The sequence below is a fragment of the Ekhidna sp. genome (assembly GCF_965221965.1).
In the GTDB taxonomy this organism is placed as follows: Bacteria; Bacteroidota; Bacteroidia; order Cytophagales; family Cyclobacteriaceae; genus Ekhidna.
This window is the reverse complement of the sequence record NZ_OZ244926.1, coordinates 403,545-864,917: the sequence shown is the minus strand read 5'-3', so window position 1 is coordinate 864,917 and position 461,373 is coordinate 403,545. Positions and strand designations below refer to the sequence as shown.

General features: G+C 41.5%; 458 protein-coding genes, 4 tRNA genes, 1 other RNA gene and 1 pseudogene (1 of these 464 cut by a window edge). 219 read left to right on the top strand and 245 right to left on the bottom strand.

All coding sequences use genetic code 11. From position 1 onward, the window contains the following. Positions 1 to 22 precede the first annotated feature (22 nt). The 4 genes from ACOQON_RS04300 to fdhD are packed head-to-tail and all read right to left on the bottom strand — an operon-like array spanning position 23 to position 5,910. Complete coding sequence (locus ACOQON_RS04300; protein WP_420577694.1) at positions 23 to 619, bottom strand: NTP transferase domain-containing protein; 597 nt, start codon at positions 617 to 619, stop codon at positions 23 to 25. Between the two features lie 34 nt (positions 620 to 653). After that, the gene (gene fdhF / locus ACOQON_RS04295) at positions 654 to 3,383 is read right to left on the bottom strand and encodes a formate dehydrogenase subunit alpha (protein WP_420577693.1); all 2,730 of its coding nucleotides are present in this window, start codon (positions 3,381 to 3,383) and stop codon (positions 654 to 656) included. A gap of 1 nt (position 3,384) precedes the next feature. Next, positions 3,385 to 5,037: an NADH-ubiquinone oxidoreductase-F iron-sulfur binding region domain-containing protein gene (locus ACOQON_RS04290; RefSeq protein WP_420577692.1), complete on the bottom strand. Its 1,653-nt coding sequence runs from the start codon at positions 5,035 to 5,037 to the stop codon at positions 3,385 to 3,387. Positions 5,038 to 5,073: 36 nt separating this feature from the next. Then, on the bottom strand, positions 5,074 to 5,910 hold the full coding sequence (gene fdhD, locus ACOQON_RS04285; protein ID WP_420577691.1) for a formate dehydrogenase accessory sulfurtransferase FdhD: 837 nt from the start codon (positions 5,908 to 5,910) through the stop codon (positions 5,074 to 5,076). Between the two features lie 18 nt (positions 5,911 to 5,928). Here fdhD and ACOQON_RS04280 point away from each other — a divergent pair, with 18 nt between their 5' ends. Together ACOQON_RS04280 and ACOQON_RS04275 are read left to right on the top strand one after the other, a co-directional pair. After that, complete coding sequence (locus ACOQON_RS04280) at positions 5,929 to 6,075, top strand: hypothetical protein (RefSeq protein WP_420577690.1); 147 nt, start codon at positions 5,929 to 5,931, stop codon at positions 6,073 to 6,075. Between the two features lie 39 nt (positions 6,076 to 6,114). Further along, entirely contained in the window at positions 6,115 to 6,747 is a 633-nt protein-coding gene (locus ACOQON_RS04275; RefSeq protein ID WP_420577689.1) for a cation transporter, read from the top strand. A gap of 8 nt (positions 6,748 to 6,755) precedes the next feature. Here the strand turns inward: ACOQON_RS04275 and ACOQON_RS04270 are convergent, their stop codons facing one another. Continuing rightward, positions 6,756 to 7,730 carry a calcium/sodium antiporter gene (locus ACOQON_RS04270; RefSeq protein ID WP_420577688.1) on the bottom strand — a complete coding sequence of 325 codons (975 nt, stop codon included), beginning with the start codon at positions 7,728 to 7,730 and terminating at the stop codon, positions 6,756 to 6,758. 130 nt (positions 7,731 to 7,860) lie between these two features. After that, positions 7,861 to 8,121 (bottom strand): hypothetical protein, encoded by a 261-nt coding sequence (locus tag ACOQON_RS04265; RefSeq protein ID WP_420577687.1) that lies wholly within the window; start codon positions 8,119 to 8,121, stop codon positions 7,861 to 7,863. A 272-nt stretch (positions 8,122 to 8,393) separates the two neighbouring features. Here ACOQON_RS04265 and ACOQON_RS04260 point away from each other — a divergent pair, with 272 nt between their 5' ends. The 8 genes from ACOQON_RS04260 (at position 8,394) to ACOQON_RS04225 (ending at position 15,979) form a co-directional block, all read left to right on the top strand. After that, the gene (locus ACOQON_RS04260) at positions 8,394 to 8,585 is read left to right on the top strand and encodes a hypothetical protein (protein WP_420577686.1); all 192 of its coding nucleotides are present in this window, start codon (positions 8,394 to 8,396) and stop codon (positions 8,583 to 8,585) included. A gap of 393 nt (positions 8,586 to 8,978) precedes the next feature. Continuing rightward, positions 8,979 to 9,635: an intradiol ring-cleavage dioxygenase gene (locus ACOQON_RS04255; protein WP_420577685.1), complete on the top strand. Its 657-nt coding sequence runs from the start codon at positions 8,979 to 8,981 to the stop codon at positions 9,633 to 9,635. Positions 9,636 to 9,831: 196 nt separating this feature from the next. Further along, positions 9,832 to 11,766 carry a YfiR/HmsC family protein gene (locus ACOQON_RS04250; RefSeq protein ID WP_420577684.1) on the top strand — a complete coding sequence of 645 codons (1,935 nt, stop codon included), beginning with the start codon at positions 9,832 to 9,834 and terminating at the stop codon, positions 11,764 to 11,766. After that, the gene (locus ACOQON_RS04245; protein ID WP_420577683.1) at positions 11,756 to 12,130 is read left to right on the top strand and encodes a response regulator; all 375 of its coding nucleotides are present in this window, start codon (positions 11,756 to 11,758) and stop codon (positions 12,128 to 12,130) included. The genes ACOQON_RS04250 and ACOQON_RS04245 overlap by 11 nt, the downstream gene beginning before the upstream one ends. A gap of 94 nt (positions 12,131 to 12,224) precedes the next feature. Beyond that, complete coding sequence (locus ACOQON_RS04240) at positions 12,225 to 12,581, top strand: response regulator (protein ID WP_420577682.1); 357 nt, start codon at positions 12,225 to 12,227, stop codon at positions 12,579 to 12,581. 78 nt (positions 12,582 to 12,659) lie between these two features. Continuing rightward, positions 12,660 to 13,952, top strand: a complete 1,293-nt coding sequence (locus tag ACOQON_RS04235) for an oxygenase MpaB family protein (protein ID WP_420577681.1) — start codon at positions 12,660 to 12,662, stop codon at positions 13,950 to 13,952. Further along, the gene (locus ACOQON_RS04230; RefSeq protein WP_420577680.1) at positions 13,949 to 14,623 is read left to right on the top strand and encodes a DUF6989 domain-containing protein; all 675 of its coding nucleotides are present in this window, start codon (positions 13,949 to 13,951) and stop codon (positions 14,621 to 14,623) included. The genes ACOQON_RS04235 and ACOQON_RS04230 overlap by 4 nt, the downstream gene beginning before the upstream one ends. A gap of 27 nt (positions 14,624 to 14,650) precedes the next feature. After that, positions 14,651 to 15,979: a sensor histidine kinase gene (locus ACOQON_RS04225; protein ID WP_420577679.1), complete on the top strand. Its 1,329-nt coding sequence runs from the start codon at positions 14,651 to 14,653 to the stop codon at positions 15,977 to 15,979. Here ACOQON_RS04225 and ACOQON_RS04220 read toward each other — a convergent pair whose 3' ends face one another. Then, a complete protein-coding gene (locus ACOQON_RS04220) occupies positions 15,980 to 16,591 on the bottom strand; it encodes a hypothetical protein (RefSeq protein ID WP_420577678.1) in 612 nt (203 codons plus the stop codon). 146 nt (positions 16,592 to 16,737) lie between these two features. Here ACOQON_RS04220 and ACOQON_RS04215 point away from each other — a divergent pair, with 146 nt between their 5' ends. Further along, positions 16,738 to 17,259: a hypothetical protein gene (locus ACOQON_RS04215; RefSeq protein ID WP_420577677.1), complete on the top strand. Its 522-nt coding sequence runs from the start codon at positions 16,738 to 16,740 to the stop codon at positions 17,257 to 17,259. A 2-nt stretch (positions 17,260 to 17,261) separates the two neighbouring features. Here ACOQON_RS04215 and ACOQON_RS04210 read toward each other — a convergent pair whose 3' ends face one another. Next, positions 17,262 to 17,927, bottom strand: coding sequence for an FAD-binding oxidoreductase (locus ACOQON_RS04210; RefSeq protein WP_420577676.1), 666 nt, complete (start codon positions 17,925 to 17,927; stop codon positions 17,262 to 17,264). Positions 17,928 to 18,008: 81 nt separating this feature from the next. On the opposite strand from ACOQON_RS04210, the gene ACOQON_RS04205 reads away from it, so the two are divergent. Together ACOQON_RS04205 and ACOQON_RS04200 are read left to right on the top strand one after the other, a co-directional pair. After that, complete coding sequence (locus ACOQON_RS04205; RefSeq protein WP_420577675.1) at positions 18,009 to 18,704, top strand: metallophosphoesterase; 696 nt, start codon at positions 18,009 to 18,011, stop codon at positions 18,702 to 18,704. Positions 18,705 to 18,741: 37 nt separating this feature from the next. Then, on the top strand, positions 18,742 to 19,110 hold the full coding sequence (locus ACOQON_RS04200; RefSeq protein WP_420577674.1) for a nuclear transport factor 2 family protein: 369 nt from the start codon (positions 18,742 to 18,744) through the stop codon (positions 19,108 to 19,110). Here ACOQON_RS04200 and ACOQON_RS04195 read toward each other — a convergent pair whose 3' ends face one another. Continuing rightward, entirely contained in the window at positions 19,111 to 19,662 is a 552-nt protein-coding gene (locus ACOQON_RS04195; protein WP_420577673.1) for a hypothetical protein, read from the bottom strand. It lies immediately after the preceding gene. Between the two features lie 354 nt (positions 19,663 to 20,016). Between ACOQON_RS04195 and ACOQON_RS04190 the strand changes: the two genes are divergently transcribed. Genes ACOQON_RS04190 through ACOQON_RS04180 form a run of 3 tightly spaced genes read left to right on the top strand, consistent with a single transcriptional unit; the run spans position 20,017 to position 27,458 of the window. Then, on the top strand, positions 20,017 to 24,375 hold the full coding sequence (locus tag ACOQON_RS04190) for a tandem-95 repeat protein (RefSeq protein ID WP_420577672.1): 4,359 nt from the start codon (positions 20,017 to 20,019) through the stop codon (positions 24,373 to 24,375). Next, positions 24,375 to 25,289 (top strand): type IX secretion system membrane protein PorP/SprF, encoded by a 915-nt coding sequence (locus ACOQON_RS04185; protein ID WP_420577671.1) that lies wholly within the window; start codon positions 24,375 to 24,377, stop codon positions 25,287 to 25,289. The genes ACOQON_RS04190 and ACOQON_RS04185 overlap by 1 nt, the downstream gene beginning before the upstream one ends. A 3-nt stretch (positions 25,290 to 25,292) precedes the next feature. Then, positions 25,293 to 27,458 (top strand): carboxypeptidase regulatory-like domain-containing protein, encoded by a 2,166-nt coding sequence (locus ACOQON_RS04180; protein ID WP_420577670.1) that lies wholly within the window; start codon positions 25,293 to 25,295, stop codon positions 27,456 to 27,458. 22 nt (positions 27,459 to 27,480) lie between these two features. Here ACOQON_RS04180 and ACOQON_RS04175 read toward each other — a convergent pair whose 3' ends face one another. Beyond that, positions 27,481 to 28,452 (bottom strand): GlxA family transcriptional regulator, encoded by a 972-nt coding sequence (locus ACOQON_RS04175; RefSeq protein WP_420577669.1) that lies wholly within the window; start codon positions 28,450 to 28,452, stop codon positions 27,481 to 27,483. Between the two features lie 362 nt (positions 28,453 to 28,814). Between ACOQON_RS04175 and ACOQON_RS04170 the strand changes: the two genes are divergently transcribed. The 5 genes from ACOQON_RS04170 to ACOQON_RS04150 are packed head-to-tail and all read left to right on the top strand — an operon-like array spanning position 28,815 to position 30,858. Next, positions 28,815 to 29,213 carry a VOC family protein gene (locus ACOQON_RS04170; protein WP_420577668.1) on the top strand — a complete coding sequence of 133 codons (399 nt, stop codon included), beginning with the start codon at positions 28,815 to 28,817 and terminating at the stop codon, positions 29,211 to 29,213. Positions 29,214 to 29,261: 48 nt separating this feature from the next. Continuing rightward, positions 29,262 to 29,636 (top strand): VOC family protein, encoded by a 375-nt coding sequence (locus ACOQON_RS04165; RefSeq protein WP_420577667.1) that lies wholly within the window; start codon positions 29,262 to 29,264, stop codon positions 29,634 to 29,636. 26 nt (positions 29,637 to 29,662) lie between these two features. After that, on the top strand, positions 29,663 to 30,070 hold the full coding sequence (locus ACOQON_RS04160; RefSeq protein ID WP_420577666.1) for a VOC family protein: 408 nt from the start codon (positions 29,663 to 29,665) through the stop codon (positions 30,068 to 30,070). Positions 30,071 to 30,101: 31 nt separating this feature from the next. Continuing rightward, complete coding sequence (locus ACOQON_RS04155) at positions 30,102 to 30,476, top strand: DoxX family membrane protein (protein WP_420577665.1); 375 nt, start codon at positions 30,102 to 30,104, stop codon at positions 30,474 to 30,476. 4 nt (positions 30,477 to 30,480) lie between these two features. After that, positions 30,481 to 30,858, top strand: a complete 378-nt coding sequence (locus ACOQON_RS04150; RefSeq protein WP_420577664.1) for a nuclear transport factor 2 family protein — start codon at positions 30,481 to 30,483, stop codon at positions 30,856 to 30,858. Between the two features lie 346 nt (positions 30,859 to 31,204). On the opposite strand, the gene ACOQON_RS04145 is transcribed toward ACOQON_RS04150, so the two are convergent. From ACOQON_RS04145 to ACOQON_RS04070, 16 genes are all read right to left on the bottom strand, one after another. Then, positions 31,205 to 31,585 (bottom strand): LytR/AlgR family response regulator transcription factor, encoded by a 381-nt coding sequence (locus ACOQON_RS04145; RefSeq protein WP_420577663.1) that lies wholly within the window; start codon positions 31,583 to 31,585, stop codon positions 31,205 to 31,207. Between the two features lie 21 nt (positions 31,586 to 31,606). Beyond that, positions 31,607 to 32,185 (bottom strand): hypothetical protein, encoded by a 579-nt coding sequence (locus ACOQON_RS04140; RefSeq protein ID WP_420577662.1) that lies wholly within the window; start codon positions 32,183 to 32,185, stop codon positions 31,607 to 31,609. Positions 32,186 to 32,194: 9 nt separating this feature from the next. Then, positions 32,195 to 32,626, bottom strand: coding sequence for a hypothetical protein (locus ACOQON_RS04135; RefSeq protein WP_420577661.1), 432 nt, complete (start codon positions 32,624 to 32,626; stop codon positions 32,195 to 32,197). A gap of 26 nt (positions 32,627 to 32,652) precedes the next feature. Then, on the bottom strand, positions 32,653 to 33,060 hold the full coding sequence (locus ACOQON_RS04130) for a SiaC family regulatory phosphoprotein (RefSeq protein WP_420577660.1): 408 nt from the start codon (positions 33,058 to 33,060) through the stop codon (positions 32,653 to 32,655). Positions 33,061 to 33,106: 46 nt separating this feature from the next. After that, positions 33,107 to 33,568 carry a hypothetical protein gene (locus ACOQON_RS04125; protein ID WP_420577659.1) on the bottom strand — a complete coding sequence of 154 codons (462 nt, stop codon included), beginning with the start codon at positions 33,566 to 33,568 and terminating at the stop codon, positions 33,107 to 33,109. Positions 33,569 to 34,156: 588 nt separating this feature from the next. Continuing rightward, the gene (locus ACOQON_RS04120; RefSeq protein WP_420577658.1) at positions 34,157 to 34,483 is read right to left on the bottom strand and encodes a GIY-YIG nuclease family protein; all 327 of its coding nucleotides are present in this window, start codon (positions 34,481 to 34,483) and stop codon (positions 34,157 to 34,159) included. Between the two features lie 518 nt (positions 34,484 to 35,001). Beyond that, entirely contained in the window at positions 35,002 to 35,763 is a 762-nt protein-coding gene (locus tag ACOQON_RS04115; protein WP_420577657.1) for a sterol desaturase family protein, read from the bottom strand. 306 nt (positions 35,764 to 36,069) lie between these two features. Then, positions 36,070 to 37,827, bottom strand: coding sequence for a PAS domain S-box protein (locus tag ACOQON_RS04110; RefSeq protein ID WP_420577656.1), 1,758 nt, complete (start codon positions 37,825 to 37,827; stop codon positions 36,070 to 36,072). Positions 37,828 to 37,865: 38 nt separating this feature from the next. Continuing rightward, positions 37,866 to 38,291, bottom strand: coding sequence for a hypothetical protein (locus ACOQON_RS04105; RefSeq protein ID WP_420577655.1), 426 nt, complete (start codon positions 38,289 to 38,291; stop codon positions 37,866 to 37,868). Positions 38,292 to 38,467: 176 nt separating this feature from the next. After that, entirely contained in the window at positions 38,468 to 41,425 is a 2,958-nt protein-coding gene (locus ACOQON_RS04100) for a sigma 54-interacting transcriptional regulator (protein WP_420577654.1), read from the bottom strand. 73 nt (positions 41,426 to 41,498) lie between these two features. Next, entirely contained in the window at positions 41,499 to 42,137 is a 639-nt protein-coding gene (locus ACOQON_RS04095; protein ID WP_420577653.1) for a response regulator transcription factor, read from the bottom strand. A gap of 12 nt (positions 42,138 to 42,149) precedes the next feature. Beyond that, positions 42,150 to 43,919 (bottom strand): response regulator, encoded by a 1,770-nt coding sequence (locus ACOQON_RS04090; protein WP_420577652.1) that lies wholly within the window; start codon positions 43,917 to 43,919, stop codon positions 42,150 to 42,152. Positions 43,920 to 43,943: 24 nt separating this feature from the next. Next, the gene (locus ACOQON_RS04085; RefSeq protein ID WP_420577651.1) at positions 43,944 to 44,387 is read right to left on the bottom strand and encodes a response regulator; all 444 of its coding nucleotides are present in this window, start codon (positions 44,385 to 44,387) and stop codon (positions 43,944 to 43,946) included. Then, the gene (locus ACOQON_RS04080; RefSeq protein ID WP_420577650.1) at positions 44,380 to 46,032 is read right to left on the bottom strand and encodes a sensor histidine kinase; all 1,653 of its coding nucleotides are present in this window, start codon (positions 46,030 to 46,032) and stop codon (positions 44,380 to 44,382) included. Before ACOQON_RS04080 ends, ACOQON_RS04085 begins: the two co-directional genes overlap by 8 nt. A gap of 223 nt (positions 46,033 to 46,255) precedes the next feature. Beyond that, positions 46,256 to 48,070, bottom strand: coding sequence for a mechanosensitive ion channel domain-containing protein (locus ACOQON_RS04075; protein ID WP_420577649.1), 1,815 nt, complete (start codon positions 48,068 to 48,070; stop codon positions 46,256 to 46,258). 99 nt (positions 48,071 to 48,169) lie between these two features. Continuing rightward, the gene (locus tag ACOQON_RS04070; protein WP_420577648.1) at positions 48,170 to 48,595 is read right to left on the bottom strand and encodes an FKBP-type peptidyl-prolyl cis-trans isomerase; all 426 of its coding nucleotides are present in this window, start codon (positions 48,593 to 48,595) and stop codon (positions 48,170 to 48,172) included. Positions 48,596 to 48,725: 130 nt separating this feature from the next. On the opposite strand from ACOQON_RS04070, the gene ACOQON_RS04065 reads away from it, so the two are divergent. Together ACOQON_RS04065 and ACOQON_RS04060 are read left to right on the top strand one after the other, a co-directional pair. Further along, positions 48,726 to 49,433: a pirin family protein gene (locus tag ACOQON_RS04065; protein WP_420577647.1), complete on the top strand. Its 708-nt coding sequence runs from the start codon at positions 48,726 to 48,728 to the stop codon at positions 49,431 to 49,433. Position 49,434: 1 nt separating this feature from the next. Beyond that, positions 49,435 to 49,923, top strand: a complete 489-nt coding sequence (locus ACOQON_RS04060) for a VOC family protein (protein ID WP_420577646.1) — start codon at positions 49,435 to 49,437, stop codon at positions 49,921 to 49,923. Between the two features lie 45 nt (positions 49,924 to 49,968). On the opposite strand, the gene ACOQON_RS04055 is transcribed toward ACOQON_RS04060, so the two are convergent. The 5 genes from ACOQON_RS04055 to ACOQON_RS04035 all read right to left on the bottom strand — a co-directional run bounded on the left by ACOQON_RS04055 (position 49,969) and on the right by ACOQON_RS04035 (position 56,662). Then, entirely contained in the window at positions 49,969 to 51,297 is a 1,329-nt protein-coding gene (locus tag ACOQON_RS04055; protein ID WP_420577645.1) for a RagB/SusD family nutrient uptake outer membrane protein, read from the bottom strand. An 11-nt stretch (positions 51,298 to 51,308) separates the two neighbouring features. After that, on the bottom strand, positions 51,309 to 54,194 hold the full coding sequence (locus ACOQON_RS04050) for a SusC/RagA family TonB-linked outer membrane protein (protein ID WP_420577644.1): 2,886 nt from the start codon (positions 54,192 to 54,194) through the stop codon (positions 51,309 to 51,311). A gap of 157 nt (positions 54,195 to 54,351) precedes the next feature. Continuing rightward, on the bottom strand, positions 54,352 to 55,329 hold the full coding sequence (locus ACOQON_RS04045) for an NADPH:quinone oxidoreductase family protein (RefSeq protein WP_420577643.1): 978 nt from the start codon (positions 55,327 to 55,329) through the stop codon (positions 54,352 to 54,354). Next, entirely contained in the window at positions 55,326 to 55,637 is a 312-nt protein-coding gene (arsC, locus tag ACOQON_RS04040) for an arsenate reductase (glutaredoxin) (RefSeq protein WP_420577642.1), read from the bottom strand. The genes ACOQON_RS04045 and arsC overlap by 4 nt, the downstream gene beginning before the upstream one ends. A gap of 26 nt (positions 55,638 to 55,663) precedes the next feature. After that, positions 55,664 to 56,662, bottom strand: a complete 999-nt coding sequence (locus tag ACOQON_RS04035) for an acetamidase/formamidase family protein (RefSeq protein ID WP_420577641.1) — start codon at positions 56,660 to 56,662, stop codon at positions 55,664 to 55,666. A gap of 67 nt (positions 56,663 to 56,729) precedes the next feature. Between ACOQON_RS04035 and ACOQON_RS04030 the strand changes: the two genes are divergently transcribed. Together ACOQON_RS04030 and aac(6') are read left to right on the top strand one after the other, a co-directional pair. After that, positions 56,730 to 59,624, top strand: a complete 2,895-nt coding sequence (locus ACOQON_RS04030) for a VPS10 domain-containing protein (RefSeq protein ID WP_420577640.1) — start codon at positions 56,730 to 56,732, stop codon at positions 59,622 to 59,624. A gap of 109 nt (positions 59,625 to 59,733) precedes the next feature. Continuing rightward, complete coding sequence (gene aac(6') / locus ACOQON_RS04025; protein ID WP_420577639.1) at positions 59,734 to 60,171, top strand: aminoglycoside 6'-N-acetyltransferase; 438 nt, start codon at positions 59,734 to 59,736, stop codon at positions 60,169 to 60,171. Between the two features lies 1 nt (position 60,172). Here aac(6') and ACOQON_RS04020 read toward each other — a convergent pair whose 3' ends face one another. Both ACOQON_RS04020 and aroQ read right to left on the bottom strand, forming a co-directional pair. Continuing rightward, complete coding sequence (locus tag ACOQON_RS04020; RefSeq protein ID WP_420577638.1) at positions 60,173 to 60,715, bottom strand: EF-hand domain-containing protein; 543 nt, start codon at positions 60,713 to 60,715, stop codon at positions 60,173 to 60,175. Positions 60,716 to 60,780: 65 nt separating this feature from the next. Then, positions 60,781 to 61,209 carry a type II 3-dehydroquinate dehydratase gene (aroQ, locus tag ACOQON_RS04015; RefSeq protein WP_420577637.1) on the bottom strand — a complete coding sequence of 143 codons (429 nt, stop codon included), beginning with the start codon at positions 61,207 to 61,209 and terminating at the stop codon, positions 60,781 to 60,783. Positions 61,210 to 61,337: 128 nt separating this feature from the next. On the opposite strand from aroQ, the gene xerD reads away from it, so the two are divergent. The 15 genes from xerD (at position 61,338) to ACOQON_RS03940 (ending at position 74,090) form a co-directional block, all read left to right on the top strand. Beyond that, positions 61,338 to 62,237, top strand: coding sequence for a site-specific tyrosine recombinase XerD (gene xerD / locus ACOQON_RS04010; RefSeq protein ID WP_420577636.1), 900 nt, complete (start codon positions 61,338 to 61,340; stop codon positions 62,235 to 62,237). Further along, on the top strand, positions 62,237 to 63,265 hold the full coding sequence (locus ACOQON_RS04005) for a quinone-dependent dihydroorotate dehydrogenase (protein ID WP_420577635.1): 1,029 nt from the start codon (positions 62,237 to 62,239) through the stop codon (positions 63,263 to 63,265). Before xerD ends, ACOQON_RS04005 begins: the two co-directional genes overlap by 1 nt. 9 nt (positions 63,266 to 63,274) lie before the next feature. Further along, a complete protein-coding gene (locus ACOQON_RS04000) occupies positions 63,275 to 63,514 on the top strand; it encodes a hypothetical protein (RefSeq protein ID WP_420577634.1) in 240 nt (79 codons plus the stop codon). A gap of 3 nt (positions 63,515 to 63,517) precedes the next feature. Next, entirely contained in the window at positions 63,518 to 63,808 is a 291-nt protein-coding gene (locus tag ACOQON_RS03995) for a type II toxin-antitoxin system RelE/ParE family toxin (RefSeq protein ID WP_420577633.1), read from the top strand. A 54-nt stretch (positions 63,809 to 63,862) separates the two neighbouring features. Beyond that, on the top strand, positions 63,863 to 66,388 hold the full coding sequence (locus tag ACOQON_RS03990) for a DNA translocase FtsK 4TM domain-containing protein (RefSeq protein ID WP_420577632.1): 2,526 nt from the start codon (positions 63,863 to 63,865) through the stop codon (positions 66,386 to 66,388). A 19-nt stretch (positions 66,389 to 66,407) separates the two neighbouring features. Next, positions 66,408 to 67,034, top strand: coding sequence for a LolA family protein (locus ACOQON_RS03985; RefSeq protein WP_420577631.1), 627 nt, complete (start codon positions 66,408 to 66,410; stop codon positions 67,032 to 67,034). 79 nt (positions 67,035 to 67,113) lie between these two features. Beyond that, positions 67,114 to 67,359, top strand: coding sequence for an RNA recognition motif domain-containing protein (locus ACOQON_RS03980; RefSeq protein ID WP_420577630.1), 246 nt, complete (start codon positions 67,114 to 67,116; stop codon positions 67,357 to 67,359). A 113-nt stretch (positions 67,360 to 67,472) separates the two neighbouring features. Beyond that, the gene (locus tag ACOQON_RS03975; protein WP_349564246.1) at positions 67,473 to 67,688 is read left to right on the top strand and encodes a hypothetical protein; all 216 of its coding nucleotides are present in this window, start codon (positions 67,473 to 67,475) and stop codon (positions 67,686 to 67,688) included. A gap of 101 nt (positions 67,689 to 67,789) precedes the next feature. Continuing rightward, positions 67,790 to 68,605 (top strand): orotidine-5'-phosphate decarboxylase, encoded by an 816-nt coding sequence (pyrF, locus tag ACOQON_RS03970; RefSeq protein ID WP_420577629.1) that lies wholly within the window; start codon positions 67,790 to 67,792, stop codon positions 68,603 to 68,605. A gap of 29 nt (positions 68,606 to 68,634) precedes the next feature. Next, positions 68,635 to 69,903, top strand: coding sequence for a DUF2851 family protein (locus ACOQON_RS03965; RefSeq protein WP_420577628.1), 1,269 nt, complete (start codon positions 68,635 to 68,637; stop codon positions 69,901 to 69,903). Next, on the top strand, positions 69,900 to 71,072 hold the full coding sequence (locus ACOQON_RS03960; RefSeq protein WP_420577627.1) for a hypothetical protein: 1,173 nt from the start codon (positions 69,900 to 69,902) through the stop codon (positions 71,070 to 71,072). Before ACOQON_RS03965 ends, ACOQON_RS03960 begins: the two co-directional genes overlap by 4 nt. Positions 71,073 to 71,104: 32 nt before the next feature. Further along, positions 71,105 to 71,743, top strand: a complete 639-nt coding sequence (locus ACOQON_RS03955; RefSeq protein WP_420577626.1) for an acetyltransferase — start codon at positions 71,105 to 71,107, stop codon at positions 71,741 to 71,743. Positions 71,744 to 71,762: 19 nt separating this feature from the next. Next, on the top strand, positions 71,763 to 72,110 hold the full coding sequence (locus tag ACOQON_RS03950) for a four helix bundle protein (RefSeq protein ID WP_420577625.1): 348 nt from the start codon (positions 71,763 to 71,765) through the stop codon (positions 72,108 to 72,110). 72 nt (positions 72,111 to 72,182) lie between these two features. Then, the gene (locus ACOQON_RS03945) at positions 72,183 to 73,151 is read left to right on the top strand and encodes a rhodanese-related sulfurtransferase (RefSeq protein WP_420577624.1); all 969 of its coding nucleotides are present in this window, start codon (positions 72,183 to 72,185) and stop codon (positions 73,149 to 73,151) included. A gap of 78 nt (positions 73,152 to 73,229) precedes the next feature. Continuing rightward, entirely contained in the window at positions 73,230 to 74,090 is an 861-nt protein-coding gene (locus ACOQON_RS03940; RefSeq protein WP_420577623.1) for a nucleoside phosphorylase, read from the top strand. Here the strand turns inward: ACOQON_RS03940 and ACOQON_RS03935 are convergent, their stop codons facing one another. Both ACOQON_RS03935 and ACOQON_RS03930 read right to left on the bottom strand, forming a co-directional pair. Further along, positions 74,091 to 74,357, bottom strand: coding sequence for a hypothetical protein (locus tag ACOQON_RS03935; protein WP_420577622.1), 267 nt, complete (start codon positions 74,355 to 74,357; stop codon positions 74,091 to 74,093). It abuts the gene before it with no gap. A gap of 106 nt (positions 74,358 to 74,463) precedes the next feature. After that, positions 74,464 to 75,471 (bottom strand): glycoside hydrolase family 113, encoded by a 1,008-nt coding sequence (locus tag ACOQON_RS03930; protein WP_420577621.1) that lies wholly within the window; start codon positions 75,469 to 75,471, stop codon positions 74,464 to 74,466. Between the two features lie 331 nt (positions 75,472 to 75,802). On the opposite strand from ACOQON_RS03930, the gene ACOQON_RS03925 reads away from it, so the two are divergent. After that, positions 75,803 to 77,014 carry an ankyrin repeat domain-containing protein gene (locus ACOQON_RS03925; protein ID WP_420577620.1) on the top strand — a complete coding sequence of 404 codons (1,212 nt, stop codon included), beginning with the start codon at positions 75,803 to 75,805 and terminating at the stop codon, positions 77,012 to 77,014. A gap of 231 nt (positions 77,015 to 77,245) precedes the next feature. On the opposite strand, the gene ACOQON_RS03920 is transcribed toward ACOQON_RS03925, so the two are convergent. From ACOQON_RS03920 to ACOQON_RS03905, 4 genes are read right to left on the bottom strand one after another with little or no spacing between them, the layout of a single operon-like run. Beyond that, a complete protein-coding gene (locus ACOQON_RS03920; RefSeq protein ID WP_420577619.1) occupies positions 77,246 to 78,028 on the bottom strand; it encodes a queuosine precursor transporter in 783 nt (260 codons plus the stop codon). Continuing rightward, the gene (locus ACOQON_RS03915) at positions 78,018 to 78,941 is read right to left on the bottom strand and encodes a ribonuclease Z (RefSeq protein WP_420577618.1); all 924 of its coding nucleotides are present in this window, start codon (positions 78,939 to 78,941) and stop codon (positions 78,018 to 78,020) included. The genes ACOQON_RS03920 and ACOQON_RS03915 overlap by 11 nt, the downstream gene beginning before the upstream one ends. Positions 78,942 to 78,943: 2 nt before the next feature. Then, entirely contained in the window at positions 78,944 to 79,315 is a 372-nt protein-coding gene (locus ACOQON_RS03910; protein WP_420577617.1) for an STAS domain-containing protein, read from the bottom strand. Between the two features lie 6 nt (positions 79,316 to 79,321). Next, positions 79,322 to 80,260 (bottom strand): phosphoribosylaminoimidazolesuccinocarboxamide synthase, encoded by a 939-nt coding sequence (locus tag ACOQON_RS03905; RefSeq protein WP_420577616.1) that lies wholly within the window; start codon positions 80,258 to 80,260, stop codon positions 79,322 to 79,324. Between the two features lie 48 nt (positions 80,261 to 80,308). On the opposite strand from ACOQON_RS03905, the gene ACOQON_RS03900 reads away from it, so the two are divergent. Continuing rightward, on the top strand, positions 80,309 to 81,127 hold the full coding sequence (locus tag ACOQON_RS03900; RefSeq protein WP_420577615.1) for an alpha/beta fold hydrolase: 819 nt from the start codon (positions 80,309 to 80,311) through the stop codon (positions 81,125 to 81,127). Between the two features lie 693 nt (positions 81,128 to 81,820). Here the strand turns inward: ACOQON_RS03900 and ACOQON_RS03895 are convergent. Beyond that, complete coding sequence (locus tag ACOQON_RS03895; RefSeq protein WP_420577614.1) at positions 81,821 to 82,828, bottom strand: 3-oxoacyl-ACP synthase III family protein; 1,008 nt, start codon at positions 82,826 to 82,828, stop codon at positions 81,821 to 81,823. A 90-nt stretch (positions 82,829 to 82,918) separates the two neighbouring features. Next, positions 82,919 to 84,469, bottom strand: a complete 1,551-nt coding sequence (locus tag ACOQON_RS03890) for a hypothetical protein (RefSeq protein WP_420577613.1) — start codon at positions 84,467 to 84,469, stop codon at positions 82,919 to 82,921. Between the two features lie 356 nt (positions 84,470 to 84,825). Here ACOQON_RS03890 and ACOQON_RS03885 point away from each other — a divergent pair, with 356 nt between their 5' ends. The 5 genes from ACOQON_RS03885 (at position 84,826) to ACOQON_RS03865 (ending at position 89,735) form a co-directional block, all read left to right on the top strand. Beyond that, positions 84,826 to 85,380, top strand: coding sequence for an RNA polymerase sigma factor (locus ACOQON_RS03885; RefSeq protein ID WP_420577612.1), 555 nt, complete (start codon positions 84,826 to 84,828; stop codon positions 85,378 to 85,380). Continuing rightward, on the top strand, positions 85,373 to 85,888 hold the full coding sequence (locus ACOQON_RS03880) for a hypothetical protein (protein ID WP_420577611.1): 516 nt from the start codon (positions 85,373 to 85,375) through the stop codon (positions 85,886 to 85,888). The genes ACOQON_RS03885 and ACOQON_RS03880 overlap by 8 nt, the downstream gene beginning before the upstream one ends. Continuing rightward, a complete protein-coding gene (locus tag ACOQON_RS03875; RefSeq protein WP_420577610.1) occupies positions 85,860 to 86,927 on the top strand; it encodes a hypothetical protein in 1,068 nt (355 codons plus the stop codon). The genes ACOQON_RS03880 and ACOQON_RS03875 overlap by 29 nt, the downstream gene beginning before the upstream one ends. Before the next feature lie 113 nt (positions 86,928 to 87,040). Then, positions 87,041 to 88,528, top strand: a complete 1,488-nt coding sequence (locus ACOQON_RS03870) for a S10 family peptidase (RefSeq protein WP_420577609.1) — start codon at positions 87,041 to 87,043, stop codon at positions 88,526 to 88,528. 124 nt (positions 88,529 to 88,652) lie between these two features. Beyond that, positions 88,653 to 89,735 carry a hypothetical protein gene (locus ACOQON_RS03865; protein WP_420577608.1) on the top strand — a complete coding sequence of 361 codons (1,083 nt, stop codon included), beginning with the start codon at positions 88,653 to 88,655 and terminating at the stop codon, positions 89,733 to 89,735. On the opposite strand, the gene ACOQON_RS03860 is transcribed toward ACOQON_RS03865, so the two are convergent. Beyond that, the gene (locus ACOQON_RS03860) at positions 89,736 to 90,686 is read right to left on the bottom strand and encodes an L-threonylcarbamoyladenylate synthase (protein ID WP_420577607.1); all 951 of its coding nucleotides are present in this window, start codon (positions 90,684 to 90,686) and stop codon (positions 89,736 to 89,738) included. A gap of 88 nt (positions 90,687 to 90,774) precedes the next feature. Between ACOQON_RS03860 and ACOQON_RS03855 the strand changes: the two genes are divergently transcribed. After that, positions 90,775 to 90,930, top strand: a complete 156-nt coding sequence (locus tag ACOQON_RS03855; protein ID WP_349564294.1) for a hypothetical protein — start codon at positions 90,775 to 90,777, stop codon at positions 90,928 to 90,930. Here ACOQON_RS03855 and ACOQON_RS03850 read toward each other — a convergent pair. The 4 genes from ACOQON_RS03850 to ACOQON_RS03835 are packed head-to-tail and all read right to left on the bottom strand — an operon-like array spanning position 90,927 to position 99,820. Beyond that, complete coding sequence (locus ACOQON_RS03850; RefSeq protein ID WP_420577606.1) at positions 90,927 to 93,695, bottom strand: FlgD immunoglobulin-like domain containing protein; 2,769 nt, start codon at positions 93,693 to 93,695, stop codon at positions 90,927 to 90,929. The genes ACOQON_RS03855 and ACOQON_RS03850 overlap by 4 nt on opposite strands. 1 nt (position 93,696) lies before the next feature. Continuing rightward, positions 93,697 to 94,050, bottom strand: a complete 354-nt coding sequence (locus ACOQON_RS03845) for a carboxypeptidase regulatory-like domain-containing protein (protein WP_420577605.1) — start codon at positions 94,048 to 94,050, stop codon at positions 93,697 to 93,699. Between the two features lie 16 nt (positions 94,051 to 94,066). Then, positions 94,067 to 94,657: a hypothetical protein gene (locus tag ACOQON_RS03840; protein ID WP_420577604.1), complete on the bottom strand. Its 591-nt coding sequence runs from the start codon at positions 94,655 to 94,657 to the stop codon at positions 94,067 to 94,069. After that, complete coding sequence (locus ACOQON_RS03835; RefSeq protein WP_420577603.1) at positions 94,658 to 99,820, bottom strand: PKD domain-containing protein; 5,163 nt, start codon at positions 99,818 to 99,820, stop codon at positions 94,658 to 94,660. A gap of 226 nt (positions 99,821 to 100,046) precedes the next feature. Between ACOQON_RS03835 and ACOQON_RS03830 the strand changes: the two genes are divergently transcribed. Continuing rightward, positions 100,047 to 101,075 carry a type IX secretion system membrane protein PorP/SprF gene (locus ACOQON_RS03830; RefSeq protein WP_420577602.1) on the top strand — a complete coding sequence of 343 codons (1,029 nt, stop codon included), beginning with the start codon at positions 100,047 to 100,049 and terminating at the stop codon, positions 101,073 to 101,075. Positions 101,076 to 101,101: 26 nt separating this feature from the next. Further along, complete coding sequence (locus tag ACOQON_RS03825; RefSeq protein ID WP_420577601.1) at positions 101,102 to 102,334, top strand: M48 family metallopeptidase; 1,233 nt, start codon at positions 101,102 to 101,104, stop codon at positions 102,332 to 102,334. A 2-nt stretch (positions 102,335 to 102,336) separates the two neighbouring features. Here the strand turns inward: ACOQON_RS03825 and ACOQON_RS03820 are convergent, their stop codons facing one another. Beyond that, positions 102,337 to 103,404 (bottom strand): NAD(P)H-dependent glycerol-3-phosphate dehydrogenase, encoded by a 1,068-nt coding sequence (locus tag ACOQON_RS03820; RefSeq protein WP_420577600.1) that lies wholly within the window; start codon positions 103,402 to 103,404, stop codon positions 102,337 to 102,339. Further along, entirely contained in the window at positions 103,382 to 105,055 is a 1,674-nt protein-coding gene (locus tag ACOQON_RS03815) for a 1-acyl-sn-glycerol-3-phosphate acyltransferase (RefSeq protein ID WP_420577599.1), read from the bottom strand. The genes ACOQON_RS03820 and ACOQON_RS03815 overlap by 23 nt, the downstream gene beginning before the upstream one ends. Before the next feature lie 164 nt (positions 105,056 to 105,219). Between ACOQON_RS03815 and ACOQON_RS03810 the strand changes: the two genes are divergently transcribed. Beyond that, a complete protein-coding gene (locus ACOQON_RS03810; RefSeq protein ID WP_420577598.1) occupies positions 105,220 to 106,194 on the top strand; it encodes a polyprenyl synthetase family protein in 975 nt (324 codons plus the stop codon). Here ACOQON_RS03810 and ACOQON_RS03805 read toward each other — a convergent pair whose 3' ends face one another. Then, a complete protein-coding gene (locus tag ACOQON_RS03805; RefSeq protein WP_420577597.1) occupies positions 106,195 to 106,935 on the bottom strand; it encodes a tryptophan-rich sensory protein in 741 nt (246 codons plus the stop codon). 77 nt (positions 106,936 to 107,012) lie between these two features. Here ACOQON_RS03805 and ACOQON_RS03800 point away from each other — a divergent pair, with 77 nt between their 5' ends. Further along, the gene (locus ACOQON_RS03800; RefSeq protein WP_420577596.1) at positions 107,013 to 107,747 is read left to right on the top strand and encodes a sulfite exporter TauE/SafE family protein; all 735 of its coding nucleotides are present in this window, start codon (positions 107,013 to 107,015) and stop codon (positions 107,745 to 107,747) included. Positions 107,748 to 107,782: 35 nt separating this feature from the next. Continuing rightward, positions 107,783 to 108,970, top strand: coding sequence for a phosphoglycerate kinase (locus tag ACOQON_RS03795; RefSeq protein ID WP_420577595.1), 1,188 nt, complete (start codon positions 107,783 to 107,785; stop codon positions 108,968 to 108,970). 97 nt (positions 108,971 to 109,067) lie between these two features. Here the strand turns inward: ACOQON_RS03795 and ACOQON_RS03790 are convergent, their stop codons facing one another. After that, a complete protein-coding gene (locus tag ACOQON_RS03790) occupies positions 109,068 to 110,954 on the bottom strand; it encodes a RecQ family ATP-dependent DNA helicase (protein WP_420577594.1) in 1,887 nt (628 codons plus the stop codon). Positions 110,955 to 111,119: 165 nt separating this feature from the next. Here ACOQON_RS03790 and ACOQON_RS03785 point away from each other — a divergent pair, with 165 nt between their 5' ends. Next, positions 111,120 to 111,650, top strand: coding sequence for a hypothetical protein (locus ACOQON_RS03785; RefSeq protein ID WP_420577593.1), 531 nt, complete (start codon positions 111,120 to 111,122; stop codon positions 111,648 to 111,650). Positions 111,651 to 111,653: 3 nt separating this feature from the next. Then, positions 111,654 to 111,857, top strand: coding sequence for a helix-turn-helix domain-containing protein (locus ACOQON_RS03780; RefSeq protein WP_420577592.1), 204 nt, complete (start codon positions 111,654 to 111,656; stop codon positions 111,855 to 111,857). 1 nt (position 111,858) lies between these two features. Here the strand turns inward: ACOQON_RS03780 and ACOQON_RS03775 are convergent, their stop codons facing one another. Then, complete coding sequence (locus tag ACOQON_RS03775) at positions 111,859 to 115,302, bottom strand: pyruvate carboxylase (protein WP_420577591.1); 3,444 nt, start codon at positions 115,300 to 115,302, stop codon at positions 111,859 to 111,861. A 93-nt stretch (positions 115,303 to 115,395) separates the two neighbouring features. Here ACOQON_RS03775 and ACOQON_RS03770 point away from each other — a divergent pair, with 93 nt between their 5' ends. Continuing rightward, positions 115,396 to 115,881 (top strand): MarR family winged helix-turn-helix transcriptional regulator, encoded by a 486-nt coding sequence (locus ACOQON_RS03770; RefSeq protein ID WP_420577590.1) that lies wholly within the window; start codon positions 115,396 to 115,398, stop codon positions 115,879 to 115,881. Further along, complete coding sequence (locus ACOQON_RS03765; RefSeq protein ID WP_420577589.1) at positions 115,874 to 117,322, top strand: pyridoxal phosphate-dependent decarboxylase family protein; 1,449 nt, start codon at positions 115,874 to 115,876, stop codon at positions 117,320 to 117,322. The genes ACOQON_RS03770 and ACOQON_RS03765 overlap by 8 nt, the downstream gene beginning before the upstream one ends. A gap of 58 nt (positions 117,323 to 117,380) precedes the next feature. Here ACOQON_RS03765 and ACOQON_RS03760 read toward each other — a convergent pair whose 3' ends face one another. The 4 genes from ACOQON_RS03760 to ACOQON_RS03745 form a co-directional block, all read right to left on the bottom strand. Further along, positions 117,381 to 118,496: an MBL fold metallo-hydrolase gene (locus ACOQON_RS03760; RefSeq protein WP_420577588.1), complete on the bottom strand. Its 1,116-nt coding sequence runs from the start codon at positions 118,494 to 118,496 to the stop codon at positions 117,381 to 117,383. Continuing rightward, positions 118,453 to 119,055 (bottom strand): hypothetical protein, encoded by a 603-nt coding sequence (locus ACOQON_RS03755; protein ID WP_420577587.1) that lies wholly within the window; start codon positions 119,053 to 119,055, stop codon positions 118,453 to 118,455. The genes ACOQON_RS03760 and ACOQON_RS03755 overlap by 44 nt, the downstream gene beginning before the upstream one ends. Continuing rightward, on the bottom strand, positions 119,037 to 119,684 hold the full coding sequence (locus ACOQON_RS03750; protein WP_420577586.1) for a hypothetical protein: 648 nt from the start codon (positions 119,682 to 119,684) through the stop codon (positions 119,037 to 119,039). Before ACOQON_RS03750 ends, ACOQON_RS03755 begins: the two co-directional genes overlap by 19 nt. 305 nt (positions 119,685 to 119,989) lie before the next feature. Further along, on the bottom strand, positions 119,990 to 120,394 hold the full coding sequence (locus ACOQON_RS03745; protein ID WP_420577585.1) for a DUF2784 domain-containing protein: 405 nt from the start codon (positions 120,392 to 120,394) through the stop codon (positions 119,990 to 119,992). A gap of 278 nt (positions 120,395 to 120,672) precedes the next feature. Between ACOQON_RS03745 and ACOQON_RS03740 the strand changes: the two genes are divergently transcribed. Next, complete coding sequence (locus ACOQON_RS03740) at positions 120,673 to 121,074, top strand: DUF6326 family protein (RefSeq protein ID WP_420577584.1); 402 nt, start codon at positions 120,673 to 120,675, stop codon at positions 121,072 to 121,074. A 185-nt stretch (positions 121,075 to 121,259) separates the two neighbouring features. Here ACOQON_RS03740 and ACOQON_RS03735 read toward each other — a convergent pair whose 3' ends face one another. Continuing rightward, complete coding sequence (locus ACOQON_RS03735) at positions 121,260 to 121,835, bottom strand: hypothetical protein (RefSeq protein ID WP_420577583.1); 576 nt, start codon at positions 121,833 to 121,835, stop codon at positions 121,260 to 121,262. A 233-nt stretch (positions 121,836 to 122,068) separates the two neighbouring features. Here ACOQON_RS03735 and ACOQON_RS03730 point away from each other — a divergent pair, with 233 nt between their 5' ends. The 3 genes from ACOQON_RS03730 (at position 122,069) to ACOQON_RS03720 (ending at position 125,010) form a co-directional block, all read left to right on the top strand. Continuing rightward, positions 122,069 to 122,938: a TolB family protein gene (locus ACOQON_RS03730; protein WP_420577582.1), complete on the top strand. Its 870-nt coding sequence runs from the start codon at positions 122,069 to 122,071 to the stop codon at positions 122,936 to 122,938. 7 nt (positions 122,939 to 122,945) lie between these two features. Further along, positions 122,946 to 123,689 carry a hypothetical protein gene (locus tag ACOQON_RS03725; RefSeq protein WP_420577581.1) on the top strand — a complete coding sequence of 248 codons (744 nt, stop codon included), beginning with the start codon at positions 122,946 to 122,948 and terminating at the stop codon, positions 123,687 to 123,689. Positions 123,690 to 123,840: 151 nt separating this feature from the next. After that, positions 123,841 to 125,010 (top strand): S41 family peptidase, encoded by a 1,170-nt coding sequence (locus ACOQON_RS03720; protein WP_420577580.1) that lies wholly within the window; start codon positions 123,841 to 123,843, stop codon positions 125,008 to 125,010. A 2-nt stretch (positions 125,011 to 125,012) separates the two neighbouring features. On the opposite strand, the gene ACOQON_RS03715 is transcribed toward ACOQON_RS03720, so the two are convergent. Next, the gene (locus ACOQON_RS03715) at positions 125,013 to 125,510 is read right to left on the bottom strand and encodes a hypothetical protein (RefSeq protein ID WP_420577579.1); all 498 of its coding nucleotides are present in this window, start codon (positions 125,508 to 125,510) and stop codon (positions 125,013 to 125,015) included. Positions 125,511 to 125,700: 190 nt separating this feature from the next. On the opposite strand from ACOQON_RS03715, the gene ACOQON_RS03710 reads away from it, so the two are divergent. The 7 genes from ACOQON_RS03710 (at position 125,701) to ACOQON_RS03680 (ending at position 131,843) form a co-directional block, all read left to right on the top strand. Continuing rightward, a complete protein-coding gene (locus ACOQON_RS03710) occupies positions 125,701 to 126,753 on the top strand; it encodes a sensor histidine kinase (RefSeq protein WP_420577578.1) in 1,053 nt (350 codons plus the stop codon). Next, entirely contained in the window at positions 126,750 to 127,508 is a 759-nt protein-coding gene (locus ACOQON_RS03705) for a LytR/AlgR family response regulator transcription factor (RefSeq protein ID WP_420577577.1), read from the top strand. Before ACOQON_RS03710 ends, ACOQON_RS03705 begins: the two co-directional genes overlap by 4 nt. Before the next feature lie 90 nt (positions 127,509 to 127,598). After that, a complete protein-coding gene (locus ACOQON_RS03700) occupies positions 127,599 to 128,645 on the top strand; it encodes a DUF2911 domain-containing protein (RefSeq protein WP_420577576.1) in 1,047 nt (348 codons plus the stop codon). A gap of 80 nt (positions 128,646 to 128,725) precedes the next feature. After that, complete coding sequence (locus ACOQON_RS03695) at positions 128,726 to 129,385, top strand: hypothetical protein (RefSeq protein ID WP_420577575.1); 660 nt, start codon at positions 128,726 to 128,728, stop codon at positions 129,383 to 129,385. Further along, a complete protein-coding gene (locus ACOQON_RS03690) occupies positions 129,382 to 130,128 on the top strand; it encodes a formylglycine-generating enzyme family protein (RefSeq protein WP_420577574.1) in 747 nt (248 codons plus the stop codon). Before ACOQON_RS03695 ends, ACOQON_RS03690 begins: the two co-directional genes overlap by 4 nt. Before the next feature lie 10 nt (positions 130,129 to 130,138). Further along, positions 130,139 to 130,981, top strand: coding sequence for a TolB family protein (locus ACOQON_RS03685; protein WP_420577573.1), 843 nt, complete (start codon positions 130,139 to 130,141; stop codon positions 130,979 to 130,981). 4 nt (positions 130,982 to 130,985) lie between these two features. Next, on the top strand, positions 130,986 to 131,843 hold the full coding sequence (locus ACOQON_RS03680; protein ID WP_420577572.1) for a hypothetical protein: 858 nt from the start codon (positions 130,986 to 130,988) through the stop codon (positions 131,841 to 131,843). 35 nt (positions 131,844 to 131,878) lie between these two features. On the opposite strand, the gene ACOQON_RS03675 is transcribed toward ACOQON_RS03680, so the two are convergent. From ACOQON_RS03675 to ACOQON_RS03655, 5 genes are all read right to left on the bottom strand, one after another. Then, positions 131,879 to 132,868, bottom strand: a complete 990-nt coding sequence (locus ACOQON_RS03675) for a hypothetical protein (RefSeq protein WP_420577571.1) — start codon at positions 132,866 to 132,868, stop codon at positions 131,879 to 131,881. Continuing rightward, a complete protein-coding gene (locus tag ACOQON_RS03670) occupies positions 132,865 to 133,347 on the bottom strand; it encodes a hypothetical protein (RefSeq protein ID WP_420577570.1) in 483 nt (160 codons plus the stop codon). The genes ACOQON_RS03675 and ACOQON_RS03670 overlap by 4 nt, the downstream gene beginning before the upstream one ends. Before the next feature lie 145 nt (positions 133,348 to 133,492). Continuing rightward, complete coding sequence (locus ACOQON_RS03665; protein ID WP_420577569.1) at positions 133,493 to 134,590, bottom strand: helix-turn-helix domain-containing protein; 1,098 nt, start codon at positions 134,588 to 134,590, stop codon at positions 133,493 to 133,495. A gap of 111 nt (positions 134,591 to 134,701) precedes the next feature. Continuing rightward, entirely contained in the window at positions 134,702 to 135,241 is a 540-nt protein-coding gene (hslV, locus tag ACOQON_RS03660; RefSeq protein ID WP_420577568.1) for an ATP-dependent protease subunit HslV, read from the bottom strand. Between the two features lie 108 nt (positions 135,242 to 135,349). Then, complete coding sequence (locus ACOQON_RS03655) at positions 135,350 to 136,990, bottom strand: pyruvate dehydrogenase complex dihydrolipoamide acetyltransferase (protein WP_420577567.1); 1,641 nt, start codon at positions 136,988 to 136,990, stop codon at positions 135,350 to 135,352. A 113-nt stretch (positions 136,991 to 137,103) separates the two neighbouring features. On the opposite strand from ACOQON_RS03655, the gene ACOQON_RS03650 reads away from it, so the two are divergent. From ACOQON_RS03650 to ACOQON_RS03630, 5 genes are all read left to right on the top strand, one after another. Further along, positions 137,104 to 137,787, top strand: coding sequence for an SOS response-associated peptidase (locus ACOQON_RS03650; protein ID WP_420577566.1), 684 nt, complete (start codon positions 137,104 to 137,106; stop codon positions 137,785 to 137,787). A gap of 121 nt (positions 137,788 to 137,908) precedes the next feature. Then, a complete protein-coding gene (locus ACOQON_RS03645; protein WP_420577565.1) occupies positions 137,909 to 138,478 on the top strand; it encodes an RNA polymerase sigma-70 factor in 570 nt (189 codons plus the stop codon). 55 nt (positions 138,479 to 138,533) lie between these two features. Further along, positions 138,534 to 139,418 carry a FecR family protein gene (locus ACOQON_RS03640; protein WP_420577564.1) on the top strand — a complete coding sequence of 295 codons (885 nt, stop codon included), beginning with the start codon at positions 138,534 to 138,536 and terminating at the stop codon, positions 139,416 to 139,418. Between the two features lie 137 nt (positions 139,419 to 139,555). Beyond that, on the top strand, positions 139,556 to 142,066 hold the full coding sequence (locus tag ACOQON_RS03635; RefSeq protein ID WP_420577563.1) for a TonB-dependent receptor: 2,511 nt from the start codon (positions 139,556 to 139,558) through the stop codon (positions 142,064 to 142,066). Next, positions 142,066 to 142,896, top strand: coding sequence for a DUF4249 domain-containing protein (locus ACOQON_RS03630; protein WP_420577562.1), 831 nt, complete (start codon positions 142,066 to 142,068; stop codon positions 142,894 to 142,896). The genes ACOQON_RS03635 and ACOQON_RS03630 overlap by 1 nt, the downstream gene beginning before the upstream one ends. 449 nt (positions 142,897 to 143,345) lie before the next feature. Here the strand turns inward: ACOQON_RS03630 and ACOQON_RS03625 are convergent, their stop codons facing one another. The 3 genes from ACOQON_RS03625 to ACOQON_RS03615 are packed head-to-tail and all read right to left on the bottom strand — an operon-like array spanning position 143,346 to position 145,493. Then, the gene (locus ACOQON_RS03625) at positions 143,346 to 143,786 is read right to left on the bottom strand and encodes a DinB family protein (RefSeq protein ID WP_420577561.1); all 441 of its coding nucleotides are present in this window, start codon (positions 143,784 to 143,786) and stop codon (positions 143,346 to 143,348) included. Continuing rightward, positions 143,776 to 144,384, bottom strand: a complete 609-nt coding sequence (locus tag ACOQON_RS03620) for an IMPACT family protein (RefSeq protein WP_420577560.1) — start codon at positions 144,382 to 144,384, stop codon at positions 143,776 to 143,778. The genes ACOQON_RS03625 and ACOQON_RS03620 overlap by 11 nt, the downstream gene beginning before the upstream one ends. Further along, a complete protein-coding gene (locus ACOQON_RS03615) occupies positions 144,381 to 145,493 on the bottom strand; it encodes a hypothetical protein (RefSeq protein WP_420577559.1) in 1,113 nt (370 codons plus the stop codon). Before ACOQON_RS03615 ends, ACOQON_RS03620 begins: the two co-directional genes overlap by 4 nt. Before the next feature lie 98 nt (positions 145,494 to 145,591). Here ACOQON_RS03615 and ACOQON_RS03610 point away from each other — a divergent pair, with 98 nt between their 5' ends. Further along, entirely contained in the window at positions 145,592 to 146,479 is an 888-nt protein-coding gene (locus tag ACOQON_RS03610; protein ID WP_420577558.1) for a GNAT family N-acetyltransferase, read from the top strand. Here the strand turns inward: ACOQON_RS03610 and ACOQON_RS03605 are convergent. Further along, entirely contained in the window at positions 146,463 to 147,629 is a 1,167-nt protein-coding gene (locus tag ACOQON_RS03605) for a glycosyltransferase (RefSeq protein WP_420577557.1), read from the bottom strand. The genes ACOQON_RS03610 and ACOQON_RS03605 overlap by 17 nt on opposite strands. 49 nt (positions 147,630 to 147,678) lie before the next feature. Between ACOQON_RS03605 and ACOQON_RS03600 the strand changes: the two genes are divergently transcribed. Further along, a complete protein-coding gene (locus tag ACOQON_RS03600; RefSeq protein ID WP_420577556.1) occupies positions 147,679 to 148,521 on the top strand; it encodes a glycosyltransferase in 843 nt (280 codons plus the stop codon). 1 nt (position 148,522) lies between these two features. On the opposite strand, the gene ACOQON_RS03595 is transcribed toward ACOQON_RS03600, so the two are convergent. From ACOQON_RS03595 to ACOQON_RS03575, 5 genes are all read right to left on the bottom strand, one after another. Then, on the bottom strand, positions 148,523 to 151,150 hold the full coding sequence (locus ACOQON_RS03595) for an ABC transporter permease (RefSeq protein ID WP_420577555.1): 2,628 nt from the start codon (positions 151,148 to 151,150) through the stop codon (positions 148,523 to 148,525). After that, complete coding sequence (locus ACOQON_RS03590; RefSeq protein WP_420577554.1) at positions 151,147 to 151,485, bottom strand: PadR family transcriptional regulator; 339 nt, start codon at positions 151,483 to 151,485, stop codon at positions 151,147 to 151,149. The genes ACOQON_RS03595 and ACOQON_RS03590 overlap by 4 nt, the downstream gene beginning before the upstream one ends. A 207-nt stretch (positions 151,486 to 151,692) precedes the next feature. After that, on the bottom strand, positions 151,693 to 152,607 hold the full coding sequence (gene rsgA, locus ACOQON_RS03585; RefSeq protein WP_420577553.1) for a ribosome small subunit-dependent GTPase A: 915 nt from the start codon (positions 152,605 to 152,607) through the stop codon (positions 151,693 to 151,695). 134 nt (positions 152,608 to 152,741) lie between these two features. Beyond that, positions 152,742 to 153,371 carry a peroxiredoxin gene (locus tag ACOQON_RS03580; protein WP_420577552.1) on the bottom strand — a complete coding sequence of 210 codons (630 nt, stop codon included), beginning with the start codon at positions 153,369 to 153,371 and terminating at the stop codon, positions 152,742 to 152,744. Positions 153,372 to 153,405: 34 nt separating this feature from the next. Continuing rightward, the gene (locus ACOQON_RS03575) at positions 153,406 to 153,849 is read right to left on the bottom strand and encodes a Fur family transcriptional regulator (protein ID WP_420577551.1); all 444 of its coding nucleotides are present in this window, start codon (positions 153,847 to 153,849) and stop codon (positions 153,406 to 153,408) included. Between the two features lie 172 nt (positions 153,850 to 154,021). Between ACOQON_RS03575 and ACOQON_RS03570 the strand changes: the two genes are divergently transcribed. From ACOQON_RS03570 to ACOQON_RS03560, 3 genes are all read left to right on the top strand, one after another. Then, complete coding sequence (locus tag ACOQON_RS03570; protein ID WP_420577550.1) at positions 154,022 to 155,080, top strand: DUF6588 family protein; 1,059 nt, start codon at positions 154,022 to 154,024, stop codon at positions 155,078 to 155,080. Positions 155,081 to 155,217: 137 nt separating this feature from the next. Beyond that, on the top strand, positions 155,218 to 155,688 hold the full coding sequence (locus ACOQON_RS03565; protein WP_420577549.1) for a low molecular weight protein-tyrosine-phosphatase: 471 nt from the start codon (positions 155,218 to 155,220) through the stop codon (positions 155,686 to 155,688). Next, positions 155,685 to 156,542: a fructosamine kinase family protein gene (locus ACOQON_RS03560; protein WP_420577548.1), complete on the top strand. Its 858-nt coding sequence runs from the start codon at positions 155,685 to 155,687 to the stop codon at positions 156,540 to 156,542. Before ACOQON_RS03565 ends, ACOQON_RS03560 begins: the two co-directional genes overlap by 4 nt. 111 nt (positions 156,543 to 156,653) lie before the next feature. Here the strand turns inward: ACOQON_RS03560 and ACOQON_RS03555 are convergent, their stop codons facing one another. Continuing rightward, on the bottom strand, positions 156,654 to 157,892 hold the full coding sequence (locus ACOQON_RS03555; protein ID WP_420577547.1) for an aspartate kinase: 1,239 nt from the start codon (positions 157,890 to 157,892) through the stop codon (positions 156,654 to 156,656). Between the two features lie 78 nt (positions 157,893 to 157,970). Here ACOQON_RS03555 and fbp point away from each other — a divergent pair, with 78 nt between their 5' ends. Beyond that, positions 157,971 to 158,978: a class 1 fructose-bisphosphatase gene (gene fbp / locus ACOQON_RS03550; protein ID WP_420577546.1), complete on the top strand. Its 1,008-nt coding sequence runs from the start codon at positions 157,971 to 157,973 to the stop codon at positions 158,976 to 158,978. Here the strand turns inward: fbp and ACOQON_RS03545 are convergent. After that, on the bottom strand, positions 158,953 to 159,270 hold the full coding sequence (locus tag ACOQON_RS03545) for a hypothetical protein (RefSeq protein ID WP_420577545.1): 318 nt from the start codon (positions 159,268 to 159,270) through the stop codon (positions 158,953 to 158,955). The two genes, fbp and ACOQON_RS03545, sit on opposite strands and share 26 nt — an antisense overlap. 58 nt (positions 159,271 to 159,328) lie before the next feature. Between ACOQON_RS03545 and ACOQON_RS03540 the strand changes: the two genes are divergently transcribed. Beyond that, complete coding sequence (locus tag ACOQON_RS03540; protein WP_420577544.1) at positions 159,329 to 159,802, top strand: nuclear transport factor 2 family protein; 474 nt, start codon at positions 159,329 to 159,331, stop codon at positions 159,800 to 159,802. Here the strand turns inward: ACOQON_RS03540 and ACOQON_RS03535 are convergent. From ACOQON_RS03535 to yihA, 3 genes are read right to left on the bottom strand one after another with little or no spacing between them, the layout of a single operon-like run. After that, positions 159,792 to 160,244, bottom strand: coding sequence for an acyl-CoA thioesterase (locus tag ACOQON_RS03535; RefSeq protein WP_420577543.1), 453 nt, complete (start codon positions 160,242 to 160,244; stop codon positions 159,792 to 159,794). The two genes, ACOQON_RS03540 and ACOQON_RS03535, sit on opposite strands and share 11 nt — an antisense overlap. Beyond that, on the bottom strand, positions 160,237 to 160,695 hold the full coding sequence (locus ACOQON_RS03530; protein ID WP_420577542.1) for a DUF5606 domain-containing protein: 459 nt from the start codon (positions 160,693 to 160,695) through the stop codon (positions 160,237 to 160,239). Before ACOQON_RS03530 ends, ACOQON_RS03535 begins: the two co-directional genes overlap by 8 nt. Positions 160,696 to 160,724: 29 nt before the next feature. Further along, positions 160,725 to 161,327, bottom strand: a complete 603-nt coding sequence (gene yihA, locus ACOQON_RS03525; protein WP_420577541.1) for a ribosome biogenesis GTP-binding protein YihA/YsxC — start codon at positions 161,325 to 161,327, stop codon at positions 160,725 to 160,727. A 62-nt stretch (positions 161,328 to 161,389) separates the two neighbouring features. Between yihA and ubiE the strand changes: the two genes are divergently transcribed. From ubiE to ACOQON_RS03505, 4 genes are read left to right on the top strand one after another with little or no spacing between them, the layout of a single operon-like run. After that, on the top strand, positions 161,390 to 162,112 hold the full coding sequence (gene ubiE, locus ACOQON_RS03520; RefSeq protein WP_420577540.1) for a bifunctional demethylmenaquinone methyltransferase/2-methoxy-6-polyprenyl-1,4-benzoquinol methylase UbiE: 723 nt from the start codon (positions 161,390 to 161,392) through the stop codon (positions 162,110 to 162,112). After that, complete coding sequence (locus ACOQON_RS03515) at positions 162,061 to 162,882, top strand: porin family protein (protein ID WP_420577539.1); 822 nt, start codon at positions 162,061 to 162,063, stop codon at positions 162,880 to 162,882. Before ubiE ends, ACOQON_RS03515 begins: the two co-directional genes overlap by 52 nt. Further along, the gene (locus tag ACOQON_RS03510; RefSeq protein ID WP_420577538.1) at positions 162,879 to 163,631 is read left to right on the top strand and encodes an SDR family NAD(P)-dependent oxidoreductase; all 753 of its coding nucleotides are present in this window, start codon (positions 162,879 to 162,881) and stop codon (positions 163,629 to 163,631) included. Before ACOQON_RS03515 ends, ACOQON_RS03510 begins: the two co-directional genes overlap by 4 nt. A 38-nt stretch (positions 163,632 to 163,669) precedes the next feature. Continuing rightward, positions 163,670 to 165,016: a saccharopine dehydrogenase C-terminal domain-containing protein gene (locus ACOQON_RS03505; RefSeq protein ID WP_420577537.1), complete on the top strand. Its 1,347-nt coding sequence runs from the start codon at positions 163,670 to 163,672 to the stop codon at positions 165,014 to 165,016. A 2-nt stretch (positions 165,017 to 165,018) separates the two neighbouring features. On the opposite strand, the gene ACOQON_RS03500 is transcribed toward ACOQON_RS03505, so the two are convergent. From ACOQON_RS03500 to ACOQON_RS03490, 3 genes are read right to left on the bottom strand one after another with little or no spacing between them, the layout of a single operon-like run. Beyond that, positions 165,019 to 165,648: a hypothetical protein gene (locus tag ACOQON_RS03500; RefSeq protein ID WP_420577536.1), complete on the bottom strand. Its 630-nt coding sequence runs from the start codon at positions 165,646 to 165,648 to the stop codon at positions 165,019 to 165,021. A gap of 37 nt (positions 165,649 to 165,685) precedes the next feature. After that, positions 165,686 to 166,141: a ribonuclease HI gene (gene rnhA / locus ACOQON_RS03495; protein WP_420577535.1), complete on the bottom strand. Its 456-nt coding sequence runs from the start codon at positions 166,139 to 166,141 to the stop codon at positions 165,686 to 165,688. Continuing rightward, entirely contained in the window at positions 166,138 to 166,707 is a 570-nt protein-coding gene (locus ACOQON_RS03490; protein ID WP_420577534.1) for a MarC family protein, read from the bottom strand. Before ACOQON_RS03490 ends, rnhA begins: the two co-directional genes overlap by 4 nt. Before the next feature lie 178 nt (positions 166,708 to 166,885). Here ACOQON_RS03490 and ACOQON_RS03485 point away from each other — a divergent pair, with 178 nt between their 5' ends. From ACOQON_RS03485 to ACOQON_RS03475, 3 genes are all read left to right on the top strand, one after another. After that, positions 166,886 to 168,196: a hypothetical protein gene (locus ACOQON_RS03485; protein ID WP_420577533.1), complete on the top strand. Its 1,311-nt coding sequence runs from the start codon at positions 166,886 to 166,888 to the stop codon at positions 168,194 to 168,196. 69 nt (positions 168,197 to 168,265) lie between these two features. Next, a complete protein-coding gene (locus ACOQON_RS03480) occupies positions 168,266 to 169,174 on the top strand; it encodes an MBL fold metallo-hydrolase (RefSeq protein WP_420577532.1) in 909 nt (302 codons plus the stop codon). A 126-nt stretch (positions 169,175 to 169,300) separates the two neighbouring features. Beyond that, positions 169,301 to 169,909 (top strand): hypothetical protein, encoded by a 609-nt coding sequence (locus tag ACOQON_RS03475; protein ID WP_420577531.1) that lies wholly within the window; start codon positions 169,301 to 169,303, stop codon positions 169,907 to 169,909. Here ACOQON_RS03475 and murA read toward each other — a convergent pair. The 6 genes from murA to ACOQON_RS03445 all read right to left on the bottom strand — a co-directional run bounded on the left by murA (position 169,906) and on the right by ACOQON_RS03445 (position 174,650). Further along, entirely contained in the window at positions 169,906 to 171,213 is a 1,308-nt protein-coding gene (gene murA, locus ACOQON_RS03470) for a UDP-N-acetylglucosamine 1-carboxyvinyltransferase (protein WP_420577530.1), read from the bottom strand. The genes ACOQON_RS03475 and murA overlap by 4 nt on opposite strands. A 100-nt stretch (positions 171,214 to 171,313) precedes the next feature. Further along, positions 171,314 to 171,997 (bottom strand): DUF4290 domain-containing protein, encoded by a 684-nt coding sequence (locus ACOQON_RS03465; protein WP_420577529.1) that lies wholly within the window; start codon positions 171,995 to 171,997, stop codon positions 171,314 to 171,316. A gap of 40 nt (positions 171,998 to 172,037) precedes the next feature. After that, on the bottom strand, positions 172,038 to 172,466 hold the full coding sequence (locus ACOQON_RS03460) for a DUF5362 family protein (RefSeq protein ID WP_420577528.1): 429 nt from the start codon (positions 172,464 to 172,466) through the stop codon (positions 172,038 to 172,040). A gap of 5 nt (positions 172,467 to 172,471) precedes the next feature. Next, positions 172,472 to 172,891 carry a RidA family protein gene (locus ACOQON_RS03455; protein ID WP_420577527.1) on the bottom strand — a complete coding sequence of 140 codons (420 nt, stop codon included), beginning with the start codon at positions 172,889 to 172,891 and terminating at the stop codon, positions 172,472 to 172,474. Between the two features lie 47 nt (positions 172,892 to 172,938). Next, positions 172,939 to 173,271 (bottom strand): endonuclease domain-containing protein, encoded by a 333-nt coding sequence (locus ACOQON_RS03450; RefSeq protein ID WP_420577526.1) that lies wholly within the window; start codon positions 173,269 to 173,271, stop codon positions 172,939 to 172,941. A gap of 89 nt (positions 173,272 to 173,360) precedes the next feature. Continuing rightward, positions 173,361 to 174,650, bottom strand: coding sequence for an aminopeptidase P family protein (locus ACOQON_RS03445; RefSeq protein ID WP_420577525.1), 1,290 nt, complete (start codon positions 174,648 to 174,650; stop codon positions 173,361 to 173,363). A 38-nt stretch (positions 174,651 to 174,688) separates the two neighbouring features. Between ACOQON_RS03445 and ACOQON_RS03440 the strand changes: the two genes are divergently transcribed. Then, a complete protein-coding gene (locus ACOQON_RS03440) occupies positions 174,689 to 175,870 on the top strand; it encodes a S8 family serine peptidase (protein ID WP_420577524.1) in 1,182 nt (393 codons plus the stop codon). A gap of 27 nt (positions 175,871 to 175,897) precedes the next feature. Here ACOQON_RS03440 and ACOQON_RS03435 read toward each other — a convergent pair whose 3' ends face one another. Further along, complete coding sequence (locus ACOQON_RS03435; protein ID WP_420577523.1) at positions 175,898 to 176,491, bottom strand: DUF2179 domain-containing protein; 594 nt, start codon at positions 176,489 to 176,491, stop codon at positions 175,898 to 175,900. Positions 176,492 to 176,622: 131 nt separating this feature from the next. On the opposite strand from ACOQON_RS03435, the gene ACOQON_RS03430 reads away from it, so the two are divergent. The 7 genes from ACOQON_RS03430 (at position 176,623) to ACOQON_RS03400 (ending at position 183,416) form a co-directional block, all read left to right on the top strand. Then, a complete protein-coding gene (locus ACOQON_RS03430; protein WP_420577522.1) occupies positions 176,623 to 176,952 on the top strand; it encodes a YciI family protein in 330 nt (109 codons plus the stop codon). A gap of 82 nt (positions 176,953 to 177,034) precedes the next feature. Continuing rightward, positions 177,035 to 178,264 carry an RNA polymerase sigma factor gene (locus tag ACOQON_RS03425; protein ID WP_420577521.1) on the top strand — a complete coding sequence of 410 codons (1,230 nt, stop codon included), beginning with the start codon at positions 177,035 to 177,037 and terminating at the stop codon, positions 178,262 to 178,264. A gap of 77 nt (positions 178,265 to 178,341) precedes the next feature. Continuing rightward, positions 178,342 to 178,881: a DUF4136 domain-containing protein gene (locus ACOQON_RS03420; protein WP_420577520.1), complete on the top strand. Its 540-nt coding sequence runs from the start codon at positions 178,342 to 178,344 to the stop codon at positions 178,879 to 178,881. Positions 178,882 to 179,026: 145 nt separating this feature from the next. Then, the gene (locus ACOQON_RS03415) at positions 179,027 to 180,265 is read left to right on the top strand and encodes a M16 family metallopeptidase (protein ID WP_420577519.1); all 1,239 of its coding nucleotides are present in this window, start codon (positions 179,027 to 179,029) and stop codon (positions 180,263 to 180,265) included. Positions 180,266 to 180,471: 206 nt separating this feature from the next. Beyond that, positions 180,472 to 180,960: a nucleotidyltransferase gene (locus ACOQON_RS03410; protein ID WP_420577518.1), complete on the top strand. Its 489-nt coding sequence runs from the start codon at positions 180,472 to 180,474 to the stop codon at positions 180,958 to 180,960. Between the two features lie 18 nt (positions 180,961 to 180,978). Then, positions 180,979 to 181,617, top strand: coding sequence for an O-methyltransferase (locus ACOQON_RS03405; protein ID WP_420577517.1), 639 nt, complete (start codon positions 180,979 to 180,981; stop codon positions 181,615 to 181,617). After that, positions 181,614 to 183,416: a LysM peptidoglycan-binding domain-containing protein gene (locus ACOQON_RS03400; protein WP_420577516.1), complete on the top strand. Its 1,803-nt coding sequence runs from the start codon at positions 181,614 to 181,616 to the stop codon at positions 183,414 to 183,416. The genes ACOQON_RS03405 and ACOQON_RS03400 overlap by 4 nt, the downstream gene beginning before the upstream one ends. A 50-nt stretch (positions 183,417 to 183,466) precedes the next feature. Here the strand turns inward: ACOQON_RS03400 and ACOQON_RS03395 are convergent, their stop codons facing one another. From ACOQON_RS03395 to dnaX, 3 genes are all read right to left on the bottom strand, one after another. Then, positions 183,467 to 184,669: a hypothetical protein gene (locus ACOQON_RS03395; protein ID WP_420577515.1), complete on the bottom strand. Its 1,203-nt coding sequence runs from the start codon at positions 184,667 to 184,669 to the stop codon at positions 183,467 to 183,469. Between the two features lie 127 nt (positions 184,670 to 184,796). Then, positions 184,797 to 185,060 (bottom strand): hypothetical protein, encoded by a 264-nt coding sequence (locus ACOQON_RS03390; protein ID WP_420577514.1) that lies wholly within the window; start codon positions 185,058 to 185,060, stop codon positions 184,797 to 184,799. 377 nt (positions 185,061 to 185,437) lie between these two features. Next, on the bottom strand, positions 185,438 to 186,553 hold the full coding sequence (dnaX, locus tag ACOQON_RS03385; RefSeq protein WP_420577513.1) for a DNA polymerase III subunit gamma/tau: 1,116 nt from the start codon (positions 186,551 to 186,553) through the stop codon (positions 185,438 to 185,440). 87 nt (positions 186,554 to 186,640) lie between these two features. Between dnaX and ACOQON_RS03380 the strand changes: the two genes are divergently transcribed. The 4 genes from ACOQON_RS03380 (at position 186,641) to ACOQON_RS03365 (ending at position 190,233) form a co-directional block, all read left to right on the top strand. Then, complete coding sequence (locus ACOQON_RS03380) at positions 186,641 to 187,147, top strand: hypothetical protein (RefSeq protein WP_420577512.1); 507 nt, start codon at positions 186,641 to 186,643, stop codon at positions 187,145 to 187,147. Positions 187,148 to 187,269: 122 nt separating this feature from the next. Further along, positions 187,270 to 188,223, top strand: a complete 954-nt coding sequence (locus tag ACOQON_RS03375) for a potassium channel family protein (protein WP_420577511.1) — start codon at positions 187,270 to 187,272, stop codon at positions 188,221 to 188,223. A 114-nt stretch (positions 188,224 to 188,337) separates the two neighbouring features. Continuing rightward, positions 188,338 to 188,738: a transfer-messenger RNA gene (ssrA, locus tag ACOQON_RS03370) on the top strand. 256 nt (positions 188,739 to 188,994) lie between these two features. Beyond that, positions 188,995 to 190,233 carry a site-specific integrase gene (locus ACOQON_RS03365; protein WP_420577510.1) on the top strand — a complete coding sequence of 413 codons (1,239 nt, stop codon included), beginning with the start codon at positions 188,995 to 188,997 and terminating at the stop codon, positions 190,231 to 190,233. On the opposite strand, the gene ACOQON_RS03360 is transcribed toward ACOQON_RS03365, so the two are convergent. Next, positions 190,223 to 190,438 (bottom strand): hypothetical protein, encoded by a 216-nt coding sequence (locus tag ACOQON_RS03360; RefSeq protein WP_420577509.1) that lies wholly within the window; start codon positions 190,436 to 190,438, stop codon positions 190,223 to 190,225. The two genes, ACOQON_RS03365 and ACOQON_RS03360, sit on opposite strands and share 11 nt — an antisense overlap. Before the next feature lie 124 nt (positions 190,439 to 190,562). Here ACOQON_RS03360 and ACOQON_RS03355 point away from each other — a divergent pair, with 124 nt between their 5' ends. From ACOQON_RS03355 to ACOQON_RS03340, 4 genes are all read left to right on the top strand, one after another. After that, positions 190,563 to 191,318, top strand: coding sequence for a hypothetical protein (locus ACOQON_RS03355; RefSeq protein ID WP_420577508.1), 756 nt, complete (start codon positions 190,563 to 190,565; stop codon positions 191,316 to 191,318). Beyond that, on the top strand, positions 191,308 to 191,931 hold the full coding sequence (locus ACOQON_RS03350; RefSeq protein WP_420577507.1) for a DUF5675 family protein: 624 nt from the start codon (positions 191,308 to 191,310) through the stop codon (positions 191,929 to 191,931). The genes ACOQON_RS03355 and ACOQON_RS03350 overlap by 11 nt, the downstream gene beginning before the upstream one ends. Next, on the top strand, positions 191,924 to 192,124 hold the full coding sequence (locus ACOQON_RS03345; RefSeq protein WP_420577506.1) for a hypothetical protein: 201 nt from the start codon (positions 191,924 to 191,926) through the stop codon (positions 192,122 to 192,124). The genes ACOQON_RS03350 and ACOQON_RS03345 overlap by 8 nt, the downstream gene beginning before the upstream one ends. Before the next feature lie 193 nt (positions 192,125 to 192,317). Beyond that, entirely contained in the window at positions 192,318 to 192,746 is a 429-nt protein-coding gene (locus ACOQON_RS03340) for a hypothetical protein (protein WP_420577505.1), read from the top strand. Between the two features lie 534 nt (positions 192,747 to 193,280). Here the strand turns inward: ACOQON_RS03340 and ACOQON_RS03335 are convergent. From ACOQON_RS03335 to ACOQON_RS03315, 5 genes are read right to left on the bottom strand one after another with little or no spacing between them, the layout of a single operon-like run. After that, positions 193,281 to 194,417 (bottom strand): Wadjet anti-phage system protein JetD domain-containing protein, encoded by a 1,137-nt coding sequence (locus tag ACOQON_RS03335; protein WP_420577504.1) that lies wholly within the window; start codon positions 194,415 to 194,417, stop codon positions 193,281 to 193,283. Between the two features lie 2 nt (positions 194,418 to 194,419). Further along, positions 194,420 to 197,830, bottom strand: coding sequence for an ATP-binding protein (locus ACOQON_RS03330; protein WP_420577503.1), 3,411 nt, complete (start codon positions 197,828 to 197,830; stop codon positions 194,420 to 194,422). Further along, on the bottom strand, positions 197,811 to 198,401 hold the full coding sequence (locus ACOQON_RS03325) for a DUF4194 domain-containing protein (protein ID WP_420577502.1): 591 nt from the start codon (positions 198,399 to 198,401) through the stop codon (positions 197,811 to 197,813). Before ACOQON_RS03325 ends, ACOQON_RS03330 begins: the two co-directional genes overlap by 20 nt. A 2-nt stretch (positions 198,402 to 198,403) precedes the next feature. After that, the gene (locus tag ACOQON_RS03320) at positions 198,404 to 199,885 is read right to left on the bottom strand and encodes a DUF3375 domain-containing protein (protein ID WP_420577501.1); all 1,482 of its coding nucleotides are present in this window, start codon (positions 199,883 to 199,885) and stop codon (positions 198,404 to 198,406) included. 54 nt (positions 199,886 to 199,939) lie between these two features. Next, entirely contained in the window at positions 199,940 to 200,944 is a 1,005-nt protein-coding gene (locus ACOQON_RS03315; protein WP_420577500.1) for a helix-turn-helix transcriptional regulator, read from the bottom strand. A gap of 258 nt (positions 200,945 to 201,202) precedes the next feature. On the opposite strand from ACOQON_RS03315, the gene rmuC reads away from it, so the two are divergent. Together rmuC and ACOQON_RS03305 are read left to right on the top strand one after the other, a co-directional pair. Next, entirely contained in the window at positions 201,203 to 202,483 is a 1,281-nt protein-coding gene (gene rmuC, locus ACOQON_RS03310) for a DNA recombination protein RmuC (protein ID WP_420577499.1), read from the top strand. A gap of 32 nt (positions 202,484 to 202,515) precedes the next feature. After that, positions 202,516 to 204,462, top strand: coding sequence for a DUF2779 domain-containing protein (locus tag ACOQON_RS03305; RefSeq protein ID WP_420577498.1), 1,947 nt, complete (start codon positions 202,516 to 202,518; stop codon positions 204,460 to 204,462). A 76-nt stretch (positions 204,463 to 204,538) separates the two neighbouring features. On the opposite strand, the gene ACOQON_RS03300 is transcribed toward ACOQON_RS03305, so the two are convergent. The 14 genes from ACOQON_RS03300 to ACOQON_RS03235 form a co-directional block, all read right to left on the bottom strand. Then, the gene (locus ACOQON_RS03300) at positions 204,539 to 207,409 is read right to left on the bottom strand and encodes a type III restriction-modification system endonuclease (protein WP_420577497.1); all 2,871 of its coding nucleotides are present in this window, start codon (positions 207,407 to 207,409) and stop codon (positions 204,539 to 204,541) included. Positions 207,410 to 207,411: 2 nt separating this feature from the next. Further along, a complete protein-coding gene (locus ACOQON_RS03295) occupies positions 207,412 to 209,433 on the bottom strand; it encodes a site-specific DNA-methyltransferase (RefSeq protein ID WP_420577496.1) in 2,022 nt (673 codons plus the stop codon). A 123-nt stretch (positions 209,434 to 209,556) separates the two neighbouring features. Continuing rightward, on the bottom strand, positions 209,557 to 211,392 hold the full coding sequence (locus ACOQON_RS03290; RefSeq protein WP_420577495.1) for a hypothetical protein: 1,836 nt from the start codon (positions 211,390 to 211,392) through the stop codon (positions 209,557 to 209,559). A gap of 107 nt (positions 211,393 to 211,499) precedes the next feature. Further along, positions 211,500 to 212,141, bottom strand: a complete 642-nt coding sequence (locus ACOQON_RS03285) for an ATPase (RefSeq protein ID WP_420577494.1) — start codon at positions 212,139 to 212,141, stop codon at positions 211,500 to 211,502. After that, positions 212,138 to 212,536, bottom strand: a complete 399-nt coding sequence (locus ACOQON_RS03280; protein ID WP_420577493.1) for a hypothetical protein — start codon at positions 212,534 to 212,536, stop codon at positions 212,138 to 212,140. Before ACOQON_RS03280 ends, ACOQON_RS03285 begins: the two co-directional genes overlap by 4 nt. A gap of 39 nt (positions 212,537 to 212,575) precedes the next feature. After that, the gene (locus ACOQON_RS03275; protein WP_370089402.1) at positions 212,576 to 212,848 is read right to left on the bottom strand and encodes a helix-turn-helix domain-containing protein; all 273 of its coding nucleotides are present in this window, start codon (positions 212,846 to 212,848) and stop codon (positions 212,576 to 212,578) included. 88 nt (positions 212,849 to 212,936) lie between these two features. Continuing rightward, complete coding sequence (locus ACOQON_RS03270) at positions 212,937 to 213,758, bottom strand: RteC domain-containing protein (protein ID WP_420577492.1); 822 nt, start codon at positions 213,756 to 213,758, stop codon at positions 212,937 to 212,939. A 150-nt stretch (positions 213,759 to 213,908) separates the two neighbouring features. Further along, positions 213,909 to 214,505 carry a mobile mystery protein B gene (locus tag ACOQON_RS03265; RefSeq protein WP_420577491.1) on the bottom strand — a complete coding sequence of 199 codons (597 nt, stop codon included), beginning with the start codon at positions 214,503 to 214,505 and terminating at the stop codon, positions 213,909 to 213,911. Next, positions 214,496 to 214,912, bottom strand: coding sequence for a mobile mystery protein A (locus ACOQON_RS03260; RefSeq protein WP_420577490.1), 417 nt, complete (start codon positions 214,910 to 214,912; stop codon positions 214,496 to 214,498). Before ACOQON_RS03260 ends, ACOQON_RS03265 begins: the two co-directional genes overlap by 10 nt. Positions 214,913 to 215,396: 484 nt before the next feature. Further along, complete coding sequence (locus ACOQON_RS03255) at positions 215,397 to 217,631, bottom strand: glycosyl hydrolase 2 galactose-binding domain-containing protein (protein ID WP_420577489.1); 2,235 nt, start codon at positions 217,629 to 217,631, stop codon at positions 215,397 to 215,399. Then, complete coding sequence (locus tag ACOQON_RS03250) at positions 217,618 to 218,361, bottom strand: copper homeostasis protein CutC (protein ID WP_420577488.1); 744 nt, start codon at positions 218,359 to 218,361, stop codon at positions 217,618 to 217,620. Before ACOQON_RS03250 ends, ACOQON_RS03255 begins: the two co-directional genes overlap by 14 nt. Next, complete coding sequence (locus ACOQON_RS03245) at positions 218,358 to 220,541, bottom strand: family 20 glycosylhydrolase (RefSeq protein WP_420577487.1); 2,184 nt, start codon at positions 220,539 to 220,541, stop codon at positions 218,358 to 218,360. The genes ACOQON_RS03250 and ACOQON_RS03245 overlap by 4 nt, the downstream gene beginning before the upstream one ends. Positions 220,542 to 220,583: 42 nt before the next feature. Then, positions 220,584 to 221,348 (bottom strand): SDR family NAD(P)-dependent oxidoreductase, encoded by a 765-nt coding sequence (locus ACOQON_RS03240; protein WP_420577486.1) that lies wholly within the window; start codon positions 221,346 to 221,348, stop codon positions 220,584 to 220,586. A 200-nt stretch (positions 221,349 to 221,548) separates the two neighbouring features. After that, a complete protein-coding gene (locus tag ACOQON_RS03235; protein ID WP_420577485.1) occupies positions 221,549 to 223,744 on the bottom strand; it encodes a choice-of-anchor D domain-containing protein in 2,196 nt (731 codons plus the stop codon). 149 nt (positions 223,745 to 223,893) lie between these two features. On the opposite strand from ACOQON_RS03235, the gene ACOQON_RS03230 reads away from it, so the two are divergent. After that, on the top strand, positions 223,894 to 224,667 hold the full coding sequence (locus ACOQON_RS03230) for an AMP nucleosidase (RefSeq protein ID WP_420577484.1): 774 nt from the start codon (positions 223,894 to 223,896) through the stop codon (positions 224,665 to 224,667). Between the two features lie 62 nt (positions 224,668 to 224,729). Continuing rightward, positions 224,730 to 225,122 carry a hypothetical protein gene (locus tag ACOQON_RS03225; RefSeq protein ID WP_420577483.1) on the top strand — a complete coding sequence of 131 codons (393 nt, stop codon included), beginning with the start codon at positions 224,730 to 224,732 and terminating at the stop codon, positions 225,120 to 225,122. A 53-nt stretch (positions 225,123 to 225,175) separates the two neighbouring features. Here the strand turns inward: ACOQON_RS03225 and ACOQON_RS03220 are convergent, their stop codons facing one another. Together ACOQON_RS03220 and ACOQON_RS03215 are read right to left on the bottom strand one after the other, a co-directional pair. Then, positions 225,176 to 226,060, bottom strand: a complete 885-nt coding sequence (locus tag ACOQON_RS03220) for a DUF72 domain-containing protein (protein WP_420577482.1) — start codon at positions 226,058 to 226,060, stop codon at positions 225,176 to 225,178. A 30-nt stretch (positions 226,061 to 226,090) separates the two neighbouring features. Continuing rightward, positions 226,091 to 226,954, bottom strand: coding sequence for an SDR family oxidoreductase (locus ACOQON_RS03215; protein ID WP_420577481.1), 864 nt, complete (start codon positions 226,952 to 226,954; stop codon positions 226,091 to 226,093). Positions 226,955 to 226,970: 16 nt separating this feature from the next. Between ACOQON_RS03215 and ACOQON_RS03210 the strand changes: the two genes are divergently transcribed. The 10 genes from ACOQON_RS03210 (at position 226,971) to ACOQON_RS03165 (ending at position 238,185) form a co-directional block, all read left to right on the top strand. Further along, positions 226,971 to 227,534 (top strand): nitroreductase family protein, encoded by a 564-nt coding sequence (locus tag ACOQON_RS03210; protein WP_420577480.1) that lies wholly within the window; start codon positions 226,971 to 226,973, stop codon positions 227,532 to 227,534. Further along, positions 227,531 to 228,865 (top strand): pyridoxal phosphate-dependent decarboxylase family protein, encoded by a 1,335-nt coding sequence (locus ACOQON_RS03205; protein ID WP_420577479.1) that lies wholly within the window; start codon positions 227,531 to 227,533, stop codon positions 228,863 to 228,865. The genes ACOQON_RS03210 and ACOQON_RS03205 overlap by 4 nt, the downstream gene beginning before the upstream one ends. Before the next feature lie 68 nt (positions 228,866 to 228,933). After that, positions 228,934 to 229,284, top strand: a complete 351-nt coding sequence (locus tag ACOQON_RS03200; RefSeq protein WP_420577478.1) for a hypothetical protein — start codon at positions 228,934 to 228,936, stop codon at positions 229,282 to 229,284. Between the two features lie 108 nt (positions 229,285 to 229,392). After that, positions 229,393 to 230,478: an efflux RND transporter periplasmic adaptor subunit gene (locus tag ACOQON_RS03195; protein ID WP_420577477.1), complete on the top strand. Its 1,086-nt coding sequence runs from the start codon at positions 229,393 to 229,395 to the stop codon at positions 230,476 to 230,478. A 23-nt stretch (positions 230,479 to 230,501) separates the two neighbouring features. Further along, positions 230,502 to 233,729 carry an efflux RND transporter permease subunit gene (locus ACOQON_RS03190; protein WP_420577476.1) on the top strand — a complete coding sequence of 1,076 codons (3,228 nt, stop codon included), beginning with the start codon at positions 230,502 to 230,504 and terminating at the stop codon, positions 233,727 to 233,729. Positions 233,730 to 233,739: 10 nt separating this feature from the next. After that, positions 233,740 to 235,170: a TolC family protein gene (locus ACOQON_RS03185; protein ID WP_420577475.1), complete on the top strand. Its 1,431-nt coding sequence runs from the start codon at positions 233,740 to 233,742 to the stop codon at positions 235,168 to 235,170. A gap of 15 nt (positions 235,171 to 235,185) precedes the next feature. After that, a complete protein-coding gene (locus tag ACOQON_RS03180; protein WP_420577474.1) occupies positions 235,186 to 235,860 on the top strand; it encodes a heavy metal transporter in 675 nt (224 codons plus the stop codon). Positions 235,861 to 235,917: 57 nt separating this feature from the next. Further along, complete coding sequence (locus ACOQON_RS03175; RefSeq protein ID WP_420577473.1) at positions 235,918 to 236,682, top strand: hypothetical protein; 765 nt, start codon at positions 235,918 to 235,920, stop codon at positions 236,680 to 236,682. Positions 236,683 to 236,769: 87 nt separating this feature from the next. Continuing rightward, positions 236,770 to 237,411: a hypothetical protein gene (locus tag ACOQON_RS03170; protein ID WP_420577472.1), complete on the top strand. Its 642-nt coding sequence runs from the start codon at positions 236,770 to 236,772 to the stop codon at positions 237,409 to 237,411. Positions 237,412 to 237,474: 63 nt separating this feature from the next. Then, on the top strand, positions 237,475 to 238,185 hold the full coding sequence (locus ACOQON_RS03165; RefSeq protein ID WP_420577471.1) for a DUF2490 domain-containing protein: 711 nt from the start codon (positions 237,475 to 237,477) through the stop codon (positions 238,183 to 238,185). A 43-nt stretch (positions 238,186 to 238,228) separates the two neighbouring features. Here ACOQON_RS03165 and ACOQON_RS03160 read toward each other — a convergent pair whose 3' ends face one another. The 4 genes from ACOQON_RS03160 to ACOQON_RS03145 are packed head-to-tail and all read right to left on the bottom strand — an operon-like array spanning position 238,229 to position 242,327. Next, positions 238,229 to 238,774, bottom strand: a complete 546-nt coding sequence (locus tag ACOQON_RS03160) for a DUF2911 domain-containing protein (protein WP_420577470.1) — start codon at positions 238,772 to 238,774, stop codon at positions 238,229 to 238,231. A gap of 10 nt (positions 238,775 to 238,784) precedes the next feature. Next, positions 238,785 to 239,324 (bottom strand): HD domain-containing protein, encoded by a 540-nt coding sequence (locus tag ACOQON_RS03155; protein WP_420577469.1) that lies wholly within the window; start codon positions 239,322 to 239,324, stop codon positions 238,785 to 238,787. Positions 239,325 to 239,352: 28 nt separating this feature from the next. Then, positions 239,353 to 241,962, bottom strand: coding sequence for an ABC transporter permease (locus ACOQON_RS03150; protein WP_420577468.1), 2,610 nt, complete (start codon positions 241,960 to 241,962; stop codon positions 239,353 to 239,355). Positions 241,963 to 241,991: 29 nt separating this feature from the next. Next, a complete protein-coding gene (locus tag ACOQON_RS03145; protein WP_420577467.1) occupies positions 241,992 to 242,327 on the bottom strand; it encodes a PadR family transcriptional regulator in 336 nt (111 codons plus the stop codon). A 220-nt stretch (positions 242,328 to 242,547) separates the two neighbouring features. Here ACOQON_RS03145 and ACOQON_RS03140 point away from each other — a divergent pair, with 220 nt between their 5' ends. The 7 genes from ACOQON_RS03140 (at position 242,548) to ACOQON_RS03110 (ending at position 248,535) form a co-directional block, all read left to right on the top strand. After that, complete coding sequence (locus ACOQON_RS03140) at positions 242,548 to 242,961, top strand: hypothetical protein (protein WP_420577466.1); 414 nt, start codon at positions 242,548 to 242,550, stop codon at positions 242,959 to 242,961. A 9-nt stretch (positions 242,962 to 242,970) separates the two neighbouring features. Beyond that, positions 242,971 to 243,990 carry a sensor histidine kinase gene (locus ACOQON_RS03135; RefSeq protein ID WP_420577465.1) on the top strand — a complete coding sequence of 340 codons (1,020 nt, stop codon included), beginning with the start codon at positions 242,971 to 242,973 and terminating at the stop codon, positions 243,988 to 243,990. After that, a complete protein-coding gene (locus tag ACOQON_RS03130; RefSeq protein ID WP_420577464.1) occupies positions 243,987 to 244,733 on the top strand; it encodes a LytR/AlgR family response regulator transcription factor in 747 nt (248 codons plus the stop codon). Before ACOQON_RS03135 ends, ACOQON_RS03130 begins: the two co-directional genes overlap by 4 nt. A gap of 162 nt (positions 244,734 to 244,895) precedes the next feature. Further along, complete coding sequence (locus ACOQON_RS03125; protein WP_420577463.1) at positions 244,896 to 246,371, top strand: fasciclin domain-containing protein; 1,476 nt, start codon at positions 244,896 to 244,898, stop codon at positions 246,369 to 246,371. Between the two features lie 67 nt (positions 246,372 to 246,438). Beyond that, complete coding sequence (locus tag ACOQON_RS03120) at positions 246,439 to 247,467, top strand: sensor histidine kinase (protein ID WP_420577462.1); 1,029 nt, start codon at positions 246,439 to 246,441, stop codon at positions 247,465 to 247,467. Further along, positions 247,442 to 248,188 carry a LytR/AlgR family response regulator transcription factor gene (locus ACOQON_RS03115; protein WP_420577461.1) on the top strand — a complete coding sequence of 249 codons (747 nt, stop codon included), beginning with the start codon at positions 247,442 to 247,444 and terminating at the stop codon, positions 248,186 to 248,188. The genes ACOQON_RS03120 and ACOQON_RS03115 overlap by 26 nt, the downstream gene beginning before the upstream one ends. Continuing rightward, positions 248,173 to 248,535: a hypothetical protein gene (locus tag ACOQON_RS03110; protein ID WP_420577460.1), complete on the top strand. Its 363-nt coding sequence runs from the start codon at positions 248,173 to 248,175 to the stop codon at positions 248,533 to 248,535. The genes ACOQON_RS03115 and ACOQON_RS03110 overlap by 16 nt, the downstream gene beginning before the upstream one ends. Here the strand turns inward: ACOQON_RS03110 and ACOQON_RS03105 are convergent. Further along, entirely contained in the window at positions 248,529 to 249,290 is a 762-nt protein-coding gene (locus ACOQON_RS03105; RefSeq protein ID WP_420577459.1) for a LytR/AlgR family response regulator transcription factor, read from the bottom strand. The two genes, ACOQON_RS03110 and ACOQON_RS03105, sit on opposite strands and share 7 nt — an antisense overlap. Further along, positions 249,287 to 250,327, bottom strand: a complete 1,041-nt coding sequence (locus ACOQON_RS03100; protein ID WP_420577458.1) for a sensor histidine kinase — start codon at positions 250,325 to 250,327, stop codon at positions 249,287 to 249,289. Before ACOQON_RS03100 ends, ACOQON_RS03105 begins: the two co-directional genes overlap by 4 nt. 243 nt (positions 250,328 to 250,570) lie before the next feature. Here ACOQON_RS03100 and ACOQON_RS03095 point away from each other — a divergent pair, with 243 nt between their 5' ends. The 3 genes from ACOQON_RS03095 (at position 250,571) to ACOQON_RS03085 (ending at position 254,462) form a co-directional block, all read left to right on the top strand. Next, positions 250,571 to 252,973 (top strand): TonB-dependent receptor, encoded by a 2,403-nt coding sequence (locus tag ACOQON_RS03095; protein ID WP_420577457.1) that lies wholly within the window; start codon positions 250,571 to 250,573, stop codon positions 252,971 to 252,973. Between the two features lie 5 nt (positions 252,974 to 252,978). Further along, a complete protein-coding gene (locus ACOQON_RS03090; RefSeq protein ID WP_420577456.1) occupies positions 252,979 to 253,224 on the top strand; it encodes a hypothetical protein in 246 nt (81 codons plus the stop codon). A 98-nt stretch (positions 253,225 to 253,322) separates the two neighbouring features. Next, a complete protein-coding gene (locus tag ACOQON_RS03085; RefSeq protein WP_420577455.1) occupies positions 253,323 to 254,462 on the top strand; it encodes a lycopene cyclase family protein in 1,140 nt (379 codons plus the stop codon). Between the two features lie 35 nt (positions 254,463 to 254,497). Here the strand turns inward: ACOQON_RS03085 and ACOQON_RS03080 are convergent, their stop codons facing one another. Then, the gene (locus ACOQON_RS03080) at positions 254,498 to 255,370 is read right to left on the bottom strand and encodes a DUF6268 family outer membrane beta-barrel protein (RefSeq protein WP_420577454.1); all 873 of its coding nucleotides are present in this window, start codon (positions 255,368 to 255,370) and stop codon (positions 254,498 to 254,500) included. Positions 255,371 to 255,503: 133 nt separating this feature from the next. Between ACOQON_RS03080 and ACOQON_RS03075 the strand changes: the two genes are divergently transcribed. Further along, the gene (locus ACOQON_RS03075) at positions 255,504 to 255,881 is read left to right on the top strand and encodes a SnoaL-like domain-containing protein (RefSeq protein WP_420577453.1); all 378 of its coding nucleotides are present in this window, start codon (positions 255,504 to 255,506) and stop codon (positions 255,879 to 255,881) included. Positions 255,882 to 255,920: 39 nt separating this feature from the next. Next, positions 255,921 to 256,370 carry a DUF1801 domain-containing protein gene (locus tag ACOQON_RS03070; protein WP_420577452.1) on the top strand — a complete coding sequence of 150 codons (450 nt, stop codon included), beginning with the start codon at positions 255,921 to 255,923 and terminating at the stop codon, positions 256,368 to 256,370. An 85-nt stretch (positions 256,371 to 256,455) separates the two neighbouring features. Here ACOQON_RS03070 and lysS read toward each other — a convergent pair whose 3' ends face one another. Then, positions 256,456 to 258,174: a lysine--tRNA ligase gene (gene lysS / locus ACOQON_RS03065; RefSeq protein WP_420577451.1), complete on the bottom strand. Its 1,719-nt coding sequence runs from the start codon at positions 258,172 to 258,174 to the stop codon at positions 256,456 to 256,458. 37 nt (positions 258,175 to 258,211) lie between these two features. Continuing rightward, complete coding sequence (locus ACOQON_RS03060) at positions 258,212 to 259,393, bottom strand: proline dehydrogenase family protein (RefSeq protein ID WP_420577450.1); 1,182 nt, start codon at positions 259,391 to 259,393, stop codon at positions 258,212 to 258,214. A gap of 58 nt (positions 259,394 to 259,451) precedes the next feature. Between ACOQON_RS03060 and aroB the strand changes: the two genes are divergently transcribed. Beyond that, positions 259,452 to 260,474 (top strand): 3-dehydroquinate synthase, encoded by a 1,023-nt coding sequence (gene aroB / locus ACOQON_RS03055; protein WP_420577449.1) that lies wholly within the window; start codon positions 259,452 to 259,454, stop codon positions 260,472 to 260,474. Here the strand turns inward: aroB and ACOQON_RS03050 are convergent. Further along, positions 260,467 to 260,622: a hypothetical protein gene (locus ACOQON_RS03050; protein ID WP_420577448.1), complete on the bottom strand. Its 156-nt coding sequence runs from the start codon at positions 260,620 to 260,622 to the stop codon at positions 260,467 to 260,469. The genes aroB and ACOQON_RS03050 overlap by 8 nt on opposite strands. A gap of 68 nt (positions 260,623 to 260,690) precedes the next feature. Here ACOQON_RS03050 and aroA point away from each other — a divergent pair, with 68 nt between their 5' ends. Both aroA and ACOQON_RS03040 read left to right on the top strand, forming a co-directional pair. After that, the gene (gene aroA / locus ACOQON_RS03045; protein WP_420577447.1) at positions 260,691 to 261,917 is read left to right on the top strand and encodes a 3-phosphoshikimate 1-carboxyvinyltransferase; all 1,227 of its coding nucleotides are present in this window, start codon (positions 260,691 to 260,693) and stop codon (positions 261,915 to 261,917) included. Continuing rightward, a complete protein-coding gene (locus ACOQON_RS03040) occupies positions 261,914 to 262,555 on the top strand; it encodes a hypothetical protein (RefSeq protein ID WP_420577446.1) in 642 nt (213 codons plus the stop codon). Before aroA ends, ACOQON_RS03040 begins: the two co-directional genes overlap by 4 nt. Here ACOQON_RS03040 and ACOQON_RS03035 read toward each other — a convergent pair. Both ACOQON_RS03035 and ACOQON_RS03030 read right to left on the bottom strand, forming a co-directional pair. Then, positions 262,552 to 263,208 (bottom strand): hypothetical protein, encoded by a 657-nt coding sequence (locus ACOQON_RS03035; protein ID WP_420577445.1) that lies wholly within the window; start codon positions 263,206 to 263,208, stop codon positions 262,552 to 262,554. The two genes, ACOQON_RS03040 and ACOQON_RS03035, sit on opposite strands and share 4 nt — an antisense overlap. Then, positions 263,205 to 264,827: an amidase gene (locus tag ACOQON_RS03030; RefSeq protein WP_420577444.1), complete on the bottom strand. Its 1,623-nt coding sequence runs from the start codon at positions 264,825 to 264,827 to the stop codon at positions 263,205 to 263,207. The genes ACOQON_RS03035 and ACOQON_RS03030 overlap by 4 nt, the downstream gene beginning before the upstream one ends. 90 nt (positions 264,828 to 264,917) lie before the next feature. On the opposite strand from ACOQON_RS03030, the gene ACOQON_RS03025 reads away from it, so the two are divergent. The 6 genes from ACOQON_RS03025 (at position 264,918) to ACOQON_RS03000 (ending at position 271,984) form a co-directional block, all read left to right on the top strand. Then, complete coding sequence (locus tag ACOQON_RS03025; protein WP_420577443.1) at positions 264,918 to 265,766, top strand: TolB family protein; 849 nt, start codon at positions 264,918 to 264,920, stop codon at positions 265,764 to 265,766. A gap of 107 nt (positions 265,767 to 265,873) precedes the next feature. Next, on the top strand, positions 265,874 to 268,285 hold the full coding sequence (locus tag ACOQON_RS03020) for a kelch repeat-containing protein (RefSeq protein WP_420577442.1): 2,412 nt from the start codon (positions 265,874 to 265,876) through the stop codon (positions 268,283 to 268,285). Between the two features lie 5 nt (positions 268,286 to 268,290). Beyond that, on the top strand, positions 268,291 to 269,193 hold the full coding sequence (locus ACOQON_RS03015; RefSeq protein WP_420577441.1) for a hypothetical protein: 903 nt from the start codon (positions 268,291 to 268,293) through the stop codon (positions 269,191 to 269,193). 12 nt (positions 269,194 to 269,205) lie between these two features. Continuing rightward, complete coding sequence (locus ACOQON_RS03010; protein WP_420577440.1) at positions 269,206 to 270,900, top strand: hypothetical protein; 1,695 nt, start codon at positions 269,206 to 269,208, stop codon at positions 270,898 to 270,900. 2 nt (positions 270,901 to 270,902) lie between these two features. Next, positions 270,903 to 271,355, top strand: coding sequence for a DoxX family protein (locus tag ACOQON_RS03005; RefSeq protein WP_420577439.1), 453 nt, complete (start codon positions 270,903 to 270,905; stop codon positions 271,353 to 271,355). Beyond that, on the top strand, positions 271,352 to 271,984 hold the full coding sequence (locus ACOQON_RS03000; protein WP_420577438.1) for a hypothetical protein: 633 nt from the start codon (positions 271,352 to 271,354) through the stop codon (positions 271,982 to 271,984). The genes ACOQON_RS03005 and ACOQON_RS03000 overlap by 4 nt, the downstream gene beginning before the upstream one ends. Positions 271,985 to 272,062: 78 nt before the next feature. On the opposite strand, the gene ACOQON_RS02995 is transcribed toward ACOQON_RS03000, so the two are convergent. The 3 genes from ACOQON_RS02995 to ACOQON_RS02985 all read right to left on the bottom strand — a co-directional run bounded on the left by ACOQON_RS02995 (position 272,063) and on the right by ACOQON_RS02985 (position 274,856). Further along, entirely contained in the window at positions 272,063 to 273,223 is a 1,161-nt protein-coding gene (locus ACOQON_RS02995; protein WP_420577437.1) for a hypothetical protein, read from the bottom strand. Positions 273,224 to 273,312: 89 nt separating this feature from the next. Next, positions 273,313 to 274,266 (bottom strand): hypothetical protein, encoded by a 954-nt coding sequence (locus tag ACOQON_RS02990; RefSeq protein ID WP_420577436.1) that lies wholly within the window; start codon positions 274,264 to 274,266, stop codon positions 273,313 to 273,315. An 80-nt stretch (positions 274,267 to 274,346) separates the two neighbouring features. Beyond that, positions 274,347 to 274,856, bottom strand: coding sequence for a hypothetical protein (locus ACOQON_RS02985; protein WP_420577435.1), 510 nt, complete (start codon positions 274,854 to 274,856; stop codon positions 274,347 to 274,349). 175 nt (positions 274,857 to 275,031) lie between these two features. Here ACOQON_RS02985 and ACOQON_RS02980 point away from each other — a divergent pair, with 175 nt between their 5' ends. From ACOQON_RS02980 to ACOQON_RS02945, 8 genes are all read left to right on the top strand, one after another. Then, entirely contained in the window at positions 275,032 to 276,042 is a 1,011-nt protein-coding gene (locus tag ACOQON_RS02980) for a helix-turn-helix domain-containing protein (RefSeq protein WP_420577434.1), read from the top strand. A 36-nt stretch (positions 276,043 to 276,078) separates the two neighbouring features. Beyond that, entirely contained in the window at positions 276,079 to 276,237 is a 159-nt protein-coding gene (locus tag ACOQON_RS02975) for a Lacal_2735 family protein (protein ID WP_420577433.1), read from the top strand. A gap of 127 nt (positions 276,238 to 276,364) precedes the next feature. Next, on the top strand, positions 276,365 to 276,718 hold the full coding sequence (locus tag ACOQON_RS02970; RefSeq protein ID WP_420577432.1) for a flavin reductase: 354 nt from the start codon (positions 276,365 to 276,367) through the stop codon (positions 276,716 to 276,718). A 90-nt stretch (positions 276,719 to 276,808) separates the two neighbouring features. Then, positions 276,809 to 277,084, top strand: a complete 276-nt coding sequence (locus ACOQON_RS02965; RefSeq protein WP_420577431.1) for a TIGR03643 family protein — start codon at positions 276,809 to 276,811, stop codon at positions 277,082 to 277,084. Further along, positions 277,084 to 278,193: an FAD-binding domain-containing protein gene (locus ACOQON_RS02960; RefSeq protein ID WP_420577430.1), complete on the top strand. Its 1,110-nt coding sequence runs from the start codon at positions 277,084 to 277,086 to the stop codon at positions 278,191 to 278,193. Before ACOQON_RS02965 ends, ACOQON_RS02960 begins: the two co-directional genes overlap by 1 nt. Next, positions 278,166 to 278,348 carry a DUF2256 domain-containing protein gene (locus tag ACOQON_RS02955; protein WP_420577429.1) on the top strand — a complete coding sequence of 61 codons (183 nt, stop codon included), beginning with the start codon at positions 278,166 to 278,168 and terminating at the stop codon, positions 278,346 to 278,348. Before ACOQON_RS02960 ends, ACOQON_RS02955 begins: the two co-directional genes overlap by 28 nt. 55 nt (positions 278,349 to 278,403) lie before the next feature. After that, positions 278,404 to 278,550, top strand: a complete 147-nt coding sequence (locus ACOQON_RS02950; protein ID WP_420577428.1) for a hypothetical protein — start codon at positions 278,404 to 278,406, stop codon at positions 278,548 to 278,550. Positions 278,551 to 278,602: 52 nt separating this feature from the next. Beyond that, on the top strand, positions 278,603 to 279,691 hold the full coding sequence (locus ACOQON_RS02945; RefSeq protein ID WP_420577427.1) for an adenylate/guanylate cyclase domain-containing protein: 1,089 nt from the start codon (positions 278,603 to 278,605) through the stop codon (positions 279,689 to 279,691). Here ACOQON_RS02945 and ACOQON_RS02940 read toward each other — a convergent pair. From ACOQON_RS02940 to ACOQON_RS02925, 4 genes are all read right to left on the bottom strand, one after another. Further along, a complete protein-coding gene (locus ACOQON_RS02940) occupies positions 279,688 to 280,101 on the bottom strand; it encodes a CBS domain-containing protein (RefSeq protein ID WP_420577426.1) in 414 nt (137 codons plus the stop codon). The genes ACOQON_RS02945 and ACOQON_RS02940 overlap by 4 nt on opposite strands. A gap of 102 nt (positions 280,102 to 280,203) precedes the next feature. Further along, positions 280,204 to 280,617, bottom strand: coding sequence for a secondary thiamine-phosphate synthase enzyme YjbQ (locus tag ACOQON_RS02935; protein ID WP_420577425.1), 414 nt, complete (start codon positions 280,615 to 280,617; stop codon positions 280,204 to 280,206). A gap of 68 nt (positions 280,618 to 280,685) precedes the next feature. After that, complete coding sequence (locus ACOQON_RS02930; protein WP_420577424.1) at positions 280,686 to 281,297, bottom strand: hypothetical protein; 612 nt, start codon at positions 281,295 to 281,297, stop codon at positions 280,686 to 280,688. Beyond that, complete coding sequence (locus tag ACOQON_RS02925) at positions 281,291 to 281,641, bottom strand: PadR family transcriptional regulator (protein ID WP_420577423.1); 351 nt, start codon at positions 281,639 to 281,641, stop codon at positions 281,291 to 281,293. The genes ACOQON_RS02930 and ACOQON_RS02925 overlap by 7 nt, the downstream gene beginning before the upstream one ends. Positions 281,642 to 281,797: 156 nt before the next feature. Here ACOQON_RS02925 and ACOQON_RS02920 point away from each other — a divergent pair, with 156 nt between their 5' ends. Both ACOQON_RS02920 and ACOQON_RS02915 read left to right on the top strand, forming a co-directional pair. Continuing rightward, entirely contained in the window at positions 281,798 to 282,217 is a 420-nt protein-coding gene (locus ACOQON_RS02920) for a hypothetical protein (RefSeq protein ID WP_420577422.1), read from the top strand. Then, complete coding sequence (locus tag ACOQON_RS02915) at positions 282,214 to 282,789, top strand: YdeI/OmpD-associated family protein (protein ID WP_420577421.1); 576 nt, start codon at positions 282,214 to 282,216, stop codon at positions 282,787 to 282,789. The genes ACOQON_RS02920 and ACOQON_RS02915 overlap by 4 nt, the downstream gene beginning before the upstream one ends. Before the next feature lies 1 nt (position 282,790). On the opposite strand, the gene ACOQON_RS02910 is transcribed toward ACOQON_RS02915, so the two are convergent. The 4 genes from ACOQON_RS02910 to ACOQON_RS02895 form a co-directional block, all read right to left on the bottom strand. Beyond that, on the bottom strand, positions 282,791 to 284,308 hold the full coding sequence (locus tag ACOQON_RS02910) for a serine hydrolase (RefSeq protein ID WP_420577420.1): 1,518 nt from the start codon (positions 284,306 to 284,308) through the stop codon (positions 282,791 to 282,793). Between the two features lie 54 nt (positions 284,309 to 284,362). Beyond that, positions 284,363 to 284,818 carry a CBS domain-containing protein gene (locus tag ACOQON_RS02905; protein WP_420577419.1) on the bottom strand — a complete coding sequence of 152 codons (456 nt, stop codon included), beginning with the start codon at positions 284,816 to 284,818 and terminating at the stop codon, positions 284,363 to 284,365. Between the two features lie 80 nt (positions 284,819 to 284,898). Beyond that, the gene (locus ACOQON_RS02900) at positions 284,899 to 285,321 is read right to left on the bottom strand and encodes a YybH family protein (RefSeq protein WP_420577418.1); all 423 of its coding nucleotides are present in this window, start codon (positions 285,319 to 285,321) and stop codon (positions 284,899 to 284,901) included. After that, positions 285,318 to 285,692, bottom strand: a complete 375-nt coding sequence (locus ACOQON_RS02895) for a TerB family tellurite resistance protein (RefSeq protein WP_420577417.1) — start codon at positions 285,690 to 285,692, stop codon at positions 285,318 to 285,320. The genes ACOQON_RS02900 and ACOQON_RS02895 overlap by 4 nt, the downstream gene beginning before the upstream one ends. 149 nt (positions 285,693 to 285,841) lie before the next feature. Here ACOQON_RS02895 and ACOQON_RS02890 point away from each other — a divergent pair, with 149 nt between their 5' ends. Genes ACOQON_RS02890 through ACOQON_RS02875 form a run of 4 tightly spaced genes read left to right on the top strand, consistent with a single transcriptional unit; the run spans position 285,842 to position 288,421 of the window. After that, on the top strand, positions 285,842 to 286,420 hold the full coding sequence (locus ACOQON_RS02890; RefSeq protein ID WP_420577416.1) for an ACP phosphodiesterase: 579 nt from the start codon (positions 285,842 to 285,844) through the stop codon (positions 286,418 to 286,420). Beyond that, entirely contained in the window at positions 286,417 to 286,782 is a 366-nt protein-coding gene (locus ACOQON_RS02885) for a fluoride efflux transporter FluC (RefSeq protein ID WP_420577415.1), read from the top strand. Before ACOQON_RS02890 ends, ACOQON_RS02885 begins: the two co-directional genes overlap by 4 nt. Positions 286,783 to 286,828: 46 nt before the next feature. Further along, a complete protein-coding gene (locus tag ACOQON_RS02880; RefSeq protein ID WP_420577414.1) occupies positions 286,829 to 288,013 on the top strand; it encodes a J domain-containing protein in 1,185 nt (394 codons plus the stop codon). Further along, complete coding sequence (locus ACOQON_RS02875) at positions 288,014 to 288,421, top strand: DUF3052 domain-containing protein (protein ID WP_420577413.1); 408 nt, start codon at positions 288,014 to 288,016, stop codon at positions 288,419 to 288,421. Here the strand turns inward: ACOQON_RS02875 and ACOQON_RS02870 are convergent. The 3 genes from ACOQON_RS02870 to ACOQON_RS02860 are packed head-to-tail and all read right to left on the bottom strand — an operon-like array spanning position 288,396 to position 290,173. Further along, positions 288,396 to 288,980: an acyl-CoA thioesterase gene (locus ACOQON_RS02870; protein WP_420577412.1), complete on the bottom strand. Its 585-nt coding sequence runs from the start codon at positions 288,978 to 288,980 to the stop codon at positions 288,396 to 288,398. The two genes, ACOQON_RS02875 and ACOQON_RS02870, sit on opposite strands and share 26 nt — an antisense overlap. A gap of 3 nt (positions 288,981 to 288,983) precedes the next feature. Beyond that, positions 288,984 to 289,742, bottom strand: a complete 759-nt coding sequence (locus ACOQON_RS02865; protein WP_420577411.1) for a hypothetical protein — start codon at positions 289,740 to 289,742, stop codon at positions 288,984 to 288,986. Positions 289,743 to 289,762: 20 nt separating this feature from the next. Then, positions 289,763 to 290,173 (bottom strand): hypothetical protein, encoded by a 411-nt coding sequence (locus ACOQON_RS02860; protein WP_420577410.1) that lies wholly within the window; start codon positions 290,171 to 290,173, stop codon positions 289,763 to 289,765. A gap of 82 nt (positions 290,174 to 290,255) precedes the next feature. Between ACOQON_RS02860 and ACOQON_RS02855 the strand changes: the two genes are divergently transcribed. Beyond that, positions 290,256 to 291,020 (top strand): class I SAM-dependent methyltransferase, encoded by a 765-nt coding sequence (locus tag ACOQON_RS02855; protein ID WP_420577409.1) that lies wholly within the window; start codon positions 290,256 to 290,258, stop codon positions 291,018 to 291,020. Here the strand turns inward: ACOQON_RS02855 and ACOQON_RS02850 are convergent, their stop codons facing one another. From ACOQON_RS02850 to ACOQON_RS02835, 4 genes are all read right to left on the bottom strand, one after another. Continuing rightward, on the bottom strand, positions 291,021 to 291,812 hold the full coding sequence (locus ACOQON_RS02850; RefSeq protein WP_420577408.1) for a hypothetical protein: 792 nt from the start codon (positions 291,810 to 291,812) through the stop codon (positions 291,021 to 291,023). A 67-nt stretch (positions 291,813 to 291,879) separates the two neighbouring features. Continuing rightward, positions 291,880 to 295,557, bottom strand: coding sequence for a M1 family aminopeptidase (locus ACOQON_RS02845; protein ID WP_420577407.1), 3,678 nt, complete (start codon positions 295,555 to 295,557; stop codon positions 291,880 to 291,882). 12 nt (positions 295,558 to 295,569) lie between these two features. Further along, positions 295,570 to 296,460, bottom strand: a complete 891-nt coding sequence (locus ACOQON_RS02840; protein ID WP_420577406.1) for an ABC transporter ATP-binding protein — start codon at positions 296,458 to 296,460, stop codon at positions 295,570 to 295,572. Positions 296,461 to 296,597: 137 nt separating this feature from the next. Further along, positions 296,598 to 299,957: a methylmalonyl-CoA mutase family protein gene (locus tag ACOQON_RS02835; protein ID WP_420577405.1), complete on the bottom strand. Its 3,360-nt coding sequence runs from the start codon at positions 299,955 to 299,957 to the stop codon at positions 296,598 to 296,600. A gap of 313 nt (positions 299,958 to 300,270) precedes the next feature. On the opposite strand from ACOQON_RS02835, the gene ACOQON_RS02830 reads away from it, so the two are divergent. The 8 genes from ACOQON_RS02830 to ACOQON_RS02795 all read left to right on the top strand — a co-directional run bounded on the left by ACOQON_RS02830 (position 300,271) and on the right by ACOQON_RS02795 (position 307,163). Then, positions 300,271 to 302,094, top strand: a complete 1,824-nt coding sequence (locus ACOQON_RS02830) for an ATP-dependent nuclease (RefSeq protein ID WP_420577404.1) — start codon at positions 300,271 to 300,273, stop codon at positions 302,092 to 302,094. A 240-nt stretch (positions 302,095 to 302,334) separates the two neighbouring features. After that, positions 302,335 to 302,715 (top strand): endonuclease domain-containing protein, encoded by a 381-nt coding sequence (locus ACOQON_RS02825; protein WP_420577403.1) that lies wholly within the window; start codon positions 302,335 to 302,337, stop codon positions 302,713 to 302,715. A gap of 137 nt (positions 302,716 to 302,852) precedes the next feature. Beyond that, a complete protein-coding gene (locus ACOQON_RS02820) occupies positions 302,853 to 303,524 on the top strand; it encodes a DUF2461 domain-containing protein (protein ID WP_420577402.1) in 672 nt (223 codons plus the stop codon). A 74-nt stretch (positions 303,525 to 303,598) separates the two neighbouring features. Then, positions 303,599 to 304,429, top strand: a complete 831-nt coding sequence (locus ACOQON_RS02815; RefSeq protein WP_420577401.1) for a helix-turn-helix domain-containing protein — start codon at positions 303,599 to 303,601, stop codon at positions 304,427 to 304,429. Between the two features lie 53 nt (positions 304,430 to 304,482). Then, complete coding sequence (locus ACOQON_RS02810; protein WP_420577400.1) at positions 304,483 to 304,893, top strand: DUF1761 domain-containing protein; 411 nt, start codon at positions 304,483 to 304,485, stop codon at positions 304,891 to 304,893. Between the two features lie 20 nt (positions 304,894 to 304,913). Further along, positions 304,914 to 305,444, top strand: a complete 531-nt coding sequence (locus ACOQON_RS02805; protein WP_420577399.1) for a DUF5655 domain-containing protein — start codon at positions 304,914 to 304,916, stop codon at positions 305,442 to 305,444. 146 nt (positions 305,445 to 305,590) lie between these two features. Further along, positions 305,591 to 306,106, top strand: coding sequence for a uridine kinase family protein (locus tag ACOQON_RS02800; protein ID WP_420577398.1), 516 nt, complete (start codon positions 305,591 to 305,593; stop codon positions 306,104 to 306,106). 34 nt (positions 306,107 to 306,140) lie between these two features. Then, positions 306,141 to 307,163: a nucleoid-associated protein gene (locus ACOQON_RS02795; protein WP_420577397.1), complete on the top strand. Its 1,023-nt coding sequence runs from the start codon at positions 306,141 to 306,143 to the stop codon at positions 307,161 to 307,163. Between the two features lie 3 nt (positions 307,164 to 307,166). On the opposite strand, the gene ACOQON_RS02790 is transcribed toward ACOQON_RS02795, so the two are convergent. Beyond that, on the bottom strand, positions 307,167 to 307,712 hold the full coding sequence (locus tag ACOQON_RS02790) for a BLUF domain-containing protein (protein ID WP_420577396.1): 546 nt from the start codon (positions 307,710 to 307,712) through the stop codon (positions 307,167 to 307,169). Positions 307,713 to 307,824: 112 nt separating this feature from the next. Here ACOQON_RS02790 and ACOQON_RS02785 point away from each other — a divergent pair, with 112 nt between their 5' ends. The 3 genes from ACOQON_RS02785 to ACOQON_RS02775 all read left to right on the top strand — a co-directional run bounded on the left by ACOQON_RS02785 (position 307,825) and on the right by ACOQON_RS02775 (position 310,909). Then, the gene (locus ACOQON_RS02785; protein ID WP_420577395.1) at positions 307,825 to 308,001 is read left to right on the top strand and encodes a hypothetical protein; all 177 of its coding nucleotides are present in this window, start codon (positions 307,825 to 307,827) and stop codon (positions 307,999 to 308,001) included. 146 nt (positions 308,002 to 308,147) lie between these two features. After that, on the top strand, positions 308,148 to 308,504 hold the full coding sequence (locus ACOQON_RS02780) for an STAS/SEC14 domain-containing protein (protein WP_420577394.1): 357 nt from the start codon (positions 308,148 to 308,150) through the stop codon (positions 308,502 to 308,504). Positions 308,505 to 308,614: 110 nt separating this feature from the next. Next, positions 308,615 to 310,909, top strand: a complete 2,295-nt coding sequence (locus ACOQON_RS02775) for a T9SS type A sorting domain-containing protein (RefSeq protein ID WP_420577393.1) — start codon at positions 308,615 to 308,617, stop codon at positions 310,907 to 310,909. A 28-nt stretch (positions 310,910 to 310,937) separates the two neighbouring features. Here ACOQON_RS02775 and ACOQON_RS02770 read toward each other — a convergent pair whose 3' ends face one another. From ACOQON_RS02770 to ACOQON_RS02760, 3 genes are all read right to left on the bottom strand, one after another. Then, positions 310,938 to 311,336: a hypothetical protein gene (locus ACOQON_RS02770; RefSeq protein WP_420577392.1), complete on the bottom strand. Its 399-nt coding sequence runs from the start codon at positions 311,334 to 311,336 to the stop codon at positions 310,938 to 310,940. Between the two features lie 44 nt (positions 311,337 to 311,380). Beyond that, positions 311,381 to 312,145: a TerC family protein gene (locus ACOQON_RS02765; protein ID WP_420577391.1), complete on the bottom strand. Its 765-nt coding sequence runs from the start codon at positions 312,143 to 312,145 to the stop codon at positions 311,381 to 311,383. Positions 312,146 to 312,219: 74 nt separating this feature from the next. Beyond that, entirely contained in the window at positions 312,220 to 312,810 is a 591-nt protein-coding gene (locus ACOQON_RS02760) for a hypothetical protein (RefSeq protein ID WP_420577390.1), read from the bottom strand. Positions 312,811 to 312,978: 168 nt separating this feature from the next. Here ACOQON_RS02760 and ACOQON_RS02755 point away from each other — a divergent pair, with 168 nt between their 5' ends. Next, a complete protein-coding gene (locus tag ACOQON_RS02755) occupies positions 312,979 to 314,718 on the top strand; it encodes an ATP-binding protein (RefSeq protein WP_420577389.1) in 1,740 nt (579 codons plus the stop codon). 11 nt (positions 314,719 to 314,729) lie between these two features. Here the strand turns inward: ACOQON_RS02755 and ACOQON_RS02750 are convergent, their stop codons facing one another. Then, entirely contained in the window at positions 314,730 to 316,004 is a 1,275-nt protein-coding gene (locus tag ACOQON_RS02750; protein ID WP_420577388.1) for an acetyl-CoA hydrolase/transferase family protein, read from the bottom strand. A gap of 14 nt (positions 316,005 to 316,018) precedes the next feature. On the opposite strand from ACOQON_RS02750, the gene ACOQON_RS02745 reads away from it, so the two are divergent. From ACOQON_RS02745 to ACOQON_RS02725, 5 genes are all read left to right on the top strand, one after another. After that, the gene (locus ACOQON_RS02745; RefSeq protein ID WP_420577387.1) at positions 316,019 to 316,561 is read left to right on the top strand and encodes a DUF3995 domain-containing protein; all 543 of its coding nucleotides are present in this window, start codon (positions 316,019 to 316,021) and stop codon (positions 316,559 to 316,561) included. An 85-nt stretch (positions 316,562 to 316,646) separates the two neighbouring features. Then, on the top strand, positions 316,647 to 317,747 hold the full coding sequence (locus ACOQON_RS02740) for an MFS transporter (RefSeq protein ID WP_420577386.1): 1,101 nt from the start codon (positions 316,647 to 316,649) through the stop codon (positions 317,745 to 317,747). Positions 317,748 to 317,896: 149 nt separating this feature from the next. Further along, positions 317,897 to 318,745: a hypothetical protein gene (locus ACOQON_RS02735; protein ID WP_420577385.1), complete on the top strand. Its 849-nt coding sequence runs from the start codon at positions 317,897 to 317,899 to the stop codon at positions 318,743 to 318,745. Beyond that, complete coding sequence (locus ACOQON_RS02730) at positions 318,742 to 319,761, top strand: sensor histidine kinase (RefSeq protein ID WP_420577384.1); 1,020 nt, start codon at positions 318,742 to 318,744, stop codon at positions 319,759 to 319,761. The genes ACOQON_RS02735 and ACOQON_RS02730 overlap by 4 nt, the downstream gene beginning before the upstream one ends. Beyond that, a complete protein-coding gene (locus ACOQON_RS02725) occupies positions 319,754 to 320,428 on the top strand; it encodes a LytR/AlgR family response regulator transcription factor (RefSeq protein WP_420577383.1) in 675 nt (224 codons plus the stop codon). The genes ACOQON_RS02730 and ACOQON_RS02725 overlap by 8 nt, the downstream gene beginning before the upstream one ends. Here ACOQON_RS02725 and ACOQON_RS02720 read toward each other — a convergent pair whose 3' ends face one another. Next, the gene (locus ACOQON_RS02720) at positions 320,429 to 322,894 is read right to left on the bottom strand and encodes a peptidoglycan DD-metalloendopeptidase family protein (RefSeq protein WP_420577382.1); all 2,466 of its coding nucleotides are present in this window, start codon (positions 322,892 to 322,894) and stop codon (positions 320,429 to 320,431) included. It lies immediately after the preceding gene. Next, complete coding sequence (locus ACOQON_RS02715; protein ID WP_420577381.1) at positions 322,891 to 323,265, bottom strand: BlaI/MecI/CopY family transcriptional regulator; 375 nt, start codon at positions 323,263 to 323,265, stop codon at positions 322,891 to 322,893. Before ACOQON_RS02715 ends, ACOQON_RS02720 begins: the two co-directional genes overlap by 4 nt. A gap of 149 nt (positions 323,266 to 323,414) precedes the next feature. Between ACOQON_RS02715 and ACOQON_RS02710 the strand changes: the two genes are divergently transcribed. Next, the gene (locus ACOQON_RS02710; RefSeq protein ID WP_420577380.1) at positions 323,415 to 324,320 is read left to right on the top strand and encodes a DUF6263 family protein; all 906 of its coding nucleotides are present in this window, start codon (positions 323,415 to 323,417) and stop codon (positions 324,318 to 324,320) included. A gap of 144 nt (positions 324,321 to 324,464) precedes the next feature. On the opposite strand, the gene ACOQON_RS02705 is transcribed toward ACOQON_RS02710, so the two are convergent. The 52 genes from ACOQON_RS02705 to ACOQON_RS02450 all read right to left on the bottom strand — a co-directional run bounded on the left by ACOQON_RS02705 (position 324,465) and on the right by ACOQON_RS02450 (position 364,554). Next, the gene (locus tag ACOQON_RS02705; protein ID WP_420577379.1) at positions 324,465 to 325,376 is read right to left on the bottom strand and encodes a DUF4249 family protein; all 912 of its coding nucleotides are present in this window, start codon (positions 325,374 to 325,376) and stop codon (positions 324,465 to 324,467) included. Next, positions 325,373 to 327,673 carry a TonB-dependent receptor gene (locus tag ACOQON_RS02700; protein ID WP_420577378.1) on the bottom strand — a complete coding sequence of 767 codons (2,301 nt, stop codon included), beginning with the start codon at positions 327,671 to 327,673 and terminating at the stop codon, positions 325,373 to 325,375. Before ACOQON_RS02700 ends, ACOQON_RS02705 begins: the two co-directional genes overlap by 4 nt. A 107-nt stretch (positions 327,674 to 327,780) precedes the next feature. Then, on the bottom strand, positions 327,781 to 329,058 hold the full coding sequence (gene eno / locus ACOQON_RS02695) for a phosphopyruvate hydratase (RefSeq protein WP_420577377.1): 1,278 nt from the start codon (positions 329,056 to 329,058) through the stop codon (positions 327,781 to 327,783). Beyond that, entirely contained in the window at positions 329,055 to 330,161 is a 1,107-nt protein-coding gene (gene carA / locus ACOQON_RS02690; RefSeq protein ID WP_420577376.1) for a glutamine-hydrolyzing carbamoyl-phosphate synthase small subunit, read from the bottom strand. The genes eno and carA overlap by 4 nt, the downstream gene beginning before the upstream one ends. 85 nt (positions 330,162 to 330,246) lie before the next feature. After that, positions 330,247 to 333,483, bottom strand: a complete 3,237-nt coding sequence (locus ACOQON_RS02685; protein ID WP_420577375.1) for a T9SS type A sorting domain-containing protein — start codon at positions 333,481 to 333,483, stop codon at positions 330,247 to 330,249. Between the two features lie 4 nt (positions 333,484 to 333,487). Continuing rightward, positions 333,488 to 333,850 carry a hypothetical protein gene (locus ACOQON_RS02680; RefSeq protein WP_420577374.1) on the bottom strand — a complete coding sequence of 121 codons (363 nt, stop codon included), beginning with the start codon at positions 333,848 to 333,850 and terminating at the stop codon, positions 333,488 to 333,490. Between the two features lie 77 nt (positions 333,851 to 333,927). After that, positions 333,928 to 334,524: a 50S ribosomal protein L17 gene (gene rplQ / locus ACOQON_RS02675; RefSeq protein ID WP_420577373.1), complete on the bottom strand. Its 597-nt coding sequence runs from the start codon at positions 334,522 to 334,524 to the stop codon at positions 333,928 to 333,930. Then, positions 334,524 to 335,513 (bottom strand): DNA-directed RNA polymerase subunit alpha, encoded by a 990-nt coding sequence (locus ACOQON_RS02670; protein ID WP_420577372.1) that lies wholly within the window; start codon positions 335,511 to 335,513, stop codon positions 334,524 to 334,526. The genes rplQ and ACOQON_RS02670 overlap by 1 nt, the downstream gene beginning before the upstream one ends. A 20-nt stretch (positions 335,514 to 335,533) precedes the next feature. Next, the gene (gene rpsD, locus ACOQON_RS02665) at positions 335,534 to 336,136 is read right to left on the bottom strand and encodes a 30S ribosomal protein S4 (protein ID WP_420577371.1); all 603 of its coding nucleotides are present in this window, start codon (positions 336,134 to 336,136) and stop codon (positions 335,534 to 335,536) included. Positions 336,137 to 336,157: 21 nt separating this feature from the next. Beyond that, complete coding sequence (gene rpsK, locus ACOQON_RS02660; protein ID WP_420577370.1) at positions 336,158 to 336,550, bottom strand: 30S ribosomal protein S11; 393 nt, start codon at positions 336,548 to 336,550, stop codon at positions 336,158 to 336,160. A gap of 7 nt (positions 336,551 to 336,557) precedes the next feature. Beyond that, entirely contained in the window at positions 336,558 to 336,935 is a 378-nt protein-coding gene (rpsM, locus tag ACOQON_RS02655) for a 30S ribosomal protein S13 (RefSeq protein ID WP_420577369.1), read from the bottom strand. 2 nt (positions 336,936 to 336,937) lie between these two features. After that, positions 336,938 to 337,054, bottom strand: coding sequence for a 50S ribosomal protein L36 (gene rpmJ, locus ACOQON_RS02650; RefSeq protein ID WP_089356819.1), 117 nt, complete (start codon positions 337,052 to 337,054; stop codon positions 336,938 to 336,940). Between the two features lie 27 nt (positions 337,055 to 337,081). Next, the gene (infA, locus tag ACOQON_RS02645; protein ID WP_089356818.1) at positions 337,082 to 337,300 is read right to left on the bottom strand and encodes a translation initiation factor IF-1; all 219 of its coding nucleotides are present in this window, start codon (positions 337,298 to 337,300) and stop codon (positions 337,082 to 337,084) included. Further along, entirely contained in the window at positions 337,300 to 338,607 is a 1,308-nt protein-coding gene (gene secY, locus ACOQON_RS02640; protein ID WP_420577368.1) for a preprotein translocase subunit SecY, read from the bottom strand. The genes infA and secY overlap by 1 nt, the downstream gene beginning before the upstream one ends. Next, on the bottom strand, positions 338,607 to 339,056 hold the full coding sequence (gene rplO / locus ACOQON_RS02635; RefSeq protein ID WP_420577367.1) for a 50S ribosomal protein L15: 450 nt from the start codon (positions 339,054 to 339,056) through the stop codon (positions 338,607 to 338,609). The genes secY and rplO overlap by 1 nt, the downstream gene beginning before the upstream one ends. A 2-nt stretch (positions 339,057 to 339,058) precedes the next feature. Beyond that, the gene (gene rpmD / locus ACOQON_RS02630) at positions 339,059 to 339,238 is read right to left on the bottom strand and encodes a 50S ribosomal protein L30 (RefSeq protein WP_420577366.1); all 180 of its coding nucleotides are present in this window, start codon (positions 339,236 to 339,238) and stop codon (positions 339,059 to 339,061) included. Between the two features lie 4 nt (positions 339,239 to 339,242). Continuing rightward, positions 339,243 to 339,761, bottom strand: a complete 519-nt coding sequence (gene rpsE / locus ACOQON_RS02625; RefSeq protein ID WP_420577365.1) for a 30S ribosomal protein S5 — start codon at positions 339,759 to 339,761, stop codon at positions 339,243 to 339,245. A gap of 12 nt (positions 339,762 to 339,773) precedes the next feature. Continuing rightward, complete coding sequence (rplR, locus tag ACOQON_RS02620; RefSeq protein ID WP_420577364.1) at positions 339,774 to 340,121, bottom strand: 50S ribosomal protein L18; 348 nt, start codon at positions 340,119 to 340,121, stop codon at positions 339,774 to 339,776. A 6-nt stretch (positions 340,122 to 340,127) separates the two neighbouring features. Continuing rightward, positions 340,128 to 340,679 carry a 50S ribosomal protein L6 gene (gene rplF, locus ACOQON_RS02615; protein WP_420577363.1) on the bottom strand — a complete coding sequence of 184 codons (552 nt, stop codon included), beginning with the start codon at positions 340,677 to 340,679 and terminating at the stop codon, positions 340,128 to 340,130. 10 nt (positions 340,680 to 340,689) lie between these two features. Continuing rightward, complete coding sequence (rpsH, locus tag ACOQON_RS02610; RefSeq protein WP_420577362.1) at positions 340,690 to 341,088, bottom strand: 30S ribosomal protein S8; 399 nt, start codon at positions 341,086 to 341,088, stop codon at positions 340,690 to 340,692. 81 nt (positions 341,089 to 341,169) lie between these two features. Continuing rightward, the gene (gene rpsN / locus ACOQON_RS02605; protein WP_420577361.1) at positions 341,170 to 341,439 is read right to left on the bottom strand and encodes a 30S ribosomal protein S14; all 270 of its coding nucleotides are present in this window, start codon (positions 341,437 to 341,439) and stop codon (positions 341,170 to 341,172) included. A 6-nt stretch (positions 341,440 to 341,445) separates the two neighbouring features. Next, a complete protein-coding gene (gene rplE / locus ACOQON_RS02600) occupies positions 341,446 to 342,000 on the bottom strand; it encodes a 50S ribosomal protein L5 (protein WP_420577360.1) in 555 nt (184 codons plus the stop codon). After that, the gene (gene rplX / locus ACOQON_RS02595) at positions 341,993 to 342,325 is read right to left on the bottom strand and encodes a 50S ribosomal protein L24 (RefSeq protein ID WP_420577359.1); all 333 of its coding nucleotides are present in this window, start codon (positions 342,323 to 342,325) and stop codon (positions 341,993 to 341,995) included. The genes rplE and rplX overlap by 8 nt, the downstream gene beginning before the upstream one ends. Before the next feature lie 2 nt (positions 342,326 to 342,327). Next, positions 342,328 to 342,696 (bottom strand): 50S ribosomal protein L14, encoded by a 369-nt coding sequence (rplN, locus tag ACOQON_RS02590; protein WP_349564672.1) that lies wholly within the window; start codon positions 342,694 to 342,696, stop codon positions 342,328 to 342,330. Next, on the bottom strand, positions 342,696 to 342,950 hold the full coding sequence (gene rpsQ, locus ACOQON_RS02585) for a 30S ribosomal protein S17 (RefSeq protein WP_350221215.1): 255 nt from the start codon (positions 342,948 to 342,950) through the stop codon (positions 342,696 to 342,698). The genes rplN and rpsQ overlap by 1 nt, the downstream gene beginning before the upstream one ends. 9 nt (positions 342,951 to 342,959) lie before the next feature. Then, positions 342,960 to 343,172: a 50S ribosomal protein L29 gene (gene rpmC / locus ACOQON_RS02580; RefSeq protein WP_420577358.1), complete on the bottom strand. Its 213-nt coding sequence runs from the start codon at positions 343,170 to 343,172 to the stop codon at positions 342,960 to 342,962. Further along, a complete protein-coding gene (rplP, locus tag ACOQON_RS02575) occupies positions 343,172 to 343,594 on the bottom strand; it encodes a 50S ribosomal protein L16 (RefSeq protein ID WP_420577357.1) in 423 nt (140 codons plus the stop codon). The genes rpmC and rplP overlap by 1 nt, the downstream gene beginning before the upstream one ends. A gap of 13 nt (positions 343,595 to 343,607) precedes the next feature. Continuing rightward, positions 343,608 to 344,336, bottom strand: coding sequence for a 30S ribosomal protein S3 (rpsC, locus tag ACOQON_RS02570; RefSeq protein WP_420577356.1), 729 nt, complete (start codon positions 344,334 to 344,336; stop codon positions 343,608 to 343,610). Next, positions 344,336 to 344,665, bottom strand: coding sequence for a 50S ribosomal protein L22 (gene rplV, locus ACOQON_RS02565; RefSeq protein ID WP_420578674.1), 330 nt, complete (start codon positions 344,663 to 344,665; stop codon positions 344,336 to 344,338). The genes rpsC and rplV overlap by 1 nt, the downstream gene beginning before the upstream one ends. Positions 344,666 to 344,814: 149 nt before the next feature. Continuing rightward, positions 344,815 to 345,093, bottom strand: a complete 279-nt coding sequence (gene rpsS, locus ACOQON_RS02560) for a 30S ribosomal protein S19 (protein ID WP_349564682.1) — start codon at positions 345,091 to 345,093, stop codon at positions 344,815 to 344,817. Beyond that, the gene (gene rplB, locus ACOQON_RS02555; protein ID WP_420577355.1) at positions 345,093 to 345,914 is read right to left on the bottom strand and encodes a 50S ribosomal protein L2; all 822 of its coding nucleotides are present in this window, start codon (positions 345,912 to 345,914) and stop codon (positions 345,093 to 345,095) included. The genes rpsS and rplB overlap by 1 nt, the downstream gene beginning before the upstream one ends. Positions 345,915 to 345,923: 9 nt before the next feature. Next, positions 345,924 to 346,211, bottom strand: a complete 288-nt coding sequence (gene rplW / locus ACOQON_RS02550) for a 50S ribosomal protein L23 (RefSeq protein WP_349564686.1) — start codon at positions 346,209 to 346,211, stop codon at positions 345,924 to 345,926. Position 346,212: 1 nt separating this feature from the next. After that, complete coding sequence (gene rplD, locus ACOQON_RS02545) at positions 346,213 to 346,839, bottom strand: 50S ribosomal protein L4 (protein ID WP_420577354.1); 627 nt, start codon at positions 346,837 to 346,839, stop codon at positions 346,213 to 346,215. Between the two features lie 2 nt (positions 346,840 to 346,841). After that, positions 346,842 to 347,474, bottom strand: coding sequence for a 50S ribosomal protein L3 (rplC, locus tag ACOQON_RS02540; RefSeq protein ID WP_420577353.1), 633 nt, complete (start codon positions 347,472 to 347,474; stop codon positions 346,842 to 346,844). Between the two features lie 172 nt (positions 347,475 to 347,646). Beyond that, the gene (gene rpsJ / locus ACOQON_RS02535) at positions 347,647 to 347,952 is read right to left on the bottom strand and encodes a 30S ribosomal protein S10 (RefSeq protein WP_349564692.1); all 306 of its coding nucleotides are present in this window, start codon (positions 347,950 to 347,952) and stop codon (positions 347,647 to 347,649) included. Positions 347,953 to 347,971: 19 nt separating this feature from the next. Next, a complete protein-coding gene (gene fusA, locus ACOQON_RS02530) occupies positions 347,972 to 350,080 on the bottom strand; it encodes an elongation factor G (protein ID WP_420577352.1) in 2,109 nt (702 codons plus the stop codon). An 8-nt stretch (positions 350,081 to 350,088) separates the two neighbouring features. Then, positions 350,089 to 350,556, bottom strand: coding sequence for a 30S ribosomal protein S7 (gene rpsG / locus ACOQON_RS02525; RefSeq protein WP_420577351.1), 468 nt, complete (start codon positions 350,554 to 350,556; stop codon positions 350,089 to 350,091). Between the two features lie 12 nt (positions 350,557 to 350,568). Then, complete coding sequence (gene rpsL, locus ACOQON_RS02520; protein WP_089356794.1) at positions 350,569 to 350,943, bottom strand: 30S ribosomal protein S12; 375 nt, start codon at positions 350,941 to 350,943, stop codon at positions 350,569 to 350,571. A 130-nt stretch (positions 350,944 to 351,073) separates the two neighbouring features. Beyond that, positions 351,074 to 351,409 carry a DUF3467 domain-containing protein gene (locus tag ACOQON_RS02515; protein WP_420577350.1) on the bottom strand — a complete coding sequence of 112 codons (336 nt, stop codon included), beginning with the start codon at positions 351,407 to 351,409 and terminating at the stop codon, positions 351,074 to 351,076. Between the two features lie 4 nt (positions 351,410 to 351,413). Beyond that, positions 351,414 to 355,724 carry a DNA-directed RNA polymerase subunit beta' gene (rpoC, locus tag ACOQON_RS02510; RefSeq protein ID WP_420577349.1) on the bottom strand — a complete coding sequence of 1,437 codons (4,311 nt, stop codon included), beginning with the start codon at positions 355,722 to 355,724 and terminating at the stop codon, positions 351,414 to 351,416. Positions 355,725 to 355,779: 55 nt separating this feature from the next. Further along, positions 355,780 to 359,649 (bottom strand): DNA-directed RNA polymerase subunit beta, encoded by a 3,870-nt coding sequence (gene rpoB, locus ACOQON_RS02505; RefSeq protein ID WP_420577348.1) that lies wholly within the window; start codon positions 359,647 to 359,649, stop codon positions 355,780 to 355,782. A gap of 132 nt (positions 359,650 to 359,781) precedes the next feature. Beyond that, the gene (rplL, locus tag ACOQON_RS02500) at positions 359,782 to 360,165 is read right to left on the bottom strand and encodes a 50S ribosomal protein L7/L12 (RefSeq protein ID WP_420577347.1); all 384 of its coding nucleotides are present in this window, start codon (positions 360,163 to 360,165) and stop codon (positions 359,782 to 359,784) included. 31 nt (positions 360,166 to 360,196) lie between these two features. Further along, on the bottom strand, positions 360,197 to 360,727 hold the full coding sequence (gene rplJ, locus ACOQON_RS02495; protein ID WP_420577346.1) for a 50S ribosomal protein L10: 531 nt from the start codon (positions 360,725 to 360,727) through the stop codon (positions 360,197 to 360,199). Positions 360,728 to 360,729: 2 nt separating this feature from the next. Further along, positions 360,730 to 361,431: a 50S ribosomal protein L1 gene (rplA, locus tag ACOQON_RS02490; protein ID WP_420577345.1), complete on the bottom strand. Its 702-nt coding sequence runs from the start codon at positions 361,429 to 361,431 to the stop codon at positions 360,730 to 360,732. Between the two features lie 9 nt (positions 361,432 to 361,440). Next, on the bottom strand, positions 361,441 to 361,884 hold the full coding sequence (gene rplK / locus ACOQON_RS02485; protein ID WP_370089283.1) for a 50S ribosomal protein L11: 444 nt from the start codon (positions 361,882 to 361,884) through the stop codon (positions 361,441 to 361,443). Between the two features lie 9 nt (positions 361,885 to 361,893). Beyond that, entirely contained in the window at positions 361,894 to 362,457 is a 564-nt protein-coding gene (gene nusG / locus ACOQON_RS02480) for a transcription termination/antitermination protein NusG (protein WP_420577344.1), read from the bottom strand. Positions 362,458 to 362,474: 17 nt separating this feature from the next. Further along, on the bottom strand, positions 362,475 to 362,666 hold the full coding sequence (secE, locus tag ACOQON_RS02475; RefSeq protein WP_349564714.1) for a preprotein translocase subunit SecE: 192 nt from the start codon (positions 362,664 to 362,666) through the stop codon (positions 362,475 to 362,477). A gap of 20 nt (positions 362,667 to 362,686) precedes the next feature. Then, a tRNA-Trp gene (locus ACOQON_RS02470) sits at positions 362,687 to 362,759 on the bottom strand. A 95-nt stretch (positions 362,760 to 362,854) separates the two neighbouring features. After that, entirely contained in the window at positions 362,855 to 364,042 is a 1,188-nt protein-coding gene (tuf, locus tag ACOQON_RS02465; protein ID WP_420577343.1) for an elongation factor Tu, read from the bottom strand. Positions 364,043 to 364,114: 72 nt separating this feature from the next. Continuing rightward, positions 364,115 to 364,186, bottom strand: a tRNA-Thr gene (locus ACOQON_RS02460). Positions 364,187 to 364,258: 72 nt separating this feature from the next. Continuing rightward, positions 364,259 to 364,331, bottom strand: a tRNA-Gly gene (locus tag ACOQON_RS02455). Between the two features lie 140 nt (positions 364,332 to 364,471). Further along, positions 364,472 to 364,554, bottom strand: a tRNA-Tyr gene (locus tag ACOQON_RS02450). Between the two features lie 157 nt (positions 364,555 to 364,711). Between ACOQON_RS02450 and ACOQON_RS02445 the strand changes: the two genes are divergently transcribed. The 3 genes from ACOQON_RS02445 to frr are packed head-to-tail and all read left to right on the top strand — an operon-like array spanning position 364,712 to position 366,542. Next, the gene (locus ACOQON_RS02445) at positions 364,712 to 365,206 is read left to right on the top strand and encodes an acetyl-CoA carboxylase biotin carboxyl carrier protein subunit (RefSeq protein WP_420577342.1); all 495 of its coding nucleotides are present in this window, start codon (positions 364,712 to 364,714) and stop codon (positions 365,204 to 365,206) included. Positions 365,207 to 365,262: 56 nt separating this feature from the next. After that, positions 365,263 to 365,967 (top strand): UMP kinase, encoded by a 705-nt coding sequence (pyrH, locus tag ACOQON_RS02440; protein ID WP_420577341.1) that lies wholly within the window; start codon positions 365,263 to 365,265, stop codon positions 365,965 to 365,967. Positions 365,968 to 365,987: 20 nt separating this feature from the next. Beyond that, positions 365,988 to 366,542 (top strand): ribosome recycling factor, encoded by a 555-nt coding sequence (gene frr, locus ACOQON_RS02435; RefSeq protein WP_420577340.1) that lies wholly within the window; start codon positions 365,988 to 365,990, stop codon positions 366,540 to 366,542. On the opposite strand, the gene nadD is transcribed toward frr, so the two are convergent. The 7 genes from nadD to ACOQON_RS02400 all read right to left on the bottom strand — a co-directional run bounded on the left by nadD (position 366,543) and on the right by ACOQON_RS02400 (position 372,066). Then, positions 366,543 to 367,115 (bottom strand): nicotinate (nicotinamide) nucleotide adenylyltransferase, encoded by a 573-nt coding sequence (gene nadD / locus ACOQON_RS02430; protein WP_420577339.1) that lies wholly within the window; start codon positions 367,113 to 367,115, stop codon positions 366,543 to 366,545. Further along, positions 367,115 to 367,684 carry a guanylate kinase gene (gene gmk, locus ACOQON_RS02425; RefSeq protein ID WP_420577338.1) on the bottom strand — a complete coding sequence of 190 codons (570 nt, stop codon included), beginning with the start codon at positions 367,682 to 367,684 and terminating at the stop codon, positions 367,115 to 367,117. Before gmk ends, nadD begins: the two co-directional genes overlap by 1 nt. A gap of 24 nt (positions 367,685 to 367,708) precedes the next feature. After that, the gene (locus ACOQON_RS02420) at positions 367,709 to 367,894 is read right to left on the bottom strand and encodes a hypothetical protein (RefSeq protein ID WP_420577337.1); all 186 of its coding nucleotides are present in this window, start codon (positions 367,892 to 367,894) and stop codon (positions 367,709 to 367,711) included. A gap of 123 nt (positions 367,895 to 368,017) precedes the next feature. Next, positions 368,018 to 368,608, bottom strand: coding sequence for a sigma-70 family RNA polymerase sigma factor (locus tag ACOQON_RS02415; RefSeq protein ID WP_420577336.1), 591 nt, complete (start codon positions 368,606 to 368,608; stop codon positions 368,018 to 368,020). Positions 368,609 to 368,873: 265 nt separating this feature from the next. Next, positions 368,874 to 370,181 carry an adenosylhomocysteinase gene (gene ahcY, locus ACOQON_RS02410; RefSeq protein WP_420577335.1) on the bottom strand — a complete coding sequence of 436 codons (1,308 nt, stop codon included), beginning with the start codon at positions 370,179 to 370,181 and terminating at the stop codon, positions 368,874 to 368,876. Between the two features lie 122 nt (positions 370,182 to 370,303). Next, positions 370,304 to 371,224 (bottom strand): hypothetical protein, encoded by a 921-nt coding sequence (locus tag ACOQON_RS02405; protein ID WP_420577334.1) that lies wholly within the window; start codon positions 371,222 to 371,224, stop codon positions 370,304 to 370,306. Positions 371,225 to 371,307: 83 nt separating this feature from the next. Further along, positions 371,308 to 372,066, bottom strand: coding sequence for a biotin--[acetyl-CoA-carboxylase] ligase (locus ACOQON_RS02400; RefSeq protein ID WP_420577333.1), 759 nt, complete (start codon positions 372,064 to 372,066; stop codon positions 371,308 to 371,310). 44 nt (positions 372,067 to 372,110) lie between these two features. On the opposite strand from ACOQON_RS02400, the gene rsfS reads away from it, so the two are divergent. The 4 genes from rsfS to ACOQON_RS02380 are packed head-to-tail and all read left to right on the top strand — an operon-like array spanning position 372,111 to position 376,158. Then, positions 372,111 to 372,488: a ribosome silencing factor gene (gene rsfS / locus ACOQON_RS02395; protein WP_420577332.1), complete on the top strand. Its 378-nt coding sequence runs from the start codon at positions 372,111 to 372,113 to the stop codon at positions 372,486 to 372,488. A gap of 51 nt (positions 372,489 to 372,539) precedes the next feature. After that, positions 372,540 to 374,609, top strand: coding sequence for an ATP-dependent zinc metalloprotease FtsH (gene ftsH / locus ACOQON_RS02390; RefSeq protein ID WP_420577331.1), 2,070 nt, complete (start codon positions 372,540 to 372,542; stop codon positions 374,607 to 374,609). A gap of 3 nt (positions 374,610 to 374,612) precedes the next feature. Continuing rightward, positions 374,613 to 375,398 carry a UDP-2,3-diacylglucosamine diphosphatase gene (locus ACOQON_RS02385; RefSeq protein WP_420577330.1) on the top strand — a complete coding sequence of 262 codons (786 nt, stop codon included), beginning with the start codon at positions 374,613 to 374,615 and terminating at the stop codon, positions 375,396 to 375,398. Continuing rightward, complete coding sequence (locus tag ACOQON_RS02380; RefSeq protein WP_420577329.1) at positions 375,361 to 376,158, top strand: hypothetical protein; 798 nt, start codon at positions 375,361 to 375,363, stop codon at positions 376,156 to 376,158. Before ACOQON_RS02385 ends, ACOQON_RS02380 begins: the two co-directional genes overlap by 38 nt. Here the strand turns inward: ACOQON_RS02380 and ACOQON_RS02375 are convergent. The 3 genes from ACOQON_RS02375 to ACOQON_RS02365 form a co-directional block, all read right to left on the bottom strand. Further along, complete coding sequence (locus ACOQON_RS02375) at positions 376,155 to 377,462, bottom strand: TolC family protein (protein ID WP_420577328.1); 1,308 nt, start codon at positions 377,460 to 377,462, stop codon at positions 376,155 to 376,157. The genes ACOQON_RS02380 and ACOQON_RS02375 overlap by 4 nt on opposite strands. A gap of 96 nt (positions 377,463 to 377,558) precedes the next feature. Beyond that, positions 377,559 to 378,269, bottom strand: a complete 711-nt coding sequence (locus tag ACOQON_RS02370; RefSeq protein ID WP_420577327.1) for an ABC transporter ATP-binding protein — start codon at positions 378,267 to 378,269, stop codon at positions 377,559 to 377,561. Between the two features lie 56 nt (positions 378,270 to 378,325). Beyond that, complete coding sequence (locus ACOQON_RS02365; RefSeq protein ID WP_420577326.1) at positions 378,326 to 379,573, bottom strand: efflux RND transporter periplasmic adaptor subunit; 1,248 nt, start codon at positions 379,571 to 379,573, stop codon at positions 378,326 to 378,328. Between the two features lie 408 nt (positions 379,574 to 379,981). On the opposite strand from ACOQON_RS02365, the gene ACOQON_RS02360 reads away from it, so the two are divergent. From ACOQON_RS02360 to ACOQON_RS02315, 10 genes are all read left to right on the top strand, one after another. Beyond that, positions 379,982 to 380,659: a TetR/AcrR family transcriptional regulator gene (locus tag ACOQON_RS02360; protein WP_420577325.1), complete on the top strand. Its 678-nt coding sequence runs from the start codon at positions 379,982 to 379,984 to the stop codon at positions 380,657 to 380,659. Continuing rightward, complete coding sequence (locus ACOQON_RS02355; RefSeq protein ID WP_420577324.1) at positions 380,656 to 382,818, top strand: peptidase domain-containing ABC transporter; 2,163 nt, start codon at positions 380,656 to 380,658, stop codon at positions 382,816 to 382,818. Before ACOQON_RS02360 ends, ACOQON_RS02355 begins: the two co-directional genes overlap by 4 nt. After that, positions 382,818 to 384,152, top strand: a complete 1,335-nt coding sequence (locus ACOQON_RS02350) for an HlyD family secretion protein (RefSeq protein WP_420577323.1) — start codon at positions 382,818 to 382,820, stop codon at positions 384,150 to 384,152. The genes ACOQON_RS02355 and ACOQON_RS02350 overlap by 1 nt, the downstream gene beginning before the upstream one ends. Continuing rightward, positions 384,149 to 385,609 carry a TolC family protein gene (locus tag ACOQON_RS02345; protein ID WP_420577322.1) on the top strand — a complete coding sequence of 487 codons (1,461 nt, stop codon included), beginning with the start codon at positions 384,149 to 384,151 and terminating at the stop codon, positions 385,607 to 385,609. The genes ACOQON_RS02350 and ACOQON_RS02345 overlap by 4 nt, the downstream gene beginning before the upstream one ends. Positions 385,610 to 385,787: 178 nt before the next feature. Next, positions 385,788 to 387,101: a sigma-54-dependent transcriptional regulator gene (locus ACOQON_RS02340; RefSeq protein WP_420578673.1), complete on the top strand. Its 1,314-nt coding sequence runs from the start codon at positions 385,788 to 385,790 to the stop codon at positions 387,099 to 387,101. Continuing rightward, positions 387,091 to 388,455 carry a sensor histidine kinase gene (locus tag ACOQON_RS02335; RefSeq protein ID WP_420577321.1) on the top strand — a complete coding sequence of 455 codons (1,365 nt, stop codon included), beginning with the start codon at positions 387,091 to 387,093 and terminating at the stop codon, positions 388,453 to 388,455. The genes ACOQON_RS02340 and ACOQON_RS02335 overlap by 11 nt, the downstream gene beginning before the upstream one ends. A gap of 31 nt (positions 388,456 to 388,486) precedes the next feature. Continuing rightward, positions 388,487 to 388,837, top strand: coding sequence for a four helix bundle protein (locus ACOQON_RS02330; RefSeq protein ID WP_420577320.1), 351 nt, complete (start codon positions 388,487 to 388,489; stop codon positions 388,835 to 388,837). A gap of 21 nt (positions 388,838 to 388,858) precedes the next feature. Then, positions 388,859 to 389,932 (top strand): glycosyltransferase family protein, encoded by a 1,074-nt coding sequence (locus tag ACOQON_RS02325; protein ID WP_420577319.1) that lies wholly within the window; start codon positions 388,859 to 388,861, stop codon positions 389,930 to 389,932. Further along, positions 389,932 to 390,891, top strand: a complete 960-nt coding sequence (locus ACOQON_RS02320; protein WP_420577318.1) for a bestrophin family protein — start codon at positions 389,932 to 389,934, stop codon at positions 390,889 to 390,891. The genes ACOQON_RS02325 and ACOQON_RS02320 overlap by 1 nt, the downstream gene beginning before the upstream one ends. An 8-nt stretch (positions 390,892 to 390,899) precedes the next feature. Beyond that, positions 390,900 to 391,943 (top strand): hypothetical protein, encoded by a 1,044-nt coding sequence (locus ACOQON_RS02315; RefSeq protein ID WP_420577317.1) that lies wholly within the window; start codon positions 390,900 to 390,902, stop codon positions 391,941 to 391,943. An 85-nt stretch (positions 391,944 to 392,028) separates the two neighbouring features. Here ACOQON_RS02315 and ACOQON_RS02310 read toward each other — a convergent pair whose 3' ends face one another. The 11 genes from ACOQON_RS02310 to ACOQON_RS02260 form a co-directional block, all read right to left on the bottom strand. After that, the gene (locus tag ACOQON_RS02310) at positions 392,029 to 392,517 is read right to left on the bottom strand and encodes a phosphoribosyltransferase family protein (protein WP_420577316.1); all 489 of its coding nucleotides are present in this window, start codon (positions 392,515 to 392,517) and stop codon (positions 392,029 to 392,031) included. Further along, positions 392,510 to 393,001: an Lrp/AsnC family transcriptional regulator gene (locus tag ACOQON_RS02305; RefSeq protein WP_420577315.1), complete on the bottom strand. Its 492-nt coding sequence runs from the start codon at positions 392,999 to 393,001 to the stop codon at positions 392,510 to 392,512. The genes ACOQON_RS02310 and ACOQON_RS02305 overlap by 8 nt, the downstream gene beginning before the upstream one ends. A 116-nt stretch (positions 393,002 to 393,117) precedes the next feature. After that, positions 393,118 to 396,636 carry a PKD domain-containing protein gene (locus ACOQON_RS02300; RefSeq protein ID WP_420577314.1) on the bottom strand — a complete coding sequence of 1,173 codons (3,519 nt, stop codon included), beginning with the start codon at positions 396,634 to 396,636 and terminating at the stop codon, positions 393,118 to 393,120. 56 nt (positions 396,637 to 396,692) lie between these two features. Next, positions 396,693 to 397,658: a polysaccharide deacetylase family protein gene (locus ACOQON_RS02295; RefSeq protein ID WP_420577313.1), complete on the bottom strand. Its 966-nt coding sequence runs from the start codon at positions 397,656 to 397,658 to the stop codon at positions 396,693 to 396,695. Then, a complete protein-coding gene (locus ACOQON_RS02290) occupies positions 397,655 to 398,473 on the bottom strand; it encodes a glycosyltransferase family A protein (RefSeq protein WP_420577312.1) in 819 nt (272 codons plus the stop codon). The genes ACOQON_RS02295 and ACOQON_RS02290 overlap by 4 nt, the downstream gene beginning before the upstream one ends. 6 nt (positions 398,474 to 398,479) lie before the next feature. After that, on the bottom strand, positions 398,480 to 399,106 hold the full coding sequence (locus ACOQON_RS02285) for a sulfotransferase family 2 domain-containing protein (protein WP_420577311.1): 627 nt from the start codon (positions 399,104 to 399,106) through the stop codon (positions 398,480 to 398,482). Then, positions 399,103 to 400,086 carry a polysaccharide biosynthesis protein gene (locus ACOQON_RS02280; RefSeq protein ID WP_420577310.1) on the bottom strand — a complete coding sequence of 328 codons (984 nt, stop codon included), beginning with the start codon at positions 400,084 to 400,086 and terminating at the stop codon, positions 399,103 to 399,105. The genes ACOQON_RS02285 and ACOQON_RS02280 overlap by 4 nt, the downstream gene beginning before the upstream one ends. Beyond that, entirely contained in the window at positions 400,083 to 401,309 is a 1,227-nt protein-coding gene (locus ACOQON_RS02275; RefSeq protein WP_420577309.1) for a hypothetical protein, read from the bottom strand. Before ACOQON_RS02275 ends, ACOQON_RS02280 begins: the two co-directional genes overlap by 4 nt. 15 nt (positions 401,310 to 401,324) lie before the next feature. Further along, a complete protein-coding gene (locus tag ACOQON_RS02270; RefSeq protein ID WP_420577308.1) occupies positions 401,325 to 402,401 on the bottom strand; it encodes a glycosyltransferase in 1,077 nt (358 codons plus the stop codon). 1 nt (position 402,402) lies between these two features. Further along, complete coding sequence (locus ACOQON_RS02265; RefSeq protein ID WP_420577307.1) at positions 402,403 to 403,479, bottom strand: glycosyltransferase; 1,077 nt, start codon at positions 403,477 to 403,479, stop codon at positions 402,403 to 402,405. Beyond that, entirely contained in the window at positions 403,476 to 403,994 is a 519-nt protein-coding gene (locus tag ACOQON_RS02260; RefSeq protein ID WP_420577306.1) for an acyltransferase, read from the bottom strand. The genes ACOQON_RS02265 and ACOQON_RS02260 overlap by 4 nt, the downstream gene beginning before the upstream one ends. Before the next feature lie 31 nt (positions 403,995 to 404,025). On the opposite strand from ACOQON_RS02260, the gene ACOQON_RS02255 reads away from it, so the two are divergent. Next, positions 404,026 to 404,826 (top strand): FkbM family methyltransferase, encoded by an 801-nt coding sequence (locus ACOQON_RS02255; RefSeq protein ID WP_420577305.1) that lies wholly within the window; start codon positions 404,026 to 404,028, stop codon positions 404,824 to 404,826. On the opposite strand, the gene ACOQON_RS02250 is transcribed toward ACOQON_RS02255, so the two are convergent. Together ACOQON_RS02250 and ACOQON_RS02245 are read right to left on the bottom strand one after the other, a co-directional pair. Next, positions 404,809 to 406,188 carry a lipopolysaccharide biosynthesis protein gene (locus tag ACOQON_RS02250; protein WP_420577304.1) on the bottom strand — a complete coding sequence of 460 codons (1,380 nt, stop codon included), beginning with the start codon at positions 406,186 to 406,188 and terminating at the stop codon, positions 404,809 to 404,811. The two genes, ACOQON_RS02255 and ACOQON_RS02250, sit on opposite strands and share 18 nt — an antisense overlap. Further along, positions 406,169 to 407,479, bottom strand: coding sequence for a hypothetical protein (locus ACOQON_RS02245; protein ID WP_420577303.1), 1,311 nt, complete (start codon positions 407,477 to 407,479; stop codon positions 406,169 to 406,171). The genes ACOQON_RS02250 and ACOQON_RS02245 overlap by 20 nt, the downstream gene beginning before the upstream one ends. Positions 407,480 to 407,515: 36 nt before the next feature. On the opposite strand from ACOQON_RS02245, the gene asnB reads away from it, so the two are divergent. The 3 genes from asnB (at position 407,516) to ACOQON_RS02230 (ending at position 411,537) form a co-directional block, all read left to right on the top strand. After that, positions 407,516 to 409,381: an asparagine synthase (glutamine-hydrolyzing) gene (gene asnB / locus ACOQON_RS02240; protein WP_420577302.1), complete on the top strand. Its 1,866-nt coding sequence runs from the start codon at positions 407,516 to 407,518 to the stop codon at positions 409,379 to 409,381. Positions 409,382 to 409,471: 90 nt separating this feature from the next. Further along, positions 409,472 to 410,467: an NAD-dependent epimerase/dehydratase family protein gene (locus tag ACOQON_RS02235; protein ID WP_420577301.1), complete on the top strand. Its 996-nt coding sequence runs from the start codon at positions 409,472 to 409,474 to the stop codon at positions 410,465 to 410,467. Continuing rightward, the gene (locus ACOQON_RS02230; protein WP_420577300.1) at positions 410,467 to 411,537 is read left to right on the top strand and encodes a glycosyltransferase family 4 protein; all 1,071 of its coding nucleotides are present in this window, start codon (positions 410,467 to 410,469) and stop codon (positions 411,535 to 411,537) included. Before ACOQON_RS02235 ends, ACOQON_RS02230 begins: the two co-directional genes overlap by 1 nt. A 162-nt stretch (positions 411,538 to 411,699) precedes the next feature. Here the strand turns inward: ACOQON_RS02230 and ACOQON_RS02225 are convergent, their stop codons facing one another. Then, a complete protein-coding gene (locus tag ACOQON_RS02225) occupies positions 411,700 to 412,887 on the bottom strand; it encodes a tetratricopeptide repeat protein (protein ID WP_420577299.1) in 1,188 nt (395 codons plus the stop codon). Between the two features lie 16 nt (positions 412,888 to 412,903). Between ACOQON_RS02225 and ACOQON_RS02220 the strand changes: the two genes are divergently transcribed. Together ACOQON_RS02220 and ACOQON_RS02215 are read left to right on the top strand one after the other, a co-directional pair. Next, positions 412,904 to 413,551, top strand: a complete 648-nt coding sequence (locus tag ACOQON_RS02220; RefSeq protein WP_420577298.1) for a hypothetical protein — start codon at positions 412,904 to 412,906, stop codon at positions 413,549 to 413,551. Positions 413,552 to 413,995: 444 nt separating this feature from the next. Next, positions 413,996 to 417,127 carry a protein O-mannosyl-transferase family gene (locus ACOQON_RS02215; RefSeq protein WP_420577297.1) on the top strand — a complete coding sequence of 1,044 codons (3,132 nt, stop codon included), beginning with the start codon at positions 413,996 to 413,998 and terminating at the stop codon, positions 417,125 to 417,127. Positions 417,128 to 417,192: 65 nt separating this feature from the next. Here ACOQON_RS02215 and ACOQON_RS02210 read toward each other — a convergent pair whose 3' ends face one another. The 8 genes from ACOQON_RS02210 to ACOQON_RS02175 form a co-directional block, all read right to left on the bottom strand. Beyond that, positions 417,193 to 417,525: a T9SS type A sorting domain-containing protein gene (locus tag ACOQON_RS02210; protein WP_420577296.1), complete on the bottom strand. Its 333-nt coding sequence runs from the start codon at positions 417,523 to 417,525 to the stop codon at positions 417,193 to 417,195. A 173-nt stretch (positions 417,526 to 417,698) separates the two neighbouring features. Then, positions 417,699 to 419,198, bottom strand: coding sequence for an NAD(P)H-hydrate dehydratase (locus ACOQON_RS02205; RefSeq protein ID WP_420577295.1), 1,500 nt, complete (start codon positions 419,196 to 419,198; stop codon positions 417,699 to 417,701). A 2-nt stretch (positions 419,199 to 419,200) separates the two neighbouring features. Further along, on the bottom strand, positions 419,201 to 420,412 hold the full coding sequence (locus tag ACOQON_RS02200; RefSeq protein ID WP_420577294.1) for an NADH-quinone oxidoreductase subunit D: 1,212 nt from the start codon (positions 420,410 to 420,412) through the stop codon (positions 419,201 to 419,203). 42 nt (positions 420,413 to 420,454) lie between these two features. Then, positions 420,455 to 420,817 (bottom strand): four helix bundle protein, encoded by a 363-nt coding sequence (locus tag ACOQON_RS02195; RefSeq protein ID WP_420577293.1) that lies wholly within the window; start codon positions 420,815 to 420,817, stop codon positions 420,455 to 420,457. Positions 420,818 to 420,842: 25 nt separating this feature from the next. Continuing rightward, positions 420,843 to 421,325, bottom strand: coding sequence for an NADH-quinone oxidoreductase subunit C (locus ACOQON_RS02190; RefSeq protein ID WP_420577292.1), 483 nt, complete (start codon positions 421,323 to 421,325; stop codon positions 420,843 to 420,845). After that, complete coding sequence (locus ACOQON_RS02185; RefSeq protein ID WP_420577291.1) at positions 421,315 to 421,851, bottom strand: NADH-quinone oxidoreductase subunit B; 537 nt, start codon at positions 421,849 to 421,851, stop codon at positions 421,315 to 421,317. Before ACOQON_RS02185 ends, ACOQON_RS02190 begins: the two co-directional genes overlap by 11 nt. Further along, positions 421,848 to 422,306, bottom strand: coding sequence for an NADH-quinone oxidoreductase subunit A (locus ACOQON_RS02180; protein WP_420577290.1), 459 nt, complete (start codon positions 422,304 to 422,306; stop codon positions 421,848 to 421,850). The genes ACOQON_RS02185 and ACOQON_RS02180 overlap by 4 nt, the downstream gene beginning before the upstream one ends. Positions 422,307 to 422,368: 62 nt before the next feature. Then, positions 422,369 to 422,998: an LON peptidase substrate-binding domain-containing protein gene (locus ACOQON_RS02175; RefSeq protein ID WP_420577289.1), complete on the bottom strand. Its 630-nt coding sequence runs from the start codon at positions 422,996 to 422,998 to the stop codon at positions 422,369 to 422,371. 50 nt (positions 422,999 to 423,048) lie between these two features. Here ACOQON_RS02175 and ACOQON_RS02170 point away from each other — a divergent pair, with 50 nt between their 5' ends. Together ACOQON_RS02170 and paaE are read left to right on the top strand one after the other, a co-directional pair. Next, entirely contained in the window at positions 423,049 to 423,525 is a 477-nt protein-coding gene (locus ACOQON_RS02170; RefSeq protein WP_420577288.1) for a hypothetical protein, read from the top strand. A 42-nt stretch (positions 423,526 to 423,567) separates the two neighbouring features. Next, positions 423,568 to 424,632: a 1,2-phenylacetyl-CoA epoxidase subunit PaaE gene (gene paaE / locus ACOQON_RS02165; protein ID WP_420577287.1), complete on the top strand. Its 1,065-nt coding sequence runs from the start codon at positions 423,568 to 423,570 to the stop codon at positions 424,630 to 424,632. Here paaE and ACOQON_RS02160 read toward each other — a convergent pair whose 3' ends face one another. Next, entirely contained in the window at positions 424,633 to 426,387 is a 1,755-nt protein-coding gene (locus ACOQON_RS02160; RefSeq protein WP_420577286.1) for a peroxiredoxin family protein, read from the bottom strand. 168 nt (positions 426,388 to 426,555) lie between these two features. Here ACOQON_RS02160 and paaA point away from each other — a divergent pair, with 168 nt between their 5' ends. From paaA to paaD, 6 genes are all read left to right on the top strand, one after another. Next, on the top strand, positions 426,556 to 427,500 hold the full coding sequence (gene paaA, locus ACOQON_RS02155; protein WP_420577285.1) for a 1,2-phenylacetyl-CoA epoxidase subunit PaaA: 945 nt from the start codon (positions 426,556 to 426,558) through the stop codon (positions 427,498 to 427,500). Between the two features lie 88 nt (positions 427,501 to 427,588). Next, complete coding sequence (paaB, locus tag ACOQON_RS02150) at positions 427,589 to 427,870, top strand: 1,2-phenylacetyl-CoA epoxidase subunit PaaB (protein WP_420577284.1); 282 nt, start codon at positions 427,589 to 427,591, stop codon at positions 427,868 to 427,870. A 93-nt stretch (positions 427,871 to 427,963) separates the two neighbouring features. Next, positions 427,964 to 428,719 carry a 1,2-phenylacetyl-CoA epoxidase subunit PaaC gene (paaC, locus tag ACOQON_RS02145; RefSeq protein WP_420577283.1) on the top strand — a complete coding sequence of 252 codons (756 nt, stop codon included), beginning with the start codon at positions 427,964 to 427,966 and terminating at the stop codon, positions 428,717 to 428,719. Position 428,720: 1 nt separating this feature from the next. Continuing rightward, entirely contained in the window at positions 428,721 to 429,101 is a 381-nt protein-coding gene (locus ACOQON_RS02140) for a VOC family protein (RefSeq protein ID WP_420577282.1), read from the top strand. Beyond that, positions 429,083 to 429,865, top strand: a complete 783-nt coding sequence (locus ACOQON_RS02135) for a GNAT family N-acetyltransferase (protein ID WP_420577281.1) — start codon at positions 429,083 to 429,085, stop codon at positions 429,863 to 429,865. The genes ACOQON_RS02140 and ACOQON_RS02135 overlap by 19 nt, the downstream gene beginning before the upstream one ends. Then, a complete protein-coding gene (gene paaD, locus ACOQON_RS02130; protein WP_420577280.1) occupies positions 429,865 to 430,326 on the top strand; it encodes a 1,2-phenylacetyl-CoA epoxidase subunit PaaD in 462 nt (153 codons plus the stop codon). Before ACOQON_RS02135 ends, paaD begins: the two co-directional genes overlap by 1 nt. 55 nt (positions 430,327 to 430,381) lie before the next feature. Here paaD and ACOQON_RS02125 read toward each other — a convergent pair whose 3' ends face one another. Further along, positions 430,382 to 430,720 (bottom strand): hypothetical protein, encoded by a 339-nt coding sequence (locus ACOQON_RS02125; protein WP_420577279.1) that lies wholly within the window; start codon positions 430,718 to 430,720, stop codon positions 430,382 to 430,384. A gap of 324 nt (positions 430,721 to 431,044) precedes the next feature. On the opposite strand from ACOQON_RS02125, the gene ACOQON_RS02120 reads away from it, so the two are divergent. From ACOQON_RS02120 to hisC, 4 genes are all read left to right on the top strand, one after another. Then, on the top strand, positions 431,045 to 431,824 hold the full coding sequence (locus tag ACOQON_RS02120) for an enoyl-CoA hydratase-related protein (RefSeq protein ID WP_420577278.1): 780 nt from the start codon (positions 431,045 to 431,047) through the stop codon (positions 431,822 to 431,824). Continuing rightward, positions 431,824 to 432,981 (top strand): 3-hydroxyacyl-CoA dehydrogenase NAD-binding domain-containing protein, encoded by a 1,158-nt coding sequence (locus tag ACOQON_RS02115; RefSeq protein ID WP_420577277.1) that lies wholly within the window; start codon positions 431,824 to 431,826, stop codon positions 432,979 to 432,981. Before ACOQON_RS02120 ends, ACOQON_RS02115 begins: the two co-directional genes overlap by 1 nt. Positions 432,982 to 433,158: 177 nt before the next feature. Continuing rightward, positions 433,159 to 433,575 (top strand): hydroxyphenylacetyl-CoA thioesterase PaaI, encoded by a 417-nt coding sequence (paaI, locus tag ACOQON_RS02110; RefSeq protein ID WP_420577276.1) that lies wholly within the window; start codon positions 433,159 to 433,161, stop codon positions 433,573 to 433,575. A gap of 43 nt (positions 433,576 to 433,618) precedes the next feature. Beyond that, positions 433,619 to 434,710: a histidinol-phosphate transaminase gene (gene hisC / locus ACOQON_RS02105; RefSeq protein ID WP_420577275.1), complete on the top strand. Its 1,092-nt coding sequence runs from the start codon at positions 433,619 to 433,621 to the stop codon at positions 434,708 to 434,710. A gap of 800 nt (positions 434,711 to 435,510) precedes the next feature. On the opposite strand, the gene ACOQON_RS02100 is transcribed toward hisC, so the two are convergent. Next, positions 435,511 to 435,927 carry a hypothetical protein gene (locus ACOQON_RS02100; protein WP_420577274.1) on the bottom strand — a complete coding sequence of 139 codons (417 nt, stop codon included), beginning with the start codon at positions 435,925 to 435,927 and terminating at the stop codon, positions 435,511 to 435,513. Between the two features lie 647 nt (positions 435,928 to 436,574). Here ACOQON_RS02100 and ACOQON_RS02095 point away from each other — a divergent pair. From ACOQON_RS02095 to ACOQON_RS02070, 6 genes are all read left to right on the top strand, one after another. Further along, a complete protein-coding gene (locus ACOQON_RS02095; protein WP_420577273.1) occupies positions 436,575 to 438,689 on the top strand; it encodes a hypothetical protein in 2,115 nt (704 codons plus the stop codon). After that, positions 438,689 to 439,570 (top strand): hypothetical protein, encoded by an 882-nt coding sequence (locus ACOQON_RS02090; protein ID WP_420577272.1) that lies wholly within the window; start codon positions 438,689 to 438,691, stop codon positions 439,568 to 439,570. The genes ACOQON_RS02095 and ACOQON_RS02090 overlap by 1 nt, the downstream gene beginning before the upstream one ends. Positions 439,571 to 440,120: 550 nt before the next feature. Beyond that, positions 440,121 to 440,507, top strand: coding sequence for a hypothetical protein (locus tag ACOQON_RS02085; protein ID WP_420575371.1), 387 nt, complete (start codon positions 440,121 to 440,123; stop codon positions 440,505 to 440,507). Positions 440,508 to 440,533: 26 nt separating this feature from the next. Beyond that, positions 440,534 to 441,436 (top strand): IS3 family transposase, encoded by a 903-nt coding sequence (locus ACOQON_RS02080; RefSeq protein WP_420575372.1) that lies wholly within the window; start codon positions 440,534 to 440,536, stop codon positions 441,434 to 441,436. A 289-nt stretch (positions 441,437 to 441,725) separates the two neighbouring features. After that, the gene (locus ACOQON_RS02075) at positions 441,726 to 441,905 is read left to right on the top strand and encodes a hypothetical protein (protein WP_420577271.1); all 180 of its coding nucleotides are present in this window, start codon (positions 441,726 to 441,728) and stop codon (positions 441,903 to 441,905) included. A gap of 377 nt (positions 441,906 to 442,282) precedes the next feature. Beyond that, entirely contained in the window at positions 442,283 to 442,699 is a 417-nt protein-coding gene (locus ACOQON_RS02070) for a DUF1761 domain-containing protein (RefSeq protein ID WP_420577270.1), read from the top strand. Between the two features lie 384 nt (positions 442,700 to 443,083). On the opposite strand, the pseudogene ACOQON_RS02065 reads toward ACOQON_RS02070, so the two are convergent. From ACOQON_RS02065 to ACOQON_RS02055, 3 genes and pseudogenes are all read right to left on the bottom strand, one after another. Next, positions 443,084 to 443,182: pseudogene (locus ACOQON_RS02065) on the bottom strand (ATP-dependent helicase C-terminal domain-containing protein); the annotation flags it as partial. Positions 443,183 to 443,351: 169 nt separating this feature from the next. After that, on the bottom strand, positions 443,352 to 445,832 hold the full coding sequence (gene hrpB, locus ACOQON_RS02060; RefSeq protein ID WP_420577269.1) for an ATP-dependent helicase HrpB: 2,481 nt from the start codon (positions 445,830 to 445,832) through the stop codon (positions 443,352 to 443,354). A gap of 152 nt (positions 445,833 to 445,984) precedes the next feature. Beyond that, positions 445,985 to 446,314, bottom strand: a complete 330-nt coding sequence (locus ACOQON_RS02055) for a GIY-YIG nuclease family protein (RefSeq protein WP_420577268.1) — start codon at positions 446,312 to 446,314, stop codon at positions 445,985 to 445,987. 246 nt (positions 446,315 to 446,560) lie between these two features. On the opposite strand from ACOQON_RS02055, the gene ACOQON_RS02050 reads away from it, so the two are divergent. Then, positions 446,561 to 447,208 carry an SET domain-containing protein gene (locus ACOQON_RS02050; RefSeq protein ID WP_420577267.1) on the top strand — a complete coding sequence of 216 codons (648 nt, stop codon included), beginning with the start codon at positions 446,561 to 446,563 and terminating at the stop codon, positions 447,206 to 447,208. On the opposite strand, the gene ACOQON_RS02045 is transcribed toward ACOQON_RS02050, so the two are convergent. After that, a complete protein-coding gene (locus ACOQON_RS02045; protein WP_420577266.1) occupies positions 447,205 to 447,954 on the bottom strand; it encodes a glucose 1-dehydrogenase in 750 nt (249 codons plus the stop codon). The two genes, ACOQON_RS02050 and ACOQON_RS02045, sit on opposite strands and share 4 nt — an antisense overlap. A gap of 87 nt (positions 447,955 to 448,041) precedes the next feature. Then, on the bottom strand, positions 448,042 to 448,605 hold the full coding sequence (locus ACOQON_RS02040; protein ID WP_420577265.1) for a TetR/AcrR family transcriptional regulator: 564 nt from the start codon (positions 448,603 to 448,605) through the stop codon (positions 448,042 to 448,044). 148 nt (positions 448,606 to 448,753) lie between these two features. Here ACOQON_RS02040 and ACOQON_RS02035 point away from each other — a divergent pair, with 148 nt between their 5' ends. Next, the gene (locus ACOQON_RS02035; protein WP_420577264.1) at positions 448,754 to 449,605 is read left to right on the top strand and encodes a hypothetical protein; all 852 of its coding nucleotides are present in this window, start codon (positions 448,754 to 448,756) and stop codon (positions 449,603 to 449,605) included. A gap of 12 nt (positions 449,606 to 449,617) precedes the next feature. Here the strand turns inward: ACOQON_RS02035 and ACOQON_RS02030 are convergent, their stop codons facing one another. Next, the gene (locus ACOQON_RS02030) at positions 449,618 to 452,251 is read right to left on the bottom strand and encodes an ABC transporter permease (RefSeq protein WP_420577263.1); all 2,634 of its coding nucleotides are present in this window, start codon (positions 452,249 to 452,251) and stop codon (positions 449,618 to 449,620) included. A 1-nt stretch (position 452,252) separates the two neighbouring features. Further along, a complete protein-coding gene (locus ACOQON_RS02025; protein WP_420577262.1) occupies positions 452,253 to 452,570 on the bottom strand; it encodes a PadR family transcriptional regulator in 318 nt (105 codons plus the stop codon). A gap of 118 nt (positions 452,571 to 452,688) precedes the next feature. Between ACOQON_RS02025 and ACOQON_RS02020 the strand changes: the two genes are divergently transcribed. Further along, on the top strand, positions 452,689 to 454,953 hold the full coding sequence (locus ACOQON_RS02020; RefSeq protein ID WP_420577261.1) for a Tex family protein: 2,265 nt from the start codon (positions 452,689 to 452,691) through the stop codon (positions 454,951 to 454,953). On the opposite strand, the gene ACOQON_RS02015 is transcribed toward ACOQON_RS02020, so the two are convergent. Genes ACOQON_RS02015 through ACOQON_RS02005 form a run of 3 tightly spaced genes read right to left on the bottom strand, consistent with a single transcriptional unit; the run spans position 454,950 to position 459,051 of the window. Continuing rightward, positions 454,950 to 456,596, bottom strand: coding sequence for a hypothetical protein (locus ACOQON_RS02015; RefSeq protein WP_420577260.1), 1,647 nt, complete (start codon positions 456,594 to 456,596; stop codon positions 454,950 to 454,952). The genes ACOQON_RS02020 and ACOQON_RS02015 overlap by 4 nt on opposite strands. Position 456,597: 1 nt before the next feature. Beyond that, positions 456,598 to 457,872, bottom strand: coding sequence for an aminotransferase class V-fold PLP-dependent enzyme (locus ACOQON_RS02010; RefSeq protein WP_420577259.1), 1,275 nt, complete (start codon positions 457,870 to 457,872; stop codon positions 456,598 to 456,600). Positions 457,873 to 457,917: 45 nt separating this feature from the next. After that, positions 457,918 to 459,051 (bottom strand): MBL fold metallo-hydrolase, encoded by a 1,134-nt coding sequence (locus ACOQON_RS02005; protein ID WP_420577258.1) that lies wholly within the window; start codon positions 459,049 to 459,051, stop codon positions 457,918 to 457,920. A gap of 55 nt (positions 459,052 to 459,106) precedes the next feature. Between ACOQON_RS02005 and ACOQON_RS02000 the strand changes: the two genes are divergently transcribed. The 4 genes in view from ACOQON_RS02000 to ACOQON_RS01985 are tightly spaced (at most 48 nt apart) and all read left to right on the top strand, a layout consistent with a single transcriptional unit that may run on beyond the window. After that, the gene (locus tag ACOQON_RS02000) at positions 459,107 to 459,634 is read left to right on the top strand and encodes a TetR/AcrR family transcriptional regulator (RefSeq protein WP_420577257.1); all 528 of its coding nucleotides are present in this window, start codon (positions 459,107 to 459,109) and stop codon (positions 459,632 to 459,634) included. A 48-nt stretch (positions 459,635 to 459,682) separates the two neighbouring features. Continuing rightward, positions 459,683 to 460,468: an SDR family NAD(P)-dependent oxidoreductase gene (locus tag ACOQON_RS01995; RefSeq protein ID WP_420577256.1), complete on the top strand. Its 786-nt coding sequence runs from the start codon at positions 459,683 to 459,685 to the stop codon at positions 460,466 to 460,468. Beyond that, positions 460,465 to 461,130 (top strand): NAD-dependent epimerase/dehydratase family protein, encoded by a 666-nt coding sequence (locus ACOQON_RS01990; RefSeq protein ID WP_420577255.1) that lies wholly within the window; start codon positions 460,465 to 460,467, stop codon positions 461,128 to 461,130. The genes ACOQON_RS01995 and ACOQON_RS01990 overlap by 4 nt, the downstream gene beginning before the upstream one ends. 14 nt (positions 461,131 to 461,144) lie before the next feature. Then, positions 461,145 to 461,373, top strand: the 5' portion of a protein-coding gene (locus tag ACOQON_RS01985; RefSeq protein WP_420577254.1) for a Crp/Fnr family transcriptional regulator. It continues 356 nt past the right edge of the window; only the first 229 of its 585 coding nucleotides appear in the window; it begins with the start codon at positions 461,145 to 461,147; its stop codon lies beyond the right edge, outside the window.

Here is a 461,373-nt window from a genome sequence, read left to right as displayed (position 1 = left end):
ACGGATGCCTTTTTTAAATTGATTAGCTTAATTGATTGATTACCCTTTTAGCTCGCTCAAAATCCGAAGGTGTATTCACATTAAAAAGTATGGCATCTTCTCTCGGTTCTAAGGTACGTATATCGTTTCGCTGTAAGAATTCGGAAGGGTAAACATCTCTTCCTTTTTTATGGTGGTCCATAAGAATCTCAAGCGCATGCGGCTCCCATATAGCCATAAGAGGTTCCGGGTGACCGTTTTCTGAATTAACATAAGCAGTCGCCATCTCTTTACCCCGATGTTCGATCAGCTTTGAGATCGTTCTGGGACGAATGAATGGCATATCTACTGCAAGTACGAGCCATGCAATATCCGGGAATGCTTTATGTGCACTCAGCAATCCATTTAATGGTCCCTTTGCATCAAAAGCATCAATGATGACTTTATCAGTAAAAACCATCTCCTGATCCCTACGAACAGATAAATAGGTTTCTTCCAGCATTTCGGTGAGCAACTCAAACAAATGTTGACTCTGGGGCTTTCCGTGATAGGGAATCATCGACTTATCAAAACCCATTCTGGTACTCTTCCCACCCATTAAGACTAAACCGTATAAACCACTTGCGATTTGCTGACTCATCAGGATTCAGAAAATAAATTGAGTTTCTTCAACCTCATTTTGCATAAGCACCCTTAGACTTTCGAATCTTAACAGCTACTACTTTATACTCCGGACATTTAGCTTCTGAATCATGAATGTCGCTGGTGATTAGATTGACCATAATTTCTGGAAAGTGGAAAGTGGTACTCATCACACCGGGACGCACCTCATCAGTTATTTTCGCTTTGATGTCCACTTTGCCTCTGGCCGAGGTAACACACACCATATCGCCATCCTCAATCTGATTGTCCGCAGCATCCTTTGGATTGATCAATAGCACATCCTCGGACAGGATATCGACATTGTTGGTTCTGCGAGTCATCGCACCACAGTTGTAGTGTTCCAGCTCTCTATTGGTCGTGATGATGAACGGAAACTCCTTGCCATAATCTTCGATCTCTTTGGACTCCTTCCAGTCAAAGTAGCTCAGCTGACCTTTGCCTCGTTTGAATTCATTCACGTGAATGATCTCTGTACTCGAACCATCTGCAGGTACCGGCCACTGTTTTCCATTATCCCCAAGCTCATCCCATTTGACACCCTTGAAAAAGGGAACAATCTGCGAAATCTCTTCCAACATGGTTTTTGGGTGATATTCCGGTTGCGGGTACCCCATTCGGTTCATTACGTCCACGATGATCTGACCATCGGCTTTTGATCCTTCCAGGGATTCTACCACCTGATTAACTCGTTGTATACGGCGCTCCCCATTGGTGAAAGTCCCCGACTTTTCGAGAAACGAAGCACCCGGAAGCACCACGTCCGCCAGCTTAGCCGTTTCGGTCATAAATAGCTCCTGCACCACCAGCATATCCAGGCTGGTTAATGCGCGTTTCACTTTATCTGTATTGGGATCCGTTTGCACAACATCCTCTCCAATGATCCATAGCGCCTTAAGCTGCCCATCGATAGCCGCATCAAACATTTCCGGAATTTTAAACCCGATATGGGTAGGCACTTTCGCATTATAAAATGCTTCATACTTCTTGTGAATATCCGGGTTGGTTACATCCAGATATCCTGCCCCCTGATGAGGCTGAGCACCCATATCGGCTGCACCTTGAACGTTGTTCTGTCCCCTCAAAGGATTAACGCCTACACCGGGACGACCAATATTACCGGTCAGCATGGCCAGATCAGCAATTTGCTGAACAGTGAAGGTACCCTGAGAATGTTCGGTCACACCCAACCCGTGGAATGACATGGCGTTAGGCACCTGAGCGTAGCACATGGCTGCTTCTTTCACCAATGCACGATCCACTCCGGTCACCTGTTCCATTTTGTCAATATCCAGTGCCAGAATCTGCTTTTTAAAGTCTTCAAATCCCTCGGTTCGTGTTTCCACAAATTGGCTATCTACCAACCCTTCCTGCACGATATAGTACATCATCATATTGAGCAACGCCACATTGGTACCTGGCCTAAGTTGTAAATGGTAATCAGCATATTTGGCTAATGAGATTTCCCGTGGATCAATTACAATAAGTTTAGTGCCTTTCATAGCCGCCTGTTTAATCCGTGCTCCCGTTACCGGATGAGCATCCGTCGGATTAGCGCCGATAATCATGATACAATCAGTATCCTTGATGTCTTTGACTGAGTTGGTTGCTGCACCTGTACCAAAAGCACGCTGCATACCCAGTGCCGTGGGCGAATGACACACCCGTGCACAGCAGTCAATATTATTGGTACCCACCACTGCGCGAATGAATTTCTGCATTAAGTAATTTTCCTCGTTGGTACACCGCGCAGAAGAAATGCCTGCTATCGAGTCAGCACCGTACTCATCTCTCAAGGAGTTGAACCGATCCACCATGTAGTCATACGCCTCATCCCAACCTACAGACACGAGCTCACCGTCTTTACGCACCATTGGACTTCTCAGGCGCTCCGGATGATTATAAAACTGGAATGCGTATCGACCTTTCAGGCATGTGTGCCCTTCATTAACCTCTGCATCATATGGAGCGGTGATGCTTGTAATCTCTCCATCCCGAACGGCGACATCCAGATTGCAACCCACCCCACAATACGTACAAATAGTGCGTGTTTTTGTATCTGCATCATTGAATTTTGACTCGAAAATATCTGTAATGGCACCTGTAGGACACGCCTGACTACATGCACCGCAAGAAACACAATCAGATTCTTTGAACCCTTCATTCATGCCCATCACCACTTCATTATCAAATCCTCTCCCCTGCATCGTTAGCACCATCTCTCCCTGTACCTCGTCACACGCACGCACACATCGATAGCAATTGATACATGATGTCATATCCGCACGCATGTAAGCGTGGCTTTCATCAGAGGTTCGATTCAGATGATTATGACCCGGAGCATATCGGACTTGCTCCATGTTTATTCCGCACTGATTTGCTACTTTTTTCAGCTCGTTTTGGGCTGGATTTGCATGATCAAAATGCTCCTTTGGATAATCCGTGAGCACCAGCTCCACGATATTTTTTCTTAAACGCTGAATTCTATCCGAATGGGGATAGATATATGCGCCTGCCATGACCGGAGTATGACATGAGGCCTGAGCTTTGGCTGCTCCACCCTGAGACAAAGCCACATCTACAGAACACACACGACAAGAACCAAACGGTTTCAGATTAGGTGCATCGCACAACGTCGGCACCTCCTCCACTCCATCGATTCTTCGAAGCAACTGAAGAATGGTCTCCCCAGGCTCAAAAGCGTATTCTTTATCATCGACAAAAACCGTATTTGATTTGTCCATATCAGTTAAAATAAGCGTTCAACTCGTCTTCAAAATATTCCAATGCATTTTTTACTCCTAAGGGCAAACCTCCTCCCAAAGCGCAAAGCGAACCAACTTCCAATGTTTCCAGTAAATCGTCCATGAGCCCTCGATCCATTTTGGACTTACCTGTCCTTGCATTATCCAGCATTTCTTTACCCCTTACAGATCCTATGCTGCACGGAAAGCATTTTCCACATGACTCGTCTGCAGTAAACTCAAATAAGTGATGGAGATAGTCTACAATGGGAAAATCTTCAGGGATGGAAACCACGCTTGCATGTCCCAGAAGAAACCCTTCATTGGCAAAACTTTCAAAGTCCAGTGTGAGGTCGTTAATCTTGTGCAGGGGCACAATACCACCGAGAGGTCCTCCCACATGAACCGCTTTCACCGGAGATTTAAAGCCCCCTCCAAGTTCATGAATCACCTCTTGAAAAGGTGTTCCCATTTTCACTTCATACATCCCTGGATTCTTAAAAAAAGAATCAAGGCATACCAGCTTCGTTCCTGTGGACTTACTGGTTCCTAACTGGGTATAGGCCTGACCACCATTATTCAAAATCCAATAAACAGCAGCCTGCGTTTCTACATTGTTGACGATCGTCGGTTTATTGAATAGTCCTTGCTGTGTAGGATAAGGTGGTCTTACCCGCACTTCCGGTCGCTGACCTTCCAAAGAGGAAAGCAAAGCAGTTTCTTCTCCACAGATGTAGGCTCCTGCCCCCTCCACCACTTTAAAATCAAAACGAAAGCCTGAATCACCTATCTCTTTTCCTACGATACCAATTGATATCAAATCCTCCACGGCTCGCTGCATAATCCGAACGGCTTCAGGATATTCGCCCCTGATGTAGAGGGCTCCTCGGCTGGCTCCAACAATATAGCCGGATACCATCATACCAAACAATACCAGCATAGGTTGTTCTTCAAGCAGATATCGATCTGAATAGGCACCCGGATCACCTTCGTCTGCATTGCAAACAATATATTTTTCATCGCCCGGCGTGTCTTTGCACGATTCCAATTTCATTCCCATTGGGAATCCTGCTCCTCCTCTGCCCCGGATTCCGGATTCTTTAATCTCATTCAGTGTCCATCCTTTTCCTTTTTGAAGAATTTCCTGAAAAGCTTTGGCGAAACCGGCGGCATCCAGTGGCTCACCCGTCAGCACTTTTTGATCCGTATTTCCTCCTACATGATAGTGTTCTTTGCCATCGGTTTCCCTATCCAATAAGGCTTCTATGTCATCTATTGCTTTACCTGAGTAATTGTGTCCATTGTAGTTAAAAGCGCTGTTCTCATGGCACCTGCCCAGGCAACACATGTGACCGATTTCTTTTGCATCGAAGTGCTTTGACAGTTTTTCTTTCAACTTGCTCTGCGTTCCGGCAACCAGACATGCACTCCCATTGCAGACGTGTACTTTTACTCCTTCATGCTCCTTTTTTAGAAAATCATAAAAAGATGCTGTACCATAGGTGATGGCATCTCCTATCAGGTATTGATGAGCCAATTCACGCAAACGATCATCAGGTACGGTACCGGTTACTTTTGATTCCTGAACCAGCTGCTCAAAAAGGTTTTTCTCCAATCCCTTGCGACCAGAAAGTGCACTTAAATTATCAGACATGAGATGCGTATTAGTACTATCCTAAGATAGTGAATTTTAGGCATCTAACCGTTTAGAATGGGTATAGATATTGAATTTATCCTCCTTAAGAAACCCAACCAGCGTAATCCCTAACTCCTCAGCCAGATCAACTGCCAGACTGGAAGGCGCACCAATTGCTGCTATGATTGGAATGTTTGCTCTTGATGCTTTTTGCACCAGCTCAAAGCTGATTCTTCCACTAAGCAATAGTATGTGTTCAGTAGCATTTCCATCTTGGGTTAAAACAAGGTGGCCTAACAATTTGTCCAGAGCATTGTGTCTCCCGACATCTTCACGGTAAAACAGTAGATTTCCTGAAAGATCAAAAAGGGCAGACGCATGTAGCCCCCCGGTATGCTTAAATACCACCTGAGCCTCTCGCAGTTTACGCGGAAGCTGATTCAATATGGTTCCCTTAATGCGTAGCTGATCTGAAATAGACTGGCATTGAAAGCGTACCTGCTCGATAGATGCCTTTCCGCACACCCCACAGCTTGAAGTGGTATAGAAATTTCGCTTGAATAAGGCTGGATCCAACTTTACATCAGGGGCTAGTTCAACACGCATCACATTCTCCTTCTGTTCCTGTTTGCCTACATCATCACAATACTTGACACTTAGAAAATTAGAAGCAGACGAAATGATTTGTTCTGAATATAGAAATCCTATGGCCAACTCTTCGTCATTACCAGGTGTTCGCATGGTCACAGACAAAGACAGTTGATTTCGATCTCCCTCCGCCCCATATCCCAGCCTTATCTCCAAAGGTTCCTCCACCACAATCAGATCATCTCTGGTTTCAGAATGAGCGGATGTGCGCCTTTCTATTTTGTGTGGAACTACACTGGACATCAGATAAATTTACCCTTTTTGAGCGACTTCATAGGAACGTTAACCAACCCGGTACTACTGTCTATATTCTATTTGTTGTTTTTGATTTTTGCCCTTGCTACTTCCGGATACATTTCATCAAAAACCGCTCGAACCAACCCGGCAACCATACTAAAGGATGAGTAGTACTTTTGAATGATTTCAATTTGCTATTGTTTTTCCAATATGAATACAAAACTCCTGAAGTGGGCATTTATCCTTAGCTTAATCACGATTATCTACAACCTAATTGAGGGGATGGTTTCTACCTTATTTGGTGCCAGTGATGAAACCCTTGCGTTATTCGGATTTGGAGTGGACAGTTTTGCTGAAGTACTGTCCGGGGTGGGTATTGCTCACATGATCATTCGAATGAAAAAGGGGAAAGTGGAAAAACATGATTCTTTTGAGGTCACTGCCCTGCGCATCACCGGCATAGCACTGTATCTGCTTGCGGCGGGGTTAGTGGTTGGGGCAGTACTTTCCTTTAGTTATCAGACAGAGCCAGTCACCACAACAGCAGGCATCATCATCGCTTCCCTTTCCATTTTAACCATGTATTTCCTCTATACCGAAAAATTGAAAGTGGGCAGAAAGCTGAAAAGTGAACCCATCATCTCAGATGCCAAATGTACCAAAACCTGCTTTTACCTTTCCTTTATTTTGCTTGGTTCAAGCCTCCTGTATGAGTTTTTTCATGTCCCATACATTGATGGAATTGGTGGGTTAGGCATAGCATGGTATGCCTGGAAAGAAGGAAAAGAATCCATGGAAAAGGCGAACACCAAAAAACTAAGTTGTGGTGACGATTGCTGCTAAACTTCTTGCTATCCTCTCAGCACCAAATAAGTCAGATAAGCAAAATACATAACTACAAATACCAGCCCCTCAAAACGACTAATAGCCGGTCGTTTGCCATTAATTACGGCGAAAATCAATACAGTGTTGGAAAAAATGAGCATCAGAATGTCATCATTATTCAACTCATTAAACGGTAGAGCTTTGATGCTGGCACTCAACCCAAGAATCCAGAAGATATTAAAGATGTTAGAGCCAATCACGTTTCCAATTGCCATATCGGCTCTTCCTTTTTTTGAAGCCATCACACTTGTAACCAGTTCAGGTAGAGAAGTCCCAACTGCTATAATGGTTAACCCAATAAATGATTCACTCAAACCAAAAGACTGGGCAATAACCACAGCACCATCTACGATCCACTTACCACCTATAAAAAGCCCAAAAAGCCCAATTGCAATGAGTGTAAGAGACTTAACCATAGGCATCATCTCCATCTCCGATTCTTCATCCGGCTTATACAGGTCATCCCTTTTATCTTTACTAACGACGTAGATATACGTCATAAACAACCCGAAGAAAAGCAATAATAATAAGCCATCTAACCGGCTAATGGCTAACCCGGCACTTTTCCCAAATAGGTTTGCGTTCGCCAGGAAGCCAACCATAAACGTAGCAAGTAAAGAAATTGGAATTTCTGTATAATAAATGCTTTTCTGAATTGGTAAGGGCCTGATAAGTGCTGATGCTCCTAAAATAAGGAGTATGTTGGCAATGTTGCTACCAAATATGTTTCCTATCGCCAGTTCTGAATTGCCATTAAGGCTTGCTAGCACGTTCACAATCAGTTCAGGCATGCTCGTACCAAAGGATACAATGGTTAATCCAATTACCAGTTCTGGAATTGCATATCTTTTTGCGATAGAGGCTGCTCCGTCTACGAGCCAATCAGCTGACTTTATCAGGATGACAAAGCCAACGATGAATAATGTGTATGTAAGAATCATTTATAAAGTGGTGTTTCCACCATATCCAAAAGAGAAATAAAAATCGGGCAAAAGTAATTGAAGAAGTTAATTGATTAGAGAAATTGATAGAAAATATCAAAGGAAAAATATTACGATTTTAAGTCGTGATTTAGGCAGGATTGCCATACCCAATCTGATCCCCATCATTATCATAGAGATTATATGCGGGTCCATCCTTTCGGATTCCGTGAGAAGTCAGATTTCCATCCAGATCATAAATGTTGAATCGATGATCATCTAGTACTTTCCCGTAGGCTTTTTTGTCGCCATCCTTATTGTATACATGGAGATTTTTATCGTCTACCATCCGAAGATAGGAAATGAAATTACCCTTCAAATCATAATTGTTGTATCGTTCCCCGGATTTCATATAATAATATTAATACAAAAAAATGAAGGCAGGATATGACCTGCCTTCAGGGTTGGTAATCGTCTAAGTGTGGTTAGCCTAAACGGATTATTCCAACAACGCTTCTTTTTTGTCTCGCTTTATAGAATACAGTAAAAGTCAGGTTAAAAACCGATATAAATAATGAGCTATATCAGGTTCAAAGCTTAATTATCTCATTTTTCCTTTGCTCCAAAATCAAAAGAAATCATTGAAGGTATTCCCAAACAGCTGACTTAATAAATATAAATATTATGAATTTATTAAGTCAGCTATTTGGAAAAAAGAAGTCTGGTTCAAATTTGAATCTGGAAAAGACAGATGATGGTCGCTGGATGGTGACCAGAAAGTTTAGAATTCTCTACATGGGTACCAAGGAGAAATGCCAGTTATTCATGGAGAATCAAATGAAGAAAAGGGACGGATTAAATACATCTGCATCCTAATCATTTAGAACAAAAAAACTATCACCATGATTCTTGTCGTATTGACCTTCTATTTGATGATGGCTCTCTTTACAGTTTTATTCTATTATGCCGAGAAGAAGTATAGTAGCCAAAGCTGAGTTATAGTAATAGAAACCAGGGTTCTTGACCTGCTGGAATTTTCGCATGCCTTTTAAAAGCATCCCCGCTTAAATTCCAACAAAACTATTTTAGCCAATGATAATGGTGATCGCCAGTATTGCCAGATACACGATCAATAAGATTTGTTTCGCCTTCATGAGTTTTCGTTTATAATCCTGTGTGTTTGAAATACGAAAACCACCAAAAGAGTTTCAGATTTTTTTTATTGAAATAATCAAGGATGAAAGTTGGACCATTCGCAAACTTTAAACCATGAATACGTTAATGCATCCAAGACAACTATTACATATCATGAAAAACCTGGTTATTCTTTTTTTCATTATCGGTATTCAGGCATGTGGCCAAACGCAAAATAATTATAAACTAGTGGGAAACGCCTGCGAAGGATGTGAAGCTGTTATGGAATTTGGTGAAAGAAAACTAAATGCAGTAGATACGCTTCCACTCTTCGAGCAGACCAACCCCAAAATAAAGGTCAGCGGCACTGTGTATAAGCCGGATGGTATTACTCCTGCTGAAGGTGTGATCCTCTATTTATATCATACCAATAGAGATGGGGTTTACCCCACGCAGGGTAATGAAAAAGGGTGGGCCAGCAAACACGGATATATACGAGGATGGGTAAAAACAGATCAGAATGGGCAATATACCTTTTATACTTTCAGACCTGCATCATACCCCAATGGCTCAGAGGCTGCCCATATTCATATTACATTGCTGGAACCGGATGGTAAATATTATTGGCTCGAGAGCTATCTATTCCATGACGATCCATTACGTAAGGATCGGCATATAAGCAAAACACCACGCGGTGGATCTAACGGCATTTTAAAACTGAAAAAAGATGGGAACCTGCTGGTAGGATCTCGGGACATCATTTTAGGCAAGAATATTCCAAATTATTATTAAATATTAAACACTTGCTTGTTTTGAAATAAACCGTCGATCAAATATCTAAACTGATATTGTACCTATTGACTAATATTTGCGCTTGAATCTATCTATTCTAAAAAACCATGTTCATCTAATTAAGTAAATGACTTATCTAATTGGTTGTACGAACCGGGTTAAAATAGCTATATTTCATGCTACCACCAGTCTTAAAATGAATAGTCAGAAGGGAATAATATTTTTACTTATAACGCTATCTATAAGCCATTTCTCCATTGGTCAGACCGATCGTCAAAAGGAGATGGTTGCTTCTACTTACTCTATTATTAAAAATATAGAGTGGCCTAAGAAAGATACCCCTTTCAAAATTCACATCATCACCACAGATGATGACCTTAAAACGGAATTCAGGACAACCAGTGCTTCCCAAAAACTTGCAGGCAGATCTACTGAAGTCAGCTTTACAAGCTATGTGATCGTTCCCCAGGATGCAGATGTGATTTTTGTATCGAACAGATATAATGCAACCATACCTACGCTCCTGGATAGAATCGGTGGAACTTCTTTGCTTTTAATAACAGATCGCTATGAAGAGCAACGTGACATCATGATTAATTTTTTGGGAGATACATCACAAGCATTAACCTTCGAAATAAATCGGGCAAATATTACAAATCAGAAATTGAAGGTTAAGCCCGGTATGGATGAACTTGGTGGCTCAGAAGTTGATTTAGCTAAAATTTTCAAACAGGTGCGAGACTCTGTTCGGGCAATGGAGCTGAGATCAGAAGCTCTAAAAAAACAATTTGATTCTCTGAACCTCAACATGGCTGCTGCACGAGGCATTTATGTAAGACAAACAGCTGAAATAAATGATAAAAACAGAGAGATTCAACAAAAGGAACTACAAATAATCCTTCAGACTCAGGCACTAGATAGCTTGAGAAAAGAATTTGCTGAATCGGAAAAGAGGTTGATCGAATTGACTACTACACTGAATGAGCGGGAGCAAGATCTTGCAGTTCTGAGTGAGGAGATAGATCTCCAAAGAGAAAAAGTAGAAGATGGAAATAAAACACTAAAGGAACAACAGGAACGAATCGCCGCACAAAATGATGAGATTGATCAGCGTGAAAAGAAACTTGGTGAGATGACTACAATTGTTAGCTCTCAACAAAGTGCGCTGGTTTTCTTAGTGCTTTTTTTAGTTGTGCTTGTTGTACTTTCCTTTCTAATCTTCACAGCTTACCGTGCAAGAAAGCGTGCTGCTAAAAAGCTTGCTGAACAAAAAGAAGATCTGGCCAGGTTACTAAATGAACTTCAGAGCACACAATCACAGCTCGTTCAATCTGAAAAAATGGCTTCATTGGGTGTACTTACAGCGGGGATCGCACATGAAATAAATAACGCTATCAACTTCGTTTATTCAGGCATCCACGTGTTGAGCGATAAATTCTCTGAGATAAGACCTGTAATATCTCGTGTTACTGAACTAAATGAAAATGAAAAAGACTTCAAAACATCCTTACAGAAGCTTGTACAAGAGCGTGAAAAAGCAGGCTATGATGAAGCCCAGGGAGTAATTGATCAAATGATCCACAGTATAAAAGTGGGTGCAGAGCGAACCACAGAAATCGTCAAGGGATTACGTATCTTTTCAAGATCTGAAACAGAGAAAAAGACAAAGATTGATATCAATGATGATTTGGACGTGGCATTACTTCTCCTGAACAGTAGACACAAAGATTCTGTTAAGATCAACAAAAGCCTTGGTGAAAATATCCCTGAAATTGACGGTTACAAAGGACAATTAAGTCAGGCATTTCTAAATATCGTCAACAATGCCATTGATGCGGTGAGTGAAAAGGGTAAAGAAGGGATAATTGATATTTCCTCTTCTCTGAATGGAAGATTAGTGGAGGTTGTTGTAAAAGATAATGGAAAGGGTATGACTGAAGAGGATAAGCAGAAAATATTCGACCCTTTTTTCACAACGAAGAAAGTCGGAGCAGGAACAGGCCTTGGATTGGCCATCACTTATGGAATAGTGGAGAGACATGGAGGGACAATCGCCGTAAATACTCACCTTGGTGAGGGGACAGAATTTATTATTAAACTACCGCTAGCAAAAAAAGTCAATGAACGATAACAAACCATCATTGATATATCTGGATGATGAAGAAATAAATCTGATTCTTTTTAGAGAAATGTTTAAAAAGGATTTTGATATTTTCACTACTACCAATCCGGATAAGGCCATTGAGCATGTGAAGAAGAATCAGCTTGATTATGTTCTTACAGATCAACTAATGCCTGTAATGACGGGTGTGGAATTTTTGAAAGAATTAAGGAGTCAGGAGATCTCATCTGGTTCCATGAAAGTTATAATCTCCGGTTTTACCCAAGAGGGAGAGGTCGATGAAGCGCTTGAAACGAGACTGATAGACCATTTTGTGAGTAAACCATGGTCATATCAAAACCTAAAAGAGCTTTTGCTCAGCAAACAATCGTAATTCATCGAAAAGGGAAATGATTGTTTATCAAACTACACCATTATTCCGTTAGATTTGTCACAGTCAACCAGAGTGTAAATTAATGAGTGAAAGCATGCCTAGAGTAGTATATCTAGATGATGAGGAAATCAATCTCCTCCTTTTCAAGGAAATGTTCAAAAAGGATTTTGAGGTATTTACAACAACTTTTCCTGAAGAGGCCCTTGAGTATGTGAAAAACAATCACGTTGAGTTTGTTTTCACAGATCAGCGAATGCCACTTATGACAGGGGTTGAATTTCTAAAAGAAATGGAAGAAATGGGGATCCCTGCCAGACCTAAGAAAGTAATGATCTCAGGTTATGCCGCAGAGGGTGAAGTGAGTGAGGCTATACAACAAAACCTGATCGAATGCTTCATAGATAAGCCATGGACTTATGATGGCTTGAAGACCGCAATAAGCACGATCTAAATCAGCTTTTTCCTTTTTCCAATCCTTTGTTGGTGCTAGATTACATGACAATCTAACTAACCAACCTTATTCTATTAAATGAGCCGTTTTGAAATTTCAGCAATCAACCATGATATGCTGGAAAGTTTTCGGAAAATCACAGATCCGATTGCGGACAATACTGTTTCCAAAATCATCGAATCTGGTGATGACCAGAAAGTGAATGAAGTGATGATGATGCTCTTTAGGAATCAAAGTTTCCATAAAGGCATGTTTGATCATTTGGGTTCAGAGCTCTCTCTTATCCTGGATGAATATATTGAAACCACAGGTAAACTGCCTGAGTGGTCCAACCTCACTAAAATAAGAAACGGAGAAAAGCTATTTGCTCTTTATGGCCCGGAGGTATTTATGCTTCTGAATGTTAGCTCCCTACCTATGTGCTACACATGCGCCAAAGGGGCACAAGTACTCTATGAGACGGGAAGGCTATTATCACACAATGGAAACATTGACCCGCTTGCACGGAGATTAATGGAAACCGCTCAAATGGTTGTGAATGTGCTTTCTGAAGGAGGATTATCACATGGAGGCAATGGAGTCGTCACTCTCCAGAAAGTCCGACTGATACATGCTTCTATCAGACATTACCTGAAATCAGGTCAATACAATAATACTAATTGGGAGGTGTCACACTTCGGAGAACCCATCAACCAGGAAGACCTGGCCGGCACATTGATGTCCTTTGGACCGGTAATCATCACAGGATTAAAGCGGCTAAACATTAAGCTTTCTGTTTCCCAAATCGATGACTATATGCATTGCTGGAAAGTGGTAGGTCACCTGATGGGTATTGATGAACGATTGCTACCCGACAGCTATGGTGATGGATTTGAGCTGGCAACAAAAATTTTAACCCATCAGGCAGAGGCCTCTGAGGCAGGCAAAGCACTCACTCAGTCATGTGTTGAGTTTATGAATGCACTTATCCCGGGAAATTCATTCGATGAGGTACCTGAATATTTTATTTCCTATTTTCTCGAGGACTTTAGCCAATCAACCAGAAAAAATCTTGCTAAATGCATTGGTGTTTCCGGCCTGTCAGATAAAAAAGATCGAATAATTCTAACCCTTTCACGCTTTCTCTCCGGGGAGTTGAGCCATCTTGAGAAGCATAAGCTTGTACAAAAAATATCGAGTCATTTCAATAAAAAGCTTCTTGAGGGCATCATACATCATTTTAATGGTGGAAAGAGTGTTCAGTTTTTTATTCCGCCATCTCTTCAAGCTGATTGGGGTCTGCTTGATAGTTGGAAAGACAAGGTTTCCACCCCATCAATTTTAGGCAACCGGCTATCGTGGCAACAACGAACTAAACCTAACTTATCATGAACACAGAAATTCCCGGATTAGATAAACGAACCACCTATGTGATTTTAGCATCATCGGGCTTACTGATTTTATGGTCTCTGGGCTCCTCGCTATTGAACTCCGGTCCTATCTCGGCCAGTATCATTACTTATTTCTTATACCTCTTTTATTGGTTCTATGGATTTAAATTCAAAAACCCGCTGGTTATACGATTAATGGTGTTCGGTTCGATTGCAGGAATTTTAGAATTGTTTACCGATCACTATTTGGTGAGCACCATTGATAGTCTGGTATATCCCGGAGACGAACCTATGGTGTGGAGTAGTCCCATGTACATGCCTTTTGCCTGGTCTAATGTATTGGTCCAATTAAGTTTTGTCGGTGTTTTGTTAACTCAGAAGAAAGGCCTGCTAACAGCCTCCATCATTCTTTGCATTGCAGGTGGAATGTATATCCCACTCTATGAACATTTGGCGAAAGATGCAGGCTGGTGGTGGTACCATCAAAACGTAACTATGATTTTCAATGCCCCTGTTTATGTCATTGTTTGTGAAGGACTAATTTCCTTATCGCTTCCTTTATTGATTTATTATTCGGAGCATAACAAGCTCCAACGTACTGTATACTTGGGTATTGTAGGAGGTATTTGGATTCTGGCAAGTGCATATATTGCTTATACGATTGCACAATAAAAGCCGCCATTTAACTATTTTTCAATCATGAATTTCTCAAAGCTGGTCGACTTTTTCATTCACCCTCAGTACTTTGAGGATTCACTTGCTTTAAGAAAAGCCAGACTTTTTGTTCGGGCAGCCTTACTCACCAGTCTTTTTTCAAATTCATACATCTGGTTTAGTCTATTGTTTGGCTATCAGCTGGGCATATACCTGATGATCTTTAATGTAGTGGGTTTTGTCGTGTTAGCGCTCCTTGTAAAAACCCGTACTCCTCTCCTATTGATCACCAACTTGTATGTCTTTGTGGGGGCAAGTGCAGTGATTATCCTTACCTATTTTTCAGGTGGAATATGGTCCGCAGTATATCCATGGATTATATCTATTCCTGTACTGGCGCTTCTGGTTGTTAATAGAGGCTATGGTATCGCCTGGGGTATTTTGGCCTTTTTTGTTATGGTTTGGTTTGGCTGGAAAGAGTTGGAAGGGGTTGCGTTTCCTGTTCAGTATAATACCGATTTGAAGGCTGAGTGGTTTGTATCGGTTCTCCCAGGCCTGCTTCTTATCATTTTGGTTATATCGGCCGTTTTTGAGTCTACACAGACCAAGGCACTGCACAACCTTCAAATGCAAAACGAGCAACTTGAAAAGCAAAAGGAAACAATAGCCAAACAATCAGAAGAACTGGAAAAATTAATTGACGATAAAGACCATATCATACGAATTTTAGCTCACGACCTAAAAAATCCTTTGGCTAACATTACCACTATTTCTAATATCCTTAAAGAAGAGCGGGAAGTTGACCAGCAGAAGAAGTTTATCGCCATGATTGAAAAGGTATCCAATCAGGCCCAGGGATTAGTAAATAAGGTGTTAGACATGGCTGTTTTAGAACAGGGAGGCATCAAACTAAAGATGGAGAACCTTGATGCTATTGAAATAACGAAAGAGGCAGTAGAGTCAATGGACGAGATGGCCAGGAGAAAAGATATTGACCTCAATCTGAAATCTAAGGAACAAAAGCTGATGGTGAGTGCAGACAAAACCTACCTGATTTTGATTTTTGAAAACCTGATTTCCAATGCAATCAAATTTTCTCAAAGAGGTCAGAAAGTCACCATAGAAATAGTTAAAGACGCATCGAATGTTCAAGTCAAAATCATGGATGAAGGCCCGGGTATCCGGCCGGAAGAAGAAGACCAGCTTTTTGAAAAATTTTCTAAGCTTAGCGCTCGTCCCACTGAGGACGAAAGCTCATCGGGCCTGGGGCTCTCTCTTGTAAAGAAATATGCCGACCAAATGGGTGCTAAAGTGTGGTACGAGAGTACTGCATCAAAAGGAGCTACGTTTGTGGTTGAGATTTCTTTGGTCTAGCTACTCAATGAAATGCTGTTCGGTGATGTGCTTAACCGCATTGTCTATAAACTCCTTTTTAAACTTAATATTTTTAGCAGGATTTAAAATGGAGCTGGAAGCTCTCCAGATCACCGTTTCTTCGTTTTCTTCATGCTTTTCTTTCTGATTATACAAAGTTGCAATCATGAAGTATCTATCGGGTCGCTCGTAATAATTTGCATTGTAAGTGTGAAAAGACCTTCTCCTGAAATACAATTTTTTGAATTTACTGTAGTCCTCAGGCATCATGTATTCATCATCATTCTCATGAAGAATCTTAATCACCAAAACTGCATCCACATCATTCTCAACAATTAGTGTCGAAATACTGTCTTGATTGTGATCGAGCTCCGTCACTTTCTGTGGAAAAATATTCAGGCCTTTTACTGCATGAAAGCCTGATTCTTCAAGTTCTGCAACAGCTTCTTCTTCATAGAATTTTCGTGTTTCCAGATCATGCGAAAGTCCTACCACTACAAGTTTATTGAAGTGGACACTTTCATAGGGAATTCGTTTCCACTCATCATCAAAGTCTGAAGAACATGAAAGTAAAACGCATATGAGCACGAGCGGTGACAGGCGATAAATCATATGACAATAATATGAAATTATTAATATTTAATTGAATTATTAATAGATAAATTACTCCAGGAAGAACATCCACCATGTAAATTCATGCCCTCTATATCCTTTTCTGGTGAGGCTGGTTTTAGTATCTTAGGCTAAATAATGCCGCCATGAAATACTTTTTACTTACGCTTTCCCTTCTCCTCTGTGTAACTGTCTTCTCACAGAAAAAATCTGAAGTGGATATTGTTTCAATCATTGATGATCTAACTGTGCGCTGGGATGAGACGGCTATCAAAATGAAGAACTATCAGGGAATTCAGGAATTCTGTCTCACAGATGAATACCGAAAAGCAACCATCAACTTATTAGACAACATTCATCACTGGGATACTTCTCTTTACTTTATTGTCAAAGAAAAATTTGATGTAAACAAGGATAAGGAGGCCGAAGCTACTCTGAGAGACATAGAAAAACTTGAAACCGAATACTCCACTGCCAATTTCAAAAAGTTCATAACCGATGAGTGTGACATGCTCAAGATTATTCATGAAAGCTTTGATCAAGAGACGGTGAAACAATATGAAAAGGATATTCGGAAATTTGAAAAGGAGCTAGTCAAATACCTCAACAGCATCACCTATCGAATAGACATCATCGATGAACACATTCACCATTTGAATTTTGAGTAACCCTACTTTTCAAACACCAGGGCATCTGCACTGGCCCCTAGTTTCTCCAGAAATTCATTGATACTTTTTACCATCTTATCAGGCCCGCAGACATAAAAGTGCTGTGAAAAATCCGTGACATGCTTTTTTAAGAACTCCATGTCAATTCTGCCATGCTCATGACCTTCCAGTTCTTCCCTGGTCAAGACAGACATAAAATCATCTTTTAGAAGGTTTTGCAAGTCGGCTTCCAATATCACATCTTTCCCTGTTTTGTTAGAAAAAATCAACCGATTCCCAACTAATTCATTTTTCCTATCAAGATCTCTAAGAATAGAAATAAAAGGAGTTATCCCGGCTCCTCCCGCAAGGAAAGTCCCTTTGCCCCTATATTCTATGGCTCCCCATGCATCATCGATGATGAGGGAATTTCCAATCATCAACGAATCAATCTCATTGGTCACTCCATCATGATCCCGATAAGATTTGATAACGAATTCCAGATGATCATCATCCGGTAATGAAGTAAATGTAAAGGGCCGCTTTTCATCCTTCCATTCAGGCTTATTTATGGCTACTTCAGTTGCCTGTCCGGGTTTAAATTGGTAACCCTCAGGCTTTTTTGTTGTTATTCGTTTTACATCGTGAGTTAAAGAAAGAATGTCCGTTATTTCTACTGTATATGGCATCTAAATCTATTTTGTTATGTTAATAGATAAGGCAATGAGGTACCAAATTGTTTCATTTGCCGGCCTGAAATATAGATTACTATGAGTGAGAGAATCCTGGTAATGGGAGATATACATGGCAACTCAAAAGCCATGGAACAATGCCTGGATCGGTGTGAATTTGATTCTGGAAACGATACACTAATCCAGTTGGGTGATGTGTGCGACAGACATCCGGATTCTGTTCAGGTGATTGAAAAACTGCTACGAATACCTAAACTGATTGTCATACGTGGAAACCATGACCCCTGGCTGCAGTCATGGTTAAGTTCCGGAGAAACTGATCCGGTATGGTCAAGCAACGGAGGCATTGCAACGATAGAATCGTACCTCAAAATCAATGATAAGATTGATCGGTCTAGACACATAACCTTCCTTGAAAACCAAAAGAATTATTATATCGATAAAGAAAACAGACTCTTTATCCATGCAGGGTTTACCCATCCAAAAGGACCTCAACATGAAACACCCATATCAAATTGCTATTGGGATCGTCGATTTTGGAATGAAACAATGCAGGCAAGAGTAGAAGGACCAAAACCTGATCGCCTGGATTTATTCCGTGAAATATTTATCGGCCACACCCCTACGCTCAATTGGCAACAAGACACACCTATACAGGCATTTAATGTTTGGAATCTGGATACAGGTGCTGGCTGGAACGGTAAGCTCACTGTCATGGACGTTGAAACCAAAGAGTACTGGCAGTCAGACTTTGCTGGTGAACTTTATATTTAAACTCTATTTTTGGTAAGGAAAGTCAATTAATTATTCAATGTCACCGAAAGAAGTAGTCACCGAATGGGTGAAAAGATTTAATAGTGCAGATGTGGATGGAATCTCTGCTCTTTATGCCGAAGATGCAACAAATCATCAGGTAGTCATGGATCCTTTGGAGGGAAAAAAAGCCATTCGAAAAATGTTTGAAGTAGAGTTTGGTAGAGCAAACATGGTTTGCCAGATAGAGAACATTTTTGAAGATGGTGATTGGGCTATTTTGGAGTGGAGTGATCCCCTGGGATTACGTGGCTGTGGCTTCTTTCAAGTCAAAAATGATCAGATTCATTTTCAGAGGGGCTATTTTGATCAACTTTCATTTTTTAAGATTCAGGGACTTCCAATCCCTGAATCTTACCTTGGTTGATTATTTCGGCCTTTTCGAATATCCGGGTTTGGCTAATTTGGAATCCGATAGATCAAAATACGCTTTCACCTCATTATAGTCTGAGTAATCCACTCCTCCTCTGCCTCCGTACTGAGCAGGCACCACAACTACTCGTGCGATCCAATTATCCGTATATATAGCTCCTAAATCATCAAAATTTACGTTTCCATTCAGAAATACACTAGCATCATACTTAGTGAAATCATAGTTGTATTCAAGCACTCCATCGCTGAAGTACATGGTTTGTGGGAGTGATCTCCAGATTTCCATTCCATCTTCAGTCACCTCCCAAAGAAAATAAACCAACATTACGTCTGAGTCCAGCATGACAAAGTCATCCGGAAGCAATAAAAGCTGACTGTAATCTGGTGCGGTGAAACTAAATTCATATTCGAAAACATAGCTTTCTTCTCCATCCACCCCATCAATTCCATCTCTACCATCATAGCCTCTTGGCCCTCTTGGTCCTTCATCAAAATAACATCCTGATAAACCTGTTAAAAGGAGTATTAATATGTATAGCTTTTTCATAACGATTCATTTTAAGTGAAACATTTGACCCTTTGAATGGAATAAAAGGAAAAATGATGCCAGAAATATTTTCTGAAGAGACAATGAAGATAAATGCAAGTAAAATGCGGCCCAGATCACTTAAAAAGCAAATAATCTATTGAACTGCCCTTAATGAGTACGTCATTAACGAATTATTAGTAGCTGCTTCCGATCGATTATTGGAAATGTGGTTAAATAATGCGATTTTTAAGGTTGGTAATAGGCCAAACGGATATTAAAAAATTTGTCGAGAACAATTCTCTTTTTGGTCGTTATCAGCCACCCACCGTCAGTCACCACACTATTGTTTACAAAAACAATACTACTACTGCTATGTCTACACTCCGCCAATTATTTGTTTTAGGCTTCATACTAATAGTTGGATCCGCCACCGCACAGCGTGGACTTATCGTGGATCCTGCCAATAATAGCTCTGTATTAGATCCAAATGGAGATAATTATGTTTCATTGGATAACTCCGGTTTTTCCAATGATGGCTGGTACGTGGATGAATTCGAAATTCCCATGTTTCCGATCCCCGTTTTTGGAAATGGAGATACATCGAACGACACACAAGCCGGTCCGAATTGTGGCACAACTGACCTGACCGTGGACTCAACCGGTGTGTCAGCTTACGCTGCATTAGATGCAAATAATAATCTAATCATTCGAATGCGACTTGCCGATGAGCACCCAAGCGTAGAAGCTTACACTGTACTTATTGATACTGACGGGGAGATAGGAACTGGAGACCCCAACTATAATGACACGAATGCGGGGTTCGAAATTGACATCACACTCATCAAAGGCAATTCAAAGGGTATCTATGTGTATGATATTGACGGGCAAGACAGCTGTCCCAACCCGTTATTAGAATATGCCATAGCGGATAATTTTCAAGTTTCCATAGCGGATGAAGTGAGTTGTGGAGATGAAGATTATTTCTATGATTTCTATGTCCCGTTCGGTGATTTAACAACAGAATTTGGGATTACGGTAGATAGTGAGCTTCAATTCGTAGTGGTAACTAATATTTCAGGAACCTGCGCTATGGCAGGTAAGATTTCTGACATTGGCGGAGTGGACGATACGCAATATGATGGCTGTTTATCATGTGCTTTTGAAGATCTGGCCTCTAATCAATGCCCGGTTCCCTTCAGCAGCTTGACAGCAGGAGGAACTGGTTTTGCATCAGGATCAACGCCCGAACCAGAGCTTGATATTCCACTTAAGCAGGGGGATGATATTATCAATGGGTTGGCTGATCCCGCTTCTGATATTTACATAGATGTATTCACCTCTTCCTCCGTTCTTATCGAGGCATTAAGTACGTCCGTTAATACTGATAGCTCATGGAGTTTAAATCTATCCGCTCCATTGAATCAGGGAGATTCCGTTGTGGCTGTTGCTATAATACCCGGCAATTGTGACTCTCAGGCCTCCGGATCTCAAGTGAGCTTTGCGGTGGTTGTATTAAATACCATTCCTTTCATTAATGGCACAGGCGCGGACTTGAGCTATAGCGAAAACGATGGCCAAGTACCTGTCGACCCTGCTGTTACTGCCGGAGATGATGAAGATTTGGATTTTGAGGGAGCAACAATCTCAATAAGTTCCGGTTTCGAATCCGGAGAAGATGCATTGACCTTTACCGATCAACTGGGCATTACAGGAGGCTATAATTCCGGAACAGGTGTTTTAACACTATCGGGTGAAGCATCAATAAATGATTACAATACTGCTTTACAAAGCATTTCATATATAAATAACAGTGAAGACCCCATTGAATCTGCTCGCACAGTCGAGTTCATAATCAACGATGGTTCGGAAGATAGTGCTCCTTTTACTCGTGATATAATTGTTTCAAAAGTAAATGACCCTCCTGTTTTGAGTGGAACTCCCGGATCTACAGAATACACAACTGAAACTCCTGCTTTTGTCGTTAATTCAACCTTTTCTATTGCTGATGTTGACAATACCCAGATTCCTTCTGCCACTGTTCTCATCGTGCAATCAAGCTCAAATACATTCGTTGATGGTGATGAATTAACATTTTCTGCACCCGCTGGCATTGCTGGCTCATATAATAGCTCAACCGGTGTATTAAGTTTTACCGGCTCAGCTTCTCTCGCAGATTATGCTGCTGCTATCAATAGTGTCTCATATGAATATAATCCTCCGGGTGCCGCAAATGAAAGTACCAGAAGGATCACTTTTAATGTATCAGATGGTACTGCTAACAGTAACTTCATTAATCATTTTATCACTTTTAATCCAACCACAAATTTTCCTCCGGAAGTCATCGAAGTAAATGGAGAGCCTGTTGTAGGAGCAGTTGACGTAACCACCAATGAAGACTCCTCAGTAGAAGTTTGCTTAACGGTAAATGACCCTGACGGGGACTTGATAACCGTAAACATCACAACACCGCCCATTAATGGAACAACGGGAGCTATCGTTGAGTCAGATGGTACATTTTGCTTTGATTACACGCCGGATGCTGACTTTGATGGAACAGAAACCATCACACTAGAAGCCTGTGATGCACTCGGTGAGTGTAGCACCACAGATGTAACCATTAATATTGATGTCTTGCCGATCAATGACCCTCCTATCATAGCCCCATCTGCAGAAACTGTTAATGAAAAAACAACGACACAACTTTGCATTGATCCGGGAAATATTACGGATATAGAGGGGGATTCTCACGTATTTTCTTCAGGGACCTCTGCTAATGGTGGAACAGTGGCTGATGGTACAGCCAATGACTTATGCTTTAATTATACTCCACCAACCGGTTTTATTGGATCAGATGAGGTTGAGGTAACCATCTGTGATAGTGGTGATCCTTCGGTCTGCTCCACAACAACGATAGATGTTGATGTTTTAAGCGTTAATGACAGTCCGGTAATATTGGTGAACAGCGTTAGCTCCGAAACCATGACAGTTCAATCATTTGAAGATTCTGTTAAAGTTTTCTGCTTTGCGGTTATCGATGTGGATGGAGATAATGTCAATACGCTTTCTATCAATAAAATTTCAGGAAATGGAACGCTGATTGCTGATGCTACAGAGTTTTGTTATGAATACACTCCTGTTCCTGACGAAAACGGAATCCCTTCCGTGTGGGAAATAACGATTGAAGATGATGGTACTGGAAACTTAACCGATGTGGTGACAGTAACTATAAACCTGGCTGCTGTCAATGATTTCCCAACATTAGATGCTATTCCTGATCCGGCATCCATCGATGAGGATGCCTCTGAACAATCGGTAAATCTGGCCGGGATAACCGCTGGTGGTGGTGAGTCACAAACACTTGCAATATCAGCAACCTCCAGTAACACCTCATTGATCCCTGATCCAACGGTCACATATACCAGTGCTAACACATCGGGATCGCTAGCCTATACACCTGTGGCTGATCAATATGGTACCGCAACCATTACTGTAACTGCTGATGATGGACAGACAGATAATAACACAATTACACAAACATTTACAGTAGAAGTTTCGCCTGTGAATGACCCTCCGGTTATTGATGATGTAGTTTATGAGGTTGATGAGGAAGTCTCTACACAGGTGTGTGTATCAGTCTCAGATATTGAAAACGATCCTCACATGCTCAGTTCAGCGGTTATAACTTCAGATAACGCCACAATTACAGACGCTACAGCGGGCGATTTGTGTTTTGTCTATACTGGCAATGTTGATTTCGTTGGACAAGATGTGGTAGAAATAACCGTTTGCGATTCCAATGATGGATCTGTTTGCACCACCTCTACAATAACCATTGATGTTATAGATGTTAATGAACCTCCGGAAATTATCATCAACACCTTGCCTACATCCAGCTACTCAATAAATGGATCAGAGGATGTTCCGATTGAATTTAGCTTTGAAGTAACAGATCCAGAAGGTGACATAGTATCAACAACAGGCTTGAATAGCATCAGTGGAAATGGCACTCTGACTGAAATTGGAACCTTTACTTATGAGTTCACTCCTGATGAAAATTATTTCGGAAATTCCTTATGGGAAATAGAAATTTGCGATGACGGTAATCCTCAATTATGTGGTAAACTTCAGTTAACAATCATCATTGACCCGGTTAACGATGCTCCTGTTGCTACCACTGATACGCTATATGTGATACGCAAAGAGCGAGGCACTATCAATGTACTGGATAATGATATCGACATTGAAAATGACCCGTTATCACTGGAGCTGGTTCTTCAGGAAAATCCAACCGGAGGCACTGTCGATATTTCAGCAAGTGGAGAAATAACCTATACTTCTGATGTGACATTCCGTGGTGAAGATAAGCTAGTGTACACCATTACTGATGGCGGTTCACCGCCAGAATCAACTACAGGAACATTGATCATCATGGTAGACGACAACCCATTTACAGTCTATCAAACCATCTCACCCAATGGAGACGGCATGAATGACTACTGGCATATAGAGGGAATTGATTATTATCCAAATAATTCCGTTCGGATTTATGATAGGTACAATAACCTTGTCTTTGAAATGGATGGGTATAATAATTCAGACCGAGCCTGGATTGGACGTTCAAATCGGAATGGAACAAAACTACTACCGGAAGGCACCTACTTTTATCGCATCACCGCTGGCGAAAAAGGTGCTTTTGGTGGGTTTGTCGTACTTAGAGGCACAGGTAACTAATGAGAAAAACACTACTCGCCTTCGCTTTTCTTGCGTGTGGATACATAGCTGTTGCTCAACAGACAGCCAGTTTTGCACAATACATGTTCAATCCTCTTGCAATCAATCCTGCATATGCAGGTTCGCACAATCTCATTAGTGCGTCATTTATTACACGGTTTCAAAACATTGGGTTAGAAGGTGCTCCAAGCACGCAAACCTTCTCCATCCATTCGCCTTTATGGCAAAAGAATATCGCAGCAGGCGCACTTTTTATCCGGGATAAAATCGGTGTGATTAACAACACCGGTGCGCATTTTGCCGGAACATACCGTATTTTCTTCGACGAAGAGGGAGAGCATTCAATCGCGTTTGGAATGCAATTCGGGATGATCAATTACCGGGCTGATTACACTAGTCTGACAAGTCTTTCACCCGATGACCCGTACTTCAATACCAATGTTCAGCAATCCAGACCAAATATCGGATCTGGTTTTTTCTACAGAAATAAGAATTATTTCGCCGGCATTTCCATGCCGCACATGATGAATAATGTATTTGACAGAGGAGATAATTTTAGCACTGTTTTTCAGTCCATACCATTTCTAGTGCACGGGGGATATGTCTACACGATCAACCCTGTACTAAGAATCAAGCCCAATTTTCTTTTTAAAGTAACCGACGGATCCATTTCTGATATTGATCTGAACTGCAGTGTCCAGTTTGACGACTTACTCTGGGTTGGAGCATCTTATCGATTTCCAGGGGTTAACCTGCTCACTGAAATACGTCTGACTGATCAACTGCTCTTAGGATATGCATATGCCCTCGAAAAGGGCGAGTTGAGAGAGGTGGGAATCGGAACCCATGAAATACTACTCAACTTTAGATTTAAGTTCACTAAATACCGTCTGGTAAGTCCAAGATATTTCTAAAAAATGAAGAGATACGCTATTCATACCATCCTTCTTTTCAGCTTTCTGAGTGCATTTAGTCAAAGCAAAAGTGTGCTGGACCTCTTCCGGGGAGACCGGCTGGTGGCAAATCAATATTATGATCAAATGGATTATAGAAATGCCATTCATTTCTATGAAAAAGTGTTGGATAAGCAACCCGATGATGTCGAGTCTGAATATAAAATTGCAAAAAGCTACCTATACCTGAATGAACCTAATAACTCGGAAGTATGGCTGAGATCATTAATGAATGATACTGAGGCTACCCTTGAAATGAAAATCTTCTATGCAGAGGTCTTGCGCAGAAATGGAAAAATAGAACAGGCAAAAGAATGGTATGGAAAGATTCTGAATGAAGAAAATAATCCTGAAATTGAGTCAAAGCTCAATTTCCTAAACAACATCGACTTCTACCGTCGTGACTCAGCATATACCATACAGAACCTTGCTATAAACTCTGATCAGTCGGATTTTGCCTATCAGCCTTATAGGAATAGAATGATATTTCTCTCGGCAAGGCAAACAGAAAGATATGTAAAACATCAACCTGCCAATGCTATCAATGAAGATGAAGGTATGCTGAGATACTTCATTTATGATAGCAGTCAAACGTATCACCTAGTATATGACGAAGAAGTAAAGCCCTATTATCATGATGGGCCACTTTCCTTTTACGATGAAAATAATCGTGTTGCTTTTACTAGAAACAACCTGAAAGATGCATCGAATACTAACAAGGGAGTGAGTAAAGTAAACCTGAAAATATTTTTTGCTGATTGTCCTTCTGATCAATGGGGAAACATTGAAGCATTTGAACATAATAGCAATAACTACTCAGTAGGTCACCCAACCCTGTCGTCCGATGGGTCTATTATGTTTTTCTCCTCAAATATGCCCGGTGGATTTGGTGGTCCTGATTTGTACGCCACCTTTAGGGATGGAAACAAATGGTCTGCGCCTGTAAACCTGGGGCCACAGATAAATACTTCAGGCGAAGAATTATTCCCAGTTCTTTATAATGATACGACCCTTTATTACTCCTCCTCGGGATTAGGTGGTTTTGGTGGACTGGATATTTTCGAAGCAAGCTTTAGAGAAAACCGTGTGTATAACCCACGGAATATGGGTACCCCAATCAACTCGATTGCGGATGATTTTTCTATATACATGGATCCCTCTGGAAGGAAGGGATACTTCTCCTCCAACCGGGAGGGGGGTAAAGGACTTGATGACATTTACCAATTTTCTACCGTTATGTATACCGGGGTAGTGCAGGTTGTTACCAAACAAAATGGCAATCCGATCTCCGGGGCTTTTGTGAAAGTTGAATCTGCATCTGATGATGATTCCTGGTCTTCCCTGACCAATGAGGGAGGCGGTTTTCAGATCAATGTACCATATGATCAGGATTATTATGTGACCGTGAGCAAAGAAGGTCATTCCGATCTGTATAAAGAGCCATTTTCCACCAAAGGCTCTCGGATCAACTATGATACACTCGTACTCAGCCTTTGGGAGCATGATCTTTATGCCAAAGGGAAGTTGTATAGCAATGAAACCCAACAGCTTATTCAGGATGTGACAGTGGTGTTAGAAAATCTTGACAATGGAATTAAAGATTCAGTTGTGACCGCTGATGACGGAACGTACTCGTTTGTTTTGGTACCGGACAATAGATATAAAATTACAGCAAGACATGAAGGCTTTTTACCTGATGGCTTCTCTATCAATACCACAGATATTTATGATGGTGACCTGCTAAATGATATCGTTCTTGAAGAGGTTTATGTGGACAAAGTGGTCACCTACTTTGGATTCAACGAAACACAGATAGCTGATTCTGCATATACTCACCTCAATGAGATCGTTAGCACTCTAAAACGATTTCCAAAATCCATTCTAAACATTGCAGCCCATGCTGATTCCAGAGGCTCGGAAACGTACAATAAACGATTATCTGAAGGCAGGCTCAAGGAATTGGTTCAATATTTTAATCGTAAGGGGATTGCGAAGAAACGCATTCAGGGAATCGCTTTTGGTGAAGAACTGCCTCTAAATAAGTGTAGTAGTGGTGTAGAATGTGAAGAGGAAGACTATGCCAAAAACAGACGTGCCGAGCTAAAAGTACAAATGCATGCCTATCATTGATTGGTCATGTTTGCATGACCTACTATGCAACCATTTCCATGCGCGTATACTTCTCCTTATAAGCCACGGGTGTCATGCCGGTAATTCGTTTAAAGATTTCACGAAAAGCCTTTGTGTCACTGTAGCCCACTCCGAACATAACTTGTGATACGGTTTTCACCCCTTTCTCAAGCTCTGTTTTTGCAGCTTCGATTCTTACACGCTGGATATATTCAAAGATCGTATTCGTAGTAGAACTTTTGAACCTTCGCTCAAATGTACGCCTTCCCACTCCTATCTCTTCACATAGACTATTTACAGATATCTTATCCTTGAAATGGGTTTCGATATATTCCTGTGCTTTCAATACCTCATCATCCTCATGCGACTTCTGACCGGAAAACATGGCGAACGGTGATTGACTGGTTCTGTCCACGTCAATCATATATGCTTTAGCTGCTGCAATGGCTATTCCACGTCCTGCATATCTTTCAATTAGATAAATAAGCAAATTGGTAAACGCCAAAGCGCCTCCACTGGTAAATATCCGGTGTGACTCTGAAACGATTCGCTCATCCTCCAGAATTACATCCGGAAACATCTTTCGAAAATCTTCAGCTGATCCCCAGTGAGTTGAACACTTCTTACCGTTGAGAATGCCCATTGCTCCAAGAAAGAAAGATCCCACACACATGCTTACCAGATCTGCCCCACTCAGGTATTGCTTTTCCACCCATGGGACCAGCGCCGTATTTTGTTTTATAAGTTCCCTTGGTTCGCCAAACATGGCGGGAATAATCACAACATCCGTTCGATCAATATCATTAATATGGCAGTCCGTTTTGATCGTATATAAGCCTCCAACCACATGAGCTTCTTTCGATAATCCTACGATCTTAACATCAAATAAAGGAGAAGGTGAATTGTCATTTACCCATTCAAACAACTGTCTTGTGAGGTCCAGATTTGTTACGCTAAATTCTCCGTTTGGAACAACAAGTGATATATGTTTCATCTCTTATTTAATTAAAATCTTCTCTTTTTCCATTAATAATAACCCACCTCTAAATCTCCGAAACGTCGGACCGCTCCAAAGAGGAGACTTCAGCACTAGCACCTTTCTTGAGCAAATTGAGATTGGGTACGTTACAAAAAAACATTTCGATCTCCACCTCCTTAAATGCACCTAATCTCCTTAGAAAGGATACTTTCCACAGCACTAACTCCCCTCCTCGGAGGGGTCAGGGGTGGGTTCATTTCAAAAACTAAATTAGCTAAATGTCATGTCGGGATCAACCCCTCAGTTTGCCGTAATTACACTTCAAGAAAGGCGATTTGCGTATCTAGCTTTGAAGAAAGAAAATAAAAACTATCACTATGGAACAAGAACTATGGATAAACCTACCGGTAAAAGATTTAGAGAAAAGCCGTGCTTTTTTCACGTCACTGGGTTTTGAGTCTACGAGAGACTCACCCGGGATGATTGGCTATGTCATTGGAAAGGTACCAGTAATGATGGTAGAAGAAGCTCAATTGCAGCAGTACACCCAACACAAAATATCAGATACCTCCAAGGGAAGTGAATTTCTGATCTCGGTGAGTGCACCTAATCGCAGCTATGTAGATGAGATCACTGAGAAAATCAAAAATGCGGGAGGAAATGTTTATTCAGAGCCACAGGAAATACAAGGCTGGATGTACGGTATGGCCATGGTAGATCCGGACGGTCATCGGTGGAATATCATCTATATGGACTGGGAAAACATGCCAAAATAAAGCACCTTAATTGACCGTGCGCATTAGAATCAATATTAACTAGAAGTCATGCTTAAAGACACTACCATATTTAGTTCATTTACTACGGACGATATTCCGGCCTCAAAGGAATTTTATGAGGATATTTTAAACCTCAATGTGGTCGTCAATGAAATGGGAATTCTGGAAATAACCGTTGGAAATACACAGTTTGTCATTTACCCAAAAGACGATCATGCACCTGCAAAGTTTACCGTGCTCAATTTTTGGGTAGACAACATTAAGAATGCTGTGAAGGAATTGACCGATAAAGGAGTCAAGTTCGAACAATACAATGATCCAATTAAAACAGATGAGCAAGGAATCTTTTGGGGCGCACCCGGACCAAAGATTGCCTGGTTTAAGGATAACGCTGGTAATATTTTATCCTTAATCGACGAATAATTTTTTTTCACTAAATATTTAATAAAATGTCAAAACAACTATATGTAAACCTTCCGATCAAGGATCTGGAACGTTCCAAAACTTTTTTTTCGAAACTCGGCTTTACGTTCAATGAGCAGTTTTCGGATGAGACATCCACTTCAATGATTGTGGATGAAGGCATCATCTTTATGCTTTTGGAAACTGAGCGATTTCAATCTTTCATTCCACATAAAGAGGTGGCGGACACATCCAAAGCTTGCGGGGCAATCAATGCTATTCAGTTGGAAAGTAAAGATGAGGTCAATGATATGATTGGAAAAGCGGTAAATGCTGGTGCAAATGAATATAAAGAAGCTGAAGATCACGGTTTCATGTATGGCAGAAGTATCGAAGATCCGGATGGAAACTGCTGGGAGTTTTTCTGGATGGATCCAAGTCAGATGCCTGCTTAACATCATATCACAATCATAAAAACGTATTACTATGAAAAATAAAATCCTATTTGTAATCTGCCTGCTGTTTGGGCTTATGTTCATTAATGCAGGCCTGAATAAGTTCTTTAATTATATGCCTATGCCTGATGAAATGCCCGAACAGGCGATGAACATGTTTACAGCTATGATGGAGATTACCTGGTTGATGCCTCTACTTGCCATATTCGAAATCATTGGTGGGGTGCTTTTCATCCTACCTCGTTTTCGGGCACTAGGAGCGGTCATCATTACTCCCATCATGTTTGGAATCCTTGCCCATCATTTCACTCTTGGGATGGGACTACCCATTCCTTTGATTATGGGTGCTATTCTGGTATGGGTCATCATTGAAAACAAAGAGAAGTATTTACCAATGATCAAGTAATGCTATGACGAAAATTACGATTAAAGCAGATTGTGGCAATTCACCTAAGAAAGAGTTTCTGAAGGATTTCAATGTTGCCTTTGCTACCGGAAATGCGGAATTCATTATTGATAATGTGAGTGACGATATCCGCTGGTATATGTATGGAGACAGGGAATTTGAAGGCAAAGCAGATTTTGCCAAAGAAATCAATATCATGAAAGATTATGTCGCGGATGAAGTAATTGTGCATTCTATCGTGACTCATGGTGCAGAAGCTGCTTTGAACGGAGAAATAAAAATGAGTGGTAAAACGTATGCTTTCTGCGACATGTATCAATTCACCAGTGCCGGCTCTAATACCATTAAGGAAATGAGATCGTACGTTATACCAACCAGCTAATTCTTTTATGTGACTCTACTGGAGTCTCTATTAAATCAAAAAGAGGGTGTCCCAAAAGGCCATTATAGTAATCGAGACCAAATAATATTCTTTATATAGGGATGCTTTTTATTTAAACACCCCTATAATCCCCTCAAGGGGATAATTCCCCCTTCGAAGGAGGTGAGGGGGATGTAAGGTTTGACGATTTACAAAATAATATTTGCTCAAATTTTGAGCTGCTAGCCTTTTGAGACTCCCCCATTCACTAAGAAATAAACTACTAAGGTTTGCTCCTTTTCTTAAAGTTTTAAAAAAGAGTGACCCATCACTGAGCCACCCTTACTAACCACCAAAAAACACATATCTATTTCACCCACGGAATGAGCGAAAGCAACTCCTGCTTGTTATTTCTACTTATCGGGATGTGTGTATCATTGATCTGCACGTGAGAAGATGACAGGTGATCAATCTTATCCAGTCGGATGATGTATGATTTATGAACCCGATAAAAATCTGAAGAAGGAAGGACCTTCTGAAGGTTTTTCATGGTGATATGTACGGTGTGGCTTTTCTCCTTACACTTCACTTTCATGTAATCTCCATATCCCTTGATGTACTCGATGCTCTTCAATGAAATCCGCTGAATCTGCTTACCGACATTCAGGAAAATGCTCCCTTCAAATTGATCTATCCGATCTTTTATGTTTGGTGTTTCTGTTTTTAGCACTTGCATGGTGGTAGTCATTTAAGTTCTTATTTATGTTTTTTAGTATTTGGTTAAAATTTGGATGAGTATGTTATGAGGGGCTACCTCATCCCCACCGAAGTAGGGAAATAGCATGTAGTAAAGTCCTTTGCTACAGGTTGCCTCCCTTTTTATCCGTACAGGATCGTATCCCTGCAGATAGAAGACATAGTGATCATCAGTGATCTGTAGTTGGTAACTGGTTGGTTCATCCAGCTCCACATCGCCGATATACTCAGTGATTCGCTCCCCATTTACATAGGCATAAGCATGAATCTCGAGTTTGCCAGCCAGCCACCGCCAACCGAAACGAGCACTGTTTTCATGGTGCATCGAATTGCAATCCGAAAAACCCATGAGCTTATTAATGTCATGCTGATTTTCCGTGGTGACTGTTTCATAGATGGCCGACTGATCAAAAATGGCAGTGAAATTCAGCGTCTTCGACTGTAGCGATTGCATCTTCCACCCATTATCATGCTTGCCTGCTGGAATGATGAAGTTCTCATAGGGATCTTCCAGGGCTGGTTCGCAGGCAAACAACATGATCGCCAGGGCTACTATCAATGATCTCACGAGTGTATTCAGTAATCTTTTCATGACTATTTCTTACAGGTGAACCAATAGTTTGATACCGGCAGAAGACTCCCTGGCACGGATGCCGGCTGTGATAGCTGCTGAGAATGTATCTGTGATTTTGATCTCTGTCTCTACCTCCGGGATGAGCACGAAGAAGTCTTCATTTACAAACCCGGCTTTTGGTGTGAGGAAGAATCGCATGTTTCCACACCTAGTCAATGGTATAATGGTCTCGATTCCATAAAAAGGATACTTCTCATCTACTCCCTCCATCGTCGATTTCAGATTCGACTGATGTACCAGCCCAATCCCCAATCCTTTGTTCGTCTGTACCCTCAGACCAAACCCCTTCTGTAAACCCATCACTGTATTTTGGAGGTATGCTTGCCCGGTCAATGATTGAGCGTTGCTACAGACCTTCACACAGGTAATCAAAATCAAGAGTATAATTAGCTTTTTCATGGTTTTCAGTGGTTTATGGAGTGGGGCTATGCTTCGGTTATCTGAAACTTGAAGTCGCACATTCCGGCCATATCCAACCCTGCTTCCAGCATCGCGTCATCATTGTACTCAGCTGCACAGCTCCAATAGATCTTCACTGACTTCCCTTTTTTGTGCGCCTCATTCAGGCGTCTGATGATCTTAAAAAGGTATGTGGCCGATGAAGTGTTGAATAGCTCCAGTTTGAAATAGATATTCAGTTCTTCATTTCTCTTCAGATGCAGCTCAATATCCGACATCATCTGACAGTATTTGATCCACGCATCGTCCGTGATGCTCCAGCCTGTGGCAAGGATCAGGTTCAGTGTTTCCAGGTAGCGAACAGTGAATACTTTCGGATCACTTTTTACTACTCTGAGGGGGGATACTTCTCCCTGACAATTGTGCTGTATCATTTGAGCGTTCATTTTATTATGAGTTATAGGGTCTTTTAAATTGGATTTAGAATGAAAGGGCAACAGATGCCTGAAGAGTAGGACGGAAAGCCCGGGAGCCCACACCTAGTCCTAATCTGAAGTGCTTAATAGGCTTATAGTCTGCCAACACTGATGGCGTGATCACGAAGTTTTCTCCGTTGGACATCCCGGTACGTACATTGGCTTTCACTACAAATTGTTCTCGTGCCACGATTGGCACTGCGAAGTATATACCTGCAAAATCCTTTTCATACTGATGTGGAAGTGATTCCAGTTCTTCTTCGCTCATCATAAAGGATTCCATCAAAGAAGCTTCCTGAAAGAATGCTCCATATTCCCATTGATACTTGTTTTCAAACCCGATGGCGGTTCCGGTCTTCGGACTCATGTGAGTCTTTTCTACATAGGTTCTTACGATTACATTTTGCGCAGATGCTGTTCCTAGAACGACGGCAAAAAGAAGCGGTAATAACAGTTGCTTTTTCATTTTCTTATGTGTTTTTGTTTGTTTGATAGTTCAAAAGTCAGAAAATGAGCAGCCGGAATTGAGAGGGATTTTCGGGTTTAGAAAGATTCAGAAATACCCGCAAAAAAGTGTGTGAGATGCGTATGTGGGAAGCTCGTATGGTTTTGCGTGAATCACGCATCAGGGATATACGGAGGGTGGAGTAAGGGATTTTGGGAGGTCCTTGAGGACATAAAATAACCGATCTGGTGTTGAGTGATTATTTTTAAAGGACCTCATCCCCTGGCCCCTTGTCTTAGTAGTATGATTATTTTAAGCACCTCATCCCCTGGCCCCTTCTCCTGTCAGGAGAAAGGGAAGGTTCCCTCTCCTTGAGGAGCGGTCCGACGTTGCGAAGGGACGGGGGATGAATTTTGTCAGGTAACTACTGAGCATTTGTTATCGGACTTATTTCAAATGAAAACTCTGAGCTAAAAATACCAACTCCATTCCGTGCGTCATGCTGAACTTGTTTCAACATCTATCACTATTAGAAGTAAGGATTCATGTATCATAGACCCTGAAACAAGTTCAGGGTGGCTTCTTTTTTTATATAAAAGTGGCCACCTCTTAATCCAGATCACCAGCAGCTCCTCTAATATCCTCCTCTGTAAACCAATCAGCTGCTAAATCCTTAAGATCAGAATTGTGCTCTCTTATGAGGTTCCACTTCCAATCCTTATGCCAGTTCTTCAGTTGATTTTCTCTCTCGATTGCCGATCGCATGTTCGGGCATTTTTCAAAATGCATTAAGTACCTAAGTTTATATTTACTTGTATGCAAAGAACCTATGCCTGCCTTGTGCTCAAGGACTCTTCTTTCTATATCATTGGTTGAGCCAATGTATAATGAGGTTCTTTTATGGTTTGATAGGATGTAAGTATATCCATATTTCATTTTCATCCGAAATTTAGTTAGACCCTGAAACAAGTTCAGGGTGACTATCGGGTTTTGTTCAGGGTGATTATCAGGTTTTGTTCAGGGTGGCAAGTGGGTTTTGTTCAGGGTTACCACTGATTATAATTAGCGGAAACAATAATAGAAAAGCCATGCTGAACTTGTTTCAGCATCTATCACTATTAGAAGTATGGATTCATGTATCTCATAGACCCTGAAACGAGTTCAGGGTGACATCTTAGTTTGACTGGTAAAAAATATTTTTATGTCATGCTGAGACTGGCCGCCCGCACTTGTTTCAGCATCTACACACTAGAAACAGATCCTGAAATAGAATTCAGGTATAATACATGATTCAAAAATCCATCCCCCACCTCCATTCCGTAAGTATTTCATCTTTTCACTAACCGTGATAAAGGTGTTTTTAATGATAGCCGGCCCGTGAGAGCGGGTCGGATTTAATAGTTGGTTGTGATACTTTAGTAGTGAGTAGAGGCCGGCTCTGAGAAGAGTCGGCTTTACTTTTTTCCTGTCGCCTGCTCAAAAGACTGATCATAATCATCTCTCACGGTCCCGAATAAGCGATCCCAAATGAGCGTATAAAGGCCATAGTTTCCATGAAACCGGGCATGGTGCTGATTATGTGCCACGGAGGTATTTACATACCGTCCAATCCTGGTTTTATTAAACCCTTTTGGGAACAGCTCATATCCCAGGTGACCATACACATTATAGATGATCTGAAAGATCATGAACAGCATGATGATGAATGCATGCGTGGGAACGGTAAAGGCCAAAATCAAAATAATGGCTGCCTCAATAAAAGCCTCCAAAGGATGGAAAGCATAGGCTGTCCATGGTGACGGATTGGTAGAAAGGTGATGGACCTTATGAACCCGCTTGAACAATGCGGGATGATGCATCAAGCGATGGGCCCAATAGAAATAAAAGTCATGGATGAAAAACATGGGGATGACCGTGAGCAACCAGTACCAGACAGTCTTGTCACTCAGTGAATCGTATAGCAACGTGTAAGGCTTTAACACAAAGAATGTGAGCAACGCGATAATGGTAAAGAAAAAAACCGTCAGTAAAGAGTAGAGCAGGTCTCTCCAATAATCAGCAGTCCTGGGAAAGGTGGCTTGAATCCTTTTGATCAGGAATCTTTTCCGGAAAATGACATAGAATAGCAGAAAAGCCAACCCGGCAGCCAGCAAATAGCGAATGCCGATATTGAAGTATACTTTCGGAAAAAGGTCCGTTAACTTTTCTAGCTCCATCACCCTTCTAATTTAACCTGAGTTCGGGATAAGACTTTTAAATTTTATTCAAAATGACCATATAGTCTCCTCTTAGAAGGAAAAGATTTCATATAAACCCACCCCTACCCCTCCAAAAGGAGGGGACTTTACGCTTTTTCCTTTTGATTTTACGTCGAACTACGGTTCATTCAATCCAGTGGGAAGCGAATTTGATGAGGCCATCAGGAATAAAAAAACCCACCGCTCTCGCGGCAGGTTCTCACCTAATCACTGCCTCTGAGTAGAGGCAACTCACTTACTACAAATTTCTTTTTAACTCATCAATTAAGCAACTGGCATTTTTACCATCACCTTGGTGCCCTCTCCTCTTCTCGAATCAATATTGATCAAACCATTGGACTTTTTGACCCTGTGGGTAATATTGATTAGACCATTTCCTTTGGTGGCGGTTAGTATATCGAATCCATTGCCATCGTCCTCTACAATCATATTCAGGATACTGCCTTCATGATTTATTGTAATAGTGAGATTCTTTGCCTGACTGTATTTTACTGCATTATTTACGGTCTCCTGTACTACACGAAATACCTGCCGCTTTACAAATTTTGAAATTGCTGACTCATCTATATTGCATTCAAAGTTTACATGCATTCCATCAGGCAGGCAGTCCGTTAATTTTTCCAGTGCATACTGCAATGAAATATCATCTATTTCTTTAAGGGAAATACCAGTGATCAAACGACCAAGATCATTGATCCCCTCGTGCAAAACATCTGTTGCTTTTGAGATTACGGAAGTACAATCATTGCATGACATAACTTTGCCCAGGTACATAGAGGCTGCATTGAGCTTTTGGCCCAGGTTATCATGCAATTCCCTGGCTATCTCGTTTTTGGATTCTTCATGATACTCCAGTCGGGAGATGTTTTCCTTAGATTCTTCAGTAATATCTACAATGATTCCATAAAACGTGTTGCCCGTCTCATCTCTGTAGTCAGGCCGAAAAAGGATTTCAAAATGCCCCTGATTTTTCTCATTGAGCATATATCGATGTTCCATCCTATATTCCAGCTTCGTTTCAATGCTATTATTGATCCCATCGAGAAAAATGGTACGATCCTCCTTCTTGATCAGCCGAACCAACCTGCTCAGGGATATCTGATTGGCATGCAATCCCAACATTTTCATGAGATTTTTAGAACACGTGACCAGATCCAAATCCACATCGTATTCAAAACTACCTGCCCGGGTCAACTCCTCGGTTTGATAGAGTACAAACTGCGACTTTTCCATTATAGCAATGGCATTTTTACTTTTTGTTATATCTCGTGCCTGACCCAGTATTCCGGCTATTGTTCCATTGGTGAAAATGGGATTTTTTGTCACCTCCAGCCATACCCTCTCACCCTTTTCATTGAGGTAATTCAGCTCGTAATTTGACGATACTCCTTTATCCAAAATAAACCTGTCATCCCTTATCGACTTTTCACTAGCGTGTATCCAGTTGAGCTCTTCATCTGATCTACCAATTAGCTCAGCCTCACTTCTTTCATATAGCCTGCAGAAAGCAGCATTGACTCGTCGATACCTCCCCTCTGTATCTTTAATAAACACCGGGTTTTCCAAACTATCAAACAGCGTATCGAACATTTGAGACGTCTCTTCATACATCCTTTCACATTCGGCAGATCGGTTTTTTAGTTCTTGGTGAGCAAGAGATTTTTTAATTATGTGTGGCAAGATTTTCAAACACGATTTTTTCACAAATTCCTGAGCTCCTGCTTCCAGCAGCTCATATCCCATCTCCTCACTTATCGAACCGGACACGATAATGATTGGAATATCTGTATGCTTACGGATGTATTGCACAGAGCGAAGACCATCATAATCGGTGAGATTATAGTCACAGAGAACCAAATCATAATGAGTCAACTCTTCTGATTTCAGTTCATCCTCCGTATCAATGATCCGCATCGTATAATTAATGCCACTTTTTGATAACATTCCCTGCGCCAGTAGTACATCATCGGGATTGTCCTCCAGCATTAGTATCCTGATCTCGCATGTCCTTTCGCCTTCCATATTCATTTCCATTTCTAGTTGTGTCTTATTTAAAGTGATTAAATAGGACTGTGGTGATTGTTTCCAAGCTTCCTGAGCCAATCCTTCGCTTTAATGATGGATTGAAATACTCTGGCGGGGTAATCCAGCTTGTTCAGTCGAATGTGCTGCTTTAAAAAAATTAGATCAGCAAGCGTGTCTACAACATAAACCTCCGCCGATCGATAGGCGTTAAGTTTATTACTTTGTCCCCAGGTTTTTAATGCATCAAAGCTGAATACACTTTCGGATGATGTGAGGTCTATTAAAAAAGGAATCCTCAGATTATCATCCAAAAAATGATCCAGTGCCTCAATATGCTCCCTGATCATTCGGCTGTCTATCATCGGACAACCATTGGGAATAAAGAATGCAGAATGCACACAAGAATCTTCAATCCAATGTGTGCCTGTCTTTAGCTCGATTTGATTTTTTGAAACTGTCACGAAAAACCCATTCCCAATGGACGTGCCAGTTATTCATAATTAGAAAAATAAGGGTGTAACTACCTGTTAATCAATGGCATTAAATATCAATAAGTAAAATACTTAATCGAAAATAATCGCGGATATCCGTGGGGCAAAAGCGTTATAAACAGTAAGCCACGGTATTTCGTGGGTCATTAATCGGGTCGTTTTATGTCAAACTTCCTCATCTTATCCCTAAGTGTGCTCGGCTTGATCTTTAGTTGATGAGCGGCTCCATTCTTACCTTCTATCTTCCAATGACATTCTTTCAGAACTTTACGGATGTGATTTTCCTGAACTACCTCCAGCGAATTGTCATGTGTCCATTGATCCCCGTTGGATGAATCATCCTCTACCTCAGGCAGCTGAAGCTTTTCTCCTTCCGTTAAAATAATTGCTCGTTCCATTGTATTTTCCAGTTCACGGACATTTCCCGGCCATGTATAATTTCTCAGGTAATCCATCACAGACTTTGGAATGGATTTCACCTCTTTGCTATGCTTGACATTGTATTTGGAAATAAAATGCTCAACCAGAATTGGGATATCATCCGGTCGTGAGCGTAATGGTGGAATCTCAATAGGGAAAACATTCAGGCGGAAATACAGATCCTCCCGAAACTTTCCGTCTTTTATTGCTTGCTCAAGGTTTTTATTGGTAGCTGTGATTATTCGGACATTAATTTTTTTTGAAGAAGTACTTCCAAGCCTCTCGACCTCTCCTTCTTGCAGCACCCGCAAAATTTTCACTTGCAAATCCAATGGCATATCACCAATTTCATCGAGAAAGATGGAACCTCCATCCGCCAACTCAAATTTCCCGGGCTTTTCTCCTACAGCTCCGGTAAAGGCTCCCTTCTCATGTCCAAAAAGCTCGCTTTCTATGAGATCTCTGGGTATGGCAGCCGTATTTACCTTGATCATTGGCTTTTCTGATCGCTTGCTGACATTGTGAATAGCCCGAGCTATCAATTCCTTTCCCGTTCCTGTTTCACCGGTTATCAATACGGTTGCATCTGTCTTAGCCACCTGCTCCACACTGTTCAGTATTTTACGAAACGCCTCACTCCTGAAGACCATATTTTCAAAATCATGCGCCTGCCTGATTTCTTCTTTCAGGTAGATGTTTTCCTGCTCTATTTCAGCTTTTAGTTTAGATAGCTCATCATATGCCTCCTCCAGTTCTATTTTAGCTAATTCTTGCTGGGTAATATCAGCCAGACGAATTAGAATGTGGGTGACCTTGCCATCCTGAATCAATGGACTCAACACTATTTCCGTAATCAATGTCCTTCCTTCCTTATCCAGTCGCTGAGTATAGGTGTTGCGCTCTTTTGTTTCGCACACTTTTTCATATTTTTCGTACCGCTTCCTGATTTCCTCATCACCAATATTAAGTAGGTCACGAAACAACCACTCAATGCTTTTACCTACTGCAAACTCGCGAGTAACCTTCTTGCCAAAAAAGGTGGATAATCTTAAAAATGAATCATTGACTTCTTCGATCACATAGTCCTTATCTGCCCTGATAAGCACTAGTATATCGGAGGTGACATTGAAAATATTATTGAGCTTTTTCTCCCTTTCAGCTATTTCCTTCTTCGATTCCTTTTCTTCGGTGACATCAATGGCCTGAACAAGGATATTATCAAATTCTCCACTAGCGTTTCGAATTAAGCTGTAATGGGATTTGGTGTAATGGGTTTTTCCATGTGGATCTTTAAACCGATCTTCGACCAAAAGTGGCTTCTTGCTCTTCTTCAGTTTTTCAATCTGATCCTTAACTTTTTGCTGAATTTCTTTATTCCCTTCCCATCCGGGCGAATTCCAGAAATATTTCCCGATGAATTCATCTTCCAACACCCCTTGCGTCTTAAGTGCCAGGTTATTGATATGCAAAATCTTTCCATCTAGATCCAGAAGCGCAGTAAATTGAAACTGCTGGTTAAAGACGTTTCGATAGCGCGCTTCACTGACTTTGAGTGCTTCTCTTGCTTTTACAATTTCAGTAATATCCCTACCTGTACTTTGAAATTCTACGATCGACCCACTATCATCAAAAATGGCACGATCTGTCCATTCCTGCCAGCCAGTAGATCCATCTGGCAAATAAACTCTATGGGATTTTTTTACAGTTGGATTGTCAGGAGTTAATGATTCAAGCTTTGCTATGACAGCTTTTTGATCTTTTTTGTCAATTAAATCATAAAAGCTGGAGCCAATTACTTCCTCTTCAGAAAGATTGAATTTTTCAAGGTAGGCTCGATTAGCAAACGTTCGAATCCCACCCTTTTTCCACCTCACAATCATTTCTTCCTGATCCTGCACTATTGATTTGAATAGCACCTCGCTTTGTTTAAGCTTCTGCTCAGATTCCCTTAATGCGGTGATATCCTGAGTAGTCCCCAACATGCGGATGACTTCTCCCTCTTTGTCACGGATCATTTTGCTATTTGCCAGCAGATGCTTGACTTTACCGTTTACATTAATACGGTATTCAATTTGGTGTCCATCGGGTCCTTCCGGAGTTAATGAATGCTCAAACTCCTTTCCCACCCGCTCTTGATCTTCCGGATGAATGATGCTAAAGAAATGGGCATTTAAATCTATGTTATCTGTGGGCTTGAGTTCAAAGATCTTGAATAATCCTTCGTCCCATGATAATTTATCTTCTTTCGGATACCAATCATACGTTCCAATGCTGGCCGACTCCAAGGTCAACCGGAGACGTTCTTCACTTTCTCGTGTAATCGCACTATTATCAAGTCGCTTATCAATGATGGTTCCCCTGACTAGCTGCCTATTATATGGCGGAAACCGAATCAGACGAACTTCGCAAGGAATCTCATTCCCATCTTTGTCTCTATGAATCCAATCGAAAACAGGATTGGCCCCAGCCAGCGCTTCCTGAATTACCTGACGACTATACGCCTCAGCTTCATGTCCATACACGTGTGACGGGCTTAGTTCATAAGGCTTTTTTTTGAGAATCTCTTTTTTGGAAAGCTGAAAAAAATCAAGTGCCAGATCATTGCAATCGACAAAGTGCCCACGATCCACATCAAGAATGACGACAGGTTTTTTTAGATCTTTTATAAATAGCTGGTGATCCATATAAAACAAATCCTCCTAATTAGAAGATTCTAATAAGTTAATTAAAATTTCAAAGATTAGAAAAAACGGCAGGCTAAACCAGATTTCGCTCAACTGCGTACATCACAAGGCCTGCTACATTCTTGCAACCTGTCTTTTCCAGAAGGTTTCTTTTGTGGGTTTCCACTGTACGAATACTGATGAATAACTTATCGGCAATTTCCTTATTGGTGTATTCATTGGTGATTAAAACCAACACCTCCTTTTCTCTTTCAGATAATTCTGTTTCAAGGGTCAATCGCTCCTTTGGTTTTCGTCCTGCGATGTTGCCTATGATTGTCTTATACACCTCTTCCGAATAATGATCCCCCCCATCAAGGATTTTTTTGATAGCCTCAACCAATTCGTCTTTGGTCGATTTCTTCAATACATAACCATTTGCACCCAGGGCAATCATCTTATTGATATAACCGGCCTCATTATACATGGATAGTACCAATACCTTTTGGTCAGGGTGATTTTCCCTGAGTGTCTTCATGAATTCTATGCCATCCATTTTGGGCATATTGATATCTGTAAGTATGATGTCATATTCATTATCCCTCAACAAATCCAGCGCCTCCAGGCCATTTTCAGCTTCGTCTTTTATGACAAACTCGTCATCGCCCTCGAAGTAAAACCGAATGCCGTCTCTGATAATTTGGTGATCATCCACTAATAGCAGCGTTCTCATTTTATTATTTTTTTAGCTAACCGGAACTTTTACTTTGATTCGTGTACCCTCTCCGATCTTAGAATCGATATCCACGAGTCCGTTGCTACGCCGAACCCGATGAATAATATTTTGAAGCCCATTACCCGTCAGCACTTTTTCCTTGGCAAAGCCTTTCCCATTGTCTTCAATATACAAACTTAAAACCCCTCCTTCCTGACGGAGGTTCATTTGAACATGAGTCGCCTCACTATACTTCAGAACATTGTTTAAAGCCTCCTGTGCGATACGGTAAATTTGTGCCTTTACAAAGGTAGAAAGCAACTTCTCGTCGATATTATATTCCCGACGAACAATCATCTCTTCAGGCATGTACCCGATAAGTTTGTCAATCGCATACCCTAAACTATGCTCTTCTATCTGCTTTACTGAAATATTATTGATTAAATAACCCAGATCATCGATGGATTCATGTGCCAGGTTCTTAACCTTGATCAAATCCTTGTTGTCAGGAAAACTGTCAGATATCTTGCTAATAAACATGGAGATAGCATTCATCTTCTGACCCAGGTTGTCATGCAGCTCTCGCGCAATCTCCTTTCGATCGCGCTCCTGCCTGTCTAGCTGGTAGATTTGGCTTTCATGCTCTGTAGTTACGTCTACGATGGTGCCATAAAAACGCGTACTGTTTGTGTCTTTATAATCCGGTCTTAACACAACTTTAAAATAGTAAATGGTTTCCTTTCCGTTGAAGGGAACACAGAAGCGATGTTCATTATGATACTCTTCATAGTTTTCAATAGCTGTTGTTATTCCTTCTACAAAAATGCTCCGATCTTCCTCTTTTACGAGATGAGTGAGTTTTCTAAAGGAAATGGTATCTCCTTCAATCTGTAATTTCAGAATATGCTTGAAGTTTGAGCTACAGCTAATCAGATCCAGATTTGAATCATACTCAAAGCTCCCCGAACGAGTTAATTTTTCCGCCTGGCTTAAGATAGACTTGGCTTTCATGGTCTCCTCAAGCAGTATTTTCTTTGTTGTTACATCTTGAAATTTGCCAACAATTCCAGTTACCTCATCATCGATAATCAGGGGTGTTTTTGTGGCTTCAAGCACCTTTCTTTGATTATCGATTGTCATTTCCAAATCATAGGTTACAGATTTTCCGGATAGCTTCACATATTCATCCTGCTCCATCGATTGCTCAGCAACTTTACCAGAGAATAATTCCGTATCAGTATGCCCTACTAACTCCGCTTCATGCATTTTGATGAATTCACAAAAGGCCTTATTCACTTTTAAATATCTTCCAGTAGCATCTTTTAAAAAGATTAAATCCTCAAAACTGTCAAAAATGGTATCCAGAATGAGGTTTTTTTCCAGAAGCTCTTTTTGAAATCGCTGCTTCTCACGCACTATTGAGGTCTCCCTAATGCCGCGCTCAACTGCAATCACAATCTTTTTCATGTTGGATTTTAAAACAAAATCATTCGCTCCTGCGCGTAATAAGTCTGCGGCCAACTCTTCACCTACAGTACCGGACAGAAGTATTATTGGAATAGCCAAATCAAACGATCTGATGTATTTAATGGCAGAGAGGCCATCATAGTCCGTGAGGTTATAATCTGAGATGATCACATCAAAATCCTGAAGACTCAACTTCAGGAACTCCTCTTTAGTGGATACACAAGAGAGATTATAATGCAGGTTTGATTTATTCAGTGTTAGTCTTAACAACTCTACATCATCCTCATTGTCTTCCAGGTATAGTATTGCTATCGGTTTCTTTTTATTTTCCATATCCCGCTCAAACTTATCAAAATCCTATTCCGGAGTTTTATTGATCATGACCCAATACATGCTTACTTCATTTGCCAAATTCATAAACTTATTGAAGTTTATGGGTTTCACGATATAACTGTTCACTCCCAGCTGATAACATTTTTCTAAATCCTGATTCTCGCGAGATGATGTCATGACTACTACCGGGATTGTCTTCAGTTCCTCATTTTTTTTGATCACTTCAAGCACTTCAATTCCACTTACCTTGGGTAGCTTCAAATCAAGTAGAATCAGCTTTGGTTTCTTGAGCAAATCACGCTCTGCATAACCCCCTTTTCTTAATAAATAATTCAATGCATCCTCACCATCTTTCAACCATACAATATCATTTACCACATTACTTTTTTTTAATGACCGCATGGTAAGCTCAGCATCATCAGCACTATCCTCTACCAGGATTATTTGAATTTCCCTGAGTTCAGTCATTCATTTGCTTTTTAAATTTTAGAAAAAAAGTTGCTCCACTACCTTCTTCACTTTGCGCCCATATCTCGCCATTATGCATACTCATTATTCTTTGGCAAAGAGCCAGACCTACTCCTGTGCCTTCAAATTCTTCATCTGAATGTAACCTTTGAAATACCATAAAAAGCTTGTCGGCATATTGCATATTAAACCCAACACCATTATCAACGACTTTAATCAGGTAAGAGTCATCAAACTCTTCTCCTATTATTTCGACTGAAGGTGATTCCTCCTTTGAGGAATATTTGACTGCATTTGATAAAAGATTCGCAAAAACCTGGTTGATCATCTCTTTATCCCCATGGATTTCAGGAAGATTCCTGACTTGAATGATTGATTTAGATTCAACAAACAGATTATTGATCAGGTCAGAAACTACCTGAGCAAGGTTTACATTTTTAAAGTTGGTTTCCTTACGATTCATCCGGCTAAATGCAAGAATATCATCGATCAGTTCACCCATTTTTCGACTGTTATAGGAAATCCGGTCTAAGTACCTGCTTGCCTCATCATCAAGTTTAGGTTTATAGTCTTCGAGAAGTGCTTCAGAAAAACCATTAATCGCTCTAAGCGGAGCTCTTAGATCATGAGAAATGTAATAACTGAATGATTCCAACTCCTGATTCACTGCTTTCAATTCCCGTGTCCTGGCATTCACCTCCTCCTCCAATTTTTCGTGAGATTTTTTCCGTTCAATTTCTAATTGTTTGCTGGCATCAATGTCCATTACATAGCCCCTAATACTAACAACTTCACCTCTTTCCACTTCCGTAATTCCAATGGCTTTTGTCCAAAGCTGTTTCCCATTGGGTTTGGTCACCAATAATTCCAAATCATAATTACTTCTGTTCGCGATTGCTTTAGCTATGGCATCCTCTATGAGCTTTTCCTGCCCAGGATACATATCCAGGCTTTTTTCCAGATCAATAAGTGTCCCACGTGGAATTTCGTAGATATCATACAAGGAATCACTCCAGCTAACCTGATTGGTTTGAAGGTCTAATTTCCACGTGCCTATCTTGGCAATACTGAAAGACTCCTGTAGGATACTATTCAATTCTTTTGATTCAGCGACGGCCAGATCTACCTCCTTTTGCAATGTGGCCGGGCTTTTAAATGTTAGCGCTGTGGGAACGGATTTTATCATCAGCCCCACAGTAGCAACAGAAACAACCGCTGTGATTGCCCTGACAAATCCGCTAAACCGATAGATTGGCTCCCAAAAAATAATTGCATCAATGAGATGTGTAACACCACAGGAAAGTATGAAAACACCGAATGCAAAAGTCAGAGGCTTAAAGAATCCCAAATTACGCTTCCAGAGATATATGAACAGCATGATGGGAATAGACAAATAAGCTGCAAATATGATGAGGTCGGAAATGATATAAATCCATCCATCTGCGGCAGACCATGTACCGCAAGTCCACCTGGCAGGCCAGTTTTCCGTACTCAACAGGTTAGTAAAATACTCTCCTGTTGACGGGTTTTGAACCTGCTGAATGGAGCAAACTGAAACAGTCTGCTCTGAAATTATTGAATCTTCATCACCCCTTGCTCCAACCAATAATGGAACAAGAGCTAACAATCCTGATAACCGTTTCATGACAATCTTTAATGGTTAAAATCATGATCAGGTTGGTGACTAATCCTGCAATTAAAAGTAACGGAAAAACGTATAAGAAAAAACTAATATAACCCAAACTACTTATTAAAAAGTAAAAAATATAAAGGAGAAAAAAATCAAAACCATTAAATACTATTTATAACTATCATAAATGATACTTTATGGTTTGTAATGACAAATAAGAAAAAAAGCTCCTCTATCTCTATTCTTTTGCGGGAATCGTGGTGGTATTTCCATCCCTTACCGCTCTGTAGTGCGGAGACATTATCTCAATACCAGCTTCATTAAACCTATCCTGGATATTAGCATGGAGCATAGAGTACGTTTTAGGCATCAGCTCCGGTGCATCTGTATATGCATTCAATTGATATGATACATACCAATCGTCAAGGCTGGTTTGCAGCACAAACGGTTCTTTGCTGATATTTACGCCTTCCGTTGCTACTGCTGCCTCAATCAGTAATTCATGCACTTTTCTCCACGGCACATCGTACCCGATCGTCACGGAGGTATTCAGGATAAGACCCAGCTCTTTGCTACTGCTGGTGTAGTTAATCGTGTAACCTGTAAGTATGGAAGAGTTGGGTACAGTGATGTCTTCATTCTTGGTGGTTCTAACGCGGGTCACTAACAACGTCTTTTCAATGATTTCACCCGTTACCTCTCCTATTTTTACCCGATCACCTACTTTAAAAGGACGCATGTAGGTAATCACCAGCCCGGCCACTGCATTGGCAATGGCCGATGTAGAGCCAAAGGATATCAACAACCCAATAAAAATGGAAACACCTTTAAAAACATCAGTTCCTGAGCCAGGTAAATACGGCCACATCATCACCAGCATAAAAGCATAGACAAGTAGCTTAACTAAACGATAGGTTGGCATGGCCCAATCCGGATAAAATCCCGGAATGGTAAGCACTGACTCTTCTACTTCAGTAGCGATAAACCTAATGAATTTCACCAGATACCGGGTAACTACATATATGACTATGATCGTAAAAAAGTTTGGCAAGTAGTCCCAGAAACCAAACCATATGTTCTTTGCAGGATCTAGAATCCAATCCAGTAATGTATTTGCCCAGCTTCGAGTAAATGGGAAAAGTCCGAATACCATCGGAAGTGAGAGGTAAAGGACTAATGCATACAAGACCCATTTCAGGAAAGATACGATCCGAATACTGATGTCTAAATGCAATGGTGGAGGAAGAAACTCATAACTCCTTAATCGTAAACCATTGAAATATTTACTCTTGTTGAGCACCATCCATCCCTGAATGCCATTCGTAATCCGACGAATAAAATACAAAACCAATACAACACCGCCTATCACTAAAAAAACCAAACCAATCCTCGCCGCTATATTTTGGATGGTGCTACGGTTTCTGGATTTATTCACAAATTCCAGAATACTACGCTGGTAAGTACTGGCTAGTGAATCTTTACTGATCCCTTCTACCCATAATACGTCCCAATCGGACACACTTGTAATGATCAGGTTTTGATACATCACATCAATTGTTCCTCCATGTTCCTCCCGGTATAGTGAATCCGGATAGAAAAAATCATCTCTGACAAGCAGCTTTAATTTTTCCGAGACATTGGAAGCTCTTTCTTCTGCCATCACCGGACCCAATTTGGTGAAAATGGTAAAAAGTGAATCACCAAGAGGCTTTACGGTATAGCCCTTTGTGCTTTCTCTAAGCCGGAGGATACGTTCTCTTTGCTCTGCATTTCGTGCAGAGTCTCTTTGCTCAATCTCTTTTATTTGTTCACGAAGGGTCGCCTGACTCAGCTTATCACTCTCCTGAAGTAACTGGATACGCTTCATTAAATCTACACGAGCCAGTGAATCCTGCCTGCGCCGTTGGATGTTCTCATCGAGTAATCGCTCGTACGTATTTAGCTGCTGATTCAGGCTATTGACTGCCCGCTGAATACTGTCTGATCGTAGGCTATCCTGACTGTAAGCACCCAAAGCGATCACAAATGAGAGAAGGAGAAGTGGTTTTTTCATTCCAGGTTTAAAACTGCTTTCGCGATTAAGATACATCAAAATTGGCATAAAAAAAGAGGCCCTGAATCAAGGCCTCTTCTATTTAATTTTTAAATCGTTTTACCCGATCTCTACAAGTTGGATATCAAAAACCAAATCCTTGCCGGCCAATTCATGATTGGCGTCTACTGTGATCGCATCATCTGATACAGCAGTTACAGAAACATACGTTTGATGCCCAAGGTCATTGGTTGCTACCAACTTCTGACCCACCTCCGGTTTCATATCTTCAGGGAGCTGATCCTTCGGAACATCCTGGATTAACTCATCTCTTCGATCTCCATAAGCTTCAGCAGATGGGATGGTTACTGTCTTCTTTTCATCAATCTCCATTCCGTTTACTGCCTCATCAAAGCCTTTAATCATTTGTCCGCCACCCACGGTAAACTCAAGCGGGTCACGCCCCTCAGAGGAGTCAAATACTTCTCCGGAAGTGAGCTTTCCTGTGTAGTGTACTTTTACCTTGTCGTTAGCTTTAGCTTTCATGTTTTTCTTTTCTTGTGAAATAATCACGCAAAGGTACAAAAATTAAATAGGCTTAATTTTTTGAATAAAATGTATGTAACTACATTTAATGTAAATACGTATATTTATCAGGAATTGAAAGTATATGACAATGAAAAAAATTATTCATAAAGCAAATAGTCGCGGAACAGCCGACTTTGGTTGGCTTCATAGCAAGCATACATTCAGCTTCGGTCAATACTATAATCCAGATCGGGTTCACTTTGGAATGCTGAGGGTATTAAATGACGATATCTTACAAGGTGGTGCAGGTTTTCCGACGCACCCGCATAGCAACATGGAAATTGTATCCATTCCACTAAAGGGATCCCTGGCGCATAAAGACAGCACTGGAACTGAGAAATTGATTCATACAGAAGAAGTGCAAATCATGAGCGCAGGAAGTGGATTAACGCACTCGGAGTATAATGGAAGCAAGACAGATGAGGTCAACTTCCTGCAGATCTGGGTCTTTCCAAAAGAGAAAGACATTAAGCCTAGATACGATCAGAAGGTATTCGAGTCATCAGAGAGAGTGGATAGGATTCAAACAGTGGTTTCACCCAATGATGAAAAAGCACTCTGGATCAATCAGGATGCTTACTTTTCTCTTACCAATTTGTCTGATGGAAACACAATTACCTACAACTTTAATAAGATGGGAAATGGCGTATACATATTCATCATCGAAGGGCAGATTGATATACAGGAAGACACGTTAGACAAGCGTGATGCCATAGGAATTTCTGAAACCAATGAAGTGACCATTTCTGCAAAAAAGGATTCAGAGTTGTTATTTATTGAAGTACCCATGAATTGATATGGAAGATTATAAGATTCCTGCACAAACCCGCATAGGCCATGTTCACCTAAAGGTATCTGACATTCAGCGCTCGCTGGATTTCTATTGTGGCCTATTGGGGTTTGAATTAATAGCGACTTATGGTGATGATGCGGCCTTTATCTCTGCAGGTGGCTATCATCACCATATTGGATTAAACACCTGGATGAGCAAAGGCGGAGATCCTCCGCCAAGAAACAGTACTGGGCTCTTTCATACGGCAATTTTGCTTCCTACACGGAAAGATTTGGCCATTCTGCTAAAACGACTCAGAGATGCGAAGTATCCCATTTCCGGAGCATCCGATCATGGTGTCTCTGAGGCGATCTATTTAAATGATCCCGATCAAAATGGTGTGGAACTTTATTGGGACAGGTCCAGAGAAGAATGGCCGATGAAACCAGATGGTTCTTTGGATATGTATACCAGGCCTTTGGATATGATTGATTTGAATAAAGAAATCGCATAAAAAAACCCACTCGATTGAGTGGGTTTTTTTATTCAATTATATCAATTAACTACCAACTTCTGTTTGTGGAAGTGGGAATTTATCAAATACTTCTTGATCCGCTGGAATAACATTACCATCCTCATCGGTAGTAGTAATATTATCAAATGTTATATACGTCTCATTAAGATTTCCTGTTCTTCTCAAATCGACCATTCTATGTCCTTCACACCACAAAGAATAGCGTCGCTCCAGGAGCACATCCTCAACTGTAACAGTTCCTGCCAAATCCACAAGGCCAGCTGCACTTCTTACCGCATTAATTCCAGCAAGTGCTTCTGTATTGTCAAAACCAATGTTTGCTTCTGCATAAATAAGCATCAACTCTTCGTTTCTGATAATATCTATGGAGCTAATTGCGCTCTCATAAAGATTCGTTTCATACTGAACAGTGATTCCGGAAGACGTGAAAGTTTCAGCACGTTGGTTAACCTTATTTTCCACCCTTAAATCGTTGGCCTGAGCTTCATCTACCCAAGTATCGGAAGCAAAAATTTGATTACCATTTTGGCCGGAAGGCTTAAATAAGTCATTCAAAAAGTCACCCGGACTTGTACTGAAAGTCATTTTTGGACCAATATCCAGATCTCCATTTATATCGAAAAATGAGTCTGTGAGATGAGTTCTAGCAGCAGCCATATCTCCTGCATACAGTGCCGCTCTTGCGGCTAAAGCCCTATTAAACTCAGCGAACGTAGCTGGTGTATCAAAACCGGCAAATCCACTTGACATTCTGAACGCGAATTCAGCTCCTTGTAAATCTGCAAGTCCATCATCAAGCATGGTTCTTATTTCATCCAAAACATTTGATGTATTGGTTACTACTGGACCCGGGTTGTCCGGATCATTAACATCAAGTCTAATACCACTGTCAAAATAAGCTCCCCACAAAATTAGAAATTGATGAGCCATAATGGTCTTAGCAAACCCTCTGTATCCATCCTTTTCAGCATCAGTTACATCAGCTTCTGCTACATCAAGTGCTTCCAGTAGAATATTGCAATTCTTGATTACTCTATATCTGCTAGTCCAATTAGCCGTGGTGTAAAAAGAATTGTTATCCAATGAACCTGTGGTACCTATTAGATCTGTTCTATTTCGAGGATCGGCATCAAACAGATATAATTCCCTTGTAATAGTTCCAGTTGCAGTTACATAAATTGAATGATTGTTTCTCATTCCTGCGACAGCTCCTGCAGTCAGGTTATTCAACTCTGCTTTTGACGCACTTTGCAGTATTCCATCCAGAGCAGGTGCATTTGGATTTATTTGCTCGTCAATCTCGCATCCATACGCAAAAACTGCTGTTATTATTAATATTAATATTTTTTTCATTTCTCTAGTGATTAAAAGTTAAGATTCAAATGAAAGAATACCTGCCTGTTGTTAGGATATGGACCTACATCCAATCCAGTACCCAAGGCGTTTGTTCCATTTGTAGAAACTTCCGGGTCGTATCCTAGGTAGTCTGTCTTTGTCCACAGGTTTCTACCTGAAGCACCTATTTTAACTCCTTTAATAGCTCCGTTAAAAACTCCCAGAGCAGACTGTGGAATTGAGTAATAAAGTGCAACTTCTCTCAATCTCCAATATCCTGCTGGCTCAATATATGATGCCGCATATTGTGATCCTCTATCATCAATTGCAGGGTTGGTTCCTCCATCATCAAATAGTAATGAGGACAAGTTTAAGTTTTCCCCACCTTTCTTCCAGTGTAATAAGAAAGAGAAATCAAAGTTCTTAAGGAAATTAACCGTGTTGTAGAATGACATCTGGAAATCAGGCTGGGTATTCCCTACTTCAGTAGGAGTTCCGTCTACGTTCTGATAAATACCTGTTACAGACCCTCCTTCTTCGATGTAAAATGTTCCTAAGCCTAAACCAAAGCCATTACCCGGAGCTGTGAATGATGGTACACCTAAGCGCGTATAAGTAGCTTCATTTTTCCACCAATTAACAGTCGTGTTCCATGTAACATTTTCGTTACTAACTGGTCGTGCATTTAATGCAATCTCAATTCCTTTATTTTCAAGATCTGCATCATTAAGTACCTGAGTACTGAAACCAACAGACGAAGGCAGGCCTCTATCAAACAACAAATCTTTCACCTTTCTATTATAAGCTGTAAACTCTAAGCCAACAATACCATCGAACAACCCAACATCAAAACCAAATTCTAACTCCTGTGAAGTTTCTGGTTCAAGTCCGGGAGTACCTCTTTGCTGATCAATAATACTACCTCCAACTCCACCAGCAGCATTTCTATCAAAAGTGGTAAATAGCGCACCATACGTAGCACTAGAACCGGTTTCTCCGTATGCCACTCTTACTTTTAACTGATTGATCTGGTCTACGCTCCAGAAATCAAAATTGTGAATGTTTGCTGCTAAGGAACCCTTGAAGAAACTATAGTACTTATTGGGATCTCCATTTAAGCTTGACTTATCAAAACGAATCCCAATGGTACCAATGATCTGATCATTATAGTTGGCCTGCTCCTGGAACACAAAACCAAATTCTTCTTCGTTTTCAAAAGTTTGTGTTATATCATAAGCTGTTGCTTGAGTCAAAGCTGTTTGTCCTTGAATCAATTGAGTCGCTTGATTATATACAAACTCCCTTTTAAAATTCAGGTATGAAATACCGGCACTTGTGCTCAACGATAAATCACCTATATAAATATCGTGGTTAAGGAATGCCGTGTAATTCAAATTAGTGAAGGTGTTTTTACCTACTCCAATATATCCATTTTGGATACCTGCCTGGGCCTGATGATATTCAGGTACGTATACGAGTGTCTCATTGATAAAGAAATCAAGACCTCCATTCCACTTAAACTTCAAAACCTGATTTTCTTTCTTGATCAAATCCGCCTCAAAGTTCAGTGATTGCAGTGTTCTATTTACTTTGTCTTCATTTCTAGCTTGATCTCTAACGAGAATCATATTTCCTGAAGCTGAAGGGTTATCTGGATAAACTCCATTTGCATCCGGATATAAGTTGTACCAAGGCCTGGTATAGGCAAGATTATAAACCACTGCCAGTCCTCCTTCATTTTCATTTCCTGTAAAACCCCTGGAAGTTTCTGATCTGATGAACGAAGAAGCTGAAGTAATTTTTACTCGATCACTAATTTTATGATCAATATTGGCTCTGATATTGTATCGATCAAATCCAGTATTTTTCATAATTCCATCCTCTTTTCTCACCGATCCACCAATATAAAAAGTAGTCTTTTCGTTACCTCCTCTTGCAGAGAAATTCGTGTTGGTTATTAGCCCTGTTTCTCCAAATAACTCTTCTTCATAGTCATATATTTCACCTGACGCATTAAATGCAGCAACCTCACCATCTCCGTAAGTAGCAGCAACACTTGCCGCATCCCAATCTCGAGTACCTAACAATCTCACAGCCTTGCTAAACCCAACATCTTGTGACAAACTGAATTGGGTCTTTCCTTGACTTCCTCTTTTGGTCGTAATGATAATTACACCTGCATTCGCTCTTGTTCCATAAATTGCCGCTGCAGAAGCTCCTTTTAGAACCTCAATATTTTGAATATCATTCGGATCCAAATCCGCTAATCTATTAGAAGACTGTTCCTCATTTCCTCTGTTTGCACCAGAAGCGAATCTCGAACCTGAAGGTATTTCAGCATTGCTCATGTAAATACCATCAATTATAATGAGCGGTTGGTTATTTCCTTTGATAGAAGAAATACCTCTCAATCGCATTGCAACTCCACCTCCCGGGGCTCCTGAAATAGATGTCAAGTTCACACCAGTCATTTTTCCATAGAGTGCACCATCAACAGTTCCCTGGTTGGTCATTCCAGTGAGCTGCTCTGAAGAAACGGTACTTACAGAGTTTGCCAGGTTTGACCTTTTTACTGAAGTAGCAAGACCAGTCACAACAACCTCATCAAGATTCGTTACATCTGTTCGCATAGCCAGATCTCCAGCTTCTGAAGCAAGAACTTCCTGACTCGAATAACCAATGGAAGAAAAGACGATGGTGGAACCAGATGGAACCGATAATTCGTATTCTCCATTAATTCCTGTAATAGTACCGTTGGTTGTCCCTTTTACTAATACAGTAACACCCGGTAACGGCTCCCCATTGGAGGCATCCGTGACCGTTCCGCTGACCCTAACATCCTGGGCCATCAAAAAACTAATGGGCACCATAAAGGCTAGAACCATCAGTTTTCTTTTTAAGTAGTTTTTCATCATAGTAGAGTTTTTAACTTAAAAATTGATTTAACATTCTGTTAAAAATCACGAAATATCGGATGAATACCAAAAAATCTTCGATGAATCAAAGAAGGACCACAAAAGTAAGTTGTAAAGAATTACGCAAACAGAATTAAATTTTGCAAAACAGGAATTATTAACTTATTTGAATGATGATTTTACCTTTTACTTGCCTTCTCTCAATTTTTTCTAAGGCATGTCTGGTGTCCGACAATGCGAATACTTCATCAACAATCGGGTTAATTTTTCTGTTTTTTACCATTTCCAAGAGCTCCTGAATATTGGTTTTATTCTCCTCAGGGAAATTTCGAAAGAAGTTACCCCAAAACACTCCGGTGATCGAAGCACTTTTTAGCAATGGAAGATTGAGGGGTATTTTAGGGACATAACCTGACGCAAAGCCCACCACAAGAAACCGACCCATCGGTGCAATTCCCCGAAAAGCCTGCTCAGAATAATCACCACCAACTGCATCAAATATCACATCAGCTCCCTTTCCACCAGTAAGATCTTTCAGAGCCGATTTTATATTATCAGGTGTATACTTATGTAAAATGTCGGCACCTAATTCCTTGCAGAATTCCAGCTTCTCATCTGTAGATGCACAAGCAATAATATTCGCACCCATCGCTTTACCTAATTGTATGGCTGCAGTACCCACTCCGCCAGAAGCACCCAGTATAGCCAAAGTCTCTCCTTTTTGAAGCTTTGCCCGATCCTTCAATGCATGAATCACCGTACCATGAGTCATTAAAACGGTAGCCCCATCCTGAAAGCTTACTTCCTTTGGTAAGTGGTGGGTATTAAATGCAAACCCCTCCGCCTCCTCGGCGAAAGCTCCTGAGGTAGTTCCTGAAATCACCCGATCACCTGGCTTAAAACCCTCTACACCCGGGCCAACTTCTTTGATGATACCTGCCACCTCACCACCAGGAGAAAATGGAAGCTCCGGCTGAAATTGATATTTTCCTCTAATGATGAGTGTATCTGGAAAGTTTACTCCGGCGTATTTCACTTCAATTTTCACTCTGCCCGCTCCTGGTGATCCAATTTCATGATCTCCATAGACCAGTTTTTCCGGCCCACCTAATTCTTTAACCAGTATTGCCTTCATATGATATCCAGTACTTTTTCAGGTGGACGACCAATCACCGCCTTGTTTTCATATATCACTATCGGGCGTTCAATCAATTTCGGGTAACTAACCATCGCATCCAGCCATTCGTCATCAGACAAATCTTTTCCCTTGAAGTTTTCTTTAAACTCCGCCTCACCCTTTCTAATAAGGTCCATGGGTTTGATCTCCAAAAGATCTACGATCTGTTTTAGTTCCTCTTTTGTCGGAGGGGTTTTCAGATATTCCTTTACGATGAAATTTTCACCTTTCTCTTCTATCAAAGCAAGCGTCTGCCTGCTTTTCATGCATCGGGGGTTATGATAAATGGTAATCATTTGGATAATACTTCTTTATCTATAGACATAGTCACTAACATGTGTGGTACATCTACCACTTCTGCGATTTTAAGATCACCTGCCAGTGAACAAAGCATGTAAGCATCATTTCTACTCAAACCATGGTTTTTTACCAGGTAATCGATCATGTATCTGGTGGCCTTTTTGGCTGCCTCATCAATGGTAGTAGCGTAAGCTGTTACTGCATAAACATCTTCATTTTCATATTGAGGTTCACTAATGGAAGATCCTTTCAATAGTTCTATCTCAACCAGAAACTTCATAGGAGCCTCAATGGCTGTACCACACACCTCACCTAAGCCTTGAGCAGCATGTGCATCACCAATTGAAAATAAGGCGCCTTCAACAAACACAGGAAGATAAACAGTAGTCCCCTCCACAATATTCGGATCATCCATATTACCTCCGTTTGCTCTGGGAGGGATTGTAGATAGTAAACTATCTGTATCAGGAGCTACACCCAAAACGCCGGGGAATGGTTTCAAAGGAATATTAATTCCGTCAGCAAAACGCACATTATTTTTTCCAGCCAGTTCAAATGTTTTCAAATGTGGCTCAGTGAATTCATCGGCCAAAAATCCAAAACCCGGCAAGATGGCTGTCCAACCCCAATCGCCAATCTCAATTTTATGAAGAGTCACCGCAATTACATCTCCGGGCTGAGCATCATTGATGAAAATCGGCCCTGTCAATGGATGAATCGGATCGAAGCTGAGATTCATTAAATCAGAAGTATCGGAATCAATGGTCAGCTGTCCATCTGTGGCTTCCTCTGTGCTGATTTCCACCACTTCTCCAGAGTTAATTGTTAAGACCGGTTCTATTGTCTTGCTCCACTTGTTATGTGTTTGATCAGAAGTGAGTATATGATCCGGTACTGGATCTACCGTTTCTGCCAATTTCTCCGTGTTTTTCTCTAACGTAGTTGTACATCCCGCGACAACTACCATTAAAATCCATATATGCTTCTTCATGTAGGTAATGGTTGATTTCAAATAGGTTCTGATTTATACTTACTAACTTATTAAAAAATCTAACCTCATGAGAATCATTTTCCTACTTCTCTTTTTGAGTTTGGTCATAATTGTGCCGGCTCAGCGAAAGAAAAAGTCCAACGACGTACCTCCGGCCACACCGGCAAAAGAACGGTGGCAGGGATACCAGCAACGATTAGAATTAGAACAAAGCTCGCTAGTCAAAAATGTTCCATTCCGAAATGTGGGACCTACAGTGATGAGTGGACGGGTAGTTGACCTGGCTGTAGATCCTGCAGATCCTTCACATTTCTATGCCGCATATGCCTCGGGCTCTCTTTGGGAAACAAAGAACAACGGGACCTCTTTCGAGCCCATCTTCGATAATCAAATCGTGATGACCATTGGTGACATTGAAGTAGACTGGGAGAATGATGTCATTTACGTTGGCTCGGGAGAAAACAACTCCAGTCGATCTTCCTACTCCGGTTATGGCATGTTTAGATCTTCAGATAATGGTGACACATGGGAACACATTGGCCTGGCTGAAACACATCACATTGGACGAATCCTCATTCATCCCAGTGATCCAAATACCATTTGGGTCGCTGCACTAGGTCATCTCTATTCTGAAAATCCGGAGCGAGGGGTTTACAAATCCACCGATGGTGGAAAGACATGGAATAAAACCTTATTCGTTAACAATCGAACAGGGATCGTGGAATTGATCATGCATCCTGACAACCCTGATCTATTAATTGCCGGAGCATGGGAAAAGGATCGAAAAGCATGGAATTTCACTGAAGCTGGACCCGGTACAGCCATTTACCGTTCCGAAGATGGGGGAAATACATGGAATGAAATTTCAGATGATTCCGGTTTTCCTGATACAGACGGTACCGGTCGGATAGGTCTCTCTTTCGCTCCATCAAACCCGAATATCGTTTATGCCATCCTTGACAATCAGGATAGAAGACCCAAAGAAGACGATGATGAAGAAGGTTTGACAAAAGATGCGCTTCGAAGCATGAATAATCAGCAATTCATGGCACTTGAAAACAAGAAAATAAACGAATTCTTGGATGAAAATGGCTTCTCCAGGGAATACAATGCGGTTGACATCAAAAAGGATGTAGAAGCAGGAAAAGTAAAACCAATTGATTTGGTGATTTACACGGAAGATGCCAATTCGCTTCTTTTTGACACACCTGTAAAGGGCGGGGAAATGTATCGGTCGGATGATGCAGGGAAGACCTGGAAAAAGACACACGAAGATTTCATCGAAAGCATGATCTTCTCGTATGGTTATTACTTCGGTCAGGTGCGCGTAGACGCCCAAAATCCCGATGTTGTGTACACCATGGGTGTTCCAATCGTTCGCTCGGAGGATGGTGGAAAAACATTTGAAAACATCAATGGAGATAATGTCCATGTGGATCACCATGCCCTCTGGATCAATCCTAAAGACCCAAGACATTTGATTCTGGGTAACGACGGAGGCGTTTATGTGACCTATGACTCTGGTTCAACGTGGATCAACTGCAACTCACCTTCTGTTGGGCAGTTTTATTCGATCGCAGTAGACATGGCTGAGCCATACAACGTCTATGGTGGACTCCAGGACAATGGCGTATGGAAAGGGCCAAGTACCTACGAATATTCAAGAAGCTGGTATCAGGAGGGCCGCTATCCATATGAGAGACTGATGGGTGGAGATGGCATGCAGGTAGCTGTTGATACCCGAGATAATAAGACCGTTTATACTGGCTATCAGTTTGGTAATTACTTTCGTATCAATACAGAAACAGGAGAAAGAAAATATATCACACCTCGTCATCAATTGGGAGATGCCCCGTATCGATGGAACTGGGAAGCTCCAATTGCTTTATCTAGCCACAATCAGGACATTGTTTACTTTGGCAGCAATCGCTTCCACCGGTCCATGGACATGGGTGAAAACTTTGAAACACTCAGTGGAGACCTCACCAATGGTGGCAAAAAAGGAGATGTGAGCTACGGAACCTTAACCACCATCTCGGAATCTCCAACGCGATTTGGATTGATTTACGTGGGAAGCGATGACGGTCTGATACATCGTTCGGAAAACGCAGGTGAAAATTGGACGAAAATTACGGATAAATTACCTGAGAACTTTTGGGTAAGTACCGTGGTAGCATCTGCACACAAAGAAGGTAGAGTATATGCTTCATTAAATGGTTACCGATGGGACAATTTCCGAGCCCTTGTTTACATGAGTGAGGATTATGGAAATAACTGGAAAAACATTTCTGCAAACCTTCCGATGGAACCCGTTAATGTGGTGAAAGAAGATCCTGTAAATGAGAACATCATTTATGTCGGAACTGATCATGGTGTATACGTTTCACTCGATGGTGGCAAAAGCTACCAGGCCTTCATGGAAGGCTTACCAAACACACCGGTTCATGATTTGATTGTTCACCCAAGAGCAAATGAATTGATTTTGGGCACACATGGAAGAGGTATTTACATTGGTGATGTGTCTATTGTTCAGCAAATGAATGATGAAATTTTAGCCAAAGAAATTCATGCATTCCCAATCAAGGAAATGACACACAGTTCCAGGTGGGGAAGTAAGACCTGGGCATGGGGTGACGTTATTGAGCCGACGATTGATGTGACTTTTTATGCAAACTCTGCTGCTAATGGGAAAATTGAAATTATCTTTAAGGATCAGGTAGTTTCTTCCACAGATATTAAGGCTGATCAAGGTTTGAATAATGCTAAAATACCATTGGAAACTGATGAGTCATTCAAAGAACTACTTGATGATGAACAAAAGGAAAATTATGAAGCCGCCGAAAATGGCGACTATCATTTAACGATTGGAGAGTACACGGTTCGTATCACAGTCGGTAACACGAACGTAGAAACTCCTTTAACTATAAAAAAACCAAGGGAGAGACCAGGTAGAAAGGAATAGGGATTAATAGACTAACTAATGGTACAATTAGCCACTTCACATTTGAAGTGGCTTTTTTATTCTAAGAAAACCAGAATGTATCTTTATAGTAACACCACCCTGTTACGCCATGACTATTGAAGAAATCTCAAAGGATAATGTCTCTGACCTGGCACAATTAGTTCTTTACCTCTGGCCTGAATGCAATTACAAAGAGGAATTTCAAAATGGACTTAAAATCCTTGAATCAAAAACAGAGACGGCTTTCATTGCGAAAAATCATGGAATTTATTTAGGGTTCATTCAGCTGGCACTCAGATATGAGTTTGTGGAAGGAACATCAACCTCTCCGGTTCTCTATATGGAAGGTATATATGTTGACCCATGTCACAGAAAGGAAGGAATAGCAAAAAGGCTCATCGAAGTAGCTGAAAGATGGGGCAAAGCCACAGGGTGTACTGAGATGGCTTCTGATACCGAGATAACGAATCAACTAAGCATTCAATTCCATCATTCAGTGGGGTTTGAAGAAGTTAACCGGCTGGTTACTTTTAAGAAAAAGATCTAATTCAACCCCTTCTCCAATCACCAAAGATCCAGTTGCCGGGAGCCTTCTCATCAGGTGACATAAAAAAGTCTTCAAAGGCTTTAACCAGCTCGCCTCCACTGATTCGTCCATCTCCATTGATATCAAGTAAGTCAAACGCTTTTTTGGCTACTGACATGTACAAGCCATACGCTTTAAACATATCCAGATATTCCCGCTCGTCAATGTGACCATCCATGTCCTGATCAAAAAGAGAAAAAAGGTAGGTAGCTGACTGATTGATGTAATCATTCGGTTGAGTCAGAACCACGTCATCAAAAAACTGAATCCATTCATCAAGGGTAAGCTCAGCTTGCTCCTTTTCTATATCCTTTACAATTTGCACAAATAGCCTGTGCGCCCTCAACTTTAATTCTAACCGAACAACAGAATTATCATCAAGCCCGATGATATCGCTCATCGTCTCTCCTACTAACTCAAAGTCATCCTTCTCCAGAATACCATTTCCGTTGTTATCCAGCACATTGAAAAAGTGAGTGATCTTTTGTTTTTGAACATCTGTCATGGCGGTGTATTTAAGGGAAAGATAAGAAGTTAGTCGAAAAAACATCCAACTACGTTAGCACAATTCTATGCTCTCTCCATATTTTGAAGCTCTTCGATTGCCACTTCGTACCCTTTCAATCCCATTCCATTAATCGAACCAACACACACATCTTTAACATAACTAATCTGTCGGAATTCCTCTCGCTTTGCAAGGTTAGATATATGCACCTCGAATACGGGTGATTCTATTCCGGCAATTGCGTCTCGCAACGCGATGCTGGTGTGGGTGTACGCTCCAGGGTTAAAGACGATTCCATCATAGGTAAAACCAACCTCATGAAGCTTATCTATTAAAGCTCCCTCATGATTGGATTGAAAATATTCCAATTCATGTTGACCAAACTGCTTTTGCAATTCTTTAAAAAAATCCTCAAAGGATTGATGGCCATAGATCTCAGGCTCTCGTCTGCCAAGGAGGTTAAGATTAGGTCCGTTTAATATGAGTATTCTCAAATTGATGCAATTTTGAATGTAATTTTGAAAATTAGGATGTTTTGTTGAATTCGTCACGTTGAGGCTCTCGAAACGTGAATGTTAAAGATTTCGACAAGCGCAATCCGACATTCACTAAAGTCAATCACTTGTCCTGGCCCACATATACCAAACAATTTAAAAGCTACCTAAAGCTCGAGCGGTCATTGGCCCAAAACTCTGTAGATGCCTACCTCGCAGATATGGCCAAACTTCAACAGTTTTTGGAGATAAAGGAGAGAGACACCCCCCCAACCAAAATCACGCAACAGGATCTCATCGATTTTCTTGAGTTCATCAATGAGCTCGGAATGTCCGCCTACACGCAAGCACGCATGGTATCCGGACTTAAGGCATTCTTTCGATTTCTGGTTTATGAGGAAGTGATCACAAAGGATCCCTCCGAATTGATTGAAGCTCCCAAACTCGGACGCAAACTACCTGATACTCTTGATCTTCCAGAAATAGAGGAACTATTCGGAGCAATCGATATGTCCACTCCGGAAGGTCAGCGAAACCGGGCGATGTTGGAAACCCTTTACAGTTCTGGCTTGCGTGTCACTGAGTTAATCAATCTAAAAATCAGCAACATCCATGATGATATTGGTTTTCTCAGAATCATCGGTAAAGGAAGCAAGGAACGTCTGGTCCCGATTGGACGATCTGCTCTCAAACACATTAAAATCTTTCGAGATGAAGTACGTGTACACATTGATGTAAAACCCGGATTTGAGGATCACCTTTTTGTGACCAAACGTGGCAAGGCAATAAGCAGAGTGATGGTGTTTATGGTGATTAAAGATCTGGCTGCTAAAATTGGATTGAAGAAAAACATCAGTCCCCATACATTTCGTCATAGTTTTGCAACACATCTGATCGAAGGAGGTGCAGATTTACGTGCAGTGCAGGAAATGCTTGGACATGAATCCATCACCACCACAGAAATCTATACACACCTTGATCGGGACTATTTAAAACAGGTAATAACCCAATTTCATCCCAGAAGCTGATGTACCAACTTTTAAAACCTATTTTATTTCTTTTTTCTCCTGAAAAAGCCCACAAAATAACAACCGGACTGCTCCACTTCATATTGAAACTCCCTTTCGGCAAATCAATTATTCGGGGAATGTTCAATTTTCAAGACCAAAGATTAGAAAGTGAAGTGTTTGGGTTGAAATTTAAAAATCCGGTCGGTTTGGCTGCCGGATTTGACAAAAATGCTGAACTCATAGATGACTTTTCAAACCTGGGTTTTGGTTTTATTGAAATAGGAACTCTTACGCCAAAAGGGCAGCCCGGCAACCCTCAACCACGTTTATTCAGACTTCCGAAGGATAACGCATTGATCAATCGTATGGGCTTTAACAATGAAGGTGTTGAAGCGGCAGTCGAACGACTCAAAAGAAGGAAATCCAATATTCTCGTAGGTGGCAACATTGGCAAGAACAAAGTCACACCCAATGAAAATGCACTGAATGATTACCTCATATGCTTTGAAGAGCTTTATGACCATGTAGACTACTTCGTTGTGAATGTGAGCTCACCCAATACTCCAGGCTTACGTGATTTACAGGAAAAAGAGCCGTTAATGAAACTGCTAGCAGCCTTACAAGATGAAAATCAAAAGAAAGATGTTCAAAAGCCTATTCTATTGAAAATAGCACCAGATCTTACTGAGTCACAGCTTGATGACATTATTGAGATTACTCAAAAGCTTAGTTTGGATGGGTTAATTGTATCCAATACAACCATCGATCGATCAGGGTTAAAAACAGATTCAAGTAGAGTTGAAGCTATCGGAGCAGGCGGACTTAGTGGTAAACCAGTATTTGATAAGTCAAATGAAGTCCTTAAATATATCAGAAGGCACCTTCCTCACGTTCATATCATTGCTGTGGGTGGCATTCATTCACCTAAAGACGCAGTAGAAAAAATTCAGGCTGGCGCTAATCTGGTGCAGATTTACACCGGATTGGTTTATGAAGGTCCTGCATTGATTAAGCGGATCAATAAGGAGCTTTTGAAAATTAGTTAACTTTAAATTATGGATATTCAGGCACAAAAGAATGATTTGATTCAGTGGCTTTTAGAGTTAAAAGATGAGAAGACCATTGATTTACTATCCTCTATAAAGCTTTCTGGAATAAATGAAAAGAAGGTATCAATTTCAAAGGAACAAGAGGAAGCGATAAAAGATGGATTAAAATCCATTGAGACGGGGAAAGTTAAAAGTCATAAAGAAGTTCAGGCTGAAACTAAATCTAAGTATCCCAATCTTTTCTAATTAATGCTTCCAATTGTATGGTCAGAGGATGCTATTCAAGATTATCATCAAAATATAGATTTCATTTTATCACGCTGGTCAAAAGAAACCGCAAAAAGATTTATCGAAGAAGTTGAATTAATACTTTCGCTAATTCAAGAACACCCTCAACTCTACCCGAAGGTCAATTTTAAAAATGTTAGAAAAGCGGTAATAAGAAAACAAGTTTCGCTTTTCTACCTTGCGCAAGAAGATCAGATAACACTCGTTAGATTTTGGAATAATTTTCAAGATCAGGAAAACTTAGACTTATAAATAACCATGTTTGATCCACGCTGAAAACTCCATTATTTTTGGAAGTAATATCCTATGGCACAAAATACGTATAAGAAGAAGAGCGAGAAGAAGCAGAAGGCAAGCCTTAAATTCAACTTCATCACCGATCGAAAATTTCATTTATTTATCGGGTTTACCCTGTTGTTGATTTCTATTTTCCTGGGTGTTTCTTTTATATCCTATCTCAGCACTGGTCAGGCAGACCAGAGTGTGGTAGAAGCGTACACCAGTACCAACGTGAAAGAATCAGGTGCTGAAGTACAAAATACTTTTGGACTGATTGGTGCGATTGCTGCACATTACTTTATCTTTCTTTGGTTTGGCATTGCAGCTATCCTCATCCCTCCATTTCTATTCATCGTTGCTTACCGAATCATCTGGTATCGGGCGCTATTACCAATCACCAAGACATTCAACTTTGTTGTTTTTTACCTGATCTGGATCAGCATGGTGATGGGGTACTTTCTCCTAGCTCAGGAGGAAACAACCATGTGGGGATTTTTAAGCGGTGGAATTGGCTATGAGCTGGCAGTAATCTCCCATAGTTTGATGGGATGGGGAGCTATTTTATTCATCGTTTTCCTGTTTGTGATATTCAATATGTTCTTCTTCGATATCACACGCATTCCAGCTTTCAGCGGCATTGTCCCTTCATTCGAAAACCTGATGAGTCAAATCAAGGCTCTCATCCCTGCGAAAAAGCCCAAAGAGAAAAAACAGGATATCTCCTCTGTGCTGGATCAAATCAAAAGAGAAGTAGAAGATGAAGATGCAAACCGGGACGAAACTGAAACCTGGGTGGTAAAGAAAATCCCTCAACAAGAAGCTAAGGAAAAGACTGACCCTGAATTCACCATTGATCTTCCTGAATTCAAAAACGAAGAGCCTTTGCCAAAAGAAGTAGAGGAAAAAGTCTTTGCCCCTAAAGAAGAGCCAACACCACCGCCACAAGAAGAAAAGCCTGCCACAAAAAACGAAGAGTTAGAAGACCTTTCTTTTGAGGTAGAGCAAAAAGAGTTTGAAGAAGAGGTAACCGATCAAGCAATCAATTACGATCCAACACTCGATCTTCCGCGATACAAATTTCCAACCCCATCACTGCTTAATGAATACCCTGACAAAGATGTCAAGGTATCCAAAGACGAGCTGGAGCAAAATAAAGATCGTATCATCGAGACATTGGTCAATTTCAAGATTGGGATTTCCAGTATAAAAGCGACGATTGGTCCCACAGTGACGCTTTATGAAATTGTCCCTGAGGCTGGCGTAAAAATCTCCAAAATCAAAAACCTGGAAGATGATATCGCACTAAGTCTTGCTGCATTGGGAATACGTATCATCGCACCGATTCCGGGAAAAGGAACCATCGGTATTGAGGTTCCAAATAAGAACAGGGAAATGGTAGACGCACGATCTGTTATCACTACCAGTAAATTCATGGAGAGCAAAATGGAGCTTCCGGTGGTCCTTGGAAAAACCATCTCCAACGAAGTGTTTGTGACTGACCTGAGTAAGATGCCGCACCTTCTAATGGCTGGTGCCACCGGACAAGGTAAATCAGTGGGTTTGAATATCATGTTGACCTCTTTGCTTTACAAAAAACATCCTTCTCAGCTGAAGTTTGTCCTTGTAGACCCGAAGAAGGTAGAACTGACACTTTTCAATAAAATCGAAAAGCACTTCCTTGCTAAGCTTCCTGATAGTGAAGAGGCAATTATCACGGACACATCCAAAGTGGTAAATACACTTAACTCACTCTGTATCGAAATGGATAATAGGTACGACTTACTGAAGAGCGCAGCGTGTAGAAACCTAAAAGAATACAATAAGAAGTTTACCGAACGAAAGCTTAATCCAAATAAGGGGCACAGATTCTTGCCCTACATCGTGCTCGTCATTGATGAGTTGGCTGATTTGATGATGACAGCAGGTAAGGAGATTGAAACGCCAATTGCCAGACTTGCACAGCTTGCGCGTGCGATTGGTATCCATTTGATCGTTGCTACCCAGCGACCATCTGTCAATGTAATCACAGGTATCATCAAGGCAAACTTCCCTGCCCGGCTTTCATTTAGAGTTACTTCAAAAATAGATTCCCGAACGATTCTTGATGCAGGAGGTGCGGATCAGCTTATCGGAATGGGAGATATGCTTCTTTCCATGGGATCAGATATGACCCGATTACAATGCGCATTCGTAGATACACCTGAGGTTGAGAAGATCTGTGACTTCATCGGAGACCAAAGAGGTTATGACGATGCATACCTGCTTCCGGAATATGCCGGAGAGGAAGAATCAGGAATTGGGGAAGTAGACTTATCAGACCGTGATTCACTATTTGCAGATGCTGCCAGACTTATTGTCATGCACCAGCAGGGCTCTACTTCACTGATCCAACGAAAGATGAAACTTGGGTATAACCGAGCAGGTCGATTAATTGATCAACTTGAAGCCGCAGGAATCGTTGGCCCTTTTGAGGGTAGTAAGGCTCGCGAGGTACTTATCCCGGACGAACATAGTTTGGAACAGTTATTGTCTGAAATAGAAATTAAATATTAAGAACTAAGAAATTCATCAAATGAAGAAGCTAATTATCGCATCACTTTCACTAGCCATTTTATTTCAGGTTCATGCACAGTATGATCCTGAGGCACTGGCAGTATTGGATGCAATGAGTAATAAATACAAGCAGATAGACGCTTTTAAGGCCTCATTTTCACAAAAGCTAACCAATGAGAGCGCAGGTCTGGACGAAACAATTTCTGGTGATATTGCCGTAAAAGGTGATATGTATGTACTGGAAGTGGCCGGACAGAAGATTTTCAATGATGGTACTGATATATATACCTACAACAAGGAAATAAATGAGGTAACCATTAGCCCTTACGATCCGGAAGAATCGGAAATAACACTTAGCAATATTTATGATATTTATAAAAGTGGTTTCAAATATGTCTTGGCAGAGAAACAGGCCAACGGGGATCGTGTCGTTGAACTTGACCCGGAGAGCAGGGATAAAAGCTATTTCAAAATCAAAATGACCATTAATTCGAAAGATGAGTTAAAGTCATTCACTGTTTTTGAGCGTACCGGAAACAAATATTTATACTCCATTAATTCATTTACCCCTACTTCGTTGAGCGACAGCTACTTCAGTTTTGATGTATCAAAATACCCGAATGTTGAGGTGATAGATTTCCGATAATATAGAATATCAATAAAAAGCATACCTTTGTGGCGTTCAGAACAAGTCTGAGCGCTTTTTTAATTTTTTATTTTTTTTAATGAACATTTTTGTAGCTAAGCTTAACTATGCAACTTCAGAAGACGCATTGAGACAAGCATTTGAAGAATTCGGAACTGTAGATTCCGCTAAAGTTATCATGGACAGAGACACTCAGAGATCAAAAGGTTTCGGGTTTGTAGAAATGCCTAATGATGACGAAGCTAACCAGGCAATCGCAAGCCTAAACGACGCAGAATTAGATGGTAGAACCATCGTTGTAAAAAAAGCTAACCCAAGAGGTTAAGCACTGAAAACAGATTCTAAGTTTTTTGATTTTAATATAATTGCTCGTGTGGAAACTTTTCCACACGAGCATTGTTTTATATAATTGTTACGTACATATAAAATTTTATTGATTTGGCTAGACCTGCAACTACTCCGGTAAAACTTAAAGACGGATACTACATAGAACTCCGACATAAGGGTGAAAGAAAAGGAATTAAACTTAGGAGCGACAGTATTCCTGAATTACACCAGTCGATCAAAAAGTACGAAAAACTGTACGACGTTCACTTTTATGGTGAAGTGAAAAAGGGAAAAGTCGTAAACGACAAGCTCCCCGAGCTTAAATAAATAGTAACTTTTTAATGGTTTTTAAATCCTTTCCTTTGCGAGGAACAGAAGAAGTACGTCTGCACTTTTTATCTTAGCCAAAAGTCACCCAACCTGAATCAATGACCCGACAGCAGCTATTCGACCAAATCAAAGCAAAAGAGTCCTTTCTATGTGTCGGTCTGGACACTGACATCAAAAAAATCCCTAAGCACCTTCTCTCCTCCGAAGATCCAATCTTCGAATTCAATAAACAGATTATAGACGCCACCCATCAGTACGCAGTAGCTTATAAGCCGAACACTGCATTTTATGAGGCGGAAGGAGCCAAAGGCTGGGAGTCTTTACAAAAAACACTTGACTACATACCCAAAGGCATTTTTACTATCGCTGATGCGAAACGTGCAGATATTGGCAACACCTCCTCTATGTATGCCCGTGCTTTTTTTGAAAACATGAACTTTGATTCGGTGACGGTAGCACCATACATGGGGTCTGACTCTGTAAAACCTTTTTTGGAGTTCAATCGCAAGTGGGTGATTATCCTGGCAGCAACTAGTAATCCCGGAGGATTAGACTTTCAGGATGTCATTGTTAGCGTTGATGGTGAAAAGCTTTACGAGCGTGTCATCCGAAAAAGCGCGGAATGGGGGAATGCCAATAACACCATGTATGTCGTAGGTGCTACTCGTCCGGAAGCACTCATTGGTATTCGCACCATGATACCGGATCATTTTCTACTTATTCCGGGTGTTGGAGCACAGGGCGGAGACCTTCAGGCGGTATGTAAATACGGACTGAATAAGCAATGCGGTCTCCTTATAAATTCGTCACGTGGAATCATTTATTCCGATTCTTCAGAAAACTTCGCTAGAGCAGCTGGAGAAGCAGCTCACAAAATTCAGCTGGAAATGGCCGAAATCCTTCAGGGATTATAGCACAAACCGTATCTTAGAAACGAATCGCCATGGACGAGCAGTTTCTACATTACATCTGGAAGTATCAAAAGTTTGATCAGAACAAACTTAAACTCACCGAAGGCCAATCCTTGATGGTGTATTACCCGGGGAATCACAATCAGGATTCAGGACCGGACTTTGAGGAAGCACGCATCAAGATTGATGCTATTGAATGGGCAGGACAAGTAGAAATACACATTAATTCTTCGGATTGGAATCACCACAATCACCAGCATGATCCGGCGTATGAAAATGTCATACTTCATGTCGTATGGAATTATGATTCGGAAATTCACTTGAACGATGAGGCTATTCCAACACTGGAATTGAAATCAATCATCGATCCCGGATTAATAGAGAAATACCAAAAACACATCCGATCTAATCAGGAAATACTTTGTTCCAGCCAATTGCCAGGTGTATCGCCACTAACCATACGAGGCATGCTGGATCGCGTGCTGGTGGAGCGTCTGGAGGAAAAAGCCAGTCGAATATTGAATGATTTACAATACCGTAAAAATGATTGGGAGGAAGCGACTTATAGAGCTTTGTCTGCCAATTTTGGCTTTTCTACAAACAAAGAGGCTTTTATCAGGCTCACCGAACTGCTCCCTTTCTCTAAACTGAAAAAAGCGTTTCAAAATGAGAAATCCACGGAAGCATTGTTATTCGGACAAGCAGGTTTTCTAAATGAAGCAAAAGATGAATACCAGGACTCCTTAAAATCAGAGTTTCAATTCCTTCAAAAGAAGTTTCAACTACCTGAATCAATGGTGAAGCCACAATGGAAATTCGGAAAATTAAGACCAGCAAATTTCCCGACGGTTCGGTTGGCTCAGCTAGCCACAACCCTACATAATACTCCTAAGCTTTTCACCATTTTAACACAGACTGAAAGCATAAAAGAACTCAAGGAGCACTTAAGACCCCCACTTAGTCCGTATTGGCGAGCCCATTATGATTTCGGGAAAGAAAGAGAAAGGACGACCAGACAGGTTGGGAAAAGTTCTTTCGAAAATATCCTAATCAATACCGTGGCTCCCCTCCTTGCTGCTTATTCAAAATACACCGCGGATTCCATCTTCATGGATCGTGCGGTTGAACTTCTTGAATCTTTGCCAGCTGAAAACAATCGGATAACAAGAAAATGGGGAGAAATTGATGTCAATACAAAAACCGCCATTGATTCGCAGGCTTTTATTCAGCTATTCAAAAGCTATTGTCAAAAAAGGAAATGTCTTCAGTGTAATATTGGGGTTGAAATTCTAAACCGATGATAAACTGGGTTTTTCATATTTCCTTCATTGCTATGCTTGCCTTCGTAGCATTCCGATTTGTAAAGGCCGATCTTCCCGGTTGGGTTTTCTGGGCAAGCTTGATAGTGAAGCTGGCAGCAGGGGTCGTTTTAGGACTAATATTCTATAGATACTACGGTTCCGGGGACACCATCAATTTCTTTGAGTACGCTAAGAACCTGGAACAGTTTAATGAAGAAAGTCAACCACGCACCCAGTTTTTCCTTTTCATTCTTAAACCCATTATTGTATTCTCGGGAGAATCCTACTGGATTACCTCCCTCTACTTTTCCCTAATCAGTTTTTTATGTTTTTGGTATGGAACGAAGGTCTTTTCCTCTTTTTATCCGCAGTTAAAGTGGATTAGTGCAGCCTGTTTTCTTTTTATCCCGTCCATTGTTTTCTGGTCATCCGGAATTATCAAAGACAGCCTGGCCAGCGCCTCGTTGATTATCGCTGTAGTATCTTCCTTTAAGGTCTACAAGAAGAACAAAATCCAACTTCTCGATATTCTGTTGATCCTTGTTTCTGCGTTCATCTTACTGAAGATCAAGCACTACCTGCTAATCGCATTTATATTGTTCGCAGGTGTTCTTTTTACCATGATGCTTTTCAGAAAACTTAGCAGTCTATGGAGATTTGCATCCCTGATTGTCATAGTCGCAGCGACTTTCACCACACAGTTTATACACCCTTACCTTGAAATCGATCGGATACCCTGGACCCTCCATCAAAACAACCAGGCCATTCTGGAAAAATCAGATTCAGAAGATGAATTAAATATTGAGCTTGAAAATGAAACCTGGCAAGAAGTATTGTCCAATGTACCGAAAGCATTGCATGCTGGACTATTCCGACCTTCATTATATGACCCAACACCTATTTGGGGATGGATTCACAGGATTGAAAACCTGATGCTTACCATCTTGATCATTATGTCTCTTATTCTATCATTAAAATTAAAGCCTCAGATTGACTGGCCTTTGTTCCTTGCTTCCTTGACCGGAATACTACTCCTCGCCATCATGTTGCCGCTCTCAACTCCGAATTTTGGCACTTTGGTTCGCTACAAAAACGCATATATGCCCTATCTATTCTTAATCAGCTCCATCCTCCCATATCGCTACCTGACTTCTAAAACGGAAGAATAATCGCTAATTTTGCGCCTTCAAAAAAGAAGGACATGGAAAAACCGGTAATTATTTTCGGATCAACAGGACTGGCCAAAGCCGCACTTGAAATCTTCAACTCTAACAACATTGTGGTGTACGGGTTTCTGGATGATGACGAGCAAACGCATAATACGGAAATCAATACAGTTTCGGTGCTGGGAGCAACGGATGATCATGGCTTCACCAAATTGATTGGCCAGAAGTGCGAAGCTTTTGTCGCGACTGATGATAATGCGCTGAGAAAAGAATATGTAGAATACCTGATGGAAACCCGAAAGGTAATGCCCATGAATGCGGTCCATCAGACAGCATCCATCTCCGACTCATTCAGCATTGGGCACGGCAACTTTGTAAATGCCGGAGCTATCCTTTCCAATGATTCCAAAATGGGCAATCACAATGTCATCAATTCCAAAGCGATCATCGAACAAGAGGTAGAAATTGGGGATTTTGTTCAGATTGGTGCCGGATCCATTATTAACACGAAAGTGAAGATTGAAAATGAAGTGTTCATCGGTTCCGGTGTGACGATCGTGGCAGGTGTAACAATTGAGAAGGGTGCGAGAATTGGTGCCGGGTCTGTGGTGGTTGGAGATGTGAAGAAAGGAAAAACGGTTTTCGGAAATCCTGCTGTAGAAGTAAACAAGTAGAAAGTTAGAAGTAGAAAGAATGAATAATTTCAGGGAATTGAAAGTATGGCAGAGAGCTATAGATTTAGCCACTTTGATTTATTCACTCACTAAATCTTTTCCAGAGAGCGAAAAATATGGTCTTACTTCACAACTTCAAAGAGCCACTATATCTGTAAGTTCGAATATTGCTGAAGGAAGCGGAAGGCAAACAAAACCTGATTTCAAACATTTTCTTTCTATTTCATTAGGCTCACTATATGAAATAGAAAGCCAACTAGTGGTGTCTCACAAACTCAAGTATATTTCCGAAAAGGAAGTGAACATGGCAATTACGGAGGTTTCTGAGATTCAAAAAATGATATATTCACTTAGATCAAAACTTTAAACTTTCTACTCAAAAACTTAAGTCTTTCTACTTTTGTACTTTAACACCCTGCTGAAACAGGGCTTGGTTATCATGGAAAAGCATTACGTATTACTCTATTACTGTTACAGTAAGATTGAAAACCCTGAAGAGTTCAGGGAAGAACATCACAAACTTTGTCTGGACCTGGATCTGAGAGGCCGTATCATTGTGGCTGAAGAAGGCCTTAACGGAACCGTTTCGGGTACCCAGGAGGCGTGCGAAAAATATATGGATGCCGTAACCAGTGATCCTCGATTTGCACATACGGAATTCAAAGTAGACACAAACGATCAGCCTGCATTTGAAAAAATGCACGTGAGAGTAAAGCCTGAGATCGTCCACAGCTCTCTACGTCATATTGATCCTACCAAAAAGACGGGAGGCTATGTTGAACCGGAAGAATTCAGAAAAATCCTTCAGGAAGAAAGTGAGGATACGATCATATTAGATGTTCGGTCCAACTATGAGCATATGATTGGAAAGTTTAAGAATGCCATCACGCTGGATATTGACAACTTCCGTGACTTTCCTGAAAAAATCGAGGAGCTCAAAAAGTATAAAGACAAAAAGATTGTGACCTACTGTACCGGTGGAATCAAGTGTGAAAAAGCCAGCGCATATCTCCTCGAACAAGGATTTGAAAATGTCCATCAGCTACATGGTGGTATCATTAAATATGGCTTAGAGGCAGAAGGTGAAGATTTTGAAGGAAAGTGCTATGTCTTTGACAACCGCATTGTAAAGGATGTTAATCAGGTCAATCCAAAAGTTATTTCCAGGTGTTATGTCACTGATGAGCCATGTGATAGAATGGTCAACTGTGCGAATCCACATTGTAATATGCACATTCCTATGAGTGAGAAGGGTGCCGAAATTTACAAAGGCTGTTGTTCTGAGGAATGTATGAACAATCCGGATACCCGTGAGTACGATGGCACGGGCTTTTATCAGAAGAAAATGAACGGGTACAATCCTTACAAAGGCCTGAAACGCAAGTCATCTGTCAATAGCGGCAGCTAGGTTAACTTTTTGTAAATTAGGTGGTTCAACCGGCTTTCCTCATTACTTTTAAGGGAGCCTTAGAAACCTAACCTAGCTATGCCTCATACCTTTTCTGAGTCAGATCTGATCCTCAACCCCGACGGTAGTGTCTACCACCTCAGCTTGAGACCCAAAGACATCTCGGATAAGATTATTGTTGTAGGCGATCCGGGAAGAGTGCATCGTGTCTCCCGTCATTTCGATTCGGTGGAATTCGAGATGAACAAACGGGAGTTCATCACTCACACAGGAAAATACAAGGGCAAGCGACTCACAGTTATCAGCTCCGGTATGGGTACGGACAATGTGGAAATACTGATGACCGAACTGGACGCACTTTTCAATATTGACCTGGTGCATCGCCAACCCAAGCCACGTAGGAAAAAACTTCAAATCATCCGTGTGGGCACCTCCGGAACCATCCGTGACGACATTAAAGTGGGAAGTCACCTGGCAACCGAATATGCCATTGGATTGGATACAATCATCCAGTTTTACCAACACAAGCATACTGGAGTAGAAAGGCGGATCATTAAAAAACTCCGGGAAGAGCTGGACCTGCATTACACACCGTATTGCTTTAAGGGGTCTGTTACCCTATTCGAAAAATTTAAGGATTGTACCATAGCCGGAAACACCGTCACATGCCCGGGCTTTTATGCCCCCCAGGGAAGGGAACTGCGAATACCTATCCGCTATAAAGACATCATTGAGAAGATGCAATACTTCCATGAAGAAGATGTATGGATCACAAACCTGGAAATGGAAACTGCCGGATACTATGCATTTGGTAAACTACTGGGTCACGAAATGTTGAGCCTGAATGCCATTATGGCTAACCGCGTAAAAGGTCAGTTTGCCAAGGACCCCAATAAAGTCATCGATAGCCTGATTCAAAAGGTGCTGGATCGGATTTAATTACTTAAAGAGTGAGGTGAATGCCTTGTGAAGTGCTTCGGCAGCTTCATTGAGATGTTCGCGTGCTTCACTCCATTTTTCGTTTGGTTTGGATGAGCGATTTCGAATCTGCTCTTCAAGCTTCTCTTTTTGTTTCTTTAGCTTTTCAATCTGCACCTCCATGTCTGCAGACACTTTGCTTCCTGCCTGCTTCGTCTCTTCCACGAGATGGTCAATTTTCTTTCCCAGCTCGGCAAGGATATCTTCTACTTTTCGCTTCTCACTCATAGGTTTTTAGGTTTAAATGGAAAATTAAGTATTTCAGCTTACACTTCCCTTTCTTCCACTTAGAAGCAAGCTCCCCTCCCCAGAGGGGTTGGGGGTGGGTTATTCCCTATTCAAGATTTTTATTCTTCCCATACCATCTGGCAATCACCTCCTCCGCCGGCTTATTCTGAGGGGTCCATTCCGTGCCTCTCCACCTTCCGTAGCGAGACATGAAGTGCCACTTCCAGAAAAAACCTCCAGCCCACCAATCTTCATTTTCCAGCGCCTGAAAAGTAGCTTCATACGCATCTGCCTGGAGTTGATGGTTGGCGTTTTCCTCAGACTCATCTACTTCCCAGTGGCTACCAGCCGCCCCGTTTGCGCTTTGAAATCCATACTCGGTAAAAAGTATGGGTTTGTCCCATTTTTCAGAGAAAGAACTAAGCTGCTTCTTGATTGGCTCCCAGCCCTTTTTGATATCATCAATACTCGGATGGTCGCCCTCTGCAAGTGGGAAATAAGCATCAATACCAATATAGTCCACTGCATCCCACCAGGTGATATTCTGATAGTTGTCCCAATTAGAAGCATAGGTCAGCTTACCGGAATATACCGCTCGCACCTGGCCGATCAATGAACGCCAAAATTGCGGTCGTTCCCTTGCTGGGATACGAAACTCCGTACCAATACAAAACAACTCCACTCCCATCGAGTCTGCCTTGATGGCATGATTCAGAATATACTTTGTATAGTCTGATTCCCACGTTTTCCATTTCTCTTCAGAATCCAGGTTAAAGTCTCCAACCCAACCGGCTCCCCGAGCCCAGACATGTGGCTTGACCATTACTTTCAGTCCATGTTCTTTAGCGTATTGGATGAGTGCGCAATTCCCATCGGTATGCTCGCCCCACCACTGTCGGGAGTGATCAAATGAGACATTGGGTTCCCCATCACGGGAAAATGCATAAGGTATCAGTGCCACCCATCCGGCATTCACCCGCCTCACCTCTCCCATCTGGTCTGCCGTGATTTCCCTGGGTGGGTTCACCAGACTGGCTCCATTGATGCGGGTCGGTTTATCAGATGGCATCATGACCATTGCAGCAGCTCCTATAGCGAGCAATACAAAAATCACAAACAAACGCATAAGGAAAGATACGCTGAGATTTTGAAGGAAGTTTGAAAGCGTATCGCTAAACGTATATATACGTAACTATACGTTTAAGCAAACGGTTATTACTGCGAATCATGGTATATTAATCTATAGATAAACACAGTTCCAAGATCATTTAATATGATTGTTTCCATCATTCAAAGCTGCCTTTAAGTCCTCGAACAACAGGAGAGAAGGATTTTAAACTGAGGATTAGATGCATGTAGCCGAAATTTTATTTGGATTGGAAACCGGTATATTTGAAAGGTAAATAACGCGCACAGTGTGTGTTACATAATTGTTAGATGTCATAATGAAGCACATAGTATATTTCTTCCTTCTAGCCATAACATTTCAATGTAGTAATCCTAGTGCTAAGGGCGAAACTAAAATTGATTTAACAGATGATTCCGAAGAAGCTACTGAAACTGCGGTAATTCAAACAATAAAGGAAAAACCGAAAAAAAGAACTTTTGTATACAAATCTTTTACGTGTGTTAAAGAATTAATTGATGCATGCACTAAAAATGATTTAGAAAAAGCAACTTTCCTTATTAACTCAGGGTGTGACGTTAATGGAACAGTAGAAATAGGATATAATGCATGGATGAGTCCTTTGCGTGCTGGAGTTCATCATGATGACACAAAAATTGCAAAACTCTTATTGGATGCAGGGGCAGATCCAGAATTAGATCTTGGAAGATTGGTTAAACCTATTAATTATGGAGCAGGCTATAACCCTGAAACCCTAAAACTATTAATAGCAAATGGAGGTAACGTTAACTCCTTCAACGAAGGCGCTAACTATCAAACTCCGCTAATCTGGGCAATAAACAGAGGCAAAATCGAAAATGTAAAAATTCTTGTTCAGAATGGTGCTTTAATCGATTATGATACAATTACATATGAGTATATACAATCGCCTCTTCATAGAGCAATCAAGGATAGGGAATATGAAATAGCAAAATACTTATTAGAACAAGGAGCAAATCCAAATTTCAAGATAACAGAAGTGCATGAAGATTGTTATGTATGCCCTTGGGATATAGCACCGATTCATGAAATAGGACTAATTGAAGATTTGGAAACAGCCAAACAATTTACTGACCTGTTTATTGAATTTCAAGCTGACTTAAACATAACAAATGGCTATGATGAAAATGTTATAGGACATATCGCTCCAGGTGGTAACGCGAACCTAGCAGAATACCTGATTGAAAAAGGGGTAGTAATAACTGATGCTGCGGTTGCAAGAGCAGCGATGTTTCAAAATGAAAAATTCCTTGAGGTTTTATTAATAAATGGCGGTAATCCAAATGCTTATTTAGATAGAGAATCAGCACTTAGTCATGCAATAACCTGTTGTGGAGATGGATTCAACGAAAGATCACAAGCCAAAAGAATCAAAACTATAGATTTATTACTTAGAAATGGAGCAAAACCCGATTCTATTTTAATCAACTTAGTAAATAAGGATGAACGATTTGAAGACGTAGCTAAGCTATTAAGTCAATATGAAAATTAACGACATCTAACAGTCGCTAGCACGAATGCGCCAACTGCCACTTTACAGACTTCAGTGCGAACTTCACCATGAATCAGCCGCTGGGAAATTTTAGTGCTTTCTACCCTCTTTAGTTCGCAGGATTTTTCATCTTTCTGAACGTAGCGCATTCTGATACTTTGTGAGCACCGGCAGATTCATTAGTTTTATCGGAACTTGCCAAGTTCGGGGCGCACTCCTGCTAGCTTGTCGTCAAAACCGGCTATCACTCGCTTCTTCCTTGATCCGGTCAGCCTCTTCTTTCCCCAGGTATCTGTCGATAAGGAAATGACCTAAATAAATCACAGGTGTGAGCGCAATCGCTACGATGAATTTGTAGATGTAGTTGAGCGAGCCCACAGACATCACCTGAGAGAAATCCCACCGACTCTCAGGTGGTGCAAGAATGTAAAAAGCGATCGCCAGCACGACGAAGCTATCAATCAGCTGGGAGATGAGGGTGGAGCCGGTTGCTCTCAGCCAGATCATTTTCTCTCCGGTAATTTTGCGCAATCGCTGAAAGATGATCACATCCAGCAGCTGCCCAATCAAAAAAGCGATGATGGAACCCACGATAATTCCAAGTCCCTGCGTATAGATTTTATTGAAAGCAAAGTTCATGTTGAAGTAGTTGCCATCCGGATCAGTACTGTTTACATCCAACCAAAAGCCCGCAGGGCTCAGCTTGGTCACAATCCAGATCATGAGAAAAGCATAAGCGATACACCCGACAGCTATAAAGCTAATTTTTCGCACACCCGCCTTTCCAAAGTATTCATTGATGATATCTGTGGTGATAAACACCACCGGCCAGATCATCACACCGGCGGTCAGGTTGAAATCCAAGGTGTATCCGAAAATATCGAGATTGGCCGGTTGCCAGCCTAGTGTTTGTTCCAGTGAAAAAATCTTCACACCAATTAACTCAGCCAGGATAGCATTAGTGAGGAAGATCGCACCCAGGATAATGAACAGGTTTTGCTTTTTATTTCCCATCCACAATGAATTTAGTGCCTTCAATCGCCAACTCCGATCGCTCAAACACTGCTTTCGCCTCGCTAATGATCGGGTCCAACTCCTTATACCTCGCAGAGAAATGTCCGAGGACCAGCTTGCCTACTTCTGCCTCTTTGGCGTATTGGGCGGCTTGCTCCGCTGTAGTGTGATAGGTCTGAATAGCCCGGTCTTTCATATCATTGGCAAACGTCGCTTCATGATATAGCAGATCCACCCCCCTGATGATCTCCATCAGCTCCGGCCGTAATCGGGTATCAGAGAAAAAGGCGTAACTGTAGCTCGGATTAGGATCCAGTGTCATCACCTTATTTTCATATTTCACACTTCCATCACTGTCAAGGATATCTTCCCCGTCTTTCAGACGCACAATGTCCAGGTTGGAGAGTTTCACATCATCCAGCATCTTTCGATTGATCCGTCGCTTCTTTGGTTTCTCCTTAAATAAATATCCGGAACATGGAACGCGATGATCCATCGGCAGGGTAGTCACCGTATACTTTGGGTGATCATATATCATTTCCGATTCCCCCGGGGTAAACTCCTTAAAGTTGATTTTAAAATTGAGGGAGGTCTCTGAGTATCTAAGCTGTAGCTGTAATATCTCAGACAATCCGGGAGGTCCTATAAGTAACAATTCCTTCTTCCTTCCAAACAAATGCATGGTGGAAAGCAGGCCGATCAATCCGAAGTAATGATCCCCGTGAAGATGCGAAATAAAAATATGATCAATGCGTGAGAGCTTGACCTTATTTCGCTTCATGAGAAGCTGCGTGCCTTCCCCGCAATCGATTAGAAAATATTGATCCTGAAGTTTCAAGACCTGCGCAGTATGATGTCTGCGATGCGCAAATGCCGCAGAGTTAGAACCTAATATCAGTAGTTCAAGGCTCAAGTTTATTCCGCTGCGCCCTGCCCTTTGTTGATAGCCGCCAATAGTACCATATCAGCAGCCTCTTCCTGTCCTGCCACGATGTTCATCACTTTATCCAGCTGACTGATCGCAATCAGCTTCATCACATGGTCGGTCACGTTGAAAAGCACAAATGCTCCCGAATCGCCAAAAGACCGATTGCCTACTAAAAGTGCACTTAATCCACTGGAATCTACATACTTCACAGCAGCCATGTCAACGATCAGGCTTTTCACGCCATCCTGAGCCAGCTTCATAAATTCAGACTTTAGCTCTGGTGCTACCGTGGAGTCAACCTTTTCCTGGTCGATTTTTGCAATTGAGTAATTCTCGTATTTGTCTACTGTAAATTCCATAATTCTCTATTCTACTATTTGGGCTATTTCCTCTTTAATTCGGGCTAATTTATCTGAGTATTCGTCTTTAACAAACTTTTCTCCCGAGATGTTCTCATAAAGTTCGATGTATCGATCGGATATGAGGGTTATTCGCTCCTCAGGCATTTCCGGAATCTGCTGCCCTTCTTTCCCCTGGAATCCTTCAGAAATCAGCCATTGTCTTACGAACTCTTTTGAAAGCTGTTTCTGGGGTTCATTTCTTTCCAGAAGCTCCTCGTAGGGCGCTGAATAAAAATAGCGGGAAGAGTCCGGTGTATGCACCTCGTCGATCAGGTAGATTTTACCATTATATTTCCCGAATTCATATTTTGTATCCACCAGGATCAATCCTCTTTCAGCAGCTATTTCTGTTCCTCTTTTAAAAAGTTTTCGAGTATATGCTTCCAATTGCAGATAATCAGTCTCATCAACAATCCCCTGCTTTAGAATCTCGTCACGTGATATATCCTCGTCATGCCCTTCATCCGCTTTGGTTGTCGGTGTGATGATAGGTTCAGGAAATTGCTCGTTTTCTTTCATGCCATCCGGCATAGGTACGCCGCAAAGCATTCGCTTGCCATCGCGGTACTCACGCCAGGCATGACCGGTCAGATATCCCCTGATGACCATTTCCACTTTGAAAGGCTCACATCTTTTACCGAAAGTGACATTTGGATGAGGTGTTTTTTCCACCCAGTTTGGTACAATATCACTGGTCGCTTTCAGAAATTTTGCTGCAAGCTGGTTCAGCACTTGCCCTTTGTAAGGAATAGGTTTGGGTAAGACCACATCAAATGCAGAGATACGATCGGTGGCAATCATGGCTAATTTGTCGCCAAATTCATATACCTCGCGAACCTTTCCGGTGTATTTTCCGGTTTGTCCTTTAAATTGAAAATCGGTGGAAATGATGCCTTCTGACATAGAGGGCAAATATAGCCCCATGTCCATGATTGGTTCTACAGATATCGTATGAAAAAACTGGCAATTATATTCTTACTGGTATCAGCATGTGAGTTTCGGATAAGTGACGAAGATGCCCGTGAGGAGTTGGATGATATTGCGAATATTCAATTTAATGATCTGGAGGTAGGTGACAAGAGCATGCACTACGCCTATATTGATCAGGGCAGAGATATTCAGCTGGTATTTATTCATGGATCCCCGGGATCGTGGAATGCATTTATCAATTTTTTTAAAATGGATTCATTGCTTGAAAAATTTGACATGCTTGCAATGGATCGCCCGGGATTTGGTAATTCAGGGTTCGGCGAAGCAGAGCCATCCATCGAAAAACAAGCTCTGCTGATTCATCAAGTGCTGGAGCAGTTTCCGGATAAACAACTCATTCTTATTGGACATTCCCTCGGTGGACCCATTGCAGCCAGAATGGCCATGGACTTTCCGAATGATTATGCGGGGATGATCCTGGTAGCTCCCTCGATAGATCCTGAATTGGAGGAAGACGAATGGTATCGTGGAATGATCAATACAAAAATTGGGGCGATTTTCACTCCCAAAGAGTTTGAAGTGAGCAATGATGAGATTTTACCTCTGAAGGAGGAACTGGAAATTATGCTGCCTTTTTGGTCAAAAATAAAAATACCAACGATCGTGATTCATGGATCAAACGATTCGTTGGTACCTAAAGAAAATGCCGACTTTGCAAAACGAATGCTTCCGGACTCCATTCTTGAAGTAAAAGTATTGGATGGAGTCAATCATTTCATTCCATGGACTCATCCACAAGAGATAACAAAGGCCATCAATCAATTAGCTGATGGCCTATGATCCATCATCCATAGCTAGACGCTGAGCGTCTGTTTCATAAATGTTTCGCATTTTTCCCGGCTGCCTATATAAAGGATGCTAAAGCCTTTCTTTACCATCCAGTCACCTGTTTGAGATTTCGTTAACCGAACTTTGTCGTTTCCTTTTCTTGCAAATAACCTAAAAATATTCATGGTGAGTTTATTTTAAGTTAAAAATTGTATCATTTAAATATTAAACATGAATATAATAATTTTTGTTGTGTTTAAATGCAATTTTTTATTAAAATCATCATATTTTTAGATGAAAAGGGCAAAAAGAAAGGCGACCCCTCCTAAGAAGTGTCGCCCTGGTGAGATTTTCTTTAGCTAGTTCTTACATTGCATGACTCATGTAAGTCTCACATTTATCTTTTGATCCAATGTAAAGTACAGTTGAACCCTTTCTCACAACCCAGTCCCCACTTGCTTCTTTTTTCAATTTTAGCTGGTTTTCGTCAGTAGATTTACCTAGTAGCGTTTTAACGAATTTCATTGGCTTATAGATTACAGTTGGTTTATTACTTTAACGAGAACAAATTTAATTATTCAAAGCGAATAATTAAAATAATTAAAAAAGTTCTTCAAATAGTGCAATTAATGAATTGTTAAGACTGTATTAATCGATAAAAACGTGCGTTTTGTCCAATTCCGAATTAGAAAATAGTATGTATGGCTACCAGTTGATAAGTGCGGAAGCCCAGGTAAATCCGCTTCCAAATGCTGCCAGACAAACGAGATCTCCCTCTTTGATCTTTCCTTCCTGAAAAGCCTCACTCATGGCTATTGGGATCGATGCAGCTGTGGTATTTCCGTACCGCATGATGTTATTGTAAACCTGATCGTCCGATAGTCCCATCTTCTTCTGCACAAATTGGCTGATCCGCAGGTTTGCCTGGTGTGGGACAAGCAGACTTATCTCTTCCGGCTTCTTTTGATTTGTAGCTAAGGCCTCACCGATGACTTCCATGAATCGTGTTACAGCATGCTTAAACACGAAGTTTCCATTCATATACGGATAGTAGCTGGAATCTTCCGGATCATTTTCTTTGATTATTTCAGGCACCCACCGTCCGGTATTCGGTCCGATCAGCGCAAGCTCTTCCGCATGCTTGCCTTCGGAATGCAGATGTGTGGATAATATGCCCTTCCCTTTTTCTTCTGATCGTTGTACGACAGCTGCCCCGGCTCCATCTCCAAAGATGACCGTCACTCCTCTGCCACGATCCGATTTTTCTAAACCACCGGAATGGTTCTCTGCTCCAATCACTAAAATGTTTTTATACATTCCGGTCTTAACGAACTGATCTGCCACTGAAAGCCCATAAACAAACCCTGAACATTGGTTTCTCACATCCAGTGCCCCGACCTCTTTGATACCTAATTGCTCCTGCACCATCACACCCGGGCCGGGAAAATAATAATCCGGGCTGAGTGTGGCAAAAATGATGAAGTCAATATCATCAGGTGTAATGCCAGCGTTTTTAATAGCCATTCTCGCCGCTTTGGTTCCCATCGTAGACGGGCTATCTCCTGATCCTGGTACTATCCACCTTCGCTCTTTGATACCGGTGCGCTCAGTGATCCATTCATCACTCGTGTCCATCATCTTGGACAGATCTTCATTGGTCACTACATTATCGGGTACATAATGTCCGAGACCTGCAATAATTGAGGTATACATGCTGTCTATTTTATTCGAATATAAAAAAGAGGTACTATTTGCTAAGCAAAACTTGTGTACTCTTCGACCAGTCCTTTTTACAAAAGGTGTCTAATCCGATTTCCTTATTAAATAAAAGTCTTTGAGGTAAGTCGTGTTCACTCCACCTGTGGAATGAATTTCAAAATCATCCAGATCAATAATCTCCAGCGTGCCGTCAATTTTGATTTCAACATTGTAGACATCATCTGCATTGATCATCATTTCATATTGACCTTCATCATCTATGTGAGAGAAGAAATACATGTCTGTATACTCAACCGGCCTGAAAAAGATTCGCGCATTGGTTATCGGCTCTTCAGTTTCTGCATCCAGCACTCGTCCCTTGATTTTAATGGTATGTATCTCCCAAAAGAAGAAAATATCATAGTCACCGATGGTGTGCAATCTGTTAGATGTAAAGTAGCCCGACATTTGATCTTTATTGAGCTTAAAGTGCAACTCATCGTCTGCAGAGTTTACCGGGAAGCCCATATTCTCAGGCTCTGACCAGGTAAGCGTAGTGGTATCAAACTCAGATTTGAAGATATCATAGCCTCCCATGGTTTCATGTCCATCGGAAGCAAAATACAGGGTCATTTCATCCGGACTTAAATACGGACTGTCCTCATTGTATTCACTATTGATAGTGGTTGCGAATAAAGCCGGTTTGCTCCAATCACCGGTTTCAGGATCTCTGATCGATTCGAATAGATCCAGGTTTGGATCCTTTTTTGAACCCACGTCTTTAGCAAAGATGATCCGGTCTTCATGTTCATTGATAAAAAAGTGGGAGCTTAAATGTGTAGAAGAAATTCGACTGTCAAACTCCCTGGGAACGCTCCAGCCAGTTCTTGATTCTGTAGGCTCGCTGTAAAAAAGGTCTCCACCCTTATCCGTTCTGAACTGAAATAAGCGGCCATCCTCCGCAACTACTTCAATATTGGAATTTTCCCTGGTGAAAGTACCCACATTATAAATGACCTCCGGTTCTGACCATGACCGACTTCCCTCGTGCCTGGTATGATATATTTGAAATTGATCCGGGTTGTTCTCATCTCGATTTGAGAGGAATAGCAGCTCCTCATTATCAGCAAAGTATACCGGACTCAGCTCTGCTTTTTCAGTGTTGATTCCTTTTTCCAACAAATGGATCTCATAATACTTAGGGTTATCCATAAACTTCTTCGCGTTTATGGCCCAGTTTGCCCACCTACGAGCTTCTTCTAAAATGATATCGCTTTTCTTGGCCGGTAGCTTAATGAATTTCCTCAAAGATTCTATTGCCTCCTCAAATTCGTACTCTTTCATTAAAATTCGACCCTGCCAGTAATAATAGAATTTGTCTTTTTCGCCCATGACCTCCTCATAATCATTGAAAGGTTTCATGTTTTCATATTGCGTAATGGAAAGCAGCTTACAAATCTCAATCTTATATTGAATATCCTCGTAGGTAGAGTCTATCTGCTGAATAGCCTGGTACTGATTCAAGGCTTCAGCAAAGTTTTCCTCATAAAAAATCTCCTCGGCATCATTGTACATTTTAAACAGTTGTTGAGCCTGAATATTGGAAACAACAACCAATGCCATCATCATACATACCACGCGGAAAGCTCTCATCATATTTTATCTAATATAATTCCTGTACAAGTTTAATTAAATAACCCTAAATGTCTATAAATAAATGAGTTATTGATTCTAAATTACTTTACTCTGATTTCAGGTGCGAAATAAAAGACTGAAAACCATTTGATCCCTCCAGTAAAGAGATTTAGATTTTTTCATATTTCGGTACTCACATTACATAAGGCCTCTATACCTAAGTTTCTCTAATTCTTCTTTAACCCCAATTTTCATTGATTAAATTCGATAATAACAAAAATAGCTTTCACAAATTTTCATTTGTGATCGACTAAAATTAACGACCACATGCAACCCATGTTCCCTTTGCCAGTCTTTACGATGAACTAACCTGAAAATTGGAAGCAAACACGGTAAATATTCATGCCGACCTGATAGCCAGGTGCAGAGATGAGGATCGGAATGCACAGTTTGAGATTTACAAACTGTACAATAAAGCGATGTTCAATACTGCCATTCGGATAACGGGTGATGAAAATGATGCAGAAGATGTATTGCAGGAAGCATTCGTAAGCGCTTTTCAAAACCTGACAAGCTATAGGGAAGATGCTTCGTTTGGGGCATGGCTGAAGCGTATCGTGATCAATAAAGCGCTGAATCAAGTGCAGCGTGTAAAAAAAGATCTGATGCTGGCTGAAGACATAAAGGAAGAGGCCAGTGAATATGAGCCGGAAAAAACGGAACCGACCTACAGTGTGGAACAGGTGAAGCGGGCAATGTCAGAGTTGCCGTCCGGGTTTAGAACGGTTTTATCCCTATACCTTTTTGAAGGATATGACCACAAAGAAATTAGCGAGATACTGGGTATTACAGAATCAACTTCTAAATCTCAGTATAAACGCGCAAAAGACAAATTAAAAATGATTGTAAAACAGGAGGTGAACTATGGGTGATCAATTGGAAAAATTCATCATGGAAAACAGGGAAGCATTTGACGATGTTACCCCTTCTGATCAGGCGTGGACCAAAATCGATCAAAGGTTGATGAAAAGACGCTCTGTCTGGCCAACCATATGGAAGGTTGCCGCTATGCTTTTCATGGCCACTACCATCATCCTCGTGATAGACAAATCCAATGATGAAGTTCAGGGCCCTGTGCTAAGTGAGGAATTTAACCAGGCTGAGGATTACTATGTTTCTCTAATCAATCAGAAACGACGATCGATCAAAGAGCAACTCACTCCTGAGCAACATGAACAATTTTTGGTAGAAATCGACCAACTCGATTCTATGTATGTGGAACTGAAGAAAACCTACCAAACCAATGCTTCCAATGACCGGGTTATGGATGCCATGATTAACAACCTGCAGTTGAGACTGGATATCCTGAACAAGCAACTGGAAATTTTAGAAAACATCAAAAACCAAAACAATGAAAGCGACAACACAATTGAAATATAAAATATTAGCCTTGAGCATGTTTCTGGTTCTATCAGTAGCATCGTTGGCTGGCGACCAGGACCAAAAGAAGAAGTACGTTGAAAAAAACTACAAGGTGAGTGCGACCACCAAGCTGAAAATCGATAACAAGTTTGGCAAGGTAGAGATCAACTCATGGGAAAAAAGTGAGTTCGACATCAAGGTAGAAATCATCGGTAAAGGGCGTAATGAAGAACGAGCGCAGCGCATCCTGGATGCGATAGAAATCGACATCACAGAAAGTAGTGCTGAGATTGTCTTTGAAACAGAAATCGAGAGCTCCAAAAACAAAAACGAAGAAGGTTTCGAGATCAATTACACCGTGTACATGCCCGAGAAAAATCGATTAGAGATAAAAAATAGCTTCGGAGATGTGACCATGGGTAACAGAGCCAATGATTTGGACATCCAGGTATCCTACGGATCGATGAAAGTGGGCAATGTTTCCGGAGATGCGGTGATCAAGGTTTCATTCGGGAGCGGTAGCGTAGGTAAAATCAACGATGGAGAAGCCACCATTAAATACAGCAATTTTGAAATTGAAGAAGCTAACATCCTGGACCTTACTCAGGGGTTTTCTGATATCGAAATTGGTGAAGTTAAAGACCTGGAACTGGAGAGCAAATACGGAAAAGTAGAGATCGAAAAAGCGGGTAAAATAGATGCTGACTCTCATTTCTCCGGATTTGAGATAGAGGAACTAACAGGCAGCCTCGAGTTGGATTGCAGCTATCTAGGTGACTTTAGAATTGATAGATTAGCTAAGACCTTCACTTTGATAGATATTGACGGGAAGTTTGGTTCTTATGAAATTGGCCTGGAAGAAGGACTCAATGCCGACATCAATGCTGAATTCTCATTCGCAGACCTAAAAGTTTCATCTGATGTGGATGCTACGTTCAACTACCGGGTAAAAGAATCAAACCGGAGTACCTATAAAGGAAAAATAGGCAAAGGCGACCCCAACAAGATGATTCGGATTGACTCCAGCTATGGAAATCTCAGACTAAAAATGGATTAACTCTCAAAATACCAACCGACCGAAAGACATGCTCAATGACCGAGCGTGTCTTTTTTGTTTCCCGCCATTCATTTATTTGGTAGATTTCGCGATCAATTAAATACTTACCAATTATGAAGAGCATACTCACCATTTTCTCTTTCTTGATGCTTTTTTCTTTGGTTGGACAGGATCGATCCATCCAGCCAAACGAGACCGTAACGACAACCCATCAGGTCACCATAAAAGGTAAACCTGTGCCCTATAAAGCCACTACTGGCACGCAACCGGTGTGGAATGAAGAGGGCAAGGCTATTGCCGCCGTGCATTTTACTTACTATGAAAGAACTGATGTAAAGAGTAAGAATACACGCCCTCTCCTCATTTCCTTTAATGGCGGACCAGGCTCAGCTTCGGTATGGATGCATCTTGCGTACACCGGACCTAAAATTTTAAAAGTGGACAAGGAAGGTTTTCCCATTCAACCGTATGGAGTAAAAGACAACCCCAACTCCATTCTGGATATGGCAGATATCGTATTTGTAAACCCGGTCAATACCGGATACTCACGGATTCTGGATCCTGAGAATACGGATCGCGAATTCTTCTTTGGTGTGAATGAAGACATCTCCTACCTCGCTGATTGGATCAATACGTTTGTAACCCGAATGAACAGATGGGAGTCTCCCAAGTATCTGATTGGAGAAAGCTACGGCACCACTCGTGTATCAGGTTTGGCACTCGAACTCCAGAACAGGCAGTGGATGTACCTGAATGGCGTGATTCTGGTTTCACCCACCGAGCTGGGTATACATAGTGGTCAGGGACGAAGAGACGGTCCTTTAGGAGCAGCATTGAGAGTTCCATACTTTACTGCTGCGGCCTGGTACCACCAAAAGCTACCGCAGGACCTTCAAAGTAAGGACTTACTTGAAGTATTGGAAGAAGTAGAAAACTATGCGATTCAGGATTTGATGCCCACTTTGGCAAAAGGAGGCTTTGTGGATGAAGAAGAGAGAAAAGAGGCAGCACAAAAAATGGCACGGTATTCCGGTATTTCTGAAAAAGTAATTCTACAATATAACCTTGATGTGCCGACTTCCTTCTTCTGGAAAGAGTTATTAAGAGACGAAGGCTTTACCATCGGTCGTCTGGACTCACGATATAAGGGAATTGATCGTACAGATGGCGGTGACAGGCCCGATTTCAATTCTGAAATCACTAGTTGGCTTCATGCCTTTACTCCTGCGATTAATTACTACTACAAGAATGTGATGAACTACCAGACAGATATTAAATACAATATGTTTGGTCCGGTACATCCGTGGAACAGGGATGGAAATAATACCGGTGAAAATCTTCGTCAGGCAATGGCTCAAAACCCTTACTTACACACCATGATTCAAAGTGGCTACTACGATGGCGCTACTAAGTATTTTGATGCGAAATATACCATGTGGCAAATCGACCCGAGTGGCAAAATGAAAGATCGGCTGTCATTCCGGGGTTACAGAAGTGGACACATGATGTATCTACGAAATGAAGACCTGATCAGCAGTAATGATCATCTCAGAGAGTTTATCCAAAAAAGCCTGCCGGGAAATAAACCGGCAAAGTATTAATGCAATTTCATAACTACTGAATCGTTGCTGAAACTGTATGAAAATCAACTTTGCCTTTACGTCTCTTCTTATTCTTCTTCTAGTTGGAACTGTTTGTGCTCAAACTACTCCAAATATGAAGGCCATGAGCATTGAAAAGGATGACAACTTTGAAGGATTTGAGTTGATCCGTACCGACAGTAATCAGGTGTTTGTGCTGGCCGAACATTGGCACAACATTCGAACTGTTCCGAGGGCCTCAATGAAGGTATTGCGTTACCTTCATAAAAATGCCAATGTTCGTATTCTGGCAATCGAACAGGGAGCCAGTGTCGCTTACATGATCAATGATTATCTGGATACCGGTGATACAACTAAACTCAGACAAATCATTCGAAATACCATGTTTTGGGGAAAAGAGAACTGGGAGTTTTTCGAAGACCTCTACGCATTCAACCAAACGCTCCCGGATCAAGAGCGCGTATTTGTTAAGAGCATCGATATAGAATACAAAATGGAATCAGCCATTTTCGTTATTAACCAGCTAATCGGTGATAAAGAAATACCGGAACAACTTAAAGGTACCGTAGGTGTTTTCAAGCAAATCTTTGAGAACACGAGGGAGCATCGTGAAAAGTATCAAGGCTTATCGGTTATGTATTATTATGATCGTGAAGTCGTGGAAAGCCTCGTGCTCATGACCATCGATGAGATGGAACGTAAGAGTGATGATTACACAGATTTTTTTGGTGATGATTTCGTTCGGTTTGCTACGATGATTTTAGAGATGGATGACGGACTCACCTTCGATTATACCAATCCGAATAATAACTACAAATTTCGTGATCGATTGATTTACCGAAAGTTTGAATCACTTGTGGAAGAATATCCGGAAACGGGCATTTTATGTGTAATAGGCATGCGACACGCCACAAAAGGATCCTCTATCTATAAGCTTGATAAGTTGCCTTTTTCTCCGCTTTATGGAAAAGTGTCCATCATAAAAGTATCAGCACTTTTCAATAAAATGATTATCTCCAGTGACTTGAAGCGTATCAACTACAACTACCCAAACCAGTTGAAAAAGAACTGGGCCACCCTCATTCAACATACTGAAGAAGATGCGGCCCTACGATCCGCAAAAGGTTTCGATTATACGTTATTCATCAACAGCAATGGTGAGCTCACTCCTTTCGAGAACGTGTATAAGCGAGAGTATGGCGAATGATTAAACCGCCGCTCTTCGTAACCGATCGTTGATTGCCTTTCCAAGCCCTTCCTGAGGTACAAATTCGGCCAGAATAACTTCGATATGCGGTTGATCCATTCTTCTCAACGCGGCAAAAATATTTCGGGCTGCCTCATCCATGTCTCCGGAAGGTGAAAGCACAACCTGATTTTGCTCCGGCACATCATGAGTCGTTTGAAATGACAGCACTCCTGTAGATTTCGAATTCATTCCTTTGAGATTTTCTGCGATATCCCCGATGATCATTTTTCTTCCTGGAGAATAGTGAGATTTGAGCATCCCCGGTGCGGCTGGATTAGAGCTTTCATTAACCTGAATGCGTACTTTACCAACCACGTCTTCAATGGCCTCCACTCGTGTGCCGCCCAGCCGATAGATCACCACATCATCTCCTTCAAAACCTACGATGGTAGACTCAAGTCCTATATGACATTGCCCGCCATCCAGGATATATTGGATCTGATCACCGAGTTGGTCATTCACATGCTTTGCACTTGTTGGGGATACATATCCGAAAGGATTAGCGCTGGGTGCAGCCAGTGGAAATTCTAGTTCAGTAAGCAATTCGATGGTTAATGGATGATTTGGTATTCGAACTGCTACTCTATCAAGACCGGAAGTGAGTAAATCGGGTACTTCAGGTTTTTTATTCAAAAGGATAGTCAATGGACCAGGCCAGAAAGCTTCTGCTAGCTGAGCAGCCTTTTCCGGGACATCCCTAACCATATTCTTTACTTTATCTAGTGAATTGGTATGAGCAATCAGCGGGTCAAATTTTGGTCTGTTTTTTACGGAATAGATTTTCAAAATGGCATTTTCACTCAACGCATTGCCCGCCAATCCATAGACCGTTTCTGTTGGTATACCAACCACATCATCATTTTCAAGCAGATGTTTTGCTCGAGCTATGTCTTTTCCTATTTCTGCCACAAATTGAAATCTAAAATGCAAAGATGAATGAAGGAATTGGATTTGTCATGTGACGCTGAAATACTTATTTTAGTCTAAAACCTATACCATGACAAAAAGCACAAGAAATACGTTACGAATTGCCTCGTTCATTTTGGCTATCCTTATCATCTTAATGGACCTGGGAGTAATACCTAATATTATTAATTATCACTTCTGGGTGATGGTCATAGCCTATTTTCTACTGGTGTTGAGTCTGCGCTAGCGACGAAGAATCAGACGACCAGTTTTGGATTGCCCCCTGTACCTTATGCGGTAGAAGTAAATTCCGTTTGATAAAGGAAAACCAGAGGGAGTTGTGCCATCCCATGTCACCGAGTTGGTCCCGGCATACTGTGGCCCCCATAGAATAGTATTGACCAAAGCACCTCCTGAAGTCAGAATATCGATCCGCACTTCCCCATCTTCAGGGACAGAGTATTGAATATTGGTGTGCTCCTCAAATGGATTTGGGTATGACGCTAGTAGCTGAAAATCTTCTCCTTCATTCGGAGCTATCTCTATTGGTTTGAAATCGCTCACATTTGTGGCAAAAACGCCATTTCCATGTGAGGCAATAACCAATCGACCATCACTTGGCCTGTAGTCCATCATTGGGATGATTGAACTACCAATCAGATCAGGTGACTCTTTGATCCATGTAGTTGTTTCACTAAGGCTTTCTGATGAATAAAGTCCAATGCTGGTTCCTAAAAACACCTGGTAACCCGTGTTCTTAGGAACGATCTCAGCCCATCGGATGCTAGGACCACTTCCGGTACCATCAGGGTTCTCTTCCAGGTTGCCGCTGACGTTTACAAATGTTTCTCCACCGTCCTTACTCTCAAAAATGGATGGCACATTGTAGCTGGAGAATACTGCAACAATATGATCCGAATTCTCAGGGTTGACCGCTATACTGGATACATAGCCATTTGTCAATGAATCCAACTGAGTTACATTAAAGTTCAGCGGATTATCCGCATTATCAACTCGAAATAATTCTCCTCCACCACTTCCGAAATAAACTTTTTTTCCATCCAGGGATATTTCCACTGCACTAATCAACCCACTTTCCACCGGTCCCTTTGTCACCTTGCTCCAGCCCAGATTCGCGGGTGTCTGTGAGCCTCCCGGAACCTGACTTATATTCGGATGGTAGTAGAGATGGTTTCCACCTGCACAAAACATCCGGTTTTCATTCATTGGATCGAGTACAAAAGGATTGACAAACAAATACAATGATCCGGAAGCCTCCACCAAACCACCGGGATCAACCCGACCAAACGAGGTAATCCCAAACTCATCATTAAGTGTAAGTCTTAGTGTCTGTCCTCGCTGAAATGAGGCGAACCACAATTTATTTTCTCTGGTAGTTGCCGAGTAACCGCCATCACCGCCAATAACTCCATTCCAGGAAAGGTTACCATTTGGAGACAAATCTGTGCCATTGTCCTGCATTCCCCCAATGATTGTAGGATCTCCCTGCATTTTTGACTGGGCAATGGTAAAGAACTGCGAGGTGACAAAACCATTGTTTCTGCTTTCCCATTTCACTGAATCCACGGTGATATCATCACTGCGAATCAATCCTCCATCACTTGCAGAAAGTGCTATATCTGCATTACCTGGGAGAAACAGCAGATCATGTTGATCCGGATGGTGGTTTTCATACGGTTTAGTCTCCCCGCCGGGATCATATCCTCCTATCCAATCAATATGCTCTATTGTTCTAAAAGCATCCGTAGATCGATAGAGATTGGTTGCACCTACAAAAACCATGTCCGGGTCTTCCGGATGCACTCGTATCATCATATTGTAAGAACCCTGGGTATCAATATTACCCAGCTCTTCTTCAAAATCCGGAACCTCACGAGGTGTTGGATCAAAACCATTGATTCGAGTTTGACTATTTACAAGTGAAAGTCGATGCTCCAGAATAAAAACCGGGTTTGTATCAACCATGAAAAAGGTAATATCCGGATCAGAAGGGCTCGACCCAATCACAATTCTACGATACTGAGACTCATCTTTGAATGGAGTAATTTCCTCCCAGTCCTGTCCATCGATTGAATAATAAATCCCGGCTTCTGGAGATCTCTGATCTGTTGGAGATTCAGTAGAAAGTGTGGCGTAAAACACATTGTATCCTGATCGTTCGATTGATGTATAGAAGGAGGCGTTACTTTCATTCAAGTCCACAGACTCATCAAGACCAAATAACTGCTGACCAACCTCCACTTCCCAGCTGTTTCCTCCATCCGTTGACCTCAAAATCCCTCCAAATGCAGCGACCAATACCTCATCTTCCACCAGGTTTGTTGGGTTTATTTCAATGTCCCAGACATATTGAAACTGACTATTGAATACATGAGGATCTGAATCCTGGGTAGATAAAATCGGGCTCCATGTTTCACCATTATCAGTAGATTTATAAATCCCATCTCCACGAAAAGGAGCACCACCTCCACGAGCAGAATTACCAACAATCTCACCTGTACCATGATACCAGGTGTCTTCTTTTCCAGGACGAGTGTCCTGAACAATACATGTTACACTGTTTCTATTCTCAGGATTGGATTTTCGTGCCCATGTCACTCCTCCGTCCGTGCTTTTCCAAACTCCGCCCGACACGCCACCGGCAAGAATTATGTCTTCGTTACGAATATCAAGGGCTACTGCACGAGTCCTCCCTCCTACATTTATGGGTCCAATAGATTCATAATCTAACTGATTGGTGCGAATGCCGGATGTTTGTTGCCTTAAACGCCGATCAAACTGCAGTTCAGCGTTTCTGATATTCAAAGGAACCTGACCGGTGGAAGGATCTGCAGTCAGCATACGCTGATACTCCAGTCTACCCATCAAATCTTCCTTGCCCTCGATCTCGGAGGGAGCATCTCTTAAATCAATGAAATAATTTGGAGAAAAATAAAAAATCGAATCTCCGACAAGAATACCAAAAAGGAGAACGAAAAAGAGCCTTTTCAACTTACTCGATAACTGTATTTACCTTGTTGATTTTTCCTTCTGCCAACTCCCCAGTCTTCACTCCCTCACCGTTATTATTCATGTCTTCGAATTTGGCTTCAACGAAATAGGCCATTGGCTTTACGTCTTTGAAAGTAACACGGCCCTTTTTGTCTGTCTTCAAGGTGGCCACAGCATTTTCACTTGCGAGATAGTCCTTTTCTGTTTCATAAATAGATACCGAAGCACCTTCAACAAAATTTCCGAGACCGTCGATCACAGTGATTCTAAGCTTGGTTGGGAGTAGCTGGGCGTCTGCCTCATTAAATACAGATGATCCCAAAAACAATAGCGTGATTAATGCAATTACTCTCATAATATTTAATGTTTTTCTAGTTATTCAATGTAAAAATATGCTTAGCTAAATCCTCAAAAGATTGAGCTTCCTTAAACTTTCGATCCGGATACGAATTAGCGATCAATTTGATGCGTGTTGGTTCATCATTTTCTTCAATATATTCAATCTGCACATTACCAAATTTCTGATCTATTGGTTCGACAAATCCTCGTTTTGGCTTCAAATAGTGCATCTCCTTTAGCTCCACCACATCGCCTTTTTCCTGCATCGTATGCCTGCTGACCACCAGTCTATAATCCAGCATTTTAACCTGATCAGCAAGGTAATCAAACAAATAACGATAGTTGTTTTTTCCGTACCTGGCTTCATAACTAATGGCAAAACCATTACTGTAAGTAGATTCCAATAACAATATCTGTGGGTCTTTATCTAACCCCTTCTTGCTCCAAGAATAAGACTGCCACAGGTCGTTGAGAAATTCTGCACATATATCGGAAGTCTTCCACGTATTAAACCGATCCAGAAAAGACTGACTCCTTTTGATGATTTCGTGAACCAACACCTTAGTAGAGGTAGCCTCGGACTTCCCAAACAGCCGATTATATATGTAATCAAAGTAACTCATCTATCTAATAAGTGTAACAGAGCCATATTGTTCGATGGTTCCAAGATCGGGTGCCAACGAGCTGGAAAACTTCATGATGTAAGCATAAGTTCCAGGGGGTAGCAATTTCCCTTTGTAAATACCATTCCATCTAAAATCCTGATTGTTGGATGTAAAAACCAGCTCTCCCCATCTGGTGTAAATGAGGATTTCGAATGTATCCACATAGTCATTTGGAAAAACAAAAAACTCATCATTTACACCATTCGCATTTGGCGAGAACGCATTCGGCGCAAAAATGACCGGACGACAATCTTCCACCACCTCAACTCTATCAGTGATACATGTAAAGCCGTTATAGATCGTCACCTCATACGTTCCGGCCGTTGAAACATTCAGCACCTGGTTAGTAGAAATAATGGCATCATCCGGAAGCAATCGCCACTCATAGGTATTAAAAATTCCCGGATCGAGATCCACTGTTGGGTCATTAGGGTCCGCAGTACAGTAAGCTGCTCTCTCTGGCAAAATCAAATCTTCCGGATTGATCGGCACAACGGCCACATCCAATGCATCTGTAGCTACACAGGTACCGGATTCATTGGTAGCAACAACGGTATATCTGCCTGATGAGGTCACAGTTAGAATGGAATCTGTTTCTGACAAGACAGTTCCATTCGGATCCCTCCACTCGTATGTAACCGAAGGATTGTAATAGTTTGTTGTAGCAATGGCTAAAACGTTCCCATTGTTATTGCAATCGGGCTCCAATGACATTACAACCTCAAACTCCGGTTGAATCTCCACATTCGTATTTCCCGAGGTGACTTCACATCCAGTGAATTGATCAGTGACGGTTACATTGTAAGTTCCCGAGGTAGTCACCGTTCGCTGCATGGCCTGGCCTCCGTCATTCCAATTATAGATGTAGCTTCCACTTCCGTTGGTCACGTTCGCAACAAGTGTTACCTGCCCCTCGCATGGATCACCATTTACCACCACGTCCACAACCGGATCACCATTGAAGTTTACCTGAATATCTTCCTGTCTATCACATCTTCCTGCTTGCGTAGCTGTCACGGTATATACCCCAGCTTGATCAACCGTAATTGATGGGCCTGTATTTGGTGGAATTATGCCCGGTCCAGTCCAAGAGTAGCTTGCCCCAGAAATATCAGTTACTAAAATAGTACCTTGACTTCCACATATTTCCTGTATTGCATCGAAAGTAAAATCTGGTTCTGGATCCGGATTGATTGTGATCTGCTCTGTTTCTATACAGTTTGGCGGGGTATTGTCAGTCACCTGAACGAAGAATGTCCCTGTGTTTAAGCCTGATATCACCAAAGGGTCAATTGCATCTGTTCCACTAGCCACGATTACACCGTTTTGATTTTGAACCTCATAATCATAACCTGCAGCTGGTAGAGCAGGAGTAGTACCTGAAATAGTTAATTCTACAGTTCCATCACAATTCCCTCCTGTGTCATTAACCACCATATTAAAGCTACCAGGATCTTCTACCTGAACAATCTCATTGTAATCACATCCTGAGACCAGATTGGTCACAGTCAGGTTATAATTACCAGGTGGTAGAGCCGTAATCGTGGGGGCAGCACCCGGTCCATCAAAATTTGCAGGGCCAAAAACAGATGGTCCAGTTAGCTCATAGGAGAAGCTACCTGCCGTATTAAAATTGATATCTATCGTTCCATCATCATTCCCACACCCGGTTGTCTGATTTGGAGTTACGGTTACATCAGGTTCTTCCAAAATCGTGACCTGCACCGTATCTCGTCCAACACAACCAAAAGAGTTTGTCACCTCTACGGTGTATTCAAAAACACCTGCCGTGGTTGTGTCAATATCAAACGTGCGGTTTGTTCCTAAGACAACTCCATCAATCGCCCAGGAGTAAGTAGCTCTTGCCACCTGTGCATCCAGCGTTTGAGTGGGGTCATTCTGACAAAGGGTTCGATCTCCTCCCAGATCAACATCTGGTCTGGCATCTGCCATAAATACCTGAAGTGTATCCGATGTACACCCTGTTACTGTATTGATAATCGCCACCTCGATGATAGCAGGCTCGAAAACGGTAATTTCCCTGGTAGTCTGACCCGTACTCCAGTAGTATGCAAAGTTGGGGTTATTCGTTGGCCAGGCTGTCAACACGATCGGTTGATCACAAAGTGCAGTGTCTGTGGGTACCGTTGGATTTTCAGGAATATTATTAATGGTGATCGTCTGAGTCAAAGTAGTGTCCACATCACAACGATTGCTCAGAACCAATTGCACCGTATAAGTACCCGGATTATTATAGGTGTGAGTGGTGTCTTGCACGGCAGCAGAAGTTCCATCTCCAAAAATCCAGAGATAATTTTCAATGGAGTTATTTGGATCTCTTCCAACACCGGAAAAAACAGATTCCTGACCAGCACAACCTGCCGTTACAGTCATGCTTGGTTCCTGCAGTGGAGGTGATTGATTTTGAGCGAAATTTGGCAAACCCAGACGACTCGTTCTTCCCGAAAGATCAAACCCTGTGGCATTAAAGCTTGCTCCCGCATCATCTCCATCAGGTGCATTGATGGTCCCTAAAGTACCTGAGTTATCAACTGCCATATAAATAGTACCATCCGGTCCCAATTGTAATGCTCCATAATCAGCTCCTTGAGGATAACCATCAAATTTGGTAGCCTCAATGTCTCCCACCGGATCAGCCGAATTTAAACTATCAAGATCATACTGAATAAGCTTAGATGTGCCCGAAGAAGTGGTTAAATACAGTTTTAATCCACCCGGAGAAAATTCCATCCCATAAAGATCATTCTCACCGGTATCAATCAATCGGGGATTGGAAACCTCACCCTGATCTATATCCAGAATTTCAACTTGATTGGTGCCCGGGATATTCACAGCAATTTGATTGAGTGTGGGAGAAATTTTCATGTATCCTGTCGCGCTTAGCTCCTGCATAAAATCGTGCACTTCTCCGGAAGGTGAGAAAATAGCTCCGCTTAAACCCGCGGGACTCGTTCGATATCCGCGGAATGTATTATTGCCAAACTCATGCGCCATAATAAGGTCGTTTCCGGTAAAGCCGGAACCCGTTATCCGCTCCGTACTATTGTCCATAAGCTTGATGTTTTTTACGATCACCTTACCACGCGCTTCATCTTCTTTCATATCCACTATAGAGTATCTCAAGGCATACTCATCATCGCCATAGACCTGCTCGGTGGTGAAGATGTAAAACATGGTTTGATCGTCCCCAAACGGCATAATCAATGAGTTTTGTGCGGATCGCTCGTCACCACCTATCGTATCTCCATTGACCATTACATCGTGTTCTTTATTCCATACGGTATATCCATTTGTGTAGAACAGAAGATCTCCGTTTACATCTGAAATTGTCGCACAGCCTTCCAGGGCATCCTGCTGGTTGCCATCCAGAATGGCGATTGGCCCATTGGTAAACTCAATACCAGCCTGCTCACCAAAATACCATTGATTGGATGTTTGTTGAACTATTCCATATTCCAGCACTTCGATATCGTCAAAGCCAGTACATCCGGACGCATCGGTAACCTCGACCCAATAGGTACCCGTTGTATCCACGTCTATTGTCTGGGTAGTTGCTCCTGTGCTCCAAACAAACGATTGTCCAGATCCTGCATCTAGGGTCAAAATTTCATCCACACAAATAGTGGTATCATTTCCCAAATCCACCATTAATGGATTGGTTAGAATCTCAACTGGTTGGGTAATTGTTTGAGTGATGCCATTTACTTCTGCTGTTAAACTGACCATGTATCCGCCAGCAGCCTGATACGTGTAGTTAGGAATCCAGCCATTACTACCTCCCCCATCTCCAAAATCCCAAATCAGGTTATTTGGCACAGGTTCTACCACTGGAAAGAATTTAGTCACATTGGTTTCACAGCTATCAATCCAATAGAAATTGAGCGTATCAAACGTAAAATTGTATCCGGGAGTAAACTCAGGAAACTGCCTGGAATTGAAATCGTCAGGAAATACGGTAGCTTGGTATTGCACTGAATCTGCAATACTATCAGGACGGTTAATACGTCCCAGATTAAAAGCCGCGCCATTGGTTGACTGATATAGGTGGTAAATACGGTTGTCAGGTGCTCTCTTCAACCCATAGCTCCTGAAAATCGGTGCAGGCAAAATCGGATTGATTGTTTCCGTAGAGTCGTTGAAATCCAGCTGATATAACTGTCCGGTCGTACCACTACTCCCAAACCTTGAGATATAAATCTTCGAGCCATCGGGAGACCACTCCACATCATATATGGACTCACCTGCATCATCATTGAAGCCTGTTCCTGTCAGTGTCCGATCAAAAGTTGGTACTCCTGTCGCAGGATCAAAATCCATCAACCACAGGTTTCTGTTTGTCCGACGAGGAGCCATAACCAATTGAGATGAATCGACATTAAAAGCAAAATGAGCAGCTTCAAAGCCCGGGGTGGAGCCTCCAGTAAAATTGTAATTATTCGTTGCTCCAATCCCTCCTCCATCAATCTGTGTGACCTGTATTTCAAATGTGGTTCTGTTTTGAGAGACCAGCCAAAAGAGTTCTCCATCACCAGAAGGAATAATCAGCATTCCCTCTGACGGATTTGTTAGTGCGGTGGGCAAGGATTGATCAGTTACAGTAACATCTCCATATGGAAACTGGGCCGAACCATTTCCATTTAAAGCGGCATCCACAATGGTATATTGAATTTCATTGGGAGCCGCTGTACCAGAATTGGTGAACAAGTAATATTGTCCCGGATTATTCGTGACCGGGCAGGTCACCACAGGTACATTGATTGATGAATTTCCTGACAGGCCTGCTCCTCCCGGAAGAATGGTATGGGAGACATCATAAACATCTACCCCGTCCGTGTAGAAAAGTAGATTGCCTGTAAACTGATCGGTTATCGTTACTGCACCTGCATTCCCAAAAGGGGTAGCCTGATCGGCTTGTAAATAGACATCTCTTCCATTTCTGTCAAACACCAGATTTTCCGCTGAGTTTCCAAAGTACCACCTCGTCTCTGTGACATCCTGAGCAACAAGCGTTACAGAAAAGAAAAAAAACAGGACAGGAAGAAATACCCTGCTAATAGCAGAGTTATAAGGGAAATGAATCATGAAAATGTCCTTGCTCATACACAACACTTCGTAAAAATACTTTTAACCCGAATATTTCGGGGCTTAATCCTGAATAATGTAAGCAACTTTGAATAATGACGAGGCATATTCCATTAGCTGATTGTAACTGTTTAAAATTTCAACGCACCAATCGTCGTTACATTACCTACGTAAGTCAACAAATCTTGAGCCGAATTGTATTAATTGTTATAATTTGCTCAACGATTTTAATCATACATTCTGCATGATCCGAAAGGTATTTATCATTCTTGTCATTTTCGGTACGTTCTGTCAGGAAAACACTTTGCAGGCGCAAGACCCTCAATTTTCTCAGTACTATGCAGCCCCTCTCTACCTCAACCCCGGACTTGTGGGAATCAATCAGAAGGGAAGAATGGGAATTAACTACCGAACTCAGTGGCCCAATCTGGATGCAAATTTTGAGACCTTTTCCGCCTACTTCGATTACCATTTTGAAGACTATTATAGCAGCGCAGGATTGATCTTCACCAGGGATCGCGAGGGAATCGCCGGGTTGAATTCCACCTCTATCGGGTTGCTATATGCCTATCAGGTGCAGCTCAACTATGAATGGACATTTCGTCCAGGTGTGCAGGCTTCCTACTATTTCAGGGACCTGAATTTTGATAAGCTGACGTTTGGGGATCAGTTTGACAATACCGGTCAGGTTAGACCTGTAACAGGTGAAACATTCAACACCGGTTTGAATGCACGATTTTTTGACCTGGCGTTTGGCGGAGTGCTTTACAACCCTGATTTATGGATTGGGGCTTCTATGCATCATGTACTGGAGCCAAATCAAAGCATTGCTGGTGGGGACGCTCCACTTCCAAGAAAATTTTCAATCCATGGGGGCTATCGAATTCCATTAAACCCGCGCACCACAAAAACCGGAATTGGAGAACGAAGCATTACGCCAAGTTTCAACTATCGAACACAAGGTGATTTTGATCAGCTGGATGTAGGAGCATATTTCACTATCAACCCAATACTGGTGGGACTTTGGTATAGAGGGTTACCGATCAAAAACACAGACGGTGTAGTAAACAATGAATCATTGATCTTTATGATCGGCATGCAGACTAACAGAACCACTTTCGGATACAGCTTCGATTACACCCTTTCCGATTTAGGTATTGGAACCGGAGGTGCCCATGAAATCAGTATCGCGTACTCCTTCAGCCTGGGAGATCCGCTAAAGCCTGCCGCCGACGTAAGAAGGTTGAAGTGCCCGATTCCGTTTATTTTTTAGTCGCATAGTCACTTACTTTTGCAGCTATGACTGAACAAACCATCTTCACCATTCTATTGGTGATTATCACATTTGATTTTGCGCTGGAGCGAATCCTGAGCTTCCTTAATAGAAAAAGTGCTAAAAAACCAATCCCAAAGGAATTAGAAGGTATATATGACAAAGACAGATATGCCAAGTCTCAAGCCTATCAGGCAGAGATATCAAGGTTCAGCACCTTCTCTGCTACATTCAGTTTTGTAATCTTAATCCTCGCTATCTACAATGGATGGTTTGGGATGCTGGATCAGTGGATCCGAACTTTCTCACCTTTAAGTCTGGTATCACCATTGATTTTCTTCGGCATTCTTTTTATTGTTTCTGATATTATCAATACGCCGTTTTCGATCTATCGGAATTTTGTCATTGAAGCAAAGTATGGCTTCAACAAGATGACGGCAAAAACCTTCATTCTGGACAAAATCAAAGGGTATATTCTCACCACCATCTTTGGTGGACTGCTTTTAGGTGTACTTATCTATTTCGTAAACGCAATCGGTAGCGACTTCTGGTATTATTTCTGGGCAGTGATGACCGCATTTGTATTGTTTGCCAATTTCTTCTACACCTCACTAATCCTGCCTCTTTTCAACAAACTGACACCTATGGAAGATGGTGAGCTGAAGTCCTCTATTCAGAACTACTGTGACAAGGTGAACTTTCCTTTAAAAAACATTTTCATCATGGATGGGTCTAAAAGGTCGAGTAAGGGTAATGCTTTTTTCAGTGGACTTGGAAGAAAAAAGAAGGTGGTGCTTTTCGATACGTTGGTGGAAAAACATTCCATCCCTGAGCTAACTGCAGTGTTTGCTCATGAGGTAGGTCACTACAAAAAGAAACACATCTTGTTTACCACAATTTTCAGTATTGGCCTGATGGGTTTTATGCTTTTCCTGTTTTCAAGAATGGCTTACAATGCAGAAGTGAGCTGGGCGATGGGTGGTCAGACTTCTGCACTTCATCTAAACTTGTTAGCCTTCGGAATTTTATACTCCCCTATTTCAACGATTTTGGGGATTATCGGGAATGTGATTTCAAGGAAAAATGAGTATGAAGCGGATGCATATGCGAAAGAAACTTATGACTCAACGCCTCTGGTCACTGGATTGAAGAAAATGACTGCTGATCATTTATCAAACCTAACTCCACACCCGGCGTATGTTTTTGTTCACTACTCACACCCTCCGCTCAAAGAACGAGTGAAGGCGCTGGAAGCCTGAGATTATTTCGTTTCCAGGAAATCAATTTCTGCTCTAAATGGAAAGTTCATCAAGTAGCTATGAGCTTCCTGAATGGTCATCTGATCATGAATGATTTTGTAAAGTGTTTCTGTGATCGGGCACCTAACCTTATAGGATTCGGCAAGCTCATTTACAATATTAATGGTCTTCACACCTTCAGCAACTTCATCCATAGACTCGATGATTTGATCCAGCACCTCACCTTGCGCCAGGCGATATCCAACAGTGAAGTTTCGACTTAAATTGGAGGTGCAGGTAGCAATTAGATCACCGACTCCTGCTAAGCCAAGGAAAGCTTGCGCATTGCCGCCCAGTGCTTTTCCTATATACACCATTTCCACAAGTCCACGACTAATAAACAATGACTTGGCATTTTCTCCAAGGTTCATTCCCGCGATAGTACCTGCGCCCACAGCAATAATGTTTTTTAGAATACCACAAAGCTCTATCCCAATCAAATCGCGACTGCCGTAAATCATAAATCGATCATTTTTCAACAGACGCTGACCTATTCTCACTACCTCGTCGAAATGGGAAGCCACTACTGTGGCAGCCGGTTTCCGTTGATCCAGCTCACGAGCCAGATTTGGTCCTGCCAGACACCCGACTCGCAACACAGAGGTCTCCTCCTTAATAACCTCAGAAATGGTTTTTACATGCTCGCGGGTTAGCGGGTTATTTGCTGATATTTTCTGTTTTTTGGGGACATACAAATCAAAGCCTTTGGTTCCATGAATGAGCACATGATAAGGCCTGAGATGTGGTGCCAGCTTCATGATCATATCCCTAAAATTGGCCGATGGCACCATGGGAAAGATAACCTCACATCGCTGAGGCACCTCCTCCAGATTGTTCGTTACCTCAATATTTTCATATAGCTTCTGGCCTGAGCTAATGCGCTCCTTTGCTATTTTCCTCGTTTTTTCAGGATCACGCACATACAGAATCACATCCGCATCATTCTCTGCCAGTATATTAGCGATAGCTGTTCCAAAGCTGCCCGCTCCAATTACACCAACAACCTCTCTAGATGTATTTTTCGAGCCCATAGCCATTCATTCGGTTGTGGTAATAGTACAAAGTGTTCGTATCCTGCACGATAATTTTGTCGCCTTTTTTAATGAGAGGTCGCTGATCATGATATAAACCAACATTCTGCAGTCCATGTTCGATTGCATTTGTCGCTCGCTTTTTCATATGATCAGCCATATCTACCTGTCCTTTCTTGTGGATTTTTTCCAACTTGGTTCGCAGCTTTTTAAAGTTAGCCTTGAACTCCTCGTAATCAAGTATTAAATCTTCATCCGGTAACCTCAGTACGCTGTAAAGATCCAGCTTAGGATTCCTACGCTCCAGCATTTTGAAAGCAGTAAACGCCACCAGGTGACTGGCAAACACACGGTTATACTTGTGATACTCCTCTATGATTCTCTTAGACAAAACACGGACATATTCTTTTTCACGCTGAGCATCGAAAGTTATTTTCTGATCACGCAAAAAGTAATCTCTCACGTTGATTGGATTCCCGTTCTTATCGAAACTGTTGCCCGCATCATCTACATAATTCCCTAAAATATCCATGCCGCGACCAACATTAACCGAGATATCAGAGCCTTTCGCAAAAAACTTAAACATGAATGTGCCTAGTTTGTAGGAGGTCGAAAACTCATCTGCCTCCACATAGTATCGTTCCCTTCCTGTTCTTTTCAGATGATCCCGAATTAATGAGGGTGCTTCTAAAGTGAAATGATAATTGATAACTACAGGGACAATGAACACCTTCCTCACTTCATCGGAATCCTTAGTGCTTTGATACAGCTCTCGTTGTGCTTCTATGGCGGTACCCAGAAGCCCTGTTCGTAAACTGGTTTCAATCTCTCCGGATCGTGATCGCGTGCCACCGGGGAAAAACAGCGAATGGCAACCACGCTTTATCGCGTTCCTGGAATATGTTTTCAGCGTCTCCAGGTAAATAGGGTTTTTCTTTCTTCGATCCACCTTATAGGCCCCCAAACTATTCATGAAGTACGCTAAAATCTTAATGTTAAAAAGGTTGAGTCCAGCTCCATAAATAAAAGGCGGGAGACCGAGATATTGGATCGCCCACCCGATCAGGATAGAATCAAGGTTGCTAAAGTGAGTAGGAACCATTACGACGGTTCCTTTTTTTGCCAGCGATCGAATGTGTTCTGTTTCTCCAATCACATGAATTTTGTCATCCAAATCCAGCTGTCGGCTAAAAAGTGACAGCAAGCCCTTTACGCGTGCAGCGTTAAGAAGACGAGCAAATCCGAACGTTATAAATCGTTGGGCAAACTGATACGCGGATTTTTTGAAATTTCCGGCAATTTCCTGCGTATATCGTTTAATTATTTCGTTTAAAAGTTCCTTCTCAAGCGCTATGGCTTTCTCTTTCTCATCAGGATTAATATCCAGCAATCGGGCTTGCATGTTTTTCCAGTAAACACGCTCATCTGGTGGGTCCACTCGCCAGGGGTTTGCTTTCATTCGCAGCTTCTCACGATGGATGGTTGTTTCGATTTCTTCCCGAAGAGATCCACCTTTTCCTTCCAAAAGACTATCGTACGTTTCGGAAGTCACTTCATCAATAAACTCCTTACGATCCCTGGACAACTTAATTATTGGCCATTCGCTTTTATTAGGAATAATTTCCGGATACCTGACTTTCTTTCTGCGCATTAACCTCAATTAGAAATTGGCGGAAAGATAGGGGCTAAGAAGAAAACAATTGATCGATTGTCTTGAAAGGTTACTATTAAACAATTTGAATTAACATCTTTTTTTAAATGTAATGAGCAGGAATAATTACCTAAAGCTTTAACATCTGTAATATTGCACCCGAAATGCCTCTAAAACTTAAAGACATACAAGCGCCTGTATCCTATGAAATGGAGGAATTTGAAAAGAAATTCCGCCAGTCCATGAAAAGCAAAGTGATGCTATTGGACAAAATCACCGGATACATCGTCCGGAGAAAAGGAAAACAGATGAGACCGCTCTTTGTCTTTTTGAGTGCAGGTGCAACCGGAAAGATTTCAGAAGCCACCTATCGTGGGGCATCACTTATCGAATTACTCCATACTGCTACGTTGGTCCACGATGATGTTGTAGATGACGCAAACGAACGACGAGGATTCTTTTCAATCAATGCCCTGTGGAAAAATAAGATTGCAGTGCTTGTGGGAGACTTCCTGCTCTCAAGAGGGTTAATCCTGTCCATGGAAAACGGTGATTATGATTTACTTAGAATCACCACTGAAGCAGTGAAAGAGATGAGTGAGGGTGAGCTACTTCAGATGGAGAAAGCTCGCAAACTCAACATCAATGAAGAGGTTTATTATGAGGTGATTCGTCAAAAAACCGCCAGTTTAATCACCTCCTGTTGTAGGGTAGGAGCAGCATCAGCAGGTGCGAATGAGGAAACGATCCAGAAAATGGGGGAGTTTGGTTTAGCAGTAGGTATGGCCTTTCAGATCAAGGACGACCTATTTGATTATGGCACTTTTGAAATCGGGAAGCCTCGTGGAATTGATATTAAGGAGAAAAAGATGACCCTTCCTTTGATCTACGCGCTCAATCAATCATCAAAGCTGGAACGAAGACGAATTAAAAAACTGGTAAAAAGAGCTGAAAGCAAACCCAAACTTGTTCACGATGTGATTGATTTCGTCAAGGCTTCCGGAGGTATTGAGTATGCGATCTCAGTGATGGAAGACTACCACCAAAAGGCAAAGGACATCCTGAGAACACTACCTGAATCAGATTATCGGAACTCGCTGGAAGATTTGGTTCAATTCACCATTGAACGCACAAAATAGCTACTTGAACAGGACACTTCTTATCCCCTCAATAATCAAAATCACCAATACTAAGATCATCACAGCAGCAGCCGCTCCCGCCACCTCTGGCGTACCGGCTTGTCGTTCTGTAATCCCCCAGGCCGCCCAGGCCACTACCCCTCCAAAAATCGGGTCGCGGTAGCGAATGACCATCACTGTTGCGATCGCTCCGGCTAACGCCAGCTCTACAAACACCCACACTGTTTTTGTCATGATCCAGTTTTCCATTCCGATGACAGATTGCTCTACGCTGATGTTTGCTAATGTGGCTACTGTAATCCATCCGAAATACAGGCTGAATGGTACTTTCATAAAAAGTCGATCACGAAATCCTGCGACCTTTCCAGGTAAAATGTGTCTATAAATTCCAATGAGGGAAGATAAAATAACCACCATCAAAATGAGCGCCAGGGTTATCAACTCATAATGCCATGCAAAAATCCACAACGTATTCGCTGCGCAATTAACGACAAAGTGTCTATTGATTCGATCGAATACTTTATTTTCCCTATTTCTTGGCAAGTATTGGTAAATAACATAAGCAATGAGAAAAAGATAAATCACTCCCCAAATTGAAAAGGTGAAGCCGGCCGGAGTAAAAAGCGTTGGGTATGCTTCGGATACCTCCCCAGTGGTTCTGCCTCCTAATGGAAGATAATTGGCCAGGAAATTAACAATCAGGGTTACGGCCAAGGCGAGAAGTGGAACAGTACGATTCATAAATTTCATTTGCTTCCAAACTCCTAAAGAAGCATAAAGTTATGAGCATCCGCTATCTTCATAGCAAATATCTGCTAATGAAAGTAAGTTTTATCTTTCTCGTGTTAGCGCTAATGGCTGAAATTATAGGTACGATTGGCGGATTTGGCTCCTCTGTTTTTTTTGTTCCAATTGCTAATTTCTATTTCGACTTTTATTCGGTTTTGGGTCTTACAGCCATTTTCCACCTCTCCAGCAACCTCAGTAAAATCTTCCTTTTCAAAAAAGGACTCAATAGATTTCTGCTTCTTTATATTGGTCTTCCATCTGTCCTGTTTGTAATTATTGGAGGTGTACTCTCCAAACTTGTTGAAGGATCGATGTTGGAAATTTCACTAGGCATTTTTCTGGTTGTTTTAAGCTTAGTCTTTCTAATCCGAAAGAAGCTTGTAATATCCCCTAATAAGCAAAATTCAATGATTGGTGGATCCCTCTCCGGATTTACAGCAGGGCTTCTGGGTACCGGCGGAGCTATTCGGGGATTGACAATGGCTGCCTTTAACCTTGAAAAATCCGTCTTTATAGCTACTTCCGCCTTTATTGACTTCATGATTGACTTTACTCGTACAGTAGTCTATTATCAAAACGGCTATATCCACACTCACGATTTGGTTTATGTGCCATTCCTGTTAGTTATTGGTTTAGTTGGTACGTTTATAGGAAAAAGAATTCTTGTTTACATCCCTCAGGAGAAATTCAAGCGTATTGCATTGATTCTTATTTTGTTAATCGGCTTGGTTACCCTTGGCAAATTCCTATTACGTTTTCAATAAGGTGGCTATGTTTGCGGTCTCAAAATAAATACCGCATGAAAACCATTCAGGATTACGATTTTAAAGGAAAAAAAGCATTGATTAGAGTGGACTTTAATGTCCCGCTAAATGATCAAATGGAAGTCACCGATGAAACACGAATCAACGCGGCTATTCCAACGATTAAAAAAATTCTGAATGATGGCGGATCATGCATCTTAATGTCCCATCTGGGGCGACCAAAAAATGGGCCAGAGGATAAATTTTCTCTTCGTCACATCGTACCAAACCTGGGTAAAAAACTTGGAGTACCGATAAAGTTTGCTAATGATTGTATTGGGCAATCGGCCATAGAAGGATCGCGATCGTTAAAGGGTGGTGAAGTATTGCTTCTTGAGAATGTTCGCTTTTACAAAGAAGAAACTGCTGGGGATGAGGATTTCGCACAAAAGCTGGCTAACCTTGGAGACATCTATGTGAATGATGCCTTTGGGACTGCCCACAGAGCTCATGCCTCTACTACTGTTGCCGCTAAGTTCTTCGATGAAAAGTGCTGTGGAAATGTAATGCAGGCAGAGCTGGAGAATGCTAAGAAAGTGCTTAGCAACGCTGAAGAGCCATTTACTGCAATCATGGGTGGAGCCAAAATCTCCGATAAGATCATGATCATCGAGCAGCTACTAGATAAGGTAGATCACCTGATCATCGGTGGTGGTATGAGTTACACCTTCTTCAAAGCAATGGGTGGGCAAATCGGAAACTCTTTGGTAGAAGAAGACAAGTTGGGCCTAGCTAAGGAGTTGATTTCAAAGGCTAAGGAAAAAGGCGTGGATTTACAGTTGCCAAAAGATTCAATTGTGGCTGATGATTTTAATAACAACGCCAACACCCAAACAGCTGATAACTATGCTATTCCTGAAGGTTTCATGGGACTTGATATTGGTCCTGAGTCTCGTGAAGTATTCGCTAAGATCATTGAAAACTCGAAAACCATCCTTTGGAACGGACCCATGGGCGTATTCGAGATGAGCAACTTTGCACAAGGCACTAATACCATTGCAAAAGCCGTGGTAAAAGCAACTGAAAATGGCGGCTTCTCTCTCATCGGTGGTGGAGATTCAGCTTCAGCTGTCAATAACCTCGGGTACGGAGAAAAAGTCTCATATGTTTCTACCGGAGGGGGTGCATTGCTCGAATACATGGAAGGGAAAACGCTTCCCGGGGTAGCTGCATTGGAAGAGTGATTAATTAAACCTCAATCCCTCCCTCGAGGGAGGTCAGGTGGGTGACTTCAAGTTAATTCAGAAAATTCACCCCCTATCCCCCTCAAGGGGGAATCAGCTATGTTAGAGAGAATTTTCCCTCACTCTCCACTACCTTCTTGTCATCAATAAGAATTCGTAATGCCTCCATGATCTGATCCTGGGTGTAGCTGGCCATGAGTGCACGTAGCTCAGACATATTTCGTGGAGACTCCAATGTTTCCTCTACCTTCTCAATCGGTATTTCACTGGCTTTGAGTTGCTTCTTTTTCTCCAGGTCATTATCACAAATGCCACAGGTGATGGTGGTTTCCTCATCAAAGTATCGCTGAAAAATCTGGGTGCGACATTCAGTTGACTTCATATAGTCGATAACTGCATTTGCTTTTTCCAGCGCCAGTTTCCTTCTCCATTCGATTTGCTTCGCATCAATAGGTAATTTTTCTGCATCCACCCTAGGGGTGAGAAAAGTGATAGTCGCTGAGTCCATCGCCCGCTGATAATCTACGACCTCACTTTCATGCAAAAACTTCAGCCACTTTCTCACCTGAACCTTATCCGTTTTCAAAAGAGATCCAATATCCTTTTCCTTGATTTTGGCATACCCGACAAAAACCTCACCTCCGTACAAACGGAGCAGTGTTTTGATCGCTGGGTCCAGTTTTGGATTCGCAATCTGGAACTTATAGGTTTCACTTTTATCCAGCAGAAAGGTCAGCTTGGAATGCTCATAAAAACCTTCTGTCATCTGAATCAGTCCTTCATCCGTTAATTTCTTGAGAGCGGAATAGGTTTCAACAACCGGTAAATTGTACGTATTGATGAACTGCTCGTAATTGAATGGAAAACTGGAAAGCGCATGACTACCAATCGCCATTTTGAAAAAGTTTGCCAATGCCTGGTACGTCCGCTTGATCTGATCCAAAGACACAATAGAGCGGTTTGTTCTGTCCTTAAGCTGATCCACATCCTGATTGTGATAAAGAGCTACAGCATAGGCTTTCTTTCCATCCCTTCCTGCGCGTCCAGCCTCTTGATAATACGCCTCCAATGAGTCCGGTAAATCCATGTGAATGACCGTGCGCACATCTGGTTTATCAATCCCCATTCCAAACGCATTAGTCGCAACCATCACGCGAATTTTGTTGTTGATCCAGGCCGTTTGTTTTTCTGATCGATCCAGTCCGGTGAGACCTGCATGGTAGAAGTCAGCAGAAATATTATTTCGTCTGAGCATGTCCGCAATTTCCTTTGTTCGCTTCCTGCTCCTCACATACACCACTGAGGTTCCCGGTACATTTCCAAGAATCTCCAAAAGCTTACCTTCTTTATTTTCCAGCCGGAATGCTGAATACGACAGGTTGGCTCGTGCAAAACTCTTCTGAAAGACTCTCACATCTTTCATCTCCAGCTTTTCAGCAATATCCTGCTTTACCTCTTTGGTAGCTGTGGCTGTCAATGCAATCAGTCGCTCTGCTTCTACCTCCTTTTTGAATTCAGCAATTTCCAAGTATGGTGGCCGAAAGTCATAGCCCCACTGTGAAATACAATGCGCTTCATCAATAGCCAAGAGGCAGATGTTCATCTGTTTGGCACGCTCGATGAATATTTCTGTTTTAAGTCGCTCCGGAGAAACATAAAGAAACTTAAAATCACCATAGATGCAGTTGTCCAATGAAATATCAATCTCCCTCCGACTCATCCCGGAATAAATAGCGGCTGCCCGAATGCCTCTTTTTTGTAGCTGATCTACCTGATCTTTCATCAGCGAGATGAGCGGAGACACAACGATACAAATCCCTTCCATCGCCATCGCGGGCACCTGAAAGCAAATGGATTTACCTCCTCCTGTTGGAAGAAGCGCAAGCGTATCATTTCCATCCAGCACAGACTGGATAATATCTTCCTGCATCACGCGGAAGGAATTGTATCCCCAGTATTGTTTTAGGATTTCGGATGGATTCATTAATGACGAAATTAAAAGCTCTAAAGCAATATCCCCGCATCGCTTTGATCATGTTTTATCGTTATCAACAAATAGATGCTGTCAATTTTGATAATTATCATTAATGAAAATGAATTATTGTTTTTTAATAATTAATTATATAATTGCATTAATAAATTGGCAATTATGAATAATAACATCTTAAAACTAGCAACCTTTGCCGCCCGATTCATTCTATTAATAGATGTCTTATTTGGAGCCTTGTTTGTTTTCCTAATGATCGCCCGGCCACTGCAATTAGAGTTCTTAGAATATATTAGTATCGAAGGTGGTAATATCATCCGATTTGGAAAAAGTACATCACCCTGGGAAATCCCTCTCAGTGAGTACAATGGCTTCTTTTTTTACTCAAGATGCATCAAAGCATTAATTATCGCGGGCATTTTGTATCGAATCATTCAGGTAGCCATTCGAATCATTCAATCCATTTCCAATCTGGATACTTTTCGAATCGAAAATGTTAAGTCCTTTAGACTGATGGGAAAATTATTCTTGATTTGGTTTGCACTGGACATCATCTCGCTTCACCCAAGCTTGAGCGGCTCGATTGTTGAACTGTCGACGAATCTCGTTTTCTGGGCGTTGATATGTTTTGTGCTTGCTGAGATATTTTCAGAAGGCAACAAATTGATGGAGGATAATAAATTAACGATCTAAGCCATGCCAATCATTGTAAACCTAGACGTCATGATGGCGAAGCGAAAAGTTCGCTCCAAGGACCTGGCTCAGCAATTAGGCATTACTGAAGCTAATCTGTCTATACTAAAAACAGGTAAAGCGAAAGCAATACGATTTACCACCTTGGAGTCACTTTGTGAGGCACTCGATTGTCAGCCGGGTGACCTGCTGGAGTATCAGGAATAACTCACCCTATCTCAACCACCAAATCATCCTGCTGCACTAACTCACCAGCATTGAGGTGAATCTTTTTGATTGTGCCAGAAACTGAGGAAGAAACAGTGGTTTCCATCTTCATGGCTTCAATCACAAAGAGCACATCATCTTTTTTCACTTTGTCCCCTTCTTTCACTTTTACCTCAGCGATCTTGCCCTGAAGCGGAGAACCAATTTCATTATCCGTTTCTGCTTTTCTGTTAGACACTTTCTGAACGGCCACCTTTTTGTCTCGTACTTGAATTCTCCTTGTCTGTCCATTCAATTTGAAAGAAACGGTCCGCATTCCTTCTTCATCCGGCTCTGTGATGTAGCCCATCTCGATGATGATACTCTTCCCTTTTGCAATCTCTACAATCACCTCTTCTCCCCTTTTCATCCCATAAAAAAAGACCGGTGTAGGTAGGTGACTCACCTCGTCATAATCCTGAATGTGCTGGTAGTATTCCTTGAAAACCTTCGGATACAATTTGTATGACAAGAAATCATCAAAATCCGTCAGAGGAAACTCCTTTTGAAAAGCAGCAAACTCCTTATCGAAATCCACCGGATCCATGTTGTCATTTGCTCTTCCGCTCAGCGGCTTCTGGTTTTTCAGAATGAGCTTGCTTATTTCGGCAGGAAAACCACCATGTGGCTGACCTAGCTCTCCCCTAAAGAAACCGACTACCGACTCAGGAAAGGACAGTGAAGCTCCTTTTTCAAAAATGTCTTCGGCACTCAAATCATTAGCGGTCATAAACATTGCCATGTCCCCTACCACTTTAGAAGAAGGCGTTACTTTGACAATATCTCCAAACAGGTCATTGACAATGGCATAGTTCTTTTTGATCGTTTCAAACTTATGCTCCAATCCCAGCGCAATGGCCTGTGGACGTAGATTGGAATACTGCCCTCCCGGAATTTCGTGTTCATATACCTCAGCCGTTCCAGCTTTCAATCCGGACTCAAACGGGTAATAGAATTCCCTCACATCCTCAAAATAAGTCGAATGAGCATTCAGCGAATCGAGGTTCATTTCCCTTCCTCGCTCATGGTATTTCATTGACGCTACTAACGAATTGAAATTTGGCTGTGAAGTCAGTCCCGACATGGACGCCAGCGCAACATCTACAATATCGACTCCTGCCTCAATGGCTTTGAGATACATCGCAGATTGGATGGACGAGGTATCATGAGTGTGTAAATGAATCGGAAGATCGACAGCCTTCTTAAGTTCGGTAACCAAAAGCTGTGCGCTATATGGTTTCAACAAACCAGCCATATCCTTGATCGCCAACATATGCGCACCGGCATCTTCCAGCTGCTTTGCCATGTCCAGGTAGTACTGCAGGGTGTACTTTTTCTGCTCATTGTCCTGAAGCTCACCTGTATAACAGATACATGCTTCTGCTAATGACTCGGTTCGTTCACGTACCGCCTTAATGCTGGTTTTCATGTTATCGATCCAGTTGAGTGAATCGAAAATGCGGAAGATATCCATGCCATTTTCAGCCGTTCGCTCGATGAATCTTTCAATCAGGTTATCCGGATAGGCGGTATACCCCACGCCATTTGAACCACGAAGCAGCATTTGAAAAAGAATATTGGGAACTGCCTCTCGCAACCGCTGGAGCCGTGTCCAGGGACTTTCTTTCAGGAAGCGCATGGATACATCGAACGTTGCTCCTCCCCACATCTCCATGGAAAACACTTCCGGGTTTTGCTGGGCATAGCTGTGAGCCACCTTCAGCATGTCCTCCGTTCTAAACCGGGTTGCCAGCAACGACTGGTGTGCATCCCGCCAGGTCGTGTCGGTGTAGTGGATTTTTGGATCGTCTTTGATTGATTGAACAAACTTCTCTCTACCTAATTTCTTAAGCTGGTCACGTGTGCCCTCCGGAATGGATACTCCTTTCTGGTAAACAGGAATCTTCGGAACTCTAAATGTTCGGTTCGGATCGAAGGTCTTCACATCCGGACTGCCATTCACAGATATCTCTCCTATGTAATTCAGGGTTTTGGTTCCCCTATCAAAACTTTTCTTTATTTTGAATAATTCAGGGTGACTATCAATGAAACCGACCGTGGCTTTTCCATTGAAAAAGTCTTCCGTGTAGATCACATTCTCAAGGAAACCAATATTGGTTTTCACTCCACGCACCCTAAATTCTCTCAGGGCACGGTGCAGCCGCTGAGTGCTTCCCTTTAGCGTTCTCCCTTTGGCCGTTACTTTTACCAGAAGTGAATCAAAAAATGGCGAAATCTTTACTCCATTGTAGACATTACCTGCATCCAGTCGAATACCAAAACCACCGGCACTTCGATATGCGATGATCGTGCCGTAATCAGGTTTAAAGCCATTTTCCGGATCTTCTGTCGTTACGCGACACTGAATGGCAAAGCCTCTCACCTGAATATCTTCCTGCGACTGAATGAATATCTGTGGATGCGATAGCTTGCACCCTGCTGCTATGAGAATCTGGGTTCTCACAATATCTATACCGGTGACCTCCTCTGTGACGGTGTGCTCCACCTGCACCCGTGGGTTCACTTCGATGAAGTAAATGTTTTCATTCGGGTCAACCAGAAACTCCACTGTCCCTGCATTGTTGTAGTTGACCTGCCGGGCAATCTTTAACGCATATTCGTATAGCTTTTCCCTGGTGGCATCCTGCAAACCATAGCTTGGAGCTACCTCTACCACTTTCTGAAACCTCCGCTGTACCGAGCAGTCCCGTTCATGTAAGTGCACGATATTTCCGTGATTGTCAGCGAGAATCTGAACTTCAATGTGTTTGGGATTCTCCACATACTTTTCCAGAAAGACCGTATCATCCCCGAACGCTTTACCGGCTTCTGATCTTGCCTCATTGTAAGACTTAATAAGCGCTTTCTCGTCCCTAACCACACGCATGCCTCGTCCTCCTCCTCCGGCGGAAGCTTTAAATATCACCGGATATCCAATCCGCTTTGCCTCGCTTTTAGCAAGCTCTTCACTTGATAATACTTTTTTGTTGTCTTCTATTACCGGAACTTCAGCCGCCCGAGCCACTTTTTTGGCCATCACTTTATCTCCAAGCTGAGACATGACCTCCGGATCAGGACCTACGAAAGTAATTCCCTCCTCTCTGCAACGTGTCGCAAACGTCACGTTCTCCGAGAGAAAACCATATCCGGGATGGATGGCGTCCACGCCATTCTCTTTGGCTACAGCGATGATCTCTTCAATGTCCAAATAAGGTTTCAAAGGTTCTTCGTCCGGTCCTATTTGATAGGCTTCATCCGCTTTGTACCGATGCAAAGAGTATCGATCCTCATAGGTGTAAATAGCCACTGAACGAATGTGAAGCTCAGATATGGCACGTAATACACGAATAGCAATCTCGCCCCGGTTGGCGACCATGATTTTCTTGAAGAACTTTTGATTTTCCATACCCCTGAAATTAACCAAATAGAAAGACATACTAAAAACAATGTAGACAACTACATTTATTTTTTCTATATTAGTGTAGTTAACTACATAAATATGAAGTACGATTTTGTCAATGAACTGGGATACCTGGGACTGGCCGTGCGACTCAAGCGTCTGAGCGACGCAATGGTGCACAGTGGCCGCCAGATGTACAAAGAACTGGGCATGGATATCGAACCTAATTGGTTTTTGATTTTCAAGCTGCTCAAAAAGTACCAGCAGCTTTCCGTTACCGAAATGGCCACAAAGCTGCACTTCTCCCACCCTTCCATCATCACCATGGTGGGTAAAATGGAAAAGGCCGGATACCTCCATGCCATCCAGGACAAAACCGATTCCAGAAAAAGACATTTTACCCTATCAGCGAAAGCAGAAGAAAGTCTTCCTCGATTTGAAAAAATATGGGCTGCTGGCATTGAAGGAACCAAAAAGCTTTTCCAACCGGACAGCCACTTCATGCATGAATTGGAATCCCTGGAGATCCAATACAGTCAAAAAGATTTTAAAACACGAACCCTAAACGAACTAGGCCATGAATAACTCACTAGACTTTTCCCCTGAACAGTTCCGGCAGCTACTCAATAAAACGTCTGATCTGGTCATTGATCAATACGCTGACTTGGAAAGCAAGAAAGCCTACCACTATTTCCCTCAGAAAGAGGTGGAGAGCTGGTTTGATGAGCCCCTGCCTACCGATGGCATGGAACCAGAAATGGTTCTTGATTTATTCAAAAAGCTGGTGATGGATACCGCCACCAACAATGTGGGTCCATACATGTATGCCTACGTAATGGCCGGTGGTTCGCAGATGTCGTTGCTTGCAGAAAAGCTCACTGCAACGATCAACCAGAATGCCGGAAAATGGCACCTTGGGCCTGCTGCCAGCGAAATAGAAAAGCGAGTGGTGCAATGGGCCGGGGAACTAACCTCCTTTGGAAAAGACTGTGGCGGGGTGATGGTCAGTGGTGGATCCGCCGCTAACCTGGCCGGTTTGACCGTAGCACGAAACTTCTTCTTTGAGAAAGAAAAGATCCGGGAAAAAGGCCTTTTCGGCATGAAGCCCTTTACGGTGTATGCCTCAACGGAAGTACATGGGTGTGTAGACAAAAGCTTGATGGAGTTGGGTATTGGCACCAACCAGTTGCGAAAGATTGAAGTCAATGATGACTTTACGATCAACCTGGAGGCACTGGAAAAAGCCATCGAAAGGGACCGGAAAGCCGGATACACGCCATTCTGCATTGTGGGGAATGCTGGCACGGTTAACACAGGAGCCATTGATGATCTGACTGCACTTGCTTCCATCGCACGGGAGAATGACCTCTGGTTTCACATCGATGGCGCCTATGGCGGGCTGCCGGCTTGTCTGAACTCCATCAAAGAGCAATACCGTGGCATTGAGCTGGCAGATTCGCTGGCCCTTGATTTTCACAAATGGATGTACCAAACGTTTGAAGCGGGCTGCTTGCTGGTAAAAGACTTCAGTATTTTGCAACGCACCTACTTCAAGCAGGCCAGCTACCTCGACACCCGGCTGGAAGATCAGGGCCGTACCAACTTCAACGAGCACTACTTTCAGCTGACCCGCAATGCCAAAGCGATCAAGGTGTGGATGAGCCTGAAAACCTATGGGATGAAAAAGCTCAGGAGGATGATCCAGAAGGACATTGACCTGGCGCATTACCTCGGTGAGCAAGTAGAAAAAGCTGCGGACTTTGAGCTGAAAAGCACCTCACACCTGGCTGTGACCTGCTTCAGGTATACGAATGGCCTGACCGATGAAACCGCCATTGATGAACTGAACAGAAAGCTGATCCCAGCCCTGGAAAAAGACGGACGGGTGTTTATCACCGGCACTACACTAAACGATCAGTTTGTGATCCGTGCCTGTCTGATCAACCACCGCATGCATGAAGAAACGGTGGATTATTTATTGGAGGTCGTGAGAGAGGTGGGGAAGGGAATTAGGTCAACTAAGTAAAAACAAAAAGTGTAGCTAGGAGTAGAACTCAAAATTTGAATTAACAATAAATTGTAAATCATTTCAAGCTTTTTGCGGACCCATGTAATTTGGTTTCCCATTTTGAGCCTTCGTTGGATTTTATAATAGATGATTTTACCATACCAAAATTGAACTTTATTTCACTTATGGTATTATTAAATTCCTTTATTGTTCGATCTGCAATTCTATCTCGTTTTTTAGGTTTCCTTCCAACAACGTAATCAGAGGTGATGAATAGATTCCTAGTTTTTCCTTTAAATAAGCTAATCATGTCATCTTTTGGTAGTGAGTTACCACCAAGTGTCCATGGTGTCATTGTGCCATTGAGTTCGTTATCAAATATCAAATCCCAAAATTCATTCGAATAGCCAGTTTTTGAGCCATGATGAGAAATCTTGAAATATTTAGGACTTGGATCTTTCACTAAGGTTTTTGAATTATCAAGTATTGCTGTCCACGCAGTTTTTCTGTTATTAGTGGTTTCTAAATCAGCTCCTAATATTGCAGTATGACTCTCAAGTTTTACCTGTAAGGCAGTTGAATAATGATTTGGGTTTTGAGCGTCAATGTCTTTGTTTAAGCCTTTTAAATCAACCAATATTTGACTTAAATATTGATCGAATTCGTTTAGACTTTCATCTGAAGGCGATAGGCTTATTATGCTATCTTTATCATTCTGATACAGAACCCTATCTGGGTAACTCATGACTGGACTCTCTCCTCTCTTTAGAAGAATATTATGACACTTTTCAAATTCTTTAGTACTTCGGGATGATGGTCTTTGAGAGTCAATTTTTATAGCGTAACAAAATTTTTCAAAGTCGTTTGCTTTAGAGCATGAAAATTCTGAATTAACTCCAAAGTTGAGCAGTTGGGATAGACCTTTTATATGGTCATCATGCCAATGAGTACAAATAATAAGCTTTAAATCTGACTCCTTTACATTATTCTCTTTAAGGTATTCAAGAGGTATTGATATTCCAGTATTCGGATTGATACAACTATCTACAGCGACCCAATCTCCATTTCCAAAATGTATCAATATTGCTTCACCGTAACCGCCACCTGTACCAAATAATATGATATCAGCAACTCCTGGCTTTGTTTGATCACTTAAACTTAATCTTGTTTGCAAATTCTTTACTCTGATCAATTAATGAATCCAGTTCAACCTCATCGAGTTCAACAAGCCTTTGAAATCTAATATTTGAAATTTTAGAAATTTGACCTCTTTCTACTTTCCTCTCAATTGTCCAATAGAAATTAGCCCCCTTCTTAATTAAGCTTCTATCATCAAAATCAACATCTTCAATCCCCAACTCAACTTGCTCATCAGTTCCCTTATTAGTTAAATCCTTTAATCTAGCAGTAAAAACTCCGTCCTTCACTTCTAAAACTGAGCCAAGCCACTTCTGAATAGTTCTGCGATGATTTCTAAAATAATCTTTCCTTAGATATTTTGGCCTTAGGTAATCAGGTCTTATTACTCCTAAATCTCCCTCTTCATCAAGCCCTATATTGGCCTCTTTTTCAGGCTGGCTATCAGCGGTTTCGTTCATCCTAGCGAGAGAATCTTTTTTAGAATAAAGGTTTGCTACTTGATTCTTTAAACTCTCAAGTAAATACTCATACCTATCACTTTCATCTCCCCTGTTGTAGTCTAGTTGGTCAACAACAGTTTGACCTGATTCACTCAGAATACTCTCTTCCATATTTCTTTTACTTTATCTACACTCTCATCTAAAGATCTTTTCCAATTTGAACCTAGAATTTCATTAGCCACAGATGTTCGGCTTTTCGACTCACTGTCAATATCATAGTGATCGTTAATATTAACTGAAACTCCTTTCCTCATTATTTCTGAGGGGGCTATTCTCAATCTATAGGTTCCATTTTTTATTTCATTATTCTGAAATTCCATCATTTCCAAGCTTAATAACTTGGGATCATCAAAAATATTTTCCCAATTATTCGTAGGAGTTAGACAGTCTCTAATTTGATCTCCTTGTTCATCCGTAATTTCATAATGATAAATATGATTAATGCCCAACCCATGCACATTGGATTCTCTTAAGAGACGATGAATGCCTATCATTAGTTCAACAACTACTTCAAACTTAGACTCAACGGCTGTCCTGATAAGAAGCTTATTTCTGGATACTTCAATAGATGCCCACTCAAGTTTAAATCTGGTGATTTCAGGATGGGTGATTTCAATTTCTGCAGCCTCTCCATCTCCCTCTTGAATGAGTTCTTTATGAACTAACCAATAGGGTTGAATCAATTGAGGTGAATAATTTCCCAAAAATGCAATACTGAATTCATAGAGGTTAGGATCCATTTATTGGCAAGCTTTTATTACGGAAATATAACATATTTAAGTGTAGACACTTGAAAATAGAATTATCGATAAGTAATTGATAGTCAATTCAATGTGCCAAATAAAGCGAAATGACCTATTAATAAACAAAAATACTAATTGAAAATAAACAATTGATTATCATTCTAACATGTGTTTTGCTATTTGTGTTTGACATTGACAATCTCATTTACGATAGGAGAAACAAAAAGGATTAGTAATCAATCCAGCTATTCGGGATTTGCAATCCCGAATCCATGGTTTTCGAATTACAAATTCGAAAAAAGCTACCTGAGCTTATGGGTTGGCTTACTTGCTCTCTTTACAAACCGGGAACGTAGATTCACATATCCGGCACACAAGACACTCAATATCAACCCGATTGCCGTGCCAATATCTACAAGTTTGCGGTCTAGATCCACTCCTGTGATTTTCTCCAGCATGTATTCCGTAAACGAGCTGGGAATATTTCGCTCTCCCAATTCATACTTGATGTCCCAGTGCCAGTCGGTGAGTGGACAGTAGCCAATCACTCCTTTGTATACCCCTATCCCCAGCCATGAAATCAAAATGAGCGCAATGACGATCAGGTGTGCTTTTCGTGTGGATTTGGGTGTCCACCCAAACAGGACGAATAACACCATCGCACTATGAAAAAAAGTTAGAAAGTAGTCTAAGAATGTGTTCACCATCTTAAAGATGCTAAGATGGTGCCAGAATTTGCACTATACTAGATGAAGATGCCGGATCAAGTCCGGCATGACAACTGATGATTACGTCATTCCGGTTTTGAAGGAAAGAGCATGTGGGTCGGTCAATACCGGAATCTTCACAGTATGAGATCCTGAATACCTCCTTTTCGGTCTCAGGAGTGACGTTCATGCAATAACCCCTGTATTCTCACCTCCACGCAACCTTTTTTATAGCACTGGCATCAAGATATCAGTAATCCTAAAACAACAAACCTAACATGCTAGACAATCCAAAAATCAATATCAAAATCAAACTATCTGCCTTATGGACCTCATTGGTATTCTGCTTTCTGTACGGAGACTATTTCGAGCTATACACTCCGGGTAAAGTAGACAGCCTGCTAACAGGCAACAATGTGCTGGACAGCCCCATGACACTACTTATCGCATCTGTCATTCTTGCCATCCCTTCGTTGATGGTGGCACTGTCTGTTTTACTCAACGCCAAACTGAACAGGATAATCAATATCTCTTTCGGCATACTATTTACGCTGATGATGCTATTGATTGGAATCAACTCGATGACTCCCTGGTATACTTTTTATGTATTCCTTGCTTTTTTGGAAAGCCTGATAACCATCTTTATCGTCTGGCTTGCCTGGAAGTGGCCAAGAGTTTGAGGTACGAAGGTGAAGCAATCTTCTCATTGTGAGATCGCTTCGCTGCACTCGCGATGACGTAAGGATTTTAACTCTTCGCTCGTTTAGCTTGTTGATGGCTGTTTGCAGCTCTCCCCACTAGCGCAAGCGTCTCGCTTGTGCTTTGCAATGAAGATGCCGGATCAAGTCCGGCATGACAACTTTATTTAGCTTCTTCGCTCGTTTAGCTTATTGATCGCGGTTTGCAGTTCGCGTTTCAGTTTTACCTGCTGCTCACGGGCTTTCGTTTTATGCTCTTCAAACTCTGCCAGAAGGGCTTCATGCTCCCGGCGGGTGCGGGTAGTTACACTGTTGCTGCGCATAAACATGAAATATGCAATCACAGCCAGCACCGCCAAAGCAATGATGATCACCCATACCATGATGTGATAACCCACTTTTGAAAAAGGTATACCCATAAAGTAGATGGTATCATTCAGTTCCAGGCTTTCATCCAGCTTAGACTGTACGTCGGACAACTCTGCGCGAGCCTGCTGTGCCAGTGCTTTCGCATCTTGGGTTTCTGATTGCAGTTGCTGAATTTTTCGCTGCTTTTGATTCAGCGAGTCTGCTACCTCTGACCAAAATGCATTCAGGTCTGTGCGGGGAATCACCTTATATTGTTCATAAGTCTCGGTGTTTTCCAGCATGTCGTCATACTTCTGCTTGAGGGATTGTGCAGACGAGGAAAAGGAGAAAAATAGTACAACACATGAACAAAGGGTGAGTGATAGGTTTTTCATAGGTCTATTTCTGGCTGATTTAGCTTAATCTCTTAACATGAAAGGGTAACGTCCTCGAATAGTAGAAAATTATTCAGGTTTCCCTTCCGGAACGCGAAACTAAAAAAGCCTTCCCCATTACTCATAGATTTTTTCACAAAAAACCATTCATAACCTAATTCACATCCTGTCACAACCCATTGGACGGATAGGGTTCGCTTACGTTAACATTGAGTCAACGAATGATTTTTTGTATGATAAAATTCACAAGACATTATCGAGCGAGTACACTATTCATCGGCTTATACCTATTTGTTTCACTGGCCTTCGCCCAATCGATCATTTACTCAGAGCTGCAAAATGGAAATTGGGAGCTCGTTCATCACAACGTGACTGAAAGTACCAGAAACGTATTATTCAGTTCGCCGGAGAAAGATTTTCAATCGGATTACTCGCAAAAAAACGGACTTCTGATTTTTGATTCGTACCGAGACAATAACACCCGAAACCTCTTTACTGCCAACCTTGAGAGCGACACCCCAAAACAAATCACTGACTTAGATAGTAGAGACGGACATCCGGTCTGGTCTTCGGATGGAACGATGGTCGCCTTCCAATCTATGCGAGATGGGAATCCGGAGGTATACCTGATGAAAAGTGATGGTTCTGAGGTACAAAGAGTGACAAAATCAGAGGGATTTGATGGAATTCCCAAATGGTCACCGGATCAAAAACATCTGGCATTTAATAGCTCAAGGTCGGGTAATCCGGGCATCTACCTCTATAACATAGAATCAAAGGAAGAACAACCGATTTTGGTGGATGACCATCGAAACTTTGTGCAGGATTGGCTTTCCAATACTTCGCTTTTGATTACCTCCACTGAGTCTGGCATGCAAAAACTTTACTCACTCGAATTGAGAACAATGGAAAAGACGCTTATCAACACTGTATATGAGGTAACATACGCCAGAACAAATGCGGATAAATCCAGCATTGTATTCACCTGCCTAGTGGAATCAGGTAAATCAGTTGTTTATATCAGGGACTTAGCTTCTGGTTCGGTCAAATCAGTAACAGACAATGCCACTGAAAGACGATTTCCAACATTTATCACGAACTAATCAACCAATGAAAATCAATTATCTCTTCATTTCACTATTTACATTGGCAGTCGGCTGTCAACCTACAACACAAGAAAAAGTCATTGAAAAGTCCTGGCAGGGTCAGCCCATTGATTTCTCTCAAATCAGAGAGGTTGTAAATGCCTATCACATGTTTGACTCTACAGAAACCAAAGTAGGCTCTATGGTATTCGGGTTTTCATTTGAAAACGGAATGTTGGTTGCCAGAGACACCTCTCAATTTGATAATGGAAGCGTCTATGAAACTGCGGTACTCACTTTTGATACGTCCGACTTCCAAATGAAGGAAGTCTCAATAGATATGAAAACTCCCAGGGCCACTCTGGATATTGACTTGAGAAAAGAAGATGAAAGGGTAATTGGATCATATGTGATAAAACAAGATACGATTAACAACCCTTTTGAGATTGATTCCGCCTATCAGTTCACCACATTCAGGGAGGAAATTTACGTTCTCGCCCATTCACTGAACCTAAAATCGGAAGATACAGTATCCTTTGATGCCCTTGTACCTACCAGCATGTCGGTTTCACAGGCTCAATTAATGTATTCAGGAGAAGAAACAATTGAGACTGCCAATGGTATGGTGACTTGTGATGCAATCTGGCTCAAAGCCGATGGAAAAATGCCGGATAATAAAATTTGGATAAGCAAAACCTCCCCCCGAACTATTGTGAAATTCTACGTTCCCGGCCCGGGACTGAATATTGAATTGGTTTCACAGCGATGATTAAGAAAGAACCAGTTCTGAGCATTAATACTTAGCACATGGGGTAATATTAATTAACCATTCATACCAAATTTCCCGATTGATCACTTATCGATGTGCACCTATTGTCCACAGGCGTATTATTGGTTCAAGTAACTCGAAAACAAAAAAAATGAAGCGGACAATACTATCAATCATCGTCTCAGGACTATTCATCTCTAGTAGCTTTTCACAGATTCAGGAAATAACCAAGGCAATCGAAACCTACTACATTAATCAGGAGGTTGGATCCAAACTGATCAAGCATTTAACCACCAATGAGGCCTCCTATCAAAACCTTAGCGAAGAGGCTTTTGTCATCCAGGTGAATAAAGACCTTCATGCCATACACAACGATCGTCACATTCAATTGATCTCAAAAAAACAATCAAGTTCCTTGCCTTGGAGTCAACAATTCATCCGAACGGTCAAAGTGTTAGAAGGCAATATCGGATACTTAGAGATCTCACATTTCCCGAACCCAAATGATGAAGTCTACGGAGAATTAGCATCCGCCTTTTCACTTATTGAAAAGACCGATGGCATCATTATCGACATCCGAAACAATCGTGGTGGACATCCGGAAACTGTTTCGGAGCTGCTGGGCTACTTCACCGATGGTGAAGTGCTTTATGATCGATTTTATATACCATCAGAAAGCAAGGCCTATGATTATGAAACGCATAAAAAAGTAGCCGGAAACAAACTCATTGGAAAACCACTTGCTATCCTGATCAATGAAAAGACAGCTTCTGTTTCTGAGCTATTTGCTTTGGCGGTTAAGAATTTAAAGATTGGAAAAGTATATGGATCTAATTCCATGGGATTGGTTAATCTGGCCGGCTATTACCCGATCGGTGATAGCTATTACCTCCTGCTCTCCAAAGGCTATCAACAAAATCCATTCAGTGAGCATGGAATCGAAAATGTTGGAGTAAAGCCAGATGTTGAATCTTCAAGCGGGCTAACAAATGCTCATCTGGATTTAGTGGCAAGTGTACATGGCAATGAACTTAAAGACTGGATTGCAGAAGGATTGAGAGAAAAACCTCTTTCTTCATTAGATATTCAAGCATTTGTCGGAAACTATGGCTCCATTACGATTATCGAATCTGATGGCATGCTATATTATCAGGATCACACGGGATTTGATTACAAAATGATACCGGTCTCCGAAAACACATTTCAGCTGGAGAGCTCCATGGAAGTTCGTTTTCGTATTGACTTTATATCGGATCCAAATTGGATGATCCTTTCAAAGCGCTACTTCGACGGAGACATGAAAGTCTATCAAAAAAATTAGTGTTATTCATCCATATACCAGGATCCTACAATGGTCCTGGGAAATGGAATGTACTCCCCGTTGTAGCAAAGGTGAGAGCAGCCAATTTTTATCGTTTGGCCTGCCTCAAGCACGTATTCTCGCGCCAGATAAGCCTGACGATCACGAATGCTAAAATCCGCTTTTGTCAATACCCCAACGGCACGATCAGTGTTATTTGTCATCAAGAGTGTCCTTCCACATCCCTGTTCTCCACATGGTTCCCCTTCAGTTATTTCTAGGGAATCGATCAAGCTATTTGGCATTTCTTCCCTGTGCCATTCAACAAGTTTACCAATGCTATCTGGATAAACCATATTCACGATATCCATGAATGCCAGTTCTGAGACGTCTTTAGGTTTTTCAACTGCTTCGGCTGCATCATTACTCGATTCACCATTCGTTTTGCTCCCTCCTGTTTCGCAAGCGGGGATCACAATTACTGATAAGATGATAAAATAATGGAGCGTTGACTTTTTCATAGCTAAGTAAGATTGGATTGGAAAATTACATACATATCCATCACAATCTAATCCATTCATCACAATCTCAACACAGGCAGATGTTGAGCATCGTAAGTTTATACAGTAATCTAAGATACTGAAATTCAATTTTTCTAATCATGTACTTTTATAGGTGCAAGTAATTGAGATGAGGCAAGGGGTTTTTAAAATGAAATATGTGCTCCTACTTACTTTTTTGGTAAGTGCTGTTCTCATATTGCGTCAATACACCGATTACCTGATCAATGAATATGAGTACGATTTTAGCTGGTATGCGGTATCCATAAAAATCATCATCAACTACCTCTTATGGGCGTTGTTTTTTCGATTTCTCGTCAGAATTTCGGACCATCTTCTTTCCAATCGAATAAACCTCACCTTAATAGCAAAGCACATAGCAATCAGTCTTGGGGTTTCGGCTATTCACCGACTATTGGCCACACTCTTGTACGATTATTCTTTTTTCTTCTATACTGGATACTTGCGAAGCTTCCTTGCACCAACTAACAAGGTGGCAATGGGTGCCGGCTTATTTTCCAGCTTCCTGGAATACTGGGTCATTATGATACTGATCATGGCCATTTCTTATTACTCCCGTTATGTACAGCAGCAAAAAGAACTAAGTACTGCAAAGCTGGATGCGCTAAAAATGCAGCTTCAGCCACATTTTTTGTTTAACACACTCAACTCCATCACCTCACTCATTGACATTGACTCTAAGAAAGCTCAAAAGATGCTGTCACAGCTGGGCTTCCTGATGAGAGAATTGTTGGAGCATGACAAAAAGCTATTCATTCCACTGGAAAGCGAAATGGAATACATCAAGACATACCTGGAGATCGAGCATATTCGCTTCCAGGATCGTTTGAAATTGAATTTTGAAATAGAAAATGAAACATTAACTGCCAAAGTACCTGCCTTGCTGCTTCAACCGATTGTCGAAAATGCAATTAAACATGGGATTGCTAAAATTGCCGAAGGCGGAGCAATCACCGTTCAAACCACCAAAACAAATGCAGATGAACAGCCTCAACTTGCCATTATCATATCAAACGATGTACCTCAAGCGAATGGGCAGGTCAAATCCGAAGGTTATGGCATAGGCATTGAAAATGTTTCAAACCGATTGGAACATTTGTATGGTAGTGATTACACGTATTCTCAATCTTCAGAAAAGGATATATTCACTACCAAAATCACACTTCCATTTGAACCCATATGATTCGAGCAATTATTGTAGACGATGAATATCTAGCCAGAGAACGAATTCATAAACTTCTGAAGACGTTTGAAGAAATAAATGTAATCGGTGAAGCTAAAAACGGAAGTCAGGCCGTGAAACTCATCGAACTAGAAGAACCGGATCTTGTCTTTTTAGACATTCAAATGCCCGATTTTGATGGCTTTGAGGTGGTCAAGAAAATCAGCCCTAAAAATCAGCCCTACATCGTATTTGCCACGGCCTATGACAAGTATGCTATCGAAGCATTTAACATTCATGCACTGGACTACCTGCTAAAACCCATCGATGAGGATCGCTTTAAGGAGTCCGTGCAAAAAGTATTGAAGCATTTTGAAGTTCAGAAAAATGCTGCTTTCAATGAGAAGTTGATGAAAATGATTCGGGATTTCGAGCGTCCATCAGAAGACTACATTTCAAAAATTGTAATTGCTGACAGGGGGTGGGAGCATGAAGTGGAATTGGATGGGGTGCTTTACATCGAAGCAAATGGAAACTATGTGAATTTGAAAACCTCAGACAAAACCCACCTGTACCGATCGACCATGAATGCATTATCGGATCAGCTAAATCCAAAAGATTTTTTACGCATACACCGGTCTATCATTGTAAATAAACGATACGTGCGAAAGGCTATTTACCTGAACAACAATGAGTATCAGCTTACAATGAAAGATGGTGGAGAACTGATTTCAGGAAGGTCTTACAAAAAGGTCATCCAGCAATACCTCTGTTGAAGTAACCTTTCGTCACAGAAATCACATCCAATCACAATCTTTTAATTGTGGACTTCTCATAAGCGTAAAAAATGAAAAACGCTTACCCTTATGAAACGAAAACCATACCTGGCATTTGCTCTTAATTTAATTGCGGCATTTGCCTTCGCACAAAATTTAACCCTTCCCCGTCCCAGCCAATATGCTGAAGTGACCCAGCGTGTGGGCATCTCCGATGTTACCATCACTTATCACAGCCCGGGAAAGAACGAACGTCAAATCTGGGGTGGAGTGGTTCAGTACGGCCAAATTTGGAGGGCTGGAGCCAATGAGAATACTACTATTACGTTCTCGCATGACGCCAAAATCGAAGGACAAGAAGTGGATGCTGGTACTTACGGTCTTTATATGCTACCCATCGATATTGAAAATGTAAGGGTAGTGCTTTCTAAATACGCCAAGTCTTGGGGAACCAATACCCCTGCGGAATCAGAAACTGTAGCGATTGTAGATGTAAAGACACATGAAATTCCATCGCAAGAATGGCTTACATATAATTTCATTGACCGATCCGGCAATGACGTCACGGCTGAACTAAGATGGGATAATGTAGCCATTCCATTCAACATCGCCTTTGATGTTACCACGATTGTTATTGAAAACATCCGAGCTGAGCTTAAAGGAGTAGCTGGTTTCTCCTGGAGGGGATACATGCAAGCGGCTAACTATTGCTTACAAAATGATACAAATCTTGATGAAGCCATGACCTGGATCGATCAGTCCATATCCATGAGCAGTGGATTTTCCAACCTCCAGGTAAAAGCCGGACTGCTAGACAAAAAAGGAGAAACAATAGAAGCCAAGAAAATAATGGATCAGGCTTTGCCGACCGCAAGTCCTTTTCAGCTAAATCAATATGGCTATCAAATGCTCAATAGTGGCGATACCAAAAAAGCCATCGAGGTATTCTCCATGAATGTGAAGAAAAACCAGAATCATCAGTTTATCTGGGGATTTACCGATAGTCTGGGAGAAGCTTACCTGAGAGACGGAAATAAAAAGTTGGCTCTGAAATACTACAAAGAAGCAAGGAAGTTAGCTCCCGAAAACCAGTATGCATACCTGGATGGAGTGATAAAAAGCATTGAAGAAAAATAGTGTTTGAGTGAGGCCCAAGGGGGAGCTTAGGCTCCTCCTTTTTTAAAAAAGTCCGAAGGTATTAATCAAAAAATAACCCCATGAAATACATAATACTGTTAATAGCTGTGGCATTCACACTTGAGATGAATGCCCAATCAAAGAGGGAATTCAAAACTTTTGACTTCAAGGGAAATAAAATCAAATATGCCATTCAGCTACCTTCCGATTATGATGCCAGCAAGACTTACCCCATAGCAATTGGTCCATCTGATGCTACAGCAAAAGACGATCAATCGCATTATTGGAGAGATGTGAAGGATACCTATGGCTGGATTTTACTTGATTTCCCAATTTATAAAGCGAACAAGTCAGAAGTCATTGCATTCATGGATCACATCAGAGGAAAATACAAGGTAGAAGGTGACAAATTTCACACGATTTGCTTCAGTGCCAATAGTGCGAGCATTTTTGATTTGGTCATGGCCATACCGGAGCAATTCCACTCCATTACAGGGATGGCTGGAAATCCGGGAACGAGGAATGTTCAGCGATTATCAAAACTGAAAAATGTGAAAGTGCAATTCGTGGTTGGAGATAAAGACACCTACTGGATGAATGCATCGAAAGACAGGCACGCCAAACTGTTGGAAGCAGGAGTTGTCAGTCAAATTGAAATCATCAAAGATGGCAGGCATGTATTGACAGAACTGGTCGGTGAAGGTGTGCTTTCAAGGATGAATAAACTAAGAATGCCATGAGTAAACTCCTATTATTTGCAGTTCTAATAGCTGCTTACCTTCCTCCGCAATCCAAGAAGAAAACATTCGAATTAGCTCCCGGAGTAAAGATCAATATGATATGGGTAGCTCCGGGCAGCTTTTTGATGGGAAGTCCAGAAGATGAAGCAGGCAGAAATGTTGCCCGCGAAAAACAACATGAGGTGACCATCACGAAAGGATTTTGGCTAGCCGAAACAGAATTTACACAAGGAGATTGGGAAAAAATTATGGGAACCAATCCCAGCACAAATAAAGGTAAGAATCACCCGATTGAAACCATCTCATATCACGACATTGAAGAGCTAATTAGCAGGATTAACAAGGATGGAGAAAATTTTCGATTGCCAACAGAAGCTGAATGGGAGTATGCCTGCAGAGCAGGCACCACTGGCCCCTACCCTGGAGATATTGATAAAACCGTATGGCACATAGGTAACTCAGGAAGAGCCTCTCATCAAGTAGCTATAAAGGATCCTAATCCATGGGGGTTTTATGATATGCAAGGGAATGTGCTGGAATGGTGCTCCGACTGGCTTCAGGAGGATAATACCAGTGAAAAAGTAGACCCGCAAGGACCAAATAGTGGTGAGTATAAAGTACAAAGAGGTGGTCAGTTTACTGGGAGAATACGACATACCAGGGCTGCTGATAGACAAAGAGATCTACCTGAATCCAGAGAGTTTTATGTGGGTTTTCGTTTAGCGAAAAGTGAAATTAACTGATCTTACAAAAATGAAATTACTCCAAATTGCTTTTGTTTTCGGTAACTGTTTCTTTACTCAAGCGCAACAGATCATCTTCACCCGACAGGTAAATAACAATGATGACCTGATGATCATGGATGAAAATGGAGGTATCAAAACACTTACCGATCATCCCAGAAAAGACAGTAGCCCAATGATCTCACCGGATGGAAAAATGGTGGTCTTTACTTCTGAACGTGTAGGCTGGTGGAAAATCTGGACGATGAATTTGGAGACAAATGAGTTTAATCAGCTGACCAATAAAGGAAGTGCCGACTACAGCCCTTCCTGGTCACCGGATGGTAAACAGATTGTATTCACATCCTCTCGGGATGGCAATCAGGAGGTCTATATCATGAACCGAGATGGAAGCAATAAAGTCAATCTGACACAATCCAAAACTGAAGATGTCATGCCTTTCTGGGCAAAAAATGGGTATATCTATTATTCAACAAACCAAAATGGTATCTATCAAATAGCTCGAATCAAACCGGATGGCAGTAATAAGGAAATCCTAACGAATTCAAAGGATAATAAGTTGATGCCACAGCTTTCCAATGATCGAAAGAAAATCCTCTATTACGGTGATTTAAATGGAAATATGGAAATCTATCTTATGGACGTGGATACCAAAAAAGTAACTCGTCTAACCAATCATCCCCTAATGGATATGCGACCCAGATGGTCCCACGACAATACCAAAATATTGTTTGAACGAGGAAATAAAGGGAACAACCATCATATTTATATCATGAATGTCGATGGGAGCCAGGTGAAGCAATTGACTACAAAAAACTACAACTACACCCCTTCATTTTTTCCAAAAAATTAGAATCATGAAGTCTATTTTACTCCTTCTATTCATCCAACCCATCGTCCTTCTAGCTCAACACACCATTTTTTATTCATCAGAAGAGGGCTCCAGAGGTCGGGATATTTATTCTATGGAGCTCGATGGGGGAAAGTATAGAAAGCTGACCTCTTCGATGGGCGGAGGTCACTATCCTCATCATAATAACTCAAAGTTGTCTCCTGATGGTGAAACACTCGTATTCATGAGTGACCCTGATGGACATGATCGCTACACAATCTGGACAATGAGTATTGATGGTTCAAATTTTCAAAAAATCACCCAAAATGAAGGTCTCTATCCAAATTGGAGTCCGGATGGTAAAACGATTGTTTTCAGTGGACGAAGAAATGGGGTATGGGAAATCTTAACGATACCGGCTAAAGGCGGTGCTGAACAAATCATTTCAAAAAATAAAGAGCAGGGAAAAAGACCCGGATGGGGAGCCACATGCAGTTTTCATCCCAATGGACAATCATTAATTTATTCCTACATCAGAGAAAAAGTACTTTACTCCTATACGCTAGCCAGCGGGAAGACTGAACGGATTTCAAAGGCTGGAAACTACTTACACCCGGTTTACTCAAAAGATGGGAGGATTGCTGTGTGTAGAAAACTGGATGAATCTTACGACCTAGTTGTCATCAAGGATGGAGAGGAAGAAGTGATTGCTAAATCCATTGTTTCATACTCTGCACCCGACTGGTATGTCAATGATTCCAAGTTGCTATTCGTGGGAATGGTCAATGGCAACCAGGAATTGTTCTCAATCGATCTTAAAACTAAAGAAGAAATTCAGCTAACTAAAAACAAATCTTTTGATGCCATGCCGGTTGCATTCTGAAATTCACACCTTTCTCCTATTTCTATGTCAAGTCGCTACTGAAGCTTAGTCAACCACCTGATCACGTTAATCAGCAATCCTGCATTATCCGCCTTTGGGTCATGAATGGTTACAGCTACTCGTTCTCCCTTAATCAATAAATCTAAACTTCTAAAAATTCCCTGGTCGGTGCATACAACAACCCTTCCCTTTCCATAGTCAAATCCAATCATCCCGGCATACGAACTGGAAGTTTCCTCGATAAAATCAATGCCATCCGTTGGGGTGGAGTTGATCGTGCCTTGAGGAAATGGTAATATGACGTCTGCAGGATTTCTAAATACCGCTGCACCACAATAGAACCTAACCTTCTTTGGAAGCGTCGTACTATCTAGACTTGAAGTAAAAACAGGATGCCTTTTGTTCAACATTCTATTTTTTTCATCCATTAAAAAATGACCACATATACCTCCATCGCTCGTATGGTAATCGACTTGATTCGAATAGCCATCTCTGAATTTCACTCCGAAAGCCTCCATCAAAGGCAGTGCGCCACTTCCTCCAGGAAAATGACTTAAAAAAACCAGCAACCCTCCCCCATTAAAAACATACTTTGCGATTGATTCCACCTCTTCCGTTCTTAGAGGTGATATATATAGATATTCTGTACGTTCATCATTTGCCAGTTTTATAGCATCATTTGGCATACCGTGCAAAAGGAGCAAGTCAGGACGTACAGATTGCAGGTAAGCGGAATCGAGTTGTGATTGAGTGAATTGTACATCGAAACCATCCTGATCAAGAATACGAAACATCTCTCTTGATGTTATTCTTCCGGATGGAGAGGAATAGATGGTATTGTGCCCCATGTCTACCAGAATAACTTTATTATGCTCAAAATTCACCGGGGTAAATTCATAATTAAATGAAGTGTCAATCTCAGCTTCAACAGTCCGCTGACCAATGACCAGGCTACTAAATAGTATTCCTATTATAAATACGCTGTTCCTTAAGTTTCCCACTGCTATCTGTATCAGGTTAATCATTGCTTCACTATATCTATAGGAATCAATTCAATAGGAAATCCATCACTACTTTGAGCTCCACCATCATTTTGAAATCTGGCATGATGTAAAATGAGCGCACCATCAGAATCATTCACATAAAATATCTGCTTGAACTCCTTTGTTACACCACTGCTTTGCATTGTCTGGGTACCTTCAATTTTATTAGCAATCACGGACTCACCATTTAATTGTGCCTTAATAGTTCCTACTACATAAAACTGAATGGTGATTTTTTCCTTAGCTGCCAATTCGCTACAATTTTCCTCCTTAAAAATGGAGATATCAATCAAAAGGTTATTGTCTTCAAAACTGAATACTTCATCAAGGTGATTACCCATATCCGTAACACAACCAGAAGTCCACTGACCATTCAAACTAATTATGTTGCCATTGCTTGTGGTCACATCCACAATGAGGGATGGTTTAACATCACTCTCTTTGCAGCTTGCAATTAACATATTGATTATAAGAGCTAGTCCAATTAGAATTTTTGCTTTACTATATTAATATTTGATTTCGCAATGAAACGGGCAAAGCTGCAGATCAACTAAAAAATAATGGATTAGTATATTCGAGTATATGTATTCGAATAAATTAAAGCACTTAAGCGGGTTTATCCAATGCGTTTTTTCTGTATTCTGAAGGTTTAATTCCGGTATTTTTCTTGAATGCAATGCTGAAAACTGATCCTGACTGAAAACCACATTCCTCTGCTATAGCCAATAATGTTAAGTGGCGATATCGGGGATCGCTCACCTTCTTTTTTACCTCCTCCACTCGATACCGGTTAATGAAATCAAAGAAATTACCTTTTGTCGTTTGATTGATGGATTGAGATAAAGAACTAGAAGAAAGTCCAAGTTGATCAGAAATATCTTTTAATGTCAACTTTGCATTCAAATACAGTTTCTCCTCCTCAACCAACCTCACAACTCTCTTAAAAATATCCTGAGTTGCAGCTAAATCTATCTTAGCATCTTGATAAGGTTTAAGCTTAAATAGAATCTCAGGTTTCGATAGGCTTTTATGGGTGAGGACAATAATATGAATAGAGTAAATCAGCACAATATTCAAGTTGATCAAATCTGGAATTGGACCCATTTTAATCTGATAAAAATAGAATGAGGTAGCTAGTACAAAGGTGATTGAGTAAGAAATTAAAACAGTTTTCACCCAATTTAATGAAACGCTAATGGTATAAGAATACTGCTTTTTTATTTCCTCCCGGTGATTCCTTAAAAGAACAAATGATGCAGTGATGTAAACTAAATTTTGAATCATAAAAAGGACAAAACCGACATTGCTCAGGGTCTCGACTAGTGGGCTGTTTTTACCTTTTCCTAATAAATTTAAAGTGATCATCACTGAAATATAAGCGATGAATGGTGCGTAATTCCAGAGCTGTCGCTTTTCATACATCTCGGTTGAGTGCGTCAGAAATGATATATAGAGATACAAAGAAGGAGTGATGACCAGTAAGAAGGCATTAGAGTAGAGTTCGTAAGTATCAAAGAAGAATGGATCGAATAGTACCCGGATAGAGTTCAGAATGATGAGTACAAAAGCAATGAGCACAATAGCCAGTAAGCGATTGGTAACTTTATGCAAGTATCTACCTCTCTTCAATTGTGCAATCAAAATGAATGCTTGCACAACCGCTGAAAAGTTGATCAGAATTGATAGGTTGGTTAGGAAATCCATCTGCTAACTCAATTAACCAAAACTAATAAGCCCTGACTTCTTGATTTTAATTTTAATGGTAAGCAGTATCAGGTTTTATGCCTTTGTCCAGATTGGAAGGGAAAAAAGGCATCATTCCACCACCTCAACCACCAAATTATGGTTGGTATAGATGCAGATATCGGCAGCAATGGTAAGCCCCTCACGCACCATTTCCTCAGCTGTAAGATTTGGGGCATGCTTCTTCAGCGCCAATGCAGCTGAACGTGCATACATACTCCCAGACCCAATAGATGCAATGTCCTCGTCAGGCTCCAGCACATCGCCTGTACCTGAAACAACCAACACTTCGTTTTTATCCGCCACGATCATCATGGCCTCCAGCTTACGAAGGTATCGGTCGGTTCTCCAGTCTTTGGCCAATTCAACCGCCGCTCTCTTCAGGTTGCCTGAGTAGTTACTCAGCTTTTCGTCAAAGCGATCCAATAATGTAAAAGCATCTGCAGTAGATCCGGCAAAGCCTGTTACGATTTTGCCATCACCCAGCCTTCGGATTTTCTTCACATTCGATTTTGCAACGGTATTTCCAAGGGTTGCCTGTCCATCGGCTCCAATAGCTACTTTGCCCTTATGCTTAATGGCAAGGACAGTTGTTGATTTTATTTTTTCCATAGAGTTATCAAAAAAGTAAGGTCATGCTGAACTTGGTTCAGCATCTGGGGTACCTAACCCATAGATTCCGAAACAAGTTCGGAATGACGTTCTAGTTTAGATCAGAAATCATATCAAAATCCTAACCGGATCTTCCAATAGCTCTTTGAATGTCTTCAGAAATGCTGATCCCACTGCTCCATCTACTGCGCGGTGATCGCATGACAGGGTCACCTTCATCACATTGCCTGCATACATCTCACCATCCTTCACGATCACGGTTTCTTTGATTCCCCCCACAGCCATAATACAGGCATCCGGTGGATTGATGATCGCGGTGAATTCCTCAATACCAAACATACCGAGGTTTGAAATCGTGAACGTGTTACCTGAAAACTCCTCAGGTTGAAGCTTCTTATCTTTTGCTTTTCCTGCTAATTCTCTTACTTCCGCTGAAATGTGGGACAGAGACTTGGTATCCGCGAATCGCACTACTGGCACAATCAGCCCTTCTGGAATAGCCACTGCCACACCCATGTGGATGTGCTGATGTTTCATCATGTGGTCACCGTGCCAGCTAACATTAACATCCGGATGCTGACGCAATGCTGCTGCTGCGGCCTTCACTACCATGTCATTGAAAGAAATCTTCACCGGAGAAATCTCATTCATGGAATTACGCGCTTCGATCGCTTTATCCATGTTGATTTCCATGGTCAGGTAGAAATGAGGAGCGGTAAATTTACTATCACTTAGACGCTTGGCAATCACTTTACGCATTTGCGAAAGCTCTACTTTCTCTGACTTCTCCTCTCCCACTACCTTAGGAATGCTGATAGAAGGTTGACCTGAGTCAGCTGCTTTCTCCTGCGCCTGCGAAGGAGTGAAGTTCTCAACATCTGCCTTCACTATTCTGCCATCCGGGCCGCTTCCATTTACCTGTGCTATATCAATGCCTTTTTCTGAAGCAATTTTCTTCGCTAAAGGCGAGGCTTTAATTCTGCCATTGTCTGACGAACCGCCTGATGTTGAGGTACTGGATTGAGCAGACGAGCCGGAATCCGACGATTTAGAGCTACTGGTATCCTTTTTCTCTTCTTTCTTTTCTTCCTTCCCTGAATCATCATCGCTCTGCTCCTCAGCTTTCAGCAACGCCTCATAATCCGCGCCTTCTTCACCGATGATGGCGATGATGCCATCAACAGCAACTCCACTTCCTTCCTCCACTGCCGTGTAGAGTAAAGTCCCATCCTCATAAGCCTCCAGTTCCATCGTTGCTTTGTCCGTCTCTACTTCTGCCAGGATATCACCGGACTCTACTTTATCTCCTTTTTTCTTTAGCCAGGAAGCGATCACACCTTCTTCCATTGTATCGCTCATCTTCGGCATCCGAATAACTGATGCATTGATGCTACTGGCATCTATTTTCTCTTCTGATTTTTTCTCAGACTTTTCTTCTTTGGCTTCCTCCTCGTTTCCATTTTCAGAACTACTGTTTTCTGCTTCTTCCAGAAGATGCTTATAATCCTCTCCTTTCTCCCCAATGACAGCTAAAATTCCATCTACAGGAACAGATTCTTTTTCCTTCACTCCAATATGCAACAGCACACCATCCTGGTAGGATTCCAATTCCATTGTAGCTTTATCGGTTTCCACTTCAGCCAGCACATCGCCGGAGTTCACCTCATCGCCCTCTTTTTTCAACCAGGAGGCGATCACGCCTTCTTCCATGGTATCACTCATTTTGGGCATTCTTATAACTTCAGCCATTTAGATCGTCTTTAATTCCAGATTCAAAATTAACCCATCAATCAAAATAAAAATTTGTATTCAGCATAAAATGATCATTGAGTGTCCGATGTTCTCGTATTAAATTGCTGAAAATGCTCGATCGATACACAATTACATTAAAACCAGATGAGCTGGCGCTTGTTTTGGGAGCGGAAGTACCTGAACTGTACCAACCGCAATACAATGCAGCTCCAACCAAATTGCTGCCTACCATTACCAGCACAGAGTCGGATAAAATATCCTTCTTTAACTGGGGATTAATGGCTCAATGGTCCAACAATCGAGCAATGAGTTCGAAATTTTTTAACCTCCCAATGGACTCGGTAATAAATAAATCAAGCTATCGAAAAAAGCTAGCCACTCACCGATGTGTTATCCCGATGGATGGATTTTATTTATGGAAGCAGGTAGCCAAAAAGCAACAGGTCCCTCACTATTTTTTCTACCCTGATAAAAAGGTCTTTTCGGTGGCCGGTCTTTGGGAAGAGGGTGAGGACGATACACATTCTTTCATTATGATCACCAGGCCTGCCAATGACCAGATAGCTGACTTTCAGGATGACATGCCAGCTATCATGGATGCAGCTTCTTCAAGAAGGTGGCTGGAGTCAGATGATCAGGAGGAACTTCAGAAACTTTTAAGTCAGCAATCCAAAGAGGAATTCATATCTCACACCGTCGCTCCTAAAATCAAGGATATTGATGGAAATGATGCCTCATTCCTGAAGCCGGCCCCACCTGCCGATCAACATGGTAATTACACGTTATTTACCTGATCAGCCCGTTTTAAATATTAATTATGATTATTTCTATCTTCGCAGATGATTTTATGGATAGAAAATCAGGCATCCATCAAAATTTATTTACTAAAGTCACCAATACGTTCCAGTTATTTCTATGAGCACTGATAATGACCTTTTGCTTTTCCAGCAGGTGAAAAGTAATGACTTCTCTTCTTATGAGGTCATTTTCAAGCGCTATTATAAAGAACTTTATCGCTTTGCTTTTACCTATGTAAGAGATGCCACGATCGCCGAAGAAATGGCCCAGGAGGTGTTTCTCTATATCTGGGAAAAAAGGGGAAACATTGAAATACAGACTACCTTAAAAACCTATCTGTATTCAGCTGTAAAAAATAAGTGTCTCAATTACATCAAGCTAGAGCTTCCCAAGCAGCAATCCATGGCTGATGTAAGTGAGGTTATGCTAAGCGTGAGCATGCCGAAGAAAGATGAGGGGGAGAATGAAAAATTAAAAAAGTACATTCAATCAGCTATCGATGCGCTTCCCAAGAAATGTAGAAAAATCTTCATTTTAAGCCGAAATGCCGGGATGACTTATGAAGAAATTGCTGAAGAGCTCGACCTTTCGAAAAAAACGGTCGAAAATCAAATGGGAATTGCGCTAAAAAAATTGAGGGAATCACTCGAGCATGTGTACAAACATTACAAGGAACATATGAACTAAAAATAAAGTGAAAAAAATTAGGGGTTGCCCCCCATATGTTTGACTGATAAATGAGATGGCAAAAGACCTGAAAATATATAACCACCTAAACTACAAGGATCAGCCTTCTGATAAAGAAGACGGGTTCGTTGAGTTTCTATTTCAGCACTCTGACCTGAATGTCCCGGAAATTGATGAAAATAGAGCGTGGGATAAATTGAATCAAAAGATTCACAATCCTAACAAAGGTTTTGCGTGGATGAAAATAGCAGCAGCTGTTGCGATTCTTGCTGTTCTTTCAGTTTCCTTATTCTTATATGATGCAGCTCCATCACAAATTCAAGTGGCTTCTGCTGACCAAAAAGTAAATGTGACCTTTCCTGATGGTTCTATCGGTATTCTAAATGCGAATTCCAGTTTTACCTATCCTGAATCATTTGGTGATGAAAGAAATGTTTCTTTCTCAGGTGAAGCATATTTTGATATTCAGAAAAGCGAAAAGCCTTTCATTATTGATGTGAATGGAGTAGATGTAAAAGTGCTTGGTACCGCTTTTAATCTGATTACGACAGAAAATGAGGTTCAACTTTATGTCGACAGAGGTTTGGTCGCTTTTGAAAAAGATGGAAAGCAAACACAGGTTCCGGCAGGAAAAGAAGCCATCTTCAACAGAAATGATGCTTCAGTAGAAGTGAAAAATATCCCTTCTGCCAATATCATGAGCTGGAGAAATGGCGTTTTCAGCTTTGATCAAACGCCTCTGGGTGATGCTTTAGTTGAGCTTGGAGAGTACTATGAAGTTGAATTTGAGCTCTCAAATGATAAACTGGAGACTTGTAAAATCTCTGCAACTTTTAAAAACCAGACCTTAAAAGAGGTTTTGGAGACAATCAGCACTGTTCTTAACGTAAAAACCACCCTTAAGAACGACACAGTGAAAATTTCAGGTAAAGGCTGCTAATCACTGGTAAATCCTTTCATTAATTTTGGGGCGTGTTTATCGCCTTAAAATCCACTTTAAGTAAAGTCATCCTATGTGTATGCTTGTGTGGGCCATTAACAATATGTGCTCAGCAAAGTGCGCTTAATGGTAATTTGATGTTTTGGGGTGAAATCTCTTTGTTTAAATCACTGGATTCACTTCGTAATACAGGCATCCCGATTGCATACAGCTCTGATAAACTGACCAACCAAACACTAACCCTCGAAAAAGGGCTTACTATAAAAGACTTCTTTGACCTGTTAGAGGAGAAGCTGATAGCAGATATAAACTATGCTGATCGCCAGATAATCATTTCTCCACACGTCGCTAAGAATTACACGGTACATGGAGTACTAAAGAATGCTGAATCGGGAGAGCATATCATTGGAGCGACTGTGCAGATTGAAGGGACAAAGCTTGGAACGACCACCAATGGGTATGGCTATTACACCATCACAATTACCGAGGGCGATTATCGACTAAAATTTTCGCACATCAACTATGAACAGAAACAAGTAGAAATAGCACTTTACCGGAATACTTACCTGGACATTTCAGTTTCACCTAAAATCACCCAGCTTGATGAAGTCGAGGTAACCTCGATTGCGGATGATGTGAATATCTCGGAAAATATCCCATCTATCACCCGGGTCTCTATATCAGGACCGGATGGTCAAATTCCTTACTTTCTGGGTGAAGTGGATGTAATACAAAATGCCTTACTAAAGCCGGGAATCAGAGCTATTGGAGAGGATGCGAGTGGTATTCATGTGCGGGGAGGAGGGGTCGATCAAAACCTCACTTTACTTGATGAGGCTACCATTTATAATCCCAACCATTTTTATGGACTTATCTCAGTCTTTAATCCTGAGGCAGTCAATAATGTACGCATCCTCAAAGGGTATATCCCACCCTCCTATGGTGGAAGAACTTCATCCGTAATTGAGGTAAGACAAAAGGAAGGAAACGTAAATAATACACATGTTTCCGGTGGTATTGGGATATTATCTGCACGAGCATTGGTCGAGGGGCCAATTCATGAAGGGAAAAGCTCATTTCTGATTTCCGGCAGACAGAGCTTATTGAACCTTTCTCTGGATGACTTTGCCAGCACCTCTGTGAGAAGAAATCGCATTCGGTTTCAGGATTTGAATGTTAAACTCAACTTTAAATACAGTCGAAATAGTACGTATTATCTCTCAGGCTATTTGGGGAATGACAGAAACCTGGCAGGCTTGAATTCAACCAGAAACTGGGGAAATAGAATGCTTAACTTTAGGTGGAATTATCTTTTTAGCCCTCGTCTGTTTTCCAATATTTCTGTTTTCGTTTCGGAGTACAACTACCGAATAGAAAATACTGATGAGCCGGGTGCTTTTGTGGGAAGATCAAAAATTGCTGATTACAGTGCTAAAATGAATTTAACCTACGTGATAAATCCCAACAACGAGATTTCATTCGGTTTCGGTACCATTTATCATCGCTTAGCTCCCGGATCACGTGAGCCACTTGATCAAAATGCAAATACCAACACTATAAAACTGGAAGATGAACAAGGATTTGAATCCGCCTTTCACCTAGGGCAGGAAACGAAAATCGGTCAATTTTCATTGAGTTATGGTTTAAGATTGAGCACTTTACACACCATTGGTCCGGGAACAGTTTTTCAATATAGGGATGGGGCAACCAAAGCCGATTCCACTATTACAGACACCTTGAATTATGAATATCTTGATGTCATTAACAGGGAGTTCAATTTAGAACCTCGTATGTCTGTCAACTGGCAGCTTAACGGAACGACTGCAATTAAGACTTCATTTACAAGAACTGCCCAATACCTACATCTTATATCTAACACCATTTCACCAGCGCCAACTGATATTTGGAAGCTTAGTGATACCTACATCCCTCCCACCACCACCAATCAATACACACTCGGTTATTATAAAAACCTAAAAAATAATATGTGGGAGTTGTCAGCTGAGGCCTATTTTAAGGACATTAACAGCAACATCCAGTATAAAAATGGTGCCGACCTTGTTTTCAACGAAAATATTGAAACCGAGCTACTCTTTAGTGAGGCAAGAGCATATGGCCTGGAGTTATATGCTCGAAAAAAATCAGGGCGACTCAAAGGTTGGATTAGCTATACGCTTTCACGGGCAGAGAGCCGGATTCCTGAAATCAACGGAGAACGATATGTGCTTGAAAATCATGATAAAACACACGATTTTTCAACATCATGGAGCATGCAACTGTCACCCAGGTGGAGTGCTTCAGCCAATTTTGTTTTCAACACCGGAATTCCAGTCACCCTGCCGACCGATAAATATGTATTTGAGGGGAACTTGATCCCACATTTTGGATTAAGGAATAATGCTCGACTCCCCAATTATCACAGACTGGATTTGTCCGTGAGGTGGGAAGGAAAAAAATATAAAAAGGATGGTTCCATCAGAAAGAACGATGATTATTGGATTCTCACGATCTATAATGTCTATGCTCGACAAAATGCATACTCCTATTTTTATAGAGAGTCACCTATTGACCCGGGCACAGCCCAGGTAGTAAAGTATTCCATATTTGGTACAATTATTCCTGCGATCACCTACAATTTCAGGTTCTGATGAAGCGATTTATGTACATATTGCTTTTTGCCTTTTTGGCCTGTGAGGAGGTTGTATTTATTGACCTGCCAGCTCCTCAAAATCAAATTGTAGTGGAAGGTTGGGTCACAGACTCACTAGGTCGGCAACCGATCCGAATAACCCGATCCAATGCTTTCTCCAGCGATATCCCTTTCACACCAATTGAAGATGCTCAGGTTATCGTCCAGTCAAGAGATGGAGATGTGTTTTTATATTCTTATAGCCAGCAAGGATATTACGAAGCAGACACTGAATATCAAGGAATCAGTGGAAAGCAATACCGGGTTCGTATCGTTTTAGACACCATGGAAATACGATCGGAATGGGATAAAATGCCAGAGCTAGTGCCTATTGAAGAGCTAGAAGTAGCTTCATTTGAGGAAAACGATCCGGATGATTCCGATCAGCAAATCACAATTTACTACCCGAAGATCACCACACAGGACCCGGAAGGTCAACAAAATTTCTATCGGTGGATTTTTTATAAAAATGGAATTATTTTCAATGAACCTGAGCCCATAACCATTCAGAACGACCGGCTGTTTAACGGTAATCTCATCCCCAATAATTTTCAAAATTTCGATTACGAATCAAGTGATGAGATGACGGTGCAATTAGTGTCTGTTTCACAAAGAGCACATGGTTTTTTGTCTTTACTGCGATCTCAGATCACGACATTGGGTACATCTTCAGGTACCACGCCTGCTGTGGTAACAGGGAACGTTTTTATTGTAGGTAATCAATCTGAACAGGTACTTGGTTTTTTTGGAGCTGTTGCCGGAAGCTACGCCACCGAAACCGTCCCATAAAATATTGCTCCCACTTAGGGGTTCCTTATTTCATTTATTACATATAAATATGAAAAAGAAAATTACCCTATTACTCGCAACGATCCTTGTAACTATTCTTGGTATCAAGGTTTCCAGAAAAATGAGAAAAATGGCTTGAGGCCGAAATTGAATTGAAATTGGACTAATGCTATCCTTCAGGATGGCATTTTTTATTTGTTGGGCCCGAAAAAAACAAAGAAGATAAAAAGCAAACGGAGCGCCCTCACCAAAGCAACTCCGTTCTAATTCAACCAGCTATGGATTGTTTTGAATTTCTTTAGTTCAAGGTTAGCTAAGATTTTTATAACGTACTATGCTCATTCGGCTATTCTCCTGAAATATTAGATAAATCCAATATTATCACCGATTAAGATTTTTCACATTGAAATATTCAATGAATAAATCTGCATAATAGCCAAAATCAACACCTAGGATAGTATTCTTCTATGATAGTTGATTTGTCCCAAATGGTAATTCAAATGCCCTTCAAGATGGATTAGGAAGTAGTTCACGGTCATCGGATAACCGAACAGTTCCAATGGATATTTAGAAGAAAATGAAGCAGGGTCAACATTGTTAAAATAATTATCAATTACCTGTTTCGTGCTTTCTATTTCAGACAATAACTCTTCAAATGAAGCCTTTCCACTAAACTCAAAATCACGATTTCTTTTGTAGTCAGATTCTCCGAGGACAGCTCCGATGAAGTGTTGCAGGTTTCCACACAAATGCATAGTCAGATTTCCAGCAGAGTTATTTATACCATCTACTTTGATCCAAAGCTTACTTTCATCTGAGTATGCCTCACATTCTCCTTTTAGACGGTCTAAGTCCCGAATGAAGAGTTGTTTAAAGTCGTCATTGATCATCACCGGTTATTTTAAATTCCATGGTATAAAGATCGCCAGTTTTTGCCTTAAAATCTTCAATATGATCCTTTTTGATACTGCCTGTAATTTTACATGCCAGTTGAAAATCACGGTCAATTACATCGATATTACAATCTACAATGAGCCGTTCCGCTGTACTCATCATGTCATACGGAAATCTCATTTCAAGCTCTCTCGTTTCAAAAATTTCGATCTTTTTAGCTTTTGAAAGAGCCGCCGATGTAGCTTCCTTATATGCATTAATCAGTCCGCCTACTCCTAATTTTGTCCCTCCGAAATAACGAATAACCACCACAAGAACGTTGGTGAGTTCGAACGACCTTATCTGCCCAAGAATAGGGTCGCCGGCTGAATGAGCCGGTTCTCCATCATCATTGGCGCGCAACTGTTGATTATCCATCCCCAAAACCCAGGCGTAACAATGGTGTCGGGCATCATAGTATGTTTTTCTTAATTCCTCCTGAATCGATTTGATTTGTTCCTCCGATGCTACAGGATAGGCAAATGCAAGAAACTTGCTGCCTTTTTCCTTATACAGCCCTTCGGTTCTTTTTTGGATGGTATTGTATTCGCTCAAAGTTCTGATAAGAGCCTTTTGGCTTCAGACTCAACTTGTTCCGTTTCTGCATAGGTAAGTGCCAAATCTAAAAACTCCCTCGCCTCCTCATTTTGCTTCCTTTCAACAAGCACTCTGCCCAAGCTGAGGTATCCAAAACTTTTGAAAAACTCCCCATGATTTGGAATTGTATCTCCATATTTAAGGCCCTCTCGGTAGGCATATTCGGCTTTTTCTTTATTCTTCACCACCTTTTCTTCGAAGTAACCTAAAAAGACATATCCGGCAAGTCTATAATAAGGACTATCATGCTTGATCAAAGCATAAATCATATCAATTGGCACATTCTGAAAGTCCTTGGGATTGGCCAGAGATTCTAAATATTTAGCCTTTGCGTAGTAATTGTTAGGATAAATCGTGCATAGCTCTGATAGATACTTCTGAGCAAGATGCGGCTCCATCTCATACCTTAGGTAGATATAACTTAAATATACATGAGCTTCCACTCTAGTAAGAAAAGATTCCGTACAGGCTTTTTCCAGCTGCTTAAGTCCAAGCTCCATATCTCCACTCCTAAAGAACCAAAGCAGGGGTTTATAAATAGGATGCTTTTCAGGATACTTCTCTCTAAAATAATTATACAATCCTGTTGTCAGTAAAAACTCCGGATGCTCATCTACAATATCAAAGCCCTTTTTCATTAGTCCATAGGCCCGATTGGCCTCTCCCACAGCCTTCATTGTGGAACCTTGATCAGCATAGTACTCCGCCAATAATCCGTAAGATGCCATCGCAAAAAAAATCATCTCCGGCTCATCCAGGTTTGGATCTTTGGCTTTTGCTAATTCAATGGCAGAATCCAGTTGAATTTCCATCTCCAAAAAAAGCTCATCAGAGATAAGAGGAATATTTGACCATAGTATCGACATGGCCCTCATCAATGGAATAACCGGATGATTGGGTATGTATTTCTCCGCCCTAGATATGTAATACTCAGCAGAATCCGGGGCGGCATTGTAAATATGATCAGTTCCTTTTTTAACCAACTCCTGTACATAACCACGCTCGAATACCTGTCCTATGGCAGTGGTTGAACTTAAAATTACAATTAGGGCGATTACTCTTTTCAAGGGTGAACAATTTAAGATTTTATTGTAAAAATCTAAGATGCAAGATAACGTCGGTTTTGAGCTTTAAAAAGTAGGATAGGTATTTAATTTGTAGTCTCATGCCAATAAATATTTATTCCACTCCTCAAGAAATAACAGCTGAATTACCAGCTGTCTATTACCACAAAAGTTATTTTCAAACTCAGACCTATCAGGATTTTATCGCATTCTCGGATAAAAACTTTTTTACTGCTTTTGATCTATTGGATGAAGTGGCAATTAGTATACCAAAGAGCCCTTTTGGATCTATTTTTTGTCTGAATAGCTATGTAAAAGGAGAATATTTTATGGATAAGACCGTAAGCCATTTAAAGGAGAAAGGCATACGGAAAATAGTCATAACACACCCCTCAGCGATCTATCGCTCATTCCTTGATGAGACCGAGCTGATTAAATACGGATTCAAACCTTCTTTTTCAGATATTAATCAACATGTCATCTTGAACAATGAGTGGGAAAGCTCCATTCATAAGATGCAGAAAAGAAAACTGGAAAGCCTACAAAATGAAGGCTTTGAATTTCGAAAAATGGCTAATGATGAACTAGAAACCGCACATAAATTTATGACGGTATGCCGACAAGCCCAGGGACTGCAAATCAATATCTCCTGGGAGCATCTAAAAACACTAAATGAACAGCTCCCCGGAAAATACGAATGCTTTGGTGTCTTCAGAGAGGGTAAAATTTCAGCATTGTGTATCGCTGTGAATGTGAGTGACGAGGTAGCTTATTATTATCTACCGGGTACAAGCCCGATGTTTCGAAATCAAAGTCCAATGGTCATGTTAATTGCCGGAATGGTCAATTACTACCGAGAAAATGGGTTTAAATATCTGGACCTTGGAGTCTCCTCCATCGAAGGAAAGCCACAGGAAACTTTAAAAATGTTTAAAGAGCGAATGGGTGCTGTCATTACAGAAAAGCCTACGCTTACCTATGAGTTTTGAGAGCTGACTCCACTTTATCCATCCATTTCTCAGGAGCAAATTTATCCACCACATAACCTCGTATAACATTTGGATCAAACTGGTTATACGAAGACATCATTTTCAAAATACAGTCCTTTAAATGAGCGGCATTGATATCTGAAAGAATGCCATTTTCATCATTCACAATCTCTTCCGGCCCTCCGCACTTGGTGGCTACAACTGGTTTACCACACGCCATAGCCTCTGGCAGCACATTTCCAAAGGTTTCATAGCGACTGGGAAGCACTAAAAACTGACAATTTTGAATATAGGACCTCACCTCCTCTCTGTTTTTCTCCCCGACAAATTCGATCCTATCCTCAACCTTGAGCTGCTTTGCTTTCTTTAAAAGACTTTCCATTTGCGATCCATCTCCAACAATCTTAAGCCTAAGATTTGCTATATCAGCCGCTGCATCTATCAAAATATCAAAGCCTTTTTCCGGCTCCAGTCTTCCAATGGCCAAAGCATAATCTCCTATACCTTTCTTCACTCCAAAAAAATCTATGTCTACAGGATTGTAAATCGTCTTCGTTTCCATAACCCATTTGTCAATCTCTTTAGCCTGAAAATCGCTGGTAACCATTACCGAGTCAGCTTTGGAAATGGCAGATAGAGTCTGTTCTTTTAGACTTCCCAGATCCTCTAACATCTTTTGAAACATAAATCCACCCAGGCGAATATGAACATAATATGGAACCTTGTATTTTTCTGCCAGGTATTCTCCTATTAATACACCGGGATAGACTGCCTGTACATAAATCGCATCGGGCTTTCCATGTTGGAGTGTATAGGCCTGATAGTTTAGCTCATTGCAACGAACAATATCTTTCAGGTTACCCATCCTAAAACGTTTTGTCCAGCTAAGCGCCGGCTGATAGTATTCTGTAAAACCATGATCATCTACAATCCGGGAAGTGTCTTTTTGATGATGCAAGAGCTTGGACAGACTCTTAATGTGATCTTTGGCCCAAATCAATTTTTTAGGATCTCCTTGTCCCCAGGTGCTCACACCTACCTTCCACTCAGGCCTCAATCGGGTCATCATAGCAATTTGCTCTTTGATGAATATTCCATAAGTGGTGTTTGATGCTGATGGATACCAGGATGGAACGATAAAAAGATTCATTCCCCCGAATTTAATTGCTAAAAACGATCTCTGTTATGATATTAACCAAATGAATCAATTGCCATTGGTTTCAGTCATTTGTTTATGTCACAATCAGCTCGCGTACGTTCGGGAATCCATACAGTCTGTTTTAAAGCAGAGCTACCCCAATGTAGAGTTGATTGTTGTGGATGATGGAAGTAGCGATGGTAGTAAAGAAATGATTGGTGCTTTTTTAAAAGGAAGCGACATTACATTCATTGACATTGAATCACCTATTGGAAACTGTGCTGCGTTTAACTGTGGTTTTCTACAATCCAAAGGGGAATATATCATCGACCTGGCAGCTGATGATGTAATGATGCCTGAGCGCATTCTGAAGGGTATAAATACATTCATGAAATCAGATGCCGGAGTTTCATTTTGTGATGTTCAAAATATTGACCAGGAGGGTAAGGTGATTGGAACGCACTTTAAACGAAACCAACATGGAAAACTTCTGGAGAATATTCCTGAAGGTGACATTTATACGGATCTGATCAGGAGATACTTCATATCTCCCCCATCCATGATGATAAAAAGAAAGGTGCTGGAAGATTTGAATGGCTATGATGAATCACTTTCGTACGAAGACTTTGATTTCTGGATTCGTTCATCACGCAATTGGGAGTATGCTTTTACAGATGATGTTTTGATCAAAAAAAGGGTAGTTCCAGGCTCACTATCAGATAAACAGTTCCGATTTAAGTCCAAATATCAACGAACTACCCTAGCAGTTTGTCAGAAAATCAAAGAGCTGAATCGCTCAAAAGAAGAAGACTCAGCCCTTAGTAAGAGGTGTCTGTATGAACTTAAGCAGTGTATCAAACAAGGAAATTTAGATCTTATTCCGTCGTTTTTAAAATTATTATAATCTATTCATATTTTAGCGTATTGGCCGGATTCAGTGCGGCAACCTTCAGTACACGAGCGCTGACGGTAATCAATGAGCAGATTACGACTACAACTAAAGCTATCAATATTACCATCCAGGGAAAGTCGATTCGATACGCATAATTATCGAGCCAGCTATTCATTCCAAAAAAAATAACTGGGACACCAATGAGGGTAGCTATTCCTATTAAAACGAGAAATTCGCGATAAAATAGCGATACAATGTGTATCTCTGAAGCTCCAAGGACTTTACGAACACCCACTTCCTTTGTTCGCTGAGAAGCGATAAAAGAAATAAGTCCAAACAAGCCCAGAATCGCAACCAAAAGCGCAAAACCGGAGAAGATGCTAAAAACGGTACCAAACTTTCTGTCCTCTTTATAAAGACGATCAAAACGTTCATTGATAAAAGTATACTCAAAAGTTGCCTTTGGAAACATTTCTGACCAAGTGCTTTGAATATGATCCAGTCCGGCTTGAATATTCTGTGATGAGAGTTTTACTATTGATCTATGTAATACCGGACCATGAAAATAACACGTAGGTTCTGCAGACTTTTTCAAACTTGTCCGATTGACATCCTCTATCACTCCTATAATATGGTATTTATCATTTTCAGGGTCTCTTCCAAATTGTATTTTCTCATTAACCACATTCGGATTTGAAAGGTTAAATCGATCTAAAAAAGCCTGATTTACAATAACAGCCGAGCTATCAGAAGCCAGGTCCTTCTGGAAATTTCTCCCATCAATAAGCTGAATATCCAAAAGACCAAAATATCGCTCATCAACTGTTTGAATATAGGTTGTTGCATCAAGACGATCAGTGAGTCCTACGATTTTAACCCCTCCACTGGTCGAAGCTATTTCATCACTTTCACCCCCGGGAACGGAAGTGGTGGTTGCAAGGCTGATAATATTAGCATTTTTCAGCAAAGAGTTTTGAAAAGCTTTTACACGTTCTCTCATAGCCTCAAAATCTCCGTTTTCAGCTCTCGGGTTTCTAAACGAAATGACATGATCGATTTCCATACCCATGTCTTTGTTTCTCATATAGTCCACTTGTTGAATCACTATCAGTGTGCAAGCAATCAAAACAATGGATGTAGCAAATTGTAAAACCACCAAACCCTTTCGTAACCCAACTCCACTTTTGGAGTTTCTGAATTTCCCTTTTAGAACCGTGATTATTTTGAAGTTAGAGAGAAAAATAGCTGGATAAAACCCTGAAATGAATGTACCTACTAAAACAAAGGCTGTCAGCATTAGCAGCAAGGAACCATCCTTCCAAACGGTATTCAAAATAGGAGTTGCGACTAGTTGATTAAAGAATGGAGAAACAACGTGCATAATCATTAAAGCAGCAATTCCACCGATTAAGTTGATCAAGAGTGCCTCTATCAAAAACTGAATTCTTAATTGTTTTTTACCCGCTCCAATCACCTTCCTCAAACCCACTTCCTTGGCACGGTCTATTGCCTTAGCAGTAGAGAGGTTGATGTAATTGACCCATGCTATGATTAAAATGAAAATAGAGATGATCTCCAGAAAATTCACAGATTTCTTACTTCCAGAAGCTTCCGGCTCAAACGTCATATCCGCATTCAAATGAATCTCCTCAACAGGCTGTAGATTGAAGAATAAAGTACTTTCCTCACTCAAATGCTTGTTTTTGATTGGAATCATTTTTTCCTCTAGAGCGCCAATATCAGCACCTTCATTGACTCGTAAATACGTGTAATAGTTAAAAGCTCTCCAGTTTTCATTGTCCAACCTTTCCTGAATAGTAGATATGGAAATAAGAAAATCAAATTTAAAATGCGTATTCAGGGGTACATCTTCGATAACCCCCGTTATTTTAAAATCCTGATCAAAACCGGAGTACACATGAATGGTTTTTCCCACTGCGTCCTGACCTCCAAAATAAAACTGAGCCTTGGATTTTGTGAGTACGATCGAATTTGGTTCCTTCAGCATGGTTGCCTTATCCCCAGCAATCACTTTGTGGCCAAAGAATTCAATGAAATGCTCATCCACCATTTTCACTGATTCCTCATTTATAAGAGATTCATCTTTTCTTGTTGTCACACTTCCAATATTGTACGTCAAGGTGTAACCACTCACCTCAGGTATTTCTTCAGTTATGACCTTGCCAGAGGGGTTGAACGACATAGCGTCTCTGGTCACTACTTGCTCATCCACTATCTGATCGGTTGTGAGACGGTAAATCGTTTTCGGATCCTTGTGGAATGAGTCATAGCTGCGCTCAAACTGGATGTATTGATTAATTAGAAGAAATGCCGCTAATCCTACGGCTACTCCTATTACATTGATAGCTGTATATCCCTTGTGCTTAATAAGATTTCTAAAGCTGATTTTAAAATAGTTCCTAAACATACCTGTGTCCTTTATTATTGAGTTTTTGAAAATGGGCCTTAGCAATGAAATCCGGAATAAAAGGCAGACATCAGCGAGGTATCTCAGCTGAGGAAACTTTCTTTGTTCCTCAATATGCTCAGCATAAATCTCCTCCAGATCACCTTTGATATCAGGATAAAAATCCGGGTGACAAAACCATCGAAAAAGCGTATCTGCAGACTTTTTGATCATACAAATTTCAAATCAAGTGCTACCTCGGGGATAGCATCCCATAGCTGCAAACGCACATCTTTAGAATGTTCAAGCGCTCTTTTACCATGAGCAGTGATTTTAAAAAAACGTTTAGGCTTGCCTCCTCTTTTTGCATTAGGCTCTCCTTGTCGGCTATCCAAATAGCCTTTCTTCTCCATGCGTCGAAGGGCTGATTGTAAAGCCCCCACGCTAACTTTTCGTTGGAGACGTTTTTCAATTTCTTCTTTAATCGCTACACCGTAAGCTTCATCATAAAGCACGCCAACGGTCAGCAATACAATCTCTTCAAATTCACCTAATTGAAATTTTTTCATTGCTATAAATTTCCTAATTGTAGTATTGACGGCTTAAATCTAAAAAAGTTTCATCAATTTCCTAATTGCAGTATTGATCCTACAACTCCATCATTCAATTTCAAAATCCAGTGAACACTTGGTGCTATTTGGGTGTTATAGAATTACACTAGTAATAGTGAGTTAGGTTGGTTGTGTGATGGGGTCGCCCTCCAGGGCGACCCTTTGTTATTTGCGATTGTCTTCTCCTCTCAAAATAGACAAATAGCTATCGTAGCGTAGTTGAGAAATGGTATCTCCCACGGCTTCTTTTACCTTACATCCGGGTTCATTTTCATGCAGACAGTTGTGAAACTTGCATTGACCCAGGTAGTCCCTCATCTCAGGAAAATAATGCGAAAGTTCTTCCTGTTCTATTTCAGAAAGTCCAAGTTCCTTAATTCCCGGAGTATCAATAATCGCAGATTTCTCATCCATAAAGAACATTTCAGCGAAAGTGGTAGTATGGACTCCTTTGTTGGCAAAGTCTGAAATTTCACTCACCTCTTGTTGGGCATCAGGGATTATTTGGTTAATTAATGTGGATTTTCCCGAGCCACTATGTCCACACAAGAGGCTTGTTTTGTTTTTGAAAAGGGCTTTCTCATTAGCAGTCACCTCCTTTTCGAATTGACACAATCGCACGTCATAGCCCAATTCAGTATAAATTGATTTAAGCTCTTCAAACTTTGCCAGTTCCTTATCTCCATAAAGATCTTTTTTGTTAAAAAGTATTACCCCCGGAATTCGAAAGCTTTCCAATGTGATTAAAAACCGATCGATAAATCCAGTGGAAGTTCGAGGTTTTTTAAGTGTAACTATTATAATCCCCTGATCGATATTGCTTGCTATAAGGTGATCATGACCTTTTTTTCTTGGACTTTCACGAATTACATAGTTTTCTCTATCGTAAATCTTCGTAATAACCCATTCATTGTCCGCTTGTTGATTAGGCTCTATTTCCACCCAATCACCCGCTGCAATGGGATTGGTTATTTTCTTATCCTCTAGCCTAAACTTCCCCCTGAGTCTGGCCACCAACTTTTTACCTTCTGCAAGTACTTCATACCAAAGCCCGGTGGTCTTAACTACTAGTGCTTTCACTTCAAGTTGATAATTAACATTTCAGGCAATAGTACGAAGAAAAGTCGTCTCAACCACTCAAAGTGGTGTAGCGACATGCAAACAAAAAAAGGCTGATCACATCATGATCAGCCTTTATATTAAATCTTATTCTCTTAGTTATTAGAAAGGTATTCTGCTACTCCTTCTCGTGTAGCGCTCATTGCAGTTTTACCTTCTTCCCAGTTTGCAGGGCAAACTTCACCGTGTTTTTCAACGTGGTGCCATGCATCCACAATTCGAAGCATCTCATCAATGTTTCTTCCAAGTGGAAGGTCATTGATTGTCTCATGTCTCACGATTCCATCTTTATCGATGAAGAACGTACCTCTGAAAGCAACAGGCGCTCCTTCAAACTCCAGGTTTCCTTCTTCGTCATACATCCAATCTCCTGCAAGCACACCAAAGTTTGATGCTACTGTTTTAGATGGGTCCGCTACCAATGGGTAAGTAACGCCAGAGATACCTCCTTTATCTTTATCAGTCATCAACCATGCAAGGTGTGTTTCCTCCGTATCGCAAGAAGCTCCTACCACAGCTACGCCTCTTTTTTCAAACTCGGCAAGCCTCTCCTGAAACGCATGGATTTCAGTTGGACAAACAAAGGTGAAATCTTTAGGGTAAAAGAAGAACATTACTTCTTTCTTACCGATGTACTGATCAAGAGAAAAGTTATCCACGATCTCTTCACCGTTGATTACCGCTGGTGCATTTACAATAGGTGCTTTTTTTCCTACTAATGACATGTTCTACGTTTGTTTTTAATTGTTAAAAAGTGATTTATAAAATGGTGACATCAGATTCAGGGTCAATGAGCTCTCCACTTACCTGAAGTTTGATATCATTTACTTTAAAATTTTTTATTCGCTTCTTTCTAAAGAAGTCGTTGATTAAAGAATGCAACTCGTCATCATAAAAGTCTTGTATCTGATTTGTTTTTAAGCAATAGATATGTCCGTGCGGACTCAAATTCGCATCATATCGCTTCGACCCTGACTGCACTGAAACTCTTCGAATCAATCCAGCCTCAACAAGCACATCAAGCACTCGGTAGATACTACCGAGAGATATAGAAGGATTGTTCTCCTTAATGATTTCATGAATTTTTTCCGCTGTAGGGTGTGATTTCGTATTTATCAGCTCTTTTAACACTGCAATCCGTGCGTGAGTAGCTTTTAACCCCACATTGCCAAGTTGTTCTTTTATTTGACTTGTTATTTCCATTTAGGAATTATTCCTAAATGCGAATTTAGGTTAGATTCTATTTTTCACCAAAAATTTCGACCAATGAATGAAAATACCTTGAGTTGTAAATCAAAAAAGTGCTGAAATCTTGGTTAATTGCATTATTAATGAATGATTTATCTTTAATAAGTCAGAACCAAACACGATCACAATGAAGAACATTACTACTAAGATTTTAATGCTACTATTGCTTGGCTGCTTCACAATCAGTCATACCACAAAGGCGCAGGACTTTGGCGAAGTATTTAGAGCTGGTCCGGAGGACGCGGAACAATACCTTGAAAGTTACATTGACCCTATCATGATGTCATTTAACAATGGCCTTAGTGGGGGTTGGGTAAATACAGCAAAGACCCACAAGTTATTAGGGTTTGATTTAACTGTTTCAGCTAATATTGCCAATATCCCGGATGGTGATAAACAATGGCAATTCAGAAATGCTGATTTTAGCAATTTACAATTACGAACCGGGTCTGAGGCTACATTGCCAACAGCAGTTGGCGGTCCTACGGATCAAGAGCTAGTAGTGAAAGGAAATGCGAATATTGGTTCAATCAATTTCACAAATGAATCGGATCCCTTTCCTGCTGCTGAAGGATATGATACAGAGGATTTACCGATTGCTGGGTTCCCTGTACCTACTTTCCACCTGGGAATAGGTCTTGTCAAAAACACTGATTTGAAAATAAGATTTGTACCCTCAATAGAAACCGATGAGTTAAGCTTTAATATGTGGGGGGTAGGCGTGCTTCATGACGTAAAGCAATGGATTCCAGGATTAAAGTTAGTTCCAATGGATATATCCGCTTTCGTTGGGCATACTAGCCTAAAAGCTGAATTTGATATTGATGAATCATCTACAGATTCGAACGGGTATACCTATGCGGCTGATGGAACGGCTGAGTTCAAGGCTTCCTCAACAGTAATTCAGGTGTTAGCATCCAAGAAACTTGCCATATTTACTCCTTACGTAGGATTAGGGTATAATATAGCCGGCAGTTCATTTAAAGTAAATGGAGAATTTGTTTATTCTGATGGTATTAATACCGAAACTGTACAAGATCCAATCGACCTTTCCTTTGGCGGGGGTAGCTCACCACGAGTGACTCTAGGAGCTCAGATTAAACTATTGATTCTAACGCTACACGCAGATTACTCAATACAGAAATACAATACATTCACTGTGGGAGCAGGATTTAGCATCAGATAGAAAAATAAAGATTGTATAAAAAAAGAAAAGTCCCGTCAAAAACGGGACTTTCTTTTTTACTTGTCAAACAGGTGTATGAATAATTTGTGTTATGCATTAGATATATACACGTAAAGTGAAATAGGTAACCCCTCTTTATGAAAAAAATTTTATTTGTTTGTTTGGGCAACATCTGCAGGTCTCCTTTGGCGGAAGCTATTTTTAATAAAAAGCTCGAAAATGAAGGCCTAAGCGTTAAACTAATGGCTGATTCTGCTGGCACGTCAGATTATCACATAGGAGAAAATCCAGATCCAAGAACAATCGAAATAGCTCAGAAACACCAAACCCTCATTTATCACAAAGGACAACAATTCAAAAAACATCATCAGGAAGAATTTGATTATCTCATTGCGATGGATCGCTCCAATCTGGAAAATATGATCAGGGAAATGGGAGAAAACCCTTCTAAATTAATACTGATGAGGGATTTTGATCCGAAGGGGAAAGGTGAAGACGTTCCTGATCCCTACTTTGGAGGAGCTAATGGATTCGAAAATGTATATCAAATCCTGGATCGGTCATTGGATGAGTTTCTAAACTTTCTAAAAGAAAAACATGATCTATGAGTGGTTTCATTGATCAAATCATTTCTAAAAACTTAAATACCTCTGTAAAATCATCTCAAACCATTTCCGGAGGATGCATTAACAATGCTTATAAGATAGAAACCGATAAGGGGCTTTTTTTTATTAAATGGAATAAAAAAGAGATAATTGATATGTTTCGAACAGAGGAGAAGGGACTAAAACTCCTTAATAACCACTCTCCTGTTCATTCGCCAAAAGCCCTCTCATACGGTGAAATTGATAACAAGTCTTACCTCCTAACAGAGTGGATAGAAAAAGGAGTTCAAAAGCCTACGTTCTGGGAAAGCTTTGGTCGCAATATGGCCAGGCAGCATAAAGTAACCTGGAGTCATTTTGGTTTAGATCATGATAACTATATTGGAAGTCTACCCCAGTCTAATGCACAACACAAAAGCTGGCATTCATTTTTTATTGAAGAACGACTAAAACCACCACTCAACCTTGGGGCATCTAAAGGCCTGATCGACACAAACATTCAGCATCAGTTTGACATTCTATTTAATCGATTGGAAGAGCTTATCCCGGATGAACCCCCTGCACTCCTCCATGGTGACCTTTGGAGTGGTAATTTCATGACAAATAATGACGGAAAAGCTGCGATTTTTGATCCGGCCGTACATTATGGTCATAGAGAAACCGAGCTTGCATTCACACAGCTCTTTGGTGGCTTTTCGCCTGATTTTTATAGTTACTACAATCAGGAATATCCATTAGAGCCAGAATTCAAAGAACGGGTGGATATACACAACCTTTACCCGCTATTGGTTCACATCAATCTTTTTGGAAATTCATACCTCTCCGGTATCATTCAAACCTTAAGAAGGTTTTCTTAGATCACTAAAAGACTACAAAAGTCTTAGAGACTCTTGTAGTCTTTTCCTTAATTAACCATTGGTAAAGATTTCTCACTACGTTCGAAATGACATCTAAAAAATTATACTCTACTAACGATAAAGCACCTGATAGTTATTCGATGTTTTTTGCTCCATGATCACGGTTCTGTTCCAGGGAAGTTTATTGAAAGAATCGGGTGTATAATTCTTTATGGTAGCCAGATTTAACGGGCTTTCGAATGACAAAATAAAGTCTCGGTTCAATAGCTCTTTAATCCGCTTGGATTTAAACTCCTTATTGTCAATACAAAAAGAGAATGTCAGGGCAGAGTTTTGCATCAGGTTGATTTTGATGTTTAGCAAATCCAAGACCTGCAATATCAAGCCCAGCTTTTTCTCATCCATGAAGCTGTGGTCTTTTACCTGAGCAGTTACCAAAAGCTGATTTCCCTTAAAAACAAAGCATGGGATCATCTTGGTTGTATTATCTGTTGCAATCGTAGTGCCTGTTTTATCTCTATCCAGAAAAGAACGAACAATCAGAGGAATGCTTTTTTGAGCAATGGGCTTGAGGGTTTTAGGGTGAATGATCTGCGCTCCATAATAGGTCATCTCGGTCACTTCCCTGTAGCTCAGTTTTTCGTACTGTTCTGTCCCCTCCAATATTCTTGGGTCTGCATTTAAAATACCCGGAACATCCTTCCACACAGTGAAACCATCTGCATTTAGACAGTAGGCCAAGATTGCACCGGTGTAATCTGATCCCTCTCTACCCAGCGTAGTTGAGTTGCCCTCCATGTCAGAACCTATGAATCCTTGAGTCACCACCACGGACTGTTCAGCCACAGGCTTTAAAGAATGGATGACCTGCTTTTCTGTGACAACCCAATCCACATTCGCTTCTGTAAAATACTGGTCAGTCCTAATTACAGACCTGGCATCAAACCACGTACATGAAATTTGCTTTTCCAGAAATGCTGCCACAATTGAAGTAGACATCAACTCCCCGTGTGGCACCACTTTATCATACGCCAGCATTGGCTCGTATTTGCTAAGGTCTTTTAAGGTGTCTTCAAGTGACTTTTCAAACTGAACATACCTCTCGGGCAGTTCACCCAAAAGCTCCAAGGCAATACCATGATGATAATCCTTTAATTCATCCAACGTTTGACTGTAATCTTCTTCTGCCAGTGCCTGTTTGACCAGCTCTTCAAGTTTGTTTGTAGTTTTTCCCATCGCTGATACCACCACAACCACTTTCCCCGAATCGAAAGAAGATACAATTTCAGCCAAATTTTTTAGGCCTGAAGCATCTTTAACAGAGGCTCCTCCAAACTTGAAAATCTGCATAATGCAAACGTTATAACTAGTGAATGAATTAATTTCGTGGTTCGAAAGTCAAAATAAAATTCTGAACAAACACCCCAGATGAACAAAAGTAAGCTTGGCCTACCAATAGGAACAACCTTAGACCGCTTTATTAAACAAAAAGAGGATGAATTTTCCTCTGCCACAGGAGAACTGTCTCAACTTTTGAGAGATATTGCCCTTGCCGGAAAAATTGTAAATAAGGAGGTAAACAAGTCTGGTCTTCTGGATATAACAGGAGGATTTGGAGAGAAAAATGTTCAGGGAGAAGATCAGCAAAAATTGGATGTGGTAGCTGATATCCGGTTCACAAGAGCTTTGCGTAATGGAGGCATGACGTGTGCAGTGGTTTCTGAGGAAGAGCAAGAGATTGTTCACCTAAACCCCAACTGCAGGTATGTGGTCGCCATTGATCCATTAGATGGTAGCTCCAATATTGACGTAAATGTCTCAATCGGGACGATTTTCTCCATTTACAAAAGAATCTCTCCTGTTGGAGGACCTGTTCAGGAAGAAGATATCCTACAAAAAGGTACAGAACAGGTTGCTGCGGGCTATATCCTCTATGGTTCATCCACTATGCTCGTTTACACGACCGGTCGGGGGGTTCATGGATTTACACTGGAGCCTAGCCTCGGGGAATTTGTTCTTTCTCACAATCTGATGAAGTGCCCTAAAGACGGTAAGATTTATTCCATCAACGAGGGTAATTATTATGCGTTTGATGAGTGGGTGCGAGAGTACGTGGAAGATTGCAAGAGAAAAGGGATGACTGCTCGCTATATCGGTTCACTGGTTGCTGACTTTCACAGAAATATGATGAAAGGAGGAATCTACCTTTATCCGAATACGAAAAAGGCACCAGATGGCAAATTAAGATTACTTTATGAGTGCAATGCACTGGCCTTCATCGCTGAACAGTCAGGGGGAGTGGCCACAAATGGTAAAGAAAGAATTCTGGATATTCAGCCGACCACTTTTCATCAACGATCACCACTCTACATCGGTTCTTCCAAAATGGTAGAGCATGCTACTTCTTTCATTAAGGCTGGTACTGCTGTCGGGTAATTACTTTCTGCTTTTCACGTTCAATGATTGCTTTGGCTACATTTCGGCCAATCTCTCCTTGTTTTGAGTGCTGAAGCAAGTTTTTCACTTTGTTTTCGGGAATATCAATGCGATAAAGTGCATTCAAGAGCCTGTTTAAATCATGATCGAGAAGGTAATCGACCTGTGTAGTCAGAAAATCCTCCAACCGATCAAATTCATTATTCCCCTCCTCAAATTCCAATTGCTCCTCTAATCCTAAATCCTTTCTGATCAGTTGATAACTGCGTCTTACTAACGTAACTTCATCCATAATAAATGCTGATTAAAGCAATGATCAGTCATTTTTTTTGACTTTGAAAAATCCTACTATGAAAAAAATATTAATTACGCTCTTCTGTGCAGCCTCGTTGCTTTCATACTCACAAAATGACGAAAAAAGTGAAATTATGCAGGTGATCAATCAGGTGTTTGAAGCTATGCGTACGAACGACAGCACATTGCTGAAACAAAGCTTTGTAGAAAGTCCTAATACCTTCACTGCATTCATCAACCAGGAAGATCAATCACAGCTTGCTACGGGAGATTTTCAGCGATTTATTGATGCTGTAGGTCAGCCAAAAGACCAGGTGTGGAACGAACCCATTTGGAATGAGAAAGTAGAGATTGACGGCAACCTTGCCTCCGTCTGGGTAGATTATGCGTTTTATGTCGATGATCAGTTTTCACACTGCGGAGTAGATGCTTTCCATCTGATCAAACGTGAAGACGGCTGGAAAATCTTCCACCTGGTGGACACCCGAAGAAAATCAGATTGTGAGGTGCCTGATGAATTTAAGCCTTAGCCTTATCAGGAATCCATTCAAAATCTTCTGATTTTACCGCATCGAGCAGCAGTTCACTTAACTCGGTAGGCGGAACCGTGGTTCTGCGCTTACTCAAGTCGAGCCATGCTCCATCTACATCGATTTTAGCTGAAAGGCTACCGTCATTCGTGTAGATGTTATGCCTGAATGACCATTTAGAACCGTCTTTTCGGAGTTTGGAAATGGTAAAACCCACTTCAAACTCTTCGTTCATACGGACTTCTTTAAAAAACCGGGTGTCTTCTCTAAAAAGTATTGGTCCTACTCCCATTTTAATAAGCTTACCAAATGACATATTGATATCTTCAAAATACATCAAACGTGCCTGAGCACAGTAATCATTGTAGGCTGTGTGACGCATGTGACCATTAGGGTCAAGGTCAGCCCATCGGACTCTAAACTTGTATTTTACTTCACTCACCCTTTGCCTCCTCTTTCTTGGCAGCTTTCTTCGTTTCTTTTTTTTCTTTCTTTTTCTCAACCAGCACCTCTGGTGCTTGCTTCACTAATTGGTCGTACCAGCTCACTACCTTTTTGATGTCCGATACGTACACCCGACCCTCATCATAATCAGGTAGCACAAACTTCAAAAAAGCTTTTAGTTCTTCAGGGCTACTGTTTTTATCCAAATCAGTATCTCCATCAAATTCTTTGTGGATTTTTCTCATGACATCTTCTAACGGCACAGCGCCTTCTGCATCTGTGGTATAAATAGAAATCTCAGAGAGAATGCTCACCTTATTGTGCATGGTGGCTACCATTTTCTTTTTGTGCTCATCCAGGCTCTCCAGGATTACTCCCGTTCGGGTTGGTTGAATAATCTTAAAAAGGGTTCCCTTTCCGGAAACAGACGCGATATCACTAAAATCCATAAATTATTTTTTGAGGTGGCAAAAATATCTTATCTCACTATCTCTGCATTGATTCGATCAATAAAATCCAAAATTTCTTCACCCCCCACCCTTTCGGCCGAAGATGTAATGAATGTAGGAGGCAACTCTTCCCATGTTTTTCGCATGACTTTCTTATAGGTGGCAATATTGGAATGCACCTGATTTTTTCCCAGCTTATCTACTTTGGTAAAAACAATACTGAATGGGATTCCTGCCTCACCCAGCCATTCCATAAACTCCAGATCAATCTTCTGAGGTTCGTGTCGGCTATCCACCAGCACAAACACACATGCCAGATTCTGCCGCTCCTCCAGGTAGGTATTGATCATCTTTTTCCATGCAGCCTTATTTGTCTTGCTAGTCTGAGCCCATCCATACCCTGGCAAATCCACCAGGTACCAATTGTCGTTAATTAAAAAGTGATTAATAAGCTGTGTTTTACCTGGAGTGGATGAGGTTTTTGCCAGCTTTTTTCTGCTCGTCAAAAGATTAATCAGACTTGATTTGCCCACATTGGACCGTCCAATAAAGGCATACTCCGGAATGGTAGGTTCAGGACACCCGTTTACTTCAGGGCTGCTTTTTACAAATTCTGCTGATTTTATCTGCATGGAGAAGAAACTGCTAACATTTGAACCTCACAAGGGTTTAATCCACTAATATTGCGGCAATTATGACGGTACTTCCTTACAAAGATAAGTCGGATGCGAAGAAGAAGCAGGTAGCAGAAATGTTTGACAGCATCTCCGGCAAATATGATTTCCTAAATCACTTTCTAAGCCTTGGAATAGACATTCGATGGAGAAAGAAAGCCATCAAAATGCTCAAAGATCTCCAACCAAGAAAAATTCTTGACATAGCTACGGGTACAGGAGATTTTGCCATTGAATCGTTGAAACTCAATCCGGAAAAAGTGGTGGGCGTTGATATCTCAGAAGGCATGCTGAATGTCGGGAGAGAAAAAATGAAGAAGAAAGGGTACTCGGATATCATCGATATGCAGTCAGGAGACTCAGAAAACCTTCATTTTGAAGACAATAGCTTTGACGCTGTGATCGTTGCATTTGGTGTGAGAAACTTCGAAAACCTGGAAAAAGGACTGTCTGAAATGAATCGAGTTTTGAGGCCTGGTGGACGAGCCGTGATCCTTGAGTTCTCAAAACCAACAGTATTTCCATTCAAACAGCTATATAATTTTTATTTTCGTTGGATATTACCGAAGATTGGAAAGCTGGTATCGAAAGACAATGCCGCTTACACCTACTTACCAGAGTCTGTAAATGAATTCCCATATGGAAATGACTTTTTGAAGATTCTGGAGAAAACAGGATATAAAAAGACTAAATGCAAACCATTAACCTTAGGCATCAGCTCTATTTACGTGGGAGAAAAATAGCCCTTACGTGTTTGCTTATTTTGGGAATGGGGTATTCGTCTCACGCTCAAAACAACCCAACTGACAACCTGATCCATTATGAGGACCAGTGGATTCACTATGGTTTCCTGATTGGAATCCATTCTTCAAAATACATGACTCGCTATTCGGATTACTTTACGTCTCCGGCAATGGATACAGTCCACTCCATCATACCCGGAAATCTCGGAGGGTTTAAGCTTGGATTCGTAATTAACATGAGGGTTTCCAAGTACCTGGATTTTCGGATGTTGCCCACTGTCGGTTTCTACGAGAATGATTTGAGCTATCGATTTACTAATGGAACCACTCAGCGAGAGCTGAAAGATGCAACAATGGTGGAGCTTCCTCTTTTATTCAAATACAAATCTGCACGCAGAGGCAATCTGGCCATGTATATGGTGGCGGGAATTAACCCTTCTTTCGAGGCGGCTGGAAAAGGAGACGAGGAAGATGTAGGACAAAAACTTGAGTTGAGGAACTGGAATTTGGCCATTGATGTCGGCGTGGGGCTGGATATGTATTTTGCCTATTTTAAGTTTTCACCTGAAATCAGGTACTCCTACGGGCTAAGAAATATGCTCACAGATGATCCAAATGATTTCAGCATTGGGCTGGATCGACTTACCACACAGAATCTTGGCATATTCGTGACCTTTGAAGGTGGTCCGGGCGGTAAACGTAAGCTTGGAAAGACAAAAAAGCGAGACAGCAGAATCGAATCTCGACAAAGAAAACGATTGAAACAATGACTCAACCCATCGCGCTAATCACAGGAGCAACCAGCGGAATCGGAGAAGCTACTGCTCGATTGCTAAGCAACAATTACCGATTGATCATTTGTGGCAGAAGGGAAGATCGACTAAGAAAGCTTAAAGATGAGCTTAAGGGGGATGTGCAAATACTGTCTTTTGATGTCAGAGATAAAAAAGCTGTTTTTAACGCGATTTCCTCTCTTCCGAAAGATTGGCAACAAATTGATATTCTCATCAACAATGCTGGAAATGCTCATGGCATGGATCTGATTCATGAGGGAAACCCTGATGACTGGGATGCCATGATGGATATCAACGTGAAAGGCCTTCTTTACGTGAGTAAAGCCGTTCTTCCTCAAATGGTGGATCGAAAAAAGGGTCACATTGTAAACATTAGCTCGATTGCCGGACTGGAAGTTTATCCACGAGGAAATGTGTACTGCGCATCCAAGCATGCAGTAGATGCACTTACAAAAGGCATGCGCCTTGATCTGAACGAACATGGGATTAAAGTAACCTCCATCGACCCAGGACTGGTGGAAACAGAGTTTAGCAAAGTAAGATTTAAAGGAGATAGTGACCGTGCTAAGCAGGTCTATCAGAATTATACTCCTCTAACTGCTCATGATGTAGCAGAAACCATTGAATTTGTTCTGAGTCGCCCTGCCCATGTGATGATTGGAGACCTCCTGATTCTACCCACAGATCAGGCCAGCAGCACAATTGTGAATAAAAAAAGTAATTAGTCTTTTCGAAAGATTTGCGATAAGCACATATTTGCCGGATGCAACACATCCTGATCATTGGTGCGGGCAAATCATCTACTGCACTTATCAATTACTTGTTAGAAAACGCTGAAAAAGAACAGTGGCATGTCACTATTGCAGAAAAAGATGTGGCACTGGCAGAATCTAAGATAAAAGGTAACAAACAGGCCAAAGCAGTTCCTTTCGATGTATTTGATGCTGAACTACTTACCAACCTAGTAAAAGAGAATGACTTGGTCATCTCTATGCTACCGGCCTCATTACACATTCATGTTGCCAGAAAATGCGCAGAGTTTAAAAAACACTTTTTAACGGCTTCCTACCTCACAGAAGAAATCAAAACGCTCAATGGTCAGTTTGAAAATGCAGGGAAGATGATGATCATGGAAATGGGACTTGATCCGGGAATTGATCATATGTCTGCGATGAAAGTATTGAATGAACTACGTGAGAAGGGTCATGAGCTCACAGGATTTGAAACCTTTACCGGTGGACTGGTAGCAGAAGAATCAGTAGGTGACAACCCGTGGAAATATAAGTTTACCTGGAATCCTAGAAATGTCGTGTTAGCTGGTCAGGGAACCTGTAAATTCATTCAGGAAGGTCGATACAAATACATTCCCTATCAAAAATTATTCAGAAGAACAGAAGCCATCTATATTCCCGACCATGGATACTTTGAGGGATATGCAAACAGGGATTCTCTGGCCTACCTTGATGTTTATAACTTAAGAGGAATCAAAACACTTTATCGTGGTACACTGAGAAGACCTGGCTATTGTGCTGCCTGGGATGTCTTTGTACAATTAGGCGCGACTGATGATACGTATCAAATGGAGAATGTGTCAGAAATGACACATAGGCAGTTCATCAATTCCTTCTTGTCTTACAATCCACAAGATTCTGTTGAACTAAAACTGGCTCACTATTTAAGTCTGGATCTGGATAATGGCATTATGTTCAAACTCAAATGGCTGGGTATGTTTGATGATGAGCCGGTTGGGCTTAATCAGGGTACTCCTGCCCAGATTCTGGAGCACATCCTGAAGAAGAAGTGGACACTCAAGCCTCAGGATAAAGACATGATTGTGATGTGGCATAAATTCAATTTCATCGATAATGGAAAGCCTCGTCAGGTCGAGTCAAGCATGGTAGCAATGGGGGATGATAATATAAATACTGCCATGTCTAAAACAGTCGGCCTACCGTTGGCAATTGCTGCTAAAATGGTCTTAACAGGTAAAATCGACTTGACCGGGGTGCATGTACCCACCAAAAAGGAAATTTACGAGCCTGTACTTGAAGAACTATCCAATACAGGATTGAAATTCACCGAAAGAGAAGTTGAACCGATTTTGTATTAACTCTACTTTATGACATGAGCCTTGACTACAGAGTCAATCTCTGCCATCACAATATCGATCTCTGAAATGTCATTCTCCAAATGCTGGTCTATAAGATTTTGCAGATGACTGGCAATACGGATTTCATCTTCCTTTTGCTGTCCTCTCGCAAAACGAATGGAATTTTGTAGATGATCCATGGCATGATGAATGGTAATTCGTGCTTCCTCCTTTTTGCCCTCGCGAACAAACTGCTCAGATACTCTTAGTGAAGCAAAAGCAAGGGAGTTCATTGCATCAGCAAAAGCTTCATACATCAGATCATTATTGATGTCCTCATCCTTAATATGCTTTTCTACTGTCTGCAAATCATAAATGGCAATTTCTATTGCCTGAGTACTGATGCTATCTCCATCCTCCTCCAATAGTTTCATCATTTTAATGGCATCTTCCAAAAACTTGATGGCCGTCAAGGATTTATGGTCCTGCAAAGTCCGATCTGCGGTATTCATCAGTAAGTCCGGCTCTGTGGCTAAATCTGTCAAATTAGGATTCTCCATTTTTTTATCCCTTTGGATTTTAAAATAGATAACCATCGAACCAATCACGATCGCTGCGAAGAGAAAATAAAAGATGCCTTTATTGAAGTTCATTATTTATGAAATCTAATCCGGTACTAAAATAAGCGTTTTACGAGCTTGCAGCCTCAAAAGCTGCATCTACTTTCAATTTTTTTCGTTCAGCAGCCTCTACAGCCAGTTGATCACATCGTTCGTTCTCCGGATGACCCGCATGACCCTTCACCCACTTAAAGCGAACATCATGAGGTGCAGAAGCCTTCAGGTATCGTTCCCAGAGATCCCGATTCTTCTTCCCTTTAAAATCTTTTACAACCCAGCCTTTCAACCAACCCTTTGTCACCGCATCCACAACATACTTACTGTCAGATACAACCAACACCTTCCACCCCGGCTTTTTAATGGCTTCTAATCCAACAATCACAGCTAACAGCTCCATGCGGTTATTGGTTGTCATTCGAAACCCATCGGAAAGCTCCTTTTCCTTATCCCCATACCTTAAGATAGTACCATATCCACCCGGGCCCGGATTCCCTTTTGCCGCACCATCCGTAAATATTGTAATCATGCGAGCAGGTGATTTTTGAAGATCTTAATAGAAATGGCAAGTAATACAATACCAAATACTTTTCTCAGGATGTTAAACCCTGCCTTTCCAATTTTACGCTCCAACCATCCGCAGGTTTTTAGCACCACATAAACGAAAATCAGGTTGACGACAATTCCTACCAGAATATTGTATGTAGAAAATTCAGCTTTTAAGGAAACCAGGGTAGTCATGGTGCCAGCTCCGGCTATCAATGGAAAAGCCAAGGGAACAACTGAAGCACTTTTCATCTCTTCAGGATCCGACTTAAAAAACTGCCTTCCCAGAATCATTTCCATGCCTAAAATAAACATAACAATGGCCCCTGCCACGGCAAAGGAATTAATGTCAATGCCAAACAGTTTAAGAATACTTTCACCCAAATAGAGGAAAATAACCATGATCACACCGGAAACAATGGTCGCCTTTTCTGACTGTACATGACCGAATTTTTTCCGTAAATCAATGATGATAGGTACACTTCCCAGAATATCGATAACAGAGAAGAGAATAAGCGAAACACTGATTATTTCTTTAAAATTGAACATCGGTATGTTTTATTTGGGTGATATTTAACACAAAACTAATGTGATTGACACCCGTATTGGCATAAAAAATTATTCATTTTGCAAACATTTTTAACGGCTATCACATTAGGACTAAATGGCATTGTTTTCGCAGGATAATTCTAAATAGAAAGGCAAATCAAAATATAATTCTCAGGACATGATTAAATCGACACTTGTAGCGCTGATGGCGCTAATATCTACTTTATCCATTGCCCAGGACGGATGGAACTGGCCCGATGACCCCAATATGAAGAGTCAGGCAATGGAAAAGCAGGCTTACTACAAGATACTTATCGCTCAAAGCAATTTTGAAGAAGCGATGAAGCCACTGAACTGGTTGTACAAAAACAACCCTAACCTCAACCCCTCTATCTACATTCAGGGGGTTGACTGTCTGGAAAAGGTTATAAAGAAAACCACTGATAAAGCCAGGAAGGAGCGACTTCAGGATTCTTTGTTGTGGATGTATGATCAGCGAATTGAGTATTTCGATAATGACGCAGCGACTATGGATCGAAAAGCTTACGAAGCATTTAGACTCTATTACAAAACCCCTTCCAAGTATCCTATGCTTGCTGATCTTTACGAAAAGGCATACGAAATGAATGGTCCGGAAATATCCACGTTTAATCTGAACACCTATATGTTGCTGGCTAAGAATTTCCACCAGATCAATCCGGAAAAAATGCCTGCCGAAAAAGTGCTGGACATCCATACCCAAATTTCCGACATCATCGATCAGAAACTTAAAAATGGAGAGAACTCTGAAAAACTAGAGAAAGAACAGGCGAAGACAGATGCCTGGCTTAGTTCAATACCGGGTATTTTGAGCTGTGAGTTTATTGAGGAGAAGCTGGTTCCAAAGTTCAGAGAAAACCCTGACGATTTAAATACAGCTAAAAAGATCTTCAAATATTCAGTAGAGGCAAAATGCACAGATCAACCGTATTTCCTTGAGGCTAGTGAGCCGGTATTTAAGGAGCAACCTTCTTTTATCCTTGCCAGTGCTATTGGTAACAAGTACCTGGCACTTGGCGAAACAAACAAAGGACTTCAATACCATGAAGAAGCAGAAAAATTGGCAACATCAAATGCAGAAAAATTTGATGCTTTGATGGGCCAGGCTGTTGCAAATAGTAAGCTTGGAAATAAATCTCGATCGAGAACATTGGCTTATGAAGCATTGAGTGCTAAGCCCGGCAGCTCAGAAGCTTACAATCTGATCGGTAACCTATACTTCACGAGCTACGAAGATTGCAGAGGAGACGAAAGCATTGTAATGGATAGAGGGGTGTTTCTTGCCGCATATAAAATGTATGAAAAAGCAGGCAATAGCAAGCAAATGGCAGCTTCAAAAGAACAATTCCCTTCAATAGAAGAAATCTTTAATGAAGGAATGGAGGAAGGTCAGAGCATTACTGTAGGATGCTGGATCAATGAAAGTGTAAAGCTCCAACGAAGAGATTAATGTTCAAAACATTAAAATGAATCAATAAAGCCCTGCTGGTTAGCGGGGCTTTTTTTTAGTTTTATACAAATGAAACACCTGATTTCCTCACTTTTCCTCCTTACTTTTTTTACTGTCAAATCGCAACACATTATTGTATTAGGAGTTGCTCAGGATGGTGGCTTCCCACATATCGGATGTCAAAATGAATGCGTGAAAGCCCATAGAAACAGTAATGATGCACGCTACATTACATCGTTAGCTCTTGTCGATCCGGATAACAGGCAGTGGTGGCTGTTTGAAGCAACACCCGATATGGATAAACAGCTTCAGTACTTTCGAGACTTGACCGATGGTGACTATCCGTATTTACCAGCTGGAATATTTGTGACACATGCACACATCGGGCATTACACAGGCTTGATGTTTTTAGGGAAAGAAGCACTTGGCGCGAAAGACATAAAAGTGTACGCATTACCAAAAATGATAGATTTTCTGAAAACCAATGGTCCTTGGAGTCAGCTTGTTGAACTAAACAACATTGAACCAATATCGCTAAGCACCCTTCCGTTTGAACTGACTCCAGGAATAAAGATTGAAGCTTTTACGGTCCCGCATCGGGATGAATTCTCTGAAACAGCCGGTTTCAAAATCATCACCAACAGAAATAGCTTCCTGTTTATCCCCGACATTGACAAGTGGCATAAATGGGATCGGGATATTGTTGAAATGATTAAAGACCCTAATCTTGATTACGCCTTTCTGGATGCCACCTTCTATGATGCTGGTGAACTTCCAAATCGTCCCATCAATGAGGTGCCCCACCCTTTTGTATCAGAAACCATGCAGCTTTTGAGTGGAGAATCCAGGAGTTTGAAAAATAAGATTCAGTTCATTCATTTGAATCACACCAATCCACTCCTCTTCAATCGCAGAAAAAAGATTGAAGTACTTAAAGAAGGGTTTGGTATCGCAGAACAGGGTACAGCTTACAAATAAAGATGACTTGATCTCGTTATAACGATAGACTTTTAACCCAAAATCAAAAAGATAATCATCATACTCCTGGTTTTCCCCTTTTGCGTCCTGGCACAATACGAGGTGCTGGAAGCAAAGAAAGTAAGAATGTATACTAGAGAAAAAGTTCGAAAGGGAGACTTTCTATCGCAAAACGATACAATTTCAATTTCCGAAAAAGGGTATCTCACATTAGATGTTGAGTCTGCCATGCACATGAAACTTGCTCCGGGTAGATACATCGTGGGCGAGCAAAGCAAACGTCACAATAAGTGGTACGACACACACCTTGCACTCACGAAAGAGTTAAAACGAAAGGGGATGATCATGTGCAAATTCAAGTACAAAACACTTGTGGTACCTGGTAGTGATAGGCATTATGAAATAGATAGAATTGAGCTTGATCAAAAAGGGTTAGTAACCATTAATAGCGATACAGCCTCGTTATCAATTAGTTGGGCCAATCCTGAATATAAATATAAAGGCGGGTACCATTTAGTGATCAGAGACTTTTACAACAATGGCTTCATAGACATCATAGAAATCGAAGCTGGTGAAAGCACGCTCACATTTTATCCCGGCAGTTACGGGCATAAGCACATGTACTACAATATAATAGCTGATAATTGCAGGGCAAGCTTGAGATATAAAATACAGGTGAATAGTCCGAATGCCTATAAATTCAGTGAAACCAACTATATGGATCCGAACAATTAGTTAACCCGCTCAATCTTTGCTCCAAGGGCATTCAGCCGATCATCAATGAACTGATATCCACGGTCAATCTGATCAATGTTATGGATCATGCTCACTCCCTCTGCCGACATGGCTGCAATCAAAAGCGAAACCCCAGCCCTAATGTCGGGTGAAGTCATCGTGATCGCACGCAAAGGATAAGCCCGATCCAAGCCGATTACAGTGGCTCGATGTGGATCACATAGAATGATCTGAGCACCCATGTCAATCAATTTATCCACGAAGAACAAACGGCTTTCAAACATTTTTTGATGGATTAACACGGTTCCTCGTGCCTGTGTGGCTGTAACTAAAATCACACTCAGTAAATCAGGAGTTAATCCGGGCCATATTGCATCAGCTATAGTCAGAATGGATCCGTCAATATAGGATTCGATTTCATAATGTTCCTGGGCTGGGATATGGATATCATCTCCATTAAAGTCCATTTTTATACCCAGACGCTTAAATGTGTCAGGAATTATTCCAAGCTCCTTGATTCGCGCATCTTTAATAGTGAGATCGGAATTGGTCATAGCTGCCATCCCGATAAAACTGCCCACTTCAATCATATCCGGAAGCAAGGTATGTTCCGTCCCTTTCAGAGATTTCACTCCTTCAATCCGAAGCAGGTTTGATCCAACACCCTCGATATTTGCCCCCATCCGGATCAACATTTTACAGAGCTGTTGAATATATGGTTCGCATGCCGCATTATAAATAGTCGTCAGACCTTCAGCCATTACAGCTGCCATAATGATGTTGGCCGTTCCTGTCACGGATGCCTCATCCAGAAGCATATAAGCTCCTTTTAGGTTTCGACCATCCACCGTATAGAATGAAGCTTTTGAGTCGTAGTTGAATTTAGCACCAAGCTTTTCAAAACCCACAAAATGAGTATCCAATCGCCTTCTTCCAATTTTATCCCCTCCGGGTTTTGGCATTTTTCCCGTTCCAAATCGCGCCAGTAAAGGACCAAGGATCATAATAGATCCTCTTAGAGAAGCTGCTTTATCTTTAAAGTCGAGTGTATCAAGAAAGTCAAGATTTACATTGGCAGCCTTAAACGTATAGGATTCACCTCCATTTTTTGAGACTTCCACACCCATATCCTGAAGCAAATCTATGAGCTTCAGTACATCACGGATTTGAGGAATTTTATGGATGACTACCTCCTGATCAGTAAGCAGTACTGCCGAGATAATCTGGAGTGCCTCGTTTTTAGCTCCCTGAGGAATGATTTCACCATTAAGCTGGTGACCGCCTTCTACCCGAAAAGATGACATCTTTGATTTGAAAATTTGATGATTCTATAATTATCCGATTGGGCAACTAAGCTATCGAAACCATCTTCAAATCAAAAAATCTTCAAATCAAAAAATTGAATTAATTTCTTCGACGGTTGTTACCTCTTGCACCCTGATTGTTATTGCGACGACCTTTACCGCCTTGATTGTTACGTCGACCTTTACTTGGACCTCCTCCTTTACGGCTGGAGTGTTTTTTCTCTGAATCAAACAATCCAAGTTCCTTTACAGTCTCAATATCTATATCCAATTGATCATTGGAAAGTCGTTTGATATTTTTTAGGATTTGCTCGTCTTCAATGCTTTCCTTGTTCCATGTCTGGAAGAAACTTTTCATCAATCGGCCGATGGCTACCACTGCACCCTCTTTCTCCTTTGGGTCTTCCATGGCTACTGCCTGATCAATCAACATTTCCACGCCTCTTCCATAATGGCGATACTTGATCTCATTAGAGTAATACTGTAAACGCTCGGGCTTACGATCTAAAACAGAGGCATCAGGTTTTGGAAAAGGGCCTTCTATGTCCAACTCAAAATTGGAAATGATATGCAAATCGTCCCATACTTTCTGATCACTCTCATTGTTCTTTCCTAAATCAGGATTGATCAGTTTCATTAGCTCCACCAAAGTGGCTGCTTTTTTATTTCGCTCTTCCTGATCTTTTATTGTTTTTAAATGTGCAACAAGATTTTGCACATTCCTTCCGTACTCTCTCAATTTCAGCTGTGCACGCTGTGTATTGTATTCTAATGATCTTTCCATAATAATATTAAGCCTCAAAAATAGGTAATTCAGGGTTAGATTATAGCATTCCCCCCATAACGCTTCCCATAATAGCGAAAAGTATGATCAATGCATAGAGTGCAAGAACTACAATTGTCAAAACACCCATAAACAGGAAAAGCCTTCTTAGATTATTGTATGCGTCGGAACAACTTTCCTGATCGCTTGAATTAATACCCCTTTTCAGCTGGGTGCTAAACCGCAGCAAATACAGCGATGGGAATATATATAATAACGAAAAGAGGATATAAATAAATCCAACACCTCCACCAATTCCCGGGTAAACCTCATCAAAAGCGCCCCCTGCTCCCCCGATCATAATCAAGCCAAACAGCACAACCATTCCGCTCATTATAAGCCCAATGATAGCAAGGAATTTTCCCCACTTGACTGCCTCTAACAAATTGGTTTTATCGGATTCTGTCAATACGAGATTAGTTTCTTCCATCTTTTCTATTTGATTGTTGCGATGCATTTCAACTCAATAGCTATAGGTGTCGGAAGAGAACTAATCTCCACTGTTGTTCGACATGGCTGATTGTCTTTGAAGTATTCAGCATAAATTTTATTGTACGTTTTAAAATCATCTTTCATATTGGTAAGAAAAACGGTAACATCCACCAGATCTTCCCAACCTGAACCTGATGCTTCCAAAATCAGTCGAACATTCTTGAACACAGAGTGACATTGCTCTGCAATATCATAACTAATGATCTCTCCATTTTCATCCAGTTCTACTCCAGGAATTTTCTTTGTTCCTCGTTCACGTGGACCCACTCCTGATAGAAATAGAAGGTTCCCAACTTTTCTTGCATGTGGGTATAACCCCACCGGTTCCGGTGCTTTATCTGAATCGAATTTTGTACTAGTCATATGATGATTTTTTTTAATACACCCCTATAGTCCCCTCAAGGGGACAATTATCGAGCAACTTTTTGCAAGTATTCTATAATTTGATTTAATACCCAATTGATATCTTTTTTAACATCAAGGTCGTCAAAAACTAAAACTGTGACTCCCTCCTCATTAAGTCTCATCAATCGACGATTATCATAACTCACCTTCCACTCGTGACTTAATCCATTAATCTCGATTGCAAGAGATCGTTCATGGCAGTAAAAGTCAACGATATAATCTAAAAGTGGAACCTGACGATGAAACTGCACACCTAATTGTCTTTTTCTTATTTCTTGCCATAATAGTACTTCTGATAAAGTACTGTCCTTTCGAAGCTGTCGAGCCTTCTCTTTCAAATCCTTTCTGTACGGTATTATCTTATTTTTAGGCAATCCTACCTCATATGCATTACCAATTCCTCCCTTGAGGGAGGTTAGGTGGGTGTCTAACCGTTCATTATCTCCTCAATTTCCTCTGCCTCTATTGGAATATTTCTCATCAAATTGTGATGTCCATCCTCTGTGATGACTATATCATCCTCGATTCGACAGCCGATATTTTCCTCAGGAATGTAAATGCCCGGTTCTACAGTAAACACCATTCCCGGCTCAAATACTTTATAGATGGAGGCCACATCGTGTACATCCAGTCCAATGTGATGTGAAGTGCCATGCATAAAATACTTTTTGTAAGCTGGCCAGTCCGGATCTTCATTCTTGATGTCGGTTTTGTCCAGCAATCCTAAGTCCAAAAGCTCCTTCTCCATCAATTTGCCCACCTCTGCATGATACTCAGGAATTCGATTTCCCGGCTTCAACAATTCAGTCGCTGCATTCTTCACTCGTAAAACCGCATCATACACTTTTCGCTGGCGATCAGTATACCTTCCATTAACGGGGATTGTACGCGTCATATCCGAGTTGTAATTGCCATACTCTGCCCCTACATCCATCAATAGCACATCACCATCTTTCAGCTCTTGATTGTTATCCAAGTAATGGAGTACACAAGAATTTGCCCCACCACCCACGATCGGCTCGTAAGCGAATCCCTTCGAGCGATTGCGCACAAACTCATGCAAGTATTCCGCCTCCACTTCATACTCCATCACTCCCGGCTTCACAAACTCTAAAATTCTCCTAAACCCTTTTTCCGTGATATTGCAGGCTTGCTGCATCACATCAATTTCAAACTGAGACTTGATACATCTCAAATCCTGAAGAATCGGAAACAACCGCTCATATTCATACAGGGGATATTTTTCTCTGCATTCCTTTACAAAGCGAGCGTTGCGGGTTTCTACCTCGCTTGCATTACGAATGTGCTCATTGCTATCCAGATAGATATGATCACACTCTGCCAGAATCGTGTAAAAAGCTTTTTCAAATTCAGCGGTCCATTTGATGTTTTTAATCCCTGAAGTCTGTGTGCCCTCGTTTTTGGTTAGTTTATGTCCTTCCCAAACGGCAATTTCTTCATTTGTCTCTCGTAGAAACAGAATTTCCCGCATCTTTTCATCCGGAAAATCAGGCGCAATCAATACAATGGACTCTTCCTGATCTACCCCTGTGAGCCAAAACAGATTACTGTTTTGCATAAACTTCATTGTGCCATCTGCATTGGTGGGCATAATATCGTTGGCATGCACGATCGCCACGGATCGTGGCTTCATTTGCTTGGCAAGCTTTTCCCGATTCTGAATAAATAACTGATTATCAATTGGATCGTATCTCATAGATTATCTTCGTTCTGATTAATAAAATCGATTGGGTGATGAGATGGCTAAAATTAGCATTTCTTTTTCTCTCTACTCCGCTATTCGGGCAGCAATTAAGCTTTGCATTGGAGCAAATCAATGGTCAGGCAATCATTGATGCAGGACTCACAGGTAAGGGTGTTAAAGTTGGGATCATCGACGGAGGTTTTTTGCGTGCAGATAAAAGCGAATCACTAAGGCATTTGTTTGAAAGTGGGCTGGTAGTCGGATATAAAGATTATCTCGACCCGGAAGCTGCTCACTACTCGGGAAGTGCTGGCTTTGATGATGCACACGGCACGGAGGTCTGGGAGCTGATTGCGGGATACAGCCAAGAGAAGAAAGTACAATATGGATTGGCCACAGGTGCCATCTTTTATCTGGCTCGCACCGACCATGGAGGCTATGAGCGCAGACAGGAGGAGAAATATGCCATCGAGGCGATTGAGTGGATGGCTAAAGAAGGAGTGAAAATCATCAACATCTCACTGGGATACAATTTTGGCTTCAACGATAAACGGGAAAACTACCAACCGGAACAAATGGATGGAAAAAGCACCATCCTCACTCAAGCTGTTGGTCGATATTCTGACGAGTATGGAATCTTGTTCATCGTAGCTGCTGGCAATGACGGCAATCACAGATGGGAGGTGGTTGGCTCTCCGGGGGATGCCAAAAGTGCACTTACGGTAGGAGCTACAAAATTCAAAGTGTGGGATGAGATGAAATACAGCTCCAAAGGACCTGAATGGCTGGATTACGTAAAACCTGAAATTTCTTGCTACTCGACGCTCGGCACATCCTTTACTGCGCCAGTTATTACCGGGTTGGCTGCATGCTTATTGGAAAAAGACTCTACACTGACAACCGAAGAACTTAAACGTATAATTATCAAATCCGGAAATCTTGAGCGACCAAATAACTGGATTGGGTACGGCGTACCTGATGCATCTCAGGTTTTAAGTAGAAATAAAAATGATTCATCCACCATCATTGATGCGGATAAAAACAGCCACCAGCTAGTGTTAGAAAAGCCCTCTATCTACCTCTCTGTTTACCACAAAGACGGCTGGAAAGTACTTAAGAAAGAAATCATCAGAAAGAAAAAGACAAAGATCAAAATCAAGCGAAAAGAAGAAGCCACCTCAAGCACGGTGATTTGGGAAGGAGGAAGTTTGGAGGTGGTGTGGAGAAGGTAATCTTCAATCCAAGTATCCACAATTCCCCTATCTATTTCCCCCCAACCTGAAAATCCTCCTCGAAAAGCCACGATCGTCCACTAACTCACCGTCACCTACTTTCTTTACACCTTCTACTGTATAGAGCGCCTGAGGATTATGCTTCTTAATTGCTTCTATGATCACTGGCAAGCGCTCTCGCTTCATGACCGTAAAAAGTACGTTTACCGGTCCGTCACCGGATTCACCTTCAAGGCTGGTGAATCGCATGTGTTTCTCTCTGAAAAATCCGATGAGCTCATCTGCAGGTTTAGCCGTAATCACTCGCACCACAACATTCCCAATCGCTAAACGCTCCTCAATCATCATTCCAACAAAAATTCCCATGGCATAGCCACCAGCGTAAGCCAGAAATGTTTGCCAGCTTCCCATGTTTTGAAAAATCTGACTGATGGCCAATAACCAAATAGCCGCCTCGAAGAATCCAAGAATCGTCGCAATGTACTTGCGACTGTGGAGCATGAAAATGATGCGAAGCGTATTGATCGATACATCGCAGATACGCGCAAAAAAGATGAAGAGGGGAATGACCACATAGTTTAGCAACTCCGGGTCAATATCAAGCATTTCAGAAAGATTCATGATGTAAAGTTATCTCCTCCCCCAACCCCCTCCAAAGGGGGAAAGTTAATTATCAATCACTCATTGTCCATTCTCAATTATGTACTTCGTCTTAGGGGAAATATTTATCTTAACTAAACACAACTAAAACTATGAAAAAGTATTTGTACGTATTTCGGGGCGGTGATGAAGAGTGGACAAATCAATCACCAGAACAAATTCAGGCCCATATGCAGTTATGGGGAGAATGGATGGCAAAAGTAAAAGCGGAAGGTTACCCGCTTCAACCTGAAGGAAAAGTAGTCGGTAAAGGTGGTGAGATCATTACTGATGGACCTTTTACTGAAGGAAAAGAGGTAGTAGGCGGCTATGTATATCTGGATGCCAGAGACATGGATCATGCCGTGGAGCTCTCCAAAGGCTGCCCAATTTTTGAAGTTGGAGGGACTACCGAAGTGAGGGAGATTATTACTGATTTCTAATTTAATAAAATCATCACGAACGAGCTGAAGTGATCTCAAAAATGAGATTGCTTCGCTTTGCTCGCAATGACGTCACATCAATATGCAAACCTCTCAGCTCGTCGATCACTTTTTCCGGACGGAATATGGTAAGGCGGTATCGTACCTCACCAGCAAGTTTGGTGCGTCCAATTTGGAGCTGGCAGAGGATAGTGTTCAGGAGTCTCTGATCAAAGCCATGCAAACCTGGCCTTATTCACAAATTCCTGATAATCCAACCGGTTGGATTTTGCGTGTGGCGCGAAACAAGATGATTGATCAGCTGAGGAGAGATCAGAAAACCAATAATCAGGAAGTACCGGAAAGAGCAGAAGGAATGAAGGAAGATCTATCTCTGGAATCAATCAACGATGATATGGTGCGGATGATGTTTGCGTGCTGCCACCCTTCTCTCAGTCAGGAATACCAAATCATTTTGACACTGAAAATTCTGGGTGGCCTTTCTGTGCGTGAAATCTCCAGCTCATTGCTGAAAAAAGAAGAAACAGTAGCCAAAGCCTATACCAGGGCAAAGAAGAAATTCAAGAAAGAGGAAATAAAGTTGAACCTTCCTTCTGCTGACGAAATCGAAAAAAGATTGGATATTGTCCTTAAAATCATCTATCTCCTTTTCAATGAAGGGTACAAGTCAGCTGAGGGAGACAACCTGATCCGTCAGGATTTGTGTGAAGATGCTATTCGATTGAATGGGGTGTTGCTTGAGAGTGAAATTTGTGACACACCCTCCACGAATGCGCTAATGGCCCTCATGCACTTTCACGCTTCCCGATTTTCAGCTCGGGTAGATGAAGAAGGGAATGTGATTTCGCTGGAAGATCAGGATCGGTCAAGGTGGGATCAGCAATTGATTCAACAAGGGCTGAATTACCTGAATAATGCTTCAGAAAATGGGTCAATGAATGAGTACCTGATTCAGGCAGCCATCAGCGCTAACCATTGCCAGGCTGCCACTTTTAAGGAAACAGACTGGAAAAATATCCTTTCACTGTATGACCTTCAACTTCAGCTCTCTCCTACCCCCATTGTGGAGTTGAATCGGGTGGTGGCTCTGGAGAAAGTACATGGCCCACTTCTTGGTCTTAAAGAAATCGAACGATTGGAAGCAACACAGTTTTTTGAGGAGTATTACCTCTTCTATGCGATCAAGAGTGAAATGCTGAAAAAAATGGGAAGTATGGAAGATGCAAGAACAGCACTTGAAAGAGCTGTTCTCTTAGCCAAAAATGAGCGAGAGAAAGTGTATTTGCTATCCAAATTAGAAATGATGGATTGATAAAATTCACACCTCAGTCTGACACCTATCAGATTCATTGATCCATCAATTATTGACCTTGCATCAAAATTAAACGCATGAAAAAGGTCATTTTCTTTCTTTCTGTTTTTGTATTCTCAGCCTGTGCGGTTACTGTGAAGACGTACCAGAAGCCCTATCAATCATTTGATGACTTTCAAACCTGGTGTTGGCTGGAGGGCTGTGAAGTCACTTATCAGGGACCTGACTATCTATATGATAAAAAAGTGGTGGATGAAATCGCTAATGCTATTGCTTTTAATATGTATGAAAAGGGGTACCAGCAAGGTGATGATACATCTGATTTGATGGTCAACTTTTTCATGGTCATCGAGGAAGATTCTGCTGAGGTAGGAAACTTCAATGGATTTTATGACGGTACCTATCAAGGAGAACGGGAATGGCTAACGATGCTCTACCCGGAGTATCAAAAGTTCCTGAAAGGCAGCTTGGTAATCGATGTGATTGATCGTGAGAATTCAGAGCTGGTTTGGCGATCAAATGCAGTAAAATACATGGAGATGAACCCGATCTACGACAAACAAGAGATTTGGAGAGGAGTGTCTAAAGCGATGAAGAAGCTGCCGGGGAAGGAGTGAATCAACCTCCCTTTATCCCTCCTTTTAAAGAAACTTCTTTACATCCCCCTCACTCTCTTCCAAGGGGGAATTATGCAATTTAAAATAGCCATACTTGAAACTTTAGACTTACAACTAAAAACTTAAGCTCTACCTTTGCACCCCCATGAGCAAGAAGGAATACGAGCTGATAGAATTGCCGAACGGCATAAGAGTCATCCACCAGGAAGTCCCACAAACCAAAATTGCCCATGTAGGCATCATGCTGGACATAGGCAGCCGCGATGAAACGCCTGAAGAACAAGGACTTGCACACTTCTTGGAACATATGGCTTTCAAGGGAACAGCCAAGCGAAATTCCTACCACATCATCAACAGGCTGGAATCGTTGGGAGGGGAACTAAACGCCTATACGACCAAAGAAAAGATCTGTTTCTATGCGACGCTGCTAGATATTCATTTGGATAAAGCAGTAGAGCTGCTCGCAGACATCACATTCAATTCTACTTTCCCTGAAAAGCAAATTGAAAAGGAGCGCTCGGTGATTTTAGAGGAGATGAGCATGTATCGGGATACCCCGGAAGATGCCATAGGAGATGAGTTTGATGAACAGCTCTTTCCCAATCACTCGCTCGGAAAAAATATTCTCGGAACAGAAGAAACGGTCCGATCTTTTCATCAGGGTGACTTTCGTTCCTTCTTAGACCGCAACCTGAACACAGAAAAAATCATCCTCTCAAGTGTAGGTAATTACTCAGCAAAAAAAATCGAGCGACTGGCAAATAAATACCTGAAAGAGATTCCGCATAAGAACCATACACCAGCACGGAATTGGTTTAGTGGATATGTACCCTCCAAAAAGGAAATCAGGAAACCAATTACGCAAGCGCATTTTGCCATCGGGATGCCATCTTTGAGCATTAAAGACGAAAATCGCATTCCTTTTTTCTTTTTGGTAAACTTACTTGGAGGACCAAGCATGAGCTCTCGCCTCAACTTGAGTCTGAGAGAAAAACACGGTTTGGTATACGGAGTAGATGCCCACTATGCGCCATACCTGGAGACTGGTCAGTTTGCTATCTATTTCGCCACAGACCCAAAAAACTTAAAAAAGAGCCAGCGGATCATTCTAAAGGAAATCGAAGCTCTGAAAAAAAAGCCGCTTGGAAGCATGCAATTACACAAGGCCAAAAACCAGATCAAAGGACAAATGGCATTATCGGAAGAAAATAAAAACGCCATGATGCTGATGATGGCTAAAAGTCAGCTGGATCTGAACAAAATACCAGACATTAATAGTGTTTTTGAAACAATCGATAACATCACAGCCAGCGATATTCAGGAATTAGCTACTCGCTATCTTCCTACAGAACAGATGAGTGCCTTGACATATCTGCCGGAATAATCATATCTTTATATCATGCAGACACGATCTATTTCGTATGTAGATTCAAATGAAGACCCGATTGAATTAGAAGTCCAAGCGGCGTTAAAACGACCCTTGGCTGACAATTTAAGCGAGTATTTTAAAGCGATAGCAGCGCAATGCGCAATGATGGGTGTAGATATTAAGAATCAACCAAATTCAAGGAAAATTTATTTCATTGAAAAATGAGTGAAAACAATCAGTTTCCTACTCATTATAAGGATTTCCTCAACTCCTTGAATAAGCATCAAGTTGAATACTTGCTTATTGGAGGGTATGCCATGGGTGCTTACGGTCATATTCGTGGAACAAACGATTTGGACATTTTTATTCATGCAAGTGATTCCAATGCAAATCGTATGTTAAACGCCTGTGTTGAATATGGAATACCTAGAGAGGAACTGGCAACTGAAATGTTTTTGATTCCAAAAATGATAGGAATTGGTGATCCGCCACTGAGAATTGAAATACTTAAAACTGTTGGGAGCTTTGATTTTGACTATGCCTACAGTCGCAAAGTGACTAGAGGTGTTGACGGTGTAGATATCAATGTTGTTGATATAGATGATCTGATTCTACTGAAAAAACAAGCGATAAAAGAACGATCCAAAGCTAGAGACAAAGAAGATCTTTCTTTTTTAGAAAAACTTAAAAGTAAGCTTTCCAAAAAGTAAATCTTTATCTTTACGTACATGGAATTTTTACCTGAAGATCTTCAAAAGTATGTTGAAGATCACTCTGAGCCTGAATCTGGTTTGCTTCAGCAGATCAACAGGGAAACTCACCTCCATGTTTTAAAACCCCGCATGCTTTCCGGTCACCTCCAAGGACGTGTGTTGTCGATGCTTTCACACATGATCCGGCCAAAGAACATCCTTGAAATTGGTACTTATACCGGGTATGCCGCGTTATGCATGGCTGAAGGATTGCAACCTCAGGGAAAACTCATTACCATTGACAATAACGAAGAGTTATCCGTACGGACAAAAGCATATTTCAACCAATCCGATTGGGCAAACCAAATTGAAATGAAGATTGGAAATGCGATGGAAGTAATCCCAACACTAAAAGAAAGCTGGGATTTGGTTTTTATAGATGCGGACAAGTCTAATTATGGTAATTATTTTGATCTGGTGATTGATCAGGTTGTTACGGGAGGCTTTATCATTGCGGATAATGTACTCTGGAGTGGTAAAGTGTTTGATAAAACCAAGAATGATAAAGACACGGAGGCCATTCGTGACTTCAATAAGAAGGTTCATACGGATTCAAGGGTACAGAACGTTTTGTTTCCCATCCGCGATGGTTTGATGATATTAAGAAAAATATGAAGGGAGTTTCGATTTTCGATTTTCGATTTTTGAGTTGGATAGTGCTATTGGTTATCACATTTAGCAGTATTGCTCAAACGGTACCAAGCGAGATGATACTCGGTGACCTTAGACTTTCCATCAATGAGTCCACCCGCAAACAAATCCAGAAAGATGTGGATCGACTTACTCAGAGTCAGACCTACTTTAATATCCTGGTAGATCGGATGAATCTGTATTTTCCAATCATTGAACGTGAGCATGGAGATTCTAATATTCCTGATGAAATCAAGTTTCTGGCGATACAGGAAAGTGCGTTGATCTCAGATGCTGTGTCTTCGGCCAATGCAGTTGGCTTTTGGCAGTTCAAAGACTTTACCGCACGTGAAGTCGGACTTAGAGTGGATCGTAATGTGGATGAGCGACTAAATATCGTTTCCGCTTCCAGAGGGTCAGCCAAGTATCTTAATAGCCATAATTTTTTTCTTAAAAACTGGGTTTACTCGGTAATGGCCTACAACACCGGTCGTGGGGGCGCTCAAAAATATGTAGATGAATCCAATAAGGATGCCCGACGCATGACCATTAACAACAGCACTCACTGGTATGTGAAGAAATTCATCGCACATGTGGTGGCTTTTTCAGCACACGTGGGCAAACCGCACTCGGAAGGCATCTGGCTGGATGAAATCACAGATGCCGGAGGTAAGAGCCTTTCCCAAATTGCCAAAGAACAAAAGGTAGATTTGGATGAACTGGAGAAATACAATAAATGGCTGAAGCGTGGAGATGTTCCTAATGATAAAACGTATAGCGTTCTTATTCCACGGCAGGGAACACCACCAAAGAGAGCCATTGCACACAATAACACCAAACGCAATAAAATTTCAGAGCCTGAGAAGAAAGTTTATCCAACAGAGCTCAAACCGGGAATAACGGAAGCCAACAAGTCCACAATTATTCCACTAAATGGCATTCCATCCATCCTGGCTAGAGAAAAGGATGATGTCCACAGTCTTTCTGCACGTGCAGGAATTTCAGAAAAACGATTCAGAAAGTACAATGATATGGGTGAGTCGGATACCATTATCCCGAATGAATTTTACTATATCAAAAAGAAGAAGGGAAGGGCAAAAATCGGCTTTCATGTAGCTAAGCGAAATGAATCACTTTGGGAGATATCTCAGCAGTATGGGATTCGACTATCCAAACTTGCTAAGCGAAACCGAATGAGTATCATTGATGAGTTGAAGCCGGGAAGAGTGCTATGGATGGACAAGACTCGGCCATCTGATGAACCGATTGCTTACCATGAGCTAAGCAATCCAGTTATTACTAAACCAGCCGCAAGACCAACAGCTTCAACCAGTGAAGTAGAGAATGAGGTGATCACCAAAGAATCTGTGGAAGAACCAATAGATGAGGAAGTCATTGAAGAAGAAGTCCCTGACATCATCGTGCCGGTGGTTGATACGAAGGAGGAACGACTGAACAAAGTAAAGATTCATACGATTGCAGCTGGTGAAACACTTTGGAGCATCTCCAGACTTTACGAAGTAGAAATGGAGGATTTACTCAGATGGAACCACCTTCCTGACCCAAACGCCATCAGCATCGGTCAGAATATTCAGGTGAAGCCACCGATCGAGGAAGCTTCAGCCGGTAAGAAGATCATCAATCACACAGTACAACCTGGCGAAACGGTTTATGCGATTTCAAGAAAATATAGCATGACTGTGGATGAAGTAGTAGACCTGAATAATCTATCTGGCTTTGACCTGAATGTAGGTCAGGAGTTGAAGGTCTATGATAGCGAATAAAAAAAGCGACCCAAAAGCCGCTTTTTATATCTGGAATTTGATTTCAAAAATTACATACCTGCGTTCGCACCTATATCTCCCTGAGCTACTAGTGTCGCCAAATCTTCAGCACTTTGATGAACATTTATGTACCCATCAAAAGTCACTAAATCTGAGTAAGTGATATCTGTCATATCGTTAAGTGATGTGACATTCGTTTTTGACATACCGCTCGTTCCATTCACACTAGTCAGGGTAATGGCAATATCACCACCTTCAGCCGCTGAATTTAAGTGAATATGCGTGGGATGCGAATCTCCATCTGTTGTTCCTGTCAACTGAATCATTATCAGAGTTTCATCATTAATGCGTTCGCTGAAGGTAACTGTTCCGGAAACACCGGCAACATCCACTTCATTTAAGTCATAAGTTTCAGACATTCCAGTCAGGGCATTTTGACCAATGTCTCCTTGAGCAACAAGAGTAGCCAGATCACTGGCACTAGCATGAACATTAATATAACCATCGTAATCAATTAGATCATCATAACTGATCATGGTACCATCATCCAACATGGAAATATTTGTTCTTGACATTCCAGTTGTTCCATTCACACTTTGTAGAGTGACAGCAATATCACCACCTTCAGCAGCAGTATTCATGTGTATGTGCGCAGGGTGCTCCTCTCCATTTTCTGTATTATCCAGATTCATGGAAAGCAGTGTTTCCCCACTTACTCGTTCCTGTAACATAACCGTTCCTGAAACACCAGCAACATCCACTTCATTTAAATTATAAGACATTGACTCACCAGTAAAAGCGTTTACACCAATATCACCTTGCGCAATTAAGGTTGCAAGCTCGGAAGCGCTTAAGTGAATATTTATGTACCCATCGAATGATATGAGTTCACTATACATGATCTCAGTTCCATCATCCAGCATATTCACGGTAGTTTCACTCATCCCACTTGCGTCCACATGGTTTAACGTAATCGCGATATCTCCTCCTTCCGCAGCTGTGTTTTCATGGATATGAATCGGGTGATCACCAACCAGGAGAGAACTAGTCATATCGATAGTTACCTTGGTGGAACCATCGGAAAGCTCAGCAAATGTGGCTGTTCCCAATGCTCCTCCAGCAGTCAAATCGAATAAATCAAATGAAACCTGAGTCCCCGTCTCCGTAGATATAGATGCACCATCATCATCCCCGCAACTAACCATAATAACTGCGACAATTAGTAATGTGAATATTGATTTTAAATTTTTCATGTTTGTAAGTATTTATTTTTTGATTCTGCTTCACTTACGAACACAAAAGAGTTATTGGATTTATTTAATAAAAAATAAGATTAAAAATAGAGTGATTAATCTAAGCTGAGCAATGTCTACAAAAAGACTAATAATCAAAATCCAGCCCCAGCCGATCTTTTAAGTCCTTGAGATCAGGATTTTGTTTCACCATGTAATCGAAGATATCGGTGCTGGTATAGAGCTTTTTCTCATCTTTGATTTCCTCAATTTGCGTACGAATGACAATGTGATCATTGTGGAGTTCAGAACGCAGGTATTGCACCAGCTCTGTATCAAATTTTTCCAGGAAGCTAACCTCCAATTGACTGCCCAATAGTAGTATGATACTATGGTCTTCACCTTTCTTCATCTGCTTACCCAGGATCAGCTTTTCTGTGTCCCCTGCATCCGCTTTTTGCTCGCCAAAAGCGACCCAGGCCTTCTGTAGCTCTTCATCGGAAAAATCCGTTTCCTTTTTATCTGTTACAGGAGAAACTTCTTCGGCCTCATCCTTCCTTTTCTTCCTCCCGAAAATACTTGGGGTCTCCTTAGGTTTATCCGATTCCGAAGGTTTTACTATTGGGCTAGGTCTGGGAGCACGCTCTATTTCCTGAGAAGCATCCGCAACTGGTGGTTCCTCTGTTGATGGCGGTGGAGTATCGCTATTTGACTCAGGTTCTTCCTTTGCTTGCGGCTTTTCACTTACCTGTCGGGAAGGCTGATTCGATTTTGCTTCTTCAGTTTGGTCTATGCCACTATGTGGCCTTTTTTTTTTGCTCCATTATCAGAGGAGCTAAGAGTGAGTGCATTGGACAAATGAGCCAGCTTCATCAGACAAAGCTCTACATGCAACCGCTGGTTTTTGCTTTGTTTGTAATTGAGTTCAAACTGATTAGAAATATTTAATGCCGAAAGTAGAAATGAGGGACTGCAATTAGCTGCCTGCTCAGCATATTTTGCCTTCAGGTTTTCCGTCACCTCTAGCAAAGTGATTGTTTTTTCGTCTTTTGATACCAGTAGGTTCCGTAGGTGCTGCTGAAAACCATTCAGGAAGTTATTTCCATCAAATCCGTTCCGCAGGATTTCATCAAAAAGCATCAGGGCTCCTGACATATTTTGAGCTAGCAGATCATCCACCAATTTGAAGTAATAGTCATAATCCAGAATGTGCAGATTCTTGATCGTATCCTGATAGGTGATCTTTCCATCAGACGAAAAAGTCGTGATCAAATCGAAGATAGAAAGAGCGTCTCTCAATGCTCCGTCAGCTTTTTGCGCGATCAAATGCAGTGCTTCTTTTTCCGCATCCACTTTTTCACTTGCAGCAATCTTTTCCAGCTGTTTCACGATATCCGTGACCTCAATCCGGTTGAAATCATAGATCTGACATCTGGAAAGGATCGTCGGGATCACTTTATGCTTTTCAGTAGTGGCAAGAATGAAAATGGCATATTCAGGCGGCTCTTCTAATGTCTTCAAAAACGCATTGAATGCCTGTGTAGACAGCATGTGCACCTCATCAATGATGTACACCTTGTATTGTCCTTGCTGCGGTGGATAGCGAACCTGATCAATCAGGTTTCGAATGTCTTCTACTGAGTTATTTGATGCAGCATCCAGCTCGAAAATATTGAAGTTGTTCGTGCTGTCACCGGACTCACTTTCAAAATTGTTGATCGTCTTGGCCAGAATACGAGCACAGGTGGTTTTTCCAACCCCTCGCGGACCACAAAACAATAACGCTTGCCCCAAATGATTGGATTTGATCGCATTCTCCAGCGTGGTGGTTATATGCTCCTGCCCCACTACCTCTTCGAAACCAAGAGGTCTATACTTACGCGCCGATACCACAAAATTCTCCATCAGAACGGCAAGATACTGACATGCACATTTCTGTGGAAATCTAAGTAAGGGTTTTTATCCACGGATAAGTTTAGTAGTCAAAAACAGATGAAAAAGCACCTAATCCTAACCACCACACTTTTCATTATTTGCATATCTGCTTACACGCAGAAGATTACCAAAAAAGAGCTTCTTGGGAGCTACTCACTTAAAAGAATAGATTATATCTATGCAGATACTACCATCGAAGTAAATCCCTCTCAATCAGGTTTTCTTATCCTCTCACCTGAGAGATACGCAATTGCTTACAATCCCGGATTAAAGGCACGGGTAGCATTCAAAAACCTGTCCAATCCAACAGAAGATGAAATACAAGCCGGATTTAAATCATTTGCATTCAACAGCGGCTCCTATGAAGTAAAGAACGGTGACTTTGTCGCTTCTCCTGATTTTGCTAAAGTGCCCGGATTTGAGGGAGGCAAACAAGTTTATGCTATTGAAAAAATCAGTGATCAGTACATATTCACAATGTATGACGAAACCTACCCCTCAGGTGAAAAACCTTCATGGTATGGGAAGTTGAAGATTAAGCTATACTTCGATAGAGAAAAATAAGTTATCGGAGACTGGAACAAACTTCCTCTCTATCCCATCATTTTGTTATCTTCATAAGGTATTTCTTACCGGTTATGAATACCCATTTAAAACGCCTAATTACAGCGGTCATCTTTTTTGTGATGAGTCTCACTGTAGGGATCGTTGGATTCTCCTACATCGAGGACATGAATATCATCGATGCAATCTATATGACCGTCATTACCATCAGCACAGTGGGGTTCACAGAAGTGAAAGAATTGAGTCCTGTAGGACGCATATTTACTTCCGTTTACATTATCTTCAATGTCACGCTGTTTGCTTATATACTAACAGTGGTGACCGTTTATTTCTTTGAGGGAAGATTAAATGAAGTCTTAAAGAAGCTTAGATCAAACATGAAACTCAACAAACTAAAGAACCATGTAATCGTGTGCGGGTATGGACGCAATGGTAAGCGCGCCTGTGAAGAGTTACAGGAGACGAAAACCGAATTTGTGATCATCGACAATGATGAGTCTAAGGCGGATGATTTTCCCAAAGACATGAAATGGTACATAGGTGATGCTACAAAAGATGAACACCTTAAAGCAATTGGTATTGAGCGGGCAAAGGCGATAATCGTTACTACCCCATCCGACTCGATCAATGTCTTCATCACATTAACCGCCAGAAACCTCAACCCGGACATTAAAATCATTGCCCGTACCTCTAGTAACGAAACACAGGATAAACTACATCATGCAGGTGCCGACTATGTGATTATGCCGGATGTACTTGGCGGAATGTACATGGCTCACATCATCACTCGTCCCATTGTCATAGAGTTTCTAAATCTTATTAATGGAGTTTCGGGCATGGATTACCACTTAGAGGAAATTGATTACGAGGATTTGAAAGAAGACTACAGAGACAAAACACTACAGGAGCTTCGCATCACTGACAAAACCGGTGCTGTTGTAATTGGAGTGAAAGACAATAGTAAGGGCATTATTCCCGCTCCTTCTGGCCAAACTGTAATCAGCAAGGAAGACCACCTGATCCTACTTGGCTCCTCTATTTGCATAGAAGAGTTTAAGAAATCCTATACCCGCTAATATTTGAACTAAAATCCTTTTTTGATTGTCATATTACCGCCCGGGGAAGTATTACCTTTGTCTTTGAATTGTTTCTTTGAGATTGGCCATTGGTGTTTGTTCTTTGAAAATAATGGGGTCGACCGGAATCGACAGGAAGTGTAAAGCATATGCTAGCATGCAGGGTGGCGAGTGTACATCCTTGATAAATGCACTCAAAATTGTAATTGGCGAGTCTAACTACGCTATGGCAGCCTAATTAGAACTTAAATGTTTTAATTATACAGGGTTGAGCCACAAGGCTCCCCCTGCCACATCCCACCGACCTCCTTCCTTAGGGTTGGAATTTGGGGTGTCGAACATAAGGAATAGCCAGGAGTAGTGTCGTGGACCTCCGGTGAAATTAAGCGACTGGTATGGTCAGTAGGTTGTTGTTCGCCAGCTGGCTGTACAAGATAAAGCAAGAACGACTAAGCATGTAGAGTGCCTATGGTTTCCTTAGCTGGACGAGGGTTCGAATCCCTCCGACTCCACTTAGTGATGATCAAATCACACCAAAACCCTCCATACGGTATGTATGGAGGGTTTTTTATTTATCATCACTTCAAATAATTCAATCATTATCATAATTTAGGTGCGTGATTCGGTGCGTAATTGTAAAAATTCAATTACGCACCGAATTATTTATAACTAATTGATATACAGTTTATTACATGATAATAAATTACATCAATTTATTCCATTTTAGCTCATTTTTGATTAAATTAAATGAGTATTTAATACAAAACGGTTATGAATCACACCTTTAGCTTACTTTTCTATCTCAAAAAAGACACCCGAAGTTCTTCTAAAAAAGCACCTATACATCTCAGAATCACCGTTAATGGGAAACGTGCTGAGCAATCGGTTAAGCGATCAATTGAACCGGAAAGATGGGATGCAAAGGCTGGACGTGTGAAAGGGAATAAGGAGGATGCCAGGACAATCAATTCGCACCTAGATACGATTCAAGTAAAAATCAACAGGATTCATTCAAAGCTTGAAGATTCGGACTCTGTAATCACCGCTAAAAAGATCAAAGATCTATACAATGACATTGATGAAAAGAAAAAGACCATTCTTGAAGTCTTCAGGTATCATAATGAAATGGTTAAGCAGCAAGTTGGAAAGGACTTTGCGCTCGGAACTTATAAACGATTCGAAACAACCTTAAAGCATGTCGAAGAGTTCATCCAGCATCAATACAAACTCGATGACATGTTTTTGAATGAGATCCGATTTCAGTTTGTAACTGATCTTGAATTCTATCTCAAAACGGTTAAGGAATGCAATCACAATTCCACTCTCAAATACATCCGGAACTTTCGAAAGATCATTAACCTGGCTGTCAAGAACGAATGGATGGATCGAGATCCCTTCATGAAGTATCAAGTGAAGCTAAAAGAAACTAAACGAGGATTTCTTGATAAGGAAGAGCTTGAACGACTCGAGAACAAAGAGCTTGGAGTAGAACGACTTGATCAAGTCCGGGATGTTTTTGTTTTCTGTTGCTATACAGGGCTGTCTTACGCTGATATTGAGAAGCTTTCACCTAAAGACATATCGAAAGGAATTGATGGAGAGCACTGGATATTCACCGAAAGAACCAAAACCGGAACAGACAGCAATATCCCTCTTCTACCCAAGGCATTGGAGATCATTGAGAAATATGAGAATAATCCAGCTGTCTTAAATTCAGATTCAATCCTTCCGATAATCTCTAACCAAAAGATGAATGCATATCTAAAGGAGCTTGCCACGATCTGTGAAATTGATAAACATATCACTTTTCACATGGCCAGGCATACTTTCGCCACTACGGTAACTCTTACCAATGGTGTATCCATCGAAACTGTTAGCTCAATGTTAGGGCACAAGAACATCCGAACTACACAGATCTATGCGAAGGTGGTCCAAAGAAAAGTAAGCGATGACATGCTTAAGCTGAAAGGACTACTCACCGAGCAACCAAAGAAGGCGGTTAATCAATAAACTCTTCCACGAGTTCCTGGTCTATTCCGGTATAAAGCGAAAACTCCTGGACGGTCACCATATGGTGATCGTCTTTTTTTAGATGCTCTTTGATTCGTTGAATCATAAGTCTACCAAAGCGCTCACTTTTTCCTGTAATGCGCTGGATATCCTTCGGGTAAATTATAATTCGTTTTAGCCTCATTTCGTCTTTCTCATACTCCATCTATGCTTTATCCATACGGCATCTATGGCAAATCCCTGCAAATGCTACCGTTATCGGAAACGCATAATTGTGGAGCATTTCTAAATATGCTTCATTTCAGCCATAAACCAAATTTTAAGTACTTATGGCAAGACAAAAAGGAATCATTAAACTGAAAGGAACCATCGGGGATGTGTCCTTTTACAAATCAAAAGATGGCTATTTAGCCAGGGAAAAAGGAGGCGTTGACGGTGATCGAATAAGGAACGATCCAGCGTTCCAGAGAACCCGTGAAAACGGATCTGAATTCGGTCGTGCCGGCAAAGCCGGGAGGATCCTCCGGAATGCTTTTCGATTGATGCTTCAGAACGCGTCTGATAGCAAGGTGGCTAGCCGCCTCACTCGGGAAATGCTGAAGGTTGTACAATCTGATGCGGCGAATGCTCGAGGAGAAAGAACGGTGCAGGATGGAGATTTGGATCTATTGGTAGGTTTCGATTTCAACAATGATGGAAAGTTGAGTGCTACCATGTACACTCCTTTTTCATCTGTGATTGATCGAGGAGCTGGTACGCTGACCGTAACTATCCCGGATTTCATCCCAAGCAATACGATCGCCTTTCCACAGGGAGCAACTCACATGAAGATTGTAGCCGGTGCTGCAATTGTGAATTTCGAAACCGAGGAGATCGAGTTCAACCGAGCTGAAAGTGCAGAGATCGTATTGGGTCCACAGAACGAAGCAACATTTGATTTGGTGGCAAATGTGACAGCTGGATCCCCGGATGATTTGTTCCTGGTGCTTGGATTGGAATTCATGCAGGAAGTGAACGGTACTATGTATCCGTTGAAAAATGGAGTTTACAATCCACTCACATTAATTGAGGTCGATGAGGCTTAAGCTCCTTCGAACCTATCACTCAAATGGGACTAATGGGAAGCTCTACCATGGTGAGCAGCTGGTCTGCTTCACCATCGAGCTTCCCTGGCTCCATAATCGGAGAAACGTTTCATGCATTCCGGAAGGAACCTACGAGGTAAGCAAGCGCTACACCAAGACCAGAGGAACTCATTTGATTCTCGAGAATGTGGAAGGAAGATCAGGCATCCTGATTCATCCCGCAAACAATGCCTTGAAGGAACTGAAAGGATGCATTGCACCGGTAAGCAGCTTAGATGCTCCGGGAATTGGCTCTTCTTCTAAGAAGGCCACTGAGAAACTTCAAAACCTCCTCTTTGAAGTTCTGAATCTAGACGAGGAGGTATTCATAACCATTCAAAATCAAATCGATATGAACGTAGTTGATAGAGTGAAAGCACCCACTCCAAAATTCTTTAAGGTGCTAAGAACAATTGGGCTGAGTATTGCTGCAGCTGGTGGTGCCATTCTGGCTTCTCCCATTGCTTTACCGGCAGGGATTGTTGCAGTCGGTGGTTACCTGGTTGCAGGTGGAACTGTATTAGGTGCTGTTAGTCAAACAGCTGTCAAGGATCAATGTGAGAAAGATGAGTGATCATCAAATAGCATCAGGAACGAAAGCCGGAACAGTTGGAGGCACGTTGTTAAGCGTAGCAATCAATCTTGATTCATCTGATATTCTTCGAACAATCATTCTTGCAACTGTAGGAGCTATTGTGAGCTTTAGTATATCTGTGTTGCTAAAATGGATGGTGAAAGCTTTCAAGCGGAAACGAGACCCCAGCTAATACAACCCCAAAAGAAAAAAGAGAAAAAAGAAAGCAATCAAAGAAGTGGCGTGGGTAAAAAGCAAGGCTTTGGATCAGCGAGGGATCATGAGGCCTTGCTTTTTAATTGGTGCGGCTGGAGGTGGGGAGCCACTTAACTTTGATTGGTTTTTTGAACTACATTCGTTAATCTCATGACTTCTCAAAATCTTAAATGAAGACTATACAGGAATTAAAGGCAAAGTATACTGAAGATGAATTATCCTCATTTCCCGGAGACAAGAAACTTCGATATGAGATCTTCTCTCCTCTATTCGAGAATCTATATGAGGAAAAGGTGATTTACTATGAGAAAATTATTGGTATTGTAAGAATTGAAGATTTAACAATGACACCTGATTCATTTCAAGCCAAAGCCATTCCTCACCAATGTATTGAAAGAAATAAAGGATTAGACGATTTATTTGATCAACTTGAGACCTGGACTTTTGGATCTAGTTGGGATCACATAAGACTAATAGATCATTCACTAAATTCAATCTATGCAGGTTGGACTGTATGGACTGATCCTGAGTTGGTAAAAGTGATAGAAAAGCTATGTCGAAATAAAGATTATAAAGAAGCTCTAAGCTACTTTTTCTAATTGAGAACGAACAAGGTAAAACAGCCTTGAGCTAGCGTTGGAAAAGTGGCAAGTTGCGAAGGAGAAGGGGGGGGGGCTTGCCACTGCGCCGCGAGCCGTTTGCGAGTGCGAAGGAAGCCTGCCAGGAAAAGGCTGAAGAATGAGGCCGACTGGTGGTGTGGATCAGCTTTGGATTGTGGGTTGGATGTGGGGCTGATCCTATCTGACTGAGCCCGCAGGCGAGCACAAACACAGGCAGTGGCCGGACGAGTGGTGGCCGCAATGAAATAAAGTGACTGAAGGAGCGAAATGGAATGAGGCGGCCATGAGGACGGAAAGAACTGCCGTGAGGAAGAAGGCAGGCAAGGCAGCCTACATGACAGGTGGCGATAGCCCACTATGAAATAGCTTGAGGCTCTAGGAACTAGTGCCGATAGCCTGGCATGAGGGATGCAAGCCAACTGATGACGAACGCCGCTTTACCTGCTCCTTAACATTTAAACAGTATTCGAAAAGAAGGATGAATCAAACTTTAGATCACTATAAAGTATTGAATCAAATACAATTTACTGTATCATCTATATGCCACTGTGGAATTCTTTCCTGCTCCAATCTCAGATTATTCGAGGACAAATACTGATAGACATTACTTTCAGCTACTGATAAATTCTGAAGATGTTCCACCTTACTTGGCGTTCCAGGAACAATGAATTCCTTATATGATTCTAAAAGGGCTTTGTCCATTAAAAGAGAGGTTGTCTGGGGAAAGTAAAATCTAATTTGAGACAACATTTGAAATCCCTGAACATCCAAATCACTCCAATAATAAATCTCTTTCTCCTTTAACCACCGAACCTGTTTTAAGTGCTCAATGGCAAACCCCTTTCCCCAAACCGCAATCCCTTCGGATAAGTGAGGGAACGTTAGGAAATTAAGTAGATTTTCAATGATTACAACTTTCTTACAATTGACAGTAGTTTGAGTGAATTGATCAAGTGGGACGCTTAAATCTTCATATCTAAATTCATCAGATAGAAAAGAATCTAAAAAGCGAAATCTAATTGTTGGTTGGGCATATTTTAGATAAAACCTTTTTTCAAATACCGATTCATTTCCATCGATGCGATCGGGGATCAAAACATCGAGTAAACTCTTAAGAATAGGCTTATTTTCTTCAATGAATTTGGTATGTACATCAATAGGGAGTTCACGTAGGTAGAATTTGTTAGGCTCAAACTGATTCAAAAACCATTTACAAACTTTCAAGAGGTCTGGCCATTTACCTGAGTTCAGGATTACTTGCTTTGGATTTTGGACAAGCCATTTTTCAAGGGCCGGAATTTGACGTTTTATAAGATCAAAATTCTCTGACAGTTTTCGAAATTCCTTTTCCTTATTCAAGAATTTGAGATAATCCGAAAGTGTTTCAAATTCTATAGATTTTGGAATATCCTGTGAACCATGATGACGGGTTTTTGTGAGCTCAGAAACTACAGTGTACCCGAATCCATTTCTGTCTTTCGAGGCACTAAAAACCTCAGCAATCTCTGCACTCATTCTATTAAAATCCTTTGATAGTCCTTTGTTGGAACGAATGATCAAAGGGAAAGAGTTCTCACCCTTTAATGTGGATTGAAGAATATCAAAGTATTTTCTTTCTGCCTTTTTACGAATTTCCTCTGCAGTAATCATGACTATACAGCTGATTGTAAAAAATGTTCGCGCTGTTCCTGAAGCTGCTTTATAGGCATGTCATATACAACAGAGTGACGGTTATCTTTTCTTTGGACAAAGTGAACTCTAGCAATGTAAGGTTCTACAATGGCCACTTCCTCAGCTTTCGCCGGTGATACTACCATCACTTGCAAGTGAAGTTGCTTGCAAAGCTCCATTAGGAACTGTGCTTTTTCATCGTCTTGCTTACTGAAAGCCTCGTCCACACAAATGAACCGAAATGAATTTGTGTTTAGTCCTTCACTGTGTATCCCGAATTGATAAGCTATTGCCGATCCAAGAATAGTATAAGTTAATTGGGCTCCTTCTCCTCCTGAAAGTTTAGCTGTCCCCGTGTAGCTCCGGAAAATCTTAGATGGATCCTCCTGATGATGCTCAACAGCTTTGAATTTTAGCCAATTTCGAACATCCAGAACCTCCTTTCTACGGTTTTCATCTTCCGTTAAATCATCTAATAAAGCCTTAATCTTATTGAAACTTTCTTCAAGAATTCTATCATCCTTTGTTCTTTCAAATTCTGTGATATTTGGCTTCCACTCATTCAGCCGAATCCTGAAATCTTTGACTTTAGGTGAGTAGTCTTTTTCAACATGAAGTTTTATGAAAGTGGGTGGATTACTCTTGAAGTTAATTTTTTCAAGCGATTTATTCAGCGTCTCAATATTTTCCTCAATATCCTCCTCCTGTCTTTCCAACCAGGTCTGAAAATCAGACATTTTGGTTATCATTTCCTCATTGAGATACTGCTTAAATTTTTGCTTGTACTCTGCCAATTCCTCCTTTTCTATTCGATCAAGAAGAGTAACATATTCTTCAATGAATTCAGCGCTTTCGCTCAATCTGTGTGTTTCAGAATTCCAATCAGTAAACTTTTCGAGAATCACTATGTCAGGATTCTTAAAATTTCTCATTAGATATTCCGCTTCACTTTCATTTTTACGGATCTTGTCTTTGAGATCTTCGATACTCCTATTCATTTCCGTAAGAATCCTTGATCTTGTTCTATCTATGGTTTCAATATCATACTCAGCTTCAGATAAAAAAGTATTCTCAAAATCAAGCAACCTTTCACCTGCTTCTACATGATCATATTGTTTGATTGTTTCCTCTGATTCCCTGAGCTTCTGTTGCTGAATACCCAGTTGTGATTCGATGTTATTAATTTCTTTCTCCAAATTTTTTATCTGCTCTTGCTTGGACCTGAGGGTTTGAAGAATCTCTTCCCTTTGCCTTTTTAGAGTTGTAACCCTGTCATTAGTTTTTTCAAGCTCATTAATCTTCTTTTGGTTTTCCTGAATATGAGCTGACAATGACCACCAGTCTATTTTCTTAAATGCTTTGAATTCAATGAAGCGCGTAAGATTTTCTACTTCCTTTCGAATTCTCGACTGATGTGCTTTTGTAGACTTAAGTCTATTTTCTGTAGTATTTATTTTGTCATTCAGATGTGCTGCTTCCTCTTTTAAGACTGAAATTTTTTCTTTGTTGTCCCATCCGAGAACATATTGTTGCCGAGAACGAACGTGTGGCCTATCATCTTTTTCATGACGATTGGCATTTTTCGAAAGTCCCTCTTTCGTTATCGCCTTCTCGGCTAATCTAAATTCTTCAAGGTTGTTAACGCACAGAAAGTTGAATCTGGAAATGATCTCGCTCTTTACCCATTCAGTATATTCTGACTTTTTAAAGTCAAGTTTGTTAACCAGTTCTTCATCATTCTGATGGAGAAAAATCTGAGGCACAACCTCTTTCTTATTGAATTTGTGATAGGTAATCCTACCATTCAGATCATTTTTATTCACGTATTGATTAACTGACTGATAGTATTCTTCCGGAACAATTAAATGAAGAGCGAAATTGTGAAGTAATCTTTCTATAGCCGGCTCCCAATCCCTAGCTTCTTCACGTACTTTAATGAGCTCACCAACAAAAGGGATTTCTTTTTCAGTTGCTCCAATTGACTGGAGAATTTCACTTCTTATTCTAGCTGAATGACCTGTGATGTTGTTCTTTTGTGATCTTAAGACACTTAATTCATTAGAGAGATTGTCAAATTTGACCTTCTGAAGGTCCAGCTCTTTACGAGTTTGAAAGATTTCCTCTTCGGTCTGATCTAATACTTCCAAAGATTTTCGTTTCTTATCAACTGCGTTTTTTCTCTGCTCTTCAAATAACTCAGTTGATTGAGGATTGAGCTGAAATTCGAGATCCTCCGCTAGTTTGTTATAAATGGACAATTCCTTTTCCCTGTCTGATTTGTCCTGTTCAAATCTCTTATTATCCTTTTCTAAGTCCCGTATTTGCCGACCCACTTCATCAGATTCAATCTGAACGTCAAGTTTAACTCTATTTTCGTCTAATTCGCCAACCTCAATTTCTAGTGAATGCAACTTCTCCTCATCACCACTCTTTCTTTCGTTCATAGAGCTCACAAATTCTTCAATCAATACAGAATGCCTTTTTGCAAACCATAATGGTGCAATCTGTTTATGATTTTCCTTATTAAGTAAATCTGTTTTTAGATTAGTTAAAATCAATGCCTTCTCCCTTATAGGAGATAGAAGTTCAATTTGTTTATGGGCTTTTTCAATTGCTCTATGAGCATCATTCAGCGTTTTGAAATAGGTTTTTATTTTTTGAAATTCAGTCTCAGAATCACGTTCTTCCAGCATTTGCAAACGAACAAACTCATCCAGGTTGCCCAACACTTTAAGGCCGATAGTTTTATTGAAAAGGGTTTGAGCCTTTTCCGATCTCATTCCAAATACTTTTCGCATCATACGACCATAGTCACCGGGACCATCAAAGAATGACAGCACCTCCTTATTCCCTTGTTTTGGGTATTTCTTCTTCAACCGTTTCTTCCATTCTCCGCCATTATCAAAGGGCATGAAATCATCATCAATGGAAAGTTTCCTGAAGGCAATGATGAAAGATCGTTTTAGATCACTACCAGAGAACCAGCGAGCTTGAGCCAGGGTTATAAATTGAGATTCATTTTGAAAGACAGCCATCAGCACTGATTGTGCTCTTTGCTTTTCACCTCTCAATTTCTTGACTTCTCGAACATTAGTATCTGTATCTTCAGTCTCACCAAACTCTCCTAGCAAATATGTTTCTTCAGTTCGTTCCCCTTTTTCACCCGCCGTTTGATTATATGCTCGAGCTCTTCGCTCAGGTAATAGAAGTGTTAAAAGTCCATCAACCAATGTCGTTTTACCAGAACCATTACCTCCTGTGAGAAGGGATGTTTCTCCTCCTGGTTCAATTGACCAAATCTTTTGATCAAATGTCCCCCAATTCCAAATCTCAAAAGTGTGTAATCGAAATCCAGACTGACTGGGTTTTGTACTAAACAGACTCAAGCTCATCTTCCAATTGTTGTTTAAACTTTGCTAATTCGTCCGTGGTAATACGTGCTTTGAGAATTCGCTTCACCTCATACCTATAGTCATCAGTTAACGCTGCATCCTTATTTACAAGCTTCAAAAACCCCATTTCTACACATTGGTCGAAGTGGCGATTGAGTTCTTTGATAAACTTTAACTCGTTCGTTTTTTCTTTAAAGAACATTTCCATCCTCTCCCTGAATTCTTTAGGAGTAATGTACAAATTGGTTGATTCTAAATCATTTGATTCAAACTCCAAAAGCCAATCACGAAGAAGAACGCACACCAATGTGAGATCATAGGTCAATGGCATTCTTCTAACTAAACCTATGGTGCTACCAGATTCATCTAACTCTATTTGCTTCAAATAAGCATAGCCATCACGTTTATCGATGACCACTTCTAGCGCAATCTTTTCAAAGTACTTGGTTAATTCAACTTGATATTGAATTACCTCTTCCCAGATTTCTTGTTGGTCTTCAAAAACGGGTCCCATTAAAAGCTTGATGGCTGATTTGGCATAGGGAGCGATATTTATGTTTTGCTGTTCCATACTTATTTCGCGAATATTATTTGTGGGAGGTCTAGATATTTTTCTTCATTGGAATTAAACCGAATGGTCTCCCGAACTTTCTCATTAATGAAGAATTTCTTGTTGGCATTGACTAGAGTAACGTAAGCAAGTAATTCAGCGAGTCCTTTATCAAGACCTTTTTCATTTACCACCTCCTGAAGTGAAACTTGTGAACGAGAAAGAAGCAAATCATCGATATTACTCAGCAATTGATGCTTATCGATTAAGTCAGAACTATATATTTTCGATAAATCCTCGAGATCCTCAATGTTAATAAGGGCTTGTTCTGCTGAAGCGACAACCGAACTAGTTTCCGGCTTTTCACCAAGCTTTCTCTCCATAGGTAGATAAATCTCTGGATTACCCTGGATTTCCAGAGCAAAGTCAATAGAGGGAACTTGATCAACGAGTTGAATGGCCAAATGCCTAATTGTAGAAATTAACTCCTTTACTTTCCTGGATTCCAATTGTTCTTTTGCCACTATTTCCCTGCTAAGCTTATCAGCCAAAACATTGTTCTTATCTAGAACTTTACGTGCCGCCTGATGAAGAAGAATTTTTAATTTTCTTAATGAGCGTGAATGTGTTTTAATGTTTCTATCCTCAAGAACGTTGTAGACTTCTTTGGTCAATTTTTGAAAATCAGACTGGCTTGCATCGTCCAACATGAATTGCCAAAATGCATAAAAGCTTTTGCCTTGATCAGTATCACGAAGTGCATAAAGCGCGTCAAAGGTTTCAGCTATCAGTTTTCCTTTTGTTAGATCTGTTTGTTGTTGCTTCTCATATATCTTTCGGGTGATCTCTTTAAAATTATCCTCCACCTCTTTAAAATCTCCAATCAGTTCGTTTGCTAGTCGATTCACTTCATCGTATCGAGATTTTATCTGGTAATCTTCATATGTTCTTACAAAGCCATCAATTTTGATTTTCCGAATTTCCTCATCTATTGCCTTCTTACTTTTCTCAAGCTCTGCCAGCCGTTTTTCTTTATCCGGATTAGCATTGTCAATAATGTTTTTGAGTTTAGTGAAAATGTCCTTGAATTTGGATTCAGTGCCAACAAACTCTCTTTCTTTCAGAAGCTCAAAAACCTGAAATGTTTTCTCAACATGTTTGGATAGAAAAACAAATGGTTCCTTTTTGTCTTCATCCATCATGTTTCTGAGATAGTGATCATCTATCCAACGATCTATGTATAGCTTGGATTTGTCCTCAAAGTCTAATATCAGCCGGTCGGTTTCAATTTCCTCATCCTCATCCTGGTACTGGATTTCTTCTAGAAAGTCTGCTAGTTTTTGTATTAGGAGTTGGTAGGGAATTGATATTTGTTCATTTTGTTTGTACTCCCTATATAAAAAGCTGACAATTAAAGGCAGGTTTCGAGTTCGCAATAGCTTTAGCGGCACTGCTGTATCGACCAATGATTTAACTTTTAATATGGACGTGAGAGATTCAATCATTCGAACTTCTTAATTGACTATAAATTTCATACCACTTTGTTCAGCTAAAGTGAACTACTCATACTGCGCAATGGCTTTATTATATGTTTTCTGAATTTTTTTCCTAAAAAACGCTGGCTCCAACACCTCCACGTGATCCTTGTAGGAGAATAAGTGATTCTCTAATTCGGGGTTTGGTATAACATCTATTTGAATTATCAGACAACCATCAGATTCACGACTGATCACTTTTTGGGAGCCATGAACAGGTTTTGTAGTGATGTAATTGGACATGAAGGCTGAAAACTTCAATTTGATTTTAACAGACTCAACATCCTTCTCTTTTCGAATGCCAATTAAATCTTCAAAATGAGCGACAAAATCAAATTGCTTATTCTCGATGAATTCTTCATTTCTTAGAATCAATATCTCATTAATTCGATCTACGCTTAACGTGATCAAGTCATCTCTCTTTGGAAAGTATCCCAGAACGTACCAGCGATTATCGTATTCCTTCAAGTGATAGGGATGGACGATGTGCTTCTTCTCTTCATCTCCATCAAAGGTTAAGTATTTGATTTCCAGTACTTGATGGTTATTGATTGCATGGAAAATTGGACCAATGAACTCTTTTCCCTTTAGGAATTCGTTGGATTCAAAGCTGATTACATTCGGATCACCCACCTCTTGAAAGGTTCCTAGTTCCAATTTCGATGTAACTTCATCTATCCACTCAAATCCCGGAACCCCAGAAAATCTTGAAAGAATTAGTGCCGCATCTTTTAGGTGCTCTATCTCCTCTTGATTCAGTGGTTGATTTGAAAATGAATACTCAGGATCTGAGTATTTGTAAAAGACTCTATTTCCATCCCGATACTTCTCGATTGGAGCGTTGAACTCTAACTCCATATCTTTTAGATCACTGTATAAGGTAGTCTTGCCTATAGGCTGGAGATTACGATACGCTAAATCATTATTCACCTCCTCTATCAACTCCTCATAGCCGTACCTCCTACCTGTATTGGTAAGGCATCTATCGATTGCTCGATAGCGTATTAAAGGCTTTTTATTTTCAGGCATACCTGTAAGTTACTGAATTTCACAAGTTGTTCACAAACACTGAACAACCCACATTTAGCCTTGCTACATCAAAATAATTACCTGTCTCTAGGTGTTCCATTTGATCCTATCCAGGTAAACCACCCATTTAGACAAAGGCCGATTCTCAAGGAGTTTCGGTCTTTTTTTTTTGTTTTTTCAGGTTGTTCAGCATCACTGAACAGGTACCATAAACATTTGTATCATCAATAATTGTCTAAATGTTTAAAGGATAAGAAAATGGAAATTTTAATTACATCTATCGTGTATCTGGTGATCATTGGATTGCTGGTGGCTTACTATCGAAGTAAGCTTGGAAAAATGCTGACTGTAGATTCAGTAGCTAATGAGTATATCAGAAAAGATATTCATGAACTTATGGTTGCAGAACGTGACCAGAAAGATAACGAGGTAATAAAGGCTAAATCTGAAAGTGCTATTCTAGCCACAAAGCTCGAAAATGAAATGAAGAACCTTGAGGAAGAGAAGAAGCGGCTTAAAGAACTGGAAAAAGATATCCTTTCAAAGTTTGAAGCGATGGCATCCAAGATTGCCAGAACAAATGCCGATCATTTTAAAAAGGATTCATCCGAACAACTGGATCAAATTCTTAAGCCCTTGAATCAATCCATCGAGAAGATTGAGAAGCAGATTAAGGAAACCAATGAGAGTAGAATAAAGGAGACAACCGAGCTCCGAGGTGAACTAAAGCAGCTTGGGAAGTTGAACCATGAGCTTCAAATGGAGGCCAGTAACCTTACCAAAGCCTTAACAATGAATCCAAAACATCAGGGTAACTGGGGAGAGAAGATACTTGAAACCCTTCTTGAAAAGGCTGGTCTTATTAAGAACCTTCACTATGAACGAGAAGTGAGTGGGGTGACCGATGAGCAGCGACTAAGAGCAGATGTGATCATTCACCTACCGGAAGAACGTCAGCTAGTCATTGACTCCAAGGTTTCTTTGAATGCCTATACCCGATTCTGCTCAGCAGAAGGAAATGAGGCAAAAGAACACCTCAAGGAGCATGTACGAAATCTAAAGAACCATATTGACAAGCTGTCTAAAAAGCGATACGAAGATCTGTATCAGATCAACTGCCCGGATATGATCCTAATGTTCTTACCAATTGAAGGAAGTTTAGTTGCAGCTGTCCAAGCTGATCCGGATTTATTCCAGTATGCGATTGAGCGCAATGTAATGATTACCACTTCGACTACATTGTTTGTCTCGTTGAAAATAGTCTCCGACCTATGGCAAAGAAATAAGCAATTTGAGAATGCTGAAATCATTGCTGAGGAGGCTGGCAAACTTCATGGGCTAGTCATGAAATTTCTTGAGGATATGCATAATTTGAAAAAGAACCTTGACAATGCGCAGGGTGCTTATGATAGCGCCTATAAGCGACTTTCAACTGGAAGAAACAATGTGGTTCGGGTGGCTACACGCATTGAAGACTTAGGTGCCAAGGTAAAGCCCGGAGCAGATAGTAAAGAGCTTCTAAAGAAAATGGCAAGCTAAGAATTAAGTAAATTGGTATAAAACGTATCATTATGAAACCAAGATATCTGACAAAGTCACGGTTTAAGCTAGCAATGGAATGTCCTACCAAACTCTTCTACACTGCCAAGAAAGATGAATATGGGGACAATTCAGACGCAGACGATTTCTTGATAGCTCTAGCCAAGGGAGGATACCAGGTGGGAGAACTGGCTAAGTGCTACTACCCGGGTGGACATGATATTGAAACGCTGGATTATGAGGAGGCGCTGACGCAAACTGATGAGTTGCTGAAAGGAGAGAATGTAATCATTTATGAAGCTGCCATTCGCTACCAAAATCTATTTGTAAGGATAGATGTCCTGGTCAAAAAAGGAAACTATGTGAAGCTGATTGAGGTGAAATCCAAGTCCTTTAGATCGGTGGATGAGTTTTACACCAAGACTGGTATTAAGTCAAACTGGAAACCCTACCTCTACGATGTAGCCTTTCAGAAATACGTGCTTACCAAAGCTTATCCTGAATTCAGTGTTGAAGGTATGATCATGCTTGCTGATAAAACGGTGAATGCATCCGTGGATGGGTTGTACCAAAAGTTTCTCATTCATGAAAATGAGAAAGGACGAGTATCGGTAATAGCTAAGGACACTGCTGATCTTGGTGATCCCATTTTAAGGGCTGAGAATGTGGATGATGCGATTGATAAAATTTGGAATGGCAAAGAAACGCTCGGTGATGAAGAGCTTTCATTTCCTGAATTTGTTCAAGCTCTTTCTGATGCTTATTCGTCAGATCAAAAGCTTGAAGTGGGTGTTTCGGCTGCTTGTAAAGCCTGTCAGTTCCAATCTGTAAATGGGCTCAAAAGTGGGTTTTTGGAATGCTGGACATCTATGACACCACATTCAGAAGATAAGTTGAAGGAGCCGCTGGTGACAGATATTTGGTATGGACCAACAGCCAAACTGCTCAAAGAAGGCATATATCTGCAAAGTGAGGTTGATCCTGAGACGTTAGGCAAGGTTAGTGAAACCACTAAGGCTGGATTACAACGTGCAGAACGTCAACGGTTGCAAGTCGAAAAGTCAAGAGATAAAGATGACACGATCTATTTGGATAAAGAGGGACTGGCCTTTGAAATGTCTCAGGTGACATATCCTCTTCACATGATCGATTTTGAAACTACTAAAGTCCCTATCCCCTTTCACAAAGGAACCAGACCGTATGAGGAACATGCCTTCCAATTCTCTCATCACGTCATAAGAGAAGATGGATCTGTACGACATGAAACTCAATGGATAAACGAAGTGCCTGGTAGGTTCCCAAATTTTGAATTTGTACGTGTATTACGAGATGCTTTATCAAATGATAATGGATCAGTATTTCGATATTCTCATCATGAGAACACTGTTCTCAATGCAATCAGAAGTCAGTTAGTTGTTTCTGATGAGCCGGATAGTGATCGATTGATTTCATTCATAGATTCAATAACTCACCGAACAGAAGGCAAAGGTAAAGAAGCGGTAGAGTATGTAGGTAAAAGGGATATGATTGACCTCTGTGATTGGGTGCAGCGATTCTATTATGATCCCAGAACCAATGGCTCTAATTCACTTAAAGCCATACTTCCCTCTATACTGGATCGAAGTTCATTGCTACAAGAGAAGTATTCAAAACCAGTTTATGGTAATCAGATACCAAGTCTGAATTTCAAGGATCATATCTGGCTGCAAAGAGATGGAGACTCAATAGTGAGTCCATACAAGCAATTGCCTAAACTCTGGGAGAAGCATGACCGGGATGAAGTGGATCGATTGATCAATCCCACTGATGAGCTAGAAGATGGTGGAGCTGCAATGACGGCATATAATTACATGCAGTTTGATGAAATGAGTGACGAGGAAAGAAGAGTGACGATCTCGGCACTATACCATTACTGCGAACTGGATACCCTGGCCATGGTCATGCTTTGGGAAGGATTTGAAGATCTAATAAAAAATTAAAGAGGCAAAGAAATAAGCCCGAACCACTCTTGAGTTGGGTTGGGCTTGCGGTCTCAAATGACCGATGCAAAGATGGTCAAGCTTCACTAATCTCTTTGATCAAATCCACAATCTTGGTATTACTGAATTGAGTCTTAAAATCAATCTTCACTGTTCCTTTGAAGAACTTCTCGGCATGTTTGATTTTCTGTTTCTCTTCCTCGCGGAGAATTTCATCCCCCTTCACATTCTTAGACTCAACAATAAAATGAAGTTTCTTTTTCCCTGATGTACTCTCTAAAACATAGGCAAAATCTGGTGAATAGCTTCGACCACCTGCAACTGGAATCTTAATAGAGTTTTTAGGGATTTTGGTGAAAACGATCACCTCCTTAATTTCTTCTTGAATATTCTTCTTTTCTAAAGGCGAATCATAGTAAAGTTCATCAAGGAAATAACTTTTGGCAACAGGTTTACTGTCATACAAAACACCCACATCTGCCGACTGAATTTCACTCAAAGCCACACCTTTATCATCAGTGAACTTGGTCGGATGGATGCTATTAGTAACACTCCTATATTCAATACTGAATTTATCAAATGCCTGATACATCAAGTAATCATTAAAGTTTTGCTTAATGATCCGAACAGTCGATGAATTTAGAAACTCGTTGATGTTCAGGTTTGCATCGAGTAATGATTGATGGATGGTCTTGATATTGATACTAAGAGAAACGGATAACTCCTTTAGGAAATCACTGTATTTCATGGTAGAAATAGGGGTAATTTCATTATCCAAAATTGAGATTTCATCTGTTGCAATAGCTTCATTATTCTTCATTTCAATGCGTGACTCTCGCTCTCTTAATCCCTCAATTGTGAAGTTGTTCTTTTGATCATTGAAGAATGAGGTAAGCAAAGCATGAAACTCTTTCTCACCTTTAAACTTGTACTCCAAGATAACCTTCTCATTTAGCTTCTCCCACAAGTCTTTCAGCTCTTTGTACTTTTCAGTTCGAATGGTGACTTGCTTTTTGGAATCAGATGCTTTTCGTACTTTTCCAGACCCCACTCCTTCAAATATGAGTGGATAATTCTCCTTGATATAGGCAAACCCACCTTCTTTGAATGCATTCGTTCGTGTGATTACGTTTTCATTATCAAGCGTATCAAATAAATCTTCTTCGCTCGTCTCATAAACCTCACAAATCTTCTTGATCATTTCCTCAGAAAGCTTCTCTGGTTGAGCTTCAATTGAAATGGCGTTAGATTTTTCATTGATTTCGTTGACTAGGCTATCCACAAAATCACTCTCAGTGAAATCCACAAAATAATTCAGGTAGAACTGCTCATCTTTGACCCTATTACCGTATTCATTCACTGGCAAACGTAAACCTCTGCCTACTTCCTGAAGTTTAGAGATTTCACTACCGCTGCTTCTTAGTTTACAAATCTGAAAAACATTCGGATTGTCCCACCCCTCACGCAATGTCCATTTAGAAAAGATGAACCGTCTAGGGTTTTCCAGTTCGAGCATGGCTTGCTTATCATGCAAAATCTCATTCACTTCCTGCTCTATCGCTTCATCTTTTGCTGTATTGTCCTTTGAGAAATATCCGGCGTGAGTTTTGGATACATCTTCCAAAGCTTTTTCCAGGTATGCTTTAAAGAATGCATCTTTCTCTTTCTTCAGCAAGGCTTTTATCTCACCTTCTACCAACTGTTCCAATGTCGATTTCAAGTAGCCATCTTCGTTACGGTATTCTTCTATGTTGTCTATGAAAAACAACGTGAGTGGCTTTATTTTCACTTCTCTGGTGATCAAATCCTTCTCCAGCTCAAAATGATGTTTTACCGCCTTTTGTATCATGAGCTCTTGCAGCGTCTGTGCAAAAGAGAAAGGGTTGATTTTATCTCCTTTTTTTAGCTCCAACCCATTGGAAAGAACCACCTTGCTTTTGTTCAGGTTTTCTATGACGAGGTTGGTCATTTCCCCATGTACCTTTTCCAGACTTTCTTTCTTAGTGAGCTTTACTGTCTTCTTCTTACCTTCTTCGGTAAGTTCAAAGCTCACCTCAGTACCATCCGTATTTGTCAGTTTTACAATGGCATTTTTACCACTTTCAAACTCAGTGATGTGACCGGTCACACCTTTCACTAGGTTTCGGTTGAAGGAGTCCACTGCAGAAAGTGTATAGACTAGGTTTTCATTCTCCTGAAACGTGGCTCCATAACGAAGAATGTATTGCGGCTTCATTCGCTGAATGTTCTCCCATGTTTTGTTAGCCTGGGCAAACTTATGAGGTTCGTCAATAATCATAAAGGGCTTAACAGCGGCGAGTCCATCAAAAGGAACTAAGTACTTATCAAATAGACCCTTATCAAAACTTTTCTGCATGGTATCGGAGTTGATCATCCCTGCGTTGATGATCAGTACCTGAATGCTGTTTTTTTCATAATCCCCTGATGTCACAAAACTATTGACTGCTGGAGGCATATAAGACTTTTTACTCTTACTACCTTTCTTGCTTTCAACAATGTGTAGCTTGAGCGTCTTATTATACTGTTCTCGAAAATGCTCCCTCGAACTTTCGGACTTTAGAAAATCAATTGTACCAGCTTTTATAGATAGCGTGGGCACGACTACTACAAACTTGAAAATACCAAAAAGCTTATTGAGCTCAAAGATGGTTTTGGTATAGGTGTAAGTTTTGCCAGTACCTGTTTCCATCATTATATCTATGATGGAGCTATTCCTTTTTATGGGATGTTTGATTCCATTGAGACCCTGAACCTTGAAGATGTTTTCTGCATATTGGTTTCCATCCAAATGTTCAATGGTTGGATTAATGCAATTCTTATCTACCCCCTCTGCCTTGGCTAGTGACAGATGCTCAAAGACTGCCACCGTGCTATCTACGGCTTGTGTTTGGTGATTGAGGTTTTTTTCAAAGTTAAATCCCTGCATCCCTAGTAGCGTATGATAAAGTCAATATCTATGTTCTTCTTGTTGGCGTAGGACTTAATGTTTTCGGCTATTTCTCGCAAGCTCTTACTCTCAAACTGATAGCCGAATGCAATGACTGAAGTAGGGTTGAACGTCTTGTCTGAATCGATCTTTTCCAATAAAGCTTTTAAATGATCAGTGTCAAATCCTTTATGCATGAGATACAGGTTTCCTTTGCAGTAATAGCCTTTGTACTCAGCCAAATCAGTTGCTTCAAGGTCTTCAGTGAGCGCTATTCCATCGTTCGTTTTCCATGTGACAAGAAGTGATTTCAGATCCTCCTCGGTGAGCTTACTTTCATCAAAAAGTTTGGTTTGCTTATCCTGCTCATCTGCTTCCAAGCCATAATCTTCCCAGATAGGCATGGTTTCAAAAATGCGAAAGCCCAAATCCTGATTTTTGAGACCTTCTATGTCCTGCTTGAGTTGTTCTATCTTGGCCGCTTTATCTTCCAGGTCAAGTTCGCCTTCCAGTTCTTTGATCTTCGTCTCTTTTTCAGTGACCTTTTCGGTAATGGCCTCATTCTTGACCTTTTTGGCGGCACGTATCAGGCGCTCCTTGGTAATCTCAAAGATGGTGGGCTTATCTATTTTCAGCTCCTCCTTCACAAAATCATAGGCTGCTTTGTCTTTCTTTTTATTCAAGACTTCTGGAAGTTGTGTAAGAATATACCTCCTAGTTCCTCCATCCTCAGCATTCAATCGCATAACAGCCTCTCCCGTTGAACCGGAACCTGCAAAAAAATCTAGGTAAATTCCATCTTTATCCTCTGATTCATTGAGAGTGAACGAGATAAAGTACTTAATAAGATTTGTAGGTTTCGGAAAGCCAAAAACGTTTTTCCCAAATAGTTCTTTAATTTCCTTAGAACCTTCCTGATTATAAGGTCCAATTAGTATTGATATTGGCTTCCCTTTCCGAATTTTACCATGTTCATCCTTAAGGTATTGCTTGACCCTAGGGTTATATGAATCCCCTGCAGGATTGAAAACAACTTCGTCGTTTTTAATTGCTTCTTCAACGCGATCTCTTGACCATATCCATTGTTTTTCTGGCCATATTTCTTTCCCATCGTAAATAATTGGGTATACCAAATTGGGACGATCATCCTTGCTCCCTGTAGCTAACGGTTGAGTTACATATCCTCCTCTTACAGAGAATTTATCATCCTTTTTATTGTATTTCTTAATACTATCCTCATCAAGTTCTGTTTCGATATTGACCGAACCTGCTTTAGAATAGCAAAGAAGATATTCGTGAATATTGGAAATCCCAGTAGTAGATGCTCCTGAATTATATTTATTCTTCCAAACTATATCCCCAACAAAATTCTCCTCTCCAAACACCTCATCACACAAAAGCCTCAATTGAGAATGTTCATTTTCATCTATGGAAATAAAAATCACACCCTCTTCTTTGAGCAACTGTCGTGCAATGTAGAGTCGAGGGTACATAAATGTGAGCCAAGCCGAATGTGAGTTGCTATTGCTCTGAGTGAAGTCCAGGATGCGCTTGGCTTTTTCTTCATCCACTCCGGCTAGTTGTTGCAGTTCTTTCACAGTGAATTTGCGGTCATCATTATAAACAAATCCATCACTACCCGTATTGTACGGCGGATCTATGTAGATCATTTTTACACTCTCATAGTAAGCATTTGATAAGTGCTTCAGCACTTCCAGGTTGTCTCCCTTTATGAGTAAGTTTTGGGAGTCCTTGTTTTCCGGCTTTTGGTTAAATGCTTCGTCTTCTTTCAGGAGGGTTTTCGCTTCATCACTTGCCAGCAGTCTTGCGTATGATTTTCCGAGCCAGTCAAGTCCATAGCTTTCTTTTGAGAAGTTCATTTCGCTTTCACTCAGCTCCTGCTTGAACTTCTCCAGATCAAACGCTCCGTTCTTATCGAAACAATGTCCAAAGTGCTTTTTCAGCACCTCCATGTTCTGGTTGGGGACTTTTATGTTATTGGTGATTTTCTGTTCGTCGGTCATTCGCTTTAAAGAAAACAGGTTAGCGTATTTAAGTCATGAAACGACCTCCACAATTCGCGTCACAACGAAAATGAAAATTAACTCTTCGTGTGGGGATATGGAAGGAAAGGGAATGAATACCTGTCAAGATTCCATAAATCTATCTTCTAACTTGTTCTCTTTGATATATGCCCAGTAATTCAATGGAACTTTAAGCATCGCTCTGATTCTATTTAGATAGCCTATTTCATGTTCCTTTAATTCAGCAGGGCCGACAATCACTAACTCCTTGATTTTGGCTGATTCATCAAGAAAAGCATATTCGAACAACTGACCTAGCGCCTGTCTGATGTTACTCAAACCGGAACTTGAGGTTTTAGCCTCGAATAATATTAATTCCTCTCCTTTCTTAATAGCCAAATCCACAATGGCACCTCCTACCCTTGTTTTCTCAGCTGATATATGTTCTTTGGAAAGGCCTCTTGCCTTGTGCAAGTAATCATATAAGTCATTGGTGATTTGAGAATGTGAACGCTTAACCTTCGTCTTTCCTCCAGATGTCTTTTTATCATATGAATCTGAAGTGCTCGCCTTACCAGGGATAAATAGTAAATCACAGGATTCATCAATTTCTTTATCTAGTTTATTGTTAAGATCATCATTGATACGATAGGCCTGGAAGCGATTGAACTCAGGTCCTCTTAAGTATGGAGCCGGGATCGGATTATTGAAAATAGTTACATTATCCCATTTGAACTTAATGTTTGGAATCAAATGATCTGATTTAAATGAATCCACATCTGCATTTACTGAATCAAGCTCTTCGATTGCTTCGTCCATGTATTTCTCAACTAGAGGAATCACAATCTTTTCTACCTCATCTGTTCCTTCAATAATGGATACATCTCTAATCTCTGCAACTAAATAGCGTCCTTGATCATTGGGATTGATCGAGTAAAGTACCAGTTCATCAATAGTTTCCGCTTTTTCAGACATATTGTTAACGCCTCTGACATATCCATAATGGAATTCATTCTTTTTATATCTGTGATTGAATAGCCATTCCTCATGGCCATATCCAAATTGATTTTCATAAGCAATGCTAGTATTCCCTTGATCTTTCTCTCTCCATTTATGACCGCTGGGCTTTTCCCAATTGTTTTCATTCCAGGTAAGACGCATGATGCGACGGTCATATTCATTGAAGAGTTGATCAGATAACTTCTGGTAGTTTGTTAATTGATTTTGAAAATACTTATGCGTTTGATTAATAAGCTTATCCCAGTCATAATTCTCTATTTCTTTCAATGGAATCTCTTGCCATTTGATTTGAAACTGATCTCTTATAGACCTGAAAAGCTTGTCTTTTTCTTTATTATTCGCAATGAAAAAATTGTCCGCGTGCATTCTATCCAACTTGTACACTAACTCTCCATTGCCATGAATTCCCACAGTAAAACAGATTAGATCATTCACCCTATTTTTTGGATATACTCTAAACCATGTGTAGTTCTTAATTCCTTGTTGCTTGCCGTGTCTCTTGTTCCAGTTTTTTCTGCCCTTTACTACCCATCCTTTAGACTCCAATCCTTTAGCCCATTTTCTAGATTTCTCCCATGGTACTTGATTCAGAAAATCAGCTATGTTCCAGTCAACTTTACTTCCAGGATCATAAATCTCCCTTTCAACCAGCTTTGAAAAAGAATGCAGCTCGGTCGTATTGAAGAAGTCAGTCCCTGTCTTCCGTACGATTGGGAAACCTAAATCAAGTAGTCTTGTTTGAGCCGTATTTGTAGTAATCGATCGCCGATCAATTGGACTGTCAAGTAACTCATAAGCCCGTGTAATCACCCGAGCTGGAGAGATATGCTGACCATGGAACCATACACCATATTCAGTATCCTGATAGTCGTTGCTTTCTACCAAATCGTCCAGAGAACGAAGTATTTGGTTAGGGGTTAAGTCTGATAAGTCTTTCATTGTTATTTGAGTTAGCTAACACGAAAGCACTTAGGGTAATGGTTAATACTTAAATCTACAAAAGAGATAATGGTTATTGGAATTATTCTTTGAAAATCACTTAACTGTTATCTTTTATCTCCGGATGAAGGGTCAAAAGGGATTACATTCATCATTTCTCTCAATCTACTCCGCACTCTACTTCCATACAATTTCTCAATTTCACCACTGTCAAGATTTGTTGTAATGTGGGTGAGCATCTTATGATTAATGAAATAGTCATATCGTGAGAGGAGGATCTCTGTCATTACATTACAATCATTCCCAAAATACTTTAGACTGTTTTCAACACCTAGGTCATCAAAGCAATAGTGTTTAGGAATCCATTCATCTGCTTTGAATTTGAATGACCGGTCGCTGAATTTCTCAATGACCTGGTAACCATTCTGGATAAAGTCATATGAAATCTTTCGAGTGGAGATCATCAAGTGCTGATCTTGATAAGGTCGAATGAATCTCATGATGTTCATGATCGAGGTTTTGCCGCAACCAATGGGACCCATGAGGAGGATTCCTTTTCTAAGATCCAGACCAAATTCCGTGGCATTTTTCTGGTCTTTAAAAAAGTAAACAAAAAGACGAAAGATGATCGGATAATCCTCCTCAAGGACTTTGAATTTCGGGCCGTAAATTTTTCGGCCGGTTTTTTCTAAAAAAGAGATACACTCCTGGAAGTGGAATACCTCTGATTCGAGTTCTGATATTGTCATAGTGGTTCATCATAATTTTTTTTCAAATTGGAATCATTGTTTACTTGTTTAGACTGTTTACTACTGTTTATATAAGGTCGCAATGCTGTTGCAGTGGTTGTATCAGTAGTTGTCTTGGTAGTTGTATCAAAAGTGAACATGTACACTTTGCTTCCTTTGATCGGATCATGTGAAGGAATGTATTCCAAATAGCCCCATCTGTCGAGCTCTTTAAGGCACTTGGCGTAAGTGTTATTTGAACCAATTTTTGAAAGCTTCATGAGCTCTGATCTTGCTACCGAAAGCGGATTTCTAAACCTGTTGGAATTCCAAATTTGAAAGAGTGCCAGGTACAAGCTGATGTGGCTAGGATAAAGCCTTTCATCCGCTTGTACTTTGGCAAACCATTTATTCATGTGATGGATGTAATTCATCCTTCGAGGGCCTTAGGATGACTATTGATTATTGAATTTGTTTTCCTCCAACATTCTTAAGATGTCGTGGTAATCGTAATAGATCACTCCTCCGATCTTGGTGTAAGGAAGCGTGCCATTCACACGGAGGTTTTGTAAGGTTCCTGGAGAGATCTTTAGCATCTTCCGTAGCTCACTTGATCTAAGCCATTGCTTGTTTTGAGTATTATCTTCTGATAATACTTCCCTGATATCCTGGAGAAGTTCCATCTTGAATTCTCGCAGATCATCCGCTGTAATAATTGTTGCTGCCATCTAATATTTGTTTTTGTTTTTCGATGGCCAAAGCTGGAACGCTTTGAAACGTTTTATTCACAAGATGATACCAACTTGGGAAAGATAATTATTGATTTTCCTGTCTAATCTTCTCTAAAAGGCTGGTTTTCAATTCTTCCAACAATGAATCAGGGTTCTTTTTTAGTTTGATATCAGTATAAAGCCTGTAGTAGTTCCCAATATCGATATTCAAGGCCTTCTCCATTACAGCAAATGAATGTTTAAGGTCTCCTTTAAGCTTTCCTGCTGCATGAAGGGCATAAACCAGTTCAACAAGGTCGGTTTTGGATCCCTGCCAATCAAGTGTTTTCTGATATTCCCAACTTGGGTCCAAAGTTGGATTCTTCAAAGCAAACTTCTCATTCTTCAAGAACTGCATAAATCTATCAGCTGCGAGGAGACATGAATAGGTCGGATCAGCTGGAGAGCTGAACTCCGGCTCCAATGGGTACTCAAAACTTCCATGAAGTTTTGGACAGTATTCTCGCTTAGTAAAATACACCTCATCCATATGATCAGATTTCATGTTTATGTAGTTTCTGAACTCACAGTGCTTTTGCATATACGAGGAGGCCTCCTCCATGCATTGGTTGATGTATTTGTCCTTTAGTTTCGTACTCCCTCGAGGACGATCCTTGTAAAAGGTTATCATCCGATGATTGTAATGAAGCTCGGAGAAAAACTTGGGCTTGACTTCTTTGAAAAAGTGTATTTGTTTTGGGACTGTATTAAGTGATGCTTCGAGATAGAGTTCACGTAGTGTCCCAGTCAGTTCTTGACATATTTTTACTTTTTCTGAGCATTTTTCAATAGGTGAGTATCTCCTGCTGTCTATATCCAATAAGCGCTGCTCTAACTCACTGAGTAAGTCAAAACAAAGGTTTTCCAATGTGTGATTTGGTTGCTTGGTTCTTAAAAGACGGTGAAGTTAATATAAAACGGTTTGATATAACCTTATTTGATGCTAATTTAGTATCAACAGCAACAAGCTGATTTCTTAATGATAGCCCTTGTCCGCGGATAAGGGTTTTTGTTTCCGTCAGGATCGAGCAAATTTTAAAAGATTATCAAGTGATCCCTTATCAGCTTCTTTCAATGCTTTGAGATATTCTGACCTGGTGTCACTCTCATTACTCAAGTCACCATCACCCCAGGTGAAGTGATCCAAATCAAAAAGCTTCTCAATGATGATATCAGCCATTAGCCTGCTATGTCTTCCATTGCCATTTGAAAAGCAGTGAATGGATACGATTCTATGCTTAAACCTGATCGCAAATTCATCTGGTGAAAAGACTTCATCCTGGAGCCAAACTTTAGCATCCTCTATCAGATTGTTTAACTCCATTGGAATATTCCAGTAATCAACTCCAATGTTCTTTTGAGAATGACGAAATGACCCGGCCCATTTCCATACCTGATTAAACATTCGTTCATGAACGTCGCAAATAAACTTCTCAGTTAGGACTTTCTCTGGCTTGAAAGACTTTCCAATAAGCCACTGGATGGCTTCTTCTACATTTTGCTGCTCAAACTCATCGAGCTCTTCTCTAGTTGCAATGGTAGGGATGAGTAACCCCTCCTTCTCTTCTTCATCCAGAGGGGTCTGACCATTAATATAATCCAGGTCTAGTCCCATAGAATCTTAGGCATTTCAAGCTTCAAACTTTGAGCTCTTTCCTGGATTGCCTTATTTAATCTTTCCGGGGAGTTTGCCTGGTCTTCCAGCTTCATGGTTGTTGAAGTCCTGGTCACAATCTTTTTGGCCAACTCCAAGGCTTTGCGCTCTATTAAAGCATCAAGAGATCCATCATTAGGAACAAGTCCGTAAACAAGCTGCATATCAAGGGCTCGAGCTGCTTCTTTGAGGCTCTTGATTGTCAATGCTCCATTTACTTCTCTTGCTTCAAGTTTCATTACCCCTTGCTTAGTCATATCCAATCGAGCACCTAATTGCTCGAGTGACATTCCTAATGCAGTACGCGTTGCTCTAATCCATCCTGTTGGGGGGTTCGATACCTCCAATGCTGGTACAAATAACTGCATCTTGCGGTTAATTTGATCCTGTAAAAGGCGCTGTTTCTTGTCCATGAGTAAATGTATATGTTTACTTATATACCACAAATATAAACATATATGTTTACTAAACATAAATAAAAGTAAACTAATATGTTTACTTGCAATACTAATAGTTCGATGGGTTCGAATCCCTTCCAATAACAAAAGGCATTATAATTACTAAAACTAATAGGTGCGTAATTCGGTGCGTAAATCACCTAACTCAATATAACTCATTGATATTCAATAGATAAGTTTGGAGGTTCGAATCCCTCCGACTCCACAATGGCTCGAAAGCCAAAAAACAACCTTCTAATGAGCAAGAAAGAAATTTATTTCTGGAATTGCGAAAGTAGAGAGGTTGGGATACGAAGTATCGCTTTCGAGACTGACTAGATTGAAAGGGGGGATCATGAAATAATCCCTCCTTTTTCAATTCTCTTTAGTTGTAAAAATCAGGTAAAGTTTCTAATCAAATTTCTTCCCTCCGCTCAAACACCTTTTCCCCATCCTGAAACAGGGTCAGCTCAGCAGTTGAAAAACCCATATTGGAAATGGAAGCCAATAGCCTCACTCCATTCCGCTTGACAAAAACGTTCATCTCCTCCCTGATAATGTTTCCTGAAGGAGTATGAAGAGATACCTGAAGCAACCCTTCAAAATCTTCGAGGGTGTCGTTAATAATTGTCAGTTCGATTTGATCTTCGTTGACTTTTGGAATTACTGCCAAGGGCGCAAACAGGGTTTTCAAGTCCTCATAAAACACTTTTCTTCTTCCAAACACATCAATTGCACTCCAACTGGGTCCAGGCCAGCAGTCATTTAGTTGCCAGAACAAACTACCCCAGCAATGGCCTTTGTTCAACCGATGCACATCGATTGCCATTTGCATCGCCTTCGTCTGTGTAAGCTGGCTTTTCTTTAGAAAGTCATCGAACCCTAATGGTTTTCCAAAGTATTTAGTGGCTTGCTTTTCAATCAGACCGTTTCCTCTATAGCTCTTTTGATGATGCTTCATAACCTCCGCATCCAGACTCCAATTCGAAGAGTCTGCATAGTAGGCCACAGTCTCTTTATCAGGGAAAGATTGAAAGCCATATTCACTCATAAATCGGCCTACATTATCATTATAGTCCTCAAAATCATCATCTCCATGCCACACGCCCCAGTAGTGCATGCTTCCATAATTAAAATTTTCTGGTGTACCCCAGTTGCTCAGCGGGGAAGTGGTTGTATAGCTTCGGTCATCCAGTCCCGCCAACCACTCAGGGATCTGCTCATGAAAAAGTGCCAGGTAGTCTTCCCACAGTTTGGTTGAGTCTGCTTTGCTATACCCATACTGGCCCTGCCACCCCCAGTTTTTCCAGGCCACTTCAATCTCATTGTTGCCATTCCAGTGAACGATAGATGGGTGATTTCTTAGGCGCTTGACGTTATCAATTACCTCCTTCTTCACATTGTTCATGAATTGTCCATTTCCGGGATACATGGTATTAGCAAACATGAAGTCCTGCCATACCAGGATGCCGTTTTCATCACATAACTCATAAAAAATGTCGTTTTCGTAAATGCCGCCACCCCATACCCGCAACATGTTAATATTGGCATCTTTCACAGCCCCGGTCAGTGCTTGATAATCCTCATCCTTCACAGAAGGCAGAAAGTGGCTTTGTGGAATGTAATTGGCTCCTCTGGCAAAAAGTGGCTCACCATTTACTTTGAAATAGAAAGACCGACCTATGCTGTCTTGTTCCTGCACAAGCTCCACCGTTCGTAACCCAGTACGCACCATATCTTCATCGATCACCTGACCTCCTTTTTTCATAATCACAGAGATATCATACAGGTGTGGATTCCCCCATCCATTGGGCCACCATCGTTTGGGGTTACTAATGTTGAATGGAATCACTATTTCATTTCGGCCATCTTCCAGCATAACCACCGAGTCCTGCCCCATGACCATCACTTCCACATCTAAGTAAGACGCTGATTCAATCTCAATCACAGCCAGAAGATTAGCTACTTCATCTAAAATTGTCAGCTGCTTGATTTGTACATCTCGTATGATCACGTCATCCCAGCTTTGTAAATAAACCGGTCGCCATATCCCTGAAGTAACTAAACGGGGACCCCAGTCCCACCCGAAATGGTATGGGGCTTTCCTCGTAAACGGACTGACTTTAATAGGTGCTTCTTCACTGCTGGCCGGCAACTGATAGGGCAAGGACTCTACTTTTTCTTTGTTTATCGCTATGGGAGATTGGAACTGAACCAGTAAATGATTCTCCTTTTCCTGCAATAGTCCTGCTACCGGTACCCTCCAGCTTCTGAACATATTGTCTGCTTCCAGGATCAAGGAGTCATTCAGGTAGACATCTGCGTAAGTATCCAACCCTTCAAATACAAGCTCGTGACTACTTCTCCGCAACGTTTCGCCGTTGACATCAAAAGTGGCTTGGTACTCCCAGCCCTCATTTTCGATCCACTGAACGTCCAGTTCATTCATGCCTACCCATGGGTCAGGGATAATTTCATTGCCCATCAGGTCGGTATGCACCACGCCGGGGACAGTGGCAGGAAACCATTCCTCAGTGCCCGACTGCCTGAACGTCCAGCCTTCCGTTAGATCCGTTTTGATATTCGGAGAAGGTTGCGAACAGGAAACAGCAACCAAGACTAAAACCGAAATGAGTTTACCCCCTTTCATCCAGCATTTTTCTAAGTTGTTTGATCTTTTCAATGTTGGAAACAGCGATCTGCTCCTCCGAGATATCCTTAGAGCCATTCATCGGGACTTTCATCGGGTGATTGGACGTCCGCTGCTCATATTCTTTAGCAGAAAGATGAAATTCGGTACAGCCGGCCTCAATCAACCCTTCAATATTCTCCGTATTGATCCCCCCTCCCGGTAACACAATGATGTGATTTTGGGCATGTTTGACCAGCTTACTGATAAGTGCCTTTCCTTTTGCCGCTGAAGTTTTCTGACCGGAAGTGAGGACCCGATCCACACCTAATTCAATTAGATCGTCTAACGCTGATAGGGGTTCCGCAACATGGTCGAATGCGCGATGAAAAGTAAATGGAAGCCCGCAGGACCGCTCTATCAATTCCCTGGTTCTATTTTGGTCGATGGATCCGTCAGAAAGTAAAACCCCGGAGACTATGCCTGCAACTCCTATTTCCGTGCAGTATTCTATCTCACGTTTCATAAGCTGAAACTCCAAATCTGTATAAGTAAAATCACCTCCCCTGGGTCGGATCAAAACGAAAACAGGTATCGAGAGAAGCTGAACCGCCATTTCGATGGTTGCCATGCTTGGCGTTGTTCCTCCCTCCCATAGGTTATCACAAAGCTCGATCCGGTTCGCACCTCCCTGCTCCGCATTGATGGCAGAGGTTAATCCGTTTGCACATATCTCAATTGTATACTTCATTGACTTACACTGAATTCATCAATAAATATCCAGGCGTCACTTCCAGCTGCATCGTGCCAGTCAGGGCACACACCGATGTTTTTAGCTTTGAGCCTGACATAGCGGACCTGAATAGCCGAATCCAGTCTCAATGCAAACTCTTGCGTCCGTTGCTTCTTATCTCTTGGTGATCGTTGGTTTTCCACAACCCCTACTTCTTCAAATGCTTCCCCATCAGATGAGACGGCATAAGTTACTTGTTCGGGATAGAAAATCCAGGCATTGTTGTATTGAAGGTAACCGGAAGATAGCTCCTGAATACTCACAACTTCTCCCAGATCGATGGTTACCGCTACATCATCGCCCCAGTATCCCTGCCAGTTCCCGTCCCGGAATTGATGGCTCCCTTTCTTCCCATCGGTTAGTCCAGCCTCTCCTCCGGCTGTGTAACTAGCGTGGTACTCAAATTCGTATTCTGGGATCAACCCAATAGCTATATGAGGTTTGAACGACTGCCTGATGGTATCTTTAAAAGTAGTGCCACCACGCTCAAAAGTGATAGACCAACGCTGAGGTTGATTGATCATAACTGGCTCGTTATATGCTTTTCGCTTACCATTCACGGCATAATATATTTGAAAATCCGGATCATAGGAGTCTAGCACCGCAAACAACTCTCCGTTCTGAATTTTTGTGGATGTAGATACAGGTACAGTCTCAAAACCATAATGTACATCTAGTTTGTCCAGTATAGGATAATGATCCCTGACCCTTGACCTAAACTCCCCGAAGTATTTATCTGAAGTACTCCATAGAGCCTCTGACATGGCAAGTATCCGTGGAAAAACCTTTAAATCAACCTTATTTTGAGGTGCACGCTCAGTCCACATGTTACACTCTCCTCCCAGAATTAATTGAGCTTCCTCTCCTGAAATGCCATCAGGGATCGGATCAAAGGAATAGACCTTTTCCATGTCTATATCATTTAACCCATAATCAAAGTAGGAGTGAGAAGTTGGTGACAGGATCGCCTGATGCCCCTGACTGACAGCCTCCTTCGCCCCATCAAACCCGCGCCAGCTTTGAACAATGGCTCCATCAGGGAGTCCTCCCTCCAGGATTTCGTCCCACCCTATCATTTTTTTACCTTTCGATTTCAGAAAGGAGCCTATTCTTCCGATAAAATAGCTTTGGAGTTCATGCTCATCATGCAAGTTTTCTTCTTTGATCCGTCGTTGACATTTTTCACAGTGCTCCCACCGAAACTTTGGTACCTCATCACCACCGATGTGGATGTATTCGGAGGGAAACAATTCGATTACTTCTGTAAGGACATCCTCCAGAAATATAAAAGTGGAGTCATTCCCCGCACAGTAAATTTCTTTAAACACTCCCCACTCAGTCTCCACCTCAAACGGACCTCCTGTACAGGAGAATTGAGGGTATGCTGCTAAAGCAGCCTGGGAATGTCCCGGAAGCTCGATCTCTGGTACAATGGTCACGCCACGCGCTTCCGCATAGGCCACTACTTCCCTAATCTCTTCTTTTGTATAAAAACCTCCATATTTTCCTCCATTTCCATCATCCCGCCAGGCACCTACCTCAGTGAGCATAGGGTATTTATCTATCTCAATTCGCCACCCCTGATCTTCGGTCAAATGCCAATGCAGTACGTTCATCTTATACAAAGACAGCAAATCAATATATCGTTTGACAAAGTCAATATCCATGAAGTGCCTGGAGCAATCGAGTAATAACCCTCTCCATTCAAAACGTGGATTATCGACCAATGTCATTGATGGGATCTGAAACTTATCATTCTGGAGTAGTAGCTGGCGAATGGTTTGCATGCCGTATAGCAATGCCTGACAGCTGCCCCCGGATACCTTGACTTGTTCTGATTCGACAGAGATCGCATATTCATTTGAAGAACGATCGTCTAATTCAAATACAATCGCATTATCTGCGGTTTCTGTTTCAGCATGTAGCTCATAGCCAGTCAGCTCTTGAAAATAGTCTTTTACGACATCAAGTTTACACTCTTCCGGAAGTGTCAAGGTCGTGAACTCGTTAATCATAAATATTCCTTCCTCAACTTCTAGCTTTGCTGGTACAGGGATAATTGAAGTTTTATTGATCGATTCAGGTCTGGAACAAGCGAAAAGGAGAGCCAGTTGTAGGATTAAAAACGAAAGCCTCATTGGGCTAAAATTAACTAAATCAGCTTTCTCTCTACAAGTTTGTTACAACCCAATCCCCCCATCTATGGTCAATGTCTGGCCGGTGATAAAGCCTGCCTGATCGGAGCAAAGCCAGTATATCGCTTCAGCAATTTCATCTACCTTGGCATATCGGCCAAGTGGAGTAGCTTTTAGAATTCGGTCTTTCAACTCCGGCTTACTTGCGTGAAGGTGATCCAGGTACTGGGTATCAGTGTAGCCGGGACATACCGCATTGATTCGGATATTTTTTTTACCGTATTCCAAAGCAGCGGTTTTTGTTATGCCTACCACGGCATATTTGCTTGCTGCATAAGAAATGTGATTAGGTGACGCTTTCAGTCCGGCCAAAGAAGCTACATTGACAATCAAACCCCCACCCTGTTCCAGCATATAGGGAATGGCGTATTTCATTCCATAATACACACCACTTTGATTGACTGATACAACCCGCTCCCAATCAGCAATATCTGTATCTGCTGTTTTTGCAATTTTATTTGGCCCTACTCCGGCATTATTGATTAGCACATCCAGTCGATCAAACCGGTCTACGGCCGCTTTCATCAGCTGAGCAACACGCTTAGGATCTGAAACATCAGTGGCAAGGGCAATACAGGATTGAGGACGAATCGTATTTAAATGATTCATCAATTCATCAGCAGCCGACTTGTCCTGATCTGAAAGTACAAGATTCATTCCTCCGTGGAGGCTCATCAAGCGAGCAGTGGCTGCACCTATTCCATGCGCTGCGCCGGTGATAACGCAGACTTTGTCTGGCGGTGAATCCATAGAATTAATTTAATTGATTTTATGGTGGTGTTGAAATCAAATGCACTAAAAAACCGCACTGTGTTAATTAAACTCAATTAATTATTCATATAGTGATATGACTTACTGAGTTACCTAACATTTTGACATTAAAAAAGCCCCGACTGAAGTCGAGGCTGCCTTAGCCTGCTCCTGGAACAAGCTTCCTTAGTTTGTCTTAATTATTTTTTGATCAGTCTGCCTGCCTTGTGTCGGATTCCTTCTTTTTCCACAACCATTATATACATACCATTAGATAAGAGTGAAATATCATATTCATTAGTGCTAGATGGGATAAATCTTACCACCTCTTTACCTTGGCCATTGATCAAAATTAGTTGCTCAAAAGAAGTCTTATCCTTTACTTCCACCCTAAAAAAGTCTTTACTCGGATTTGGAAAAACTCTGATCTCATTCGTTTTTGGCAAATCATCAAAGCCTAATGGCTCCTCACCTATTCCTACAACAGAAAATGAATAGACTCCTTCATCTGCATCATTATTTAATATTTCTACTGTGGCTGAGCTAGTACCTGAACTTGACGGATCGTAGGTAACATCAAATGTTGTGCTTCCAGCTCCATTAATTGATGCCGGTGTTGTAATATTCGATATCGAAAAGTCAGATGAACCTGTGCCTGATATTGTGACGGAACTGATATTCAGCGTTGCTTCACCGGTATTTTGGATCGTGAACGTGTTGGTTACCGTGCTTCCTACCGTAGCAGTACCAAAGTCTGTCCCGTCATCTAATGAAGGAGTTTCATCTCCACTGACTATATCCACGCTTTCCCCCTGGACATTTATTTCTGCCGGTGTTTGGGCTGTACCGGTAATGATAAATGCATAAGTACCCTCATCTTCATCAGAGCTGGAAATTTGTAGTGTGGCTGAACTCGTACCTAAGCTAGATGGATCATAGGTTATATCAAACGTTGTGTTTGCCAATGCCGACACAGATGCAGGTAAGGTGATATTACTGACTGAAAAATCAGGTGCATCTGTTCCTGAAATTTGTATGTCAGTTATATCAAGAGGCCTGGAGCCCTCATTTGCTATGGTAAACGTATGAGTTGATGGAGATCCGATTGTTACAGCACCAAAGTCAGTACCATCACCTTCATTTGGAGAGTCATCTCCATTGGTTATGGAATTACCATTTCCTAGTAAATCAATTTCCTGAGGCTTTATATAAACCACTCCAAAACGCTGAATACTCGATTGGCCATCCAGGCTAGTGAAGTTTCCACCAACAAAAAGATGATCTCCACTCAGCAACATGCAATTGAAACTACCTCCATTATCTACAGCCCAGGTGGCATCTGCCACTCCGGCTCCTGTTGTACTCAATTTCGCCAAACGGACAATCGACTCTCCACCTATTGAATTAAATCCACCTCCTGCATAAAGGTCTCCGTCATACATTGATAATGCAAATACAAAATTATTTCGAGGTGGATTGGGATCCCAATTGGCATCTGCTGCTCCAGTTCCAGATGCATGGATTTTTGCAATGCTTCGCCTGGACTGTCCACCAGCAGAAGTAAATCTTCCTCCAATGAATAGCGAATCTCCAACCAGCTCCATATCGCTCACTTCATTATTGGGATTAGGGAACCAACCTGAACTTACAGCTCCATCGCTTCCGTTAAGTTTAGCTAACTCATTTACACCCGTAGCTCCAACATGATCAAAAGCACCCCCAATGTACAAGGAATCAACACTTTCATCATAAATCATGGTGAGAATTTTGCCTGGCACAGTAGTATTATTGTATGGGATATACGTAGTAACGCTAGGACTAAAACTCCCATCTAAATTGCCGGTTGATGTATCGAATTTTGTGAGGCAGTTTCTGGCCGTAGAGCTAATGTTGGCATAATTTCCCCCAACGTAAATTGAATTATTCCCTAATTCCAATGCTCGTACCGGAGCATCAGGTGACGGATCCCAACTTTCTAATATGGGTGAGGCTCCTGATTTATCAATTTTTGCAAGGCTGCTTCTGGCAGAGCCAAGAATGGTGGTAAACTGACCTCCTATGTACAGGTAGTCTCCGTCTACTTCCAGGGCGTATACGTGGTTATCCAATTGAAGATCCCAGGATTCGTCTAATGAATAGTCATTCTTATCATACCTTACCAGATAAGACAGATTACTAGTGTTTGTTCCATCGGACAATTCCGTAAACTGGCCTCCTATGTATATGTAACTATCATCCTCAGCAATTGCCTGAACAGTGCTATTAGGATAGTAATCGCCAGCATTAATCGCTACTTGAGCGTTAGTATTAAGACTGATTAAAAAAAGAATTGAAACAAACAGATAAAAATGCTTCGTTCTAAACGATACATTTTTGGTATAACTAAGGTCGGACATAAGGTTAGAGAAAGTGGTTATTTATTTCTAAGATAGATTATTTTTTTTTCAAAGGTGAAAATTCCATATTTCATATTCCTGACAACCTTCTTATAATTCCTGCCAATTTCGCCCGGCTCAAATAGCCGGTTCATCTACCTTTGCACTTTATGAAAACAAAAGATGAAATTGTAGACGACTGGTTGCCCAGATACACAGGTACCGAACTGGATGAATTCGGGAAATATATCCTGCTCACCAACTTTCAAAATTATGTAGACCTCTTCGCGGAGAAATTCAATGTGAAGATCAAGGGTAACACCCGAGCCATGCAAACAGCAACTCATGATGATATAACCATCATTAATTTTGGAATGGGGAGTGCGATGGCGGCCACCGTAATGGACCTTCTGTCAGCTATAATGCCTAAAGCTGTTCTGTTTCTTGGTAAATGTGGCGGACTAAAAAGTGAGAATAAACTGGGTGACCTCATTCTACCCATTGCAGCAATAAGAGGTGAAGGTGCGTCCGATGATTATATGCCACCTGAAATACCTGCGCTCCCTTCCTTCCGACTACAACGATCGGTTTCTCACGCAATCAAAGCAAAAGGATTTGACTACTGGACCGGAACCGTTTTCACCACCAATAGAAGAGTATGGGAGCACGACGAGGATTTTAAAAGCTACTTGAAAGAAATTAGGGCATCTGCTATAGATATGGAGACTGCAACACTCTTTACTGTGGGTTTTGCCAACAAAATACCGAGGGGTGCACTACTACTTGTCTCTGATAACCCGATGACTCCAGAAGGAGTAAAAACCTCAAAAAGCGATCAAAAAGTGACTGCTGAATTTGTTAAAAACCATCTGGATATCGGTATTGACTCATTGATGGAACTCAGCAGCTCGGGTGAGTCTGTGAAACATTTGAGGTTTGAATGAAGAATTCTGTCTCTATTAAACCTTTCATCAGATTTATCATCTAAGAACAAACAAAACTTTAGATGATGAAAAAATTTGCATTAATTATTGGATTGATCGTCGCAGCAAATATCCTTTTTGCCCAGGGTAAAAAAGAGATGATGCGAGAAAAGGCTGAGCTTAAAATTGAAGAATACAAAGAACGATTAAATCTAACAGATAATCAGGTAGATGAACTGAAGAAAGTAAGAGAGGAAATGAAGCCAGAATTCGAGGCTTTAAGAAAAGACGAATCGAAATCCCGCAGTGACAAAATGAGAGCACACGCTGATCTAATTGATAAAAGGGAAGCCAAGGTTGCTGAAATTTTAACGGAAGACCAGTTTGCAGAATTGAAAGTTATTCAGGAGGAGAATAAGCAAAAACGTATGGATGTGCGTGAAAAAAGACAAGAGCGTCGAGGAGGTGGTCGATGATTTGCCATCTTTGAAGTCAAGAGTTATCCCGGATTTATTCCGGGATTTTATCTTTATTCAAACAAGCTCTTCTGATCCTGCCCTACCGGAACGGTGAGATCCAATCCAAATTCTTTATTGATTTTTTGAATTAGGTAAGCAGACAACACTGGTGACTCCTTTTCCAGATTTTGATGAACGAAGAAATAAAGATTCTCCATCCCCTGGTCAAACCACTTTTTTATTCGATCCATCCATACATCTAATCTCGAATAGTCACTCTCATGGTTGGCACCTACATACCTCACAAAAACATCTGGTGATGTCAGTCGCATGTGCAGCAAATCCCTTCGACCAGCGGTATCGGTCACAATGTTTGAAATATTATGCTTTTCAAAGAGGGCATATACTTCATTAGCCACTTCTGCATCATTGAACCATTCGGTGTTTCTAAGCTCTATCGCCAATGGGATATCCTTCGGCCAGTACTCCACTGCCGTGATTAGGCGATCCATATTTTTTGGCTTGAAGTTGTCATGCAGTTGCAGAAAACACATCCCCAGCTTATCACCAAAAGCTCTAATATTGGTCGTATACCGCTCTATCGGCTCCTCCACATTATTTAGGCGCTTGATGTGACTGACCATCTGATGAACTTTAGGGAAGAACTTGAAATCATCCGGAGTTTTTTCCACCCACTTTTCAATCTGCTCAATTCGAAAATGGTTGTAGAAAGTCGCATTAAGCTCGATCGAGTTGAATTGAGTGGAATAGTATTCCAACTCATCCTTGGTCCCTCGGGGGTAAAACTTCTTCAAATCCTGACGATTCCACTTGGCACAGCCAACAAAAACACTTTGAAGACCTTTGCCTTTCGCCAAAACCTTCTCTGTATCATGATGGTCATCCGGTAGGCTGAAATCTATTTCCTCTGGATTATCTACGCTTCCAAATTTCATAATCTAAAGCTAAGTCGTTTTCTCAAAAACCTAACTCAAAAGGCCCAATGCTTTTCCGATAAATCTATCCACGACCCGAGTAGGCATCATTCGAGGCAGTGTCCAATTTTTGAATTTACCTGCCATCAATACGTATCTGACCTTTGGTCGTTTGGCCTGAAAGGCTTTAAAAATAGATTTAGCCGCTTTTTCACTTGTTAGGGCGCCATTCACAGCTTTCGTCACAAAGACGTCCTGAAACTTCTTCAATGCTGGATAAAAAATCGATTTACTGAACCTCTCCTCTTCTGCTTGCGAAGCACCTTTTTCCCAAATAGGTGTTTTGATTGGTCCGGGCTCAATAAGAGTCACATCGATTCCAAAGAGTAATAGTTCTTTTCTCAGACTTTCGGTAATCCCTTCCAAAGCATGTTTGGACCCGGAATAAGGAGACATAAATGGCATTCCGTGTCTTCCAGCCACAGAAGAAATTTGGATGACTCTCCCGGGATCTGAAGGTGGATTTTCATCTGCTCCCAATAGTGGGAGAAAAGCCTGAGTGACTTTGATCAAGCCAAATACATTGACTTCAAATTGATGTCTATAATCATCTACCTTCAAATCCATTAATGGCCCGCCTATCGCGATCCCTGCATTGTTTATCAAAGCTCCAAGACCCTCATGACCGATTTCCTTTTTCAGCCATGCTGCTGCTTTCTCTACAGCAGCAAAATCCGTCACATCAAAAATTAATGGATGAAATGCTTCTCCAATCTCTGCACGCAAACGATCGGCATCTGATTGTTTTCTTACACTCCCATATACGGTATAACCTTTTTCAACAAATATCTTTGCCAGATCATATCCAATTCCGGTGGAAACACCAGTTATGAGGATGTTTTTAGATTTAGCCATTTAATTAGGATCAATAGTGAGTACAATAAATGAAATCATTCGCAAGCGCCGATCGGTCTATCCCCTGCAATATATTGATAAGCCCATCCCAAAAGAAATCCTTCAAGAACTCTTACTCAATGCCAATCATGCACCTACACATAGACTTACGGAACCGTGGCGATTCAAGGTTTTTACCGGGGAAGCAAAAAAGAGACTCGGTGAGTTTCTTGGTAAGAAATACCAGGAAATTACTCCAGATGCAGATCCATCGAAACTAAAAAAAATCCAAACCAAGCCGATTCAGGCAGGAGCTATTCTGGCAATCATTCTTCACCGTGACCCAAAAGAGCGTGTGCCTGAGTGGGAAGAGGTTGCATCCGTGGCATGTGCGGTACAAAATATCTGGTTGGCTTTAGATCAATATAATCTTGGCGGATATTGGAGTAGTCCTGAACTGTGTAAATTCCTTGGTGAGCATGTAAATATGAAACAGAATGAGACCTGTATTGGCTTTTTTTACATGGGATACTGCGAACCTTCTGACCGAATCATAGAAAAGAAACCCATTGAGGACAAAGTAGAATGGATGGAGCAATGAAATTAGAGCGAGAATCAATACAACTGCTGGAAAAAGCACTGCGGAAACTTGAATCAGGTTTCGACCTGCCTGATTTTAGCACTTCGGCAGACTTCCAAAAAATGGAAGAAGTGATCGTGCGAACGGCTGAAAAGATGCGGGACAACTATCCATACTTTCATCCACTTTTTGCCGGACAAATGCTAAAACCACCCCATCCGATAGCAAAGGCTGCCTATATGTTAGCCATGTGGATCAATCCAAACAACCACGCAATGGATGGTAGCAAGGCCAGTTCGCCGATGGAAAAGGAAGTGGTTGGTGATTTAGCACAAATGTTTGGCTGGAACGAACACCTGGGACATTTAACCGGTGGTGGCACCATGGCTAACCTTGAAGCGCTATGGGTAGCAGGAAAGATACATCCTGACAAAAAAATCATTGCTTCCGATCAGGCACATTACACACATGAGCGGATTTCTGAAGTGCTCAAGTTGAAATTTGATAAGGTAGCCACCGATGAACAGGGACGAATTAATGTAAGAGCGCTGGAAGAGAAACTTGAAAGCGGTGATGTAGGCACAGTGGTCTGTACCATGGGAACAACTGGTTTAGGGGCTGTAGATCCACTGGATGAAGTTCTGAAGCTTCAGAAGAAATATAGCTTCAGGATTCATGCCGATGCGGCTTATGGTGGATATTTTAAATTATTAAACAACCTGGAAGAGGAAACTGAAAAGAAGTATTCAGTGATGAATCATGTGAACAGCATTGTCATTGACCCGCATAAGCAGGGCCTTCAGCCGTATGGATGTGGCTGTGTACTTTTCAAAGATCCGGAGGTGGCTAAATTCTACATTCACGATTCACCATATACCTATTTCACTTCCGATGACTTGCATCTGGGCGAAATTAGCCTGGAGTGTTCCCGGGCAGGTGCTTCCGCAGTTGGACTTTGGGCAACACATCAATTATTGCCTCCGGTAAAAGGAGGTCAGTTTGCCGCAGACTTGGAGAAGTCGAGAAACGCCGCATTGAAGCTTTATGAAAAACTTAAATCAAGTGACGATTTCCACACTATTGTCAAACCGGAAACAGACATTGTAGTCTGGTGTGTGAAAGGAGAAACAACAAACAAGATGTCCGAAGCAGCAAAGGTTTTTTTTAAAGAAGCTGAAAAAAATCACCTTTACTTGTCACTCTATAAATATCCTACTTCAAAATTTTCAGAACCTGATTTTAAAATCGATTCTGACTATTTGGTGTGTCTTCGCTCTTCCCTGATGAAACCTGAACATGAAGACTGGCTGGAAGAAATCTGGAAAAGAATGATGAAATCAATAGAGAATTAAGTTGATTCATCTATGTTTTTATCGGTTTGGTAAAAAAAACAGCTTCTACCCATAAGATAAGCTCGTTCATGATTAATTTCGATCCGTTAAAGAGTATCCTGATCTTGCTACGCAAAATATTACATATTGCTTTTGCCTGCATCCTGATCTTCACCACTACGGCTTCTATTTGGAGCCATTTGATTGAAGACCAGGACGACCCCATTGAACTTCGAACTGAGACAGATTCAGAAAAAGGAGAAAAGGAAGGCAAAAAGGGTCTGGAAGAATGGGACGATGATTTTGCCAGTGAAGTAGCCGACATCACCCCCTCTATCAATGGTGGTTTTCAAAAAACAGGATCGAGCTCTTTTTGTCCAACCGAAGGTGCTTCCTCCAAGCTATATATCCTCTATAGTCGATTAAAGTTAGACTGCTAGACTTTCCTCTGGGCCTACTGGCCTCTCCTACACTATTGATTTCTTAGTAGTCTACTAAATGTCTTTCCTGAAGGAATAGACCCATTTTATTTAATCGACATCAGAAAAATGAAAAATATTTTAGTCATCGGTGGCTTTACTCTGCTAATGAGCATTGTAGTAAGCTGCGGAACACATAAAGAGCATCAGGAAGCTCTAAAAGAATTACCTGTTACCAATCCAATCAGAAAGGATACATTAACAACACGCGTTTACGTATCTCAAATTCATTCCTCCAGGCATATCGAATTGCGTGCGCTGGAAAAAGGATATCTGGAAAAAATTTACGTTGATGAGGGCCAATTCGTAAAGAAAGGTCAGTTAATGTTTCAGATCATGCCTCGACTCTATCAGGCTGAGTTAGAACGAGCTGAAGCCGAGGCAAAATTCGCAGAAATTGAATACCAGAACACCAAAAAACTAGCCGATCAAAATGTGGTGGCTCCAAATGAACTGGCGCTTTCCAAAGCAAAGCTGGATAAAGCAAATGCTGAGCTTGCTCTGGCTCAGGTTCATCTTGATTTCACAAGGGTAAGAGCTCCCTTTGATGGCATTATGGATCACTTCCATGTAAGAGAAGGAAGCCTTGTTGAGGAAGGCGAGCTATTAACCACACTTTCAGACAATCATGAAATGTGGGTGTACTTTAATGTACCTGAAGCAGAATACCTGGATTACAAAAGCAAGGTCAGAGGCGACAGTATCATGGAAGTACAATTGAAGTTAGCGAACAACAAGATGTTCGAATACCATGGCATGGTCACGACCATCGAAGCAGACTTCAATAATGAAACCGGAAATATTGCATTTAGGGCTACTTTCCCTAATCCTAAAGGACTATTAAGACATGGTGAAACGGGGAATATCCTTGTCAAAAGACCATTAAAAAATGTCTTATTAATACCTCAAAAAGCCACTTTTGAGATTCTTGATCAAAAGTATGTTTTTGTGGTTGATGAAGATAATGTCGTTCGCTCCAGACACATCACAGTTGGAGCTGAGCTTCCACACCTGTATGAAGTCAAATCCGGTTTGAAAGAAACGGACAATGTGCTACTTGAAGGTTTACGAAAAGTGAGAGATGGAGAGAAAATCACCATCGACTTTCAAGAACCAGAGGATGTCATAAGCAAACTGGACCTTCACGCTGAGTAATCACCATCTAAACGAGTATTACAATGTTTCTAAGTAGAATAATACATAGACCCGTACTGGCTATAGTCATATCAATAGTGCTATTGTTTACGGGCTCACTGGCTATCAAGACACTTCCGATTTCCCAATTTCCTCAAATAGCACCCACGGTGGTCAATATATTCATTGCCTATCCGGGTTCTAACGCAGAGGTTTTAGTGAACTCCACACTGATTCCATTGGAGCAATCCATTAATGGTGTACAAGACATGCGCTACATCTCCTCAGATGCCACGAGTGCTGGTGAAGCCACCATCCGCGTCATTTTTGAGCCGGGAACAGATCCCAATGAAGCCGTTATCCGGGTAAAGACACGGGTAGATCAGGTGATGCCATTACTCCCTCCGCTTGTTCAGAGAGAAGGGGTTATCATCACGCCTATCCAGCCCAGTATGTTGATGTATGTCAACTTATATAGCAAGGATAAAGATGCTGATGAGAAATTCCTTTACAACTACGCAAATGTGAACATGGTCCCGGAAATCCAACGGATCAAAGGGATAGCACGTGCGCAGATTCTGGGAAGCCGGCAATATGCCATGAGGGTATGGCTAAAACCGGACCGCATGCGCGCATATAAAATATCAGCAGAAGAGGCTATGGAGGCCATGATGGAGCAAAGCCTGATAGCCAGACCAGGAAGACTCGGTAGAGCAGATGGCAAGGACTCGCAGGCACTGGAATATGTTTTAGTTTATCAGGATCGCTTTAACAAGCCCGAGCAATACGAGAGTATTATCGTAAAAGCCAATGAAGAAGGGGAAATCATTTACCTGGGTGATATTGCTGAAGTAGAGTTGGGAAGTGAATTCTTCGACATCTACTCTAATCTGGATGGCTATCCTGCAGCTTCCATCGTCTTGAAGCAGACGGTTGGTAGCAACGCGTCAGAGGTGATCGCTGAAGTAAAAGAAACATTGCTGGAAATGGAGCAAAACTTCCCTCCGGGGATGGATTATAAAATCAGCTATGATGTTTCCAACTTTTTGGATGCTTCCATTGAGCAAGTAACTCATACTTTACGAGATGCTTTCATTCTTGTCGCCCTGGTTGTATTTATATTTTTGGGTGATTGGAGATCCACTCTCATCCCCATTCTGGCAGTTCCGGTATCCTTGATCGGAGCTTTTTTCGTCCTCCAGATATTTGGATTATCCATCAACCTGATAACGCTCTTCGCACTGGTGCTTGCCATCGGTATTGTGGTGGATGATGCCATTGTTGTCGTAGAGGCTGTACATGCTAAAATGGAACAGAAAAATATTTCTCCATATAATGCAGTAAGAGAAGTGATGGGTGAAATTGGGGGAGCTATCATCGCTATCACACTGGTGATGGCATCTGTGTTCCTGCCAATCACATTTATGCCGGGTCCGGTGGGTACCTTTTATCGTCAGTTTGGTATTACCATGGCAAGCTCAATAATACTTTCAGCACTAGTAGCGCTTACCCTGACACCTGTACTCTGCGCCATGATACTGAAAAACAACCATGGCAAACAAAAGAAGAAAAACATACTAGATCGATTACTCAATTCATTCAATAGTGGGTTTGAAAAAATAACCGGAAAGTATGTAAGCATCTTGAGGAAGATTGTTGATCGACGAATGATTACCTGGGGTATTCTGATTGCATTTGGAATTGGGATTTATTTTGAAAACACATCCCTTCCTTCCGGATTTATTCCGAACGAAGATCAGGGGACGATCTACGCCATCATTCAAACCCCGCCGGGAGCTACATTGGAACGCACGAATCAGGTTTCTCATGAGCTGCAGGAAATCGCTGAAGAGATCGAAGGAATTGAATCTGTATCAGCATTGGCCGGATACGAGATTATGACCGAAGGGCGAGGATCTAATGCTGGTACCTGTCTCATTAACTTGAAAAATTGGTCTGACCGTGAGCATTCGGTTCATGAGATCATGGAGGAGCTGGAGGAGAAAACCCATAATCTTGGTGCAATCGTTGAGTTTTTTGAACCACCAGCAGTTCCTGGATTTGGTACTTCCGGCGGTTTCTCTCTTCGTCTTCTTGATAAGACCAATGAAACCGATTATCAAGATTTTGACCGAATCAATAGCAATTTCATGGATGCACTTCGTGAAAGAGAAGAGCTGACCGGGTTGTTCACCTTCTTCGCAGCTAACTACCCGCAGTATGAGATGATCATTGACAATAAGATAGCCATGCAGAAAGGTGTGTCTATCGATAAAGCCATGGAAAATCTCAATATCCTGATTGGCAGTACCTATGAACAAGGATTTATCCGGTTCGGTCGATTTTTCAAAGTCTATGTTCAGGCACTGCCTGAATACCGTCGCTACCCATCTGATCTGGATGAGTTTTTTGTGAAAAATGAGCACGGTGAAATGGTTCCTTATTCTTCCTTCATGAAGTTAGTGAAAAGACAAGGACCCAATGAAATCACTCGATACAACCTATATAACTCATCCTCTATTCGCGGACTTCCTGCAAAAGGTTTCACGACAGGTGATGCTATTGAAGCTATCAGGGAAGTTGCTGCTAATACCCTTCCTCGTGGGTATGACATTGCATGGGAAGACTTATCCTATGACCAATCAAGAAGAGGGAATGAGGCTCTTTACATTTTTATCATCGTTTTGATTTTTGTGTACTTAGTCTTAGCAGCACAATACGAAAGCTTTCTACTTCCTCTTGCAGTACTCTTATCCTTACCAATTGGGATATTCGGCTCATTTGCATTGCTTAAAATGATGGGCCTTGCCAATGATGTATATGCTCAGGTTGGGCTCATTATGTTGGTTGGATTATTGGGGAAAAATGCGGTTCTAATCGTAGAATTTGCCGTTCAAAAGCACCATCAGGGTGCTACTGTATTGGAGGCGGCCATAGAAGGAGCAAAAGTACGTTTCAGGCCGATTCTAATGACCTCATTCGCTTTTATAGCAGGACTCATACCATTAGTCCTCTCTCATGGGGCAGGTGCTGTAGGTAACAAAACCATTGGGGGATCTGCTCTTGGGGGGATGCTACTTGGAACATTGATAGGAGTACTGGTAATCCCCGGTCTCTACTACATATTCGGAAAAATGATGGAAGGTAGAAAAATGATTCAGGATGAACATGATGAGTCCCTATCAGAAGAATATGTACACTCAATTGTTGAAGAAAATAAAAAGTGGGAAGAAGCAAAAAAAGCCAAATCCAATGAAAATCAAGATCAATAAAATACGACTTATGAAAACGAAGCATATGATCCATAGTCTATCAATTGTCTTGATAGCTATACTGCTGACTTCATGCATCCCGGAACTGAATGTTCGGAAAAAAAGCCAAAAAATGCCGGAGGAATATGCCCAAGCAAAAGATACCACGAACCTATCTAATGTCAGATGGCAGGAATATTTCGATGATGAAAATTTGATTGCTTTGATTGACACAGCTCTTGCTAATAATCAGGAGCTCAACATTTTCATGAGAGAGATGGAAATGCTAAAGAATGAGGTACAAATACGTAAGGGAGAATACCTTCCTTCCGTAGATGTAGGTATGGGTGCCGGATTGGATAAGCCGGGGGAGTTCACCCGTGCTGGAGCTGTCGAAAAAAATCTTCCTATTCACGAAGGAGATGAGTTTCCGGAACCCTTATCTGACTTTGGATTTGGTGCATATGCTAATTGGGAAGTAGATATATGGAAGAAGTTGCGAAATGCAAAGAAATCTGCATTGACGAGATATTTAGCTTCCGTTGAGGGGCGAAATTTTTTGGTGACAAATCTGATATCTGAGATTGCAAATGCCTATTATGAACTATTGGCGCTGGATAAACAGCTGGCCATCGTTCAGCAAAACATAGCTATCCAAAGCAATGCTTTGGAAATAGTGAAGGTGCAGAAGCAATCCGCAAGAGTGACAGAGCTAGCCGTCAAGCGTTTTGAAGCACAGCTTGCAGGTACAAAGAGTCTGGTTTTTGAAATCAGTCAGGACATCATTGAGGTAGAGAACGAAATCAATTTTTTGGTTGGGAGGTTTCCTCAGCGAGTTGTAAGGTCTTCCGGAGGCTTTGATACACTAATATCAGACAGTCTGCAAGTGGGTCTTCCATCCCAGCTTTTGGAAAACAGACCAGACATCAGACAGGCAGAGATGGAGTTAGCTGCTTCGAAGCTAGATGTTAAGGTGGCAAAAGCACGGTTTTATCCCCGCCTTGAGATCGGTGCGGGTATCGGCTATCAGGCATTTAATGCGAAATATCTGCTTGAGACTCCTGAATCGCTCATGTATGGAATCGGCGGTGAATTGATGGCACCATTAGTCAACCGAAACGCGATCAAGGCACTGTATCAGAATTCAAACGCCAGACAAATTCAAGCTGCAATTGAATATGAGCAAACGATACTAAATGCGTACGTGGAGGTTGCCAACCAGATATCCAACTTTCAAAACCTGAGACAGAGCTACAGATTTAAACTCCAGCAAGTCCAATACTTGAATGAGTCGATTGACATCTCTAATAATCTTTTCAGAAACGCTAGAGCTGATTACATAGAAGTATTGCTAACTCAGGAAGAGGCGCTTGAATCCGAATTTGAACTGGTTGAAACGAAGATGGCGCAACTACAGGCATCTGTAAATATTTATCGTGCCTTAGGTGGTGGATGGGAATAATATAATACTCATAGTATGACAAAAATTATTAGAAAAACATACCCGAAAGACTTTAGTCTTGGAATATTGGCAATCATTTTTGTGCTCGTATTTTTTCTGTCCGGCCAACTTTTTGAGAAAAGGCAGCCCGAATATGAAGGTTTTATAAATATCTATATGGCGGAATTCTTAGTGAGTTCCGCCGTAACCATCATGATCCTGATCCTATGGGAAGAAATCCTGTTTCCTGTCTCAATCAAGCCAGAAGATGGTGGTTTAGTCTTTAGAAATCATAAGCGAAAACTGGTCATACAGGCATTGATTTATCTATTGATACCAGCCATAGTGATTTTTCTGTTTCTCACTTATAATGTCAATGATTTTAGGTTTTTCATTTGGGCTGGTGTTGTCATCGTTTTACCCATTGCGGGAAAGCTTATTTCCGGCATCAATAACTACAATGATTTTTTAAAACTCACTCCAGACTTCATTGAATATAAAGACAATGAAATGGAGGGGCGGTTTAATGTTGCTGAAATACAGAAAATCAGGATTTTAAAAGACGATCACGATGAAATTAGACAGCTAGAGCTGGATCTACATTCATCTTCCCCGGTTACAATCAACATCTTCCAGATGGAGCTGGAAGATTTTTATGACTCAATCGAAGAGTATATCAACAAAAATTACAAGGATCTGCTAGGGTCTTAAAACCCTGGCATGAAATAGCTATGAGGAATTAACATAAAAAATTAAAAAAATAAGGCCATGAACAAATCAACGAAAATTCTATTTATGGTACTCGTGATTATTTTCATTATTGTCTATGTAGCCCATAGAAATACCACGACGTATCAGGTGGAGCCTGAATCCATTCCCAAGCTTACAAAACAGCAAGCGGAGAACCTGGACAAATACCGTGATCGGTTTGCGAGAAATGAATACCACCTGGAAAAAGCTCTTAAAGCAGTGAATGAGCTGAAATCCGCTCTCGACACAATGAAAGGAAACGTATATAAAGATGTTTCGATCAGACTCAAAATTCTGCATCATCGAAGTATTATACACCTTGAGGAAATCATTGAATCGTTAAAGACCTATGAGGAATACCCTAACCTGAGTCAGCAGGAACTTCTGGATGAAGCAATCAACGAGCTTAAAAAAATAGATCAAGAAATCATGGGTGACTCGCTCCGTCATCGGGATATTCAAAGTGCGTTCTATTTTACCCTTAACACGCTGGCAAAAGCCGAGGTGAATATCTCAGAGTCAGCTCTCAAGACCAGCCAAAATGAGTTGGCGATGCTAGCCTTAAAGCAAGCACAATTACATGTGAAAAATGCTTACCTAATGGACTATGCTAATCAGCAAAATGGTGCAGAAATAAAAAGCCTGGAAGCTGATATTTTCAAAGAGCTAGACAGCCTGATTGCAAGTGATTCTATTTCGGTAACTCTGGTGGATGCACGTTTGAATAAAATATCCAATGAATTGGACTCTCTAATTGGACTTATAAAGTCAAGAAATAATTAAAAACATTAAAAACTAAATATAAGGACGTCAAGAAAGGCTGATCCTTAAGATAGATCGGTCAATGTCTAAAACTAAACATCTAACACAATGAAAAAGCAACAAGTCGCCATTATCGTTATTGGAATATTTGCCCTTTTTGCAATATTCTATTTTTACAACCAGGAGCCTGAAATTGAACAGCATCCGACGCTTAGCGCGGCAGCCAAAATGCCGGATTATCACCTCAAAAATGTGGCTCACTATGAGGAAGAGGAGCGTCATGAAATGAGTGCATTCAGTTTGGAAAAAGCCATTGAATCAATCTGGAAGCTGGAGAAAGATGTGGATGATGAGAGCTTTCAAAAGCTCGAAGAATCCATTAGTCGTCTCGAAGAAGTGCACAGAAGCATTGTGAAAGACTCTATCAGCTCGATTGATTTGAGGTCAACTTTTGAATATGCGTTGAATAATCTGGCTCACGCCGAACTTGAGATAGCAGAGATGTACGCTGAAACGAATCAAATGGAAAAAGCCAACATTGCATTGAGATATGCGCAATTACACATAAAAAATGCGATGCTCTTTCACAGCCCATATTGGGGGAGTGATTCAGTACAATTGGCCATAGAGAAGCATGTCTTTGAAGAAATGGATAGCCTACTGGTTAATAAGGCTGTGTCGCCTGTTAATTTCACCATGACGGTAAATAAAATGATCAAGGAAGTGGATCAGATAATAGAAAAAGAATGAACTATTTAAGTAAATAAGAGGTCTATAACTTTTTCAAACCAATTCAGGCCTTATACTTGAAGTATGAAAAAGTTATTGTTAATTATCTCTTTGCTTATTATCGGATTCCAATCACAAGCACAGGATGACATTCATGGTGATTCAGAGTTCTGGTTTTTGCTTCTTAATCACTATAAAATCAATGAAAAATGGACGGTAGGGAATGAATTGCATATCCGTCGAACAGATTTTTTGAGCGACAATAAGCAGTTTATTCTTCGCCCTTTTGTGAATTTCACACCGGGAGAAAGTGTAATCTATTCGGTAGGATATTCCTATATAAAAACACATCCTTACGGAGAATATCCTTTACCAGGAACCTTACCAGAACATAATTTTTGGGAACAAGTTACGATCAATCAAACGCTTGGTAAGTCCACATTTTCACATAGATATAGAATGGAGCATAGGTATCAGGGAAATCTGATTGAAAGACCTCCCGGTGGAGCAGTAGAAATAGATGGTTATAACTTCAGTAACCGATTCAGATACAGACTAACCTGGAGAAAACCCCTCTCAGATAAGTATTTTATACATGTGTTTGATGAATTATGGGTATCCACTGATGGTAACTTCAGGCAGGCAACTTATAATCAAAACTGGATATATGCCGGGATAGGCAAAAATGTTGGGAATGGAAATATACAATTAGCGTACTTACATCAGCATGCAAGTGCAGATGAAATTGTTGAACGTCATCCTTCACTTCAAGTAACTTTTCAGTATGATTTTTAGAAAAGTCATCCCACCACTTCAAGTGGTAGGATGACTATATATTTTACTGCTTTTCTAAAGGCAACACCCATTGGTATTTATCCCATGAAAACACCAAACGCACTCCTAACGAATCAGGCTGTGCGTTAATGGTAAACTGTTCAGTATGTGTCGCATTCTGCATAGGGACTACAGTGGTGGCCACATCCATCGAATAATCCGGCTCAGTATAGCCCCAAAACCGAAGATCTGAGTTTAACCGAAGCTCCATTTCACCCTCGCCAGGAATCGCATAAATTACATATTTCCCCGCATCCATATCCGTATCTCCAAACCGGAAATCGTAATTGACGTCCAGGAAAGTCGGTTCATTTGCTCCTAATCTCCAGTATACACCATAAGGCTGCAAAGCTCCTTCCTCCGCTTCGCCAAAGATCATACGTTCTCGAACTGAGGGACGAGAATACTCTACTGATACCGTGTCACCATTGGCGGTCGCAGATGTCTGTCCCGGAGGACTCAATGTCCTGTTTCTATTGTTGAGATAAAAGAAGGCAGCAATGATCAACAGGATCAAAATGCCAAATCCGATTAATAATTTCTTTTTCATAATCTGTGTTTTAGATGTCGAGTTCTTCCTTATGCTTTTTCAGCACATCTATGATAAAGTTAATGTGATCTGTCATATCCACGGCCAGCATCTCTACCCCGGCAGCTATCTCGTCGCGCTCCACCTTGGCTGCAAAACTTTTTTGTTTGAGCTTCTTTTTTACTGATTTGGCTGAAAGTGTCTCTATGCCTTCCGGTCTTACCTGACAGCATGCCACGATGAACCCTGTTAATTCGTCACACGCCAACAGCGCTTTATCTAAAGTCGTCTCGTACGGTACATTCCACTTGGTATAGTGGGCAGAAATCGCATGAGCAATCTTCTCTTCTCCTTTTTCACACAGAAGTGCAACTATTCTATTTGGATGCTCCTCAGGGTACTTTTCATAGTCTGCATCATGCAGCATTCCGGTGATTGCCCACTCTTCCGGATCTTCTTTGAATTTTTCAGCATATGCTTCCATGACCAATTCGACAGTTCGTGCATGACGAAGCAGGCTGTCGCTTTCAGTCATGGAATGCAGTATCTCTTTTGCCTCTTCTCTGTTCATAACAGAAAAGATAGTAAGATCAAATCAATCACTCATCTCTAAGCATATCTGCAGGGTTGGTCTTAGCTGCTTTGATGGTTTGCCAGCTAATTGTCAGGAAACCAATAAGAAAAATCAATAGAACGCCGGGAAGTAGTTCCATCGGACCGATATCAATCCGCTTTTTAAATTCTCCAAGAATGTACTCCGTAAAAAAGAAATACGTGAATGGAATAGCTATTACCGCCGAAATGAAAAGCATAATCATAAAACTTCTCGATAAAATCATGATCAGGTTTTGCTCAGTTGCTCCCAGCACTTTTCTGATGCTTACTTCTTTGATTCTCGTTTCTGTAGTGAAAACAGCCATCCCCAATAACCCCATCGTTGATATTGTTATTGCCAATATTGCCAGAAAGGTGAATATCCTAAACATCACTTTGTAATGGGCATAGGAGGATTGGATTTGTTCATCCAGAAACTCCGCTGTAAATGGATGCACTTTCTCTACATCGGCCCATATTTTTTCCATTTTATCCATCAGACCTATGATATCTGTGGAGCTAACAACCATGTTGATATTATAAAGATCGTCTTTGCCTCCTGGTATCAACGCTGTGGGTTCCGGGTCGCTTGCCAGGTTCTGATACTGGTAGTTTTCGATCACTCCGGTAATCTGAACAGGCAGATCATCTTCATTTCTTCTCTGTAGATACAGTATTTCTCCCAATGCTTCCTCTGGCTTGTTAAATCCAAAACGTTCACTTAGCGATCGGTCTATGATGATGAATTTAGGGTCCTCCTCCCCTTCCTTCATATCATAAGGGAACGTTCCGCCTGCCAAGAATTTCATACCATGCACACCCGGGTAGTTTTTATCTACCCGATTAAAGTAAATGGAGACCGAATCCATCGGGTCTTTATACTTCAACTCATCTCCCCATATCTCACCAGTACTCGGGATCATTCCAGAACGAGACATCTCTTTTATCTCCGGTAGTTTGGCGAGCTCATTCATCAATAACTCAGAATCATTCCTAAACAACTCCATATTCAAGATATTCTCGGTATTAAAGCCAAGATCATAATTGATAGAGAAATTGTATTGCCTGTAGGTAATTGTAGCTCCTATGATCAAAGCCATGGAAATAGCGAACTGAAATACAATAAGAACTTTACGCAAATTGACTCCTTTGAACATTTTCAGTTTTGTTGCATCTGTCAGGATGGATATTGCCTTCAACTTTGAAAGCACAACAGAAGGAAGAATTCCTGAGACAAAACCTATCACGATTGCAAACCCGATGAAATACACCAGGTTCATCCAGGTAAACTCCATTCCGATGTTTTCCTCATCCAATACAGAAGCGACAAACTCAGGTTTGATCATTTGATACAGTCCCACTGCGATTACCAGCGAAAAGATGGCAATAAGGATGGCTTCAAAAACAAACTGAGCTAACACCTGTGATCTGGACGCCCCCACGACCTTTCGGATTCCCACTTCTTTAGCTCGTCTTAATGCTCTTGCGATTGACAGGTTAGTATAGTTGAAACAGGCTGATAAAATGATGATCAAAGTGAGACCTAGAAGCTGATAAATACTTTCCCAGTTGATACTCGGCCCGATTTGATTGGAGAGATCTCTGCCCGGAACAATATCCATCAGGCTTTCCAGCTCATGGGTAATCGTGAATCTATCCGTTTTTTCATTCTCCTCAGAAGCAATTTCTATCAGGCTGGCATTGATCTGCTGAGGAGTGGTCCCTTCGTCAAGAAGGACATAAACATAGTTCATCCAGATGCTCCTCCAGGTAAAAAAGGATGAGTTTTCATCATCCCGATGATCATTTGCTATGGTAGAAAAAGATGCGAGTGCCTCAAATTGAATATGGGAGTTTTGAGGCACTTCTTTTATTATGCCAGTGACCGTGTAGCTTTCTTCACCGGCCGAGACGACTTGACCCACAGGGTCCTCATCTTTAAAAAGTTTCTCGGCAGCTTTTTCAGTTAAGATGATTGAATTGGGATCAACCAAAGCTGTGGAAGGGTCACCGGATTGCAGATCAAAGGAAAAAACATCAAAAAATTCTGGAGTTGAATAATGACCCCTTACATTAATAATGTTTTCACCTTTGGCGATATCAGCACTGAAATTACGTCGCATAATGAGTACTTTTTCAAAGCCTGTGTACTCCTCCTTTAATTTTTCCCCGATGAACACTGAGGTAGACGCTAAATCGAAAGGGTCATCATTCGATACACTTTGATAGGTCGATGTTACCCTGTAGATCCGATCTTTCTTTTCATGAAATTCGTCAAAGGTCAGCGTCTCTCCGATGTAAGTGATCATGAGTAGTCCCACTGACATAGATACTGCCAGTCCTATAATATTAATTGAAGAAAAAAGTTTGTTTCTAGCTATGCTTCGCACACTTGTTTTGAAGTAATTAGCCATCAGGTTAAAAAAAGTCATTTGTCCTATTATTTTGGGTTTTTGAATCGTGTACAGTCTGCAGAATTTGAGCACATCCAGAAAGAAGATAAGGTTGGCCCTTCTCCTGCTTTTTTCAAGGTTTCTGAAATAATATTCATGAAGATCACCTTGAAGATCCTCGAGAAGATCCTTCCGACAGTAGAATTCAATGATTCTATCCATCCATCGGGGTGGCCCTTTAAGCTCGTTGTTCATTTGATCCCTTGAAAAACGAGTTCTGGAATTTTACCCCAAAGTTGATCCCGCTGTTCTTTTGCTTTCATCAGCGCTACCTTGCCAGTATGTGAAACTGTGAAAAATCGCTTCCTACGCCCCCCTCTTTCTTTCGTAGGCTCTCCTAACTCAGAAGTAATTAGTCCTTTATCTTCCAGCCGTTTGAGTACGGCATGCACCACACCAAGTTTTGTTTTTCTTCCCGTTACATCCGCTATTTCATCTACGATATTTACACTATATGCTTCCGACATTAGCGAGGCAATTGTCAATAATACGATTTCCTCAAACTCACCTAGATTGGTCCCTTTCATTCGTTAGAATTTTATTAATTCACTAAATGTATAAAAAATAAATACGCGATGAAGAAATAGAAGGTTATATTTTTTCATGTTTTGTATGAAAAAAATAACTCACAATTCAACAAGAAGAAATGACAATCCAACTGAAGATCGTACAGGTCAACTAATTCGATAGACATTAAGAGACAAATACTCGTGTCATTTGTATCAAGAAACCGAAAAGCACACGATTATGAAAAAGTACATTGCTATCTTCTCTTTAATGTTGTTGGGTACTGCAGTTAATGCCCAGGAATTTGAAACACCTGAAAGAGGTGCTAAAATCTATGCAAAGGAATACACCATTTCAGTAGATGCTGAAGGTGAAACTACTTTCGACCTATGGCTAATACGATCAAGGTTTGCCAAAAGAGCTACCTTTTTGACTCCCAAGTTGATTTCAAGTTCAAATTTGTCGTTTGAAATCACACAAGATGAGAATAACAAAGATCATTATACCGTGAAAGTATCTGCCAAAGATGTTGAAACGGGCCAGTATTCAACCACTGTATCAGCCAGGAGTACCGGCACTCAAAAAGTGGTTGGAACAACACTTTCCTTCAATGTTACGCCTTCAAAAGCCGTAGCATCGAAAGATGGAGAGTAAATTAGCCCTATGAAATATCGGTTTAGGTTCATTATCGCTCTCTTTGTTTTCCTCTTTTTTAAGGTAACAAGAGACGACTCAAGGAGTGAGATGCTCCACTGGGATCAAGGAACATGGATCTCACTAGCCTATACTGTTATTGTAATCCTTGCGCTATGGGAAATAGTTGCCCGCTACATACATGCGGCAAGCAACAAAACCAGCATAAACTCGAATAAAGGATTGTATATCCTTTCCACAAAGGCAACACTTCTCGTGTTGCCTTTGGTGTTTTTATTTGCATTCATTTATGACAATATCCTTGAATACATAAGCTGTTGCCCGGAACACTATTATGGAAGTTTTCTAATTAATACCGCCCAGGGTTTTGTTATTTCTCTTTTAATCATCGCATATGAAATCATTAATCTCTACGTAAGGAATGCGATAAGGTCGGCACGTGAAAAAGAGCAAATTCAGAAAGAACTAGCAGCGGCTAAACTGGAAAGTTTGAAAAATCAAGTCAACCCTCATTTTCTTTTTAATAGCTTCAGTGTTCTCACTTCGCTTGTTGAGGAAGATTCAAAGGCTGCCATAAAATTCATCTCGAAGCTCTCTGACATGTATCGCTATATTCTGGAAAATGATGAAAAAACAGTAGTCACTTTAGAAGAAGAATTAGCCTTTATTGACAGCTATCTATTTCTACTCTCCATGCGTCATCGCTCAGCTATTGTGGTGCACAAACATCTGGATTTATCTGCGAAAGACATTTTAATTCCCCCTATGTCCTTACAAATGCTGATTGAAAACGCAGTGAAGCACAATGCCTTTTCTGTTGACGATCCTCTTCATATTACTGTGAAAAATGATGGCGAAAAAGCAATTATTGTAGAGAATGAAAAGAGGAAGAAAGAGTATCTTACCAGCAGCACCCAGATTGGTTTAAAAAATCTTTCCAAAAGATTGATTTTATCTGCGGGTAAAGCTTTGGAAATCTTAGATAATGACCAGACTTTTCAAGTAAGATTACCACTTGCACGGGCATGAATGCGATCATCATAGAAGACGAAGAGCTCTCGGCCAATAGACTTGAAAAATTAGTAAAAGAACACACGAGCATCAGTGTGAAAGGAATTTCTTATTCTGTAAAATCTGCCTTGCAATGGTTAAAGGAAAATGAAACTCCTGATCTCTTATTTCTGGATATCCAACTCGGAGATGGTACCGGATTTGATATTCTAAATGAATTGACCTCATTCCCCAAAGTCATTTTTACTACAGCATTCGATAAATACGTGTTGGACGCTTTTAAGTACAATAGCGTTGATTACTTACTAAAGCCGGTAAAATCTGAAGATTTGGTGGCTGCTGTTGAAAAACTAAAAAAGGTGCAAGGACAGAGTGATATAAATCACATGGTGGATTCCCTTCGAGCCCATTTAAAAACCGGATTCAAGAAAAAATTCCTTATTAAAATTGGTCATAAATTCCAGTCTATCGGTGTAGAAGAGGTAGCCTATTTCTATAGCGAATCAAGTACTTCCTATTTAAAAACACTGAACGGAGATAGTCTTATTACCGACCACTCTTTAGATGTATTGCAAACCATTCTAAATCCGGAAGACTTCTTTCGAATCAACAGACAGATGATCGTTTGCGACAAGCATATTACATCGATTGATTCTTATTTCAACAATAGGTTAATGCTAAAACTAAAGCCCGAATTTGATGACCATGTAATCGTGAGTCGGGAGAAGGTAAAGGCATTTAAAGAGTGGCTGGACAGGTAAAAATTAGTATTAGCCATCTTCCTGAATTGATTTAAGAAATCAAAAACAACTCAGATGACTTTTTAGCTGGTTCGGATTCATCTATAGCTATTTCGGTAAAAATCAGTAGAACATATGTATAGACATTGGTTTTACATCATGATTCAACAAAAAAATTAAATCATGAAAAATTTAACACAAGAACCAAAACTATTTAAAGGACTAAAGCTAGTGTTTGGCGTAGCAGCATTTGCTTTAGTATTACTTAACACAAGCTGCGGAGATGATGATGGTGCAGAAGTTTCTGCTGATAGCATCGTTGAAATAGCTGCAGAGACAGATAATTTATCGTCACTTGTAGCTGCTCTTAACAGATTCCCTGATTTAGTGAATACGCTTTCTGATGAAAATGGATCATTTACAGTATTTGCCCCAACCAATGCTTCTTTCAATGCTTTGCTAGAAGCTACAGGTCAGGCAAGTCTGGATGAAATTCCTGATGCTGTCTTAAGAAGAGTATTGGAGTATCATGTTGTGAGCGGGGCTGAACTAGTTTCATCTTCTCTTACCGATGGTGCAACAGCTACTACAGTACTAGGTGAGGATGTCACTGTAGGAGTGGATGGTGCGAATGTCACGATAAATAGTGTTGCAGTTGCATCTGCTGACGTAGAAGCATCAAATGGAATCGTACATATCCTTGACGGCATACTTGTACCATCATTGGAGGCAAGTATCTTAAACACTGTAGTCGAACCTGCTTATTTCAATAAAGATTTTACCATTCTTACGGAAGCTGTAGTGACAGCTGGTTTGCTGAATACGTTAATTGATTCTGATGCAAATTTCACAGTTTTTGCACCAACTAATGATGCGTTTGAAGCAGCCGGAATTACTTCTCTCGACGGATTAACTGCGAACGATTTGACACCAATCTTACAATATCATGTTTTGAATTCAGAGGTAAAACAAGCGGATCTACCAGCTACAGGTAGCGCAGTAACAACCTTGAATGGTGATTTCTATCTTAGTATCAACAGCGATGGTGTATTTATTAACGGATTGACTGAAGTAACGGCCACTGACATTGACCAAGATAATGGCGTAGTTCACGTAATCGATCGCACATTGATTCCAGCGGACCAAGATATTGTAGAAATAGCTGTTGCAGCTTCGGAGGCTTCAGAAGCTGAGTTTAGTCAACTGGTCGCTGCACTTACTGCAGTAGAGAACGATGAAATGGCCGCAGATTTAATTACTGTATTAAAAGGTGACGGACCATTCACGGTGTTTGCACCAACTGATGCGGCATTCCAGGCACTATATGATAAAGTACCTGATAGCGATGACGATGGTGATAACGATATCACTGACCTTGTAGCTGCAGCTGGTGGGTTAGATGTAATCGCAACTGTGCTCCAGTATCATGTATATTCCGGAAGAGTTTTCTCTGCAGACATTCCAAATATTCTTGATGGGAATGCTTCAGCTGAAATCACTGCTGTAGCAGGTGGATCATGGACGCTCAATAGTGACTTAACCATCACTGATACAGATGGAGCTCTATCGTTAGGAACTTCAAATGCAGCAATTGTTGGAACAGACATTCTGGCAACAAATGGTGTAATTCATACCATAGATCAGGTTATTCTTCCATAGAGTAATTTTATTCAAAAAATAACCCTGTCCCCTTCCATAGGGCAGGGTTTATATTATTCGATCAAAGATGTTCTCCACTAAATACAGGTATATCTATATCACTCTCTTAGGAGCTTATTCCTTTTTGAACATCAAGTTCACTGAAGGGGATAAAGCCTTATCAACCAATCTGAGTGATCTCACCTTATTTTTTGTGATCATCTCGCTCACAATTTCTGTGTGGGAGTGCAATCATTTGATCGAAAGAACTCGGGTAAGGGTTGAAAAAATAACTTCCCGACTGATCTATCAATTTCTTATCAGCATAGGAGTAGTTATCATTCTTTCTATTATCACCTCCTACGCAATAGGAATCATAACTATACAAGAGGCTTTGTTGCCAGGCTTCAAGCAAGCATTAGGATTTGCCTTTAGGATTAACCTATTCCTTCATTGCATCAATGCCATTTATCAATACAATAAAGAACTAAACAATACTCAGCTAGAAGCCGAACGTTTGAAAAAGCAGTCAACTGAAGCACAACTGGAAACACTACGCAACCAGGTAAACCCACATTTCTTATTCAATAGCTTAAATATCCTGACTTCAATAATCGAAGAGGATACGAAAACAGCGGTAAAGTATGTCAGTGAGCTTTCAAAAGTTTACCGCTATCTGCTTAAGAACGAACAAGAAAATCTGGTTCAACTCGAAGAAGAGCTTGACTTTATTGAATCATATGTTTTTCTACTAAAACTACGTTTTCATGAGAATCTTGTAATAGACATCATTACTGATGAAAACACGAAACAAAGCATACCTCCATTTACCCTGCAATTATTGATTGAGAATGCAATCAAACACAATGAAGTCTCGAGTTATCACAAGCTAAAAATTTCCATTCACCAACAAAATGATCATTTGATAGTTGAAAACAATACAAGAGCCAGAACTGATAATTCAAAACGTTCGGGAATTGGACTAAGTAATATTACCAACAGGTATCAGTTGCTTACTTCCAGCAAACCTGAAATCTCAAATGAGACTGAAAAGTTTATAGTAAGGCTACCAGTTATAGATGCTATCACCTATGAAGACAATCATAATCGAAGATGAAAAGCTAGCAGCAAAACGTCTTGAGCGATTGATCTCAAGCAATCACCCGAAATACAGGGTTTTACGATCACTTGATACAGTAAGAGATAGTATTCAATATCTATCTGTCAATCAAAATAACATCGATCTGATTTTCTGTGATATTCATCTGGCAGATGGAAATAGTTTTGAAATTTTTGACAAGATAAAATGCGAAGTACCCATCATATTCACCACCGCATATGATCAATATACACTGGAAGCGTTCGAATTAAATAGTCAACATTATTTACTGAAACCGATTAACGAGGAAGATCTAGCAAAGGCACTTTCAAAGTTTGAAAAAAACAGATCTGATCAAAGACTGAAAAATATACTCGATCGATTTGAGCCTCAGAAAACCAGACGATTCTTACTTAAATCAGGTCAAGGGCTCATTCCAAAAAAAGAATCTGAACTTGCCATGTTTTATACCCGAAACAAAGTGGTGCATGCGGCAGATATGCACGAGGGTAAGGTTTACATGACAGATTTTACTCTCGAGCAACTAGAGAATGAATTGCTATCTCATCAATCATTTTTTAGAATTAATAGAAAGCATATTGTAAACAAAGAAGCAATCAAGGCGTTGAGGCCTCATAAAAATCAACGATTATCATTATCGTTAGCAATACCAAGTTCGGAGGAACTAATTTTAAGTAGAGAAAAAGTCAATCCTTTCAAAGAATGGTTCGTCGCATAGCAATCAGTTTTTTAATCCTAACCACCTCCATTACCCTTTTTGCACAAACACCTTCATCCTATGATTCATTGAAAAGCAGAATCATGATGTTGGAAGCAGATGTAAATGAAATCAACTTTAACCTTGAACAATCGCAGAGGAAATTTCAAAGTGGTATCCTAATCGCAACCCTCGGGTATACAACTACGATTGCAGGAGGTCTCATGCTTGGGAGAGAAAATGATGAAGTCGGTCAGGCTTTGCTTGTGGCAGGTGGTATTACAGGTGTCATAGGAACCTATAAAATGGTAAATGCCTTTCGGTTTTTAACGGGCAGAAAAAAGGGAAAACCAAAGACGAATTATTGATCCAGCCACTGCTTAAATGCGGTAGCCTTTTCGCTGCTCACAATTATTTGCTCCTCATCAAAATGTTCAAGCTCTACCAAAAGTTTCCCTTTAAAATACTTATGAACAGCAGTGATGTAATTGGCATTTAGAACGAATTGTCGATTGGCCCTACAGAAATTTTGAGGGTCTAGTTGCTGTGTTAACTCATCGAGTGTGAAATCTGACAAATAGGATTTTTCATTCCTAGTGAAGATATGCACCACTCCATGTTTGGTATAAAAACACACAATATCCTCAGATCGAATAGCCATCATCTTATCCCCTTGTTTAACCAAAAAACGAGACTTATACTTCGCTTCAGTAAGGTTGATTTGACTCAGCAATGCAGCCATATCCAGACCATTCTGGCTAAAACTACTTTGTAGGTTTTTATATTTCGCTAAGGACTTTTCCAGGTCTTCCTTTTTTATTGGCTTTAGTAGATAATCAATGCTATTTACCTTAAAGGCTTTAAGTAAATACTCATCAAACGCAGTAGTAAATATGACTGGGCATGAGACTTCTGTCTCATCAAAGATCTGGAAACTGATTCCATCACTGATCTGGATATCCATCAACGCTAAGTCGGGCTGTTCATGATTTTCAAGCCATTTCACAGTGTCCTCTACACTGTCCAATACCTCCACAATTTCAATCTTAGGATCGATCTCCAAAAGGATCTTCTCCAATCTGCGGAAGGCAGGCGCTTCGTCTTCTATGATCAATACTTTCATGCCAGCTGTAAATCTTTTTCTTCCAACAAGTCGATCAAAGGAACGGCCACCATGTAGTTGCTGGCACTTGTAATCACATCAATTTTCCGGTTACCCAAAATGCTATATCGCTTACGAATATTCTCCAATCCGGTCTTTGTTGACTTTTCTAATGATCCTTTTGGCTGAAGATTGTTTTTCACTACCACTGACTTACCATTATCAATGTAAATGTCGATATGAAGTGGTTTTGCCTTTGATACCACATTGTGCTTGATCGCATTCTCCACCAGCATCTGAAGCGTCAAAGGAGGAATTGTCAATCCCAGATACTTTTTATCCATATTGAAATGGAAACTCAAATTATCCGGATACCTCATTCGCAATAAAAAAAGGTAAGATTCTACAAAATACAACTCCTCCTTTAGGCTAACCAATTCCCGATCTTTGTTTTGAAGAATATATCGGTAAACCTCTGAAAGCTTTTCTGCAAAGGCCACCGCAGCATCTGCATTCTCAGGAATGATTGAGGTGAGCGTATTCAGGCTATTGAAAAGAAAGTGCGGACTCATTTGATTCTGTAAAACCTCATACTGAGTTCGTATTTGCTGGTTTTTCAATTGTTCATACAATCGAAATTGATCCTTCCACTTTTCGAAGAAATAAAAAACCTCATAGGAAAGAGAGACCACTGCTGCTATGACGAAATTGAAAGGGATATACCTCAGATGCTCCTGCAGCGTCATGACCTCTTTCCATGAAACAACATCAAAGATCAGTTTCAATGGAATCCCTCCTATCGACATCCAAATAATCATACTCAAGCCTGTGAGTGATATTCGTCTCTTTGTATTACTGATTTCAGGGAACTTTCTCCTGAAAAAATAAATAATTGCCCAGGCGCCATTCCAATAGACGGCTGTAAAGCACAGCGAAACGAAATAGTGGAACCATAGCGGCTCATCAGCCATGTGATCATCACCATCATTTGAAGTAGCCAGAACGGCTACTAAAAAAATGCCTATCCAACGAACATGTACTTCTTTCAGCTTTCCCATTATCGTGAATAAAGATAGTGAACACCACCCAGCAAAATAGTACTTGATCGAACCGGGGATTTCAGGGTGTGAAATGGAAATAAATGGAACTGAAACCAGATCTAAATCCTGTCAATTAATGAATCACAGTTCAGGCGTAGATTCTCCGGTTTGAACCTTCTAATATCCCATATCGCTTCAAAAATCGTTTCCGCACCCTTCCTGCACTCGTAGGTTAGCATCAAAATCAACACTCAAAAAACAATGAAGAATTCAAAAGCTATCATTATAACTATTCTAGGAATCCTGACATCCATTGTCAGTCTTGCCCAGGATCAAACGGTCAAAGGAATCATTTTAGACGCACAGGCTGAGTACCCGCTGATCGGGGCTACAATCCAACTTGTGGGATCTGACCCAGTGCAAGGTTCCGTCGCTGATGTAGATGGAAAATTTCGAATTGAAAATGTGCCTGTCGGTAGGCAAACCTTTGCAGTCACCTATCTCGGATACAAAAGCATTAAGCTACCTAATGTCCTGGTAACATCAGGAAAGGAAGTCGTACTTCGGGTCCTGTTGGAAGAATCAGTTGAAAAATTGGAAGAGGTGGTGGTCACAGCCGATGCAGACAAAGACCTTCCTATTAATGATTTGGCAAAAGTCAGTGCCAGAACCTTTAGCCTGGAAGAAGTAACCCGTTTCTCAGGAGGGAGAAATGATGTCGCTAAACTCGCCACATCATTCGCTGGGGTAAATGCGACCAACGATGCACGAAATGACATTGTAGTAAGAGGTAACTCACCTGTCGGTTTGCTTTGGCGGATAGAAGGAATTCCAATTGCGACAACCAATCATTTTGCGACCCAGGGGACCACAGGAGGTCCTGTCAATGCCCTAAACACCAACTTGCTTCGTACGTCTGATTTCCTTACCGGAGCATTTCCTGCTGAATATGGGAATGCCAATGCAGCGGTCTTCGATGTGTTTTTCAGAAATGGAAACACCGATAAGTTTGAATTCACAGGCCAGATGTCTGCATTCAGTGGGTTGGAGTTTATGGCTGAGGGACCCATCAGTAAAAAGAACAATTCATCATTCATTGCATCCTACCGGTATGGAATCGCCAGTCTGGCTGCCACAGGAACCTCAGCCACTCCGTATTATCAGGATCTGTCGTTTAAAGTGAACCTTGGCAATACTAAAATTGGAAGGTTTGAGCTATTTGGACTTGGCGGGAAGAGTAACATAGATTTCCTGGGTGATGAAATTGATGAAACAGATCTTTTCGCCGATCCATCTCAGGATGCATTTGTAGAAAACGAATTGGGTCTCATGGGGCTTGGGCACACACTTAGACTATCTCAGAATACCTATTTGAAGACTTCTTTGGGCGCTTCGACCAACTTCAATGAATACATTCAGGATAACCGCATGCTTGATGCAAATAATGAGCTCATTGGTAAATACCGAGCAACCAATCTTCAAAACAGAGAAAACAGATACACTATCACTTCCACACTCAATACAAAGTTCAATTCCCAATGGAGTATGAGGGCAGGTTTCTTAAACGAACTATACGACCTCAATTTTTTCATTGAAGATAGGGACGATCGTGCGACAATTCCTGACAATAATAACGATGGTGTACCAGACTACTTTCTAACCTTCAGAGATGTAGACGAGCAATTCAACTTGCTTCAGACATATGCCCAGGCGGAGTACAAATTCACCGATGACATATCGACCACATTTGGTGTGCATACCCAGTATCACGAATTTATGAATGACTTCATCCTCGAGCCAAGAGCAGCCGTCAGTTGGCAAAGCAGCTCCGTACAGCGTTGGAGCCTCGCTTACGGATTACATGGTCAGGCAGTTCCTTCTCCCATCCTTTTCCTTCAGGAGGAGACTTCACCAGGTATTACCGAACGAACCAATGAAGATCTGAACTTCATGAAAGCGCATCACTTTGTGCTGGCAATGGACCGTAACCTGGGAACCAACTGGAGATTAAAAACAGAAGTGTACTATCAAAGCCTTTATGATGTACCGGTGGAGCCTACACCATCCAGCTACTCAGTGTTGAATGAAGGAAATGACTTCATTTTCGAAGAGAAAGGCTCACTAGTGAATGAGGGTACGGGATCCAACTATGGGATAGAAACCACGCTGGAAAAATTCTTTAGCAACAACTACTACATGCTACTTACCGCCTCGCTATTTGATTCACAATATGAAGGAAGTGACGGAGTGGAAAGAAGTACCGCATTTAACAACAACTATGTGTTGAATGTACTCTTCGGTAAAGAGTGGAAGTTTGGGCCAAATGGTAGAAATGCATGGACTTTTGATACAAAAATGACTACTTCCGGTGGCCGTCCATACACTCCTATTGACCTCCAAGCGACCAGGGATAATGCCGGTCGCGAAATTCGAATGGAAGAGATTGCTTACAGTGAGAACTATGGTGAATATTTCCGTTGGGATGTAAAGCTGGGTGTGCGCATGAACCGTCCGAAAGTGTCTCATCAGTTCTTTGTTGACTTCCAAAATGTCACGAATAGGAAGAATGAATTTGTCAGAAGATACAATTCTGTGACCGACCAGATTAACGTGGTAGAGCAGATCGGTTTCTTCCCTGATGTAATGTACCGCATTCAATTTTAGTCGACATGGAAATACTCACTAGATCAAAACAAGATCTTAACGTGCTGATACTAAAAAGTAATGTCAGTACACCTGATGATGTCCGAAAGGTAGACCGTGCATTTAGTCAGCTCCATTGCATAAAAAGATGGACGGTAGATCTTGATGATTGGGAGCATGTTTTGAAGGTAGAGTCCTATGTGCTCTCCTGTGAAAATATTGCAGTAATTCTGGAAAAAGTCGGATTTGAATGCTCAGAACTAGATCACTAAAACAAAAAGTGGAATAAATGATTTATTAAGACGAGTAGTAGTAATAGTTTGGTGAATAGGGAGTCTTGCTTTTGCAAGGCTCTTTATCTTTAACCCCTATGGATCAGAAGCAATATGATTATGCCATCATTGGTGCCGGGGCAGCAGGAATGCAGCTGGCACTCAAAATGATCCGCGATCCTTTTTTCAAAGAAAAATCCATTTTAATTCTGGATAAAGATGAAAAGAGCACCAATGATCGAACCTGGTGCTTTTGGGAAAAAGGTGAAACCAATTGGGACACACTAGCAACCAAAACCTGGCCAAAGGGGTTATTCATCAACAACGTAGAAACCATTGATTTTGACCTGAGTCCTTACCGGTACAAGATGGTGCGTTCGGCTGACTTCTATCGTTCTGCTAAAGATGAGTTAGCGACGGCATCAAATATCACATGGGGTAAAGATGAAGTAGTCAATATCGAGGGTCAGAAAATTGTGGGCTCTAAAGACAATTATTCAGCTACACATATTTTTGATAGCCGCATCCCGCAAGAGTTTCATGATCGACAGGACAATTACCACTCATTGATCCAGCATTTTAAAGGCTGGTTTATCAAAACAAAAAAACCCGTTTTTGATCCGGACACCTTCACCATGATGGATTACCGACTGAAGTGGAATGAAAGCACCAGCTTCACCTACGTCCTCCCCATTTCAGAAACGGAAGCACTGGTAGAGTTTACCCTTTTCAACGACCAACTGTTGATGGTAGGTGAGTATGATCAATACCTGGAAAAATACCTTAAAACCTACTTAAACCTATTTGATTACAAAATAACGGAAGTGGAGCAAGGCATGATCCCTATGTCAGACTACCCTTTTCACAAACATCACTCAAAGTACATCACGAAAATTGGCACAGCCGGAGGCTGGGTGAGACCGTCCTCGGGTTATTCATTCAAAAATGCCGATCGATACTCCACCATGATGGTGAAAAATATCAAAAAAGGCAAACGGCCTGAAAAAGGTATTGCCACATCACGTTTCAGAATGTATGACTCCATATTCCTGAATGTGCTATCCGCCAGAAATGACCTGGGAGAAGAAATCTTCACACGTCTTTATACCAAACCAGACATTCAATCCGTATTCCGGTTTTTGGATGAAGAAAGCAGTTTATCAGAAGATATTAAGGTCATGTTTTCACTGAATAAACCTCAGTTCTGGAAGGCCTTCTTTGCTACGTTTTTTAAATGATGCCTCCCCCTCTGGAGGGGGTAAGGGGGAGGAAATCAAATCCTACACCTCACTCCTATCCGGTAAAGCATGGCATTATCTATCGACGGGAAAAATACATTTTCTTTCCCCTCCCGGAGCTGCACATCAGCAAACACCGTTCTGGTCATGTTGACATAAGCTTCAAAATAGTCTGAAATACTGTACTCGTACCTAAGCCCTGCCAGAATCAAAAACATCCGTAATCGATCAGCAAATATCTCATCATTGATCAGCACACCATTTTGAATATTTGAATTAAATCCATCGCCCTCTGCATAAAGCTGAAGCCTGTTTTTCTCGTTGAAATAATACTTCAAGCTAGAAGATGGTGCCCCGATGGTGTACGACCATTTCTCATGAAATTTTCTATAATAACTAAAAAATGGAATAGGACCGGGAAACCGAGTAGTCGTCACATAATAAATCCCTGCAATGATTCGATTTGGCTTTTTCACCTCCTCCTTATCCATTTTGTTCTTTACAAACACCAAAAGACCGGAAACCAGAAAGTCTTTTCGAATAAGTCTCCCTTCAAGATTGCTGGTAAATGAGGGAGCGATTTGAGCCCCAATATACCAGTCATTCTTAAGCTCGTGGATGTAGGAAAATGCCAGGTCCAAAGACTTGAAATTCTCCGTTTCACTTTTGTTGAACGAGTCCTGATCTTCTTTATAGTTAAACTGAATATTGCTGAAGTCAAGTCCTGCAAAGAAGTACCCCTGATCTTTGATCTTAAATGGAATATTGAATAGTGCTCGCTGACGTTGATATTCGAAATTAGCATCCTTCCCAGGCAGATAAGTGTACTCCAGTTTGGCCAAATCCAGGTATTGGGACTGACCAAAATGAAACACCAAAAGGCTAAGTATAGAAAATAGCTTTCGCATCGAATCTGCCAAGATCGGAAAATTTCTTTCCTCGCAAACGAAGATTTTTTTTATTTCGACAAAAGTCAGTGACATAGGGCTGTCACTCCAACTCATTTCTTTGAGTCATGTTCAACTCTAAATCAAAAAAATCATGACAACAAAAGAGGTAGCAACTGAAATGGTCGCGCTTTGCAGAGAAGGAAAGTGGGAGGAATGCATTAAAAAATTCTATTCACCTGACATCAAAAGCATTGAGCCAGATGGATCCACATGGGGGACTGTTCAGGGACTGGAAGCCATCGCTAAAAAAGGACAAGAGTGGCAGGAAATGGTGGCTGAATTTCACTCCGGTGAAATCTCCGACCCAATTGTGGCTGAGAATTTCTTCTCGATCACGATGAAATCAAAAGTAACCATGAAAGGGATGGATCAACCCATCAACATGGATGAAGTCTGTGTGTATGAGGTGAACGATGGTAAGGTAGTAAAGGAGCAATTCTTCTACACGCCCCTTCCAGAGTTTGCTTAATCTAGGCTCAAAAGAATCATAAGACTTAAACCGTCAGGAATGGCGGTTTTTGTTTTACTGACCTTATTTTTGATTTCAATGAATCCTGAAACCCAATCCACCTTCTCCTCCTACCCTCCTCAGGCGAGGGAAAAAGTTGCACATCTCCGAAAGCTCATTCTGGAAACTGCGAGAGAAATTGGCATCACAGATCTGGAAGAAACCCTGAAATGGGGAGAGCCCAGCTACCTCACCAAGCACGGCAGCACCATCCGCATCGACTGGAAAGAAAAAGCTCCTGACCAGTATGCGATGTACTTTAAATGCACCAGCAAACTAGTGCCCTCTTTTCAACTTGCCTTCGGCGACTTATTCAATTATGAAAAGACGCGAGCCATCGTTTTCAAGCTCGATGACCAAGTGCCCGAAAAGGAGTTGAAGCAGTGCATCAAAGCTGCTTTAAGGTATCATAAGGTGAAGAATCAGCCGTTGTTGGGTTTGGGTGAGTGATAGAATTACATCCCCCTCCCTTACACAATTCCACCACGCCCCCCTTCAAAGGGGGAATTCCTAGATACGTGGAGTTGTTTGAAGGCTAAACCACCTCCACAAACAAGCCTTCTTCAGTCTTGTTCACTGTAGCAAAACCTCCTTGGGTCAGCTTTTTCATCGCTTTATCCCACTTCTTATTAGAAAGCCCAGACTGTTCTTTGAGCGCATTTAGATCCACCTTTTCATCTTTTTCCAACATCTCGAATACATCCTTTGCGTCACCTTCCAGCTCGGCTGCTCGTGATTTCACTTCCGGTCGCATCTGTGGGAAGAAAAGCACATCCTGAATGGAGTTGGAGTTGGTCATGATCATGGCCAATCGGTCAATGCCCAGACCTACACCGGCCGTAGGTGGCATTCCGAACTCCAGCGCTCGAAGGAAGTCTTCATCTAAGGTCATGGCCTCATCATCTCCACGCTTTCCAAGCTCTAGCTGCTCCTCGAATCGCTCACGCTGATCTACCGGATCATTCAACTCGGAGTATGAATTCATAATTTCCTTTCCGTTACAGATTGCCTCGAATCGCTCAACAAGTCCTTCCTTAGAGCGGTGTTTTTTCGTTAGCGGGGACATCTCCACCGGATAGTCTGTGATAAATGTTGGCTGGATCAGTAATGGCTCACATTTCTCACCGAAAATCTCATCGATGATTTTTCCCTTTGCCATTGTGTCATCCAAAGGCACTTCCAGTTTTTTAGCAGTATCTCTTAATTCTTTTTCATCCATCTCCGAAATGTCAATTCCGGTAAAGTGTTCAATCGCCTCAAACATGGTGAATCGCTTCCAAGGTCGCTGGAAGTCAATCACATTTTTCCCTACCTGAACTTTGGTATCCCCATGGAGGTCCATCGCCACCTTCTCGATCATAGCCTCCATCAAGTCCATCATCCAGTTGTAATCCTTGTAGGCTACATATAGCTCCACCTGGGTAAACTCCGGATTGTGGAATCGGCTCATCCCTTCGTTTCTGAAGTCTTTGGCAAACTCAAACACGCCATCATATCCTCCAACAATCAACCGCTTCAAATAGAGTTCATTAGCAATACGCAGGTAAAGGGTCATGTCCAGCGTATTGTGATGCGTTTTGAATGGACGAGCGGCAGCACCTCCATACAATGGCTGAAGAATAGGTGTTTCCACTTCCAGGTATCCTTTGCCAGCCAAAAACTCACGGATGGAGTTGATCAATTTAGTCCGCTGAATAAATGTGTCTTTTACCTCCGGATTTACAATCAAATCCAGGTATCTCTGACGATATCGCTGCTCCGGATCTTTGAAAGCATCGTAGGTTTTCTTATTGCCTTCTTCATCAGTTGTCTCCTTTACAATTGGTAGCGGACGAAGTGATTTTGTGAGCAGTTTAAGTTCTGTCACGTGGATGGATATCTCTCCCACCTCAGTTTTGAATACATATCCTTTAATCCCTATGATGTCCCCGATATCCATCTTCTTCTTAAAAACGTCATTGTAAAGCGACTTATCCTCTCCGGGGCAGATATCATCCCGACGGATGTAGATTTGGATTCTTCCGCTGGAATCCTGAATTTCTGCAAAGGAAGCAGATCCCATAATCCGTCTACTCATCAGTCTTCCGGCAATGGAAATATTGGTATAATCGCCTGGTCTGGATTCAAAATTTTTCTTGATGTGTTTGGCAGTTACATTCACATCAAAAGATTCGGCCGGATATGGATTCACACCCATTGCCATTAATTCTTCACGAGATTTTCTTCGCTGGATTTCCTGTTCGCTTAACTGCATTTCTTATTACTTGTATTCTTGAATTGTAAAATCTTATTTATGCGTCTGATTTTCTTCTCTTCAGCTCTTTTTTCACCAGGTTGTATTCACGTCCACTTTGTCCGGCTATAGAAGTGTTTTCTTCTGCTCTTCGGAAGAGGTATGGAAGCACTTTCTCTACAGGACCATACGGAACATATTTAGCTACATTGTAACCTAAGTCTGCCAACTTGAAAGAGATATTGTCGCTCATTCCAAGTAGCTGAGCAAAAAAGACCCGATTGTCTTTCTTGGAGATGCCATGTTCATTCATGAGCTGAACCAATAAGTTGCTGGACTTTTCATTGTGCGTTCCAGCGCACAACCCCATCCGGTCGATATGTTTCATACAAAACCTAAGTGCCTCATCGTAATCGCGATCCACATCTTCTTTCTTATCATGTATAGGTGACTCATAGCCCATTTCCTCGGCACGGTCGCGCTCTTTTTCCATGTATGCTCCTCGTACCAACTTAGCCCCGAAATAATAGCCATCATTCTCGGCCTGTAGAAAGGCACGTTTCATTCGGTCCATTACATCATGACGATAAAGCTGATAAGTATTATAGACAACAGGTCGTTCCTTATTATATTTCTCCATCATGCGATAAGTCACCCCATCGATGAAATTCTGAAACCAGGACTCTTCTGCATCAATCATCACCATCAACCCTTTGCTACTGGCTTTTCTTACAATCTCATCCACCCGTTGCTCACAGTTGTAAAGCTTTGTTTTTTCTATTTCAGTGAGCTTCTCCTTATTCTGAGCTTTGGTCATCAGTGCCGTAGATCCCAGCCCTGAAAGCTTCATTACACAAAAAGGAATATGATCATTAGTCGCTGCAAAATCTACTACCCTCAAGGCCTCTTCTTTCGTGTCATTATATCCATCTTCATTTTCTAAACCTTCTACAGAGTAGTCTAGAATTGTCTGGACATTGTAGTCTCCCAGCAGTTTGATCTTATCTGCGCTATCTTTTACAGATTCGCCTCCACAAAACTGATTGAACAGCGTTTTTTTGATGATCCCTTTTACCGGTAGTTTTACCTTCAGGGCAAATGTGGTTAATACGGTACCTATCTTTACCATCCAGGGCTTTTTCATGGATGCAAAAACAAAGTGAGAGTTTTTTAGCTCTCCCGTACTTCGATACGCGAAGGCTGTTGCAGTATCATCGAAATTGATTGGCTCTGATTGCATATTTTTGAAAATCGGAGTGCAAAGATAGCTAACAGATTCACACCTATGACTGTTTCAAATGTCAAATAATCTTCCATCATATTTAACCATCTCTCAGGGTATAAATACCGACTTAATTGCGGCTATTGAAACCCTGAAGCCAGACAAAATTGCCGTTCTGGTAGATGAAAACACGCGCAAATATTGCTTACCCCATTTGCATCAACCTGTTGATGTACAAATTGAAATTCAAAGTGGCGAAAAGTATAAAACACTTGACACCTGTACTCAAATCTGGGAGCGACTTACTGAATCAGGATTTACTAGAAAAAGCCTCCTGATAAATCTGGGAGGAGGGGTAATTGGAGATATGGGAGGATTCGCAGCTGCTACTTTCAAAAGAGGCATGCCATTCATCAACATCCCAACAACCCTGCTCTCACAGGTAGATGCCAGCATTGGAGGAAAACTCGGGATTGACTTCAATGGATTAAAAAACCATGTTGGGCTTTTCCAGGACCCTGCCCGGGTACTTATTTACCCAGGGTTTTTGAAAACACTCCCGCAGCGAGAATTGAAATCGGGATTTGCTGAAGTCATTAAACATGCGCTCATCAGCAACACAGGTCAATGGGAGTATCTTTTAAACAATTCATTTGAAAGCATGGACTGGAATGAAATTATTCCAAAATCAATCGGTTTAAAAAATGAGGTTGTCCAAAAAGACCCAAAGGAAAATGGGCTAAGAAAAATTCTGAATTACGGACACACGATTGGGCACGTAATGGAAACGTATTTTCTGAAAAGTAGCTCTCCCCTGCTGCACGGAGAAGCTATTGCTTTAGGCATGGTAAAAGAGAATGAAATTGCAGAAAAATTAGGCCTGATCAGCCAATCAGAGGTTGAAGAAATCCAAAATTATCTTGAGCGCATCTATGACTTTCCAAAAAAACTTCCGGGATTTAATGAGCTCATCGAATTTCTCGTGCAAGACAAAAAAAATGACCGGGAAGGTCTAAGGTTTTCACTTTTGACAAAAGTAGGTTCATGCACATATGATGTGCAGGTGGAGCAATCCATTCTTAAGCAAGTGCTTAAATAAATAGATCGTCCTTTTCGCTAGTATGATCGTCCTGAGCAGTTTGTTGTTCCTTCTTTTTTGTCGTTTTCTTTGGCGAGCTTAAGAAAAAGGTGAGTGCACCCAAGGCGATAGTAGCGAAGATGGTTCCTATGGTTCTTGATCTTGACATATTATAATTTATTGACAACTTAGCAACGTAAATAGTTGTGAGATAGTTAGCAAAAAACCTGCCTAAAATTGAAATATCGACTAAAAAGTCATAATTCCCGACTAAATGGGACCATTAACCTGGAATCTTCTAAAAGTGAAAGTAATCGAGCATTGATTATCAATGCGCTGGCCAAAGGAAATCCTTCCAATATTCACAACCTATCAAATGCCAGAGATACACAAACCATGCTTCACCTTTTGACTGGACAGCCGGAAATTTATGATGTAAAAGATGCAGGTACTACCATGCGGTTTCTAACAGCTTTTCTCGCCATTCATGGCCATGGAGAAACCATTACCGGAACAGACCGAATGAAAAACCGACCCATTGGTCCTCTTGTGGATGCACTCCGTTTGCTAGGTGCAAGGATTGAATATCTGGAAAAAGAAGGCTATCCTCCATTACAAATTCATCAAATTGAACAACAGCAGACCAACAAGATTTCAATTCCGGGAAATATCAGTAGCCAATACATCAGCGCGTTATTGATGATCGCTCCAATGTTACCAAAAGGGCTAGAATTAACGCTTACTTCTGAGGTTTTTAGCCGACCGTATATCGAGATGACCCTTTCGCTCATGAAAGAATTCGGCGTTAAGAGCAACTGGAATGCTAATACTATTTCAATAACCAGCCAATCTTACACTTCAACAGAATACACGATTGAAGGTGACTGGTCGGGTGCCAGTTACTGGTATTCTTTTGTCTCTATGGCTCCAGTGAGCTCTGAAATAACCCTGCCAACATTGAGGAAGAATTCCACGCAAGGGGATATAGCGATTGCCAAGATAATGGATGGTTTGGGTGTAGAAACTCGTTTCGAAAGCGATCGGGTTTTGATAAGAAAGAAACCCGTCAATCAAAATGAACTATCATTAGACTTTAAAGACTGCCCGGACCTTGCTCAAACGGTGATGGTTTCCGCAGCTGTGAATGGGATTACGCTCAATATGACCGGGCTTGAGAGTCTGAAAATAAAAGAGACCGATCGTATTGCTGCTATGCAAAATGAGTTGGCTAAAATTGGTGCCCAGTTAAAAGAGGATAATGATTCATGGAAACTAATTCCTTCAAAAAAACTCCCTGAAGAAGTTACGATTGAAACCTATGAAGATCACCGGATGGCAATGGCGTTTGCTCCGCTTTCCACTTTAATGGAGGTAAACATTAATGACCCATTAGTCGTAGAAAAATCATACCCTGGCTTTTGGAAAGAAATTGAAAAGCTGGGAATTGAAATCCAGACGTATTGAATATTTACATTAATAATCAAGTAAAGCAAGTCAGAAACCTGCACCAGTCGATCTTAAACAAGTATCTTGACTTCAATCTTATTAAGGACTTCCTTGACGCCCTTTCCATTAACCTTTTCGAAGCTTTTAATAAAGGAGAAAAGACAGTTACTATCGAGATCAATAATTATCATCCACTACTTATCGGATGCGATTATGATGAAATTCATTCACGCGATTTTTCACTCGAAGATGCAAGACTGACTCTCGCCAGAGAGTATGGATTTCAGGAATGGAGTTCAATCGATGGGACATTAAATCCTGATTTTGAGACGGCAATAGATTTACTATTAAACGGTGAAGAAAATCAACTCAAACAAATGATCCAGACGGATCCAACACTTTTGAGCCAACGATCACCATTCGGTCACCGGGCGACTCTTCTTCACTACGCAGGAAGTAATGGTGTCGAAATCTGGAGGCAGGTTGTACCTGTAAACCTCCCGGAAATAGTGAAAATGCTCATTGATTCAGGGGCAGATAAAAATGCTAAAGCCCGCTTTTACGGAGGTGAATATTCCACACTAGAGCTTGCTTCCACGAGTGCGCATCCTAAAGCAGCGGGCATCAAACAAGATTTAGAATGTATTCTGAATTAATAGGAGATTTCGAGATCCGTAATCTCCAGATCAATTACCGCACTTGGGTGAAAGGTGGAGAACCAAACGCCCTCTTTTTCTACCCAGCCTCCCCAGCCAACTTTCAATCCCCCAATGGGGACATTTGAGGTATATAGCTTCCATGCTTTTGGGAATCCATCATCTCCTATTATCCATAAGTAGGAGTCTCCAGGTGTCACCCCTCCGGAGGTATAAGTCACCAACAGCCCTCGACCATCTTTTACATCCACTGTAGATCGCATCACACCATCATCACGCACTTTAAATGGAGCAACCAGCCAAAAGGTATCATTTAGGAAATATTCATATGCTTGATATTCTGTCACATTGAAATCATCGGGTGATTGGTTGAGATCCAGGTAGACATCTTTACTATCCCATCTAACTCTCACTTTATTGTTTTCTCGGTCCCATTCATAGTTGTGACCTCCCGGATAAGTGAATCTTATCAATGATATAGAGTCATACCCTGGCTTATTCAGTGCATTCAACATTTCAGTGGCCAGGGCTTCCGCTTCCTGACCCTGGGTACCATCAGGAACTGATTCATCAATGTACAGGTAAGCTAAAAATCCAATGATGAGCAGAACGACAAATCCTGCTCCAAGATATTTCAATATTGATTTTATCATGCCAGATCTAGTGTTGGAATAAGTTTAGGAGCTTTTCTAACTTTAGTAGCCTGCTCAAAGGCATACGCAATACTGATCAGCTTTGGCTCCTGATATTTTCCTCCAAAGATGGACATTCCAACTGGAAGACCATGCACATATCCTGCTGGAACTGTGATATTGGGATAACCTGATCGTGCGGCCGGAGTTGAACTACCGGTACCAAAATGATCCCCGTTGATCACATCAATAGGCCAGGCCGGCCCACCGGTTACACCAATGATTGCATCCAGGTTGTTTTCTTTCAAAGCATTGTCAATGCCATTTCTTGAAACTTCAGTAACGACTCTCAGATGCTCCTGATATTCCGGATCTGTAAGGGGCCCTTTATTTTCTGCTCTCTCCAAGATTCCCTGTGGGAAGTATGGCATTTCTACATCAGCATTGTCTTTATTGAACTGAATAACATCAGCTAAAGACTTCACCTTCGCATCGGGACGTGATCCTAGATACTTATTCAAACCATCTTTGAATTCGTACAGCAGCAACTCCAGGCCAGAGTTTCCATAGGCATTGTCTTCATATAATTTGATGTCCTGAACCAATGTAGCTCCTTTGTCCTCCATCGCTTTGAAAGCATTTTCCATAATTTCATCCACTCGCTCATGATAGCCAAGTGTACCACTAAGCACGCCTATTCGTTTGCCTTGCAATCCATTCTCATCCAAAAATTGCGTATAATCCTCATAGCTATTTCCATCACTTTCTTTGGTTCGCTTATCTGCCTCATCCACACCCACACACGCGCCGAGCAAACCAACTGCATCAGCCACTGTCCGACCCATTGGCCCGGCGGTATCCTGTGTCTCTGAGATAGGTATAATCCCATCTCGACTCCACAGCCCTACCGTTGGTTTGATCCCTACCACGCCATTTGCTGAGGATGGGCACACAATAGACCCATTTGTTTCGGTTCCAATCGTAATTGCACACATATTTCCTGACACGGCTGATCCTGAACCTGAGCTCGATCCGCACGGATTTCGATCCAGCGCGTAAGGGTTCCGTGTTTGTCTGCCTCTCCCACTCCATCCGCTGGAAGAACGAAAGGATCTGAAGTTTGCCCACTCACTCAAATTTGTTTTTCCAAGGAGGACAGCACCTGCTTCTCGCAGCTGTTTTACGATAAAAGCATCATCAGGAGCTGAGGAGCCGGCCAGCGCCATCGATCCGGCAGTGGTCATCATTTTATCACCGGTATCGATATTGTCTTTGATCATTATCGGTATGCCATGAAGAGGTCCTCTCACCTTCCCGTCTGCACGTTCGTCATCGAGCTGATCTGCAATTTGCAGTGCATCAGGATTAACTTCAATTACACTATTGAGTCCGTTTTCACCCTGGTCTTTTTCTTTAATCCTCTTCAGATAGATTTCACAAATCTGACGAGAGGTGTATTTCCCGGACTCCATTGCCTCTCGCAATTGAGCCACCGTCCACTCTTCTAGCTCAAAAGCGACTTCCTCATCAGTTGATTCACTGATAGATGCCTCACTAGTTGGAGATGCACATGCTTTAAGACCCAAAAATGGAATTGCTCCTGTGATTGCACTGAGCTGGATGAAATTTCTTCTTTTCATTTTAGATTCGGTTAGGAAAGGTTAATAATCTCGAAACACTAAATTTAACCCCAGAATAAACAGAATCAAACCAGCTTAACATCTATGACCATGATAAAGCACTCACTAATATTGGTGACAATACTCCTTACTCTCAACTTATTTGCTCAACCCAATACAGAGATTTATCTATTGGATATGGAGCAAACTGTAAGTGGGATCAATTTGAACAATGTATTAAATATCTCCTCTAATCCAGGATATGACAATCAGCCTGCCTTCTGGCCTGACGGTCAATCAATTATCTACAGCCGAACAGTGAATGGCCAAACAGAGATTGCACGTTATTTTTTGAATGATGCCAAGACAGAAATAATAACCAATACGCTCCAGGGTAGCGAATACTCACCCACACCTACACCTGACCGTAGAATCTCAAGCATAAGGCTTGACACAACTGGACTCCAGCTGCTTTATTCTTATAATCTCAAGGGTCAAAGCAAAGTGCTAGTGGATGATTTAGTTATCGGCTACCACACATGGATCAACAAATCAGATATTGTTGCCTTCGTTCTTGGTGATACTTCAACCATGCAGATCATAAACACGAAGACTAATAAAGCAAGAGTGGTCGCCTCCAACATCGGTCGATCCTTGCATAAAATCCCAGGTTCAAATCAATTCAGCTACGTTGATAAATCAAGTAAGCCTTGGCTTATTAAATCAATGGACCCTGTCACGGAGGAGTCTAAGATATTGGTGAACACTCTTGAAGGGTCTGAAGATTATTGTTGGATGCCAAACGGATTCATTATTATGGGGTCTGCTAGTAAATTGTTTTTATGGAAAGGAAAAGGTGACTGGATAGAAATTGCCAACCTGGTCTCTGAGGGAATTTCCAACATCACACGTGTTTCTGTTTCTCCTGATGGAACGAAGCTAACGATAGCTGCGGAGTAGCAGTCCGAGAGAATCAAAAGAGTAAATATTAGAAAAAGTTTACTCCTCTAGTGTAAGATTTCAAACTCGCATAGGATTGCCTCGTAATCTTAGCAAACCAAAAATCCATGCGACAACTCCTAGCCCTACTCCTAACTGGTGTTCTATTCTATTCATGCAGTAGTCCAAAGCAACCTCAAGATTCAGCAGAGTCAATTACTTTCCAACTAATCGATAATCGACCATTTATTGAAGTAGAAGTGAATGGCGTGAAGGGTAAGTTCATTGTGGACACAGGAGGCACCCACGGCTTCAATGAAGATTTTGCGGAAGCTGCAGGTATTGTAAAGGCTGATTCTTTTTCCATTCAAGGTGCAGGTGATGGTACCCAGATGGCCTGGCGTAGTGATGAGGCGAAGATAAAAATTGTAGGCACATTCATTAATACCATCGCTTCCAGTCCGCTAATCATCAATCTAAATGCTATTCGGGATTCATTGAGCTTACCATTCTTAGATGGTGTAATCGGTGTTCAACTTTTCCGTGCCTTTGATGTCTCCATACACTATCCTGACCGGTTAATGACTTTTTATGAAAAAGGAAACCATCCAACCGAAGGGTATGACGCCATACCCTTCTCCTTCTATCGTGACCAGATCCCGATGGTGAAGCTTAAAATCAACAATAATGAGGTTGATTTCACCGTAGATACGGGCGACAGATCCAAACTTACAATCTTCCCGGAGTTTTACGAAAAGATAGATACTGAAAATATTGAGCTGAGTGAACTCCGTACCACAGGTTATGGAGTTGGCGGACCTATCATGGCTCGAGAGTTTAATCTGGGTGCGGCGGAGTTGGGAGCCAATATGCGATTCATTACCATAAAGACTCGTGTACCGGAACATTCGGCTGGAGCCTGGGCCAACAACAGTCATGCAGGTAATATCGGAAGTGGACTTCTTAAAGATTGTGAAGTCATCTTCGATTACAATAAGCAGGTAATGCTCATTAAAGAGCAACCTCTTGTTTCAATCGATGAGTTTGTCTATCACTCGGCAAACTTTGACTCCACTACTCAATGGTATTTGGATCATTTGCCATTTGAAGAAACAGCCAGAACGGACTCATCGGTCACTTTGCAATATCAGCTGGCAAAAATCAAATTCATCAAATCACCTCAGCTACCCACACTTTGGGATTACAAATCTGAGCGAGCCAATAAGGAGCCAAATGGCGTCTTCAAATTTGGATTTAACGTGCCAGATCCGCAGGCATTGATAAAAGAATCTTTTCCTAATCCGGAAGATATTATGTTCGGTCGATCCATTGTGTTCTGGGGCACAGAAATGTTTTTGGTACGTGATCCAGAAGGAAACGTCGTTCAGTTTTTTCAGGGTGGATCATACTGGAAAAACAGTTTCTATGCTTTGATAACCAACTCACCACTTCAATATCAGATGTTTCTGGATTTTGTAAAGGACCAGGGTATGGCAATGCACTCTGATTTTAGCAATGACAGCACTGGCGTGAATCAGCAAAATTTTGAACAGGGAGATATCAAAATAGAGCTTCTCAAGCTGGATATGCGTGCGGAAGAACCATTTAATGGAATCGGAGCTTCAGGTGTTCAGCTGGATAGTGCATTGAAGAGTCTTTCCAAAAGTCCAATTCCACCTCCACGTCATCATTCTGCTGTTGTATTTGCGAATGGGAATATCTATCAATTTGGAGGCACCAGCATGAACGGTTGGACAGGCCACTCTGACTTCTGGAAGCTCCACGAACAGCGTTGGTCAAAACTTCCAGCCTATGGTCCATCGCCACGCTCAAGCCTTGCTTTGTTCACCACGCCAAACTCAAAAGCTATCTACCTACTAGGTGGGTGGGATGATAATAATGTGCTGGAAGATTTCTGGAAATATGAAAATGGAGAATGGGTTCAGCTCAATGAATCGACATTACTAGGCCAACGATACTCTCCCGGAGTGGCCTACGACAAAAAGAATGATCGCATGATCCTCTACGGTGGTTGTGGGCCTAACGGACAGAACTATGGAGACACCTGGGCATTTCAGAATGGCGAATGGAAACTCATACAGTCTCAATCTACACCCGGTGAACGCTGTAGACCCCAACTCGCCTATGATGAAGTAAATGAGAAAGTACTTCTTTTCGGAGGTTCCGGTGGTGATCTGCAAACATGGACCCTCGATGATAATCAATGGAAGATAGTGGCTGATGCGGGTCCTGCTCCCCGTTACAATCATAGTATGACTGGTGATGAGAGTCGAAAGCGCATTGTCTTGTTTGGAGGAGCTGCTCCCGGTGGTGTCCGGTTCAATGACACCTGGGAGTGGGATGGAAATGCATGGAAAAACATGAATCCCTCAGACGGACCTTCTAAACGAGACATGAGCGTGATGGTGTATGACCCATCTCGAAAATTGACATTTCTGCTGGGAGGCAGGACACCCAAATGGAATCCTGCTGATGACCTCTGGACCTGGAACGGAACCAACTGGACTAAAATCAAATAAACAACATGAAAAACAACCTAACATTATTATTTCTAGCACTGGCTATTAGTCTGAATGCACAAACCCCGCAAGAGACAGTGGATGCACTTTATGAGTCGATCAATTACGACGGGAAAACCATCCCTGATTTCAAAAAGGGGTTGAAGCTTTTTACAGAGAAAGCACAGTTTAAGTGGGTGAGCGATTCTACTGTAGTATCCTTCACACCGGCTGAATTTTTGAAAGTTTATGAAGATCAGATAAGGCAGGGAATCATTCTAAAAGCTTCTGAATTTGAAATCTCCAATGAATCTGAAGTCTACGGTAATATCGCCCACTTCTTTAGCTCCTACAAGGCTGAAATTAAAATGCCTCAGGGCATACATTCCAAGCGAGGAATCAACAGTATCCAGCTAGTGAAAAACGAAAATGATGAATGGAAGATTGCAGCCATGGTTTGGTATGATGAAGATGAGGAGAATCCTCTCCCTCTCATGCTTGATGATAAACACGCAGATGACAAAACAAAGGTTGAAAAAGTGGCTATGGACTACCTTGAGAGCATTTATAAGGTAGATACCACATTACTGACAAGCATCTCGCCCAACCTTGTAAAGCAAGGATACTACTACACCCGAAAAGACAGCACTTGGTCTGTAAGCCCAATGACATACGATGAATTGAAGCACACTGCCAAAACGTATAACAAGAAAGGCTGGATCCCTCCCACTGCTCCCAAAGATGTTGAGATACTGGACATGGATGAGCGTGTTGCCAATGTGAAAGTGTACGCTATTTGGGGATTCGACTACCTGCTTATGACAAAAAATGAAAAGGGTGAGTGGATGGTGGAGCAGATTTTATGGCAGAGCTACAATGCGAATGATCATGCCAGAATGGTACGAAAAATCAGAGGTGAAAATAAGTAAAGGTCTGAAGTGGTGAAGAAAAAAGTACAAAACACCAATAGCAATATGATGAAAACATTCACCATGTATCCACTGATCTGCCTACTCGCTTTTCAGTCTTTCGCTCAAGATCTAAACTATGGTCCGCACAATGTTGGATTCCGAATTCTCACACTCATTGATTCATCTCGTGTGATGACCAACGAACCTCTGGCACAGCCTGAGAACAGATATCGCACAATCAAAGTACACATTTGGTATCCAACCCTCTCCTCATCTACCTCTAAGATGACAACAGCAAAATACATGGCGAGTCAAAAGTGGAAGGATGAAAACGGCTCAGTGGAAACCCTACCTGATAAAAGCCTTATTTATGGAAACAAAAATGCGATCCGCACCTGGTATGGTGCTTTTAAAGAATCAGATTGGGAGCAACTGAAAAGCCTGGAATGGAAAGCATCCATTGGTGCTGGCTATCATTCACAAAAATTTCCATTGCTAATAGGTGAGTTGCGCCCAACCTCCACTTTTATCACGAATGAATATCTAGCTAGTCAAGGCTACATTGTTGCCTATGTACGCCACCACGATTATGAGGCACAATCGCATCAATATTATCCTGTCATGTCCAGGACCTATATCAATATGGCCCGCGATATGGAGTTTGCAACGATGAAACTTCGAAAAATGGGAATTGCAGATCAACAAAAACTGGGAACTATTGGCTTCAGTGGATCAGGATTTGCACAAGTACACTTTGCCATGCTAAATGCCGATGTGGACGCCATTGCCGATATCGAAAGTGGTTACTTCATGGAAGGGCTTTTTGAAGGATTGACTGCCTTATCATCCTATGATCCGCAACAGGTCAGGATTCCATTCCTCCACATTTTCAGTCGCAAGCTCACAGAAGAGGAGATTTTTCTTGATAGTCTGTATCTGATGAAATATGCAGATATCCATAGGCTCATTCTCGAGAAACCTCAGCATCACTGGGACTTTGCCTCAGAGGGATACCTGGCAGCCACACACCTCAACAACAGAGAGGATGTAGCGGAAGACGTAATCGAGTCCTTCCATATTTTCAATGATTATTTAAAACATTTCTTTGATGCGTCACTAAAAGGAAACTCTCCGTCTCAGTCACGCATTCAATCCGCACAAGTACCCGCTGAATTTGATCCTGAGCTGGTAACGATGGAGTATACACCTAGACAATCTAACATGCCGAATTTACCAGAGCTTGAAGCCTTATTTGATAAGTACTCTCCTGACGAGGTTATATCAATCATTCAAAAAGAAAGCGAAAGAGACACATTTAATTTGCTCCAACAGGACATTTTCTCCCTTCGGCAAATAGGTACATTTTATCAACGCAGAGGAGATATAGACAAGGCCCTTGCGGTAGCAAAAATTCTCCTCATTGTAGATCCTGCAAATCAGAATGCAAGACAAATACTAGATGATCTTGGCTATATGCTTTTGAGCTTTGAGATGAATGATCAAGCGCTCAGAGTTTTTCAGGCCAACATTGAAAACTACCCCGAACATCACATTCCCAGGTACAGCTTGGGTGACTACTATCAGCAAATGGGGGAAAAGGGGAAAGCACTTGAGCAATTTGAGATAGGACTTAGGCTTACAGAATCAGCAGAGGGCTACCCGGAGAATTTATTGAATGTTCATAAAAATGCTTTTAAGAGCAAGATTGATCAACTAAAAAAATAATTATGAAAAAAATCTTAAATACGTCCAATGACATTGTCCCTTTTATCCTTCGGGTAGGATTGGGGGTTGTTATTCTCCCACATGGATTACAAAAAATATTGGGCGTCTTTGGAGGCCATGGCCCTCAATGGACTGTAGATATGTGGCAGCAATGGTGGGGAGTTCCGGGTTTCATTACCTGGCTGGTCATCTTAGGTGAATCCATCGGTATGATTTGCCTGATTCTTGGGTTGTGTACCCGCATCATGAGTGCCGCACTCGGTATTATTATGCTGGGAGCCGTTTATCTGGTTCATGGTCAGTTTGGTTTCTTCATGAACTGGTATAGCCAACCTGGCCGGGGTGAAGGATTTGAGTTTCACTTGCTTGTATTTACCATCATCATTGCTTTGTTGATTAAAGGTGGTGGAAAGTGGTCAGTAGATTTAAAGCTTCAAGAAAAAATTCAATCATGAAAAAAGCAGTTTCCCTTGTTACAATCATAATTTTTGCAACTAACATAAACGCGCAAGACCTTCAAAGCCTTGACGGTAGCATCTCAGTTACTGAATCAAATTCACTCAAAATCATTGGTGAAAATGAAGATAACCAGCTGATGGTAGATTCGTCAGGAGACTACCTGCAAGTAGCGGTTAGATCAAAGGAGTTATATGTCGCCAGTTTGTGTATTTGCAATGAACTAAATGAAGTTTATGTGCTGCACGCATCGGCTGCCTTAGGATCAATTAATTATAAAAAAGAAGGAAATAATTGGACTACCACTCAAAAGTTTGACTGGCAAATGAGGGAAGAAGGTATGGATGCCGCTACCATCGCCAAACGAAAAAAATACCTGGATAGTAACGGCTGGGTAGCAAATACGATGGGCATGGGACAGGTGGGTGAAACAGAGTTTATTATAGACCGAAACACGTTTAAAGGCGAGCTTAAGGTAGCTATCGGCTTAATGACTGCTGAAGATCCCAACAACATTGTAGAAATACCTTCCGCAGGTTCAGGCGACTGTGCAGATCAGAAGCTGGTGAGTGGTGACCCAAAATCATCATATTTGTTTTCAACAAAGAATTGGATACACATAGATTAGATGGATGACTAAGAAGAACAGTAAGCATATATATGTACATGTATAGATACAACGTATTACTCATCTGTATTCCGCCATTTACTTTCCTCTGATCCTTTTATCTCTATAAAAGAAACCTGATTCACCAGACTGATTGGTCCATAATCGTTTTTCTGAAGAAGCGTCATTCTTAAGGTAGGCATCAAAAAAATGCCTAATGCTTTCATACCAGAAATAATGTTGTTCATTCGTTTTTTGATCGAGTTGTGATAGCACAAAAAGATTCCCGGTGAGATAGGCATGACCAAAATCCATCATGATGTAGGAAAGTCTATCAATTTGGGTCAACGAATCAAAAATGGAGGTATTCACATAAAGTGCTTCATTATCCAAACTTTCATGCTGATGAAATTCTAATCGTGGGATTTGAACCTTACTCAAATCAAAATAGACTGATTCTTTTGCATAACCAGCACCGTTATTTTTACCTTCCCACCCATCAATGGACACCATTGCATCTGCCTCTTGATTCTTCATTTGATACAATAACGTCGACAGACCATCTGAATTAAGTCCAAGCAAACCAATCTTTGACTGATCAACCGCTGGGAACTGGTCCAGCATTCCTCTCACAATTTCAAGCGTACGTATCCGCCTGTTGATAGCTTGTTGGGTGTGCTGCCGAAACAATCTATTAGATGCCGATAAGGGTCCTGTAGAGATGACAACATACCCATGACTTGCCAGATATTCGCACAAAGTACTCATCTTCCATACACCCCCATCATGACCGGCAAGCAGCACAGGAAACGGACCTGTGGCTTGCTTTGCTTCTGGAATAGCCGCTGTAATTCTATTTCCAATCTCTTCACGTTCCCCTGACGAAAAATCTATTGACAGACCATGCTTAGCATAGCCAAAAAATATATCCATGGCTTGCTTCCTTTGTTCCTCCGTTAATTGTTTGAAGTCATTTTTTTGAGCTGTTTTTAAGAAGTAGTGCTCAAAGGAAACCGCTTTTTCTCGTGTCCACTCGTCAGAGGTTGGATACCAAATGGCTATTTGAATAGGGAAAAACTGAGTATCTCCAATCTCACCAGGTATGCTTCTGCTTTTGTCAAGGTAGTCTATTGTTTTAAAGCCTACCTGATACGAGCCAGATTTCAATTCTTTCCACATCGGATAACCTGATTGGGCGTATATCAAGGAGCATGACATCCCTGTAAAAACGATAAATAGTGATTTTATCAAGTTTTTCATTTTCTTATCATTTTGAACTAATCGAACCAGCTTTAATCTCATCCTAAAAATTGAATAATTTCAACCTGAAGCTGAGCCGGATTCTACACTTACTTTGCTACAAATGACATTAATTCCGAGTCTATTTTTATTTTCAGAGATTCCTCGGTCTTAACCTCCTGAAGGGAGAATACCCTTTTATCAAAGCCACCCCTGTACCAATCCAGTGACTTGGTATCATTATTTAGCTCGATGATCTCAAAGCTCTTTTCCGGTGTGTTATAGGTAATCAACAATAATTTTTCTTTTATCGGATATGAAGCTGTCAAACCAAAAATGAGTGTGGCACATCCGTCCAAAATTTTATAGGTTGTTGCCTTATAATTTTCTCCTTTCCATTCAAATGATTTAATCTCTGACAGGTTTTTAATGGTCATATACTGATCCGCTGAACATCGGCTTCCGTCCAAATAGGTGTGTGCTTCTTTATCTACCAGGGCCTTTGGGTACTTATCCCTTCTTGTAAACTCCATGATCCAGTTACTGGTCCATGTAGTTCCATCGTCTCGTGAATAAAAATCCTGCCAGCGCAATGTGTTTTCGGATATATCTGCAAAGCGATATATCACTGTCTGAAAAGTACTATCGTTGAGAGGAAATCTTGTTTGAAAATCAAATCTACCATGGATTTCCTCTCCCTGAAATACTGCAGTACGACCCCAGTTGGGCCTGGGCCAATGAAGGATCAAATCCCATTTGCCCGATTCATTATTATAATACCTTAAACTAAATCCTCGAATACCATCCAGTCCTTCTTTCTTCTCATTCCACAACTCCATAATGGCTTTCCCCTTCAAAACAGGGAACACCTTTACCCGCGCTTGTTTGGTAACAGGCCATTCGTTCGCTTCATTACGGATTTTTAGATCAACATCCCATTCTCCAATCCAAAAGTCGAAGGCACGATATTCCGCTTTTGAAAAATCGGAACCAGAGGGGTACATAACCTGTGCTGAAGCTGCTAAACTTATGCCTAGCACGATAATAGAAAAAATCTTTTTCATGGATAAATGGATAAAGTAAAACAGCTCACCTCTAAAAACAGAGATAAGCCGAAATACCATTAAAAACCAACTACTATGTGTTATTCTGCTCGCTGATAATTGATTCTCCAACTCAGATTCCATGTCTCGCCTCCATCTGTGGTTGCCTCCCAATCCCAGGTAAATGAATCCTCTGTGATATCATAAAACCGCATCCTTGAAAGTATTTCTTTTCCGTCCGGAAGCTTCCGAGGGCTGGTCATCTGGAAAATACGAGTGTCTCCATCCATGATTCCTATCAAATCAATGTATCCGCCATTGCTATCCGCCCATGCCTGGTGCCACTTTCCATCTCTCGGATTGAATGTGCTTATACTGGTGCCCAAATATCCTTTGAAATTTCCTTCAATAGCCTCAAAGTTTTCCTGAATGACACGATCGCTCAGTTTCTTTTCAATGAGGTTAGTACCTTTTCCTCCTTCCCAAGTCAAATCCCACTTCCCGACCCAGAAATCCATTTTGGACAAGTCTTCTTCTGAAGGTTGGGGCGGTTGTTGTGCTGTTGCAATTAGGCATAGCATAATGCCTGCAATTAGTAGTGTCGCTTTCATGTTTTTTGTTTTTGTTACGATAATTATAACTCATCTACTCCTCCGCTCACTTAGCCCAACAACTGTAAGTGGTTAACATTAACGAATATTTATGCCCTAATTCCGTTTCCTGATTACATTTATGCGTTGGTGAAAAAGTAGGAATAACCTTTTCACTCTTGTTTTAAAGAATACCATGACCTGGGAACTCATACTTTTCTTGGCTGCAGCTATCAATGGATTGATCTTATCCATGATGTTTATCATCAGCGATAGTAGACGCAAGCGCTTTTTAGGATTATACCTACTCATGTTCTCGATTACCATCATCCATTATGTGAATTACTGGGCTCAAATCATTGGCCCACCAGCGGCTATCATCTGGCTATTTGTATCCGCCAACTGGTTTATGCCTTTTGCCTTTTACTATTACATAAAAAAGGGAGCGAAGCTGAAATACCTCCCTTATCACCTTATACCGGTTGTGGTTTTTACCATCTATTGGATAGTAATGTCCTTCTTCATTCAACCCCCACCCGGCTTTCTGCCTGTAGCAAGAGCTATACTACCATGGATTAAGATCATCTTGTTTTTAGGTTACGGTTTTGCTATTGTAAGAACGATGAAATTCACGACCATCAACCGACTATTTATTCTTGCATATGCTTCATTTATCATAGGTCAAATTGCATACGTCACCTCATTAATTTTTGGATTTTACACTCTTCGATTGGATTATATTATCTGTGCGGGGTTTGTCATTCTGACATACGGCATCACCTACTTTGGTGAATACAGCTTCATCAAAGAAAAGGTGAAGCCAAAATACTCTTCCAGCAGCTTAACCAAAGAAGATGGGGATTACCTGGTGCAAAAGATCAATTCGGTGCTCGAACAAAACAAATACTACAAAGACCCTGATTTTAACTTGTCCTCTTTTGCTGAAAAACTAGGAGTACCCAAATATCGAATCTCTCAGGCACTCAATGCCTTCTCTGAGAAATCCTTCTCTGAACTGATTAATGAGTTTAGGGTAGAAGAAGCAAAAAGTAAACTCCTAAACGAATCATCTAGCCATCTAAAACTAGAGGCCATCGGTGAGGAATCGGGCTTTAGAAATAAGGTCTCCTTCTACAAAAACTTCAAAAAACTTGTGGGTACTTCTCCCGGAGAATTTAGAGAAGAGCACATGCAAAAAAGTGCTTAACCGCTAACATTCCAGCCTAATTATAGTTCTCTCACCATGGGACTATTTAGCAGAACATCTCCAAAAGAAAAGCTTCAGAAAAAATATGAGAAGCTGATGAAAGAATCATACACGCTTTCAAAAACAAACAGAAAAGCCAGCGACGAAAAAGCAGCAGAGGCTGACAAAGTACTGAAAGCAATCGAGGCACTCTAATGGGTGTAAAACGACCCTGGAATATTGTAAACATGCCGGTTTACAGTCTGGCAACCTATGTGGATGACCAGCTCAATATGAACGTCTGCACTTATGTCACGGCGTAAGCATGAAGCCCAAGCTTTTCATGATAGCAATTGATTATTACTCCAAAACGTATGAAAACCTTCATAAGGGATGCGAATGCGTGCTTCAAATCCTTCATCAGGACCATCAAAACCTGGTGAATCTTCTAGGCAAAAAGAGCGGAAAACAAATCAAGAAAACTGACAGGCTTGTTTCAAAGGATTTACTCACCAAGTGGAACAACCTCAGAGTGCTTGATGGGGCTTGCGGATACCTAAAGTTGGAAATGAAGGGAAGAAAGAATGTAAAAGGTGATCACGAGCTGTTTTGGTTTGAAGTGATGAAATCCAAAACAAATTCAGAAAACAACATCTTAATGTTTCAGGATTTGATTGAGGCAGGAATCATACTCTAGTGTCAGGTTGAGCCTGCCTGACGGCAGACAGGCCTGCCGAAACCGACAACACACCCTTCGACATGCTCAGGGTAACAGATTAAAAGTGACATGAAACTAACCGAACGAGACAAAAACAGAATCATCGAGATGGCGTGGGAAGACCGCACGCCTTTTGAAGCAATTGAGTTTCAATTCGATATGCCGGAAAAAGAAGTGATCAAACTCATGCGTTCGGAACTGAAGAGAAGCAGCTTCAATCTCTGGAGAAAGCGGGTGAATTCCGGGACTAGTCAGAAGCATCTCAAGAAGCAGCCAGATTATATGACCCGATTTAAATCCACGAGACAGAAGCAAATCAGTTTAAATAAAATCAGCAAACGATAATGTTTAGTACCGATTACAAGGATATCCTAGATCAAATTGAGGCCATTGAACCAGTTAAATATGGAAAGACACGCAATTTTATCGATGGTGCTATCACTAAACTCTCTCCATACATTTCACGTGGGGTGATTTCAACCTGTCAGGTCTTTCACTCGGTAATGGAACGAGGCTTTGATCCCAAAAAGATCGAGAAATTCATTCAGGAGCTAGCGTGGCGTGATTACTGGCAACAAGTATGGATTGCCAAAGGCGATGAAATCAATTCGGACTTGAGAAGAGAGCAGCCGAACGTACAAAACCATGAAATGCCCAAAGCGTTGATCGAAGCAAAAACCGGAATCAATGCGATTGATGATGCCATTAATGAATATTATGAATCAGGGTATCTACACAACCACGTCCGCATGTACATCGCCAGTATCGCTTGCAATGTGGGAAAGAGTCATTGGTGGGTACCAGCACGATGGATGTACTACCACCTCCTCGATGGAGACTGGGCCAGCAACGCACTTAGCTGGCAGTGGGTGTCAGGTGCAAATGCCGGAAAAGAATATTACGCGAACCAGGGCAATATCAACAAGTACTGCTACACCAAGCAGAAAGGCACCTTCCTGGATGTCAATTATAGCGAATTTGAAAACATGGCTATTCCGGATGTCCTGAAAGACGCCATCGTTCCGGAACTTAAGACTCCTCTTCCTGAATCTGATGAGCTCTCAATCGATATCAAGAAGCCAACACTCATTTATAATTTCTATAACCTCGACCCCACCTGGCACCAGTACAAGGATGTAAACCGTGTCTTATTATTAGAACCTAGCGTATTCAAGAAATATCCTATATCTCAAAACTCCATTGATTTTATGATGGGCTTAGCCAAAAACATTGAAGGGGTTCAGGTCTTTGTGGGAGAATATGATGAGTTGTTGAAAGAGTATTCCATTAACGATGTGACTTATAAGGAACATCCGTTGAATAACTATAGTGGGTTGGAGGAACCTCGCGATTGGATGTTTAGTGTCACCGGTTATTACCGATCCTTTTTCGCGTTTTGGAAGAAGTGTAAGAAAGAACTAAAGCAATGGAACCAACCAACCTTGTTCGGTTAAAAAAGTATCAAATGCATCAAAAACCACATCTACCTACAAAGACTTGCGCTAATTGTGGTAAACCTTTTGCATGGCGAAAAAAATGGCAAAAGATGTGGATTGAGGTGAAGTATTGTAGCGAACGATGCGGGCGGAATAAAAACCGCTTAGCATAAATTTCATCCATGAATAATGTGTACCTCGTAATTTGAAGTAACAAAATGCCTCCAGATGAAAAACAGAAAAAGCATGGGCCTGATTCTTGGAATAGGCCTGGGAACCGCCATTGGTGTCGCGACTGATAATCTTGCCGTATGGATTGGAGTAGGAGTGGCTCTTGGAGTGGCGATCGATTCCAGAAGATCAAGGAAATCATAGAGCTATTTGATGCACTTCAACTAGTTTTAAACTCAGACCTGCTACTAGCTAAATGCCCCTATCACCAAAGACAAAACGCAATATCTCCCGAATTATCCCATTCGGAGTGATCTGGCTCCTTACAGGGTGGGTGTTTCTTATTACTGAGTTTGTTGCTACCAGAAACCAGGCTGTAGTTTCGGAAACAGATATAACCCTGACACTTCCTGTATTCATTTATGCCAGCATCGCCATCACGATTGTTGGGTTGTTTGTAGGCACACTTGAGATGGTTTATTTGGAAAAGCACTTTCGCAAGAACAGTTTGCGAAGTAAAATCTTCTATAAATTCCTGGTCTACCTGGTGCTTTTCATCGTCATTATCGCAATTAATTATCCAATTGCGGCAAGCCTGGAGCAAGGAATAAGTATCAGCAGTCCGGAGGTTTGGGGTAGGACGAAAAAGTTTTTTCTAAGCATTACCTTTTTAAATACACTATTTCAACTTTCCATCTCACTATTTGTAAGTCTGATTTATGCCGCAATAAGTGAAAATCTGGGGCATCATGTCTTTCTGAATTTCTTCACCGGAAAGTATCACAAGCCAGTAGTAGAAACGCGTATTTTCATGTTTCTGGATATGAAATCGTCCACGACCATTGCTGAGGCTTTGGGTCATGTTAGGTATTTCAAGTTGCTCCAGGAATACTACGACCTAATGTCCGATCCGATCGTGAACTGTCAGGGTGAGGTATATCAATATATTGGAGACGAGATTGTTATATCATGGAAACTGGAAAAGGGATTAGCTAATGCTAATTGCATCCGGTGTTTCTTTGAAATCCAGGATCGACTCCAATCAAAAAGAGATCGCTTTCTCAAAAATTACGGTTTTGAGATAAGCTTCAAAGCCGGCCTTCATTATGGAGAAGTCACCATTGGTGAGGTTGGAGCACTGAAGAAAGAGATTGTATTTACTGGTGATGTACTGAATACCACTGCTCGTATTCAAAGTAGGTGTAACCAGCTAAAAAGCGACCTCCTCATCTCTGGCAAACTCCGGGAAGCACTACCCTCCAATTCATTCATTTTCAAATCTCATGGTATGATCGAGTTGAGAGGTAAGGATCAGAAAGAACAACTATTTACAGTTACTCTTTAATTATCCGTCAAAAAGGCTGCAAACACGTCCTTGGTCGTCACAATACCGACAAGCTCGTCATTTTCCATGATGGGAATGGATTGAAAAGAGGCATTACTAAATACCTGCGCGGCTTCAGCAGTCGTCGCATGGGTGGTAAGCGATTGCACATTTTCTGTCATCAGTTCTTCAATGGAAAGTGATTTGAAAATGGTGCTTTCTTCTAATCGTTCACCAATAAAATCACAGAGGTATTGTACCTGCTTCAGATCATTGGAGCTGAGCATCCCTATCAAATTACCATTTTCCATCACTGGCAGGTGATGAATCTCATATTTATCCATGAGGTTCCGCGCATTGATCACCGGATCGTTGATATCAATTTGATGAACCTGCTTGGTCATTATTTCGGAAATCGGTCTCGTTTTCATAGCATTACCTTTTATCACAACGAAGATGGATATAATACACTCCGCGCTCTATGGGTATGATCAATCGAATGCATGATTTATATCAATGCACTTTTTGAAACCTTATGAATAAACGGTAACCACTAGTTTCCGATTGCCTCCATGATCCCGATGCTCACCTAAATAGATTCCTTGCCAGGTTCCCAGGTTGAGTCGCCCGTTGGTGATGGGGATAGTCACTGAACTACCAAGTGTACTCGCCTTTAGATGAGCGGGCATATCATCGGGACCTTCATGGGTATGCTGATAATAAGACGCATTTTCAGGAACAGAAGCATTGAAATGGCTTTCAAAATCCGAACGCACGGTTGGATCGGCGTTCTCATTGATGGTGAGACTAGCCGAAGTGTGTTTGATAAAGACATTGAGTAGTCCAGCCGCTATTCCAGAGAGGTCTACACGACTCAGTATTTGATCAGTAATGAGGTGAAACCCACGTGGATATGATGCTAAATCAATATTGTATTGCGTGACCATTATGTAAAGCTAAAAAAAGGCCACCTGAAACAGGTAGCCCTTTCATTTTGAGTTTTAAGTCCTTGACCTCAGAGTTCATCGATGGATTTTTTGTACATCCTGAAAAACAGGAAAGGCAAAAAACCAAAGCCTAATAACATAAATGACACGAAGATCATAATATTACCTCCTGGCATATGAAGCATTTTCAGAGTCAGGGAAGTCATTAGTAAGAAGACCGAAGCTAGTCCGAAAATCCATTTCAGCTTCTCGCTCAACACTTCTCTCGTGATCACTTTGTACTTGTTGATTAACAACAGTGGTAAGAAGATGGCAGCCAGTCCTAAAGCTCCACCCCCCATAAGTACTCCTGCACCTGGATAGTGCATAGTCTTAAACAAAATTCCGACTATCCATGCCAAAGCAAAGAGATAGCCAACTACATACATTAGTCGTTTCATAAACATGATTTTTGAGTAATTGAGTAAAAAAATAGTTTCCTTTTGTATTTCTTCCAGCCCGTTCGGAGCTGTTTGTAAATATGCTTTTTGAAGAGCCTTCTCAAAAGAAAGGCCTTTGTCCATTTCAATCTCTACCAGGCAGCAGAAGTGATCAATCAAGTCATCTTTCATTGCCTGATCTTTGATGGCACTTTGATTCACCTCTTCAATGATCTGATCTTCGTATTTGGTGTCTAACATAGCTTGGGCAGTGTTTTGAATTCTTTGAAAACCACTTTTTCGATGGTTTTGATAAAGTCGCGCATTTCGTCAAGCAGGGTTTCCTTTTGCTCTTCTCCTTTTGCGGTGAGCTTGTAATACTTGCGTACACGTTTCCCAATATTTACTTCCTCGAATGTGAGTATACCATCCTTCGTCATTTTGTGAAGTGCCGGATATAAGGAGCCGTCCTTTAAATGAATCTTCCCATCAGTAGCTTCCTTCACCATCTGAGAAAGCTCATACCCGTACATCTTTCCTTTCTCAGAAAGTACCTGCAGTACGATCACCTCTAATGTCCCTTTTAAGAGTTCTTTTGAATACATAATGTAACAATACATCAAGTTTTGATATATCCCAAATAAATACCTCAATACTTGATGCATTTCTATAAAAGGTATCGAAATATCGATATAAACCAGTAAACCTATTGTCTATTGCTTCTTACAGGATTGCATTTTCAGATTATCTAATTTTGCATCATGCGTATTAAGGATCACTGGCAATACACGGACGAAGCATTTGAAGAAATATTCGCGGGTTATCGTTTGAAACCAAGCATGTTTTCACATGAAGCTCACCTACGATTGGCCTATATCCATATTCAGAAATATGGTCGGGAGCAAGCGGAAATGAACATGTGTGATCAGATCAAGGGATTTGCTGAATCACTGGAGGTGTACGATAAATTCAACAAAACAGTGACGATCGCATCTGTGAAAGCGATGGATCATTTCATGCAAAAAGCTGAGTCTGATAATTTTAAAGATTTCATTAAGGAGTTTCCCCGTCTGCTGACCAACTTCAAAGATATCCTTGGCCAGCACTACGGTTTCAATGTATTTGCTGATAAGAGAGCTAAGAAAGAGTTTGTGGAACCTGATCTGCTTCCATTCTTATGACCACCTTCTTCCCTACACCTGAAGATTTCAGAAAATGGTTAGAGGACAATCATGGAGAAGAAACTGAGCTTTGGGTAGGTTACTACAAAAAAGGTACAGGCAAACCCAGTATCACCTGGCCGGAATCAGTAGATCAGGCCCTTTGTTTTGGCTGGATAGATGGTATACGAAAACGGATTGATGATGAGGCCTATCAAATCCGATTTACCCCCAGAAAGCCCAATAGCCATTGGAGTCATGTTAACATTAAACGAATTGAAGAGTTAAAAAAAGCTAATTTGGTCGCCAAAGCAGGATTAGCTGCCTATACCAAAAGAGATCCTGAAAACTCTGGAAAAGCTTCTTTTGAACAGAGAAAAGTAGCATTAAGCCCCGACTTCAACAAAAGGTTTAAATCCAATAAAGAAGCCTGGGCCTTTTTTAATAAAAAACTCTCTCCTACTTATCAAAAGCAATCCATCCATTGGGTGATGAGTGCCAAGCGTGAGGAAACAAGAGAAAAAAGACTTCAAACACTCATTGATTGTTCCGGTAAGGAAGAAAAGATTCCTCCTCTAAAATGGGCAAAGTAAACTACTTCTTCTTCGGATGCAGCTCATGGAAAAAGATGTCTCCATTCGGAACGTCAAGTTCAATACCCTCTACTTTCAGGTTATTATCCAATTCAAAAGAAACAGTACCAAAATCAAACCAGGCATGTTCTTTATCCCATTTGATTTCATAAGTATCATAGTGCCAGTGCTCCAGCGTTGCTGATAATAATGGGGCATCCTGAAAATCTATTCTCAATTCACCTTCATCATTCGTTACAGTGATATCTCCATACATTGGATCATAGTAGGTTCCCACCAAGGCTGATTCCTCAACAGATGGTTTTGTTCCCATTTTTCTAGCAGCCCTTCTTTCATCAACATCCTCCTTATGGCCATTTCGTGATCGGGCTCTTTCCAGAAACTCGGCAGACCAATCACGCATATCCTTTTTCATGTATTGATTGACTATGTAATATGCCAAAGGAGTCGAAATACCCTCCATTGTATTGGTAAGTACCACTACGCCCAGCTTTAAGTCTGGCACCATCATCACCCGTGAGTACATGCCATCATATCCTCCGCCATGACTTACCGCCAAAGTCCCATGGTAATCCATCAGGCTCCAACCTAATCCATAGCCGGCAAAATGCCTCCCCGGAATTGATTCCTTGGAACCCTCACTTAGTTTAAAATTATTGTGAGGTGTCCATAGCAGATTTTGCTGTTCTTTGTCAATGCATTGCTTTCCATCCCACTCACCACCATTCAGGTTCATCATCATCCATTTTGCCATATCAGTAGATGAGGAGATAATTCCTCCTGCGGCACTTGGAGCATCCCAACTAGCCCATTCGATGGGGACTGTGCCGCTTTCTAAAGTAGGTTTATGAGGAGTCGCCGTATTGTCGGGTAGATCACTGATGCTAATGACGGTATTTTCCATACCCAGTGGATTCATGAAATGCTTTTTTACATAGGCTTCCCACGGCTCACCCGTCACTTGTCTGATGACCTCACCAGCTGCAATAAACATTAAGTTGGTATATCCATATCCATCACGGAATTCATATACCTCCGGTACAAAAGCTGCTTGTTTGATGATTTCTTCCGGTGTTTTCTCCGACTTGTACCAGATCACATCTCCGCTGAACGTGCCCAGCCCCACGCGGTGGCAAAGCAAATCTTCCACAGTGACCATCGAGGAAATGTATTCGTCACCATAAAGCGTAAAGTATGGCAGGTAATCTCGTACCTTATCTTTCCAGGAGAGCTGTCCATCCTCTACGAGTCTGGCTATACAGGAAGCGACAAAAGCTTTCGAATTAGAAGCAATGGCAAAAAGGGTATTATCATCCACTTTATCCTTCCCTCCTATTTCTTTTACACCGTACCCTTTACTCAAGACCACTTTCCCGTCTTTGACAATGGCCACTGCCATGCCGGGTACATTCCAGTCTTTCCGGGCTTGCTCAATGTATTTGTCAATAGCCTTAACATCTACCTGAGCCTGAGTAGAAATAAATAAAAGTAAGAGGGATAAGGATAATAGCTTTTTCATTCTTCAATTTAAGATTTGATGAAGAACGAAAATACGAAATAAAGCTATTTGATACTACCAGGTAGAACTTTTCGCATTGAGAACAGCTTTCATTACATCTTTTTGACTGATCTGCCCAATGAGTTTCCCATCATCAATTACCGGAAATCGACGTAATCGTTTTTCTAAAAACATTTTGGCTGCTTCAAAAATATTAAGGTCAGGACTCACCGTAATCACATTTTTAGCCATGTGTTCAGCTACAAGTCCGGTGAAAATCGGCATGTTATCATATTTTCCCTTTACCACTTCTTTCAGACAATCACCTTCAGAAATTACTCCTACCAGCTGGCCATTATCATCCACTACAGGTCCACCCGAAATCTTATGCTTCATCAACGTTTCAACTACCTCGTGCATCGCCTGCTCGGGTTTGAAAGTGATCAGCTTTCTGGCCATGTAGTCTTCCACCTTGAGTGCTTGCGGTTCTTCAGTTTTTGGAGCTTCTGCTCCTCTGTAGCTCATTACCATATTTTGCTGAATTTAATGTTTTAAGTAGAATAGAATCTACTCAAAAAACAGAAGAAAGCAAAATTTAGTATGCCGGAAAATCAGCTGGAATGATCAGAAACAATCACCCATTCGTTCCCTAATCGCCTGAAAATAAGAGAGAAATGACCGTTCGGATTATCTTTTTCGCGTTTGAGACTCCATTTTCCAATGACTGTCCAAAAATCATCACTGAGTGGCTCCAAATTAATCAGCTCGAATGTAAGCGTTCCCATAGCAGCCTTATTCGGATAGGATTTTTTGTAATTGTCAAGCGTCTTTTGCCACCCATAAGTAACGCCTTTACTCCCGATGAAAACCAATTGATCTGACTTCCAGTATCCGTCCATAAAGCATTCGAGATCACCGGCATTCCAACACTCCTCCTGTTGCGCCAATACCTCTCGTATTGCTTTTTCATCAGGGGATTGAGAGTAAGTAAATAATGAAAGTGTGAATAGTATAAGAAAAGCAAGCTCCCTCATTTCCGAAGATAGGTTTGAATCTTTGCTTTTAACGATTCTTTATCTGTCGTAATATGTGGGTCGCTGTAAATCTTCAACATGAGTTCGCGAAGTACATCTTCATCATACCCTAATCGGCTGGCGATTTTGGCACAATACTTAATTTCTTCTTTGTAGATACGTCCGTCAATTTTCATTAACTGAACGACATTGTATAAGTAGTCGTAGCGTTGATCATCGTTCAGTGTTTCCAACCCTTCAATTACAGACGGGTCTTCAAACGACTCACTAATTTCCTCATTGGAGAGACCATTCGCTTTTCCAATTTGCTTGATGAGATCAATCTCTTCTTGCACAACGACACCATCTACACGTGCCAGTTGCACTAGCATGTTCAGATGAGAACGGACAATATTTGGGAAGTTATTTTCGATGATTCTCTTCTTTACTCTCCAAATCGTAAATACGACTTACCGCACAAAAGTAAACCCACATGGGTTAATCTCAAACTATAATATTTCCTGTATAACTTAGGAAGCTGATGAATTTCCTTGCTCATTTATATCTAAGTGGCCATGATGAAGAGGTTTTAGTGGGAAACTTCATTGGGGATTTTGTGAAAGGTTCACAAATGGATCACTACCCGGATCAGGTTCAAAAAGGTATCAGACTACACCGTAGCATCGATTATTTCACGGATACCCATGAGATTGTGCTTCAAAGCAAAATAAGATTAAGGGAGAAATTCAGGCATTATGCTCCAGTTATAGTGGATGTGTTCTATGACCACTTTTTAGCTAAGGACTGGTCGAGATATTCCAACGTACCGTTACTCGATTACACGCAAAATTTCTATCGTTTAATGAACAAGTACCTGGAAATGATTCCTAAGGGAGTCGTGAGAATGCTGAGTTATATGTCTCAAGACAATTGGCTATACAATTACCAATTCATTGAAGGGATCGATCGTGCCCTTACCGGGATGAGCCGGCGAACCAAATTTGAAAGCAAAATGGAAGATGCCTCTGAGGCTTTGCAGGCCCATTACACTGCTTTTGAAAATGAATTCCATCAGTTTTTCCCGGAATTACAACTTCATGTAAGCAACTTTGAAGCATGAAGGATATTTTAATTGTCGGGATGGGTGGCTTTATTGGTAGTGCTGCACGATATGCTGCCTATTTATTTACCGCGAAATTTTATGCAGACAAACCTTATTTTGGAACATTGGCTGTGAACCTAATCGGCTGTCTCCTGATCGGATTATTAAGTGGTGGGTTTATTAAATTAAGCAACCAGACGGCTCTTTTTCTCATAGCTGGCCTTTGTGGTGGATTTACCACATTTTCCACTTTTGCACTGGATGGATTAAAACTCATCCGTGACGGGTTGATTGTACAATTCATCCTGTATGCCTCAATAAGTATGATAGGAGGCCTGATTATTTGCCTGGCAGGGTTTTATGTTATGAATAAAGCATAATCTTTCTTTGGTTATCTTCGTTATAAAGGCTACTTAATCATTTCAGATGACCAATTACTATCACGTACTCGGCCTTTCTGAGAATGCCTCTCCTGCTGAGATCAAAGCAGCATTCAAACGATTGGCAGTAAAATATCATCCTGATAAGCATCCGGGTAGACCTGAGATGGAGGAAAAATTCAAGGAGATCAATGTAGCCCATCAGATACTTTCAGATGAATATGAAAAAGCACGATTTGATCTCAAACTAAAATATCAGCAATTTTCGCAAAGTCAGGCTCGGCCTTACTCCTACCAACCCCCGAGCTCCACTGCATGGAAAAATCAGGCACGAAGGCGATATGCAAGTGGACGAGTGGACTACCGACAAAATGCAATCGCTACGGCTTATGCATTCGGCATTACTTTTTTGATTGCGCTTTTAGTGATGACTGGCGTGTGGATCAAGCAGAGCTACGATGATCATCAACTCGAAAAAAGATTGGCAGAACGACGATCTACTTACCTAGAGGCTAAAGAGTTCTTTGAAGCAGGAGAATACAAAAAAGCTTTCGAGATCATGACCTCATTGAAATTCTTCCGAACGGAAGAACGAGATATGAAAATCTTTAAGAGCACTATGCTGGATCAAATCGTCGAGAAAGGTGATCGTGCCTATCATTCAGAAAATTATGTAAAAGCCATTACACTCTATGAGTTGGTTCAGGAGTTTGCACCGGACTTGCCGTTTTATGAACTCAAACAGAAACTGGCGGAATCATACCGACAAAACGATCAGCCGGACATGGCTATTGAAATACTGGAGGAATTTCTGGTGAGTGAATATGAGACCATTGGTTCATTGGTGAAAATCGCTGAGATCGAGCGTGATGAAAAAAACGACTTGAACGAGGCTCTGGACCGGCTCATTATCGCCCATCGATTAGCGATTAAGCGATATAAAAGATTTTACGGAGATGGCTATGCATTGGTTATCAACGAGAAATACCTGCCAAAATCTCATTTTTACCTATACACCAATCTGGCCGACATGTATTTCCGACTGGAGGATTATGAAATGGCAATCAAAGCTGCAGACTGGAACAAATATGTCTGGCCGGACAGTGCAATTTCCTATGTAACAAGTGCACAGGCATATGAAGCTATGGGGAACCGGACACAGGCATGTATTGAAATCAGTGGTGCGAGAGATAGAAACTGGCAAGGAACATCACCAACGTATTGCAGATAAATGGCAGGCTACTCTAAAAACCCTCTCTGGAAAAAACTCAATATCAAGGAAGGCTATCATTGCTTTTTATATCAATCTCCTGAAAACTATTTTGAGCTGCTGGAGACCACTCCCATGGAAACAACCTGGGACGAAGATCTCAGCTCTCCCCCTTATGATTATCAGCATGTGTTTTTAACGAAACTAGAGGAGTTGGAAAATAGCTGGAATGAATGGAAAACTGCATTAAAGAAGGATGGTATTCTCTGGGTATCCTGGCCGAAAGGATCCTCCAAAATGAAAACGGATCTTAATGGCAACATCGTAAGGGAATTTGGACTAAAAGGTGGCTTAGTTGATGTAAAAGTCTGTGCGGTGGATGAAAACTGGTCAGGATTGAAATTCATGTATCGGAAAAAAGATCGCTGAAGTCGTCATCTACTTTAAATTCCACCTTACAGCGCTGACCGTTTAGCATTTCCATATCATCTACCATGATGAATTCGTCATGCTCCTTTTGCATTTTAGCATTGGCCTCCTTCTTCACTTTCATTCGCTTCATAGCCTCTACAAACCTTCGCATCTCTGTAATATCCTCAAGGATCAACTCCGGCACCTGTGTGGGTTTCCCATCGTCTCCCTTAGCTACCATGGTGAAATAGCTATTATTGGTATGCTTCACCTCGTTGGTCTTGACATTCTCAGAGGTCACTTTAATTCCCACCACCAGCGAACTATTTCCAACATAGTGAACGGCTGCATCTAATGTCAGTAGCTCCCCAACCTCCACCGGCTGCAAAAACTCCACCCCATCGACTGTCACCGTCACACAGTATGTTCCTGCATGCTTACTGGCGACTGCATAGGCTACTTTATCCATCAAGGAAAGAATGAGCCCACCGTGAACCTTTCCACCGAAATTGGCAAAAGAAGGAATCATTAATTCGGTGAGCTTCGTTCGTGAAAACTGTACGGTTCGTGGTTCCATGGCTTAAAATTCAACTGTTACATCCGTAGATTGCTCTCCTTTGAAGACCTTAATGAGGTCAAACTGGTAAATCACATCTTTACCATCTTTTTCAACAAGCTGATCCGGCGTAACCTTTTTGGGTTTTCTTGGAAGGTGAAGTATCAGTTTGGATTTCGATTCCTGTAGCAGCGATCCAATGACCATAATGGTAGAGTCACTCATTTCAAGTTTGTCTTCCATGTTTGTTGTTCTGGAGAAAGTGCTCCCATCATATGAGTAATTAACATCCACCTGAGGTAAATCCATTTTCACCTGACTGCTGGTGGCATTTTGGTTATCGCTCATGAAATCATTAAACCCCTGCAATTCCTCTACACTTGAGAAGTTGAATCGCATACCCGAGTTGAGATAGCCTTCTGCTCGGCTGCCTTTCATAAACATTTCCATCTTATCCAGGTATTTTTTCTTGTCCGGATCATTCTTGATGCTATCCGGAACCTGGGATGAAAAATCAATAATGCTGTCTACTTCCGCCGGGAATTGCTCCCAAAGCTGGGCATCCACCACCTGTCTCAGGCTGTCTTCTGAGGCATCCGGATAGATGCTACTCATCATGCCCATCATCATTGTACGGGTACTACTCACTGCATCTGTGTAAACGAGATATTGACCACTGCCATCTGCATTTAAATAGATTTCCTCTGTGATGTTCGCGCAGGAAAAGAAAAGTGCAAAAACGGCAACTATTGCCCTGTTTGCATATCGACTTAGGTTTGTCATGATGTGTGTTTAGGTGTGAATCAGCCCACCAAATCTCCACTCATCTTACGGCATTTTTTGATTTTACTATTCAGGATGAGTTTCCAAAAGGGTGATCGCGTCACTACTAATTTAGTCTTTACCCAGAGGTTATTCAAAAATTTCCCTGTCCATGTTTTACTTCCGGGTAGTGTAGTAGGCTCGACGATGTATTCAAAGCCCATCTTATGCGTTTCTTCCAACACACATGGATTGCCGTAGAGGATATTGTCAGCATTAGGTACATAAATAAGGTCGATCTTCTTCCGCTTTGGTTTGTTTGATCGTTTATTCGAATCCTTTCGCATCTCCAGATTCTCGGAGGGGAGTTCCTCCTCCACTGACTTTTCTTTCTGAGCCAGGCAACTCAGACTTAAGAATATGATCGATATAAAAGCCAGCAATCGCGACATGAAAACCAAAAATGAGAAATTTTCAGCAATGATTGCTGGTAGTGAGGTGAATAAATAACTTGCGGGGCAAAATTGACGGAACGTGAAGTTTTTAATCTCTTTTTTCCTTAGAAAAGTACCACGAAAGTACCTGCAACTCTTTAGCCATGTGGCATTAAGAGTTATAGCTGTTTTCTATCGTGGTAATAAAGTAGAATGCCCGGTGTGTGAATCGCGTTTCCGAAAGTTTTTGCCTTATGGAAGAAAATCAAGAAGTAATGCGCTGTGTCCAAAATGCCTGGCACTGGAACGCCATCGATTAATCTGGCTTTACCTTAAGCGTAAAACGGACTTCTTTACGAAAGAGGCTAAAATGCTGCACGTCGCTCCTGAGCTTTGTTTCATGAGTCGATTCGATGCGCTGGAAAACCTGGAATACATCACGGGAGACATTGAGTCTCCTCTGGCAAAGGTGAAAATGGATATCCATGATATACCGTTCGAGGACAACTCCATCGACATCATTTTTTGCAACCATGTATTAGAGCACGTGGATGATGACAGAAAAGCACTAAGCGAAATGAAACGGGTGCTCAAACCAGGAGGATGGGCCATTCTGCAGGTACCTTTCTTCTACCCGCTTCCTAAAACCACGTACGAGGATAAAACCATTGTCACTCCCCAAGAGCGTGAGAGAGCATTCGGCCAGGATGATCATGTACGAATGTATGGAGAGGACTATGGTGCCAGACTAGCTGAATCAGGGCTCAAAGTAGTAGAGGAGAGACTCATTGATGAGCTTAGTCCGGAAGAAAAGATCCGCTACGCTCTTCCCGACAAGGAAGTGATTTACAAAGTGGTCAAATAGCTAATTGAAGCTGTATTCCACTCCAAAGTATACTTCATAGATAAATTCATTGAGAGGGATAATTGGCTTATCATCCAAAAGAAAATTGGAAGTCATTTTTAATTTGAATTTATCGGTAAGGGCATTTTTGAATTCCAGTTGACCACTGAGTCGATTTCTAAAGGCATCTATCGCGCCATCCCTTCCAGACTGGAAATAAACAATCGCATTGACATTGATCGATTCTGTGAGCTTCACATCTGCACTTAGATAGGAATTGAGTTTCCAAAGCTCTTTGTTGATCTCCTGTTCCGGACCGTTCCATCGTTCATTTTCTCTGAAAATACCCACTCCGGCAAAAAGTGAGTTGCTCTTTTGCAGGATATTCCACCGCAGACCTCCTCCGTATAATACTCTCAACTCCATATTTCGCGATTCATCAAATTGTCCCTGAACAAAAAACTCGGGTGTCAGTGTCGCGGATCGCCTTAACACCTGTCGCAGGTGGGCAGATCCATTATAGATGAGTGGGCCTTCCCCTATTTTGAAATAGTTCAACCCACTAATGAGAATTGTTGCAGACTTTTCAGCGATATATACCAAATCCACATTGTTATTCACTCCCACATAAATATTCTGCTGATCTTCCGTAGAGCTTCGATTATTGATAGCAAAGGTGGCATCAACCACACCAGAGAAATAATTAGACGAGTCAGATGCCATGAACCCTTTGTCCACCTTCAGGATTTGACCTTGTGAAAGGAAAAGGGAAAAGAAGGATAAAAAGCCAAGTACTGCGCGCATCATTTTCATGCACGCAAAACTAGGAAGTGCATTTCATTGAAGACAAGAAAAAAGCGGCTCAAGGCCGCTTTTCAATTTATTCGGTTTCTTCCGCCGTTGGAGTCATCCGGTTGTCATTCGAAACCACATCAATCAACTTGTTATAAGGATCGATACCCACTGATGTTGGTTTTTCGTCAACAACCACCGTAATCTCATTATTGATTTGGTCAAATTTTCGTTTCTCCAGATAGAGCGGAACTTCCTGCTTCTTACCATCAACCTCTTTTTCTGTGAAAATTCCTACCTCGACCCAATCAGCCAACGGCAATGAATAGGTTGGTTTTCTGGCACCTTCCACCTGATAAGAAAGGCTATCCGCACCGTCGGGATCCGTAAACATTCTTTTTCCTTTTTCATCGGCGCGATACTTGGCCACAAGGGCATTCAACTTCACTTCATATTTACCATCAGGTAGCTCTCGGTAGGTAGCGTCTTTGACCTCATTATCATAAAGTGTAATGGTCTCAAACATGTCCCTCACCAGGTAATTGAGTGAATCCGGCACTGCCTCCTTCACAAACTCCAGGTACTCCAGTGAAGTCGTGTATGGAGGCTCCTGAAAGGCCACACTATCAATGTACCTGCTCATTGCAGCGTTGAACACCTCATCTCCCAGGTAATCACTCAGGGCATATAAAATCAGCGATCCTTTATTATAATGGATGTATTGCTGATTTTCATTAAATAGCAACGGCTTTTCTTTTAATCGCTCGAAGGAACGACCCTGAAGATAAGAATCCAATGCATCCTTTAGGAAGGATCGCATTTGCTCCTCTCCTCGCACTTTCTCCAACACCTTCAAACTGCTGTACTCAGACATGCTTTCTGACATCAGTGTGGCTCCCTGGACATTCGCACCGATCACCTGATGCGCCCACCATTGATGAGCTACTTCATGTGCCGTAACGCTAAATGGGTAATCGACTCCTTCAGGATCGTCATCATCCACTTTGGCAATAAACCCAATGCCTTCTGAGAATGGAATAGTGTTGGCGAATGACTGAGCGAAAGATCCGCTCGTTCGCGGAAACTCGATGATTCGGACCTGCTTATGCTGGTAAGGACTGAAGTTCTCTGTGTAATACTCAAGGGCCTGCTTGACTCCCTTGACCATTCGCCCCAGGTTATACTCATGTCCTTTGTGATAGTAAATTTCAATATTGATATCCTTCCATTGATCCTTTAATACCTCGTACCGAGCTGATTGGTATGCATAGAAATTGAGCATTTTGCTATCCATTTTGTAATGGAAGTATCGACGACCATCCTCTTCCCATTCGCGCTGAAGGTAACCGGGAGCTATGGCGATCTGATCAGATGAAGTGCTCACCAGAGTCTCAAAGTCGATCCAATCTGCGCTAGTTGATATGTATGTATTCCCGAGGGCAGTAGTATCATACGGAGATTTCATTCGCTCCTTTTCAGGGAGGTCGTATTTCTTACGTACTTCATTATCTGTCAATTCTCCCTGGCCGGAGTAACCAAACGTTGGAAAGATTCCATTATTCATGAATGTTCCGTTTTCACGAACAGGTGAGTTGGTACGCAACCATGTATTAGGTTCATTCCATACTTCAAAAGTGAACGTGATTGAATCACCGGGCATCATCGGTTTTTCCAGTACGTGAAAATCAAAGTTGTAAACCGTATCTTCAAGTACTCGCTTATTAGGCGCAGAAAATGCGAATTCACTCGGGTAGCTATTATGATTTAGCAATACCGAATCAATAACCTCTTCGGTTTTGTTTACCAGGACATAGGTTCCCTTTGCTTTAAAATCTCGTGTTTCCGGCATCAAATCCAGATCCACTTTTACGTCAACAATTCGAGGCTGAGCCATTGCTTCATACTTTGAATACAGTTTTTCCTGCTCCACTCGCTGAAGCTCCCCTTCTTTTTGAGAGGTGTACTCGTTCTCAACATTGTTTTCATACCAAATGAGGTACCCCAGACCAAGAAACAGGATAAGCAATGAAAAGAATGCCACCTGTAAAGGTCTTGTGAAAGATTGAAATCCCACCTTCAATCGGTTTTTATAAGATGATGGCACTCCCCGCTTCCAAAAAGCAATGGCAAATACGTAAAGTGCTGCTCCCAGCAACAACCAATAAACCTTATAAATCAGGTATGGACGTAGGGAGCTCCCATAACCATTCATCGGTGAATAGCTTGTTCCGGGCCCTTGATTGTATTTGAAAATGGACTGCTCGATACCAATCGAATCGAGAAACCCGATCCCAATGGCCAAACCGAGCGTCACAAAAAATCCTATCAGATAGTTTGGAATGAGCGTGTGAATGAAGATCGCGAGCAAACTCCAAACTACGATACTCCAAATACGGATAAAATAGAGATCCTTTAAATACAGGTTGATTTCAAAGTCATAGAAGCCTGCATAGGTCTGAATCAGCATACCAGCTATCATGATCAACAAGAGGAGTACAGCCTGTACTTTCAATAGCGCCAAAAACTTTGAAAACAGCATGGTCCAGTTTGGCACAGGCGTAACATCTACCATCTGATCGATCTTCGATAAGCGATGACGATGGATCAGCATGCCTGAATACAGGTATGTTATCGGTAAGATCGCCAACGTGGTAAACACATTTCCGGCGATATCGAGCATTTGCCAGGTCACCGGATAGGTAGTGGTGCCCCATATTTGCTGCCCCACCGCCAATGTAGTGGTCAATATCAAAAGACCTATCAGGGAAATGATAATGAAAGGCCAGCTTTTAACCACAAAAAGGAAATCACTGTTAGATAGTGTCCAGGCCGTTTTAATTCGATTAATAAAACTGTAATCAAACGTCACCTTAGGGAGGTTAATGCGGACCATGCTACCAAAGTTGTTTTTGGTTGATCGCACACCTGCTTTCTTCTTAAATGAAAACGCCAGTGGGTTGTGAGAAAATTTAAAAACGGAGAAAACTCCGAAATAAACCAAGAGCCCCAATCCTCCCCAGATCAACCGATTATAAATGATATAACCTTCAAATGGGAGAAAGTTTTCGTTTTGCTCGGCCACTGTCCAGTATTCGGTATAATAGCTGCTTGCACCTGCACCGAATGGATCCAGCAATGCACCCAACTCCTTATCATCCATGTTCCCAATGATCGTTTCTGCCACTCCCTGAAGTAGAAATAACGCAAGAATGGCCACAAAACCGGACGCTACATTTCTCGAAAATGTAACTACTCCAAAAACGATCGCACTAAAAAAGATCAGGTTCGGAATGACATAGATCAGATAAGGCTGGATGTAATTAAACAAATTGAAAGGACCTGACAACTCGGGGTTTGTACCCGGCAGGTAGCCTCCAACCATCGCACCCAGTGCCACCGAAAGCAATACCAAAATGGTAATCACCAGCCCACTTAAATACTTTGCAAACAGGTAACTCGATTTAGTGAAAGGAAACGAATACAGCACATTGCTGGTGTTCGTAGTGTAGTCTTTAGCAATCGTGCCACCCACAATGGACGGAATCAGGAAAAACCCAATAATGGTAAATCCATTGATGAAGTTATTTAAAGAAAAAGCTGAGTTGATATAGGCGATCGAACTCCTGGTGACGGTAACCGAATCGAATAGCCCGGCACTGGATGCCATCGCCAAAGTGGCAATTGCAAAAAGTGAACCGACGTAGATATAAAACAGTGGATTCTTAACCCAGTATTTTATTTCAAATGAAAATATCTTAAAAAACATACGACGGCTGATTTAGGCTACTGAAACTTCTTTGTCCTGTCCAAGTGTAGTGAAGTAGACATCCTCCAGGTTGGCATCTACTGATTGAAATCCATCTCCCGGATTTGCATCTGCCATCACTCGAATGTTCACCGTGTTGTCGTCATTGAAACTGGACGAAATGACATTGAATTTTGCCTCTTCAGCTTCGAGATCTTCCCGATCGATCACTTTCTTCCACATCTTACCAGCAAGTGATTTCACAGCCTCTTTAGGCGTTTGATGGGACAAGATTTTTCCTCCATTCAGGATCGCCATGTCCGTGCACAGTTCTTTCACATCATCCACGATGTGTGTAGAGAAAATCACGATGTTGTTTGTTCCGATTTCTCGTAGTACGTTAAGGAATCGCTGACGCTCTGTAGGATCCAAACCAGCGGTAGGCTCATCCACAATGATCAGCTTAGGGTCGTTTAATAGAAGCTGTGCAATCCCGAATCGTTGCTTCATTCCCCCGGAGTATTTAGCTACATGCTTCTTTCGAACGTCGTAAAGGTTGGTCACTTCCAACGCACTTTTTACAATAGCGTCGCGCTCTGCTTTAGTCGCCACACCCTTGAGCGTAGCAAAATATTCCAATAGAGCCTCTGCAGACATCTTACCATATACACCGAACTCCTGGGGAAGGTAGCCCAGACGCTTTCTGAACTCCATCTGGTTTTGATGTACATCCATGTCATCCAGATGGATAGTGCCAGTATCCGGCGTTTGAAGGGTAGCAATGGTCCGCATTAAAGAAGATTTTCCAGCGCCGTTTGGCCCAAGAAGTCCGAACATACCTGATGAGATTTCGAGTGATACATCATCAAGTGCTTTTACCCCGTTTTTGTAGGTTTTTGAAAGGTTAGAGATTTTCAGCTTCATCTTTAAGTTTAGATTTATTGTGATTAGTGCACCGCAACTTAAAAAACTTACAGGTACCGAGAAGAAAAAATTGGTAAGCGAATAAAAAAGCCCCGCGAATGGCGAGGCTTTGATTATATATTATAGTTAATTGCTTCTTACATATTACGCCTATATTGTCCGCCTACCTCAAACATGGCATGCGTGATCTGACCCAAAGAGCAGTACTTCGTTGCTTCCATCAGTGTAGCAAACGTATTTTCATTCTTCAATGCAGTTTCCTGCAGTGCATTAAGCATCTCCTCTGCTTTCTCTTCATTCCCTTCCTTCAACGCATTGAGATTCGTGATCTGCTGCTCTTTCTCGTCCTTGGTTGCGCGGATCACCTCATCAGGGATGATGGTAGGTGAGCCTTTGGATGAAAGGAAGGTATTCACGCCAATGATCGGTAGCTCGCCGGTGTGCTTCTTGGTTTCGTAATACAAGGACTCTTCCTGGATCTTGCCACGCTGATACATGCTTTCCATTGCACCCAACACACCGCCACGCTCAGTGATTCGGTCGAACTCCATCATTACCGCCTCCTCAACTAAGTCCGTCAGCTCTTCAGTAATGAACGATCCCTGCATCGGATTTTCATTCTTCGCCAATCCAAGCTCTTTGTTGATGATCAGCTGGATCGCCATGGCACGACGAACCGACCCTTCGGTAGGCGTAGTGATCGCCTCATCATATGCATTCGTATGCAGTGAGTTACAATTGTCATAGATCGCATAAAGCGCCTGCAAGGTGGTTCGGATATCATTGAAATCGATCTCCTGTGCGTGAAGGGAACGACCGGACGTCTGAATATGGTACTTCAGCTTTTGTGCTCGCTCATTTGCTCCATATTTCAGCTTCATCGCCTTGGACCAGATTCTTCGAGCCACACGCCCAATCACTGCATATTCCGCATCAACTCCATTCGAAAAGAAGAACGAAAGGTTCGGAGCAAATGCATTGATGTCCATGCCTCGAGACAAGTAATACTCCACAAATGTGAACCCGTTTGCTAGCGTAAATGCCAGCTGCGTAATTGGATTGGCTCCTGCCTCGGCAATGTGATAACCTGAAATAGAAACAGAGTAGAAATTCCTTACCTGATTATCGATGAAGTATTGCTGCACATCCCCCATCAACCTCAAAGAGAACTCCGTAGAGAAAATGCAGGTGTTCTGTGCCTGATCTTCTTTCAGAATATCCGCCTGCACCGTGCCTCTTACAGATGAAAGTGCTTTCACCTTCATTTCCTGGTACACATCGGCAGGCAATACCTGGTCACCGGTTACACCCAGCAACATCAATCCAAGTCCGTTGTGACCTACTGGTAAATCACCTTTATAAGTAGGCCGAGCTACTCCACGGTCTTTATAGATTTTCTCAATTTTCTTCTCTACTTCTTTTTCCAGCCCATTCTCCTTGATGTACTTCTCACACTGCTGGTCAATTGCCGCATTCATGAAGAAAGCGCAGATCGTCGCAGCAGGACCATTGATTGTCATGGATACAGAAGTAGTTGGATCACACAGGTCAAATCCTGAGTATAATTTCTTCGCATCGTCCAGGCAGCAGATGCTTACCCCAGAGTTACCGATCTTTCCGTAAATGTCCGGACGGTAATCCGGGTCTTCTCCGTAGAGCGTTACCGAATCAAATGCAGTGGAAAGTCTTGCTGCAGGAAGTCCATGCGATACGTAGTGGAAGCGCTTGTTGGTACGCTCTGGTCCACCTTCGCCGGCAAACATTCGTGTCGGATCTTCGCCTTTTCGCTTGAATGGGAACACCCCAGCGGTGAATGGAAACTCACCCGGTACGTTTTCTTGTAAACTCCAATGCAGGATATCGCCCCAACCTTCGTATTTCGGCAGAGATACCTTAGGCACTTTCGTGTGTGAAAGGGTTTCGGTGGTCGTTTCCACTTTGATTTCCTTGCCACGCACTTCGTAGGTGTATTCATCACCTTCGTAGTTGGCTTTCTTCGCATCCCACTCTTCCAGAAGCTTTAAGTTGTGCGGATCAAGATCCAGCTTCAATTCTTCTTTGGCTTTATCGATGGCCGCTAGAGCGTCTTTCTGGTCTTTCAAGATTTCACCTGATTTCTCCAGACTGTATAGTTTCTGTGCTACTTCTTTCTGCTCCAAGGCTTTCTCATTGTAGCCACGAATGGTTTCGGTGATCTCAGAAAGATATCGAGTTCTTTTCGGTGGGATGATGAATACTTTTTCGCTCATCTCATCCGTGCTGGCAAACGAAGACTTCAGGTCTGCGCCGGTTTTCTCGGCGATGAGGTTCATCAGCGACAAGTACAGCTTATTCATGCCCGGATCATTGAACTGTGATGCGATGGTGCCAAATACCGGCAGATCTTCTTCTTTCGCATCCCACAGCTGATGGTTACGCTGGTATTGCTTTTTCACATCCCTGAGTGCATCCAGTGCGCCACGCTTATCGAACTTGTTAAGCGCGATCATGTCTGCAAAGTCCAGCATGTCGATTTTCTCCAACTGGGTAGCCGCACCATATTCAGGCGTCATCACATAAAGCGATGCATCTGAGTGGTCTGTGATTTCTGTATCCGACTGACCGATCCCGGAAGTTTCCAGAATGATCAGGTCAAACCCAGCTGCTTTCACTATGTCAATCGCGTCCTGCACATATTTGGATAGTGCCAGGTTGGATTGACGGGTAGCCAGTGATCGCATGTATACACGCTCATTGAAAATGGCGTTCATACGAATACGGTCTCCGAGCAATGCACCACCTGTCTTTCGCTTGGACGGATCGACGGAGATTACCGCAATGTTTTTGTCTTTAAAGTCTACGAGGAAGCGACGAACCAGTTCATCTACCAACGAAGACTTACCTGCTCCACCTGTTCCGGTGATACCCAATACTGGAGTGTTTGCTGCCTGCTTTCGTAGAGCTTCCATCTCTTCCCGGTTTTGGTCCGGGTAGTTTTCAGCAGCCGAGATGACCCTTGCGATCGCTGCATGATCGTTGGTGTTGATTTTCTTCACCTGTCCGTTCAGGTTTTCACCTACGGCAAAGTCACTTTGCTTTACCAGATCGTTGATCATGCCCTGAAGCCCCATGGAGCGTCCATCATCCGGTGAGTAGATACGTGTGATGCCGTGCTTGTGCAGTTCTTCGATTTCTTCCGGAAGGATGGTTCCTCCTCCACCACCAAAGATCTTGATGTCTGCACCACGCTCTTTTAGCAGGTCATACATGTATTTGAAGTACTCCACGTGCCCGCCCTGATAGGACGTGATGGCAATGGCCTGTGCATCTTCCTGGATGGCACAGTCTACGATCTCCTGCACGGAGCGGTTGTGGCCCAAGTGGATCACCTCACAGCCGGTAGACTGGATGATTCGTCGCATGATGTTGATCGCTGCATCGTGCCCGTCAAACAGGGATGCTGCCGTTACGATCCGAATGTGATTCTTGGGTTTGTATATCTCTACTGCCTGGGTCATGTCGCTTCAAAATTTTGGGTCAACAAATTTACTGAAAATGAAGGTGATTTGGAGAGATTTGGTTCAAACGCTGAATTAGTTAAATATCGTTTGGGTATAAAGAATGAATGGTAGGGTTTTGTTTGGAGGGAATGAGGAATGAGATGCACGAATTAGGATTGGAGATTGGATAAGATCTAAAGTCTCAAAATTGCAAACGGGAGATAGCATGTTGCAGTATTTATATATAAAATTGAAAATTTCAATGAATAAATCCGTTATTTATATTTATTTAAGCAACTAATCCCTATTTTGAAATGATTATTATATCATTATGAGATTTGAAAAGTTTGAAATAAAAAATTTTAAGGGGATTGATCAGATAGAAATCGAATTTGACAAATCTCCAAAGGCCAATGTGTTTACCCTTGTAGGACTAAATGAAAGTGGGAAAACCACAATCTTAGAAGCAATAAATTTTTTTAGTCCAAGTAATGCTGGGCTAAGTGCATTAGAACTACCAGGAACTAAAGTCGAAGACTTTAATAATTTAATTCCAATTGGAAAGAGAGACAATTTTAATGGCCGAATTGAACTAATTGTCAAACTAGCTCTTGAAGATGAAGATTTTAAAAAAATTGAAAAATTCGCCAAGGAAGAAACTCAGTTTAGGAAACTATTGAAGTTAAGTCATTTGTCTTATTTTAGATATTACAATTTTAAGGACTCTAAATTCACGGAATCGGATCACAGGTGGACAGGTTGGCATGGTGTGCATAAGGATAATAAAAAAGATGAGTTCATCAATATTAGTTCGGAGGCATACGAAGATGATAACCTTGCACTCTCAGGGTTTTGTAAAAAACTTATCCCGAGTATTCTCTACTTTCCCAACTTTCTATTTGACTTCCCTGCTAGGATTAAACTAGAATCCGATGAAGAATTGTCAGAAAAAGATAAATTCTATTTGGAACTCATTCAGGATATCCTTTTTTCTCTTAAAAATGACACAAACATTAAGGATCATATAATTGAGAGATCTAAGAGTGATGAAAAAAATGATAAGCGCAACCTTGACTCCTTGCTAAAAAAAATGAACAGGAAAGTGACTGAGGTAGTATTCGATGCTTGGAACAAAATATTTAATAGGCAAATTGATGATACAGAGGTTGTTATCAAATGTGAGTCTGACTCAGACAACACATATTTAGAATTTGAGATTGAGGGGCCGGATGGAATCTATCAAATCAATGAAAGATCTCTTGGTTTTCGATGGTTTTTTACATTTCTACTATTCACACAATTTAGACCCTACAGAAAAGATTCACCAAAGAACGTAATGTTTCTTTTTGATGAGCCTGCTTCTAATCTTCATTCTTCAGCTCAGCAAGAATTACTGAAAAGCTTTGAAAAGTTGATGGAGGATTGCAAGATAATTTATACAACACACAGTCATCATCTAATCAATCCTAATTGGTTAGAAAGTACTTATGTAGTCAAAAATGAGGGGCTAGATCTGGAAACACTTGAGAATTATAGTAGTCGACAAACCACAATTAATATAACCCCATATAGAGAGTTTGTTTCTAAAAATCCTTCGAGCAGTGCTTATTTTCAGCCTGTCCTTGATGTTCTTGAATATGTTCCAAGTAAACTAGAAAATATACCATCATGCGTTTTTCTTGAAGGAAAGAATGACTACTATACTTTAGAATATTTCAGAAAAATTATATTAAAGAATGTAAAAGACTTAAATCTAGCTCCAAGTACAGGGTCTGGTAATCTCGATCAGTTGATCAGTTTGTATTTAGGTTGGGGTAGACAGTTTATTGTTTTACTAGATTCTGACAAGTCAGGAACAAAAGAAAAAAAGAGGTATTTAGATAAATTTGGGAGTTACGTAGGCGATCGCATCTTCACCTTAGAAGACATAAACAAATCTTGGAATGGCCATAGCTTGGAAAAGTTAATTGACCAGAAAGACAGACTTCAATTCCAAAAATTGTCTTACCCATCCACCACCAAGTTCAATAAAACCCATTTTAATAGAACAATCCAAGAAATGCTAATCAAGAAGAGAAAGTATTCTTTTTCGAAGGAAACTGCTTCTAATTTCAAAAAAATGCTAGATTTTATGACTTTAAAATTGGATTCCTAACCTATGCCGTAGGTGAATAATAAAGTAGCATTAAAGCAAGCTCTAGTGTAAGCATCTGCTTGTGCTTTTTGTGTGCGTACTAATCCCCCTAGCCCCCTTTATGAAAGGGGGAATACACCCAATTGTAAATCGGTGGAAATCCCCCTTTTTAAAGGGGGTGACTTGGTTTTTCAAACCAAGTTGGGGGATTCGACGAAGCACAGACGAGGGAATTCGACACAACGTTTCTATTTTTACTTCATGTACTACCTGCCGTACAACAAAAATCTAAAGCAGTTTTCTCGAGACCTACGAAACAACAGCACACTTGGTGAAGTCCTGCTATGGCAGGAGCTTAGAGCAGGCTCCATCAAGGGCTATAAATTCAATCGGCAGAAACCACTCGACCACTACATCGTTGATTTCTATTGCAAGAAGCTGAACCTCGTAATTGAAGTAGATGGCAGCAGTCATTATCATGAAGAAGCGCGAATGCAGGATCAGGCCAGGCAAGAGGTGCTGGAAGCGATGAGTTTATCCTTCCTTCGGTTTGACGATCTGGATGTAAAGCAAAACACGGCTTTTGTGTTGGGAGAGATATATCGGTTTGTTGAGGAGTGGGAGAAAAACAAGGGCGTATAGTAAATCCCCCTGGCCCCCTTACTAAGGGGGAATACTTCTAATCTTAATTCGAATAAAGTAAAGAATCCCCTTTTCTAAGGGGGTGGCTTGATTTAAATCAAGCAGGGGGATTTGTAATCCTTCCCTAGCTTTACCTCATGCAAACCACTCTCTCCTTCCTCTCCGACCTCTCACGAAACAATAACCGAGACTGGTTTCAGGCTAATAAGGTGGCATATGAAGCTGCCCATGAAGAGATGATCTCATTCGCCGATCAGTTGCTGAGTGAGATGAATAAACATGATGTCATTGAAACACCAAGTGGAAAGAAAAGCCTGTACCGCATTTATCGGGATGTGCGTTTCTCAAAAAACAAGACACCCTACAAAACGCATTGGGCAGGGCGCATGCGACGAGCGGGGGCGGAACGACGCGGTGGCTATTATTACAAGATTGGCCTTAAGGAATCCAATGCGGTGGGCGGCTTCTTTGGTCCCAATGCCAAAGACCTGCTGCATTTCAGAAATCAAATCGCACTGGATGCTGACCCTTTGCGGTCGATTCTCGAATCCAAATCCTTTAAAACCACTTTTGGTGAATTAAGAGGAGAACAGTTGAAGACAGCCCCCAAAGGGTTTGAAAAGGATCATCCGGAAATTGACCTACTTCGATACAAGCAGTACTTCATCCGACATGATTTTACGCGAGAACAGGTTATGGATGCTGATTTTCCTAAAACCCTCTCTGAGACCTTTAGAAAAATGCGACCGTTTCTAGATTGCATGACCGAAATGATCACCACGGATTTGAACGGAATTCCATTGGTGTAGAACTCCTATTACTCGGATAAGGGTTTGACTGAAGTTGCTATTTTTATGGATTAGCCACATCATTAAAATCAAACATGCAATTCGAAACCCATCAAATTCCAGAGACTCTTTCTCCATATATCGAGGCAATCTTTCATATAAAAAACTTTATGCCCGACCATTCCATTGAGCGGGTGGTGCCCACGGGACATATCTTTATCATTTTCGAGTTGGACGGATTCACCAGAAAGACATTTGACAATGAAACGCTGATACCCCAGGCCGAATATCAAAAGGTCTGGATTTCAGGATCACACAAAAATTACCTTTCCATTTCTGCTCACGAAAACTCCGAGATGCTTGTCATCCAGTTTAAACCATTCGGAGCACATCCATTCCTTCACTTTCCGCTGGAAAAAATAAACAATCAAGTAGTACAAGGTGAAGAGTTGCTTGGGGATGAACTGATAAACCTACGTCAGGAATTACTGGAGCATGAAACCTCTGCTAAGAAATTTACTGCCGCCGAATCCTGGCTCATGAGTCGGTTTGATGAAAACAAAATACCTCCAAAAGCACTCCTTAACTTTTATGAATCCCTGGCACAAGCACCTGCAGCCAACTATAGCCAGATTGTGGATGATTACCCCAATACACAAAAGCATTTGATCAGCCAGTTTAAGAAGTATGTGGGATTGACACCTAAGTCTTCTCAAAGAATCTTACGTTTCAATGAAATCCTTCATAAAATCCACAACAAGGAAATGATCACCTGGGCGCAGGTAGCTTATCAATGTGGGTTTTCAGATCAGTCCTACTTCATTAAAGAATTCAAGCGTTTTTCCGGTTTTAACCCAGAGGAATTCATCAACCAGGCGTTTGACCAGGACGAACCAAACTTTTTCCCGCTGGACCGGAAAGGTTAATTTTTTACTATGAAGCCTGAAGTGCTGCCGCTAATCTTACTGAAAAAAGAAAAATGGATTTAGCAACAGCACTACAAAACATCAATTGGCTATCAGTTTTGATAGCTGCACTCTCTACTTTTTTAATCGGCGGCATCTGGTATGGGCCTCTTTTTGGCAAAGCCTGGATGGAGGCCTTCGGGTATACCGAAGAAGATCTAAAGAAACGAAGTGCCCTCAAAACATTCGGATTGTCACTCCTACTGGCATTTTTCGCTGCATTTATCTTAGCAATGTTTATCGGGCCGGAAGCAAATGCTATTTATGGCCTGATGGCTGGATTATTTGCCGGAATCGGCTGGGTGGCTACTTTCATAGGCATCTTGTATTTGTTTGAAATGCAATCTTTGAAAGTCTACCTGATCAATGCCGGATATTGTGTAATATCACTCACACTGATGGGGCTAATTTTAGGAAGCTGGTAATAACTAAAAAAGATAAAATCATGGAAAAAGGACTTTTAGAAAATACAGGAAAACCACTTGATCACTGGGTGAAGGTGGTGAAGGATTCCAAAATTGAAAAACATAAAGCAATCATTGACTTCCTCAAAGCTGAACATGGGTTTACGTACGGTTTTGCCAATTTCGTCGCAATGAAAGCGCGCAAAGCAGATGCCGCTTCACATGACCCGGATGACCTGTTAACCAATCAGTATTCAGGAAAGGAACACCTAAAGCCCATCTATGAAAAACTGGTGATGGAGATTTCGAAATTTGGAAGTGACATCACTCGTACACCTAAGAAAGACAGTGTGAGCATGATACGTAAAAAGCAATTCGCTTTAATCAAACCAGCTACAAAAACACGTATTGATTTAGGTCTAAAGCTGAAAGGAAAGCCAACCACCGAACGTCTGGGAGACTCAGGACCTTTTGGAACCATGTGCACACACAGAGTACAAATTGCTGAGGTAAATGAAGTAGATCAGGAACTACTGGGTTGGCTGAAAGAAGCATATGAGGGTGCTCAATAAAAAATCCCGGTCACTGAGACCGGGATTTCCTAAATAACTAACCTAACCTAATAACTGAATTATCATGTAAAAGGCCAGCAAACGGGACTTTACCCCTAATCCATTCATCTACATTAAGAGTGGATTAATCTAACTTTCGGTCCGTAATGGCATTTATCATTGGTATAGGAGGCGCTAGCCGATCGGGAAAGTCTACCCTAGCACAAAGACTAAAGGAAGAGCTTGCTCCCAACCGGGTGTTCTCACTGGATATGGACGAGTACGTATTTGATGAAAAGGATATCCCGCACATCAAGGGACATCCGGACTGGGAAGTGCCTGAGTCCATTGATTACAAATGGGTGGAACATACCATTCGGGAAAACAAATCCAAATATGATGTGATCATAGTAGAAGGTATTTTGGCTTTCGCCAATGCATCACTGAATGCCCAATATGATTTGACCGTTTTCATGGAGATATCTAAGAAAACCTACTTTGAGCGCAGGAGGCTGGAAACACGTTGGGGAAAAGACCCTGAGTGGTACCTGGAGTATGTGTGGGAAGCACATCTGAAATATGGTCAATATCCTGAAGCTGACTTTATTCTATCTGGCGAGTCTACTCTCAAGGATGCCGATTTGGCACCTATCATTCAAAAAATCCGGGCTACTCATCCCTAGCCTGTTTACCTTCGCGCTTTCAAAATGCATCATCATGATTGAATACAAAGGCGCATCCATTCAGGAATTGTTTTTCAAGAAAATCAAAGAAGAAGCGGAAGAGAATCCTCATTTGATTCAAAGCGAATTTTCTCCCGGTGAAGAAGAAACACTAAAGAACATCTTTCTTAAACCCTTTTCTGAAACCATCAACACCTATCAGTTTAAACATGATGTAGATCTGGAATTGAATGTATTGTTTCAGCTTTCTCGAAAAACACAGCGAGAGCAAACAATCAGCGAAACGCATGAAGGAATTGTGACTCATCTTCGAAACAGCTCCCGACATCCGAATATCAAGGAGGGAGATCTTTTCATCGTGCGGTTTAGTGACATCATGTATGGTAGTCAACCTGTAGACGGGTTGGGCATTTTCAAAGTGGAGAAAAAGGATGCCTTTATCGAAACACCTGACTGGACGAAAGAACCCACGCTACTTTTCAAAGAAGGAATTGGTGAGAAAAAGCTGGACAAAGCCTGTGTCATTCTTTTCACTGAGGAGCCATTCACGATTCTGGCTTATGACAACAACAGCAGCGAAGCAGTCTACTGGAAAAATGACTTTATCAACCTGGATTTCAAGCGGGATCACGTGAATGACACCAATCACTTTCTGCAAATGACCAAGTCTTACATTACTGATCAGATGCCGGAAGAGTTTGAGGTATCTAAGACAGATCAAATAGACCTGCTCAATAAATCCATCAAGTACTTCAAGGAAGCAGAGACTTTCGATAAAGGTGAGTTTGAGTTATCTGTTTTCGGACAAGAAGATGAGGCAATCAACTCATTTCGATTTTTTGATAAGCAGTACCAAAATGAAATGGATCTGGAGCTATCTGAAAACTTCAAGATTGCGGCTAATTCAGTGAAAAAGCAAGCGCGAATTTTCAAAAGCGTTTTAAAACTGGATAAAAATTTTCATGTCTACATCCACGGTAATCGCGAGCTGATAGAACGAGGAGAAGACTCAGACGGCAGAAAGTATTATAAGATTTATTACCAGAACGAATCCTAATTTTCAGGATACCAATAAAAACGTTTTCAGCACTCTCATACCTTCATCTTTGTAGGAGGAAAGATCACCATCCAACATTGACTTATAGAGTTGATGTTTTTCATCTACGGGATCAGTATGGAATTTAATGGTGGGTTCATTAACTGCTTTTCCTGCCATTTCCCATTCGCCAAAATACCGTTGCGATGCTGGCTCGCAAAATCGCATAATGGATCCTCCATGGCGATCATCTTTTTCAATCTTTTGATATAAGTTCATTACCACATCTTTTTCTCCTTCCAAAACCTGCAAAAAACGATCCTTGGTATGGATCAGAATACCGGTCACATTCAACCTTGCGTTATTCCTTCTGGAAGCTTTCAGGATCTCCTCAATGTCCTTTTCATCACATTTTGGTGAGCGTGCACTGGTGTAAACCAATCGATGAAGTTCCTTTACCGGTGGCTTTTCGTTTTTAGTGTATTCGCTTGCCATGGCCAGCATCATTCGAATAAGCCGCCCGTCGGCATCTTCGATTAAATCAATCAACTTAGATTTTGCATTTTCCATACTCCAATTGACCAACGAGCGCTTAAAATGTTTGATCACTCTTGATTAAAAATCAATTCATGCATTGACACTTATCAATTTTCTTTTAGCGGAAAATATCGAGCTTTATCCCATGAGCAAGAATAATCACAGTGGGAATGCCGTCTATGGACTAGGCTTCATAGGTGCAGTCATTTATTACATCTCCATAGCCACCAGTTTCTGGACCGGATTCGTTGGTTTTCTAAAAGCAATCGTATGGCCGGCATTTCTGGTGTATGAGGCACTTAAATTTCTGAATGGAGGCTGATCTGATCATTTGGAAGCATTTTGGTTAGTCAGCATTTAACCAGAGTTATTCAACGAAGATTTAACCTATGTTATCGGAAGTAGGTTAAGATGTTTTTGCATAATGCACCCTGATGTTAATTTTATAATAAACAACACTACCCTATTATGCCTGCATCTTTCATTGAACATAAAGGAAAAAAGATTCTTTTCATTGATTATCACGGACTCATAAAGAAAGAGGACATGATGAAAACACTGGATGAATCTATGGAGCTTTTCAAGGAACTGGACGAGAAAGCTCGAACTTTAATTGATATCACAGATGCTGCAGGCAGCAAAGAATGGATGGACGCATCCAAGAAACGAGGAAAATTAGTAAGCGATAAAGTGCACAAAAGTGCAATTGTCGGTGTTACCGGCATTAAGAAAGTGTTGCTCATGGGATACAATGCAGTAGCCGGAGGAAGGGTAAAGCCCTTTGACACCAAGGAGCAGGCACTCGACTATCTTTCTAGCGATTGACTTTCATTTGATTTTTTCTAATTGTCATGAATCATGATGATATCAATCATTTTAGCTATTTTTAGTCTTCAACCGGCTAAATCTCACTTCTAATTTTTAATTCTCGCCTAATGAATATTCACTTAGAGAAGATTTGGTCTAAAAGGTTGGCCGTATTATTCGCGTTCATTATTTGCTTTCAATCCATCGGTCAAACTACCTATTACAGCCGTAATGGAGCTACAGCTCCCAGAAACTGGGATGAAGCAGATTCCTGGACATTAAATGCAGACGGTTCGGGAGCAGCTGCCGCCATACCCGGCCGAACAGATAATGTGGTCATCCTAAATGGTCATAATATTATTGTGAACAATAGCGCAGATAATGGATCTGCCGGTGTTTCAGCCAATGCACTAGGACAGGCGAATGTGGGTGCATTTGTTAATTCAGGTACCGCAAATTTCTATCATACGGGGAACATTTTCGTGAGAAGTGGTGGCACTTTTACCACTTCAAGGGCGATGCTGGCCGGGACAACATATATCAACGGAACGCTTAACGCAACTGGTGACCTGATAATACTTGGCCGCCTGGAAATAACAGCCGCTGCAACCAGCTCAATTGGTGATGATCTCATTCTTTCCGGATTTAGCGAAACGCTTATATTCAACACCACAACCTCCGCGGATGACATATACATGGATCATGCTGACGCTCAATTATGTGGTAACAACACGGCAGATCTCGGTGGTGACATCCAATACCTTAATGGCTCCTCTGTCAATCAAATTTGTAGTGAATTTCAAGTGACCGGTTGTGGGACTTGCCCGGTAACAGGAACTGGAAATAATAACCTGGGCACAGACCAACAACTATTGAAAACCGGGGCAACCTGGAGATATTTAGATGATGGTTCGGATCAGGGTACTGCCTGGCAGGCAAGTGGATTTGATGACTCAGGATGGTCGAGTGGTAATGCGGAGCTCGGGTATGGCGATGGTGACGAGACCACAACCTTAGGTTTTGGGGGAGATGCCAATAACAAATACACCACTACATACTTTCGTACGTCTTTCTATGTAGAGGATCGTGCCAATTACACAAAGATCCTAGCTAACATCAATTATGATGATGGCGTGGTAGTATATATCAACGGAAATGAAGTCATTCGTGATAATATGCCAGGTGGCACCATCACATCCGGCACATTTGCCAGTGGTGTGGTTAGCAATGAAAATCAATTCAAAGAGTTCACCCTCTCGGTTTTTAATTTGACCAATGGAACCAACTACATCGCAGTGGAAATCCATCAGGCCAATCTGACCAGTAGTGATATCAGCTTTGATATGGAGTTGGTTGGCAGTTTCTCAAACGAACTGGTGGGCAAAGGTGAGACCTGGAGCTACCTGGATGACGGCTCGGACCAGGGCACAGCCTGGACCGGAACTTCTTTTGATGATTCCGGATGGGCCACCGGAGATGCAGAACTAGGCTATGGAGATGGAGATGAAGTCACCACTGTTGGTTTTGGAGGGGATGCAAACAATAAGTTCCCCACCACCTATTTCAGAAAATCTTTTGAAAATGTAGATGCTTCCGTTTATGCACTCAGAATTGGTCTGCGAAGAGATGATGGGGCAGTCGTGTATCTGAATGGAAATGAAATTGTGCGTGACAATATGCCAACAGGCACCATTGACTATCTGGATTTCGCATCCGGTGCAGAAGGGGGCGCAGATGAAGACACCTATTTCATATTTGAAGTTGACCCTTCGGATCTCATTGTTGGCACCAATTACCTGGCTGTGGAGATACATCAGGCAAATGGAACAAGTTCTGATATCAGTTTTGACATGTATCTCGAGGCTGTCCAGGCAGGTGCTTTGTTACCCGTTTCACTAATTGATTTTACAGGAAACACAGAAGGGAACTCGGTACGCTTAAACTGGAGCACAGCTACAGAAACTAACAACGACTACTTCTTTATTGAGCGAAGCAGTGATGGCATGAATTTCTCTGAACTGGCTCGTGTTGCTGGAGCAGGTAATTCAGATAAGGTTATCAATTACACCTTAAAAGATACACATCCGCTTTCGGGCATCAGCTATTACCGGCTATCCCAATTTGACTATGACGGACAGTTTGAGCGATTAGGAACCATACGGATCTCTACTCAACATTCAGACGTTCACTCAATTCTGGTGTACCCAAACCCTTCGAGTGATCGGCTACACTTAATAATGAATGATGGATCTGCACCCGATCATGTAGAGCTATATGATTTGTCAGGTGCGCAGTATCAAGCACCTCTCTTCAAAAATGATGGCATTACACAATTGGACATTGAAGGATTAAAAGCAGGCGTATACCTTTTAAAAATTCATTCTGGTAATAGCTCCTGGTCCCGATTAATTACGAAGAAGTAGCTAGTATAAAGTGAGTTCGGGATAAGATTTAGTATAAGTGTCTCGCATCTGCTTTGCTGAATAGCACTTTCCGGAACTCACCAGGCTTTTTATCATTCAGTAATTGCAGCTCACCTTTTTCTTTTATTAACTCTTGAAATCGCTGTTCAGCCTGATCAAAGGCATTCTGATTTGGGTATGTAGTTTTTAAGATTAAGTGAAAAGTAGCCTCCTCTGTTGGCTTTGTCTCCATGATCTCATACGAATAGACATACCCTCTTTCTATCGCCATTTTTCGCAATTCCAGCCAATTGTTTTCATAGTAAAATATGGCTTCTTCTCTATTATCATTCAAGATCTGAACAAAATCAATGGTGCTGATTTTTTGATCTTGCGCGAGTGCAAGAGTGGATGTGAATAGCAGTGAGATAAAAAGCAATTTTTTCATCGCGGTTGAATTTTGCCAAATAACAAATCTATCTACGGAATCACCTATGCCTTTGATGCGTTTCGTTTGGCAATCAGTTTCTTCTGATACCTGCCCTGAACAATATCAATCACCACTAAAATGAAAATAATGAAATAGAAGGTCGTTTTACTCATTGGTGTAATGTGATTTCCGAACAGTTCGAGATGTGCGAGGTGTCCTCCCTCTGAGAGAAGCATCACTCCTACCAAAAACAAGATGAATAACCCGAGCACTTCATAAAGTCTATTTTTGGCTAAAAACTTAGACACTCCGTCAGCCAGCCATATCATCAACCCCCCACTGATAATGATGGCAGTAGCCATCACCCAAAAGACATCACTCAGTGCCATTGCACTTAGGATTGAGTCAAACGAAAAGATCAGATTCATCAAAACAATCATTGCAATGGTCTTTGCAGTGCTTTGAGTCCTTTTCTCTTCTCCCCCATGCTCCTCCAGATAAACCAAGTGAAATATCTCTTTTACCGCTGTGTAGAGAATAAATATCCCTCCAAAAAGCACAATTAAACTGTGCACATTGAAAACGGCGGATACGTATTTAAAGTCAAATTTCAGGAAAGGATCCTGAAAGTATTTTATAACATTGACCAATACATATAGCAGAATGATTCGCAATGCGATGGCAATCCCAATTCCGGTGGCCCGCACCATCTTTTGACTCTCCTTTGGTGCACGCTTGGACTCCAAAGAGATGTAAAGCAGGTTATCAAACCCAAGTACCGCCTGCAATACGATAAGCATTAAAAGAGCTAGTATATTTTCTGCCATAGTGAGATGATTTTGTCGCAAGAAACAAAACCCAGTGGAATCCCACAATGTATCGATACCTTTATTACATGTCGTCAATCACCACTACTAGCCACAGGCAGTGGCTTTACCTGACTTGGGTGAATCTTGTGAACATGCTCGTTGATAGAAACAATGCGCTTATCGATTTTCTTCATGAACTTCCGAAGATCTGTCTCCAACATCATGACCTGACCATCGTACGAATACATGCCTACTTCTTTTTTCAAATCTTCTTTGTTTCGTTCCAGGTCATTTCTGGTAATGCAACTCTCCCTCAGAAAAGAAATGAAGCTCTTCACATCATAATCGCCTTCAAAGCTGGCAATATCATTCATCGTCTTTCGATACTCTTTGGATGATATGTCGATATCAGAGGTAGGATTTTTCAGTATATCCAACACAACAGAGTCGTAGTGGTGCAATAGCTCCAATATCTCTATTGCAAATTCCCTGTATTCTCCATTGGTACAAAAAGCTGAAAGACCATAGTAATGAGAAAGATCTTCAGACACAAACAGCCATTGCTCTGTCAAAAATTCATACTCCTCTTCAATATCAATGGTCACATAGCTTTGACTTTGAACCTGACCAACAACAAAAGTTAGCAGGGAAAGGCTGAAAAAGAATCGGAGTTTTGTTTTCATGGCTACAGTTTTTGTAAATTCAAAAGTAGAGCCCGTTGAGACCGGATATCCTCATAAATAATGGGTAAAAATTTTTAGCAGTATTCACCCAGTGGTTACTCAGTATTATTTCGGAGTATATATTTCTAACCTAAATCATTAACTTCACTACCAAGTGAGAGCCAGCCTTTGAATTTTCCAATCAAACATATCTTACCCACCACGGATCGATCTGTAAAGATCGAATTGCGCCTATTTGAAATCATCCTGATTTTAACCATCGCAGTGTTCACTTTTTGGACAATCTATGGCTTTATCGTAGGCTATGAGTACTTTGTACAAACCGTATATACCAGTGGTATATTTATCTACTCCACTCTTTATGTGCTTCAAAAAAAAGGTATCGATTTTCGAAAGCTATCAGTCACTTACTACTACCTCGCACTACTACTCATTGGAATATCGTGGTTTCCGGCAGGTGGCATAACCACTGCTATTCCAACCTTTCTGGCACTAGTATACTTATCCGGTTTATTGGTTCTACCACTCCGAGACTTTCTCGTTTTTATAGTTGTCACTTTTACAATGGTGTTGGGATTGATAATTTATGAATATCTCAATCCGGAACTAGCCGCACCTTACCCGGACGATGGCCTCCTCATGCAGGACATGGCTATTTCCACGCTCACTTCCCTGGCAATCATGGGCGTTTGCATGTATATCTTCAAGCGCACCTATATTGACGATCGCCGGCTTTTAAGAGAGAAAAACGCTGAGTTGGAAAAAGAAAAGCAGAAAGCAGAATCGACCGATCAGGCTAAATCCACATTTTTAGCTACAATTTCACATGAAATGAGAACGCCTTTAAATGGTATCGTGGGCATGACTGAACTCCTTTCCAATACTGAAGTAAGCAAAGAACAAAAAGATTTAATCGAAAGCCTGAATTACAGCAGTAACATCTTACATGGTCTAATCAGCAACGTACTTGATATTACGACTATAGAAGCCGGGAGGCTTGAGTTATCCATGAGTACATTTTCACTTGCTGAGGAGCTTCATGCCATATGGAAGGTGTTTGAAAAGAAAACAGTCTCGAATCCTAACCTGGAAGTAAAATTAAACATTGATGAAAATCTCCCTGAATATGTAACCGGAGACGTCTCCCGAATCAGGCAGGTCTTGGTAAACCTGATGAATAATGCCACAAAGTTTACCTGGAAAGGTAGCATCACCTTAGACGTGCATGTTGTGGGGAAAACCGGAGATGTGTGCTCAATAGAATTCAGCATTAAAGATACAGGGGCTGGCATTTCTGCCGAGAAGCAAATCCACCTCTTTGAGACGTTTTATAAGGCTTCTGATCAGGCCGGCTATGAGGGTTCAGGGCTTGGGCTGGCTATCGTTGAAAAACTGGTGAAATTGATGGGCGGAAAGATCGCTTTCGAATCTAAACCCAATGAAGGCTCCAATTTCCACTTTACCCTGCCATTGGGTATATCTTCAGAGCATGCTGATAAAAGTTTTGAGCCAATAAGTGTTTCTGGTTTAGAGGAGCTTCGAATACTTATCGTCGAAGACGTGGAAATAAACCGCATGGTGGCCACTAAAATGCTAAAGAAGATGAACATCTCAGATGTTGACCTGGCCTTCAATGGACAGGAAGGCGTACAGAAAGCGAAGGAGAAGTTTTACGATATTATCCTGATGGATCTCCAGATGCCGGATATTTCCGGCTTTGAGGCTACCAAGCAGATTACAGAGTTTTACAGGGAAAAGGAAAACAAACCCATAATCATCGCCCTTACAGCCAATGCGATGAAAAGCAGCGTAGATGACGGAAGAAAAGTAGGGATGAGTGATTACCTGCTAAAGCCAATCAAAACGGAAACGCTGAAGCAGGTACTCATGAAATATGCCTCACTGTAGAAGAGTCATATCTATTTGAATCTTTCATATGCCGCTTTTTCCAAAGCCTCCCGATGATCCGGATGTGCAATATCAATCATCAACTTTGCCCTTTCCTTCAAGGTTTTTCCATATAAATCTGCAATCCCGTATTCAGTGGAAACATAATGAACGTGGGCACGTGTTGTCACCACCCCTGCTCCGATACGCAGCGTAGGAACTATTTTAGACTCATTCCTTGAGGTAGTAGACGGTAATGCAATAATGGGTTTTCCTCCCGGTGAAAGTGATGCACCTCTTATGAAATCCATTTGCCCACCCACTCCGCTGTAAATACGTGTGCCAATAGAATCCGCACACACCTGACCGGTGATATCTATTTCTATCGCACTGTTGATACTCGTCATTTTGGGCAGTTTTCTAATGATGGCCGTATCATTAACATATTGGATATCTAACATTCTGACAACCGGATTGTCATCTACGAAATCATATAATTTTCTGGAGCCCAATAAAAATCCGGAGACAATCACTCCGGGGTGTTTTGTTTTAAGTCGATTATTGATCACACCGCTTTCAATCAACGGCAAGACACCATCCGAAAACATTTCTGTATGAACACCCAGATCCTTGTGATTCCCCAGGCAGGAAAGAACCGCATCGGGGATTGCTCCTATCCCCATCTGAAGCGTGGCTCCATCTTCAATGATACCGGCGATGTGCTTACCAATATCTTTCTCCACTTTCGACAATTCATGAGGAGGAATTTCAGGTATGTCCTGCTCATGTTCAATGAACGCATCAAATTGGCTCATGTGTAACAGCCCATCTCCGTGCGTACGTGGCATCTTTGGATTTATTTGAGCAATGACTTTTTTGGCCACCTCCACAGCGGCTTTAGATGTATCCACTGATATTCCAAGCGAACAATACCCATGCCTATCCGGAGCGGAAACCTGGATCAGGGCAACATCTACCGGTAAAACTCCGCTCCTGAACATGTACGGAACCTCACTCAAAAAGCTGGGGATAAACTCCGCTCGCCCATCGTTAATTGCCCCACGCACATTCGAGCCCACAAACAAAGCCTTTACCTTGAATATATCCCGATATTTCTCATCACAGTAAGGCGCAGCTCCCTCCGTATGCAATTCATATATGGTCACATCTCTCAGCACATCTCCTCTTTTGGTCATGGCATTAATCAATGCCTGGGGAGCAGCCCCAGCCGTATGGATGAATACAGATTCTCCTGAATTTATTATTGAGACCGCTTCTTCAGCACTTTTCGCTTGATACTTACTCATAAATCGTCTTTTTGATGTGGCAAAAGTCATTAAGTTTTGAATGCTCAATGCAAACAAACATCAGCCTTTATGATAACTTCTATCAGCTTTTTCACCAAATAAAATATTCCCATAGATTTGGAAAAAATCAATCACTTATGACGATCCCTGCACTACTACTAGCAATAATTTTCTTTATGCTTTCGGGCATCCATTTTAGTTGGGCCTTGGGTGGAACATGGGGATTTGAAACTGCTCTTCCTACGACTGAAGATGGCAAACGGGTTTTAAACCCGAAGAAAATAGATAGTGCCATTGTAGGCGCTGGGCTACTGTTTTTTGGAATGTTTTATTTAATCAAAACAGACCACATATCACTTGGCTTACCGGAGTGGGTCTTGGTTGTTGCAGGCTGGCTCATCCCCTCCATATTTTTATTGAGAGCCATCGGTGATTTTAAGTATGTTGGTTTCTTTAAAAAAGTATCGACAACCGATTTCGCAAAAAATGATTCCAGATTCTTTTCACCGCTTTGTGCCGGTATAGCGCTGGTTGGTTTCATACTCGAATTAATCTAACTTAAATAGCTTTTAAGGGTTATAAATCCGATCGGTCACTCACATTCGTATATCACTACATCTATAACCAAAGAGCAAAAATTATATGTCATTAGCACAAACCCAGACTCTCAAGTGGAGAGAAGTATATAGCCTGGCAGCCCTTAATGCAGCCGTTGTAATCAGCTGGATTGCTTATCATGAGTACCAGCCTATTTTAATGAAAAACCTAGGGATCACACACCTTGTGGATTTCATGATCATCGCCAAAGCAATCATTCTCATCGTTATTCCGCCGATTGCCGGCTGGCTTGCGGACAGAATCCTAAAGAAAAACGGCAAATACATGATCATCTTCACGGTGGGGATTGGAGCCACAGCAATGGTTTTTATGGTGGTTGCAACACTCATTGGAACATCAAATGTGATGGATGTGAGCGGAATTATCCCATTTATGATCGTTATATGGCTCATAAGCATGAACCTGTTCATTAGCCCTGCAAATTCAATGATCGAAGCATTTGCCCCGGCAAAGCAACTTCCCATCGTGGTAGGTGTACTTTTCCTCGTCACAGAACTTCTCTATGCACTGGAGCCTGTGGTGGTGGCTTTAGTTACGTTCTTTGGTGATACGTTGACATTCATTGTGGGAGGTATTCTTATCGGTGGTACCGGATTCATCTTTCACAGAGTCTCACGTGATGAGGTTATGCAACGAAAAACTGAATTGATCGCTAACGATCGGGTTAAACAGCAGCCGCTTGTTTCGTATCTCGCTATTGTCATGGTGGGACTGTTCCTTGGTTTAGGAAAAGCCTTTCTTGTCGAGTTTTTACCTGGATTTTTTGCTACGCGACATCCGGGTTTCACGGAATATGAAGGTTATATTTCCTTCGCAATCCTCGGACTTTGTGCCATCGCCGGCTTCCTGATCAGTAAGAAGGTCTCTCGTTCAGAGCTTAAAAATGTAATTATCAGCAGCTTCGTTGTGATGGCCATTGGAGTTTGCACAATGATTTTTTCGACCAATCCTTATGTCACCATTATGGCTGCCTTGATCATCGGAGCAGGGTTTACCATGGCTAACATTAGCGGGCTTCCATTCGCGATAAACAACCTATCGGTCAAGCATGTGACCTATGGAGTAGGTATCTATATAGGTGCCTCTGAGGTATTGACAGGTTTATTCGAATACTTATATAGGTGATAAGAACCTTTTCTTGATGATTAAGAGCCCTCCCACTATCAGGAGGGCTTTTTATTTGTTCACCCTGATTTTTTAAGTGTTCACAGATAAAATTTTTGGCTACTTTGGCAATCGATCACTTTTGAGTCATCATCAAAATGAAAATAATTATGAAAAAGCGATCAATTGTCTTATTAGGAATCCTGGCTGTTTTGCTAAACTCCTGCGTGTATTCTTTATTTCCCATATACACAGAGGATACTCTGGTGTTCAAAAAGGAATTACTTGGAAAATGGACCACAGGAGGAGATCAGGAAGTTCAGTTTCACTTCGAAACCATGAGTGAAGACAAAGCAACGACAGATGAGAAAAAAGACTACAAATACTCGATTGAAATCAAAGAGGGGTTCACTATGCGTTCCGATGATCCGCTTTTCATCTTACAGGATGGAAGAAAAATATACGACGAGGACAGCATCAAAATGATCATGCAAGAGCGCATGGCAAAAAATGAGAACGTTTCTCCTCCACCCAATTCCAACATTGATACAAAGGAAGTTGCTAAAGGTCAAAACAAACAGAGTAAACCATCTTTGAAGGATGCGGAATACCAGGGATCTGTGGCTGTCTATGAAGAAAAAAGCTATCGGCTGACTGTCATCAATGAGCATGGAAACAGTGAAGTTTTTGTAGCTCATTTAGTTGAAATTGGAAGTGATCTTTTTATGGACATCTACCCGATCAAGGAATTTGACTCCAAAAACATTTCAGACAATTTTTTCCCGGTTCACACTTTCTACAAAGTGAAGGTCACCGAAGATGAGTTTACGATGATCTATTTCGACCTGGACAAACTGAACAAGCTATTTGAAAGCAATCGCATACGTCTGAGGCATGAGAACGTTGACGGAACAATTCTAATCACCGCGCAACCCAAAGAACTTCAAAAGTTCATTGACAAATATTCCGATGATGAAAGTGTATTTGATTCGGTAGAAACTTATAGAAGAGCATCGTGAAAAATTTTTTCAACAAAACACTCACAGCATCGTGGCTTCAGCACCTGGTTTTCTGGGGGTTGTCGCTGTATGCGGTTGGCAGCTACTTCTCTATTTCAAACGAGCTGAAGACCATTGACTTCATCTACTCATTCTTCTTTCACATCCCACTCTTATGGTTAGTGTATGTAAACCTGCGGTATCATATTCCAAGATTTCTATTGAAAGGGCGGTATGTTCTCTATTTGTTTCTGAGTCTTGTCAACCTTGCAGCAGCCTATTTCATCCATCAGGTATTGTTTGATGTAATTGTACCGATACTACCCACTGATTTCTACATGGTTTCTTTTACAGATGCATCTGTATTGCTCACCATTTTCATCATTTACCTGGTGCTGACCACCCTATTAAAACTTTCCAAATCCTGGTATGAACTACAGCAATTGGAAAAAGAGAAACTATCCCTGGAGCTCAACTCACTAAAAATGCAGATTAATCCGCATTTTCTTTTTAACAGCCTCAACAGTATGTACTCGCTGGCCAGAAAAAAAAGTGACAAAACACCTGACGCCATTTTGCGTCTCTCCAACCTGATGCGATACATGATCTATGAGGTCTCTGACGAAGTAGCTTTAACCAAAGAAGTGGATTCAATCAATGACTACCTCGACCTGCAAAAACTTAGAACTGAAGATGCTAACATCACATTTAGTGTGGAAGGAAAAATTGAAAATCGTATGATTGCACCTCTACTTTTCTTTCCATTGATAGAGAACAGTTTTAAACATGGACTGAAAGGAGATAGAGGAAGTAACTTCGTACAGATTTCTCTTAAAAACAGTGATGCTAATCTGGATTTTCAGGTAACCAACAACAAAGGAGGAGTTGGACATACAGAGGATGGAAAATATGGTGGCATTGGGTTAGAGAACGTAAAGAAGCGACTTCACCTCATCTATGGCAATAGTGCACAGATGGAAATAAAAAATACAGATGAGGCATTTAAAGTTTCAATCAAAATAAAATGGAATGATTAGATGCCTGATTGTCGATGATGAACCGCCAGCACGGGAAGTGCTGGAGTCTTACATAGCAGAGCTTCCTAAGCTGCAACTGGTTGCAAGTTGTAGCAATGCAGTTGAGGCGTTGGAATGGATGGATAAGGAGTCAATCCATTTGATATTTCTGGATATCAATATGCCCAAGCTATCCGGAATCAATTTTTACAAGTCTTTGAGCACTAAGCCAAAAGTCATCTTTACAACTGCATATGCAGAGCATGCTGTGGAAGGGTTTGAGTTAGAAGCTGTGGATTATCTGCTCAAGCCATTCTCGTTTGAACGCTTTATTAAGGCAGTGAATAAAGTTGAGGTTGGACAGAAAGAAGCGAATTCAGCTGATTTTATTATGCTAAAAGCGGATAAGAAAAATCATAAAGTCAACTTTGACCAGATCTTGTATTTTGAGTCGATCGGAGATTATGTGAAAGTGCATCTTCGTGATGCTAAAACGCTGATCATAAGCGAGACCTTACGTAAACTGGAAGAAGTCCTGCCCTACACTTTTTTACGGGTGCATAAAACGTACATTATCTCCATCCCTCACCTGGAATATGTAGAAGGCAATCAGATCACAATTGGTAAAACAAAAATCCCGATAGGTCAATCCTACCGGGATAAAGTGAATGATGTTTTTAAGAAGTGATTACATTATTGATGATTGAATGGCTTTTGAAAGATGATTAGCCATTAGCTCTCGTTGATTGTTTAGTTCATTTTCCGAAACATTAATCATAACAGCAGGACATAATGACTCTCTCAACACATAGTAATTAAAATCACCTTGAGTAAAACCAATCTTACTTTCTCTTCCATCCATTACCAATTGATTTCTTATCCTCTCTGCGATGACCTTTGATTCTTCAGGGAAGTTTCCATCACTTTGGAATATTGGCAGCACCCCTGAAACACCATTCAAATTGTCTAAATGAAGTGAAATGAAAAGATCAGCATCTTTGGAAGCTCTTATCCTTTCCTGTAGGCTCATAAAAGCATCCATATTTCGTGTCAAAACAACCTCCACATTGGCAAGCGTATTAAGCCTTTCTGCAACTTCAATTGCCAATTTTAGCATTTCCTCCTTTTCATTGATCCCACTTTCAAGCTTCGCCCCGGGATCTTTTCCTCCATGTCCCGGATCGATGATCACCCGATAAGCTTGTTGCTTCCCCTTTTCCTTCTCTTTGTTTTTCTCCTTTTCTTTCTGCTTATTCTTATTCTTGGCTTTATCCTTCGTCGTAATTTCTATTACCCCGTCCTCGCCCTTATCACCATATTTCTCAGTGGCCGTTTCTCCTTTCAGGACGTTTATGTGATCAATTTCCTGAGGATCCATATCCGAGACATCCTCTACAACTTTACCATTCACAACAAACAGAGGTTCACCTTGTGCATCTTGTAAACGAATCGTTCTGGTCTGTTTAGAATCCTCAAATTTTAACTTCTCCCGACGGATTTTTTCCTCAACCATTCTTCGTTCCTCAGCTTCCTTTTGAAGCTGATTGACTTTCTTTTCTTCCTCAGATGCATCACGAAGCATTTCATTTGCTCTTACTTCTTCGATTCTGGCTCGTTCTGCTTCCTCATTTGCTAGAAGCATTTCTTGACGGGCAGTTTCTTCTTCATCCAAAGCATCTAACATTTCTTCACTTCCCTCATTATCAGAGGATTTTGAAGGAATCTCCATTATTACCGGTTTGGCTTTAAAATCGTCGATATAATCCATGGGATCAACTCGCTTATCACCTTTCTTTACCTCATAGTGAAGGTGCGGTGCGGTAGACATCCCACTATTACCTGATAAAGCTATTATTTGACCTTTCTTTACTTGATCTCCCTCCTTCACTTTAAACTCGGAAAGCTGAGCATAGTAAGTTCTATATCCGTTTCCATGATCAATTTTTATCAACTTTCCATAACCTTCCGGTTTCTCTTGTATCAGTTCCACTACACCATTGGCGGTAGCCAATATTTCTGATCCAATAGGACATGAAAAATCGACTCCAAGATGCCATTGTTCTACTTTCTTAACCGGATGAATGCGCTTACCAAAACCAGAAGTTAAACGCACTAAGTCTTGACTTTTCACCGGCATAATGGACGGTACATCATCGTCCTGTTCAGTCTTGTTGAGTTGTGCTTTGGGTTCGGGTAGATTAAATACCGGAAGTTTAAAACCTGGTTCCGGAGATAAAATCTCTGCCAGTTCATTCCCTACATTTTCAATCGGCTCAATGGCTTCCTTACTGGAGAAAGCGAAAATAACCGATACCAATACGGGCAGGGTCAAAGCATATAGCAGCCCTGCATATTTATTTTTTTGTTTGTTCATCATGACAATTCGTTTTTTAATCATTGAAAAATTGAAATGACTCACCAAACCTGAATACGTGGCATACTGAAGCTGTGAGTACAATACCTCCTGGTAACCAATCGGATCGTTGAACTGATTGATCACCGCTTCGTCTGCCTGGAATTCATGGATTTCAATGAGTGCGTTTCGATACAAGTAGATGAAGGGATTGAACCAAAACAGCGAAACAAGAAAATCCATCAGCAGCCGGTCAACCGAATGACGCTGCTTGACATGCACACACTCATGCGCCAGAATCTGATCAAAGGCGTTCGAACCAAAGACATCTTTGGGAATGAACACATTTGAAAAGAAACTAAACGGACGGGTCTGTGACGTCTTAAAAAGTTTAAACCATCGTTTTTTTACATATTCTGAATGTTTTTTGAGTTTTTGAATAAAAACCAGATATACCGTAGATCGTCCGATGAGAAAGCATGTGACCAACACATATAACCACGGCAGCAAATGCCACAGAGAGAAATCTTCTTCTCCGCTTTCTTTTGGTACGGGTACCATTTCAAACTCCATCGCCGATTCCTGCATCCATACGATCACCGGAGATTCTTCCAGTGGCTGGACGGGGAGCTGATCGGGTATCTGTATAAAAGGAATGACAAAGCTTGCGACCAAAGCAGCTAGCAAAAACAGTCGGTTCCATCCATGTCGAATGGAATTTCGCAGCACCAATCGGTAAAAACCATAGAAAATGGCCTGTATGACCAGTACTTTTCCGATATAGATCAACACTTCACTCATGACTTTCGCTGAGATATTTGTTTATCAATCAGTTTTCGTATGGCTTTGAGCTCTTCCACAGAGAGCTCTTCCTGGCTGGCAAAGAAGGAAGCAAACTTTTTCGCTGAATTATCAAAAAAGCTACTCATCAGTCCGTTCATGGACTGGCGGGTATACTTCTCCTTAGAGATCAGCGGGTAATATTCCCTCGACTTCCCATGCGTTTCAAACCCGATGAATCCTTTTTTCACCAATACATTCACCACCGTAGAGATGGTGGTGTAGGCAGGTGCCGGATCCGGGTATTGTTCTACAATGTCCTTGAGATAGGCTTTTTCCAGCCCCCACAGGATCTGCATGAGTTGTTCTTCTGCTTTGGTCAATTCCTTCATGAAGCAATACTATTACTATAATTATAATTATACAACTATTTTAATAGTTATTATTTACTGACTTGCTATAGTGAGTAACGGATAAGTTTGGTGATTGTGGCTATTTTTGGAGGTATGGCGTTTAGTCGGATGTTAGAAACAATAATCCCATGAAGTACATATTAGCTGCAACAATTCTTATCCTCTCAACCAACCTGAAGAAAACCGATTTAGGTTTGAATTTGAATGTTGGAGAAACATACTCTCAAAGTTACATTTCCAAGAATACAATCACTCAAACCATTAATGGCATGGAACAAGTGATCAAGATGGAAATAACTGGTGGCATGGACTTTAAGGTTAACGAAAACCTTGGTGATAGTTACTCAATGAATGCTTCTTATTCGAGCCTTATCATGAAGATGAACTCCCAAATGGGAGAAATGGTATTTTCCTCAGAAAATGGTGGAGCAGATATTTTTTCTACAATCCTAAAGAACATGGTTGGAAAAGAATTTCAAATTGATATGGCTAGGAATGGCACAATTTCAAATATCGAGAATTTAGATAATCTATTTAACAAGGCTTTTGATTCCTTTCCAGATATTCCTGCTGCTCAGAAGGAACAAGCTCTCGTCCAGCTCAGACAAGCATATGGAGAAAAGGCTTTCAAAGGAAACATTGAAATGATTACCGCAATCTTTCCCAACAAGGAAGTTAGTGTTGGTGAAAGCTGGAATAACTCAGTAAAACTGGAATCAGGAATGTCTGGATATATGAACAACACATTTACTTTAACTGACATCAATTCAGATGCGATTTTCATAAAGGGAACCTCACAAATATCAACTGAAAATAAGGACGCATATATACAAGTCAATGGCATGCCAACTAGGTATAACCTAACAGGAAAAATGAGTACTAGTTATAAATTAGACCCTCAGTCTAACTGGATTGCAGAAGGAAAGATTGAGCAAGAGATATCAGGTAATGTCCAAATTAAGGATAACCCAAATCTTCCTGGTGGAATGTTAATCCCAATGGTCATAACAAACGACATGACGATAGGCCAGTAACTGCCTCTAACAGTTGCTAAGCGGCATTTATCAGCACGCTATTCACGCCCTAACCTGCAACTGTCCCACTTCGCATCTTCTGAAGGTTAAGGAACCTTAGCAACTGAGCTGCTTCTGGAGTCTATATTTCACAACGCATTATTATCATAGCTTTTGATGGGTGGCACCCCTCACCTCGTCCTCGTCTGTGACGAGGATGCTTAAATCAATTCCATTACTCTCCACCTCAAAAAAACCCGGAAGAAATATCCGCACATCGGGAATGTGCATGTGGAAATAGCCTAGTCCATTTTCTACATTAGTTGGGTAATTAATCGGTTCACCCAGGCTGCCCACAAACGGTCTTCGGGTTCCTCTCAAATCCAAAAACTCATAGTAGTCCTGGCTGATGTTGGCTAACGATACAAACACCGTATCGCCTTTTTCATAATCCCGGAAGAACACCCGAAAATCATATTCGATCAATTCACCATCCTGACCTTCATCCGTAAACAGTTCAGTAAACGGATTCACATCATAATCAAAGTCTTCATTGATCAGTTGAACATTGGACATGTACCAGTTCGGTCCGGGCGGGTCCTGCAGTTTCAGGCTTACGTTCACAATTGTATCAAATTCATTCGCCTCGATGAAGATATCTACCGTGTCAAACCCCACAAATGGGAGTAACTCAGCAGTAGCTGTCACCGGTCGTTCATTAAAGGGATTTTCAAAAGAAAGTGTGTACAGTTCACCTGGTAGCTCGGGTACATCTGTTCCCACATACAATCCGGAATCGGGGTTTTGCAACTCATAAATATCCCCCGCAACCTCCACGGTAATTTCCAGGCTGTCAATGAGTAGCGATCTAATAAGAGCTTCATAATCGTCTTCTCTTCCACCTTCCAGTGCATTAAAGTTTTCCGTCACCGCAATAGCTAAAAACTGCTCAGGCAGGTTTTGAGATCCGATTACCACCGTATTTTCCGGGCTTGGCACATTCCTGACCGGTAGCGGATCGGGCAAACAGGCGATCAGCACAAAAGCCAACAGGACGATATAGTAGCCATTTCTCATTTTATGAATTTAAAATTATAAGTCACAGACGGCAAAAGGCCCAATAACCCGGGCTGCTCATAGCTATAGGAGTTGGTCGCCTCATCAAAGGTGATATCTATGGCGATAGGTGTCGCACGGTTATAGACATTGTAAACACTGAAGTGCCAGTCGCCGCGCCATTTTTTACCCGGCTTTTCCTTCCCTTTCAAAATGATGCTTAGATCCAGTCGGTGGGTATCGGCCAGCTTCACCGAATTCCGATCCGGATAGATCGGAATCAAATCCACTCCTGTGGCTGAGGCATTCGGCACACCATAATACCCGATAATAGGGGTAAAGCGAGCACCGGAGATAAACTCCCATACCATGGAAAAAGACCATCGATCATTCAGACTATAGTTGGCTACTACTGAGCCATTATGTCTTCGATCATAACGAGCCGGGAATACTCGTCCCTCATTCAGCTCGTCAAACTGACGCTGTGTCCATGATAAGGTGTAGGACAGCCATCCCCTGAACTTTCCTATGTCCTTTCTCACCAGCCACTCAAATCCATAGGAGGTGCCATCACCCTGAAGCAAGCCCTCCCGAAATTCAGGATTCAATACCAGATTGGTACCTTCCCGAAACTCTACCAGGTTATTCATTCGCTTGTAGTATGCTTCAGCACTCAGCACAATTCCTTCTTTCTCCAGCAGCCGGCTTGCACCCAGTGTCCATTGGTTGGCCGTTTGTGGTCTCACCTGCCGATCGACCGGATACCACACGTCGGTAGGCAATGCAAATGACGAACTGGAAACGCGATGGATGTATTGCGCCATTCGGGTATAGCTGGCCTTCAATGCCCAGTTTTGGTCAATGGCATATCGCAACGCCAGGCGGGGCTCAGGCTGCCAATATTTTTCACCCTGAACAAAGGCCGTTGAAACGCGGGCTCCCAAAATGCCCTCAAGTGGTCCACGTTTGAATTCCCACTCTCCAAACAAGGCTCCCTCGAACACGTTGACTTGCTCTCCTTCACTACTGGGGATTACTTCGGCAAGCTCCCCTTCCACATTGATCAGGTTGGTATTGACCGAACGCCTGATGGTTGAAAACCCCACATGAATTTTATCATTCGGCGTGATCGGCCGGGTGAATTTTTGCCTGAAACTTAGATCTCTGATATCTGAAACGACATTCAGTCGGTTGTCCTGAAAATAGTTGTTGATCTTATAATCGAATCGGGTGAAGCTCAAGTCAGTAGTTGACGAGAAATTACGATAATCCTTCTCGAGCGATAAGGTTTGGATATGATTACCTATGACGAACGAACTTCCACTTGGGTCATCGTTTCGGCCTCTTGTTCCATCATAGTTTAGCACATCATCCCCAAAGTAAAACCCATAATGAAGTCGGGTGCTTTCGTTAAGTTCATAATCCAGGTTGAAATTCATATCGTAGAAATAGTAGGGAAGCTCTTCAGCACCTACCAGGTCTACCACTTTATCAGCATACGTTCTTCTACCTGCAACCTGTACCGCCAGCTTATCTTCAATAATTGGTACTTCTGCTGAAATACGCGAGGAAATCACACCAATACCTCCCTCCACCAGGAGTTGATCTTTATCCAGCTCTTTTGATCGTATATCGATAATGGAAGAAAGCCTTCCACCATATTCGGCAGGAAAGCCACCCGTCATGATATTCACCTCACCCACTGCCGATGGATTGAATACCGATAGAAATCCAAATAAATGTCCTGTATTGTAAACTGGCGCTCCATCCAGTAGCACGAGATTCTGATCTGCCGCTCCTCCACGAATAAAAAAGTCATTCGACCCTTCGATCCCTTTGGATGATCCGGGCATCAGGGTGATCACTTTTACAAAGTCCGGTTCTCCGGCAATCGTAGGTAGTTGAAAGATCACATCTTTTCGCAGCGTTTGCATGCCTGGACGGATCTTATCAAACTGCTCAATGGCCGGTGATCGCTCCGCTTCCACTTCCACAGTTTGAAGTACGGTGCTGTTCGGTGATATTCGAATGGGCTTGTTTGTCTTGATTTCCCCTGCTAATACTTTGATCGACTCATACCCGATGAAGCTAAACTCAATGGTATCCTGTGGAGAAGCTTTTATCCTGAACATCCCCAAGGTATCTGTGATGGTGACAGCCTCTGTTACCAGGTTTTGAACATTAGCAAATGGGAGTGATTCGCCGGTTTCTGCATCAAGGAGTTTTCCTGAGACGGATGATTGCGCATAGGACTCAAAGAGTGGCTCCATAAGAAATAATGCCAATAACAAGATATGAAAAGATTTAACCGGTCGCATGCGTACCAGTTAAATGCGTTTTCGGGGGTAAATGTTTCTTTTTTCATGCACATGAAACAAAAAAGCCTCCCGCTGGAGGCTTTCTTTTACATATATAGTTTTGTTACTTATCTCTTAGGATAAACCGCTGCGTCCCCTAACTCCTCTTCAATCCTGAGGAGCTGATTGTATTTAGCCATACGATCTGATCGAGACATGGAACCGGTCTTAATTTGACCTGAGTTAGTAGCTACGGCAATATCGGCAATGGTAGCATCTTCAGTTTCTCCGGAACGATGTGATACCACAGCCGTCCACCCCGCTTTGTGAGCCATCTCGATTGCATCTAAAGTTTCTGTCAGTGTGCCGATTTGATTCACTTTGATCAATATCGAGTTAGCAGCTTTTTCCTTGATTGCTTTTTCCAGAAACTTCACATTGGTCACCAAAAGGTCATCTCCAACCAGTTGACACTTATCTCCGATTTTCTCCGTGAGCGTTTTCCATCCGTCCCAATCGTTTTCATCACAGCCATCTTCGATGCTATCGATTGGGTATTTTTTCACCAAATCAGCCAGATACTCAGCTTGCTCAGCACTGCTACGCTTTACTCCATTTGGACCTTCAAACTTGGAGTAGTCATATACCCCGTTCTTAAAGAACTCAGATGAAGCACAATCCAGGGCAATGGTCACATCCTTCCCGGGTTTATATCCTGCCTTCTTGATTGCCTCAATCACACTTTCGAGTGCTTCCTCTGTTCCTCCCTCAAAGTTTGGTGCAAAGCCTCCTTCGTCTCCAACAGCTGTACTCAATCCTTTATCATGAATGATTGCCTTGAGATTATGGAAAATTTCACCACCCATCCTCAGTGCTTCTGAGATAGTGGGCGCTCCGACAGGGCGAATCATGAATTCCTGAAATGCGATAGGTGCATCCGAATGTGATCCCCCGTTAATGATATTCATCATTGGAACAGGCAATACCTTTGCATTTGCTCCGCCAATGTATCTGTAAAGCGGAAGCTGGCAGGCGTCTGCTGCGGCGTGTGCTACAGCAAGGGAAACACCGAGTATGGCGTTTGCGCCAAGTTTCGATTTATTCGGTGTGCCGTCCAGATCAATCATTAATTGATCAATATAGGCTTGTTCAACCACTAAAAGACCTTCAACTTCGGGAGCAATGATATTATTGACGTTATCAACTGCTTTTTGAACACCCATGCCCATGTACCGAGACTTATCTCCATCTCTTAGTTCAACAGCCTCATGTTCTCCTGTAGATGCTCCGGATGGCACTGCAGCTCTCCCGATATACCCCTCTTCGGTAATTACCTCTACCTCTACGGTGGGGTTACCCCTGGAGTCCATGATTTGCCGGGCAAACACACTTTCGATCACGCTCATTTCTTATTGTCTTTTATTAGTTGAATAAAATCATCAAATAGATAAATGGAGTCATTAGGTCCCGGTGAAGATTCCGGGTGATATTGTACAGCAAATGCCGGTTTATTTTTAAGTCTCAATCCTTCCACCGTATCATGGTTCAAATCAACGTGCGTTAGCTCTGCCACATCTGATTTTTTAAGCGCTTCCATGTCTACAGCAAAACCATGATTCTGAGAGGTTACCTCACTAAGTCCGGTATTGAGGTTTTTAACAGGGTGATTTAATCCCCTGTGCCCATGGTGCATTTTATAGGTAGGAACTCCTACAGCTAAGGCAAGAATCTGACTTCCCATGCATATTCCAAAGAGTGGCTTATTAGCATCCAACACTTCTTTCACTGTATTCGATGCATAATCCATTACTGCAGGGTCACCGGGTCCATTCGAAATGAAGTATCCATCAGGGTTCCACTTTTCCATTTCAGCGAAAGTGGTTTTAGCAGGAAATACTCTACAGTGACAACCTCTCTGTACCAGGTTTTTAAGTATCGATTTCTTAATGCCTAAATCAAGTATGGCAACTTTGAATCCGTCATTCTCTTCTCCTAAATCGTATGGCTCCTTAGTTGTTACCTGGGTGGATAATTCCAGCGCTACCATGCTTGGCACTTTATCCAGCTCCGCCTGAAGGGCTTCACCTTCCAGCTCCGACGAAATAATTGCATTCATGGCTCCCTTTGTTCGGATGTGACGAACAATCTTACGGGTGTCCACCCCGGCAATTCCGACCGTGTTGTGTTTTTCTAAAAACGCCTGTAAGCTCTCGGTTGCTTTCGTTCGACTAAAAATAGCTGAAAAGTCATTTACAACTAATCCTTTAATAGTAGGCGCATCACTTTCAACTTCAGCGTCCATGGCGCCATAATTGCCAATGTGCGAGGTGGTGTTTACAATGATCTGACCATAGTAAGATGGATCGGTGTAGATCTCCTGATAACCGGTCATCCCGGTATTGAAGCATATTTCGCCTCCGGAGGTGCCTTCTTTTCCAATTGAATAACCAGTAAATGTGGTGCCGTCTTCAAGTAAGAGGGTGGCTTTCTTTCGGGTAGGGTATTTCATATTGGGGAGCAAAAATAGTTACGGATCGGGCAATAAAAAAGCCATCCAAAAACTCAGATGGCTTTCATGATTGATTTGTAATATTTTATTCTTTGATAAGTCTTGATGTAATCTCTTTTCCTCCAAAATTAAACTTAACAAAGTATGTACCTTGACTTAGACTTGATATGTCAAGTAGTGACCGTGTACTCTTTGTGGTTTTTGGATAGGATTCTTGATTAAGTAATTCTTTACCATCGAGGCTTAAAACTTTAACAGATACATCTCCGATGTAATCATTAATCATTTCAATAGTGACCTTTCCTTTGCTTGGATTAGGATAGACAGTAATTCCTGCTTCCTCCCAGTCTGCCACGGCTGTGATATCTGAAATGTTAATTTCAAAAGACTTGGCAAAGCTATTTCCTTCATCATCTTCGGTTTGGATACGTATTGTATATACAGACTTTGTTTCAAAATCAAATTTTGCACCCGATAGCAATTCAGTACCTGAAATTCTAAAACTTCCATTATCATCTGATCCCTCACCACTGATTAAGCTGAATGTGTGCGAGTCATCATCTTCATCAGTTGCTTCAAGTACTCCAATAGAAGTTCCGGGCAATTCCAATTCTGCGATTGTATTATTTGAAATGGTAATATCCGATGGAACTGCTAGACTCGCTACTACTAAAGAAACTTCATCATTTGTTACATCCTCATCACCAGATACAGTTACCTCTACACGTATATCATAAACTGCTGCAGTTGTAAAATCATAAGTCGTTGAAAAGGTGTGTTGATAAGAACCTAGGTTATCAATGGTTTCCGTGATATTATCAGAAACAACCAACTCATCATCAATATATAGAGCGATATCATAATCACTTATTGAAAAATTACCCAGGTTTTGTATGGTTGCTTTTATTTCAAACTCATCCTCACTAAAAACACCATCTTCAAGGTCATCTATGCTTTTTGCCCATAAATCAGTATCAAGGAGAGGGACAGTTGCCGAGTAAACACCATTACCATGCGTAGCAGCTACGACCAATCCATCTAATCGAGTGACCATATGTTCTACCACTGTGGCTCCAATACCAGTTTCATCTTCTCTGACCCATACAGTATTGACACCATCGAGATTGGCGGTTGAATATAGTCCTGCGCTCGTGCCCACGAAAAACATTCGATCATTTCCAAAGATTCTGGCTACACGAACAGACGGTCCATTTCCCGTGCCATCAGAATTTTCTTCCAGATTTCCGCTAACGTCAGTCCACGTTTCACCTCCGTCGCTGGTATAGAAAAGACTCGGGATTTCGTAATTGGAAAAGCTGACTAAAACATGGTCGTTATTGGTCGGATTAACACCTATACCCGAAATATATCCACCTGTGAAATTTGAGCCAGTAACATTTTCTACAATTGGATTACTACCACTCGCCTTAGTTACTTTAAAAACTTGACCAGATGAGTTGCCAACATATACAACCTCATTTGATCCAACCCCCATTTCGCTTATCACACCAGATGATCCTGTAAGCTCAATAGACTTCCATCCTGTATCATCATTTCCTGTGCTTGCCTGCGTGTTTACCCAAAGTTCTAAGTCTCCTCCCAAGTAAAAAATGTCATCATCATCTCTATCTAAATAAAATGGTGTTATAAATAAGGAAGTAAGATATTGATCAGAGCTTGGAGTCATAAAGTCAAAGGCATCATAAAACTCATCGTTCGCATCAGAGTAATCCAGACGATAGATGTTGGCATTTTGCGATGAAACATAACGATGTGTACCGTCGGCACTAATGGCACTATATGCTCCATCTCCACCAAATGGATCCGACCATTCGTCGGTAGAGGAAGTGAAATTATTCGCAAACCATGTCCCATTGTCTTGCAAGCCTACCAATATTTGATCCTCCGGCCCTGTTGAAACAGCATAAATTTGAGAGGTAAGATATCCGTTATTTAAGGGCGTCCATGATACTGTTGAAGCGGTTATATCATTTGTAAGCTGAACTCCTCCGTCATTTCCCGAGTATGCCTTATCCCCACTTAGAAAAATAAAAGAATGTTGATCAGGATGGTGGTTTAGATATAAACCATATGATTGATTACTAGACGTATATCCCCCTATCCAGTTGGCATTATCACTTGGATCATTATTTGGAGTTGAAAAACCATTTGATGAAGCAAATAAGTTGGTTCCACCTATCACAACGAAATCGGGATCGTCATTCTTTACCTTAATAAGCAAATCATATCCCCCTTGGGAGTTGAAATTACCAGTTAAACCTCCCAACTGAGGAATATTAGCTGATAAATCCACCCAGGCATTAGTGCCATCATCAAACTTCCACAAAGAATGACCGCTTGATTCTGTTGCGTCCTCTCCCAGCACATAGACGATATCCTCATTAGATGGGGTGATAGCTATTTCCTTACGCTCACCTGATGCAAATGAATGACCGGAATCTGTAATATTTGTCCAATTATCTCCTCCATCAGTCGATTGCCAAACGCCAGCACCCTCAAAATTCTTAACAGCATATAAAATACCAGTTGAAGTAATAGCTATATCAGACCATCCCCCTTCACTACTACTATTTAGTCCATCCAAAACTTGAGTGAAAGTTGACCCGTCTGTCGAGCGATAGATACCACAATAATTGGCAACAAAAACATCCCCATTAGTAGGGTTTACCACAATTTCGTGATTGTAATCAAAACAGTTATCAAATGATTCAGGCGCATTGGTACTGGTTGATGCTATAATTGACCAATTTGCTCCACCATCAGTTGACTTAAAGATGCCATCCCCGCGGTAAGGTGCACCAGAACCTCCTGCTGAATTTCCTGAAAATTCACCTGTCCCATAATACCAAACAAGCCCATCTGTCGATTGAACATCCTGCGCAATACATGTGATACTTTGCAGATCACTGGGAGTTGTCATTTTAGACCAGTTATCTCCCCCATCAGTCGTCCTCCACAAACCTCCTGACACACCCCCTGCTAATATCGTTTCTTCCGTTCCGTCCGTCACATCAATAGCAAGAGCTCTTGTTCTTCCACCAACATTAAAGGGTCCTCTATTCTCCCAGGTGATTGCCGGAGCTGATAGCGGGCTAATTCTTGACCTAAGTGCCTGCTGCCTTTGATCCATCAGCATCCGCTCCTTTAATCGAATGTTATCCGGTATTTTATTCGTTACCGGGTTTTTGGTTCGTAAAAATTCAAACTCTAACCGAGCCCTGGGATCGTCCTTTTCTTGATTAGGTTGTGCGAAAACACATAAAGTCCCTACCAAAAGGAATATTGAAATTAATCTTCTCATGATGCTATTTTAAAAATCGTGTGATACGGTATGCTTGTTTATTTTGTCCCATAGAATCCAAAGACTCAATAGCACAAATAAATTCATTTGCTGGTTCTTTGCTGGAAGAAACTGAAATTTTATTGCCCGGACTCAAAACCACATTGGCGCCATGACCAACCTTTAATTGCTCAACAACTTCAACATTTGCAATCCCCTTCTCGAAAGAAATCAATTTAGCTGAAATAACCACTTCATCGGGGTTTGGTGAATACTCCTTATAAGAAATCAAGGGCTCAGTTTCATTATCTGCATTCGCTTGAGAGGTGTTTCTATTACAACTGGCAAATAAAAAAAGCCCTAAGGCTAAAGTAACAATTAGGCGCATTCTTCTTTTTCTTGCAAAATAAAAAAAGGGATCGAGCTTTTGCTCAATCCCTTTATATTTTCGACGATTAAGGATTCTTAATCTTCCTTCTTCTTGTCTTCTTTATTTTCTTCAGTTTCAGGAACCTCTTGCTCTTCAGCTTTTGCCTCTACTTCTTCAGTCTTAGCTTCATCTTTAACTTCTTCAACGGCAACTTCTTCTTTAACGTCTGCGGCTTCCGCTTTAGGCATCTCCTCATTCTTCGACTTTCCTTTTCCACCTCTTCTGGATCTTCTTGTTTTCGATTTTCCAGCATCAGTTTCGCTAAGCAACAACTCGTTGAAGTCAACAAGTTCCATCATGCACATTTCAGCATTATCACCTAATCTGGCACCTGTCTTAATGATTCGGGTATAACCACCGGGCCTGTTGGCAATTTTACCAGCTACATTATTGAATAACTCAGAAACAGACTCCTTATCCTGAAGGTATGAAAATACAACCCTTCTGGAGTTGGTATCGTCTGTCTTAGACTTGGTAAGAATTGGCTCAATGTACTTTCTAAGGGCTTTTGCCTTAGCTACAGTTGTATTGATTCTCTTATTGATGATAAGAGAAGAGGCCATATTAGAAAGCATTGCACTTCTATGTGCAGTCTTTCTACCCAGATGATTGAATTTCTTTCCGTGTCTCATTATTCTTCCTCCAATTTGTATTTACCAAGGTCCATACCGAAAGTAAGACCTTTATCAGAAACCAATTGCTCCAATTCCGCAAGCGACTTCTTACCGAAATTTCTAAATTTCATCATGTCAGAAATCTCAAGTGATACTAAATCACCCAATGTTCTAACGTCAGCAGCTTTTAAGCAGTTATATGCTCTAACTGAAAGATCAAGATCATTCAAGTTTGTCTTGAGCATCTTTCTCATGTGTAGAAGCTCTTCATCTACTTGCTCTGGCTCACCTGCTTCCTGTGTTTCAAGGATCATGTTTTGATCAGAGAACAACATGAAGTGCTGAATCAAAATATTAGCAGCTCCTTTCAGTGCATTTTCAGGATGAATGGATCCGTCAGTCTCAATATCAAGTGTCAACTGTTCATAATCCGTTTTCTGCTCTACCCTTGTATTTTCAACGCTATACTTCACATTCTTAATTGGCGTATAGATCGAATCAATGGCAATGAATCCAAAGTTTTGATCTGCCGGCTTATTTTCCTCCGAACCAACATAACCTCTACCTTTTTGAATGCTCAGTTCCATTTCGAACTTAGCAGATTTATCAAGGTGACAAATTACATGATCAGGATTAAGGATTTCGTAAGAAGTAGTGGCCTTAGCTAAATCACCAGCAGTCAATTTCTCCATATTAGAGACATTAACAGTGATTGTTCCGTCAGCTACTTCTTCAATCTTTTTGAATCGAACCATTTTCAGGTTCAAAATCATTTCACTCACATCTTCTACTACTCCTTCGATTGTAGAGAACTCATGCAATACACCAGGGATTTTCACTCCGGTGATGGCATAACCCTCCAAAGAAGACAGTAGAATTCTTCTCAACGCATTACCTATTGTAACACCGTATCCTTTTTCCAGTGGTTTGAAAGTAAAGAGGCCATGGAAATCATCTGCTTTTTCCATTACCACTTTTTCCGGCATTTGAAATGCTAGGATAGACATATATCTTATTTTTTGAGTGTTTACTTAGAGTACAATTCGACGATCAACTGCTCCTTGATATTTTCAGGGATTTCTTCTCTGCTTGGAGAGTTCAAGAACTTTCCAGTCATACTTGCTGAATCCCATTCTAACCAAGAGTAGCTTCTTGCATTAGATGCAAGACTATCAGTAATGGCTTCAAGAGATTTTGACTTCTCTCTTACGCCAATGATGTCGTTATTTTTTAGAGTATAAGAAGGCACATTCACCAATTCTCCATTCACAGTAATGTGTTTGTGAGAAACCAGCTGACGTGCAGCTCTTCTTGTAGGCGCAATACCTAATCGGAATACGGTGTTGTCCAATCTTGCTTCCAACATTTGAAGTAAGATCTCACCCGTAATTCCACTCTTTCTTGAAGCCTTATCAAAGACGTTAGCGAATTGACGCTCCAATACACCATATGTGTATTTAGCCTTTTGCTTCTCCGCTAGCTGGATCGCATATTCAGACTGCTTCTTTCTTCGTCCTCGCCCATGCTGACCAGGAGGATAAGCTTTCTTCTGAAGTGCTTTACTAGCACCAAAGATCGGCTCTCCGAATCGTCTTGAAATTTTAGTTTTAGGCCCAGTATATCTTGCCATTATTTATAACAATTTAAAATCTTAAACTCTTCTTCTTTTCGGTGGTCTACATCCATTGTGAGGTAGTGGAGTCATGTCTTTAATCATGGTCACTTCAATACCTGTATTCTGGATAGTTCTGATGGCAGACTCTCTTCCTGACCCAGGACCCTTCACATAGACTTCAACTTTTCTAAGTCCTAAGTCATATGCCTTTTGAGCACACTCCTGAGCCGCTACCTGAGCAGCATATGGGGTGTTTTTCTTAGATCCACGGAAGCCCATTTTACCAGCTGAAGCCCAGCTAATAACCTGACCAGTTCCGTTAGTCATGGATATGATAATATTGTTGAATGATGCTCTGATATGAGCTTGCCCCACTGCATCAACAGCAACAACTCTCTTTTTAGCTTTATCTTTTCTCTTTTGTGCCATCTATCTATTACTTAACAGCTTTCTTCTTATTAGCAACCGTCTTTCTCTTTCCTTTTCGAGTTCGGGCATTGTTTTTCGTATGCTGACCTCTTACAGGAAGGCCTTTTCTATGACGAAGACCTCTATAGCAACCTATATCCAAAAGTCGCTTGATGCTCATCTGAATTTCTCCTTTGAGTACACCTTCTACCTTGTATTTTTCTCGGATAGCAGTACGTACACTACCACCTTCATCGTCAGTCCAATCATGAACTTTCTTATTGGGATCAACACCAGCTTCAGCCAAAATTTTCTGTGCTGATGTTTTACCGATACCAAAGATGTAAGTCAAGGCAATTTCGCCTCGCTTATTATCCGGAATATCTACTCCTGCAACTCTTGCCATAATTAGCCTTGTCTTTGTTTAAACTTTGGATTCTTTTTATTGATTACATAAAGCTTCCCTTTCCTTCTGATCACTTTGCAATCAACGCTTCGTTTTTTTACGGATGCTCTTACTTTCATTTCTTTATACTTTTCAGCCTTCGACTGTTATTTATATCGATATACGATTCTTCCTTTAGTTAAGTCATATGGTGACATCTCCAATTTCACCTTATCTCCAGGTAAAATCTTGATGTAATGCATTCTCATCTTTCCTGAGATATGAGCTATTACCTCATGACCGTTTTCTAGTTCTACTCTAAACATTGCGTTTGACAATGCTTCCACGATCGTTCCGTCTTGCTCTATGGATGCTTGTTTTGCCATTATGCTGCCTGAGTTCTTCCTTTTACTCTACCTGATTTCATCATACCTTCATAGTGCCTCATGAGCAGGTAGCTCTCAATCTGCTGAAGGGTATCAAGAATTACTCCCACCATAATCAGTAGAGATGTTCCTCCATAAAACTGAGCAAAGCCCTGATTTACACCAGCTATCATAGCAAAAGCTGGCAGGATAGCGATAACAGCTAGGAAAATCGAACCCGGTAAAGTAATTCTTGAAAGAATATTATCTAGGAAGTCAGCGGTTTGCTTACCTGGCTTAACACCTGGAACAAATCCACCATTTCTTTTCATGTCGTCTGCAATCTGATTAGGATTGATTGTTATGGCAGTGTAGAAGAACGTGAATATGATGATCATAATCGCGAACGTCAGGTTGTACTGCCAAGAGGTAAAATCGGAGAAGGTTGTTCCAATATAGTTAGCGAAATCACTTTCCTCTCTCCAAAGTCCGGCAAGCATTGCCGGCAAGAACATGATTGACTGAGCAAAGATGATTGGCATAACCCCAGAGGCATTCACCTTCAGCGGAATGTATTGTCTCTGACCACCATATACTTTATTTCCTACTACTTGCTTAGCATATTGCACAGGTACTCTCCTCACGGCTTGCACAAGGGCTACAGTCACTAATACAACAAAGAATAATGCCACAAGCTCCAATATAAAAAGAAGCATTTCGCTCATTCCTCTTGTGATTGCTTCAGCTGCGATACTTCCAGGGAACCTGGAAATAATACCTATCATGATAAGCATTGAAATACCGTTTCCAATTCCTTTATCAGTAATTTTTTCTCCTAACCACATACAGAAAATAGTACCAGAGGTCAGAATAATTACTGAAGTGAATTTGAAAAAGAAGGTATTACTCAAAATCGCTGTAGGCTCAATAGCTGCAGAAACATAACTGAAGCCCTGCGCCATACATATCGCGATCGTTAAAACCCTTGTAAGCTGATTGATTTTCTTTCTTCCGCTATCTCCTTCTTTCTGAAGTTTCTGGAAGTAAGGGACTGCCACAGTCATCAACTGTAATACAATTGAAGCAGAGATGTATGGCATGATACCAAGCGCGAACACAGATGCATTACTAAATGCTCCTCCCAGGAATGTATCGAGTAATCCGAATATACCAGATGCTTGTCCGGTAAGCTTAGATGGATCCACTCCAGGGAGTACCACAAAAGAGCCAATTCTAAAAATTACCAAAAATCCTATTGTGTTTAGGATTCTGGTTCTTAGCTCCTCAATGGAAAAAATGTTTCGTATGGTATCTATGAATTTCTTCATTATTCAACTACTGTAATTGATCCCCCAGCTTTCTCGATCGCTTCCTGAGCAGTTTTAGAGAATTTGTGTGCTGATACTTTTAGTCCTGCTTTCAATTCGCCTCTACCCAATACCTTAATGATATCATTCTTCTGAGCAAGACCATTTGCAATAAGGATCTCAAGCGTAACTTCTTTCAATTTCTTTGCCTCACTTAGCTTCTGAAGATCGTCTAAGTTGATTGGCTTGGATACAACTTTATTGTTGTTCTTAAAACCGAACTTAGGTATTCTTCTTTGAAGTGGCATCTGACCTCCTTCGAATCCAGTCTTTCTGGAATAACCAGATCGAGACTGAGCTCCTTTGTGTCCTCGCGTAGATGTACCACCTCTACCAGAGCCTTGTCCTCTGCCTACTCGCTTTCTGTTTTTTGTTGAGCCTTCTGCAGGCTTTAATGATTCAAGTCTCATGTTTACAGCTCTTTAACTTCTACTAAGTGATTCACCGTTTTGATCATCCCGCTGATAGCAGGATTCAATTCTTTTTCAACGGACTTATTGATTTTACCAAGACCTAAAGCAACCATCGTCTTTTGCTGGTTTTTAGGACGCTTGATCGTACTTCTCTTCTGTGTGATTAATACTTTTCCCATTGTCTTAGCCATTGAAAACTTTATCTAAAGACACTCCTCTTTGCTGAGCAACAGCGAAAGGATCTCTCATTTTATTCAACGCGTCAAAAGTTGCCTTCACCACGTTGTGTGGGTTAGAAGAACCTTTTGATTTTGCAAGTACATCGTGTACTCCGGCACTTTCCAATACAGCACGCATCGCACCACCTGCGATTACTCCCGTACCTGCCGCAGCTGGCTTCAGAAGTACATGACCGCCACCAAACTTACCAATCGCCTCATGAGGAACAGTTCCTTTGAATACCGGTACGCGTACCAGGTTTTTCTTAGCATCATCAATTCCTTTGGTGATAGCGTCAGTTACCTCGTTTGCTTTACCTAGTCCGTATCCAACCACTCCGTTTCCGTCTCCTACTACTACAATTGCAGAGAAGCTGAATCGACGACCCCCTTTCACTACTTTCGCTACTCTTTTGATGGCAACTACTCGCTCCTGAAGGTCGATTTCACTTGCTTTTATAGATCTTATATTGCTTTGTGACATAATTTCTGTTTCTTAGAATTTTAAACCTCCTTCACGAGCACCTTCAGCCAAAGACCTAACTCGTCCATGATATGGGTAACCGCCTCTGTCAAAAACCACTGTTTCAATTCCAGCACTCTTTGCATTCTCTGCTAGCTTCTTACCTACTTCTTTTGCAACCTCAACATTCAGGTTTGGCTTACCGATCTCACGCGTAGATGCAGATGCCAATGTTTTACCATTCACATCATCTATGAGTTGGGCATAAATACCTTTGTTGCTTTTAAAAACAGAAACTCTAGGTCTCTCTGCAGTACCAGATATTTTTCGTCTGATACCCAGTCTAAGTCTTTTTCTTCTTGCTGTTTTAGTAATTGCCATGTCTTATTATTTAGCAGCAGTTTTACCAGCTTTTCTTCTAATATGCTCACCAACAAAGCGAATACCTTTTCCTTTGTATGGCTCCACTTTTCTAAGTGACTTGATCTTTGCAGAAATCTGACCCACTAATTGTTTATCAATTCCTTCAACAGTCACTTTTGGGTTTTTTCCTTTTTCTGTGTCCGCCGAAACTTTAATTTCTTCCGGAACAGCGAAATAAATACTGTGAGAATATCCGAGGTTCAGCTCCAATACATTATTCTGTACAGCCGCTTTGTAACCTACCCCTACAAGCTCCATCTCCTTTTTATATCCATTGCTCACACCCTCTACCATATTGTTTACCAATGAACGGTAAAGTCCATGCAATGCTTTATGTCTTTTCTGCTCAGTTGGACGCTCGAACGTCACAACTCCTTCTTCCACCTTGCAGGTGATATCCGGATCTATTTGCTGAGACAGCTCACCTTTAGGACCTTTTACACTCACCGTGCTTTTATCAACAGTGATTGTTACTCCTTCAGGCAAATTAATTGGTGCTTTTCCTATCCTAGACATCTCTATTCTATTAATACACGTAACATAAAACTTCCCCACCTACATTTTCTCGACGTGCTTCTTTATCAGAAATCACACCTTTCGATGTAGATAAAATTGCAATGCCAAGACCATTTAGTACTCTTGGCAAAGTATCCGCTCCTGAATACTTTCTCAGACCAGGTGTACTTGCACGCTCCAGGCTTGTAATCGCCGATTGCTTGGTCTGAGGATTGTATTTCAAAGCGATTTTAATAATGCCTTGCTTGCCATCTTCCTCAAACTTATAGTTTCGGATGAAGCCCTTACTGTGCAATACTTTAGTGATCTCCTTCTTTAAGTTAGAAGCAGGCACCTCTACTACACGGTGATTCGCGGTTATTGCGTTGCGAATCCTGGTTAAATAATCTGCTATCGGGTCTGTTACCATTTCTTAAACACACTTATCCCCCTCTGAAAAAGGGGGTGCAAAAATAATAATTAATATTTTGAAACGAAAGGAAGATTTAAACTACCAGCTAGCTTTAGTTACTCCTGGTATTTTTCCTTCGGATGCCATTTCTCTAAATGTCACCCTTGAGATTCCGAATCTCCTCATGTAGCCCTTAGGTCTACCTGTCAGCTTACATCTATTATGTAATCTCACCTTTGAAGAGTTTCTAGGTAATTTGTCAAGACCTTGCCAATCGCCAGCTTCTTTTAAAGCAGCTCTTTTTTCGGCATATCTTGCTACCATTTTCTCTCTCTTTCTTTCTCTCGCTTTTATTGCTTCTCTAGCCATAATTTCTTAGTTCTTCTTTGAAGTAAACGGCATTCCCAGAGATCTCAATAATTCAAGACTCTCTTCATCAGTTTGTGCAGTTGTCACAAACGTGATATCCATACCTGTAATTTTGTTTACTTTATCGATACTGATTTCAGGGAAAATAATCTGCTCCTGGATTCCAAGAGTGTAGTTTCCTCTTCCGTCAAACCCTTTTTCTCTGATTCCTTTGAAGTCTCTCACACGTGGTAGTGCCACTGTTACAAGACGATCAAGGAATTCATACATTTTATCACCTCGAAGAGTCACCTTCGCTCCGATAGGCATTCCTTCTCTCAACTTAAAGTTGGAAACTGATTTCTTTGCAATGGTAGGAATGGCCTTTTGACCTGTGATCATTGTAAGTTCTTCAACTCCAACATCCACCATCTTCTTGTCAGAAACAGCCTCACCAATACCCTTATTGATGGAAATCTTTGTAAGCTTCGGTACTTGCATTACAGACTTGTACTGAAACTTATCTTTCAGATGAGCGACAATCTCTTTGCTGTATTTTTCTTTTAATCTAGGACTAGCCATTAGTGATAAATTCTCCTGATTTTTTTGAATATCTCTGCAGCTTACCGTCTGCATTTTTCTTTCTTCCAGTTCGTGTAGCATCACCTGACGATGGATCTACCACCATTAGGTTGCTAAGGTGAATAGCAGCTTCAGTTTCCTGAATTCCTCCTTCGGGATTGGCTGCAGATGGTTTCACATGCTTTGTTACCAAGTTAGCACCTTCAACAAATGCTCGGTATTTAGCTCGATTTACCTCAAGCACCTTACCGGTCTTGCCTTTGTCGTTTCCTGCTATGATTTTAACAGTGTCACCTTTTCTTACGTGAAATTTTACTTTGCTCATCGTTAAAGTACTTCTGGTGCTAATGATACAATTTTCATGAACTGCTTCTCTCTAAGCTCTCTTGCCACAGGACCAAAGATCCTTGTCCCTCTTGGCTCATCGTTGGCAGTAAGAAGTACAGCAGCATTATCCTCAAATCGGATATAAGTACCGTCTTTTCTTCGTACTTCCTTTTTAGTTCGTACAACAACCGCTCTCGACACAGTTCCTTTTTTCAAACTACTTGATGAAAGTGCATGCTTAACAGTCACAATCACTTTGTCACCAACAGAAGCATATCGCTTCTTAGTGCCACCAAGCACACGGATTACAAGCACTTCTTTAGCGCCACTGTTGTCCGCAACCGATAATCTTGACTCCTGCTGTACCATTATTTTGCTCTTTCAATAATTTCTACTAACCTCCATCTTTTGTTTTTACTCATAGGACGAGTTTCCATCACCTTAACAGTGTCTCCGATATTGCAATCGTTTTTCTCGTCATGAGCTGTGAGCTTAGTGGTTTTTCTCACAAATTTTCCGTAGATCGGGTGCTTAACTTTTCTTTCTACAGCCACAGTGATGCTTTTCTGCATTTTATTGCTCACCACTTGTCCGATTCTTTCTTTTCTTAGATTTCTTTCCATTACTGAAAATTATTTGCTTGCTTCAGCAACTTGGTTTAATTCTTTGGCTCTGATTTCTGTCTGTATTCTTGCCACCAATTTTCTATTCTCACGAATTTTCATTGGGTTCTCGATAGGAGTAATGCTATGGGCAAACTTTAGTTTACCATAGTTTTCCTGCTCTACCGCAAGCTTATTTTTCAGCTCTTCCAGGCTCAATCCTCTTAATTCAGAATTTTTCATTACTCTGGCTTATAATCTCTTGCAATTGAAAATTTTGTTGAGATCGGCAGTTTTTGTGCAGCCAATCGTAAAGCTTCTCTAGCCAACTCGATATCGACACCCGCAGCTTCGAAAAGAACAGTTCCAGGCTTTACCGTAGCTACCCAGTATTCCGGTGCTCCTTTACCCTTACCCATCCTTACTTCAGCAGGCTTCTTGGTCACAGGCTTGTCCGGAAAAATTCGGATCCATACCTGACCTTCTCTTTTCATCGCTCTGGTCATGGCAATCCTTGCTGCCTCAATCTGGCGGCTTGTGATCCATCCCGGCTCCATTGCCTTGATTCCAAAAGTTCCGAATGCCAGTCTGTGCCCACGTTGAGCAAGACCCTTCACTCGGCCTTTTTGCATTTTTCTAAATTTCGTTCGTTTTGGCTGTAACATGCTCTACAAAACTTTACTTTCTTCTTCTGTTTTCTCTTCTCCTTCTGTTTGGTCCACCGGCTCCTGGTGCATTGTTTCCACCACCGGCTTGTCCTACATTAGGCGAAAGGTCTCGCTTACCGAATACCTCTCCTTTGAATATCCATACTTTTATACCGATCTTTCCGTAGATCGTGTGAGCTTCAGTGATTGCATAATCAATGTCCGCTCTTAAAGTATGTAGAGGAATTCTACCCTCTTTATATTGCTCACTTCTTGCCATCTCTGCACCACCTAGTCGTCCTGAGCATTTAATTTTAATTCCTTGAGCTCCAACTCGCATGGAAGAAGCAATTGCTTGCTTCATTGCTCTTCGGAAAGAGATTCTTGCCTGAAGCTGCTGTGCAATAGACTCACCTACCAACTTAGCGTCCAATTCAGGTCTTTTGATTTCAAAAATGTTGATCTGAAGATCTTTTCCGGTCAGGTTCTTCAACTCTTCCTTGATCTTGTCAACTTCAGATCCCCCTTTCCCAATTACTACACCCGGACGAGCCGTGTGCACGGTAAGAGTAATTCTTTTCAATGTTCGTTCAATCACTACTTTGGAGATGCCTCCCTTCGGCATACGAGCAGCGATGTATTTTCTAATTTTGTTGTCCTCAACAATTTTGTCAGCATAGGACTTGCTATCGAACCAGGCAGAATCCCACCCTTTGATAACTCCTAATCTAAATCCAACTGGGTTTACTTTTTGTCCCATTACTTGTTGCTTTCTTTAGTTTCGTTAGTATCCTGATTGTGATTATCGATGACGATAGTCACGTGATTTGATCTTTTTCTGATCCTGTGAGCTCTTCCTTGTGGAGCTGGTCTCAATCTCTTAAGCATTCGAGCACTGTCCACATATATTTCCTTTACATAAAGGTCAGCTTCTTCAATGCTGATGTCTTCATTTTGCATCTGCCAATCAGCAATTGCTGTCAACAACAGCTTCTCAATAGTATTTGAAGCTTGATGTGAATCAAAACGAAGGATGTTAAGAGCAATGTTTGCGCGCTCACCTCGAATCATGTCAGCAACGAGTCTCATTTTTCGTGGAGACGTTGGAACATTTCTAAGTGAAGACTTTACCGCACCGAGTTTTCCCTTATTCTCTTCACGGAATTTCTTATCAGCCTCTTTCTGAAGCCTGATTCGTACTGACTTTTTTAGTTTCTTTTCAGCTTCCATTGGTGCTCTTATCTTTTACCTTTATCCTTCTTGGCAATATGTCCTCGGAAGTTTCTCGTTGGAGCAAATTCACCAAGTTTATGTCCTACCATGTTCTCTGTTACGAAAACAGGAATGAATTTATTTCCATTGTGCACAGCGAAAGTGTGACCTACGAAATCCGGAGAAATCATTGAACGTCTTGACCATGTTTTGATCACCGACTTTTTACCCGACTCATTCATCGCGTCAACTTTCTTCTCAAGACGAAAGTCTATATAAGGCCCTTTCTTTAATGATCTTGACATTATTTCCTTCGTTTAACTATCTGCTTATCAGAATATTTATTTGGCTTACGCGTCTTCATACCTTTCGCGTAAAGACCATTTCTAGATCTAGGGTGTCCTCCTGAAGCTCTGCCTTCACCACCTCCCATTGGGTGATCTACCGGGTTCATTGCCACACCTCTTACTCTAGGTCGTTTACCTAACCATCTGTTTCTTCCAGCTTTACCTAGTCTGATGGACATGTGGTCAGAGTTTGATACAGTTCCAACTGTAGCAAGACATGTGTTGAGCACAAGTCTCATCTCGCCGGAAGGAAGTTTTACTGTTGAATACTTTCCTTCTCGAGCCACCAACTGCACATACGTTCCGGCACTTCTTGCCATCACTCCACCCTTTCCTGGCTTCAACTCCACATTATGGATGATTGTACCCAGTGGAATGTCTGAAAGTAAAAGTGCATTACCAACCTCAGGAGCAACTCCTTTACCAGAGTTTACTTCCGTCCCTACCTCCAATCCTGCTGGAGCTAGAATGTATCTTTTTTCACCGTCAGCATAATAAAGTAAAGCGATTCTTGCCGATCTGTTCGGATCGTATTCGATTGCCTTTACTGTTGCAGGGATTCCGTGCTTGTCTCTTTTGAAGTCGATCAAACGAAGCTTTCGCTTGTGACCACCCCCAACATTTCGCACAGTCATTCGACCCTGGTTATTTCTACCACCGTTTCTTTTTGATGTAGTTACTAAAGACCGCTCTGGAGTGGACTTAGTCACGTCATCAAAGACAGGAGCCAATCGGTATCTCTGTCCTGGGGTAGTCGGTTTAAGTTTTTTTACAGCCATTTCTGTCTATTATATTCCGCTATAAAAATCAATTATATCACCCTCAGCCACTTGCACAATAGCCTTCTTATAAGCTGGAGTTCTTCCTTCAATGATTCGTGACTTGGTATATCTTCTTTTCGATTTTCCAGGCTGGATCATTGTATTCACAGATTCCACAGTAACACCGTAAGTCTTCTCAACTTCAGTCTTAATCTGAACCTTGTTTGCATCCTTGGCAACTACGAAACCGTATTGCCCATGCTCATTAAGCGCGGATACCTTTTCAGTAACTAATGGTTTAATTAGAACTCCCATCTTAGTTAAATCTTTCTTTTAGTTGCTCAAGTGTTCCCTCACATAGGATCAATCGCTCAGCGTTGATCAAATCGTAAGTATTCACCTCATCAACAGTTGACACATGTGCTTTCTTAAGATTTCGGGAAGACAAGAAAACATTTTTGTTTTTGTCGCTCACTAGCAACAATGACTTCTTGTCAGAAACCGAAAGGTTGTTAAGAATGCTGATGAATTCTTTTGTTTTAGGTGCTTCGAAAGTGAAGTCTTCTAAAATCTGAATGGCTTTTTCTTTAGCTCTGGAAGAAAGTACTGACTTGCGGGCAAGTTTTTTAACCTTTCTGTTGAGCTTAAAACCATAATCTCTTTGCTTTGGTCCGAAGATGGTACCTCCACCTCTGAAAATAGGTGACTTGATGCTACCTGCCCTTGCTGTACCTGTTCCCTTCTGCTTTTTAATTTTCCTTGTAGATCCGGAAACCTCTCCACGCTCCTTCGTCTTTGCAGTACCCTGCCTTTTATTAGCCAGGTAGTTTTTCACATCAAGGTAGACAGCATGCTCGTTCGGCTCAATACCGAAGATACTTTTGTCCAGGCTGATCTCTCTTCCTGTTTCCTCTCCTTTAATATTTAATACAGCTACCTTCATGATTATTTCTCAAGAATTACATATGAATTTTTAGCTCCCGGGATTGCTCCTGAAACAAGCACTAGGTTCCTTTCAGGATATACCTTCACAATTCGAAGGTTCAAAACTTTTACGCGATCACCACCAGTTCTACCAGCCATTCTCAGACCTTTAAAAACCCTTGATGGGAAAGATGCTGCACCAATAGAACCTGGTGCTCTCATTCTGTTATGCTGACCGTGAGTTGCCTGACCTACTCCACCAAATCCGTGTCTCTTCACAACTCCCTGGAAACCCTTTCCTTTTGATGTACCAATAGCATCAACAAAATCCTGCTCATTGAATACATCTTCTATTTTGATTTCATTTCCAAGTTTTACTTTATCTTCAAACTCCTCTCTGAAATCTCTGAATTCTACCACCTTCACTTTAGGAGTAGTTTTTGCCTTGGCAAAATGACCCTGAAGTGCCTTAGGTGTGTTTTTTTCTTTTCGTTCTCCGTAAGCCAACTGCACAGCTCTGTAACCGTCGCTCTCTTCGTTCTTAACTTGAGTTACGACGCAAGGACCGGCTTCAACAAGGGTACAAGCAATGCTCTTACCGTTCTCGTCGAAGACACTTGTCATTCCTACTTTCCTTCCTATTAAACCAGGCATTTTCTACTCGTTTATATCTTTTAATTACCCTCTCAGGCAAACTTTTCGTGAAAAGGACTGCAAAGATAGCAAATCCATATGCCGAACAAAAACTTTGATCGGTTATTTTTTAGACAAAAAAAGAACCAATCGATATAAACCAATTGGTTCTCATTTTCGGTCTTAAACCGTATTAAACCTTAATCTCAACGTCTACTCCACTAGGAAGCTCAAGCTTCATTAGCGCATCTACTGTCTTTGCACTGTTACTGTAGATATCTACCAGTCTTTTGTATGTGCAAAGCTGAAATTGATCTCTTGCCTTTTTGTTCACGTGTGGAGACTTCAACACAGTGAATTTTTCCTTTACAGTTGGTAATGGAATAGGTCCACTAACAACAGCACCAGTTGTCTTCACCGCTCGAACAATTTTCTCAGAAGACTTGTCAACCAAGTTGTGATCGTAAGACTTAAGTTTTATTCTAATTTTTTGATTCATGATCTTTTCATCAATTCTTTTATACGTTGGCTGTGCCTTTCACTTCAGCAATGATGCCTTCTGCAATATTCTTAGGCACCTGATCATAGTGAGAGAACGTCAATGAAGCCGTTGCTCTACCTGAACTATTGGTTCTAAGGTCTGTCACATAGCCAAACAGTTCGGATAATGGAACATCTGCTTTAACTACGGTTGATGTACCTCTTGTATCCATTCCCTTCATCATACCTCTTCTCTTATTGAGGTCACCGGTAATAGTACCTGTATATTCATCAGGAGTAACTACCTCTACCGCCATCACTGGCTCAAGAATAACAGGACCACACTTCGATGCAGCTGATTTGAATCCTGCTCGTGCCGCAAGCTCGAACGATAGTGAATCAGAATCCACATCGTGGAATGATCCATGATACAATCGAACTTTCATGTTGTCAATAGGATAACCAGCAAGTGGACCATTTTGCATCGCTTGCTCAAATCCTTTTTGAATAGCCGGGATGAATTCTTTAGGAATTACACCACCAACAATCTGATTAACAAACTGAAGACCTGCCTGCTCGTAATCCTCATCTTTTGGCCCAATCTCGAATACAATATCCGCGAATTTACCTCGACCTCCAGATTGTTTCTTGTAAACTTCTTTATGCTCAACCGACGTGGTAATAGCTTCTTTATAAGCTACCTGAGGAGCTCCCTGGTTGATTTCAACCTTGAACTCTCGCTTCAATCGGTCAATAATGATATCCAGGTGAAGCTCTCCCATTCCCTTAAGGATAGTCTGACCAGTTTCGTGGTTGGTCTCTACCTGCAAGGTTGGGTCTTCTTCCACCAACTTACCGATCGCAACCCCTAGCTTATCTACATCCGCCTGAGCTTTAGGCTCAATTGCATATCCAATTACCGGATCAGGGAATTTCATTGACTCAAGTACGATCTTCGCTTTTTCATTGCAAAGTGTGTCACCAGTCTTGATGTCTTTAAATCCTACCACTGCCCCAATATCTCCACAATGAAGTTGATCTATCTGGTTTTGCTTGTTGGCATGCATCTGAAAAATACGGGAGATACGCTCCTTCTTGTCTGTTCTGGTATTGAAGATGTAAGAACCAGACTCTAGCGTTCCCGAGTAAGAGCGAACAAAACATAGACGACCTACGAACGGGTCAGTAGCAATTTTAAATGCCAAACCTGCGAACGGTTCATCAGGAGAAGGTTTTCTTGATGTTTTCTCCTCTGTTTCAGGATTTGTACCAACAATGCTATCTCTATCAAGCGGTGACGGAAGAAGCTCCATCACATAATTCAATAGTGTTTGTACACCTTTGTTTTTAAAGGCAGAACCGCAGAGCATAGGAACAAATGCTAAATCGATGGTTGCAGCTCGTAATGCAGCAACGATCTCATCTCTTGTAATGCTAGCTGGATCTTCAAAATATTTTTCCATCAGTGCTTCGTCATACTCAGCTACTGATTCTACCAGGTGCTCACGGTATTCTTCAACATCAGACTGCATGTCAGCAGGAATCTCAACCTCTTCGAAAGTCATACCCATATCTTCCTCATTCCAGACATAGGCCTTATTTTCTACAAGGTCAACAACTCCCTTGAAGTTTTCTTCTGCACCAATAGGTAATTGAAGCGGCACTGCTTTAGTACCCAACATCTCCTTAACCTGCTTACATACTTTTAAGAAGTCGGCTCCCGCACGGTCCATTTTATTAACGAATCCGATTCGCGCTACTTTATAATTATCAGCAAGTCTCCAGTTGGTTTCTGACTGAGGCTCAACTCCGTCCACAGCACTAAAAAGGAACACAAGACCATCCAATACACGTAGAGATCTGTTTACCTCAACAGTAAAGTCAACGTGTCCCGGGGTATCAATGATGTTGATGTGGTAGTCTTCTCCTTTGTATTTCCAGAATACAGTAGTCGCAGCAGAGGTAATTGTAATACCTCTTTCTTGCTCCTGCTCCATCCAGTCCATTTCGGCTCCACCATCGTGAACTTCACCTATTTTGTGCTTCACTCCGGCGTAGTAAAGGATACGCTCTGTGGTTGTTGTTTTTCCGGCATCAATGTGTGCTGCGATACCGATATTTCTTGTAAGTCTTAAGTCTCTAGCCATTTTGGTTCTTAGAATCTGAAGTGTGAGAATGCTTTATTAGCTTCAGCCATTCTGTGCATTTCATCTTTTTTCTTCACAGCGGCTCCTTCACCTTTTGATGCGGCAATAATTTCTTGTGCAAGTCTGTCTTGCATGGTTTTTTCTCCTCTTAGTCTAGCGTATTTAATCATCCACTTAATGCCAAGAGCGATTTTTCTGTCAGGACGAACTTCGATAGGTACTTGAAAATTGGCACCACCTACTCTTCTAGCCTTTACTTCTACAGACGGCATAATATTGCTAAGTGCCGTTTTCCATGTTTCAAGACCACTTTCGCCTGTTTTTTCTTCTACCTGATTGATTGCATTGTAGAAGATATTGTAAGAGAGACTCTTTTTACCATCCATCATAAGATTGTTCACAAACTTGGTAACAAGAGTATCCTGATATATCGGATCAGGAAGTATGTATCTCTTTTTTGGTTTTGCTTTTCTCATTTCTCCTTGAAATTATTTTTTAGGTCGCTTCGCGCCGTATTTAGATCTTCTTTGTAGACGTCCGTTTACTCCAGCAGTATCCAACGCACCTCTAATGATGTGATATCTTACACCAGGCAAATCTTTTACTCTTCCTCCTCTTATCAATACAATAGAGTGTTCCTGAAGATTGTGACCTTCACCTGGGATATAAGCGTTCACTTCTTTTCCATTGGTAAGCCTCACCCTGGCCACTTTTCTCATCGCTGAGTTTGGCTTTTTAGGAGTAGTGGTGTACACACGAGTACATACTCCTCTTCTCTGAGGACAAGAGTCCAATGCTGGGGATTTAGACTTTGAAGTCAGCTTTTTTCTACCCTTCCTTACTAATTGTTGTATAGTTGGCATACGCTATAATTTCTAATCGTCCCGAAATTTTGGGAACGCAAAGATAGATATATTGAGATTATATCAAAAAGTTAAAAGATTAATTAACTGGAATATTTGGGAATAATTTGGTCGCAAGACTGGAGACATCTTACGCTTCCCCCATGGTTCCCCCAAAATTCAACGGAAATTTTGGTGTTTCTTCCGTTTGTTTTACCTCACCGAAAGAATCCTCATATTTCTGAATATTGTCCTGAAGTGCGTTTAACAGACGTTTTGCGTGTTCAGGAGTAACAACAATACGAGATTTTACTTTTGCCTTTGGGACACCTGGCATCAAACGAATAAAATCAATCACAAACTCACTGCTGGAATGTGCAATCATAGCCAGATTGGCATAGACGCCCTCGGCAATTTCCTCCGAGAGCTCTATGTTAATCTGATTATTTGGATTTTTTTCGTCCTTCTTTTTTTGGTCGTCGCTCATAATATTAAGCTTCTTCCACTTCTTTTGATTCAAATTCCTCCTTAGAAGCTACCAGTTTTTCGTATTCCTTTTGTGAGTTTACGATGTAGTTATGGTGTTTTCTAATTCCTGTTCCTGCAGGTATCAAGTGACCAACGATCACGTTTTCCTTCAGACCTATTAATGTATCCGCTTTTCCTTTGATGGATGCTTCGCTCAATACCTTAGTAGTTTCCTGGAAGGATGCTGCAGAAATGAAGCTTTCTGTTCCTAGAGATGCCTGAGTGATTCCCTGAAGTGTTGGCTTACCAGTTGCAGGCTCTGCATCACGTGTAACCATCGGTTTCAAGTCTCTTCGTTTCAAGCTAGACACCTCATCACGTAAGCTACGTGCATCAATAATTTGTCCAGCTTTGTAGTTCGAAGAATCTCCCGGATCCACGACTACTTTCTTATCAAGAATGTTGTCATTTTCCTCCATGAATGCAAATCGATCTGCTAACTGATTTGTCAGGAACATAGTATCTCCTGGATTCTCGATAACTACTTTCTGCATCATCTGACGAACGATTGCTTCAATGTGCTTATCGTTAATCTTCACACCTTGTAAACGATATACTTCCTGAATTTCATTTACCAAGTATTCCTGAACAGCAGTTGGACCTTTGATTTTCAATATGTCCGCCGGAGTAATTGCACCATCTGAAAGTGCATCTCCTGCTCTAACATAGTCATTGTCCTGAACCAGGATGTGCTTAGAAAGTGGTACCATGTAACGCTTCTTCACACCATCTTTCGACTCAATGTAAATCTCTCGGTTACCTCGCTTGATTCCACCGTACTCTACCACACCGTCAATCTCACTCACCACTGCCGGGTTAGATGGATTTCTAGCCTCGAATAGTTCAGTTACTCTTGGAAGACCTCCTGTAATATCTCTGGACTTACCAGTTTTTCTAGGAATCTTCGCTAGCACCTGACCAGGCTTGATTTTGTCTCCTTCGTCAACCGCCAGGTGAGCTCCCACTGGAATGTTGTAAGCTTTCTCCGTAGAGCCGTCTTTTCCAACAATCTCGATTGCAGGGTTCTTGGTCTTATCTTTTGTATCGATAATTACTTTCTCTCTGTGACCTGTCTGCTCATCAGATTCTTCTTTGAAGGTCACACCTTCAATGATTGAATCGAATGAAGTAGTTCCTTCAAACTCGGACATAATCACCGCATTGTATGGATCCCAGTAGCATAGCTCATCACCTTTCGCCACTTTGCCACCATCTTTCACCTTTAAGATTGCTCCATAAGGCACGTGGTTTGAAATCAACACTTTTTCTTTCTTCGCATCGAGGATTTTGATCTCTCCGGATCTTCCCATCACTACCTCAATCTTATTGCCTTCATCATCAGTTGATTTCACAGTTCTTAGCTCGTCGAACTCAACAACACCGTCAAACTTCGCCTTGATATTTGCATCAACAGCGATGTTGGAAGCAGTACCCCCTACGTGGAAGGTTCTCAATGTAAGCTGAGTACCCGGCTCACCAATCGATTGTGCTGCAATTACACCGACAGATTCACCTATGTGAGACATCTTACCGGTAGAAAGGTTACGTCCGTAACATTTAGCACAAACTCCCTGACGGGTTTCGCACGTAAGTACCGATCTAATCTCCACTTCTTCGATGCTGGACTGATCAATGTAATCAGAAATCTCCTCTGTGAATTCCCCTCCTGACTCTATAACAAGCTCATCAGTGATAGGATCGTAAATATCATGAACAGATACACGTCCCAGAATTCTCTCAGAAAGTGCTTCTACTACTTCCTCATTATCCTTTAATGCGGAAACAGAAAGTCCTCTTAATGTTCCACAATCATCCTCATTGATAACAACATCCTGAGCAACATCCACAAGTCGTCTTGTCAAGTATCCGGCATCTGCCGTTTTCAATGCAGTATCCGCAAGTCCTTTTCTCGCACCGTGAGTTGAGATAAAGTACTCAATTACATCGAGTCCTTCTTTAAAGTTTGACAGGATTGGGTTTTCAATGATCTCACCAACAGAACCCTGAAGGTTTTTCTGTGGCTTAGCCATCAAACCTCTCATTCCACCAAGCTGACGAATCTGCTCCCTTGATCCCCTTGCACCGGAGTGCATCATCATGTAGATCGAGTTGAAGCCCTGATCATCTTCTTCCATCTGCTTCATCAGCGAGTTGGTCAACATGGTGTTGGTTCTGGTCCAGATATCGATCACCTGATTGTAACGCTCATTATCTGTAATCAGACCCATCAAGTAGTTCTGCCATACTGCATCTACTTCCTCTTTGGCCTGAGCTACCAACTTCTCTTTTTCTTCCGGGATGTTGATGTTATCAAGTCCCATAGAAAGACCACCTTTATAAGCCATCTTAAATCCAAGATCTTTGATGTCATCAAGGAAGTGCGCTGTTCTAGCCATTCCTGTAATCTTGAATACATGAGCGATGATCTTCTGAAGTTTTTTCTTAGTAAGAAGTTCATTTACGAAACCTACTTCTTGCGGCACAGACTCATTAAATAGTACTCTACCAGCAACGGTCTCGATGATTTGGCTCTCTAGCTCACCTTTCTCATTTCGAACTTTCGTTCTCACTTTGATATATGCGTGCTGAGAAATTTGCTTCTCATTTAAGGCAATAATCACTTCCTCGTGTGAGTAGAAGATCTTGCCTTCACCCGCCACTTTTTCTTTATCTGTGCTTCTTCGTCCTTTCGTGATGTAGTAAAGACCCAACACCATGTCCTGAGAAGGTACCGCAATTGGAGCTCCATTCGCAGGGTTAAGGATATTGTGAGAAGAAAGCATCAATAGAGAAGCCTCCAGGATTGCTTCATGCCCAAGCGGAACGTGTACCGCCATTTGGTCACCATCAAAGTCAGCGTTGAATGCTGTACATGCCAATGGGTGAAGCTGGATTGCTTTTCCTTCAATAAGTTTTGGCTGGAATGCCTGAATACCTAGTCTGTGAAGTGTAGGTGCCCTGTTTAGTAATACCGGGTGTCCTTTCAATACATTCTCAAGGATATCCCAAACCACAGGATCTTTTCTGTCTACAATTTTCTTCGCAGACTTAACAGTCTTAACGATTCCACGTTCGATCAATTTTCTGATGATAAACGGCTTGAATAGCTCAGCTGCCATATTTTTAGGCAACCCGCACTCATGCATTTTCAACTCAGGACCTACAACGATTACCGATCGACCAGAGTAGTCAACCCTTTTACCCAGTAGGTTTTGACGGAATCGACCCTGCTTACCTTTAAGCATATCACTCAAAGATTTCAATGCTCTATTACCGTCAGATCGTACAGCGTTTACTTTTCTTGAGTTATCGAAAAGTGAATCCACTGCTTCCTGAAGCATCCTTTTCTCGTTTCGAAGAATTACTTCCGGAGCTTTAATATCAATTAGTCTTTTCAGACGGTTGTTTCTGATAATTACTCTTCTGTAAAGGTCGTTCAGATCAGAAGTAGCAAATCGACCACCATCCAATGGCACTAATGGACGCAATTCTGGTGGAATTACCGGTACCATTTTCACGATCATCCACTCAGGTTTGTTCTCGATTCTGGTTTTTGCATCTCTGAAAGCTTCAACAACTCTCAATCTCTTAAGTGCTTCTGCCTTTCTCTGCTGAGAAGTATCAGTTGCTGCCTGGTGACGTAGCTCATAAGAAAGCTCGTCTAGCTGAGTTCTTCCGAGAAGCATTTCCAATGCATCCGCTCCCATTTTAGCAATGAACTTATTCGGATCATCATCTTCCAGCATCTGGTTTTCTCTTGGAAGCTTATCAAGTATATCAAGGTATTCTTCTTCAGTCAAGAAGTCTAATTTTGAAATACCATCCTCTTCCTTCACTCCCGGCTGGATCACAATATATCTTTCGTAATAGATTATCTGATCCAACTTCTTAGTTGGGATTCCAAGCAAGTATCCAATCTTATTTGGAAGTGATTTGAAATACCAAATATGAGCAACGGGAACTACCAATTCAATGTGACCCATTCGTTCTCTTCGAACTTTCTTCTCAGTCACCTCAACACCACATCGATCACAGATAATGCCTTTATATCGGATTCTTTTGTATTTTCCACAGTGACATTCCCAGTCCTTAACAGGTCCGAAAATTCGCTCACAGAACAACCCACCCATTTCAGGCTTGTAGGTTCTGTAATTGATTGTTTCCGGCTGAGTGACTTCACCATGCGAGCTTTCCAGAATTGATTCCGGAGACGCAAGACTGATCGTAACCTTAGAGAAGTCGTTGTGAATTTTTTTGTTTTTTCTGAACGCCATGTTGTATATCAATAAAGTCCCTCGATTACCCGAGGGAATGATTGTCAATAATTAATTAGTCCAAAGTAATTTCAAGAGCCAACCCTCTCAATTCATGTATTAATACATTGAATGATTCAGGAATGTTCGGCTTATTCATGTTCTCGCCTTTCACGATCGCTTCATAAGCTTTTGCTCTACCTATTACATCGTCGGATTTAATGGTGAGGATTTCCTGAAGCACATTGGCTGCACCAAATGCCTCCAATGCCCAAACCTCCATCTCTCCGAAACGCTGACCTCCAAACTGTGCCTTACCACCAAGCGGCTGCTGAGTAATAAGTGAGTATGGACCGATGCTTCTTGCGTGCATCTTATCATCAACGAGGTGACCCAGTTTCAGCATGTAAATAACACCTACTGTTACCGGCTGATCAAAACGCTCACCTGTTAATCCATCGTACAGATAGGTTCTACCAAAATCAGGTAGGCCAGCATCTTTCAGCTCTTTCTGTACTTCTTCCTCTGTCGCACCATCAAAAATTGGTGTTGCGTATTTTCTATTCAGCTTCAATCCAGCCCAACCAAGTACAGTTTCATAGATCTGGCCAATATTCATCCTTGATGGTACACCAAGTGGGTTCAATACGATATCCACCGGAGTTCCATCTTCCATGAATGGCATGTCTTCCTCACGTACAATCTTCGCTACAACACCTTTGTTACCGTGACGACCAGCCATTTTATCTCCTACCTGAAGTTTACGTTTCTTAGCTACATAAACTTTAGCTAACTGAACAATACCTGCAGGGAGTTCGTCTCCAACTTCAAGTGTAAACCTCTCTCTCTTGAAGTGTCCAGAGATGTCGTTTCTATAACCGATGTAGTTCTTCACCAACTTGAAGATCAACCCATTGGTCTTATCATCAGTTACCCAGTTTTCAATGATCAAGTCAGAGATCAGGTTTGCCTCTTCCGGCACATTGTAATTACTCTCATCTCGGTACTTGTTCTTAGGTGGGAATAGATTCGCCTCGATATTTTTCTTGGAGAACTTCACACCTTTACTCATCACTTCTTCTCCAAACTTGTGCTTAATTCCCTGGCATGTTTTGCCATCAAGAAGTTTAGCAAGTTTGTCAATCATCGTATCTCTGGCCTCTGAAAGTTGCTGACTGTACTTATTCTTAAGTAATTCAACTTCTTTCTTAGCTCTGGCTCTAACGTCCTTATCTTTCTTCGGTCTTGAGAAAAGCTTAGTGTCAATCACTACACCTCTCAATGATGGAGAGGCTTTTAAGGAAGCGTCTTTCACATCACCAGCTTTATCGCCAAAGATTGCTCTTAGAAGTTTTTCTTCCGGAGTTGGATCTGACTCTCCTTTTGGAGTGATTTTACCAATCAGGATATCTCCTTCTTTGATTTCAGCTCCAGTACGGATGATTCCATTTTCATCAAGGTTTTTAACCGCCTCTTCAGAAACGTTAGGAATCTCACTGGTTAGTTCTTCTTCACCTCGCTTTGTATCTCTTACTTCAAGTTCGAATTCATCGATGTGGATAGAGGTGAAAATATCTTCTCTCACTACTCTTTCAGAGATCACAATCGCATCCTCAAAGTTGTATCCTTGCCAAGGCATGAACGCCACCTGCATGTTAATTCCAAGGGCTAGCTCACCTTTCTCTGTCGCAAACCCATCACAAAGCGCTTGTCCTTGTTTTACTTTATCGCCTTTCTTAACAATTGGCTTCAAGTTGATGCAAGTATCCTGGTTTGTTCTTCTGAACTTAACAAGATCATAAGTCACTTCTGAGTCATTGAAAGTAATGACCTGCTCATCTGAGTCAAGATCATATTTAACCGTAATCTTAGTAGCATCTACATATTCAATCACTCCATCTCTTTCAGCTCTTATCAATGCTCTTGAGTCAAGTGCCACTCGCTCTTCAAGACCAGTACCAACGATTGGTGCCTGTGGTCTCATCAAAGGAACCGCCTGTCGCTGCATGTTCGATCCCATCAAGGCCCTGTTCGCATCATCATGCTCAAGGAATGGAATCATAGATGCTGCCACTGATACGATTTGGTTAGGAGCTACGTCCATGTAGCTCACTTCCTCTTCATTACAAAGCGGGAAGTCACCTTCGAATCGGGCTTTAATTTTATCATTAAGGAATTTACCCTTGTCAGACAAAGGCGCATTCGCCTGTGCAATGTTGTGTGTATCTTCTTCTTCAGCAGTCAGGTATTTAACATTACCTGACATATCTACAGTGCCTTTCGCTACCTCTCTATATGGAGTTTCAATGAATCCCATCTGGTTCACTTTTGCGTGAACACATAGAGATGAAATCAATCCAATGTTAGGACCCTCAGGAGTCTCAATAGTACAAAGTCTACCATAGTGTGTGTAGTGAACGTCTCGAACCTCGAAACCTGCTCTTTCCCTTGAAAGTCCTCCAGGACCAAGAGCTGACATTCTTCTTTTGTGTGTTACCTCAGCAAGTGGATTCGTTTGATCCATGAACTGAGATAGCTGGTTTGTACCAAAGAATGAGTTGATCACGGAAGACAATGTTCGTGCGTTGATCAAATCAACCGGTTTGAAGTCTTCATTGTCTCGTACGTTCATTCGCTCTCGAATGGTTCGTGCCATTCTGGCCAGACCTACACCGAATTGAGAGTAAAGCTGCTCTCCTACTGTTCGTACCCTTCTGTTACTTAAGTGGTCAATGTCATCCACTACTGCTTTACTATTTATCAATCCGATCAAGTATTTCACAATCAGGATAATGTCCTCAGTTGTTAATACTCTTCGATCCCAATCGGTATCAATACCTAATTTCTTATTAATTCTATATCGTCCTACTTCACCAAGATCGTATCTCTTATCCGAGAAGAATAAGCTTGTGATAATATCTCGAGCAGTTTGCTCATCAGGAGCCTCCGTATTTCTCAGCTGACGATAAATCTGCTCAACCGCTTCTTTCTCAGAGTTTGAGTTATCTTTCTGAAGCGTGTTATAAACGATTGAATATTCTGCAATATTCACATCCTTTCTATGGATAATGATTGACTTAGCTCCAGAATCGATGATTGTTTCGATATCATCTTCTGTGATAATGCTATCACGCTCCAGAACTACTTCGTTTCTGTCTATAGAAACCACTTCTCCAGTATCCTCATCCACGAAATCTTCGGTCCATGTTCTTAGAACCCTTGCCGCAAGTCTTCGGTCGATTACTTTCTTAAGTTCCTTTTCTGTTGCCTCAATTTCTTCTGACAAACCAAATAGGTCAAGGATTTCTTTATCAGATCCATACCCTATCGACCTCAAAAGAGTGGTAATTGGAAACTTCTTCTTTCGATCGATGTATGCATACATTACGTTATTAACGTCTGTTGCAAATTCAATCCATGATCCTTTGAAAGGAATAATTCTGGCGCTGTAAAGAAGCGTTCCGTTGGTGTGCTTGCTTTGCGCAAAGAATACACCCGGTGATCTATGTAATTGAGATACGATCACTCGCTCAGCACCATTGATAACGAATGAGCCCTTTTCGGTCATGTATGGGATATTTCCCAGGAATACCTCTTGCTCAATTGTTTCAAAATCTTCATTTTCTTCGTCGTTACAAAGCAGACGAAGTTTTGCTTTTAGTGGAACTGAATACGTCAATCCTCTTTCAATGCATTCCTGAATGCTGTATTTGGGAGGGTCTACTGTATAGTCCACAAACTCCAATACGAAATTCTCTCTGGAATCCGTGATTGGGAAGTTTTCCATAAACACCTTGTAAAGGCCTTCACCTTCTTTGTGTTCAGCAGGTGTGTCTAATTGGAAAAAATCAACAAATGACTTTAATTGTACATCCAGGAAATCCGGATAATCAATAACTGATTTTATTGAGGAGAAATTGATTCTCGCGTTATTGTTGTTAGCCAAAGCTTACGGAGTTTTAGTTTAATAAAAATGAAAAGGACAATTAGCTTCACATACAAACAGGAAAAGACCTGATCCCTTTTCCTGAAAATTTCAGGAGGGAGCCAGGCCTATACCCTTTGTATTATGTGCTAATTACTTTAATTCTACTTCAGCACCAGCTTCTTCAAGCTGCTTTTTCAATGCTTCAGCTTCGTCCTTAGCGATTCCTTCTTTCACTGGCTTAGGAGCACCATCAACAAGCTCTTTTGCTTCTTTTAGGCCTAGTCCAGTAAGTTCTTTCACCAACTTAACGATAGCAAGTTTTGCACCGCCTGGAGACTTAAGGATCACGTCGAAAGAAGATTTCTCTTCTCCGCCACCATCTCCTTCAGCACCACCGCCACCAGCAACCATTACTGGTCCTGCAGCTGCAGCAGGCTCAATGCCGTACTCGTCTTTAAGGATGTTAGCTAGTTCGTTTACCTCTTTTACTGAAAGGTTAACCAATTGCTCTGCAAATTCTTTTAAATCCGCCATTTTATTAAGTGTTAATTCTGTTTAAAAATTTTTAATTCTCTCTTTCTGAAAGTGTTTTAACAATACCAGCAAGTTTGTGCTCTCCACTCTGAAGTAGAGTAAGAACGTTCTTAGCAGGCGATTGCAATAGTGCGATGATGTCACCAATAAGCTCTTGCTTAGATTTCAAGCTAGCAAGTGCTCCCAATTGATCTTCACCGATAAATAAATCCGAGTCTATGGAAGCAGCCTTGAATTTCGGTCTTTCTTGAGGATCATTCTTTTTGAAGTCCTTGATAATCTTCGCAGGAGCGTTAGCTACTTCATTTACGAACATGATGCCCGACGTACCTTTCAACACTTCGTCTAGTGACGAAAAATCACCATCTACATTCGCAAGCGCTTTTTTAATAAGCGTGTTTTTCACAAGCTTATATTCTACTCCTTTATTGAAGCACATTTCTCTGAACTTATTAATCTCAGCTACTGTGAGACCAGAAGTGTCAGCTATATAGAAATGATCTGATTCCTTAAACTTTTCAGTAAGGTCACTTATTAATTGTGCTTTGTCTTGTCGTGTCATAACTATTTAATGCTCGCTATGCTACTTTTATCAATTGCTATACCACTGCTCATTGTACTTGAGAGTGTAATCGACCTGAAGTAAGCTCCTTTTGCAGAAGCAGGCTTCAATTTGTTTACTGTCTGAATCATCTCAAGAACATTTTCTCTGATCTTGTCAGCGTCAAAAGACACTTTACCCACACTCGTGTGAATGATTCCAAACTTGTCAACTTTAAAGTCGATCTTTCCAGCTTTCACTTCTTTTACTGCCTGTCCAATATCCATCGTCACTGTTCCGGATTTCGGATTAGGCATCAGACCTCTCGGTCCCAAAACTCGTCCGAGTTTACCTACTTGTGCCATTACAGTTGGCATAGTAATGATTACATCAATATCTGTCCAACCTCCTTCAATCTTCTTCACATAATCATCCAAACCAACATGATCAGCACCAGCATCTTTTGCTTCTTGCTCTTTATCAGGCGTGCATAGCACCAATACTCTCACATCTTTACCTACTCCATGCGGGAGAGATACTACTCCACGAACCATTTGGTCAGCTTTCTTCGGATCAACACCCAAACGGATATCAACGTCAACAGAAGCATCAAACTTTTCAAAGGAAATTTCCTTTACAAGTTTTGAAGCTTCCTCCAAAGAATACTCTTTTCCAAACTCTAATAGTTCCTGAGCTTTCTTTTGATTTTTTGTAAGCTTTCCCATTACCAAATATTAATTTGCCCAAGGGGCTTTACCTGAAATTTTCACACCCATGCTTCGTGCTGTTCCAGCCACTACTTTCATAGCAGACTCAACACTAAATGCATTCAAATCCGGCATCTTAGTTTCCGCAATTGCTTTCACCTGATCCCATGATACTGAACCCACCTTCACACGGTTTGGCTCGGAAGATCCTTTCTTAAGCTTAGCTGCTTCCATTATAAGGGATGCAGCCGGAGGTGTTTTAATTACAAAATCAAAAGACTTGTCAGCATATATAGTAACAACAACCGGAAGAAGCTGTCCTGGCTTATCCTGAGTTCTTGCGTTAAATTGCTTACAGAAGTCCATGATATTCAGACCCTTAGCACCAAGTGCAGGTCCTACCGGAGGAGAAGGGTTTGCCGCTCCACCGCGAATCTGTAATTTCAAATAGCCTGTTATTTCTTTAGCCATTTTACCTTATTAATCTTCTTTTTCTACCTGTATATAATTCAATTCGACAGGTGTATTTCTGCCAAAAATCTTAACCGTAACATTAAGCTTCTTACGATCCTCAAATACCTCCTCTACTGTACCCGTGAAGCCACTAAAGGGACCGTCCATCACTTTCACACTTTCACCCACAATGAATGGGGTATCCAGCTTCTCTTCATATTCCTCAACCTCATCAACTTTTCCAAGGATTCTATTCACCTCAGATTGTCTTAAAGGAATCGGATCTTTTGTTGTACTACTCCCGGTGGATCCTAGAAAGCCGATCACATTCGGGATTAGTTCTTTATTTGTTACCAGGTGTTGTACTTCACCGTTGGAGAAGTCAGCTTGGATCAATACATATCCCGGAAAAAAATTTCTTTCTCGCACTCTTTTCTTGCCGTTGCGCATCTCATATACTTTTTCCGAAGGAATAAGTACCTGAGGAATATAGTCAGTCAACTCTTGTCTGGCCACTTCATTTTCAATGGCTTCTTTGACTTTCTTTTCCTTGCCGCTAACAGCTCTAACTACGTACCACTTATGCTCCATTCTTTACGCGTACGTATTTATAGTTCCTGATAAATAAATTCCATCAAATTCTCGAAGGCATAGTCTATCGCACCAATCATCAGGGCGAAAATCAACGATGCAACGAGCACCAAAATGGCGCTGTTTTGCAAATCACCATACTTTGGCCAGGACACTTTATGTGTCAGCTCGTCATATGATTCTTTGAAAAAAGTGATAACTTTAGACATATTATTTCCTTCGTTTTAAGCACGGGAGGAGGGACTCGAACCCCCAACCAACGGTTTTGGAGACCGCTACTCTACCAATTGAGCTACACCCGTAAAAAACAAGCAGTCCCAAAAGGACTGCAAATTTAGAGTAATCAGTTTGTATAAACAAATCCCGACATACCTGAGTATATCGGGATAACTATTTATTAATCAAGAATTTCAGTTACCTGACCAGAACCTACAGTTCGTCCACCTTCTCTGATCGCAAATCGCAATCCTTTTTCAAGTGCAACAGGGTTGATCAAGTTTACTTCGATAGTAACGTTATCACCTGGCATTACCATCTCCACATTTGCAGGAAGCATGATTTCACCAGTTACATCTGTAGTTCTTAGGTAGAACTGTGGTCTATACTTATTGAAGAATGGAGTGTGACGTCCACCTTCTTCTTTTGATAGCACATAAACCTCAGCTTTGAAGTGAGCGTGAGGAGTCACAGATCCAGGCTTACAGATAATCATTCCTCTTTTGATCTGATCTTTTTCAATACCTCTCAAAAGAAGACCAACGTTATCACCAGCTTCTCCTCTGTCTAGAATCTTACGGAACATCTCTACTCCTGTTACTGTAGAAGTAAGGCCTTCAGCTCCCATTCCGATGATGTCAACACCATCTCCAGAGTTGATCACACCTCTCTCAATTCTACCAGTAGCAACAGTTCCTCGTCCAGTAATAGAGAATACGTCCTCTACTGGCATCAAGAAATCCTTATCTACATCTCTTTCTGGAAGTGGAATGTACTCATCTACAGCTTTCATTAGCTCTTCGATTTTCTCTACCCACTTAGCATCTCCGTTAAGACCACCAAGAGCAGATCCCTGGATAACAGGAACGTCATCACCTGGGAAATCATAATCAGAAAGAAGCTCTCTGATTTCCATTTCTACAAGCTCAAGTAGTTCAGGATCATCTACAAGGTCAACTTTGTTCATGAACACAACCAAAGCAGGTACACCTACCTGTCTTGAAAGAAGGATGTGCTCTCTTGTTTGTGGCATTGGTCCGTCAGTAGCAGCTACTACGATAATAGCTCCATCCATCTGAGCAGCACCAGTTACCATGTTTTTTACATAATCCGCGTGACCAGGACAGTCCACGTGTGCATAGTGACGGTTTTCTGTTTGATACTCAATGTGTGAACTATTGATTGTAATACCTCTTTCTTTTTCTTCAGGTGCATTGTCAATAGCTGAAAAGTCACTTGCAGTGGCAAGACCTTTGTCTGCCAATACTTTAGAAATTGCAGCAGTCAAAGTTGTTTTACCATGGTCAACGTGTCCGATTGTACCAATATTTACGTGTGGTTTCGAACGATCAAAGGTTTCTTTAGCCATGTTTGATAATCCTCGATTTAGTTTAATTAATTATTGTTATTACTCTATTTTCTTTTTTCAATCCTTGAAAAGAGCCAATGAGGGGATTTGAACCCCTGACCTCTTCCTTACCAAGGAAACGCTCTACCCCTGAGCTACATCGGCTTAATTGCAAAACTCTCTGAGTTCAGCATTTTGAACCAAAGAGCTCAAAGACCCTGAACATTCAGGGATTTGAGCGGGTGACGAGGCTCGAACCCGCGACCTACAGCTTGGAAGGCTGTCGCTCTACCAACTGAGCTACACCCGCTTATTTCGGTTGTTGCTCTACCAATCGGAACGCCGACCCGGTGAGCTACACCCGCTTGATTAAATCACAAATCTTAAAAACCAAATAACAAAAACATTCATAATTGAGATTTGAATTTTGAGATTTGAAATTTCTCAAAGTGGGGAGAGCAGGATTCGAACCTGCGAAGGAATACACCAACAGATTTACAGTCTGTCCTCGTTGGCCGCTTGAGTATCTCCCCGAGTTTTAAATACTTTCAAGAACATCTTTTTCCAGATACTTCCCAGAAAAAGGATTGCAAAAGTATATGGTTTTTTGAACTAATCAAATTTCATTTTTAGATAAAAAGTCTATTGCAATCCATATTTTTGACCAGCCAAAAAATAAATACCATTTCCATGATAGAAATAAAGGCAGGAGATACCGATAAAATCAAAGTAGAAAACAAAAAAGAGGCTGTTTTTCTTAATGGCAAACCATTTGATGGTGAGATATTAAGAATTAGCGATACCTCTTATAAAGTTTATAAAACAAACAGAATTTTTCGAGTTGATATCGTGGAGAGGCAGGGTAAAGAAATGAAGTTGAAAGTAAATGATCAATTGATTGACGTTTCTGTTACCGATCACATCGATCAAATATTGGATAAACTGGGGATGAATGTAGCAGCAAGTGCCGTGGTATCAGATATTAAAGCTCCTATGCCGGGATCTATATTGGGTATTTCTGTGTCAGAAGGTGATGAGGTGAATGAAGGCGATCCACTTTTGGTTCTGGAAGCAATGAAAATGGAAAACGTAATCAAGTCTCCCGGAGAGGGAAAAGTGAGCAAAATCCATATTGCCGAAAAAGAGAACGTAGAAAAAAATCAAGTACTCATTTCTTTCGAATAATTCCGAATGCAATCCTTATATATTTGCACGATTTTATCATACACATAATTTAACGAATGACCTACAAACGAATACTACTAAAACTAAGTGGAGAAGCTCTCATGGGAGATAAGCAGCACGGAATAGATTCGAAACGTCTGACCCAATATGCTGAAGAAATAAAAAGTGTGGTAAAAGAGGGAGTCGAAGTGGCAGTAGTAATCGGAGGTGGTAATATTTTTCGTGGGGTTGAAGCTGAAGCTTCGGGAATTGACCGGGTGCAAGGTGATTACATGGGAATGCTTGCAACCGTGATTAATGCCATGGCTCTTCAAAGTATGTTTGAAAAACAAGGGATGTACACACGATTGATGTCCGGGTTAAAAATGGAGCAAGTGTGTGAACCTTTCATTAGAAGAAGAGCTATCCGTCACCTTGAAAAAGGCAGAGTCGTGATTTTTGGTGCCGGAATTGGCAATCCCTATTTCACTACAGACTCCACTGCCAGCTTAAGAGCGATTGAAATTGAAGCCGATGTGGTTTTAAAAGGTACACGTGTAGATGGTGTTTATTCTGCTGATCCGGAAAAAGACCCGGACGCAAAGCGCTATTCAAAAATATCTTTCCAGGAAGCATACGAAAAGAACCTGAATATTATGGATATGACAGCATTTACTCTTTGTCAGGAAAACAACCTGCCAATTATTGTTTTTGATATGAACAAAGCCGGCAACCTGCAAAAAATTGTAGCCGGTGAAGAAGTAGGGACACTTATTCACTAGATAATTTTTAATTTTCACTCATGGAAGAAATAGATATATATCTGGACACTGCAAAAGAAATGATGGATGCCGCCATCCAACACACGAAAGATGAATTCTCCAAAATCCGGGCAGGAAAAGCCATGCCGAGTATGCTAGACGGGATTGAGGTGGAATACTACGGTTCAATGACGCCTTTGAATCAGGTAGCAGGAGTAACCACTCCAGATGCACGAACCATCAGTGTGAAACCATGGGAAAAAGGTATGCTCCAGGAAATTGAGCGAGCGATCATCAACAGTAACCTTGGTTTTAATCCCCAAAATGATGGTGAACAAATTCGTATCAACATTCCTCCTCTTACAGAAGAACGAAGACTTCATTTAATGAAGCAGGTAAAAGCTGAAGCAGAGAAAGGCAAGGTCAGCATTAGAAATGCCCGTAAGGAAACAAACGATTCTCTGAAAAAGCTAGACGGTGTTTCAGAGGACTTGATCAAAAATGCTGAAGATGAAGTGCAGCAACTTACTGATACCTATACTGGCAAAATAGACACGTTGGTGGAGGCCAAAGAAAAGGATATAATGACTGTTTAGTCACTTAAAAAATCCTTTACTCTGTATTAAAGTTGCTACCTGATCCGGAACCAGGTACTTAATAGACTTTTCTTCTTTTATTAACCTGCGAATCAACGTAGCAGAAATATCAACCTCAGGTGCATCAATTATCTGAACATTAGGGTGGGAAGATAACTCTGACGATTTGGAATTTGGCCGAGGGTATACAATGAGCCCAAAATGCTCTAAAATCATTTCGTGATTTTTCCATTTTGGAAATGAAGCCAGATTGTCTTCACCAATAATCAACCGGAATTTTTTGCCTGGATGCTTCTCCTGAATGAGCGTGAGTGTATCAATTGTGTAGCTAGGCCGTGGCATATTAAACTCAATATCACTCGACCTGAATTTGTAGTCATCCCCAATTGCAGCATTCACCAAATCTAACCGATCGAACTCATGAAGCAGATTTTTATTTTTCTTGAATGGATTTTGAGGACTAACAATAAACCAAACTTCATCTACACTGGTCGTTTCTTTCACCAGGTTAGCAATAATCATATGCCCGGTGTGAATCGGATTGAACGAACCAAAAAAGAGACCTACCTCCATTATTTGTCCTTAATAAATGATTTTACAAGATGTTCGGCTTCATTGATCGCCACATCAAGATTCTCATTGAGAACAGCCATATCAAAATGAACCTCTTCTTTCATTTCTTCGGCGGCTTTATTTACACGTTGGTTAAGCATTTCCTCACTCTCTGTATTTCTCATCCGTAACCGCTCTCGCAACACTTCCTCTCCTTTTACTTTAACAAAAACGGATAAGGCTTGATCACCAAATATCTCCTTGAGTTTCTTACCACCTTTAACATCCACGTCAAAAATAACATGATTGCCATCAGACCAGATTCGCTCTACCTCACTTTTTAGTGTACCGTAAAAGGTGTCGGTGTATACCTCCTCCCATTCCAGTAATTCTCCTGACTGCTGTTTGGACTTGAATTCATCAACGGAGAGAAAATAATAATCCCGCCCGTTTATTTCTGATGGACGTTTTTTTCTGGTAGTGGCAGAGATTGAGAATCTCAGGCTTGGGATTCTGTCGAGTAAACTGTGTACGATGGTCGTTTTACCTGCACCTGATGGTGCCGAAAATATGATGGCCTTTCCCTCCATCCGGCGAATTTAAGCCCGAATGCTTCAGGGCACAATCTTTCCCCGGATTTCATCTGCAAGAGCGCTGGGTACTTCTTTATTATTAAGCTTCGTTTTTAAAAGCTGTCTGATCTGCTTTTCCACATTATAATGAGCAAAGCACACCATGCATTTTTCGATGTGACCATAGAAAAACTCCTCCTGATTTGGAGTGGCTTCATTATCCAACATGAGATTTAATATCCTCAGGCACTTATCAAAATCACTGCAACCACAATCGGGACAATCGGACATTTCTGGAATGTTGTTTTTGTGTTAAGTATGGAATGGTGAGCCGATAAAAAAAGTTCCTAATTAATTGTATCCCATAGACAATGCATATGAGCCCAACTTTTCTCTCAGGAGATTCCTGGCTCTGTGCAATCTAGATCTCACAGTTCCGATCGGGATATCCAGAATTTTTGCCATCTCTTCATAAGTAAATCCTTCCAGATCACAAAGAATTACGACTGTTCGGAAGTCAACTGCAAGTGAATTCAACGCATTACTGATTTCATCACCTATCATATCCTTGGTCGTTTCCAATCTCAGATCCACCGTTGCATTGCTTGGTGTATCCTCAGAATTGTAAAACTGCTCCACTTCCTGATAGTCGACTTTTGCAGGCTGTTTACTTTTCTTTCTATAATCGTTTATGAAGCTATTTTTCAAGATTCGATAAAGCCATGCTTTAGCATTCGTACCTTCCTGAAAGGAATTGATAAAACGATATGCTTTCATGTATGTATCCTGAACCAAATCTTTCGCATCGTCTTCATCAAATGTCAGACGATAAGCAAAATTGTACATAGAATCGATGTGAGGCATAAATTCCCCATCGAAGACTTGCACTTTCTTAGCTTCGGAATATGATCTTTTTACTGGAGTATCTACTTGATTGGTCATTCTCTTCACATTTTATGTGTATATACATCAATATACGTGTCTGATTTAGATTTGTTCTAAATAAGGCATTTCTTCTTTGAAGCTTACCAATTAGAACTCGTTTCACTATCGATTGTTCGCCAACCGACACTCAATCAGACCTATATAAAATACACCAAAAGCCTGCCAATTCCAAAAGCCTGCCATTGCGGCAGGAATACTGATAAACAAAAAGAGGATTCTCCATTCAAGAAGAATCCTCTTAGTTTTATTGATAGTTGATTTATCAGTATCGGTAGTATTCCGGCTTGAATGGGCCTTTTACTTCCACTCCAATATACTCTGCCTGATCTTTTGTGAGAGATTCCAGCTCAACACCAATTTTCGCCAGGTGAAGTGCAGCTACTTTCTCATCCAAATGCTTTGGAAGCATATAAACTGCATTCTCATAGTTTTCATGATTTTTCCAAAGCTCAATTTGGGCTAGTGTCTGGTTTGTGAAAGAGTTAGACATTACAAACGATGGGTGACCAGTTGCACATCCCAGGTTTACAAGTCTTCCTTCCGCCAGTACGATCACATCATTTCCATTAACATTGTAAAGATCAACCTGTGGTTTGATCTCAATATGCGTATTTCCATGGTTTTTCTTCAACCACGCCATATCTATTTCATTGTCGAAGTGGCCGATGTTGCAAACAATTGCTTTATCCTTCATTTTTTCAAAGTGCTCCCCTCGGATAATGTCTTTATTACCAGTGGCTGTCACCACAATATCAGCTCTTGAAACTGCATCTGACATTTTCTTCACTTCAAAACCATCCATTGCAGCTTGTAACGCGCAGATTGGATCAATCTCAGTTACAATCACACGTACACCCGCACCTCTTAAGGAAGCCGCAGATCCTTTTCCTACATCACCATAGCCAGCCACAACAGCTACTTTACCCGCTAGCATCACGTCAGTTGCTCTTCGAATCGCATCTACCAATGACTCCTTACAACCGTACTTATTGTCAAATTTTGACTTGGTCACTGAATCATTAACATTTATGGCAGGCATTGGAAGTGTTCCCTTTTTCATTCGCTCGTAAAGCCTGTGAACACCTGTTGTTGTTTCTTCCGAAAGTCCTCTGATGTCCTTAACAAGCTCAGGGTAACGATCAAGTACCATATTTGTCAGGTCTCCTCCATCATCCAAAATCATATTTAGAGGTTTGCCATCTTTAAATGCAAACAATGTCTGCTCGATGCACCAATCAAACTCTTCTTCATTCATGCCTTTCCATGCAAATACAGGCACACCAGCTTTAGCTATAGCTGCTGCTGCATGGTCCTGAGTTGAGAAGATATTACATGAAGACCAGGTTACATCGGCTCCAAGTTCTACAAGTGTTTCAATCAAAACGGCAGTTTGGATGGTCATATGAAGACATCCGGCAATTCTTGCTCCGGCGAGTGGTTTGCTTTTCCCATACTCTTCGCGAAGAGCCATCAAACCAGGCATTTCAGCCTCTGCCAATCCAATTTCTTTTCTACCCCAGTCGGCCAGGGCAATGTCTTTTACTTTGTACTTTTCTGTCGTAACGCTCATTTATCTAACTATTTCTTGATTTGGTTTTCTTTTTTGGGAGTGCAAAGATAACCTCATGATTCAAGATATGTTACAACAAAAAAAAACCCACTCAAATGAGTGGGAATATTTTGCCGGAATTACTATTGCTTTCTTATACTTAAAACATAATTATATAAGCGACCAGCATTTTTATTTACATGATCTTTGGAAATAGATTCTGTGTAATCCAAATTCGAATCAGGTCTTAATCCCATTAACATTCTTCCAGAGCCTCCGCCATAATCCACCTCAGCACCTGGGCAAGTGACAACATATCCAATCGGAGCATAAGACCTCTCGTCATCTAACCCCCAACTAACGTAAGAACCAGATGGACTGTTAACATGCTTTAGAATATTACCAAAACCAGCAATTTGTTTCTTTATCCCTATAGCAAAAGCACGTATCCTTGCTGGACTAGAAACTAAATGATCTTTACTTGCTACTCTCCACCTATTACCATCTGGATAAGAAGCTGTCAGAAGGTTTCCAGAACCCGACCAATCTACTTCAGCACCACCTCCAATAAGGTGGTAGCCTGTTGGCATATCAACATAACTATCAGGATGAGCTTGAAAACTGGAATAATTTCCAACATTTATTTTGACATAACTAGCTGTTTGATCTCTTGTCAGTCCTCTTAGTTTAATTCCAATGGCATAAACGGTGAGTTTATGTGGGTCTGGCCTGCCTCCATGATCTTTTGATGAAGCGTACCACGTCCTTTTATTAGTAGATGGTCTGCTTTCGGTAATATACGCTCCTTCAGAAACACCAATAGTATAAGCACCTCCGCCAATAAGAACATAGCCACTGCCGACATTTACAGAATGACTGTCATGGGATGATCTGTAGCTTGTAGTAGTACTCATAAATACTTTAATTTCTATATCTCCGGATTGATCGAATACTGGCACACCAGCAATAGGAGCTTCAATTTGAGATGGACTAATTTCTTCCTCAACACATGAGTATCCTAAAAATAAGACCAAAATCCCTAGGATTGATTTCGTGATTTTCATAATTGTGATTTAAGTGATTAAAAAAATAAAAATCCAAACTAAAACATTTTTTATAATAAAAACCTATTTACGTTTTTTATTATTTAACCTCTAAACTCAACTTCTTTAATTCCATAATAATTGAGGGTTCCATTGTGATTTATAGCCAACCTCCCATGAGAGTCAATTCCTACAATTTCTCCATAAAACTCTTCATCATTCGCCTTAAATGCACGTTCCTCACCTCTCCACATCAACAGCTGATGATAGCTATTTAAGATTGAGTCATGTCCACCATTCTTTAATTTGATATACCATTTCTCAAATTGCAGAAGAAAATCTTCCATTATTTCTCTCAAGTCAAACTGCTTTCCTGTCTCCAGAAACATAGAAGTCGCATTAGGTAAATTAAATCCCTCCTGATTCACGTTTAATCCAACTCCTACGATGGAGAACTCAAGTATGCTCCCTCGCATATTACTTTCAATTAAGATTCCTGCTATCTTTCTGTCCGCTACATAAACATCATTGGGCCATTTCAAAGAGATGTCTCGAGCAACTAAACCTCTTAACACATCCACAATGGCCAACCCTGTTATCAGATTCAGATAAAATTGATTTTGAGGATCCAAAAACTTCGGCCTCAGTAAAACAGACATCATCACATTTTTACCCGGCTCAGATAACCAAACATTACCTCTCTGCCCCTTTCCTTTTGTCTGGTTATCCGTATAGAGCACCAAGCCCTCCGGTTCACTTGACTTTTTGATCAATGATGCCAACTCATCGTTCGTTGAGTGACATTGTGGCAGGAAAACCACTTTTTTACCTAAGAATAAGGGTTTGGCAAAGATTTTATGCAATAGAATTAATGTAAATTTGAGGCAAAATTAATCGTAAACTATTAGTGAGTCAGCAGATAAGTAAAGACGTCAGTTCGGAAATATTGAGCGAATGGGTTGTAGAGGGAATGTTAGATAAAAAAGCCATTGACGTAGTGGTGATGGATTTGAGAGAAGTGAAACACGCTGTTGCTGATTATTTTGTCATTTGCAGTGGGAACTCAAACACCCAGATAGACGCTATTTCAGATTCAATAGAAGAGCAAATACACAAACGATCCAAGCAAAATCCATGGAAACGTGAAGGACAACAAAACAAAGAATGGATTTTATTGGACTATGTTGATGTTGTAGCTCATGTATTCAATAAAGAGAAAAGAATTTTTTACGGATTAGAGGAACTGTGGGGAGACGCGAAAATTACTCGCATCGAAGAGAACTAATAACAGGTCACCTCGTTTAGCTTAACAGAAAATTTACAGGAGGAATTAAGAATGCCCGATAGAAAGAGAAAAGATACACCAAAGCCACGTCCCGGATTTCAGGGTTGGCTCATAGGGGGACTACTAGCATTGGTGATTGGATTGACAGTTTTTTCCAATGACAGTGGAGCAGTGAACACCACATTCCGATCATTTGAGAAAATGGTTCGGTCCAATGACGTGCAAAAAGTAGTGCTGATAAAAAATCAGGACTTCATTGAAATTACATTGAAGCCAGAAGCCCTTAGCAATACCAAATACAAAATTGAGCTTGAGCAGAACCGTAGTTTCCTTGATAGTGGCGGAGGTCCTCACTATCGAGTCGATATTGTCAGCTTAGAAAAGTTTGCCAGAGATTTTGAAGAATTGATGGAAGAGATTCCAGAAGATCAGCGGTTTGACTATGAGGTAACAGATAGAGGAGATTACACTAATATTTTCTTCAACTGGGGATTCCTGATTCTGCTGATTTTTGGCTTCTGGTTCCTCATGCGTCGAATGACTGGCGGAGGAGGTCCTGGGGGACAAATTTTCAATATTGGAAAATCCAGAGCTTCTCTTTTTGATGCCGAAAATAAAGTAAAGATCACTTTTGCCGATGCTGCAGGTCTGGAGGAAGCTAAAGAAGAAATCCGGGAAATTGTAGAATTCCTTAAGAATCCGGGCAAGTTCACGAAGCTCGGAGGGAAGATACCGAAAGGTGCTTTGCTCGTTGGCCCTCCGGGAACTGGTAAGACTTTGTTAGCGAAGGCAGTTGCGGGTGAAGCAGGCGTGCCGTTCTTTACTCTTTCAGGCTCTGATTTTGTAGAGATGTTTGTTGGAGTAGGTGCTGCGAGAGTAAGAGACTTATTTAAGCAGGCGAAAGAAAAAGCACCTTGTATCGTCTTCATTGATGAGATTGACGCAATTGGTCGCTCAAGAGGAAGAGGACAAATGCCTGGCTCCAATGATGAGCGCGAGAATACACTAAACTCACTATTGGTTGAGATGGATGGATTTTCGACAGATGCCGGAGTGATTATTTTGGCAGCCACGAACCGTCCTGACGTACTAGATTCTGCACTTTTAAGACCAGGTCGATTTGATCGTCAGATCAGCATTGACAAACCAGATATTGTTGGAAGAGAAGCAATCTTTAAGGTGCATATTAAGCCAATTCAACTTTCTAAAAATGTAGACACTCGGAAATTAGCTGCACAAACACCGGGTTTTGCAGGAGCGGAAATTGCAAATGTCTGCAACGAAGCAGCTCTAATCGCCGCAAGAAAAGACAAGAAAAAGGTGGACATGGATGATTTCCATGATGCAATAGATCGAGTGATTGGAGGTCTGGAAAAGAAAAATAAACTTATATCTCCGGAAGAGAAGAAAATTGTAGCCTATCACGAAGCGGGTCACGCTGTAGCAGGTTGGTTCCTGGAGCACGCAGATCCTTTGGTGAAGGTGAGTATTGTTCCGCGTGGAGTAGCCGCTTTAGGATATGCTCAGTATTTACCAAAAGAGCAATTCCTTTACCAGACTGAGCAATTGTTTGATGAGATGTGCATGGCTCTTGGAGGACGTGCAGCTGAGGATATCATTTTTGGGAAGATTTCTACCGGCGCTTTAAGTGACCTGGAAAGAATTACAAAGCTGGCTTACAGCATCGTGACTGTTTATGGTATGAATGATAAGATTGGAAACGTATCATTCTATGATTCTAAACAATCAGATTACAATTTCACTAAGCCGTACTCAGACGCCACAGCTGAATTGATAGACAAGGAAGTGAAGGCCTTGATCGATAAAGCATACGCTCATACTAAGGAATTGCTACTTTCTAAGAAAAAGGAGCTGGAAATTCTTGCTAAAGAATTGCTGAAACGAGAGATTATTTTCCAATCAGACCTTGAAGGATTGATCGGAAAACGACCTTTCAAAACTCCGACAACTTATGATGCTTTCACAAATGGTGAAGCAGATAGTGAGGATAAAGAAGAGAAAGAAAAGAAGAAGGAGAAATCCGAAGATCTGGATAAGGTAAAAAGCGATGTGAAAGAAGCAGTGGAGAAAGAGGAGTCCACTGCCGATAAAAGTGAATAAGCCATGAAGGTAAATCCGGAGCTTATCAGCTCTTACAAGGAGCTACCTTCAGGCAAGAAAATTTATTTCGCCAGCGACTTTCATCTGGGCATACCATCGAAAGAAGAAAGTAAAGAACGAGAGAGAAAAGTCATCAAATGGCTTGAGTATGTTTCTAAAGATGCTCAAGCCATTTTTTTATTAGGGGATGTTTTTGATTTCTGGTTTGAATATAAGACGGTCGTTCCAAAGGGATTTATCCGCTTCCAGGGAAAGCTTGCAGAGCTGAAAGATCGTAGCATTGACATTCACCTTTTTACAGGAAATCACGACCTCTGGATGAAGGGTTATTTTTCTGAAGAACTTGATATCCCCGTGCATCACAATCCTGTGGTGTTGAAAATAGGCCAGAAGAAATTATTCATTGGTCATGGAGACGGCTTGGGTCCAGGGGATCAAAAATTCAAGATGGTAAAAAAGGTCTTTACGAACCCTCTGGCCAAGTGGTTATTCAAATGGATTCACCCGGACATTGGAGTGGCTCTGGCAAATTATTGGAGCAAAAAAAGTCGCTTAGATCCGGATGAAGAAAAATTCGATGGAGAAGAAAATGAGCGGCTACTGCAATACTGCAAGCAAGTGAGTAAAGTGAAACCACACGATTACTATGTGTTTGGTCATCGGCACTTACCACTGGAATTGTCTGTTGGTGATAGCTCCACTTACTTTAATCTGGGAGAATGGATCTCACAATGCAATTACCTTGAATTCGATGGGCATCAAGCGTTACTTAAATCTTTTGAGGATTAGTCTTCTCGTGCTGTTTCCGCTTGTCGGTCACAGCCAAAAGTGGGAAAAGGTCAAAAGCTGGCAGGCAACTAAGCAACCCACAGCCTTCTCTGTGGATTATCAAAATAATATTTACATGGGCTTTTCGGATGGAGGTCTTACCAAATATGATTCTGAAGGAGAATTGCTTGAAAATTTCTCACTCTCCAATGCTTCATCCGTTGTACTTATTGATGTTCAGAACAATCTCAAGCCCTTTCTTTTCTATTTTGACAATCAACAAATCACAATCCTTGATCGATTTTCTACTGTTCCCAAAAATTATTTCTTAGCAGATTTTGACGTCCAGCTAGGAATGATGGCTTGTCCGGCACCTGATGGGAATTTCTGGGTAGTTGAGAATAATCCACAACGACTGAAGAAAATAAGTCCTCTAAGGAAAAGTACGGTACTGGAGGTTCAGCTTCAATTAGGCGACTCAATCAATAAAATGCAAGCTTATCAAAACTTACTTTTCATTAGTCATACCAACGGGCTTCATGTGTTGGATCAATTTGGTGGAAAGATTTACTCTGTTGATTTATTAGGCACAACCGGTTTTCAATTGATTGGGAACAAAGTGCTTGTTTTCTCTAAAATGAAAATCACCAGACTAAACTTTACAGGCGAAGTAGAAACGGAACTTTATAAACCTGAATTATCAGAAGGCACACTGAAGGTCAAAGAGAGCTTTCTCTTTATCAAAGACAGAACCATCAATTTTTATAATCCTATTGACTAATTATTTCCTCTGTAGAGATCGAGGATTCGCTTTCTTAGCACTATGGTGTATTTCGCATTAATCAATTGGGCCTCTGCTCTATTCTTATTGTTCAAGCTTTCGAGGTAAGAATAAAAATCAGTGTTTCCTGTCTCAAATCGCTTCTTGATGAATTCAAACGTTTGATTTAGTGCCTCAAAATTTTCCTGAGCGGTAACGTATGACGTCTGTGCAGCTCTCAGTGCCAAATAATCCTGTTGGGTTGAATTAGTTACATCCAGTACAGCCTGGTCTTCCGCTATTTTAGCATTCTGAAAGGCAATCTTTGTTGTTTCGATTCTATTTTGAGTCGAGTACCTATTGAAAATTGGAATCTGGATGGACGCTCCGATAAAAGAATAATTTAGGTTTTCAAATTGACTGCTAACATCACCACTGTTATTTGAAGAATATTGTGTGCCATATCCGACCCCCATACCAACAGACGGATACCTATCAGCTTTCACCTGACTTAATTGTGCACGCGTAGCTTTTTTACTTGCTGTTGCACTTTTCAATTGGAACGAATTATTTAAAACTTCTTCAAGCACAACATTATAAGAATCAAATTCAGTAAGAATCTGCATATTCTCAAAATCAAGGGGCACTACTTTCAATTCTGTGCCGTCATTCATTTGTAATAATTGGGAAAGCGACAGCAAATCTGTTTGATATTGATTTTCTAAGTTGACATTGTTTAACCGCTCCGTTGCAATTTGTGATTGGAAATTATAAACAGTCTCCAGGTTGCCAACGCCTACACTAACCCGTTTCTTTTCCCTATCAAGTTGACTTTCAAGAAACTCCATTCGTTCATTCGATACCCGTAAGTTTTCAATGTCTACAAGGACGCTTAGGTAACTTCTAATCACATTGGCCTTAATGACGATTTTCGAATCTTCTAAACGGTAAAGGTTGGAGTTGTACTCATGAGCACGTCTGTTTAACAAATGATGATTAGCAAAAGCATTGAAAATGGTCAGATTCGAACTTATTTCTGGTCGAGAGGACCTGGTTGTAGCAGTAGCAAATTGCCCCGAGCTGTTATCAAAAAACGAACCCTCTCTTACAAAATATCCTGCGTTGGCATTCAAATCAGGAAGAAAATTGAACATTGCCTGTCTTTTGTTTGACTCAGCCGCAATCAGATTATTCTGACTTTGTTTGATTCTCAAATTTCTATTGACGGCCAAATCAATGCATTCTTCCAGAGTTAGCTCTTTGGTGTCTTGAGCCAAAAGAGTGATTCCGCTAAAAAATAATATTCCGAAAATAAATTTCCGCATGGTATAAAAGGTCTTTTCAGGTTTTCAAGGTTTACAGTGCACCCATCTACCCTAACCGGATAGATGGGGAACTGTTCTGTGTAAGTATGAAGAGAATTACACTAAAGCTTCTTTCGCGTTGATGTTTTCAGATACGATCTGACCATCAAATAAGTGAACAACACGGTGAGCGTACTCAGCATCAACCGGAGAGTGAGTCACCATGATTACTGTAGTCCCAGCTTCATTCAGCTCAGTAAGCAGGTTCATCACTTCTTGTCCGTTTGCAGAGTCCAGGTTACCAGTTGGCTCATCCGCAAGGATCAGTTTCGGCTTAGCCACAACTGCTCTTGAGATAGCCACACGCTGCTGCTGACCTCCGGAAAGCTGCTGAGGGAAGTGATTTCTTCTGTGCATAATTTTCATATGCTCCATAACCTCTTCCACTCTTTTCTTTCTTTCTGCAGCAGAGTACTTCAAATAGATCAATGGTAGCTCGATGTTTTCAAATACAGTAAGCTCATCGATCAGGTTGAAGCTCTGGAATACGAAACCAATGTTCGCTTTTCTCAGGTCAGCACGCTGGCGCTCCTTGTATCCGGAAATTTCCAGATCCGTGAAGTAAAATTCACCCTCAGAAGGGTTGTCCAATAGTCCAATTATATTGAGTAATGTTGATTTACCACAACCAGACGGACCCATGATGGCGACAAACTCGCCCTCTTTAATGGTCATATTGACACCAGCCAGTGCTGTTGTTTCAATCTCATCTGTGTAGTAAAATTTCTTTAAATCTTTTGTCTTAATTAAAGCTTTAGCGTTTTCCATGATTTATTGAGTTTAGTCTTTGGGTTCTATTTAAATACTTTTCGTTTTCTTATTGGTTACTTTATTACCAGGATATCCTTGTCTTCATATCCTCTGTAAGAAGAGACAACAACTTTTTCTCCAGGTTGCAATCCTTCCACCACTTCGTAGTATCGCTGGTTCTGTCTGCCCAGCCGGATATCTCTACGTACCGCTTCAGTCTCGTCCTCATTCACTACGAATATCCAGTTTCCGCCGGTAGTCTGATAAAAGCTTCCCCTTGGAATCTGTACGGCCGTAATGTTTTCACTCAGCTGTAGTCTAATCTGAAGTGTCTGACCTCTCCGGATTCCCTGTGGAATCGTATCGAATGCCATATCCACTTCAAACAATCCATTGTTTACCTCCGGATATACTTTTGTAATCTCCAGACCAAAATCATTACTCGCGAAAGTGAACGTTCCTTGCAACCCCGCATATATCCTAGATATATAATGTTCGTCAATAGTTGCACGAACCTTAAAACCATTTAGGTCATCGATCTGTCCGATATTCTGTCCCGGAGCTATTGACTCCCCTACTTCCACATCCACCGTAGACAGCCTTCCGTCAATTGGCGCCTTGATGTACAGGTTGTTTAGATTCCGCTTAATCATTTCAAGGTTCTCCCTTGTTCTCTCCAGAGTAGCCTCAGACTGTCTTATCTGGGTAACAGAGGCCAGCGAGTCGAATTTATTTGATTCAAGCTGAATCCTCCGGTTATCAACGAGCCTGTCATACTCTCTTTTCAGGTTTAAAAACTCCTGCTCTGAGATGATGCTGTCATCATACAATTTCTTTCCACGCTCATACGCATCCTTTGCCGCATCTATCTGATAATCAAGCTGAAGTAAATTTCTACGCAACTCGAATTGATTTCGTTGGAGGTTTAATTTTGTGTTTTCAACATTGTTAACAAGGATGAAAGCCTGCGTTTCTTCTCTCACAAAACTTTGCAAAAGGGCATTATTTGCCAGCTCAAGAATCGTATCTCCTTTGTCAACCAAAATACCTCCGTCGTAGTGCTTTTTGGAGACCACCCCCCCTTCGATTGCATCCAGTCGAATGGTTTTAATTGGCAGGACGTTTCCATCCACCGGAATAAATTCCTGAAAATCACCTTCGATGACTGTGGCTATATTGATTTTGTTCCTTTCTACATTGAGTCTGGTTCCACCACCAGAGAGGAAAAAATTGTAACCGATGAAAATCACTAGTAAAGCACCTCCCGCATAAATTGCGATTTTCTTAGGGGTCCACTTCTTCTTTTTAATCTTTCTGTCCATTAACAATTTGGTCGTTTAGGTTTCGACCTGCCACTATGCCAATAAGAATGCCATTAATCGTAAAAGGCTATTTAACAGACACTTACATGCTTTCGGGGGAATAAACCTAAGATTCTCCTGTACAAAATAGTACAGAAAAGTGTTCGCTTTCGATCACTTAATTTGAAAATAGCGATTTGAAAGAAAAGGAATGTTTGTGTTTGTGTTAGGAGGAGGTTTGCCGTAGAAAAGGCAAAAAAAAAGGTTCAGGAGGACTAACACCTGAACCCAAAGGTCAAAAACTCAAAATAAAAAGGACTAATGACTTCAATATTAGTAAAAGTTCAATTGAAAAAAAAATATGAACACAGAAGAAATTTATTCGTTATGATAGTATTACTATTATATTTGATAGCTAAATATCTTTAAATGATAGCAAAACTTCAAATTCAGCTCAACCCTGCTCTCTATCTCAGGGATCCTCAGTCAACAGATTTGGGGCAAAAAATCATAAAAGAGAGCATCTTTTTGATTGATGAGATTGGTTTTGAGTCTTTTACATTTAAAAAACTGTCAATAAGGATTGGGTCTACTGAAGCATCGATTTATCGATATTTTGAGAATAAACATCGCTTGCTGGTTTATCTTATAGCATGGTATTGGAATTATATTGAATATCGAATTTCCTATGAAACTCACAATATTTCTGATCCGGAAGAAAAATTAAGAATAGCTATTCGGTTTATCACCAGCAAGCTACATGATGATGATAACTTTCCCGGAATCAGTGAAAGTGTCCTTCAGCACATTGTCATCAATGAATCAGACAAAACATACCTTACAAAAAAAGTGGATGAGATAAACAAAGAAGGTTTGTTTAAGGGCTATAAATCCCTTTGCATGACAATCGCTTCCTACATGGTTGAAATTAATCCGAATTTTAAGTTTCCCAATTCTTTAACCAGTACGTGTCTGGAAGCAGCCCATCAGCAAGTGTTTTTCGTTCAGCACCTCCCAAGACTTTCTGACATCAAAAAAGAGGAGGATATCTATGACAGAAACTATGAATTTCTTTCTACACTCATTTTCAATTCACTGAAAAAATGAACAATCAGCAAATTATAAGGTGCCTTCAGGAATGTGCCACGAAGCTTGATATAGATCTGAATATATCAAAACTGGAAAGAGTGGATATTATATCCAGGTTTTACGAAGACAATGAATTATCTGAGTTTCAGCGAGACCTCATAGAGGCCGGAAATGAAAGTGGAATTGTACTCTTTGAAAAGTACATGAAACGTGATACACTCTATGAGTTTATTTCGGATACTGCATCCCCCACTATCGTTTTTATACAGCAAGATGGCTTCCATCCGGCCTTTATAAAGAAAAAGAAAAAGGAAATTATCCTCGAGTTTGTTACTCCTGGAGGACAATTGAAAGAGCTTCGGACGCCAGATTTTCATCAAATAAACTTTTCAACCAATGCTCAGGGTGAAATTTTTACATTGACTTCATTTGCCTATCAGAGTTTCACAGCCGAAGGTGATGCATCTCTGCTAACTCCGGTGAAGCGGCTATTTAACCTCCTTTCAGCAGACCGGAAAGATATTTTTTATGTCTATGTGTATGCGGCACTTATCGGTTTGGTTAGTTTGACGCTTCCACTTGGTATTCAGGCTGCAGTAGAGTTGATTTCCGGAGGGGTGGTTTTTAGCTCGGTCTATCTGCTCATCACACTAATTATTATAGGTGTTCTGGGAACAGGTGTTTTGCAAGTTCTTCAAATCACCATCGTGGAATACTTACAACGAAGAGTTTTCACGAAAGCGGCATTTGAATTTGCTTTTCGGGTTCCGCGGATAAAAATGGAGTCCGTACTAAATCTTCATATGCCTGAGTTAATGAACCGGTTTTTTGATGTACTCACCTTGCAAAAGGGGCTACCCAAACTACTAATTGACCTTTCCACTGGTGTGATTCAAATTCTTTTTGGCTTACTTCTGCTCTCCTTTTACCACCCATTTTTCATCATCTTCGGATTGGGATTATTAGGATTGTTATTTCTGATTTTTTACTTAACTGGCCCCAAGGGGCTCAAGAGTTCCATTCAGGAGTCGAAGTATAAATACAAAGTAGTCTACTGGCTGGAAGAAATGGCTCGAACGCTTTATTCATTCAAGCTTGCAGGAAACACTATTCTTCCACTTAAGAAGACCGATTACTATGTAAATAACTATCTAAAAAACAGAAGTGCACACTTCAAAGTGCTGATTTCTCAATATTCATTTATCCTCCTTTTCAAAGCGATTGTCACAGGTGGTCTACTGATATTGGGCACCATCCTGGTAGTTCAAAGGGAAATTACCCTTGGTCAGTTCGTAGCTTCAGAAGTTATCATCATTTTGGTGCTTGGCTCTGTAGAGAAAATCATCATGTATATGGATGTTGTTTACGATATGCTCACTGCTGTAGATAAAATCTCACATGTGACTGACCTGCCGCTTGAAAGACCCGGGGGAATTGATATCCCACAATCTCAAATGGAAGAGGGGCTAAATGTGACTTTAGAAGACGTTTCTTATACCTATCCTGAATCCAGAAAACCCTCATTAAGACATCTAAGCTTGGACATTCCAAAAGGTGGAACTTTATGTATCAGCGGTGGTAGTGGTGCTGGTAAAACTACGCTCACAAATATTATTGCCGGTATTCACCAGAACTACGAAGGGGTGTTGACCTATAATGAGCTCTCGCTAAGAGATTTGGATTCCACCTATATCCGAGACCGTATTGGAAAAAATGTATCTCAAGAAGACATCTTCGAAGGTTCCATCTTGGAAAACATCCTTGTAGGAAAACCAACTTCCGATATTGATCATGCCATTGATGCTATTAAAGAGGTTGGATTAATGAAAGACATAAATGCATTAGAACATGGCCTTCACACGCAAATGCTTAGTGCCGGCAAAGGTTTCTCATCATCGTTTGTTAACAAATTGATCCTGGCAAGGTGTCTGGCGAAAAGACCAGCTATGCTAATTCTCAATGACTTCTTCAGCAACTTCACCAAAGGGGACAGGCTGAAGCTAATTGAAATGTTGACAAGAGAAGATAAAAAATGGACGCTTATTGTCGTTTCCAATGACCCTTTGGTAATGGCAGCCTGTGATAGAGTTTTGTACCTCGAGGAAGGTGAAATGAAGGCACTCGAGGCTTTCGATGACTTAATCAAGAAAGAGGAAATAATTAAAGAAATCTACTGATGGATCACCTGGATAAACTTTCTGAAACCCACCTTTATTCACTCAGGACGTTAAAAACGCCCGGTGTTGGTCGAACAGTTGCCAAAGTATTGATCGTGCTGACTACCATACTTATAGTTACACTATTCCTACCCTGGCAACAGAACATTCGTGGAAAAGGTACACTAACAACCCTGAGCCCAAAAAATCGGCCCCAATTGGTGCAGTCTGCAATCGCCGGTAGGATTTCCAGCTGGAATATCATTGAAGGAGATTATGTAAATAAGGGAGATACCTTAATGACCATCGCGGAGATTAAGGATAAATATTTTGATCCCAATTTGGTTCCTCGTTTGATGGAGCAGCTTGAAGCAAAGCGTAATTCGCAAGATGCGAAATCTAAAAAGGCAACTGCTCTTCGAAACCAAATCAATGCACTTGAAAAAGCGCTGAAAGCAAAAACAAGTCAGGCTAAAAATAAATTGCGACAAGCTGTACTTAAACTTCAGGCAGACAGTCTGGAGTTTGTGGCAGAACAGGTAAATTATGAAAATGCCACCAGTATTTTCGATCGAAACAAAAATCGATATGAGGCAGGGAACATTACACTGACGAAGTTTCAGGAAATAGAATCCAAATACCAGATGAGTGCTGCCAAGGTATTAAAGGCAGAGAACGAATGGCTACAACGGCAGGCAGATTTAGCGAATGCTGAACTTGAATTGACCTCCATTGAAGCTGATTACACCGATAAAATCAGTAAAGCTCAATCAAATTTGAATGAAACCATATCTGGGTTGAATGATACCATGGGTGAAATTTCTAAAATGGAGAATGAGCTTTCCAATGTCCGCATCAGACAGCAACAATATCAAATCATAGCACCTCAAAGCGGATATGTTGTCAAAGCCATCAAAATGGGGATCGGAGAAACAATCAAAGAGGGTGATGCTGTAGCAACTATTTTACCCGAATCTGAAGATTTGGCTGTGGAAATGTATGTCAAGGCAATGGATATTCCATTGATCTCTTCCGGTAAAAAGGTTAGGGTTCAGTTTGATGGCTGGCCTGCATTGCAGTTCTCAGGGTGGCCCAATGTTTCAGTTGGAACCTTTGGTGGGGTCGTAGCAATTGTCGATCGTGTGCAGAGTAAAAATGGTATGTTTAGAATCTTGGTGAAACCAGATCCAGAGGACGAATCATGGCCGGAGCAATTACGACTTGGCTCTGGCATCAAAGGATGGGTAATGCTCAACAACGTTCCAATCTGGTATGAGATCTGGCGTCAGATGAATGGCTTCCCTCCTATGATTTATGAAGATGGTGAGGTACCTGAAACAGCTGAAAAGAAATGAAAAGGCTCCTACTGATTTTCATATTCATATCTCAATCCTTATTTGGACAAGACTCACTTGCCAAACTAGATACGACCTATTTATCATTGGAAGATATAATGAAAATGACCCTTTCATATCATCCGGTGGTAAAGCAAGCTGATTTATTGGATGAGAACGCAGAAGCTGTGCTGCGTGAGGCAAGAGGAAACCTGGACCCAAAAATCGAAGCAGATTACAGCCTGAAAGAGTTCAAGGAAAAGGAATATTACAATCTTTTAAATACTTCTTTTAAGATCCCAACATGGATTGGAGTAGACCCGAAAGTAGAATTCCTCAAGAACAGTGGAGAATTTTTAAATCCTCAAAATTACATCTCACCTGAAACAGACTTTGAACAGGTAGCGGTGGGAGTGTCTGTTCCAATTGGAAAGGGTTTATTTTTCGATGAGCGAAGGAACGCCATCAGAAGAGCGGATGCATTTTCTCAAATCGCGAAGGCAGAGCAGATCAAAGAAGTCAATAAAATCCTCTTCACCGTCATCAAAGACTATTGGAGTTGGTACATGGCAAGCAAGAAGCAGGAGCTTATGAGGCAAGCCATCGTTTTAGCTCAAAATCTTTTTGATCGTACATTGATTGATTACGAATTCGGTGAAGCTGCTGTTGTAGATACACTACAAGCGAAAATCAATTTTCAAAAACGTACGGTAGATTACAGAAAGGCCACTTTGGAATATGAGCTGGCAAAGCTTAATCTGGCAAAGCATCTTTGGTCTGAAAACCTGATTCCTCTGGAGCTGCTGCCTGGTGTTCTCCCTGATTCTGCATCCCTTTTCAGCACTCCTCAGGATACGGAGGTAAAGGAGGCCATTTCATTTGCTATGACAAGCAATCCTGAAATAGCTAAGTTGGAAGGGAAAAGAAGCCAGTTGGATGCGGACATGCGATGGGCAAGAGAAAGTATGAAGCCTCAAATTGACCTTTCCTATTCATTTATAGACGCCCCTTTCAATCCGGAATTTGAAACCCGGTCTCCGGAATTTGGAGACAATTATAAAATGGGGATCGATTTTTCATTTCCAATCCTGCTTAGAAAAGAACGTGGAAAAATTCAGCAAACAAGGCTGAAACTTCAAAGCAATGAGTTTCAATTGGCTCAAAGTCAGGTAGAGTTAAAAAATGAAGTACTAGGAGCCTATGCACAGAGCGTGGCATTTCAGGATTTACTCGTTCAATATCAAGGAGTATCAAATAATTATCGAAGACTTCTCGACGCTGAAATCATCAATTTACAGAATGGCGAAACTGACTTATTCAAGCTCAATATTCAACAGGACAAATACATTGAAGCGCAAACTGAATACTTTGAAGCATTCACAAAATGGGAAAAAAGCAAGGCAGAGTTTTACCACGTCGTAGGATTTCCGGTCTTGGGCCTATCGAATATGTTCGGTATTGTGACAAATACTCAGTAACTCTGTTCGTTTTCGAACAGTAATTAATTAGATTTATCCCCCAGTCAAGCTGAAACACATATTTTGAGGCTTGGCACAGTTGTAGCAATTCTTATTATAAATCTGAAAAAAAGTGGAAGAAGAAATAAATAAAATACTCATAATCGATGATGACGAGGATGTGCTTTTAGCCGCCAAAATGCTGCTTAAAAAGCATATTAAAGAAGTTGTGATTGAGAAAGATCCACGTAAAATTCCTTTTCTCCTTAACAACGATAGCTTTGATGTAATCCTGCTCGATATGAACTTCAGCCAGGATACTACGAGTGGTAAGGAAGGATTCTATTGGTTGGAGCAAATATTGGAAAAAGATCCAGAGTCGGTTGTCATTCTCATAACCGCTTTTGGTGACGTGGAAATGGCTGTTCAGGCGTTGAAGGCAGGAGCTACTGATTTTGTTTTGAAGCCCTGGCAAAACGAGAAGCTGCTCGCTACACTATCGAGTGCTGCAAAACTGAAACACAGTAGAAAAGAGGTCACCAAACTCAAGCAGACTAGCAAGACACTTCAGGCAGACAGCAGTAAAGCATTCAAAGACATCATTGGAGAAAGCGATGCGATCAAAAAAGTGTTTAAGCTTATAGATAAAGTAGCCGCAACAGATGCTAATGTGCTCATCCTTGGTGAGAATGGAACCGGAAAGGAAATGATCGCGAGAGCGATCCATGAAAAATCTCAGCGTAAAGACATGCCATTTATTGGTGTGGACATGGGAGCCATTACCGAATCACTTTTTGAAAGCGAGCTTTTCGGTCACAAAAAAGGCGCATTCACTGATGCTAAAGAAGACAGGGCAGGAAGGTTTGAAGTAGCCTCCGGAGGCACCCTTTTCCTGGATGAAATAGGAAACCTTAGCCAGCCTCTTCAATCCAAATTGCTTACTGCCATTCAGAATCGTAAAGTGACTCGTATCGGTAGCAACCAGGAAGTACCAGTTGATATTCGCTTGATCAGTGCTACCAACATGCCCGTATACGAAATGGTGAATGAAAACACTTTCAGACAAGACCTTCTTTATCGAATTAATACGGTTGAAATCCAATTACCTCCATTGCGTGAGCGCATGGAAGATATGGAGATGCTTGCGAATCATTTTGTGAAAATGTACGCCGGGAAGTATAGAAAAAGCATCGATGGAGTGGCTCCCTCTACAGTAAGCAAGCTTCAGAAATATCCATGGCCTGGAAATATTCGTGAGTTACAGCACGCCATCGAGCGAGCCATAATCATGAGTGACAACTCGCAATTGATGCCCGAGGATTTCTTCTTCCTTTCCCAGAAGCCAGAAAGCAACCTTTCTCTGGAACCAGACTCTTATAACCTGGAAGACATGGAAAAGGTGACCATTCAAAAAGTGGTAAACAAACATGAAGGGAATATTTCAAAGGCTGCCAAAGAGCTCGGACTTACCCGTGCTTCCCTGTACCGTAGACTAGAAAAACATGGTTTATAAGTCATTTCGATTTCAGTTAATCGGCAGGTTGCTTTTGCTCCTGCTCACCATGTTTCTGTTTACACATCTGTATTACTCAGAGTCATATTTCTTCACAAAATTTCTAGTATTCTGTCTGGGTGCTTTTCAGGCATATTATCTCTATAATTTCCTTGAGAAGTCAAATCGCGAGATCACGCATTTTTTAGAAAGCATCCATTACGATGATTTTACCAATACCTATCCCGAACGTAAAACAGGATCAAGTCGGGATTTACTATACCATGAATTCAATGAAATCCTCCGGAAGTTTCGGGAAATTCGCGCAGATAAAGAAGCTCAGCATCAATACCTACGGACGATTGTTCAGCACATTGGCATTGGCATAATCACTTTCGATGCGGACGGAGAAGTGCAGATCATGAATAATGCTGCTAAAAAGCTGCTCGGAATCAAGATGATAAAAAACATCAAACAGATCGGCAGAGATCATCCAGAACTCGAAACAACAATTAAAGAATTGAGAACAGGGGGACGTGATCTGATCAAAATATCTAAGAATGAAGATGAGGTCCAATTAGCTGTTTACGCTATTGAACTTTCGCTGCGAGGAAAAGCCTTCAAACTGATCTCCATCCAAAACATTCAGTCTGAGTTGGAAGAAAAAGAAATGGAAGCATGGCAGAACCTGATCAGAGTTCTCACACATGAGATTATGAACTCAGTAACACCTATTTCTTCTCTTGCTGCCACGGTTGAATCTGATCTGGACGATTTCCTTAAGAACGGCTCAGATGTCAACCAGATCACTGATGACACGATTGAAGATTTTTACCTGTCAGTAAAAACAATCCATAATCGAAGTGAAAGTCTGATCAAATTTGTTTCTGATTTCCGGAATATGACGCGTATCAAGCATCCTAATCTGGAATGTCACGAAATAGAAGATATGATTAAACATATATTGGTCTTGCTAAAACCGGATATCGAAGAAGCAGGCATCAATGTAAACTGTTCGGTCAAACCAGGGCTTACGGTAAATATTGATCGCGAGCAAATAGAGCAAGTAATCATTAATGTAGTCAAAAATGCTGTTCAGGCTTTAGCAGCCGCCGATAAAGCAGAGAGATCACTAACCATCACCGCCATGCCTTATGATGGTGGAGGTGCCTTTATCTCGGTAGCCGACAATGGAACTGGAATTGAAGAAGAGGCATTGAAAAAGATTTTTATTCCTTTCTTCACTACCAAGAAAAATGGATCTGGTATAGGTCTCAGCCTCTCTAAACAAATAATGAGGAAGCATGGAGGTAACATAACCGCAAAGTCCCAAATCGGAGAAGGCACAGAGTTTCTACTTAAGTTTGCATCTTAGGAATCAGTGGTAAGAACTAAGTTATAAGCTCTTGGGAGTTCAGAAGTTTGAGGATTTAATAGCCTGGCAGAAGGCACAGGAACTTGCGGTTTTAATTTACAAACAGTTTGATTCAAAAAAGGACTTTGGATTTAGAGATCAGATAAGAAGAGCCTCAATATCTGTTTCCAATAATATCGCAGAAGGCTTTGATAGGAGTAGTAATGCTGATTTTAAGCGATTTCTCTATTTCTCAATTGGATCAGCTAGTGAGTTAAAATCAATGCTTTATTTAGCTAAACGATTAAGTTATGTGAATGAGAACGATTCTGATTTGTTAATTGAAAAAGCAAACGAGGTATCAAAAATCATTCGAGGGCTAATAAACTCACTAAAGCCTTAATCCCGACTACTTATTACTAGCATGAAATACATTTTCATTGTTCAAGGCGAAGGAAGAGGGCACATGACTCAAGCCATTTCCTTGTATCACATCCTAACAAATAATGGACATAAAGTCTCTCATGTATTTGTTGGAAAAAGTAAGCGAAGAGAGCTCCCTGCATTTTTTTCAGACCAAATTAAAAGTCCAATCACGCAGCTGGAGAGTCCGAATTTTGTAACCGACAAAAACAATCGGTCTGTCAATGTCTTTAAAACACTCACGATCAACTTAAGAAAGTATCGGACATTTCTACGGAGCATCAATGAAATCCACCGAATCGTCCAAAGTGAGCAACCTGACACAATCATTAATTTTTATGATTTTCTTGGCGGCCTATACTTTCTAATTAAGCGACCAAACATTCAGCACATTGCATTAGCCCACCAGTTTCTACTCAATCATTCGGAATTTGAGTTTCCAAAAGGACGTTTTTATGACAAGGCATCTCTACGGGCAGGGAACAAACTGTCCGGGTATAAAGCGGACAAAATCCTCGGCCTCTCATTTCAGTGCATGAAAGATGAACCCGGGAAAAAACTCTTTGTAGTACCTCCTCTTCTAAGAGATGAAATAAAGAAGCAAAAACCCACACATGGGGATCATTTTCTGGTGTATATGGTAAATCATGGCTATTCTGAAGAAGTGAAGGTCTTTCATCAAAAACACCCGGAGGTTCCCATTCATTGCTTTTGGGACAAAAAAGATGAGCCTTGGGAGTTGAAAGTGGATGAAACTCTCACGTTTCATCAACTTGACGATAAGAAATTTATACGACTTATGTCCTTGTGCAAAGGCTACCTAACCACTGCCGGATTTGAGTCAGTGTGTGAGGCAATGTATCTCGGCAAACCTGTCCTGATGGTGCCGGTGGAGGGCCATTATGAGCAAGCGTGCAATGCCCTGGATGCAAAAAAGGCAGGAGCAGGAACATCTAGTGAAATTTTTGACTTAGAAATTTTGTTGGAGTATCTTCCAAAACACAAAGATGTTGGAGACGATTTCAGACAGTGGTGTCAAGCTGCTTCTGAGACGTTTCTTAAAATGCTAAGCTAATGCTGATTAAGTATTCGGATAACCCGTTCAAACAAGTTTACGGGATTGCTTTCTATAACAGAAGGAACATATTTCTTTTCACTTTTATATCCATTATCGCCGTATTACAGTTCGAATTCGGTGAGATATTCCTCTGGGACCCGATAGTGCTTCCGGTGGTGCCGGTTACAATTTTGGGTGGTGCGTTAGCCATATTTCTTGGGTTTAGAAACAATAGCGCCTATGATCGATGGTGGGAAGCACGAAAGGTCTGGGGAGGTATCGTCAATGCAAGTCGTACTTTTGGAGTAATGGTCTGTACATTTTCATCCACACATTTTTCAAAAGGGAAGATTAAAGATAAAAAAGTACTTGACTGGAGACAGGAATTGATTCATAGACATATCGGATGGTTATATGCGCTGATTATGCACCTGAGAGGACAAAACCACTGGAACGATTTGGAAAGGTATCTTTCTGAGAAAGAAATAGAAAAGATAAAAAAACTACATAATAAGCCTACTCAAATTCTCCACAAGCAAAGTGAAAGGCTACAGGAAGCATATGAGGATCGCATCATTGAAGACTTTAGGCACATGGAATTGGCTAATGTGATTAAGGAGTTTTACAATTTGCAGGGGATGGCAGAGCGAATAAAAGGCACCATATTTCCGTATTATTATAATTACTTCACGGGTGTTTTTTTATGGCTCTTTGTGATTTGCCTACCATTTGCCCTGGCTCCTGAAATGCATTGGAGTGCTATCCCAATGTCCATCGCCATATCATTTGTTTTCACGATACTTGAAAAATCCGGAGCTGTCACCGAGGACCCATTTGAAGGTAGAGCCGCAGATACCCCCATCAGTACCATCACACGAAATATTGAGATTGATTTGCTGGAGATGATCAGGAGTGAAACCATTCCTGCCCCTATGGAGCCGAAGATAGGGCGTTTTGGAGTTAAATATCTTGACTAGGAATACGCATGGCAATCATCAGTAAGAAGAAGGAAATTTTTCCAATCAGTAAAGCTCTAAGGGCGTACATCAAGAAGTATGACCGGGAAATAGATTTGCCTATCTATTATAGTGACCTCATCCGCTACGATAATTCTATTCCACTTTATGACAAGACCGGAAATGATACCCTTTGGGAGACTGTCTTTTATCCTCAGGGTGACATGCAGCACATCAATGCATCACTGAAAAAAGTATATGCCATCATGAAGGCAGATGGCGACTTGTCAGTCATGGATCACCTGATCATTGATCGGGTAGATTTATGTGCTTATGGAAATACTCAACCATTTCGCGTGCGAGTGGTGAATCAAATCAATGACAACTTTGATTACTTCTATATCAAACGCGCGGACGCCTCACGGATTTATGGACTGGAACTCGAGCACCTACTCTCCCCCAATAAGATCAGCTATGTGGTAAATAGGGAAACGCTGATTGAAGAACACATTGTGGGGGTCCCGGCTGAGTTGTTTATCAAAAAATACCTCGGAAGTAGCACACTAAATGAAATCAGATTAGCAAAAGAATTCGTGAAGTTTAACGAAAGATGCTTCGTGCGACTCCTTGGGGATATGCACAGTAGCAATTTCGTGATCGACATCACTCCTGACTTTGAAGATGTGGAATATCGTCTTCGGGCCATTGATTTTGATCAGCAGTCATATGAAGGCCGCCGGGCGATCTACCTGCCACAGTATTACACACAAAACAATCCCATCATTAAAATCGGTCTCAAGCACATGACGACTGAAACCGTGAAGCAATATCAGCGAGAGGAAAGATCAAATATTGCAAACCGATTGAAAGTGGAGCGCAAGCGAGTAGATGACTTGCTTTCTGCAATGAAAAAAGACAAACTTTCAAAACCGGAAAATATCAAACGTCTCAGAAAAGAGCTTGCTGATTTCTATGAAGAACCAGACTTTCTGGAATGTGAAAATATGGGAGAGCTAGTGGAGATGAGCCTGAAAATGCTCACCAAAAAACCGAATTTGTATAAGGATTATTGATAACCCCCAGCCCCTAAAGGGTTGCCATTCAAGACAACCAAAGCTGGATAGCGGGATCTCTTCTGGGATCAAAGGGTGAACTCCACTAATTCAAAAACACCCCATCTCCCGGACGCACTTCAACGTGTTCCTTGATCGTGGTGGAAAGTTCATATCCCTTATAATTGGCATAGATCGGGAATCTTCCATGAGTCCGAAGGATGAGGACAGCAGTCTCCACTTTCTTCACATGCAGGGTTAAAAGTTTGGTCAGACTGTAGGCAAGTGTTCTTCCACTATTCAATACATCGTCACACAAGATCACGGTCTTATCTTTTAAATCAGAAACATCACCATCAATGAGGATGTCCTTATTTAAAGGGTTTTCCTTGTCTAGTGATATTGTGTGACAAATGGATTTCTTTCCAGATATCTCAGCTAATGTCCCATTTATTTGATCAGCCAGTTTTCGTCCTCCGGAATCCACTCCCACCAACACTATTTCATTGTTCATGTTGTTTTCATAGATCTGGTAAGCAATCCGGCGGATGATCTGATCAACCTTAGGCTGAGATAGAATTTGATTTTTACTCATTTTCAGGAACAGGCATTACTTTGCTGTCCTTGAAAGTAGAGAGTATAATCATGGATTGCAAGCCATCCACTACTTCTATTTCGGACACTTTTTCCAGCATCAATTTCTGATAAGACTGGATGTCGCTAGAAATAATTTTAAGGATGAAGTCTCCTGAACCTGTAATGTGGTGACATTCGATTACCTCAGGAATGGCATTGATTTCATTAATAAATGCATCGATGTTTTTCTTATTGTGTCCTTTTAAGGAAACCTGTACAAACGTGTGTACACCAAGACCTACCTTGTCTGTATCCAGCTTCGCATGATAGCTCTTAATAATACCTGAAGTTTCAAGCTTTTTCACTCGCTCCAGGGTAGGAGCTGGTGAAAGGCCAATATCCTTTGAAAGTTGGGCGTTGGTGATTTTTGCGTTTGACTGCAAGATGTCCAGAATCTTGCGATCGATTTTATCCAGCTTAATACGCGATGATTGTATCTTCATAACAGAATTTTATTCGTTACAAATTTAATAAGATTAATAAAAATTTTGACAGCCGTTTAAATAAACTACGAACCTTTAACAATTAATTGATGTAAGACCCTAACGAGTTGAGCATATTAAAGTTTGACAACTTTTCGCTTAAACGTATTTCCTAAAACATTAACTGTAACAAAGTAAATACCCGGATTGAGGGTGCTCATGTCAATAAAGAAGTTGTTGAGACCCGCAGAAGCTTGATAGGTTTCTTCCCTTTGAAGTTTCCCGGTAGCATTAATTAATCTCAAACTTACTTGTCCGTCTGCAGGAGTCACTACTTTGAGTCTGAATTGATCCCTAACCGGGTTAGGGAATGGATTTTCTACCTGAACATCGGGCTGTAAAGTGATACACTTTTCATTGTTTATGGGATTCAAATCCGAGTATTCCAATTCTTCATATTGAGAAATCAGCTTAACACAAAAATAGGAAGGTTTTGAAATGGCCTGTGGAATCTTAACGCTGAGAATTTTTGAGAAAGACTCCCCTATTCCTATAAATGCATTAATCTGTTCATTCACACTAAATTCATTAGCTAGTACTATTTGAACCTCTGTTATCTCAACAGGGAGATTGCTAAAATTTTGTATCTCCAGATAAATTTCTCCCGTTTTTTCATCGATTAATTCGAAATCACCGATAGCAAGATCTACTTCAGGTATAGCTATTAAAATTTCACGTGTTGTTGTGTCATTGCACCCCAGGCTATTCTGAGCGACAAGACTCACATCATAGGTTCCTGCCGTGGAAAACTCAATGCTTTCTGCTTCTTGGCTTGCACTTCGTAATACTCCATCCAGCAGCCATTGATAAGAAACTCCTCCGGATGAATTATTCGTGAAAGTAAGACGATCTCCCGGAATTCCGTAAGTCCTGCTACTGGTGAACTCCGCTTCCGGAGCTTCATTAATCTCGAGGATTTGCGAAGAGCTTACAAGGCAGCCCGATTCAGTCTCAAGCTCAAGTTCAAGCTCATAGGTATTGTCTTCCAACTCACTAAGCAAAAGCTGGCTTCCATTTCCCACATTTACTCCATCCAGCATCCAGCGACGGGATATGACCGGGTCCACTGACCCAGTGGATTGATCCTGTGCGCTAATCACCTGGTTATCACATTCTCCATTAACCGTAAAGTTGACCTGTGGCAATTCAATGATCTCCACCGTTTTGGTGATGGTTTCCGAACAAAAATTTTGTCCCGTCACCTCTAACATCACATCAAAAGTTCCCGGGTTAGTGAATACATGATTGATATCTTGCGTACCATAATTCACTCCATCCACCGTCCACAGCCAGGAGACAATGGGATTTCCAACAGATTCCGTTTCATCCGTAAATGATGTAGTCTCTCCCTGACAGCCGAGATCAATGGAAAAATCAGGAGACGGTGCGGCTAAGACCTCAATATCTTCAGTGACATATTGCTCACATCCATTGGAGCTTTGCACCGTCAGTCCAACGGTTTTCACTCCTGTGGAGCTAAAATTGAGCGTAGGATTTTGTTGAGTGGACACCTCTTCCCCATCCACTTCCCAGGACCAGCTTACAATATCAGCACCGTCTACCGTAGTAAGATCAAAAAACTGAACCCCGTCTGGAGAGGTGCAGGGAATGTCGAAATCGATGCTGATTTGGGGGGAAGCTGAAATTGAAATTTCCTGTACGAAAGTATCCTCACAGCCTTGAGCATCTGTTGTAGTTAGTGATACGAAATAAGAACCACTGTTTTCATAGAGCTGGGCTGCTGGATTCGAAATAGTGGATGTAAAGCCATTTTGAAAATCCCAGAAGTAGTCTTGGGAGTCAACTGAGCTTGTATCCGTAAAGGCGATAGTTTCTCCCTCACAGGCTGATAAAGTTGAAGGAGCATATCCCGCGATTGGGCCAGAAGAAATATCAATCTCGAATTCTGCTGAAACGTTGCTACAACCCGGAATAGTATCGTATAGCACCACTGTCTTGGTGCCGGGAGTTGAATAGGCAAAAGTGGGGTCAGGATCTGTGCTATCAATGATGCCGTCATCATTAAAATCCCACATGTAGGAGATCACACCGGTATGCTGAGACTCATCTGTATCATTTATGAATGAGATGTCCGTATTCACACACTCGCTAGCTGCGACGGTAAAAGCTGGCACAGGGGGCTGAGGATAGATCGTGATTTCTTCTTCGTAAAAGTTGTCGCACGTGCCATCGTTGACATCTAGTCGCACAGTGTAAGTTCCGGGACCAAGTCCTGAATAATCAAAGGATTGATCGAATCCAGTGTTGTCATCTGTTATTTCATATAACCCGTCACCATCAAAATCCCAGGAGTAGGATGAGAGGCCAGGGTTGGATGGGGAAAATGTGATGGGATTGGAGACACAGACTTCCTGAGAGGAGTGAGAAATGGAGGGGGCGGTTTGAGGGAGGATGGTAATCGTGTCTGAGTCAATAAAAATGTTTCCATAAGAATCCTTTCCTTGCAATTCTATAAAGTAATCACCAGCAGTAGCGTAGCTTAAACCAAGAGGAGATGCTTGATTTGAAAAGTCAGTTGAGCTACTTCCGCATGACCCAATAAAGTCTAATTTGAATATTTCAAGTCCACCCTTATCAATAATGAACATCTTCCAATAAGGTGAATCATCAACAAGATCAAATACATCTGATGGACTTATAGATCCCGCAAAATTTCCTAGAGACTCTGTTGTATAATTATCTAGATTATCAGAATCAAAATCAATCCTATAAAGTCCATTATTAGCAGCCAGAACAAACAGCGAATACCCAAGCCCTTCCTTTTTAATTTTTAAATGAATAGGATCTATTATAGTATAAATATTGGTGAAAGTTGGAGAGTTTGATAAACTACTACCAAAATCAGATAGAATTACAAGTTCTGAATCTCTGTCTGCAAAAAAAACAAACCATCCAATTGCTGTTTTTATTAACTCAACTCCTCTGGGGTTGGTTATACTAGCATTTTCAGCAGTTCCAACTTCATTGATTATCGATGGTGTATTTGATAAACTGCCTCCAAATTCTATAAATGAAGCCTTATCAAGACCTGAATCTAAAATAGCTCCCAGCCAATTGCCAGACGAAGTATCTTGCTTAATATCTAAGTCTGTCACTACTATCCAACTTCCTAAATCACCTAGGTTATCAACCACAAAAGAACCATCTAACCCATATTCGAAAGTTAATCTTATCAAAGGGCCTGACTGAGAAGTAACAAAACCATACCATGTGCCAGAGTCTTTGAGAAACTCTAATCCTGTTGGCCTTAAAGAGGTTACTCCAAGATTACCTAAGTTATTGATAGTAGGACTGTTATCAAGGGAGGATCCAAAATCCAATCTATAAACTTCATCCGTTAACCTGCTTCCTACAAAAGCATACCAGTTTGAACTATCATATACAATCCGGATACTTTCCGGACTATTCATCCCACTAAGAGTAAGGAAATTGGAGATTTCAGGAGTGCTCTTTAAATCTTCAAAGCAAAAATCCCAAACTACAGACTCAATTGAAGTTGAAGCATAACCAAGTCCTATTTGCTCTCCAATGCATGCATCTCCTAAATCACCTAGCTGTATTGTCTGTGAAAACACTGGCAAGCAAATGCAGTAAATTATAGCTATATATAACTCTCTCGCTCTTGTCATTTTTACCCAATCCTACTAACCAGCCTTGCTAGATAATTTAATAGTCCCACTATTCTAAATGCATATCTGGATGGCTTCTCATCTAATATGGTCGTTCTTGGAATCTTATATCTATGATCTTTAAGAAAACCCTTATTTAAAGAAAACAACTTTTCTTCCGTAGTAAATCCCGCAACATAATGATTTGAGACGAGTGCAAGTATTTCTTCGTCAAACGAGCCAAATGGGTAAGCAAAGTAGTTAGATTTAAAACCTTTTCTCAAAAGATTCTCTCTACTGTACTTAATCTCATCCTCTACATTATCACTATATTTTAAATCTGGATGACTAACTGAATGACTTCCTATTTCGCCTGTTTTTTTACACTCACTCAGTTGCTCCCATGTCATGTGCTTGATTGGGTGTTTAATCACAACTTTGCTTTCCACTTGACTTAAAAAACTAGACCTTGTTTGCATGGGCATCTCTCGCACCTTCATCACACATCCAATCACATCTTGAATATTGGGGCTAGGCTTGAGTCTAAAACTCATTCCATCCACATCCACATCCGTTTCTTTATCTAACGAATCCCAAATACTAAATAATTTATAAGTCCATATTGGGTCAATATCGTCTATAACACCAGTTGGCACAAACTGAGTAAAGGGGACATTCTTTTCAATTAATATAGGGAGTGCATTTTGATAAAAATCTTCGGTCGCGTCATCAAATGTCACAAAGCACGCTTTTCTCAGATCTCCCCTATTTTCAATTAAATCACTTAAGGGCTTGATTTCATATTCAGATTTTAGGAAATCAATAATTTCCCTGAACCTGGCTACACTTATTGGCTCTGAAGTTGAATTAGTATCACTGGCTACTCTGTGAAACACAAGTACCGGAACTCGTCCCCTCAATTGGTTATACCACTTTATTATGCGATATAATCTCAGTTGATACAATATTTTAAGTGTAAGGTTCATCATTTTGCTATGATATAACGCAAATTCCACTTGATGATTTGACGGAATTGTCTCATTGATAAGAAAGATAAGCTCATGATTTTAATCACCTTGAGCTTAAACACTAGCCCCTTCGAGATGGAGAGGTGTGGTAAAGCTATTTTGATATATCTCAAGTAGCCATCAGCCAGACCTTCCAAATTCCACATAGCAGATCCCTCATGTTTACGGTATAACTGAGCAGGAGAAGCCGTTGAATAATGCATGCCCCAATGACTTATCCTCAGAAAGAAACAAGCATCCTCCAGATGAGTCCATCCCTGTGGAAAATATCTCAATTCATTATCGCTTCGGCGTATTAACCAGGTACCGCAATTAATAAAGCAGCTTGGATCGAGCATCGCAATCGCTTCCGTGGGAACCCCTTCGAAAGTTGGTTCCTGAATTTTAAGGATGTTGGACACCTTATGCTTAAATACATGCTGAGCACCTCCAACAAAAACAGCATCATTATGTTTAGTAAAGACCTCCAACCTAGATGAAATACTGTTAGTGGGCATGACATCATCTGAGTCAAGGAAGCAAAAGTATTCACCCTTCATTCCTTTGAGCCCTTGATTCCTTGCCATACTTACCCCCATATTCTCCTGTTCCAGATATACTATTCTTGAATCAGAAAAACTCAGAATGATTTCTTTAGTAGTGTCAGTGCTACCATCGTTAATGATAATGAGCTCAATATTATTATACGATTGTAAAAGGACGGACTCAATCGCCTCAGCAATAAATGATGCTGAATTAAAAGCAGGCATTATGACACTAACTAGTCCTTCTTTCATGTATTTTCAGAATGAATATCCGAAAAAGGCTAAGTCCTTACTATTTAGCTCATTCACAAGTTCAATTCCTAGATCACTGTAATATTGCCTGTAGGAATCCGACCTTGTACTTTTATTCCGATGAGGAAGTTTTGCTTTAATTCCAAGCTTGGCTTTGATCTCTTCAAATGATTTCTCTATCGTTTCAATTTTACCAATGAAATCCACCATCAACTGTCCATTCTCATCGCTTAGAAATTCATACTGATTGGACTTTGAAAGATGCACATTATCCTTCGCCCAAACCAAATATTCATTAAAATCCATTTTTTTAAAAAGTGGGAAGAAGACAGCAAAATCATTCTGTCTATGAAAATGGTATTGGCTCACATGCCAGTCAAATGGATTGCGAACAAAAGCAAACTTAGTATACGTGTTGAACTTTTCTTCAGGAAGGTATTTTGAAAGCTGAAAGGGCGAAATATGCCTGGGGTAAACCCCAAAAAATTTTGAGGTTCCGACATAATCTAATAAGTAGTTGTAAAATCTACTACTTGGAATGTTCGCATACTTTCTAAGAGCGGCATTTAAGCTTGATCCGGCCACCTTTGGTGTATGGAAAAAAATAAACTTCTTTCTGGACGAGATTATCATAGCTGAGCAATCATTCTCCGAATATCTTCTATCGAAAGCCAATCAGCATTAGTCCCCGAACTATACTCATTCAATGCAACTCTTCTTGCATTATTATAATGCTTGATGTAAGCATCAGTATCCTTTGTTCCAAGTTCAGGAAGAATTAAATAATAATGACCTGCTTTAATCGTCTGCTTTGCTTCAAACTCAGAGACCAATACCTCATGCATTTTTTCTGCCACACGTGGACCAATGATTTTCTTTTCGCAAGATGGGCATACAGCTTCTGCCACATCGCCTACTTTATAGGAAGGTGCTATCGGCACAATAATTTCTCCACCTAGGCTCCTTTCGATAGCAAATTGGATCAGGGCAATACCTTCATCCATTGTTATGCTAAATCGGGACATCTCCGGATGTGTGATCGGCAGTTCTCCCGAATCTTTCAATTTCATGAAAAGAGGGATCACCGATCCCTTCGATCCAAATACATTAGCATACCGAACAACAGCAAAGCTGGTATTCTCTCCATGCTGCGCATTGGCGGTGATAAACAATCGCTCCAGCAACAGCTTGGTACCTCCATACACATTGATGGGTAGCGCTGCTTTGTCGGTGGACAGTGCCACCACTTTTTTCACCTTATGAAAAACACACGCATCGATCAGATTTTGACTACCCAGCACATTAGTTTTAATGGCCTCCATTGGATGCTCTTCGGCCATAGGCATGTGTTTCATGGCAGCACTATGTATGACCACATCCATACCTCTGCAGACCTCAAACACCTTATCTCTATCACGGATGTCACCTATGACCAACTGAACCTTATCTCCCCACACTGAAAATTCACGCTTCTGCACATAGTGTTTTTGCTCATCTCTTGAAAAAAGTACCAATTTATTTAAGTTGTAGTTTTCAAGAATGTGCCTGGCATAGGCCTTTCCAAAGGATCCGGTACCCCCCGTGATCAATACATTTTTTCCTTCCAATGTCATTGTGTTAGCTCTTGAATTGCCTCTTTAAATATACCATTCAACTTTTGAAAGCCCCGATACTCCAGTCCCACGTTCCTGCAGTGCCTTCTCAGCTCATCCCGATCTGCCTCTAAAAATCGCCGAACTTCTGGGGCTGCCTTTTTAATAAATTCTTCCTGAAAGTCATCCACCACCACCCCTACTTTTTTCTCTAAGGCATATACGTAATCTTCTGAGACTCCCCTGGTAATCAAAAAGGGAAGTCCGGCACATAAATATTCACCCACCTTAATATTTGAAATGAACTTTTTGGATGGGCCAGGCGGAACCGAAATCACCGCAAAATCAGCTGCTGAATAATATTTATGGATGTCTGCATAGTCCGAATGACGGATGGTGTAGGCTGAGCTATCAACCCGAGCCTCCTCAAACAATCGAATCACCTCTTCATCATCGTGAGGAGTAACAATGAGAAAATGGAGGTTGGAGATATCCTCCCTGAGCCACTTAAACATGAATGCAGCTTCTTCCCGGTAATACAGATCACCAAATTTGCCGGGATAAAAAAGAAGAAAATCATTGTTTGAAAGTCCCAATTCCTCCCTCACACGCTCCCTATCCTTCAAATCAAAAACAAATTTCCGGTCATTGGCTACCGTTGGAATTTTGAAAAACGGTGTGCTGAATTTCCATTCTTCCCGTATCCTGCTTTCCATGAATCGAGTACCTGACGCTACCACTGCCGCTTTTGCCGCCGCTTTTCGCTCCAGATAGTGGCTTATCTTGAATTGAAAGCTATTCTCCTCCCACATCTTGTTATCAATGGCATACTCGGAGTGTGGCTCAAACTGATACAGGAAATAGCGATTTCTTAATATGAGCCAATACAAATACAGGAAGGTTCCGGCCACAGAAGCCAGGGATAACGCATGTTTATAGCCTTTGAATCGAAGACTTAAAAGTGCGAAGAAACCCTGGATGATGTCTTTTGCTTTGGCTGTTAGGCCTGTGCCCGGATTCCATTTGAGTTTTTTCCATTTCATCCCATGCTCCATCCACTCCTCGACCAGTACCTCCTGCTCTTTAGTGAGCGGGAATTCTGGATTTTCATAGGTAATCAAGCAAAAGTCGACCGATCTGTCAGGGTCCTTCAAGTAGTCTTTGATGTATAACCAAAAATTGGATTGGATCAGCGGATCGAATAACCGATTATATAGGAAAATAACAACCTTTTTGCGCTTCATAGATGCTCTGAGGGTTCAAGCTGGCAAACTTGCTAATAACTTTTCAATTCGATCAATTTGTTTGTCATAAGTATGCTCTAAGGCATAGTTTTTTCGTTTATCTGCTAATTCCTTCGATGAACACATTTCAAGATGACTGATCACATACTCAAAAATGGAGGGCCACTCAGCATTTTTTCCACTCATGTACATCAGATCCTTGCCCTCATACTCTTGTGTAAGAGTCGCCACAATAGGCTTGCCTGAATAGAGATACTCAAGGACTTTGTGAGGATTTGCCAATTGATCTGGGTATTCATCAGCAAGATATGCCAGCATTAAAATGTCCATCTTTTCATAGAAAGACTGAATTGCACTGGCATTCAAAACTCCGATATGATGCATATTACCTGACTCATCAATTAGGTTTTTGATCTTTTGAGAATTCACAGAACCAGCAAAATGAAATTGGATATTCTGATGCCTATTAGCCACTTCCTGTATAAGGCTCCAGTCTAAATACTTAATATCCAGATTACCTGCATATCCTACGTTAATTATACCCTCTGTACTCAATTTGAGCGGTACATCAACTTTTTTTGATGGTAAAGAAAAACCATGATTGATCTGATGTACTTTCTTAGATAACTTTTCCAATCTGGATTTTATGGCAGAAGAACTGCAAAGACAAATGGATGCAGTTTGAGCAGCTCGTTCTGTTTGAAAATCCATGTTGACATCCACAATATGGGAAATTCGAAAGACATTTTCAGGCAATGCATCCATCTGATAAAAAACAGAATTATCAAATGACCATATGATGTCAAAATCCACTCCCGCAATTGATTCTAATCTATTAAAAGCTCTCCTATTGAGCCACTTTGATAAAAACGAAGGGAAGTACCTCATTCCTCTTGGAAAGCCTTTGTAAGAAATAACATTAAGCCCTTCTTGTTCAGATTTGATTAATGAAGTTTTTTTGCCAGGAGGGTTAAGAAAGTAGACTTTGTTTCCCTTTTGGGCCAAATGAATGGCATAGTGATGTTTGGAGACAAATAAATGATCCCATGGTTCAGGTGAAACAAGTAAAATGGTTTTACCGGAAAGCCTCATTTTAACTCATTATTACTCTTAGAACATTGTAATATTCTTTCCCAATGGTTTTTTTAGAGAAATCAGGAACTTCATCGACTTCCATTGGCGCTTGTAGTAGTTTATACATAGCTTCAAAAAAACCTTCTATGGAATTGTTCTCAACAAGTACGCCGTTTGAAGTATTCACAAACTCAGGAATCCCGCCTACATTGCTGGCAATCACCGGACACCTACACATTAATGCTTCCGCACAAACCACACTAAAGGTTTCATACCCTGAAGGATGAAGGTATGCTGAAGCCTTGTTCATCTGTCGTGTGATCTCTGCAGAATCAAGTTTACCTAACAACTCAATTTGCTTAAAAGATTGAGACAACTCAGCAATCTCAGACCATTGCGGACCATAGCCAGCGATAATTAACTTTATCGCTGGGTCAACACCCAAAAGCTTTTTAAAGGCATTGATTACAATAAAAGGATCTTTAGGTGATTTCCATTGTGAAACCATGAAAAATCGTCCTTTCTCACGCTCAATGTCAATTTTCTTAAAATCATTCTCTATCACATTTGGGACGATATAATCCACAAAATTGGCTCCACTGAATTGCTTGATGTCATTACCCAATGCTTTGGAGACTGTGATCACAGGTATGTTTTGCTTAAATACCCTTTGCACTCTCCGCAAACTTTTCTTAACGCCAAAATTGAAATGATAGGCACTCCAGTGCTCGGTGATTACCGTTTTTGGTTTGAAAAATCTCTTAATTAAATGCCAATAAGTCAGGTTTGGGTAAGCTATGTGAAAGTTGAGAACATCATAGCTATTCGCTCTATTTTTTAGCAACACAAATAGCGTAAGAATTGATGAGAAAAATTCAATAATAAACCATCGGCTGGTTGGGATTTGAAGCAAAAAATGTAACGCTCCAAAATCTTCATAACGGATGAATCTTAGCTTTCCTTGGTGTACCCTCACATGGATAACTTTCTGATCGCTAACGAATTCATCAAGAGCTTCGATCTGTCGCTGAATAAACATAGCTTCTTTAGGTTCTACTCGATTCGGATACCAGGAAGTTATATGGAGAACCTTCACCCCTTAAAAAGTATATTTTTATCGTTGTACCTAATATGTTTTGCTGGAACACCACCAACTATTTCAAATGGTTTTACATCCTTGTTAACAAACGAATTTGCACCAATAACCGCATGATCTCCGATTTTAACTCCATGACTAATTACACAATGATCTCCTATCCAAACATAGTTACCTATAAGTGTATCACTTTCGATGTGTGGAATGGTTTTTATTTTGCCATTAGGAGTCGGTTGTTTTAAATCGTGAGTTTTTGAGGTGATATGAACCCACCTCCCTATAGCACAATATTTACCAATATTAACTTTTGAGTTTTTACCAGAATCAATTCTACAAGAATCATTTAAGTAGGTGCCTTCTCCGATTTCTATATTTCCCTCCAAAGAGAGATTCCAAAAACGAATTGATTTATGTATTAGAAAATTCCTCCTAAGCTCCTCCACTTTCAGTTCCCTATTCCAAGAATCCGCCTTTCTATAAAAATGAACAACTATTTTTTTAAGAAATGCTTTCATATCTGACTACTTTAGACACAAATATTTTTTTGTGAGGCAAGTTAAAATAAGAAATTCCTTCTTTACTACGACAGGAAATGAATCTTTCTGGAATCAAATGGAGTCAGGTTCTTGGGAACCAAACACTTTGAAAGTATTAGATGATCATTTATCAGAGGACTCAATATTCGTAGATATAGGGGTGTGGATAGGTCCTACTACATTATATGCAGCTAGTCTTGGTGCCAAATGCTATGGGTTTGAGCCGGATGATGTAGCTTTTTCAAAGGTTTCTGAAAACGTGAAATTGAATGATTTTAAGTATAATCCCACCATAGCAAATAAAGCAGTTACTTCCGATGGGACAAATATTACATTGTATTCTAGGTGGGAATATGGTGATTCTGGTTCCAGCCTTCTTAAAAGGATTAAATCCAAAAATGCACAATCAATAAAGTCCTCTATTCCATTTGATTCTATTTTTGAATTCATTCAAGAAGAATCAGTGGCTCTTTTAAAAATGGATATTGAAGGCGGTGAATTTTTCATTCTTCCACAAAATGTAGATTTTATCAAAAAACATAATCCTACAATTCTATTATCTCTTCACTTTAATAACCTGATTGAGTTTCTAGAGGGAGAAAAAACTCGGCTTGAAAGATTTCTAAATAACATTCTAGATCCTCAGCGAAGGAAAACTAAAGAAAAAGCAAAAGATATTTTTAAACAAACTCTCTTAGTCTTCAAAGACTATGATAATATTATACTGGATGGTAATGAAGAAACTACCTTAAAAGATGTTTTAAGGAAAGATTTTGAGACAATCGACTCAATTTTATTCAAATTTAAATGATTCCACTAGGCATAAGTAAATAAAACTAACAAGTCCGTAAACCACAACTATCATTATAGTCTTCACTCCAATACGGGCTTGATGAAGTGAAAAAACTATCCCAGCAAAATATGAAGCCATTAAAAAAGCAATTATGTAACTAATTGTTTGATTAAACGATATTTGGAACAAGGATAGAACTAGAATCGCGAGAAGGATAAATAATAGTCTGATTAGATTAGCAACTAGTGTAGTTTTATTTCTTCTCATCCCGATTAATGCACCAATAAGAGGGAAGTATATGATTTGAAATCCTATTAAAGGAATCATCCAAGAAATAAACACCGCACTCTCTTCCCACCCTGGTCCTAAAAAAAGGTTTATAGTTGTTTCAGAAAAGAAGAAACCGACAGGTAATGCCAAACATATTATTATTAGAATTGATGTAACAAACTTATTAATTAATTCAATTGACATATCAGGATCATCGACTGAAGCAATTTTTTGAGTAAGAATAGGCTGCAGCGAGTAGGCTATAACATTCATTGGAATTGAAACTAGCCCAATAGACATACTGTATTTGCCTACATCATCAGCAAAGAATTCATATGATAGAAAAAAAATTATTATGCTGTTTGAGAGAACACTTATCCACTGAGCGGGTAAAATATATAATGGATACTCCTTGTATTTTCTAAATAGAATTTTCCACTGCTTTAATGAAAACTTAGGAAAAAGCCAATCATACCTACCTCTTAAGAACTTTTTAGAATAAATTAGAATATAAGTAAACTTTCCAATCAGTTCACCTTGAATCAACCCTAGTTTGGAAGTTGCTTTGAGCCATCCGATTCCAAATGAGCTCATTTTTGTTGTTAATGCTTCAATGGGTGCATACTTGGAAATTTCCTTGAACTTTTTCTCTCTAACATTCCAATTTGAGAGGATATCAGCAAATGCATATAGTGCAATACCTAGAGAAATCAAGTACCAACCATTCATAAGATGTTGATTTGACAGATCGCCAAATAAAAATTCACCAAATAGCAGTAGCAATATTGAAACGAGTAATATGCCAACAATTAAGTACCCTACTAAATGACCTAATAGCTCTTTGAATTCAGGCTCATCTCGAATAATCACAAAAGCTGTGGGAATCTTCATTGTCAAAAAAAGTGAGACATTCAAAACAATAGCATGATATAAGGCATAAGAACCGTAGGCTTCTGGCTCAAAAACACGTGCTATAATTGGAGTTAAAGCAAATCCTATTAGAAAAGTAATAGACTTGCTTCCAAAGACAAATGCAAAATTCTGAATGAAAGAATCCTTTGTGAATAGCGAAGACCAACTTTTTATTAGTTTATTCTTCAACTTTCGCATTCTTTCCAAGTTGAGAAATTAGAATAGTACCCAAAAAAGGCATAATTGGTATCTTATACCTCATCAAAGTTCCAAAATTAAATGTGCTAACACCGACTGCAAAAGCGAATAGCATGGAAAAAGCGATGCAGAAAATAAGAAAGGGATCACTGAATTTAGCTCTGATATTTCCTTTAATGATCAATCGCATAGATAGTAAGAAAATAACTAGCGATTCAAGTGCACTTAAAACCATTAAAGGGTTTCTAACCTCCCAGATATAGGGTCTAAATAGACTCACGTTTATGGCTTTAGGAGCAAGGCTCACTAGACTTTGCCAGCTACCATCAGGTAATCCAATATCATATCCACCGTCTCCTCCTGTCCTTGCCCCCCACCCATAGCGAATATCATAAGCTGTAATTCGAACTCTTTCAGCGATGTTGTCCAATTGGTATCTATTACTATCCTCTGTGACTTGTTTTAAAGTAAAAAAACCCGTTATAGCGAATACAGCCCCTAATACGGGTACAACAAGAATCTTTAAAACAATATTTCTAACTCTCTTAATGTACTTAAAGAATACCCAAACAGTAATTAATGGCAAAAAACAAATCAAGATGTACATCTTAATTTTATAAATGAGGAATAATGAAATTGAAAAAACAGAAGCCTCAATAAAACTTCTATTTCTCAAGTCAATCCATCTCACCAATGACCAGGTTATCCATCCAATAGCTCCAATAGTAACTGAATCTTTTAGTATTCCAGATCCCCAGAATATAACAGAAGGAACAAACAAAATAGCTATAGCTAGTCGTCCTGCATTTTCTGGATAGTTCTTATTCAAAGCAGTATACATAGCCCATAATCCCGAAAAACTGAAGACTGCAAAAAACAAAGCAGTAGCAGAGTATGTATGAAAGGTAATCAGATCAAATAATGCGGTAGCCTTAACAACCGCATAGGATGCCGGATCCCTGTAGTACCAAATATTGCTTGTGTATTGAAATGTTTCCGGATCCCACTCCCCACCGGGCTCTAATAAAAGTTTTATTCCTAATGAGATATCATCTCCGAATGCTGAATAAATCCATCTGCTTCCATGCTCCCAATAATTGAACGTATCACCTCCTCCATAGTAGAATTGATAAAGGATACCCAATAATATTGCTCCGGCAAACCTCACCCAGAGAGCCGGTAAAAAATATTTGCGCGTTTCCTTATTGGTGACGTAAGGACGTACTAACAAGGCGGCAAACGTCAAAAGGATCAAATAAATAGGAGTTACTATTAAGTCTTGTAGACCCATTTAGCAAATCTAAGAGTTAATTTAACTTGCACGGCAATGTGTGGCATAACCGGATACAAACACCTTTCAAATAATGCACCCGATCTAAAGAGCTGCTTGGAATCAGCCACTCAATCATTGTCTTCCAGAGGTCCGGACAATCAAGCAGTTTTTCATCATCAATCAGTGGGGTTGGGACATACACGGCTTTCGATTATTGATACCTCCGCAAAAGCCAATCAACCCATGACTGATCAGTCCGGACGTTACACACTGGTTTTCAATGGAGAGATCTACAACTTCAAAGAATTGGCGAAAGAATTGGCTGTAGACTTTCATTCCGCTTCAGATACCGAAGTGTTGCTTTATCTTTTGATTGAGAAAGGCGATAAATGCCTTTCCATGCTCAATGGTTTTTTTGCCTTCGCCTTCTATGACTCAAAGGAAGAATCCCTACTATTGGCAAGGGACCGAATGGGAATAAAGCCCCTTCATTATTATCAGAATGATGAGTTTTTCGCTTTCGGATCCGAAATGAAGGCGCTCTTAAGCTATCCAATTCCGAGAAAAATTGACCAGCATTCGCTTTATTGGTATTTACGACTTACCTACCTGCCATCAGAGATGTCTATGATATCGGGTGTCAGAAAGCTTTTACCCGGACACTATATGCATGTCAATCATTCCGGTGTAGACATCAAGCCTTTCTGGTCATTCGAAAGCAAGTCTGCATTTGGTGGAGACTATGCAAATGCCAAAAATCAAGTAGTAAAACTTCTGGAGCAGTCAGTGGAGAGGCGTATGGTTGCGGATGTGCCATTGGGATCATTTTTAAGTGGTGGGACCGACTCTTCAGCTGTGGTCGCCATGGCATCCAAGTTTGACTCAAACTTACATACCTTCTCAATTGGCTATCGGGATCATGACTTTTTTGACGAGACAAATTTTGCTGAACTCGTCGCTAGAAAGTTCAATACCAATCACACCACCTTTTCTCTGACAAATGATGATTTACTTAATAGTCTTGATCAGGTACTCGATTACATAGATGAGCCATTTGCAGATTCCTCCGCTATTCCTACATTTATTTTATCTCAACATGTGAGCAAGCACATCAAAGTGGCACTATCGGGTGATGGAGCTGATGAATTATTCGGAGGCTATTACAAGCACCTGGCTTTTCAACGATCTGGAGAAACAACATTACCGAATCAACTCATAAAGTGGCTGGCGCCCCTACTCAAAACCTTGCCCGGCTCCAGGTCTTCAAAAGCCGGAAACCTGGCTCGCAGAGCATCAAAGTATGCACAGCTAATGGAAATGCATCCATATGATAAATATTGGCATTTAGCGTCTTTCAATACTCATGCGCAAGAGCTGATGGTGAATCCACCAGAATCAAACATTCCATCCGATTTGATGGATAGTTTTAAGCCCAGTGATAAAGGGTTTGATCTGAATGATTTTCTTGACCTTGATCTTAAGATCGTTTTGCCTGGAGATATGCTCACAAAGGTGGACCTGATGTCGATGGCTAATGGTCTGGAGGTCCGGGTTCCATTTTTAGATAAAGACCTTGTTGCTTTCGCTCGTTCGCTACCTCCACACTTCAAAATCGACAAGAATAGACGCAAGACGGTTCTACAAGATGCTTTTGAGCACATTCTTCCTAAAGAGCTTCATCACCGTTCCAAAAAAGGATTTGAGGTGCCTATGCTTAGCTGGATGAGGAATGAACTAAGCACATCCATTGATGAAGTGGTTTTTGACCAGGCATTTCTAGAAGAGCAGGGGGTATTTAACCCTACACAGGTAATGAAGCTGAAAGAAAAGCTTTTCTCACAAAACCCGGGTGATGTACATTCAACCATTTGGACAATTTACGTTTTTCAGAAATGGTACAAAAAGTGGATCCATTTGTAATTGAATTCACACCAAAAACCTTGCATTACATCGAAAAAAGACATCTATCTTAAACTTCTTTCTTTATTTGCAATTCATTAATACTTAATCATGTCCTACTCATTAGTAACCGGAGGTGCCGGGTTCATTGGAGCGCATGTTTCGCGCAGTTTGATCGAAAAAGGTAAGCAAGTCATCGTATTGGATGACCTCAGTGGCGGATTTGAAGAAAACGTTCCTACCGAAGCAACTTTTATCAAAGGTTCCATTACTGATCATGAATTGCTTGAAAAGCTCTTCAACGACTATAAAATAGAATATATCTACCATCTGGCAGCTTATGCAGCTGAAGGGCTTAGCCACTTCATCAAGCGATTCAACTATACCAATAACCTGACCGGCAGTGTTAATCTGATCAATGAGGCAGTTAAACACAAAGTGAAGTGCTTTGTATTCACTTCATCCATCGCCACCTACGGGGCACTCCCCCCTCCTATGCGGGAAGATATGACCCCTCAGCCGGAGGACCCATACGGCATTGCAAAGCTGGCAGTGGAAATGGACCTAAAAGTTTCTCATGAAATGTTTGGACTCGATTATGTCATTTTCAGGCCGCACAATGTTTACGGTGAATATCAAAACCTGGGAGACCGCTACCGAAATGTGGTGGGCATATTTATGAATCAGTTGATGCAGGGTAACCCACTCACGATATTTGGTGACGGTAGCCAAACCCGTGCCTTTACCTATGTGGGAGATATCGCTCCGATTATTGCCAACTGTGTGGATCATAAAGAATGCTATGGAGAGATATTCAATATAGGGGCCGATAAAGAGTATACCGTGAAAGAGCTGGCAAGCGCCGTAATCGATGCTATGGGATTAGAAAGTGAATTACGATTCCTCGACGCAAGAAATGAGGTTGTTCATGCCCATTCAGACCATTCAAAAATCAAGAAAATATTTGGAGAATACAGCAAAACATCCCTGGAAGATGGGTTAAAAGGTATGGTTGGCTGGGCTAAGGCCACCGGGGCAAAAAAGAGCTCCAAGTTCGAAAACATTGAAATCACCGAAAAGCTGCCACCGGTGTGGTTGGAAGACTGATGCCTAAAATACTCTTTCTAACCTTGCACAGAAAAGATCGGTCACCCGGTCAGCGGTTTAGGCATGAACAATACCTTGACTACTTAGAATCAGAGGGGTTTGAAATCACCTATTCTCCAATGCTCAATGAGCGTCAGGACAAAATCTTTTACGGCTCAGGGAAAACCCTGATCAAAGTTGGAGTCGGAATTTCAGCCTTACTAAAAAGGATCAAAGATGTGTTTCGAGCCAATCGCTACGATTATATTTTTATTTACCGGGATGCCTTCTTCTTCGGTACATTTTTCGAATGGCTATTCAAAAAGTCAAAGGCTAAACTCATTTTCGATTTTGACGATTCCATCTGGCTTCAAGACGAAAACCCAAATCAATCTTTCTTTCAAAAATTGAAAAGCCCGGAAAAGACGGGCAAAATCATTTCATTCTGTGACCTTACTATAGCTGGCAATGAGTATCTGGCCAATTATGCGAGAAATCACACAAATAATATCACCATTATCCCCACCACAATTGAGCTAAATGAATATGTGAGAGTAGATTCTGAAAAGAGTCATCCCGGAGTTTGCATAGGATGGAGTGGAAGCTTCTCTACTATTAAGCACTTTGAAAGTGCGTTGGAACCTCTTAGAAAAATAAAAGATAAATACGGTGATCGTGTTTACTTTAAAGTGATTGGAGATGGTAACTATAAAAATGAGGAACTGAACATCCAGGGGTTGACATGGAAAAGTGAAACGGAAGTCCATGACCTTTGTGAAATAGATATAGGAATAATGCCACTCCCGGATGATGACTGGAGCAAAGGCAAATGTGGCCTAAAAGGCCTTCAATACATGGCGTTGGAGATTCCCACGATCATGTCTCCTGTAGGTGTGAATTCGGACATCATTCAAGATGGTGAAAATGGATTTCTTGCCGGATCCAGCGAAGAGTGGGTAGAGAAATTATCTTTACTAATTGAAAATGTCGATTTAAGAAAAAAAGTAGGGGCAGCTGGCAAAAAGACCGTAGAGAAAGGTTTTAGTGTGGAAGCCAATAAGGACAAATGGTTGAAGGCATTCCGGTTTTAACTGATCAATCATTGACTGCCATCAAACAAGCCTTTGTGTCATTTCGAACCTGCCTGACCGGCAGGCAGGCGCAGTGAGAAATCTTTACAAACTTATCAGCGGTTCCATTTAGTAAATATCTCTCCCTTCGGTCGAGATGACAAGTTAGATAGACACTTCTGACTACATGTCCTTCAATCGTTCCCGGGCACTCTCATGCGCTGGATGCTTCCTTTTAGCTGCTTTTTTTACTTGCTTATAGTAGTCTTCGGCCAGCTCATCATCCCCTTCAGCCTCTGCTATTTTTCCCAAATGATATAAAGAGTAGAAATAGTAGCCCATATCAGTAGCCTGAGCTTCTTCTGCATACTTCATCCCTCGCTTATAGTAGTCTTTTGCAACAGCATAATTCCTTCGGATCTCATTCACATGTCCCAAAAAGAAGCAAGCGTACCTGCCGCTGTTGGCTTCATAGCCGATTTGACCACTATCCAAGCGCTGCAAAATCGCTTGTGAAACCTTTGCAGCTTCTACATACCTCCCGGACTGATACAATAACCTGGCATAGTAGCGATGGAAGTAGGCATTCTTTGGGAACTGTTTATTCAGGTATTCACCTACCTGGAGTGCCCCTGCTATGTCGTTTTCCTCAGTGGCAAGGATTCGCATCAGGTAGTATTGTGCCTCTGTTCGGGAGTAGAAAGCATTTCTTGCCACCTCTTTTAATTGCTGAATCCCCTTCTCTTTATCTCCACTCGGGAAAAACATCATGACCGGACGAAGAAGCGGATATTCCTCGCGAATCCATTCTGCGTAGTAGTTGAAAAGTGCATCTCCAAAAAGTAGCTCAGGACTGTACTCTTCATGGCCTCTACACTCACCGAGATACTTCAGTGATTTACTCCCTGCAAATGCGGCCTTTCGGTATTCTCTTCTTTCTGAATACAATCGACCCTCAAATGCATAAGCTGCTGCAAGAAAGAATGCCCCTTCAATTTCATTGTAATTGTCATATACATTCTCGGCAAGAAATTTCGTGGTGTCCATGTAGGCCAAAAACTCTTCATCCCATGTGGTATTGTTATAATCAGGGACAATTCGCCACCAGTAGTTGAGTCCTTTCAGGAGGTAAGGCAGTGGGTGCCAGGGATATTCGTTCTGCAAATAGTTGAAATGACTATGAGCCTTTTTAAATTCAAAATTGTACATCGAATTGATGGCTGCTGTGCTCTCAATCTGTATGAAGGGGTTGATAAGCAAGCTGTACCGGGCACTGTCGCCATCCGACTGTCCGTTTGACCGCTGAGCCAAAGCACTCACCGAGAATAGGATAAGGCCTGACAGGATGATATTTTTGACGTTTAATTGCATTCAATCGCAAATCTAAATGACCGACCGATTAACTAAATACCGAAAGCAATTTCTTGAAGATTGGTTCGATTTTAACGGAGCAGGGATGTTTTTCATCATCTGCATAACATATATAGCACTACTTTTCGTGAAACGTATCTTCATTATTGATTCGATAGCGGCTTTCGAAGTGTTGAACGAACGAGGAGATATTTGGGTATTTGACATTTTGTATGGCATTCAATATTTAAGTGTTCCTATTTTTCTTGCCTGGAAATGGACATGGACCACTTTAACGCTTTGGATTGGGTGTTTCATGTTTGGTTATCGTGTCCATTTTAATCAACTCTGGAAAATGGTGATGCTCGCCGAAATTGTCTTTTTCCTGCCAGAAATAGTTAAGGTGCTTTGGTTTACCCTTTTCTACACCGATCCGGATTACAACGATTACATGGCTTTTTATCCTTTTTCACTTATCAACCTGGTTGATTACACACAAATCGCTCCAAAGTGGCAGTATCCATTGAAGTCGATCAATATTTTTGAAGTACTCTACTGGCCGGTACTTGTTTTGGGTATCTATTTCCTCAGCGGGAAAAAATTAAAAATCTCAGCTTACATCGTTTTGAGTACATATGTGCTTTTCTTTTTTGTGTGGCTGGCGTTCTATGTGGCGGTGTATTAATCGACCAAAACAGCTCCTACTTTGTCAAGTTTAAGATGCTGAAACAAGTTCAGCATGACGCACGGAAATCAACCATGCGCTCTTAGCTTGATCGTCACCCTGAACTTGTTTCAGGGTCTATTTAAAACAAACTTGACAGTTTTTTTTGAAGCATTATACGGCACATCAAAGAAGGCAAAATCAAAGGGTTTAGCAGAATCTCAGCGGCCCACCCGCCTGCGCCGGTGTGGCCGCAAGGAATGTGCGGTGGGGCGACCCAAATACACCGCTTAGTTTTAAAAGATGTTAAAAAACTTATCCCTTTTGCGAGTTGACCGTAAAAACGGAGCGTACGATCATTTTTATCAATACCTTGCAAATCAATTTGTTATTCTAAATCCAACAGAACAATAGCCTGAAAACTTCGGGTTAATTGCTATTTTCGCCCTTCACATAATTTCAACTATGGGATACCAAAAGATCAATATCATCACAGGCTGGTTTGCCTTTCTTGTTGCACTTGTTACATACATTCTCACCGTTGAGCCTACGGCTAGTTTCTGGGATGCGGGGGAGTTTATCGCTTGCTCGTATAAACTACAGGTGCCTCACCCTCCGGGAGCACCATTTTTCCTTCTAACCGGGAGGATGTTCTCACTCCTGGCAGGCGGGGATGTGACACAAGTTGCTTACTGGGTGAATATGCTCAGTGTGGTGAGTAGTGCATTCTTTGTGCTGTTTATCTTTTGGTCCATCACGCACCTGGCAAAAAGAGCCTTGAAAGTGAAAAAAGGTGAGGAGACAACAACTGACACCATTCTGATCATGGGAACAGGTTTGGTCGGCGCACTGGCTTGTACATTCTCTGATTCTTTCTGGTTCTCTGCTGTAGAGGCTGAAGTGTACGGAATGTCTGCATTTTTCACCTCGTTTGTTTTTTGGGCGATCCTGAAGTGGGAAAACATGACTGAAGAACAGGATCGGGCAAGATGGCTGATTTTGATCGCTTATATGATGGGGCTATCTATCGGTGTTCACTTATTGAACCTCGTAGCGATTCCGGTATTGGGCTTGATCGTCTATTTCAAGTACTACGAAAAAGTGACCAGAAAAGGGATCATCTATACCATGCTCATCTCAGCAGCTATTGTGCTGATTGTCCTTGAAGGAGTCATCCCCGGACTTCCCTCCGTTGCTGGAAAAATGGAGATTTTCTTCGTAAACTCTTTTGGACTTCCGTTTGGATCTGGTGTAATCTTCTTTGGATTATTAGTCATCGGCGGGCTTGTTTATGGGATTTACTATTCCATTAAGCACAACAAATACGTACTAAATACTTCCTTACTCGCTTTAGCTTTTATTCTCATTGGATATTCTTCGTACTCACTAGCTGTTATTCGGAGTAATTACAACCCACCTATTGATGAAAACAACCCAGAAGAAATCATCTCATTCGTTTCCTATCTGAAAAGAGAGCAGTATGGAAGTCGGCCATTGTTTAAAGGTCCTTATTACACCGCAGAGCTGATTGAAAACAAAAAAGCAGGAACGGTTTACATGCGTGGGGATGATGAGTACGTGATTAAAGACTACAAAGTGGAGCAGGTGTATGACCCGGCTCACACCACTATCCTCCCACGGATGTACAGCTCTGACCCTAATCACGTTAGAAAATACAGACAAGTGACGGGCTTACGCGAAGGGGAAAAACCAAGCTGGGGTGATAATTTTTATTACCTCATTGTGCACCAGTTGGGTCATCAATATTTCCGTTACTTCATGTGGAATTTCAGCGGCCGAGAAAGTGATATTCAAGGAGCTGGCTGGGTTGGAATTGCAGATGCCTTTGACATGCTCCCAGATGTCCTGGAAAACAATAATGGGCGAAACATCTATTTTGCTCTTCCATTACTATTAGGAATAATAGGAATATTTGCCCAGTACAAGAAAGACATTAAGCTTTTCTCAGCTACAGCACTCCTGTTTTTCATGACAGGAATTGCGATCGTACTCTACCTAAATACCCCTCCAATTGAACCCAGAGAGCGAGATTACATCTATGCAGGTTCATTCTACATTTTCACCATATGGATTGGGTTTGGAATTTTGGGGATTTTCAGTTTTGCCAAATTGAAATGGAAAGAAATAAGCAAAATTTTTGGAGCCGTTGCAACAGCAACTGCCATAGCTTTCATTTTTCAATCGGTTATCCTTGGGTCCTCTACAGATGCCTCTACTATGGTTTTATTCTTGGGAACGGCTGGTGTTGGACTTATCGCTTTAGGTAAGATTATTTTACAAATAAGCAATAGCAAAGTTTTAGCCATTTATTCACTTCTAGTTGGACTAGGCACAAATGTTCTTTTAGCCAGTGAAAACTGGGATGATCATGATAGATCGGATCGATATTTTTCAGTGGATGCCGCTAAGAATTATCTTTCATCTGTTGCCCCACAAGGGGTGATCTACACCGGAGGTGACAATGACACTTTTCCCCTTTGGTATGTGCAAGAAGTAGAAGAGTTTCGTCAAGACGCTCGTGTACTCGTACTGAGTTACTATAATACAGATTGGTACATCCAGCAATCGGCAAGAGAGGCTTATGAGTCTGAGCCGCTTCCTTATGGTCTGCCAATCGGTCACTACCAGCAGGGTGGATTGAACGATTACCTGATGGTTTATGAAAGAGAGGAACTGAAGGGTAGTGCTATTAATGCAAAACTATTTTTAAAGTTTATCAAAGAGGAAAACCCTGGCCTTCAAATTCAGCCAAATAATTACACGGTCTACAATACCATTCCATCTCGAACTTTATTCCTGGAAGTGGATACGATGAAAGCGAAGCAAATTGTGCCGGAAGACATGCATGACATGATCGAAGATAAGATGATCCTTAGGATCAAAGGCCGTGCGCTCGAGAAAAAAGATCTGGCATTCCTGGATCTTTTGGTTAATAGCAATTGGGATCGTCCAATATACTTAAATAACACTTCCATCGCACAACTCAACATTGACATGCGACCTCATGTCTTACAAGAAGGAATGGCATATCGCGTGCTTCCGATCAGAAATTCAGGCGATACACGATCAGGTTACCCGGTAAACACTGAGGTGATGTATGACAATGTGATGAATAAATTTACCTGGACGAATCTGGATGATCCGAGTGTATACTACACCCAGGATTACCTTGGTTTTGTTTTGAACTCTCGATCTACATTCAACACGCTTGCAGAAGACCTGATCAGCGAAGGAGATTATGCAAGAGCGGCAGAAGTACTCAAAAAGTGCCTGGAGGTGATGCCTGATGAATCGGTCCCATTCGACTTTTTTAGCGTTCAGCAAGTAGACATGTTGCTGAAAGTGGGTGAGCCGGAATTGGCAGATCATGTAGCTGAGCGTTCTTCAATGTATGCTTCGCAGTGGCTGGATTTCTACTTCTCTACAGATAGCTCTGAGACAAATGAGTTGCAAAAACAGCTATTGTCTTTGAATGAAATTGCCAGGGCCTATCGTGCTAACGGTGAGAGAGAGAAAGCTGCTGAGTACGAAGAGCTATTCAATAAGTACTACACGCAGTTGCAATCAGGCAACTAAACAAAATCAACATAAAGCAAAAAACCTCCAATTGGAGGTTTTTTTATGTCTTTAAAAATTATCGATTAGTGCTTTAAAAATTTATAGGCCTTTTTGAATCTCCGATCCTCATCCTTAATAATCAGGAAGTAGTAACCGGTAGCTAAATCCTTGACAGGAATCTTGTACTTCCCTAAGCCAACCTCTTCTGGTTTGATTTGAAGCTTGTTCCCGATCATGGAGTTTAGTTCAAACTCTGCATTGGAAAATTCACTATCCAACTGCACAAAAATGTGCTCAACGGCTGGATTAGGATAAATGCTAATTTTGGATTCTTGCGAAAAATCCGATCCCCCTTGAGCAAGGGTAACCCCACTAAAAACTAGGGCGAACGTAAGTATGATCAGTTTATTGCGCATGGTTGTACTAACAAATTACGCAATTTTTTTCATATTGTTCCTAATGACCAGAAAATAATAATCGTTAATTAACGTTAATCAGGCCATTTCTCATTGTACTTTCCGATGAAATAATTGATTTAAATCAATTGAGAGGAGATTTTTCAATTAATCGATTTTTTAGCACTTTTTGTCTAAAGACATCTATTCATCACTGATCCTACTGCGTTCGGTAAAAATTGAATGATATCTGAAGCTTGTATCCATGGCATCTCCAACTCCCGCACAGCCTGATCACCGGAAAGTCCGTGGAGATAAACTCCTAATCTTAATGCATCAAAGGGAGCTAACCCTTGAGCCAGAAACCCGCCGATCATTCCGGTAAGCACATCACCACTGCCTGCAGTTGCCAGTGCCGGATTGCCTGTGGAGTTGAAATGAATGTGGCCATTCAAATCACATATCGCTGAATAGGCGCCTTTTAAAACCATATTTACTTCATGCTTTTGACAAAATCCGCTCAACTGTTCCAGCTTATCAAAATCATTCTTCCATTTCCCTACCAATCGCTGAAACTCGCCCGGATGAGGTGTGAGAATAGAGTCTTTCGGCACCTGTTTTAAAAGGCTTTTCTTTTTGGCCAGCAAATTGAGACCATCCGCATCGATCACCATTGGCTTTTTTGTTGATCGCAAGAAATTCTCAAAAGCCTCCAACGTCTTCTTGCTTGTCCCTAAGCCGGGTCCCAGAATCACCGTATCATCTGAAGTTGGAATTACCTGAATATCGTTAACTCCTTTTCCATCAATCACCATGGCCTCAGGAACGGAGATTTGTAAAATATCCACTCCGCATTTTGGAGCGCACACATTCACCAACCCGGCACCTGATCTGAAAGCTGCCTCCGTGCTTAGCACAGCCGCCCCCATTTTTCCCTTGCTTCCAGCCACAACCATCAGTCGGCCTACTTCATTCTTGTGAGTAAACTTTTGCCTGGTTGGGAAGAGAGAGGCAATGTCTTTTAGTTCAGTTTGATAAAAACTGGTCTCTTGCTTTTGAATAAAGGATTGGTCTAGCCCAATATCTATCACTTGCCACTCTCCGACATATGGATAATATTCAGGAAGAAAAAACGAAAGCTTCGGTACCTGAAAGGAAAACGTGTAATCCGGACGAAAAGCAATGGCATCAGAAGGAAGCGGTTGATCAGCATATAAACCGGATGCTATGTCGATAGAAAATTTCAAACATTTCTTATCATTCAGGTACTCAACAACTTCCTTATAAAATCCTTCTATTGGCCTGGAGAGTCCTGAACCGAAAAGGCCATCAATTACGATATCACTCTCATTTATGGTTGGGAAATCTTTTGAATCACTCAGGATAGCATAAAGCTCAGATCGATTCAGGTTGGCCTTAAAATCATCAGAACCTTTTTGCGTTTTACCCACGACATATAAATAGACCTCCCAGCCTTTTTCTTTCAATAATCGACCAATGGCCAGGCCATCGCCTCCATTGTTTCCTACCCCGCAAAAGATCTTGACCGGACGCTTCTCTCGATTGACCTCCAGAAACTTCATCACAAAAGCATTGCTTGCCCGCTCCATGAGATCAAGCGAACAAACAGGCTCGTTTTTGATCGTATACTGATCTGTTGCCCGTATCTGCTCGGAAGTGAGAATTTTTATCATAACTAGCGATCTACTTCACCCATATTTAAGTCCATAGAACCTAAAATAGCAAATAAATCACCTAACATACAGCCTTTGCTGATCTCAGCAATGACTGACAGGTTGCTCAGGCTGGGTGCCCGAGCTTTACATCTCAATGGTTGATCCGAACGGCCATCTGACCGGAAAAAGTAGCCCAACTCGCCTTTCGGATTCTCTGTTCGAACATAAAAGTCCTGAGCTTTCGGCCTGATTTTCTTAGGCACCATCGCTCGTGGATCAAATTCTTTGGTTCGTTTGTGCTCGCCTAAAAGCTTCTCCACACATTGTTCAATGATCTTGATGGATTGCCAGCATTCTTCATATCGGACCCAGTTTCGATCCCAGCAATCACCGACAGTTCCCATTTTTCCTGTTCCAATAGGCACATCAAAGTTCAGCTCCGGATACACACTGTAGCCATCGACTTTTCGTAAATCATAACGTAAACCAGATCCTCGCAACATTGGCCCTGTCACGCCATAATTGATCGCCAGATCGGAAGGCAAAACGCCCACATTCGCTGTACGCTCAATAAAGATTTTATTGTTGATCAGGAGTGTTTCCGAATCCTTCAATTTCGGCTTCAGGTAGCACACAAATTCTTTCGCTCGCTCCTCGAATCCGACCGGAAGGTCATAAAACAATCCTCCGACCCAGATGTAGTTGTAGAGCATGCGTGCTCCGCTGGCCCACTCGAGCATGCGTAAAATATGCTCCCGATCGCGCATCATCCAGAGAAAAGGAGTCACCGCTCCAATATCCATCCCATAAGTTCCGATAGCAATGAAGTGAGCTGCTAAGCGATTTAGCTCCGAAACCAACACCCGAATGTATTCGATCCGCTTGGGTATTTCCTTATCTATGTCTAGCATCTTCTCCACCCCCATCACGAACGTCCATTCATTATTCATTGCCGCCGTATAGTCCATACGGTCGGTGTAGGGAATTGTCTGATTGTAGGCCAGTGATTCAGCATGCTTTTCAAAACACCGGTGCAGGTATCCCATGTGGGGAATGACATCAACCACTATTTCGCCATCAGTGACCACCTCAAGCCTTAAAACCCCATGCGTTGAAGGGTGCTGAGGACCGAGATTGACAATCATCTCCTCAGTTTTGAGGTCAGACTCTTTGTACTTTAAAGGCTCAGACCTGTTCAACGGAGAATTAACAATTGAGAATTGAGAACTCATATCAATTGAAAATTGAGAATGAAAAGTTGAAAATTATCCAAATCATACAGCTCTCATTTTAGAACTTTTAATGATCGAAACCAGTAATCGCTTCAAACCTTCCGACTTTTCAATTAGGTCATCCACTTCTGTCGAAATGCTCGAGTCCTTGATCAATCTTAACCAATAATGAGTTTCATGTGCCTCTTTATTCGCAATAGCCAATTTATGAATGAAATCAGCCTTGGATTCTGCTTGTTGTGCTTCCTCAGAAAGTGCGCCAATTGCGGTACCACTTCTTAAAACTTGTTTACTTAAAACAAACTCCTTTTCTTCCTTTTGAAGATGCCTTGAAAAATTTACGATTGCAAGAGCAAAATCATAACTCAAATCGAGAAGAACATTTGGCCTTTTGTCATTTTCCATTTTCAATCATCAATTCTTAATTGAATTAATATTTTACCTTGACGTCATGATATTCTTCCTGCTCCACGTAATCCTTTCTAAGAGGATGCCCTTCCCAGTCATCAGGGAGCAAAATTCTTCTCAGGTCAGGATGACCTTTGAATTGTATTCCCAACAAATCGTATGCTTCGCGCTCATGCCAGTCGGCAGTTCTCCAGATTTTCGTTACCGAGTCAATTTCCGGCTTTGATCGATCAAGCTCAACTTTCAAAGCTAAATGCAAATCAAAGGGAATGCTGTAAAGGTTATAAATCACCTCCATCGTATTCTTCTCCTCTCCATTATCTAATCCGGTCAGGCAGGAAAGCGAATCAAAGTAGGTTTTTTCGTAGGTATGAAGAAGACTGCAAACATTAACTACATGATCCTTGTGAATCAATAAAGCCTTAGGAGTAGATGCTTCATCCTCACCAAGCACAGCTCCCGGAAACCCTGCCTCAATCAAAGATTTGACTTCTTCAAACTGCATCTTTCTCCATTAATTTTTCTAGTGCTTTTGGTCGCAGAACAGATTCTGTCCTGATTTTTTCTTGAAGCTTCAAGAATCCACCAATCAATGCTTCGGGTCTTGGTGGGCAACCAGGCACATATACATCTACTGGAATGACCCGATCTACACCTTTGAGTACGTGGTAACCATGCTCCCAGTAAGGCCCCCCGCAATTGGCGCAAGAACCCATGGAGATAACGTATTTCGGATCCGCCATCTGCTCGTAAAGTCGTTTTACCCGATCCGCCATTTTAAAGGTAACCGTCCCGGAAACAATCATCACATCCGCCTGGCGGGGTGAGTTTCTCGGGATGACACCAAAGCGATCGAGATCATAAGCAGATGAAGAAGTAGACATAAATTCGATGGCGCAACAAGCCAAACCAAACCCAACAGGCCAAAGGCTACTCAATCGTGCCCAATTCAAAAGGTCATCCAGTTTGGAGACGATGATTCCACCTTCTCCGGTCTTTAATCCGCCAATATTTACTTCTTCTTTGCTCATTTGAATTTATCGTAAGCACTTGCCGGAATCTTAGATTTATAGGTCGAAGCTTTAGGTTTTGGTCTTACCCATTCCAGCATACCTTTTGCCCATACATACGCCAAACCCACCAAAAGAATTCCAATGAAAATAAATGTCTCGATCATGGAGAATTTTCCCCAGAGACCATTTGTCCGTTGGATCAATTCTTCTTTCCCAAAAACAGTGGCCCAAGGAAAAAGAAAAACCAACTCTGCCTCAAATAATAAAAAAATCAGGGCGATGATGTAAAACCTCACATTGAATTGCCCCCATGCTGTTCCGGAAGGCTCTTCACCAGATTCATACGTTGTTTGTTTTTCAGCTGTAGGTCTTGATGGTCGTAGCATTCTCCCCACGATCAACGTAACCATCAGAAATCCAATCCCTCCGACCAAAAACAACAAAACGACTCCAAAACCACTGATTTCGATCATGGGTGAAAATTACTAGTAAACAACGAAATATTACACGGAAAGGCCGCTTAATAGCCTTCGAATTAAAACTTTAGCGGATCCAGGTGCTTAAAGTGACCATTTTGTTTGATCCGCTCCTGAGCGTTGTGTGCCCGCTCCAGTGCCGGAAGCAAATGTTCGAGATGCTTAATTCCAAAACGCAATCGTTCATTCTCGTCACCCATTTGTAGCAACCGGTATTCTTCTTCCGGCTTCAAACCTATTTTGTGACCGATATCATAGATCGAAGCTATTGTAGAAATATCCGGAACGTCTGTTTCTCCGAGCCATCCAAATAACCGTGCGCTCATTTCCTTAAATTGATAAAGCAAACTAGGATCTGCAATATCATTCTCATGCTCTATGATATCAATTTTACCTCCGGCATATTCACGATCACCCCATGGATTCCAAAAGTCAAAGACCTGAAAAACATCTTTAGCCCTGGTTTTAATATCCATCCGCCCATCCTCGTATTTTTTGGTCACTTCGATAATTTCAACTTCAGTGCCTAATTCTATTTTGTTAAGTACATAAGATGGAATACCAAATGTGGTATTATTCGCCAGGCAGTCGTTGACCAGCGCTTTGTAGCGTGGTTCGAAGATATGAAGATTGACTGCCTCTCCGGGAAACGCCACAATATTCAAAGGGAAAAGCGCAATTTCTTTCATAAGGATCGAAACTCGGTTATGCGAAAATAGTTTGGTACTTTAGACAAGTAATGAGGATTGTTCGAATAAACAAGGGAAAAGTTGTAAACCTGCCCATTCGTTTGGTTTCTGTAGTAGTAATGGTTGTTATAACCATTTCACTAATGGATGCCTTACCGGAACCCTGGTCCATTTTGATTGCCATTGCGATCGCCTCTATTCTGCCAGGCATCTGGTTTGCCTCCTATGTAATCATTATCAATGAAGAAAATAAAACTCTGTTTGATGGCATTTGGACCATGGGGCATAAGTTCGGGAAGCCTATTCAATACGAGTCGATAGAAAAAATTTTCATCAATCGGGTAAAGACGAAACAAACCATGTATTCGCTTTCCAATAAGCAAAATGTAGTGACTGACCATGAATACCGAGCCTATCTAAAACTGGATAACGGAGAAAAGTTTTACCTGCTTAGCCATCCGTTGGAAGAGACCGTTGAAGAGAAGGTGACAAAAATCAGGGAGAAGCTTGGCTTAAACCAATCTTAAAACCATTTCGATGGTTAGTTTTGCCACACTCAAAAACTAGACATGGCAAAATTTCATACCCTTAGAGTCGCTGAGCTGTCCAGACCCACTGATGATTCAGTAGCAGTGACTTTTGAAATACCTGAAGATTTAAGAGAAGAGTTTGCATTTACGCAAGGACAACACCTTACCCTGAAGAAGGAAATTGACGGGGAAGACACACGTAGATCCTATTCCATCTGCTCTTGTCCGATCGATGAACGCCTTACTGTGGCAATCAAAAAGCTGGAAGGGGGAAAATTCTCCACCTACGCCAACGAGGTACTCAAGGTAGGAGATGAAATCGAAGTAAACCCGCCGCACGGAAGTTTTTACGTTCCACTAGATCCAAACAACGCTAACTCATATGTGGCTTTTGCCAGTGGATCAGGGATTACACCAATCATGTCGATCATCGAAACAACGCTGCGTACTGAGCCTGAAAGTGAGTTCACACTTTTCTATGGCAATCGAAGAACAGGTTCGATTATTTTCCAGGAAGAGTTAGAAGCATTGAAAAACAGATACATGGGCAGGTTTAGCCTGCATCACATCCTTAGCAAGGAACGTCAGGAGTCTGATTTGTTTAATGGTAGAATTGATGCGGAGAAAATTCAATCTTTTGCTCGGCTCTTCTTCGATCCGGAAGAGGTGGATCACTATTTCACCTGTGGCCCGGAAGAGATGATGCTTTCCGTACAAAGCGAGTTGAAAAACTTAGGGGTACCGGAAGATCGCATTCATTTGGAGCTTTTTACTTCACCTGTTGGAAAACTTGGTGGCAAGGAAAAAGAGGTAAAGCATGAAAAAGCCCACGCAGAAATTACGGTGATACTGGATGGTAATAGCCTGACTTTCCCTTACGATTCGGATAAATCCATTCTAGACGTAGCGTTTGATAATGGTGCCGATCTACCCTATGCCTGCAAAGGAGGTGTTTGTTCCACCTGTGTTTGCAGATTGGAAGAAGGCGAAGTAGAAATGGATGTCAACTATGCCCTCGAACCAGACGAGCTGGAACGAGGGTTGGTATTAAGCTGCCAGTCCTATCCAAAAACAGATAAGGTAAAGCTGAATTTTGACGTTTGATTAGTATGCTAAGACAGCATCAATGGGTGGAATCAAATCTTCGTGTCTGTCTTTCGACCCACCTGATAATACTGATCTAACATTTCCTTTTTTATCAAGGATGACATGCGTGGGATAACCTGTGACATCAAACATGTCAGCTATTTCCCGCGATGAGGCAATTATATTGTACTTAAATTCCTTTTTCTCTAAAAAATTCTCAAGACTTGATTTGCTATCCAGAGCAAAGGCTAAGAAAACCACATCCTCATCTTCATACAGTTCAACAAGCTTGTTTAATCCTGGCATTTCAACAATGCAAGGCGCACAACCAATAAACCAAAAATTAATTACAACTGCCTTACCCTTTAAATCTGCAAGGGTGTACTTATTCCCATAAATATCCTCAACTGAAAATTCCGGTGCAGGATCAACATCAGCCTCGTAAAACATTCGTCGCTTCGTCTCCTCTTTGAATGACTCATACTCTTTATTCACATCTAAAAATCGAAATACAGCCTTAGCCGAATCGCTCGCAAAGTCAGACCCTTTGGACTCAGCTTCTAAATAGGATTCGTAAGCAATGTGATAATCATTCAATGATTGATGAGCCTGACCTTTCATTTCGTGAATTCTGGCTCCAATCTTGGATGTATTGGCCTCCAGCAAAGCTGCCAAAGCCAGTGCTTCTGCATAGCTTTCTGCTTCAATATAGCCTTCCATGATGCGAGGTAAATGACGGGGAATTGCATGATTCCATGAGTAGTAATGTGTAACGCTCAGGTTAGAGTCGAAAAGCTTATTCAATGCCTTACTTAGATATTTTCTCTTCTGATCCTTATCATCCAAAGATTTAGCATGCATGAAATAATGCGACACTTCATCAGGCTCTTTTCCCATCCAATATTTCGTGGAAGTGAACATGATTTCCTGGCTCTCTTCACTATCATCCAATTGCCATATCAATCGTTTTCCTATCGCTGAAGTAGGGTGATCTTTAAGGAACTCTTTTGATCTTTCCTCAAAAAGAGAATCTTCCTGAGAGTATGAAAAAAGATAATAGCTATATAATGAGTGTGCCTCTTCTATCAAGTTTGATTGTGGGTGTTTTTCTAATAGGAGATCGTAGTGCTTAAGTGCCTTTTCAAAATCCTTCAGAATTACATTTCCCATTGTAAGTGCATAAAGTGCTGATTCATCACTTCCAATTCGATTAGTGCTTTCAGAAAAAGACTCAATACCTTTTTCAATCAAATTGAGTTCACCTCGAATGACTTGTTCCACAGAATCTTGATTCTTATTGTATTGAAGGTTTCTCCACCTGGGAACATCTACTGCGTAATTATCCGGAAATAATTTACGTTCCTTTTCCGCGGCTTTTGAATCTGAGTAAGCTACACCCATGAAAGAATTTTTAAATACACGCCCACGATTATCTTTAGGGATAACTTCAAGATCAACCTTCCTGTCATACTTATCCGGGTCAAAAAAACTAACAGAATAATAAGAGGCGAGTGGATCAATAGTCAGAGAATACTCAAACCTGCCGGCTACTTTTATCATCCTTTCCCTTATATATTCCTTGCTGTAATCTTCCTTGTAAAGAGATATTTGGATATAAACCTCATCTGATAAATCAAAGAAGCTGGTGGTGTCCGGTACGTATTTGATAATTATTTCTTCTCCTCGTTTAGGGTGATCATTGGTAACTTGAGCTACCTGGGAATAGGTAATTAAAGAATATATAAAAGTAAGAACAAAAATAACGGTTCGCATAAAAAAAGGGTTAGGTGAAAATATTATATAACAATAACCAATTGAGTTAAGGATTATTGTTAAAAGCAATAATTGCTCCAATGAGATAATTCTGGTGAACTAAATCACACAACAGAAGTTATTTCTAAAAGAAGTGAATGTGGTAATTTTGAATCAAAGGATTAGAAGATGGACATTAAACGATTAGAAGATCATTTTAACGAGAAGATAGATAAAGACATTCGAATCGAGCCGAAAGACTGGATGCCGGAGAACTATCGAAAGACATTGATCCGTCAGATTTCGCAGCACGCACACTCTGAAATTGTGGGCATGCTGCCGGAAGCCAACTGGATTACTCGGGCACCTACATTACGAAGGAAAGCGGCCGCTCTGGCAAAGGTGCAGGATGAAGCCGGACATGGTTTATACCTCTACAGTGCTTGCGAAACCCTGGGTGTAGAAAGAGACCAGCTTCTTCAGGATCTTCACTCCGGAAAAGCAAAATATTCATCCATCTTCAACTACCCTACTTTAACATGGGCTGACATGGGAGCGATTGGTTGGTTAGTAGATGGTGCAGCCATTATGAATCAGGTCCCACTTTGCCGGGCTTCATATGGTCCTTATGCTCGTGCCATGATCAGGGTGTGTAAGGAAGAGTCCTTTCACCAAAGACAAGGCTTTGAGATTATGCTAACCCTCTGTAAGGGTTCTGAAGAGCAGAAAAAGATGGCGCAAGATGCGTTAAACAGATGGTGGTGGCCTGCATTAATGATGTTTGGTCCAACCGATGAAGCTTCTACGCACACCGAGCAATCCATGCGCTGGGGCATCAAGCGATTTACCAATGACGAGCTTCGTCAAAAGTTTGTGGACGTGACTAAACCTCAGGCTGACCTCCTCGGAATATCGATTCCTGACAAAGACCTTAAATGGAATGAAGAAAGAGGCCACTACGATTTTGGTGAGATCAACTGGGAAGAATTTTTCAATGTGATCAAAGGAAATGGCCCGTGTAACAAGCAGCGAGTGGATGCCCGTAGAAATGCCTACGACAATGGTGCCTGGGTGCGGGATGCTGCTGCTGCGTACGCAGAGAAAAAAGCGAAGAGAAAACAGGCTGCAGCCTGATTTTTACGTCATGCTGAACTTGGTTCAGCATCTACATTTACTGAAAAAGACCCTGAAACGAGTTCAGGGTGACTAAATATTTAGAAAAATGAAAAATTGGCCCCTATGGGAAATCTTCATTCGAAGCAAAGCCGGGCTTAACCACAAGCACGTGGGTAGTCTCCATGCTGCCGATGAAGAAATGGCGATCCAAAATGCACGTGATGTGTATACCCGCCGAAATGAGGGTGTAAGTATCTGGGTAGTGAAGTCGGAGAATATCACGGCATCTGATCCAGATGATTCCGATCCGATGTATGAGCCAGCAAAGGATAAGGTGTATCGGCATCCGACATTCTACAATCTACCGGACGAAGTAAAGCATATGTGATTTTCCCTGTCATTTCGAAGGAGGAACGACTGAGAAATCTCCCTTTTATTGAAAAGATTTCTCCCTTCGGTCGAAATGACAACCTACTAAATTATGAAAGACCAAAATCGATACAACTACGTACTTCAACACGCCGACAACTGCCTGATTCTGGGTCAACGACTCGCTGAATGGTGTGGGCATGGACCAGTATTGGAGCAAGACATTGCGATGACCAACATCAGCCTGGACCTCATCGGGCAGGCACGCATGTGGTATCAGTATGCTGCAGAAATTCAAGGAGAAGGCAAGTCAGAAGACGAGATCGTGGCGTTCCGTGATGCATGGGATTACCGCAATGTATTGCTTACGGAAATGCCTAACGGAGATTTTGCACAGACCATCTTTCGTCAGTTTCTGTATGACACGTTCAGCGTGCATTACTACGAGATGTTGATGAATAGCAACGAGGAGCAATTAGCAGCCATCGCAGCAAAATCTCATAAAGAGGCATTGTACCACGTAAAGTGGAGCAGCGACTGGGTGATCCGACTAGGTGATGGCACAGAAGAAAGCCACAATCGCATGAAAGCAGCCATCGATGATCTGTGGTCATATGCCGGCGAGCTGACCAAGCCAAATGAAACAGAGCAAAAGGCACTCGAAGAAGGATACGGAGTGGATCTGGCTGCTTTGAAAGAAAAAAGAGATGCCCAAATCCGGGAAGTGCTGACAGAAGCAACTTTAGAAGTACCTGAAAGCACCTACGCACATGAAGGTGGTAAAGACGGGACCCATACCGAACATCTCGGATACATCCTTTCAGATCTACAGTTTTTGCAAAGAGCGTATCCGGGTCAGGAGTGGTAAAATGAACCTTAATCAAGTCACCGTCCCATCATTGGATGTTCTTAAATCCATCGCATTTTATGAAAAGCTGGGATTAAAATTGATCGTTCATACCCATGATAAGTACGCTCGCTTTGAGTGTCCGGATGGGGATAGCACCTTTTCCATTCATGAAGTAAGCAAACTAGCAACCGGTGAAGCTCCAGTGGTATACTTCGAGTGTGAAAACCTTGATGATCATGTAAAGCACCTTCAGGAAAAAGGCATTTCGTTTGAGGAATTGCCCAATGATAAAGACTGGCTCTGGAGAGAAGCTCACCTCTATGACCCTTATGGCAACCACCTGATTTTATACAAGGCCGGTAAAAACCGAAAAAACCCACCATGGAGGAAAAAAGATTGATGCTCCTGCTTATCTCCAACAATTTCCAATTGCATGCCACTCGCATCCCGGCATTAAGCGAGACCATGAAGGTCATGGAATCACAGCACCTGATCTATGTAGATAGTGGGCTATCCTGTGATACGTTTAATATCCTATACATCAATCATCCTGAACTCACACAAAGCGAATTAGGGAAAGCACTGGATCATTACAAAATCAACGATCTGGATTATTGCATCTGGATCAATAAAGAAAACTTAAGCCCCCGGGTTCGGGACACATTCAAAGCGTTCAGTATCAAAGAGCAAGCCAGTGAGGTGGGGATGGGTTTAGATCTGGATGAATATCGGCCAATACTAGATTACAGGCATCAGGACATTAAGGAGGTGACGAATGCGGCGCATCTGGCCACTTACGCCAGTGTCATCGCAGAAAACTGGACCCCAGCAGATCAAAATGTGCTTCACTACTACAAACAAACATCAGATCATTACCTTGATCCCAATAATAAGATTCAGCTTTTAATCTACTATCACAAGGGGCAACCGGTCTCTTGTGTTGAGTTGTTTCCATCTGATGCTGAAACAATCGGCTTTTATGGATTCGCTACGCTCGAAAAATTCAGAGGCATGGGAATTGGAACCACATTACTAACTTTTGCATTAAATAAAGCAAAGGAGTTGGGCTATAAAAACGCCATCCTTCAGGGAACAGCAGACGGGCTGAACATTTACAAAAAGATGGGGTTCAAAGAGTATACCACGTATTATGAATTTGCCTAATGGTCATTGATCAAAACCATATTTACGACATCCTTGAAAATGTCACCGACCCGGAGATCCCGGTGATCTCGGTTCGTGATCTGGGCATCATCCGCGATGTACTGATTACCAACGATTTTGTGGAAGTGATCATCACCCCCACCTATTCCGGGTGTCCGGCTATGCTGGAAATCGAAAAGAACATCCACAATGCCCTGAAAAAAGAAGGCATAGAGCATTTCAAGATCACCACGGTCCTCTCCCCCGCATGGACCACCGACTGGATGACGGAAAAAGGTAAGCAGCGACTGAAAGAATACGGAATAGCTCCTCCCAACCCCACAGCACCCGAAAACATCGAGTGCCCGCAATGCGGCTCTAAAAATACCGAGCTCGTCAGCGAGTTTGGCTCCACCGCCTGCAAGTCACTCTTCAAGTGCAAAGACTGCCTGGAGCCGTTTGATTATTTTAAATGCCACTAGTAGTTCATTTTTCGTTTCTCCTTTTTCTTTCTTCCACTTTTCCTTGATGAAAACACTACGCGTGCCGGTAGTCAAAAATTAAGAAACCTCGAAAGCTATCCACCCGCTTGGCAAGACGCAGGCCCGCCGAGCTTTCATTCCCCACGCACATATCTGAATCTTGATTTCGGACCAGCCTTCGGCTGTGGAACACAGACATTTCCAATTGCCGGAACGGCGAACCAGGCAAAATCATGTGTTGGCCTTGCGGGATAGCTGGATTGATTTTACTCATACCCACATCCGTTCCGCACTTCCCTTCGTGAATCTTCGATTTGTCTTGATTCTTCCTGCCGCTTCGATGATCCGTTTCGTTTTTTGCATCTAGGAAAAGAAAGGCCGCTGATTCTATCATAGCCTTAGCTATGGAATGCTATAAACCCATGCTCGCGACCTAGCGAGCTCCGTCAAAATCACGAGGTAGGGAGGAGAGATGGCCGGGATTTGATTTTGACATGATTTTTTGCTTCGTTTTTCGTCAAGGAAAAATGAAGAGCCTCCCCGGCTGGAGGGGGGATAGAGAAAATACACCTAAAGTCCCCTCAAGGGGACATTGGAAAATCATAATTAGAAGAATTTCCCCCTTTGAAGCGATTCGAGGATGAGGGGTCTTTTCTCTCCTGTCATTCCGAACGAATGTAAGGAATCTTTTAACTTCGCCATCACAAACATTAACCACATGTCAGACACCCTTCAAATAACCAAAAAAGATACCCTCGGCATCCTGACCTTCAACCGTCCGGATGTCTTCAATAGCTTCAACAAAGAGCTGGCCATGGCCGTGCAGAAAGCACTGGATGAGTTCGCTAAGGATGATGCTGTGCGGGCGATTATGCTTACCGGAAACGGTAAAGCCTTCTGCGCAGGACAGGACCTGCAGGAAGCCATTGCCGATAATGGACTGGAAATCGAGCAGATCGTAGACAAGCACTACAACCCGATCATCAAGCAGATCCGAACAATCGAAAAACCCATCATCGCCGCAGTGAACGGCGTGGCAGCAGGAGCGGGAGCCAATATTGCCCTGGCTTGTGATGTATGCGTTGCGACCGAATCGTCTGCTTTTATCCAGGCGTTCAGCAAAATCGGATTGGTACCTGACAGTGGCGGGACCTTTACCCTTCCACGAATCATCGGGTTTGGAAAAGCCTCTGCGTTGATGATGTTGGGCGACAAAGTATCCGCAACAGATGCTGAACAAATGGGCATGATCTACAAGGTATTCCCCGACAATTCCTTTGCGGAAGAAGCAGAAAAAATTTCACAAAAGCTGGCCAACATGCCTACGAAAGGGCTGGCATACACCAAACATTTGCTAAACCAGTCATTCACCAATGATTTGAACCAGCAGCTGGAGCTGGAAAAAGAGTGGCAGTTCAAAGCCACCGAAACATACGATTACAAAGAAGGCGTGCAAGCCTTCATCGAGAAACGAAAACCGAATTTTAAAGGAGAGTAATGCCAAAATTAAGTGTGATAGGTGCCGGCACCATGGGAACCGGCATAGCGCAGGTAGCCGCCACAGCCGGATGGGACGTGGTAATTAACGATACCAATTCTGAGATCCTGGAGAAATCATCTGCCAGCCTGGTCAAGGTGATGAACCGACTTGTGGAAAAAGAAAAGATCACGCAGGAAGATGCTGACAAGATTTTAGGTCGAATTGACTTTACCGAAGATCAGCAGTACTTCGAAAACTCGGACCTGGTCATCGAGGCGATCGTAGAGAACCTGAAGATCAAGCAAAAAGTCTTTAAAGCGGTAGAAGAGATTGTTCGGGAAGACACCATCATTGCGTCCAACACCTCTTCGCTTTCGCTGGCCTCCATCGGATCGGCACTGAAAGACCCGTCCAGATTTGTGGGCATTCACTTTTTCAATCCGGCTCCATTGATGCCTTTGGTGGAGATCATCCCCGCGGTGCAGACCGCAGCAGAAACAACCAAGCAAGCCAAGGATTGGGTCGACAGTTGGAAGAAACTGACTGTTTTAGCGAAAGATACACCGGGCTTTATTGTCAACCGTGTCGCACGCCCATTCTATGGGGAGTCGCTGCGCATGTACGAAGAAGGCATTGCGGACTTTGCTACGATTGACTGGGCGATGAAGGAGCTGGGCGGCTTCCGTATGGGACCGTTCGAACTGATGGACTTCATCGGAAACGACATCAATTACACCGTGACAGAAACGGTCTTTGCATCGTTCTTCTACGATCCGCGCTACCGACCGTCCTTCACCCAGAAGCGAATGTCAGAAGCTGGCTTCCTGGGACGTAAGTCCGGGCGCGGGTATTACGATTACGCCGAAGGTGCAGAAAAGCCAGAGCCAAAAAAAGACGAGCAGCTCGGACAGGCTATTCTGGACCGCACACTGGCCATGCTTATCAATGAAGCGGCTGATGCCTTGTTCCTGAACATCGCCAGCCGTGAAGACATTGATACCGCCATGACCAAAGGCGTGAACTACCCGAAAGGCCTGCTGAAATGGGCCGATGAAAAAGGGATCGACTGGTGCGTGGAGAAAATGGATGCATTGTATGAAGAGTACCGCGAAGACCGCTACCGATGCAGTCCCTTGCTGCGGAGAATGAAAGAGGAAGGAAAAACGTTTTATTAACACACCCTTCGAGAACCTCAGGGTGACACTCCCAATGTTGTCATACTGAGGCCCTCGAAGTATAAAGCCAATAAAATGTGAGCCTCACTCTGTTTGTCATGCTGAGGCCCTCGAAGCATAAGACAAACATGCAGTTACTTCTTCGCATAAACTGAACGAATTATATTTAGCCCTACAATGACCAAACCCGAAAAAATAGTCACCGAGATGATGGCCAACGACTCCTTCAGTCAGTGGCTGGGCGTAGAAGTGCTCGAAGTGCGGGAAGGCTATGCCCAAATCAAAATGACCGTACGGGAAGAAATGCTCAACGGTCACCGCGTGGCGCATGGAGGCATCTCTTTTTCATTGGCTGATTCTGCTTTTGCATTTGCCTCGAACTCCCACGGACAAAAAGCGGTTTCCATTGAAACATCGATCAACCACATCAAACCGATTTTCGAGGGCGATGAGCTGATCGCCACCGCCGAAAAAGAAAGCATCTCCAGAAGCTTGGGCCAATACATTGTGCGCGTTACACGAAACAATGAGCTCGTTGGACTGTTTAAAGGAGTGGTTTTTAGAAAAGAAGAGCGGTGGGAAATTGAAGAATAAAACTGTTTTATATTAAGTCACACGTAGTATTCACTCGCAACCAATGAACATACAGATACCTGACCACATAGCGGCCATCAAGAGCTACCAGCCCGGCAAAACCATCCCACAGCTAAAGGAAGAATATGGCTGGGAGAAAGTCGCCATCCTCTGGAACAATGAAAACACGCTCGGCTACTCGCCCAAGTCGAAACAGGCGGTGATCGATGCGTATGAGTCTATCAACTACTATCCTGACCCGGTCTCCCGCGACCTGAAAGCCGCCCTGGCCAAACGATACGGCAAGTCCGAAAACCAAATTTTCATGGGCAATGGCTCAGAATCCGTCCTTATGCACGCCATCCGTGCGATGTGTACCGGAGACGATGAGTTCCTCACCTCCGAAGGTGGCTTTGTGATCATCTACAACTGGGCCCGCATCAACAATGTGCGGTGTGTCGCCATGCCGATGACCGACAACTACGCCTTCGACCTGGAAGCCATCAAAAGCCGTATCAACCGCAACACCAAGGTGATCTACCTCGCCAACGTCAACAACCCGACTGGTACCATGATCACCCGACAGGAGCTCGACAGCTTCATGCAGCACGTGCCCGACCACATCCTCGTGATCGTGGATGAAGCCTACTTCGAATACTCCGAGGCGCTGCACCCCGACTTCCCCAACTCCCTCGAGATGGACTACCCCAACATCCTGACGCTGCGCACCTTCAGCAAAGCCTACGGGATCGCCGGCGTAAGACTCGGTTTCGGGATCGGACATGAAAAGATCATCGATGCGCTCAACAAGGTGAAGCTCACCTTTGAGCCCACCGCACTGGCACAGGCTGCCGGCATTGGCGCGTTGCAGGATACCGCCTTCCTCAAAAAATCCATCGACAACAACACCAAACAGCTCAAGTACCTCTACAAGGAATTCGACCGGCTCGGCATCCGCTATGTCCCCTCCTACGCCAACTTTGTGATGACCGTCTGGAAGGACAAAGACGAAGTGATGAAGATCTTCAACGCGCTCATGGAACGCGGCGTGCTCGTACGCCCACTCTACGACCCCATCAGCCACTGCATCCGCATCTCCGTCGGCCGCCCCGAAGAAAACCAGATGTGCATCCAGGCATTGGAGGAGGTTTTATAATCCCCCTCCTCCCCGCTATCTTGCACGCCCCCCTTAAGAAAGGGGGAATCCATCAAGAACATATTCCCCCTTAATAAGGGGGGTGAGTCGGGCAGAGCGATAGCAGGGGGATGTCACTTCTCCCCCTTAACAAAGGGGGCTAGAGGGTTGTCCAAACTGTCCGCAAACATTAAGAGAGAACACCCTCCATTCCACCTCCACTGATATTTGCGCCATCCGCCTTACTGCGTGCCGGCTTCTGTCCCGTCTAAATCGCAAAGCAATCCGCCTTGAGGTAAATCCCCCTTTGAAGGGGGGTGTGTTGGGATTGTGTATTGGCAGGGGGATGTTACTCACCGCAAAGAACAACATCCATTGGTCATTCTGAACTTGTTTCAGAATCTTCATTCTATTTACCGCAAACCAATCTCGAAGACCCTGAAATAAATTCAGGGTGACTTTCTAATTAAAAGCAGTTAACAAAATATGATGTGTCATGCTGAACTTGTTTCAGCATCTATGTTCCTTGAAGCCGGACTGAGTACTGACAAGAGCAGGTTACTGCACATTCGTTGGTGACAAACACCAACGAAGGCTGAAAGGCTAAGGCTGAAAACCAATTCAGGAAGCAAATCCCCTTTGAAACGGTCCGACGCTTCGGGCGGTTCGACGATTCGAGGGTGTGTCGGCCAGAGCGAAAGCTGGGAATGTTCGACCCTGAACTATATTCGGAGTGACATTCTATTATTACTCTCACCAAACGAAAAAGGCTGAGTCATGCCGAGACTAGACGGGCGCACTCGTTTCAGAATCTATCCCGTCTAAGAAACTAAAATGATAAAGAGGATCAATGTAATTACGCTAACGACCGTTGTGAAAATTCCTGTTCCTCTGGACTTTGTCCAGCCAGACAACCCGATAATGGTGAACAGCGATAGAACACCAACCAAATACCCCAAAAATCCAATGAACCTGGGCATATTTAAATCACTTTGAGTCACCTCAACAGGGTAACCCTGTGTGGTTACCATTAAGATATTCGTCATGCCAAAAACAGCCGTAAGGAAGCCTCCAGATGAAGTAGTAGCCAGTTTCAAAATGGTATTCTGAAGGCGATCATTCGATTTATTGATCAGTAAGTTGGCTGTTAATGCGATGGAAAATCCACCTAGAAATACAGATATTAGAATGAAATGATTGGAGAGTTTATTCCAGTATTCAAAAGGTAATTCGCTCATTGCATGCAGTCGTTTAGCTATGATTTATGAGGCACAAGCCAATCTATCCGACTGTGTACCCACCGTAGCATTAAAAGTAGCGGAAGTACGCCAAAAGCCCAACCTGCCGGATCGTCTAAATCGCAAAGCAATCCGCCTTGATCCAATCCCCCTTTAAAGGGAGGTATGCTGGCATGCACGATAGCAGGGGGATGTTAAGACCCTGAACTAAATTCAGGGTGACTTTCTAATTAAAAGCAGTTAACAAAATATGATGTGTCATGCTGAACTTGTTTCAGCATCTATGTTCCTTGAAGCCGGACTGAGTACTGACAAGAGCAGGTTATTGCACGTTCGTTGGTGACAACAACAACGAAGGCTGAAAGCCAATTCAGGAAGCAAATCCCCCTTTGAAACGGTCCGACGCTTCGGGCGGTTCGACGATTCGAGGGTGTGTCGGCTCGTGCGTTGGCAGGGGGATGTTAGACCCTGAAACAAGGCGCCCGGCCAGGGTTCAGGGTGACGTTCTGTTATTATTTACACAATAAAGCACAAGCGGACGTATGCGCTAGAGGAAGTGAAATATCAACCATTCAATGAATATTTTTTCTTGTTCTAATAATATTTAACTTAACGAGATAACATTTTCCACTCCTTTAATCACCGTTATGCCAATTAATATATCTGAATTAGATAATGTTTACTCAAAATACGGATACAAGAAAAAAGCGACTAATGACAATCTGCGTGTTTATTTGTATGAAGAGGGTCGCTATTTTGGTGTTGATATAATCCCCATTAAAAATAACTCTGAGACAGAGTCTGAAATTGAGAAAATAAGGAAAGAGTATGCAGATGGTGGTTATGCCGTTCAAATAAGAAAAATAAATAATATTGATGAAGCTGCTGATGAGCTATATAAAAGCTTTTTTGCATACCAATCCACGCTAAAAAGACTAAAATCTAAGTACAAGCTTTTTTCAAAGAATCAAACCAAATTAAACGGTGGTACGCCCTACAAATACATTAATTCACAATATCAAATTAATAATGAGAACCCCTCAACTGATATAATTACTGAAATAAGGAGATATCTCAGGTCATCATCACCTCAACTAATAATTATAGAAGCTGCCGCTGGATACGGTAAAACTTGTACTTCTTATGAAATATTAAATAGCCTAACTAATAATGGTGATTGTGCCAATCCAATAATGACAGAACTGTCAAGAAATCGAGGAGCTAATATTTTCAGATATATCCTATTGGATGAAATAGATCGTGAATATCCAAATTTAGATTCAAAACTCGTTAAGCATGAAATTCAAAGTGGCAGGATTCCTCTAATAATAGATGGCTTTGATGAATTGTTACACAAATCTGATTTAGTGTCTGACCAGGAGCATGAAGTATTCGGTGAAGTTGAACCCATGCTTGATACAATTGGTAAGATGCTAACGGGAAAAGCCAAACTAATACTAACAACAAGAAAAACGGCGATTTTTGGAGGATCTGAATTTAGGGATTGGTTTAAAAGATGGAAAAATGCCTTTCAAGTAAACCGATTTACAATTGAAATACCTAGGATCAAAGATTGGCTAGGAAAAGAAAGAGTAAATGAGGTTAAAGAAAAAAATATCCCGATAGATCAAATAGCAAACCCTGTATTATTAACCTATTTAAGAAATCTCACAAAAGACGATTTTAATAACCACTTACTAGAGCCTGACCTAATTGTCCAAAAATACTTTTTCTCATTAATGGAGAGAGAAAAAGCGCGCCAAGAGCTTTACATCGACCCATATGATCAATACCAGATTTTCAAAAACGTGGTAAAAATGCTTATTCAGTTTGACCTATCATCTGAAAAAAAACAATTTATGCGCGATGTTATAGAAGACGAAAATCGCAAAATCTTAGAAAAAGCACTAAAAGCTTATCCTGGTAGTCCATCAATCGATACCATAAGTGATAAATTGATAAACCATGCAATTCTGGACAGAAAAGGACGAGAAGAAAATCAAGTTGGTTTTATAAATGACTTTGTATTTGGAAATTTCATTGGGGAGATAATGTGCGAAACAAGCCCTCAAGAAATTGAAAATAATTTCTCTGCTTATATGGTAGAGCTAGGAGCTACTGCGTTCAGAGTTCAGAATAGTGCCAATAAGAAGCTGCTTTGGGATAAAGTAGAGTTGCTAAAGCATAAATTTCCTACAAATGTACTTTTCAACTTTGACGTCACACTGAGAGGAAAGTTGCTTCGGCCCATAAAAGGTACCACCGTAACTTCGATTCAAGCTTACCAAGTCTTCTTTGATGAAAGTTGCACAATAGACTCTACCGTATTTATTAGCTGCAAATTCAAGAAGTGTAAATTTCAAATCTCAGCATTTAAAGGCTCTACATTTATTCAATGTCATTTTGACTCGTGTGAAGTTATTGGAGGTGATTATCTAGATTATAAGACCGAGAACTCATCAATTTCCTGTACTGAAACCGATTGCAATATTTTCTATTATAATTCAAGACATTTCCTAGAAGAAGAATACACTGCTGATGAAATCTTTCAAAATGAAATCCTCAAAAAAATCTATGAACTAGAAAGTAAACATAGAACGCAAAAATTATTACACCTTATTAAAGAGTATGATAAGGCAAAACGAAAAACAGTTCAAAATGAGATTCAAAACCTAGCCAAGAATGGGTATTTAGTAGTTAATGGCATGGATGTTCATTTAAGTATGAATAAGCTTGAGGAAGTTAAAAAAAGAATTAAATAATGAATGCTGGATTAGACAGAATTGCAAGAGGTATTTCGTCTGAAATTGAATCAGAGCTGGAAAGAATTGGATTACTGTTTAGAATTTTTGATCGTGCGAAATCTGAGGAGTCATTAAAAAGAAAACTGGAGCGGAAAAAGTACCACCTAGATTCCAATGGAAAGTTGATGCAAGATCTAATTGGGATCAGAGTTGTTCTATACTTCAAAGATGATATCCCTCTTGTATACAAAGCTCTAAAATCAAAATTTGAATTTGTTGATGAAACAATTGATGAGGCTGAAGAAACAGTATTTGCTCCAAATAGGATTAATTTGATTTTTAGGCTTAAGAAAGACTATCAGGAAGAGGTTACAGATACGATAATTAGAGATTATCGATATATAGACACCACTTATGAAGTACAGATTCGAACAATGCTATCAGAAGGATGGCATGAAATTGAACACGACTTAAGATATAAATGCAGCGAGGATTGGGAAGATTTTCAAGAACTCTCTAGAACATTAAATGGATTATATGCAGCATTAGAGACCAACGATTGGTCAATATTGTCATTATTTGACAAACTGGCATATGAACACTACAAGGCAAAAAACCTTCCAGCTATGTTAAGGAACAAGTTTAGAGTAAGAGTTAGCAATGAACCAATTGAGCCCGCATTGATGAAGGTTATTAATAACTCTGATGATAACCTTATTAAACAAATACTTAGGGTAGATAGAAATGAATTTCTTAATCAAATCTTTGACGATGGAGTTAAATTTCCAATCACACTTTCTAATCTTGTCTACGTTATAAATGGCTACTATATAAAGGATCGTGCATTATTAAATATAACTCCATCTTACATCACTGATAAAAAGGCGATATTTAGATAGTATATATACCTACTTAACCCCATCTAAGTGTAGCTACACTTCCGCTGCTAGCGCGAGTTTGTCACTCGTGCTCATATTATGAAGAACTTCTAAAGATAGGTACGAGCTACAAGCTCGCACCAGCGAGAGGAATTGCTCCTTGCAAAGACCGCTGACTCTTTGGCAAAGGGCGCTGACTCACCGTCAATAAGTGCTGAATTGTTGGCAAAGGGTTCTGACTGAGTGACATTGACCGCTGACTCGCTGGCAAAGAGCACTGGCTGTATGACAAGGTCTGTTGGCTATTTGTCATTGATTTATGTGTGTTAAGACATCCCCTGCTCACCCCCGAAGCGTCGGACCGCTCGAAACGTCGGACCGCCTTCAAAGGGGGAATTGTTTGCCAGAAACGTCGAACCGCCCTCAAAAAGGGAATTGCTCCGATTCGAACACTGTATGAAGGTCGGAGTGTATTGGAAGAACCGCGGAGTGGGCTACACAAACCCCAGAGTGTATTGGAAGAACCCCGGGGTCACGTCCTGAAATAGGTTGACACAAAACAGTGTCAAAAATGAAAACAGAGTTAGCACAGAACGACATAGGAAAGTACAAGAGTTGTAAGTACCGAATAGCCTTCAAGTTAAAAGTGATAGATGATCTTATAGCCAATCAGGAGAGTGATACATTTATTTCTAGAAAGCACGGTATTCCATCGGGCAGCTTGTGGAGTATAAAGCGAGATTTATTGAATCGATTGGGATATTATCCTATCTTAGATCAAGTGACAAAGAAGCAGCAACAAGGAAAACTTACCTCCGAAGAAGAGGTTGAGGCACTTAAAAAGGCCTTAGACTTGGCTACCATGAAGGTCGCTGCATTGGAGACGCTCATTGATGTGGCAGAGGATCAGTTCAACATCGATATCCGAAAAAAGCCAGAATCCAAGCAGTCGAAATAATGCGGGCCTTACATCCTGACAGAGGCATGGCGTACCTGTGTCAATTGCTTGGATTTAGCCGACAGGCCTATTACAAAGGCCACCAACGCAGCACAGATAGAGCTGCCTTCTACACCATTGTGGCGGAATTAGTAACAGAAATCAGAGCACGCGTTGGTAATCAACGCCTGGGATCAAGAAAGCTACTTCCCCTGCTCAATGAACAATTGAGTAAACAAGGGATGAGTGTAGGCAGAGACCAATTGTTCGATATTATGGACAGCTATGGATTAAAAGTTCGTCGCAGGTACAGAAGAAAACCCCGTACCACCGACAGCACCCACGGCTTCCGTCGCTACCCAAATCTGGTCAAAAGCGTGGATATTAAGCACTCAGAACACGTTTGGGTCAGCGACATTACCTATGTGAAGGTCAAAGATCGCTTCATGTATCTCAATCTCATTACCGATGCACACTCCCGCAAGATCATGGGCTACAGGCTTCACGAAGACCTTTCGGTAGAAGGTTCGCTCAAAGCTTTACTGATGGCCATTGGCAACCGGGAGTATCCCCATCGCAAGCTCATCCATCATAGTGATCAGGGCGTGCAATACTGCTCGCATATGTATGTGAACCAGCTCAAAACCCAGGGTATAGCCATCAGTATGGCTTCTAAGGGTAGCCCGCATGAAAATGCACTGGCCGAGCGGATCAACGGGATCCTCAAACAGGAGTATGACTTGTGTAAGGCCATCGATAGTGAAGAAAAAGCCAGGCAGCTGGTTGAAGTAGCAGTAGCCTCCTACAACACCAGGCGTCCTCACCTCAGTCTGCAGGGCCAAACACCTGAGCAGGCACATGGAGCTGACAACTGGAGTCAGGACGAAGCAGAGGAGTTGTCAATCAAATCCAGTACTAAAAAAGTAAGTGTAAAGACTGATCAGGATTAATAAAATGACTGTCAATCAATTAAAGGATTACATAAACCCATGACAATAGAATGAAGGATTAACGAATAAGATGACAACCTAAAACAGGACCAGATCTTAGCCTGTCTACTTATCCCAGGATTACAGTAATGCTGGTAAAGTACAATTAGGATTATGGTTTATCATTGTAAACCACATTTAGAATTAATGTAAAACCTGTCAACTTATTTTAGGACGGGACACAACTTATTTTAGGACGGGACACGGAGAGCTCTGCAATAAGGTCGGAGTAGATTGGATAAACCTCGGAGTGCGATGGAATAAGCCCGGAATGCAATGGAACAATCTCGGGGAGGATTGGATAAAGCTGGGAATGCAATGGAATAAGCTCGGAGAGCGTTGCATAAAGGTCGGAACGGGCTGCACAAACCCCGGAGTGCTCTACATACCGGCCGGAGCATTTCTTATTCCTTCTATGCCCAATAGATGAATGGCTTTTTTGGGAGTAGAAACATCCCCCTCCTCCCCTGAACCCATCACACACCCCGAAACGTCGGACCGCCTTCAAAGGGGAAATAATTCTCTCCCGTCTTCCCCTTGCGAACGACGAAGGAGTGAGACTTGGGGATCTCACTCTTATGTACCGATTCAATGATGAGACTGCTTCGGTCGTGTCTCCCTCGCAGTGACGGGAATATTTGTGATGTGTCATTCTGAACTTGTTTCAGAATCTTCATCATATGGATACGGTAACAAATCTCGTAGACTCTGAAACAAGTTCAGAGTGACGTTCTAATTGAGAGTAGGATAACACACATTTTTTCCAAAAATCAGTAGCTTTATAGAGTAACACTAACCTTCATTATTATGACAGCTAAAAATCGAATACTCGCAACCCTGGTGGGGTTTGTGGTATTATTCCTATTGGGATGGCTTTTTTACGGAATCTTATTGATGGATTTCTATGCAGACAATACCGGATCTGCAACTAATCTGATGCGTGCAGAAGACGAAATGATCTGGTGGGCGCTTATTTTGGGCAACCTATTGCAGGCGTATTTTCTTGTTTACATCTTCAGCAAATGGGAGGACATAAACACGTTTGGGGCAGGATTTAAAGGCGGTGCGATTCTCGGACTAATCCTGGGATTAGGCTTCAACCTGACCATGTACGCAACTTCCAATATGATGAACCTTATCGGCACGCTGGTAGACCCAATTGTTTACATGGTCATGATGGGCATCACCGGAGGTGTGATAGGCATGATGCTGGGAAGAAAATAGTATTGACATCAAATGACTTTTAGCCCGGGTGTATTCATTCGGGCTTTTTTTATTCTGTCATGCCAGCCGTGAATGAAGATGTTACCGTCATCGCGATCCGACGAAGGAGGAGAAGTGATCTCATTCTTGTCGATCCAATTGTGAGACTGCTTCAGTCGTGCCTCCCCTGCCTTTGCCGGCGGGCAGGATCGCAGTGACGGTCATGTTTTTTAACCTGTCATCGCGCACTCGATCCGCAATGGAATTGGCGCGATCTTCCACTTTGGTTATGGAAGATGCCGTGTAGGAAGTCATGCTGAACTTGTTTCAGCATCTATATTCTGTAGACCGCAGACAATGATGTAGACCCTGAAACGAGTTCAGGGTGACGTTCTAGTGGTGTGGTTATTTCTTCCGCTTCACACCCCTCACCGCCTCTGCAGTCCAGGGGTCGTCGGGCCAGTGGTGCTTGGGGTAGCGACCTTTCAGGTCCTTGCGTACTTTCCTTGTCATCGCGCACTTGATCCGCAATGGAATTGGCGCGATCTTCCGTTTTAGTGGAAGATGCCGTGTAGGAAGTCATGCTGAACTTGTTTCAGCATCTATATTCTGTAGACCGCAGACAATGATGTAGACCCTGAAACGAGTTCAGGGTGACGTTCTAGTGGTATGGTTATTTCTTCCGCTTCACACCCCTCACCGCCTCTGCCGTCCACGGATCGTCGGGCCAGTGGTGCTTGGGGTAGCGCCCCTTCAGGTCTTTGCGTACCTCGAAGTACGTCTCATTCCAGAAGTTTTTCAAATCAGAGGTCACCTGCACAGGCTTGAAACCGGGAGAAAGCAGGTGGATCAGCATCGGTGTTTTGCCATCATTTACTGTTGGCGTCTCAGCCATCCCAAACAGCTCCTGAATGCGGGCGGCCAAGACAGGCGCCTCGCCATTGTTGCGGTACATGATCTTGATGTTAGAGCCACTGGGTACTTCCATTTTGGTGGGCGCCAAACGGTTCAGTTCCTGCTGCCGATCATAGTCCATCGCGTGGGTCAACACCTCCACCAGATTAATCTTCTTCAGCTCGTGCGGTTTCTTCACATCGTTCAAATAAGGCCCAAGCCATTCTTCATTGGTCAGCAACAGGGTGTCGGTGCTGTAGTCACTCCAGCCGTCGGATGGCCTCCATTTACGGAGGCAACCCACGCGATTTTGCAGTTGCTCAACATCCTCATTCCAATCCAACAATGTACGCCCTTCTTTCTTGATGGCATCCACAATCGCTTCCTTCAAGCGTGATGGATCAGGATCCGGAAGGGGTACGGATTTCAACACAATACTCCCGATGCGCAGATCTTTGCTAGCATTCAGCCCTCCGTCATCGGTATCCCACTCAATCACTTCCACTTCTTTCACTCGAGAAGCCAAATCTTTCGGATTGAGCGGGGCAGCCATGAAGATCTTACCCATGCCGTCTCGCGCATCCAGGTTAGCAATGGCCAACCACTGCTCGTGGGCCAGGTCGTCACGATGACCCGCCATGGCGATGCGTCCATTCGCGAGTTTGAATTGGGCATTGTTCCCCGGCCGGTTGTGGGCGATACGCTCGGGGAACGCATGCGTGATCAGCAAGCCTGTCTCATACGGGTCAAAGTGATCATTGTCAGCTTCTGCATCAAACAGCTGCCGATAGGATTGAGCAATCTTCTCGATGCGATCAAAGCGACCGCCTTTTCTGTTTTCCCTTCGGTGGGTGCGCAGCGCCTCTATCCGGTTGTTGATGTCAATGCCTGCTTCTTTTCCTAGTGGATCTCGTTCCTCCAGCAGGGCTGCCACATCGGCCGCCAGTGGCACCAGGTCTTCCTCTTCTGCCATCAGCATCATGTGTGCCAGGCGCGGGTGACAGGGCAAGCGATGTACCGCTTTGCCATGCTCGGTGATGCGTCCGTTTTCCAGCGCTTCCAATTCGTGAAGTGTTTGCACAGCCGCCTGCCACGCGCCTCTCGGTGGGGGCAACAGCCACGTTAAACTCATTGGGTCCATCACACCCCAGCTGGCCAGGTCCAGTGCTAGTCCGGAAAGGTCGGATTCTAATATCTCCGGTGTGCGGTGCTCCTGCAATCGTTCGTCCGTAGCTTTAGACCACATGCGATAGCACAGCCCCGGACTCAATCGTCCGGCACGCCCTGCCCGCTGGTCGGCAGAGTCTTTGGAGATCTGCACCGTTTCCAGTCGCGACAAGCCTGATTTTGGATCCCATTTCATCGTGCGTCCAAAGCCTGTGTCCACCACGATTTTGATGCCTTCAATGGTCAAACTGGTCTCAGCGATGTTGGTCGCCAGCACCACTTTGCGCCTCCCTTCCCGGTCGGGAAGAATGGCGGCTTTTTGTTTATTGTATGGCAGCTGTCCATAGAGTGGGTGGATGGCCCATCCTCGTAGTTTGGGTTTCAGGATGTCGGCACACTTGGTGATCTCGCCCTGCCCGGGCAGAAACACCAGGATGTCGCCTTCATGCGCCTTGGAGGCTTTGATGACCGTATTGGCCGTCATCTCGGGAATCATGAACTGGTCTTGATCACCGACATGGATGATGTCTACACGGTATTGGCGTCCTTCGCTCTCCACCACAGGGGCTTTCAACGACTGGATCAGTTGTGGCATATTCAAGGTCGCTGACATCACCAGTATCTTCAGGTCCGGTCGCAACACCTGCTGGGACTCCCGGCACAATGCCAATGCCACATCGGCGTGGATGCTGCGTTCATGGAACTCATCGAAGATGACCAGTCCGACTCCTTCGAGGGAATTGTCGCCATGCAGCATGCGAGTTAGGATTCCTTCAGTCACCACCTCGATCTTCGTATTGTCGCTGACTTTATTCTCAAACCGAATGCGGTAGCCGATGGTATTTCCTACTTGTTCACCCAACAGCTCAGACATCCTCATTGCGATGGATTTGGCTGCCAATCGGCGTGGCTCCAGCATGATGATTTTTTGATCCTTCAGCCAGGCTTCCTCGAGTAGTGCCAGTGGCAGTAGTGTACTTTTCCCTGCACCCGGAGGGGCATGCACGATAAGGGTGTTTTCTTCGGCAAGTTGCGTTTTGACATCTTCCAGGATGTCTACGATTGGCAGGTCGATGGAGGTCGGGTCGAACATGGTGGCGAAGTTAATGTGGATCACTTTTGTAAGCGTATAGACCCTGAACCAAGTTCAGGGTGACTTACAATTAAGAGCACAGACCAAAAAATACTCAGTCATGCTGAACTTGTTTCAGCATCTATATCAATCAGACCCAAACACAATAAGTTCTATTTCAAATTTCCCGTCTTTACAGATTCAATATCATCCTCATCAAACCAGTCTTCAGCTAAATCATTCAATTCTGGATTACTTTCTTTGATCAAATTCCATTTCCATTCCTTATGCCAGTTCTTCAATTGTTTTTCACGCTCAATTGCCTGTTCGATTGAAGAAAATGCTTCAAAGTGCATCAAGTATTTAAGGTGGTATTTGGCAGTATACTTTGAGCCTGTACCTGCTTTATGCTGCAAGACTCTAACTTCTATATCATTTGTCATTCCTACATACAGTAGTGTTCTCTTTGCATTCGAGAGGATATAAGTATAGCCTTTCTTCATAACGTAAAGATAGACTCTGAATTTAGAAGACCCTGAAACGAGTTCAGGGTGACTTACCGAATTAAGGTCCCTTTATCGAAGCGAATCCATCTGCTACTTAGACGTGATGGAAGCGAGCACGAAGTAAAGCGTACAGCGCGGATACCTGTGGATGTGGAATGAAGGACTTTCTCTCCAAAAAAATAATTGCTTCCGTTGATTTTGGAATAGGTGAAAATTCCGAAATACTGATTAAACTTTGCATAAATGATTCATCCGAAAACGGAAATTAAACACATCAGTGACGAGGTTGGTTACGGTGTGTTTGCCACGGAATTGATCCCTGAGGGTACCATCGTCTATGTAAAAGACAGCCTCGAGATCGTGGTAAGTCCCACTGACTATCTTTTGTATAGCGGTGAGATGCAAGAAGTCATCGAAAAGTATTCCTATATCGATGAAACCGGCAACCGAATTATCAGCTGGGATTTTGCGAAATATGTGAATCACTGCTGCAACTGCAACACCATCAGTACGGGCTATGGGTTTGAGTTAGCGATCCGGGATATTCAGCCGGGCGAACAGATCACCGATGAATACGGCATTTTTAACCTGGAAACGGAGATTCCCCTGATCTGCGGACAGAAGAATTGTCGGAAAAAAGTTGGCCCTACTGATTTTGAGGACTACTACGAAACGTGGGATATCAAAATCAAACAGTCCATTTCACACCTATTTGAGGTGGAGCAGCCGCTGATGCCACTGATCGATATGAAGACGAGGGGTGAGTTGGATCAATTTTTCCAGGATCCGGCAAAGTACAAATCAGTCTACGCACTGAAATACAAAAAGACATTAAAAAACCATCCGCCGCAATTGGCGAATGGCTTAGGTCATCAATCGATAAAATCTTAAACCTGGCTCAGGCCGCCATCAACGGCCAGCTCTATTCCATTCACGAATGAAGCATCAGAAGATGCCAGGAACAATACCGATTGTGCGAGTTCTTCCGAGGAGCCAAATCGTCCGAGTGGGACTTGCTGAGCAAATCCGGCACCCATCTGCTCAACTTCTGCTTGTGCCATGCCCATCTTGCCATAAATAGGTGTTTCCACCGGACCAGGAGCAATACTCACAGTTCTGATTTTACGTGTGCGCAATTCGCTCGCCAGAATTCTTGTTAGGGTACGAAGGGCCGCTTTGGTAGATGAATACACGCCCGATCCATCAAATCCTTTGTGATGTACCACGGAAGTATTACTGATAATTACTGCGCCATCGTTCAGGTGCGGGATTGCCTCCTTTATCAGGAAGAATGGCCCCTTTACGTTGATATCAAATTGTGAGTCGAAGTGTTCTTCGGTTATATCAGTCATCGGCATGAAGTACGCTACGCCGGCATTAGCAAACAGGATATCAATTTTTCCAAACTCATCGACTACCTGCTGAACGACTTCTTTTGATTTTGCTACATCGGCTGCATCTGCCAGAATGGTTTTCACCCCTCCTCCGATTTCACCGGCTGCCTGACTGAGTGCTTCTTCTCTTCGCCCGGTTATTACCACTTTGGCTCCTTCCTTCACGAAGAGCTTAGCAGTAGCCAATCCGATTCCACTGTTTCCACCTGTAATCAGGGCTACTTTTCCATCTAATTTTCCCATTGTTGTTTTTAATTTAGGTTTTATTTGAAATGATCAGTCCAAATAACGGATATATTGAAACGAACGTTTCAAAAAAGATGAAAAAAATTATAAGACGCTTAATACTTGGTCTGTAACAGCATCTAAGTTGGGTTCGATCAAGGAAGTGACTCGTAAACCCTGAAGGCTAGAAAATAAATAAAGGGCAAGTGTTTTCGGATCTTTCCGTTGGGAAATCTCGCCCAGTTCCTGGGCCCCCTGTATCAGCGCAGCGAATACTTCCACTACCCGATCCTTGTTATCAACCAGGAAGTCTTTGATCTTCGGATCATGACTCATCTCTGAAGCACAGCTGGTGAGCATACAGCCTTTTTGATTGCCGGAGCGAATATCTTCGCTGATTCCTCTGAATAGAGAAACAATCGCCTCCTTCGGTGATTTGGCTTCCGAAATGGTGGATTTCAACATCTTATTCTGTCGTTGCTGGTAGTGCTTGATAGACTCTTCAAACAACGAAAACTTATCGCCAAAGGAATTATAAAAACTCGATCGATTCAAACCGGTTACATCGACCAGGTCTTGCATAGATGTGCCGTTGTAGCCTTTCTTCCAGAAAAGCTCCATGACATCTTCTACGACTTGCTCTCTATCGAATAATACGGATTTAGGCATATATTGAAACAAACGTTTCAGAACAAAGATAGTTTGATTTTATCTTCCTTAAGGAACGGGAAAGTATATTCAATGCTAAAAAATCAAACCACATTTAGGGGAATTAATCTTTTTTATTTACTACCCTGTAACAAATCCTAATCAAATCATGAAACTTCACTATTGTAAGATCTTCTTCGGATTTCTATTTTTATTCGCTTCAATCAGTTGCTTAGCACAAAAAGCGAGTGAAACCACAACCGATACAGTCGCTTATAAGATTACCACTAAAGATGGTAACCAATATATTGGTACCATTGAGAAACAGAATTCAGACAGCATAGTATTCAAAACGCAGAATCTTGGAGTTATCACGATTGCCACTAATCAGGTTAAGTCAATTACCGAAATTAATCCCAATCAAAGTGGGGTTAATGGATGGCCCTATCAATTTCAAACAGCCAACTACCTAACACTTAACAGTGCCTATGGACTAGAGAAAGGAGAAGGCTACTATCAAAATATTTGGATTCTCTTCAACAATGCCTCTTATGGTATCTCTGATAACTTGTCTATTGGTATCGGAGCGCTTGGAACTTTTCTTTTTACAGATTTTGCACCGGTATGGGCAACTGCACGAATCTCTGCTCCTGTGGTTGAAAACAAGCTTAATGTTGGTGGCGGTGCTATTGTGGGAACTGCGGAGGGAGAGACTTTTGGTTTTTTGTACGGAGTAGCCACCATAGGACCAAGAGATAGAAACATTTCTGTCGGAGTAGGCAGTGGATTCGTTAATGACGAATTTTCAGACGTGTACCTCAATATAGATGGAGCCTTTAGAGTAAGTGAAAAGCTTTATCTCATTATGGAAAACTACCTGATTGAAAACGAAGTGCTTACTTTCATTGGGGCTCGCTCCATCTTAGGTCGTAGTAGTCTGGAATACGGGATCATGCGATCGGGAGAAATGGATTTTATAGGTGTTCCAATTCTAGGTATCACAATCCCTCTTCATAAATAAGAAAGTTCACCATTACTCCACCTTTATCGCATCTACAGGGTTGGATGAAGCAGCTTTCCAACTGGAGTAACTCACCGTGATTGTGGCGATTAAGAACGTGACCACAATGGTAAGCGCATATACCCAGATAGGCTGTTCAATACGATAGGCATAATCCTTGAGCCACCCACTCATGAGGAAAAAAGCCACCGGAGCGGCCAATAAAAATGATAACCCAACAATCTTAATCAGATTGCGATTGATCATAAGTATAATTTCCAAGGTGCTTGCACCCAATACTTTTCTCAGGCCTATCTCTTTGAATTTTCTTTCCATTGTAAACAAAATAAACCCAAATAAACCTAAAGCGCCCAACACCATCGAAACGATGCTGAAACCAGAAAATAACTTCATCTCATTTGCCTCCTTTTCGTAAATATCCCTGGCTTGCTGATCCAAAAAGCTATAGAAGAATGGTACACTTTCTCCAAATACTTCGTACCATGACTTTTCCAGGTATTCAATGTTTTCCTGAAAATTATTTGAGGCCATTCTTACGGAAATATAATCCAGCCGATCCCAGTTGACATACATTACAAAAGGCTGTATTTCATGGTGAAGCGATCTGAAGTGAAAATCTTTTACCACCCCAATAATTTTTCCTGAAACCTCCAATCCCACATCCGAAATCGACCGATTAATTGCCTCATTTGGCTCAATTCCCAGATCACGCACTGCACTTTCATTGAGTATAAACGCCGAAGAATCTGTTGAGATAGTTGGGTCAAAATCTCTTCCTGCAATTATTTCTAAATCGAACGTGGATATATAGCCCTGCTCAACCGTATAGCGCTCCCATACTCTTTCTTCTTCAACTTCTTCAATTTCAAAGTTGGAGATATACGTATAATCAGAAAGCATTTCATGCGATGCAGCGGTTACCCCGCTGATTCCGGCCGAGGCTGTCGCCACGCTCCTAAACGCATTGATTTTCGGGATGACTGCATTGTCGTTATGAATAGGCATATTCACAATGACAGAGTCATCAAATCCCAGCTCTTTATTATGCAGAAAATTTAACTGAAGGTAAACGATGAACGTACAGATAACCAGACCGGTGGTGATTGAAAACTGTGTGATTACCAGCGCATTTCTTACAGACTTTCCTCCATCTGAAGCATTAAATTTCTTCATCAGACTCAGTGAATTTATCCGAGAGATGTATAGAGCTGGATAGGCCCCTGAAACAAGCGCTACTATAGCCAGTATCATTAAAAATGGCGCCAAAAAACCAATTTGGATCACGTCCGCCAGGGTGTAGATATGCTGGGTAAGTCCACCCAACCAAGGCAGCATAAAATATATGAGACAAATGGATAAGCATCCTGAAAGAATCACGAAGACAACTGTCTCAAAAAAGGTCTGCTGAATGATGTGCCTTCTGTGGCCACCCAAAACCTTTCTCACACCAACTTCCTTGGCTCGCTGACCCGCTTGCGCCGTAACCATATTAATGAAATTGAAGCATCCGAGGAAAAGGATGATCACACCTATGCCACCAAACAAGATCAACGATTGCGTGTCATTGTGAGCGCTCCACTCACCTATATCCTTTGGCTCGCCCAAATGAATGGATGTTAATGGCTGCAGGTCTGGAATAAGGGCATTGGTCTGATCTGATTCAAAGTTTTCATTGATTGCATGCTGAGCAGCTTCTTCCACCTGTGCTACCCTTCCATCATCAATGAGCAGATACGCACTCACAAACATATTTCGCCAACTGTCTAATTGATTTCTTCCTCCCCACATGGTTCGCTGACAGGTCTCCAGATTGGAAATGAGGTCCAGCTGAAAGCTTGTGTTCGTTGGAAAGTCCTTGTATACCCCCACAACTTCAATTTTATTCACTTCATCCCAACTAAAAATCAGCACTTTCCCGATTGGATCAGCGGTCCCAAAGTATTTACGTGCGATCGTTTCACTAATGACTACCGTATTTGGGCGATCCAGAATATTCTTCCGGTTTCCATGCACAAACTCCAGATCAAACAGCTCGAAAAATGTGGGGTCAGCCCATCCAAACCGTGGTTCATTGAAAGATTTTTGAGAGTGCTCTACGGTAACAGGAATAGCTCGGCGATATTTAAAAATACGCGTACCTGACTTCACAGCATCAAGGCTCTCAATCAAATGAGGTGTCATGGCAAGCGGTGCAAACGCATAGGTTCGATCTGATCGATTGCTGGTGTGATTGACCCTATAAATCTGATCCGACCTAGTAAATACCTGATCGAAATTCAATTCCTTATGTATGTAGAGATAGATCAACGAAGCACAACTGATACCCAATACCAGGCTTGCCAATGAGATCATGGTGTATACTTTCGTTTTCTTCATCGTACGAAAAAGAACTCGTGTGTATTGCCTTATCATACTCCTCTGCTTGTACAATGATCGATCTTGATATTTATTCATAATTCCAATGTTTCTCCTATTAAATGATTGAAATACCTCTTTCCAGAGCTTTCGTTTGGCTTTTTTAGGGTTCATACCGGCTCTTTGCTTGTAAGCCTCTATTAAGTCACCCTCTACCTCGTCTATTACCTCTGATTTGCAAAACCATCTTAGGAAAGAAAGAGGGGATTTGGGAATGTCTTGATCACCCATATCATGAACTCATTTTTGGGATTAAAGACCACAATGCTTCCCGCTGACTCCTCAGGTCTAAGACTAATTGATATCCGGAGTTAGTAATCTGATAAATCCTCTTCTTTCTTCCACCTCGTTCTGAAGTAGGCGCTGACTCATATGATCGCACCAACCCTTTATCTTCCAATCGTTTTAAAACCGTATGAATAGCCGGAATGGAAATCTCATGTCCCGTTCTATTCGCGTACTCATTGGCGATGGATACCGCATAAGCATCTTCTTGCATTGCCGCGGCAAGTAAAATCACCATCTCTTCTAAAGCCCCTAGTTTATACATTTATTTAATTAACTTTTGTATAAGACGAATATATGAAAAAAGGGTTACAGAAGTTTTCCACATCCTATTTATTTCAAGTTTCTCTCTCCTATTTTTGACGACTATTTGAACGACTTTTATGAGACACGAAGAACGAATTGCAGGGGAACTCAATCTATCGCCCAGACAAGTAACAGCAACCATTAATTTATTAGATGAAGGAGCGACTGTTCCTTTTATCTCACGGTATCGAAAAGAGGTGACTGGCAGCCTAGATGACCTGCAGGTGGCCGGCATCCGTGATCGTATTCAGCAGCTTCGTGACCTGGATGCGCGAAGAGAAGCCATCCTCAAATCCATCAAAGAGCAGGAAAAGCTGACTCCTGAACTGGAAAAGAAAATCAATGAGGCCGAAACGATGGCCAAGCTGGAAGACCTGTACCTTCCATACAAGCCTAAGCGAAAAACACGTGCAAGTGTCGCCAAAGAGAAAGGGTTGGAGCCATTGGCTACCAAAATCCTTGAGCAAAGCAACTTCGATCCATTTGTTGAGGCAAGTCAGTTTGTAGACGCGGAAAAGGGTGTGGAGTCCGAGGAAGATGCACTGCAAGGAGCACGTGACATCATCGCTGAGACCATCAACGAACATGCGGAAACGCGTCAGCAGATTCGTGAGCTATTTATGAAGAAAGGCATCATCGCCTCGAAGGTGCTGAAAAGCAAGGAGAAAGATCCCGAGGCACAGAAATACAAGGATTACTTTGAGTGGGACGAACCAATCGCAAAGATTCCTTCTCATAGACTTCTGGCCATTCGTCGGGGTGAGAAAGAGGGCTTCCTTTCCATGAACATTGCCCCGGAAGAAACGGAAGCACACGCCATCATTGAAAAAGAATTTCTGAAAGCCAATAACGAAGCTTCCGAACAGGTTGAGCTGGCAATCAAAGATTGCTACAAGCGATTGATGAGTGTGAGCATCGAAACGGAGGTACGCATGGAGAGCAAGAAAAAAGCAGATGAAGAAGCGATCTCTGTGTTTGCTGAAAATCTGAAACAACTGCTCATGGCGGCTCCCCTTGGACAAAAAGCCGTGATGGCGATTGACCCTGGATTCCGAACGGGTTGCAAGGTGGTGTGCCTGGACAAGCAGGGCAAGCTTCTGGAATTCACAGCGATCTACCCTAATGCACCTCAAAACGATACAACAAGAGCAGGTGAAACGGTGAAGCACCTGGTAGAAAAGCATCAAATTGAAGCCATTGCCATTGGAAATGGTACAGCCAGCAGGGAAACCGAAGGATTTGTGAAAAAGCTGGGGCTACCATCTTCGGTCATTGTAGCCATGGTAAATGAAAGTGGCGCCTCTATTTATTCTGCTTCTGAAGCTGCACGTGATGAATTCCCGAACGAAGATGTGACCGTAAGAGGTTCCGTATCCATTGGTCGACGTATGATGGATCCATTGGCTGAGCTCGTGAAGATCGATGCAAAATCCATTGGTGTAGGTCAGTACCAGCACGATGTGGATCAGACTGCATTGAAAAAGTCGCTGGACGATGTGGTGATGGCCTGTGTGAATAATGTAGGTGTGGAATTAAATACCGCAAGTAAACAGCTCCTGACTTACGTATCCGGATTGGGAGCGAGTATTGCTGAAAACATTGTGAAGTACCGGAACGAAAACGGACCATTCAAATCACGGGAGGCATTGAAAAAAGTCCCTAGATTGGGAGGGAAAGCATTTGAGCAGGCCGCCGGTTTCCTGCGCATCGAAGGAGCGGAAAACCCGTTGGATAAAAGTGCGGTGCACCCTGAGCGGTACAAGACCGTAGAGCAAATGGCTAAAGATGCGCAGGCTACTGTCAGAGACCTAATGACCAGTGCAGAGCTACGAAAGAAAGTAAACCTCAAAAATTACGTCTCTGATGAGGTGGGACTACCTACCCTTAAGGACATCATGGATGAACTGGACAAACCCGGCCGTGATCCGAGGGATCAGTTTGAGGCGGTGCAATTCCAGGAAGGCGTGAATGAAATCACCGACCTGAAGGCAGGCATGAAGCTACCCGGCGTGGTGACCAATATCACCAAGTTTGGCGCATTTGTGGATATCGGCGTACATCAGGATGGGTTGGTGCACATCAGCCACCTGTCGAACTCGTTTGTTTCCGATCCTACGCAAGTAGTGAAGTTGGGACAAAAAGTGCAGGTGACCGTGCTAGAAGTAGATGTACCCAGAAAACGTATTTCCCTTTCTATGAAAGGAGATGCACCTCAGGTAAAACGCTCGGAGAAACGTACGCAACAAAGCAAACTCCAAAACCAAAAACCTCGAGAAGAGAAAGTGCCGGATGGCGATCTGCAGGCTAAGCTTGCGATGCTGAAAGGAAAGTGGGGAAATTAATTTCCCCCTTTTACCATTTCCGTCTTCGCCAAAGAAATCGGAATATTTCCAATGCTATTCAGTATATCAAAGAAGTCTTTCAACTTGAACGACTCGCCTGCCTTTTCCTTTTTCAGCGCATAGGCCATCATGGCATCCTCTAGCAAATACTTTCCTGTGATATAACTGGTACCATACCCCGGCTGCCGTAAATACAAATGTTGTTCGAAGATGAGTAACTCTTTTTCCGTTTTCATCCAGGCTCGTGGGGTGTATTCCGAATGGATTTTGCCAGCCTCTTCCATGGTCATTTCATTGGCGTGTGCATATAGGGAACCTAGTCCCCTTGCGGCTCGCTGGGCAATCATGATGTACACAATCTCACGCACCCGTGGGTCATCATCGTATAATCCGGCATCCATAAACATTTCTTCCACTGCAGTGGCTGTTCCCTCATTTCTACTGTCGAAGATATTGTACAACAATGGGCCTTTTCGAATGGGACTCTCATTTGGTTCGGTATCCATACGTGCCAATTCAAACCAATGATAGAAATGCGAAAAAAGCGGTCTGGGATCATGATGAGCTGTGATCCAGAAAAAGTTTCTTGTCTCCTCCGGCACAAAACCACCCAGATGTTCCCTCAGGGCGGGATCAAAATAGTCTTTAACCGTCACAATGGAATCCTGGTCCAAAAATTCAATCAGGCTTTTGGCCGCCCGATCAGCCAGTTCATCATAGGCTTCTTCAGAATTTACTGGTTCCAGCTGTGCGAGCTTACGGTTTCGGTGTTCTTCCAGTTTCAATGCCGACCAGGCTCTGGCCAACTCCCGTTTGAGAATCATCACCTCATCCTCCCATGTCAATGGGACGAGGTGAACATTTTGCAGGTACCAGGTGTAATTTTCTTTTCCGATTCCGGATGGTCCGGTTTTATAAGCAACCTGGTCTTTTAGCCAGTCGATAAAATCATCCGTTGAAGCAATCGCCTCATCTATTACGCCGACCAACTCATCATCTCCGCTTATGTCCGGCCATTCCTTGATCATTTTCAGGTTTTCAGACTGGAACTCAATGGTACGTATTCCGGCTATCCAAAGGTCTCTTGCATCTCCAGTTAGATTGACTTGTGCTTGTTCGTTCAGTGCTGGAATCACTGACAAATCTTCAAGTAATTGATCTCTCGCTGGCACATCCAATGGAAATTCATATTGCCAAATCTCAGTAGTACCATGATGTGTAGGACCTTCGTGCGCAGGCACATCACTTCGATACATCCAGAGTGATTTATAAAAAGCAGGATCTCGTTCCCATGGTTTTAGAATACGATAATTAAAGTCATACCCATTCATTTCAGCCCAAACAATTTTCCAGTCTATCTTTTCAGCTACCTCCCAACCTGACGTATCCATCACAAGCAGTTTATTTTGAAGGCGTTGAAACTCCGGATGTCTTTCATCAAACGTTTCTTTACGGTAATCAGGAGCGCCATTGAAAAGTGGCGGGTTTTCAAAATTACGCCATTCCACAAATAAATCAATGAGGTCATCATATGAAGCTTCTTGTTGTCGGATGCTCTTCTGCTCAGCAGACTCACCTGAATTACTAGACGTGCATGCAAATGCTAGAAGTGCTAAAAGGATTAAATGGCTTACTTTTTTCATATTATGCTAATTCTGAAATCACATTGAGTGCTTTATCAATTTCTTCTTTTGAGTTGTAAATGTGTACTGAGTGACGAAGCAAATCTTCTCCTACTGATCGGGGTTGTAACCGTTCTTTCTCCCACATGGTTTTTTGAAGTTCCGGCCCACTAAGGCCATTTACTGCATATGTGGTAATACCCGCTGACATATCAGGATGAATGGAAGAATGGATTTTTACATGATCCATTTCTTTTATTCCCGCTCGTAGGTAGTCGCCGAGTTCCTTGATCCGACCAATCCACCGATCCTCTCCTATGGTATTGTAGAAATCAACTGCCGCATCATATCCCTCTAATAACCCGGGATTACCTGTACCATTTTGCATCAATCGAAAACCATGATCCTCTTTATTTTCCCAGTTGTAACTGGGGATGGTTGCCCAGATATTTTCCACCACATCAGGATTGATGTAAAGCAGTCCGCTCCCCGCAGGTGCCAATAGCCATTTATGTAAACTGGAATAATAGGCATCACAGCCGATTTCTTTAACATCCACCTTGACATGCCCGATACACTGTGCGCCATCCAGAATCGTGAAAATTCCTCGCTTACGTGCTTCGGCACAAATTTCTTTTACGGGCATCACTACTCCATAGGCAGAAATGATGTGAGGAACAGCAATCACCCGTGTTTTATTAGTCACTTCTTTGAAAATAGCGTCAACAACTTCCTGCGGATCGTTAGCCGGAGTTGGCATGGTGGCTTGTTTGTAAACGCACCCTTTTCGCTTCGCCAAAAGCTGCCACGCAGCAAATCCACCTCCGTGTTCCTGATTGGTATTCAAAAGTTCATCACCTTTTTTCAAATCCAGTCCCATCCCCACATAGTTCATTCCGAATGTGGCATTTTGTGTCAATGAAATGGACCGATAATCTGCATTAATGATGGCTCCCAGCTTTTTTCTAAGTTCCTTGCATGGAAAGTATCCGCTTAGCAGTTCTGGACCGGACCCATTCTTATAATCTACTTCTGCCGCATGTTTAGCATAATGCGTCATATGGTTCATCATCCGGGAAAGGGTGTAATTGGGCGTGGGGCCCATGGTTCCATTATTGAAATACGTTTGACCCTCTTTAAGAGCAAACTGTTTTCGGACCATTTGCCAATAATTTTCCATTCCGGGTTGTGCCAGCTTTAGTTCCTGAATCGAACGGGGAACATCATTGAAGGAAAAAAGCGGCAGTGAAAGTGCTCCCAGCGCACTTTTTTGAAGAAACTCTCGTCGGTTGGCCATGATTAAGATGCTGTTGGATGCATCTTAAAGTTAACGAATGTTATTTCACTTATAGGACTCCCACCACCGATCCAAATCAGAGCTATCCGATAACGAAACCATTTGGCCTACTTCAGGAGTGAAAAGCCTGATTCCCTCCTCTTGCGCTTTTTGAGATAGTCGATTCACCGATTCCTTCCAGGGGTGTAAACTCAGGTCAAACTTCCCCCAATGGATCGGCATCAGAAGTTTCCCATTGACATCCAAATGTGCCTGGGCAGTTTCTTCCGGAAACATATGAATCTCACTCCATCCTTCATTATATGCTCCACATTCCATAAAGGTCAGATCAAAAGGACCATATTTTTCGCCGATTTCTTTGAAGCCAGGAAAGTAGCCACTGTCACCACTAAAATATAGTCGCTTATTCTGCCCTATGATCACCCATGACCCCCATAAGGTGCTAAACCGGTCACCAAAGCCGCGACCCGAGAAATGTCGGGTGGGTGTGAATGCAAGCTTAAGCCCCTTAAATTCAATTTCATCCCACCAATTCAGCTCTGTAATGTTCTCAGCAGGCACACCCCATTCCTCAAAGTGAGCTCCAACTCCTAAAGGCAAGTAAAAGCGATTCACTTTTTCTTTCAAAACTTTGATCGTAGGATAGTCGAGGTGATCGTAGTGATCATGAGAAAGAATCACAACATCAATTTGGGGCAATTCATCAACAGAAATATGATCGGTATAGTCAAACCGCTCAGGCCCCATGAAAGTAAACATAGAGGCACGTTTACCTTTGATTACCGGATCCGCAAGAATAGTGATACCATTAATTCTCATCAAAATAGTGGAATGTCCAAACCACGTAAAGGCAATACTGTCATCCGGAATTTGGTCAAATGCTAGGGCATCAAAGGGTTTGACCAGAATAGGTTTCTGTGGATTCTTAAAGGTTTTGTCTGAAAAGAGATAATGTCCCAATGACTTTCGGATGGTTGCCCAGGTCATTTCTATCTTGGTTTCCACCGTATTCTCAAATTTTCCGTCCGTATAATTAGGAGCTTGCTTCATACGCTCAAGGCGCTCACCTGATGGCTTGCCACCTATCTGTGGCGCTGTTCGGAAGAAGATAATCACTGCCAGTACGACCAGCAAGATGATAGAGATAAGTACCAACATGATTCGCTTAAATATTTTCATAATGCCTTGCAATGTAAAAGAATATTTCTACATTTGTAAGTGATTACTCACTTTTATGACGGAAAAACAAGAGAAAATATTGAATGCTGCGCTTAAGCTTTTTGCAGAAGAAGGGTTCAGAAGTACTTCTACCAGTAAAGTGGCCAAAGCAGCTGGTGTATCGGAGGGATTGATTTTTCGTCATTTCACCAATAAAGAGGGGTTATTACAAGCCATTATTCAAATGGGTGAGGAGCGGGCAAAAGAATTATTCTCAGATATTGTACTTGAACCAGACGCAAAAGAACTGCTCCGAAAGTACATTGAATTGCCCTTAAAAGTGAAGAATGACAAAGAAGCACTGGAATTCTGGAAGCTGCAGTTCAAGATTAAATGGGAACTGGAGCTCTATGGTGAACATAAAATGATTGTGATAGAGGAAGCGTTGATTCGCGCCTTTGATCAACTCCGATATAATGAGCCTGAGAAAGAAGCCAACCTACTTTTAACGCTCATGGATGGGTTGGCTACTCGCGGAATTCTCCAGGAAACTTACGAACTTGATGAGGCCACCAAATTTATAAAACAGAAGTACAAAGTATAATTTTTTATTAAAAAATTGAGTGATTACTCACTAACTAAATAGAACATTATGAACAATAAAGTCGCATTAATTACCGGAGCATCTTCCGGGATTGGTAAAGAAATGGCACATATCCATGCTGAAAAGGGCGGGGATGTCATCATTGTTGCCAGAAGTGAAGACAAACTAAATGAGCTAAAGAAAGAATTGGAAAGCAAGCACAGCATACATGTTCATGTGATTGCTAAAGACCTGACACAATCGGGAGCCGCCAAAGAAGTCTATGAAGAAATCAAGACCAAAGGCTTAGAAGTAGATTACCTTGTCAACAACGCTGGGTTTGGAGGTGTAGGCAAATTCCATGAACGAAACATTGAAGATGATTTGAATATGATTAATCTCAATGTGTCAGCCCTTACAGCACTGACACATCACTTTTTACAAGACTTTGTGAAACGAAATGAAGGCAAGATTTTGAATGTTTCTTCTACTGCGAGCTTACTTCCCGGACCGCTTCAGGCCGTTTATTATGCAACAAAAGCATTCGTTACTTCTTTCAGCAACGCCCTTGTCGAGGAGCTGAAAGACACACATATTACGGTTACAAACCTGATGCCCGGGGCAACCGAAACTGATTTCGGAAAAGTATCCGGTATGGATAAGACAGATCTATTCACCGATTTAACCAGTGCCAGAAAGGTGGCGGAAGATGGATATAATGCCATGCTGAAAGGGAAAATGGATAAAATTTCGGGCTTGAAATTTGGTCAGAGATTTATGATGGCCTTTCTTCCCGTCACTCCGAAGAAGATTGTTTTGAGTCAAATTAGAAAAATGCAGGAGTTGAAATCATGAACGTAATCATTACAGGAGCAACAGGGATGGTTGGCAAAGGCGTGCTGCTAGAATGCCTGGACCACCCGGAAGTAGAAAAAGTATTGAGCATTGGCCGCTCTGAGGTTGAGCTTAATCACCCTAAATTAGTTCAGCTAATCCACAAAGATTTTTCTGATTTCTCATCGGTAAGGGATCAATTGAAAGGATATGATGCGGCTTACCTCTGCATGGGAGTAAGTGCTGCTGGCATGAGTGAAGAAAAATACCATCACCTGACTTACGATTTGACTCTAGCCTTGGCTAAACCACTTCATGAAATGAATCCTAATATGACCTGCACGTATGTTTCAGGTCTAGGCACTGACTCCACGGAGAAAGGGCGAACCATGTGGGCACGAGTGAAAGGGAAGACTGAAAATGCACTATTGAACCTGGGTTTCAGGCAAGCGTTTATGTTTCGTCCGGGAGGTATCATTCCAAAACGGGGAATTAAGCCAAGCAGCAAACTTTACCGGAGAGCACTCTTCTGGCTTGGATGGCTTTTACCGATCATTAAAGCAATAGCTCCCAACTCGATTGTAAACACTTCTCAAGTAGGTTTGGCTATGATAAATGTGACAAAAAATGGATACGATACAACAATTATTCATCCAAGGGATATCTTAAAAATCGCTGGCTAGCTTATCTTCAAAGCATGAAAGACCTGGCTATCCTTCAACACATTGAGCGCTTTGTCTCTTTGAATGAGGAAGAGAAAAATGCTTTTTCAGCGATTGTTGAAGAACATATTATAAAAAGAAAATCCTTTATTGTCCAACCCGGATTTGTTTGCAAACATCAAACCCACATTGTTCGCGGGGCTCTTCGCTCTTATTTCATCACTCCGGATGGTAGTGAGCATACCATTGCCATTGCGATTGATG

Coding starts and splice junctions, on each gene's coding strand:
- ACOQON_RS03200 (WP_420577478.1), top strand. CDS start 228,934: ATGATTAATTTCGATCCGTTAAAGAGTATCCTGATCTTGCTACGCAAA.
- asnB (WP_420577302.1), top strand. CDS start 407,516: ATGTGTGGCATAACCGGATACAAACACCTTTCAAATAATGCACCCGAT.
- ACOQON_RS03820 (WP_420577600.1), bottom strand. CDS start 103,404: ATGGGCTCGAAAAATACATCTAGAGAGGTTGTTGGTGTAATTGGAGCG.
- ACOQON_RS03685 (WP_420577573.1), top strand. CDS start 130,139: ATGAAATTACTCCAAATTGCTTTTGTTTTCGGTAACTGTTTCTTTACT.
- hrpB (WP_420577269.1), bottom strand. CDS start 445,832: ATGTTCGACCCGACCTCCATCGACCTGCCAATCGTAGACATCCTGGAA.
- ACOQON_RS02210 (WP_420577296.1), bottom strand. CDS start 417,525: ATGCGCAATAAACTGATCATACTTACGTTCGCCCTAGTTTTTAGTGGG.
- ACOQON_RS04120 (WP_420577658.1), bottom strand. CDS start 34,483: ATGAAATATGGATATACTTACATCCTATCAAACCATAAAAGAACCTCA.
- rpsD (WP_420577371.1), bottom strand. CDS start 336,136: ATGGCAAGATATACTGGGCCTAAAACTAAAATTTCAAGACGATTCGGA.
- ACOQON_RS02905 (WP_420577419.1), bottom strand. CDS start 284,818: ATGGTAATGAGCTACAGAGGAGCAGAAGCTCCAAAAACTGAAGAACCG.
- ACOQON_RS02140 (WP_420577282.1), top strand. CDS start 428,721: ATGAACCTTAATCAAGTCACCGTCCCATCATTGGATGTTCTTAAATCC.
- ACOQON_RS02680 (WP_420577374.1), bottom strand. CDS start 333,850: ATGCGCCTAATTGTTACTTTAGCCTTAGGGCTTTTTTTATTTGCCAGT.
- ACOQON_RS02370 (WP_420577327.1), bottom strand. CDS start 378,269: ATGGAAAACGCTAAAGCTTTAATTAAGACAAAAGATTTAAAGAAATTT.
- ACOQON_RS03650 (WP_420577566.1), top strand. CDS start 137,104: ATGCTCGATCGATACACAATTACATTAAAACCAGATGAGCTGGCGCTT.
- ACOQON_RS03500 (WP_420577536.1), bottom strand. CDS start 165,648: ATGAACTTCAATAAAGGCATCTTTTATTTTCTCTTCGCAGCGATCGTG.
- ACOQON_RS03435 (WP_420577523.1), bottom strand. CDS start 176,491: ATGAATCTTTCTGAAATGCTTGATATTGACCCGGAGTTGCTAAACTAT.
- ACOQON_RS02955 (WP_420577429.1), top strand. CDS start 278,166: ATGGAACCAACCAACCTTGTTCGGTTAAAAAAGTATCAAATGCATCAA.
- ACOQON_RS02805 (WP_420577399.1), top strand. CDS start 304,914: ATGGAAAAAGGACTTTTAGAAAATACAGGAAAACCACTTGATCACTGG.
- ACOQON_RS03630 (WP_420577562.1), top strand. CDS start 142,066: ATGAAGCGATTTATGTACATATTGCTTTTTGCCTTTTTGGCCTGTGAG.
- ACOQON_RS02875 (WP_420577413.1), top strand. CDS start 288,014: ATGGCAGGCTACTCTAAAAACCCTCTCTGGAAAAAACTCAATATCAAG.
- ACOQON_RS03420 (WP_420577520.1), top strand. CDS start 178,342: ATGAAAAAGGTCATTTTCTTTCTTTCTGTTTTTGTATTCTCAGCCTGT.
- ACOQON_RS04245 (WP_420577683.1), top strand. CDS start 11,756: ATGAACGATAACAAACCATCATTGATATATCTGGATGATGAAGAAATA.
- ACOQON_RS03770 (WP_420577590.1), top strand. CDS start 115,396: ATGAAGTACGATTTTGTCAATGAACTGGGATACCTGGGACTGGCCGTG.
- ACOQON_RS02050 (WP_420577267.1), top strand. CDS start 446,561: ATGATTCATCCGAAAACGGAAATTAAACACATCAGTGACGAGGTTGGT.
- rplW (WP_349564686.1), bottom strand. CDS start 346,211: ATGGGAGTTCTAATTAAACCATTAGTTACTGAAAAGGTATCCGCGCTT.
- ACOQON_RS04075 (WP_420577649.1), bottom strand. CDS start 48,070: ATGAAAAAACCACTTCTCCTTCTCTCATTTGTGATCGCTTTGGGTGCT.
- ACOQON_RS04135 (WP_420577661.1), bottom strand. CDS start 32,626: ATGAAAAAGCTAATTATACTCTTGATTTTGATTACCTGTGTGAAGGTC.
- ACOQON_RS03755 (WP_420577587.1), bottom strand. CDS start 119,055: ATGGAAGAGAGTATTCTGAGTGAATCAGGTCAAACTGTTGTTGACCAA.
- ACOQON_RS04020 (WP_420577638.1), bottom strand. CDS start 60,715: ATGACAGATGTTCAAAAACAAAAGATCACTCACTTTTTCAATGTGCTG.
- ACOQON_RS02815 (WP_420577401.1), top strand. CDS start 303,599: ATGCAATTCGAAACCCATCAAATTCCAGAGACTCTTTCTCCATATATC.
- ACOQON_RS03990 (WP_420577632.1), top strand. CDS start 63,863: ATGGCACAAAATACGTATAAGAAGAAGAGCGAGAAGAAGCAGAAGGCA.
- rplF (WP_420577363.1), bottom strand. CDS start 340,679: ATGTCTAGGATAGGAAAAGCACCAATTAATTTGCCTGAAGGAGTAACA.
- ACOQON_RS02445 (WP_420577342.1), top strand. CDS start 364,712: ATGATAGAAATAAAGGCAGGAGATACCGATAAAATCAAAGTAGAAAAC.
- ACOQON_RS03115 (WP_420577461.1), top strand. CDS start 247,442: ATGAAGACAATCATAATCGAAGATGAAAAGCTAGCAGCAAAACGTCTT.
- ACOQON_RS02095 (WP_420577273.1), top strand. CDS start 436,575: ATGCCAATTAATATATCTGAATTAGATAATGTTTACTCAAAATACGGA.
- ACOQON_RS03735 (WP_420577583.1), bottom strand. CDS start 121,835: ATGAAAAACCTATCACTCACCCTTTGTTCATGTGTTGTACTATTTTTC.
- ACOQON_RS02780 (WP_420577394.1), top strand. CDS start 308,148: ATGCCTGCATCTTTCATTGAACATAAAGGAAAAAAGATTCTTTTCATT.
- ACOQON_RS02045 (WP_420577266.1), bottom strand. CDS start 447,954: ATGGGAAAATTAGATGGAAAAGTAGCCCTGATTACAGGTGGAAACAGT.
- nusG (WP_420577344.1), bottom strand. CDS start 362,457: ATGGAGCATAAGTGGTACGTAGTTAGAGCTGTTAGCGGCAAGGAAAAG.
- ACOQON_RS03560 (WP_420577548.1), top strand. CDS start 155,685: ATGAGTGGTTTCATTGATCAAATCATTTCTAAAAACTTAAATACCTCT.
- ACOQON_RS02170 (WP_420577288.1), top strand. CDS start 423,049: ATGAGGATTGTTCGAATAAACAAGGGAAAAGTTGTAAACCTGCCCATT.
- ACOQON_RS03690 (WP_420577574.1), top strand. CDS start 129,382: ATGAGTAAACTCCTATTATTTGCAGTTCTAATAGCTGCTTACCTTCCT.
- paaC (WP_420577283.1), top strand. CDS start 427,964: ATGAAAGACCAAAATCGATACAACTACGTACTTCAACACGCCGACAAC.
- ACOQON_RS02020 (WP_420577261.1), top strand. CDS start 452,689: ATGAGACACGAAGAACGAATTGCAGGGGAACTCAATCTATCGCCCAGA.
- ACOQON_RS02785 (WP_420577395.1), top strand. CDS start 307,825: ATGAGCAAGAATAATCACAGTGGGAATGCCGTCTATGGACTAGGCTTC.
- ACOQON_RS02335 (WP_420577321.1), top strand. CDS start 387,091: ATGGTTTATAAGTCATTTCGATTTCAGTTAATCGGCAGGTTGCTTTTG.
- ACOQON_RS03125 (WP_420577463.1), top strand. CDS start 244,896: ATGAAAAATTTAACACAAGAACCAAAACTATTTAAAGGACTAAAGCTA.
- ACOQON_RS02945 (WP_420577427.1), top strand. CDS start 278,603: ATGCCCCTATCACCAAAGACAAAACGCAATATCTCCCGAATTATCCCA.
- ACOQON_RS02190 (WP_420577292.1), bottom strand. CDS start 421,325: ATGCAGTTTGAAGAAGTCAAATCTTTGATTGAGGCAGGGTTTCCGGGA.
- ACOQON_RS02230 (WP_420577300.1), top strand. CDS start 410,467: ATGCCTAAAATACTCTTTCTAACCTTGCACAGAAAAGATCGGTCACCC.
- ACOQON_RS02235 (WP_420577301.1), top strand. CDS start 409,472: ATGTCCTACTCATTAGTAACCGGAGGTGCCGGGTTCATTGGAGCGCAT.
- ACOQON_RS02195 (WP_420577293.1), bottom strand. CDS start 420,817: ATGGAAAATGACAAAAGGCCAAATGTTCTTCTCGATTTGAGTTATGAT.
- ACOQON_RS04100 (WP_420577654.1), bottom strand. CDS start 41,425: ATGGATCACCAGCTATTTATAAAAGATCTAAAAAAACCTGTCGTCATT.
- ACOQON_RS04140 (WP_420577662.1), bottom strand. CDS start 32,185: ATGAAAAGATTACTGAATACACTCGTGAGATCATTGATAGTAGCCCTG.
- ACOQON_RS02380 (WP_420577329.1), top strand. CDS start 375,361: ATGGGCATCAAGCGTTACTTAAATCTTTTGAGGATTAGTCTTCTCGTG.
- ACOQON_RS02185 (WP_420577291.1), bottom strand. CDS start 421,851: ATGAGCAAAGAAGAAGTAAATATTGGCGGATTAAAGACCGGAGAAGGT.
- ACOQON_RS02715 (WP_420577381.1), bottom strand. CDS start 323,265: ATGAAGGAATTGACCAAAGCAGAAGAACAACTCATGCAGATCCTGTGG.
- ACOQON_RS02295 (WP_420577313.1), bottom strand. CDS start 397,658: ATGATGAACCTTACACTTAAAATATTGTATCAACTGAGATTATATCGC.
- rpmJ (WP_089356819.1), bottom strand. CDS start 337,054: ATGAAAGTAAGAGCATCCGTAAAAAAACGAAGCGTTGATTGCAAAGTG.
- ACOQON_RS02245 (WP_420577303.1), bottom strand. CDS start 407,479: ATGGGTCTACAAGACTTAATAGTAACTCCTATTTATTTGATCCTTTTG.
- rpsC (WP_420577356.1), bottom strand. CDS start 344,336: ATGGGACAAAAAGTAAACCCAGTTGGATTTAGATTAGGAGTTATCAAA.
- ACOQON_RS02950 (WP_420577428.1), top strand. CDS start 278,404: ATGAAAAACAGAAAAAGCATGGGCCTGATTCTTGGAATAGGCCTGGGA.
- ACOQON_RS02010 (WP_420577259.1), bottom strand. CDS start 457,872: ATGGCCAACCGACGAGAGTTTCTTCAAAAAAGTGCGCTGGGAGCACTT.
- ACOQON_RS04220 (WP_420577678.1), bottom strand. CDS start 16,591: ATGATTTATCGCCTGTCACCGCTCGTGCTCATATGCGTTTTACTTTCA.
- ACOQON_RS03580 (WP_420577552.1), bottom strand. CDS start 153,371: ATGTCATTAGTAGGAAAAAAAGCACCTATTGTAAATGCACCAGCGGTA.
- ACOQON_RS03445 (WP_420577525.1), bottom strand. CDS start 174,650: ATGAGATACGATCCAATTGATAATCAGTTATTTATTCAGAATCGGGAA.
- ACOQON_RS03605 (WP_420577557.1), bottom strand. CDS start 147,629: ATGAATCTTTTTATCGTTCCATCCTGGTATCCATCAGCATCAAACACC.
- ACOQON_RS03345 (WP_420577506.1), top strand. CDS start 191,924: ATGAGTGATCATCAAATAGCATCAGGAACGAAAGCCGGAACAGTTGGA.
- rplV (WP_420578674.1), bottom strand. CDS start 344,665: ATGAGACTCGTTGCTGACATGATTCGAGGTGAGCGCGCAAACATTGCT.
- gmk (WP_420577338.1), bottom strand. CDS start 367,684: ATGGAGGGAAAGGCCATCATATTTTCGGCACCATCAGGTGCAGGTAAA.
- ACOQON_RS03320 (WP_420577501.1), bottom strand. CDS start 199,885: ATGATTGAATCTCTCACGTCCATATTAAAAGTTAAATCATTGGTCGAT.
- ACOQON_RS03740 (WP_420577584.1), top strand. CDS start 120,673: ATGCTAGACAATCCAAAAATCAATATCAAAATCAAACTATCTGCCTTA.
- ACOQON_RS03160 (WP_420577470.1), bottom strand. CDS start 238,774: ATGAAAAAGAAATTATTAATCGGATTTGGCATTTTGATCCTGTTGATC.
- ACOQON_RS02250 (WP_420577304.1), bottom strand. CDS start 406,188: ATGCGAAAGTTGAAGAATAAACTAATAAAAAGTTGGTCTTCGCTATTC.
- rpsL (WP_089356794.1), bottom strand. CDS start 350,943: ATGCCAACTATACAACAATTAGTAAGGAAGGGTAGAAAAAAGCTGACT.
- ACOQON_RS03530 (WP_420577542.1), bottom strand. CDS start 160,695: ATGGATTTTAGTGATATCGCGTCTGTTTCCGGAAAGGGAACCCTTTTT.
- ACOQON_RS03625 (WP_420577561.1), bottom strand. CDS start 143,786: ATGATCAATGACGACTTTAAACAACTCTTCATTCGGGACTTAGACCGT.
- rplK (WP_370089283.1), bottom strand. CDS start 361,884: ATGGCTAAAGAAATAACAGGCTATTTGAAATTACAGATTCGCGGTGGA.
- ACOQON_RS03085 (WP_420577455.1), top strand. CDS start 253,323: ATGGATCAGAAGCAATATGATTATGCCATCATTGGTGCCGGGGCAGCA.
- rplD (WP_420577354.1), bottom strand. CDS start 346,839: ATGAAGGTAGCTGTATTAAATATTAAAGGAGAGGAAACAGGAAGAGAG.
- ACOQON_RS02385 (WP_420577330.1), top strand. CDS start 374,613: ATGAAGGTAAATCCGGAGCTTATCAGCTCTTACAAGGAGCTACCTTCA.
- ACOQON_RS03655 (WP_420577567.1), bottom strand. CDS start 136,990: ATGGCTGAAGTTATAAGAATGCCCAAAATGAGTGATACCATGGAAGAA.
- ACOQON_RS04175 (WP_420577669.1), bottom strand. CDS start 28,452: ATGAAACATATATCACTTGTTGTTCCAAACGGAGAATTTAGCGTAACA.
- eno (WP_420577377.1), bottom strand. CDS start 329,058: ATGAGCGTGATCGAAAGTGTGTTTGCCCGGCAAATCATGGACTCCAGG.
- ACOQON_RS03610 (WP_420577558.1), top strand. CDS start 145,592: ATGCCAATAAATATTTATTCCACTCCTCAAGAAATAACAGCTGAATTA.
- ACOQON_RS03020 (WP_420577442.1), top strand. CDS start 265,874: ATGCGACAACTCCTAGCCCTACTCCTAACTGGTGTTCTATTCTATTCA.
- ACOQON_RS03750 (WP_420577586.1), bottom strand. CDS start 119,684: ATGGATCCTAACCTCTATGAATTCAGTATTGCATTTTTGGGAAATTAT.
- ACOQON_RS03030 (WP_420577444.1), bottom strand. CDS start 264,827: ATGAAAAGAAGAAATTTCATCCAGCTCAGTGCAATCACAGGAGCAATT.
- ACOQON_RS02355 (WP_420577324.1), top strand. CDS start 380,656: ATGAACAATCAGCAAATTATAAGGTGCCTTCAGGAATGTGCCACGAAG.
- ACOQON_RS02990 (WP_420577436.1), bottom strand. CDS start 274,266: ATGAAAAAGATTTTTTCTATTATCGTGCTAGGCATAAGTTTAGCAGCT.
- ACOQON_RS03710 (WP_420577578.1), top strand. CDS start 125,701: ATGAAATATGTGCTCCTACTTACTTTTTTGGTAAGTGCTGTTCTCATA.
- ACOQON_RS03490 (WP_420577534.1), bottom strand. CDS start 166,707: ATGTTCAATTTTAAAGAAATAATCAGTGTTTCGCTTATTCTCTTCTCT.
- ACOQON_RS02980 (WP_420577434.1), top strand. CDS start 275,032: ATGACCTGGGAACTCATACTTTTCTTGGCTGCAGCTATCAATGGATTG.
- rpmC (WP_420577358.1), bottom strand. CDS start 343,172: ATGAAAAATTCTGAATTAAGAGGATTGAGCCTGGAAGAGCTGAAAAAT.
- rpsK (WP_420577370.1), bottom strand. CDS start 336,550: ATGGCACAAAAGAGAAAAGATAAAGCTAAAAAGAGAGTTGTTGCTGTT.
- ACOQON_RS03960 (WP_420577627.1), top strand. CDS start 69,900: ATGATAAACTGGGTTTTTCATATTTCCTTCATTGCTATGCTTGCCTTC.
- ACOQON_RS03780 (WP_420577592.1), top strand. CDS start 111,654: ATGCCAATCATTGTAAACCTAGACGTCATGATGGCGAAGCGAAAAGTT.
- ACOQON_RS04270 (WP_420577688.1), bottom strand. CDS start 7,730: ATGATTCTTACATACACATTATTCATCGTTGGCTTTGTCATCCTGATA.
- ACOQON_RS02225 (WP_420577299.1), bottom strand. CDS start 412,887: ATGCAATTAAACGTCAAAAATATCATCCTGTCAGGCCTTATCCTATTC.
- ACOQON_RS03545 (WP_420577545.1), bottom strand. CDS start 159,270: ATGGATGAAGTTACGTTAGTAAGACGCAGTTATCAACTGATCAGAAAG.
- ACOQON_RS02710 (WP_420577380.1), top strand. CDS start 323,415: ATGAAGTACATATTAGCTGCAACAATTCTTATCCTCTCAACCAACCTG.
- ACOQON_RS03900 (WP_420577615.1), top strand. CDS start 80,309: ATGAAAAAACTGGCAATTATATTCTTACTGGTATCAGCATGTGAGTTT.
- ACOQON_RS03515 (WP_420577539.1), top strand. CDS start 162,061: ATGCAAACCATTAACCTTAGGCATCAGCTCTATTTACGTGGGAGAAAA.
- ACOQON_RS03245 (WP_420577487.1), bottom strand. CDS start 220,541: ATGAGGCTTTCGTTTTTAATCCTACAACTGGCTCTCCTTTTCGCTTGT.
- ACOQON_RS04200 (WP_420577674.1), top strand. CDS start 18,742: ATGTCACCGAAAGAAGTAGTCACCGAATGGGTGAAAAGATTTAATAGT.
- ACOQON_RS02720 (WP_420577382.1), bottom strand. CDS start 322,894: ATGAGTGAAGTGTTGATCTATATCGGAAAAGTACTGGTCATACAGGCC.
- ACOQON_RS04055 (WP_420577645.1), bottom strand. CDS start 51,297: ATGAAAAAAATATTAATATTAATAATAACAGCAGTTTTTGCGTATGGA.
- ACOQON_RS03090 (WP_420577456.1), top strand. CDS start 252,979: ATGGAAATACTCACTAGATCAAAACAAGATCTTAACGTGCTGATACTA.
- ACOQON_RS03000 (WP_420577438.1), top strand. CDS start 271,352: ATGAAAAAAGCAGTTTCCCTTGTTACAATCATAATTTTTGCAACTAAC.
- ACOQON_RS02800 (WP_420577398.1), top strand. CDS start 305,591: ATGGCATTTATCATTGGTATAGGAGGCGCTAGCCGATCGGGAAAGTCT.
- ACOQON_RS03575 (WP_420577551.1), bottom strand. CDS start 153,849: ATGGAAATAACAAGTCAAATAAAAGAACAACTTGGCAATGTGGGGTTA.
- ACOQON_RS02770 (WP_420577392.1), bottom strand. CDS start 311,336: ATGAAAAAATTGCTTTTTATCTCACTGCTATTCACATCCACTCTTGCA.
- ACOQON_RS02160 (WP_420577286.1), bottom strand. CDS start 426,387: ATGCGAACCGTTATTTTTGTTCTTACTTTTATATATTCTTTAATTACC.
- ACOQON_RS02015 (WP_420577260.1), bottom strand. CDS start 456,596: ATGAAAAAAGTAAGCCATTTAATCCTTTTAGCACTTCTAGCATTTGCA.
- ACOQON_RS04060 (WP_420577646.1), top strand. CDS start 49,435: ATGGAAGATTATAAGATTCCTGCACAAACCCGCATAGGCCATGTTCAC.
- ACOQON_RS02515 (WP_420577350.1), bottom strand. CDS start 351,409: ATGAGCGACGACCAAAAAAAGAAGGACGAAAAAAATCCAAATAATCAG.
- ubiE (WP_420577540.1), top strand. CDS start 161,390: ATGACGGTACTTCCTTACAAAGATAAGTCGGATGCGAAGAAGAAGCAG.
- ACOQON_RS03965 (WP_420577628.1), top strand. CDS start 68,635: ATGGACGAGCAGTTTCTACATTACATCTGGAAGTATCAAAAGTTTGAT.
- ACOQON_RS04195 (WP_420577673.1), bottom strand. CDS start 19,662: ATGAAAAAGCTATACATATTAATACTCCTTTTAACAGGTTTATCAGGA.
- ACOQON_RS04085 (WP_420577651.1), bottom strand. CDS start 44,387: ATGACTGAACTCAGGGAAATTCAAATAATCCTGGTAGAGGATAGTGCT.
- ACOQON_RS04030 (WP_420577640.1), top strand. CDS start 56,730: ATGAGAATCATTTTCCTACTTCTCTTTTTGAGTTTGGTCATAATTGTG.
- ACOQON_RS03720 (WP_420577580.1), top strand. CDS start 123,841: ATGAAGCGGACAATACTATCAATCATCGTCTCAGGACTATTCATCTCT.
- ACOQON_RS03195 (WP_420577477.1), top strand. CDS start 229,393: ATGAAAAATATTTTAGTCATCGGTGGCTTTACTCTGCTAATGAGCATT.
- ACOQON_RS03240 (WP_420577486.1), bottom strand. CDS start 221,348: ATGGATTCACCGCCAGACAAAGTCTGCGTTATCACCGGCGCAGCGCAT.
- ACOQON_RS03120 (WP_420577462.1), top strand. CDS start 246,439: ATGTTCTCCACTAAATACAGGTATATCTATATCACTCTCTTAGGAGCT.
- ACOQON_RS03880 (WP_420577611.1), top strand. CDS start 85,373: ATGGGTGATCAATTGGAAAAATTCATCATGGAAAACAGGGAAGCATTT.
- ACOQON_RS03110 (WP_420577460.1), top strand. CDS start 248,173: ATGGTTCGTCGCATAGCAATCAGTTTTTTAATCCTAACCACCTCCATT.
- ACOQON_RS03015 (WP_420577441.1), top strand. CDS start 268,291: ATGAAAAACAACCTAACATTATTATTTCTAGCACTGGCTATTAGTCTG.
- rplP (WP_420577357.1), bottom strand. CDS start 343,594: ATGTTACAGCCAAAACGAACGAAATTTAGAAAAATGCAAAAAGGCCGA.
- ACOQON_RS02965 (WP_420577431.1), top strand. CDS start 276,809: ATGAAACTAACCGAACGAGACAAAAACAGAATCATCGAGATGGCGTGG.
- ACOQON_RS03695 (WP_420577575.1), top strand. CDS start 128,726: ATGAAATACATAATACTGTTAATAGCTGTGGCATTCACACTTGAGATG.
- ACOQON_RS04090 (WP_420577652.1), bottom strand. CDS start 43,919: ATGGAAAATAAAAAGAAACCGATAGCAATACTATACCTGGAAGACAAT.
- ACOQON_RS04255 (WP_420577685.1), top strand. CDS start 8,979: ATGAATACGTTAATGCATCCAAGACAACTATTACATATCATGAAAAAC.
- ACOQON_RS03590 (WP_420577554.1), bottom strand. CDS start 151,485: ATGAAAAAATTTCAATTAGGTGAATTTGAAGAGATTGTATTGCTGACC.
- ACOQON_RS03675 (WP_420577571.1), bottom strand. CDS start 132,868: ATGATTAACCTGATACAGATAGCAGTGGGAAACTTAAGGAACAGCGTA.
- ACOQON_RS03170 (WP_420577472.1), top strand. CDS start 236,770: ATGAAAAAGCAACAAGTCGCCATTATCGTTATTGGAATATTTGCCCTT.
- paaB (WP_420577284.1), top strand. CDS start 427,589: ATGAAAAATTGGCCCCTATGGGAAATCTTCATTCGAAGCAAAGCCGGG.
- ACOQON_RS01990 (WP_420577255.1), top strand. CDS start 460,465: ATGAACGTAATCATTACAGGAGCAACAGGGATGGTTGGCAAAGGCGTG.
- ACOQON_RS03835 (WP_420577603.1), bottom strand. CDS start 99,820: ATGAGCAAGGACATTTTCATGATTCATTTCCCTTATAACTCTGCTATT.
- ACOQON_RS02745 (WP_420577387.1), top strand. CDS start 316,019: ATGTGGCAAAAGTCATTAAGTTTTGAATGCTCAATGCAAACAAACATC.
- ACOQON_RS02135 (WP_420577281.1), top strand. CDS start 429,083: ATGGAGGAAAAAAGATTGATGCTCCTGCTTATCTCCAACAATTTCCAA.
- ftsH (WP_420577331.1), top strand. CDS start 372,540: ATGCCCGATAGAAAGAGAAAAGATACACCAAAGCCACGTCCCGGATTT.
- ACOQON_RS03505 (WP_420577537.1), top strand. CDS start 163,670: ATGCAACACATCCTGATCATTGGTGCGGGCAAATCATCTACTGCACTT.
- ACOQON_RS03185 (WP_420577475.1), top strand. CDS start 233,740: ATGAAAACGAAGCATATGATCCATAGTCTATCAATTGTCTTGATAGCT.
- ACOQON_RS02325 (WP_420577319.1), top strand. CDS start 388,859: ATGAAATACATTTTCATTGTTCAAGGCGAAGGAAGAGGGCACATGACT.
- ACOQON_RS03425 (WP_420577521.1), top strand. CDS start 177,035: ATGCAAACCTCTCAGCTCGTCGATCACTTTTTCCGGACGGAATATGGT.
- ACOQON_RS03790 (WP_420577594.1), bottom strand. CDS start 110,954: ATGAATCCATCCGAAATCCTAAAACAATACTGGGGATACAATTCCTTC.
- rpmD (WP_420577366.1), bottom strand. CDS start 339,238: ATGGGAAAAGTATTAATCACACAGAAGAGAAGTACGATCAAGCGTCCT.
- rpsM (WP_420577369.1), bottom strand. CDS start 336,935: ATGGCAAGAGTTGCAGGAGTAGATATTCCGGATAATAAGCGAGGCGAA.
- ACOQON_RS03810 (WP_420577598.1), top strand. CDS start 105,220: ATGCCTCTAAAACTTAAAGACATACAAGCGCCTGTATCCTATGAAATG.
- ACOQON_RS03815 (WP_420577599.1), bottom strand. CDS start 105,055: ATGCGCAGAAAGAAAGTCAGGTATCCGGAAATTATTCCTAATAAAAGC.
- ACOQON_RS02220 (WP_420577298.1), top strand. CDS start 412,904: ATGACCGACCGATTAACTAAATACCGAAAGCAATTTCTTGAAGATTGG.
- ACOQON_RS03175 (WP_420577473.1), top strand. CDS start 235,918: ATGAACAAATCAACGAAAATTCTATTTATGGTACTCGTGATTATTTTC.
- ACOQON_RS03380 (WP_420577512.1), top strand. CDS start 186,641: ATGAAAAAGCACCTAATCCTAACCACCACACTTTTCATTATTTGCATA.
- ACOQON_RS02275 (WP_420577309.1), bottom strand. CDS start 401,309: ATGAAGCGCAAAAAGGTTGTTATTTTCCTATATAATCGGTTATTCGAT.
- ACOQON_RS03060 (WP_420577450.1), bottom strand. CDS start 259,393: ATGCAATCAGAGCCAATCAATTTCGATGATACTGCAACAGCCTTCGCG.
- rpsQ (WP_350221215.1), bottom strand. CDS start 342,950: ATGGAAAGAAATCTAAGAAAAGAAAGAATCGGACAAGTGGTGAGCAAT.
- ACOQON_RS03705 (WP_420577577.1), top strand. CDS start 126,750: ATGATTCGAGCAATTATTGTAGACGATGAATATCTAGCCAGAGAACGA.
- ACOQON_RS03230 (WP_420577484.1), top strand. CDS start 223,894: ATGAAAACAAAAGATGAAATTGTAGACGACTGGTTGCCCAGATACACA.
- ACOQON_RS02030 (WP_420577263.1), bottom strand. CDS start 452,251: ATGGGTGATCAAGACATTCCCAAATCCCCTCTTTCTTTCCTAAGATGG.
- ACOQON_RS03220 (WP_420577482.1), bottom strand. CDS start 226,060: ATGAAATTTGGAAGCGTAGATAATCCAGAGGAAATAGATTTCAGCCTA.
- ACOQON_RS03725 (WP_420577581.1), top strand. CDS start 122,946: ATGAAAATCAATTATCTCTTCATTTCACTATTTACATTGGCAGTCGGC.
- ACOQON_RS02870 (WP_420577412.1), bottom strand. CDS start 288,980: ATGGAACCACGAACCGTACAGTTTTCACGAACGAAGCTCACCGAATTA.
- rplE (WP_420577360.1), bottom strand. CDS start 342,000: ATGGCTAGTCCTAGATTAAAAGAAAAATACAGCAAAGAGATTGTCGCT.
- ACOQON_RS02420 (WP_420577337.1), bottom strand. CDS start 367,894: ATGTTGGATAATGAAGCCACTCCAAATCAGGAGGAGTTTTTCTATGGT.
- ACOQON_RS02670 (WP_420577372.1), bottom strand. CDS start 335,513: ATGTCTATCCTAGCATTTCAAATGCCGGAAAAAGTGGTAATGGAAAAA.
- ACOQON_RS03095 (WP_420577457.1), top strand. CDS start 250,571: ATGAAGAATTCAAAAGCTATCATTATAACTATTCTAGGAATCCTGACA.
- ACOQON_RS03340 (WP_420577505.1), top strand. CDS start 192,318: ATGAAGACTATACAGGAATTAAAGGCAAAGTATACTGAAGATGAATTA.
- ACOQON_RS03925 (WP_420577620.1), top strand. CDS start 75,803: ATGAAGCACATAGTATATTTCTTCCTTCTAGCCATAACATTTCAATGT.
- ACOQON_RS04130 (WP_420577660.1), bottom strand. CDS start 33,060: ATGATACAGCACAATTGTCAGGGAGAAGTATCCCCCCTCAGAGTAGTA.
- ACOQON_RS03920 (WP_420577619.1), bottom strand. CDS start 78,028: ATGGGAAATAAAAAGCAAAACCTGTTCATTATCCTGGGTGCGATCTTC.
- rpsJ (WP_349564692.1), bottom strand. CDS start 347,952: ATGAATCAAAAAATTAGAATAAAACTTAAGTCTTACGATCACAACTTG.
- ACOQON_RS03635 (WP_420577563.1), top strand. CDS start 139,556: ATGTTTTGGGGTGAAATCTCTTTGTTTAAATCACTGGATTCACTTCGT.
- ACOQON_RS02865 (WP_420577411.1), bottom strand. CDS start 289,742: ATGACAAACCTAAGTCGATATGCAAACAGGGCAATAGTTGCCGTTTTT.
- ACOQON_RS03980 (WP_420577630.1), top strand. CDS start 67,114: ATGAACATTTTTGTAGCTAAGCTTAACTATGCAACTTCAGAAGACGCA.
- rplB (WP_420577355.1), bottom strand. CDS start 345,914: ATGGCTGTAAAAAAACTTAAACCGACTACCCCAGGACAGAGATACCGA.
- ACOQON_RS03400 (WP_420577516.1), top strand. CDS start 181,614: ATGAAGGGAGTTTCGATTTTCGATTTTCGATTTTTGAGTTGGATAGTG.
- ACOQON_RS03670 (WP_420577570.1), bottom strand. CDS start 133,347: ATGTTAATTGCAAGCTGCAAAGAGAGTGATGTTAAACCATCCCTCATT.
- ACOQON_RS03455 (WP_420577527.1), bottom strand. CDS start 172,891: ATGACTAGTACAAAATTCGATTCAGATAAAGCACCGGAACCGGTGGGG.
- ACOQON_RS02365 (WP_420577326.1), bottom strand. CDS start 379,573: ATGGACAGAAAGATTAAAAAGAAGAAGTGGACCCCTAAGAAAATCGCA.
- ACOQON_RS03700 (WP_420577576.1), top strand. CDS start 127,599: ATGAAACGAAAACCATACCTGGCATTTGCTCTTAATTTAATTGCGGCA.
- ACOQON_RS03890 (WP_420577613.1), bottom strand. CDS start 84,469: ATGATGAGAGCTTTCCGCGTGGTATGTATGATGATGGCATTGGTTGTT.
- ACOQON_RS03350 (WP_420577507.1), top strand. CDS start 191,308: ATGAGGCTTAAGCTCCTTCGAACCTATCACTCAAATGGGACTAATGGG.
- nadD (WP_420577339.1), bottom strand. CDS start 367,115: ATGGAGGTAGGTCTCTTTTTTGGTTCGTTCAATCCGATTCACACCGGG.
- ACOQON_RS02790 (WP_420577396.1), bottom strand. CDS start 307,712: ATGGAAAATGCAAAATCTAAGTTGATTGATTTAATCGAAGATGCCGAC.
- ACOQON_RS04260 (WP_420577686.1), top strand. CDS start 8,394: ATGAATTTATTAAGTCAGCTATTTGGAAAAAAGAAGTCTGGTTCAAAT.
- ACOQON_RS03280 (WP_420577493.1), bottom strand. CDS start 212,536: ATGAATAAATGGTTTGCCAAAGTACAAGCGGATGAAAGGCTTTATCCT.
- fbp (WP_420577546.1), top strand. CDS start 157,971: ATGAACAAAAGTAAGCTTGGCCTACCAATAGGAACAACCTTAGACCGC.
- ACOQON_RS03595 (WP_420577555.1), bottom strand. CDS start 151,150: ATGATCAAAAAGTCTGCAGATACGCTTTTTCGATGGTTTTGTCACCCG.
- ACOQON_RS02960 (WP_420577430.1), top strand. CDS start 277,084: ATGTTTAGTACCGATTACAAGGATATCCTAGATCAAATTGAGGCCATT.
- ACOQON_RS02910 (WP_420577420.1), bottom strand. CDS start 284,308: ATGAAAAAGCTATTATCCTTATCCCTCTTACTTTTATTTATTTCTACT.
- ACOQON_RS04290 (WP_420577692.1), bottom strand. CDS start 5,037: ATGTCTGATAATTTAAGTGCACTTTCTGGTCGCAAGGGATTGGAGAAA.
- ACOQON_RS02820 (WP_420577402.1), top strand. CDS start 302,853: ATGCAAACCACTCTCTCCTTCCTCTCCGACCTCTCACGAAACAATAAC.
- hisC (WP_420577275.1), top strand. CDS start 433,619: ATGAACATACAGATACCTGACCACATAGCGGCCATCAAGAGCTACCAG.
- ACOQON_RS04005 (WP_420577635.1), top strand. CDS start 62,237: ATGTACCAACTTTTAAAACCTATTTTATTTCTTTTTTCTCCTGAAAAA.
- ACOQON_RS04110 (WP_420577656.1), bottom strand. CDS start 37,827: ATGGAAGGCGAAAGGACATGCGAGATCAGGATACTAATGCTGGAGGAC.
- ACOQON_RS03295 (WP_420577496.1), bottom strand. CDS start 209,433: ATGACCGACGAACAGAAAATCACCAATAACATAAAAGTCCCCAACCAG.
- ACOQON_RS03205 (WP_420577479.1), top strand. CDS start 227,531: ATGAAATTAGAGCGAGAATCAATACAACTGCTGGAAAAAGCACTGCGG.
- ACOQON_RS03275 (WP_370089402.1), bottom strand. CDS start 212,848: ATGGCAGCAACAATTATTACAGCGGATGATCTGCGAGAATTCAAGATG.
- carA (WP_420577376.1), bottom strand. CDS start 330,161: ATGAAATACCCTACCCGAAAGAAAGCCACCCTCTTACTTGAAGACGGC.
- ACOQON_RS03995 (WP_420577633.1), top strand. CDS start 63,518: ATGCTTCCAATTGTATGGTCAGAGGATGCTATTCAAGATTATCATCAA.
- ACOQON_RS02970 (WP_420577432.1), top strand. CDS start 276,365: ATGATAGCAATTGATTATTACTCCAAAACGTATGAAAACCTTCATAAG.
- ACOQON_RS03415 (WP_420577519.1), top strand. CDS start 179,027: ATGAGCAAGAAGGAATACGAGCTGATAGAATTGCCGAACGGCATAAGA.
- ACOQON_RS04230 (WP_420577680.1), top strand. CDS start 13,949: ATGAACACAGAAATTCCCGGATTAGATAAACGAACCACCTATGTGATT.
- ACOQON_RS03715 (WP_420577579.1), bottom strand. CDS start 125,510: ATGAAAAAGTCAACGCTCCATTATTTTATCATCTTATCAGTAATTGTG.
- ACOQON_RS04250 (WP_420577684.1), top strand. CDS start 9,832: ATGAATAGTCAGAAGGGAATAATATTTTTACTTATAACGCTATCTATA.
- rnhA (WP_420577535.1), bottom strand. CDS start 166,141: ATGATTACAATATTTACGGATGGTGCGGCAAAAGGGAATCCGGGCCCG.
- paaA (WP_420577285.1), top strand. CDS start 426,556: ATGGACATTAAACGATTAGAAGATCATTTTAACGAGAAGATAGATAAA.
- fdhD (WP_420577691.1), bottom strand. CDS start 5,910: ATGTCCAGTGTAGTTCCACACAAAATAGAAAGGCGCACATCCGCTCAT.
- ACOQON_RS03480 (WP_420577532.1), top strand. CDS start 168,266: ATGAAACACCTGATTTCCTCACTTTTCCTCCTTACTTTTTTTACTGTC.
- ACOQON_RS02850 (WP_420577408.1), bottom strand. CDS start 291,812: ATGAAAATGATGCGCGCAGTACTTGGCTTTTTATCCTTCTTTTCCCTT.
- ACOQON_RS04125 (WP_420577659.1), bottom strand. CDS start 33,568: ATGAAAAAGCAACTGTTATTACCGCTTCTTTTTGCCGTCGTTCTAGGA.
- ACOQON_RS04155 (WP_420577665.1), top strand. CDS start 30,102: ATGAAAAATAAAATCCTATTTGTAATCTGCCTGCTGTTTGGGCTTATG.
- ACOQON_RS03250 (WP_420577488.1), bottom strand. CDS start 218,361: ATGAAGTATACAATTGAGATATGTGCAAACGGATTAACCTCTGCCATC.
- ACOQON_RS02175 (WP_420577289.1), bottom strand. CDS start 422,998: ATGAAAGAAATTGCGCTTTTCCCTTTGAATATTGTGGCGTTTCCCGGA.
- rplL (WP_420577347.1), bottom strand. CDS start 360,165: ATGGCGGATTTAAAAGAATTTGCAGAGCAATTGGTTAACCTTTCAGTA.
- ACOQON_RS03955 (WP_420577626.1), top strand. CDS start 71,105: ATGGAAAAACCGGTAATTATTTTCGGATCAACAGGACTGGCCAAAGCC.
- arsC (WP_420577642.1), bottom strand. CDS start 55,637: ATGAAAAGCAGGCAGACGCTTGCTTTGATAGAAGAGAAAGGTGAAAAT.
- ACOQON_RS02205 (WP_420577295.1), bottom strand. CDS start 419,198: ATGATAAAAATTCTCACTTCCGAGCAGATACGGGCAACAGATCAGTAT.
- rplA (WP_420577345.1), bottom strand. CDS start 361,431: ATGGGAAAGCTTACAAAAAATCAAAAGAAAGCTCAGGAACTATTAGAG.
- rplQ (WP_420577373.1), bottom strand. CDS start 334,524: ATGAGACACGGAAAGAAATTCAATCATCTGGGTAGAAAGACTGCACAT.
- ACOQON_RS02825 (WP_420577403.1), top strand. CDS start 302,335: ATGTACTACCTGCCGTACAACAAAAATCTAAAGCAGTTTTCTCGAGAC.
- ACOQON_RS02375 (WP_420577328.1), bottom strand. CDS start 377,462: ATGCGGAAATTTATTTTCGGAATATTATTTTTTAGCGGAATCACTCTT.
- ACOQON_RS03985 (WP_420577631.1), top strand. CDS start 66,408: ATGAAGAAGCTAATTATCGCATCACTTTCACTAGCCATTTTATTTCAG.
- ACOQON_RS03870 (WP_420577609.1), top strand. CDS start 87,041: ATGAAGAGCATACTCACCATTTTCTCTTTCTTGATGCTTTTTTCTTTG.
- lysS (WP_420577451.1), bottom strand. CDS start 258,174: ATGCAGTTAAGCGAACAGGAAATCCAGCGAAGAAAATCTCGTGAAGAA.
- ACOQON_RS02835 (WP_420577405.1), bottom strand. CDS start 299,957: ATGACCCAGGCAGTAGAGATATACAAACCCAAGAATCACATTCGGATC.
- ACOQON_RS02830 (WP_420577404.1), top strand. CDS start 300,271: ATGAGATTTGAAAAGTTTGAAATAAAAAATTTTAAGGGGATTGATCAG.
- ACOQON_RS03485 (WP_420577533.1), top strand. CDS start 166,886: ATGATTAAATCGACACTTGTAGCGCTGATGGCGCTAATATCTACTTTA.
- ACOQON_RS02100 (WP_420577274.1), bottom strand. CDS start 435,927: ATGAGCGAATTACCTTTTGAATACTGGAATAAACTCTCCAATCATTTC.
- paaE (WP_420577287.1), top strand. CDS start 423,568: ATGGCAAAATTTCATACCCTTAGAGTCGCTGAGCTGTCCAGACCCACT.
- ACOQON_RS04165 (WP_420577667.1), top strand. CDS start 29,262: ATGCTTAAAGACACTACCATATTTAGTTCATTTACTACGGACGATATT.
- ACOQON_RS03155 (WP_420577469.1), bottom strand. CDS start 239,324: ATGAACAGAGAAGAGGCAAAAGAGATACTGCATTCCATGACTGAAAGC.
- ACOQON_RS04180 (WP_420577670.1), top strand. CDS start 25,293: ATGAAGAGATACGCTATTCATACCATCCTTCTTTTCAGCTTTCTGAGT.
- ACOQON_RS02975 (WP_420577433.1), top strand. CDS start 276,079: ATGGGACTATTTAGCAGAACATCTCCAAAAGAAAAGCTTCAGAAAAAA.
- ACOQON_RS02345 (WP_420577322.1), top strand. CDS start 384,149: ATGAAAAGGCTCCTACTGATTTTCATATTCATATCTCAATCCTTATTT.
- ACOQON_RS03680 (WP_420577572.1), top strand. CDS start 130,986: ATGAAGTCTATTTTACTCCTTCTATTCATCCAACCCATCGTCCTTCTA.
- ACOQON_RS04145 (WP_420577663.1), bottom strand. CDS start 31,585: ATGACTACCACCATGCAAGTGCTAAAAACAGAAACACCAAACATAAAA.
- ACOQON_RS02360 (WP_420577325.1), top strand. CDS start 379,982: ATGATAGCAAAACTTCAAATTCAGCTCAACCCTGCTCTCTATCTCAGG.
- ACOQON_RS03475 (WP_420577531.1), top strand. CDS start 169,301: ATGTATACTAGAGAAAAAGTTCGAAAGGGAGACTTTCTATCGCAAAAC.
- rpoC (WP_420577349.1), bottom strand. CDS start 355,724: ATGGCGTTCAGAAAAAACAAAAAAATTCACAACGACTTCTCTAAGGTT.
- ACOQON_RS04190 (WP_420577672.1), top strand. CDS start 20,017: ATGTCTACACTCCGCCAATTATTTGTTTTAGGCTTCATACTAATAGTT.
- ACOQON_RS03375 (WP_420577511.1), top strand. CDS start 187,270: ATGAGTCTCACTGTAGGGATCGTTGGATTCTCCTACATCGAGGACATG.
- ACOQON_RS03460 (WP_420577528.1), bottom strand. CDS start 172,466: ATGGAAGAAACTAATCTCGTATTGACAGAATCCGATAAAACCAATTTG.
- pyrF (WP_420577629.1), top strand. CDS start 67,790: ATGACCCGACAGCAGCTATTCGACCAAATCAAAGCAAAAGAGTCCTTT.
- ACOQON_RS02915 (WP_420577421.1), top strand. CDS start 282,214: ATGACCACCTTCTTCCCTACACCTGAAGATTTCAGAAAATGGTTAGAG.
- ACOQON_RS04080 (WP_420577650.1), bottom strand. CDS start 46,032: ATGAAACGGTTATCAGGATTGTTAGCTCTTGTTCCATTATTGGTTGGA.
- ACOQON_RS02260 (WP_420577306.1), bottom strand. CDS start 403,994: ATGAAAGCATTTCTTAAAAAAATAGTTGTTCATTTTTATAGAAAGGCG.
- ACOQON_RS03290 (WP_420577495.1), bottom strand. CDS start 211,392: ATGAAAGACTTATCAGACTTAACCCCTAACCAAATACTTCGTTCTCTG.
- ACOQON_RS03465 (WP_420577529.1), bottom strand. CDS start 171,997: ATGGAAAGATCATTAGAATACAATACACAGCGTGCACAGCTGAAATTG.
- ACOQON_RS02765 (WP_420577391.1), bottom strand. CDS start 312,145: ATGGCAGAAAATATACTAGCTCTTTTAATGCTTATCGTATTGCAGGCG.
- rplR (WP_420577364.1), bottom strand. CDS start 340,121: ATGGCAATTACTAAAACAGCAAGAAGAAAAAGACTTAGACTGGGTATC.
- ACOQON_RS02340 (WP_420578673.1), top strand. CDS start 385,788: ATGCTGCTTAAAAAGCATATTAAAGAAGTTGTGATTGAGAAAGATCCA.
- ACOQON_RS03570 (WP_420577550.1), top strand. CDS start 154,022: ATGAAGAACATTACTACTAAGATTTTAATGCTACTATTGCTTGGCTGC.
- ACOQON_RS04300 (WP_420577694.1), bottom strand. CDS start 619: ATGAGTCAGCAAATCGCAAGTGGTTTATACGGTTTAGTCTTAATGGGT.
- ACOQON_RS02215 (WP_420577297.1), top strand. CDS start 413,996: ATGGGATACCAAAAGATCAATATCATCACAGGCTGGTTTGCCTTTCTT.
- ACOQON_RS04050 (WP_420577644.1), bottom strand. CDS start 54,194: ATGATGAAAAACTACTTAAAAAGAAAACTGATGGTTCTAGCCTTTATG.
- ACOQON_RS02415 (WP_420577336.1), bottom strand. CDS start 368,608: ATGACCAATCAAGTAGATACTCCAGTAAAAAGATCATATTCCGAAGCT.
- ACOQON_RS02285 (WP_420577311.1), bottom strand. CDS start 399,106: ATGATAATCTCGTCCAGAAAGAAGTTTATTTTTTTCCATACACCAAAG.
- ACOQON_RS03360 (WP_420577509.1), bottom strand. CDS start 190,438: ATGGAGTATGAGAAAGACGAAATGAGGCTAAAACGAATTATAATTTAC.
- ACOQON_RS03050 (WP_420577448.1), bottom strand. CDS start 260,622: ATGTCAAGATCAAGAACCATAGGAACCATCTTCGCTACTATCGCCTTG.
- ACOQON_RS03165 (WP_420577471.1), top strand. CDS start 237,475: ATGAAAAAGTTATTGTTAATTATCTCTTTGCTTATTATCGGATTCCAA.
- ACOQON_RS03765 (WP_420577589.1), top strand. CDS start 115,874: ATGAATAACTCACTAGACTTTTCCCCTGAACAGTTCCGGCAGCTACTC.
- ACOQON_RS03905 (WP_420577616.1), bottom strand. CDS start 80,260: ATGTCAGAAGGCATCATTTCCACCGATTTTCAATTTAAAGGACAAACC.
- ACOQON_RS03845 (WP_420577605.1), bottom strand. CDS start 94,050: ATGAGAGTAATTGCATTAATCACGCTATTGTTTTTGGGATCATCTGTA.
- ACOQON_RS04205 (WP_420577675.1), top strand. CDS start 18,009: ATGAGTGAGAGAATCCTGGTAATGGGAGATATACATGGCAACTCAAAA.
- ACOQON_RS03335 (WP_420577504.1), bottom strand. CDS start 194,417: ATGATTACTGCAGAGGAAATTCGTAAAAAGGCAGAAAGAAAATACTTT.
- rplC (WP_420577353.1), bottom strand. CDS start 347,474: ATGCCTGGTTTAATAGGAAGGAAAGTAGGAATGACAAGTGTCTTCGAC.
- ACOQON_RS02880 (WP_420577414.1), top strand. CDS start 286,829: ATGACCAATTACTATCACGTACTCGGCCTTTCTGAGAATGCCTCTCCT.
- ACOQON_RS03365 (WP_420577510.1), top strand. CDS start 188,995: ATGAATCACACCTTTAGCTTACTTTTCTATCTCAAAAAAGACACCCGA.
- ACOQON_RS02310 (WP_420577316.1), bottom strand. CDS start 392,517: ATGAGTAAAAATCAAATTCTATCTCAGCCTAAGGTTGATCAGATCATC.
- rpsH (WP_420577362.1), bottom strand. CDS start 341,088: ATGGTAACAGACCCGATAGCAGATTATTTAACCAGGATTCGCAACGCA.
- ACOQON_RS03600 (WP_420577556.1), top strand. CDS start 147,679: ATGAATCAATTGCCATTGGTTTCAGTCATTTGTTTATGTCACAATCAG.
- ACOQON_RS03105 (WP_420577459.1), bottom strand. CDS start 249,290: ATGAAAGTATTGATCATAGAAGACGAAGCGCCTGCCTTCCGCAGATTG.
- ACOQON_RS03215 (WP_420577481.1), bottom strand. CDS start 226,954: ATGGCTAAATCTAAAAACATCCTCATAACTGGTGTTTCCACCGGAATT.
- ACOQON_RS03260 (WP_420577490.1), bottom strand. CDS start 214,912: ATGCAGTTATTTGTACCAGCATTGGAGGTATCGAACCCCCCAACAGGA.
- ACOQON_RS03025 (WP_420577443.1), top strand. CDS start 264,918: ATGATAAAGCACTCACTAATATTGGTGACAATACTCCTTACTCTCAAC.
- ACOQON_RS03070 (WP_420577452.1), top strand. CDS start 255,921: ATGGCGGTTTTTGTTTTACTGACCTTATTTTTGATTTCAATGAATCCT.
- ACOQON_RS04000 (WP_420577634.1), top strand. CDS start 63,275: ATGGATATTCAGGCACAAAAGAATGATTTGATTCAGTGGCTTTTAGAG.
- ACOQON_RS02750 (WP_420577388.1), bottom strand. CDS start 316,004: ATGAGTAAGTATCAAGCGAAAAGTGCTGAAGAAGCGGTCTCAATAATA.
- ACOQON_RS03800 (WP_420577596.1), top strand. CDS start 107,013: ATGAAAGTAAGTTTTATCTTTCTCGTGTTAGCGCTAATGGCTGAAATT.
- ACOQON_RS02845 (WP_420577407.1), bottom strand. CDS start 295,557: ATGTTTTTTAAGATATTTTCATTTGAAATAAAATACTGGGTTAAGAAT.
- ACOQON_RS04215 (WP_420577677.1), top strand. CDS start 16,738: ATGAAATACTTTTTACTTACGCTTTCCCTTCTCCTCTGTGTAACTGTC.
- ACOQON_RS03100 (WP_420577458.1), bottom strand. CDS start 250,327: ATGGGAAAGCTGAAAGAAGTACATGTTCGTTGGATAGGCATTTTTTTA.
- ACOQON_RS01995 (WP_420577256.1), top strand. CDS start 459,683: ATGAACAATAAAGTCGCATTAATTACCGGAGCATCTTCCGGGATTGGT.
- ACOQON_RS02125 (WP_420577279.1), bottom strand. CDS start 430,720: ATGATAGAATCAGCGGCCTTTCTTTTCCTAGATGCAAAAAACGAAACG.
- rmuC (WP_420577499.1), top strand. CDS start 201,203: ATGGAAATTTTAATTACATCTATCGTGTATCTGGTGATCATTGGATTG.
- ACOQON_RS03865 (WP_420577608.1), top strand. CDS start 88,653: ATGAGCATTGAAAAGGATGACAACTTTGAAGGATTTGAGTTGATCCGT.
- ACOQON_RS03565 (WP_420577549.1), top strand. CDS start 155,218: ATGAAAAAAATTTTATTTGTTTGTTTGGGCAACATCTGCAGGTCTCCT.
- ACOQON_RS03130 (WP_420577464.1), top strand. CDS start 243,987: ATGAATGCGATCATCATAGAAGACGAAGAGCTCTCGGCCAATAGACTT.
- ACOQON_RS04275 (WP_420577689.1), top strand. CDS start 6,115: ATGAATACAAAACTCCTGAAGTGGGCATTTATCCTTAGCTTAATCACG.
- rplO (WP_420577367.1), bottom strand. CDS start 339,056: ATGAGACTTGAATCATTAAAGCCTGCAGAAGGCTCAACAAAAAACAGA.
- frr (WP_420577340.1), top strand. CDS start 365,988: ATGGAAGAAATAGATATATATCTGGACACTGCAAAAGAAATGATGGAT.
- ACOQON_RS03285 (WP_420577494.1), bottom strand. CDS start 212,141: ATGACAATATCAGAACTCGAATCAGAGGTATTCCACTTCCAGGAGTGT.
- ACOQON_RS03255 (WP_420577489.1), bottom strand. CDS start 217,631: ATGAAAGGGGGTAAACTCATTTCGGTTTTAGTCTTGGTTGCTGTTTCC.
- hslV (WP_420577568.1), bottom strand. CDS start 135,241: ATGGAAAAAATAAAATCAACAACTGTCCTTGCCATTAAGCATAAGGGC.
- ACOQON_RS02290 (WP_420577312.1), bottom strand. CDS start 398,473: ATGAAAGAAGGACTAGTTAGTGTCATAATGCCTGCTTTTAATTCAGCA.
- pyrH (WP_420577341.1), top strand. CDS start 365,263: ATGACCTACAAACGAATACTACTAAAACTAAGTGGAGAAGCTCTCATG.
- ACOQON_RS02005 (WP_420577258.1), bottom strand. CDS start 459,051: ATGAAAATATTTAAGCGAATCATGTTGGTACTTATCTCTATCATCTTG.
- ACOQON_RS04035 (WP_420577641.1), bottom strand. CDS start 56,662: ATGAAGAAGCATATATGGATTTTAATGGTAGTTGTCGCGGGATGTACA.
- ACOQON_RS03910 (WP_420577617.1), bottom strand. CDS start 79,315: ATGGAATTTACAGTAGACAAATACGAGAATTACTCAATTGCAAAAATC.
- ACOQON_RS03300 (WP_420577497.1), bottom strand. CDS start 207,409: ATGCAGGGATTTAACTTTGAAAAAAACCTCAATCACCAAACACAAGCC.
- ACOQON_RS03265 (WP_420577491.1), bottom strand. CDS start 214,505: ATGGGACTAGACCTGGATTATATTAATGGTCAGACCCCTCTGGATGAA.
- ACOQON_RS02270 (WP_420577308.1), bottom strand. CDS start 402,401: ATGAGGCTTTCCGGTAAAACCATTTTACTTGTTTCACCTGAACCATGG.
- ACOQON_RS03150 (WP_420577468.1), bottom strand. CDS start 241,962: ATGGATAGAATCATTGAATTCTACTGTCGGAAGGATCTTCTCGAGGAT.
- ACOQON_RS03410 (WP_420577518.1), top strand. CDS start 180,472: ATGAGTGAAAACAATCAGTTTCCTACTCATTATAAGGATTTCCTCAAC.
- ACOQON_RS03330 (WP_420577503.1), bottom strand. CDS start 197,830: ATGAGCTTGAGTCTGTTTAGTACAAAACCCAGTCAGTCTGGATTTCGA.
- ACOQON_RS03795 (WP_420577595.1), top strand. CDS start 107,783: ATGAAAACCATTCAGGATTACGATTTTAAAGGAAAAAAAGCATTGATT.
- paaI (WP_420577276.1), top strand. CDS start 433,159: ATGACCAAACCCGAAAAAATAGTCACCGAGATGATGGCCAACGACTCC.
- paaD (WP_420577280.1), top strand. CDS start 429,865: ATGGTCATTGATCAAAACCATATTTACGACATCCTTGAAAATGTCACC.
- ACOQON_RS03640 (WP_420577564.1), top strand. CDS start 138,534: ATGGCAAAAGACCTGAAAATATATAACCACCTAAACTACAAGGATCAG.
- ACOQON_RS04170 (WP_420577668.1), top strand. CDS start 28,815: ATGGAACAAGAACTATGGATAAACCTACCGGTAAAAGATTTAGAGAAA.
- ACOQON_RS03775 (WP_420577591.1), bottom strand. CDS start 115,302: ATGGAAAATCAAAAGTTCTTCAAGAAAATCATGGTCGCCAACCGGGGC.
- ACOQON_RS03895 (WP_420577614.1), bottom strand. CDS start 82,828: ATGTATACCTCAATTATTGCAGGTCTCGGACATTATGTACCCGATAAT.
- ACOQON_RS04210 (WP_420577676.1), bottom strand. CDS start 17,927: ATGCCATATACAGTAGAAATAACGGACATTCTTTCTTTAACTCACGAT.
- ACOQON_RS02920 (WP_420577422.1), top strand. CDS start 281,798: ATGCGTATTAAGGATCACTGGCAATACACGGACGAAGCATTTGAAGAA.
- ACOQON_RS04235 (WP_420577681.1), top strand. CDS start 12,660: ATGAGCCGTTTTGAAATTTCAGCAATCAACCATGATATGCTGGAAAGT.
- rpsG (WP_420577351.1), bottom strand. CDS start 350,556: ATGAGAAAAGCAAAACCAAAAAAGAGATACATACTTCCTGATCCGATA.
- ACOQON_RS03665 (WP_420577569.1), bottom strand. CDS start 134,590: ATGGATTTCCTAACCAACCTATCAATTCTGATCAACTTTTCAGCGGTT.
- rpsE (WP_420577365.1), bottom strand. CDS start 339,761: ATGTCACAAAGCAATATAAGATCTATAAAAGCAAGTGAAATCGACCTT.
- ACOQON_RS03140 (WP_420577466.1), top strand. CDS start 242,548: ATGAAAAAGTACATTGCTATCTTCTCTTTAATGTTGTTGGGTACTGCA.
- ACOQON_RS03440 (WP_420577524.1), top strand. CDS start 174,689: ATGAGATGGCTAAAATTAGCATTTCTTTTTCTCTCTACTCCGCTATTC.
- infA (WP_089356818.1), bottom strand. CDS start 337,300: ATGGCAAAACAAGCATCCATAGAGCAAGACGGAACGATCGTGGAAGCA.
- ACOQON_RS02995 (WP_420577437.1), bottom strand. CDS start 273,223: ATGAAAAACTTGATAAAATCACTATTTATCGTTTTTACAGGGATGTCA.
- ACOQON_RS04160 (WP_420577666.1), top strand. CDS start 29,663: ATGTCAAAACAACTATATGTAAACCTTCCGATCAAGGATCTGGAACGT.
- ACOQON_RS02810 (WP_420577400.1), top strand. CDS start 304,483: ATGGATTTAGCAACAGCACTACAAAACATCAATTGGCTATCAGTTTTG.
- ACOQON_RS03840 (WP_420577604.1), bottom strand. CDS start 94,657: ATGAGTTACTTTGATTACATATATAATCGGCTGTTTGGGAAGTCCGAG.
- ACOQON_RS02040 (WP_420577265.1), bottom strand. CDS start 448,605: ATGCCTAAATCCGTATTATTCGATAGAGAGCAAGTCGTAGAAGATGTC.
- ACOQON_RS02315 (WP_420577317.1), top strand. CDS start 390,900: ATGGCAATCATCAGTAAGAAGAAGGAAATTTTTCCAATCAGTAAAGCT.
- ACOQON_RS04240 (WP_420577682.1), top strand. CDS start 12,225: ATGCCTAGAGTAGTATATCTAGATGATGAGGAAATCAATCTCCTCCTT.
- ACOQON_RS03510 (WP_420577538.1), top strand. CDS start 162,879: ATGACTCAACCCATCGCGCTAATCACAGGAGCAACCAGCGGAATCGGA.
- ACOQON_RS03785 (WP_420577593.1), top strand. CDS start 111,120: ATGAATAATAACATCTTAAAACTAGCAACCTTTGCCGCCCGATTCATT.
- ACOQON_RS03430 (WP_420577522.1), top strand. CDS start 176,623: ATGAAAAAGTATTTGTACGTATTTCGGGGCGGTGATGAAGAGTGGACA.
- ACOQON_RS03540 (WP_420577544.1), top strand. CDS start 159,329: ATGAAAAAAATATTAATTACGCTCTTCTGTGCAGCCTCGTTGCTTTCA.
- ACOQON_RS03935 (WP_420577622.1), bottom strand. CDS start 74,357: ATGAGTGAGAAGCGAAAAGTAGAAGATATCCTTGCCGAGCTGGGAAAG.
- ACOQON_RS02935 (WP_420577425.1), bottom strand. CDS start 280,617: ATGGTCACGCAATACAATATTGATTTAGCATCATATCCACGTGGGTTT.
- ACOQON_RS02940 (WP_420577426.1), bottom strand. CDS start 280,101: ATGAAAACGAGACCGATTTCCGAAATAATGACCAAGCAGGTTCATCAA.
- ACOQON_RS02085 (WP_420575371.1), top strand. CDS start 440,121: ATGAAAACAGAGTTAGCACAGAACGACATAGGAAAGTACAAGAGTTGT.
- ACOQON_RS02320 (WP_420577318.1), top strand. CDS start 389,932: ATGCTGATTAAGTATTCGGATAACCCGTTCAAACAAGTTTACGGGATT.
- ACOQON_RS02725 (WP_420577383.1), top strand. CDS start 319,754: ATGATTAGATGCCTGATTGTCGATGATGAACCGCCAGCACGGGAAGTG.
- ACOQON_RS03855 (WP_349564294.1), top strand. CDS start 90,775: ATGACAAAAAGCACAAGAAATACGTTACGAATTGCCTCGTTCATTTTG.
- ACOQON_RS03225 (WP_420577483.1), top strand. CDS start 224,730: ATGATGAAAAAATTTGCATTAATTATTGGATTGATCGTCGCAGCAAAT.
- murA (WP_420577530.1), bottom strand. CDS start 171,213: ATGTCATCTTTTCGGGTAGAAGGCGGTCACCAGCTTAATGGTGAAATC.
- ACOQON_RS04115 (WP_420577657.1), bottom strand. CDS start 35,763: ATGGAGCTAGAAAAGTTAACGGACCTTTTTCCGAAAGTATACTTCAAT.
- ACOQON_RS03325 (WP_420577502.1), bottom strand. CDS start 198,401: ATGGAACAGCAAAACATAAATATCGCTCCCTATGCCAAATCAGCCATC.
- ACOQON_RS03355 (WP_420577508.1), top strand. CDS start 190,563: ATGGCAAGACAAAAAGGAATCATTAAACTGAAAGGAACCATCGGGGAT.
- ACOQON_RS02035 (WP_420577264.1), top strand. CDS start 448,754: ATGAAACTTCACTATTGTAAGATCTTCTTCGGATTTCTATTTTTATTC.
- dnaX (WP_420577513.1), bottom strand. CDS start 186,553: ATGGAGAATTTTGTGGTATCGGCGCGTAAGTATAGACCTCTTGGTTTC.
- ACOQON_RS02705 (WP_420577379.1), bottom strand. CDS start 325,376: ATGAGAAATGGCTACTATATCGTCCTGTTGGCTTTTGTGCTGATCGCC.
- secY (WP_420577368.1), bottom strand. CDS start 338,607: ATGAAGAAATTCATAGATACCATACGAAACATTTTTTCCATTGAGGAG.
- ACOQON_RS03830 (WP_420577602.1), top strand. CDS start 100,047: ATGATCCGAAAGGTATTTATCATTCTTGTCATTTTCGGTACGTTCTGT.
- ACOQON_RS04045 (WP_420577643.1), bottom strand. CDS start 55,329: ATGAAGGCAATACTGGTTAAAGAATTAGGTGGGCCGGAAAAACTGGTC.
- rplJ (WP_420577346.1), bottom strand. CDS start 360,727: ATGACACGACAAGACAAAGCACAATTAATAAGTGACCTTACTGAAAAG.
- ACOQON_RS02080 (WP_420575372.1), top strand. CDS start 440,534: ATGGCGTACCTGTGTCAATTGCTTGGATTTAGCCGACAGGCCTATTAC.
- ACOQON_RS03235 (WP_420577485.1), bottom strand. CDS start 223,744: ATGTCCGACCTTAGTTATACCAAAAATGTATCGTTTAGAACGAAGCAT.
- ACOQON_RS02280 (WP_420577310.1), bottom strand. CDS start 400,086: ATGACATTGGAAGGAAAAAATGTATTGATCACGGGGGGTACCGGATCC.
- ACOQON_RS02760 (WP_420577390.1), bottom strand. CDS start 312,810: ATGAAAACAAAACTCCGATTCTTTTTCAGCCTTTCCCTGCTAACTTTT.
- ACOQON_RS03190 (WP_420577476.1), top strand. CDS start 230,502: ATGTTTCTAAGTAGAATAATACATAGACCCGTACTGGCTATAGTCATA.
- ACOQON_RS03950 (WP_420577625.1), top strand. CDS start 71,763: ATGAATAATTTCAGGGAATTGAAAGTATGGCAGAGAGCTATAGATTTA.
- ACOQON_RS02900 (WP_420577418.1), bottom strand. CDS start 285,321: ATGAGGGAGCTTGCTTTTCTTATACTATTCACACTTTCATTATTTACT.
- fdhF (WP_420577693.1), bottom strand. CDS start 3,383: ATGGACAAATCAAATACGGTTTTTGTCGATGATAAAGAATACGCTTTT.
- rpsS (WP_349564682.1), bottom strand. CDS start 345,093: ATGTCAAGATCATTAAAGAAAGGGCCTTATATAGACTTTCGTCTTGAG.
- ACOQON_RS04265 (WP_420577687.1), bottom strand. CDS start 8,121: ATGAAATCCGGGGAACGATACAACAATTATGATTTGAAGGGTAATTTC.
- ACOQON_RS02025 (WP_420577262.1), bottom strand. CDS start 452,570: ATGTATAAACTAGGGGCTTTAGAAGAGATGGTGATTTTACTTGCCGCG.
- ACOQON_RS04070 (WP_420577648.1), bottom strand. CDS start 48,595: ATGAAAGCTAAAGCTAACGACAAGGTAAAAGTACACTACACAGGAAAG.
- ACOQON_RS03305 (WP_420577498.1), top strand. CDS start 202,516: ATGAAACCAAGATATCTGACAAAGTCACGGTTTAAGCTAGCAATGGAA.
- ACOQON_RS03945 (WP_420577624.1), top strand. CDS start 72,183: ATGGAAAAGCATTACGTATTACTCTATTACTGTTACAGTAAGATTGAA.
- ACOQON_RS03075 (WP_420577453.1), top strand. CDS start 255,504: ATGACAACAAAAGAGGTAGCAACTGAAATGGTCGCGCTTTGCAGAGAA.
- ACOQON_RS03875 (WP_420577610.1), top strand. CDS start 85,860: ATGAAAGCGACAACACAATTGAAATATAAAATATTAGCCTTGAGCATG.
- ACOQON_RS02305 (WP_420577315.1), bottom strand. CDS start 393,001: ATGAAGATACAATCATCGCGTATTAAGCTGGATAAAATCGATCGCAAG.
- ACOQON_RS04225 (WP_420577679.1), top strand. CDS start 14,651: ATGAATTTCTCAAAGCTGGTCGACTTTTTCATTCACCCTCAGTACTTT.
- ACOQON_RS04095 (WP_420577653.1), bottom strand. CDS start 42,137: ATGAGAACGCTGCTATTAGTGGATGATCACCAAATTATCAGAGACGGC.
- ACOQON_RS02735 (WP_420577385.1), top strand. CDS start 317,897: ATGAAAAAGCGATCAATTGTCTTATTAGGAATCCTGGCTGTTTTGCTA.
- ahcY (WP_420577335.1), bottom strand. CDS start 370,181: ATGAGCGTTACGACAGAAAAGTACAAAGTAAAAGACATTGCCCTGGCC.
- ACOQON_RS02890 (WP_420577416.1), top strand. CDS start 285,842: ATGAATTTCCTTGCTCATTTATATCTAAGTGGCCATGATGAAGAGGTT.
- ACOQON_RS03180 (WP_420577474.1), top strand. CDS start 235,186: ATGACAAAAATTATTAGAAAAACATACCCGAAAGACTTTAGTCTTGGA.
- ACOQON_RS03730 (WP_420577582.1), top strand. CDS start 122,069: ATGATAAAATTCACAAGACATTATCGAGCGAGTACACTATTCATCGGC.
- ACOQON_RS02090 (WP_420577272.1), top strand. CDS start 438,689: ATGAATGCTGGATTAGACAGAATTGCAAGAGGTATTTCGTCTGAAATT.
- ACOQON_RS02885 (WP_420577415.1), top strand. CDS start 286,417: ATGAAGGATATTTTAATTGTCGGGATGGGTGGCTTTATTGGTAGTGCT.
- ACOQON_RS03135 (WP_420577465.1), top strand. CDS start 242,971: ATGAAATATCGGTTTAGGTTCATTATCGCTCTCTTTGTTTTCCTCTTT.
- ACOQON_RS02070 (WP_420577270.1), top strand. CDS start 442,283: ATGACAGCTAAAAATCGAATACTCGCAACCCTGGTGGGGTTTGTGGTA.
- ACOQON_RS02000 (WP_420577257.1), top strand. CDS start 459,107: ATGACGGAAAAACAAGAGAAAATATTGAATGCTGCGCTTAAGCTTTTT.
- ACOQON_RS03805 (WP_420577597.1), bottom strand. CDS start 106,935: ATGAATCGTACTGTTCCACTTCTCGCCTTGGCCGTAACCCTGATTGTT.
- ACOQON_RS03645 (WP_420577565.1), top strand. CDS start 137,909: ATGAGCACTGATAATGACCTTTTGCTTTTCCAGCAGGTGAAAAGTAAT.
- secE (WP_349564714.1), bottom strand. CDS start 362,666: ATGTCTAAAGTTATCACTTTTTTCAAAGAATCATATGACGAGCTGACA.
- ACOQON_RS03940 (WP_420577623.1), top strand. CDS start 73,230: ATGCCTCATACCTTTTCTGAGTCAGATCTGATCCTCAACCCCGACGGT.
- ACOQON_RS02925 (WP_420577423.1), bottom strand. CDS start 281,641: ATGTATTCAAAAGAACTCTTAAAAGGGACATTAGAGGTGATCGTACTG.
- ACOQON_RS03555 (WP_420577547.1), bottom strand. CDS start 157,892: ATGCAGATTTTCAAGTTTGGAGGAGCCTCTGTTAAAGATGCTTCAGGC.
- yihA (WP_420577541.1), bottom strand. CDS start 161,327: ATGCAGATAAAATCAGCAGAATTTGTAAAAAGCAGCCCTGAAGTAAAC.
- tuf (WP_420577343.1), bottom strand. CDS start 364,042: ATGGCTAAAGAAACCTTTGATCGTTCGAAACCACACGTAAATATTGGT.
- ACOQON_RS02985 (WP_420577435.1), bottom strand. CDS start 274,856: ATGAAAGCGACACTACTAATTGCAGGCATTATGCTATGCCTAATTGCA.
- ACOQON_RS03825 (WP_420577601.1), top strand. CDS start 101,102: ATGACTGAACAAACCATCTTCACCATTCTATTGGTGATTATCACATTT.
- rpsN (WP_420577361.1), bottom strand. CDS start 341,439: ATGGCTAGAGAAGCAATAAAAGCGAGAGAAAGAAAGAGAGAGAAAATG.
- ACOQON_RS03395 (WP_420577515.1), bottom strand. CDS start 184,669: ATGAAAAATTTAAAATCAATATTCACATTACTAATTGTCGCAGTTATT.
- rplX (WP_420577359.1), bottom strand. CDS start 342,325: ATGAGCAAAGTAAAATTTCACGTAAGAAAAGGTGACACTGTTAAAATC.
- ACOQON_RS02795 (WP_420577397.1), top strand. CDS start 306,141: ATGATTGAATACAAAGGCGCATCCATTCAGGAATTGTTTTTCAAGAAA.
- ACOQON_RS02180 (WP_420577290.1), bottom strand. CDS start 422,306: ATGATCGAAATCAGTGGTTTTGGAGTCGTTTTGTTGTTTTTGGTCGGA.
- ACOQON_RS02895 (WP_420577417.1), bottom strand. CDS start 285,692: ATGCTAGTGCAACTGGCACGTGTAGATGGTGTCGTTGTGCAAGAAGAG.
- rplN (WP_349564672.1), bottom strand. CDS start 342,696: ATGGTACAGCAGGAGTCAAGATTATCGGTTGCGGACAACAGTGGCGCT.
- ACOQON_RS03315 (WP_420577500.1), bottom strand. CDS start 200,944: ATGCCTGAAAATAAAAAGCCTTTAATACGCTATCGAGCAATCGATAGA.
- fusA (WP_420577352.1), bottom strand. CDS start 350,080: ATGGCTAGAGACTTAAGACTTACAAGAAATATCGGTATCGCAGCACAC.
- ACOQON_RS03145 (WP_420577467.1), bottom strand. CDS start 242,327: ATGAAAGGGACCAATCTAGGTGAGTTTGAGGAAATCGTATTATTGACA.
- ACOQON_RS02115 (WP_420577277.1), top strand. CDS start 431,824: ATGCCAAAATTAAGTGTGATAGGTGCCGGCACCATGGGAACCGGCATA.
- ACOQON_RS03035 (WP_420577445.1), bottom strand. CDS start 263,208: ATGATAAAATCAATATTGAAATATCTTGGAGCAGGATTTGTCGTTCTG.
- ACOQON_RS02930 (WP_420577424.1), bottom strand. CDS start 281,297: ATGTTAGACACCAAATACGAAGATCAGATCATTGAAGAGGTGAATCAA.
- ACOQON_RS02405 (WP_420577334.1), bottom strand. CDS start 371,224: ATGAAAATCACGAAATCAATCCTAGGGATTTTGGTCTTATTTTTAGGA.
- ACOQON_RS02350 (WP_420577323.1), top strand. CDS start 382,818: ATGGATCACCTGGATAAACTTTCTGAAACCCACCTTTATTCACTCAGG.
- ACOQON_RS02055 (WP_420577268.1), bottom strand. CDS start 446,314: ATGAAGAAAGGCTATACTTATATCCTCTCGAATGCAAAGAGAACACTA.
- ACOQON_RS02840 (WP_420577406.1), bottom strand. CDS start 296,460: ATGAAGCTGAAAATCTCTAACCTTTCAAAAACCTACAAAAACGGGGTA.
- ACOQON_RS02685 (WP_420577375.1), bottom strand. CDS start 333,483: ATGAGAAGATTAATTTCAATATTCCTTTTGGTAGGGACTTTATGTGTT.
- ACOQON_RS03005 (WP_420577439.1), top strand. CDS start 270,903: ATGAAAAAAATCTTAAATACGTCCAATGACATTGTCCCTTTTATCCTT.
- ACOQON_RS04065 (WP_420577647.1), top strand. CDS start 48,726: ATGAAAAAAATTATTCATAAAGCAAATAGTCGCGGAACAGCCGACTTT.
- ACOQON_RS02860 (WP_420577410.1), bottom strand. CDS start 290,173: ATGTCGCGATTGCTGGCTTTTATATCGATCATATTCTTAAGTCTGAGT.
- ACOQON_RS02200 (WP_420577294.1), bottom strand. CDS start 420,412: ATGAGTTCTCAATTCTCAATTGTTAATTCTCCGTTGAACAGGTCTGAG.
- ACOQON_RS02740 (WP_420577386.1), top strand. CDS start 316,647: ATGTCATTAGCACAAACCCAGACTCTCAAGTGGAGAGAAGTATATAGC.
- ACOQON_RS02120 (WP_420577278.1), top strand. CDS start 431,045: ATGTCAGACACCCTTCAAATAACCAAAAAAGATACCCTCGGCATCCTG.
- ACOQON_RS02775 (WP_420577393.1), top strand. CDS start 308,615: ATGAATATTCACTTAGAGAAGATTTGGTCTAAAAGGTTGGCCGTATTA.
- ACOQON_RS04150 (WP_420577664.1), top strand. CDS start 30,481: ATGACGAAAATTACGATTAAAGCAGATTGTGGCAATTCACCTAAGAAA.
- ACOQON_RS03390 (WP_420577514.1), bottom strand. CDS start 185,060: ATGAAGAAAGGTGAAGACCATAGTATCATACTACTATTGGGCAGTCAA.
- ACOQON_RS03745 (WP_420577585.1), bottom strand. CDS start 120,394: ATGGTGAACACATTCTTAGACTACTTTCTAACTTTTTTTCATAGTGCG.
- ACOQON_RS02700 (WP_420577378.1), bottom strand. CDS start 327,673: ATGCGACCGGTTAAATCTTTTCATATCTTGTTATTGGCATTATTTCTT.
- aroB (WP_420577449.1), top strand. CDS start 259,452: ATGTCAAATAATCTTCCATCATATTTAACCATCTCTCAGGGTATAAAT.
- ACOQON_RS03405 (WP_420577517.1), top strand. CDS start 180,979: ATGGAATTTTTACCTGAAGATCTTCAAAAGTATGTTGAAGATCACTCT.
- ACOQON_RS04185 (WP_420577671.1), top strand. CDS start 24,375: ATGAGAAAAACACTACTCGCCTTCGCTTTTCTTGCGTGTGGATACATA.
- ACOQON_RS03080 (WP_420577454.1), bottom strand. CDS start 255,370: ATGCGAAAGCTATTTTCTATACTTAGCCTTTTGGTGTTTCATTTTGGT.